General features: G+C 57.3%; 331 protein-coding genes, 7 tRNA genes and 5 pseudogenes (1 of these 343 cut by a window edge). 155 read left to right on the top strand and 188 right to left on the bottom strand.

Features of this window, described 5'->3' with window-relative positions; translation table 11 throughout:
- Positions 1–271: 271 nt before the first annotated feature.
- Both thpR and GOX66_RS02565 read right to left on the bottom strand, forming a co-directional pair.
- On the bottom strand, positions 272–790 hold the full coding sequence (gene thpR, locus GOX66_RS02570) for an RNA 2',3'-cyclic phosphodiesterase (RefSeq protein ID WP_170759264.1): 519 nt from the start codon (positions 788–790) through the stop codon (positions 272–274).
- Positions 791–813: 23 nt separating this feature from the next.
- Complete coding sequence (locus tag GOX66_RS02565) at positions 814–1,260, bottom strand: hypothetical protein (protein WP_170759262.1); 447 nt, start codon at positions 1,258–1,260, stop codon at positions 814–816.
- 461 nt (positions 1,261–1,721) lie between these two features.
- On the opposite strand from GOX66_RS02565, the gene GOX66_RS02560 reads away from it, so the two are divergent.
- Positions 1,722–2,501 carry an extensin-like domain-containing protein gene (locus tag GOX66_RS02560; RefSeq protein WP_170759260.1) on the top strand — a complete coding sequence of 260 codons (780 nt, stop codon included), beginning with the start codon at positions 1,722–1,724 and terminating at the stop codon, positions 2,499–2,501.
- Between the two features lie 57 nt (positions 2,502–2,558).
- Here the strand turns inward: GOX66_RS02560 and GOX66_RS02555 are convergent, their stop codons facing one another.
- Entirely contained in the window at positions 2,559–2,942 is a 384-nt protein-coding gene (locus GOX66_RS02555) for an OB-fold nucleic acid binding domain-containing protein (RefSeq protein WP_237212434.1), read from the bottom strand.
- 127 nt (positions 2,943–3,069) lie between these two features.
- Here GOX66_RS02555 and GOX66_RS02550 point away from each other — a divergent pair, with 127 nt between their 5' ends.
- Together GOX66_RS02550 and GOX66_RS02545 are read left to right on the top strand one after the other, a co-directional pair.
- Positions 3,070–3,393 (top strand): 2Fe-2S iron-sulfur cluster-binding protein, encoded by a 324-nt coding sequence (locus GOX66_RS02550; RefSeq protein ID WP_170759256.1) that lies wholly within the window; start codon positions 3,070–3,072, stop codon positions 3,391–3,393.
- On the top strand, positions 3,393–4,184 hold the full coding sequence (locus GOX66_RS02545; protein ID WP_174822618.1) for an FG-GAP repeat domain-containing protein: 792 nt from the start codon (positions 3,393–3,395) through the stop codon (positions 4,182–4,184). Before GOX66_RS02550 ends, GOX66_RS02545 begins: the two co-directional genes overlap by 1 nt.
- Positions 4,185–4,275: 91 nt before the next feature.
- Here the strand turns inward: GOX66_RS02545 and purD are convergent, their stop codons facing one another.
- Positions 4,276–5,538: a phosphoribosylamine--glycine ligase gene (gene purD, locus GOX66_RS02540; protein WP_170759255.1), complete on the bottom strand. Its 1,263-nt coding sequence runs from the start codon at positions 5,536–5,538 to the stop codon at positions 4,276–4,278.
- A 75-nt stretch (positions 5,539–5,613) separates the two neighbouring features.
- On the opposite strand from purD, the gene xseA reads away from it, so the two are divergent.
- Positions 5,614–7,107, top strand: a complete 1,494-nt coding sequence (gene xseA, locus GOX66_RS02535; RefSeq protein WP_170759253.1) for an exodeoxyribonuclease VII large subunit — start codon at positions 5,614–5,616, stop codon at positions 7,105–7,107.
- Between the two features lie 10 nt (positions 7,108–7,117).
- Here xseA and GOX66_RS02530 read toward each other — a convergent pair whose 3' ends face one another.
- On the bottom strand, positions 7,118–7,513 hold the full coding sequence (locus GOX66_RS02530) for a hypothetical protein (protein ID WP_170759251.1): 396 nt from the start codon (positions 7,511–7,513) through the stop codon (positions 7,118–7,120).
- Positions 7,514–7,639: 126 nt separating this feature from the next.
- Here GOX66_RS02530 and GOX66_RS02525 point away from each other — a divergent pair, with 126 nt between their 5' ends.
- From GOX66_RS02525 to GOX66_RS02505, 5 genes are all read left to right on the top strand, one after another.
- Positions 7,640–8,278, top strand: coding sequence for a lysoplasmalogenase family protein (locus tag GOX66_RS02525; protein WP_170759249.1), 639 nt, complete (start codon positions 7,640–7,642; stop codon positions 8,276–8,278).
- 58 nt (positions 8,279–8,336) lie between these two features.
- Positions 8,337–9,500, top strand: a complete 1,164-nt coding sequence (ftsY, locus tag GOX66_RS02520) for a signal recognition particle-docking protein FtsY (protein ID WP_170759247.1) — start codon at positions 8,337–8,339, stop codon at positions 9,498–9,500.
- Between the two features lie 86 nt (positions 9,501–9,586).
- A complete protein-coding gene (locus GOX66_RS02515) occupies positions 9,587–10,489 on the top strand; it encodes an EamA family transporter (protein WP_170759245.1) in 903 nt (300 codons plus the stop codon).
- Positions 10,490–10,505: 16 nt separating this feature from the next.
- Positions 10,506–11,111, top strand: a complete 606-nt coding sequence (locus tag GOX66_RS02510) for an inner membrane-spanning protein YciB (protein ID WP_170759243.1) — start codon at positions 10,506–10,508, stop codon at positions 11,109–11,111.
- A gap of 161 nt (positions 11,112–11,272) precedes the next feature.
- Positions 11,273–11,941: a Crp/Fnr family transcriptional regulator gene (locus GOX66_RS02505; protein ID WP_170759241.1), complete on the top strand. Its 669-nt coding sequence runs from the start codon at positions 11,273–11,275 to the stop codon at positions 11,939–11,941.
- Positions 11,942–12,188: 247 nt separating this feature from the next.
- Here GOX66_RS02505 and GOX66_RS02500 read toward each other — a convergent pair whose 3' ends face one another.
- The 6 genes from GOX66_RS02500 to rpiA all read right to left on the bottom strand — a co-directional run bounded on the left by GOX66_RS02500 (position 12,189) and on the right by rpiA (position 18,395).
- On the bottom strand, positions 12,189–13,679 hold the full coding sequence (locus GOX66_RS02500) for a Do family serine endopeptidase (RefSeq protein ID WP_170759239.1): 1,491 nt from the start codon (positions 13,677–13,679) through the stop codon (positions 12,189–12,191).
- A gap of 131 nt (positions 13,680–13,810) precedes the next feature.
- Positions 13,811–14,005, bottom strand: coding sequence for a DUF2065 domain-containing protein (locus tag GOX66_RS02495; RefSeq protein WP_068334486.1), 195 nt, complete (start codon positions 14,003–14,005; stop codon positions 13,811–13,813).
- Positions 14,005–14,901 (bottom strand): protease modulator HflC, encoded by an 897-nt coding sequence (gene hflC, locus GOX66_RS02490; RefSeq protein WP_170759237.1) that lies wholly within the window; start codon positions 14,899–14,901, stop codon positions 14,005–14,007. The genes GOX66_RS02495 and hflC overlap by 1 nt, the downstream gene beginning before the upstream one ends.
- Entirely contained in the window at positions 14,901–16,028 is a 1,128-nt protein-coding gene (hflK, locus tag GOX66_RS02485) for an FtsH protease activity modulator HflK (protein WP_170759235.1), read from the bottom strand. The genes hflC and hflK overlap by 1 nt, the downstream gene beginning before the upstream one ends.
- Before the next feature lie 72 nt (positions 16,029–16,100).
- The gene (gene gor / locus GOX66_RS02480) at positions 16,101–17,459 is read right to left on the bottom strand and encodes a glutathione-disulfide reductase (protein WP_170759233.1); all 1,359 of its coding nucleotides are present in this window, start codon (positions 17,457–17,459) and stop codon (positions 16,101–16,103) included.
- 150 nt (positions 17,460–17,609) lie between these two features.
- Positions 17,610–18,395 (bottom strand): ribose-5-phosphate isomerase RpiA, encoded by a 786-nt coding sequence (gene rpiA / locus GOX66_RS02475; protein WP_170759231.1) that lies wholly within the window; start codon positions 18,393–18,395, stop codon positions 17,610–17,612.
- A gap of 167 nt (positions 18,396–18,562) precedes the next feature.
- On the opposite strand from rpiA, the gene GOX66_RS02470 reads away from it, so the two are divergent.
- From GOX66_RS02470 to GOX66_RS02455, 4 genes are read left to right on the top strand one after another with little or no spacing between them, the layout of a single operon-like run.
- Entirely contained in the window at positions 18,563–19,264 is a 702-nt protein-coding gene (locus GOX66_RS02470) for a glutathione S-transferase family protein (protein ID WP_170759307.1), read from the top strand.
- 1 nt (position 19,265) lies between these two features.
- Complete coding sequence (locus GOX66_RS02465; RefSeq protein ID WP_170759229.1) at positions 19,266–20,639, top strand: L-serine ammonia-lyase; 1,374 nt, start codon at positions 19,266–19,268, stop codon at positions 20,637–20,639.
- A gap of 36 nt (positions 20,640–20,675) precedes the next feature.
- Positions 20,676–21,086, top strand: a complete 411-nt coding sequence (locus GOX66_RS02460) for a GFA family protein (RefSeq protein ID WP_170759227.1) — start codon at positions 20,676–20,678, stop codon at positions 21,084–21,086.
- Positions 21,087–21,126: 40 nt separating this feature from the next.
- Positions 21,127–22,041: a DMT family transporter gene (locus GOX66_RS02455; RefSeq protein WP_170759225.1), complete on the top strand. Its 915-nt coding sequence runs from the start codon at positions 21,127–21,129 to the stop codon at positions 22,039–22,041.
- On the opposite strand, the gene GOX66_RS02450 is transcribed toward GOX66_RS02455, so the two are convergent.
- Positions 21,986–22,672, bottom strand: coding sequence for a thiamine diphosphokinase (locus GOX66_RS02450; protein WP_237212430.1), 687 nt, complete (start codon positions 22,670–22,672; stop codon positions 21,986–21,988). The two genes, GOX66_RS02455 and GOX66_RS02450, sit on opposite strands and share 56 nt — an antisense overlap.
- Before the next feature lie 143 nt (positions 22,673–22,815).
- On the opposite strand from GOX66_RS02450, the gene GOX66_RS02445 reads away from it, so the two are divergent.
- Positions 22,816–24,531 carry a hypothetical protein gene (locus tag GOX66_RS02445; RefSeq protein WP_170759221.1) on the top strand — a complete coding sequence of 572 codons (1,716 nt, stop codon included), beginning with the start codon at positions 22,816–22,818 and terminating at the stop codon, positions 24,529–24,531.
- A gap of 194 nt (positions 24,532–24,725) precedes the next feature.
- Here GOX66_RS02445 and GOX66_RS02440 read toward each other — a convergent pair whose 3' ends face one another.
- The 5 genes from GOX66_RS02440 to nthA form a co-directional block, all read right to left on the bottom strand.
- Positions 24,726–24,968, bottom strand: a complete 243-nt coding sequence (locus GOX66_RS02440; RefSeq protein ID WP_170759219.1) for a DUF2842 domain-containing protein — start codon at positions 24,966–24,968, stop codon at positions 24,726–24,728.
- On the bottom strand, positions 24,968–26,263 hold the full coding sequence (locus GOX66_RS02435; protein ID WP_170759217.1) for an adenylosuccinate synthase: 1,296 nt from the start codon (positions 26,261–26,263) through the stop codon (positions 24,968–24,970). Before GOX66_RS02435 ends, GOX66_RS02440 begins: the two co-directional genes overlap by 1 nt.
- Before the next feature lie 99 nt (positions 26,264–26,362).
- Positions 26,363–26,698, bottom strand: a complete 336-nt coding sequence (locus GOX66_RS02430; RefSeq protein WP_170759215.1) for a nitrile hydratase accessory protein — start codon at positions 26,696–26,698, stop codon at positions 26,363–26,365.
- Entirely contained in the window at positions 26,695–27,372 is a 678-nt protein-coding gene (gene nthB / locus GOX66_RS02425) for a nitrile hydratase subunit beta (protein ID WP_170759213.1), read from the bottom strand. The genes GOX66_RS02430 and nthB overlap by 4 nt, the downstream gene beginning before the upstream one ends.
- The gene (gene nthA, locus GOX66_RS02420) at positions 27,369–27,983 is read right to left on the bottom strand and encodes a nitrile hydratase subunit alpha (RefSeq protein WP_170759211.1); all 615 of its coding nucleotides are present in this window, start codon (positions 27,981–27,983) and stop codon (positions 27,369–27,371) included. The genes nthB and nthA overlap by 4 nt, the downstream gene beginning before the upstream one ends.
- A gap of 151 nt (positions 27,984–28,134) precedes the next feature.
- On the opposite strand from nthA, the gene secG reads away from it, so the two are divergent.
- From secG to GOX66_RS02370, 10 genes are all read left to right on the top strand, one after another.
- Complete coding sequence (gene secG / locus GOX66_RS02415; protein WP_170759305.1) at positions 28,135–28,500, top strand: preprotein translocase subunit SecG; 366 nt, start codon at positions 28,135–28,137, stop codon at positions 28,498–28,500.
- A 160-nt stretch (positions 28,501–28,660) separates the two neighbouring features.
- Entirely contained in the window at positions 28,661–30,304 is a 1,644-nt protein-coding gene (locus GOX66_RS02410) for a CTP synthase (RefSeq protein ID WP_170759209.1), read from the top strand.
- 103 nt (positions 30,305–30,407) lie between these two features.
- A complete protein-coding gene (locus GOX66_RS02405; RefSeq protein ID WP_170759207.1) occupies positions 30,408–31,181 on the top strand; it encodes an isocitrate lyase/PEP mutase family protein in 774 nt (257 codons plus the stop codon).
- Positions 31,182–31,304: 123 nt separating this feature from the next.
- On the top strand, positions 31,305–31,754 hold the full coding sequence (locus GOX66_RS02400; protein ID WP_170759205.1) for a tellurite resistance TerB family protein: 450 nt from the start codon (positions 31,305–31,307) through the stop codon (positions 31,752–31,754).
- 20 nt (positions 31,755–31,774) lie between these two features.
- On the top strand, positions 31,775–32,212 hold the full coding sequence (locus tag GOX66_RS02395) for a tellurite resistance TerB family protein (protein WP_170759204.1): 438 nt from the start codon (positions 31,775–31,777) through the stop codon (positions 32,210–32,212).
- Complete coding sequence (locus GOX66_RS02390; protein ID WP_170759203.1) at positions 32,209–32,961, top strand: PhnD/SsuA/transferrin family substrate-binding protein; 753 nt, start codon at positions 32,209–32,211, stop codon at positions 32,959–32,961. Before GOX66_RS02395 ends, GOX66_RS02390 begins: the two co-directional genes overlap by 4 nt.
- A 125-nt stretch (positions 32,962–33,086) precedes the next feature.
- Positions 33,087–33,863: an ATP-binding cassette domain-containing protein gene (locus GOX66_RS02385; RefSeq protein WP_170759202.1), complete on the top strand. Its 777-nt coding sequence runs from the start codon at positions 33,087–33,089 to the stop codon at positions 33,861–33,863.
- A 32-nt stretch (positions 33,864–33,895) separates the two neighbouring features.
- Positions 33,896–34,645, top strand: a complete 750-nt coding sequence (locus tag GOX66_RS02380) for a transporter substrate-binding domain-containing protein (protein WP_170759201.1) — start codon at positions 33,896–33,898, stop codon at positions 34,643–34,645.
- Positions 34,646–34,725: 80 nt separating this feature from the next.
- A complete protein-coding gene (locus GOX66_RS02375; protein ID WP_170759200.1) occupies positions 34,726–35,613 on the top strand; it encodes an ABC transporter permease in 888 nt (295 codons plus the stop codon).
- Positions 35,610–36,416: an ABC transporter permease gene (locus tag GOX66_RS02370; RefSeq protein WP_170759199.1), complete on the top strand. Its 807-nt coding sequence runs from the start codon at positions 35,610–35,612 to the stop codon at positions 36,414–36,416. The genes GOX66_RS02375 and GOX66_RS02370 overlap by 4 nt, the downstream gene beginning before the upstream one ends.
- 107 nt (positions 36,417–36,523) lie before the next feature.
- Here the strand turns inward: GOX66_RS02370 and GOX66_RS02365 are convergent.
- Both GOX66_RS02365 and GOX66_RS02360 read right to left on the bottom strand, forming a co-directional pair.
- Positions 36,524–36,600 (bottom strand) — tRNA-His (locus tag GOX66_RS02365).
- A 47-nt stretch (positions 36,601–36,647) separates the two neighbouring features.
- A complete protein-coding gene (locus GOX66_RS02360; protein WP_170759198.1) occupies positions 36,648–37,130 on the bottom strand; it encodes a GNAT family N-acetyltransferase in 483 nt (160 codons plus the stop codon).
- A gap of 77 nt (positions 37,131–37,207) precedes the next feature.
- Between GOX66_RS02360 and GOX66_RS02355 the strand changes: the two genes are divergently transcribed.
- On the top strand, positions 37,208–37,396 hold the full coding sequence (locus tag GOX66_RS02355; RefSeq protein WP_170759197.1) for a DUF6324 family protein: 189 nt from the start codon (positions 37,208–37,210) through the stop codon (positions 37,394–37,396).
- A 4-nt stretch (positions 37,397–37,400) separates the two neighbouring features.
- Here the strand turns inward: GOX66_RS02355 and GOX66_RS02350 are convergent, their stop codons facing one another.
- Positions 37,401–37,832 (bottom strand): MmcB family DNA repair protein, encoded by a 432-nt coding sequence (locus tag GOX66_RS02350; RefSeq protein WP_170759196.1) that lies wholly within the window; start codon positions 37,830–37,832, stop codon positions 37,401–37,403.
- A gap of 115 nt (positions 37,833–37,947) precedes the next feature.
- Between GOX66_RS02350 and GOX66_RS02345 the strand changes: the two genes are divergently transcribed.
- Positions 37,948–38,268 (top strand): ArsR/SmtB family transcription factor, encoded by a 321-nt coding sequence (locus GOX66_RS02345; protein WP_170759194.1) that lies wholly within the window; start codon positions 37,948–37,950, stop codon positions 38,266–38,268.
- Positions 38,265–38,690 (top strand): SRPBCC family protein, encoded by a 426-nt coding sequence (locus tag GOX66_RS02340; protein ID WP_170759192.1) that lies wholly within the window; start codon positions 38,265–38,267, stop codon positions 38,688–38,690. Before GOX66_RS02345 ends, GOX66_RS02340 begins: the two co-directional genes overlap by 4 nt.
- 216 nt (positions 38,691–38,906) lie before the next feature.
- Here the strand turns inward: GOX66_RS02340 and GOX66_RS02335 are convergent, their stop codons facing one another.
- The 5 genes from GOX66_RS02335 to GOX66_RS02315 all read right to left on the bottom strand — a co-directional run bounded on the left by GOX66_RS02335 (position 38,907) and on the right by GOX66_RS02315 (position 42,125).
- Entirely contained in the window at positions 38,907–39,212 is a 306-nt protein-coding gene (locus tag GOX66_RS02335; RefSeq protein ID WP_170759190.1) for a hypothetical protein, read from the bottom strand.
- A 59-nt stretch (positions 39,213–39,271) separates the two neighbouring features.
- Positions 39,272–39,754, bottom strand: coding sequence for a transcription antitermination factor NusB (nusB, locus tag GOX66_RS02330; protein WP_170759188.1), 483 nt, complete (start codon positions 39,752–39,754; stop codon positions 39,272–39,274).
- Entirely contained in the window at positions 39,751–40,302 is a 552-nt protein-coding gene (locus tag GOX66_RS02325) for a 6,7-dimethyl-8-ribityllumazine synthase (RefSeq protein ID WP_170759186.1), read from the bottom strand. The genes nusB and GOX66_RS02325 overlap by 4 nt, the downstream gene beginning before the upstream one ends.
- Before the next feature lie 2 nt (positions 40,303–40,304).
- Positions 40,305–41,426, bottom strand: coding sequence for a 3,4-dihydroxy-2-butanone-4-phosphate synthase (ribB, locus tag GOX66_RS02320; protein ID WP_170759184.1), 1,122 nt, complete (start codon positions 41,424–41,426; stop codon positions 40,305–40,307).
- Positions 41,427–41,537: 111 nt separating this feature from the next.
- Complete coding sequence (locus GOX66_RS02315) at positions 41,538–42,125, bottom strand: riboflavin synthase (RefSeq protein WP_170759182.1); 588 nt, start codon at positions 42,123–42,125, stop codon at positions 41,538–41,540.
- 138 nt (positions 42,126–42,263) lie between these two features.
- Here GOX66_RS02315 and GOX66_RS02310 point away from each other — a divergent pair, with 138 nt between their 5' ends.
- The 3 genes from GOX66_RS02310 (at position 42,264) to GOX66_RS02300 (ending at position 46,788) form a co-directional block, all read left to right on the top strand.
- Positions 42,264–43,562 carry a capsule biosynthesis protein gene (locus GOX66_RS02310; RefSeq protein WP_170759180.1) on the top strand — a complete coding sequence of 433 codons (1,299 nt, stop codon included), beginning with the start codon at positions 42,264–42,266 and terminating at the stop codon, positions 43,560–43,562.
- A gap of 92 nt (positions 43,563–43,654) precedes the next feature.
- Complete coding sequence (locus GOX66_RS02305; RefSeq protein ID WP_170759178.1) at positions 43,655–44,788, top strand: polysaccharide biosynthesis/export family protein; 1,134 nt, start codon at positions 43,655–43,657, stop codon at positions 44,786–44,788.
- A complete protein-coding gene (locus GOX66_RS02300; protein ID WP_170759176.1) occupies positions 44,788–46,788 on the top strand; it encodes a capsular polysaccharide biosynthesis protein in 2,001 nt (666 codons plus the stop codon). The genes GOX66_RS02305 and GOX66_RS02300 overlap by 1 nt, the downstream gene beginning before the upstream one ends.
- On the opposite strand, the gene ribD is transcribed toward GOX66_RS02300, so the two are convergent.
- The 5 genes from ribD to GOX66_RS02275 all read right to left on the bottom strand — a co-directional run bounded on the left by ribD (position 46,785) and on the right by GOX66_RS02275 (position 50,374).
- Positions 46,785–47,885 (bottom strand): bifunctional diaminohydroxyphosphoribosylaminopyrimidine deaminase/5-amino-6-(5-phosphoribosylamino)uracil reductase RibD, encoded by a 1,101-nt coding sequence (ribD, locus tag GOX66_RS02295; protein ID WP_170759175.1) that lies wholly within the window; start codon positions 47,883–47,885, stop codon positions 46,785–46,787. The genes GOX66_RS02300 and ribD overlap by 4 nt on opposite strands.
- On the bottom strand, positions 47,882–48,352 hold the full coding sequence (gene nrdR / locus GOX66_RS02290; RefSeq protein ID WP_037307671.1) for a transcriptional regulator NrdR: 471 nt from the start codon (positions 48,350–48,352) through the stop codon (positions 47,882–47,884). Before nrdR ends, ribD begins: the two co-directional genes overlap by 4 nt.
- A gap of 121 nt (positions 48,353–48,473) precedes the next feature.
- The gene (locus GOX66_RS02285; RefSeq protein WP_170759173.1) at positions 48,474–48,887 is read right to left on the bottom strand and encodes a secondary thiamine-phosphate synthase enzyme YjbQ; all 414 of its coding nucleotides are present in this window, start codon (positions 48,885–48,887) and stop codon (positions 48,474–48,476) included.
- A gap of 500 nt (positions 48,888–49,387) precedes the next feature.
- Positions 49,388–49,891 (bottom strand): DUF4166 domain-containing protein, encoded by a 504-nt coding sequence (locus tag GOX66_RS02280; RefSeq protein WP_237212460.1) that lies wholly within the window; start codon positions 49,889–49,891, stop codon positions 49,388–49,390.
- 45 nt (positions 49,892–49,936) lie between these two features.
- A complete protein-coding gene (locus GOX66_RS02275) occupies positions 49,937–50,374 on the bottom strand; it encodes a thiol-disulfide oxidoreductase DCC family protein (RefSeq protein ID WP_170759171.1) in 438 nt (145 codons plus the stop codon).
- A 326-nt stretch (positions 50,375–50,700) separates the two neighbouring features.
- Between GOX66_RS02275 and GOX66_RS02270 the strand changes: the two genes are divergently transcribed.
- Positions 50,701–51,720, top strand: a complete 1,020-nt coding sequence (locus GOX66_RS02270) for a helix-turn-helix domain-containing protein (protein WP_170759169.1) — start codon at positions 50,701–50,703, stop codon at positions 51,718–51,720.
- Positions 51,721–51,910: 190 nt separating this feature from the next.
- On the opposite strand, the gene rpoD is transcribed toward GOX66_RS02270, so the two are convergent.
- From rpoD to GOX66_RS02250, 4 genes are all read right to left on the bottom strand, one after another.
- Positions 51,911–53,899 carry an RNA polymerase sigma factor RpoD gene (gene rpoD, locus GOX66_RS02265; RefSeq protein WP_170759167.1) on the bottom strand — a complete coding sequence of 663 codons (1,989 nt, stop codon included), beginning with the start codon at positions 53,897–53,899 and terminating at the stop codon, positions 51,911–51,913.
- Positions 53,900–54,013: 114 nt separating this feature from the next.
- A complete protein-coding gene (dnaG, locus tag GOX66_RS02260; RefSeq protein WP_170759165.1) occupies positions 54,014–55,963 on the bottom strand; it encodes a DNA primase in 1,950 nt (649 codons plus the stop codon).
- A gap of 80 nt (positions 55,964–56,043) precedes the next feature.
- Positions 56,044–56,340, bottom strand: coding sequence for a hypothetical protein (locus GOX66_RS02255; protein WP_170759163.1), 297 nt, complete (start codon positions 56,338–56,340; stop codon positions 56,044–56,046).
- Positions 56,341–56,484: 144 nt separating this feature from the next.
- Positions 56,485–57,915: a Glu/Leu/Phe/Val family dehydrogenase gene (locus tag GOX66_RS02250; RefSeq protein WP_170759161.1), complete on the bottom strand. Its 1,431-nt coding sequence runs from the start codon at positions 57,913–57,915 to the stop codon at positions 56,485–56,487.
- A gap of 333 nt (positions 57,916–58,248) precedes the next feature.
- On the opposite strand from GOX66_RS02250, the gene GOX66_RS02245 reads away from it, so the two are divergent.
- From GOX66_RS02245 to GOX66_RS02235, 3 genes are read left to right on the top strand one after another with little or no spacing between them, the layout of a single operon-like run.
- Positions 58,249–59,979: a TadE/TadG family type IV pilus assembly protein gene (locus GOX66_RS02245; protein ID WP_237212427.1), complete on the top strand. Its 1,731-nt coding sequence runs from the start codon at positions 58,249–58,251 to the stop codon at positions 59,977–59,979.
- 53 nt (positions 59,980–60,032) lie between these two features.
- The gene (locus tag GOX66_RS02240) at positions 60,033–60,506 is read left to right on the top strand and encodes a TadE/TadG family type IV pilus assembly protein (protein WP_336508963.1); all 474 of its coding nucleotides are present in this window, start codon (positions 60,033–60,035) and stop codon (positions 60,504–60,506) included.
- Between the two features lie 4 nt (positions 60,507–60,510).
- Positions 60,511–61,137 carry a TadE/TadG family type IV pilus assembly protein gene (locus GOX66_RS02235; protein ID WP_170759155.1) on the top strand — a complete coding sequence of 209 codons (627 nt, stop codon included), beginning with the start codon at positions 60,511–60,513 and terminating at the stop codon, positions 61,135–61,137.
- Here the strand turns inward: GOX66_RS02235 and GOX66_RS02230 are convergent.
- Positions 61,094–61,579: a hypothetical protein gene (locus GOX66_RS02230; RefSeq protein ID WP_170759154.1), complete on the bottom strand. Its 486-nt coding sequence runs from the start codon at positions 61,577–61,579 to the stop codon at positions 61,094–61,096. The genes GOX66_RS02235 and GOX66_RS02230 overlap by 44 nt on opposite strands.
- Positions 61,580–61,735: 156 nt before the next feature.
- Here GOX66_RS02230 and GOX66_RS02225 point away from each other — a divergent pair, with 156 nt between their 5' ends.
- Positions 61,736–62,647, top strand: coding sequence for a pirin family protein (locus GOX66_RS02225; RefSeq protein WP_170759152.1), 912 nt, complete (start codon positions 61,736–61,738; stop codon positions 62,645–62,647).
- A 25-nt stretch (positions 62,648–62,672) separates the two neighbouring features.
- Here the strand turns inward: GOX66_RS02225 and GOX66_RS02220 are convergent, their stop codons facing one another.
- Positions 62,673–63,260 carry a TetR/AcrR family transcriptional regulator gene (locus GOX66_RS02220; protein WP_170759150.1) on the bottom strand — a complete coding sequence of 196 codons (588 nt, stop codon included), beginning with the start codon at positions 63,258–63,260 and terminating at the stop codon, positions 62,673–62,675.
- A 99-nt stretch (positions 63,261–63,359) separates the two neighbouring features.
- Here GOX66_RS02220 and GOX66_RS02215 point away from each other — a divergent pair, with 99 nt between their 5' ends.
- From GOX66_RS02215 to GOX66_RS02190, 6 genes are all read left to right on the top strand, one after another.
- Positions 63,360–63,608 (top strand): hypothetical protein, encoded by a 249-nt coding sequence (locus GOX66_RS02215; RefSeq protein ID WP_170759148.1) that lies wholly within the window; start codon positions 63,360–63,362, stop codon positions 63,606–63,608.
- A 125-nt stretch (positions 63,609–63,733) separates the two neighbouring features.
- Positions 63,734–65,020 carry a homoserine dehydrogenase gene (locus GOX66_RS02210; RefSeq protein ID WP_170759145.1) on the top strand — a complete coding sequence of 429 codons (1,287 nt, stop codon included), beginning with the start codon at positions 63,734–63,736 and terminating at the stop codon, positions 65,018–65,020.
- Between the two features lie 70 nt (positions 65,021–65,090).
- The gene (glpX, locus tag GOX66_RS02205; protein ID WP_170759143.1) at positions 65,091–66,074 is read left to right on the top strand and encodes a class II fructose-bisphosphatase; all 984 of its coding nucleotides are present in this window, start codon (positions 65,091–65,093) and stop codon (positions 66,072–66,074) included.
- A 92-nt stretch (positions 66,075–66,166) separates the two neighbouring features.
- Entirely contained in the window at positions 66,167–67,909 is a 1,743-nt protein-coding gene (gene recJ / locus GOX66_RS02200; protein WP_170759141.1) for a single-stranded-DNA-specific exonuclease RecJ, read from the top strand.
- A gap of 98 nt (positions 67,910–68,007) precedes the next feature.
- Positions 68,008–68,082 (top strand) — tRNA-Glu (locus tag GOX66_RS02195).
- Between the two features lie 22 nt (positions 68,083–68,104).
- Positions 68,105–68,179: transfer RNA gene (locus GOX66_RS02190), tRNA-Glu, on the top strand.
- Between the two features lie 8 nt (positions 68,180–68,187).
- Here the strand turns inward: GOX66_RS02190 and GOX66_RS02185 are convergent.
- From GOX66_RS02185 to GOX66_RS02135, 11 genes are all read right to left on the bottom strand, one after another.
- A complete protein-coding gene (locus tag GOX66_RS02185) occupies positions 68,188–70,029 on the bottom strand; it encodes a V-type ATP synthase subunit A (RefSeq protein WP_170759139.1) in 1,842 nt (613 codons plus the stop codon).
- On the bottom strand, positions 70,026–70,718 hold the full coding sequence (locus GOX66_RS02180) for a hypothetical protein (RefSeq protein WP_170759137.1): 693 nt from the start codon (positions 70,716–70,718) through the stop codon (positions 70,026–70,028). The genes GOX66_RS02185 and GOX66_RS02180 overlap by 4 nt, the downstream gene beginning before the upstream one ends.
- A gap of 1 nt (position 70,719) precedes the next feature.
- Positions 70,720–71,397, bottom strand: coding sequence for a hypothetical protein (locus GOX66_RS02175; protein WP_170759135.1), 678 nt, complete (start codon positions 71,395–71,397; stop codon positions 70,720–70,722).
- Positions 71,397–71,840 carry an ATP synthase subunit C gene (locus GOX66_RS02170; RefSeq protein ID WP_085821863.1) on the bottom strand — a complete coding sequence of 148 codons (444 nt, stop codon included), beginning with the start codon at positions 71,838–71,840 and terminating at the stop codon, positions 71,397–71,399. Before GOX66_RS02170 ends, GOX66_RS02175 begins: the two co-directional genes overlap by 1 nt.
- Entirely contained in the window at positions 71,837–73,633 is a 1,797-nt protein-coding gene (locus tag GOX66_RS02165) for a V-type ATP synthase subunit I (protein WP_170759134.1), read from the bottom strand. The genes GOX66_RS02170 and GOX66_RS02165 overlap by 4 nt, the downstream gene beginning before the upstream one ends.
- The gene (locus tag GOX66_RS02160; RefSeq protein ID WP_170759133.1) at positions 73,630–74,235 is read right to left on the bottom strand and encodes a V-type ATP synthase subunit D; all 606 of its coding nucleotides are present in this window, start codon (positions 74,233–74,235) and stop codon (positions 73,630–73,632) included. The genes GOX66_RS02165 and GOX66_RS02160 overlap by 4 nt, the downstream gene beginning before the upstream one ends.
- The gene (locus GOX66_RS02155) at positions 74,213–75,574 is read right to left on the bottom strand and encodes a V-type ATP synthase subunit B (RefSeq protein WP_170759131.1); all 1,362 of its coding nucleotides are present in this window, start codon (positions 75,572–75,574) and stop codon (positions 74,213–74,215) included. Before GOX66_RS02155 ends, GOX66_RS02160 begins: the two co-directional genes overlap by 23 nt.
- Positions 75,575–75,987: 413 nt before the next feature.
- The gene (locus GOX66_RS02150) at positions 75,988–77,391 is read right to left on the bottom strand and encodes an MATE family efflux transporter (RefSeq protein ID WP_237212425.1); all 1,404 of its coding nucleotides are present in this window, start codon (positions 77,389–77,391) and stop codon (positions 75,988–75,990) included.
- A 190-nt stretch (positions 77,392–77,581) separates the two neighbouring features.
- Positions 77,582–78,973 (bottom strand): alpha/beta fold hydrolase, encoded by a 1,392-nt coding sequence (locus GOX66_RS02145; RefSeq protein WP_170759129.1) that lies wholly within the window; start codon positions 78,971–78,973, stop codon positions 77,582–77,584.
- Between the two features lie 179 nt (positions 78,974–79,152).
- Positions 79,153–79,518: a cupin domain-containing protein gene (locus tag GOX66_RS02140; protein ID WP_170759127.1), complete on the bottom strand. Its 366-nt coding sequence runs from the start codon at positions 79,516–79,518 to the stop codon at positions 79,153–79,155.
- 78 nt (positions 79,519–79,596) lie between these two features.
- Positions 79,597–81,129, bottom strand: coding sequence for a phospholipase D family protein (locus tag GOX66_RS02135; RefSeq protein ID WP_170759125.1), 1,533 nt, complete (start codon positions 81,127–81,129; stop codon positions 79,597–79,599).
- 57 nt (positions 81,130–81,186) lie between these two features.
- Between GOX66_RS02135 and GOX66_RS02130 the strand changes: the two genes are divergently transcribed.
- From GOX66_RS02130 to GOX66_RS02120, 3 genes are all read left to right on the top strand, one after another.
- Positions 81,187–81,930, top strand: coding sequence for an SDR family NAD(P)-dependent oxidoreductase (locus GOX66_RS02130; protein WP_174822617.1), 744 nt, complete (start codon positions 81,187–81,189; stop codon positions 81,928–81,930).
- Positions 81,891–82,505: a 3-hydroxyacyl-CoA dehydrogenase NAD-binding domain-containing protein gene (locus GOX66_RS02125; RefSeq protein WP_336508950.1), complete on the top strand. Its 615-nt coding sequence runs from the start codon at positions 81,891–81,893 to the stop codon at positions 82,503–82,505. Before GOX66_RS02130 ends, GOX66_RS02125 begins: the two co-directional genes overlap by 40 nt.
- Before the next feature lie 154 nt (positions 82,506–82,659).
- Positions 82,660–83,640 carry a murein L,D-transpeptidase catalytic domain family protein gene (locus GOX66_RS02120; RefSeq protein WP_170759121.1) on the top strand — a complete coding sequence of 327 codons (981 nt, stop codon included), beginning with the start codon at positions 82,660–82,662 and terminating at the stop codon, positions 83,638–83,640.
- Between the two features lie 373 nt (positions 83,641–84,013).
- On the opposite strand, the gene GOX66_RS02115 is transcribed toward GOX66_RS02120, so the two are convergent.
- On the bottom strand, positions 84,014–84,583 hold the full coding sequence (locus tag GOX66_RS02115; protein ID WP_170759119.1) for a TetR/AcrR family transcriptional regulator: 570 nt from the start codon (positions 84,581–84,583) through the stop codon (positions 84,014–84,016).
- Positions 84,584–84,708: 125 nt separating this feature from the next.
- On the opposite strand from GOX66_RS02115, the gene gntH reads away from it, so the two are divergent.
- The 4 genes from gntH (at position 84,709) to GOX66_RS02095 (ending at position 90,778) form a co-directional block, all read left to right on the top strand.
- Positions 84,709–85,902 carry a guanitoxin biosynthesis MBL fold metallo-hydrolase GntH gene (gene gntH / locus GOX66_RS02110; protein ID WP_170759117.1) on the top strand — a complete coding sequence of 398 codons (1,194 nt, stop codon included), beginning with the start codon at positions 84,709–84,711 and terminating at the stop codon, positions 85,900–85,902.
- Positions 85,903–86,156: 254 nt separating this feature from the next.
- Positions 86,157–87,947 carry a hypothetical protein gene (locus GOX66_RS02105; RefSeq protein WP_170759115.1) on the top strand — a complete coding sequence of 597 codons (1,791 nt, stop codon included), beginning with the start codon at positions 86,157–86,159 and terminating at the stop codon, positions 87,945–87,947.
- Positions 87,940–89,223, top strand: coding sequence for a HupE/UreJ family protein (locus GOX66_RS02100; RefSeq protein ID WP_170759113.1), 1,284 nt, complete (start codon positions 87,940–87,942; stop codon positions 89,221–89,223). Before GOX66_RS02105 ends, GOX66_RS02100 begins: the two co-directional genes overlap by 8 nt.
- Before the next feature lie 385 nt (positions 89,224–89,608).
- On the top strand, positions 89,609–90,778 hold the full coding sequence (locus GOX66_RS02095) for a cupin domain-containing protein (RefSeq protein ID WP_170759111.1): 1,170 nt from the start codon (positions 89,609–89,611) through the stop codon (positions 90,776–90,778).
- Positions 90,779–90,784: 6 nt separating this feature from the next.
- Here the strand turns inward: GOX66_RS02095 and GOX66_RS02090 are convergent, their stop codons facing one another.
- A complete protein-coding gene (locus GOX66_RS02090; RefSeq protein WP_170759109.1) occupies positions 90,785–91,696 on the bottom strand; it encodes a DMT family transporter in 912 nt (303 codons plus the stop codon).
- A gap of 141 nt (positions 91,697–91,837) precedes the next feature.
- On the opposite strand from GOX66_RS02090, the gene GOX66_RS02085 reads away from it, so the two are divergent.
- Positions 91,838–92,626 carry a class I SAM-dependent methyltransferase gene (locus GOX66_RS02085; protein WP_170759107.1) on the top strand — a complete coding sequence of 263 codons (789 nt, stop codon included), beginning with the start codon at positions 91,838–91,840 and terminating at the stop codon, positions 92,624–92,626.
- A gap of 371 nt (positions 92,627–92,997) precedes the next feature.
- Here GOX66_RS02085 and GOX66_RS02080 read toward each other — a convergent pair whose 3' ends face one another.
- Positions 92,998–93,648, bottom strand: coding sequence for a TetR family transcriptional regulator C-terminal domain-containing protein (locus GOX66_RS02080; protein WP_170759105.1), 651 nt, complete (start codon positions 93,646–93,648; stop codon positions 92,998–93,000).
- A gap of 116 nt (positions 93,649–93,764) precedes the next feature.
- On the opposite strand from GOX66_RS02080, the gene GOX66_RS02075 reads away from it, so the two are divergent.
- The gene (locus GOX66_RS02075) at positions 93,765–95,159 is read left to right on the top strand and encodes an aminotransferase (RefSeq protein ID WP_170759103.1); all 1,395 of its coding nucleotides are present in this window, start codon (positions 93,765–93,767) and stop codon (positions 95,157–95,159) included.
- Between the two features lie 64 nt (positions 95,160–95,223).
- On the opposite strand, the gene GOX66_RS02070 is transcribed toward GOX66_RS02075, so the two are convergent.
- The 7 genes from GOX66_RS02070 to GOX66_RS02040 all read right to left on the bottom strand — a co-directional run bounded on the left by GOX66_RS02070 (position 95,224) and on the right by GOX66_RS02040 (position 104,033).
- Positions 95,224–96,792: a trimethylamine methyltransferase family protein gene (locus GOX66_RS02070; protein WP_170759101.1), complete on the bottom strand. Its 1,569-nt coding sequence runs from the start codon at positions 96,790–96,792 to the stop codon at positions 95,224–95,226.
- Positions 96,793–96,817: 25 nt separating this feature from the next.
- Complete coding sequence (locus tag GOX66_RS02065) at positions 96,818–98,017, bottom strand: aromatic ring-hydroxylating oxygenase subunit alpha (RefSeq protein ID WP_170759099.1); 1,200 nt, start codon at positions 98,015–98,017, stop codon at positions 96,818–96,820.
- 8 nt (positions 98,018–98,025) lie between these two features.
- Positions 98,026–100,092 carry an oxidoreductase gene (locus GOX66_RS02060; protein WP_170759097.1) on the bottom strand — a complete coding sequence of 689 codons (2,067 nt, stop codon included), beginning with the start codon at positions 100,090–100,092 and terminating at the stop codon, positions 98,026–98,028.
- 91 nt (positions 100,093–100,183) lie between these two features.
- The gene (locus tag GOX66_RS02055) at positions 100,184–101,239 is read right to left on the bottom strand and encodes an extracellular solute-binding protein (protein WP_170759095.1); all 1,056 of its coding nucleotides are present in this window, start codon (positions 101,237–101,239) and stop codon (positions 100,184–100,186) included.
- 18 nt (positions 101,240–101,257) lie between these two features.
- Positions 101,258–102,358, bottom strand: a complete 1,101-nt coding sequence (locus GOX66_RS02050; RefSeq protein ID WP_170759094.1) for an ABC transporter ATP-binding protein — start codon at positions 102,356–102,358, stop codon at positions 101,258–101,260.
- Positions 102,359–102,378: 20 nt separating this feature from the next.
- Complete coding sequence (locus tag GOX66_RS02045) at positions 102,379–103,173, bottom strand: ABC transporter permease (RefSeq protein WP_170759092.1); 795 nt, start codon at positions 103,171–103,173, stop codon at positions 102,379–102,381.
- Positions 103,170–104,033 carry an ABC transporter permease gene (locus GOX66_RS02040; protein WP_170759090.1) on the bottom strand — a complete coding sequence of 288 codons (864 nt, stop codon included), beginning with the start codon at positions 104,031–104,033 and terminating at the stop codon, positions 103,170–103,172. Before GOX66_RS02040 ends, GOX66_RS02045 begins: the two co-directional genes overlap by 4 nt.
- A 189-nt stretch (positions 104,034–104,222) precedes the next feature.
- Between GOX66_RS02040 and GOX66_RS02035 the strand changes: the two genes are divergently transcribed.
- Complete coding sequence (locus GOX66_RS02035; RefSeq protein ID WP_170759088.1) at positions 104,223–104,864, top strand: TetR family transcriptional regulator C-terminal domain-containing protein; 642 nt, start codon at positions 104,223–104,225, stop codon at positions 104,862–104,864.
- 283 nt (positions 104,865–105,147) lie between these two features.
- Positions 105,148–105,528, top strand: a complete 381-nt coding sequence (locus tag GOX66_RS02030) for a hypothetical protein (protein WP_170759086.1) — start codon at positions 105,148–105,150, stop codon at positions 105,526–105,528.
- 26 nt (positions 105,529–105,554) lie between these two features.
- On the opposite strand, the gene GOX66_RS26270 is transcribed toward GOX66_RS02030, so the two are convergent.
- Together GOX66_RS26270 and GOX66_RS02020 are read right to left on the bottom strand one after the other, a co-directional pair.
- Positions 105,555–106,061 (bottom strand): putative molybdenum carrier protein, encoded by a 507-nt coding sequence (locus GOX66_RS26270; RefSeq protein ID WP_419555537.1) that lies wholly within the window; start codon positions 106,059–106,061, stop codon positions 105,555–105,557.
- On the bottom strand, positions 106,036–107,727 hold the full coding sequence (locus GOX66_RS02020; RefSeq protein ID WP_170759082.1) for a thiamine pyrophosphate-binding protein: 1,692 nt from the start codon (positions 107,725–107,727) through the stop codon (positions 106,036–106,038). Before GOX66_RS02020 ends, GOX66_RS26270 begins: the two co-directional genes overlap by 26 nt.
- A 380-nt stretch (positions 107,728–108,107) precedes the next feature.
- On the opposite strand from GOX66_RS02020, the gene GOX66_RS02015 reads away from it, so the two are divergent.
- The 11 genes from GOX66_RS02015 (at position 108,108) to GOX66_RS01965 (ending at position 120,300) form a co-directional block, all read left to right on the top strand.
- Positions 108,108–108,911, top strand: coding sequence for a fructosamine kinase family protein (locus tag GOX66_RS02015; RefSeq protein ID WP_170759081.1), 804 nt, complete (start codon positions 108,108–108,110; stop codon positions 108,909–108,911).
- Between the two features lie 240 nt (positions 108,912–109,151).
- Positions 109,152–109,514 carry an antibiotic biosynthesis monooxygenase gene (locus GOX66_RS02010; protein ID WP_170759079.1) on the top strand — a complete coding sequence of 121 codons (363 nt, stop codon included), beginning with the start codon at positions 109,152–109,154 and terminating at the stop codon, positions 109,512–109,514.
- Positions 109,515–109,644: 130 nt separating this feature from the next.
- A complete protein-coding gene (locus GOX66_RS02005; RefSeq protein ID WP_170759077.1) occupies positions 109,645–110,196 on the top strand; it encodes a gluconate 2-dehydrogenase subunit 3 family protein in 552 nt (183 codons plus the stop codon).
- A gap of 41 nt (positions 110,197–110,237) precedes the next feature.
- The gene (locus tag GOX66_RS02000; protein ID WP_170759075.1) at positions 110,238–111,815 is read left to right on the top strand and encodes a GMC oxidoreductase; all 1,578 of its coding nucleotides are present in this window, start codon (positions 110,238–110,240) and stop codon (positions 111,813–111,815) included.
- A 448-nt stretch (positions 111,816–112,263) separates the two neighbouring features.
- Positions 112,264–113,565, top strand: a complete 1,302-nt coding sequence (locus GOX66_RS01995; RefSeq protein WP_170759073.1) for an amidohydrolase family protein — start codon at positions 112,264–112,266, stop codon at positions 113,563–113,565.
- 39 nt (positions 113,566–113,604) lie between these two features.
- Positions 113,605–114,588, top strand: a complete 984-nt coding sequence (locus GOX66_RS01990) for a BMP family protein (RefSeq protein ID WP_170759071.1) — start codon at positions 113,605–113,607, stop codon at positions 114,586–114,588.
- Positions 114,589–114,604: 16 nt separating this feature from the next.
- Complete coding sequence (locus tag GOX66_RS01985) at positions 114,605–115,963, top strand: amidase family protein (protein WP_170759069.1); 1,359 nt, start codon at positions 114,605–114,607, stop codon at positions 115,961–115,963.
- On the top strand, positions 115,960–117,480 hold the full coding sequence (locus tag GOX66_RS01980) for an ABC transporter ATP-binding protein (RefSeq protein ID WP_170759066.1): 1,521 nt from the start codon (positions 115,960–115,962) through the stop codon (positions 117,478–117,480). Before GOX66_RS01985 ends, GOX66_RS01980 begins: the two co-directional genes overlap by 4 nt.
- Complete coding sequence (locus GOX66_RS01975; RefSeq protein ID WP_170759064.1) at positions 117,470–118,513, top strand: ABC transporter permease; 1,044 nt, start codon at positions 117,470–117,472, stop codon at positions 118,511–118,513. The genes GOX66_RS01980 and GOX66_RS01975 overlap by 11 nt, the downstream gene beginning before the upstream one ends.
- The gene (locus GOX66_RS01970) at positions 118,510–119,451 is read left to right on the top strand and encodes an ABC transporter permease (RefSeq protein WP_170759063.1); all 942 of its coding nucleotides are present in this window, start codon (positions 118,510–118,512) and stop codon (positions 119,449–119,451) included. The genes GOX66_RS01975 and GOX66_RS01970 overlap by 4 nt, the downstream gene beginning before the upstream one ends.
- 357 nt (positions 119,452–119,808) lie before the next feature.
- Positions 119,809–120,300: an antitoxin Xre/MbcA/ParS toxin-binding domain-containing protein gene (locus tag GOX66_RS01965; RefSeq protein ID WP_170759061.1), complete on the top strand. Its 492-nt coding sequence runs from the start codon at positions 119,809–119,811 to the stop codon at positions 120,298–120,300.
- Between the two features lie 80 nt (positions 120,301–120,380).
- On the opposite strand, the pseudogene GOX66_RS01960 reads toward GOX66_RS01965, so the two are convergent.
- Positions 120,381–120,875: pseudogene (locus GOX66_RS01960) on the bottom strand (IS6 family transposase); the annotation flags it as partial.
- A 163-nt stretch (positions 120,876–121,038) separates the two neighbouring features.
- On the opposite strand from GOX66_RS01960, the gene GOX66_RS01955 reads away from it, so the two are divergent.
- Positions 121,039–123,831: a bifunctional aconitate hydratase 2/2-methylisocitrate dehydratase gene (locus GOX66_RS01955; RefSeq protein WP_170759059.1), complete on the top strand. Its 2,793-nt coding sequence runs from the start codon at positions 121,039–121,041 to the stop codon at positions 123,829–123,831.
- A 431-nt stretch (positions 123,832–124,262) separates the two neighbouring features.
- Here the strand turns inward: GOX66_RS01955 and GOX66_RS01950 are convergent.
- Positions 124,263–124,975: pseudogene (locus tag GOX66_RS01950) on the bottom strand (SPASM domain-containing protein); the annotation flags it as partial.
- Between GOX66_RS01950 and GOX66_RS26125 the strand changes: the two are divergent.
- The gene (locus GOX66_RS26125; protein WP_336508941.1) at positions 124,857–125,495 is read left to right on the top strand and encodes a helix-turn-helix domain-containing protein; all 639 of its coding nucleotides are present in this window, start codon (positions 124,857–124,859) and stop codon (positions 125,493–125,495) included. The pseudogene GOX66_RS01950 and the gene GOX66_RS26125 sit on opposite strands and share 119 nt — an antisense overlap.
- Positions 125,496–125,639: 144 nt before the next feature.
- Here GOX66_RS26125 and GOX66_RS01940 read toward each other — a convergent pair whose 3' ends face one another.
- Entirely contained in the window at positions 125,640–126,152 is a 513-nt protein-coding gene (locus GOX66_RS01940; protein WP_170759055.1) for a methyltransferase family protein, read from the bottom strand.
- A gap of 66 nt (positions 126,153–126,218) precedes the next feature.
- A complete protein-coding gene (locus tag GOX66_RS25735) occupies positions 126,219–126,464 on the bottom strand; it encodes a hypothetical protein (RefSeq protein WP_237212463.1) in 246 nt (81 codons plus the stop codon).
- Between GOX66_RS25735 and GOX66_RS01935 the strand changes: the two genes are divergently transcribed.
- Positions 126,361–126,645: an SH3 domain-containing protein gene (locus tag GOX66_RS01935; RefSeq protein ID WP_237212454.1), complete on the top strand. Its 285-nt coding sequence runs from the start codon at positions 126,361–126,363 to the stop codon at positions 126,643–126,645. The two genes, GOX66_RS25735 and GOX66_RS01935, sit on opposite strands and share 104 nt — an antisense overlap.
- A 417-nt stretch (positions 126,646–127,062) precedes the next feature.
- Here the strand turns inward: GOX66_RS01935 and GOX66_RS01930 are convergent, their stop codons facing one another.
- Positions 127,063–127,980, bottom strand: coding sequence for a LysR family transcriptional regulator (locus GOX66_RS01930; protein WP_170759052.1), 918 nt, complete (start codon positions 127,978–127,980; stop codon positions 127,063–127,065).
- A gap of 102 nt (positions 127,981–128,082) precedes the next feature.
- On the opposite strand from GOX66_RS01930, the gene GOX66_RS01925 reads away from it, so the two are divergent.
- The 6 genes from GOX66_RS01925 (at position 128,083) to GOX66_RS01900 (ending at position 135,248) form a co-directional block, all read left to right on the top strand.
- Entirely contained in the window at positions 128,083–129,042 is a 960-nt protein-coding gene (locus GOX66_RS01925; RefSeq protein ID WP_170759049.1) for a tripartite tricarboxylate transporter substrate binding protein, read from the top strand.
- 71 nt (positions 129,043–129,113) lie between these two features.
- Positions 129,114–129,581, top strand: a complete 468-nt coding sequence (locus tag GOX66_RS01920; RefSeq protein ID WP_170759047.1) for a tripartite tricarboxylate transporter TctB family protein — start codon at positions 129,114–129,116, stop codon at positions 129,579–129,581.
- Between the two features lie 6 nt (positions 129,582–129,587).
- Positions 129,588–131,102, top strand: coding sequence for a tripartite tricarboxylate transporter permease (locus GOX66_RS01915; RefSeq protein ID WP_170759045.1), 1,515 nt, complete (start codon positions 129,588–129,590; stop codon positions 131,100–131,102).
- Positions 131,095–132,201, top strand: coding sequence for a lyase family protein (locus GOX66_RS01910; RefSeq protein ID WP_170759043.1), 1,107 nt, complete (start codon positions 131,095–131,097; stop codon positions 132,199–132,201). Before GOX66_RS01915 ends, GOX66_RS01910 begins: the two co-directional genes overlap by 8 nt.
- A gap of 705 nt (positions 132,202–132,906) precedes the next feature.
- Positions 132,907–133,815, top strand: coding sequence for a lipocalin-like domain-containing protein (locus GOX66_RS01905; RefSeq protein WP_170759041.1), 909 nt, complete (start codon positions 132,907–132,909; stop codon positions 133,813–133,815).
- Positions 133,812–135,248: a c-type cytochrome gene (locus GOX66_RS01900; protein WP_214652548.1), complete on the top strand. Its 1,437-nt coding sequence runs from the start codon at positions 133,812–133,814 to the stop codon at positions 135,246–135,248. The genes GOX66_RS01905 and GOX66_RS01900 overlap by 4 nt, the downstream gene beginning before the upstream one ends.
- A 93-nt stretch (positions 135,249–135,341) precedes the next feature.
- On the opposite strand, the pseudogene GOX66_RS26265 reads toward GOX66_RS01900, so the two are convergent.
- Together GOX66_RS26265 and GOX66_RS01895 are read right to left on the bottom strand one after the other, a co-directional pair.
- Positions 135,342–135,491, bottom strand: a pseudogene (locus GOX66_RS26265) (IS6 family transposase); the annotation flags it as partial.
- 54 nt (positions 135,492–135,545) lie between these two features.
- Positions 135,546–136,253: an IS6 family transposase gene (locus GOX66_RS01895; RefSeq protein ID WP_170759039.1), complete on the bottom strand. Its 708-nt coding sequence runs from the start codon at positions 136,251–136,253 to the stop codon at positions 135,546–135,548.
- Between the two features lie 222 nt (positions 136,254–136,475).
- Between GOX66_RS01895 and GOX66_RS01890 the strand changes: the two genes are divergently transcribed.
- From GOX66_RS01890 to GOX66_RS01865, 6 genes are all read left to right on the top strand, one after another.
- On the top strand, positions 136,476–136,769 hold the full coding sequence (locus GOX66_RS01890) for a ribbon-helix-helix domain-containing protein (RefSeq protein WP_170759038.1): 294 nt from the start codon (positions 136,476–136,478) through the stop codon (positions 136,767–136,769).
- Between the two features lie 91 nt (positions 136,770–136,860).
- A complete protein-coding gene (locus tag GOX66_RS01885; RefSeq protein WP_170759036.1) occupies positions 136,861–137,256 on the top strand; it encodes a VOC family protein in 396 nt (131 codons plus the stop codon).
- Positions 137,257–137,288: 32 nt separating this feature from the next.
- On the top strand, positions 137,289–137,813 hold the full coding sequence (locus tag GOX66_RS01880) for a Twin-arginine translocation pathway signal (protein ID WP_170759034.1): 525 nt from the start codon (positions 137,289–137,291) through the stop codon (positions 137,811–137,813).
- Between the two features lie 14 nt (positions 137,814–137,827).
- Entirely contained in the window at positions 137,828–139,399 is a 1,572-nt protein-coding gene (locus GOX66_RS01875; RefSeq protein WP_170759032.1) for a GMC family oxidoreductase, read from the top strand.
- A 754-nt stretch (positions 139,400–140,153) separates the two neighbouring features.
- Positions 140,154–140,639: a hypothetical protein gene (locus GOX66_RS01870; protein ID WP_170759030.1), complete on the top strand. Its 486-nt coding sequence runs from the start codon at positions 140,154–140,156 to the stop codon at positions 140,637–140,639.
- 154 nt (positions 140,640–140,793) lie between these two features.
- Positions 140,794–142,734 (top strand): sigma-54-dependent Fis family transcriptional regulator, encoded by a 1,941-nt coding sequence (locus GOX66_RS01865; protein WP_237212423.1) that lies wholly within the window; start codon positions 140,794–140,796, stop codon positions 142,732–142,734.
- 93 nt (positions 142,735–142,827) lie between these two features.
- Here GOX66_RS01865 and GOX66_RS01860 read toward each other — a convergent pair whose 3' ends face one another.
- The 10 genes from GOX66_RS01860 to GOX66_RS01815 all read right to left on the bottom strand — a co-directional run bounded on the left by GOX66_RS01860 (position 142,828) and on the right by GOX66_RS01815 (position 153,970).
- Positions 142,828–143,532, bottom strand: a complete 705-nt coding sequence (locus GOX66_RS01860) for an MIP family channel protein (RefSeq protein ID WP_170759026.1) — start codon at positions 143,530–143,532, stop codon at positions 142,828–142,830.
- A gap of 129 nt (positions 143,533–143,661) precedes the next feature.
- Positions 143,662–144,609: an NAD(P)-dependent alcohol dehydrogenase gene (locus tag GOX66_RS01855; protein ID WP_336508938.1), complete on the bottom strand. Its 948-nt coding sequence runs from the start codon at positions 144,607–144,609 to the stop codon at positions 143,662–143,664.
- Positions 144,610–144,762: 153 nt separating this feature from the next.
- Positions 144,763–146,400 carry a molecular chaperone GroEL gene (gene groEL, locus GOX66_RS01850; protein ID WP_170759023.1) on the bottom strand — a complete coding sequence of 546 codons (1,638 nt, stop codon included), beginning with the start codon at positions 146,398–146,400 and terminating at the stop codon, positions 144,763–144,765.
- A 71-nt stretch (positions 146,401–146,471) separates the two neighbouring features.
- Complete coding sequence (locus GOX66_RS01845) at positions 146,472–147,275, bottom strand: iron-sulfur cluster assembly protein (RefSeq protein WP_170759021.1); 804 nt, start codon at positions 147,273–147,275, stop codon at positions 146,472–146,474.
- Between the two features lie 4 nt (positions 147,276–147,279).
- The gene (locus tag GOX66_RS01840; RefSeq protein ID WP_170759019.1) at positions 147,280–148,305 is read right to left on the bottom strand and encodes an amidohydrolase family protein; all 1,026 of its coding nucleotides are present in this window, start codon (positions 148,303–148,305) and stop codon (positions 147,280–147,282) included.
- Between the two features lie 88 nt (positions 148,306–148,393).
- Positions 148,394–148,765: an MmoB/DmpM family protein gene (locus tag GOX66_RS01835; RefSeq protein ID WP_170759017.1), complete on the bottom strand. Its 372-nt coding sequence runs from the start codon at positions 148,763–148,765 to the stop codon at positions 148,394–148,396.
- An 18-nt stretch (positions 148,766–148,783) separates the two neighbouring features.
- Positions 148,784–149,848, bottom strand: coding sequence for an aromatic/alkene monooxygenase hydroxylase subunit beta (locus GOX66_RS01830; RefSeq protein ID WP_170759015.1), 1,065 nt, complete (start codon positions 149,846–149,848; stop codon positions 148,784–148,786).
- A gap of 51 nt (positions 149,849–149,899) precedes the next feature.
- The gene (locus tag GOX66_RS01825) at positions 149,900–150,958 is read right to left on the bottom strand and encodes an NADH:ubiquinone reductase (Na(+)-transporting) subunit F (RefSeq protein ID WP_170759013.1); all 1,059 of its coding nucleotides are present in this window, start codon (positions 150,956–150,958) and stop codon (positions 149,900–149,902) included.
- A gap of 85 nt (positions 150,959–151,043) precedes the next feature.
- Positions 151,044–152,708, bottom strand: a complete 1,665-nt coding sequence (locus tag GOX66_RS01820; RefSeq protein ID WP_170759012.1) for an aromatic/alkene/methane monooxygenase hydroxylase/oxygenase subunit alpha — start codon at positions 152,706–152,708, stop codon at positions 151,044–151,046.
- A 965-nt stretch (positions 152,709–153,673) separates the two neighbouring features.
- Entirely contained in the window at positions 153,674–153,970 is a 297-nt protein-coding gene (locus tag GOX66_RS01815; protein WP_170759010.1) for a hypothetical protein, read from the bottom strand.
- Between the two features lie 39 nt (positions 153,971–154,009).
- Between GOX66_RS01815 and GOX66_RS01810 the strand changes: the two genes are divergently transcribed.
- The 3 genes from GOX66_RS01810 to GOX66_RS01800 are packed head-to-tail and all read left to right on the top strand — an operon-like array spanning position 154,010 to position 155,631.
- Complete coding sequence (locus GOX66_RS01810; RefSeq protein WP_170759008.1) at positions 154,010–154,291, top strand: hypothetical protein; 282 nt, start codon at positions 154,010–154,012, stop codon at positions 154,289–154,291.
- Positions 154,291–155,421 carry a WD40 repeat domain-containing protein gene (locus GOX66_RS01805; protein WP_170759006.1) on the top strand — a complete coding sequence of 377 codons (1,131 nt, stop codon included), beginning with the start codon at positions 154,291–154,293 and terminating at the stop codon, positions 155,419–155,421. The genes GOX66_RS01810 and GOX66_RS01805 overlap by 1 nt, the downstream gene beginning before the upstream one ends.
- A 30-nt stretch (positions 155,422–155,451) precedes the next feature.
- Complete coding sequence (locus tag GOX66_RS01800) at positions 155,452–155,631, top strand: hypothetical protein (RefSeq protein ID WP_170759004.1); 180 nt, start codon at positions 155,452–155,454, stop codon at positions 155,629–155,631.
- Here GOX66_RS01800 and GOX66_RS01795 read toward each other — a convergent pair.
- Positions 155,628–156,581, bottom strand: a complete 954-nt coding sequence (locus GOX66_RS01795; RefSeq protein ID WP_170759002.1) for a hypothetical protein — start codon at positions 156,579–156,581, stop codon at positions 155,628–155,630. The genes GOX66_RS01800 and GOX66_RS01795 overlap by 4 nt on opposite strands.
- Positions 156,582–156,718: 137 nt before the next feature.
- Here GOX66_RS01795 and rpoN point away from each other — a divergent pair, with 137 nt between their 5' ends.
- The 4 genes from rpoN to GOX66_RS01775 all read left to right on the top strand — a co-directional run bounded on the left by rpoN (position 156,719) and on the right by GOX66_RS01775 (position 162,431).
- Complete coding sequence (gene rpoN / locus GOX66_RS01790; RefSeq protein WP_170759000.1) at positions 156,719–158,038, top strand: RNA polymerase factor sigma-54; 1,320 nt, start codon at positions 156,719–156,721, stop codon at positions 158,036–158,038.
- A gap of 75 nt (positions 158,039–158,113) precedes the next feature.
- On the top strand, positions 158,114–158,374 hold the full coding sequence (locus GOX66_RS01785) for a hypothetical protein (RefSeq protein ID WP_170758998.1): 261 nt from the start codon (positions 158,114–158,116) through the stop codon (positions 158,372–158,374).
- Positions 158,375–158,382: 8 nt separating this feature from the next.
- Positions 158,383–158,949, top strand: coding sequence for a GNAT family N-acetyltransferase (locus GOX66_RS01780; RefSeq protein WP_170758996.1), 567 nt, complete (start codon positions 158,383–158,385; stop codon positions 158,947–158,949).
- Positions 158,950–158,990: 41 nt separating this feature from the next.
- Positions 158,991–162,431, top strand: coding sequence for a pyruvate carboxylase (locus GOX66_RS01775; protein ID WP_170758994.1), 3,441 nt, complete (start codon positions 158,991–158,993; stop codon positions 162,429–162,431).
- Between the two features lie 113 nt (positions 162,432–162,544).
- Here the strand turns inward: GOX66_RS01775 and GOX66_RS01770 are convergent, their stop codons facing one another.
- Positions 162,545–163,003 carry an Lrp/AsnC ligand binding domain-containing protein gene (locus GOX66_RS01770; protein ID WP_170758992.1) on the bottom strand — a complete coding sequence of 153 codons (459 nt, stop codon included), beginning with the start codon at positions 163,001–163,003 and terminating at the stop codon, positions 162,545–162,547.
- Between the two features lie 114 nt (positions 163,004–163,117).
- Between GOX66_RS01770 and GOX66_RS01765 the strand changes: the two genes are divergently transcribed.
- The 13 genes and pseudogenes from GOX66_RS01765 (at position 163,118) to GOX66_RS01705 (ending at position 178,559) form a co-directional block, all read left to right on the top strand.
- Positions 163,118–164,320 (top strand): methionine gamma-lyase, encoded by a 1,203-nt coding sequence (locus tag GOX66_RS01765; protein WP_170758990.1) that lies wholly within the window; start codon positions 163,118–163,120, stop codon positions 164,318–164,320.
- Between the two features lie 10 nt (positions 164,321–164,330).
- Positions 164,331–166,727, top strand: coding sequence for a 1-deoxy-D-xylulose-5-phosphate synthase N-terminal domain-containing protein (locus tag GOX66_RS01760; RefSeq protein ID WP_170758988.1), 2,397 nt, complete (start codon positions 164,331–164,333; stop codon positions 166,725–166,727).
- 537 nt (positions 166,728–167,264) lie between these two features.
- Positions 167,265–168,452 (top strand): substrate-binding domain-containing protein, encoded by a 1,188-nt coding sequence (locus tag GOX66_RS01755; RefSeq protein ID WP_170758986.1) that lies wholly within the window; start codon positions 167,265–167,267, stop codon positions 168,450–168,452.
- Positions 168,449–169,939 carry a sugar ABC transporter ATP-binding protein gene (locus tag GOX66_RS01750; RefSeq protein ID WP_170758984.1) on the top strand — a complete coding sequence of 497 codons (1,491 nt, stop codon included), beginning with the start codon at positions 168,449–168,451 and terminating at the stop codon, positions 169,937–169,939. Before GOX66_RS01755 ends, GOX66_RS01750 begins: the two co-directional genes overlap by 4 nt.
- Before the next feature lie 9 nt (positions 169,940–169,948).
- On the top strand, positions 169,949–170,920 hold the full coding sequence (locus GOX66_RS01745) for an ABC transporter permease (protein ID WP_170758982.1): 972 nt from the start codon (positions 169,949–169,951) through the stop codon (positions 170,918–170,920).
- Positions 170,917–171,888, top strand: a complete 972-nt coding sequence (locus tag GOX66_RS01740; RefSeq protein WP_170758980.1) for an ABC transporter permease — start codon at positions 170,917–170,919, stop codon at positions 171,886–171,888. The genes GOX66_RS01745 and GOX66_RS01740 overlap by 4 nt, the downstream gene beginning before the upstream one ends.
- Positions 171,889–171,899: 11 nt before the next feature.
- Positions 171,900–172,367 (top strand): hypothetical protein, encoded by a 468-nt coding sequence (locus tag GOX66_RS01735; protein ID WP_170758978.1) that lies wholly within the window; start codon positions 171,900–171,902, stop codon positions 172,365–172,367.
- Positions 172,364–173,242, top strand: a complete 879-nt coding sequence (locus GOX66_RS01730; protein ID WP_170758976.1) for an N-acyl homoserine lactonase family protein — start codon at positions 172,364–172,366, stop codon at positions 173,240–173,242. Before GOX66_RS01735 ends, GOX66_RS01730 begins: the two co-directional genes overlap by 4 nt.
- A gap of 204 nt (positions 173,243–173,446) precedes the next feature.
- Entirely contained in the window at positions 173,447–174,319 is an 873-nt protein-coding gene (locus GOX66_RS01725; RefSeq protein WP_170758973.1) for a LysR family transcriptional regulator, read from the top strand.
- 210 nt (positions 174,320–174,529) lie between these two features.
- Positions 174,530–175,570, top strand: coding sequence for a TRAP transporter substrate-binding protein (locus tag GOX66_RS01720; RefSeq protein ID WP_170758971.1), 1,041 nt, complete (start codon positions 174,530–174,532; stop codon positions 175,568–175,570).
- Positions 175,571–175,654: 84 nt separating this feature from the next.
- Complete coding sequence (locus GOX66_RS01715) at positions 175,655–176,218, top strand: TRAP transporter small permease subunit (RefSeq protein ID WP_170758969.1); 564 nt, start codon at positions 175,655–175,657, stop codon at positions 176,216–176,218.
- Positions 176,218–177,684, top strand: a complete 1,467-nt coding sequence (locus GOX66_RS01710; RefSeq protein WP_170758968.1) for a TRAP transporter large permease — start codon at positions 176,218–176,220, stop codon at positions 177,682–177,684. Before GOX66_RS01715 ends, GOX66_RS01710 begins: the two co-directional genes overlap by 1 nt.
- Positions 177,685–177,773: 89 nt before the next feature.
- Positions 177,774–178,559: pseudogene (locus GOX66_RS01705) on the top strand (SDR family NAD(P)-dependent oxidoreductase).
- A 16-nt stretch (positions 178,560–178,575) separates the two neighbouring features.
- On the opposite strand, the gene GOX66_RS01700 reads toward GOX66_RS01705, so the two are convergent.
- From GOX66_RS01700 to GOX66_RS01665, 8 genes are all read right to left on the bottom strand, one after another.
- Positions 178,576–180,054, bottom strand: coding sequence for an aldehyde dehydrogenase (locus tag GOX66_RS01700; protein WP_170758965.1), 1,479 nt, complete (start codon positions 180,052–180,054; stop codon positions 178,576–178,578).
- Positions 180,055–180,078: 24 nt separating this feature from the next.
- Positions 180,079–181,716 (bottom strand): GMC family oxidoreductase, encoded by a 1,638-nt coding sequence (locus tag GOX66_RS01695; protein WP_170758964.1) that lies wholly within the window; start codon positions 181,714–181,716, stop codon positions 180,079–180,081.
- Between the two features lie 42 nt (positions 181,717–181,758).
- On the bottom strand, positions 181,759–183,099 hold the full coding sequence (locus GOX66_RS01690; protein ID WP_170758962.1) for an NAD(P)H-dependent oxidoreductase: 1,341 nt from the start codon (positions 183,097–183,099) through the stop codon (positions 181,759–181,761).
- Between the two features lie 9 nt (positions 183,100–183,108).
- Entirely contained in the window at positions 183,109–184,812 is a 1,704-nt protein-coding gene (locus GOX66_RS01685; RefSeq protein WP_170758960.1) for a dihydroxy-acid dehydratase, read from the bottom strand.
- Entirely contained in the window at positions 184,809–185,735 is a 927-nt protein-coding gene (locus GOX66_RS01680) for an NAD(P)-dependent oxidoreductase (protein WP_214652545.1), read from the bottom strand. Before GOX66_RS01680 ends, GOX66_RS01685 begins: the two co-directional genes overlap by 4 nt.
- A gap of 643 nt (positions 185,736–186,378) precedes the next feature.
- Entirely contained in the window at positions 186,379–187,632 is a 1,254-nt protein-coding gene (gene terL, locus GOX66_RS01675; RefSeq protein WP_170758958.1) for a phage terminase large subunit, read from the bottom strand.
- A gap of 281 nt (positions 187,633–187,913) precedes the next feature.
- A complete protein-coding gene (locus GOX66_RS01670; protein ID WP_170758955.1) occupies positions 187,914–188,297 on the bottom strand; it encodes a DUF5681 domain-containing protein in 384 nt (127 codons plus the stop codon).
- Positions 188,290–189,684, bottom strand: a complete 1,395-nt coding sequence (locus GOX66_RS01665; protein WP_237212414.1) for a site-specific DNA-methyltransferase — start codon at positions 189,682–189,684, stop codon at positions 188,290–188,292. The genes GOX66_RS01670 and GOX66_RS01665 overlap by 8 nt, the downstream gene beginning before the upstream one ends.
- Before the next feature lie 450 nt (positions 189,685–190,134).
- On the opposite strand from GOX66_RS01665, the gene GOX66_RS26260 reads away from it, so the two are divergent.
- From GOX66_RS26260 to GOX66_RS01650, 3 genes are read left to right on the top strand one after another with little or no spacing between them, the layout of a single operon-like run.
- Positions 190,135–190,365, top strand: coding sequence for a DUF3489 domain-containing protein (locus GOX66_RS26260; protein ID WP_170758953.1), 231 nt, complete (start codon positions 190,135–190,137; stop codon positions 190,363–190,365).
- A complete protein-coding gene (locus tag GOX66_RS01655; protein WP_170758951.1) occupies positions 190,362–190,778 on the top strand; it encodes a DUF2924 domain-containing protein in 417 nt (138 codons plus the stop codon). The genes GOX66_RS26260 and GOX66_RS01655 overlap by 4 nt, the downstream gene beginning before the upstream one ends.
- A complete protein-coding gene (locus GOX66_RS01650; RefSeq protein WP_170758949.1) occupies positions 190,775–192,454 on the top strand; it encodes a recombinase family protein in 1,680 nt (559 codons plus the stop codon). The genes GOX66_RS01655 and GOX66_RS01650 overlap by 4 nt, the downstream gene beginning before the upstream one ends.
- Positions 192,455–192,828: 374 nt before the next feature.
- Here the strand turns inward: GOX66_RS01650 and GOX66_RS01645 are convergent.
- Positions 192,829–192,918, bottom strand: a tRNA-Ser gene (locus GOX66_RS01645).
- A 200-nt stretch (positions 192,919–193,118) separates the two neighbouring features.
- On the opposite strand from GOX66_RS01645, the gene GOX66_RS26120 reads away from it, so the two are divergent.
- From GOX66_RS26120 to GOX66_RS01605, 8 genes are all read left to right on the top strand, one after another.
- The gene (locus tag GOX66_RS26120) at positions 193,119–194,453 is read left to right on the top strand and encodes an SPOR domain-containing protein (protein ID WP_170758947.1); all 1,335 of its coding nucleotides are present in this window, start codon (positions 193,119–193,121) and stop codon (positions 194,451–194,453) included.
- A 16-nt stretch (positions 194,454–194,469) separates the two neighbouring features.
- Entirely contained in the window at positions 194,470–195,636 is a 1,167-nt protein-coding gene (locus GOX66_RS01635) for a D-alanyl-D-alanine carboxypeptidase family protein (RefSeq protein WP_336508932.1), read from the top strand.
- Positions 195,633–196,259 carry a dTMP kinase gene (tmk, locus tag GOX66_RS01630; protein ID WP_170758943.1) on the top strand — a complete coding sequence of 209 codons (627 nt, stop codon included), beginning with the start codon at positions 195,633–195,635 and terminating at the stop codon, positions 196,257–196,259. The genes GOX66_RS01635 and tmk overlap by 4 nt, the downstream gene beginning before the upstream one ends.
- Before the next feature lie 7 nt (positions 196,260–196,266).
- Positions 196,267–197,388 (top strand): DNA polymerase III subunit delta', encoded by a 1,122-nt coding sequence (locus tag GOX66_RS01625; protein WP_170758941.1) that lies wholly within the window; start codon positions 196,267–196,269, stop codon positions 197,386–197,388.
- Positions 197,385–198,191: a TatD family hydrolase gene (locus GOX66_RS01620; RefSeq protein ID WP_170758939.1), complete on the top strand. Its 807-nt coding sequence runs from the start codon at positions 197,385–197,387 to the stop codon at positions 198,189–198,191. Before GOX66_RS01625 ends, GOX66_RS01620 begins: the two co-directional genes overlap by 4 nt.
- On the top strand, positions 198,188–198,985 hold the full coding sequence (locus tag GOX66_RS01615) for an MBL fold metallo-hydrolase (RefSeq protein WP_170758937.1): 798 nt from the start codon (positions 198,188–198,190) through the stop codon (positions 198,983–198,985). The genes GOX66_RS01620 and GOX66_RS01615 overlap by 4 nt, the downstream gene beginning before the upstream one ends.
- Before the next feature lie 62 nt (positions 198,986–199,047).
- Complete coding sequence (locus tag GOX66_RS01610; protein ID WP_170758935.1) at positions 199,048–199,980, top strand: AEC family transporter; 933 nt, start codon at positions 199,048–199,050, stop codon at positions 199,978–199,980.
- Between the two features lie 71 nt (positions 199,981–200,051).
- The gene (locus tag GOX66_RS01605) at positions 200,052–200,750 is read left to right on the top strand and encodes a CbiX/SirB N-terminal domain-containing protein (protein ID WP_170758933.1); all 699 of its coding nucleotides are present in this window, start codon (positions 200,052–200,054) and stop codon (positions 200,748–200,750) included.
- Between the two features lie 122 nt (positions 200,751–200,872).
- Here the strand turns inward: GOX66_RS01605 and GOX66_RS01600 are convergent, their stop codons facing one another.
- The 5 genes from GOX66_RS01600 to GOX66_RS01580 form a co-directional block, all read right to left on the bottom strand.
- Positions 200,873–201,895: a GGDEF domain-containing protein gene (locus tag GOX66_RS01600; RefSeq protein ID WP_170758932.1), complete on the bottom strand. Its 1,023-nt coding sequence runs from the start codon at positions 201,893–201,895 to the stop codon at positions 200,873–200,875.
- On the bottom strand, positions 201,888–202,478 hold the full coding sequence (locus tag GOX66_RS01595) for a heme NO-binding domain-containing protein (protein WP_170758930.1): 591 nt from the start codon (positions 202,476–202,478) through the stop codon (positions 201,888–201,890). The genes GOX66_RS01600 and GOX66_RS01595 overlap by 8 nt, the downstream gene beginning before the upstream one ends.
- A 121-nt stretch (positions 202,479–202,599) precedes the next feature.
- Positions 202,600–204,159 carry a trimethylamine methyltransferase family protein gene (locus tag GOX66_RS01590; RefSeq protein ID WP_170758928.1) on the bottom strand — a complete coding sequence of 520 codons (1,560 nt, stop codon included), beginning with the start codon at positions 204,157–204,159 and terminating at the stop codon, positions 202,600–202,602.
- Positions 204,160–204,279: 120 nt separating this feature from the next.
- Positions 204,280–204,972, bottom strand: coding sequence for an HAD family hydrolase (locus GOX66_RS01585; RefSeq protein ID WP_170758926.1), 693 nt, complete (start codon positions 204,970–204,972; stop codon positions 204,280–204,282).
- A gap of 25 nt (positions 204,973–204,997) precedes the next feature.
- The gene (locus GOX66_RS01580; protein WP_170758924.1) at positions 204,998–205,282 is read right to left on the bottom strand and encodes a DUF3572 domain-containing protein; all 285 of its coding nucleotides are present in this window, start codon (positions 205,280–205,282) and stop codon (positions 204,998–205,000) included.
- A gap of 66 nt (positions 205,283–205,348) precedes the next feature.
- On the opposite strand from GOX66_RS01580, the pseudogene GOX66_RS01575 reads away from it, so the two are divergent.
- A pseudogene (locus GOX66_RS01575) lies at positions 205,349–206,763 on the top strand (diguanylate cyclase).
- A 5-nt stretch (positions 206,764–206,768) separates the two neighbouring features.
- Here GOX66_RS01575 and GOX66_RS01570 read toward each other — a convergent pair.
- Genes GOX66_RS01570 through GOX66_RS01555 form a run of 4 tightly spaced genes read right to left on the bottom strand, consistent with a single transcriptional unit; the run spans position 206,769 to position 208,673 of the window.
- Positions 206,769–207,242, bottom strand: coding sequence for a periplasmic heavy metal sensor (locus GOX66_RS01570; RefSeq protein ID WP_170758922.1), 474 nt, complete (start codon positions 207,240–207,242; stop codon positions 206,769–206,771).
- Positions 207,239–207,592: a hypothetical protein gene (locus tag GOX66_RS01565; protein ID WP_170758920.1), complete on the bottom strand. Its 354-nt coding sequence runs from the start codon at positions 207,590–207,592 to the stop codon at positions 207,239–207,241. The genes GOX66_RS01570 and GOX66_RS01565 overlap by 4 nt, the downstream gene beginning before the upstream one ends.
- Positions 207,585–208,199, bottom strand: a complete 615-nt coding sequence (locus tag GOX66_RS01560) for an RNA polymerase sigma factor (protein ID WP_170758918.1) — start codon at positions 208,197–208,199, stop codon at positions 207,585–207,587. The genes GOX66_RS01565 and GOX66_RS01560 overlap by 8 nt, the downstream gene beginning before the upstream one ends.
- Before the next feature lie 6 nt (positions 208,200–208,205).
- On the bottom strand, positions 208,206–208,673 hold the full coding sequence (locus tag GOX66_RS01555) for an EF-hand domain-containing protein (protein ID WP_170758916.1): 468 nt from the start codon (positions 208,671–208,673) through the stop codon (positions 208,206–208,208).
- Positions 208,674–208,893: 220 nt separating this feature from the next.
- On the opposite strand from GOX66_RS01555, the gene GOX66_RS01550 reads away from it, so the two are divergent.
- Both GOX66_RS01550 and GOX66_RS01545 read left to right on the top strand, forming a co-directional pair.
- Positions 208,894–209,292 carry a DUF983 domain-containing protein gene (locus tag GOX66_RS01550; protein WP_170758914.1) on the top strand — a complete coding sequence of 133 codons (399 nt, stop codon included), beginning with the start codon at positions 208,894–208,896 and terminating at the stop codon, positions 209,290–209,292.
- A gap of 25 nt (positions 209,293–209,317) precedes the next feature.
- Positions 209,318–210,019: an NUDIX hydrolase gene (locus GOX66_RS01545; protein WP_170758912.1), complete on the top strand. Its 702-nt coding sequence runs from the start codon at positions 209,318–209,320 to the stop codon at positions 210,017–210,019.
- A gap of 10 nt (positions 210,020–210,029) precedes the next feature.
- On the opposite strand, the gene GOX66_RS01540 is transcribed toward GOX66_RS01545, so the two are convergent.
- The 33 genes from GOX66_RS01540 to GOX66_RS01385 all read right to left on the bottom strand — a co-directional run bounded on the left by GOX66_RS01540 (position 210,030) and on the right by GOX66_RS01385 (position 240,087).
- The gene (locus tag GOX66_RS01540; RefSeq protein ID WP_170758911.1) at positions 210,030–211,697 is read right to left on the bottom strand and encodes a ribonuclease J; all 1,668 of its coding nucleotides are present in this window, start codon (positions 211,695–211,697) and stop codon (positions 210,030–210,032) included.
- Positions 211,694–212,473, bottom strand: a complete 780-nt coding sequence (locus GOX66_RS01535; RefSeq protein ID WP_170758909.1) for a type III pantothenate kinase — start codon at positions 212,471–212,473, stop codon at positions 211,694–211,696. Before GOX66_RS01535 ends, GOX66_RS01540 begins: the two co-directional genes overlap by 4 nt.
- Before the next feature lie 11 nt (positions 212,474–212,484).
- Positions 212,485–213,234, bottom strand: a complete 750-nt coding sequence (locus tag GOX66_RS01530) for a biotin--[acetyl-CoA-carboxylase] ligase (RefSeq protein ID WP_170758907.1) — start codon at positions 213,232–213,234, stop codon at positions 212,485–212,487.
- Positions 213,235–213,288: 54 nt separating this feature from the next.
- Positions 213,289–214,731: an NADH-quinone oxidoreductase subunit NuoN gene (gene nuoN, locus GOX66_RS01525; RefSeq protein ID WP_170758905.1), complete on the bottom strand. Its 1,443-nt coding sequence runs from the start codon at positions 214,729–214,731 to the stop codon at positions 213,289–213,291.
- Between the two features lie 15 nt (positions 214,732–214,746).
- Positions 214,747–216,291 carry an NADH-quinone oxidoreductase subunit M gene (locus GOX66_RS01520; RefSeq protein WP_170758903.1) on the bottom strand — a complete coding sequence of 515 codons (1,545 nt, stop codon included), beginning with the start codon at positions 216,289–216,291 and terminating at the stop codon, positions 214,747–214,749.
- Positions 216,291–218,474: an NADH-quinone oxidoreductase subunit L gene (gene nuoL / locus GOX66_RS01515; protein WP_170758901.1), complete on the bottom strand. Its 2,184-nt coding sequence runs from the start codon at positions 218,472–218,474 to the stop codon at positions 216,291–216,293. The genes GOX66_RS01520 and nuoL overlap by 1 nt, the downstream gene beginning before the upstream one ends.
- 6 nt (positions 218,475–218,480) lie before the next feature.
- A complete protein-coding gene (gene nuoK, locus GOX66_RS01510; RefSeq protein ID WP_005984024.1) occupies positions 218,481–218,786 on the bottom strand; it encodes an NADH-quinone oxidoreductase subunit NuoK in 306 nt (101 codons plus the stop codon).
- A 4-nt stretch (positions 218,787–218,790) separates the two neighbouring features.
- Positions 218,791–219,279, bottom strand: a complete 489-nt coding sequence (locus tag GOX66_RS01505; protein ID WP_170758899.1) for a hypothetical protein — start codon at positions 219,277–219,279, stop codon at positions 218,791–218,793.
- Positions 219,276–219,878 carry an NADH-quinone oxidoreductase subunit J gene (locus tag GOX66_RS01500; protein ID WP_170758897.1) on the bottom strand — a complete coding sequence of 201 codons (603 nt, stop codon included), beginning with the start codon at positions 219,876–219,878 and terminating at the stop codon, positions 219,276–219,278. The genes GOX66_RS01505 and GOX66_RS01500 overlap by 4 nt, the downstream gene beginning before the upstream one ends.
- The gene (locus GOX66_RS01495; protein WP_170758895.1) at positions 219,875–220,285 is read right to left on the bottom strand and encodes a carboxymuconolactone decarboxylase family protein; all 411 of its coding nucleotides are present in this window, start codon (positions 220,283–220,285) and stop codon (positions 219,875–219,877) included. The genes GOX66_RS01500 and GOX66_RS01495 overlap by 4 nt, the downstream gene beginning before the upstream one ends.
- Entirely contained in the window at positions 220,282–220,776 is a 495-nt protein-coding gene (gene nuoI, locus GOX66_RS01490) for an NADH-quinone oxidoreductase subunit NuoI (protein WP_170758893.1), read from the bottom strand. The genes GOX66_RS01495 and nuoI overlap by 4 nt, the downstream gene beginning before the upstream one ends.
- Before the next feature lies 1 nt (position 220,777).
- Positions 220,778–221,815 (bottom strand): NADH-quinone oxidoreductase subunit NuoH, encoded by a 1,038-nt coding sequence (gene nuoH, locus GOX66_RS01485; protein WP_170758891.1) that lies wholly within the window; start codon positions 221,813–221,815, stop codon positions 220,778–220,780.
- Positions 221,816–222,022: 207 nt separating this feature from the next.
- On the bottom strand, positions 222,023–224,044 hold the full coding sequence (gene nuoG, locus GOX66_RS01480) for an NADH-quinone oxidoreductase subunit NuoG (protein WP_170758889.1): 2,022 nt from the start codon (positions 224,042–224,044) through the stop codon (positions 222,023–222,025).
- 3 nt (positions 224,045–224,047) lie between these two features.
- Positions 224,048–224,452 (bottom strand): DUF5333 domain-containing protein, encoded by a 405-nt coding sequence (locus GOX66_RS01475; RefSeq protein WP_237212408.1) that lies wholly within the window; start codon positions 224,450–224,452, stop codon positions 224,048–224,050.
- Between the two features lie 98 nt (positions 224,453–224,550).
- Positions 224,551–224,892, bottom strand: a complete 342-nt coding sequence (locus GOX66_RS01470; RefSeq protein WP_170758887.1) for a hypothetical protein — start codon at positions 224,890–224,892, stop codon at positions 224,551–224,553.
- 53 nt (positions 224,893–224,945) lie between these two features.
- Positions 224,946–225,362 (bottom strand): MAPEG family protein, encoded by a 417-nt coding sequence (locus GOX66_RS01465; RefSeq protein ID WP_170758885.1) that lies wholly within the window; start codon positions 225,360–225,362, stop codon positions 224,946–224,948.
- A 5-nt stretch (positions 225,363–225,367) separates the two neighbouring features.
- A complete protein-coding gene (gene nuoF / locus GOX66_RS01460; RefSeq protein ID WP_170758883.1) occupies positions 225,368–226,666 on the bottom strand; it encodes an NADH-quinone oxidoreductase subunit NuoF in 1,299 nt (432 codons plus the stop codon).
- A 6-nt stretch (positions 226,667–226,672) separates the two neighbouring features.
- Entirely contained in the window at positions 226,673–226,900 is a 228-nt protein-coding gene (locus GOX66_RS01455) for a DUF5337 domain-containing protein (RefSeq protein WP_170758881.1), read from the bottom strand.
- 30 nt (positions 226,901–226,930) lie between these two features.
- Entirely contained in the window at positions 226,931–228,031 is a 1,101-nt protein-coding gene (gene nuoE, locus GOX66_RS01450) for an NADH-quinone oxidoreductase subunit NuoE (RefSeq protein ID WP_170758878.1), read from the bottom strand.
- Positions 228,031–229,254: an NADH-quinone oxidoreductase subunit D gene (locus GOX66_RS01445; RefSeq protein ID WP_170758877.1), complete on the bottom strand. Its 1,224-nt coding sequence runs from the start codon at positions 229,252–229,254 to the stop codon at positions 228,031–228,033. Before GOX66_RS01445 ends, nuoE begins: the two co-directional genes overlap by 1 nt.
- The gene (locus tag GOX66_RS26010; protein ID WP_272871487.1) at positions 229,254–229,385 is read right to left on the bottom strand and encodes a hypothetical protein; all 132 of its coding nucleotides are present in this window, start codon (positions 229,383–229,385) and stop codon (positions 229,254–229,256) included. Before GOX66_RS26010 ends, GOX66_RS01445 begins: the two co-directional genes overlap by 1 nt.
- Position 229,386: 1 nt before the next feature.
- Positions 229,387–229,560, bottom strand: a complete 174-nt coding sequence (locus tag GOX66_RS01440) for a hypothetical protein (protein ID WP_170433422.1) — start codon at positions 229,558–229,560, stop codon at positions 229,387–229,389.
- A complete protein-coding gene (locus GOX66_RS01435; protein WP_170758875.1) occupies positions 229,560–230,165 on the bottom strand; it encodes an NADH-quinone oxidoreductase subunit C in 606 nt (201 codons plus the stop codon). The genes GOX66_RS01440 and GOX66_RS01435 overlap by 1 nt, the downstream gene beginning before the upstream one ends.
- 11 nt (positions 230,166–230,176) lie before the next feature.
- Positions 230,177–230,710 (bottom strand): NuoB/complex I 20 kDa subunit family protein, encoded by a 534-nt coding sequence (locus GOX66_RS01430; protein WP_170352611.1) that lies wholly within the window; start codon positions 230,708–230,710, stop codon positions 230,177–230,179.
- The gene (locus tag GOX66_RS01425; protein ID WP_170758873.1) at positions 230,701–231,066 is read right to left on the bottom strand and encodes an NADH-quinone oxidoreductase subunit A; all 366 of its coding nucleotides are present in this window, start codon (positions 231,064–231,066) and stop codon (positions 230,701–230,703) included. The genes GOX66_RS01430 and GOX66_RS01425 overlap by 10 nt, the downstream gene beginning before the upstream one ends.
- A gap of 208 nt (positions 231,067–231,274) precedes the next feature.
- On the bottom strand, positions 231,275–231,622 hold the full coding sequence (locus GOX66_RS01420; RefSeq protein WP_170758871.1) for a hypothetical protein: 348 nt from the start codon (positions 231,620–231,622) through the stop codon (positions 231,275–231,277).
- A gap of 680 nt (positions 231,623–232,302) precedes the next feature.
- Complete coding sequence (locus GOX66_RS01415) at positions 232,303–233,091, bottom strand: crotonase/enoyl-CoA hydratase family protein (protein ID WP_170758869.1); 789 nt, start codon at positions 233,089–233,091, stop codon at positions 232,303–232,305.
- Positions 233,092–233,101: 10 nt separating this feature from the next.
- Positions 233,102–233,956: a hydroxymethylglutaryl-CoA lyase gene (locus tag GOX66_RS01410; RefSeq protein WP_170758867.1), complete on the bottom strand. Its 855-nt coding sequence runs from the start codon at positions 233,954–233,956 to the stop codon at positions 233,102–233,104.
- Between the two features lie 66 nt (positions 233,957–234,022).
- Positions 234,023–235,951, bottom strand: coding sequence for an acetyl/propionyl/methylcrotonyl-CoA carboxylase subunit alpha (locus GOX66_RS01405; RefSeq protein WP_170758865.1), 1,929 nt, complete (start codon positions 235,949–235,951; stop codon positions 234,023–234,025).
- Positions 235,952–235,954: 3 nt separating this feature from the next.
- Positions 235,955–236,383 (bottom strand): ASCH domain-containing protein, encoded by a 429-nt coding sequence (locus tag GOX66_RS01400; protein ID WP_170758863.1) that lies wholly within the window; start codon positions 236,381–236,383, stop codon positions 235,955–235,957.
- A 1-nt stretch (position 236,384) separates the two neighbouring features.
- Positions 236,385–237,989 (bottom strand): carboxyl transferase domain-containing protein, encoded by a 1,605-nt coding sequence (locus GOX66_RS01395; protein ID WP_170758861.1) that lies wholly within the window; start codon positions 237,987–237,989, stop codon positions 236,385–236,387.
- Positions 237,986–238,564: a hypothetical protein gene (locus GOX66_RS01390; RefSeq protein ID WP_170758859.1), complete on the bottom strand. Its 579-nt coding sequence runs from the start codon at positions 238,562–238,564 to the stop codon at positions 237,986–237,988. Before GOX66_RS01390 ends, GOX66_RS01395 begins: the two co-directional genes overlap by 4 nt.
- The gene (locus GOX66_RS01385; protein WP_170758857.1) at positions 238,561–240,087 is read right to left on the bottom strand and encodes an AMP-binding protein; all 1,527 of its coding nucleotides are present in this window, start codon (positions 240,085–240,087) and stop codon (positions 238,561–238,563) included. The genes GOX66_RS01390 and GOX66_RS01385 overlap by 4 nt, the downstream gene beginning before the upstream one ends.
- Before the next feature lie 136 nt (positions 240,088–240,223).
- Between GOX66_RS01385 and GOX66_RS01380 the strand changes: the two genes are divergently transcribed.
- Positions 240,224–240,832 carry an OmpW/AlkL family protein gene (locus tag GOX66_RS01380; protein ID WP_170758855.1) on the top strand — a complete coding sequence of 203 codons (609 nt, stop codon included), beginning with the start codon at positions 240,224–240,226 and terminating at the stop codon, positions 240,830–240,832.
- Positions 240,833–240,882: 50 nt separating this feature from the next.
- Here GOX66_RS01380 and GOX66_RS01375 read toward each other — a convergent pair whose 3' ends face one another.
- The 3 genes from GOX66_RS01375 to GOX66_RS01365 form a co-directional block, all read right to left on the bottom strand.
- The gene (locus tag GOX66_RS01375; RefSeq protein WP_170758852.1) at positions 240,883–242,046 is read right to left on the bottom strand and encodes an isovaleryl-CoA dehydrogenase; all 1,164 of its coding nucleotides are present in this window, start codon (positions 242,044–242,046) and stop codon (positions 240,883–240,885) included.
- A gap of 167 nt (positions 242,047–242,213) precedes the next feature.
- Entirely contained in the window at positions 242,214–243,404 is a 1,191-nt protein-coding gene (locus GOX66_RS01370; protein WP_170758850.1) for a DegT/DnrJ/EryC1/StrS family aminotransferase, read from the bottom strand.
- A 39-nt stretch (positions 243,405–243,443) separates the two neighbouring features.
- Positions 243,444–244,115, bottom strand: coding sequence for an HAD-IA family hydrolase (locus GOX66_RS01365; protein WP_170758848.1), 672 nt, complete (start codon positions 244,113–244,115; stop codon positions 243,444–243,446).
- Between the two features lie 134 nt (positions 244,116–244,249).
- Here GOX66_RS01365 and glmU point away from each other — a divergent pair, with 134 nt between their 5' ends.
- From glmU to GOX66_RS01345, 4 genes are read left to right on the top strand one after another with little or no spacing between them, the layout of a single operon-like run.
- Positions 244,250–245,602: a bifunctional UDP-N-acetylglucosamine diphosphorylase/glucosamine-1-phosphate N-acetyltransferase GlmU gene (gene glmU, locus GOX66_RS01360; RefSeq protein ID WP_170758846.1), complete on the top strand. Its 1,353-nt coding sequence runs from the start codon at positions 244,250–244,252 to the stop codon at positions 245,600–245,602.
- Between the two features lie 4 nt (positions 245,603–245,606).
- Positions 245,607–247,430 (top strand): glutamine--fructose-6-phosphate transaminase (isomerizing), encoded by a 1,824-nt coding sequence (gene glmS / locus GOX66_RS01355; RefSeq protein ID WP_170758844.1) that lies wholly within the window; start codon positions 245,607–245,609, stop codon positions 247,428–247,430.
- A gap of 3 nt (positions 247,431–247,433) precedes the next feature.
- Positions 247,434–247,976 (top strand): pyridoxamine 5'-phosphate oxidase family protein, encoded by a 543-nt coding sequence (locus GOX66_RS01350; RefSeq protein ID WP_170758842.1) that lies wholly within the window; start codon positions 247,434–247,436, stop codon positions 247,974–247,976.
- 6 nt (positions 247,977–247,982) lie between these two features.
- Positions 247,983–248,669: a DNA alkylation repair protein gene (locus GOX66_RS01345; protein ID WP_170758840.1), complete on the top strand. Its 687-nt coding sequence runs from the start codon at positions 247,983–247,985 to the stop codon at positions 248,667–248,669.
- Here the strand turns inward: GOX66_RS01345 and GOX66_RS01340 are convergent.
- Positions 248,657–249,073 (bottom strand): hypothetical protein, encoded by a 417-nt coding sequence (locus GOX66_RS01340; RefSeq protein ID WP_170758838.1) that lies wholly within the window; start codon positions 249,071–249,073, stop codon positions 248,657–248,659. The two genes, GOX66_RS01345 and GOX66_RS01340, sit on opposite strands and share 13 nt — an antisense overlap.
- A gap of 90 nt (positions 249,074–249,163) precedes the next feature.
- Here GOX66_RS01340 and moaA point away from each other — a divergent pair, with 90 nt between their 5' ends.
- Positions 249,164–250,171: a GTP 3',8-cyclase MoaA gene (gene moaA, locus GOX66_RS01335; protein WP_170758836.1), complete on the top strand. Its 1,008-nt coding sequence runs from the start codon at positions 249,164–249,166 to the stop codon at positions 250,169–250,171.
- Position 250,172: 1 nt separating this feature from the next.
- Positions 250,173–251,489, top strand: a complete 1,317-nt coding sequence (locus GOX66_RS01330) for a 3-deoxy-D-manno-octulosonic acid transferase (protein ID WP_170758834.1) — start codon at positions 250,173–250,175, stop codon at positions 251,487–251,489.
- A 40-nt stretch (positions 251,490–251,529) separates the two neighbouring features.
- Here GOX66_RS01330 and GOX66_RS01325 read toward each other — a convergent pair whose 3' ends face one another.
- The 8 genes from GOX66_RS01325 to GOX66_RS01290 form a co-directional block, all read right to left on the bottom strand.
- Complete coding sequence (locus GOX66_RS01325; RefSeq protein WP_170758832.1) at positions 251,530–252,693, bottom strand: M20 aminoacylase family protein; 1,164 nt, start codon at positions 252,691–252,693, stop codon at positions 251,530–251,532.
- Between the two features lie 75 nt (positions 252,694–252,768).
- Positions 252,769–253,911, bottom strand: coding sequence for an MFS transporter (locus tag GOX66_RS01320; RefSeq protein ID WP_336508919.1), 1,143 nt, complete (start codon positions 253,909–253,911; stop codon positions 252,769–252,771).
- A 69-nt stretch (positions 253,912–253,980) separates the two neighbouring features.
- A complete protein-coding gene (locus tag GOX66_RS01315) occupies positions 253,981–255,258 on the bottom strand; it encodes a DUF3422 family protein (protein WP_170758830.1) in 1,278 nt (425 codons plus the stop codon).
- 107 nt (positions 255,259–255,365) lie between these two features.
- A complete protein-coding gene (locus tag GOX66_RS01310; protein WP_170758828.1) occupies positions 255,366–255,722 on the bottom strand; it encodes a VOC family protein in 357 nt (118 codons plus the stop codon).
- Positions 255,723–255,809: 87 nt separating this feature from the next.
- Positions 255,810–257,264, bottom strand: coding sequence for an NAD(P)(+) transhydrogenase (Re/Si-specific) subunit beta (locus tag GOX66_RS01305; protein WP_170758826.1), 1,455 nt, complete (start codon positions 257,262–257,264; stop codon positions 255,810–255,812).
- A 13-nt stretch (positions 257,265–257,277) separates the two neighbouring features.
- Positions 257,278–258,849: a Re/Si-specific NAD(P)(+) transhydrogenase subunit alpha gene (locus tag GOX66_RS01300; RefSeq protein ID WP_170758825.1), complete on the bottom strand. Its 1,572-nt coding sequence runs from the start codon at positions 258,847–258,849 to the stop codon at positions 257,278–257,280.
- Positions 258,850–258,978: 129 nt separating this feature from the next.
- The gene (locus tag GOX66_RS01295) at positions 258,979–259,428 is read right to left on the bottom strand and encodes a methyltransferase family protein (protein ID WP_170758823.1); all 450 of its coding nucleotides are present in this window, start codon (positions 259,426–259,428) and stop codon (positions 258,979–258,981) included.
- A gap of 149 nt (positions 259,429–259,577) precedes the next feature.
- The gene (locus GOX66_RS01290) at positions 259,578–260,156 is read right to left on the bottom strand and encodes a TetR/AcrR family transcriptional regulator (protein WP_170758821.1); all 579 of its coding nucleotides are present in this window, start codon (positions 260,154–260,156) and stop codon (positions 259,578–259,580) included.
- Positions 260,157–260,255: 99 nt separating this feature from the next.
- Here GOX66_RS01290 and GOX66_RS01285 point away from each other — a divergent pair, with 99 nt between their 5' ends.
- Positions 260,256–260,720: a (2Fe-2S)-binding protein gene (locus GOX66_RS01285; RefSeq protein ID WP_170758819.1), complete on the top strand. Its 465-nt coding sequence runs from the start codon at positions 260,256–260,258 to the stop codon at positions 260,718–260,720.
- 3 nt (positions 260,721–260,723) lie between these two features.
- Positions 260,724–262,964 carry a xanthine dehydrogenase family protein molybdopterin-binding subunit gene (locus GOX66_RS01280; protein ID WP_170758817.1) on the top strand — a complete coding sequence of 747 codons (2,241 nt, stop codon included), beginning with the start codon at positions 260,724–260,726 and terminating at the stop codon, positions 262,962–262,964.
- Between the two features lie 40 nt (positions 262,965–263,004).
- On the opposite strand, the gene GOX66_RS01275 is transcribed toward GOX66_RS01280, so the two are convergent.
- The 3 genes from GOX66_RS01275 to GOX66_RS01265 all read right to left on the bottom strand — a co-directional run bounded on the left by GOX66_RS01275 (position 263,005) and on the right by GOX66_RS01265 (position 266,612).
- Entirely contained in the window at positions 263,005–263,784 is a 780-nt protein-coding gene (locus GOX66_RS01275; RefSeq protein ID WP_170758816.1) for a gamma-glutamyl-gamma-aminobutyrate hydrolase family protein, read from the bottom strand.
- A 200-nt stretch (positions 263,785–263,984) separates the two neighbouring features.
- Complete coding sequence (locus GOX66_RS01270) at positions 263,985–264,410, bottom strand: GlcG/HbpS family heme-binding protein (protein ID WP_170758815.1); 426 nt, start codon at positions 264,408–264,410, stop codon at positions 263,985–263,987.
- A 30-nt stretch (positions 264,411–264,440) separates the two neighbouring features.
- On the bottom strand, positions 264,441–266,612 hold the full coding sequence (locus GOX66_RS01265; protein ID WP_170758814.1) for a malate synthase G: 2,172 nt from the start codon (positions 266,610–266,612) through the stop codon (positions 264,441–264,443).
- A gap of 222 nt (positions 266,613–266,834) precedes the next feature.
- On the opposite strand from GOX66_RS01265, the gene pepN reads away from it, so the two are divergent.
- The 6 genes from pepN to GOX66_RS01235 all read left to right on the top strand — a co-directional run bounded on the left by pepN (position 266,835) and on the right by GOX66_RS01235 (position 274,664).
- Entirely contained in the window at positions 266,835–269,387 is a 2,553-nt protein-coding gene (gene pepN, locus GOX66_RS01260; protein ID WP_170758813.1) for an aminopeptidase N, read from the top strand.
- Positions 269,384–269,812, top strand: coding sequence for a hypothetical protein (locus GOX66_RS01255; protein WP_170758812.1), 429 nt, complete (start codon positions 269,384–269,386; stop codon positions 269,810–269,812). Before pepN ends, GOX66_RS01255 begins: the two co-directional genes overlap by 4 nt.
- A 197-nt stretch (positions 269,813–270,009) precedes the next feature.
- Positions 270,010–271,203, top strand: a complete 1,194-nt coding sequence (locus GOX66_RS01250) for a hypothetical protein (protein WP_237212405.1) — start codon at positions 270,010–270,012, stop codon at positions 271,201–271,203.
- A gap of 70 nt (positions 271,204–271,273) precedes the next feature.
- A complete protein-coding gene (gatB, locus tag GOX66_RS01245) occupies positions 271,274–272,785 on the top strand; it encodes an Asp-tRNA(Asn)/Glu-tRNA(Gln) amidotransferase subunit GatB (protein ID WP_170758810.1) in 1,512 nt (503 codons plus the stop codon).
- Positions 272,786–272,968: 183 nt separating this feature from the next.
- Positions 272,969–273,400 (top strand): DUF4177 domain-containing protein, encoded by a 432-nt coding sequence (locus tag GOX66_RS01240; protein WP_170758809.1) that lies wholly within the window; start codon positions 272,969–272,971, stop codon positions 273,398–273,400.
- A 283-nt stretch (positions 273,401–273,683) separates the two neighbouring features.
- Positions 273,684–274,664: a class I SAM-dependent methyltransferase gene (locus tag GOX66_RS01235; protein WP_170758808.1), complete on the top strand. Its 981-nt coding sequence runs from the start codon at positions 273,684–273,686 to the stop codon at positions 274,662–274,664.
- A 114-nt stretch (positions 274,665–274,778) separates the two neighbouring features.
- On the opposite strand, the gene GOX66_RS01230 is transcribed toward GOX66_RS01235, so the two are convergent.
- Complete coding sequence (locus tag GOX66_RS01230; RefSeq protein ID WP_170758807.1) at positions 274,779–275,033, bottom strand: BolA family protein; 255 nt, start codon at positions 275,031–275,033, stop codon at positions 274,779–274,781.
- Between the two features lie 107 nt (positions 275,034–275,140).
- Between GOX66_RS01230 and GOX66_RS01225 the strand changes: the two genes are divergently transcribed.
- The 7 genes from GOX66_RS01225 to GOX66_RS01195 all read left to right on the top strand — a co-directional run bounded on the left by GOX66_RS01225 (position 275,141) and on the right by GOX66_RS01195 (position 283,950).
- Positions 275,141–275,767: a J domain-containing protein gene (locus GOX66_RS01225; RefSeq protein WP_170758806.1), complete on the top strand. Its 627-nt coding sequence runs from the start codon at positions 275,141–275,143 to the stop codon at positions 275,765–275,767.
- A 95-nt stretch (positions 275,768–275,862) separates the two neighbouring features.
- On the top strand, positions 275,863–276,924 hold the full coding sequence (locus GOX66_RS01220; RefSeq protein ID WP_170758805.1) for an Ldh family oxidoreductase: 1,062 nt from the start codon (positions 275,863–275,865) through the stop codon (positions 276,922–276,924).
- Positions 276,925–277,095: 171 nt separating this feature from the next.
- Entirely contained in the window at positions 277,096–278,082 is a 987-nt protein-coding gene (cobS, locus tag GOX66_RS01215) for a cobaltochelatase subunit CobS (RefSeq protein ID WP_170758804.1), read from the top strand.
- A 7-nt stretch (positions 278,083–278,089) separates the two neighbouring features.
- On the top strand, positions 278,090–279,565 hold the full coding sequence (locus GOX66_RS01210; RefSeq protein ID WP_170758803.1) for a glycosyltransferase family 25 protein: 1,476 nt from the start codon (positions 278,090–278,092) through the stop codon (positions 279,563–279,565).
- 237 nt (positions 279,566–279,802) lie between these two features.
- Positions 279,803–281,680, top strand: coding sequence for a cobaltochelatase subunit CobT (gene cobT / locus GOX66_RS01205; RefSeq protein WP_170758802.1), 1,878 nt, complete (start codon positions 279,803–279,805; stop codon positions 281,678–281,680).
- A 73-nt stretch (positions 281,681–281,753) separates the two neighbouring features.
- Positions 281,754–283,544 carry an aminopeptidase P family protein gene (locus tag GOX66_RS01200; RefSeq protein ID WP_170758800.1) on the top strand — a complete coding sequence of 597 codons (1,791 nt, stop codon included), beginning with the start codon at positions 281,754–281,756 and terminating at the stop codon, positions 283,542–283,544.
- A gap of 64 nt (positions 283,545–283,608) precedes the next feature.
- Positions 283,609–283,950, top strand: coding sequence for a DUF427 domain-containing protein (locus tag GOX66_RS01195; protein ID WP_170758798.1), 342 nt, complete (start codon positions 283,609–283,611; stop codon positions 283,948–283,950).
- A 36-nt stretch (positions 283,951–283,986) separates the two neighbouring features.
- On the opposite strand, the gene pcp is transcribed toward GOX66_RS01195, so the two are convergent.
- Positions 283,987–284,655 carry a pyroglutamyl-peptidase I gene (gene pcp, locus GOX66_RS01190; protein ID WP_170758796.1) on the bottom strand — a complete coding sequence of 223 codons (669 nt, stop codon included), beginning with the start codon at positions 284,653–284,655 and terminating at the stop codon, positions 283,987–283,989.
- 186 nt (positions 284,656–284,841) lie between these two features.
- On the opposite strand from pcp, the gene GOX66_RS01185 reads away from it, so the two are divergent.
- Positions 284,842–286,206, top strand: coding sequence for a DUF3179 domain-containing protein (locus GOX66_RS01185; protein ID WP_170758794.1), 1,365 nt, complete (start codon positions 284,842–284,844; stop codon positions 286,204–286,206).
- Here the strand turns inward: GOX66_RS01185 and GOX66_RS01180 are convergent.
- From GOX66_RS01180 to GOX66_RS01100, 17 genes are all read right to left on the bottom strand, one after another.
- On the bottom strand, positions 286,203–287,888 hold the full coding sequence (locus GOX66_RS01180) for a chloride channel protein (RefSeq protein ID WP_170758792.1): 1,686 nt from the start codon (positions 287,886–287,888) through the stop codon (positions 286,203–286,205). The two genes, GOX66_RS01185 and GOX66_RS01180, sit on opposite strands and share 4 nt — an antisense overlap.
- 100 nt (positions 287,889–287,988) lie before the next feature.
- The gene (gene recN / locus GOX66_RS01175) at positions 287,989–289,638 is read right to left on the bottom strand and encodes a DNA repair protein RecN (protein ID WP_170758790.1); all 1,650 of its coding nucleotides are present in this window, start codon (positions 289,636–289,638) and stop codon (positions 287,989–287,991) included.
- A 35-nt stretch (positions 289,639–289,673) separates the two neighbouring features.
- Positions 289,674–290,516, bottom strand: a complete 843-nt coding sequence (locus tag GOX66_RS01170; RefSeq protein ID WP_170758787.1) for an outer membrane protein assembly factor BamD — start codon at positions 290,514–290,516, stop codon at positions 289,674–289,676.
- Between the two features lie 127 nt (positions 290,517–290,643).
- Complete coding sequence (lpxC, locus tag GOX66_RS01165; RefSeq protein ID WP_170758785.1) at positions 290,644–291,564, bottom strand: UDP-3-O-acyl-N-acetylglucosamine deacetylase; 921 nt, start codon at positions 291,562–291,564, stop codon at positions 290,644–290,646.
- A 213-nt stretch (positions 291,565–291,777) separates the two neighbouring features.
- The gene (gene ftsZ, locus GOX66_RS01160) at positions 291,778–293,400 is read right to left on the bottom strand and encodes a cell division protein FtsZ (RefSeq protein WP_170758783.1); all 1,623 of its coding nucleotides are present in this window, start codon (positions 293,398–293,400) and stop codon (positions 291,778–291,780) included.
- Positions 293,401–293,747: 347 nt separating this feature from the next.
- Entirely contained in the window at positions 293,748–294,164 is a 417-nt protein-coding gene (locus GOX66_RS01155) for a hypothetical protein (protein WP_336508913.1), read from the bottom strand.
- Positions 294,151–295,485, bottom strand: coding sequence for a cell division protein FtsA (gene ftsA / locus GOX66_RS01150; RefSeq protein ID WP_170759285.1), 1,335 nt, complete (start codon positions 295,483–295,485; stop codon positions 294,151–294,153). The genes GOX66_RS01155 and ftsA overlap by 14 nt, the downstream gene beginning before the upstream one ends.
- 8 nt (positions 295,486–295,493) lie before the next feature.
- Positions 295,494–296,495 carry a cell division protein FtsQ/DivIB gene (locus GOX66_RS01145; RefSeq protein WP_170758782.1) on the bottom strand — a complete coding sequence of 334 codons (1,002 nt, stop codon included), beginning with the start codon at positions 296,493–296,495 and terminating at the stop codon, positions 295,494–295,496.
- Complete coding sequence (locus tag GOX66_RS01140) at positions 296,483–297,406, bottom strand: D-alanine--D-alanine ligase (RefSeq protein WP_170758780.1); 924 nt, start codon at positions 297,404–297,406, stop codon at positions 296,483–296,485. The genes GOX66_RS01145 and GOX66_RS01140 overlap by 13 nt, the downstream gene beginning before the upstream one ends.
- Before the next feature lie 104 nt (positions 297,407–297,510).
- Positions 297,511–298,437 (bottom strand): UDP-N-acetylmuramate dehydrogenase, encoded by a 927-nt coding sequence (murB, locus tag GOX66_RS01135; RefSeq protein WP_170758778.1) that lies wholly within the window; start codon positions 298,435–298,437, stop codon positions 297,511–297,513.
- Entirely contained in the window at positions 298,434–298,727 is a 294-nt protein-coding gene (locus tag GOX66_RS01130; RefSeq protein ID WP_170758776.1) for a hypothetical protein, read from the bottom strand. Before GOX66_RS01130 ends, murB begins: the two co-directional genes overlap by 4 nt.
- Before the next feature lie 23 nt (positions 298,728–298,750).
- Positions 298,751–299,017, bottom strand: coding sequence for a DUF2484 family protein (locus tag GOX66_RS01125; RefSeq protein WP_170758775.1), 267 nt, complete (start codon positions 299,015–299,017; stop codon positions 298,751–298,753).
- Complete coding sequence (locus tag GOX66_RS26005; protein WP_170758774.1) at positions 299,014–299,259, bottom strand: DUF2484 family protein; 246 nt, start codon at positions 299,257–299,259, stop codon at positions 299,014–299,016. The genes GOX66_RS01125 and GOX66_RS26005 overlap by 4 nt, the downstream gene beginning before the upstream one ends.
- A gap of 78 nt (positions 299,260–299,337) precedes the next feature.
- Positions 299,338–300,747: a UDP-N-acetylmuramate--L-alanine ligase gene (murC, locus tag GOX66_RS01115; protein ID WP_170758773.1), complete on the bottom strand. Its 1,410-nt coding sequence runs from the start codon at positions 300,745–300,747 to the stop codon at positions 299,338–299,340.
- Positions 300,744–301,841, bottom strand: coding sequence for a UDP-N-acetylglucosamine--N-acetylmuramyl-(pentapeptide) pyrophosphoryl-undecaprenol N-acetylglucosamine transferase (locus GOX66_RS01110; RefSeq protein WP_170758771.1), 1,098 nt, complete (start codon positions 301,839–301,841; stop codon positions 300,744–300,746). Before GOX66_RS01110 ends, murC begins: the two co-directional genes overlap by 4 nt.
- Positions 301,841–303,004 carry a putative lipid II flippase FtsW gene (ftsW, locus tag GOX66_RS01105; RefSeq protein ID WP_170758769.1) on the bottom strand — a complete coding sequence of 388 codons (1,164 nt, stop codon included), beginning with the start codon at positions 303,002–303,004 and terminating at the stop codon, positions 301,841–301,843. Before ftsW ends, GOX66_RS01110 begins: the two co-directional genes overlap by 1 nt.
- A 255-nt stretch (positions 303,005–303,259) precedes the next feature.
- Complete coding sequence (locus GOX66_RS01100) at positions 303,260–303,595, bottom strand: cupin domain-containing protein (RefSeq protein ID WP_170758768.1); 336 nt, start codon at positions 303,593–303,595, stop codon at positions 303,260–303,262.
- 196 nt (positions 303,596–303,791) lie between these two features.
- Here GOX66_RS01100 and GOX66_RS01095 point away from each other — a divergent pair, with 196 nt between their 5' ends.
- A complete protein-coding gene (locus GOX66_RS01095; protein WP_170758767.1) occupies positions 303,792–304,970 on the top strand; it encodes a BaiN/RdsA family NAD(P)/FAD-dependent oxidoreductase in 1,179 nt (392 codons plus the stop codon).
- Here the strand turns inward: GOX66_RS01095 and GOX66_RS01090 are convergent.
- The 9 genes from GOX66_RS01090 to mraZ form a co-directional block, all read right to left on the bottom strand.
- The gene (locus GOX66_RS01090) at positions 304,967–305,341 is read right to left on the bottom strand and encodes a glycine zipper family protein (protein WP_237212404.1); all 375 of its coding nucleotides are present in this window, start codon (positions 305,339–305,341) and stop codon (positions 304,967–304,969) included. The two genes, GOX66_RS01095 and GOX66_RS01090, sit on opposite strands and share 4 nt — an antisense overlap.
- 105 nt (positions 305,342–305,446) lie before the next feature.
- A complete protein-coding gene (gene murD, locus GOX66_RS01085) occupies positions 305,447–306,847 on the bottom strand; it encodes a UDP-N-acetylmuramoyl-L-alanine--D-glutamate ligase (RefSeq protein ID WP_170758765.1) in 1,401 nt (466 codons plus the stop codon).
- Between the two features lie 150 nt (positions 306,848–306,997).
- Positions 306,998–308,080: a phospho-N-acetylmuramoyl-pentapeptide-transferase gene (gene mraY / locus GOX66_RS01080; protein ID WP_170758764.1), complete on the bottom strand. Its 1,083-nt coding sequence runs from the start codon at positions 308,078–308,080 to the stop codon at positions 306,998–307,000.
- 24 nt (positions 308,081–308,104) lie between these two features.
- Entirely contained in the window at positions 308,105–309,499 is a 1,395-nt protein-coding gene (locus GOX66_RS01075; protein ID WP_170758763.1) for a UDP-N-acetylmuramoyl-tripeptide--D-alanyl-D-alanine ligase, read from the bottom strand.
- Positions 309,496–310,977, bottom strand: coding sequence for a UDP-N-acetylmuramoyl-L-alanyl-D-glutamate--2,6-diaminopimelate ligase (locus GOX66_RS01070; protein WP_170758761.1), 1,482 nt, complete (start codon positions 310,975–310,977; stop codon positions 309,496–309,498). The genes GOX66_RS01075 and GOX66_RS01070 overlap by 4 nt, the downstream gene beginning before the upstream one ends.
- A 21-nt stretch (positions 310,978–310,998) precedes the next feature.
- Entirely contained in the window at positions 310,999–312,786 is a 1,788-nt protein-coding gene (locus tag GOX66_RS01065; protein ID WP_170758759.1) for a peptidoglycan D,D-transpeptidase FtsI family protein, read from the bottom strand.
- Entirely contained in the window at positions 312,783–313,151 is a 369-nt protein-coding gene (gene ftsL, locus GOX66_RS01060) for a cell division protein FtsL (RefSeq protein WP_170758757.1), read from the bottom strand. The genes GOX66_RS01065 and ftsL overlap by 4 nt, the downstream gene beginning before the upstream one ends.
- On the bottom strand, positions 313,148–314,140 hold the full coding sequence (gene rsmH, locus GOX66_RS01055; protein ID WP_170758755.1) for a 16S rRNA (cytosine(1402)-N(4))-methyltransferase RsmH: 993 nt from the start codon (positions 314,138–314,140) through the stop codon (positions 313,148–313,150). The genes ftsL and rsmH overlap by 4 nt, the downstream gene beginning before the upstream one ends.
- A gap of 4 nt (positions 314,141–314,144) precedes the next feature.
- Positions 314,145–314,648, bottom strand: coding sequence for a division/cell wall cluster transcriptional repressor MraZ (mraZ, locus tag GOX66_RS01050; protein WP_170758752.1), 504 nt, complete (start codon positions 314,646–314,648; stop codon positions 314,145–314,147).
- Positions 314,649–315,561: 913 nt separating this feature from the next.
- Between mraZ and GOX66_RS01045 the strand changes: the two genes are divergently transcribed.
- Together GOX66_RS01045 and GOX66_RS01040 are read left to right on the top strand one after the other, a co-directional pair.
- Complete coding sequence (locus GOX66_RS01045) at positions 315,562–315,786, top strand: DUF1127 domain-containing protein (RefSeq protein ID WP_170758751.1); 225 nt, start codon at positions 315,562–315,564, stop codon at positions 315,784–315,786.
- A gap of 375 nt (positions 315,787–316,161) precedes the next feature.
- A complete protein-coding gene (locus GOX66_RS01040; protein WP_170758750.1) occupies positions 316,162–316,452 on the top strand; it encodes a DUF1330 domain-containing protein in 291 nt (96 codons plus the stop codon).
- A 4-nt stretch (positions 316,453–316,456) separates the two neighbouring features.
- Here the strand turns inward: GOX66_RS01040 and GOX66_RS01035 are convergent, their stop codons facing one another.
- A complete protein-coding gene (locus GOX66_RS01035) occupies positions 316,457–318,853 on the bottom strand; it encodes an ATP-dependent helicase (protein WP_170758749.1) in 2,397 nt (798 codons plus the stop codon).
- Between the two features lie 181 nt (positions 318,854–319,034).
- Here GOX66_RS01035 and GOX66_RS01030 point away from each other — a divergent pair, with 181 nt between their 5' ends.
- The 4 genes from GOX66_RS01030 to GOX66_RS01015 all read left to right on the top strand — a co-directional run bounded on the left by GOX66_RS01030 (position 319,035) and on the right by GOX66_RS01015 (position 326,057).
- The gene (locus GOX66_RS01030; protein WP_419555536.1) at positions 319,035–320,834 is read left to right on the top strand and encodes a sensor domain-containing diguanylate cyclase; all 1,800 of its coding nucleotides are present in this window, start codon (positions 319,035–319,037) and stop codon (positions 320,832–320,834) included.
- A 39-nt stretch (positions 320,835–320,873) separates the two neighbouring features.
- Entirely contained in the window at positions 320,874–322,031 is a 1,158-nt protein-coding gene (locus tag GOX66_RS01025; protein ID WP_170758748.1) for an alpha-hydroxy acid oxidase, read from the top strand.
- A 124-nt stretch (positions 322,032–322,155) separates the two neighbouring features.
- Complete coding sequence (locus GOX66_RS01020; protein WP_170758747.1) at positions 322,156–325,593, top strand: pyruvate carboxylase; 3,438 nt, start codon at positions 322,156–322,158, stop codon at positions 325,591–325,593.
- 80 nt (positions 325,594–325,673) lie between these two features.
- Complete coding sequence (locus GOX66_RS01015; RefSeq protein ID WP_170758745.1) at positions 325,674–326,057, top strand: MAPEG family protein; 384 nt, start codon at positions 325,674–325,676, stop codon at positions 326,055–326,057.
- 15 nt (positions 326,058–326,072) lie between these two features.
- On the opposite strand, the gene GOX66_RS01010 is transcribed toward GOX66_RS01015, so the two are convergent.
- Positions 326,073–326,225, bottom strand: a complete 153-nt coding sequence (locus tag GOX66_RS01010) for a hypothetical protein (protein WP_170758743.1) — start codon at positions 326,223–326,225, stop codon at positions 326,073–326,075.
- A 148-nt stretch (positions 326,226–326,373) separates the two neighbouring features.
- Here GOX66_RS01010 and GOX66_RS01005 point away from each other — a divergent pair.
- The 4 genes from GOX66_RS01005 (at position 326,374) to GOX66_RS00990 (ending at position 328,179) form a co-directional block, all read left to right on the top strand.
- Positions 326,374–326,448, top strand: a tRNA-Gly gene (locus tag GOX66_RS01005).
- Positions 326,449–326,486: 38 nt separating this feature from the next.
- Positions 326,487–326,561 (top strand) — tRNA-Gly (locus GOX66_RS01000).
- Between the two features lie 84 nt (positions 326,562–326,645).
- Positions 326,646–327,512 carry a GNAT family N-acetyltransferase gene (locus GOX66_RS00995; protein ID WP_170758741.1) on the top strand — a complete coding sequence of 289 codons (867 nt, stop codon included), beginning with the start codon at positions 326,646–326,648 and terminating at the stop codon, positions 327,510–327,512.
- Positions 327,513–327,576: 64 nt separating this feature from the next.
- Complete coding sequence (locus GOX66_RS00990; protein WP_170758739.1) at positions 327,577–328,179, top strand: hypothetical protein; 603 nt, start codon at positions 327,577–327,579, stop codon at positions 328,177–328,179.
- 1 nt (position 328,180) lies between these two features.
- On the opposite strand, the gene GOX66_RS00985 is transcribed toward GOX66_RS00990, so the two are convergent.
- The gene (locus GOX66_RS00985; RefSeq protein ID WP_074735480.1) at positions 328,181–328,420 is read right to left on the bottom strand and encodes an Lrp/AsnC family transcriptional regulator; all 240 of its coding nucleotides are present in this window, start codon (positions 328,418–328,420) and stop codon (positions 328,181–328,183) included.
- Positions 328,421–328,574: 154 nt separating this feature from the next.
- On the opposite strand from GOX66_RS00985, the gene hisB reads away from it, so the two are divergent.
- A complete protein-coding gene (hisB, locus tag GOX66_RS00980) occupies positions 328,575–329,162 on the top strand; it encodes an imidazoleglycerol-phosphate dehydratase HisB (RefSeq protein WP_170758737.1) in 588 nt (195 codons plus the stop codon).
- Complete coding sequence (gene hisH, locus GOX66_RS00975; RefSeq protein ID WP_170758735.1) at positions 329,163–329,801, top strand: imidazole glycerol phosphate synthase subunit HisH; 639 nt, start codon at positions 329,163–329,165, stop codon at positions 329,799–329,801. It begins immediately after the preceding gene.
- 4 nt (positions 329,802–329,805) lie between these two features.
- On the opposite strand, the gene GOX66_RS00970 is transcribed toward hisH, so the two are convergent.
- A complete protein-coding gene (locus GOX66_RS00970) occupies positions 329,806–330,207 on the bottom strand; it encodes a DUF2147 domain-containing protein (protein WP_170758733.1) in 402 nt (133 codons plus the stop codon).
- 134 nt (positions 330,208–330,341) lie between these two features.
- Between GOX66_RS00970 and hisA the strand changes: the two genes are divergently transcribed.
- Complete coding sequence (gene hisA / locus GOX66_RS00965) at positions 330,342–331,064, top strand: 1-(5-phosphoribosyl)-5-[(5-phosphoribosylamino)methylideneamino]imidazole-4-carboxamide isomerase (RefSeq protein WP_170758731.1); 723 nt, start codon at positions 330,342–330,344, stop codon at positions 331,062–331,064.
- A 19-nt stretch (positions 331,065–331,083) separates the two neighbouring features.
- Complete coding sequence (locus GOX66_RS00960) at positions 331,084–331,533, top strand: DUF2867 domain-containing protein (RefSeq protein ID WP_336508911.1); 450 nt, start codon at positions 331,084–331,086, stop codon at positions 331,531–331,533.
- Between the two features lie 11 nt (positions 331,534–331,544).
- Here GOX66_RS00960 and GOX66_RS00955 read toward each other — a convergent pair whose 3' ends face one another.
- Complete coding sequence (locus GOX66_RS00955) at positions 331,545–331,991, bottom strand: DUF302 domain-containing protein (protein ID WP_237212402.1); 447 nt, start codon at positions 331,989–331,991, stop codon at positions 331,545–331,547.
- Positions 331,992–332,246: 255 nt separating this feature from the next.
- On the opposite strand from GOX66_RS00955, the gene GOX66_RS00950 reads away from it, so the two are divergent.
- The 4 genes from GOX66_RS00950 (at position 332,247) to GOX66_RS00935 (ending at position 336,251) form a co-directional block, all read left to right on the top strand.
- The gene (locus tag GOX66_RS00950; RefSeq protein WP_237212400.1) at positions 332,247–334,469 is read left to right on the top strand and encodes a spermidine synthase; all 2,223 of its coding nucleotides are present in this window, start codon (positions 332,247–332,249) and stop codon (positions 334,467–334,469) included.
- 56 nt (positions 334,470–334,525) lie between these two features.
- Positions 334,526–335,287 (top strand): imidazole glycerol phosphate synthase subunit HisF, encoded by a 762-nt coding sequence (gene hisF / locus GOX66_RS00945; RefSeq protein WP_170758727.1) that lies wholly within the window; start codon positions 334,526–334,528, stop codon positions 335,285–335,287.
- Positions 335,284–335,601 carry a phosphoribosyl-ATP diphosphatase gene (locus GOX66_RS00940; RefSeq protein WP_170758725.1) on the top strand — a complete coding sequence of 106 codons (318 nt, stop codon included), beginning with the start codon at positions 335,284–335,286 and terminating at the stop codon, positions 335,599–335,601. The genes hisF and GOX66_RS00940 overlap by 4 nt, the downstream gene beginning before the upstream one ends.
- Before the next feature lie 74 nt (positions 335,602–335,675).
- A complete protein-coding gene (locus GOX66_RS00935; RefSeq protein WP_170758723.1) occupies positions 335,676–336,251 on the top strand; it encodes a hypothetical protein in 576 nt (191 codons plus the stop codon).
- A gap of 3 nt (positions 336,252–336,254) precedes the next feature.
- On the opposite strand, the gene GOX66_RS00930 is transcribed toward GOX66_RS00935, so the two are convergent.
- From GOX66_RS00930 to rlmB, 4 genes are all read right to left on the bottom strand, one after another.
- Entirely contained in the window at positions 336,255–336,725 is a 471-nt protein-coding gene (locus GOX66_RS00930) for a CoA-binding protein (RefSeq protein ID WP_170758721.1), read from the bottom strand.
- A gap of 198 nt (positions 336,726–336,923) precedes the next feature.
- On the bottom strand, positions 336,924–337,376 hold the full coding sequence (locus GOX66_RS00925) for a YHS domain-containing (seleno)protein (protein WP_237212398.1): 453 nt from the start codon (positions 337,374–337,376) through the stop codon (positions 336,924–336,926).
- Between the two features lie 106 nt (positions 337,377–337,482).
- On the bottom strand, positions 337,483–337,797 hold the full coding sequence (locus tag GOX66_RS26255; protein WP_170759276.1) for a hypothetical protein: 315 nt from the start codon (positions 337,795–337,797) through the stop codon (positions 337,483–337,485).
- A complete protein-coding gene (rlmB, locus tag GOX66_RS00915) occupies positions 337,778–338,551 on the bottom strand; it encodes a 23S rRNA (guanosine(2251)-2'-O)-methyltransferase RlmB (RefSeq protein WP_170758719.1) in 774 nt (257 codons plus the stop codon). Before rlmB ends, GOX66_RS26255 begins: the two co-directional genes overlap by 20 nt.
- A gap of 116 nt (positions 338,552–338,667) precedes the next feature.
- Between rlmB and GOX66_RS00910 the strand changes: the two genes are divergently transcribed.
- Positions 338,668–338,751, top strand: a tRNA-Tyr gene (locus GOX66_RS00910).
- 34 nt (positions 338,752–338,785) lie between these two features.
- Here GOX66_RS00910 and GOX66_RS00905 read toward each other — a convergent pair.
- From GOX66_RS00905 to GOX66_RS00875, 7 genes are all read right to left on the bottom strand, one after another.
- On the bottom strand, positions 338,786–339,904 hold the full coding sequence (locus GOX66_RS00905) for an alanine racemase (protein ID WP_170758717.1): 1,119 nt from the start codon (positions 339,902–339,904) through the stop codon (positions 338,786–338,788).
- Positions 339,901–341,148, bottom strand: coding sequence for a D-arabinono-1,4-lactone oxidase (locus GOX66_RS00900; protein ID WP_170758715.1), 1,248 nt, complete (start codon positions 341,146–341,148; stop codon positions 339,901–339,903). Before GOX66_RS00900 ends, GOX66_RS00905 begins: the two co-directional genes overlap by 4 nt.
- 87 nt (positions 341,149–341,235) lie before the next feature.
- A complete protein-coding gene (locus GOX66_RS00895; RefSeq protein WP_170758713.1) occupies positions 341,236–341,757 on the bottom strand; it encodes a DUF2478 domain-containing protein in 522 nt (173 codons plus the stop codon).
- Positions 341,758–341,829: 72 nt separating this feature from the next.
- A complete protein-coding gene (locus GOX66_RS00890; RefSeq protein WP_170758711.1) occupies positions 341,830–342,495 on the bottom strand; it encodes an NnrU family protein in 666 nt (221 codons plus the stop codon).
- Positions 342,496–342,614: 119 nt separating this feature from the next.
- The gene (locus GOX66_RS00885) at positions 342,615–344,681 is read right to left on the bottom strand and encodes an ABC transporter permease (protein WP_170758709.1); all 2,067 of its coding nucleotides are present in this window, start codon (positions 344,679–344,681) and stop codon (positions 342,615–342,617) included.
- The gene (locus tag GOX66_RS00880) at positions 344,678–345,727 is read right to left on the bottom strand and encodes a betaine/proline/choline family ABC transporter ATP-binding protein (protein ID WP_170758707.1); all 1,050 of its coding nucleotides are present in this window, start codon (positions 345,725–345,727) and stop codon (positions 344,678–344,680) included. The genes GOX66_RS00885 and GOX66_RS00880 overlap by 4 nt, the downstream gene beginning before the upstream one ends.
- Before the next feature lie 10 nt (positions 345,728–345,737).
- Positions 345,738–345,765: the 3' portion of an ABC transporter substrate-binding protein gene (locus tag GOX66_RS00875; protein WP_170758705.1), read on the bottom strand. 923 nt of this gene lie beyond the right edge of the window; the window shows 28 of its 951 coding nt (coding positions 924–951); its start codon lies off the right edge, out of view — the gene reads right to left on this strand; it ends in the stop codon at positions 345,738–345,740.

The following is a 345,765-nucleotide window of genomic DNA, read 5'->3' as shown; positions in this document are numbered from 1 at the left end:
ACGACCGCAAAAATCGCCAATAAACTCTTGCAATGCAGGAGCCACCCACAGATGCCATCTAACATGCTTCAGCCTTTCGCTTGCGCGGCACATCGCAATAAGCGGAAACCGGACATTTGGAGTACCGGCGAGTAAAGGCAAGGGGCGGACAAACAGAGTTATCGCTGCAACCGCACCAAGGAGCGTTTTTTGGACGGGCGATCAACAGTGATCGTTTTTTTGTCATACATGTATGCCAAGCGCTGGCCGGTTTGGCTGCAACGGCACACCGTCACCTGAGCAAATAATGCGCCAAGGCTTCGTGTCTGGCACCTTCTGGACGCAAGGTCGATTGGTATAGGGTAAAGCCTGTCACCGGCATCTTTGGCAAGGCGCTCATAGTGCGCGGACGTTGGACGAGCTGAACCGCCTCGCGTTGTCCTGGTTTGAAGCGAGCAATAGTCACATGCGGGCGAAAGCGCCGGCGGGGCAGCACGATCCCGGCTCGCCGCATGGCAGTCTGGATTTTTTGGTGCAAAGCTATGAGTGCCGGACAATCCTCCACCACAACAGCCAGAACCTGCCCAAAACTTTCGATCCCTGAAAAGGTGACGCCGAAGGGTGGAGCTGAAAGTATCGAAAGCTCTTCATGCAATTCCTCTAACGTCTCCTCGGTCTGATCATCCAGAAAGGCTAGCGTCAAATGCATGTTGTCCGACGATACCAGTCGGCCGACCGGCAGCGCGCGTTGCAAGGGCGCAAAAGCTGCCTTTACATCGTCGCTAAGCGATATCGCAATGAAAGACCGCATAGAGCTCTTAGCTGCCTGTCTAACTATCGGATTGGATCAACTTTCAGGTCAATGTGACCATAGTCAGGATCAGTCCAGTACATCCCCGTGCTGGCGTTCACTTGAATGAGTAGCTCAGACTCAGTTCTAATCTCGATGCTTTTGCCCATCCTACCACCGTTGGGAAAGGCCATCATACCCAGATTGGAAAATTCACGCAGGAACGCCAAAAGCTCTTGCGGCAATGGTTCTGAGTAGTTGCGCAGCAGATAAACCTTTGCCTTTCCTTCGAATTGTTGAATTATTTCAATTCGGGTTCTTTCGTCATTGAAACTGATTATTCCGCTGCCAACGCCGTGAAACACTTTTATGGGTTGCGGAAGTGGTTCATAGGACTTGGTGGAAGTTTTTTCACGGCGCCGGTACGGTTGGCGATCTCGCAGGCTTAGGTATGCAAAAAAGATGATCAAGCCGCTGATTATCCACCACATGCCTGCCCTCCTCGTTTAGTGTGCTGCGATTTGAAATTTAGCGTCCTTGTGCGCCAAAATCTAACGGCAGCAAAGTCCGCAAAGCAGACTACCCCCCCGGCACCAGTTCATCCAGCATCCATGATGCTGTTCTCAATCTCCACTACAGCCACAAGGAAACCCAAATGCACCCACTGCGTACTGCCCGTTACCCGCAACGAACGCCCTGAGATCGCCGCACGGCGGAACTGCTCGCAGATTTGCGCCAGACTGCCACATTCACGATTCCGGCCTCAGCCTCATTCAGTAAACTGCTGATTATTGGGAAATTGGCCCCGCCAAAAATCGTTTCTGCGCACGACACCCAAAAACGGAAACAGCTCGTTTTTCTACATTTTTCCGTGCGCTGAGCCTAAAGCGTGAGTTAGGCTGAGTTGGTGTAAACCGATTGAGTGAAATTTGGAAAGGAACAACCCGGTCCAATGCGGGTACTGGTCGCCATATTGATGTTATATGCAGGCACGGCGCAGGCAGCGCCGGAATGTGCCGACGGGTCACACTCGCAACCCACCGAAATCCTTGCATCAGTGACACCCAGCGACTTTGACGCCAGCCCAGAGGACGCGCCTGCGGCGCTCTCAACCACTCGGGGGCGAGAGGTATTGGTCTCGTTACGGCCTGAGTTGCGCCCCTGCAAGTTTCGCAAAATAGCGCTCGGACGTGAACAAATGCGGCAGCGCGGCGCGCTGTGTGGCGATTGGACCATTCTGGGGACAACCCGCAAACCTATCACAGGAAAATACTACGGATGCGGAATTGCAGACCCTGTTGAGGTCCGTGTGATTTCCGACGTCTTTCTCAGTCAGTTGGCTCTGATGGATTGCGAAACCGCAGTTACGTTTAAAACCTGGATTGAAAACACGGCCAAACCAGCCTTTGCCGATCAGGGCGGGGGCCTGAAGGGAATGCGTCTTGCCGGTCACTATTCCTGCAAGACACAGAATAACCAACCCCTTGCGCGTCTTTCGGAACATGCACGGGGGCGCGCGATCGATATTTCTGCGTTCGTGCTAAAGGATGGCACCATTGTTACCGTTGGCAGTGGGTGGGACGCTGAAAACTCGCGCGAGGTCATGCGCAGTCTGCACAGTGGGGCCTGCGGTTTGTTCGGCACGGTGCTTGGCCCTGACGCAGATCGGTATCACAAAGGGCACTTCCATTTTGATACTGCACGCCGCCGCGGCGGATCAATCTGCCGTTAGCAATTTGATACCGAAGATTTTCTCCGTGTACTGAAATGCAGACTGTTAGCTTGTCTTTCAGGACGGGCTTACCGCGCCGCCTCTTACCAAGACATCCAGCATCCCCGAGATATCCTCGATCTCCTCCGCGATCACATGAGTCACCGAATGCGCCCGCTGCATCCGGCCCGTCACCCGCAGCAGCCGCCCTGAAATCACCGCGCGGCGGAAACGTTCGTAGATCTTGCGCCAGACCACGACGTTGACGATGCCTGTCTCATCCTCAAGCGTGACAAAGATTACTCCCTTGGCCGTCCCCGGCCTCTGCCGCAGGATCACCAGCCCCGCCACAGCCACACGCGCGCCCTCGGGCGGGGCATCCAATTGGCAGGCAGGCAGGCAGGCAGGCGGGCGCGGCCAGTCCCGGTCTGACACTATGGAGTGGGCAGGAGCAACAAGCATGAGAACAAAAATAGAACAAACAGCAGGAAAGTCCAGTCGCAGCATGCTGAGACGCAAATGAGACTGGAAAGAACTAAAGGCCTTGACTAAGGAAGGTTTCGAACATCGCAAAAGGAAGACGCACGCAATGGCAAAGATCACCTATGTCGAGCATGGCGGTACCGAACATACAGTCGAAGTCGCCAACGGACTGACCGTCATGGAAGGAGCCCGTGACAACAACATCCCCGGCATCGAGGCCGATTGCGGCGGTGCCTGTGCCTGTTCGACCTGCCATGTTTACATTCACCCCGACTGGGTCGAGAAAATTCCGGGTAAGGATGACATGGAAGAGGACATGCTGGATTTTGCCTATGAACCCGATCCTGCCCGCTCGCGCCTGACCTGTCAGATTAAAGTCACCGACGAACTGGACGGTCTGGTCGTACAGATGCCGGAAAAACAGATCTGATGCACCCCAAAGCGCCGCGCCAACCCGCTCGTCCGTGGCGACGCCGGGCACGCGGCGCGCGGCTTGCGTTTTGTTTGTGGCTGGCGGGAGAAACGACCGCAGCAGCAGCCGAAACCATCACGAGCGCCCGCTACACCGATCCGACCAATCGCTACGCCCATGGCGTTCTGGGCGACGACATCGAATACGGGACACTGGAACTCACTGTTTCGAATACATCACCTCAACGGCTCTTCATCCAGCCGGTCTACAAACGCTCGGTCATAACCATCAAATTGCCGCTTAATCGCGTCTTCGAAGACCTCGCCCCGCGTCTGGCCGATATCGATCTGGATGGATCAAATGAAGTCATCGTCGTCGAATCCAGCGTCCACACCGGGGCACAACTGGCGATCTACGACGCGCGCGGAGAAAAGATCGCCGCCACGCCCCATATCGGCACCCGTTTTCGCTGGCTTGCCCCAATCGGCGCAGCGGATCTGGATGGCGATGGCCTTGTCGAGATTGCTTATATTGACCGCCCTCATCTGGCCAAAACCCTTCGAATCTGGCGCTTTCAGGACGGTGCGTTGACCGAAATCGCCACTCTGCCTGGCCTGACCAATCATCGAATCGGAGAGGATTTTATCACTGGAGGCATAAGAGATTGCGGCGCGGGACCAGAACTCGTCATAGCCAGCGCGGATTGGCAGAACATTGTCAGTGTTCGGTACGATGAAGACTGGATGAGTGAGACATTGGGTCGTTTCTCACCCACCGCTATGAATCAGGCAATGGCCTGTGATCTTTAGAACCGACGCAGCCCGCGAAAGCGGGCTGCCCGGCCCAAGGCCTTTGGCGTTGCATCTCTGATGCGGCGTCAGGGCGCGGGAGCCTCTCAGGTCAGAGCGCCCTCCAGCCGATATCACGACGGAAGAACCCATCCGGCCAGTCAACTCCATCCACCATGGCATAGGCGCGGTCCCGCGCCTCTTGCAACGTATCGCCGCGCGCCGTCACGTTGAGAACGCGCCCGCCCGACGCGACCAACTGCCCGTCAGAGGACCTGGTGCCGGCGTGGAACACCATGTTCTTACTGTCTTCAGGAAGGCCCTCCAACCCGTTGATTACAGTTCCTTTCTCATACGAACCGGGATAGCCATTTGCCGCCATCACGACCGTCAGAGCGTGATCGTCCGCCCAGTTGACGCGGGCCTCGCCCAAACGGCCCTCGGCGGCAGCGTGCATCAGGTCCATTGCCTGCGCACCGAGACGCATCATCAGAACCTGGCACTCCGGATCACCAAAACGCACGTTGTACTCAACCAGCCGCGGCTGACCGTCCTTGATCATCAGCCCCGCGTAGAGAACGCCTTGAAACGGCGCACCGCGGCGCTTCATCTCTGCCACGGTCGGACGGATGATTTCTTCCATCGCGCGCGCTTCGATCTCGGCACTCAGAACCGGCGCCGGGGAATAGGCTCCCATACCGCCAGTGTTCAGGCCGGTGTCGCCCTCACCCACACGCTTGTGGTCCTGCGCGGTGCCGACGGACAGGATATCTTCGCCATCGCAAAGCACGAACAAAGACGCCTCTTCGCCCTCCATGAACTCTTCGATAACCACTTCGGCCCCAGCCCCGCCAAAGGCTCCGCCAAACATGTCGTCGATCGCGTCCAGAGCGGTTTGTTCATCCATCGCGACGATCACGCCCTTGCCTGCGGCCAGACCATCGGCCTTGACCACAATCGGTGCGCCCTGTTCGCGGATATAGGTTTTGGCAGGTTCGGCTTCGGTAAACCGAGCATAGGCCGCAGTGGGCGCACCCGACGCGTCACAGATTTCCTTGGTAAAGCTTTTCGAGGCTTCCAATTGCGCCGCCGTCGCCGAAGGTCCAAACACCAGCACACCCGCCTCGCGCAAACGATCCGCTACACCTGCCGCCAGAGGTGCCTCGGGGCCGACAATAACGAAATCAATCGCGTTTTCTTCAGCGAAGCTGACAACCGCACCACCGTTCTCGATATCCAGCGCGGCACAGTCCGCGATCTGCGCGATCCCGGCATTGCCCGGCGCCACGATCAGACGATCGCATTTGGGGTTCTGCATAACCGCCCAAGCCAGGCTGTGTTCCCGCCCACCACTGCCGAGAATGAGGATATTCATGAATGCTCTCCGATCTGCTTGGCCTTGCCTTCGGGGCGTTCTAAGCTGGGCGGGCATTTGACACAAGGCGCTGAAATGTCCGACCTGCTTGACGACCCCATTCCCGGTCAAAACACACCTGAATACACTGTTTCGGACATCTCGGGCGAGGTGAAACGCACGCTTGAAGGCGCCTTTGGCCGAATCCGCGTGCGCGGTGAGGTCGGCCGCGTGTTCAAGGCTCGGTCAGGTCACCTCTATTACGACATCAAGGATGATCGGAACGTACTGGCCTGTACCACGTGGAAAGGCCAGATATCGGGCCTGTCCGTTGTCCCCGAGGAAGGACTGGAGGTTGTTGTCACCGGCCGCCTGACCGCCTTTGGAGCGCAGTCGAAATACAACCTGAATGTCGATGAGGTCGCCGTCGCCGGGCAAGGCGCGCTGATGGCCCTGCTGGAAAAGCGCAAAAAACAGCTCGAGGCCGAGGGCCTGTTCGCGCCCGAGCGCAAAAAGCCCCTACCCTATCTGCCACAGATTATTGGAGTCGTAACCTCTCCGTCCGGAGCCGTGATCCGCGACATTCTACACCGACTGCGTGATCGTTTTCCGCGCAAAGTGCTGATCTGGCCGGTGGCTGTTCAGGGATCGAACTGCGCGCCCGAAGTGGCGAACGCGATAAACGGATTCAACCAGTTGACGCCGGGTGGCGCGCTTCCACGTCCCGACCTGATTATCGTCGCCCGGGGTGGTGGGTCGATCGAAGACCTTTGGGGCTTCAACGAAGAGATTGTCGCACGCGCTGCTTCGGCTTCGACAATTCCCCTGATTTCAGCTGTAGGACACGAAACGGATACTACGCTGATCGATTTTGTTTCGGACCGTCGCGCACCAACACCAACCGCCGCCGCCGAACTGGCAGTGCCTGTCCGCATAGAGTTGCTGGCCTGGACCGGCGAACAAGGCGCGCGCCTGTCCCGCGCAGCGACCGACGCCGTTCAAAGGCGCGCGCAGCGTCTGCGCGACCTGTCCCGCGCACTACCACGTCCGGACAGCTTGCTGAACACACCGCGACAACGGCTTGATCTGATTGCAGATCGCCTGACTCCAGCGTTGGAGCGCGGCGTCCAGAATCGCCATCTGCAAGTAGTGAAACTGTCCGCTCACTTGCGCCCGTCTACCCTCCGAAATCTCGTCACCGCGCGGCAGGAAGCGGTGCGAAATTTGTCCTCGCGTCTGACATTGCGCCCGATCCAGCGAGAGATCGAAGTACATCGCCAAAGCATCTACCGGCTGGCTGACCGCATGAATACGGCCCAAGCGACGCGTCTTGATCGGATGCGGCAACAACTCGACGCCACCGATCGGCTACGCGAAACGCTCAGCTACAAAGCGACGTTGCAGCGGGGATATGCGGTGGTGCGGGCGGATGATCAGGTGCTGACAACGAAAGAACAGGCCGCGAAACACAGTACGCTTCAGATAGAATTTGCCGATGGAGTGCTGACCACCGGGCAAACCGCAGCACCTCGGTCTGGCCCTAAGAAAGCACCCGAAAAGGATGCACCGGATCAGGGATCACTGTTCTGAAGATAGGCGCCTATACGCCAACGTCGGGTCCGTAGCAGACCATTTCCTCGTCAATGTCTTCGGCTTCGTAAAGCTCTGTCTCTGCCGGATCCCCCTCGAATTGAGCGATCAGGCCGCCCGCTGACCGGGTGAATACCCAGCATTGCGGGTCCAGGCGGTCTTCGTAGATAAAACAGATCTGGTCGCCCTGTTCATACCAGAGACCTTCCTTGCAATCACCGTCCAGAAACGACCAGATGACACGGCGGTTCGGCAAGTAACGCTCGACCCCGTACACCTGCCCTTGAAACCCATAAAACAGGGTTTTGCCGCGTGTGTAACTGTCGAATTCAGCACCGGACAGCGCTGATTGCGCGGAAACTGCATGTGCGGGCAGTAACAGAAGAATCGCCAGACATCTGAACATGGGCCTACTTTGTCAGATGAGATTGGCCTCCGCCAATCACCAATTCCGCAGAATGGCCTGCCTTTACGTCACCGGTTGAGTTGCACCGGAATCTGAGACGATGCTGAGGAAAACGGGGGACCATCCATGACGACGGCATTACTCTGGATCGCAGGCGCTTGTGCCCTGGCTTATCTGCCAATGTCGCCTCGGCCGGCCAGTACAATGCGTTCTGTATTAAAGACAGTGTCGGTTGCCCTTCTGGCCGTGATTGCACTCGTCAACGCGGCGCCTCTTCTTTTGGCCCTCGCCCTTGCCCTGTGTGCTGTGGGCGACGCATTGCTGTCGCGCGATACGGACAATACCTTTATGGCCGGTATCGGGGCCTTCGCGGCTGGGCATCTGGCTTACATCGTCCTGTTTCTCACCTACCCGACCAGCAATGCCGCGCTGATCTTCGACAAACCCGGGTACTTTTGGTCCCTCATCATTCTTGGTATCGTTGCCGCCACCCTGATTGCGCCGCGCGCCGGGGATCTCAGAGGTCCGGTTCTGGGTTATATCCCAATTATTCTGGGCATGGGCATTGCCGTGCTGTCACTGCCCGAAACGGGTAACCTGCGTTGGGCTTTACCTGCCGCGCTGGCCTTTATCGCGTCGGACCTGATTCTGGCGACTGAGAAGTTCCTGCTGAATCCGGACCATCCCGCCCACAGAGTCACGCCGTACATGGTCTGGGTTTTGTACTGGGGTGCGCAGGCCGGTTTGCTGATCGCGTTTCTCTGACCCTTTGCAACTGCCGTAATTCCGCATTAGGTGAGAGGAACATCTGCGGAGACCAAAAATGGCGTTTTTCTCAAAGCTCAAGGACAAGCTGTTCAAATCATCGTCCCGCCTCGAACAGGGGCTTGAAGCTATCGTCGAAGACGGTGGAGAGGAAACAGCCGCGCCGGACCCATTTATCCCCGATCCCGAACCGCAGCCTGAGCCAGTGCCGGAAGTTCCCCAACCGGTGCCGGAAGTTCCGGACCCCACGCCAGCGCCGCAACCGGTTGAAACGCCCGAGCCTGCACCTGCCGATCCAACACCCGCCCCACCCCCGCCCGAGGCCGGGCCATCCAAAAGCGTGCTGGGGCGTCTGTTCGGGCGCAGCGAAGCCAAAACCGCTGTGCGCCGCACGCTTGACGACGACATGCTGGAACAGCTCGAAGAGCTGCTGATCACTTCGGACATGGGCGTTGACACCGCACTGCGTGTCACCGCGAACATGGCTGAGGGCCGATATGGCCGCAAACTCTCGACGCAGGAAATCAAACAGCTTCTGGCGCAGGAAGTCGCCCGCGTGATGAAGCCTGTCGCCAAACCGCTGCCCATCTACCCCAAGCGCCCGCAGGTGGTGCTGGTCGTTGGCGTGAACGGGTCGGGCAAGACCACAACGATCGGCAAACTTGCCAGCCAGTTCAAGGCGGCCGGCAAAAAAGTTGTGATCGCGGCAGGCGACACGTTCCGTGCTGCTGCGGTTGAACAGCTTCAGGTCTGGGGCGACCGCGCGGGTGTACCAGTGTTGACCGCCCCCGAAGGGTCCGACCCCGCCAGCCTTGCTTTCGACGCCTTGACCAAGGCACAGGAAGAAGGCGCAGATCTGTTGATGATCGACACCGCTGGCCGTCTGCAAAACCGCGCCGACCTGATGGAAGAACTGGCCAAGATCGTCCGAGTTATTCGCAAAAAGGACGAAACCGCGCCACATAACACTCTGCTGGTTCTCGACGCTACCACTGGCCAAAACGCACTGAGCCAGGTGGATACCTTCCAGAAACTGGCCGATGTATCGGGCCTTGTGATGACCAAGTTGGATGGCACCGCCAAGGGCGGCGTTCTGGTGGCACTGGCGGACAAGTTCGGCCTGCCGATTCACGCCATTGGCGTCGGAGAGCAGATTGATGACCTTGCTCCCTTCGACCCCGAAGAATTCGCCGCCGCCCTTACCGGCTTCGAACAAGGTTGATCCGGGCCTTCATCTGGCTACAAATCTCCTCGGTAGGTGTAGGGGTGAACACCCCCCACCCTCTTTATCCGGCAAAAGGTTCACATTTGAGCGACTGGCTGATCTCCCTCGAAGGTACAGAAGCAGGCCACCAACTCGCCCTTGGGCTGGCCCTGATGGCCGCCTTTTTGCACGCGGTATTCGGAGCACTGCAAAAAGGCCGTCATGACCCGTGGATGTCGCGCGGCGCCATCGACGCCAGCTACTGCCTGATGGCCGCCCCCTTTGCGTTTTTTGTGGTGCCCTGGCCAGAGCCTTACATGTGGCCCATTTTCGCAACTGTCTGGCTGATTCACGTTGCCTACAAGATCTTGCAGGCCATGGCCTATACCAAGGGCTCCTACACCGTCGTCTACCCTGTCGTGCGCGGTACCGGGCCGCTTTTCACGGTCATCGGGGCCTATCTGCTGTTCGGAGAAATCTTCACAGGCACACAGTGGTTCGGGGTAGGCGTCCTGCTGGCTGGTATCTTCGGTCTGGCTGCCTATAATCTCCGGTTTCTGGAAACCAACCGCGAGACACTTGGCATCGCACTGGTTCTGGCCATAGCGACGGGCCTGTTCGTGGCGCTCTATACCACCTACGACGCCTACGGAATACGCGCCACTGCCGATCCGTTCACCTTTCTGGCCTGGTTCTTCATGATCGACGGGGCAACGATGCCGATTTATGCCTTTCTCAGATGGCGCGCCATGATCAACCGCCCGGCCATTGGCCCATTGATGTTGCGAGGTCTTGCAGGCGGAATTATCGCTCCTATGTCATTCGGAGCGATCATGCTGGCCACGCGACTGGACAAAGTCGGAGAAGCCGCCGTCCTTCGCGAAACCTCGACCGTGTTTGCTGCTCTCATCGGATGGCTGGTCCTGAAAGAAACCGTAGGACCAAGGCGGATTGCGCTGATGGCATTGATTGCATTGGGCGCCGTAATAGTTGAAATGGGCGGGTAAGCAGCAGGAAACCGTTATGACAGGCAAAAAAGAAATCAATCCATTTCTGAAACAGGTGCTCGAACTTGGGCCACCCCTGGCTTTCTTCTTCATCTACCTGCGCCTGCGTGATGACAGCTTTCTGATCGGAGGCACTGAATACTCCGGCTTCATTGTGGCTACCATCATCTTTGTTCCGCTCATGTTGGCGGCAATGGGTATTCTCTGGATTTTGACGGGCAAGCTCAGCCGGATGCAGATTTTTACCGCCTTCATGGTCATTTTCTTTGGCGGCCTGACCGCATGGTTCAATGACGAACGGTTTTTCAAAATGAAAACCACTCTGGTCTACGGGTTCTTTTCGGTGATCCTCGGTATCGGCCTGCTGCAAGGGAAATCCTACCTGGCCTATGTTCTGGACGAAATGCTGCCCATGCGCCATGAGGGCTGGATGATCCTGACCCGGCGGTTGTGCGGATGTTTTGCGGTTCTGGCCGTCGCCAACGAATTCGTCTGGCGAACAATGTCGACGGATCTGTGGGTCAAGATCGAGACCTTCGGCTTTCCCATCGCTCTGATGGTGTTTTTAATGCTGCAGTTCAATCTGTTGCAAAGCTACATGGATGACCCGGACCACCAGTAAGCGAGCTGAGTTCAGAGGTACTCTCCCAATGCGTTTAGGGCGTTTTGACGCCCTTATTTGTCCTGACGACACGGAAAATCCGACAAAAACCTTGGCTTAGCGCCGAAGCTGTGGAAAGTTGAGACACCACTCACCACTTACAGCCGGAGCACCAAACACTCATGACGGCTTTCCCCGATAGCGGCTTTCTGTCCGAAGCTTCTGACAGATTGAAAGCCATGCTCGCCGCCCAGGCGTCCGAGATTTCTCTGGACCGGGGCGATGTTCTGTTCGAACAGGGCGACGCAGGCGACGCGCTTTACGCCATTCTGGAAGGCACGCTCGAAGTGTCTTTTCTGGCGATGAGCGGTCGCAAACTGTCTCTGACCCTGATGCGCCCCGGCGAGGTCTTTGGTGAGATTGCATTGTTCGACAGCGGACCACGCACGGCAACCATTGCAGCCGCCGAACCGTCGCGCGTCCTGCGCGTTCGCCAGGGCGATGTCATGAACCAAATCCGTCTGCATCCCGATCTGGCGGTTGACATGATCCGGTTGGCCGGTTTGCGCATGCGGTGGATGGGCTCGCAGCTGAATGAGCAGGTCTTTCTACCAATGCCGATACGTCTGGCCCGCAAGCTGCTGCATCTGTCCGAACTTCAGGATGGACCAGCGACGCGTATCGCCTTGTCGCAAAGCGAACTCGCCGAGTTTGTCGGCGCCACGCGCGAGGCCGTATCCAAGACCATTTCGTCCTGGAAACGTGACAATGTGGTCGAGGCGTCGCGTGGGGGGCTGATGATTCAGGACTTCGAAGCCCTGAAGGAACTGGCCGAGTCCGACCTGATCTGACACCGTTGTGACTTGCTTCACATACACGCAGCGGCGTTAAGCTTACCTTAAAAATTGTTACCGTAGGAGGTCAGAGAATCATCCCCGATATCTGTCCACTGACCTCTCCCTGTATCAGAGCCATATGCCTCCCCGGCGTATGGCTCACTTTTGGCAGAGGTTGTATCTCAAGCTGTCGAATTTCTGACCGAAAGTCGAAAAAAAGGCCGGGTTCAAACCCGGCCTTTTAACGCGTTCTGGTCATCCACTATTCGCCGAGGCTCAGCGCCACAAAGCGGGGTTCACCGCCACGGCGTACCAGCAACAACAGCGACTTACGGCCCGCTTCGCGCGCCTCGTCCATGCGCGCCTCAAGGTCCTCAATCGAGGTCACCTTTTGCTGCCCGGCCTCGGTGATCAGTTCGCCCGCGCGCAGCCCCTTGGAATAAGCTTCCGATGCCTCATCCACTTCGGTGACGACCAGGCCTTCCGCATCAGCGTCCAGACCCAAATCCGTGCGCATCGTGTCGGTCAACGGCGAAATTGTCAGCCCAAGGATATCGGCATTTTCCTCTAACGGAGCATCTGGGGTATCCTCTTCGCCGTCGTCAGCCCGTTCCGCATCTTCACGCCGGCCCAGTGTCACTAGAACGGTTTGCGTTCCGCCATCGCGGTGTACGACAACGCGAACAGATTTGCCGACAGTGGTCTCACCAACCTGACGGACCAGACCGCGCGTGTCTTCAACCTCGACACCGTCGAAGCTGAGGATGACGTCGCCGGCCAGCAGCCCTGCATCCTTGGCCGGACCTTCCGGCACATCGCTGATCAGCGCACCGCCCGGCTTATCCAGCCCCATGGCTTCGGCCATATCCTCGGTCACATCCTGAATGCGCACACCCAGCCAACCGCGGCGGGTTTCACCGAACTCACGCAATTGGTCGACGACCTTGACCACCACGTTGGAAGCCATTGAGAAGCCGATCCCGATCGAGCCGCCATTCGGCGAAAGGATAGCTGTGTTCACACCGATCACTTCGCCATCCATGTTGAACAGCGGTCCGCCCGAGTTGCCCCGATTGATGGCCGCGTCGGTCTGGATGTAATCGTCATACGACCCGCTCAGCGCTCGATTTCGCGCCGAGACGATACCTGCAGAAACCGAAAACCCCTGCCCCAGCGGGTTGCCCATGGCAATTACCCAATCGCCCACACGCGCAATGTCACTGTTGCCAAACTTCACATATTGCAGCGGCCCGGTGGCTTCGACTTTCAGCAGAGCGATATCCGTTTTCTCGTCCGTACCGATAACCTTGGCGGGCAGTTCTTTTTTTGGCTGGCCGTCACCGGGGAAGAACTCCACAAGAATTTCATCGGCTTCGGAAATGACGTGATTGTTGGTGACGATGTACCCGTCCTCCGAAATCACGAATCCCGATCCCAGCGCATTGCTGCGGCGCGGCCGATTGCCATCGTCGCCGTTGCGGTCCTGAAACTCGCGAAAGAAATCCTCGAATGGAGACCCCTCGGGCACGATGCCCTGCGGACCCGTCTGCCCCTCGATCAGGGTTGTGGTCGTGATATTGACCACCGCCGGGCTGATTTTTTCAGCCAGGGGTGCCAGACTTTCACTCCGCGCCTGCGCGGCAACGGCCTGAGCCAAAACCAGAAGCATTCCGGCAAAAGCCAGCCACATCAGCCGCATGAATCCAACACCATCGTCCCGCCGGACGGAAATACTGCGTGCTTGTGCCTGCACTTGGGAACTCCTTGTCGACAATTCTGGCGGAACCACCCTCAGGCGATCCCTCTTGGCATCCAATGTAGTCGGTTTAGCCAAGCTCGCAACTCGTGATCGCAGTGAAATCACCTGCAATTGAAATCACTGTCTTAAAACCCGACTTGATACGCACCCCAGAGCAACACCAAACCGCTGACGACACATAACAGCCCAGCCAACCGCCGCGCCTGTTCGGGCAGCGACCTCAGGGCTTCGAGCATACGTTCGATAAGCGAAGGGGCCAGCGCATAGGCCAGCCCCTCGACAATCAAAACCAGCCCGAGGGCCAGAAGGACCATTCCCATTATTCGGATGCCGCACCGGCAGTTGCCCGGCGACCTGTCGGCGAACCGAGGTAATTGAAGAACTCGGAATCCGGGCTCAACACCAACGAGCTGTTATTGCCCTGCAGCGCATTCTCATAGGCCGACAATGAGCGGTAGAATTCAAAGAATTCCGGGTCCGCACCGTAAGCCTGAGCAAAGATCGCGTTGCGTTCGGCATCCGCCTCACCGCGGATGATCTCGGCCTCGCGGTTGGCGTCTGACACCAGTTCAACCACGGTCCGGTCAGCTTGCGCACGAACACGCTGCGCAGCTTCGTTACCACGGGCGCGCTCGTCGGTGGCCTCGCGTTCCCGCTCGGCCTTCATCCGGTCAAAGGTTGCTTCGAGGTTTGCCTGAGGCAGATCGGTTGCCTTCAGACGCACGTCGATCACGCTGACGCCCAGCGCCTGTGCTTCGGCAATCGCACTATTGCGGATGCGAAGCATCAGCGCGGCACGGTCCGAGCTGAGGATGTCACGCGACGAGACTGAACCCAGTACTTCGCGGGTTTCGGCGCGCAGAATACGGTCCAGACGATCCTCGGCAACCGGGATACCGCCAACACCAACGGCCTGACGGAACCGGTTCAGATCCGAAATCCGGTAACGCGCGAAGGCGTCGACAACCAGACGGCGGTCATCCAGCGGCGTCACCTCAAGGGGTTGAACGTCAATCGACAGGATACGGTCGTCATACCGGACAACTTCCTGAATGACCGGAATTTTGAACGCCAGACCGGGTTCTTCCTTGACCGCGACGACACGACCGAACTGCAGAACCAGCGCGCGTTCACGTTCGTCCACGATGAATATCGAAGACAGGCCAACGACACCCAGGATCACGACGAGGATGAGGATAATAGGTGATTTACGCATCAGTTGCTCTCCTCGGCCTGATTGCGGCGCAGCTCGTTCAGCGGCAGATACGGCACGACGCCCTGCCCCGAACCAGTCGAGTTCTCGTCCAGAATGATCTTGTCGACGTCACCCAGAACCTGCTCCATCCGTTCAAGGTACAGACGTTTACGCGTCACATCCGGTGCTTTGGAATACTCTTCCAGAACCGCGCTGAAACGGCTGGCTTCACCCTGTGCGCTGTTGATCTGTTGGGCGCGATAGGCTTCTGCCTCTTCCAGAACCTGTGCGGCTTCACCACGGGCTTCAGCCAGAACGCGGTTGGCATAGGCATCAGCGACGTTCTGAAGACGGTCACGTTCCTGCGCAGCGGCCTGAACGTCGCGGAAGGCGGCAATCACGTCCTGCGGCGGGTCGGCCTTGTCAAAGTTCACACGGACGATATTTATGCCCGAATCATAGCTATCCATCGTGGCTTGGATCAGTTCCTGCAGCCGGTCCGCAATGATCCCACGATCACGGTTCAGGATCGGTGCAAGCTCGCTTTGAGCAATGATCTCACGCATGGCCGATTCCGAAACTGCCCGGATAGTCTGACGAGGGTCCCGCAGGTTGAACAGGAACCTCGCCGGGTCGCTGATATTCCAGACTACCTGATAGTCGATATCGACCACGTTTTCGTCGCCGGTCAGCATCAGACCATCGTCACTGCCGCGCGTACCACCCATATCCTCAGTCTGTTCGCGGGTAACCGGAATGACCTCAGCGGTCACCAATGGCCATGGGGCAAAGTTCAGGCCGGGGTTTCCAACAGCCGAAAATTCGCCCAGAAACAATTCAACCGACTGCTCTTCCGGCTTTACGGTATAAAAGCTGGCTGCGCCCCAAAGCACGGCCGCCACTACCACACCAATCAAAACGGTGCCTTTGGTGAAAACCGGGCCACCGCCACCAGTGCCTTGACCGCCGCCGCGGCCACCCATCAGGACACGCAACTGTTCCTGACCCTTTTTCATCAACTCGTCGATCTCGGGGATCTGCGGGCCATCGCCTTCGGGGGGCTTGCGCCCGTCCCCGTTGTTACCCCGATTTCCTCCGCCACCGGAAGAGCCTCCGCCCCCCCAGGGGCCACCGCTGTTGCCCGCCATATGAATCATTTCCTTCGTGTTGGACCGTGTGATCACGGTGTCCCTTGTAACTTGGTTGCGCGCGCTTGCAAATCAAGCAGTACGAACGGGTTGTCGCATTGTCACCAGTTCTTCGGCCATGACCGGATGGACCGCCACCGTGCGGTCGAAATCTTCCTTGGTCGCGCCCATTTTCACCGCGATGCCCGCCAGTTGGATCATCTCCCCTGCGCCCGGTGCCACGATGTGGCAGCCCAGCACCTTGCGCGTCGCCTGGCTGACGATCAGTTTCATCAAAACCCGCTGCGTCCCACCTGCAAATGCCTTCTGCATCGGTTTAAACGAGGTCGCATACACCTCGATTGGCTCCTGCGCGGCAGCTTCTTCCTCGCTCAGGCCCACGGTGCCGAACTCAGGCTGCGTGAAGATTGCGGTCGGGATCAGTTCATGATCCACCGGCGTCGGGTTGCCTTTGAAGACGGTTTCGACAAAGGCCATGCCCTCGCGGATCGCAACAGGTGTCAGGTTCACCCGGTCGGTCACATCCCCGATGGCGAAGATCGAAGGCACGCCGGTTTGGCTATATTCGTCTACCACGATCTCACCTTTGCGGCCCCGTTCGACGCCGGTTTCTTCAAGCCCCATCTTGTCGGCATTGGGCGCACGACCGGTTGCGTACATCACAACGTCAAACTGGTCCTCAGTGCCGTCGGTGGCTTTGACGCGGATCTTGTCGCCCTCTTTGGTCATCTCAAGCACATTGGTGCCAAGGCGCACATCTATGCCGTTCTGGCGCATTTCTTCACAAATCAGACCACGTGCCTCTTCGTCGAAGCCGCGCAGGATTTGCGCGCCGCGATAGAACTGAGTGGTTTTCACCCCCATCCCGTTCATGATCCCGGCAAACTCGCTGGCGATATAACCGCCGCCTACGATCAGGATGGAGTCGGGCAGTTTTTCCAGATGAAAGATTTCGTTCGACGTGATGGCCAGATCCGAGCCGGGAAAATCAGGCACAACCGGGCGGCCACCGGTGGCAATCAGGATATGCTTGGCGGTTTTGCGGGTCCCATCGGTCAGTTCAACCGTGTGGGCGTCAACTACAGTGGCGCGTTGGTCAAAGCTCTCGACACCGTTGTTCTTCAGGATATTGCGGTAGATGCCTTCCAGCCGGTCCAGTTCAGTCACCAGCTTGCCGTGGAAGGTCTTCCAGTTCAGCGCACCGGGCTGAATGTCCCAGCCATAGGCCTGCGCATCACCAACCATCCCCAAGAACTCGCTGGCAAAGACCATCAGTTTCTTCGGCACACAGCCCCGGATGACGCAGGTGCCGCCGTAACGATCCTCTTCCGCCAGTGCCACCTTGGCCCCGTTTTCGCCAGCCGCCACCCGCGCCGCGCGGACCCCGCCCGAGCCTCCGCCGATGACGAACAGATCATAGTCAAAGCTCATCGTGAGTTCCTTTATTCAATCAGGCTAAAATTCAATGAGTATCTGGAGCTGAATGACATGCTGCCAACCCTTGCTGTTGCAGAAAATGCGACGAACTCAAAACCAAACACTGCGCTTTAACGTTCAGAGCTACATTTCCGACAACCGGTGTCAGTCAGCCAGATCCGAAAACAAGTTCTCGCTGCCATCTGTCGGCTGATCAGTCTCGACTGTACCTTCGTTGATGTCACGCAATTCGACCCGACCATCGCCATGCCCGATCACAACCTTGTCACAGATGTCGATGAACAAGCCGTTCTCGACCACGCCCGGCACCTGATTGAGTACCAGCGCCAGTTGCCGCGCATTTCCGATGCGTTGCAGGTGCAGGTCCAGAATGTGGTTGCCCTCATCGGTCACAAACGGTGCTTCGCCGTTCATACGCAGCGCGGCCGATGTGCCCAGAACGTCCATCGTGTCCAGTGCCTCTTCGATCAGGGTGCGCGTGGTCTGCCAACCAAAGGGGACGACCTCAACCGGCAGGGGGAAGGCGCCCAGCGTTTCGACCTCTTTGCCCGCATCGGCGATCACCACCATCTGGTCGCTGGCCGTAGCGACGATCTTTTCCTGCAGATGTGCACCGCCGCCGCCTTTAATCAGGTTCAACTCTCCGTCGAACTCATCCGCGCCGTCGATGGTCATGTCCAGCCAACCGGCCTGATCCAGCGAGACCACTTCAATCCCGACTTCGCGGGCCAGTTGCGCTGTGCGGCTTGAGGTCGGGACCCCCTTGATCCGCAGCCCTTCTTCCTGCACCCGCTCGCCCAGACGGCGCACCATCCAGGCAGCGGTCGATCCCGTGCCCAGACCAACGCGCATTCCGTCTTGCACCAAATCCGCAGCACGGCGCGCGGCAACATACTTGGCCTTGTCGATGGGTGACAGATCTCCGGTCATGGCAGCATTCCCCTATTTTGCTGCCGGACTTATACGGAATGCTACAGGCAACTGCGAGAGCCAATTCACCGATTTTCCAAGCAAACATGACGCTAAAATGCGCGTTTCCGAACGGAAACGTCGCAATCGAGGCTTTCGGCATCATTACTGCGGTATACATAGATTCCATGAACGCGCCGTATTGCCTGCACTATGCCCCCGACAACGCCTCTCTGGTGATCAGATTGGCGCTGGAAGAGATGGGCGTGCCTTACGACACAGCACTGGTGGATCGCCGCCGTGATGCACAGAACAGTGCGACGTACAGGACGCTGAACCCTAACGGGCTTATCCCGGTGCTTGAAACGCCGCAGGGCCCGATCTTCGAAACGGCCGCCATTCTTCTCTGGCTTGCGGACACGCATTCCCAACTGGCCCCTGCACTACACAGCCCAGACCGCGCGGCGTTTCTGAAATGGCTTTTCTTTGCCTCAAACACACTGCACGCCGATTTGCGCATCCTGTTCTATGCCGACAAGTATATCGACGGCGCGCAGGCCGAGGTGCTACGCGCCGGTATCCGCCCGCGTCTGCGCCAACATCTCCGCGTTCTGGATGCCGAAGCGAAGAAAGCACCCGGTTGGCTGCACTCCGATCAGCCCTCGGTTCTGACCTATTACCTCGCCTGCCAGATGCGCTGGATGGCGCTCTACCCTGCCCGGTCCGATCGCAGCTGGTACCAATTGGCGGACACACCGCATCTGCAAAAAATTCTGATGCTGCTCGAATCCCGCCCCGCAACCCGCGCCGCCATCGCGGCCGAGGGATTGGGGGTTACCCCGTTCACGTCTCCGACTTATGCTACTCCTCAAGAAGGCTCAGCTACCTGACATGTTTCTATCTGTCTTCGATATGTTCAAAGTGGGCATCGGCCCGTCTTCGTCTCACACCATGGGGCCGATGGTCGCCGCAGCGCGGTTTCTGGATCTGATGCGAGCATCTCCGTTCGAATTTGCGGGATTGCGCGGGTCATTGCATGGTTCGCTGGCCTTTACAGGGGTCGGACATGCGACGGATCGTGCGACCATCCTCGGACTGGCCGGTTTCGTGCCGGACACCTATGACAATGATAAGGCCGAGACCGCGCTGGCCGAAATCGCAAAGACACATTCGGTCACACCGGAAGGGCTGCCCACCCTGAAATTCGACCCCAAGGCTGATCTGATTTTTGACTACGACAACAACCTGCCGGGACATGCCAATGGCATGATCCTGATGGCGACCGACGCGCAGGGCGACGTGATCCTGCGGCAGGTCTACTATTCTGTCGGCGGCGGCTTTGTTCTGACCGAAGAGGAGCTGGCCGAGGGCAAAGACACCAATGACGGCCCGCCCGTGCCCTTCCCGTTCCATTCGGCCGCCGAAATGCTGGAGATGGCCAAGGACAGCGGCAAGAGCATCGCTCAGATGAAGCGCGAGAACGAAATCGCGCGTGGCTGTGCCAACAGTTTCGCCAAGGGTACTGCCCGCCTGTGGGAGGTCATGAACAACTGTATCGAGCGCGGCCTGAAGACCGACGGCATCCTGCCCGGCGGTCTGAACGTGCGCCGCCGCGCCAAGGGCATTCACGATGCGCTGCTGGCCGAACGCGGCATGAACCTGAACGCGCCGCACACCATCAATGACTGGATGAGCGTCTATGCCATGGCGGTGAACGAAGAGAACGCAGCTGGCGGTCAGGTCGTCACCGCCCCTACCAATGGGGCGGCTGGCACGATGCCAGCGGTTCTGCGCTATTATCTCGACCACGTGCCCGGCGCATCGGAAAGCCATGTTGAGGACTTCCTGCTGACGGCAGCCGCCATTGGCGGTCTGGTCAAATACAACGCTTCGATCTCGGGTGCCGAGGCAGGCTGTCAGGCCGAAGTCGGCAGCGCGTCGGCCATGGCCGCCGCCGGTCTGTGCGCCGTGATGGGCGGTACACCTGAACAGGTGGAGAACGCCGCCGAGATTGCGCTGGAGCATCATCTGGGCATGACCTGCGACCCGGTTGCCGGGCTGGTGCAGGTGCCCTGCATCGAACGCAATGGTCTGGCGGCGATCAAAGCCGTCTCGGCGGCGTCACTGGCGCTGCGTGGCGACGGGCAGCATTTCGTACCACTGGACGCGGCCATCGAAACCATGCGTCAGACCGGCCTCGACATGCACGAAAGATACAAGGAAACATCTCTAGGCGGACTGGCGGTGAACGTGCCGAACTGCTGATACTGCGACGCAGGGCGCACGATTGTGAGGAGTACCATGCGAGGTCATTGTCTTTGCGGCACCGTCAGGTTCGAAATTGACCCTCCGGTCCTGTCCTGCGTGACCTGTCATTGCGACAGTTGCAGGCGGCAATGCGCGGCTCCGATGACGACTTATTTCGGTGTGCGCGACGGGCAATGGCGCTGGACCGGGGAAACGCCGAGGACCTTCAACTCGTCCCCCGGTGTCGAGCGCAGCTTTTGCCCCAACTGCGGCACGCCGATCTCGTTCCGTTCGAAATCCATGTCGGACGTCATGCACCTGTACGTGGCGACGCTGGAGGACCCAAATCTGCTGGAACCCACGCTACACGTGGCGCATGAGGAAATGCTGCGCTGGCTGAAACTCGATGACGGCCTGCCCTGCTGCATCGGACCGGATTACACCAAGATCCAGCCCCTGCCCTAAACGCTTTCCACCAGGCGGCAAAACCCGTAGCGTCGCGCTCATGACCCAGGATCGCCCTATCTTTGGCATCGTATTGATGATTGGTTTCTGCCTTCTCGCACCACTGGGGGACGCAATGGCCAAGGTATTGGGCGAGACGACACCCATCGGCATGCTGGTGTTTGTCCGGTTTGCCGTTCAGGCGCTGATCTTGATCCCGTTGGTCGCCCTAACCGGTCGAACCTTGCGGATACGGGGCCGGTTGTTGAGGCTGACGGTCATTCGCACCGTTCTGCACATCGTCGGCATTGCCGCGATGTTCAGCGCCTTGAAATTCCTGCCGCTGGCGGATGCGATCGCAATCGCCTTCGTGATGCCGTTCATAATGTTGGTACTGGGCAAATACGTGCTGGACGAAGAGGTTGGGATGCGACGTCTGATCGCCTGCGCCGTAGGTTTTGTCGGTACAATGCTTGTTATACAGCCGAGCTTTGCTCAGGTTGGTGCAGCAGCACTTCTGCCGCTCGTCGTGGCATTGGTCTTTGCCCTGTTCATGTTGGTGACACGGCAGATCGCCAAAGAAACCGACCCCATAGCCCTGCAGGCGGTGTCCGGCTTCATAGCAACTGTCCTGCTGCTGCCTGTTCTGGTGGTCGGGACATTCGGAGATGTCTGGGAGTTGTCGCTGATCACTCCGAAAAGCGACAGCCACGGCCTGCTGATCGCGATCGGACTTTTGGGAACCGTCGCGCACCTGCTGATGACCTGGTCGCTGCGCTATGCGCCTTCGGCGACGTTGGCGCCAATGCAATATCTTGAAATACCGGTCGCTACCCTGTTTGGCTGGCTTATCTTTCATGACCTGCCTGACGGGATTGCGGCCGCCGGCATTGCGATCACCATCGCCGCTGGCCTGTATGTCATTCTGCGCGAGCGGGCCAGCGCCCGGTCTGCCCCGACAGAAACGCCTGCATGACCTGATCCAGAGCGTACCGAGGCAACATGACCAACAAACCAGGCCCGTCCATCTGCAGCTCGACCTCGGCCAGTGCCCGGTTGGACGTTCCAACCTGCCCATTGGGTTCGAATACCAGATTGTCGATTGGCCACTCCAACCCTCTGCTTCGCCCTGTTGCGCGCAGAAACGGAAACAGTGAAACGGGATCGCCGGGAGTAACGTTGAACACGATCCGAGGCGGCGCGTGAAAAACGACCTCACGTTCGCCCAACAGAATACAGGGCTGATCCTGGCGTCGAACCAGCGTATTGAGAACTGCCAGCTGGTGGTCCAGCCGCCCGCCCAGAAAACCGGCCCCCAACACCAGCGGCGCGTCGATACTGCGCAGGGCCTTGTCGAAATCCGTGCTGTCCTGTTCGCGTATCTGAAAAAGCCGGTCTACGGGAACCCTTTCGCGATACCTGCTTTCGAGCGAATCGAAGTCACCGATAACAGCGTCGGGAATGCGGCCCGAATCCAGCACCGGGGCGGCTCCACCATCCGCCGCCACGACCGTATTGACGCGAATCAGCACCAGATCCAAATCAACTGGCCCGATTTGACCGCCCCCGACCAACGCGATTGGCTCTTCCGAACGCACAATTGGCATATTTTTTATTTGATTGATCATTTTTCCCGGATTTGGACACATTGAGACCACAAAATGATAGGTTCATGCAAAGAGTTCCGAGTCAGTGGGTTACCCTTCGCCGGGTTAGTTGGCTCTCGTAGTTTGTAGAGGACGTGCGTCTGATGGTACAGAATAACAAGGTTTTGACAGTATCTTATGGAACCTTCTCGTGCACTTTGGAAGGCTTTGACGATTCTTTCGAGACGATGAAAGCAATTGCCGAATACTTCCGTGACCTGGCAGCAGATGACCGCTACTTCGGTTCTGAACCGCCTCAGCCCGACACCGAAATGCTGACGCGGATCGCTCAGCGCGATGCCTCTAGAAAAGTGGAAGCCAGTCAAAGTGACTCCGGCCTGCTTATCCGTGCAACGGAAGACGCCGCCTCGCAACCGGGTGCCAGTGCAGCGGACCTGAATGTCGTCAATACACCACAAACCACCCCTCCCCCCTCGCACGCTCCACAGCCGTTCTTCGCCGAAGCTGAACCTGTTGAAGAACCCTCACCCCCTGCTGCAGACAGCATCGCAGCCAAGTTACAGCGGATACGGGCTGTCGTTTCTCATTCCGAGGAAAACTCGGTCATCTATACCGAAGATGAAGAAACAACTATGAAAAGCGCCGGCCCCGTTGACGCTGTCGCTGCCGCCTTTGAAGCCGGTTCGCTCAACCCTGCTGATCTGGACGGCCGAACAGATACAGACGCGGATGCAGAAACTGCTGAAGATGCCCCTGTTGAAGCTCTGGCAAACACGACCGCGGTGGAACCGGACGAAGAGCCCGTCGAAGCTCTGGATGAAACGCAGGACGTCGCCGACACACTGGTCGAATCCGCAATGCCTCAAGACCAAGAAGAAGAGCAAACGAATGCTCCCGTATCGGAAAGCCAGCTGACAGAACTGGCCTTGGAAGAGGATGAGCCTACCGAAACACTGGAAGATCAGGACGAGGAAGTCTCTGCCCTTTCCGATATACTGTTTTCAGACATCGACGAAACTGAAGAGCCCGAGCCCGAAGACGAAGATCTAATCAATATCCTCAGTGATGAGGCCTCAGACGATGCCTCCGATAAGATCGAAGAAGGCATCCTGACAGAAGAGGACGAGATCCACTTGCTTAGCGAGATTTCGAGCGTGGAAACCGTTTTGGCAAACCGCGCGGCCGACCCCGCGCCCGACGCATCTAGCATGGATCAGGATGTATTGCGACTGATGGATCAAGTGGGCGAGCAATTGGACAAACCGGAGGCCAGCAACAAGCGGGAAACCTATTCGCATATGCGCGCGGCGGTTGCCGTGACCGAAGCTGAGCGCAATGACGCAGGTGGTAACAAACAAGATGATAAAGATCAGGGCTTTCGTGATGATCTGACATCGGCAGTGAGTCCCCGTCGCCCCGAGGTTCAGGTGACCAGCATGCGCCCGGAAGCCGTTGCAGCAGCGCCGCTCAAACTGGTGGCAGAGCAGCGCGTGGACAACCAGGACGGAGACACGGGGCCGGTCACACCCCGGCGCGTGACAACAGACTCGGAAGACGAAGCGGCTGAGGAAGGTGGTTTCGCCCTGTTCGCCCAGGAGCAAGGCGCACAGTCTCTGCCGGACCTGCTGGAAGCCGCTGCAGCGTACCTTTCCTTCATCGAGGGGCAGGAACAGTTCTCTCGCCCGCAGCTGATGAACAAGATCCGCTCGCTCAAGCAGGATGACTTCAACCGCGAAGAAAGCCTGCGCTCCTTCGGTCAATTGCTGCGCGACGGTAAAATCGAAAAAGCTGGCGGAGGGCGATTTGCGGCCTCGACCCAGATCGGGTTCCGCCCGGACGACGAGCGCGCCGCCGGTTAAACCTCAAAAGAACCAATTTACGATGGGCCGAAGATTTTCTTCGGCCCTTTTTCATTGCACAGGTAGATTGACGCCCTTGCTATTTCAGATGGGCTTGCGCGCACGATCCTGAGTTTGCTCCTGCTAGGTCGGGGCGTGAAGTATCACCAGAAATGGATCGCCGTCGCCACACCCAACTTAGACAGGAGGTGCATTTATTCTGGGGGTTGATCGGGATCTTCCTTACCAACACCCTTGAAAACGAACTTGAAGGGCAAGGCCCAAAGGATGCCCAACCCGACATAAACCAGCAATTCCAGCCAGATCGGTGGACGGTCGAGCCAGTTCACGACCGTCACAACCGCCACAATGTAAGCGGGCAGCCCAATCAGCAACAGCACCAGCGACCAGCGACGGCGCGCTTTATAGCTGAGGCCGGTTTTCCCGTCGTCGCTCATTAGTCAGCAAAGGGGTCGGTCACCAGGATGGTGTCGTCCCGCTCCGGGCTGGTGGACAGAAGTGCAACGGGGCATTCGATAAGTTCTTCAACCCGGCGCACGTATTTGATCGCGTTGGCGGGCAGGTCCGCCCAGCTACGTGCTCCTTCGGTGGACTCGCTCCATCCGGGCACTTCTTCGTAGATCGGCTTGCAGCGCGCCTGTTGGTCAGCAGCTGTGGGCAAGTAGTCCAGACGTTCCCCGTCCAGTTCATAACCCACGCAAATCTTCAGCGTCTCAAAACCGTCCAGAACGTCCAGTTTGGTCAGAGAGATGCCGTTTACGCCACTGGTCGCGCAGGTTTGGCGCACCAGACATGCGTCGAACCAGCCACAGCGGCGCTTGCGTCCGGTGGTGGTGCCGAATTCATGGCCGCGCTCTCCAAGGCGCTGCCCGTCTGCGTCGTCCAGTTCGGTCGGGAACGGGCCTTCACCCACGCGGGTCGTATAGGCTTTGACAATCCCCAGCACGAAATCGATCGAACCCGGGCCGATCCCCACACCTGTGGCCGCCTGCCCTGCGATCACGTTGGACGACGTCACGAACGGATATGTGCCGAAATCGATGTCCAGCAGCGCACCTTGTGCCCCTTCGAACAAGATGCGCTTACCTGCCTTGCGCTTTTCATTCAGAACTTTCCAGACCGGAGCGGCAAACGGCAGGATTTGCTGTGCGATCTCTTTCAACTGAGCGATCAGCGCATCCCGATCGACAGGCTCGATGCCTAGGCCTTTGCGCAGCGGATCGTGGTGCTGCAGCGCACGGTCAACACGCGCCTCAAGAGTCGCCTCGTCGGCCAAGTCCGCCACGCGCACGGAACGGCGGCCAACTTTATCTTCATAAGCCGGGCCAATGCCGCGCCCGGTTGTGCCGATTTTGGTGCCCTTGCTGGCAGCCTCTTCCCGCGCGCGATCCAGTTCTCCATGGATCGGCAGGATCAGTGGCGTGTTCTCGGCGATCATCAGCGTTTCGGGCGAGATATCGACACCCTGCGCACGGATCGTTCCGATCTCTTTGATCAGATGCCAAGGGTCCAGCACAACGCCATTGCCGATCACGCTCAGCTTGCCACCGCGCACAACGCCCGAGGGCAGCGCGTGCAGTTTATAGACCGCGCCATCGATGACCAGCGTATGACCAGCATTATGCCCGCCCTGAAAACGCGCGATCACGTCTGCCCGCTCGCTGAGCCAGTCGACGATCTTGCCTTTTCCTTCGTCACCCCACTGGGCGCCGACAACAACCACGTTGGCCATATCCGGTCCTTCTGCGCTGAGTTATCAAACCCGGCTCGTATAGCGAGGGGAAAGCGGCAGGGAAACCGGTAATTCGACGCAGTTGCCCGGATCCGGGGTCTACTCGCCCGTCAATCGCACCGGTTCGCCATGCGGGGTCGTCAGATAGGCGTCTTCCCAGGCATCCCGCAAGGCGTTCACATCGTCTGAAGGGGCTGCGCCCTGCTCGGCAAGCAATGCCTCGAGTGTTTCCAGCCAAGCGAAAAAGTAATCGTCGCCACCGTTCAATTCTCCATTCAATCCGTGGCGTTTCAGGGTATTGGAAAACCGCGCCGCCCATTCCGGCCAGTCAAAACGTCCGGCCTCGTTCAATGCCACCGTCACAGCGAATACCTGCGCGTGCCACGGCTGGGCAAAAGCCGGTTCCGGGGCGGAATGTGCGACGCAATCGGTCATGCGGGTTCCAGGTAGCTTTGCCAGAGATCCAGAACCACTTCGTCACCCGGATGCTCGGGGTTAGTCCAAAGTTTAGACGCCGGAAAAACCACGGCGTAAAGCGGTTCGGGGGCCTCTCCTAACCTGTGCGCGCTTGAATCTGGCAAGACGTGCGTTCCGTGTACCTTCAGAATGCGCCCCTTTGCGCCGGCCGCATAGATTGGCAACCGCGTGTGCCCGCCATCGACAAGTCGATTGACCGCCGGACGGGCTGTTACGACCTCTTGCCCAATATCGAATTTCACCGGCGCATTTGATGGCCGATCCGCAGGACCACCCTTTGCGAGAACGCTTGCAACCGCTTCGGCCTTCATTGCGCGATCTGCCAGAGGGTGCTTTCCGCCCACGTCGGCACCGCGCAGATCATCTTCGCTCAGAACGCCGCTTTCGACGAGCAGATCGGCCAGAGCTGAAATCCATTTCTCGTAATAGGAAAACCGTGTGTAATCCTTGGGCGACAGCTTTTCGCGCGCGTGGCGCGATATGTCGATATTCCATTGCCCGAGCGATCCCGCGGCGAGTGTTATAGCCAACGCCCGCGCGTGCCAATCCTCGGCAAAAACCGGAGCATCCTCGGGTTCGGGTTGAACCGCTCCATCACCGAATCGACCTCCCATATCGTGCACACGGGTCATGATGGCACCTTTGGCAAACCCGTGCCGATCATGCTGTCACGCGTGACTAGTGCGGCCAGCTCATCTTCGCTCAGTCCATCACTCCCCTCAGGGCGCATTGGCAGAACAAGGTAGCGCACCTCAGCCGTCGAATCCCTTACACGCACCGAAGTCTCCTTGGGCAATGTCACGCCAAACTCAGCCAGCACTTTACGCGGCTCGCGCACGGCCCGTGCACGGTAGGCATCAGATTTATACCAGCCCGGAGGAATACCCAGCAGCGGCCATGGATAGCAGCTGCACAGTGTACACACGACCAAATTGTGCTGTTGGGGTGTGTTTTCCACCACCACCATATGCTCACCCTGGCGCCCGTAAAATCCCAAATCGGCCACCACCGGCGTCGCATCCTCAAGGAGCGCGCGTTTAAAGTCCGGGTTGCCCCAGGCCTTTGCGACGACGCGAGCGCCGTTCTGAGGGCCGATCTTGTTCTGATAGGTGTCGATAATCTCATCCAGTGCCGCCGGATCAATCAAACCCTTGCGGGTCAGAATCGTCTCGAGCGCTTTGACTCGGAGCGCAGGTTCTGGTGGCAGCAGGGCGTGCGGGTGGTCGTGATCGTCATGTGGCATAGGGCGCAGCCTGCGTTACCACCTGCCTGACTGTCCAGTCTCTTTGATGTGATACTGCGCATCACATGTCATGATGCCAACTCCTCCCTTGCCCCCGCAGGCAAACTTGCATAAGTACCACGCGATACACGCCACGCTGTACAGGACCACCATGGAAAACGTCGTTCTCATCATCCACCTTCTTTTGGCTCTGGGCCTGATCGCCGTTGTCCTGATGCAGCGGTCCGAAGGCGGTGGCCTTGGTATGGGTGGCGGCGGCGGTGGTGCCATGACGGGCCGCGCTGCGGCGACCGCATTGGGCAAAGTCACGTGGATTCTGGCCGCGTGTTTCATCGTAACCTCGATCACGCTGACCATTCTGGCGGCGCAGAAGTCCTCGGGCAGTTCGGTCATCGATCGTCTGGGCGTACCGGCCCCCGCACCGACCGAAGAAAGCACACCGGCGGTTCCGTCGACTGACGATCTTCTTCCTCCGGCACAGGGCGATAACGCGCCGCTAATTCCGCAGGCGAACTGATACACAAAACCTAGAAACTTGGAGGAGAACTGCAACAGCATCTTGCGGTTCTCTTGCGCTATTGGCGCGAATCCTTTATACGTGAAGTCCCGTGATGCAGCGGTTTTTTCAAGACCGCCGGGCAGCTGATAATGACGTCTCACGGGAGCAGCCGAAAAACATGGCGCGTTTTATTTTCATCACTGGTGGTGTGGTTTCGTCCTTGGGCAAAGGACTGGCTTCGGCGGCGTTGGGCGCCTTGCTGCAAGCCCGGGGATACTCGGTGCGTCTGCGCAAACTGGACCCCTATCTGAACGTCGATCCGGGCACGATGTCACCGTTCGAACATGGCGAAGTATTCGTCACCGATGACGGGGCCGAGACCGACCTGGACCTGGGCCACTATGAGCGCTTCACCGGTGTTGCCGCGCGCAAAACTGACTCGGTCAGCTCAGGGCGGATCTATTCGAACGTGCTCGAGAAAGAACGCCGCGGTGACTATCTGGGTAAAACCATTCAGGTCATCCCCCACGTCACCAACGAGATCAAGGATTTCATCGCCATTGGCGAGGATGAGGTTGATTTCATGCTGTGTGAAATTGGCGGCACCGTCGGCGATATCGAAGGTCTGCCCTTTTTCGAGGCCATCCGCCAGTTCAGTCAGGACAAGCCACGCGGCCAGTGTATCTTTATGCACCTGACGCTGCTGCCCTACATCAAGGCATCGGGTGAGCTGAAAACCAAGCCGACTCAGCACTCGGTGAAAGAGCTGCGGTCGATCGGCCTGGCCCCCGACATTCTGGTTTGCCGCTCCGAAGGGCCGATCCCGACTAAAGAGCGCGAAAAGCTGGCGCTGTTCTGTAATGTCCGCCCCGACAGCGTGATTGCGGCGCAGGATTTGTCCACCATCTATGACGCACCGCTGGCCTATCACAAGGAAGGTCTGGATCAGGCGGTCCTGGACGCATTCCAGATCAGCCCCGCCCCCAAACCCGATCTGGCCAAATGGGAAGACGTCAGCGACCGCATTCACAACGCTGAAGGTCAGGTCAAGGTCGCCATCGTCGGGAAATACACGCAGCTCGAAGACGCCTATAAGTCGATTGCCGAAGCACTGACCCATGGCGGCATGGCCAACCGCGTGCGGGTCAAGGTCGAATGGGTCGATGCCGAAATCTTCGATACCGAAGACGCCGCGCCGCATCTGGAAGGGTTCCACGCCATCCTTGTTCCCGGAGGGTTCGGCGAGCGCGGCACCGAAGGCAAGATCAAGGCCGCTCAATACGCCCGGGAACACAAGGTACCCTATCTGGGTATCTGTCTTGGTATGCAGATGGCGGTGATTGAGGCCGCTCGCAACGCGGCTGGAATCAGAGAGGCAGGCTCGGAAGAATTCGACCATGAGTCTGGGAAAAAGCGTTTCGAACCTGTGGTTTACCACCTCAAGGAATGGGTGCAGGGCAACCACAAGGTCGAGCGCAAGGTGGGCGATGACAAAGGCGGCACAATGCGTCTGGGCGCGTATAACGCCGTATTGGCCGAGGGCTCGAAAGTCGCCGAGGTTTATGGTGGCACCAATATCGAGGAACGTCACCGTCACCGGTATGAAGTGGACATCAAGTACCGCGAAAAGCTGGAAAAAGCGGGGCTAAACTTCTCGGGCATGTCGCCGGATGGGCGACTGCCGGAAATCGTCGAATGGTCGGATCACCCGTGGTTCATCGGCGTACAGTACCACCCGGAACTCAAATCCAAACCGTTTGACCCGCACCCGCTGTTCCGCGATTTCGTCCGCGCAGCGAAAGACAGCTCACGCCTGGTCTGACGTCGGACGGGTCACTGCATTGTGACGGTCGGTGCGAAAAAACCTGTACGCGCCGGCCATTTACACGGTTAACTGTCGTCAGCACAGCGACAGGAGACCGGCCATGACCAACCAGACCACCAAAGCGGAAGCCTTTGCAGCCCTGCACAAAAAGGGTGATCCGGTCATTCTTTACAACATCTGGGATCCGGGCAGCGCAGGCGCTGTGCGCGATGCTGGCGCCAAGGCAATCGCCACCGGCAGCGCCCCGGTTGCGATGGCGCAGGGATATAGCGATGGCCAGAACATCCCGTTGGACGCCGCGCTGAATAACGCCCGCCGGATTGTAGCTGCCGTTGATCTGCCGGTGACGCTGGATTTTGAAGGGGCCTATGCCGAGGACGTACCCGGTATTGCCACTAACGTACAGCGTGCACTTGAAACCGGGGTCGTCGGCTTCAATTTCGAAGACCAAATCGTTGGCACCAATGATCTTTACGACATTGAAATACAAGAAGCGCGCGTTGCCGCAATGCGTGAAGGGTGCGACGCGGTTGGAATCTCTGCCTTTATCAACGCGCGCACCGACATTTTCCTAAAGGCCAAACCTGACACTCATGACGACGCAATGCTGGACGATGCCATTGCCCGCGCCAAAGCCTATGCCGAAGCCGGTGCCAGCGGGTTCTTTGCTCCGGGCCTGAAGGATGAAGGCATGATCGCCCGGCTGTGCGAATCGACCGACCTGCCGGTCAACATCATTGCCCTGCCCGGTACGCCCGACACCGCGACGCTGGCATCCCTTGGTGTCGCGCGCATCAGCTATGGTCCTGTACCTTACCGGCAGATGCTGGGGTGGTTGCATGAACAGGCGAAACAGGCGATTCAACCTGGCTGACCACTCGCAAAAAAAGATTACATTTCAGTGCGATCCTGTTCCGACAGGCGATCATTTGATCATTGACGTCATGACAGGTAGTCCGTGCTTGGCGGGCCACAAAAGATGGAATAACCTCACGGCATGTTGAAAAAATTTTTTCAGGCCTTTCGCCCGCCGCAACACGACAATCTGCCCGACCCGGATGCTGAACTTGCTCTGGGCGCGCTCATGGTACGCGTGGCTCAGGCGGATCGGGACTACAAGCTGGAAGAAATCAGCCTGATCGACCGCATCCTTGCGCGGCTCTATCAGCACAACGCGATCGAGGCCGCCAAGGTCCGGGCCACGTGCGAAAAACTGCACGCTGCGGCCCCGGATACCGACACGTTCGGAAAGTTGATCCGCGAAACAACCGACCTGCAGGAGCGTCTGGCCGCTCTGGACGCCCTGTGGGAGGTCGTTCTGGCCGATGGCAATTCCGACGAGGGCGAGATCAAGATCGTGGAAGAGGCACGCATTGCCATGGGTCTGAGTTACAACGACAGTAAGACCGCGCGTGAACGAGTGCAAAGGCGCTTGGAAGAGCGTTAGACGCCATCTATATCTAACGCATGTTCAGTGATTTCCTGTCCCGGCTGACTCAGCCGAAGCCCGACCCACTTGCCGATGATGACGCCCGCCTTGCCCTGACGGCCCTTTTGGTGCGCATCGCTCGGTCCGACAATGACTATGCCGATAGCGAGATGGCCCGAATCGACCGGATTTCGGCCGAACGCTATGGCTTGTCCCCGTTCGAGGCCGCGGCTCTGCGCGCCCGCGCCGAGAACCTCGAGGCCGAAGCACCGGACACCGTCCGCTTTACCCGCGCCATCAAAGAGGCCGTTGCCTATGACGACCGGCTTGCCGTGGTACAGGCCCTATGGTCAGTTGCTTTGGCCGACGGACACAGAACGGGGGAAGAGGATTCGCTTTTGCGATTGGTGGTCAGCCTGCTGGGCGTCAGCGACGTGGATTCGGCCCTGGCCCGTCAAAAAGCTGCCAAGTCGTGATTGCAATGCTGGGCATGTACGACATGCCCGCGGTGCGGTCTGCCAATGATCGCTTTTGGGCGCTGATTCGCGGACACCTTGGCTATGGGCCGGAACAGCTGACCCGAGACGCCGATGTCTGGGAGGTGTGGCAGAACCCTGACCTGATTTTTGCCCAAACATGTGGAATGCCCTATCGCACCCGTCTGCACGGCAAGGTACAATTGGTTGGCACGCCCGACTATGGATTGGTGGATTGTCCGCCGGGCTATTACCGCTCAGTCTTTGTTGCCCGAAAAGACGACTTGCGTGATCTGGATCAGCTTGCTGATGGCACTTTTGCCTACAACGAAGCGCTTTCTCAGTCTGGCTGGGCGGCTCCCATGGTTCATCTGACCAGGCATAGCCGTATTCCCGACGCCATTCTGGAAACCGGCGGCCACGCATTGTCAGCGCAAGCTGTCATAGAGAAGCGCGCCGATTTTGCGTCGCTGGACGCCATGACCTGGGAATTACTCAAGGGACATACCGATCTGGGCACAGCTTTGCGCGAAGTGGCGGCGACCAATCCGACGCCCGCCCTGCCCTACATCACGGCCAAAGGCCAAGACGCGCAGACCATCACCCATGCCGTCCGGGCGGCTATCAGGGACCTTGCGCCTGCCGACCAGGATTTGTTGCGCATTCGCGGGCTGATCGATATCCCGCCGGGCGACTATCTTTCGGTTCCCAATCCGCCTGAAGCCACGATCGGTATGCTTAACACCTGACCGATTTGGCTAAGACGTCTGGTCAAATTGACGGATTCAGAACCCGAACGTGTCAATTGCGCATTGCATTGCCCCGAAATTTAAGCCCTAGTACCGCACCAACACCAATAACACCTGGACCACCCGTGACAGATTCCACTCCCGTAATCGAGATCAAGAACCTCCACAAAAGTTTCGGCAACCTGGAAGTGCTGAAAGGAGTTGATATTACGGCGAGACGCGGGGATGTAGTGTCCCTGATCGGATCGTCCGGCTCGGGCAAATCGACCCTGTTGCGCTGCTGCAATCTGCTGGAAGACAGTCAACAGGGCGAGATCCTGTTCAAGGGCGAGCCCGTGCGCTGGGCCGGCAACCTGCATCACCGCCGCCCTGCCGATCCAAAACAAGTGCTGCGTATTCGTACCAACCTGTCGATGGTTTTCCAGCAGTTCAATCTTTGGGCCCATATGACCATCCTGCAAAACGTGATGGAGGCTCCGGTCACCGTACTGGGCCGCGACAAGGCCGAGGTTGAGGACAGTGCCCGCAAGTATCTGGAAAAGGTTGGTATCGGTGACAAGTGCGACGTCTATCCGGCACAGCTTTCAGGTGGTCAGCAACAACGTGCCGCCATCGCCCGCGGCCTGTGCATGGAGCCCGAGGCGCTGCTGTTCGATGAGCCAACCTCGGCGCTGGACCCCGAGCTGGAACAGGAAGTCATCAGGGTGATCAAGGATCTGGCCGCCGAAGGCCGCACCATGATCATCGTGACCCATGACATGAAAATGGCCGCCGATATCTCAAGCCATGTTGTTTTCCTCCATCAAGGTCTGATCGAAGAAGAGGGTCTGCCAGAAGATATTTTCACCACCCCTGAATCCGCACGGCTTCAGGGCTTTCTCTCCGCCACCAAGGCGGCATAAATTCAGGACAGAACCAAAAAGGGGAGTAACCAATGAAAAACCTGATTCTGACCACTGCAGCACTGGCGCTAACTGCCGGTATTGCCATGGCCGACACCGTGCGTATGGGCACTGAGGGCGCCTACCCTCCGTATAACTTCATCAATGATGCCGGTGAAATCGACGGCTTCGAGCGTGAAGTGGGCGACGAGCTGTGCAAACGCGCCGGTCTGGAATGCGAATGGGTCAAGAACGATTGGGACTCGATCATTCCGAACCTGGTCTCGGGCAACTACGACACCATCATCGCCGGCATGTCGATCACCGACGAGCGCGACGAGGTCATCGACTTCACTCAGGATTATTACCCGCCAACTGCATCCGCTTATGTCGCAACCTCTGATGCGGCCGACGTTACCGGTGGCGTGGTAGCGGCGCAAACCGCGACCATTCAGGCCGGCCACGTGGCCGAGTCCGGCGCGACCCTGGTTGAATTCGCAACCCCCGAAGAAACCCTTGCAGCCGTCCGTAACGGCGAAGCGGACGCCGTTTTGGCCGACCGCGACTATCTGGTCCCGCTGGTCGAAGAATCGGGCGGTGAGTTGGTCTTTATCGGCGACCCGGTTCCTCTCGGTGGCGGCATCGGCCTTGGCATTCGTGAATCGGACGCCGAATTGCGCGGCAAGTTCGACGCAGCCATCACCTCGATGAAAGAGGACGGCACGCTGAACGAGATGCTCGTAAAGTGGTTCGGTGACGGAATCGCCACTTACGGCACCGACGGTTCGGTCGTCACCAACTGAGCACTTTTCCGAAGGTTCGGCGCCCGGCGCGCCGGACCAACCCCGGCTGAACGCTGGGCCTGACGTTCGAAAGACGCCTGATGTTTTCGTTTTGCGCTGATCCCGATACACTCGGCACGTTCCGATGGTTCTCGTGCTATCTGACCAACGGCGTCCACTGGTCGTTCTATCTGTCCTTTCTCAAAGTTCTTGGGCTGTTGGCGGTTACCGCACCCGTTGCGCTTAGTTTTGGTTTCGCTGGCGCAATGGCCGCGCGGTCGCACTTCCTGCCGCTTAGCTGGCTGGGCAAGGGATACATCGCCATCGTGCGCGGAGTTCCGGACATCGCTTTTTTCCTGTTCTTCGTGATCGCACTTGATCAGGCCTTTGAATGGACACGCCACAGGGTTCTTTGCCCCGACTGGACCGACCCGGTTCGACAGGGCAACGATTTCATTGTTTGTCAGGCGGCAAAACTTCCCTTGGGCAGCGCGCCTGAATGGGCGCATGAGACCTACGGGTTCTTTCTGGCGGTCATCACATTTTCCATCGTTTTCGGTGCCTTCGCTGCCAACGTTCTGTTCGGCGGCATGCGCGCCGTACCGCATGCGCAACTCGAGACCGCCGAAGCCTATGGAATGACCCGCCGCCAGACCTTTTGGCGGGTTCTCGTACCGCAGATGTGGGTCTATGCCCTGCCCGGCTTGTCGAACCTCTGGATGGTATTGATTAAGGCCACGCCGCTACTGTTCCTGCTGGGCATCGAAGACATCGTGTACTGGGCGCGTGAACTGGGCGGAACCAAGACGTCCAAATTCACGCAATACCCACATGGCGACTGGCGCATGTGGTACTTCCTGTTCCTGCTGGCCTTCTACCTCGGTATGACGCGCGTGTCGGAAATCGGACTTGAAGGCCTGATGCGCCGACTGTCCCATGGTCAGGCAACCTCGGGCGGAGAACTGCTGCGCAAGGAGACCACGCAATGAGCTGCTTGCAAACCATACAGGATTACGGCCTGCGTTCGATCGGTATTGGCGAGCGCCTGCTGCCCAGAAACGATTTCACCCTGTGCGAGCAGTTCACACTGATCGGATCGGGCATGATCTGGAACGTTTATTTTGGCGCCATGGCGTTGGCGACCGGCTTTTTTCTGGCCACCGCACTTGCCGTCGGCAAGGCGTCTACAAACAAATGGCTGCGTAAACCCTCGGAATGGTTCATCTTTATCTTCCGCGGCTCGCCGTTGTTCATCCAGTTCTTCTTTGCCTATTTCTTCTTCCTTTCGCTGAAGAAATCATACCCGATGTTCGACGCGTTCACCGCCGCATGGCTGGGCGCGCTGATCGTGCTGTTCCTGAACACGGCCGCCTATTCCGGTGAAATCTTCTATGGCGCGCTGCGGTCGATCCCCAAGGGCGATATCGAGGCAGCGGACGCCTATGGCATGTCGGGCTGGGCCCGGTTCCGCCGGATCATATGGCCCACCATGCTGCGACTGGCATGGCCCGCCTACACAAACGAGGCGATCTTTTTGTTCCAATCCACCACGCTGGTCTTCTTTTCTGCGTTCCCCGCCTGGCAACAACGTGGCGACGCTCTGTATTATGCCAGTTATTTCGCGGACAAGACGTTCAATCCATTTGTCCCCTACCCGATTCTGGCCTTCTACTTCATCCTGCTGACACTGATGATCGTTTGGGGCTTCGGCGTTATGAACAAGCGCCTGAACAGGCACCTCCCAACAGCACAAAGGGCCAAGATGCGGTTCCGCCTGAATCTGGCGCGGTAAGTTCTGCCACCTACGATGCGACAAGGCGGGCTTGCGTTTGCAGGCCCGTATTTTACGCGCACAAACAACCAAATGCGGCGCTTGAATACAAAAAGCTTTGAGGGAGATGGTACCGCCTCCCTGGCTTGAACAGGGGACCTCTGGATCCACAATCCAGCGCTCTAACCAACTGAGCTAAGGCGGCACTCGTGAGGGGCGATGTACCGAACGTGCCCACGGAATGCAAGAGGATTAAAGCCGAATTTTCCAGCTTTGTTCGACAAGATCGACACCAAAAGAATGGACATCCCTGCTCTCTGTCAATTGCCAGCCTGTCGCCTTGTAAAGCCCACAGGCGGCCCTATGGCTTTCGTGAGTCCACAGCTTCATTTCCGTGAAACCTGCGCCGCGTGCGAAATCCATGCACGTGTCCAGCATGCGTTTTCCTAGACCAAGCCCACGAACCTCTGGCACGAGCAGAAAAAGCCTCAGCTTCGCCGTCTGGTCGTCCAGCGCTACACAAAAGATACTGCCCAGCCTTTCCCCTGCACGCTCGGCGATCCATCCGCCTTCGCGAGCCGGATCGTGTGAAGAGACATAGCCATCCAGAATGCGCCGGACCAATTTCGCGAAGGATGCGTCAAACCCTTCATCACGCTCGTAGAGCCTGCCGTGCTGCTCTACGAGCCACTGAGCATCTGCAGCGCGAAATGGTCTGATCAGAACGTCGTCCATGCTTCATCTGACCGCAAAGGCGGCTTGATTCTCAACCCTTTGCGCGCTAGCACAAACGCTCAGTCCCGGAGGCGAAAATGGGCATCAACACCGAACGCGACATTCAGGCGAACCTGCAAATCGGCCCCACCGATCACGGTATGGTGCGGCTGTTCATTGAGGCGGATGGCCTCGAGGTCCCCATGGATTTTGAACCCGAAGAAGCCGAAGAAATCGCAGACGAAATTCTTGCGGCTGCACAAGCCGCCCGCGCGGTAAAACCCTGACCGTTCAGATTTTGGGGTCGCGCAGCGCCTGCAACCTACGTGCCGCGTCGGTTGCAAATTTCTGGATCATTTTCTTACGTCGGGCCGGAGCAACCTTGTCTTCCGGTGCCATTCGAACGATCTCGGCATCGTAAGCATCTGCAATGATCAGGCCGGTTTCTTCGGGCAACAGATCAGTCGGGAACTCGGTGTCGACGGCCCAGAAAAAGCGATCGCACCATTCCATGTAACCCTGCCATTTGGAATCGGACTGGTAGTCGGCACGGCTGGATTTACATTCGACCACCCACAGCTCTCCCTTTGGGCCCAGTCCCATGACGTCAACGCGCAACCCGCGCGTTGGTACAAATTCCTCAACAGAAACAAAGCCGTGCGTCGAAAGGTGGCGTGAAACACCACGCGCGAGCTTTTGTCCGGGCTGCATATCCAGTGTCATATGTGGAATGTGAACAATTCGTGAACAAAAATCAAGCACCGCATTATTCTTGACATGATACCTTTTGGTATTGCATTAAATATAACACCAAAAGGTATCACTAATGGGGTGACGAATGCAGACTCAGATTCAAAATGCGTTTCGAGCACTTGCTGACCCGACCCGCCGAGACATCGTGCAGATGCTCGCCGCGCAGGACATGACCATCGCGCAGCTGACGGACCAATTCGATATGACCCGTGCTGCCGTGAAAAAGCACCTGACCGTGCTGTCTGATGGCGGGCTCATTACAGTTGAGGCGCGTGGTCGGGAACGCATTAACCGGTTGGAACCGAAAGGGATGGCCCCTGTTCTGGACTGGTTCAACTATTTTGATCAGTTCTGGGACGACCGCCTGAACAATCTGAAAGAAGCCATTGAAAGGAAAAAGAAATGACGAATTCAATTCTGCAAAAAACGATCTTTCTGCGGGCCGAACCAGAGACCGTCTGGGCCTATTTGACCGATCCCGACCGGCTGGCCGAATGGTTCCACAAACCTGAACGCCCCTTGGCCGCCGGGCAAAAGCTTGAAATGTTCGGAACCACAAGCGGCGATCTGTTGATTTGGGGGGAGGTTCGCGTGGCCCGCCCGCCGGAATACCTGGAATATACTTTCACCGTCAAACCCATGGGCGACGCTGTCAGCGTGGTGAAATGGACGCTGGAGCCCGTCGCCGGTGGAACACGCCTTGGATTGCAACACGAAGGTCTGCCGCAAAGCGCTGATGCCTTTGGACTTATCCTGTCACTCGACAAAGGCTGGGACGAGCATTTTGGCAAGATGCGCACCGCATTGCACGAAACAGTTGATGCCTGACCCCTTGTGCAAGCCCGCCATACACCCTACTTAGGCGCGTGGCGGGTTCTGCCCTTCTTGTGATAGGTAGCATTCTGGTGGCCTTAAGCAATTCCGAGGGGGCTGGCTCTGTTCAGGTCCTGGCCTGATTACCTGGCGCCCACCTGTACATACAGGTCCTCGGGAATCACACCGCACGGTTGACTGGCGGTCCCGCCACATTTTCCGGAAATGGGATTACTTCGCTGACGGCGCGCCCTGACGAATCGCAGCAGGTTTGAAGCTGTGCACGACAGGCAAACCACGGCGCGGGCCGCCCGGCTTTTCCGCCAAGCTCATGATCGCATAGGCAAACTGGACACTGGCAAAAACGATCCCGTTCATGAACCAGATCATGAACAACGCGACCAGACCGATATCCGACCCGGTGATCAAGCTGCGCAGATTGGCCACGTTCAGCGCCAACAGCACCCCGACAAATATGGCCGAGATGACAAAACCCCATGCAACCTGAGTGATATACAGACGGACCAGCTTTGGCATAACGGACCTCCTTGCGCTCTGATATTCATTTTAGCGCATGTCTGCTCGCGGTAAAGGCGTCAGAACGCCTCGGGCTTTGCCTCGCGCGCCATGTGATCCAGCACGGCGTTGACAAATTTGGGCTCTTTGCCTTCCGGGAAAAAGGCGCGCGCCACGTCGACGAATTCGGTGATGACCACCTTGGGCGGCGTATCGCCCTGCGTCAGTTCGGCCCCTGCTGCACGGAAGGTAGCACGTAGCGTCGGGTCGATCCTCGCGATCGGCCATTTCGCGACCAGAGCCCGGTCGGTCATCTGGTCGATCGGCGCCTGATAGTTCACTGCATCCTCGACCAGCTTGCGAAAGACCCGGATATCGCCGTCCAGCATTTCTTCGCCCTCATAGACAGCGCCGAACCGGTGATCCAGAAACTCATTCACGACGGCTTCCGTCGTCTGCCCCGACTGTTCCATCTGGAACAGCGCCTGCACGGCGTAAAACCGAGCGGCGGATTTCATCAGGCGTTTCTGGTTGGCCGGTTTCGGCGCGTCTGTCTGGGTCATGCTGTCGTGGGTCCGTTGTTGTCGCCCGCCACAAGGATGGACTCGGACGGGGGCTTGAAGCCAACGCCCTTTTTAGAAGCGCCCCACTTACGGCTGAGTGCAATCAGATGCAAGGCCGCAGCGGCCGCTCCGCCGCCTTTATTCATCTTTTCGGGGTTGGCGCGCACTTCGGCCTGATCGTCATTTTCAACGGTCAGGATACCGTTGCCGATGCACATCCCCTGAAGACCCATCAACTGAATCGCGCGGCTGGAATCGTTGCAGACAGTTTCATAATGCGTGGTCTCGCCACGAATGACGCAGCCAAGCGCGACATAGCCATCATAATTGCACTGCCGGTCAGCCATGGCGATGGCAGTGGGGATTTCCAGCGCGCCGGGTACTTCAACCACGTCACAAGTGCCACCCGCCGCTGCGATCTCGGCCTTTGCACCGGCAACCAGATTGTCGGCGATAGCGCGGTAGAACGGAGCCACAACGATCAGCAGCTTGACCGGTTTGTCGAATGTCGGTGTCGGCAGCACGCCGTGTTTGTCTTGTTCAGCCACGATCAGTCATCCTTGAGAATGGAGCGGGTTCCGACGATGGACAGACCAAAGGCGTCGAGGCCCAGATATACGGTTTCCGGCGAGTCGGTCAGCAGCACCAGTTCCTGAATGCCCATCTTGGACAGGATCTGCGCGCCCAGACCGGTTTGCTTGATGGTCCGCGGGCCTTCGTCCTCGGCCGCGTACAACGAGTTGCGAGGCTGACGGAACAGACACACCACGCCGCGCCCTTCGGCGGCAATCTTTTCCATCGCGCGGGGCAATTCTTTGGGCGACTTCGGGCCTAGACCCAGAATGTCCGGCGCTTCGTGCAGCGCGTGCGTGCGGGTCAGAACTGGTTCGGGCGTGGTGACATCGCCTTTGACCATGACCACATGTTCGATGCCGTGCGTCTGATCGGTGAAGAGACGCATCTCCCACTCGCCGCCATATTCTGAATTGACGACCTCACGAGACGTCTCGACCACCAGATTGTCATTGCGTGAGCGATAGGTAATCAAGTCACTGATCGTGCCGATCTTCAGGTCATGCTCTTTGGCAAAGGCCACCAGATCGGGCAAGCGCGCCATGGTGCCATCGGGTTTCATGATCTCGCAGATCACGCCCGAGGGGTTCAACCCCGCCAACCGCGATATATCGACCGCCGCCTCGGTATGGCCGGCGCGCACCAGTACCCCGCCCCGCTTGGCGCGCAGCGGGAAGATGTGGCCGGGGGTGGCGATATGCGCCATCGTGTTTTGTTCGTTGATCGCAGTCGCCACGGTCAGCGCCCGGTCGGCGGCCGAAATCCCGGTGGACACGCCTTCACGCGCTTCGATTGATACGGTGAACGCTGTCTCGTGTCGCGAGGAATTATTCACAGCCATCATCGGCAGCCCCAGCGCGTCGACCCGCTCGGCGGTCATAGGCAGGCAGATCAACCCGCGCCCGTGAGTGGCCATGAAGTTGATTGCATCGGCATCGGCGAATTCGGCCGCAATAACCAGATCGCCTTCATTCTCGCGATCTTCGTGATCGACCAGAATATACATCTGGCCTTTGCGTGCCTCTTCGATAATCTCTTCGATCGGGCTGATCGCATTGCGCAGCTGGGCTTCGACGGGTCCGGGAGTTTCAAAGCTCATGAGGCAGCCTTTCACAGAGCAAGTTTGATCGGGTGGATAGACTACCACGCGTTCAATGACCAGACCGCATGCGGCACAGGCCGGTCAGGTCGCGACGTCGATATAGGCCGCTCAGGACATCTCAGCCAGACGGGCGACATAGCGGGCCAGCGTATCGATTTCGAGATTAACGCGGTCGCCGACAGAAACATCACCCCAGGTCGTCACTTCCTTGGTGTGCGGGATGAAGTTGATCCCGAAATCGCATCCATCCACATCATTGACGGTCAGCGAGGTCCCGTTCAATGCAACGGACCCTTTCGGAGCGATAAATCGGGCCAGATCCTTGGGCGCGCGCAGGGTGACGCGGGTGCTGTCGCCTTCGTCCTGTACCGCGATCACTTTGGCCACGCCGTCCACGTGCCCCGATACAATGTGCCCGCCCAGTTCGTCACCAACCTTAAGGGCGCGTTCCAGATTGACGCGTTTGCCAACCTTCCAACTGTCCAGATTAGTCTTTGATACGGTCTCGGCGCTGATCTGAACGTCATACCAGTCGTCGCCCAGAGTGATCACAGTCAGACACACACCGTCACTGGCAATCGAAGCGCCAATATCAATGCCCGCCGTGTCATAGGCCGTTTTGATGCGGGCCCGCAGATCGCCTTGCTGATCCAGCTCGGTGACGGTGCCGATATCGGTGACGATCCCTGTAAACATTCCGCTAACCCTTAGTTCCTAACCTAGCCCAGTGTTCAAAGCCGAGGTAAGCCCAAGCAGCCCGACGGGCAAGCCCCACCTTGCCCGGAATGGTCCAAACGGGCATAATTTCATCAAAGAACGATAAGAGCAGAATTGATGTCTTCACCCGCCAAAGGCCTGCAACGCCGCGTATTCCTGTTCTTGCAGGGTCCACATGGCCCTTTTTTCAGCGGGCTGGGGCGTATGCTTCGGTCATCAGGTGCCGAGGTCTGGCGCGTCGGTTTCAACGCAGGCGACCAGGCGTTTTGGTTCGACGGGTCGAGCTTTATTCCATTCCGCGACGACCCCAGGCGCTGGCCCGAAACACTAGCCAATCTGATCGACGAAAAAGGCGTTACGGATATCGTCCTTTATGGTGACACCCGCCCGGTTCACGCCCGCGCGGTGGACGTTGCGCGGGACAAGGGTGTTACGGTCCACGTTTTTGAAGAAGGGTATCTACGCCCTTGGTGGGTCACGTATGAGCGGTCTGGCTCAAACGGAAACTCACGCCTGATGTCTCTGGACGTCGACCAGATGCAGCACGCGCTCGACCAATCAGCGGTACAGACGCCGCCACCGCCGTCGCATTGGGGGGATATGCGCCAGCACATATTCTACGGCGCGCTCTATCATTGGTTCGTGCTGTTTCTGAACGGGCGCTATCGAAATTTCCGACCACATCGGGAGTTACCTGTTTCAAAGGAATTCAGGTTGTATTTCAAGCGTCTGGCGCTCATGCCATTTCACAGGATCCAGCGCCGCTGGGCCACGGAACGTGTGCGCAGAAACGGGTCCCCCTATCATCTGGTCCTGCTGCAATTGGGCCATGACAGTTCGGTTCAATCCCATTCGGACTATTCCTGCATGTCGGACTTTCTGGAACAGGTGATCAATGGGTTCGCGGCAGGCGCGCCGACGCATCACCGACTGGTGATCAAAGAGCATCCGCTGGAAAACCACCGCGAACCCCTGCGCCGTCGCGTACGGCAGATGGCGCGGGAACGGGGAAATGCGGACCGGGTTCATTATGTTCCGGGCGGCAAACTCGCCAGGCTTCTGGACGATGCCAACTCCGCCATCACGGTTAACTCGACCGCAGGTCAACAGGTATTGTGGCGGGGCATCCCGTTGCGCATTTTCGGCAGGTCGGTCTACGACAAGCCTGAGTTCGTGTCACGCCAACCGCTGGCGGAGTTTTTCGCCTCCCCGATGCCGCCGGATCGAGACGCGTATCAAACCTATCGCCAGTTTCTTCTCAAGACGTGTCAGGTGCCTGGCGGGTTTTATTCTCGCAGGGGCCGTCGGCAATTGCTGCGAAGCGTGGTTGACATGATGCTGAATGCGAAAGACCCCTATCAATCTGTCCTGACCCACAAAGAGGCGCTGACGCCACAGTTGAGGGTCGTTGAATGAGGCAGACGGGTTGATGCTAGATGTTACCGCCCGAACCAGATAACCTGCAGCAAACAAAAGACCAAAACAAAGACGACTGAGGATAATCGGCAGTGCAGCGCTTTCCAATCCGATGGATACGGGGGATTTCCCTTGTGGCCGCAATTGGCCTGTTGGCCGCGTGCCAACTTCCCAAGGCAGGCCCCAACAAAAGCGAGATTTTGGCGGGCTCCACAGAAAGTGGCGGTAATGCCTTTGTTGTCGAAGTGGATGATCGGGTTGCACAGGCTACATCCGCCATTCAGCAATTCGGGTTTTCACCTGCATTCAGAAGCGCCCAGAATTTGACCGCGGATACTGTTCGCCCGGGCGACATTCTGGGTATGACGATCTGGGAAAACGTGGATGACGGATTGCTGTCTGGTGAAGTCGGAGCCGCCACAATTCTGGAACAAGTACAGGTGGACAGCGACGGGTTTATCTTCGTGCCCTATGCCGGGCGCATTCGCGCCGCTGGTAACACGCCGGAACAATTGCGTCAGTTGATCACCAGCAAACTTGCGGATCAAACGCCAGACCCGCAGGTTCAGGTGCGCCGCACCGCCGGAGATGGGTCGACCGTCACGCTGACAGGGGAAATCGGTGCTCCGGGCGTCTATCCGATCGAACGACCAAGCCGGACATTGACGGGAATGCTGTCAAGCGCCGGTGGCGTGTCCCTCGGTTCGGATATTGCGCTTGTGACACTGATCCGCGGAAACGATCGCGGGACCGTCTGGTACGAAGATTTGTTCCGCAACCCAAAACTTGACGTCGCGCTGCGCGGCGGAGATCGCATTCTTGTTGAGGCAGACAGCCGATCCTACATAGCCTTGGGCGCAACCGGCGGGCAGTCCCGCGTCGCGTTTGACACTCAGGATCTTTCCGCGCTTGAGGCTTTGGCCCAGGTGGGCGGCCTGCAATCTCTGTCCTCGGACCCGACGGGAATTTTTGTTCTGCGTGAAGAACGACACGACATTGCCCGCACCGTCATGGGCCGCGCTGACCTGCAAGGGGATCAGCGCATGATCTACCTGCTGAACCTCACCGCGCCCAACGGGCTGTTCATCGCTCGTGATTTCGTTATTCGTGACGGTGACACGATCTACGTAACCGAGGCTCCGTACGCACAATGGAGCAAATCCATCTCGCTGATCGCCGGTGGCCTGACACCGCTTGCAAACGTCGCCACGCTGACGGGTAACTGATGCAATCCGAAACGGCAGCCGGGTCCGAACGCACTCGGCTGTTCGTTTACAACGGCGGTTTTCTGACTCAGCGCCGCATTCGGCGCATTTTACATCTTAGCGGCTACGACATTCGCCTCGGTCTGCCCAAGGACGGCGACATTGTCGGGGTCTGGGGCAACAGCCCGACGGCGCATCGTGGACTGGCAATTGCGACCAAACGCAACGCAGCGGTGCTGCGGGTCGAGGACGCCTTTTTGCGCTCGTTGCATCCGGGCAGGACCGGCGAGCCTCCGCTTGGCCTTGTGCTTGACCGAACCGGTCTGCATTTCGATCCGGCCCACCCTTCGGATCTTGAGAGTTTGCTGGCCACGCATCCTCTGGATGATACCGCCCTTCTGAACCGGGCGCGTCACGGCATGGACAGAGTCCGCGAATTGCATCTCAGCAAGTATTCGGCTTTCGACCTGACCCTCCCTCCGCCGGATCCCGGCTATGTTCTTGTGGTGGACCAGACAAAGGGCGATGCAGCAGTAACTGCAAGCGGGGGGGATCAGGCCCGGTTCCGGGAAATGCTGGTCATAGCGCAAGAGGAAAACCCCGGAGCGCAGGTTCTGATCAAGACCCACCCCGAAACCATTGCCGGGCACCGATCGGGGTACTTTTCGGAACAGGATCTGTCGGACAGAGTTTCTATTCTGGAATCGACAATCAGCCCCTGGACCCTGCTTGAGGGCGCGATTGGCGTCTACACCCTGTCCTCGCAATTGGGGTTTGAGGCCATCCTGGCAGGACACAAACCCCGCATCTTTGGGCAACCCTTCTATGCAGGCTGGGGGCTGACACAGGATGAGCTTCCCTTCCCGCGCCGCCAACGCAACCTGACACGGGCGCAGTTGTTTGCCGCAGCCATGATCCTCTACCCTAAGTGGTATGATCCGTATCGAGACAATTTGTGCGAACTGGAGACCGTTCTGGACACACTCGAAGCACAAACGCGCGCGTGGCGTCAGGATCACAATGGGTGGACCGCGTCCGGCATGCGGTTGTGGAAGCGCAAACACCTGCAGCAAATGTTCGGGCGCCAGAAGAAGGTCAGGTTTACAACAGGACAACCCGACACGTCAGACAGGCCTCATATGGTCTGGGCCAGCCATGCCCGAGATACAGAAAACGCGGTCAGGATAGAGGATGGCTTTCTGCGATCACGCGGTCTGGGTGCCAATCTGGTACCGCCATTGTCGCTGGCGACTGACGAGCTGGGCATCTATTACGACCCGACCCATCCCAGCCAGTTGGAGGAGTTGATCACTGCCCGCGAAGCCCTGCGCCCCGATCAGGAGATGCGGGCCGAGCGTCTGATTGATCAGATCATTTCGGGCCATCTCAGCAAGTACAACACCGGAGGTGCGTCACCTGAAATGCCTGTCGGGCATCGCGTTCTTGTGCCCGGGCAGGTCGAAGATGACGCGTCAATCCTGTTGGGCACCACAACGGTACGCACCAATACCGACCTGCTGCGTGCAGCGCGCGAGGCGAACCCAAATGCGGTCCTGATTTACAAGCCTCACCCTGATGTCGAGGCAGGCCTGCGCGATGGCGCAATTGATAGCGAGGGGCTTGCGGACGTCATCGCCACGCATTCTGATCCCGCTGCGCTGTTGCCACAGGTACAGGAGGTCTGGACCATGACGTCCCTGATGGGGTTCGAAGCCCTGATGCGCGGGGTCAACGTCACAACGCTTGGTGCGCCTTTCTATGCCGGGTGGGGGCTGACGCGGGACCTGGGCACAGTCCCGGCGCGCAGGGGCGCGCGCCCATCACTGCTGGGTCTGGTTCATGCCGCCCTGATCGACTATCCCAGATATATGGACCCGGTCACCGGCCAGCCCTGCCCCGTCGAGGTCGCCGTGCAACGGCTGTCCGAGGGGCGTGATCGTGACGGCGGACCGTCGCTGCGCCTGCTTTCCAAATTGCAAGGCGCGTTCGCGACTCACGCGTATCTGTGGCGTCGCCGTTAGCGTAAAGCGCGTGCCCAGCGATGCAAAATATCCGCCCCGATGGCCCGGGTTTCGATCAGTTCGAACCGAGGGGCCGCATCCAGTTTGTCCAGCCCCAGCGACCCAACGGCGGGCAAGCCTTCGGCTCCGATCGTCAGGCCCGCGCTGAACCCCACCAACTCGTCCACAAGGTCATCGGCCAGCAATGAGGCTGCCAGCGCTGATCCGCCTTCACAGAATAACCGCGTTAATCCCGCGTATCCCAATTGCTGCAACAGATCGGTCGCATCAATATGGTGCTCACGCAGCGCGCAGGGGATCAGACGCGCGCCCAACCCCTCCCACGCGCGGGCTCTCTCAGCATCCGGAGAAGGGCCATGGCAAAGCCAAACTGGTATCTCACCGGCAGTGCGCGCCAATTGTCCCATCAGCGGGATATCCAGATGGCGTGAAACAACAACCCGTAACGGCTGCGCCTCGATTCCCAGGTCGCGGACCGTCAGAGACGGATCATCAGCCCGCGCGGTGCCCGCTCCAACCATCACGGCGTCGTGGCGCGCGCGCATCGCGTGTACGGCACGTCGCGCCATAGGTCCGGTAATCCATTTGCTGTGCCCGCTGGACGTGGCAATCCGCCCGTCAAAACTGCTGGCAAGCTTGAGTGTTACGAAGGGCCGCCCCTGCTCGGTTTTCAGGAAAAACCCGGCATGATCGCGCGCGGCCTGCTCGGCCAGAACGCCGCTTGTGACTTCGATTCCAGCCTCGCGCAGCATGGCAAAGCCCTGCCCCGCCACACGTGGATCGCTGTCCTCAATTGCCGAGACGACCCGCGATACTCCAGCTGCGATCAGGGCTTCGGCGCAAGGTGGTGTTTGACCGTGATGAGAACATGGTTCCAGAGAAACATAGGCGGTGGCACCGCGCGCGTCGTCGCCGGCCTGCGCCAGCGCTTCAGTCTCGCCATGCGGACGGCCACCCGGTTGAGTCCAGCCACGACCAACGATCCGCCCATTGCGCACGATCACGCAGCCGACGGCCGGATTGGGCCAGCACGTCCCCTGCCCGCGCTGCCCCAAAGACAAGGCCAGCGCCATATATCGCTTATCAGTTTCGCTCACTCGTCCGTCGAAGGCTGCGGCGGGCGCAGTTCGTGGACAAACTCCTCGAAATCATCGGCCGCCTGGAAATTCTTGTATACGCTCGCAAAGCGAACATAAGCCACGGTGTCGATCCGCGCCAGAGCTTCCATGACGATCTCGCCGATCTTGCTGGACGGGATATCGGTTTCACCCATGCTTTCCAGACGTCGCACGATGCCGGAAATCATCTGGTCGATACGTTCGGGGTCTATGGGACGTTTCTGCATCGAGATACGGATCGAGCGTTCAAGCTTGTCCCGGTCGAAATCTTCGCGTTTTCCATTGGTCTTGATCACCACCAAATCGCGTAGCTGCACGCGTTCATAGGTGGTAAACCGCCCCCCGCAAGCCGGACAAAAACGGCGCCTGCGGATCGCGACGTGATCCTCTGCCGGGCGTGAATCTTTGACCTGAGTGTCGATATTTCCGCAAAACGGGCAGCGCATCCGCCGTCTCCTCGTCCCTGGTAACGCCTCTTTTTGTAAGCGCTGTGGCTCACTTATCCACAACTATAGGGCAGCCGCTAGGATTTGGGTAGTCGGAATTTTTCACCGCAATATAAAGGGGTCAGGCGAAATGTGCGGCAACCTTTCGCTGGTGCGGCGCTGTGCGATGTTCAAACAGATAGATACCCTGCCACGTGCCCAATGCAGGGTGTCCTGACGAAACGGGAATTGACAGGGACACAGGCAATAGAGCGGCCTTGATATGAGCGGGCATGTCGTCAGGCCCTTCATATGTGTGCCGCAGATAGGCCATCGACGGGTGATCGGAGGGCGGCACCAACCGATCAAAAAATGCTCTCAGATCCGTCTGCACTTCGGGGTCTGCGTTTTCCTGAATGACCAGCGAACAGGATGTGTGCCGCACGAACAGGGTCAACAACCCATCGCGCCCGACCGAGTTGAGCCAGTTTCGCACGTCCGAAGTGAATTCATAAAGTCCAGGACCATGCGTCGAAATAATAATCTCGGTCTGCAATACCTTACCTTGTTCGTTTAATTGTCAAAAAGCGGACGACGGAAGCACCGACCATTTGCGCCTTGAACTGACATACTATCACCAGCCGTAAAACCCGAGGACACATATTTGCTGCTCTGTTGCGCGGTTTCCTTCGGAGGGCTCAGGGAGAACTGTACCGCAGTTCTTCGGCCTGTTGCCTCGCTTGGGCCATAACCGCGGAATACGTAAATACGCTGTTGCCAGCCTGCTCCCAGCGTTCTGCGAGCGAAATCAGCCGCCGCGCACCAATAGCCATCCACGTCGGTGCGGCCTCTTGGGATCACTTCGAAGACTGAATTGTTCAAGGCGACTGTCTGGTATCCGATACTACCATTGAAAGCTGAAGCCGGAGTACTCAGTGCAAGCGCAGCGAGGACTGCGTAAGACATAACCTTTTTCATAATCATACTCTTTCCTGTTTCGAGGTAAGTATTGAAGTAGTTTATATTGAAACCAGGCAATGCCCGTTCACGATCAATTCAGCCAGTACGCGATCCTGCGTGAACGGGAGCCAACCACCCGCGATATCGGATCAAAGGCCCGAAAAGGGGCATTTCAGCGGATACGTCGAACCGGAAACGGCCATTTTCGTCCTGCCATTCCACGGTCGAAGATCGAGGCAAAAGGAATGCGGGGCAACGAAGACCCAGAACGCTGAGCCGCCGAATGTGGATCGACAGCCTTCCATCCGAAACCTCTGGCTTCAGCCAGAGGGTCAACTGGCCCATTTGTTCACGAACACAACCAGACCCGTGATCGAATGCCAGCAGCGAACGGGTTGTGTGACCGCCAAAATCCCGCTCCCACACCCACGCTTGTCCGGCACGGTCTATTTTGACCTTTACCGGAATATCATCAGCATTCGGAGGAAACCGCCCCAGGCGCAAAGCCAGTTTTTTCAACCACCCCCTGCCCCCCTCGACACTGCACCGGCCAACATAGCGTCCCGGGAAATTGTGCAGTTGTCGCAGCGCTGAAGGCAAATCAGCCTCTGCGGGCAGGGACTGCAAAAAAGGGTCAGGTTCCAATCAAAACCCCTTGGGCAAAAACCGTGAACGCAAGGCCTCGTCCGGGATCAAACAAGTCGCGGACCGCCCAAAGATCGCATATCTGTTTCGGGCGATGGCGTAATACACGAGGTCTTTGATAAAACTCGGCAGATATTTGCAGACAGAAAGGATGGGCCAAGCACCGGGCAAGGCCCCCATGGCAGCGGCGAACGCATCCAGACGCTGGTGAACCCTGCCATTAACGACGACCAGATTGGTCTCAAAGTCCTGTGTCGGCAGGCCAAGAGCCCTGTACAATTGCTGTCCCAATGGTGATTGCGCTGTGGCGAATTTAAATCGCTGCGCTTTATCTTGCTCTACCATGACCTGAAAGAACTTCGAACACAGTACACATTCCCCATCAAAAACAATGAGATCATGAAAAACTTCCAGTTGGGAACCCCCAATGTTCGGCATGATCGGTCCGTCCGAAAACCCTCTGTGGTTGCACCATTTCATCGCAGCCCGAACCGGACAATGCGACAAGAGGCCGTCCAAACCATCTCTTACAGAAAGAAAAACGTCGGGGAGCCACCGGAATTGGTGTCATGTATTTCCGCGGCTCTGACCTCATCCCCTAAAAGGTGCTGACCCGACAACGCTCAGTTATTGGTCAACGTGTGGACTCTGGTCTTGCGCACATTGGTCAGAACCTTACGAATTCCAGACAGTCCGAGATTTGTACTGACACCCCAAGTCCTGCGATGTCGTGCATAATTTTTGAAAGTGCAGTAGAAAAAGACATGGACGTAGATATTGCCCGCATCCAATGGTTGACCAAGGCGCTTGATCAACAAGCGAATGATCCCGGCCTGTCAGATCGTATCCTTAAAAAATGTAACCTTAGTCGAGAGACCATCACTTCAGAGGCGAATGTATACAGCGCGCACCAGGAGGCCATGTTCGTGCGCTATGCCTGCGACGCATTGGGTGACATCACATTTGCAGCACAGGCTGGATTGAAGTTTTCATCCTCTTCCAGTCTCACTGCGTATATCAGCAAATACTCACGCGACCTGAGACAGGTCATAGAGAACACATCACGTTTCCATAGGATCATTGATCCAGCCATTTTTTTAAGCCTGCGCATTGCCGGAAATTTCGCTTCTATCGAAGCTGATTGGAAGGACGCGAGTTTCGCCCGCTATCACCGGCGGACCGAGTTCCTTATATTCACCGCCGTCGCGCGTATGCGGAATTTAACGCAATCGAACTTCTATCCGATTGAAATGCGATTTCAGCACGAAGTTGGGAGGAATAGCGAAAAGTTTCAAAAGCTTGCTGGTTTTCCGGTGAACTTTGGCGCCGAAAGACTCGAAATCGTTCTCGCGAACTCCTCGCTCGACAAGCCGGTTCCGACCTACGACCCGACGCTGCGCGCGCATCTTCTGGAATATGGAGAGCGTATACTGGCTGAGAGGCGATCGCCCAAACAGAAATTGCGCGCTCAGGTCGAAGGTCTGATTACGCGGTCAATGCCAGGCACGATCATCAATGCCGACGAAGCAGCCGCCAATCTGGGCATGAGCCCACGCACTTTTGCCCGACGTCTTAAAGACGAAGGGGCAAGCTATCGCGATATCGTCGATGATCTCAGGTGCGATCTGGCGCAAACCTTCATCACCAATGGGATACCGCTGACTGAGATTGCTTACTCGCTGGGATATGCCGACCAGCCTGCATTCTCTACTGCTTTCAAACGCTGGACCGGTCAGGCACCCAGCACCTTCAGAAGCCGGTTGGATTTTTCAGTAAAGGCTTAAAGCGGGTGGCCGGGGGTCATCAGCGACACAGCCTCGCCCCGGCCTGTCCCATGAGTGGACATTGTGGACATATAAAGCGACATTGGGTCTGCGACTTGTGAGTTCTCGCCAAATTGATCCTTGAAGCGGACAATATGACATTTTGGCGAGCTGAGAAAGAAAAGGCGCCTCAACCGTGGCGCCTTTGAATTTACTGATCCAGGAAGGACCTCAATTTACGCGACCTGCTGGGGTGCTTTAATTTCCGCAGCGCTTTCGCTTCAATCTGCCGGATCCGTTCGCGGGTCACGCTGAACTGCTGACCGACCTCTTCCAGGGTGTGGTCGGTGTTCATACCGATGCCGAAACGCATCCGCAGAACCCGCTCTTCACGCGGGGTGAGTGAGGCCAGAACCCTAGTGGTCGTCTCCTTGAGGTTCTCCTGAATGGCACTGTCCAGTGGCAGCACAGCATTCTTGTCCTCGATGAAATCACCCAACTGGCTGTCTTCCTCGTCGCCAATCGGCGTTTCGAGAGAGATCGGCTCCTTGGCGATTTTCATCACCTTGCGAACCTTCTCAAGCGGCATTTGCAGCTTTTCGGCCAGTTCTTCCGGCGTCGGCTCGCGCCCGATCTCGTGCAGCATCTGACGGCCCGTACGCACCAGCTTGTTGATCGTCTCAATCATGTGAACCGGAATACGGATCGTGCGTGCCTGATCCGCGATGCTCCGCGTGATCGCCTGACGGATCCACCAGGTCGCATAGGTCGAGAACTTGTAGCCGCGGCGGTATTCGAACTTGTCCACCGCCTTCATCAGGCCGATGTTACCTTCCTGAATAAGATCAAGGAATTGCAGGCCACGGTTCGTGTACTTTTTGGCAATCGAGATCACCAGACGCAGGTTGGCTTCGACCATTTCCTTCTTGGCCTGCCGCGCCTCTTTCTCGCCCTTCTGAACCTGCTGCACGATGCGGCGGAATTCGCTGATATCCAGACCGACATATTGGCCAACCTGAGCCATGTCGTTGCGCAGTTCCTCAACTTTCGCGGTTGAGCGTTCGATGAACATCTGCCAGCCCCGGCCCGGCTTTTCGCCCATCTCGGCCAGCCAGTTCGGGTCAAGTTCGCGGCCACGATAGGCATCGATGAATTCACGGCGGTTAATGCGGGCCTGGTCGGCCAGCTTCACCATCGCGCTGTCCAGCGACATGATACGGCGGTTGATGCCATACAGCTGGTCGATCAGAGCTTCGATCCGGTTGTTGTGCAGGTGAAGGCCATTCACCAGCTCGACGATTTCAGAGCGCAGCTGCTGATAGGTTGCCTCGTCCTTATCACTGAACGATCCATCCTCGTTCAGAGTGGCCGAAATCCGGCTGTCCTGCATTTCCGACAGCATCGAGAAGTCGGTCGAAATCCGTTCCAGCGTGGTCAGAACCTGATCCTTCAGCGCCGCCTCCATGGCGGCAAGAGACATGTTGGCCTGATCATCTTCGTCATCATCGTCGTCGTTTGCGATCGGGTTGCCGTCCGCATCCAGCTCGGGCCCTGCGTCCTTGGCGGGTTTGGCTGCCTGTACTGCCGACGTGTCAACCACAGGCTCTTCTACATCGCCGTCTTCGTCCATCTGGTTGCCGAACGTGGCCTCCAGATCGATGACGTCGCGCAGCAGAATGTCTTCGGACAGCAATTCGTCGTGCCAGATGGTGATCGCCTGGAAGGTCAGCGGGCTTTCGCACAGACCGGCGATCATCGTGTTCCGACCAGCTTCGATCCGCTTGGCGATGGCAATCTCGCCTTCTCGACTCAGCAGTTCGACGCTGCCCATCTCGCGCAGATACATGCGCACGGGGTCGTCGGTACGATCCAGCTTTTCGGTTGCAGCACCAGCCAGCACAACCTCACGGTTGCTTTCGGTGGTGACCAGATCGGTCGAGCCCTTATTCTCTTCCTCTTCGGCCTCTTCGTCTTCGATGATGTTGATGCCCATTTCCGACAGCATCGACATCACGTCTTCGATCTGTTCCGAACTGACCTGATCAGGCGGCAGAACCTGATTGAGCTGGTCGTAGGTGATGTAACCTTTCTCGCGGGCCTCGGCGATCATCTTCTTGACCTGGGCCTGGCTCATGTCCAGCGAGATTTCCTGTTCCTGCTCGTCGGATTTGCGGTCTTCGTTCGTATCCTTGGCGGCCATTCAATGCTCCTGCAGGGATGGGTGATTCGTTTGTACCGAATCATTAGCGCGTGAAAGTGATTCGGCCACCCGTTTACCCGTTTTTCTTTTCCAGTGCCTTACGAAAACACCACTTTACCGGCGTTTTCGTTCGAATTTGATGCCGGACGTAATTGCCTTGAACGCGTCTTTCTCGTCTCGGTTGATACGCGCGCCGTTGTCGGCGATGTCGAAAACGGCCCGGTCCTCGTTCTGGCTACGGCTAGTGCGGTTGCGCTCTTCGGCGGCTTGCGCCAGCCGGTACGTCAGCGCCTCATCGGCCAGATCGGACAATTCCTCTTCGGCTTCGGCAATTTCAGCATCCAACCCCCGGAGCGCTTTGATCTTTGCGAGTTCCTCGGCCAGCGTCATCTCGGCCTTTTCAACATCGCCCGGTTTGTACACACAGGGGATTACAGCGACATGGCGAAGCGCCAGCAGGTTTTCAAGGGCTTCCGCCCCCAAAGTTTCAGCAATGTGGTCTTTCAGGTTGTCCGGGTCATCTATTGCGTGACGCAGGATGGCATGACGCAACGCGGCATGGTCCAGATCGCGGCACTCCATTTCTTCCAACTGGTGTTCGAACTGTACAACAACTTGCGGGTTCAATGCGGCAATGGCCAGAATCGCCGCTTCGCGCAACTGGATCTCTGCATTCTCGGATGAGGCCAGAAACGAGGCCCGCGCGCCGGGTGTCGCAGGCTGTTTCTGCGGCTGCCACTTGCCTCGGGGTTGCCAGGGCCGGTTTTGTGGCTGCCGCTGAGGCCGGAATAATTGCCACCGCAGGTCTTTGATTTCCTGACCGTAGTGAGACCGGATTGACGGATCGCGGATCAGCTTGATCTTGTCCCTCAGCGCCTTGTCCAGCGCCGCCTTACGCTCGGGGCTGTCAAAGACCTTGCCTTCGGTTTCACGCTGCCACAGCAGTTTGACCATCGGAATAGCACCGTCCAGAACAGCCTGCACGGCCCCTGCCCCCTCGGCCCGCAGCAAATCATCGGGGTCCTTGCCTTCGGGCATCAGCGCAAAGCGCAGGGATTTCCCGGCTTCCAGCAGTGGCAGCGCCAGATCAACCGCCCGCATCGCCGCGCGCAGGCCGGCCGAATCGCCATCAAGGGCGATGATCGGCTCGTCAGAAATACGCCACAGCAGTTGCAACTGGTGTTCAGTGATCGCCGTTCCCAATGGGGCCACGGATGCGCCGAACCCCGCCTCGGATAAAGCAATTACGTCCATATACCCTTCGGCCACGATCAGCGGCTGACCTTTGCTTGCCGCCTGCCGCGCCGGTCCCTGGTTATAGAGGCTGCGACCTTTGTCGAACAATTCGGTCTCGGGTGAGTTCAGGTACTTGGCGTTGTCATTCGGGTCCATCGCGCGCGCGCCAAAGGCAATGCAGCGCCCGCGCGGGTCGCGGATCGGGTACATGATCCGGTTTCGGAACGTGTCATAGGGCTTTTTGCCCTTGTTCGAGGGCTTAGCCAACCCGGCCCTGAGGATCAGATCCTCAGCCACGTTCTTGCCGCGCAGATGATCCCACAACGCCTGCCAGCCGTCGGGTGCAAAACCGATCTCCCACCGCTCCAGCGCCTGTTCATCAAGCCCGCGTCGGACCAGATAATCGCGCGCCGCAGCCCCTGCGCTAGTCTTGAGTTGCAGGCGATAAAACTGCGCTGCCTGCTCCAGGACCTCGGCCAGTTGGCTGCGGCGGTCCTGCTTTTCCTGCGCTTTGGGATCGCGCGCGGGCATCGGCATCCCAGCCTCGCGCGCCAGAATCTCGACGGCTTCGATGAAAGAGACATTCTCGGTCTCTTTCACAAAGCTGATCGCGTCGCCTTTGGCATGGCAGCCGAAGCAGTAATAGAACCCCTTTTGGTCATCGACATGGAAGGACGCCGTCTTTTCGTGATGGAACGGGCACGGCGCCCACATGTCACCCTTGCCCTGATTGGACTTGCGTGCATCCCACATGACCTTACGACCAACGACCTGAGACAAGCTCAGCCGAGTGCGCAGTTCATCTAGAAATCCGGGGGGCAGTGACATGGGTCAAACTTGGCAGAAATGAAAACGCGCGCCAAGGGGAAGGCGCGCGGTTGTCCACAGAGAAATGGTGAGCCTGTGGATTATTGTTGCAAACAAAGCTCCAGCCAAGCTTCGCCAAGGTCTTTTTTACGAACATCGCGCATCTTTTGCTCATAGACCCAAGGAGCGATCAACGGAATGGCGGCGTTGTAGTTTTCGGGCCATGCCGGGCTTGTGTCAGCGACTGCCTGCGGTACGTCGCGTTCCTTGACCCGGTCCAACCGCGCCTTTTGGATCGCTGCAACGACATCCGCCTGGTACTGGCAGCTTTGTTCTTTGGTTTCTTCAGCAGCCAGAGGTGTAGCCAGCAAAAGGGCCGCGATGGCGGTACGCAACATGGGGATCTCCCGGAATCGTTTCTTTCGCGACAGCTTACCCGGCAGACGCTCGGCCCGCTATCGTCCATTTCAATGCAACGATCAAATTGAATGGGATGGCAGGCGGGCAATCAGGCGATTAGCTGATTGCCCCTCTGCAACAGGTTACAGCCCCTTGGCGCGATAGCTTTTTGCGACGCGGTCAATCGCCACGATATACGCAGCAGTCCGCAGATCCTCGACATCCGCCCGGTCGTGCCAGACCTCGCGCATCGACTGATACGCTATGCGCATTGTGTCATCGAGGCCTGAGCGCACCAGTTCCAGCTCATCAGCACCTTTGAGGTACTTGGCTTTGAAATTCGGCGACATCGACCAGGCGTCGCCAAGATAACGGTCCAGCCGCTCTAACTCGCTGACGATCAGTTCATGGCGCGCCTCTTCCTGACGGCGCTGCATCCGACCAAAGCGGATATGGCTCAGGTTCTTGACCCACTCGAAGTATGAGACCGTCACACCGCCGGCATTGGCATACATGTCGGGAATGATCACCGTCCCCTTCTTGCGCAGGATTTCATCCGCGCCGGCAGTGACGGGACCATTTGCAGCCTCGATGATCAGAGGCGCCTTGATCCGATCCGCATTGGTCAGGTTGATGACGCCTTCAAGGGCCGCCGGAATAAGAATGTCACATTCCGCCTCAAGAACCTCGCCTCCTTCGGCCGAATGCGTCGCGTCCGGATAGTTGCTGACGCCACCATGCTTCACGATCCATTGCCGCACAGATTCGACGTCTATGCCGTCGGGGTTGTAGAGCGCACCGTCCCATTCGATGATTCCGACGATCCGTGAACCATCTTCTTCGCTCAGGAACTTCGCCGCGTGGTACCCCACGTTTCCCAGACCCTGCACGACTATGCGCTTGCCATCCAGCTTGCCGGACAAGCCCGCCTTCTGAACGTCCTCGGGGTGCCGGAAGAACTCGCGCAGCGCATACTGGATGCCTCGCCCGGTCGCCTCGACCCGACCGGCGATACCGCCGGCATTCAGCGGTTTACCCGTCACACAGGCGCGTGAGTTGATATCCGTGGTGTTCATCCGCGCATACTGATCCGCGATCCAGGCCATCTCTCGCTCGCCCGTTCCCATATCCGGCGCCGGTACGTTCTGAGACGGGTTAATCAGATCGCGCTTGGCAAGCTCATAAGCAAAGCGACGCGTGATCTGTTCCAGTTCGTGCTCTTCATATTGCCGGGGATCGATACGCAAACCGCCTTTGGAGCCGCCAAACGGCGTCTCGACCAGCGCGCATTTATAAGTCATCAGCGCCGCCAGGGCTTCGACTTCATCCTGGTTCACGGCAAGCGCAAAACGAATCCCGCCCTTGACCGGCTCCATATGCTCGGAATGTACAGAACGATATCCGGTGAATGTGTGTATTTCACCGCGCAGGCGTACACCAAAGCGCACGGTATAAGTGGCGTTACAAACCCGGATCTTCTCCTCCAGCCCAGGCGGTAAATCCATCAGGGACGCCGCCCTGTTGAACATTAAATCTACACTCTCGCGAAAGCTGGGTTCATTAACGGCCGTCATTTAATCCTCCGTGCCAACGAACTACGTGCGTTCTGACGTTTTGTCGCACCCTATGCGTAAACGATCAATAATTAAGCAGAAACAAAATCTAAAAAAGCGTGAAAAATTCTGAAACTCTAGCTGAGTCGCCTCCTTCACTCTTTACCGTAGGAATTGTCGCCAATCTGAATACAGCGGCAACTGTCGCTTCAAAATTGTCCCCCAAATACCCTTGAAGCAGCCAGTTCTGGGGCGATTCCGCCTAATTCCCGCCATGATTCGGCGTTATTTTTAGAACGTTAATTTTTCCTTAGCAGTGTTGGATGTCTGCTCAGCGAGGTCGGCAAAATGATAATGCACGAATTTCAAAGCGGCACTAAGAAAACGAAAGACAAGGTGTCACCAGCTCGGCGTTTCGCCAAAGACGAGGACGGCGGGGTATTCACCGTATTCGTATTGCTCGGGTTTCTTGTCATCCTGGCAACGGCTGGCATTGGCGTAGACGTAATGAACTATGAGCGGGACAGGGCAAACCTTCAGTCCACCCTTGACCGCGCGGTTCTTGCGGCGGCTGATCTTGATCAGAAGCTTCCCCCGAAAGACGTGGTCATTGACTATTTGGCCAAGGCGGGTCTGCAGGACAAGCTAATTGAAGATCCCGAAGTCTATGAAGGCATCGGATCAAGGAGAGTGACGGCAAAGGCCGCAACAGTCGTCAATACTCACTTCATGTATTTTTCCGGCATCCCCACACTGACTGCCGCAGCTGAAAGTACCGCAGAGGAATCTATCGGATCGGTCGAAATTTCCCTGGTTCTGGATATGTCCGGTTCGATGAACAAGGATTCGGCGGAAGCAGGGAAAACGAAGATACAGGTGCTAAGAGAAGCTGCCAAAAATTTTGTCACGACGATGCTTAACAAGGAGAACCCGGACAAGATCTCCATATCGCTTATCCCTTATGCGACCCAGGTAAATGCCGGGGAGAACATTTTGGGGAAATTCACCAACGTGACAGCGGAACACAACTATTCCCACTGCGTGAACTTTGAATACAGCCATTTCCAGGATGCTCACCTAAATCCCGCGACAGTTCTGGATCGTACGGCTCATTTTGATCGCTACAAAACCAAGTATAACAGTGATATGTGGGAAGAAAATCGGTATCCAACCTGCGCTATTCGACCTGGCAGTGAAATCACCCCTCTGACAAACGACATTGACTTGCTGCATAGTCAGATCGACGCATTGACTGCGCAAGGGAACACTTCGATTGACATCGGAGTGAAGTGGGGCGCCGCTTTGCTGGACCCACAATTCCGCGACTTAGTAGGCCAATTGGCATCTCAGAAGTTCGACCCGGATGGTCCTGATACGATTGACGGAGAGCCTGCGCCGACTGTTGTCCCATCCGTATTCAGCGCCCGGCCCATGGATTATGACTCTGAGGTCGTCAAGGTTCTCATCGTTATGACTGACGGGAAGAACACAAGCCAGTACCACCTGAAGTCCTCTCTTCGCGATGGAAATTCCGATGTCTGGTATAACTCCGAATACAAACAATGGAATGATGACGATAGTGAATGGGACTATGGTGAATACAGCGTCCGCATTTCAAGCGAACCACCCAGATACTGGTGGACTCGTCAGGAAGTGGAAAGAGATCATCGCTATGGGGACAACGAATCAGAGCCAGGTGAAGCCGTACGTCTGACATACCCTGAATTGTTCAATATGGTTTCGTTGCGTTGGAATGCCCTGTGGAACTACGAGTGGCAGGACAACAACACTTATAATTGGTACAGTAATGCCTACTATTCTTTGGGGTCGAGCTCCAAAGACACGCGCACCGACGTTATTTGTGAAGCCACCAAAGGCAAAGGTGTGATCGTATATGGCATTGCTTTCGAAGCGCCCGAGCACGGCCTGAACACGATCGCAGACTGCGCCAGCTCACCCAGCAAAGTATACGCCGTAAACAGCGAAGGCACCCTCGATGGCAGCGTTGGGGAACAGCCCATTACGCTGGAGCAGGCATTTGAATCCATTGCCTCTTCGATCAGGAAGCTGAGGTTGACACAATGATCCTCAGAACTTTGGGAAATATACTTCGTTTCAGGCGAACCGAAAGCGGGTCCGTGACAGTTGAATTCTGCCTCATTTTCCCAGTGTTCATGTTTTTCATTCTCAGTGTCGTTGAATACACTCTGGTCACGGTGCAGCAGTCGATGCTGGAACGCGCGGTGGACTTGTCGGTGCGTGATATTCGACTAGGAACAGGAACCAATCCGACCCACGATGGGATCAAGGATTCGATCTGTGCTAACGCGGGAATAATCAGTGGTTGCTCTGAAAACCTGCGGCTGGAGATGATTCTTCAGGATGCGTATGCCGGTATCGACTTGCCTGCGGAGCCGGACTGCACAGACAACTCCGAAGAGGTGAAACCTGTGCGAGAATTTCAAAACGGCCCCCCTAACGCACTGATGGTCTTACGCGCATGCGCTAAAATTAACCCAGTTTTCCCGACTTCAGCAATGGGGCGCGCATTGGCTGATGAAACTGGCCAGATACGTCTGACCGCGACGACTGCTTTTGTTCAGGAGCCTTAAAACCATGCGCATATTTTCGAAAATCGGAAGTTTCTTTGGTTCCAAAGCACGGAATGAAAGCGGGATGCTGACCGTTGAGGCGCTATTGGTGTTTCCAATGCTGGTTTGGACGATCACTGGCACCTTCACCTTTTTCGAAGGGTTCCGCCAAAGCGCCGCGAATGTGAAGGCAGCATACACTGTGGGAGACCTGATCTCCCGCGAATCGCACATCATTTCGGATACCTATCTCCAATCCATGTACATACTCATGGCAAGGATGGTGAATAATGGCACTGAATTGAATTTACGCGTATCAGTTGTCGTGTTCGATGATGGTGATGATCCGGACAGTGATGCTGATGACACCTACGCCGTAGAATGGTCCTCTGAATGCGGGTATGGGGACATATGGACCAATGACAACATCGAGAACATGCGCGATAGCCTTCCGCCAATGTCCGATCAGGACCCATTGATCATTGTCGAGTCGACAAACAAGTTTGCGCCGACATTCGGATCCGGCTGGGTTGACGACGACCATTCCTTCAACAGTTTCGTATTCACCAGCCCGCGCTTTGACGGCCAGGTTGTCTCGAATGCATCAGCTACGTTCTGTTCGGTATCGACGCCGACTGTATCAACGTCGTAAGTATCTCTGCCATAAATTTGGTTTCGGCGGCTGCTGTCATCCCGCCGACACCAACCCGGTGGCCAAATCGCCACCACAGCCCCGGTTCCCAACAATTTGCAGCCTTATTTCGCGTCTTCACCAGAAACCCGTTCGACGGTTTGAAGGCAAAGACGCCTCGGTCGACGGATTCGATATCCTCTACACTGGCAATCAACCGGCCTGCCCCGGTTCTGAGCTCCGTTTGCGTCAGCTCGATCCAGTCCTTGGTTGCGTGCCACATGCGATGCGCCAGCCAGAATGCCGCAGCTCCGACTACAAACAGGAACACCTGCCACGCAAATTCAGGTGGGGATGCCAGAGCCACGTAAATGACAAGCGCGCCGACAATGGCTAACATTCCGACGCCCAGCCAGCGTCTGGGAGATGAGGCTTTCACGGTCGCCAGTATTTCTTGTTGCATGTGCATCCCTGCTCTTTTCGACTGGGTTTAGCTGCTTTGTAGTGAAAATGACAGAGGCGCAGAGCTTGCGTATTCCCGCACATATTCCGTTCCTCATCGCGAATTGACGCTCCCAGCGTAGAGAATAAATGTAGTCCAAAGCATCAGGAGGCAACCATGTCCCTAAGACCGACTTTGGAAACACGTAAGTCTGTTCCTACAACGGAAGGTGCGGGCGTCAAATTGCACCGGGCGTTTGGGTTTCAGGACCCATCGGAGCTTGATCCGTTCCTGCTGTTTGACGACTTCCGGAATGAGCGGCCGCAGGACTATCAGGCTGGCTTTCCCTGGCATCCTCATCGAGGTATCGAGACGATCACCTATGTATTGGCAGGAACGGTCGAACATTCGGACTCGCTCGGCAATACCGGCACGTTGGGTTCGGGCGACGTTCAGTGGATGACCGCCGGTTCGGGGATTCTGCATCAGGAGATGCCCAAGGGAAACATGTCCGGCCAGATGCACGGGTTCCAGCTGTGGGGCAACCTGCCGTCAGATCAAAAGATGACTGCGCCGCGCTATCAGGACGTTGAAAGCAAGGATATCCCGGAAATCACTGATGACGATGGCACCACTGCGCGTGTGATTGTGGGTGAGTTCTGGGGCAAGACCGGCCCGGTCGACGGGATCGCAGCGGACCCGCAATATCTGGACATTCAAATTCCAGCCGGGGTGAAGAAGACCTTTCGCATCGACACGTATCGCAGAGCATTTGCCTATGTGTTCCAGGGTCGCGGCGCCTTCGCGGATGCCTCGCAACCTACTGGCATTCTTCTGGAAAAAGAGGTCGCCGGGCAAGAGGTCAATATCCGCGACATGTCCGGCGACAGAACACTGGTGCGCTTTGGGACTGGCGATGAAATCACGGTTCAGGCCGGTCCGGAGGGTGTGCGGTTCCTGCTGATTTCCGGCGCGCCAATCGATGAACCCGTTGCCTGGCACGGCCCGATTGTCATGAATACCCGTGCCGAACTTGACCAAGCGTTTCAGGAGTTGCGGAACGGGACATTCATTCGCTCTACTCACTGAACCCGAAGATGCAAAGGCAGACGGCTCAGGCCGACACTGACCGACGTACCATGTCCCAATAAACCCGCTCTACCTCATCCAGCGATAACCGCCCGCCCGAGCGATACCAGGTCATTACGCCGTTCAACATGGCGATCACAGCGAGTGTTGCGATCTTGGTATCAGCGATGTCAAACAACCCGGCCTCCTGCCCGTCCTGCAGGATGGCCTCAAGCGCGTCTTCATAGGTGCGGCGTAACGCTTCGAGTTCTGAGAAGTTGTCTGGGGTCAGATTGCGAAGTTCCATATAGGCTATGAAAACTTCATCCGGGCGCTGCAGGTGAAACCGGATGTGAAACCCGACAAACTGGCGTAACGCTTCCGCGGTATCGGCGGGCTTTTCCAGTTGGTCGTATGCCGACAACAGCTCCTGCATGTGTTCGTACATCAGGCGGTACAGAAGGCTCTGCTTGTCCGGTGTGTAGTTATACAGTGCACCGGCCTGCACTCCGACTTCGGCCGCGATTTGGCGCATCGAAACCGCCGCATAGCCGTGACGGGCGAACAACCCCAATGCCGCTTTACGGATGCGGGGGCCAGTGATGTCGGAATGTGATCCTTGAGTACGTGCCATTCCATCACCGTATCTGAACGTTTGTTCAGATAGAACCCCGCTTGAACCAAGTTTGCAAAAGGTGCATCACGGTTGAAATCGACGTTGAAAGGGTTCCGAATGAAACCCCTGCCTTTGCTGATCCTTGTCCTAGCTTGCTCCGGTTGCACAAACTTCCCGGAGCTGGAGGGGCGTGAACTGGCAAACGTTAAATCAGCACGCTATCCGGAGCTCATTCCGTTGCAGGAAAATCTGGGCCCGCCAGCCAACCCGGTGAGCGAGGCCGTTGAGGTTGAAGAAGACCTTGTCGAGCGTCGTAAAGAACTGCAGAAAAAGGCGCGCAAGTTGCAGCGAGCGAAAATCGACTGACCCCCCGCAATTCACAGAGCTCCACGGTCACGACGCATTGCACCCTTTCGCCGAACCCGCTAAGGCAGCGCTGAACGGGCAAACGGCCCGAAAGTAACGAATTCGAGCGGAAAGGAACCCACGGGATGACACAGGCGCTGCGGCTGGGAATTGCGGGCTTGGGAACTGTTGGTGTGGGTGTCGTAAAGATCGTACGCCGCCACGCGGATCTGCTGCAGGCCCGTACAGGCAGACCTGTTGAAATCGTCGCTGTTTCGGCGCGGGACGCGAACAAGGATCGCGGCGTCAATCTGTCGGACTATGCCTGGGAGTCTGACCCCGTCGCGCTGGCCAAACGTGATGATATCGATGTCTTCGTCGAACTGATCGGCGGCGAGAATGGTCCTGCCAAAGCCTCGGTCGAGGCGGCACTGGCCACCGGCAAGGATGTTGTCACCGCGAACAAGGCATTGCTGGCAATCCACGGTCAGGAACTGGCCGAACAGGCCGAGGCTGCGGGCCGTGTGATCCGCTTCGAGGCCGCCGTAGCAGGGGGCATCCCGGTCATCAAATCCCTGACCGAAGGGCTGGCTGGCAATGACATCACCCGCGTCATGGGTGTGATGAACGGCACTTGCAATTATATCCTGACCCGCATGCAATCGCAGGAACTGGGCTATAATGCCCTGTTCGAGGAATGCGCTCAGCTGGGGTATCTGGAAGCTGATCCCAATCTTGACGTGGGCGGCATCGACGCGGCGCACAAGCTGGCGCTGCTGTCCTCAATAGCCTTTGGCACCAAGCCGAATTTTGACGGGATTCAGATCGAAGGCATCCAACACATCAGCCTGGACGATATTCACCAGGCCGATGATATGGGCTATCGCATCAAGCTGCTGGGAGTGGCACAGCGCTCGGCGCGCGGGCTAGAGCAACGGATGCAGCCTTGCCTTGTGCCAAGCGGGTCGCCACTGGGGCAACTGGAAGGCGGCACCAATATGGTGGTGATCGAAGGCGACGCGGTTGAACAGGTTGTTCTGCGAGGTCCGGGCGCGGGTGAAGGCCCCACCGCCAGCGCCGTAATGGGCGATGTCTGCGATCTGGCGCGCGGTCTGCAAATCCCGACCTTTGGCCGCCCGGCGGCCACGTTGCAGGACTCGATACCGGCAGTGACCGGACTCCCGGCGCCCTACTACCTTCGCCTGGCGCTGTTTGACAAACCCGGCGCGCTGGCCAAAGTGGCCGCCATTCTGGGCGACGCAGGCGTTTCCATTGATCGGATGCGGCAATACGGGCATACCGAAAGCACCGCGCCGGTTCTGATCGTCACCCACAAGACCACACGCGCCACGCTGGATGTCGCATTGGAGGGCCTCCGTGAGACCGACGTGGTTTCCGGTGAGCCTGTCGCATTGCGCATCGAAGAGGTTTGACCCCTTGCAGCCTGCATTAAACGCAGGCTATGCCGGATAAAACGCCTTTACTGACCTGAGGATACCGAAAATGAGTGCTGCCAAAATAGACTTCAACGACCGCCTGCTGTCTCTGGGCCTTGCGCGGGTCGCAGAACAGGCCGCCCTGGCCTCGGCCTCTCTGGTTGGACGCGGCGATGAAAAGGCGGCCGATCAGGCAGCCGTGAACGCAATGCGCGAACAGCTGAACCTGCTGGATATCTCTGGCGTTGTTGTGATCGGTGAAGGCGAGCGCGACGAAGCGCCCATGCTCTATATCGGCGAAGAGGTCGGCACCGGCAGTGGCCCCGGCGTGGACATTGCGCTGGACCCGCTGGAAGGCACTACCCTGACAGCCAAGGACATGCCCAACGCGCTGACCGTAATCGCCATGGGGCCGCGCGGCTCGATGCTGCATGCGCCGGACGTTTACATGGACAAGCTGGCCATAGGCCCCGGCTTTCCTGAGGGTGTCGTGAATCTGGACATGAGCCCACGTGAACGGGTCGAGGCGTTGGCTAAGGCTAAGGGCTGTGACACCGCCGACATTACCGTTTGCATCCTTGAGCGCCCCCGTCACGAAGCAATGATTGCCGAAGTGCGCGAAACCGGTGCGTCGATCCGCTTGATCACAGATGGTGACGTCGCCGGCGTCATGCACTGCGCTGAGAGCGAAGAGACCGGCATCGACATGTACATGGGTCAGGGTGGCGCGCCCGAGGGTGTACTGGCCGCTGCTGCATTGAAATGCATGGGTGGGCAGATTTTTGGTCGCCTGCTGTTCCGCAACGATGACGAGCGTGGCCGCGCTGCCAAGGCTGGCATCACCGATCTGGACCGCGTTTACGCACGGGATGAGATGGTAACGGCTGATGTGATCTTTGCCGCGACCGGGGTGACCGGCGGCTCGCTGCTGCCGCGCATCAAGCGGGAACCCGGTTGGGTCGAGACGACGACGCTGCTGATGCGGTCGAAAACCGGATCGGTCCGTCGGATGTCCTACCGCACGCCCACGTGGCCGCATAACGAAGCATAGCGGCTTGCGCCGCTGCCTTCGGCGCGAGTATTTGTGAAAAGATGAAGAGGCCGGGTCCAGGAGGGTCCGGCCTTGGCATATGAGGGCAGAACATGAGCTTTTTAGGGGTTGAGCAGTCACTGACCGGACGGTGCTGGATCGGGCCAACGGCCGAGGTTGAACGCGCAGCGGAAATGCTGGTGCAACAGGCCGGCCTTCCCCGAGCGGTGTGCCAGGTGCTGGCGCGGCGTGGAGTGCCACCGAGCGAGGCCTCTGGTTTCCTGAACCCCAAATTGAAGGAATTACTGCCGGACCCTCGTTCCATGAAAGATATGGAGACGGCCGCTGCACGGTTCATCTCAGCGGCCAGGCACAAACAACGGATTGCGGTATTCGCGGATTACGATGTCGATGGCGGCAGTTCGGCGGCCTTGTTGCTGGTCTGGCTGCGCCAGATGGGGCTCCAGGCCACTCTCTACGTGCCAGACAGGATCGACGAGGGCTATGGCCCGAACGTACCCGCCATGCAGACGCTGGCGGCCAATCATGACCTGATCATCTGCGTGGATTGCGGCACGCTCAGCCATGAGCCGATTGAAGCCGCAAAAGGCGCGGACGTGATTGTTCTCGATCACCACCTGGGCGGTGAAACCTTGCCAGAATGTACAGCTGTGGTGAACCCGAACCGACAGGATGAAAGTGGCGATCTTGGTTACCTCTGCGCGGCTGGCGTTGTGTTTCTGATGCTGGTCGAGGCCGGGCGTCAACTGCGTGAGGCGGGCTCAAAAAGCCCGGACCTGATCGGCCTGCTAGACCTTGTGGCACTGGCGACTGTCGCGGATGTGGCCCCTTTGATCGGAGCGAACCGCGCGTTGGTGCGTCAGGGGTTGAAGGTCATGGCCCAAAGGCAAAGGCCCGGTCTGGTCGCGCTTTCGGACGTGGCGCGGATGGATTCGGCACCCAACAGTTATCACCTCGGTTTTCTGCTCGGCCCGCGCGTCAATGCGGGCGGACGGATCGGTCAGGCCGATCTGGGCGCCCGGCTGCTCAGCACGGATTCGACACATGAGGCCGAGGCCCTGTCGCAGCGGTTGGATGAACTGAACACCGAACGACGCGACATCGAAAACGCAGTTCGTGCCGCAGCGATGGAGCAGGCTGAAGAACGGGGCCTGGATGCGCCATTGGTCTGGGCGGCGGGAGAAGGCTGGCATCCAGGCGTTGTCGGCATCGTTGCCTCGCGTCTAAAGGAGACTGCAAACCGTCCGGCGATTGTTATCGGATTTGACGGGGATGAGGGCAAAGGCTCGGGCCGGTCGGTGTCCGGCGTCGATCTTGGGGCCTCGATCCAGCGACTGACGGCTGAGGGGCTTTTGGTCAAAGGCGGTGGCCACAAGATGGCGGCAGGTCTGACGGTGATGCGCGATCAGTTGGAACCGGCAATGGAGCGGCTCAGCGAATTGCTGGCCAAGCAAGGCGCGGGAGAAGGCGGGCCCGCGGATATGAAGCTGGACGGCACCTTAATGCCCGGCGCGGCCAACGTCGAGCTGATCGAGCAGATCGAAATGGCCGGCCCGTTTGGCGCCAGCGCCCCTGCCCCCCGATATGCGTTGCCTGACCTGCAGGTTCGATTTGCCAAACGCGTTGGCGAATCCCATCTGAAACTGTCCTTGTCCGACGGTGTTGGTGGCGGGTTGGACGCGATCGCCTTTGGTGCTTTTGACGGACCGATGGGGGAAAAACTGTGCGATCACGGCGGCGCGCGCTTTCATTTCGCTGGGCGGCTTGAGGTGAACACCTGGGGTGGGCGACAGAGCGTACAACTGAGGCTCGAGGACGCAGCAGAGGCAAATTAAGCCCGATTTCGGACCCGGCAAAAAACTTTCACATCCCTGCATTTTTCGGCTTGCGGGGGTGCAAGGTACACCGTAAAAGGCCCTCCACAAGCCAGCGTGGCCCGTTCGTCTATCGGTTAGGACGCCAGGTTTTCAACCTGGAAAGAGGGGTTCGATTCCCCTACGGGCTACCACTTGTGCTTGTTTGGACCTAATGGCCCGTTCGTCTATCGGTTAGGACGCCAGGTTTTCAACCTGGAAAGAGGGGTTCGATTCCCCTACGGGCTACCATTCCCTTGTCACACACCAAACTTGTCGTGGCACAGATCCTGAATCTGCCCCCAGGTCGACTTGAATTCCGGTGTGTTTTCAGCCGCGTAATGGAAATTCTTCATCAACCCGGTGAGCTGAGTGAACACCTGCCGCACCTCGGCCTTGTCAGCAAACGCGGCCGTCGATTGGGTCACGTCGTAGACCAGCTTAAATGTCATCTTCTGGCGCTCCAGCGGTACTGTCGCGTCCACCTTATCGAATGCGTCCTGCTGCAGATACACCATGTCCACGAACAGCGCCTTTTGCTGGGTGACGAAATCCTCGATGGTGACGCCCTCTTCGCCGGTGACCTGCATCATCTGATCGACCTGTTCACCCTTTTCGATCAGTGCCAACAGATCGCGAACTTTGCCTGTCCAGCCAGCCTCGGCGTTTTTGTCGTACCAATCCGACAACTGATCCAGGTATCGCGACCAGCTGAGCATTGGGTCCACAGCCGGGTAGAATCTTTTATAGGCGCGCTCGGATGACAGGCCCAGGAAGCATTTGACTGTGGACAGGGTCGACTGGGTAACCGGCTCGTCAAAGTTTCCGCCTGCGGGGGAAACCGTGCCGATCAAAGTGAGGCTGCCCAGGTCGCCACCGTTGGTTTTCACGGCACCAGCACGTTCGTATAAACCCTTGATCGAGCTCTCCAGATAGGCGGGGAACCCCTCTTCTCCGGGAATTTCTTCCAGATTGCCCGAGGTCTCACGCATGGCCTGCGCCCAGCGACTGGTGCTGTCGGCAATCAGCAGCACATCATAGCCCATCTGGCGGTAGTATTCGCCCAGCGTGATGCCGGTGAAAATCGACGCCTCGCGCGCGGCAACGGGCATGGACGAGGTGTTGCAGATAATGATCGTCCGGTCCATAAGGCTGCCGCCCGAGGTCGGATCGGTCATCTTGGGAAACTCGGATATGGTTTCCACCACCTCACCCGCGCGTTCGCCACAGGCCACGACGATCACGATATCCACCTTGGCGTTCCGCGCGATCAGGTTTTGCAGAACGGTCTTGCCCGCCCCGAATGGTCCCGGAATGCAGGCCGTGCCACCAAGCGCTATAGGGAAGAATGTATCGATCAGGCGCTGAGAGGTCAGAACCGGCTTAGTCGGGTAAAGACGTTCGGACAGCGCGCGCTTCAGGATACTCTCTGGCAGAGGCCGCCGCACCGGCCATTTCTGCGACAGGGTCAGCGTGTGTTCACCGCCCTGCGCGTCCTCAAGCCGTGCCACGATATCTTGGATCGTTGCGGCACCTTTCTGCACCCAGACGACCTTGTACTCACCGACCCAGTTAAAGGGCAGCATGATCTTGTGTTTGAACCGCCCCTCGGGCACCGTCCCGATGCTGTCCCCGGCCGTCACCGTGTCACCCACTTTGACCGTAGGCGTGAACGACCACTTGGCCTGAGTGTCCAGCGGCGCTACATCTGCCCCGCGCGGCAGGAAGGTGCCATACTCGGCCGCGACCTTGGGCAGAGGCGACTGCAACCCGTCGAATACCTGCCCCAGAAGGCCCGGCCCCAGTTCGACCGATAACAACTGCCCCGATTGCTCGACCGGATCGCCCACGGCCACGCCGTCAGTGCTTTCGTAAACCTGCACATCTGCGGTGTCGCCACGCACCCGCAGCACCTCGGCCTTGAGCCGTTCCTGACGCCCGCCGGGACCGGGGCGTGTGGGCAGGATGAAAACCACCTCGTTCTTGACCAGTTGGCCGGGCTCCCCCGAGGCATCGTAATTGGCCTGAATCAGCACCAGCCCTTCCTGCACCGAGACAACACGGGCCGTAGCAGTTTCCGTGACTGAGGTTGGGGCTGTCATGCGCTTACTCCCTCAAAATCAATGTCGGCTGCACCGGCCATGGCCTGCTTTGCCAGTTTCTCAAATCTCTTGGCCGCATCCTGCGCATTGCTTTGCGCCCAGCGGTCGAAAATGTTCCAGATCAGCACGTAGATCGCCACAGCCTCGAAATCGAACAGGTGGCGGGCGGCGTGACGTTTCAGTTGATTGTGGCTGACCGATAGCAGTAACCGTTCCAGCCCCAGCGGATCCTCTGCGTCCAGCAATTGCCTTGCCTCTTTGATCCACGGCATCGGTGTCTCCAGCCGAAAGCTCGGGTCACTCCAGTTGGCAGGGATGTGGCGGCTCCAGCGACCAACGCCATATGCTCCGACGGGCGGGCTGCCACCCTGATTGCGCAGGCGCAGTGCAGCGACCACCGTGCGCAGGTCCATCCGTTCCAGAAACAGTTTGCGAAGGGTCGGCTGCGGAATGTCCCGCAAAGCTTCTTTGCAACGCTGAATCGCCTGCGCATCCGTGACGTCCATGTCATAATCGCTCCAGTTCAGAGCATGCTCCAACACCTTCAAAACGCGCGCATCTTCGGGCTTCAGCGCCGTCAGGCGTCGGTCCAGTCTGAGCCGTGACAGGGGCGGCTGCTTGGCCACAAACAACCGCTCCGAGCCCGGCAGGCTGCTGATCAATGAGATATAGGCGTCGGGGTCCGACATGTTACCGGATCACCCCTTCCAGTACGGCGCGAAAACGCGGCTGCAGATGTTGCATCAACAGCGAGGCCACCGCCTTGTCCGTCAGATCAAGCACAACGCCCTGATCCTCGGCCCGAACACAAATACCGCTTTGCGTGTCGTCCGAAGCATGCAGTTCGACCTGTTCCTGCAACATCTCCGCCGTCAGGCCCAGCACGTATTTCGTCAGCTTACCGGATTGGATGTCGTCCGCGTTTTGTTTGATATCCTCTTGCGTCGCAACCTTCGCTGGCAGGATGACCTGCACCTTACCGTCCAGCCTGGCCTCATCTGCGGCGCGACCGACAACTTCCAGGATCATCTGTTTCAGCAGGTCCGGGTCGGCCATTTCCTTGGTGACCAGACGCTCGACATCTTCACGGAACCGGTCCGTGAGCCCGGCTTTCATCGTCAACACCGCATCGCGCATGGCGGTGTTAAGCGCCTCTTCCCCCGCCGCGCGGTAGCTGTCGGATTCAGAGCGCGCCTTTTTCTGATACTCATCAGCCTCACGCTTGGCATCAGCCAGAATCTTTGCAGCCTCGGCCCTTGCGTCGGCGCGCAGCTTTTCCGCATCCGTCTGACCAGCGGCAACTCCGTCATTGCGTAACTTGTCGATTAACTCATCGACACCGTGCGAGATTATGCCATCCTGTGCCATCAGCTGATCCCCGCGCTAATGACAAGTGCAAAGACGAAGGCGAAGACGCCGAAACCTTCAATGATGGCAGCCGGAGCCAGCGCCAATCCGAAGATTTCCGGTTTTTCCTTGGTCGCATTGATCGCTGCCGCACAGGCCCGCCCCTGCCAGATACCGCAATACATCAACGCGATGCCGGACAGGATGCCGATCCCGAACAAGCCGCCCGCGTTTTCGGGTGTCACGTCACGGTTCAGCGTGAACATGATGACGATGCCATAGATTACCATCGTCGAGGGAAAGGCCGAGACGCCAACAAAGCGGCCATAGCCGCCATCGGTTTCGGTCATGGCACCAATACTGGCCATTCCGGCGATGGAGCACCCAATGGCGCTCGCTGCGGCGCCCAGCGCCATGGGCGCATATATGCCCAACCAGCCCAATGTGAGAACAAGTTCATTCATTCCTGAACCTCCTTGCGGGCAAACGGACGAAAGACGATGCCTTCGTCTGGCAGACCCCATTTAAAGAATTCGATGTAATTGAGACGCAATCCGTGGACGACGCCGCTCATCATCGCGAGGGCGAAGTTCAGGACATGTCCGATGATCAGGATCAGCAGTGCAAAAAGGATGCCCGGCCCCTTCAGTGCATGCATCACCGACCCTGCCAGATCGTTGAACGTGATTGCCAGCGAGGCAGAGGCCAGCCCCAGCGCAAACAGGCGCATGTAGCTAAGTACGTCTCCGAATGCACCCATCGCTCCAGCGAGGCTTTGCACCCCTTCAATAAGGCGCCACAGCCAGTCGGTTGGCTTCTTGATAACCCGTTCGCTGGAAAAGAGGACGATCGCCAAAACGCCCACGCCCATCAGCAATTCCCCCGGCACCGGAGAGTTGCCTTTCAAATAGCTGAGCCACAGAACAAACCCGCCGATCAGCGTTGCGATCCACCCCAGATTGGCAATTGCCTTGCGTTGCCCCCAAGCCGCGCGGGCGGCCAGCGCGTTAGCCAGCACCAGATGCAGCACGCCTACGACGATCGACACCATCATCATCGCGCTGAAATTGTTAATGTCCAACACCTTGAGCTTTGTCCAGATCGACCCGTCAGGCGGCGATACTCCGAAATAGCTGCCGACCAGAATGCCATACAGGATCGTCGCACCCGAGATGATCAGTCCGAACCGTCGCCATGACCGTTGTTCGGCCGTTCCATCCAACCGTTTCCAGAACAACAGGAGGCCCAGCAGGATGACCACCCCATACCCTGCATCGGCCACGATCATCGCAAAGAAGATCGCGAAAGAGATTGCAACGATGACGCTCGGGTCCCAATCCTTGTAGCCCGGCACTTGATAAAACAGGGCTAAGTCTACCGCGGCGCCGCGCCGTTCTGGTTGTTCCAGCAAAGTGGGCGGCGTGTCGTTGAGGCCTGGTTCCTCGATCAAAACAGCGGCGTCTCTGGCTTTGGCCATATTCAGCACCGCATCAATACGATCTTCTGGCACCCAGCCTTGCAGGGCGAACATCGCCTCTTCGTCGCGAACTTTTTGCGTCGCATGGGCCAGTTCCGCCGCGCTTTCTGCCGCTGAGAGGTTGCGCCGCATCAGCGTCAGGTATCGTGTCTGAGCCACCCGTTCGGCATCAAGAGATTCTATCGCGATTTCGGCTTCTTCCAGTTGCGCCTCAAGCTCGTGAATCGGCAGCGATCCGGTGTGGGTACGAGTCACGGGAAGGATGTCGTCGTCTGGCTCATCAGGCGCAATCAAAACGGCATAAATGAACCGATGATCCTGCTCCAATATTGCCCAGGGCAACGGCACCGCATCCAGTGTATCGCGATGTTTCAACGGCAGCTGATAGAACCACAGCCTATTGCCAGCCAGCACATCGTCAGGCGGAAAATCCAGATCGCCCCACGGACGAACATGCGCGATCCGATTGGCAAGGAAATCCCGCCGGTCCATCATGTCCCGGCTGCGCTGCATCAGATCCAGCACATCCTTGACGAACTGGTCCATGTCGAAATCCGGGTCGCGCTGTATCTGGCGGCGCGGGTCGGCCACATTGTTCAGAAACCGCAGTGCCTTATAGGCATCACGCGCACCGCGTTCACTGATTTTTTCCGGCTCGCTGGGCGGCGGAGCAAGCGGCAGGACGTGCATGCAGCCCAGTTCCTGCAACGCCACAAGCGTACCCGCCTTTTGAGCTGCAAGCCCGACAAGCGACAGCTTTTTGAGCCTTGCAATACTCACGACGCAGCCTCCTGCGCGTGTTTGCGCTTTGAGATTTTCGAGCGCACGACCGCCTGCATCTGTTCATCGCTCAGATAGATGCGGATTTTCTTGATGTTGGCTTTGGCGCGCGGGATCAGAACTTTCTCAAAAAGGTTGACCCTTTGAGTGATCGTGGCCACGGCCTTGTTGAATATCTTGACCCGTTCTTCGGCCACTTTCACACGCAGACGCGCCTCGATCATGTCATGCAAAAGCCGCGCGGCGGCATCGACCCAATGGGGTTTTGCCAACAGAGAATACGGGCGCACGGCGACTTCGATCCGATCCAGCGCAGGCATCTTGACGCCGACTACGTTGACCTCTTTGATCTTGTAGTCTTTCAGCTCAACCAACCCATCCAGATCCACGCCCTTCTGCGCAAGCATGGGCAGCTTTTCCCCGACCTGCTGCGCCAGTTGTTGCACTTCTTCCTCAAGGCGCCGCACATCCTCGCGCGCCTTGGCACGTTCAGCCATCAATTGCTGGCGCTTGAGGTCCAGCGACGGCAGGAACCGCTCATAGCTTTTCAACTGCGTCTGCTCGCGGGCAAGCGACGATTTATTCAGCTGCAACCGCGCCATCGGCATCCTTTGGAAAATACTTGTCGATCAGGGTCTGCTTCATCAGCAACTGTTCCGGCGCAAAACACTCGGCTAGTGTTTTCCAGCCCAGGTTCAGCGCCTCCTCAAGCGGAATCGAGACGTTGATGTCCATGAAGCGCGTCCGGAACAGGGCGCCGAATTTCAGCAGTTGGTGATCGTAGTCCGACAAATCGAATGCCATCGCCTGTTTCTGCGCCGCGTCGCGGCTTTCTGAGTAGAAGCGGATCATCGTGTTCATGATCTGGCCGTGATCCTCGCGCGTTGTCTTGCCGATCACGTTCTGCTTGAGGCGTGACAGGCTGCCGAACGGGTCGATTACGCCCGAGTGCAAGTAGATCTGCCCCTCGGTGATGTAACCGGTGTTGTCCGGCACGGGGTGCGTGACATCGTTGCCCGGCATTGTGGTGACGGTCAGCACCGTCACCGAACCGCCCTTGGCATAGTCACAGGCTTTTTCGTACCGGCGCGCCAGCTGGGAATAGAGGTCTCCCATATAGCCACGTTGCGAAGGTACACGCTCCTGACTGATCCCCACCTCTTTCATCGCGTCCGCATAGGCGGTCATGTCGGTCAGAAGAACAAGAACGCGTTTACCCTCTTCCACCGCGAATTTCTCCGCCACAGCCAGCGCCATATCGGGTACCAGCAAACGCTCGACCAAGGGGTCCGTCGCCTGATTGACAAACATCACCGTGCGGGAAAACACGCCTGCATCTTCGAAGGACGTGCGGAACGTATAGTAATCGTCAAAGATCAGCCCCAGCCCGCCAAAGACCACAATATCCGCATCCGCCTGAATCCCTATGCGGCTGAGGAACGCGTTGAACGGCTCGCCCGAGACGGAAAAGATCGGAATTTTCTGGCTTTCGACCAACGTGTTGAACACGTCGATCATTGGCACATCGGTGCGGATCATTTTATTCGGTACGGCCCGCTCGGCCGGGTTCACTGTCGGCCCGCCGATATCGATTCGGGGCTCGGCCGACAGGTCCGGGCCACCGTCGATCGCCACCCCTGCCCCATCGAAAACGCGTCCCAGAATATTAGCCGAATAAGGTGTCTGCATCGGGTGGCCAAGGAAGGTTGCCGTCGCCTCGGTCGAGATGCCCTTGGTGCCGGAAAACACCTGCAGCGTCACCACGTCCCGATCGATGAAAATCGCCTGCGCCAGCGTTTTGTGCCCGTCGACCGTTTCAATCACGGCCAGGTCATTGAAGCGAACCACCGCGTCAACAGCTCCGTCCAGCGGCACTCGGACCTTGATCGTGTCCCCCACAATTTCCAGAACACGTGTGTACTTCAGAAGACTTTGGGACATTGCTTATCCTCATTCGTCTAAGAGGCTTTTCAAATCACCGCCGCAAATCTGTGGCGCGTTTTTTGCAATTATTGAGCCAGCTTACAACGAATTCATGAATTGGCAAATGAGGATAAACCTAGCGAGCGGAAACATTCCAAACCCAATTTACTGAAATTTTTTGGGAGGAGACATCTACGTTCAGCAGTGGCGGCGGCTACCGTCAATACAGGGCGCAATCCCGTCTGAGCCGACGAATCCGTTGCCCAGCGCTGAATCGACGACGAGTTCCAAAAATCTAACCTGTTAAAAGACGAACAGATGGCCATATTGCGTGGTTCAGCGAAGGTGCGGAACCTTAGTCAGGCATGATGATCGTGAAAATCAGTAAACATTGATCGGTTGGAAGCCCGCAATCAGGGCAACTGTTCATCCTACCACCCGCGCCGCCCAAACAGCACTTGCAACCGGTTCTGCCCTGCAAACGGATCGACGGTTTGCGGTGCGGTCAGCTTGGACACGACCCGTCGGACCAGAAACCAGCATAATCCCGCGAAGATGACACCTCCTAACGCCTGCCCCAGAAGCACTCCGGGTGCGCCAGCGATATAGGCTCCGGCAACAGCAAACGGCCAAGTGCCCAGCGTGTGCCGGCCCCAATTGACCCAGGTCGAATACACCGGGTGGCCCAGATTGTTGAAGCTGGCATTCGCAACAAAAATCACACCGTTAAAGAATGAGGCCAGAGCCAGCGGACCGCAGAACAGATAAATTAGTGCCCGGGTCTCTCCCTGTGCCTGAAACAAATCGGCGATGGGCGCGCGCAGCACAAAGAGTGTGGCAGCCATCAAACAGACATAGAAGGCGGTGAACTTTACGCCGGCCAAAAAGGTCTTTTTCACACGATCAAATTGCCCGGCCCCGAAGTTTTGGCCGACGATGGGGCCTATGGCCCCGGACAGGGCAAAGACGACCGAGAACGCAACGGGCATCAGCCGTCCGATAACGGCCATACCGGCAACGGCGTCGGTTCCGAACTGGGCGACTTCGCGGATGACGATAGCGTTCCCGACCGGAGTCGCAACATTCGTTAGAACGGCCGGAATTGCGATGGCTCGCACAGGACGGATATCCGAGATCACCTGGCCTAGAGAGGGGCGCGCGAAACCCTGATGCACGCGTATCGCCGGCGTGACCGCAGCGATCAATATGCATATCCGGGCAATAACCGAGGCAATGGCCGCCCCGTCCAACCCCAGCCCGACCGCAAAGATCAGGATCGGGTCCAGCACAGCGTTGGCAACACCCCCGTAGATCGTGGCCTGCATTGACCGCCGTGCGTCTCCGTACGCGCGCAGAACTGCCATCCCGGTCATGACTACTGCCATCACCCACATGGTCGGCAAAATGATCGAGACGTAGCGGGCTGCGAGCCGAAGCACTTCCCCTTTCGCGCCCAGCAGCGAAAGAAAAAACGTCAGGTTAAACAGGACTATCACGGAAACAGTTAAACCGAACAAAATGCCCAAGACAGCCACACTGGTGCCAAACTGGCGGGCCTGCTCTGTCCGACCTGCTCCAAGTTCCCGCGCGACCAATGCTCCGGCCGCGATCGAAAGGCCCACATTTATCGAATTGGTAAAGAACAAGAGGGTTCCCGCATAACCCACGGCTGCCGCTAAAGCGTCGTTACCCAGCATCGAAATGAAAACCATATCGATGAAATCAACAGCAAATATCGCCATCAGGCCAATGCTGGTGGTCAAAGACATACGGGTCACGTGCCGCATCAGGTCGCCCGTCAAAAAGACCGCCTTGCCACCGGATTGTTCTGCCATGAGTCTTCTGCCTCTGCGCCCCAAAGCAAAATGCCCGCGTTATATCCCATTCAGCAAGTTCTATTTTGACTAAGGTACCGACCCGAGCCAAAAAAAGGGAACACCTATTCCCCTAGGCGTCCTTCCATACAGGGATGAATGGTTCCATCTAATTCCGGGATTAAATCGCCTGACATTTTAGGTAGAAAAATCAACCGGCATATTCTTTGAGAAACGGCTCAATTTCCTGAAAAAACTCATCAAACCCGGGATGGCCGCGGATCATACAATGGTTGGCTCCTGGTAGCTCAACAAACTCTGCTGTAGGAATATGCCGGGCAGTTTCACGCCCTTCGCTGATGGGTGCAGCCATATCGCCCTGGACGTGCAACACCAGTGTTGGGACCTGCAGGCTTTGCGCCTCGGCACGTACATCGACATAGGCGTTCATTTCAATGATACGTAAGGCCGTTTCCGGGCTTACGGAAATCCGCTGCATTTCGTCAAAACTGGCACCTTCTTCCGGTGTTGCGTCCGGCATGTAGCAAGACGTGAAGAAATGACGGTAAACGGGGTTCGGTGATCCCCAGCCAGCAGACACCATGGCGCGGGCGGCCTCGTAAAACTGTGCTGCATCCGGGTCACCTCGCATCATCCTTCCCCGAACAAAGCCACCAAGCAAAACGAGAAACTTAACCCGTTCGGGGTACTTTGCAGCAAATCGCACAGAAAAGGCCGAGCCCTGGCTGATGCCAAAAAGCCCAAATTGCTCAAGCCCCGCTGCGTCGGCGACCGCGACCATATCTTCGATCATTCTGTCCTCAGAAATGTCGTCGACATCCCAGTCGGAAAGGCCATTGCCACGTTGATCAAATCGAACCAACTGACAGCGTTTTGAGAACTCTGAAAGGAAGTCCCCCCAAACGGGGCTGGTCCACTCATATTCTATGTGATTGAGCCAGTTGGGCGCTTTCAGAATGGGAGTGCCCTCCCCGGTTGACGCCCATGCCAAATTGACGCCATCGACCGACTTGCAGAACTTCACACGCTGCTGAAGCGAGATATCCGGAGCCTTGCGCGCGGGTGTAGCCTGCGGGGACCAATGCCAGACACGGATTGGGCGACTGATGTTCTTTACACGCTGCCCCCCCATGTCCCGGAACGTAGTGTCGACTTTGTCCTGAATTGCCTGGTGCACGATGTCCGAGACGCAAACTCCACCAGGTTCTGCCAGCCCTTCAAGCCGCGCCGCGACGTTTACACCGTCACCAAAGATGTCGCCCTCGTCGAAAATCACGTCCCCAAGATTGATCCCCACCCGAAACCGAATTCTCTGGTCGTCGTCCAGTTCGGTTTCGTTCAGACTCATCGCTTGCTGGATTTTGACGGCGCATTGAACCGCGTCCTGAACGGACTCGAAGGTGGCCAGCATTCCGTCTCCGGTTGTCTTGACAATGCTTCCGCGACTTCGGGTAATCTCCGGGTCAATCAACTCGCGCCGATACTTTTTCTGGCGCGTTAAAACACCCAACTCGTCTGCTTCCATCAAGCGCGAGTATCCAACCATATCGGCCGCCAAAATTGCCGAGAGCCGTTGTTCCATAACCATCTCCCCATCGCGCCAGCCATCTTCTGGTGGGTGGACGGTTGAGATTCACATGGCGCAGGCGCGACGTTTTGAACTCAGTATACTCAGAATCCGTTCCGCAGTAACTGCGCTTTCAATTGTTGAACTTTCTGAATGAGTTAACCTGCTAAAAGAAAATTCGGATTTTTTCCAGATCACTCAAACTGAATGATAACAGCCTCGAAATCCTCATCGCTCGTGACCATGGTGTGATGACCTGTTCCGTGCGTGTCGTCCATGTGCCAAACATCACCCGGACCAATGTCCCGAAATTCACCGTCGCTGGCGGTCACACGAACCCTACCTGCCAGGCAAATCAACCTTTGGGTCACAGGTGTCGGATGAATTGGCTCGTTCCAGCCGGACCGAAGCCTGAGAAACATGGTTCGTGTTACATGCTCTGGCTCCGAAATCTCGATAGCCTGAGCAGGAGGCGCAAAACTCCGCTCTTCGACATCAACTTCGATATCGTCCCAATGGCTGTTCCCGGCTGCATCGGTGTATAGTTTGAAATATTTCACGTCAGAGTCCTTCTCACCTTTCTAATTGTTGCGCTTCTGGTCCTGCGCGAGTGCCTGCAATCACCGCGCCCTGCGGGCCTAAAGCTGCGAACCAATTGGCAAAATACTCAGGAAGCCCGAGACAATGTGATCCCAGGTCGATCCTGTCGGCTCGGTATCATATTCCAGGATGGTGCCATCCTCGTTGCGCGTTCTCCACCTGAGCTGCCCTGCATCTTCCAGAGTCACGTGATATGTGTAGGCCGGCAACGCTTCGTCCAGCGCGCCCAGGGTCTGCTCAGTTAACGCCGGCGAGTCGATCAGAATACCCATTTCCGTGTTGATATTCACCGACCGGGGGTCCCAATTGAATGACCCCACAAAAAGGTAACGGTCATCAATTGCAAACGCCTTGGAATGCAATCCAGAGCGGGATTGCGCCCAGTTGATGCCGCGGCGCTGAACCTGATACGCGTCGGGCCGCAACTCGTAGAGCTCGACCCCGCCGCGCAGCAGCGCCCGGCGTTTCTTGGCGTAATGTGCGTAAACCGGCGCAACATCGTTTGAACCCAAAGAATTGGTAACAACTTTGACTTCGACACCACGATTTTCCAGTTCCGTCATCCATTTCACGCCGTTGCTGCGAGGTACAAAATAGGCCGAGACAATATTCACCTCGTTACTTGCATTTTCGAAATACGGGAGCAGTTGAGAAGCAAGAATGGGATCCGAGCTTTCAACGCCCGCTGCTTTGGAAGGTGGGTCCGCGTACAATCGCGCCGGAACCCAATCCAGTGAGAGAGCGCCGTCAGCAAAGTTCTCTTTGGCGGACTTTCTCAGAGCCGCTCCGTACTGCGTTAGCTTCGCCTCTTCCACGAGTTCATTGAGCCTGTCCCGCGCATCAGCCAAGCTAAAGGAGTCCGGCTCTCCAACAACCACACGGGCGGGAACGGCAAACTCGCTGTTCCAATATGCATCAAAACTTTCAGAGACTTCATTCACCACGGGACCTGCGGCAAGTACATCCAGATCCGCGTAGTTCATTTCCTCCCTGGCAAGGAAGTATTCGGCTCCGATATTCCGCCCACCTACAATCGTAAACACGTTGTCTCCGGTCATGGACTTGTTGTGCATTCTGCGGTTGATACGTTTGAAATCCGTCAGACCCGCGATCAGCAAGCTCTGATCACGCCAGAAGGGGTTGAACAGCCGGATTTCAATATTCTCGTGCAAGTCCAATGCTGCGGTCATCGCGTCATAACCGGACGTATCCATGTCATCCAGCAGCAGCCGAACGCGCACCCCACGGTCCGCAGCCTGCAAAAGGCTTGCCGCGAACAGGTGACCGGTGGGATCGTTGTGCAACAGGTAGTATTGCGCATCAAGCGTCTGCTCGGCAGCGGCGGCCAGCAATAGCCTTGAGACCAGAGCTTGTTCGCCATCACTGATCAGCTTCACGCCGGATCGCCCGTCTTTGGGATCGCCAAGTCTGTTGGCAGTCCGCCCAAGGGCGCTGTTCGAACTTGAAGGCAGTGAGGTTGTTACGGTTTTTTCATAGGTGCGAACTTTTGGTGCGCAAGCGACAAGAGCCAGCGTGCAACACATGTAAACCATGAAACTCCATGGCTTCATTCAAATACACCGTTCATCATTCCTCATGTGACTACGGATGGAACTGCAGTTTCAAGTTTGTTCTTTGAGGCAGGAAAAGATTCGCGGGGCGATGTCGCAATTCTTGCGCGCAATCTTCAAAAGCTGTTTTTCTTAGTAGAAACCGCAGAGCTGGCTGACAACATCATCTGGTATTCGCTGGATGTCACAGACGCCGCCGCAGTCGAGGAATTGGCCTACACGACAGGCAGCACCGACATTCCTGTCAACAATGCAGGCGTCCAGGTCGAAAAGACCGTGTCCGACAGTACGGATGCCGATTGGGACGCGGTAATCGGCACCAATTGCCGGGGCGTGTTCAATCTTTGCCGCGCTTACATCCCGCACATGCCTGAGGGCAGCTCGATCATCAATATCGGATCAATCTCAGGCAATTTCGCTGACCCATCAATGGCGCTCTACAACGCGTCCAAGGCGTTTGTGCATGGGTTGACCCGGTCAATTGCCGTCGATCATGGCCCCAAAATCCGGTGCAACGCGATTTGCCCGGGCTGGATCGAAACCGGCATGCTGGGCGCCGGCTTTGATCTTGCTTCGGACCCTAAGGCTGCGCGGCAGGATGCACTGGCCCGCCATGCTGCAGGTCGGTTCGGCAGGCCCGAGGACATCGCCAGCATGGCAGTCTGGCTGTCCTCAGACGAGGTAAGCTTTGCCACCGGCCAGTTATTCACCGTTGATGGCGGCATGACCGCCGCCTCCCTTCTCAATCCGGGATTGTTCTGGTGGAGTTTAAACACGCAGCCTGCCTTGGCGGCGGGGTGATAGGCGCCAGTTGGGCAGCTTTGTTTCTGGCGTCCGGTCGTTCAGTTGCGATGTATGACCCCGACCCGGATGTCGAACGCAAGGTGCGCGATTACGTCGAAACGGCCTGCCCCACAATGACAGAGCCAGGACTAACCCGGAACGGTGCACCGGATGCGATTACATTCCATACCGACGCTGCCAGCGCAGTAGCCGGTGTCGGATTGGCTCAGGAGAATGTCCCCGAAGGGTTGCCGATCAAACACGCGATCTTTGCTGAAATTGAACCTGCCCTTACACCAGACGCCATCGTGGCAAGCTCGGCTTCCGGCCTGAGATGGGCCGCGATGGGGCCGACCATGTTGGTTAACCTCGGCGCAGGTGAAGGTGGCCACAGAGCATTCTGCGACCGTTTCTCGGATACGTTCAATGGCTGGCGGGACGATCTGGGCGAACTTTACCTGACTGACGAAGCGGCCCACCTGCTGGCAGAAGGGGTCGAAGCAGTAGCCCGCGGCAAGGCGCTTACCGAGCTTGCCGAAAAGAGAGGCGAATTGATCGTTACCAGGCGAAATTCAACCTCGGACTTGCGCTGACGTTTTTGATCAAGCGATTGCTGAAATCTTCCTGACACATGAGAAGCACGGGCTTTACAGTCACAGTCGATGCTATCCTTCATCGGACGACCGCAGTCCTCCTCCCGATCTGTGTTAGACTGGTGGCGAGGATATTCTGGCAGGAGTTTTCCCGTTGCTACCGAAATCACTCCGTCTCGCATTCGCGGTTTTGATAGTTACCACTTTGGTGGGCTCAATTCCGACACGGCTGAAAGCCTTATCCGCAGACATACCGACATGGTTGCAAAAACACGTGGGGACAGGCGATGGGCAAATTGCACCTGTGGTCCTGAAGAGAGCGCGGGCGCTCTACCAGAAAAAAGTACGCCAGGGCAAAGTTTCGAACCCCTGCTATCTGGCAAAAGACGCGACGCGCCCAAGCACATCCCCCAGCGGCAAACCGGGGCGCCGGTTTTACGTCATCTGCGAGTCACAGAAGTTGTTTCGTGCCGTCTCGTCCGGCTATGGCAATGGTCGGAAGTTACAGCGCGCAAATTTCTCGAACGGTCGGCAATGTGCAAAAAATTTCAGTAACGCAGAGGGTTCGAAGCTGACCGCTGGCGGATCCTATGTGACCGCCGAAACACGAACATCCTTTAAAGGATATTACTACCACTCGGGTCAGAGGAAACCATTCTACCGCACATTTCTCTTGTTTGATGGGGAGGGTGAAACAAGCAATGCTCGCGAGCGGGCCATCGGTGGCCATCCCGCTGTTTTTTTAAAATGGCAATGTCGCTTCAAGAACCCGAAAAGCCCACATGCCGACAAAGAAGGCTATGTCCCTTACGGAAAACTGGTGAATTATACTGGCGGTCGAAGCAATGGCTGCACAACCTGGTCTCAGCCCGCTTCCAGGGAAATTCTCGCGCTGGTTGAGGGTAACCCGACGACCCTTTATATCTATCCGGAATCCAATGACATCAACGCTGTCGCCAAAGCGGTAAAAAAGCGGGAACCATTATCGCGCGCCGGGCTTTACTGGAATGCTGCGTGCCTACAGACAATTGGCTCACCAAATTTCTGGCCCAAAAGCACTCTTCAACCGATCATCAATCAGTGGAGGCAATCCTTGCCAAAGCAGCCGCCTCTGGTTTTGCCGATCTGCAACTGAAAACTGCAATTGTGACGTGATCGCGAAGGGATTCACGAAATAATCACCGGGTCCAACAGGATCGTCCAGCAGCCTTTTTGGCTTACGTCGATCTCTTCTTCATGCAGTGAATCTTCGACGTCTCGGAGAGACCGCGGAATTCGTGCATTAAACTAGACGGCAAGGTGGCTGAGTCGTAGCACTGCCTGAATGGACAAAGAGATTTGCGGCCGGATGGTTCTGACCGGAAAACCGTCGCTGAGCATAGTTGCCACCTGTTTGATCCGGCCCGCTGGAACAGCGATCTCGAGCCAAGAACAGTAGAGCTTCGAAACGAGTATCAGTCATTTTCCTGAGTTGGGTATGGAGTTTTCACGGCTCAGAATAAGTCCCGTTACTTTCTCACAAGTATCGCATGTTCCCGCTCTAAGACGTTTTCCCAATTGCCTTGGGCTTTCAGGCCGGTTGAGGAATCTCCCATCAGCGATGTGACCATCAGCCTTCCGCGAACCTTGGCTTCTTCTTTCGAGAACCCGGCTTGTTCGAACATCCAGGCCGCGAATTGGAACCGCTTGCCGATCGTTCGCTGATAGGCTTTGTTGACCGTTTCGTCGGTATTCGCCCATACCGAAACAGCGTGGTCTGGCAGTGCTGCATCCTCTTCAATCACTTTTTTCATTAGAAGAAGAATGCGGTCTTCCGGCGAGCCTTGAAAATTCTTCGCCGCGACTATCACGTTGTCAGTAAGTTCCTGCTCCCAATATCTGAGTACTTCTTCCAGAAGTTCTCGGACATTCTTGAAGTGCCAGTAAAAGCTGCCGCTTGTTAGATTCAGCCGCTTTGCCATTGGCACAACTTTGATGGCGGACACCCCACCCTCATTCAGCAGCTTGTAGGCCAGCAAAATCCAATCTTCTTTGGTTGCGGCAGCCTTAGGTGATCTTCTTGAAATAACTTCTGACATTCAGATTATGGCATTCTTAAGTTGACATAGAGCAGTCTATGGAACTACCGTAGAGATGTCTATGGTCAATTGAGGACTCACGAATTCGTGTTCTCTTCAGACGCTTCGCAACGAAGGGGGGATCCATGAATAGCTTAGTTAAATCCGCAACCGGTACAGTTTTGGCGTTAGGCATGATGGTCGCCGGAACTGCCATGGCGCAGAACATGTTGCCGACTGGGCGAAATGCCACCGCAATCGAAAACGGCGTGTATCCGGCGTCTTATTTTCCAAATACTGAAATTCTCGGAGAGAACGAGATGCGCATCACCGCCTTGGGAACGGGGATGCCGAACCAGACCAAGGCGGCTGTTTCGATCTCATTTTTTGTCGAATTGGGAAACGGGGATGTCTTTCTGTTTGACGTCGGAACGGGGTCAACGGGCAACCTTTTCTCGCTTCGCCCGGACTTTTCCAAGATCGACAAAGTTTTTTTCAGCCATTTGCATGTTGACCATGTCGGAGACTTCATGGGTCTGCATGTGGGCGGCTGGCTTTCAGGCCGGTATACGCCGCTTCGCATTTTCGGTCCTTCGGGATCAGAAGACGAACTGGGCACCAAAGCATATGTAGATGGCATGTCGAAAGCCTATGCCTGGGATCTCGCCACAAGAACGGGTGCCTTGCCGGATGAAGGCGCCAAGCTTGACGTAACCGAGTTCGACTACATGCAGGAAAACGAGATCGTTTATCAAGAAAATGAAGTCACCATTCGGTCCTGGCCCGCGATCCACAGCCTGGATGGCTCGGTAAGCTATTCCCTTGAATGGAATGGGCTGAAATATGTTTTTGGCGGGGATACTTACCCGAATAAATGGTATGTCGAATACGCCAAAGGCGCAGACCTTGCCTCGCACGAAGCCTTCCTACCGCCGGATGCGCTTGCCCCTTATTTTGGCTGGGACATGAAACAGGCCACGTATGTTGCAACGCGCATTCATACCGAGCCGGCAGCTTTCGGCAAAGTCATGTCGGCAGTCGAACCGCGAATGGCTCTGGGTTATCACTCGGTACTTTCGCCTGAAAACTATCAGGCAATCCTTGAGGGGGTCCGGTCGACATATGACGGTCCGCTTACGCTTGCGCGGGATCTTCAGGTGATCAACGTAACCAAAGACCAGATCGTTGTTCGTGAAGCGAGTGTTGACGACTATGTTTTACCGCCTGCGGTAAGCGACGAATACATCAACGCCCCGCGGTCGGAGGAAAAAGAGCCTTCGGACAAAGTCAACGCCGGTAAGTGGGAGGGTTACACCCCGCCACCAATGCCGGACCAATAACACCCTTTTGGTGTGATCTCACCGATCCTGACATGCGCACTCATCTTCGAACATGGGTACGCCACGGATAGGAGCCGAAGGTAATCCCCCTCAAGCATGGCGCGTTCTCTCGCAGTGATGCGCCATGCAAAAAGCTAGGAAAGGGGCGCATCAATGGCTGCCAAAAATCTCAACCGCATTCTTTTCACAGTCATGTTTTCCAGTGTGGTTTCAGTGCAGTTTAACACCCATGGAAAACGGACCGCCATACAGGGATGAAGGTCATTCAACTCTGGACAAATCTGCATCGGCTACTCCTGACGCTTGGCATTTGGGCAACCAATGCGATGCTCGTATCCGCTGATGTGGTTCTGTCCAACGGATCGGAAGTCGCACCGAATATCGCCGTTTTTCACGTCAAAGACGACGGTGTGTACCTCGACCTTGAGATCTTCGTGGATGACATACCGCTGTTCGCGGGGCTGTTGCCTGATAGTTGGCTTATCGATCACGCGCTGGACGGGCCTGGTCTTGAGCAATATCAACAACGATCTGATGGTCAGACGCTGGCGGTGATAGCAGAGGGCGAAGGACCTCTTTCCGCAGCGGTCAGAACGATTGAACCCCGAACGCGTGTCGACCGGGCTTCTCCGCTTGCTAGCCAGTTCGATCCGTTCTCTGGCAAAATTGTGCCAAGCCCGCCCTCTGACCCGCGTGTATTGTTCGTGGAGTTGTTCTATCCGTTTCTGAGGCAACGCCCCAAACAAATTACCATTCGACCACCAATGAAAGACGGTATTCCGCTGGCAACTATCGGCATGCATGTATTGGATCGAGAGGTGCCGGTAACAGATTTCAGTTTCCTGTCAAAATCCGCCAACCTTGAAATGCATTGGCCAGACCCCTGGCACACTCGCTTTTCCGCCGAAAGTCTGAATCGGCAGGCTCAAGACGCGGCCTCAACCTTTCTCTATATTGAGCCTCGCGAAGTTCGGCACGAGACATTAATCCGCCTGCGCGATCTGGCTCCGTGGATTGGTGAAACCGTCGAAGTGGGGCAAACGCTGTCACCCCTGCAAAGCGCCCGGATCACTGAAAAGGCGGCGGCGTTTCTGGCTTTACGCAACCCTGTTTCAATTGACGGCGATACGGTTCAATCAGTGCGTGCGACGGCTGACATGCTGAAGCTGACCTCACAGGGGTTCCAGATTGTTGAACCCGGAAGGGACGTTTCAGCGAATAACGCATTTCTAGGCGTTATCCTTTCATTCCCCTCAAACGATCTTCCCGAACAGGCAACTGTAACATGGGATATGTTTGACGCGGAAACCTCGCGAGTCGCAACGATATCAACCGATTTGGCCGGACCATTCTTTGGGGCAGTGACGCCAGCAGATCCTCAATTCCGATGGCGAAACCATTTACTGAAGTACGAAAGGGAAACGGTATCAGCCATCCCTGTTGACCGAAAATCGCAGCGCTTACCGGCGTTGGTTTGGATTGCAGGGGTTATCGGTCGCGCATCGCTCTTGTTGATGCTGTTCGGAAGGCTAAGGACTGCCAGTGGTGCGGTCATGATCCTCGCAGCTTTAACCGTCATTGTTTTTTCGGGATCATTGCCAGATATGCCCTGGAAGAAATCGGACCTACCCGAACCGCAGACTGCCGAGAACGTTTTCCGTTTGATGCTCGAAAACCTGAACACGGTGACTCTGGAACCAACCGCGGATTCAAGAAGGGCAGAACTGATGCAAATAGTTACCTCTGAGGCGCAGGAAGACATTGCATCCGAGGTCGAGCGGGGACTCGCGATACGTGCACCCGGAGGCAGCATTGCCAGAGTGACTGATATCGGTGGCTTGACGTTAGAGTCCCTTGATCCGACCACCAAACCGGGCGGCTTCAGCACATTGGCCAAATGGACCGTCAGGGCCGAAGCAGGTCATTGGGGGCACGCTCACATTCGCGCAGTAGCGTTTAGGGCGCTGGTCGAAATTGTACCAGAAGACGGGCACTGGAAGCTGGATGGACTCACTATAATTGAGGCGCGTGATCCAAATGCATAAGTTAATCAAACGAAACAATTTTCTATTCTGCGCGCTGTTTGTCGGTTTACTGTTGTCGCTGACGCTGTCAGCCTCGGCGCATTTCCTGTTGAACCTCAACGTTCGCATCATGCATGTGCAGCACACCGACGACGGCCTGCGTGTCTACATGCGAACCCCAATGCCCCACCTTGTTGCAGACAAGGTTGGCAGACAAGACGGTGCCACCCTGCCCGACGCCGCGCCGTATACGACAAACGCCATGAAGGACGGGCAGCTTGTTCATTTCGTCGATCTGGAGGCATTTAAGAACGACCCTGACGGCTTGGGACAATTGGCCGAAGATGGGTTGCAACTGCTGGTCGAAAACCAGCGCCTGGGCGGAACGATTGAAAAGGTTCAACTGCACCGGATCGGCAGTGAGCCCGGCTTTGCCACTTTGGAAGAGGCCCAGCGTGCCGTGCAAACCGAAACCCCGCTGCTCCCCCCGCTCTATGTCGGGGACACGATTGTTGATCTGGTTTTGGACTACAACACCGAAGGGGTCGTTCAGTCGTTCAGCCTCGCGAATACACTGGACCCCGGTTTACCGGATCAGGATCAGACGGCGAACCTCATACTGGACTATGCGTCCGACAGGCCGCAGGTTTTTCGGTCACGTGGATTAATGACCGAACCTGTTGAGATACAATTGGAAGGCTATGGAGGTTTCCTGAGCTTTGTCTGGGAAGGCATCCGGCACATCCTCGAAGGGCTGGATCATGTTCTGTTTGTTGTGTGTCTGGTTATCGGGGCACAGACACTCAGGGCATTGCTGCTGCGCGCGACGGGTTTTACCGTCGGGCATAGCGTAACACTGTCGCTCGGCTTCTTCGGCTTTGTGCCATCGGGTTCGTGGTTTATTCCCGCGGTCGAAACCGGGATCGCGCTTTCGATCATTTTTGCCGCAGTGGCAGCGTTTGCAAGTACTACGAATACAGCACGGTCTGAGCTCACGATGGTTCTTTTGACAACGCTCATCGGACTCTTGCACGGTCTGGGGTTCAGCTTTGTGCTGCAAGAGATTTTGCAGGTCACATCTCCAAACATCTGGCAAAGCCTCCTTGCGTTCAATCTTGGTGTCGAACTTGGGCAGGTCGCCATCATTCTGGCGCTCTGGCCTGCGTTGTTATTGTGCCATCACGCAAACGCCGGTTTGTGGATGTCTTTACGTATTGGCCTTGCGGGCGGGTGTGCGGCCATCGCCTGCTATTGGACGTTCCAGCGCATGGCTGAGGTCTATTCCACACTTACCTAAGGATTTAGCTTTTGATTTTTGTCAGTAGCTCTGGGCATCTGGAAGATCAGAGTAAGGCAAATACCAGGTTCCTGACGTCAGTTGCAGCGATATTAGCTGTACTGACTGGCAAATGGGCTCGGCCCAGACCTTGGAACCAACGCGGCGTTTACACTACTTTTTTGAGCGACCAAGGCGTTGAGTTGTTCCGATGACCCCAACGCCTCCAGCTTAGTCGAATACCACACTTCGATCTATTGCAGACCCTAAGCCGATAATTGCAAGAGGATCGCGCTTTGGTGAAGGCGAGCCATCATTTCATTCGTTTAAAAAAAAGCCGAATTTATCGAACAGGCTACGGCATGCTATTCTGCCGGGGTCTTATCCAATGGATTTGGAGGCCAGCATGGTTAATTCATCACGGCGAGAATTCTTCAAAACGGCAGCGGCGGCAGGTTTGGGCGGAACTGCTGTCACGCAAGTGTCGGCGGCGGAGTATCCATCCGGCCCGTTTTGGAACAACGTTCCTGACCCGGAGCTTTCCAAGCAAGACCTCCCAAACTTCAAGTTTGAACTGGAAAAATCCAAAGGGCGCGAAGACGGCGGCAGTTTCGGCAAGGAAGCCACCGTCAAACAGTTGCCGGTTTCTACCGGAATTGCGGGCGTTTCAATGAAGCTTGAGCCCGGCGTGGCCCGCGAATTGCATTGGCATGCCACTGCGGCAGAGTGGGCATTCGTCATGGAGGGCCGCTGCCGGACCACGGTTATAAACCCGGCGGGTGAGTCCGAGACCAATGATTTTGAACCCGGTGATGTGTGGTACTTCCCCCGAGGTTACGGGCATTCGATACAATGCCTGGGCGATCAGCCGTGTCACTTCATCCTGATCTTCGACAATGGGTATTTCTCTGAGTTTGGCACTTTCAGCATCACGGATTGGATAGGCCACGCACCGAAAGAACTGCTATCGAAAAGCCTCGGCCTGCCCGCCGCTGCTTTTGACTCGTTTCCCAAAAGCGAGGTGTATTTCGTGCATGGCAACCCGCCCCCTGAAACACCGGCGCTACCACATCAGGGGCATCTTGCGACACCACCCCACACGCACAAATACAGACTTCTCGATCAGGGGCCCAATTCCTCATTTGAAGGGGGGCGCGAATGGCTGGTCAGCCAGGAGGAATTTCCCATTGCAACAACAATTACCGGTGTCGTGCTGGAATTGGAACCGGGCGGAATGCGTGAATTTCACTGGCACCCAAATGCGGATGAATGGCAATACGTGATGAGCGGCGGCATCGGCATTACTGTGTTTGGCGCAAACGGGCGTTTTGCCACTGAGACGCTGAACAAAGGTGATGTGGGATATATTCCGCAGGGCTACGGTCACTCAATCGAAAATACCGGGGAAGAAAGGGCTAGAATTCTGATCGCATTCAACACCGGGGAATACCAGGCCATTGACCTCTCCGAATGGATCGCGAGCAATCCAGACTACCTGCTTGCGGCGCATTTCGACCAGAAACTGGACATTGTCGAGGAATTCCCGAAACGCGATGTCTTTATTGCGCCGCAGTGACCGGACTCAGTTTGGTTCGGTTTTGCCCAAGGGTTTGTACTTGCCGATGATAAGCGCGGCAATGATCAGAACAAGCGCGAGGATGTCGTTTGTCTGTAATCGTTCACTCAGAAATGCGATGCCGATGAATACGCCGACAAGGGTGATCAGGTAACCGGTAAGAGCGGTGAAAGTCGGGCCGGTTCGGCCAACCATATAGATGAACAGGACATAAGCGATACCGCCGCAGAAAATTCCCAACCCCAGCAAGGCCGACAGGCTTTGCCAGCTTGGACGCAGGTGCCACTGCGTATTCAATACCAGTACCAAAATAACCAGCACTACGGACGCAATCATAAAGACATTGCGCATTGCCAGAACCGGCGGAACACCTGACAGGTGTTTCATCATGATCAGACTCAGCGAAAAGCTCAACGCGCCGCCAAGGATCGCCAGTTCACCAATAATATTCGCCAGCCAGCTACCTTTAATACTTGGAGCGATCAGAACAAGAATACCGATAAAACCAACAATGACGCTTACGGCAGCGATCAGACTCCAATGCTCGTCCTTCACGAAAAACGGGGCCAGGATCAGGGTGAAAATCGGCACGGTTGCCAACAGGATCGCGGCGATGCTGCTATCGACATGCTGCTGCCCCCATGGGATCAGAAAGCACGGCAATATCGCCTCGGCGACAGCGATCGCGCAATACAACTTCCAGGGCTGCCCGCTAGTACCTACCGAATTCCGGGCTAGCTTTTTATGCATCACCGCTGCGATGACCGTCAGGGTGGCAAATCCTATCACCACTCTTCCCGTTGCAACCACCAAAGGCGTGAAACTGCGGATCGCCAGTTCGTTTAAAACGAATTGAGACCCCCATATAAGGCTGATCCCAACCAGCAACAGATAGTCGAGTGCGACGGGTCTGTTCATAACATTCGTACCTTTCTGAACAACCGGATCACCGCTTAGGAACGAGGCTGCCCAACCCTACCACAAAATTCGGGCCGGACCCCTGGGGTACAATTTTCACCGATATTGTTGTATTTTCCGGACAAATCCCGGAGGCACCAGATGTACGAAGATCTCTTACCTCACACCCTGCCGACCGAGGCTGAGCGGCTCGACCAGATGGCGCATGCGCATGATCCCGATACGTTTTCAACCATCAACAGGCTGAACCTTCCCGCGAAAGCGAACTGTCTCGATATTGGTGCCGGGCGCGGAAGCGTCGCGATCTGGCTTGCCGAGACTTTTCCCGATGCAAAGGTGATCGCCAGCGATCTGGATGTGTCATCCGTCAAAGAAAACGCATTGTCCAACCTGTCGGTAAAAGAAATAGATTTGCGAAGCGACGAACTTGGTTCGGACTTGTATGATCTGATCCACTGTCGCTCGGTGCTTTGCTTTTTGCCGACCCGAACCGAGGTTTTGTCCAAGATCCTGCAGGCGCTCAAACCCGGCGGCGCATTTGTTGCAACTGAAATGGACTTCGGCCGCATCGCTTCCGGTCCCAGCCGGTTTTGGGCAACATTCTGGACCGCATATCTTGAGTTTGCTGCGGCGCAAGGATGGGAGCTTGGATTTGGCGGCACGCTTCCACGCCTTTTGGTCAAAACTGGCTATACAGAAGTTGATGCGAGGCACATTCAACCCATCCTGAACATGTCCGGGCAAACCGCAGGAAGCGCAGAAGCGGAGACATGGTCATTGACGTTGGCAACCTTGGCGCCCCAGCTGATCGGAGGCGGATTTATGTCCAAGGCAATGCTGTCCGAAGCGCTTTCAATAATCCGCAACCCTGAGGCCTGGACTGCCGGCCCAGGCTTTATGGTCACCAGTGCGCGGAGACCGGTCACTTAAATGATATGTCGCCGCTAAAGATAAGGTTGTGTTCCAAATTTTGCGCCTGGATTGGCGAGATAGCGTAACCTGATGCCTTTAGAAAATTTCGAACCAGTCTCAGGTAGTCCGCAGTGAGGCTGTCCCTTGCGTCGCGCAAAGACCGAACTGTTCGGCAAGCGCCGCGAAACGTGTGCGTACAGAGTTCACCGAAGGACGATACAAGGCCGGATCCTGTGACAATCCCTGTACCAGCCTAAATGCACACATCCGATTGCGGGATAGATCAGAAGTTGAGCAGACAGTTTGGAGCGGAAAACACCCTGATCAAACAGCATGCTGGACCGAGAAATCAGCCATAAAAAATTTGAAATGGTCCCTGCTACGTAAGCTCATGGTGTCCGCGCAAAGTGTTTTGGAAAAAATGTCTGCAGCACAAACAGACAGATCTTCACAGCCTCGGTGGATTTAAAAGTATCCGAATGTAAGTGGTAGTCGGTCCAGAGGCCTTCGAGCAATGCAATCAACGCATCTGTTGCAAGCTTCGCGTCCACGCCCTCATAACCGGCTTGGTTCTTCAATTGATGGCAAAGCTCCAGGATCGTTTTGCGAAACCCCTGATCTCGCGAGTCGATGAACGGGTAGATGTCTGGATTGGAAAGTGCTTCAGCCCTGAACGCGAACCAGATAGCCACGTCTCGCGCATTCAGGACATAGGGATCGAAGTCCGCCTCTATAATACCGACCAGCTTTTCTGCGGGACTCAGGTCTGCATCGCCTGCAATCGCCTGCCACTGGCCAGAGTAGCGCGCTGACAATTCCTCGGCCACAGCCAAAAGCAGCTTTTCTTTGGAGCCGAAATGCAGGTTCACCATTCCTCGGGACAACCCTGACAACTCGTGGATGTTTGCAGCGGTGGTCCCGCGAATTCCAAATTTGTGGATGGCATCCGCAGCAGCTTCTATCAGCAGCTTCCGGTTCTGCGATTTGCTCAGTTCTCGGGCGTTGGATGGGGAATGGGCGGTGGCAGTAATCTTACTCATCCTTCGCTACTTCACTCACTCTTTTGTTTTCTCGCATCAGGTGGCTGGGAAGTTCAAGGATTGACATTGAATGAACGATCATTCATTTTGTGATAAATATTACAACTTGGTGCAACATGACTCTGCTGAACTCAAGCTTTCAATCCATTCGTGATTGGGACAACGCGCATTTCCTGCATCCGTGGGAGGGGATGGCATATCTGGGCAATAACGACCGGACCTTTGCTGAAAGTGGTCAGGGTATTCATGTGATAACTGCAGACGACAGTCGCCTGATCGACGGGCCTGCCGGCATGTGGTGCGTTCAGTTGGGTTACGGAAACACCGAAATAGCGGATGCAATGGCTCAGCAGGCAAAGGAGATGGCGTATTTCTCGCCATTCAACAACGCCAATTCGGCGCCAGCCCAACTGGCGCATGAGATTGCCAAGCGAACCCCCGGAGACCTGAACCATGTGTTCTTTACCACGGGCGGCTCCACGGCCGTGGACAGCGCGCTGCGCTTTGTGCAGTTCCGCAACAACCTGCTGGGCAAACCTGAAAAGAAAATCGTGATCTCACGGCAGAAAGCTTATCATGGTTCGACTTATCTGGCGGCTTCTGTGTCCGGTAAGGAGCGCGACAAAGGATGGTTGGATCAGGCAACCCACCTGACGCGGTTTTTGCCGAACGTGAACCCGTATACACGCAGCCCTGATCAGACGCTCGACGATTTTCTGAACGAAAAAATCGACGATCTGGAAAACATGATCCTTGAAACAGGCGCCGACAAGGTCGCCGCGTTCATTGCCGAACCGATCCTTTGCTCCGGTGGCGTCATCGTGCCCCCACAGGGGTATCATAAGCGGTGCCTGGAAGTCTGTCGGAAATACGATGTCCTGTATATTTCGGACGAAGTCGTGACCGGGTTCGGTCGCTTGGGGCATTGGTTTGCCTCCGAAGATGTCTTTGGAATTCAACCGGATATCATCACCTGCGCCAAGGGAATGACGTCCGGCTATGTGCCCATGGGGGCCTGCATAATCTCTGACAGGCTGATTGCGGATGTGAGTGGAGAAAACGCGCAGGACGCGACATTCTCAAATGGCTTCACCTACTCCGGCCATCCCGTTAGCGCGGCAGCAGGGCTGAAGACGATTGAAATCATGGAGCGTGACGGTGTCCTCGAACACGTTCGCGCGATCACTCCGTTGTTCGAAGAACGCCTTCAAGCCTTGGGAGAACTGCCTCTGGTAGGCGACGCACGTGGAATGGGGCTTGTTGGATGCGTTGAGTGCGTTGCTGATGCGGGGGCTGACGATACGTTGGATCTGGACAAATCGGTGGGTACACTGATTGATCGTCATTGCCAGGAAAACGGGCTGATCCTGCGGCCAATCATCAACATGTGCGTATTCTCTCCGCCGCTGATCATAACCGAAAGTGAGTTGAACAAGATGTTCGACATTTTGGAGATGGGCATCCGATTGGCGACCGAGGACCTGACACGTCAGGGCAGGTTCAGGGCTTAGGCCCCACCTTGTCGTAGCATCGCAACCAAGCGGGTTGCGATGCCTTCTATTTGGCTTGCAGCACTCAACCAGCGCGCATCGCTTCGGGCGGTAATTTGATAGGAAACTTAGACCGCACCTCTTCATCCGCCTTGCTGCCAAAGTAGTTCGGGTAATGATTGGATAGAATGTCATCCACCACAGAACGGCTCCGCTCGAACATATCCTTTCGACCCGTCTTCTCCCAAGTGTCCGTCAGTTCCCGATCCAGGAGTGTTGGGTAGACGTATTCTGTCTCCATGTATTGCAGGGTTTGCGCGTTGCCGAGGAAATGTCCGGGATCGATTGCGCAATCGTGGATCACATCGACAGAAAGCGTGTCGTCGCTCACCTCAATCCCGCGAAGCGTTCGCGAGATCATACCGGCGGCCTCGTTGTCGATGACCATCGACTCAAAACTGCACCCCATCAGACTGCCAAGCATACCGCCGAATTCGCACAGCCTGTTGGCCCCGGCATGGGCCGCTAACGCGAAAGTCAAGGCCTTTTCCAGACCGTATTGCGCATCAGGAATTTTGGAATCCGTCATGCCGCAGCCGACGCTGGTTGGAAGGTTGTAGAAATTGCCCATCTGAATGGCCGCGGCTGAGATCAGCGCCTGTTCGCCGCTACCGCCGGTGAATGAGCCTGTGCGGAGATCGGTGATAAAAGGCCATGCCGCGAAAACAACAGGTGTTCCGGGATTGATCAGGTTTGCGATGGCAACACACGATAGCGTCTCGGCAACGGCCTGAGCCAGTGTTCCGGCCAGTGGCGCAGGTGACGTCGCCCCGGCCTGCGGTGGAACGGCAAGGTCGCAGACAAGGCCCATTTTCGCCGTATCGATCAGAATCTCCAGGTTTTCGCGCCCGAACCTGAGCGGTGAAACGATGGGGCATCCACCAAAGATGACCGAGGGCTTTTCAAGGAACTTGCCCTCCCCGCCTGATGCCAGATCGAACAGATGGATTGCGTCCTGAATGTGCTCGCGGGTTCTGAACGTCAGGCAGGACGGTTTTTCACTGCCCGCCAGTATGGCGTAGAGCATGCTCATGTCATGCTCGTAATCCTGCGGCACATCCGTCGCCAGAACCGTGTCGCCGGTCATGTGAATGTTGTCGAGCCGGTCAACCAGGCGGGTGAAGTCGTATATGTCCTTGAGCGTTGACGGCCGGTAGCTGCGCGTTTCCGCGTCAAACGTGGTCACCGCCGTACCGGAATTTGCGTAATACACCTTGTCCTTGGTGCAGTGCATATCGTTCTTACCAGCCCGCGACCCGCGCGCGTGGACATAGAATTCGCTGGCTGCTTTGGCCAACAGGTCTTCCATCAACGCGCGGGGGAAGCACAGTCGGCCATGCCCATTCACAGTCGCCCCTTTGGGCAATACGAGATCAAGAACTTCCTGCGTGGGGTCCCCTACCCCTGTGCGCTCCAGAATGCTGAGGGCGGCCTCATGTATGCGCGACATGTCTACGTCCGAGAGGGGCTTGTATCGCCCACCCGGAATGCCCGGCCAGATTGCCTGCGAGGCGGCGTTGCTGGTTCGAACGGCGGCACGCGCTTCACGCCCGCCCCCGCGCCGTCTAGATCTGCGCTGCGTTAACTCTGTCATGTTTGTTCTCCGAATTCTGAGCGTGTCAGATCATGCTGAAGTAGTTGCGATAGAAGCCGGGAATGCTCGCTTCCATTTCTGACAATGGTCCCGGAACGAAGCGGTGTGAGTTCACACCTTCCTGATTGTGCCGGATGATCCTTTCGTCATCGAGCGACGTGACATGCCAAAGCCATGTCAGGGCATCCTTGTCATAGTCGCGACCCTCTTCAGCGTCGCCGCGCACGTACCAGACGATCTGAATATCCGTCTCTTGCAGGTCTCGTGGGACGAACCGGTACCCAACCACATGATCGGCATAGACAAGGAAATAGTTCAGTGTACCGATCCCCAGATCGGTGGCTCCACCGTCGTGGGTTTTCAGCTCACCCAGAGGCGGAGCCAGGGGCGCACCATCCTTGCTGCCGGTCATGTAGCCGGGAAACAGCGGGTAACGCCGCCAATAGACATCCGCACCCGGCGCGACAGCGTTTTCGCCGGTCAGGTCAAGCTCCTCAACCGGAACTCCGGCTTCTCGCATCCGCTCATGCAGTGCACCACTGAACTCCAGAACCTGTGCAGGGTCTTTCAATGAATGGCTGCGTGAATAGTCCTGATGGGAAGGTGCGCAATGATAGCACTCCAGATAGTTCTCCAAGGCCAGTTTCCAGTTCGCCGGAACCGGATAGGACGCCTCATGCGCGACCTTCAGATTCTCGAAATCGAACGGCATCGAAAGTGGAGCTAACTTTTCCAGCGCCGCGTCCAATGGCGGCGCTTCCTCTGCCGTGCAGATGAAAATAAGACCTTGGAAGATCTTCACCTGAACCGGGAATAAACCATATTGGCCCGGGTCAAAATCAGCCCCCATTGACCGTCCGTTTCGTAGCTTTCCGTTCAGGTCAAAGGTCCACGCGTGGTAGGGACAGATGAAGTTACGCGCCTTGCCTTTCTGTTCCACGCAAACCCGCGAACCCCGATGGCGACAAACATTCAGATGCGCACGTACTTCACCCTCGCGGTCCCGAACGATGATCACGGACTCGGGGCCGTAATCGAACAGGAAATAGTCACCGGGTTCCTCGATCTGGCTTACGTGACCGACCCAGATCCAGTTGCGGTTCCAGAACGTACTGATGTCATTTTCATAAACCGCCTGAGACGTATAGAAATGGCGCGGCAAAGCGAACCCTTCCCGCTGTGCTTCTATCAAGTCGCGCATTAATTGCAGGTCATCTTTTGGCATAGCGCACCTCATACAGTTTCAAGGGAAACGATCTCCCGACGGAAAAATTCGCGGTCGATATCGCCCGCATCGCGTTCGAAATTCCGGGCAGCCATGTGACCAGAGTATACAGCGTCAGCGATCAACCCGGGGTTTGCAGCATCGCCGATCAGGTCCAGTTTTGTCAGCGGGCTTTCGGACAGACCACGAAGCTCATCGTAGAGATCGGTCTCTCGCATTCGTTGCGTCACCAATACGACGGAGCCGCACTCGATGGCATGTTCTCGCGCCGTGTAGACGCATTGCACGTTCGCCGTACCGGGTGCCACGCTGGCCAATGTATGGGACATGACCAGCCGAACGCCTTTTTCCAGAAGGCTGCGCTGCACTTTGGTCTGTTCCAACGTCAATTCCGTGAACGGCGAAACCATCGAGGCCGGGGTGACAAAGATGATCTCTCGCCCGGTCTGAGCCAAGTGATCGGCCAGTACTCCGCCAAGGTAGGCCTGGTCATCATCATAGACCAAAATCGGACCACCCCCCGGCAACACGCCTGACATGATGTCGTCCGGAGTGAAAACCTGAGTGCCGGAACTTATTGAAATACCATGGAACGCGGACTTTCCGCGACCGTCCCGCCGCCATGGTGCACCAGTTGCCAGAAAGACGTTCGGAATTCCCAGTTCGACAACATCACTGGCCGACAAGCGGCTGTCGGTGAACATCTGTACGTTTCCGCGTTGCTGCAGGTCGTAGATCCTGTGATCCGTAACGCGTTTCCACGCAGATAATCCAGCCAGACCGGATTCCTGCAACACGCGGCCGCCAAGTTCCTGTTTTGCTTCGGCCAGCGTGACTTCATAGCCACGACGCGCCAATTGCATAGCGCATTCAAGCCCCGCTGGTCCGCTGCCGACAACAAGCGCTGTTTCCTCTTTTCCCCGATTTTCGATGATTTCAGGATGCCAGCCACGCCGCCATTCTTCGCCCATCGTCGGGTTTTGCGTACACCGGATAGGAACACCCAAAGCATCGGACGAAACACAGATATTGCAGCCGATGCATTCTCTGATTTCTTCGATGCGGCCTTCCTTGATTTTGTTGGGAAGAAACGGATCGGCAATGGAAGGTCGTGCCGCGCCGATAAAATCAAGGATGCCCTTTTTGACTAATGACACCATCAGATCCGGCGAAGTCAGCCGCCCGACGCCGACAACGGGCTTGGACGTGACCTGTTTAACGAACTCGATATAAGAGGTTTGAAAGCCGTCACGAGGCTCGAACCGGGTTGTCGCAGAGTCATTGCTCCAATCCGCAACGTTGACGTCCCAAAGGTCCGGCAGTTCTGCCAGCAACTCGACAACAGCGCGACCTTCCTCCTGCGCCTGCATCCCGTCGGTCCCGAGCAGCTCATCGACCGCGAACCGCAGGGCAATGGCGCAATCGTCGCCGACTTCTTCTCTGGTCTCTTCCAGAAGCTCGCGGGTCAGCCGCACCCGGTTCTCCAATGAGCCGCCATACTCATCGGTCCGATCATTGAACTGCGGCAGCAGAAAGTGATGCGGCAACGTCATGTGGTGGCCGGCATAAACATACACAATGTTAAAGCCAGCCTCGCGCGAGCGCCGAGCGGCAGCCCGATGCCATTTGCGGAACTCGCGGATGTCCGTCTTGTCCATTGCCCGGGCCTGCTTCGGATACGCGGTTTGCAGGGCAAGTTCCGACGGAGCCAGAAGCGGAGCCCGGCTAAGGTGGTTTTGTGCATGATGGCCGTTATGCGCCAGCTGGATTGCGGCAAGCGACCCCTTCTCTTTAACTGCATTGGTTATCAAACGCAGCGCAGGAATGTCCCGATCGTCCCAGATCCGGTTCTCAGAATAGGGAGACAGATCCGAAGTTGGATGAATCTCGGCCTCCTGGGTAGACACCACGGCCCAGCCGCCTTCGGCCTTCATCGCCCGCATGGCGGCCTCGGCCTGCGGACGCAAATGCCCCAGACCGTTACAGTGGGGCACCTGATAGAACCGGTTTCGGGCCGTCACTGGCCCGATTTTCACCGGTGCAAAGAGAACAGAGTATTGGTCAGCGCCTGACATTGCCGCGCTTCCTCCAGGAAAATTGGATATAGTACCTTGGGAATGGGAGGGTTACTTGGCCTTCCATTCCCGGTTATGTCGTTAGCTGTGCTCAGAAGCCCGCTTTGATGCGTTCGAACTCCTTCAACATCTTGGCTTCAAGCTCGGGGTTGACCGCGTCGAAGAACAGGCTGCCGTCAAAAAAGCTGTCGACGTCCGAGAACCCGTAAGTCTTGATCAGTTCCGGGTCTGCCTGTGCAAACGCATCCTCGTTGGCATGCGCGTAGCCCCAGCTTTCGATGATGTACTTGCCGCTGGCGGCAGAGCTCAGCGCGTTGAGCATGTCGTAGACCTGTTCATCTGACTGCTTGGCGGATTTCAGGTGCACATAGCCGCAAACCCATGTGGCGATACCTTTGTCCACATCGCGCATCATGACTGCCGGGGTTTCATTCCAGATCAGGTTCAGTTCCGACTGGTTCCAACCCCAGCCCAGTGTCACCTCGCCGCTGGCGATTGCCTGATCCAACTGACCCGCGTCAGACCAGTAGAAGCGCACGTTCGGGTGAATTGCGCGCAGGTAATCCGCAGCTTTCTGGAATTCCTCATCGCTCATATCGGTATAGCTGGAGGCACCGGTTGCCAGCGCCGCCATTGCAAAGGCGCTCGATGCGGCGTCTGGAATGGCAACTTTGCCCTGATAGGAAGGATCCATCAGCAACTGCAGCGAAACATCGTCTGCCGAAATCATATCCGTACGATAAATCAGACCGGTATTGCCCCATTCGAAGGGCACCATGTAAGTCTGCCCGTCGATCGTGATGCCATCGACCTCTTTGATCTTGGGCATCAGTTTGTCCCAGTTCTGCAGCTTGCTGGTGTCGATCGGCTTGATCATATCTGCCGCCACCCATTTTCTCAGGGCGTCCGTGCAGGGATGAGCGAGATCAGCTTCGAAACCGGACTGAAGTTTAGTGAACGCCTCTTCCACGCTGCCGAAATAGGTATAGCTGGGCGGTCCGCCGTATTTTTCGACGTAGTCACCATAGAACCCCTGATCCTCATAACCGGACCAATCGAAAACGGTCAGATCGGCTGCATTCGCAAGCGCCTGGCCTGCCGCAAAAGTGACAATCACCGCCGCTGTAAATGTCGTTGCTTTATTCATTTCTTTCCTCCCACAGATTCATGTTTCACGTTTGCCCAGGTCGATCACCGAGGCGCTCTGTACGCCCAGCCAAACGGTATCACCACGGCTGTGATCGACTGTGTGAAAGTAGTTTGGCACGGCGACAGCAATGCTGTCCGAAAGCCCATCAACGCGGACATAGTAGTGAACGCTCTCGCCATAGAAGGCGACGTCCGACACCTCGCCCTGCACAGAGGCGTCGTACTCTTCCGGCTTTTCCGCACTGATTTCCAACTGTTCCGGACGAACGCCAACCAACAGCTTTTTGTCATGTACGTGAACGTTGGGATTCACCCTAATCGTCATGCGCCCGAAGCCTTGAACATCGACCTCCAGCTTATCGGTGCTTTCGGCAACAATCTCAGCGCTCAGGAAGTTCATTCCGCCAATAAAGGATGCAACTTCGCGATTGCAGGGCTGAGAATAAAGCACTTCGGGCTTGTCGACCTGCTTGAGCTGACCGGCGAACATCACACCGATCCGGTCGGACATGGTCATCGCTTCGTACTGGTCATGCGTGACCATGACGAATGTGATGCCAAGTTTCTGTTGCAGCCGCCGCATTTCAAGCTGCATCGCCTCTCGCAGGTTTTTATCCAGCGCGGACAGCGGCTCGTCCAAAAGCAAAACCTTCGGACGCATGACCAGCGCGCGGGCGAGCGCCACGCGCTGCCGCTGGCCGCCAGACAACTCATTGGCCTTGCGATCCTGCAAGCCTCCAAGCTCAACCATCTCCAGGGCTTCGGCGATGCGCTCCTTGATTTCCTTCCGGGAAAGCTTGGTCTTACGCAGGCCGAACCCAACGTTGTCGCCTACATTCAGGTGCGGAAAGATCGCATAGCTTTGAAACACCATATTGGTAGGGCGCTTGTTGGCGGGCACCTCGCCCATCGTGCGTCCATCAATCCGGATCTCACCCTCTTCGTGATCCTGAAATCCGGCAATAATGCGCAGGGCCGTGGTCTTGCCGCACCCAGACGGCCCGAGCAGCGAAAAAAACTCGCCCTCTTTCAATGTGAGGTTCAGATCAGACACAGCCACAAAGGTACCAAAGCGTTTCTCAACGCCTTGAATTTCGATGATGTTCTGTTCGCTCATCTTGTTGATTTCCTTTGGCTTCAATCAGAGGACTGTGTGGAACGGCGGCGGAAGTATTCGGCAATCAGCAACAGCAGGACCGAGGACATCAAAAGCAGTGACCCCAGCGCGAGTGTGTTAGGCAGCTTTGCGGGGAAGCGGATCTGGCTCCAGATATAGACTGGTAGTGTTGGGCTGTTACCGGACAAGAAGAATGCGAGGACGAACTCGTCGAAGGACACGGTGAACGTGACCAGAAAGCTTGCGATGATGCCCGGTGCAACAATTGGCAGAGTGACGCGCCGAAAGGTCCCGACAACGCTTTCACCCAGATCAAATGCCGCTTCTTCCAGTGACTGATCGAAATCGTCAAAGGCAGATTTCATGATCGATACAGCGAAGGGCAAAGCCACAAAGACGTGGCCAAGGATCACGGTTGTCAGCGAAGGTTTCAGCCCGATGCTGATGAATAGGACCAGCATTGAACTGGCAACAATGATGCCGGGAATGACCAGCGGAAGCATGACCAGACCTTCGGACACTTCACGCCCTGAGAACCGATAGCGGACATAGGCCCGTGCAGCGAACAAGCCCAGCGAAGTCGCCATCAACGCTGTCACGCTGCCAACAATCAGAGAGTTCACCATGGCCTGCAACAGAGTGTCCTGCTGGCCGAGTTGCGCGTACCATTTCAGCGTGAACCCCTTGAGCGGAAAGGCCACGATTGTGCCGTCGTTGAAAGAAAACAGCGGTAGCAGCAGAACCGGCAGATACAGGAACACCAGATAGGCGATCGCATAGACAAGCAGCCAGGGGATCCGAATGGCCTTTGTCATCTGATCCTCCGTCCTAATGCGGTAACGATGACAACAAAAAGGATTGCGACACAGCCCACCGACAGCATGGCCAGCAGTGACAAGGTTGCACCCAACGGCCAGTTGTTTGCTGCTCCGAACTGCACCTGAATCAGGTTGGCGACCATTTTGCCCTGAGAGCCCCCCACCAGTGCCGGCGTGACATAGTCGCCAACCGTGGGGATGAAGATGATCAGGCAGGCCGCGATGATCCCCGGCACGGTCAAGGGAAGGGTCACGCGGACAAACCGTTCCAGCTTGTTGCACCCCAGATCGGTCGCGGCCTCCAGCAGGCTGCGGTCGATTTTCTGGAGCGACACATAGATTGGCAGAATAGCAAATGGTGCCCAAGCATGGGCGAGCGTCAATACAACTGCAAACTCGTTGTATAGCAGAAAGGTCAGTGGCTCCTGTATCATCCCCAGCGAAATCAGGGCCGAGTTCATCACGCCGTTGAAGCCAAGAATGAGCTTCCAACTAAAAACGCGCAGCAGGTAGCTGCTCCAGAATGGAATGGTGATCAGCAGCAGCCAGAGGGTTTTCTTCTGCGTCCGAAACGCGATGAAATAGGCGATAGGATAGGCCAGGCATACCGTCGCCAACGTAACTGCCCCGGCAATGGCTACTGAACGCAGCATCAGGTGGCGAACCAGGGGGTCGGTGAATGCCTCCTGATAGTTCGCCCAGGTCAGCGTCCGGTCGATCTCGACATAGGTCTGGGTCCAGAAGCTGTAGGCGACCAGAATACATAGCGGCACAGCAACAAGCAGGCCGACATAGAGCGTTGCGGGCGCGCTCAATGCAAGGCCTTTGCCCGTCTCACTTCGTATTACTCCAGCCATGCTTCCCTGCTGAATGTTGTTTTCGGTAGCGTGGGGATCGCCATCACAATATGGACAATCGTCCATTTAAATCTGGAATTTTATGGCAAGCTGTGTCAACTGATATTTTCAGGCTCGGGGTCCGCGAAATCCCGAGCCGCGCTAAATCGCTATGCAAGAGTTTGAAAACAAAGAAAACAGCCGGAACAAATGACAGGAAAACGCCAACAGGTACGTGAGCGAAATCGCCTTTCACTGATAGAAGCGGTCCTCGACTCGGTCGCGGAAAAAGGGATTTCGGAGACTTCGGTAAGCGAGATCATTCAGCGCGCAGAACTGTCTCGCGGCATGATTCACCTACACTTCGGTGGCAAGGATAACCTGGTTGACGAAGCAGCGCGTCACTCCTCGGAACAGTATTACAACGGCATTTATGCCCTGCTGGAAACGACAGGCCAAACCAGCCAAGAGCATATCGAGATGATTGTTCGGGGTGATCTCAGTGAGGAGATCCTTAACAAGAAGAATGTGTCGATTTGGTACGCGTTTCGAGGAGAGGCCAGGAACAGAGAAGCAATAGCTGCGTTTTCAGATACGCGCGACGCCAAACTTCGGAATATGATCTTCAATGCTTTCGGTCGCATCGCGAAGGAAGCTGAAATCGAACACCCCAATGAGGTCGCACGAGATGCTACCCACGGCACACTCGCCATGTTGGAAGGCATGTGGACCGACTACTTACTTCACCCGGATTCCTTTGACCGTTCGGAAGCAGTAAGAATTGTCTTTCGCTTCTTATGTGCAATGTTTCCAAATCATTTCGACCTCAACGGTGCATTGTGTTCCCTATGACAAATGCGACAAGAGCTGATCAGGTAGCCTAATAAAGGGCTGATTTTACATCCGCATTCGCACCATGCTGCGTGAGCGAACATGGCTTGTCCGCTACAAGGGTGCGGTCGGCGCTTCCGTTCAGCCGCAAAAACGTAACGAGAAGCCCCCATGGTGACCGCTTTCTGTCCCCTGAAGGGTCTAACGGAAGAGTGGACGTATTGATTTTGATCAAGTTGGCACTGGTTCAAAGGATTAGGCTGGTTGCATCACGATCCCAGGTCTAATCCAGAGAAAAACAACTATGCATCAGTCTCCAAATTGGGTTCGTCCTGTAGCAATAGTCGCCGCGGTATTTGGCATTGCGACTGTATTTTCCGGGGGGACGGCGTTGTTTGGCGGTGCTGCTGCCAAAGCTGCCGTCGGAGATGCAGTTCCATTGGTGCTTTGGTTCAATTTTTTTGCTGGCTTCGTTTATGTGCTTGGCGCGTTCACACTCATGAAATCCGAATTCTGGGCGCAGCGCATTGCCTGGTTGATTGCCGTCTGTACACTTTTTGTGTTCGCTATTCTGATAGCAATGGCTGTTACCGGCACTCCCTTCGAATGGCGAACTATTGGAGCCATGACCTTGCGGTCCGGCTTTTGGCTGGTAATAGCAATCGCGCTATCTAAGATCGTCTGAAACAACACAAAACAACGGGCCCGCACCTAAGGTGTTTTACTACTTGAAGGAAAGGACTGACGTAGAATTTCCTTCACCTTCGCACCGATTTCAGGCGCTTCGGATTCTCTGGGGCCAGCGATATTCAATACCGCTGAAGGGTGGGACGCGATCCAACGTCGACTCTGGCGAACGCAGGCGTCCACACCTTTCCGCAAATCGACGACCAAAAACGGTTTTCCGATCTCTTGGGCAAATTCGATTGTCAGCTTTGTTCCCGGGCTGGACGATTCATCCTGAAAAATCAGCAAGACGTCGCAATCCCGGACGTTCAGTTTTGTTCTTTCGCTGACATCCTCGGACTGCGTCTCGATCAATCCACTGAAACGTTCGGGTATTTGACCAGCCTCATTTGTCCGACCCCTCGGAACCCATCCGCCGTATGGAATGTTGTTCTCCAACGCGAACTGCAATGCGGCCAGGTCGACTCCTGTTTGGCCTCCCGCAACGATTTTCACGGGACATTCCTTACCTGCACCGGTTTGGCCGACCATTGTTACGGGCAACCTGATTACCCCACCGCAGCAGATTGACGTTGCAATCGTCGCGGTCGATCAGTACCTCGATCAGGCACAAGCCGTCATGCTCTTGCGCCTTTTTGATGGCCGCGTCCAACTCTCCTTCCGTTGTGACCTTACATCCCATGGCCTTGCCTTCGCCGGCACCAAACACATCGATAAGCCCTGCATAATCCCAATTCTTGATGGTGTTATAAGGACCGTCGTGGATTTCCACTTCAATCGTGTAGCCGCCATTGTTGATCAGGAAAATGATCGGTTTTGCATCGTACCGGATCATTGTCGAGATTTCCTGTGCCGTCAGTTGAAACGACCCGTCGCCAATGCATGAGATCAATCGCCGGTCGCCATTGCCCAACGCGTAACCCAGCGACGCGCCGACGGACCAGCCAATGGATCCGTACTGCATCTGGATCTCGAACCGCGTGCCCTCCGGTAAATCAATCTCCATGCCATTGAACCATGAATCCCCGGTTTCAACGAGCAGCGTGTTGTCTTCGGTCAGCATCTTCTGAATACGGGTGAAAAGCTGGCGAACGGTCACAGGTGTGCCTGCTTCGCCCGGCTCAGGCAGGGTCTGTTCGGTTTTGACCCGTTCAAAAGCCTTGATAGCGCCTTCGTTGGGTCTGAGTTTTTTTGTCAGCGCATCCAGAAATTCATCCATGCGGACATTGCTGAAATGCGTATCACCCAGTTGAACAGATGTCGGGTGAACCATGACCGCTTTACCGGGATTGAACCCAAGCTGATGTCCAGTCGTGGTGTAGTCGGTAAAAACGGGGCCGACAAAAAGCAATCCGTCTGCAGCATCTATAATCTCACCACAGCCCGGAGTGCTGACAGGCCCCCAGTAAATTCCCATGAAGTTGTCATCCGCTTCGGAAAGGAAACTCTTTGCGTTCGGCATCGAGGCCTGGGCATAGGCGCAGGCTTTGGCCAGACCACGCAGTGGCCGCTCGGCCTGACCTGCGCGGACTTTACTGCCCGCAACCAATACGGGTCTTTCAGCTGCGTTCAGAAAAGCCGAAGCCTGTTTGACTGCTGAGGCCAGAGTGTTCGGGTCGCTCGTTGATTGCCTTGCAAAACTCCGGGGAATGGGAGCCGATGTTGGTTCACCCGCAATGTTCGAGGCTATCTCGATATAAACTGGTTTTCTCCGCAACATCGCGGTGTCGATCGCTCTGTCGATTGCGACGGGTGCCAGTGACGGATGATGGATCATGACCGCTTCTGCTGTGACACGCGCGAACATCTCGCGCTGATAGCCATAGTCGACTTCGCCCAGCGTGTGGTGCAGATATTCCCATTCGGCCTCGGAGTTTGTGTTTGGCCCACCGGAAATCGCAATCAAAGGCAAGTCTTCGGCGTAGGCACCAGCTACTGCGTTCAGCAGGCTCAAGCCGCCAACAGAATAGGTGACCACAACCGCCGATGGCCCTCCGGTTGCCCGCGCATATCCGTCCGCGGCGTAACCAGCATTGAGTTCATTACAGCAACTGACCATCCGCATGTCCGGATTGCCGAGCAATTCGTCCAGCAACACAAGGTTATAATCACCCGGAACTACGAAGTAATCCGCAATTCCCGCTTCTTGCAGCCGCTTAGCTAAATAGGATCCTACGGTCCAATGTTCTGAGGTCATACCGCTTTCTCCGTTATAAATTTTGCAACAAGATTTTTATGTATCTTATTGGTGAAGGTCAGATTTTCAAAACGGTGCTGTCTGGCAAACTTGAACCTGTCTCAGGTTGACCAGTGAGGCTGTCCTATATGCCCCTCCAAGATCGCGTCACGTGGCAAGAGCGGCGGAACGTGTCAGCGTGAACGTATCTTTCCCAGTATGAGACCTTTTTAGGTTGAAGTAGTAACCGATCGAGAGATGACCGGCAGCGAGTTGTGCAGGCTTTGCACGCGCGGTGGCTACGAGTGTCCCTGCCCGCTTCAAGTCAAGTTCTTCTGACTAGGCCGGGTACGAAACCATGTCTGTTCCAATGCTATTCGGGATCATTTACATAGCTAAGCATGAGATCACTCATCGAAAAAGCGTCCGCGTTGACTAGTACCACGATCTCCGGAACAGAGCCGCTACGGGGCGGAAGCCTGTCCAGCGTGATCCGCCTGCTCACCTCTGACGGCAGGAGTTTTGTCGCAAAATCGGGCCCCATGGTAAAAACCGAAGCGCAAATGCTGAATGCGATCAGGTCTGCCGGTGCACCAGCCCCCCAAGTTGTTGCGGTTGCGTCTGGCATTCTGATCCTCGAAGATCTGGGGCCGGATGATGGGCCGGAAAACGCCTGGGGTTCTCTCGGCCACGAACTAAAACACCTCCATGCAACGAAAGGTCCATATTTCGGTTGGGCGGAAGACCACTCTTTCGGAAAGGTGAATATCCCAAATGAACCGGTCCGCTCCTGGCCAGGGTTTTGGGCTGAGCGTCGGCTGTTGCCATCCTGTTCTGAAATCCCTTTCGATCTCGCCCGGAAGGTCGAAGTACTGGCGAACCGCATTGACGATTTATTGCCAGAACACCCACCTGCGGCTTTGCTGCACGGCGATCTCTGGGTCGGAAATGTCATGGCGCGCGACGGGCGGATTACCGGTTTGATCGATCCCTCCGCGTATTACGGCGATGCCGAGGTCGATCTTGCCATGCTTTCACTCTTCGGAAGTCCCGATCAGAAATTTTGGCAGGCTTACGGTGACATAAGGCCGGGGTTTGCCGAGCGCCGCCCAATTTACCAACTTTGGCCCGCGCTCGTGCATCTTAGGCTGTTCGGTGCCGGATATCGCAGCCTGGTCGAACAATGCGTGTCTCAAGCATGTTGATTCTGGCAACCTGTAAGAACCCGTGACAGCCTTTTACCGACACTGATTGAACAATCCTCTTCAGGGGCTGCTGATGTCAAAAATTGCCGACAAGCCAGCTGCTGATCCGTCCGGAATGCTGCTACACGCGCTGGCCCGGCCAGCGCTTTGATCGCCCGCGCCACGTTTGCAAGTTGGTGACAGTATGAAAAGCGCTTATGCTGGCAGGGTATTCCAGGCCAAATATTAGGAGGAAATGTTATGTCCGTCCCAAATATTGTAAGCGTTATCGGGTACTTTTCGATCCCCGCTGAACATGCAAACGCCTTTCGCAAGAATTGCGCCGATATGATTGAACTGCGCGATCAGGAGAGCGGCCATTTGGCCTCCGCTTACAGTTTTGGCACCGATGGGTCCGCAGTGTCTCGCGAAGACTATGACAGCGCCGACGCGGTAATCCGGCATATGGAATTGGGCAGCCACATTTTTGAAAGCACGCAAGAATTGGTCCAAATCACCGGGGTTGAATTGAATGGGCCCGAGGCTGAGCTTGAGAAACTGCGCGACCTGTTCAGCGGGATGTCACCCAGAGTTTATGTGACCGAATTTGGATTCCGGATCTAGTGTCAACGCTGGTGAGGAAACGGGGAAATCGGTGACTTCACCTTGGCTTCGACTGAACTCGTCAATTTGACAAAAGAATTATAGTCGCGAAAATGGCGGTACTCATACGCAATTGGCGGAGACAGGTCATATGATGGGCCGTAGACGCTTTGTGACCCGCATGATCCCGACTACTTTGTGGACAGGCGTTTTTATGCGCGGCCTGTCTCGTAATGCGGAGGCAAAGACCGTCGAACAGACCAGTTTCAAGCTATTCACACAAAATGAAGCCGAAGTTCTTGCCGCATGGTGCAACGTCATTGTTTCGGGGGCTCAGCAAGCCGGAGTGGCACAATTCGTCGATCAGAGCCTTTCAGGGGATCAGGCATCGTCATTGCTGCTTTTAAGGTATCTAAACGCAAACAACATGGCTGACTTTTACCGAAAGGGCATCCTTGGGATCGACACAGAAAGCCGCAGTCGGTTTGGTTTTCCATTTTTACAGCTGACCGGAAGCCAGCGAAAAGAAATGATTGCGGCTGCTGTTGCGTCCAAAATGCAGGTCTGGCGAGATCCCGACCCGAACTTCTTTTACTTCATCTCACGCAGTGACGCGGTGGATGTAGTTTATGGCACCCAAGCCGGGTTTGCGGATCTGGGAATACCTTATCTGGCCCATATTCCGCCACCCAAACCCTGGTAGCGCGAAACGTAGAATGAGACCACCCAGAGCTGCGAGGACCGATGACAGAGATTTCACACGAAAAGGTTGAAGTCGTCATTGCCGGTTCTGGCATTGCTGGCAGCACGATGGCGGCCGAGCTGGGCGAGGCAGGGTTCAGCGTACTGGTTCTGGAGGCTGGGCCTGAACGTCGGCTTTCAGACATGATCAGCTCGCAGATCTGGTCACGGCGCCTCAGGTGGGCCGGACCCGAGGTTCAGGAAACTGGTGATCTTGTGGGGGCCGCAAATTTCGCAATGGGATGGGGCACCGGCGGAGCAGGCCTGCATTGGTACGCCAACTGGTATCGGCTGCATCCGGATGACTTTCACGTCCGCTCACAATATGGGCGCAGTTTGGACTGGCCCATCAGCTATGATGATCTGCGGCCTTGGTATGATCACGCCCAGGCCTATTTTGGTGTTTCCGGGGACGACGACCCCAACGCCCCTCCGGGTGCACCGTATCCGATGCCGGCCATTCCAATGTCCAGCCAATCCACGGCCATTAAGAGGGGCTTTGATGCCGAGGGGCTAACGCTCACGTCTAACACTCTTGCGGTCAATAGTGTTCCATACGATGGCAGGGCTGGCTGCATTCTTGACGGTTGGTGTGATGCCGGTTGCCCGATCGGAGCGCTCGCAAACCCACTTGTTCTGCAATGGCCACGCGCCAAAAAAGCTGGGGTTGAACTGCGCCACAACGCCTATGTTGCACGTATCGAGACCGACTCCGCTGGATCGAAAGCAACCGGAGTTATTTACATCGATGAGAATGGGCAGGAGAACTTTCAACCCGCCGATATCGTCATTTCCGCCTGTCACACCATTTGGAATGCCCGCCTGCTGTTGCTGTCATCCGATGACACTCATCCAAACGGGTTGGGCAATGGCAGCGGTACGTTAGGTCACTATTTCACGTCCCACGCTCTCACAACAATCCATGGTCTGTTTGAACAGGAAACGGAACCGCACACCGGTGTTTCTGGGGCAAATACCCTGTGCCTCGACGGATATGACAACAAACAGCCCGCAAAAGACGCGTTCGGCAGCCGGGCATGGCTTGTGGGGCAAGCGGCAAAACCAAATGACCTGTTGGGAACGGCACTGGCGAAACCCGAGGTATTTGGCGCTGCGCTGGATGACTATCTGCGCAAAGCCAGTTCGCACTACGGAAACATGACAGTGCTCTGCGAAGAGGACAGCATACCGGAAAACCGCATTACCCTCGATCCGTCAAAACGCGATCGCTTTGGGTTGCCGCAGGCACATGTCACCAACTCGCTTCCGCGGGCAAATGTCGTCAGGTCGGAAATTGCCAGGTCCGAAGGCTTGCGCATCTTCAAAGCCGCTGGAACCAGTGAGGCGTGGGCTGGCCCTCGGAACCCCATGCACATGATCGGTGGCACCATAATGGGTAGCGACCCATCCTCATCGGTGACCAATTCCTTTGGACAACTGCACGAGGTCGAAAACGTGTTCGTTGCAGGCGCGAGCCTGTTTCCTACGCCAGGAGCTGTTAATCCAACGTCAACACTGGCTGCACTCGTCTTCCGTGTGGCGGATTATATTCGCACCAACCGATCTTCACTGCTGCCCTAAAGCTCACCGCGCGGTGGCTGTGCTCGTCCCATACCGGTAAAGCATCCAAAAACACTTGGAAACAACTACGCTATGCGCTGTCTGGCGACCAGAACAGTCTGTGGCTGGGCGTGCAACCTGAACAGTCTCTGTTTCGGAACGGCAAAACAACCAACAGGAATTGCGGTACAATTCCAGGGCAGAAAACACAAAGGTAATAAAACGGGTATGAGTGGCGGTGCTGTCAGACGAACTCGAACCAGTCTCAGCTAGACCAGTGAGGCTGTCCTTTATGAAACGCCTAGCTCGCGCCACTCGGCAAGAGCGGCGGGCCGTGCCCGCCTCAAGACAAGGTCTTCTGACAAGACCCCGAGAGTGGCGAAAGTACTGGTTCCTGAAGTACCGCAAAAATTAATAGCATTTTTTCAGAATACTTTTACCATGTGGTCAAATTTGGGGGAAAGGGTGAATGCTCGACATCATCATCAGACAGGCCAGCCTGCGGGGTGGTCGCGAGCCGCTGGATATTGCGATCAAGGGTGACCGCGTTGCGGAAATTGCCGCTGACATCAAGGCTGAGGCGCGCGAAGAGATCGACGCGGCCGGCCGCTTGGTCTCGCCCCCGTTCACCGACCCGCATTTCCATATGGATGCGACCCTCAGCCTCGGGCTACCGCGTATGAATGTCTCGGGTACGCTGCTGGAGGGAATCTCGCTTTGGGGTGAGTTGAAGCCCTTGCTGACACCCGACGCGGTGATTGAGCGCGCAATGCGCTATTGCGACCTTGCCGTGTCGCAGGGGCTGCTGGCCATCCGCTCGCACGTGGATGTTTCAACCACGCCATTGGTCGGAGTTGAGGCGCTACTGGAGGTGCGCAATCAGGTCGCCCCCTATATCGATCTGCAGCTGGTGGCATTCCCGCAAGATGGTCTCTACCGCTCAGAAAACGCAGAAAAAAACCTGATCCAGGCGCTCGATATGGGTGTCGATGTGGTGGGTGGAATCCCGCATTTTGAACGCACGATGTCAGAAGGGGCTCGATCGGTCACGCGATTGGCCGAGATAGCGGCAGACCGCGGTCTAATGCTGGATCTGCATTGCGACGAAAGCGACGACCCGATGTCGCGTCATGTAGAAACTCTCGCCTATGAGACCACTCGCCTGGGGCTTGGGGGCCGTGTCACGGCAAGCCACGTCACCGCGATGCATTCGTATGACAATTACTATGCTTCGAAGCTTATTCCGCTGATCGCTGAAAGTGGCATGAACGTGGTACCAAACCCTCTCATCAACATCACGCTTCAAGGCCGCTCAGACACCTATCCGCGCCGCCGGGGTCTGACCCGCGTGCCAGAGCTGCGCGCGGCAGGTGTAAACGTCGCCTTCGGGCAGGATTGCACCATGGATCCATGGTATTCGCTTGGGTCCGCCGACATGCTGGAAGTGGCTCATATGGGCGTGCATGCAGTGCCGATGACATCCCGCGAAGCGATGGAGTGGGCGTTTACTTCCGTCACCCTGAACGGCGCCAAGGCCATGGGGCTGCCCGATCCGGCAATCCGCGAAGGCGGCCCCGCCAATATGGTTGTGCTGCAAGCGCGGGATCCGATTGAAGCTGTTCGGATGAAAGCCACCCGCCTTGTCGTTATCAAGAACGGAATGGTGCTGGCCCGCACCGAACCACGATTGGCCGAGCTCTCTTTGCCCGGTCGCCCCACCACCCTGGACCCCGCAGATTATGCGCCCAGGCCCAATACTCAGGAAGCTTAAGAACAAGAACAATTGCCACCAACAGAAGAGGATCTACCAATGAAACTCACCACAACCCGCCGTCAACTGATGGTCGGCGCAGCGGCCGCGTTGGCCCTGCCGGCCTATGTCCGTCGCGTGAACGCGCAATCGGCGACCCGTGTCGCCGGCGTGCATATGTCTCCGGTCGAAAACGCGTGGAACAGCCGTATCCACCTGGCGATGCAGGAGGCCGCCAATGCTGGTCTGATCGAATATGAGTTCTCGGAAGGTGTGGCTCCGACCGACTATCCCCGCGCGATGCGTGAGTATGCCGAAGGTGGTGCGCAAATCATTTGGGGCGAATCCTACGCCGTGGAACGCGAAGCGCGTGAAGTGGCGGGCGATTATCCGGACACTGCGTTTCTGATGGGGTCTTCCGGTGGGCCGGAAGGTGACAACTTTGGTGTATTCGGGACCCGCAATCACGAGGCAGCCTATCTGGCTGGTATGCTCGCGGGCCAAATGTCCGAAAGCAATGTCTTCGGTTCGGTCGGCGGGTATCCGATCCCCGAAGTGAACCTGCTAATCAATGCCTTTCGAATGGGCGTGAGTGAAGTGAACCCCGATGCGACCTTCGTCAACGGTTTTATCGGTGCATGGTTTGACCCGGCCCGTGCGCAGGAAGCTGCGATTGCCCAGATCGATGCGGGCGCAGATATCCTGTTTGGTGAGCGGATTGGCACGGCAGATGCCGCCCAGGCGCGTGGCGTGAAGGCCATTGGTTCGCTTATCGATTATACACCGCGCTATCCCGGCACGGTATTTGCCAACGCGATCTGGAATTACGGTCCTACCATCGAGGCCATCGTGGCGGATGTACAGGCCGGAAATCCAACCGGCCGGAACTACACGGAATATTCATTTATGGCCCATGGCGGCAATGAGCTGATCTATGTCGCTGATGAAGTGCCTGCCGATGCCATCCCGGCGATGGAGGCCAAACAGGCCGCGATCCAATCCGGTGAATGGGACGTACCGATCGACGAAAGCGAACCCTCCTGATCCCGAGGGCTTTGACGTGACCGACGCCATGGCTCTTGCAGCTGCCATTACGGCTGGGCAGACCACTGCCAGCGACGTGATGGAAGCTAGCCTTGCCGCCTGCCGCACGCAGGCGGATCTGGGGGCCGTGGTATATCTGGATGAGGATATGGCCCGCGCGGGGGCAAAGGCGGCAGACACATTGCCATATGACCAGCGCGGGCCCTTTCACGGGGTTCCGTTCTTGGTGAAAGATCTCGGTGGTTTTGCAAAAGGGTTACCGGCTGCGGCAGGATCTGCCGCAATACAGGCGCAAGGGCGAAAACCCGACCGCGACAGCCACCTGTTGCAGTATCTGCGCCATACAGGCCTGATCCCTTTCGGTTTGACCGCGACACCCCCATTCGGTCTTTCCCTGACATGCGAACCTGATGGTATGCCTGCCGCCCGAAATCCTTGGAATCCCGCGCTGACCCCGGGTGGCTCATCCGGTGGTGCGGCGGCTGCGGTGGCAGCCGGTATCGTTGCCATTGCCCACGCCACGGATGCAGCCGGATCCATCAGGGTACCCGCTGCCTGCTGTGGTTTGACGGGGCTCAAGCCTTCTCGTGGCGCGGTGCCCGGCGGCCCTGATTTTGCTAATCATTTGATGGGGATAGCGTCTGAACTGGTCTTGGCGCGGTCGGTTCGCGACGTTGGGGCCGCCTTTGGCGCTGTAGTTCAGCCAATGGCCCCGGTACGTCTGCCAGAACGCCCCCGTATCGCGGTGGCATTGCCGGATCGTTGTGGAGCTGACCAATGCAAAGCAGCGAAAGGTGCTGCCGACGCACTGCGCGACGCAGGCTGTGAGGTGCATGATATTCGTGCCCCCGACCGGCTCGGGGCCGAGGCTCATGCAATTGCCCAAACCATACTGGCTGTATCGTTGGCCGAGTGGCTGACTGCGCTCAGGATCTCCGATGGCCAGGTTCCACCGCTTGCCGCGGCCATGGCTGCCGAGGGCCGTGCGACACCGGCCACCGAGCTTTTTGCGGCCTCACGACAGCTTGCGCGCCTGACAAATCGCTCTCGCAAGCTTTTCAAATCCGCCGATGCTGTCCTGATGCCGGTCCTCTCATCTGTGCCGCCCGTTGTTGGCACTTTGGACCTGTCCGGCTCCTCCCCTGACGACCACATGGCGCAGCTGGAGGCTTTTGCCCCAAACGCCGCGCTTGCCAATGTAGCGGGCCTGCCTGCTTTGGCGTTGCCTTTTGGCATGGCAAACCGCCTGCCGCTGGGTGTGCAGCTGACCGGACCGCCCGGCGCGGATTTATCGCTGCTGAAACTCGGTGCACTGATTGAGGCCCGCGCGCCCGCAATTTCCTTTCCATCCCCAATCGCAGGCCTGCCCTCATGAACAAGGTTCTGGAACTACAAGGCATTACCAAGCGTTTTGGAGCGCTTACCGCCAATGATGATGTGACCCTGACACTGGCAGAAGGGGAGATCCTTGCGCTGCTGGGCGAAAACGGCGCGGGCAAGACGACACTGATGAACATCCTTTTCGGCCATTACGCGGCCGACGAAGGTTCTGTACGGGTGTTCGGCAAAGAGCTGCCTCCGGGCCTGCCGCGCGCAGCGATCGAGGTGGGCGTGGGTATGGTTCACCAGCATTTCACTCTCGCGGGCAACCTTACGGTTCTTGAAAACGTAATGCTTGGTTCTGAACCCCTGACACGCGCATATTCTGCTCGTGGCGAGGCCCGCAAAAAATTGTTGCAGATCGCAGACCGGTTCGGCCTGCCTGTGAACCCAGAGGCCAAAGTTCGGTCGCTTTCCGTGGGTGAGCGCCAGCGGGTCGAAATCCTGAAAGCGCTCTATCGCGACGCGCGCATACTGATCCTGGATGAACCAACTGCGGTACTGGCCCGGCCCGAGGCGATGCGCCTGTTCGAGACGCTGCGTGAGATGACGAACGAAGGTCTCTCGCTTATCTTCATCAGCCACAAGCTGCATGAAGTCATGGCTGCTTCTGATCGTGTGGCGGTGCTTCGTGGCGGCAAGATGGTTGCGGAGCGCAAGACCTCTGAAACCAACACCGGAGAACTTGCAGAACTGATGGTTGGCCGCAAAGTGGAACGGCCTGTACGCCATGACCACGAGATCGGCGCGCCGATTCTGATCGCAGATAAAGTGCGCGTGGAAGATGAGGACGAGGTGCGGCTTGATGACGTGTCCTTCACCGTCCGTGCAGGTGAAATCCTTGGTATCGTCGGCGTCTCAGGCAATGGTCAGGCGACACTCGGCGGGTTGCTGTCTGGGTTGGCCCACCCGAGTGCCGGGCAGTTGACACTCCTGAACGAAGATATCGGCCATCTGGGGCCGCGCGGGATGATACGCGCAGGCGCAGGCAGAGTGCCGGAAGACCGCCATGCAGAAGGTGTCGTGGGCGAGTTGAGTCTGTGGGAAAACGCAGTGCTTGAACGACTGCGCACACCAGAGTTTTCGCGCCGCGGCTTTGTCCGGCAACGCGCCGCCCGCGACTACACCTCAGGTCTGATCGAACGCTTTGATATCCGGGGCGCCAGTCCAGACACACGAACAAGGCTGCTGTCCGGCGGCAATATGCAAAAGCTGATCCTTGGTCGCGTCCTGACCAACGGGCCGCGCTTTGTACTCGCCAACCAACCTACGCGAGGCCTTGATGAAGGGGCAATTGCCGCAGTTCATGCCGAGCTTTTGGCTGCGCGGGCCGAAGGTGCTGCGATCCTGCTTATCTCGGAAGAATTGGAAGAAGCCGTGGCCCTGTCAGACCGTATCCAGGCCATCGTCAAAGGTCGCTTGTCGGAACCCATATCCGCCGACGAGGCTGATCCACAACGCCTTGGCTTGATGATGGCGGGTGTCTGGAAGGAAGATGATGATGCGGCTTGAACGACGCACACATGTGCCGCTGCACCTTGTGATCATTGCGCCGCTGGCCGCGATCTTTACCGCATTGTTTTTGGCTGCGGGCCTTATCGCAGCTGCGGGGGTCAACCCACTCACGGCTTACGGTGAAATGTTGACCGGTGCGCTTGGTTCACGCCTTTCGGTCACCGAAATGCTGACCCGCGCCACACCGCTTATCTTCACCGGGCTCGCCGCAGCAGTCGCCTTCCGCGCACGACTTTGGAACATTGGCGGTGAGGGGCAGTTCTTCGTTGGCGCGCTGATCACAGCGTGGATCGGTCATTCACTCGGGTTTCCAGGGTGGATCGGTATTCCGATATTGATGTTGGCAGGCATGGCGGCAGGCGCGGCCCTGTTGGCAGGACCTGCCTTTTTGCGCCTACGTTTCGGAGTGGATGAGGTGGTGACAACCCTTCTGCTCAATTTCATCGTAATCCTCTTCGTAGGCCTCATGATCGAAGGTCCGATGCGTGATCCAATGGCCTTTGGGTGGCCCTCTTCTGTGCCAGTAGACGGGGATTTTCGCCTGCCGGATCTGATCCCGCGCACGCGTCTTCATATCGGGCTGCTGTTTGCAATCGCTGCAGCAGGCGCCGTTTGGCTGATCCTTGCACGTACCGTTTTTGGGGCTGAAACGCGCGCCGCGGGTTTAAACGCCAGTGCCGCCGCATTTGCAGGTATTTCTCTGCCCCAAACGATAATGGGTGTGGCCCTGCTTTCGGGCGCTTTGGCGGGGCTAGCAGGTTCTGTCGAAGTCATGGGCGTTACAGCAGGGGTCACCACCACGATGAGCCCCGGATTTGGTTATGCAGGCATTGTTGTTGCAATGCTTGCCGCATTGCATCCCGCCGGTGTGGTCGCCGCCGCTGTCTTCGTCGCTACCGTCTTTGTCGGGGCCGATGCCATGAGCCGGGCAACCGGCGTTCCCAGCTTCATTGCTGATGTGATTGTGGCGCTCTGCCTGCTCACCATGATCGTGGCTCTTCTTTTCACAACCTACCGGGTGCGCCGATGAGTGATGCAATTGATCTGCTGCTGAATACCAGTCTCTGGGCTTCCGTGCTGCGTATTGCGACGCCGCTGATTTTTGGTGTCCTTGGCGCGTTGCTCTGCGAACGCTCGGGCGTCCTCAACCTCGGTATCGAGGGGATCATGACCATGGGAGCGATGAGCGGTTGGCTTGCCGTCTACATGGGCGCACCTTTGCTTGTGGGCCTCGTGATTGCGGCCCTTTGTGGTGCTGTGATGGGCTTGTTGCACGCCACACTGACGGTTCCGTTGGGGCTTTCGCAACATGTATCGGGGCTTGGCATAACGCTCTTTGCTTCGGCGCTGGCCTATTACCTCTACAGGCTACTTGTCGAAGTGGGTGATCTCCCTCCGACGATCGAGGCATTCCAGCCACTTAATGTTCCGGGACTTTCCGATATCCCCATTCTGGGTCCGATCCTGTTTTCCCAGGCTCTGCCGACCTACCTGGCGCTCTTTGCGGTGGCTGTGATGGCCTATGTTCTTGGCCGCACGCCGCTTGGATTGGCCATTCGCATGACTGGTGAAAACCCTCATGCGGTTGAGGCGCAGGGGCTGAACCCCATCCGCATCCGCATCGGCGCAGTTGTGGTTGGATCCGCTTTGATGGCGGTGGGCGGGGCTTTCCTGACGACTACGGCGTTCAACAGCTTTTTCCCAGGTATGGTTCAGGGGCGCGGTTGGATTTGCATTGCTCTTGTTGTTTTTGCCAGCTGGCGACCCGGCAAGGCGCTTATCGGAGCGGTTCTGTTTGCGTTTTTTGATGCATACCAACTGCGGCTGCAAACAGCGATCGAGGGTGTGCCCTACCAACTCTTCCTGATGGCCCCCTATGTGCTTTCCATCGTGGCGCTCGTCCTTGTCGCCCGCCGGGCAGAAGTGCCTGCAGCGCTGATGGCACCCTATCGGCGCGGTGAACGCTAGTAGCTTGCGTCCGTGCTTTTGACTCAGAAAGGGTGAGCTATTCGGAATGTGTATCTGCCTAAGGAAACCATGAGCAGCCGGGCATTAGACTTGCAGTCGCAATCCGCAAACCTCCAGCCAGCAACCAGCACCGTGCCCACCTTAAGCCCTGTTCAACTACAATTCCCTTCGCTAAAACCTCACGCTGTTTCGTGGTTAATCACCTCTGATTACAAAGATTACTCTCCTAGTTTGCCACAAAACCAAGAACCTGATTAGTTCGAATTGTGCTGAACATGCCACCGTTTCATAAAATATCATTTTATTTCAATCGCATAAACCGCGAAGCCTATCCGCGACCAAATTAATACCCTGAATATGAACCAGTTTACTTTGGCGAGAGTGAACTTCTGGCAATATGATATCTGTGTGTTGTTAGTGAGTACGCAGATGTATTTGGCCAAGTTCGAAGGGCACTGTAGTGCCGTCAATGACATCCGAATGGATGAGTTTGCCCGAAATTACCCGCTGCTGGACGATAGCGCGGTACATGCCCGATGGAAGTCAGGCTCTTGGCAGATCACGCGGATAGGCGATATCTGGAAGAGAACCGGGAAAATCTTCGCCGTACCCTATGACGGGGCCGAAACGTATCCGTCCTTCCAATTTGATGAAGACGGAACTCCGCTTCCTTTAATGGAACCAATTTTGGAGGCACTACCCGAAGAAGTGACGCCGTGGCAATGTGCATTTTGGATGACCACACCCCATGCCGAACTTGGAGGTGAAACCCCGGCAAATTGCCTTCAAACTGGCGATGGTCGGGTTGTCGACGTGGCGAGTTATGCGGGCGCAAGGCTATTGCGTTAGACACTTGCAATACGTTGTTTTCCCACAAAATCGGCAGTAGCCGTTGAACGATCACCCCGCCAACTTTTGCTCCGTGGACAAAGCCACCTGCCCGCTTTCTGCTTCTCCGTCGCACCGAGTACTCTGAGTGCAACCTGGTATGACACCAAGCGATCCGTGACGACTTCATCCGCCGCACCGTGTCGTTGCATCAGTTTCTAGAGGAATTTCAAAGCTGCCTGCTTGGCCCGTCGTTTGGTGACAATGGCTTCAAGCACTTCGCCTTCATGATCAACGGCGCGCCACAGGTAGTGCCGCTTGCCATTGATCTTCACGTTAACTTCGTCCACATGTCATTTCGACTTTGAGTATGCCCACAACAGCTGGACCTGTATTCTTCGGATTTCTGATGCGAACATGGGGTCGAAGCAGTTCCACCAGCAGCGAACAATTTAATGGCATACTTCGATGCCACCTTCGTGGAGCAGATCTTCCACATATCGAAGCGACAGAGGAAGTCGAACGTAAAGCAACACCGGCAAGCGGATGTTCTCGGAACTGGTCTTGAATTCCCTGAATTGTGATCGTTTATTCATAAACCGAGGCTACGAAAGCCCCCGGCCCGCCTCAAGACAAGCTCTTCTGACAAGACTCTTCTTGAAACTCCCACACGAATTGTATACCGATGCATACAACAGTGGTCTAATTGAGTGCCCCACTCCCCACAAATCAGATGAATCATACAAAGCGGAACCAGCCATGAGCCAGTATTCAGACTATTTGGATGAAATCGAAGCGCGCAAAGAACAGGGCCTGAGCCCCAAACCCATCGATGATGGCGCGCTGATCAAGGAAATCGCCGAACAAATCAAGGACGCCAGTCATCCGCATCGCGCGGACTCGCTGCATTTTTTCATTTACAATACGCTGCCCGGCACAACCAGCGCTGCAGGTGAAAAGGCGAAGTTCCTCAAGGCGATCATCCTTGGTGAAGTGGTTGTAGAAGAAATCACGCCGACTTTCGCGTTCGAGTTGCTGTCTCACATGAAGGGTGGCCCGTCGGTGGAAGTGCTGCTGGATATCGCTTTGGGCGCGGATCAGGTTCTTTCGGTCCAAGCTGCCGAAGTCCTCAAGACACAAGTGTTTCTGTATGAGGCTGACACAGACCGGCTGAAAGAAGCCTTTGAAGCGGGCAACAAAATTGCTGCCGAAATTCTGAAAAGCTATTCCAAGGCCGAGTTTTTCACAAAGCTTCCCGACGTAGATGAAGAGATTGAGGTCGTCACCTATATCGCCGCCGAAGGCGACATCTCGACCGACCTTCTGTCTCCGGGTAACCAGGCGCATTCACGCTCAGACCGCGAACTGCACGGCAAGTGCTTGATCTCGGAAGCGGCACAAAAGGAAATCGAGGCGCTCAAGCTGCAGCACCCGGGCAAGCGCGTGATGCTGATCGCGGAAAAGGGCACGATGGGTGTCGGTTCTTCGCGGATGTCGGGTGTCAATAACGTGGCACTGTGGACCGGTAAGCAGGCCAGCCCCTATGTGCCCTTCGTCAACATCGCGCCAGTCGTGGCCGGCACAAACGGCATATCCCCCATCTTCCTGACAACCGTGGGCGTGACCGGCGGGATCGGGGTCGATCTTAAGAACTGGGTCAAGAAGGTTGACGAGGACGGCAAGGCGATCCTCAACAATGACGGCAACCCGATCCTCGAACAGCGCTATTCGGTCGAAACCGGCACTGTCCTCAAGATCAACACAAAAGAGAAAAAGCTGTACAGCGCCGATGGCAGCCAGGAACTGGTCGACATGGCTGGCTCTTTCACTCCGCAGAAGATGGAATTCATGAAGGCCGGCGGCTCATACGCCATCGTCTTTGGCAAGAAACTGCAGACATTCGCCTGCGAAACGCTTGGCATCGAACTGAAATCTGCTTTCGCCCCGGCAAAGGAAATCAGCCACGAAGGACAGGGTCTGACCGCGGTCGAAAAAATCTTCAACGCCAATGCGCGCGGCACAACGCCGGGCAAAGTGCTGCATGCCGGTTCGGACGTGCGTGTCAAAGTTAATATCGTGGGCTCTCAGGACACCACGGGCCTTATGACCAGCCAGGAGCTTGAGGCCATGGCCGCAACGGTGTTGTCGCCCAGCGTGGATGGCGCCTATCAGTCCGGGTGTCACACAGCGTCGGTCTGGGATCTAAAGGCACAGGCCAACACGCCGCGCTTGATGGCCTTTATGCACAAGTTCGGCCTGATCACCGCACGGGACCCCAAAGGGGTCTATCACTCGATGACGGACGTCATTCACAAGGTGCTGAACGACATCACCGTCGACGACTGGGCCATCATCATCGGAGGTGACAGCCACACACGGATGTCCAAGGGCGTGGCGTTTGGCGCGGATTCGGGCACGGTTGCCCTGGCGCTCGCCACCGGCGAAGCGACAATGCCGATCCCAGAGTCTGTCAAGGTGACCTTCAAGGGTGAAATGGCGCCGCACATGGATTTCCGTGACGTGGTGCACGCCACGCAGGCTCAGATGCTGGCCCAGCACGGCGACAATGTTTTCCAGGGCCGTATCATCGAAGTGCATATCGGCACGCTTCTGGCGGACCAGGCCTTTACCTTTACTGACTGGACAGCCGAGATGAAGGCCAAGGCCTCGATCTGTATCTCCAACGATGAGACGCTGATCGAGTCGCTGGAAATCGCCAAGTCCCGTATCCGGATCATGATCGACAAAGGCATGGACAACGATGTCCAGATGCTGAAAGGTCTGATCGACATTGCCGACAACCGCATCGCGCAAATCCGTTCGGGCGAGAAGCCGGCGCTGCGGCCCGACGACAATGCCAACTACTTCGCCGAAGTCGTGGTCGACCTGGACCAGATCATCGAACCCATGATCGCCGATCCGGATGTGAACAACGCCGATGTCTCCAAGCGCTATACGCATGACACGATCCGCCCGATCTCGTTCTACCGCGCAGAAAAGAAGGTGGATCTGGGCTTTGTCGGCTCGTGCATGGTGCATAAGGGGGACATCAAGATCGTCGCTCAGATGTTGCGCAATCTCGAGGCACAATATGGCAAGGTCGAATTCCAGGCACCCTTGGTGGTGGCTGCGCCGACCTACAACATCATCGACGAGTTGAAGGAAGAAGGCGACTGGGCGATTCTTCAAAAATACTGCGGGTTCGAGTTCGACGATGCAGCGCCCAAGAAAGTGGCACGAACCGAGTACGAAAACATCCTCTATCTCGAACGTCCGGGCTGCAATCTTTGCATGGGCAACCAGGAAAAAGCCGCCAAGGGTGATACTGTTCTGGCCACCTCCACGCGCCTTTTCCAAGGCCGGGTTGTTGCGGACAGCGAGACAAAGAAAGGTGAATCTCTTCTTGGTTCGACACCGGTTGTTGTTCTGTCAGCGATCCTGGGTCGTACGCCAACGCTTGAAGAGTACAAAGTGGCTGTCGAGGGTATCGATCTGACCAAATTTGCACCGCCACTGGAAAAACCTGCCATGTCCCGTTCGGCGCACTTCTAAATTCCTATTTCGGGCGCGGCGGCAACGAGCCGCGCCCGTTTAGAGTACCGCGCAGTAGGAGCCGTTGAAATTAGCCTCGGCCACCCAAGCCCCACATGCGGCACCGCATCGGACACTATTCCAGACGCGCGGTCGCAACCCACGTGAAAAGCCAATCAGGAAAAGTTGCATCGGCGCGGACCATGCAACGTTCCTTGTCTTGTCTTCCAGTGTAGGTTACCGAATAGGATTTCAATGCCCCAGAACGTGCTTCGGGATGGTGTCCGCAAACGCGTTCCTTTCGACCTGTGCACCTGCCTTGATGATGCTGCGATTGCAGAAACGGGGCTTTTTCGGCATCGGCGGAGGCACAATAACTCCAGCAATCTCAGACCAGTTTCGTTTGCTCTGCCTGCAAGAACCCTGGGTACCCCCGCACGCCTCAAAGCGATTTACTTTGACAAGACCGTGCCCCGCCACAACATGGGCGTATCTGTAGGCTTTGCCGCCTGCTCGAGAATCTTGGCGATCAGCCCATGGTTCGGGGATTTTCCGCAAACCGGATCCGGGGCCGATGCGTCTCCGGAGATTGCCAGCGCCTGGCAACGACAACCACCGAAATCGATTTCCTTTCGGTCACAGCTCTGACACGGATTGGGCAACCAGTCGGTGCCGCGATAGGCATTGAACGCCGGGCTATCGAACCAAATCTCCGCCAGCCTTCGATCCTTTACGGATTCGAATGTCAGGTGCGGAATACTCTCGGCCGCGTGGCACGGAATCACCGTCCCGTTTGGCGTTACATTCAGCCCGGCCGATCCCCAACCGCCCATGCAGGATTTGGGGAAATCCGCATAATAATCAGGCGGTACGAAGTCGAAGGCTAACGTCCCGCGCAGCCGCTGCTCGGCCTCGGCCACGATACGTTTGGCGTCGATGGTCTGCTCGCGCGTTGGCAACAGGTGATTGCGGTTCTTCGTGGCCCAGCCGTGAAAATGCACGCAGGCCACTTCAAGCCGGCGCGCGCGCATCTCGACCGCCATTCGATGGTGCGTTCCAGATCGTCCAGGTTATGCCGGTGCATCACCGCATTCAGCGTCAGAGGAATTCCCCGGCCCCTGATGTCGGCCGCCACCTTCATCTTGCGATCAAACCCGCCCGGGTATGCGTCACAACTAATCTCTTATGGCACCATTCCGATGGTTTTTCTGCTGCTCGCCACCCTGATTACGTTGCCGATGGTGTTTTCCAGGTCGAGTGCCGCGCCATATCCAAAAGTGGCACCAGAAACAGACGATGCCGAACTTCTGACGCGACTGGAGAATCTGATGGAGAAGCATCAGTTGTACCTTGAGCCCAACATTACCGTACAGCGTCTTGCCAGACGCCTGAGTGTTCCCGCCCGCGACGTGTCCGCTGCGGTTAACAGAGCGCAGGGAATGAACATGTCGCAGTTTGTGAACCGGTTTCGCCTGGCTCATGCAGCACGCTTGCTGGCCGACACAGATCAAAGCGTTACCGAGATCACGACGCAATCCGGGTTCATGTCGCGTTCCAATTTTTATCGCGAATTCAGAAGAGTGTATGGACAAGCGCCCATCGAATATCGCGCATCCGGAAAACAGCGATCTGATGCTGTTGTTCAACCATTGAAATCCGATGTGACCTGGGCACAAAGCTCTTAGCTTGGGTAAGTAATATCTGAGCGAGCATTCGGCCCCAAGCGGTCACACGATCAGGTGACGTGATGCCGCGGTGCGGCTCGTCATTGCAGGCAACAGCGAAATCAAGTCATAAGCAAGCTCACACGTCGCGGTAAAAGCTGCTATTCAACTGCCGTTGGCGCCTGGGGGTTCGTACGGCTGCAACATTGGAACCCATCGTGGCACCGCCGCCTTGTACCGCAGGTACTCCTCGCCAAAGCGTCGTTCCAGCCCCGGCTCTTCTACGAATATGAAGTATACCGTATTGAGGAGAAAGAACACTAACGCCCAGCCGAGCAGGAGCGGGCTGTTCAACGCCACGGCTTCAGCCAAAATCATCAGGATGACCGATGAAAGCATGGGATTGCGCACATAGCGATAAGGTCCACTGACCACAAATCTCTGAGGTGGGTCCCACGGTGCAGGAGTTCCGTAACCCTCAAGAACAAACAGTTTCATCGTGATGGCAGCCAAGGTAAGCGCGGGGACAGCCAACATCGCCGCCACAGCCCAATGGAGACGCGTTCCCACACTTGCGCCAAATGGCCATCGTTCGCTGAACCATTGGATCAAAATCGGGATGTAGATCAGTGCTGTACCCGGAAGGATAAGTACCGCTTTAGTCATGCGCCAAAACATAGAGGAATCTTACCGCATCTTGTCGATCATCGGGATCGCTCCGCACTTTATTTTCATTAGCAAAAATCACTGGACGCGATAGTCATCGCCCAGAGGCTTTGGTAATTCGCACATTTCTGTCTTTGAGTTGTTCATCTTGGTGACCTGAATTGCTACGGTTGCTATTGAGGCAAAATAGCAGGACAACGCGATGCGCAATGCAATCTTCTTGCCCCTAGCGGCATTGTTCTTGGGGGCCATCTTGAACGTCGAACCAGCAGCCGCTGCCTCGCTCGGAAGATACGAGGTATTTGGCGTCGAAAACGGTGACATGCTGAAAATGCGGGCTGGGCCTGGTACAGGCTACATTGTGATTGTTGGTTTGCCAAATGGAACCGCCTTACGAGTTCACAGTTGCGAGCAAACCGGTGGCACCCGATGGTGCCGCGTTTCCTTGGAGCGCGCACGTGGGCTTAAGGGATATGTATCTTGGGCATACTTGCGAAAAATTTGAAACAACGGTGATCAGCGTTATCAATTAAACTGCATCCATGAAGTGTCGACAGAAGAGGCCCTCTCCGTCTAGTTGGAACTACTTAACATGAGCTTTGAACTGACATGCGAGCCACAATGGAGTCGGCCCTTCAATTGAATCGGTGAAGTCACTTGCGGCCCATAAGAGACATTCAACACCCAATCGCAATGCCTCGGTCGCAGCCCGCTTAGCCGACATTCGCCGCGCATGCGAATATCTAAGATTTTCGAACTCACAGTCTGTGCAACTTTGCTGCCGTTCTCTGCGCTTAGGCCAATGTCCGGATTTGCTGATTTGTAGTGTTAAGGTGCAATTTGGCGTCACTACTGCTATCTCAACTCAATTTGTTGCCTCTACCGCCAAGACCGCAGCGGGCAACGTGGTGGTCCTAACGTCTTATTGAACCATCTCGAGCGTCGGGCTTTGACGTACCAATTCATTGACAACTTCAGATAACGCCGTTTCAAACCCATTCAAAACTTCTGTTTTTTCCTGGGAAATCGGATAAAGCAAACCAAAGGTCATCCAGCGTTCAGGTACTACCGGTACGAGAGCAAGTCTGGCTAATCCGCCTTGTGCTGCGACCAACTCATCCGCGATAGTGATTCCGGCGCCTTCTGCAACCAGTGAACAGGCAAGTTGCGACGCAGCGACCTCGCAGGTTTGCCTTGGAGTAACGCCCTCTGAGCGGAAGATGTCATCCAGTTGATCGCGTAGCAGCAGCCCATGCATAAGCCGTATGACCGGATCTCCGGCAAGATCGCTCGCGTTAAGCTGATGTCGTGCGGCAAGCGGGTGGTCTGCGGGTAATACCGCCTGTGCGCGAACTCTAAGAAGGGGTTTGGTCAGGATGCCGGGGTGATCGACTGGCAACGCACCGATTCCGATATCGTATTCTCTCCCAGCCAGCCACTTACCTGCTTCCCGCCTTGCACGAACATCCAGACTGACATTGGTTTCGGGATTGACGTTCAGGAACCTTGCGACGGCCGGGGCTGAAAGCGATTGGGCAATCCGGGGCATCGTCACGATGCGCAGGGTTTCAGTGCGCCCGGCACGGATTTCAGCGGCGATGCGCGGAACTTCATCCAGATTATCCAGAATCCGGCCCGCTTCCCTGTAAAAAGCAAGCCCCTCTGGTGTTGGTGTCAGAGTGCGGCCACTACGGTCAAACAGTTTGAGTTTCAGTTCCGCTTCCAGTCCAGAGATCAATCGGCTGACTGCCGGTTGACTCAGGTACAAAATCTCGGACGCCGCGACCAGGGACCCCTCTGATAACGTGGCCGTGAAGGCGCGCAGTGCTTTGATGTTCATCCCTTCGACCTTTCACTTTTTGCAAGAGTAGATAACATCTTTGCATTTTTAACAATCCTCATTTGCGAATAGGCTTAGGAAGACTGAGTTAGGGAGGACCCAATGAAACGTCGTACTATACTAAGCACTGCTCTGGCGGCTCTTGCCGTTGCCGCGACAGCCACTGCCGGTTTTGCGGCTGACTGGCCAAAACGTCCGATCAACCTTGTTGTACCTTACAAGGCCGGTGGCGGCACCGACGCCTATGCCCGCGCCATCTCGGCTGCGGCCGAAGGTATTCTGGATGTCCCTGTCGTGGTGGTGAACAAGCCCGGTTCGGGTGGTCTGAATGGTGCCAACTCGGTCGTGGGTGCACGTCCTGATGGCTATACCATGATGATGACCTCGGGCGGTTCGTTCCTGTTGTCGACGATGACGCGCGACACCGATATCGACGCTTTGGAAAGCTTTGATTTTGTCGCACAGGTCGGCCAGTTACAGACCTCTTTGATGGTGCCCAAAAACAGCCCGTTCCAGTCGGTTCAGGACGTGATAGACGCGGCCAGGGCCGATCCGGGCAGCTTGCGTTGGGCCCATTCGGGTCGTGGTGGCTTCCACCATGTCGGCGGTCTGGGCTTCCTGGCCAACAATGGCATCGAAGCACAGGATGTGCCGTTCAAAGGAGGCGGGCCGACCCGTGCTGCGCTGATCGGTGAACAGGCCGATTTTGGCTTCCTGGGCGTTCAGCAGCTTGCCGGTTTTGAAGACCAACTGCGCGCACTGGCCGTCAACAGCCAGGAACGCGATAGTATCATGACCGATGTTCCGTCCTTTGGTGAGCTGGGTATTCCCTTTGCCGCCGTCTCCTCGCCGGTGATCGTATTCGCCCCGAAGGACACGCCGCCGGAAGTTGTTTCCGCCATGGAAGCAGCACTTGAGCAGATCGCGGCCAAGCCTGAATTCGCCGAACTTCTGGCCTCGCGCGGGTCCGGCCCGGTCTATCAGAACGGAACCGACGCGAAGGCAACGCTGACCTCGATGAAAGAGGCCGCCGCTCCACTGGTCGAAAGCCTGACAAACTAAACCCGAATGGACCGGGTTGGTTCTGCCCGCCCGGTCCCAATTCGGACTACGCATAATTCAGGGAGGAAGTCATGCGCGCCTATGCTGAAGGTCTGGTGCTTGCGGCCATTTCATTTGTGGCCATCTGGGGAGCCTGGCAAGTGCCTGCGGCCTCACCCGGAGATACCTGGGCCGGGATTGTGCCCTTTGCCGCCTCTGTCGCTCTGCTGGGGCTGTCGACCCTCCTGATCGCGGGCGCATCGCGTCAGCCTGCGGCGGCGGCGCCGACCGCCTCGGACAACGGCGCAACTTTTCAGATCGTCGTGCTGTTCATCATCGCGCTGATCTACCAGCAGTCGTTCCGCTGGTTCGGCTATCTGCTGCCCACTGCAATTGTAGCGCCCGTGGTGCTTTACATGTTCGGCGTGCGCAATTGGGTCGGGTTGGCCATATCGGTCGTTGCCTGCCCGTTATTCTTCCACCTCATCTTTTTCGTGCTGCTTGGCGTCTTTCCGCCCTATGGCGAAGTGTTCGACCTGCTCAGCTGGATACAGGGGTAACATCTCATGGAAATCTTCCCAGCCCTTCTTTCGGTAATCAGTGACCCGATGCTGTTGTTCGCCATCGTGCTTGCCGCCGCTGTCGGCATGATCGTGGGTGCGACTCCGGGCCTGACCGCTTCGGCCGCAATTGCGATGCTGCTGCCAATTACCTTTTACATGTCGCCGCTATTTGCGCTGGCCTTCCTCTACGTCATCGGCAAATCGGGTCGCTATGGCGGCTCCATCGCCGCGATCCTGTTCAACACGCCGGGCACGGCGGCCAGTGCGGCGACGCAGATCGACGGCTATCCGCTCGCCCGCGCCGGGAAGGCCGGCAAAGCGATGAAGGTCGCTACGATCTCGTCGATCATTGGCGATCTTATGGGGGACATCCTGCTGGTTGTCGGCGTCGGTTACATCGCCGCCATCGCGCTCAAGCTGGGGCCGCCAGAGACCTTTGCCATCTATTTCGCAGCTTTTGTGGTCATCGGGTCGGTGATCGGAAAATCCATCGTCAAGGGGCTGGCTTCGGCGCTGTTGGGCATTCTGGTCGCTATGGTCGGCCTTGATCCTATTTCCAGCGAAGAGCGATACACCTTCGGCTCGTTCGAATTGTCGAACGGTATCGGCTTGGTACCGCTGATGATCGGTGTGTTTGTTCTGGGTGAGGTTTTTGCCCAGCTCGAAGAACGCCGTAAGGTAACTGGTGAGACCAAGGAAAACGAAAGTTCGGCGGATGGCAACGAACTGACATGGGAAGAATACAAACCCTGTCTACCCCATGCGCTGCGCGGCGGCCTTATCGGCGCGGGCATTGGCGTATTGCCGGGCCTGGGTTCGGCGATTGCGGCCTTTATATCCTACGGTGAGGGCAAACGACGTGCCAATAACCCCGAGCAATGGGGAAAAGGCGCCTTGGAAGGCGTGGCCGCACCCGAGTCAGCGAACAACGCGGTTTCCGGACCGTCTATGGCACCGCTTCTGACGCTGGGCATTCCGGGTTCGACCATTGGCGCGATCCTATTGGGTGTGTTCCTCATCCACGGCATTCAGGTTGGCCCGACACTGTTCCTGACGGACAAGGAACTGGTCTACAAACTGTTCGCCTGCGGAATGCTGGGCATCATCGCCTATGGAGTGATCGGCTATTTCGGTGCCACGCAGGTGGCCCGGCTGATCCTTAAGATCCCGACCAACGTGCTTTATCCACTGATCTTCATGACCGCTTTCGTTGCCGCCTATTCGGCACGCGGATCGATGTTTGACGTCACCGTGATGACCTGTGCCGGTTTTGTCGGTTGGCTGATGCGCAAATACGACTTCAACATCGCAGCTTTCGTGATCTCGTTCGTACTGGCCAAAGGTGCCGAGGAAACCTTCCGCCAGGCGCTGCTTATGTCCGATGGCGGGGCGATGATCTTCGTCGAGCGGCCCATCGCACTTGCCTTCATTCTTGTGGGCGCCGGCGCTATCGCCTTCCGTATCCGCGGTATAATGAAAGAGCGCAAACTGGCGGAGGGAGGTTTGGGCGATGCTTGAGTTCGGCATTTACCGCGACTGTTTCTCCAGCGCGGATATGCGCGCGATCTGGTCCGAACACGCCACCATCTCGGCCTGGCTGAAGGTCGAGCAAACGCTGGCGCGAAGTCAGGCCGCGGCCGAGCTTATCCCCGCCGAGGCTGCGACAGCGCTCGAAGCGATCTCGGTGTCTGATCTCAACCAGAACCAGCTGCGTGATGATATGGCACTGGTCGGACGGCCTATTGTCGGGCTGGTCCGACAATTGAGAACACTGGCGGGGGAGTATGGAAGGTTCGTCCATTTCCGCGCCACGACCCAGGATATCATGGACACAGCCGTGAGCCTGCAGATGCGGCATGGGCTGGAGCAGGTCCGCACCGGGGTCGCTCGACTTATCGAGGGATTGGACCGGCACATCGGACTGCATGGCAGCACCAGGATGATGGGGCGCACCAACGGGCAGTACGCGGTGCCGATCCGGCTGGAAACTAAACTGCAGGTCTGGCGATCCGAACTAGTGCGCCGCCTTGCAGCCATTTCGGACGCTGCCGGGCGTGGCCTGAATGCTCAGATCGGCGGTCCCGTGGGGGATCTGCAGGCCTACGAAGACGGCGATGGTCACGCGGTCAAACGTGCCGTTGCCGCCGCACTGGGGCTGCACACAGTCGAGCCGCATTGGCAGAATTCCCGTGATGGTGTGGCTGAGATTGTGACCATGCTTGGCGGGCTCTGCAGTACCCTCTGCAAAATTGCGCACAACATAAACCTGCTGTCATCTTCGGATATTGGTGAGATTTACGAGCGCCCTGAGGATGGTAAGGGCGCTTCGTCGGCAATGGCGCACAAGAAAAACCAACGAGCCTCCGAATTCGGTGAGGCGGTCGCCCGTCTTGGTCGCCAGCGCGCCGAACAGATCGGTGAGCTTACACTGCACGAACACGAGCGTTCGGGTGGTGCGTGGATAGCCGAATGGCTAGTGGTGCCTGAGTCCTTCCTGCTGACTTCTGGCGCATTGAAGTGGTCAGATCGCATGTTCCGGTCTCTGGTTGTTGATGACAATGCAATGAAGAGATCAGTCCTGATTGAATTTCAGAACAAACAGGCGAAACCCAGTTGAAGATGAAAGGGCAATTGCAGACGTTCATGCCGAGCGCAGCATCAGTCAAATTGGGCTCTTCGCGGCCATCGGAGCCGATGCAGAATCTGAATTGCGGGATATCAGGGACGCCATCGTGGACGGCCCATAAGAGAAATTGAACCCGACTTCAGGATGCTGCTGCGCGGCCCGTCAACCTTGCCATTCGCTGCCACCGCGAAAACGAAGCCTAGCCGAACGCACAATCTGCCAACAAAGCTCACTTTCACCTGTCTGGGATCAAAAACTGCTGCCAGCCCAAACCGGGCATTGATTGCCCGAATTGGGGTTCTCCAAGATGCGCAGTGAAGCTGCCATAAGAGTAAATTCCAAGGTCTGGTTCTCACCCCATCTCGACCTGTGAGGTGAGTGAAAAAACGATGGGAAAGCTTGACTCGCTGTCATTTGGGGCTGAGGTTTTAAGCATTCCGCAGATCGATAGAATTGGCTGGTATGCTAAGACTCCGAAGCCTTTTTGTCGTGGGGCTACTTGCGCTGTTATTCGGCGCTGTGTGTTTCTACATTGTAATCGGGCTCGTCACCCCCGAACCTGCTCCGTTGCGCTCGCCCGGCAGAATCGATTGGTTTGCAGCCGCTGGCAAAATGTCGAACGAGAGCCATGAGCAACTTTCCGGTTCATGGACACTCGATTTGCCCAGGGACCACGGTCCCCATTTCGAGGGCCGCATGGAAACGTGGCAACTCACTGCTTTTCTTAGAAACGAACGCGGTGAGGACATTGGCCTTCAATTCTCAGTATTTCGCGTCGGTATCGTGCCGCCTGATGCGCCGCCTCCATCGTCGATCTGGGAGGCCCGCGATATCTATCTTGGGAATGTTACTGTTAACGGGATGCTGCAAGGTGGGATTGATGGTGACGAGCGAATATCTCGGGGGATGCCAGGGGTTGCGGGCTTCGATCCTGATATTCATGAGTTGAGGATCGACAACTGGTCGCTTCAATTCGATAGGAGCACAGCACGAGGCGAAATGCAGCTCGACGTTGCGGCGGGGAAGGTTCGCGCCGGACTGACCCTTACTCCGCTCAAGGCGCCAATTGCCACGGATGACGGCGCGACCCCATTTCGCGGATACTCAGTCACTCGCCTGAGTGTCAACGGTCATCTCAATGGTTCGCAAGGCACCGACGCTGTTTCCGGTACAGCGTGGTTCGATCATATTTGGGGAGAATTACCTATACCCGGAGCTTCACCTATTGCCTGGGATCGCCTGCAACTTCATCTTGATGACGGACGAGACTTCTCGCTTATCAGGTCCAGAAGGCGAGATGGCGGCGGCACTACGACAGCTGATGGCTATGTCGTCGATTCCGAAGGGCAATTCACCTTGTTGGATGACAATTCGACAGAGCTCCTCCCCGCCCGGCTATGGCGTGGCTCACGTGGTGCCTATCCAGTCGAATGGCTACTCAAATCGATTAGTCTGAATTTGCAGGTGACACCGATCATCGACGAACAGGAGTATGATTTCGCCGTGCCGGTCTGGAACGGCATGGTCAGAGCAGAAGGTTATTCCGGAAGCAACGGTATGGGTGGCATCGGAATGATGCAGTTAACTGGATATCAGGCTCAATGAAGCGTTGGGTTGTAATAATCGCCATTTCTGGGCTTATCGCCGCGATGTCGGCTTTCGTTTGGATATCCGGCTACTACGACAGAGCACTCAGCCAAAGTAGCGACCACTTCCGCTCGAAGACCGGGCCTGTTCCCGCTACACCTCAACGTCCCGGAGACGAGGATGCGGGATACTATGCCCTGGTTAATGAACCTTACGTCAATTGTGGCATGCCCTATAGCGCGTATCGCCGCTTCAATCCGGAAATCGATCCCGACGATCTTCTGCCAGAACGCGAGGACCGGAACGCTGAACTTCCATATGCGTTCACATCTCATGTGAACGCCGACGGCGTTGAGATCGTCTCGTCGAATTGTCTTTTGTGCCACGCCTCACGCTTCAACGGCAAACTCGTGGTTGGTCTCGGCAATGAGTTTCTCGATTTCACCCAAGACCCTCGGAGGATAGTGAACCAGGTCGGCAGTTACGTGCAGGGAGATGCGGAATCCGCTGCCTGGCAGCGGTGGGCGGACCGGGTTGATGGGATCGCTCCGTACATTCAGACGCAAACAGTTGGGGTTAATCCGGCGACCAATCTGACCTGGGCTTTGATGGCACACCGGAACAACAAGACCCTGGAATGGTCCTCCGAGCCTCTTATCGAGCCCCCGCCCACTTCGCCCCTGCCTGTCAGTGTTCCGCCCTGGTGGCGGATGCAAAAGAAGAATGCGATGTTCTATACGACAATCGGGCGCGGCGATCATTCCCGTTTCATGATTATGGCGTCGCTGCTTTGCGCGGATTCGATAGCAGAGGTCGAAGTCGTGGACGCATACGGACCGGATATACGGGCCTACTTGGAAAGTCTCAGACCGCCACCCTATCCCTATCCTGTCGATGTCGATTTGGCCGAGGAAGGCCGCGGCGTATTTGAGGATAATTGCAGTCGGTGTCACGGCACCTATGGAGAGGATGGGACCTACCCAAATCTGGTGGTTCCGCTCGACGAGATAGATACAGACAACGAATATGCGCTCGCCGCCACTGACGGCAGGCGGGACCGTTTTTACCAATGGGTTGAGAGTTCCTACTACGGCAACTCCGTGCAAATTGCCCCTGCACGCGGATACATTGCGCCGCCGCTTGATGGGGTCTGGGCGACGGCTCCCTACCTGCACAACGGCTCAGTGCCCGACATTCAGTCGCTTCTGGACAGCAGCACTCGCCCCGATTTTTGGCGTCACCGCGTCGCTCCGCGCGATTATGACCCGTCAAACCTTGGGTGGCGTTATGATCGCCTGGAACAGGGAAAGGCGGATGTCAACGATCCAGAAATGGCAAGGCAAGTTTACGATACGACCCTCCCAGGATACGGAAACGATGGGCACGAATTCGGCGACCATTTGAGTAACAACGAGCGTAAAGCAGTTCTTGAGTATTTGAAGACACTCTGACTGTATTGCCGGTTCGATTGAACAGGCGCAAATTGAAATCTCGGTGTTGTCACATTAACTAGCGACCCACAAAGAAATCCCGATGGTCGGATTTCATGCAACTCGGGTGGCGATATTCCAGACGTCAAATGCCTCGAGACGATGGTACCGGATTGCTAAGGCGGAGCGGCGGCGAGCGGGGGGCTGACAATTGCGGACGGCTGAATGGGTAGCTACGAACCTCTGTAATCCGCCTGGAGATCGAGGTGCTGTCAGACAAATTCGAACTAGTCTCAGTTTGCCGCGGAAACCGCGAACCTATCCAGAACAAAGTTGACGCCACTCGCTAAGAGCGGCGGCGCGGGTCAGCTTGAAGGTGTCTCGGCTGGTCAGCGATCTTTCCTGGTTGAAGTGGTTGTATACGGAGGAATGGACAGAAGCGAATTTCTGTAAACTTCGCATGCGCCTGAAACGTTGCATGGCGCGTTCACGCCGTCGGAAAGGAAGGTGCGAATTCTCGACGCGGTTATTGAGCCACCTTCCCGTCTGCTGTTTTTCGGTAGCGCCGAGCTCTCTGAGAGCAGCCCGATACGACGCGAAGCGATCGGTGACTACTTCTTCAGCTTTACCGTGCCGCTTCATCAATTTCCTGAGGAATTTCAATGCCGCCCGCTTGTTTCGACGTTTGGTAACGATTGCTTCCAGCACTTCGCCCTCATGATCGACGGCCCGCCAGAGGTAGTGTCTCTTGCCATTCACTTTCACGAAAACCTCGTCCACGTGCCACTTCCATTTGGAGTATGCTCTCAATTGCTGAACACGCTTTCTTCGGATCTCAGCAGCAAACACTGGACCAAACCTGTTCCACCAATACCGGACAGTTTCGTGACTCACGTCGATGCCTCGCTCGTGCAACAAATCTTCGACATTCCGAAGCGAGAGCGGGAAACGGATGTACAGCATCACTGCAAGGCGGATGATCTCGGGGCTGGTTTTGAAATACTTGAAAGAGGCAGGTCTGGTCATGGGCAAAAGCTACGCAACACCCCTGCCCCGCTCAAGCAATGTTCTTCTGACAAGACCGCGCCAACGTCTATACCTTCAGCAAGTTTGCCGGCGATTGCTTCGGGAAGCGCTGTTTACGAAAAAACTTGCTTGCTTTAGTTTGAGCGCGCGCCGGACACAACAGAACGCACCGAATGGGGCGTAGGCGCACTCAATCAAGGGGCAACCGAAGGGAGGATTGGTATGTGCCAGATGTTTGCCGGCCAAGACCCGGCACGCTATCAGAATGAGACGCGTCGCATGAGGTTGAATGGTCAAAGCACCAGTATACGACTGGAAAAATCGTTTTGGGCGATCGTCGACGAACTCGCCGAGCAAGAGGGGTTTTCCACACCCGGTTTCATTTCCAAACTTCACACCGAAGTTCTTGAAATACACGGGGAAACGAAGAATTTCACCTCTTTGCTGCGATGCACATGTCTGCTTCACATTGAGAACCTCGAAAGCTCCAACGATCCAAGGATCGCAGCCGAGTAAGTGGTTTCCTACACTGTAGTATTCACTTACTACCCGGCGCCGCGAGAAACTGTCAGCCTTTTCGAACCAGGCAAATGGTTCGGAGGAAGGCATGGCAAAAGCCATACACAGCATGATCCGCGTTCTGAACGAAGAGCGGTCGCTGGATTTTTATGAACGGGCATTCGGGCTCAAGGTATCTCACCGTCTCGACTTTTCAGCATTCGCGCTCGTCTACCTGAGAGGTAACGACGGGCCGTTTGAGCTCGAACTGACCATCAACAAAGACCGCGAAGGACCGTACAACCTGGGCGACGGACACGGACATATCGCCTTTGTTGTCGACGATCTTGATTCCGAACATGCGCGCTTTGAGGCTGAAGGGTTGAACCCCAGAAAAATCGTCGAGTTCGCACCAGATGGCGATCTGATCGCCAAGTTCTTCTTCGTTCAAGATCCGGACGGGTACGAGATCGAAGTTCTTCAGCGCGCAGGTCACTACCAGTAGCAGGCACACGCATCTGAACGGGAGGATAAGAAGTGAGATTTACACATAAAACCAAAACTTTAACGCGTCGCGATCTGCTGTCGCGATCAGTCGCAGTCGGGGCCGGGTTTGTCGTGGGCGCAGGCTATGTCGCCAGCTCGAACGCCGCCTGGGCGATGGAAACGACGTCGCTGCAGCCCGAAACCATGGCGGCGTTGGTTCAGATGGCGCGTGACATCTACCCGCATGACCATGTCGGTGACGAATACTATGTAATCGCCGTGAAGGGGTACGATACCGAAGACGCCGCACCCGGCGTCGAAGCTGGCGTCGCCGCCCTGAATGCAGCAGCGAAAGGCAGGGGCCACGCCGATTACTTATCCATGAGATGGGAACGTGATCGCGTCGATCTTCTCAGATCGATGGAAGCCAGCCCGTTCTTTCAGCAAATCCGAGGTGGGCTTGTGACTGGTCTCTATAACCAAAAGGCGGTTTGGCCGCTTTTCGGTTACGAAGGCGAGTCCTTCTCTCAGGGCGGTTACATCGACCGCGGCTTTGACGACATCAACTGGCTTTAAGGGAGATTGGCACCATGACGGCACCTTTTGATCTCACGGACGACAGCGTTGTTGTCGTAATCGGAACTGGCGCCGGCGGCGGCGTTCTCGCCAACGAACTGGCCCAGAAGGGGGTCAGCGTAGTCTCGCTTGAGGCTGGAGGACGGCACCTGCCTGAAGACTTTATCAATGATGAATGGGAGAGCTTTGGCCAATTGGCACGGCTCGATCCTCGCACAACGTCAGGCGACTGGCGGGTCGCCAAGGATTTTTCGGGCCTGCCGGCATGGATCGTAAAGTCAGTCGGCGGAACAACCCAACACTGGGCAGGCGCGTCACTACGGTTTCAAGACCATGAATGGAAAACCAAATCGACATATGGTGACGTCCAAGGCGCAAGTCTGTTGGACTGGCCGATCGACGCGGCAGAAATGGATCCCTGGTACACTCGGGCCGAAGACAAACTGGGCGTGACGCGGACGGGCGATCGCCCCGGTCTGCCTGGAAACAACAACTACAAGATCTTCGAAGCAGGCGCAAAAGCGCTTGGTTACGAGCAAGTGCACACCGGTCGAATGGCGATCAATTCCGACGAAAACCGTGACCGCAATATGTGTCAGCAGACGGGTTTCTGCTTCCAGGGGTGCAAATGGGGCGCCAAGTGGTCTGCGGGATATGTTGACATTCCAGAGGGCGAAGCCACCGGCAATCTGGAAGTCCGAGAGAAATCACACGTCGCACGAATTTTGCACGACGATAGTGGCAAGGTAACGGGCGTCGAGTACTTTGATGCGGATGGAAATCTGCAAATGCAGAAAGCGAGGCTCGTATGTGTCGCCGGCAACTCTTTTGAATCGCCAAGGCTGTTACTGAATTCGGCCTCCTCAATGTTCCCGGATGGGCTTGCGAACTCCTCTGGCCAAGTCGGACGCAACTACATGCGGCACATGACCGGTTCAGTTTACGCCGTCTTTGATCAGCCGGTCCGGATGTGGCGTGGCACTACGATGGCGGGGATTATCCAAGATGAGTCACGGCACGACCCGTCTCGCGGCTTCGTTGGTGGCTACGAGTTGGAGACACTGGCATTGGGTCTGCCATTCATGGCTGCCTTCCTTGATCCAGGCGGTTGGGGTCGCGAGTTCACGACAGCACTGGACAGTTATGAGAACATGGCCGGAATGTGGATCGTCGGAGAGGACATGCCGCAGGAAACCAATCGCGTGACACTGAACATGGACGTAAAGGACCAGTTCGGGTTGCCGGTTGCCAATGTCCATTTCGACGACCATCCGAACGACATTGCGATGCGAAACCATGCCTATAAGCAGGGCGCAGCGGTTTACGACGCGGTTGGGGCAACCCGAACATTCCCGACACCGCCCTACCCCTCAACGCACAATCTGGGGACAAACCGAATGTCGGAAAACCCCCGAGATGGCGTGGTGAATAAATGGGGTCAGACCCATGATATCGCGAATTTGTTCATCTCGGATGGTTCGCAATTCACGACGGGAGCTGCCGAAAATCCGACACTCACGATCGTCGCACTTGCAATTCGCCAAGCAGATCACATTGCTTCGCAGATGTCCCAGGGAAACCTGTAAACATCTGTTAAAAAACAAAAACAATCTCGATCCAATATCCTTGGGTCGAGATTCCTTTGTTTCGTATTAATCGTTTTCCTGTTGCAACTCGATGTCTTCAGCTGCGCTAAGATCATCGACAAAACTCCGGTTCAGCATCCAAGATCGGCGCTTACCATTCGGAACGATCCGTGTTCGTGTCATCTCGCTGAAGCGTCACCCGATGGAAGTTAGGCAAGAAACTCTGACCGACAGCGCTGCAAAACTGCTAACAGATGCAACAAATGGTTTTTGGAAATTCCCAATCGCAATCCGCTTGCTTGACCTATTTTCCGCGGGTTCCGGCCGCAGGTTAGACCGAAAAGATTGATGCTACAGTTGAACTGATTGTGCGCGAAATTTTGGCCGCGACTGAACGTGGGTTTTTGTCAAAGAAAGAAATTTGTCGTAACTCCGTCTTCATCTTCCACGACCCGAATTTGCCCTTGCAATCCCGAATTTCGGCCCGCGCACTCCGCTTAAAATATAATAGACGGAAAATGGACCGCCAAAGGGTTGATTCGCGTGAAAAACGCTTAATTTATTGGGGTTTCAGGGTCTATTTCCTAGACTCAACCCTCCATTTTCATTAGCCTGAACACAGCGAACAGGACAAAATGACGCGCCGAATATCGGGACCGAAATCTCTCCGGATTGGGTTCGCTTTGCGCCCTCAACAGCAAAGCGGACTGGTGTGTTCTAAAGATCCGACACATGGAAGACTTGGAGCGAGATCATGGTCGATATTTTTTCGAAAAAGGAAGGCCCCCGCCGCGAAGATGCGGAAGCAAAGCGACTGCTTCAAGGCAACAGAACCACCATACACAGACTTGCGGATCAGATCAGCAATGGCGAGTTTTCGCGGTCCCGGGCCAGAATGGCGCAGGCAAAGCAAGAACCTCAGCCCGAAGGAAAAAACATCCACATTCTTGGTGGAGCGACTACCGCTGCGGAACCCGATCCGGTTGTTCGGATCAGCTTGAACGACCGCGTATTCATAATGGATGCAAACTCTGGCAAGCAGATGGAATTTCTGGGCCAACTACGCACCAATCAAATCGGCACTAAGTACTTCACGCTCGCGACGAAGCAAAACGGCTTTGTCTCTCCCGTCGATCCGGAGATTGAGGAGCGCTTGGAAGATTTGAATGGGATTGTGATCGAAAACGACGACATCAGAGAAAAATTTGCTGAGGTGATAACTAAACGTCTGAAGCTCTGAGGTTTCGAAAAAATCCAGCCGGTTAAGGATGCGCCACTCGTCCTGTTTGTGCATCCGTCGAAAGAAAGCCATGCCAAACAAGAAACCGACCTCACCAATAACAAGTTCTGCTCAATCCGACGTTTCTGCAATCGTGGGCAAGCAAAGAGCCACGATGAGCGCCTGGGAAGAATTCATCGAACTGGGCCATACCACGGACGAAATCGAACAGAATGTGCGGCGTGAAATTCTGCAATCCTGGGCGCGTTGTACCGACTTGGGTATTAACGCACTTTCCGGCGCGACTCCGCAAAAAATTGGCGACGAAGCGGTTCATGATCTCAGACGCAAAAATAGCGCCCTTTGCCGCGCAACAAGAGCTGCATTTGAAAGGTTGGCCCCGCACCTGACCGAATCCGGCGCAATACTGATCCTGACGGACAGGTCCGGAACGATAATTGATGCGATCGGCGATGCGCAGACACTGGACACCGGACGCGAAATTCAATTGGAAATTGGTGGTGTCTGGGATGAACAGGTAATTGGCACCAATGGAATAGGAACGGCGTTGCGCACCGGATTGCCGACGTTCGTCCACGCATCAGAGCATTTCTGCCAAGGCATCAAATCCTGGACATGTGCAGGGGTTCCTATTTTCGACCCGTTGGATCGCCAGATCGTTGGAGTGGTCGACCTTTCCGGGCCGCCCGACATCTTCCGACCGCACAACATGGCACTTGTTGTCGCTGCTGCGAGGGAAATCGAAATCGCGCTCGCAGAACAGCAGCGCGAAGAGCGCACAAGCCTGCTTGAAGCCTTCATTGACTTGCCGAAATCTCACAACCACGAAGATGCTGTTGTGCTACTGAATTCTTCGGGCCGTATCGTATTCAACAAGAACATTGATCAAGCGACCGGCCAAGAGTCCAATGACTTTTCCATAGGCAAGCACTTGCTTTCCTGGAAACCAAGCATGACCGACGGAGATTTGGCCGCGGCATTGTCGCCCAACTTCGTAAACTCAAAAATTGATCTGCTTAAATTGGGCGGTGAGGTAAAGGGCGCCGCCTTGGTCTTGCCAGGTAAGGAACAGCTCCAAACCCCAGCGAGACCTCGCGGTATTACGATCAAACCACGAGATGGCGTAGAGGAAGACACCATTACGATTTTGGGCGATTGCCCCAAAATGCTGGAAGCAATCGAATTCGCCCGCAGAGCAGCAAAGGCCAAAGTGGCCGTTTTGGTTCAGGGGGAAACCGGTGTCGGAAAAGAACTCTTTGCCCGGCTTATCCATTATAATCACTCAAAGGAAAAAGCACCTTATGTCGCCGTAAACTGTGCGGCAATCTCTGGAGAATTGATCGGCGGAGAGCTTTTCGGTCACGTTGCGGGTGCTTTTACCGGTGCACTACGCGAGGGCAAACCCGGTAAATTTGAACAGGCAAATGGCGGCGTTCTTTGTCTCGACGAAATTGGCGATATGCCACCGGAATTGCAGACCTATTTGTTGCGGACTTTGGAGCAACGCGCAGTCTATCGAATTGGTTGTGACAAAAGACGCCCGATAGACGTTCAACTCGTCGCCATGACGAACCGAAATCTGCGACAGGATATCGAAACCGGCCGCTTTCGCAGGGACCTTTTTTACCGAATTGGCACAATAATTATTGACGTTCCGCCCCTTCGCGAGCGTGGCTGCGACGTGGACTTGTTGATTGAACATTTCAACAGGGTTCTGTCTGAAAAACTCGAGCGAGAGCGCTTGAACTTCGATAACGAGGCAATTGCAATGCTTCGCACATACCACTGGCCGGGAAATGTGCGAGAGTTGCGTAACACGATAGAAAGGCTCTGTTTGCTGCATCGAAATGGACCTGTCACCGTCAAGGACCTTCCCAGGGAAATCACAGAACCCGACGCCAATGACTTTTTGTTCGGAACTTCCCCCGATGTACCAAGCACGGATCTGGGACTGGACAGCATCGAATCCAGAGCAATTCAACGCGCGATCAAACAGGAAAACGGCAATCTGACAAAAGTTGCACTGACACTGGGCATATCGCGACCAACTTTGTATCGAAAAATCCGACTATACGGGCTTGATCGCGGGAAATAAGAAAACGGCGACGGAATGGTTTCCGCCGCCGTTTTTATAAGGACGCATGAAGTTCGGGGGGAGAAACGAACGCGGGTCCTAATGTCAGTATAGTCACGCTGGTTTTGCGTCCCCGAGTTTACGGTTGCCACGAGCCTCGTTAGACAGAAACTTGCGATGCACCACCCCACCCAGAGCAGCACCAAGGCAAGGTGCCAGAATATAAAGCCAAAGCTGTCCAATCGCTTCGGGACCGGCGAACAATGCCGGGCCAAGCGACCTTGCAGGGTTTACGGAAGAACCAGAAACGACGATGCCTGCCAAGTGAATGACAACCAGCGTGAAGCCAATGGCCAGTCCTGCGTTTGCACCCGCACCGCCTTCTTCCGTGCTTCCAAGAATAACGATCAGAAACAGTGCGGTCGCTATGAATTCGAACAGAAATGCGCCGACAACGCTGTAGTCTTTCCAGCCGTTTTGGGCGAAACCATTCGCCGCGGTATCATACCCACCTTGCTTGCTTTGAACCAACACATACAGCAGAGCTGCTGCCGCGATCGCTCCAAGGCACTGTGCGATGACGTATCCGGCAAATTCGGATGGTGACAGTCGGCCCGCGATGACGGCGCCAAGGCTTACGGCCGGGTTAAGGTGCGCTCCGGAAATATGTCCAATCGCATAAGCAATACCGATGACGGTCAGACCAAACGCTGCGGCCACACCCAACAGTCCAACTTCATGAACCATGAAAATAATAGTTGCACAGCCCATGAACACTAGGGTGAAAGTCCCCAGGCATTCTGCAATCAGTTTCTGCATGTTTTCCTCCATTAGCAGATACGTATTCTGAAGCCCGTGCCCAGAGGTGCACAGGATACCCATTGTTTTGGTGGTTTGATTTCAGGCACGAGAGCGAGCTACAGGCGTTCGCGCTCGTGAAAGTTATGGTCAGGGAACGATAACCCCGCGCCCCGTGAACCGGCGATTTTTGAAGTCGTCGATTGCCTGATTAATGTTGGTCAGCGAGTATTCCGTCTGATGCATTTTCACCAATCCATCAGCATTCAACTCCATGAGTTCAACAAGCTCTGTATAGTCACCGACCAAGCTGCCGCCGATCTTGATTTCATTAACCACCAAGTCGACTGTCGGAACTTCGATCGTGCCGCCGTATCCAACCACAACCAATTCGCCACCTTGGCGCAGAAGTTTCCAACAGATGTTTTCGACACCAAGCTCGCCAACAAAGTCGATGACGACGTGGCTGCCACCACCGGTTGCTTCCATCACTTGCTCGATCAGATCAGGGCCGCCGTCCAATACAATGTCCGCCCCCAGATCTTTGGCCAAAGCCTGAGCACCGGGCTCACGATCAACCGCAATTATCCTAGCACCACACAGATTTTTCAGGCACTGAATGGCAATATGGCCCAAACCGCCGACACCCAACACAGTGACATATGCACCTGGGTACACCAAACCCGCCGCTCGCTTGGCTGCGCGATATGCCGTAATCCCTGCATCCGCCATCGGGGCTACTTCCAGCGGTGTCACATTGGTGTTCAATTTGATCAGCGAACTTTCGTTCGTAATGAAGTATTCGGCAAAGCCGCCATCTAGTCCAAGACCGGGAAACAATCCGTGGTCGCAGTACATGTCATGACCATAACGGCAATTGAGACAGATCCCACAACTACGATGCGGATGACAAATCACGGCGTCACCAGGTTTTACAGACGTAACATTGCTACCTACGTCTTCTACCCAACCCGCATTTTCATGGCCCATGACGTAAGGCAGCAGATTACCTTCGACATCCATGATGTCTTTCCAAACACCTTCGATGATGTGCAAATCAGTGCGGCACAGCCCTGCCGCGCCAACTTTGACAATCACTTCATCCGGGGAATTGATCGTTGGTGCCGAAACCTCTTCGATCTTCAGCTGAACGTTCATTTCCGGATCGTATTCGTATAACCGTGCCGCTTTCATTTTTGATCCCTTTCATAGATTGGAGCCGGCTATTTTCCTGCCGGCGCCGGATTTTAGTTACGGACGGCCCAACAACTCGGCACCACCGCCGAGGGCGGGACCTTCGGTTGGATCGGCCTCTCCTTCGGAAAGATCACCGACCAGAGTTTCGGTTGTCAGGATGAGGGTCGCGACAGACGTCGCATTCACCAATGCGCTCGCGGTCACGCGCACCGGATCGATAATACCGGCGTCGTACATATCACGGAACTCACCGGCTGAGGCATCGTAGCCATGGCCCTGCTGAGCTGACGTGACCGAAGCTACAACCGCAACTGGGTCTGCACCCGCATTGCTGGCAATCCTTTGCACCGGCTGGGTCAAGACAGAACGAACAAGTTCCACCCCTTTTTTGACGTCGCCTTCGTTTGCCGAAACGATGTCATCCAGAACCGCACCAATTTGTGCCAGCGCTGTACCACCCCCAGCGACAACGCCATCCTCAGAAGCAGCGCGAACTGCGCTTAGCGAGTCTTCGATCAGCTGAATCTTGCGTTTCTGTTCGACCGGGGTAAATCCGCCCGCATAGATAACCGCCGTCCCACCGGATAGCTTTGAAACCCTTTCGCGTAACTTGTCCTGCTCGATGTTCGGTGGTGCAACATCATGTTGACGCTGAACCTGGGCCCGTCTGGCACGGATCGCTGCCGGGTCGCCCTCGCCCCGCAATACGCTGGTCATCGACGAGCTGACTTTGACCTTCTGAGCGCCCCCCAGTTGGGTCAGCGTAACGTTTTCGATTTTCTTTCCAAGATCACGCGCCAGAACTTCGCCACCGGTCATGATCGCCAGATCATCCATCATGGCGGCGCGCCAGTGGCCGTATTCAGGAGGGTGGACAATCAGGTATTTGCCTGCACCGCCCCCGTCCATCAGCGCAATTACGACTTCTGGTGCAATTTCTTCCGCCAAAATCAATAGCGGGCGGTTTTGCTGATCTGAAATTGCGCGCGCGTTATCCAGTATTTCTGGACGCAGGATCTTGTGATCCGTCATCAGGATCAGAGGGTTGTCGAGCACCGCCTCCATGTTGTCCTGATCCGTCACCATATGATGCGAAATGTATCCGCGATCAAAGGACATGCCTTCGACAACCTCGAGCGTCGTGTCGATAGTAACGGCGAAATCTGCAGTTATGACACCCTCTTTGCCGACGCGCTTGAACGCTTCGGCAACCAGTGAGCCGAGCTCGGGGTCAGTCGCCGACACCCGCGCTACAGCTTCGAGATAGGCCGGGTTGTCGTCACAAGACCGGGACGATTGATCGAGACCGTCTATGATCTTTTCAACGGCCAGATCGATGCCTTTGCATAGGTCGACCGGCTTGACACCGCTGGCTGTAATTTCGACCCCTTTCTGGATCAGTGCATTGGCCAGAACGATCGCCGTTGTGGTGCCGTCGCCTGCAACTTCATTCGTCTGCATCGAAACTTCCCGCACCACTTGTGCGCCCATGTTTTCGAACCGATCAGACAGTTCGATTTCCGACGCAATCGAAACCCCATCGCGTGTGACCAGCGGCGTACCAACTGGTCGGTCAATCATTGCATTCAGACCTTTGGGTCCCAACGTCGGCTCTACCGCCGCGGCCAGTTTCGAAACACCTTTGGCCAAAGCTTGCCGGGCAGTTCCGTTGTGTATCAGTAGTTTAGCCATAACTTCTCCTTGCCATCGCTCGCGTGTCGATGACTTGTTTGCTGTATTCGGTTGCGAGATGCGGTGTACTCTTAGCTGTGCGTTTCGGCCCTTCTCGGTGGAACCCGGTTATGGATGAAGTCGACCAGTGTTGGTCCATCTTCGCCAATCTCAACTTCCTTGTACCGGGTGGATTGCAGCCCACGGCACAATGCGCCGTTGAACTCCATGTTGATCCGAACGCCACGCAGCTTGCCGAGGTATTCCCGCAGGCCGCTGGATGTCAGCCGCTCACCATCCCAGGTCACAAAAGCCCGATCGCTTGCTGTCTTGGCCAGTCCCCTGGACACCAACAACGAACGATATCGCGGTTTCTGCTTTTCTTCTTCACCGCTGTCGAAGCGGATCGAATCCAACTTCTCCAACGTCATTTCGACAATCTTTTCACTGGAAAAGCCACGCTCTTCCAAGGCGAGCAAGACCGTCTCTTGACGGCGGATGAAAGCCTTTTCCAGAAACTTGTTTCGAACGGCGCTCAACTCTTCGCCGTTGCAATACTCCCGGAATACTTCGTTGAAGTCTTTTTCACCGTTGACGCCTTCGTTGACACGGTCAGCGAAACAGTGGTCGTTCAAGGTGACTTTGACACCCTGAACCCATTTCAGCCTGCCAATCTCATGGCGAATGTCGAACGCCATGAGAAAGGCAAAATTTGGAGAACACCAATAAGTCGGAAGCCTAAACTCAACTTCCACCACTTTTGAATCCAAATCGACTTCAACGAGTTCCACAAATCCCATCTCTGTGATGGGCTCGTCCAACTCTGGGTCAGTCACAAGATCCAGCTGCTGCCAGATTTCGAGTTCCAGTTCGTCTTTAAGCATCTCCAAAGTCATCGGATCATTCCGCTGCTATCTGGACAGGGGCGGCGCTGAGTTGCTTTTTCTTTGCCTCAACATCGATGTTGTAAAGCTTCGCCGCGTTCAGACCGAGGATCTTCTCCTTGATCTCATCTGTCAGTTGCACACCGCCACGTTCGGCGGAAATGTCTTCCGGAATCTGATAGTCCCAGAACTGCTCAACCAGCCACTGCGGGGTCCAGATTGCATAGTCCGAACCGAACAGAAGCTTGTCCTCTCCGACCCACCACAACAGCTCGGCGATAACCTCACCAAAGTAGCGCGGGCGCGAGAAGATAAAGGGAAGCGCAACCGCCAAACCGCCGTAAACATTAGTTTCCTGAGTCGCGATCCAGCAGAAATCATCCAGGCGAGGCAGACCGCAATGCTCGATGATCCAGTTCAGATTCTGGAAATCGGTTGCTGCGTGGTCAACGTCATGGACATCAAACGCATCCTTGCTGAGCGGTATGATGGTAGGGCCCTTGTGGACGTGAATGTTCTTGATACCCAGCTTGTCGCAGAGCTCGAAGCACTTGTAGGCTGCGGGATCGTTCAGCGCCCAACCTTTGCTTTCACCATTCCATTCGGCTGTGTACATTTTCACGCCCTGAATGTCGAAATTCTCTTTCATGTAGTGGATGTATTCCAGTGCCTTCTCGCCATCGCGCGGATCGAACGATCCGTTCACGATAAAGCGTTCCGGGTGGCGCGCTGCCATTGATGTGCTGCGCTCGATGCTGGAAAATCCGTTTTTGTAGAAGTCCCGCAGGTATGTCGACTGGATGATGGCGACATCATCAGGTCCGTCCACGAAGAGATCGCGATACACGTCATCTTCCGAGTATTTCTCGAAGCGTCCCTTTTCCCAAAGCTGCTCTGGCGGGCTTAGGTTGGTGTGATAGGCATAGAAACAGTCGATAAACTGTTTGCCGTGAACATTGCTTTGATTTTCCGGACTGCCGTCCCAAAAATGGGTGTGACCGTCAACCACAAAAATCTCTTTGCCATCCTTGGTTTTAAACATTTGTTCCTCCTGGGGTATTCCGAAAGTTCAGATCACGATCTAGAGGGGTTCAGGCCCGAGCCTTGCACGGGCCTGAACCTCGGTCCGGTTATTCGATGTACTCAAAAACGTCGTCCATGTTTCCGAACAGAACGACGGTGTTATCATCGACGCGCACCATACGTCCGTAGTGCGTGGACGTGTTCACCTCGAAGATTTCAGCGGTCATTTCCCGGCCCAGGAACTCGCTGATTTCGTCCATCTTGAAGATCAGTTTTCCACGGCCATCTACCCGGATCGTTGCCGGATTGTGGGTGACCGTGACGTTGGGATCTTCGTTCATGTACTCAGCGATGGCGCGCGCCTCGACCGAGTCATTCATCGTCACGCCGCATTGGTCCGAGATGGTCTGCTTGAATTCAATATCCTTCATGGATTTGAATATGTTACCTTGCGATGCGTCGCGTGCTACGTTTGACATTGGCTTAACTCCTGTTGATTAGCGGCTCAGGCCGAGTTCGGTGAGGATCTGGCTGACCCGCTCATGGGAAACAGCTTTGACGTCTTCGAATGAAACCGGCTTGGAATGAGGCTGCGACCAGATCGGCTGCAGCGCCTTGGCAGCTTTGTCAGCAAGATCACCATGCTTCTTGATCCAAGACTGGAACAACGCCTTGTTATGGGCAGAATGTTCTTCGTCATTGGCCAGCAAGTAGACCAGATCAATTGCGTTCGCGAGGTTCCTCTCATAGTCCGCTTCGGCGGCCGAGATAACCGGCGGTGTAATGAAGTCGTTGTTTGCGGCGGCAGCTTGCATGAAGAAACCGGACCGTACGAGTTCGCCAACCAGCGGTTCAAAGATCAGGTTGATCGCAAAGTACTGCTCAAGATAATCCTCGGACCCCATGATCGTTTCGATGGCTTCGCGGCAAGGCTGCCAGATCTGGTCTTCCAACCACGCTTTTTTGCCCAGTTCGTCATTCCAACCGTCGATGTCCATTCCGATCTCGGCCAGGTACAGCGTGATGTCCTGACACAAGCGCATCTTGTAGGACGAATTGGTCAGCGTCGCGTTGTTGATCATCTGCGTGTAGCCATAGCGCTGCGCCTGCATCAACGACGTGCCAAGACCAAACTCGGCGTGTTTCCACGCACCCAGATGGGTCTGTAGAATTCGTTCCCAGGTCTTGTCGAAGGCGGTATGGGCGCCTGCCTTGCGGGCATTGTCGATGACCGCTTTTACCATCGAACAGATTTTGGACTGCCGTTGATAATGGGTCCGCTCCCATTCCTGATCCGGCGCACGGAACGCATGCCAGTTGGAGCTCAGAGCCGCGGTGTTGTCCTTTTGGTAAGCACCCCCACCTTTGCCGCCCTCAAACTCGATGATCCAGTTCTGGATCAGATAGCGTTCGGGATCAGGTTGAACGTCGACGGTAACGTCTTCGTAGTGGGTAGCCCGTTTTCCCCGGGGTTCAAAGTAGTTGTATTTGCGGCTTGTGGATCCGACGAATGTTGCGGCACCTGCGGCCCCAGAACCGACAGAACTTGATGTAGCTACCATTGTAGCCTCCCTTGGTTGGTTTCATTCACATGACTAGTGATCAGCCCAGCATCAGTGAGCCGATGAACCAGAAGTCGGTGTGAACTTGTCGTAGAAAATCCGATCTGCATCGAAGTCGTTCATGAACAGAACGGGCGTCAGCGCGTCGATCATTGGGGGCGGTCCACAGGCATAGACATCGCCCTCGCCGTCCGCATCCAGTTCCTTCAGGAACCGGTCGACGGCCTCATGTACAAAACCGCGTTCTCCGTCCCAGGATGTGTCTTCATCTGCGTGGCTCAGGACCGGAATGAACCGGACATTGCCGTTGGAGCCTGTCAGGTCAGAGATTTCGCCCAGCTTGAACAGGTCATCTTGTGTTCGCGCACCGTAGAAGAAGTAGATCGGACGATCTTCTCCACTACCGATCTGGTCATTCAGGATCGACCAGACGGGCGACATTCCGGATCCGGCACCCACCAGAATTACTGGTCCTTCTCGGTCTTCTCGCCGGAAGCACATTCCGTAGGGCCCGCTGATTTTGACCGTTGCGCCTTTTTTGATCCCCCCGGCGTCGAGTTCGTTTGAGAATCTTCCGTCCGGGTACTTTTTGATGATGAAGGAGAGTTTTTGGGCTTCGCTCGGCGTATTTGCCATGGAGAACGAACGTGTAATCTCCTCCCCTTTTTCGGTGGTGACCGTGATGTCGACATATTGCCCCGCCCAAAATTTAAGCGGTGCATCAATTTCAATATCCACACCGCGAATGTCGTGGGTTAGCTTTTGGAAATCGACAATGCGGCCATCAAATTCTTTGACCGGAATGGATTTCGACAAAACCTCTTCATCAAAGTTCAGGAGTTCGATTTCGACATCGCTGTAAGCCAGCGCCCGGCACATAAGGATATGACCGCCGTCCTTTTCGAAATCATTGAGAGCGAAGGTTGAATACTTCAACATTTCGGTCTCACCATCCAGTTGAACACATTTGCAGGCTGAACACTGTCCTTCCTTGCAACCGTGCGGCAGCGCGATGCCCTGGCGGAATGCGGCGTCGAGGATGGTTTCCTCTTCTTCGACCTCAAACTCCACGCCAACCGGCTCAAGTCGGACGTTGTATACGTCACTCATTTCTCGTGTCTCCTGTGGTTCGAAACCTCTTTGCGGCTTCGAATTGCGGGATGCAGGGGCCGTTTGGCCCCCGCGGTAGTTGCGTTTAATTGAACGGTGTGATCGTGAAGCCGGCGCGGTAGTCCGCCAGATGCGCTTCGCGTTCGGACGCGGACATTCCACGCAGAGCTTTGAGCGGCGAGCCCAGCGTGTTGCCGCGCACATCGTCAAGCGTCCACATGTCCTTGTTGTCGAAGCGCAGATGCGGCTGCGGCACCAGGGTTTTGCCGTCTTCGCGGACAAAGTTGAGATCCTGAATGGCGTCAGCCAGATCCCAGCCGTCATAGACGGTTTCCCATTCACGCTTGCCCGAGAACTTGCCCATGGCCGGTGTCGGACGGCCCTGGTATTCATCCGAGAACGCTTCTACGGCGGTCCAGCGATCAAGCTCATGCGCAAAGGTGTGCAGTTCGCCGTCAATCTCATCAACAACGATGTCCTCACGGATCAGACATGGCACCAGGCAAGACCAGCAACGATGCGGATAGACATAGCCGACCTCTTCGTTGAAGGTGATCACCTTCTGACCGGGAACGCTGAGCTTCGCATACCACTTCCAGAAATCGCCAAATTCGGCGTACCAACCCGGATACTTGTGCTCAAACCATTCAAAGTCTTTCTCGGTCTGAGCTTCAATCCGCCAGAAGTTCACCGGCCAGCCGACTGCAAAGAACTGGGCGACCTTGTGGACATAGTTCTTCTCAGTGATCCGCTTCCAGGCCTCTTGCACATCGTCGTGATGAACTTTGACGCCATACTTTTCGAGCGGCAGCATGTAGGTGCGGTAGTAGTCTTCAAAGATCCACCGGTGCCACATTTCCGCGTAGGATTCTTTCTCCTTGTCACGGTTGGTGGTGCCGTATTCGATGAACGTACCAATGGCCGCATCGACGATGGCGTGGTTCTGCCAGAAGGCGTAACGCAGGTCGCGTTCCAGCAACTGGTGGTTATCGGGCTCTTTCAGCGCAGCCATAAGCAGCGAGTGGCCGTTACCGATGTGGCGGCTTTCGTCCGACTGCACCGACAGGAACACGGTCGGCAGAGCGTAGTCCCCATTTCGTGCTGCCTCTGACGGCATCGCAACGAACAATGTGTTGGTGAACGCCGTCTCGGCAACAACCGTCAGATACATACACGCGGCGGTCATTGTATCGCCAGTGATGAATCCTTCACCGAACTGGCGGCCAATGGTCGTCGCATAGCACTTACCGAATGCTTCTTCGGTAATGTCGAACCCGGCCGGGTCGATGTAGTTTTCCATGTACCACTTCTTCAGGTTCATCTGAATTGTGGAGTGACGGAATTCATCGACCATCTGCATGGTAAAGCCGGTACGCAGGTCTTCACCCGGCGCAAGACGGGCAACCATAGCCATAGAGCGCGCCGCCGAGATTTCCGGGAAAGGGATGATGGCCAGAAACAGCTTCATCCATTCAATCCAGCGCGGCTCGACATTACGGAACATGTCGCCCCGCAGTGCCGCATCCAAGGCACCGTATACACGGTTGTCCTTTTCCTCTTCCATCGGGAAGTAGGAGCGTAGGACCTGCTTCATCGGGTCGCGCGGGGCTTTGGTTATCTTGTAGTCGGTCGGAAAGGTATTCGCTTCCTGAACGTATGTTGGATTCCAGCCCAAATCAGAGATTTTCTTGGTGGCTTCCCCCACCGAAATCCCCCGTTGGGAGGTAATCTTATTTAGCGTAATCGCCATGCCATGAGCCTCCTTCAGCTCTGACCGTTTGCACGGTCGGTTGGAGGCAGCAGCTTGCTGCCAGTTGATAGGCCCAGGTTCCGCAAGCACATCGAAATGCGCTTGAAAGACCCGGCCAGTCGGATCACGGCAAAGGTTTTAGGTAGTATGACCATTTGCTTGCTGCCGTACGTTGCTCGGGCGAACTGGCATCGGTATTGCAAATGGAACCTCTCTGTTCCTTCGTTCTTGGTGGTTTCCAAATTTCGGAAACGCGGCGTTATAAGGGAGTACATGCAAGCGCCGTGCCAAATCGGGCACGGGGCGTTGCAATTATTGAAATTTTGACGAAAGTTTCAATTAACTCGTTAAAATTAAACAGAAATAAATTTGGATTTCCTTATTGGTTTTTCATTCCGCCAATGTCAGGGCGATTTCTTCTCAAATCCAATATGTATCAAAGTCGTAAAGGTTCTTTACGCTCGTTACACTTGTTACGCCATGTTTACACTTTGGGAATGTGTTCGACATACCCGACTGGGGTTGGATCAGGACAAAAGTCGGCATGTTGGGCAGTAGCTGTTTGCACCGGATTGAGATGCACAGTTTTTGAGCGCAAAATGATTCGCATTATGCGCACCGAGATCTTTTCGTTTTTCTGAACTGTAAAGTTATGAAACCATCCGATTTTACATGTGTAACGATACGAAACTGGTTTTTCATAATTCGCAAAAAAAAGATGAATCTATGATGCGTAATGTCAAGATTTGATCTTTGTCACGCATGGTATTGATGGTAATTTGATCGACGAAAATCGATTGGGACAAAAACTCAGCCGATAGGAAAACGAGCTCCCCAAGTGCTTTCACAATGGGCCTCAAACGAACCCATGTACGGTATGCCGTATGCGATCAGACAGGTATTGCATGGAACGTGCGTTATCAAAAATGAGCACCCGGAAAGTGTATGCGTTTAGCATAAGTCCATCAATTTGGACGAGCTGCTATATTTGCATAAGGCAACTGATCCCAAATCGCCTCGATATTGTTTCGCAATTGCGAATGCACCTTGCGCATAATGGCCTCTCTTTGGTCTTCACTGGCATCCATAAGTGCCTCTTGCACCATAACAAGGTTTTCCGGCGCGGGATCATTCAGCGCCCTGCGCGTTGCATCAACAATAGCGCTTTCCGGCCCCAAGATATCCAAACTAACTGCGTTCAAGGTCTCAAAGAACTTCTTTGTTGCAATTTCTCCCATTTCATTTTGCCTTCTGTTTTTCATAATTCGATTCTGAACGAACAAGCGATAGAAGGTAATTAGATGTCCGGTCAATCAGAAAAAACCGCCGAACTCTTTCGGAAGAGAACACATATCGTCAGTCAACTTTCCCAAGAAAACACAAGGTTCTTGCGGCTTCTTCAGCGCAGATCCGGGGTCGAAATTCTTTTGGCGAAGAATCCAGATTCCATTGAAATGGAAAGCACCAATTCTCAATTCGAATTCGAATTGGAAAACAGTCAGAGACGAATAGCTTCTCTTGAAAGAGACGTTGCCGGTATAGACGAAAAACTCGAATCATTGGCGAAACTGGAGGAAAGTTGATGGCTGAAAATAGCGCTTCCGGATTATCTCTTTTTAGCCTTTTGGCAAGAGAATGGACACTCAATGGCGAAGTCACTCAAATCGCATTCAATAACGATGATACCGCGGCGATCTTCATACACTCGGCGGGCAAGGTCGCGCTGGCATCGACAAAAGATGCAGAAAGTCCAAAAGTCCGCACGCGTCTGGAGTTGGACACTGGTCGCACGACTATACGCCCGCGCGAGAATCCGGTCGCGCCACTTTTAACCCCCGACATCGCTGTACGAACCGATCTGCCTGTCGTTCGGTTTGGGACACAGGGCTTTGCTGCCATTGATATGGACGGAGCCGTCCAGCAGATCACGGCGGGCGGCCAGATCGTGCGTAAGCTGCAACCACAGCCAAAGCCGGTTACAGCAATTTCTGCCAGTCAGCTCGGCGACCTGCTGGCGATTGCACGAGGAAATGTACTCGAACTTGTCGACCCGGCTGAAATGGTCGTGCAGGCCGAGTTCAAGCTTGACCACCCGATTTCGTGTCTGACCGTGGCGGCAGATGGCCGGACGACCGCCGCTTGGGGGGCGGGCGCTCTGAGCATCGTTCCGCTCACCGCCCCCAACGACACACCAACTGTCATTTCCTGTCCTGGCGACATAACAGGCCTCGTCTGGCAGAAATCCGGCCACCACCTGGTCTGCGCTTCGGCAGAAAACAGGTTCTACATCATAGACATTGCTCAGCGCTCGGTTCAGTGCGTCGAGGGCTATCCAAACCCGGTCCGCGACGTCGCATTCAGCGAAGCCGGCAATGCTTTGGTGACTTCGGGTGCCTACCGGTTGGCAGGATGGGACATGAGCGATCTGCCGGTCGATGACAAACCCGGCACTCCGCTTACGACCGGCAAACCCGGATTTGTCGTGCTGAATTCGATCGCAGCACACCCCGAGCGAAACATCGTCGCCACCGGCTATGCCAGCGGACTGGTGACGCTGGCGCGTATCGGCACGTCACAGGACATGATGCTTCATCATGAGCGCGACACATCAGTCAACAGTCTGAGCTGGTCAAAAACCGGAGAGCACCTCGCCATCGGGTTCGCCTCGGGCAAGGCCGCGATGGTCACGTTTCCTGCGCAGATGTTCAAATAGTTCCACCAAGCAAAGAAAAGGGGATGTACGATGGACAACAAACTCACACCCGAAGAACAGAGCAAAGATCGCTACTTTGCGCAGCTATCCAAAATCGCCGAAGAAATGATCGACGAGCATGGCAAAGACTTTGCCATGGGGGCGTTGGTCATGGCGGCTCAATGGATCGCAAAGAACCAGATCGGGCCGCAGGAAGAAATCAAACACTAACACCCGAGGTCGGCAGACATTAGGTCGGTGGATCCGGAATCCAAGGTCCACCGCAACTGATCCATCGTGATCTGTGAGATCGCAGGCGTCAGTCTTTGCAAACCGTCTTCAGCGTCATTCGGGCCCTTCCTACTGATAGTCGACAGATCCTCGGAAAACTCTGCGCAAAGACCATGAGAATAGGCACACATCTCTTGCAAACGAAGCGTCACGAAATAAAGGCAATCTCCGGTTTCGCTAAACCGTCCGGGCGCAGTCGGTTCTCGGTACGCTGCGGGCGAACGATACGATGTATGCACGGCTGCGCTCAGGATCGTTTGAACTTGACGGCGCCAGTTACAGTATTCTTCGCTCTGGTTCAGTTCCAATCCAGCCCGATAGAGCTGTTCACTCACGGCCTTATAGGCGCGGCCGCCGGCGATATGACGCCGCCAGAATTCGTTGGCTTCTTCTATTGTTCCACACTCGACAAACCGCTTCGCAAGCTTGGGCCGGGACACAAAGGCCAATGCCATGTCCACGTCCTCGGAAAGAGAGCGGGCGATTTGCATCGAAGGCGTCGGAAGATCGGTCAGAAACAGCAGCCGGATCGCGTCCAACTGCTCGATCATTCGAAACGTCAACGCACGCAGCGCCGCCCACTGCGGCGCGCTGAGCCCGGTCTCCGCAACGTTCTCAGCTGCAGTGGCACTTGCGTGCAAAGACGCAACCCACATTACCGCCTGGTCGAACATAAAAAAGTTGTCGATCGGTCCGCTATCACCGTCATGCACCCAGTTTCTGCCGCTTTGGAAACCGCGAAACCGAACGATCGTTTTGTTCCAGATTTCGTCGAGATCCAAACCTTTCGCCGACCACAATTGGCGGGTTCGGGCCATAAGTTGCGGCGAGATGCCAGGATAACTCCGTTCGAAAGAAATCGGTTTGTCTTGTCTAGTGTCAATCTGCATGACGGTGGTTTTCTTTCTTTGCCGACGCCAATGTATCAACGATCGCTCGTGCGACAAGACACTATTGCCTGGCCGCGTTTGATGTCGCCTGATCCGCGTCTGCAACAATCAGAAGGAACGTTGCGAAGGACGGACCAATGGGATTGATCCTTACGCCAAAACCAAGTCAGACACGCGCGTTGAACCGGTCAATGATTCAGGCCTTCGACGTGATGCGCATGTCCAAGGCGGATATGCTTGATCACTTGTCAGAGATGATTGATAGCAACCCGTTTGTCTCCGCCGATCGGGCGACCCATGACCTTGGAACCTTTTGCCCGCCGTGCGATTTCCAGGAAGGCCCCGAGGTGTCATGTGATACCCGCGTAAGCCTTTATCATCATGTGTCCGAGCAACTCCCGCTTATCTTGAGCTCAAAGGCAGAAGTGGAAATCGCGCTGGCGTTACTGGCGGAAATCGAACCAAGCGGCTGGCTGGGAAAACCCGTCAAAGCGGTTGCTCGCAATGCCGGATATGACGAGGCGCAATGTGAGCGCGTATTGCACCATCTTCAAACCCTCGAGCCGGCTGGCTTGTTTGCGCGGGATTTGCGCGACTGCCTGAGGCTTCAGGCGATCGATCGCGGACTGCTGGATGATCTGATGGATCAGTTGATCACGCATTTAGATGACCTTTTGGAGTTTGACCTCCAAAAGTTGGCAAAACGCTTGCATGCGGACCCACGCGATGTGGCACGCTGCTTGCAACACATCCGGCGGATGGACCCAAAGCCCGGAACGAGGTTTCAATATGATGAAGCACTTTTGCGGGACTGTGACGCCATCCTAACTATCGTTGACCGCGAACTGTTAATTGAGCTCAACAGGTCCAGCTTTCCCAGAGTTCGCCTCACCCTGTCGCCAATGTCGCAGAGCGGCGATGACCTTTCCCATTCATCACAGCTGGGCGAGCTGGTGAATTCCGCAAAATCGTTCAAGGCTGCCCTCGACCTGCGAAGCTCGACCACTTTGGCCGTAATCAAGGCAATTTTTGTGCGGCAGCGAGATTTCCCGACCAAAGGATACGCCGCCCTGCGCCCAATGCGCATGAGCGAAGTAGCGGATGATATAGGTGTCAGCGAAGCAACGGTAAGCCGCATCCTGACCGGGCTCATGCTACAATGTCCACAAGGGAACATTGCGTTGAGATCCCTGTTTTGCGCACCGGTCATGTATCGCGGGCAACCCCGAACAAAGCATGTTGCGCTTCAGATAATCCGAAAGGCAATTGCGCGCGAAGACAAGCGCGCTCCTCTCAGCGATACTGAGATTTTCCGAATTCTGAGCGAGGCCGGATTGGACCTTTCCAGACGAACTGTCACCAAATATCGCCAGTCGATCGGATTGAGTGCGCCGGCTTTGCGCCGAAAACACGCAGAACTGTCGATGCTTCTCTTGCAGCAGCGTTCGCCCGACTGAAACACCCACAGATACCGAGAAAACAGATACACCAGCGTATCGATCACCGATGAGGCAAACCAGGGAAAGACCAGAATGGCCAATGCCGTACACCACATTTTCCGCGTTCGGGGTGAAAACCGGCCAGTAGACTTCCGCACAACGGCCTTTGACCTTTTCGCGGCGAAACGTCTGGATTTCGACGGTTCCGATTTCGCGTGCTTGTTTGATCCGGAATCCGCGTTCAAACTGGCGCTGATCGATAACAGCGGCACGCTGACGGCCTCTACCTTCTTTGTTGCGTCCCCCGATGGATGCCCGATCGACACGCGACCCAACGCAGGGCATCACCTATGATCTTGCCCATGACCAGAAAAGGCTCTTCCAGCGCCCCTGATACCTGTGTCGGCAAGGCATTTTTGCGCCCCTACCGGCGCTCGGATGCAACGGCCATTCGCAATGCACTCCGAGATCGAGGTCTGCTGCAGTGGCTCGCGGCTTTGCCGATACCCATCGATCATACCTCGCTACAGGAATATACCCGCTTTCTAGCCGATGCGGATGTAATCGCTCGCGCAATTTGCATCGGTGACGAGGTGATCGGCATTGTCAGCCTAGGAACCGAACTGTCTTTCTGGCTGCGCCGCGATATGCAAGGTAAAGGCATAGGCAGATGGGCTGTGCGTTGTTTTCTGGAACAGTTGCCAATGGGCGTACAACACGTAGAAGCCTGTTGTTTGGCGCACAACACCGTCTCCATTCTTCTACTGCTTGATGCCAGTTTCGAGGAAACCTCCGCGCCTTTCAAACGCTTCTCATTCGCCCATGGCAAAGCGATGGAATTCAGGCGATTCCGCCTGTCGCGAAAGCAATCCGGGGGATTGTCAACAGGGTCCGCCTGTTTGCAATACGCCTCGCACCCACCCTGCTGATCCGCTTATTGGATGCCACACCTAAATGACCGGGACCTGCCATGACTGACTTTAACAAGATCCTGATCGCCAATCGCGGCGAGATTGCCATACGCGTGATGCGCGCAGCCAATGAGATGGGCAAACAGACCGTTGCTGTATTTGCCGAGGAAGACAAGCTGGGCTTGCATCGCTTCAAGGCGGATGAGGCGTATCGCATTGGCGAGGGAATGGGGGCGGTTGCCGCCTACCTGTCGATTGACGAGATCATCCGCGTGGCCAAGGAATGTGGTGCCGACGCGATCCACCCCGGTTACGGGTTGCTGTCCGAAAACCCGGACTTTGTCGATGCCTGCGTTCAGAACGGCATCACCTTCATCGGACCCAAGGCCGAGACCATGCGCGCGTTGGGGGACAAGGCCAGCGCTCGGAAAGTGGCGATTGCGGCGGACGTTCCAGTTATCCCGGCGACCGAGGTTCTGGGCGATGACATGGCGGCGATCAAGAAAGAGGCCGCCGAAATTGGCTATCCGCTGATGCTGAAAGCCAGTTGGGGCGGCGGCGGGCGCGGTATGCGTCCGATCCTGTCCGAGGATGAACTGGAAGAGAAAGTTCTGGAAGGCCGCCGCGAAGCCGAGGCGGCCTTTGGCAATGGCGAGGGTTATCTGGAAAAGATGATCACCCGCGCCCGTCACGTTGAGGTTCAGATCCTCGGCGACAAGCATGGTGAGATTTATCACCTGTATGAGCGCGACTGCTCGGTCCAGCGTCGCAATCAGAAGGTCGTGGAACGCGCCCCTGCCCCGTATCTGACGGAAGAGCAGCGCGCCGAGATTTGTGAACTGGGTCGTCGTATCTGCGCCCATGTGAACTACGAATGCGCGGGCACGGTCGAGTTCCTGATGGATATGAACACCGGTAAGTTCTACTTCATCGAGGTCAACCCGCGCGTGCAGGTGGAACACACCGTCACCGAAGAAGTCACCGGCATCGACATCGTTCAGGCTCAGATCCTGATCGCCGAGGGCAAGACGCTGGCCGAGGCTACCGGCAAAGCCAGCCAGGATGATATCCGCCTAAACGGCCACGCACTGCAGACCCGCGTGACGACCGAGGACCCGCTGAACAACTTCATCCCCGACTATGGCCGCATCACCGCCTATCGCTCGGCCACGGGCATGGGCATCCGTCTGGATGGCGGCACCGCCTATGCGGGCGGGGTGATTACGCGGTTTTATGACTCGCTGCTGACCAAGGTCACTGCCTGGGCCCCAACGCCCGAGAAGGCGATTGCCCGGATGGACCGTGCGCTGCGTGAATTCCGTGTGCGTGGCGTGTCAACCAATATCGCCTTTGTAGAAAACCTGCTAAAGCACCCGATATTCCTGTCGAATGAATACACCACCAAGTTCATTGACGACACGCCGGACCTGTTCCAGTTCAAGAAACGCCGCGACCGGGGCACCAAGGTTTTGACCTACATTGCAGATATCTCTGTCAACGGTCACCCCGAAACCAAGGATCGCCCCGAGCCGCGCGCCGACCTGAAAGAGGCCAAGCCCCCCGCGCCCAAGGCTGAGCCGCAAATGGGCACCCGCAACCTGCTGGAGCAAAAGGGTCCGCAGGCCGTAGCCGACTGGATGAAAGCCCAACGTCAGCTGCTGATCACCGACACCACCATGCGCGACGGGCACCAGTCGCTGCTGGCGACCCGAATGCGCTCGATCGACATGATCAAGGTGGCACCGAGCTATGCGGCCAACCTGCCGCAGTTGTTCAGCGTTGAATGTTGGGGGGGCGCCACCTTTGATGTGGCCTATCGATTCCTGCAGGAATGCCCGTGGCAGCGCCTGCGCGACCTGCGCGAAACGATGCCGAACCTGATGACCCAGATGCTGCTGCGTGGCGCGAACGGGGTTGGCTACACCAATTATCCCGACAATGTGGTGCAGGAGTTCGTGCGGCAGGCATCGCAGAATATCGACGTGTTCCGCGTGTTCGACTCGTTGAACTGGGTCGAGAATATGCGCGTCGCGATGGATGCAGTTGTTGAAAACGGCAAGATCTGCGAAGGCACCGTCTGCTATACCGGCGATATCCTCGATCCGGATCGCGCCAAATATGACCTGAAATACTATGTCGGCATGGCCAAGGAATTGCGTGACGCGGGCGCGCATGTGCTGGGCCTGAAGGACATGGCGGGCCTGCTGAAACCGGCCTCGGCCCGAATCCTGATCCGTGCGTTGAAAGAAGAGGTTGGGTTACCGATCCACTTCCACACCCACGATACTGCGGGTATTGCCAGCGCCACCATTCTTGCCGCCTCCGAGGCCGGTGTAGACGCGGTGGATTGCGCCATGGACAGCTTCTCGGGCAACACGTCTCAGGCAACGCTGGGCACCGTGGTCGAGGCGCTGCGCCACACCGAGCGCGATACCGGGCTGGACATCAAAGCGATCCGCGAGATCAGCGATTACTTCGAGGCGGTCCGCGGCCAATATGCGGCCTTTGAATCCAGTCTGCAGGCCCCGGCCTCCGAGGTCTATCTGCACGAGATGCCCGGTGGCCAGTTCACCAACCTCAAGGCGCAGGCGCGTTCTCTGGGGCTGGAAGAGCGCTGGCACGAGGTCGCGCAGATGTACGCCGATGTGAACCAGATGTTCGGTGACATCGTCAAGGTGACACCGTCGTCGAAAGTGGTCGGTGACATGGCGCTGATGATGGTCAGCCAGAACCTGACCCGCGATGATGTGGAAAACCCGGGCACAGACGTGGCCTTCCCCGATTCCGTTATCGACATGATGCGCGGCAATCTGGGCCAGCCTCCGGGCGGTTTCCCTGACGCGATCATCCAAAAGGTGCTCAAGGACGAAGCCCCCAACACCGAACGCCCCGGCAAATATGTCGAAGCGGTTGATCTGGAAGCTGCCCGCGCCGATCTGTCCAAACAGCTTGAGGGCAAAGAGGTCGATGACGAGGACCTGAACGGCTATCTGATGTACCCCAAGGTGTTCCTGGATTACATGGGCCGCCACCGCACCTACGGTCCCGTTCGCACCCTGCCGACGCGCACCTTTTTCTACGGCATGGAGCCGGGAGAAGAGATCACCGCCGAAATCGATCCGGGCAAGACGCTGGAAATCCGATGTCAGGCCATCGGTGAGACCGACGAAAACGGCGAAGTTCGCGTCTTCTTTGAACTCAACGGCCAACCCCGTGTGATCCGCGTGCCCAACCGTCTGGTCAAGGCGTCGACCGCGCAACGACCAAAGGCCGAGATCGGCAACTCCAATCACATCGGTGCGCCCATGCCCGGGGTTGTTGCCACCGTTGCCGTGACCACTGGTCAGGAGGTGCACGAGGGCGATCTGCTGCTGACCATCGAAGCGATGAAAATGGAAACCGGCATCCACGCCGAACGCGACGCCACGGTCAAAGCCGTCCACGTCCAGCCCGGAGGCCAGATCGACGCCAAAGACCTGCTCGTCGAACTGGAATTCTAAATTGGCGCGCCCTCTTCTAGTGCTGTGCTCAATGATGAAGTTGTCGCAGACTTTTGTGACGGCCATAGGTAGCGACTTACTGGGCGCGGCTAGGGCCTCCGCTACGGGGGCGGTCAGTCGATTGCTGGAAACACGTTGGTTTTCTTCACGGTAGAATAAACGAAACTGGTATCGATTGAGGCAATACCTCCGATGGGATGAATGCGATGGCGGATGAAATCCTCATAGGCATCCAGCCCGGGCACCACCACACGCAACTGATAATCTGAAGCACCGGTAAGGACATGGCACTCAAGCACTTCATCAATCGCATGAATGCGGCTCTCGAATCGCCGGACATCGTCTTCATTGTGCCGTTCCAGCCGGACACGCACGAAGACCGTGATCGGCAGACCATAGGCCTTCGCGTCCACCTCGGCACTGTAACCCCGGAGCGTGCCGCTGTCTTCGAGGTTGCGCAAACGGCGCAGGCAGGGCGACGGCGACAGGTTGACTTCGGCGGCGAGGTCCTGATTAGTCATGCGCCCATTTGCCTGCAGGGCGCGTATGATCTGTCGGTCTTTGGCGTCCACTTCGCCCCCTTGTTGGCAGATAATGCTAAAATTCATTTAATACGCAGCATAATTCGCAATCTCCCCCCTGCCAATACATCGCATCCTGCCTCAAACAACATGAGAGAGGTTGCCATGAATTCATCCAAAGGCTTCGCCACCCGCGCCATCCACCACGCCTATGATCCTCAGCAGAACGAAGGCGCGCTAACACCGCCCCTACATCTGACATCGACCTTTGCGTTTGAGACAACAGAGGCCGGGGGCGAGATGTTCGCCGGTGAACGTCAGGGGCATATTTACAGCCGCATCTCAAACCCGACCTGTGACCTGCTGGAACAGCGCATCTCCACGCTTGAAGGGGCTGAAGCCGGGTTGGCCTTGTCGTCAGGTATGGGGGCGATCACTGCGGTGCTGTGGACTCTACTGTCACCCGGCGACGAGGTGATCGTGGACAAGACGCTTTACGGCTGCACCTTCGCCTTCATGCAACATGGGCTGGCGAAATGGGGGGTGACAATCACCCATGTAGATATGACTGACCCGGAGAACCTGCGCGCGGTGATCTCGGAGCGGACCCGGGTCGTCTATTTCGAAACCCCGGCCAACCCGAATATGAGATTGGTGGACATTGCCGCCACCGCCAAGATCGCGCATGAAGCCGGGGCGCAGGTGGTCGTCGACAATACCTATGCCACGCCCTTCCTGACACGACCCATTGAACTGGGTGCCGACATCGTGCTGCATTCCGCGACCAAGTATCTCGGTGGACATGGCGACGTGGTTGCCGGCTTGGTTGTCGGAGCGGCAGAACAGATCGCCGAGATCCGGCTTGTTGGCATGAAGGACATGACCGGCGCGGTCATGGCGCCGTTCAATGCGATGCTGATCCTGCGCGGGTTGAAAACTCTGGCCCTGCGTATGGAGCGTCATTGCGCTTCGGCTCGAATTGTGGCCGACCATCTTCAGGAACACCCGTCAGTCCGGGCCGTACACTTTCCCGGGCTGGAAAGTTTTGCCCAACACGAACTTTCGACGCGCCAGATGTCCAAGTCCGGCGCGATGATCGCCTTCGAAGTCGACGGTGGCATGGCAGGTGGTGTTCGGTTCATGAACAACCTGAATATGATCCAGCGAGCCGTGTCCTTGGGCGATGCCGAAACGCTGGTCCAGCATCCGGCCTCGATGACCCATTCGACCTATACGCCCGAAGAACGCGCCGAACATGACATCACCGACGGGCTGATCCGCTTGTCGGTTGGGTTGGAGGATGTCGATGACATCATAGCCGACCTTGATCAAGCACTGCCTCAACCTATGCATAACGCCGCCGAGTAAGGAGCCTCTCATGCCCACCGATATTGCCCACCTTAAGACCATCGAGCAACGGCTTTTGTGGCTGTCACACTGGATGATTCACCACGCCAATCATGTTCGGCCCAAGGTGGACGGGATCAAGATCGGTGGGCATCAGGCTTCGTCGGCTTCAATGGTGTCAATCATGACGGCGCTGTATTTCTCGGCCCTGAAGCCTGAGGACCGTGTGGCCGTCAAGCCTCATGCATCACCGATCTTTCACGCGATGCAATACCTGATGGGCAACCAGACACGCGAAAAGATGGAGAACTTCCGAGGCTTTGGCGGGGTGCAGTCCTATCCCAGCCGGACCAAAGATATCGACGACGTGGATTTCTCCACCGGCTCGGTGGGCCTTGGTGTCGCGATTACGTCGTTCGCCTCGATCATCCAAGATTACATCAAGGCCAAAAGCTGGGGAAGCGATGCCCCGATGGGGCGCATGGTTGCGCTGGTGGGCGATGCCGAACTGGATGAGGGCAACATCTACGAGGCCCTGCAGGAAGGCTGGAAAAACGACCTGCGCAACACGTGGTGGATCATCGACTACAACCGGCAGTCGCTGGACGGGATCGTGCGCGAGGGGCTGTTTGAACGAATCGAAATGATTTTCGATGCTTTCGGATGGGACGTGGTGCGGGTGAAGCACGGCGCATTGCAGCGCGCGGCCTTTGAGAAGCCGGGCGGACACAAACTGCGCGACTGGATCGACGCCTGCCCAAATCAGGAATACTCGGCACTTACGTTTATGGGCGGAGCAGTCTGGCGCAAGAGGTTAATGGATGATCTTGGAGACCAGGGTGATGTCTCTGCCCTAATCGACAGACACAGCGACGACGAACTGGCAGCCCTGATGGAAAACCTCGGCGGTAACTGCGTCCAGACCATGGCGGAAACCTTCGACGCCATCGATCACGACCGACCCACCTGCTTCCTGGCCTATACGGTGAAAGGCTGGGGTACGCCCATTGCAGGCCACAAGGACAATCATGGGGGGCTGATGAACAACACGCAGTTCGCTGCCTGGCAACAGCACATGGGCGTTGCAACGGGCGATGAGTGGGAACCTCTGGCCACGGTCGAATACCCCGCCGCACTGCGTGATTTCCTGTCTAAGGTTCCCTTTTTTGCCAAAGGCATCCGGCGGTACAACGATGACAAGCTTGCCGTGCCCGACATCGACATTGATACCTCCCGTGAGACCTCGACCCAGATGGCCTTTGGCAAGATCCTCGACGATCTCTCTAAAGGGGACAGTGATCTGGCTGCCCGGATTGTCACCGCGTCCCCTGATGTAACGGGGACCACCAACCTTGGTCCTTGGGTGAACCGGCGCAAGCTTTTCGCCCGTTCCGAACAGGCCGACGTCTTTATCGAACACCGCATTCCGTCGACTGCCAAATGGGAATTCACGCCGGAAGGACAGCATATCGAGCTGGGCATCGCCGAAATGAACCTGATGCTGCTTCTGGGCGCCGCTGGCCTGTCGCATTCGATCTTCGGCAAGCGGCTTATCCCCATCGGCACCGTCTATGATCCCTTCGTGGCGCGCGGCCTCGATGCGCTAAACTACGCTTGCTACCAGGACGCCCGATTCATTCTGGTGGGCACCCCCTCTGGCGTCACGCTGGCCCCGGAAGGCGGAGCACACCAATCGGTCGGCTCGCCTCTGATCGGGATGAGCCAGGACGGGCTTGCCTCGTTCGAGCCTGCCTTTGCAGATGAGCTTGCGGTGATCATGAAATGGGCCTTCGACTATCTCCAACGCGATGGAGAGGGCGATCCATGCGAGCGCACATGGTTGCGCGACGAAACAGGAGGTTCAGTGTATCTGCGCCTGACCACCAATCCGATCGAGCAACCCGGCAAGCGTCATGACAACGCGTTCAAACAAGGGGCCATTGACGGGGCTTATTGGTTGCGTAAACCCGGACCGAACTGCGAGATCGTCATCGCCTATCAGGGCGCCGTCGCCCCCGAGGCGATCGAAGCGGCCGGGATGATCGGAGAGGGGCGCAAGGACGTCGGTGTGCTGGCCGTGACCTCGGCCGATCGGCTCAACGCAGGCTGGACCGCAGCCCAACGTGCCCGGTCTCGCGGGAATAAGTCTGCGCAGTCTCACATCGGGACCCTGATGGGTGATCTTCCGCCCCATTGCAGTGTCATCACCGTCATAGATGGTCACCCGGCGACGCTGTCCTGGCTTGGCTCTGTTGTTGGCCATCAGACCATCCCGATGGGTGTCGAACATTTCGGCCAAACCGGCACGATTGGCGACCTCTACCGCCATCACGGCATCGACGCCGATGCTATTGTCAAAATGGTAAACGGATTGACGGTTGGGAAGCATGTGAGCCCCGGTAGCTTGGCGCGCTCGGCCGACAACTAACTTCGCACCAAAGCCGTCATTCGACCCTGCCGCGGCGAATGGCGGCTACGCGGACTTTGCCGCCGTTGCGCTTTTGTGTGTTTGCTGACGCAGCATTCGCTTGCAGGTGCGGCACGCTCATCGCTGCATTGCAGCCGATGTCGCCAGAGCGGTCATTGAAAGCCAATCTGAAGCGCAAAACTCGAACAGCCCTTTAGCTGCAACCAGGATCGACTATCGAGGAGCGGACAAAGTACCAATCCGCTGCAAGCGATCTAATGGCAACTGTTCGCTTTTTGCGAAGAAATGTTTCTCACTTTGTCCGGTCGGACAATCAATTTCCGGCGACTGGAAACACATTTGCGCTACCCCTTGTTTTGGGGCCAATAGACGTTGGCACGACTGCAGAGATGACAGCGTATATTGCTGTATTCGCAAGACCAGCAGCTTTTGTAACAGCCATCGCGATCCGAGATGCCAAGCATAACCATTCGGCGCTTCGGAGTTTGGGGTGCGTGGATAAGATCAAATCAGATTCGAACCTAGGGGAGGACTGATATGTCAACCACACGTCAAAGCAGGCGAGATTTCTTCAAGAGTACGGCCGCTACAGGTGTCGGAGCGCTTATTGCGACCGCCGCCGGTGGAGGAGCCGTTATGGCCGACTCAGAGGCCAGTTGCGCAAAAACCGGCTATGGCGGGATTCCCAGACCGAACCTGTGGTCGCCAAACGACATCGAATTCACCGACACAACGCAATACAAAAAGGATGGACCATACAAGATCGGGTTTTCGAATGCTGGTTTGGGGGATACATGGCGCGTTGTGATGCTGCATTCAATGCAGGCCGCAGTTGCCCGGAACAAGGATCTGGTCAGCGATTTCATCGTAACGGATGCAAACCACAATGACGCCAAGCAGGTGTCAGACGTCGAAGATCTGATTTCACAGGGTGTGGACCTGTTAATCGTGTCCGCCAACACCTCTGACGCGCTTGATCCGGTTGTGTCACGCGCTATGCGCCGGGGCATTCCGGTTGTTATGACCGACCGGTCGGTGACCTCGGGCAATTACGTTTCGTTTGCCACCGCAGCCGACGCCCCGATCGGGCGGATGATGGCGCAATGGCTGGTGGAAAAGCTCGACTATCAAGGCAATGTCATCATCCTTTCAGGCGCAGCCGGAGCCAGCCCTGACACCAATCGTGTCATACCAGCCATGCAGATCTTTGACCAATATCCGGGGATCACTGTGTTGGATCGCGTCTACAGCGATTTCAGCTCGGCCAAGGGCAAGACAGTCATGGCCGCAATGATCCAGAAATACGGTGATCAGATCGACGGCGTGTTTGGGCAGTTCGGCGGACAGGTGTCAGGTTCTATCGAGGCATTCCTTGATGCGGGTTATGGCCAGGGAGAGATCCCGGCACACACCTCAACCGACTATAACGGGCCAATGAAGCTTGCGATTGAGCACGGGTTCCCGCTGTTCAACTTCGACTATCCGCCTGCGATGGGTGGGGAAGCGGTGCAGATCGCATTGAACACGCTTCAGGGTCTTCCGGTCGCCAAGATCCATTCGATCAACAACATGATGACGTTGACCAAAGGGGACGAAACAACGTCGGTTCATGCCGATCAATGGGCAGATGATTACATCCGGGACGACAAACCCAACGACTTCCTTTTGTCTGGTGGGCTTGGGCCGGATTATGACCCTGCAACCTTCGATGCCTCCAAACTATGACCTCAGTTCTTTCTTGCGAAAGAATCTGTAAATCCTATCCCGGCGTCAAATCTCTTGATGATGTCGGGATAGAGATTGCTGCCGGCTCCATTCACGCCCTGGTGGGCGAAAATGGAGCCGGGAAATCTACATTGGTAGGTGTGTTGTCCGGCGCGGTTCAGCCCGACTCTGGCACCGTGCATATGGATGGCGTTCCCAAAGAAATGAATTCCGCCCGCGTGGCCCGGGAAGCAGGGATACATGTGGTGCATCAGGAGTTGATCCTGTTTCCCGATATGACCGTGGCAGAAAATATCTTTCTGGGAGAAGAGCCGCGAACCCGGCTGGGCATGGTGGACGCGCGCCAGATGCGTCGGCACAGCGCTGCGATCTTGTCCGATCTCGGCACACATATCGACGTTAATCAGAAGGTCAGGGATCTGACTGTGGCCGACCAGCAAATGGTCGAGATCGCGCGTGCGCTGATCGGCAAGGTCAAGGTGCTGTTTCTGGACGAGCCCACCGCGGTGATCTCCGGACAAGAGGTTGATCTGCTGTTTGACAGGCTGGCGCAACTCCGTAAACAGGGTGTTGCGATTGTTTATATCTCGCACCGTCTGGATGAGATTTTCGAGATTGCGGACGAGGTGACCGTGCTCAAGGATGGGCAGTTTGTCGGGCACAAAGGGATTGCAGACGTGACCCATGACGGGTTGGTGTCGATGATGGTCGGGCGCGAGATTTCCGATCTCTACCCCGCCAAACAGTCAAATACTGCCGACCGGATTGTTTTGAAAATTGACGGTCTTTCGGACCGGCGCATGGTCAAATCGGTGGATTTGCAACTCAATGCCGGAGAGATTCTCGGGATCGCTGGCATGGTCGGATCCGGACGCAGCGAGCTCGCGGAAATGATTTTCGGTCTGGGCAAACCGGCCGCCGGCTCGATAGAAATTAATGGGCATCCCTTTGATCCCACGCCAGCCAAATCGATCTCTGAAGGTGTCGGCTTTTTAACTGAAGACCGCAAGCGGCAGGGATTGATGCTGAACCTCAGCGTGGCGGCCAACATCAGCGCGCCACGGCTGAAATCACTGTCTTCGTCGAATGTAATCAACCTTAGGGCCGAAACGGCGCTTGCGACATCTGAAATCGATGCGCTGTCCATTGCGGGTGCCCAACCTGCCACCCGCGTTGGCAACCTGTCGGGCGGCAATCAGCAGAAAGTGTTGATCGCCCGCTGGCGCCACATCAGCGAAAAGATTTTGATCCTGGATGAGCCGACACGCGGGGTCGATATCGGCGCAAAATCCGAAATTTACCGGCTAATCCGAGAATGTGCGCAGAACGGTGTGAGCATATTGCTGATCAGTTCTGAAATGCAGGAAATCGTCGGCATGAGTGACCGCGTGATCGTGATGAGAGAAGGACAGGTTTCAGGTGAACTACAGGGTGACGACATTGCGGAAGAAGCAATTGTCCATCTGGCAACGTCAACTGGCGCCTGAGGACATGACATGAACACAAACCAAACCATTCCATTCGACGATAAACCGCTTTGGCGCCGATCCCGGATCAATCTGGTTCATGTTGGGCTGCTGGCTCTGATCCTTGCATTGATCGGGCTAGGTGCAGTTTATACTGAACGTTTCGCCAGCACGTCAAACATGCTCAACGTGGCGCGCGCCGCGGTTGTGCCGCTGCTGATCGGTATCGGGCAGACCGTTGTTGTGTTGACTGCCGCAATTGACCTTTCAATTGGCTCTGTGATCAGCCTCTCGGGGGTGCTGACGGCGGTTTTGGCCGAACAGGACGCGACGCAGCTCTGGTGGGTCATCCCGGTCGTAATGGTGATCTGCATGTCGGTTGGGCTGATCAACGGGTTGATCGTTACGCAGCTCAAGGTTCACCCCATAATCTGTACACTCGGAACCTCGGCCATCATTCAGGGATGCGCTCTGCTGATCGCCCCGGTACCGAAACTTGGGCCGTACCAGTTGGAAAACCTCGCTTTTGAGGACACGCTGGGTATTCCAAACGGCACATGGCTAGCGCTTGCGCTATTTGCGGTAACTCTGCTGGTCTTGCGCAAGTTTCCCATCGGCGCCCGTATCTATGCGGTGGGTGGCGATGAACATGCAGCCCGGATCATGGGGATCAACACCACATACATTGTCTGCATTGCATTTGTGTTCTCGGCGGGGTGCGCGGGCTTTGCTGGTATCTACATGGTTGGTCTGCTTGGAAGCGGCAGCCCGATTATGGGTCAGGGATACGAGCTGACATCCATAGCGCCGGTCGTTCTTGGCGGCACATTGCTGGCAGGTGGATCCGGTGGGGTCGGCGGCACATTGCTCGCGGTGTTCTTTATGGCCCTCCTGAACAGTTTGCTGAATTTCCTTCAGGTTTCGACCTTCTACCAATGGGTCATTCAGGGGGTTATTATTCTGGTCGCCGTCTCAACATTTTCGCATAGAAAGCGTGCATGATGGCCAATCAAACGCAAATCTCTTCTAAGCTAAGCCCAGCGGGCAACATCCCTGCAAAACTCATTGTCACCGGTGTCGTGGCGGGTTTGTTGTTGATTGTTGCGGCTCTGGCACCTGCCATGTTTACGGCCCGCAGCATTCAAAACATGCTGGTGCAGCTGGGCCCATTGGGCGTCGTGGCCATGGGCCAGGCCCTGGTTATTCTGGTACGCGGATTGGACCTTTCAGTGGCGACCGTGATGGCCACCGCCGCAGTCATTTCAGCATCCTTTGGCTCTGACCCATCAGCGCTGCTTCTGGTGGTGCCAACCGTCATCGTCGTGTCGGGGGGTATCGGACTGATCAATGGATTGCTGATCACCAAACGCAACATTGAACCCTTTCTGTGTACGCTGGCGATGCTGATTGTCGTTCAAGGCATCCGGTCTGCGATGACCCGGGGTGCACCCTTGGGCGAAACACCTCAATTCATCCGTGACCTTGGTCGGGGTATGATCTTGGACTTCGTACCGGTTAACACCGTGTTGTTGTTGGGTATGGGTATTGCTTCGGCCTTTGTTCTGCAGCGTGTCATCGCCGGGCGCCAGGTTTACCTGGTGGGATCGAACGAACAAGCGGCCCGTCTGGTCGGGATCAAAACCGACCGGATCACGATCAGTTGCTATGTGGCTTCTTCCATGTTTGCAGGTATCGCGGGCATGGTTCTGGCAGGATATCTGAACCAGGTCGATAACTGGGTCGGCAAAGGATATGAGCTGGATTCCATCGTCGCGGCTGTGCTTGGCGGTGTCGCCCTGACCGGCGGTGTGGGTGGCACCATTGGGGCCCTTCTTGGCGCCGCGGTTCTGGTGCTTCTATCCAATTTCATCCTGCATCTCGGCATTCCAATTCACTTTCAGATGATCATGAAGGGTGTCGTCGTGATTTGCGCCGTCGCGATCTATGCACGGCGAAAAGACACACGCTGACATGGGGTACTATGAAAAAATCGCTTTTTGAAACCGAACTAGATCATCTGAATCGATATGACAGGTGCTTTGAAGAATGCCGGCATCTGGCAACCCAGATTGGTGGCCTGCTTCTGGCGAGGTCTTCAGTTATGAAAGGCAATCTCCCTCTCCAACCATTGAGAGTGGCCTGCCAGGTAACTTTCGATCAAATCAAATCACAACGGGCATCCCTTGGCGATGCGAATAGTTCAGATCAGCATGCTTTGTCGCATATCGACCGGGCAGTCGCCCTATTGAAAACCTCAATGGACGCTCTTTCAGATGACCTGTTGTCTGGTGCTGAAAGTTGTAAAAACGCGCTTGCGGCAGCCATTCGGGAACTGCGGTTCGCGGCGTCCACAACCCCAGGTCTGTCGATGGTGGACTTAACCTGTGCGTGCTGTGCAATTCCCGACGCTGACCTCAACTTAAAAACCAGACCGGGAGTTATCTCATGAGAAAATATTCAATTCATGTGCTGGAATATGCCTTTGTTGAAGAATTCCCGTTGAGTGGACTCGTCTATGGCGCACACAATCAAGGAACCTGTAAGCTACCTTATGGGTATGTCCTGATCAGGGGCAACGGGCACAACATCCTTGTCGATTGTGGCCATGACTATGCGGCATATGGGAAAACACTGTCAGACCGGTTCGGCGTGATCAACTGGTGCAGCCCGGCGGACGTGCTGGCCGAAGTGGATATGACACCGGAAGACATAACCGATGTCATCATAACTCATGCACATTTCGACCATATGGGCGGCATTCAGTTTTTCCCCAATGCGAAATTCTATATTCAGGAACGCGAATTGTCCAAATGGGTCCAGATCATGTCGCTTTCCCGGAAATTCCGCTGGCTGATGGTGGCCACGGATCCGGCAGATATCCTGCGATGTGTTGCTTTGGCTGAACAGGGACGACTCGTGAGCCTGTCCGGCGATCACGAAGACCTGTTGCCGGGAATTGATGTCATATTGTCCAAGGAATCCCACACGCCGGGTTCGCAGTATGTGGTGGTTCGCAACGATGGCTTGCGTGAAAGCTCTGACAGTTATGTCCTGGCTGGCGATTTGGTGTACCGGGACGAAAACCTCACAGGTGGCGACCCAGACGACCCTCACTACACTCCCGTTGGATTTGCGAGTGGATCACAAACCAACATTCTGATGACGATGGATCGGATGATGAAAGCAGTGGGAGGTGATCGCAAGCGGGTCATCGCCGCGCATGAGGAACGCCTGCCCAGCTACTATCCGTCAAGAATAACGGATGTCGGTCTGAGCATCGTTGAGATTGCGTCGGCGACTGGCGAGCCGAGCGCGGTCTCATAGTGGCGAACGCGTCCCATCTATTAAGTGCAGTTCAAATGTATCGGGTATATCTGAAGCAAGCCCCGAGGCTTTTTTGAGCACAAATATCCAAACAAGTGTAGGATGAAGTCAGGTCGCCAGCTTCGCTGCGTGGAATGACTCAACCATTCCCAGATGTCGCAAATGTTAGGGAAATCCATGTCGTTTAACCTGATAACGCTAAAGATGTTTCTGACCGTCGCCAGAGCAGGCAGCATTGCGCAGGCCTCCGAAGCAGAAAACGTCGCAGCGTCCGCCATCAGCAAACGCATTTCGGATTTGGAAGATAAGATCGGAACACCGTTATTTTATCGACAAACGCGAGGAGTAGAGCTGACTCCGGCAGGCCATGAACTCGCCCGGCATTCCTCGAACGTGCTCAGTTTGGTAGAACGTATGGAAGCCCAGATGCTTGATTTCGCATCAGGAGCAAAAGGGTCGGTTCGAATCGCGGCGAATACATCGGCGATTACGCAGTTTCTCCCCGAGGATCTGGCCGGTTTTGTTGAGGATTATCCTGATGTTCGGATTGACTTGAGTGAGCGAACCTCTGACGAAATACTTACCGCCGTACGCGATGGTTTGGCAGATCTGGGGATCTTTTCAGGGTTGGTCGAAGAACCGGAATTGGAGGTACTCACATATCGTCGTGACACATTGGTGGTCGTCATGGGGAAGGATCATCCTTACCGACCCGACCATCCGGTGAAGTTCGCTGAGTTTGCCAAGCTTGATATGGTGGGCCTGCAGACTGGCAGTTCACTGCAGGCGTTTCTGGAGGAGCGTGCCGCCGAACAGGGGCTGACACTCAAAACACGCGTCGAAACCCTTAGCTTTGATGGCGTGCGCCGGATGGTCGAGGCGGGTCTGGGAGTTGCGGTGCTTCCACTCGGCGCGGTTGAGCCCTATCTAGATAGCGCTCAATTGCGAATGCAGAAAATTGGCGAGGATTGGGCCGTTCGGACACTTAAACTCGCCGTGAAAGATCTGAATGCAGTGTCACGCCCTGTTCGTGCTTTGGTGGAACATTTGATCTCCCAAAATTTGGCTGACAAATAGCAAAACGTTTTTGTTTCTATCCGGGCAGGTGTCAAGCCGAGGCATCACAACATTCCCGGCATACATTGTTCTGGCGGGATTTTTAATTGCATCTGCGAATAGCCATCCCGAACGGTGATACCCCCATTCGGAATTCGAGACTCCTGAAAGCAGTGATCCAGGCGTTACCCATAGAGTACACAACAAAAGCAATTCTATGGGAGGATAACCATGAAAATAACATCCAGGGCGATCACCGCCGCCGCAATGCTGGCAGGCGTTGTAGCCGCACCGGCATCTGCCGAAGAGATCAAGATCAACATGCCGTCAACATTCGCCGGTTCGCTGACCCAATTGGGAACGGCCGGTGTGCGATTTGCTGACACTGTAAATCTGATCTCTGGCGGTGACATTGAGGTCAAATTCTATGATCCGAATGCTCTTATTCCCGCGCTGGAAATTTACGACAATGTCTCCACCGGAGCGGTTGATGCAGGTTGGTCGACCTCGGGTTACTGGGGCGCCAAGAACTCTGCCCTGAACCTGTTTGCTGCCGTGCCTTTTGGCCCCGGCCCGGGTGAATACCTAGCGTGGATGTGGAACGGCGACGGCGAAAAGCTGATGAACGAAATCTATCATCCCGTCGGCATCCACGCACAGGTTTGCGGCATCGTCTCGCCGGAAACCTCTGGCTGGTTCAAAGAAGAGATTAACTCGGCAGAAGACCTTGCTGGGCTGAAAATGCGCTTTTACGGTCTTGGCGCTCTGGTAATGCAGAAAATGGGTGTTGATACCCAGCTTCTGGCTGGCGGCGACATCTATCCGGCGCTCGAGCGCGGCACCATCGATGCAACCGAATTCTCGATGCCGGCAATCGACCAGAATCTTGGGTTCTACAATCTGGCCAAGCATAACTATTTCCCTGGTTGGCACCAGCAGTCGACCATTCAGGAACTCCTTGTGAACAAGGATGTCTGGGATGGTATGAGCGATCAGCAACGTGCGGTCATTACGACAGCGTGTCGTGCGACTGTGGCAACGCAGCTGGCAGAGGGTGAAGCCATTCAGGGCAAGGCGCTCCTTGAAATGCGTGCCGAAGGTGTTACGACCCACCGTTGGCCCGATGAATTCCTAGACACGCTTGAAGCTGAATGGGATGGGATTGCCGTTGAGATGGCTGCGGAAAACCCCGACTTTGCCAGAGTTTGGGAGAACCTCCAGGCATTTCGTGCGGAATACGCTGTTTGGAAAAATCTGGCTTACCTCGACTAACTCAGCCGACTTGCACTTGGGGCCTGGTCGGGATTCGGCCGGGTCTAAACGTACAAATAATCAAGTTACAAAGTGGAAAAGTGGATGGACCTGGTTTTAAGGATTAGCCGAGCGATCGACCGTTTTCTTTGGCTGATGGCCAAGGTCGGATCCTGGTGCGCTGCACTACTTGTCCTCGTTGTGACCTACGATGTGTTCACCAGGTATTTAGGGGTGCCCAAGGTATTTGGATTGACCTCAACCATGTTGCAGGAGTCCGAGTATTGGCTGCACAGTTTCCTGATCGTTCTGGTGGTGGGTTACGCATACACAAAACAATCCCACGTGCGCATCGATCTGATCCGCGAGAACCTGTCGGAACGGGCAAAGTATATCGTTGAAATCGCTGGCATTCTGCTGGCGTTGATTCCCTATTCTTTTCTGGGTGCATGGCTGTCCTGGCCCTATGTCGTCCGATCCTATACCTCGGGCGAGATTTCAAAATCCCAGACCGGCTTGACGGATCTCTGGATTCTTAAAAGCGGGTTGATCATCCTTTTCGTTTTGATCGGACTGGCCGGGATATCCCAACTCATCAAATCAATGGCAGGATTGACCGGACGGCTTCCGGACGACTTGAAAGCAACGACAATCGGGGGTGGCCACTGATGGGCATTGTCGAACTCCTTCCCCTGTTGATGTTTATCGTTCTCGCATTCCTGCTGTTCAGTGGCTTTCCAGTCGCTTGGGTATTGGGCGGTGTAGGCCTGGGCTTTGGTTTGATTGGAATAGCCGCAGATGAGCTTGCCTTCATTCAGTTCTCTACTCTGCCGTCGCGGATTTTTGGTGGTGTCATGGAAAACCTGATCCTGACAGCGATTCCGATGTTTGTGTTCATGGGCACGATGCTAGAGAAATCCGGAGTTGCGCGCGACTTGCTGAACTGCCTTCAAGTTCTGATGCGTCGTGTCCCAGGCGGTCTTGCGTTGTCTGTGACCATCATGGGCACAATTCTGGCGGCCACCACCGGTATAATTGGCGCGTCCGTCATCATGATGAGCCTGCTGGCTCTGCCGATCATGGTCGAACGCAAATACGATCATGCTCTTGCAACAGGCACAATAGCGGCATCCGGGACGTTGGGCATCCTAATTCCGCCATCCATCATGCTGGTGATCATGGCAGATTTGCTGTCGCGCTCGGTGGGCAACTTGTTTGTGGCAGCGATCTTTCCGGGCCTTATTCTGGCAACGCTTTACATGGCTTATATCGTTATTCGCTGTAAGCTTAACCCGTCTTTGGCTCCTCCAATTTCTGATGCTCTGGGCCCGCAAACCCGCAGTGGTGTGGCGGTTATGATTCTGCGTAGTTTTGTGCCACCTGTAATCCTGATCGGCATGGTGCTTGGCTCGATTCTTGGCGGTGTGGCAACACCGACAGAGGCAGCCGGGGTCGGTGCACTTGGCGCCGTCGTACTGGGGTTTTTCAATTTGGTGATCCTACCCTCGATGGGGGTAAAGGAATTCGTGCTTGAGGAATCGGGTGCAGCCCCGCACTCAGCCAATTTTGTTGCCTCGGGCCCGTGGAAGAAACTGACGCAGTTTGGTCGCACGGTGTCCGGTGTGGTCGACAGTACTGCACAAACCAACGCGATGATCTTTGGCCTGTTTGTTGGAGCGACTTTCTTTAGCTACATTTTCCGCGCGCTAGGCGGCGATGAACTGGTAATCAGCACTGTCGAAGCGATGGGTCTCGGCCCATGGGGTCTGTTGTTCCTGCTGCTTGGTCTGGTGTTTGTGTTGGGGTTCTTCTTTGACTGGATCGAGATCACCCTGATAATTCTGCCCGTGTTCGCACCAATCATTGCGCAATTGGACTTCGGCGATCACGTCGCACGAATTGATGTCGTTTATTGGTTTGCAGTCCTGATTGCGATCAACCTGCAAACCTCGTTCTTAACGCCCCCCTTTGGCTTCGCGCTCTTCTACCTCAAGGCTGTCGCGCCCCCACAGGTACGCATCCAGCAGATCTATCGCGGCATCATTCCGTTTGTGCTTTTACAGCTGTTCGGTTTGGTTCTGGTTATTCTGTTCCCGGAAATAGCGTTGTGGTTGCCAAGGACATTGCTCAACTAAGATGTTTTTCGTAAAAAAATAAACAACCAAATAGCAAAGCAGTTCTGCGGGATGTTAAAGCGAGCCGGAGCTGGCTGGGGGAACCGATTTTGGCGAAAAAAAAAGCGCTGGTAACAGGTGCAGCGCGTGGTATCGGACTTGCCACAACGCGGCTTCTTCTTGAAGACGGCTGGGGCGTCGCAATGATCGACCGTGATGGCGAAGCACTTATGGAGGCCAGTCACACGCTTGACGCAGCCCGACCTTACGTCTGTGACGTGTCAAAACCCGATCAGGTCAATTCAACGATCGCGGCGGTGCAAGAGGCATTTGGCAAAATCGATGCAGTGGTTAACAATGCCGGAGTTGCGGATTTTGGCCCGATTGAGGCGACAGATTTTCAACGATGGCGGACGGTTATGGAAACAAACCTTGATGGTGTTTTTCTTGTTTCACAGGCCAGCATTCCGGCGCTGAAGGAAACACGGGGTGTATTGGTGAATATCGCATCAATTTCGGGCTTGCGCGCGTCCACGCTGCGCGTGGCCTATGGTACGTCAAAGGCTGCGGTTATTCACCTGACCAAACAGCAGGCTGCTGAACTGGGCGAGTACGGCATTCGGGCAAATTGTGTCTGCCCCGGACCAGTTCGTACCAAACTCGCGATGGCAGTCCACAGCTAGGATATCACTAACGCTTATCACGACGCCATTCCTCTGAACCGCTATGGCTCAGAGGATGAAATTGCACAGGTTATCAGTTTCTTATGCTCCGACAAAGCCAGCTATGTCACTGGTCAAGTCATTGCGGTTGATGGCGGTTTTGACAGTACGGGGGTCGGCCTGCCCGCGTTACGCCAGTCTGATGCTTTGGATCAACCGTTAAAAGGCGACTGACCCGGGGCCCCACAGATCACCGCATGATGAATGGATTGGCGACCTCAGACGCCGTTGAAATCATCACACTCTTCGTCTGTAGATACTGATAAATTGCGTTCTGACCGTTCTCGCGACCCAGTCCTGAACTCTTGTAGCCGCCCAACGGAGCCATGTAACTGATCACCCGGTACGTATTCGCCCAGACTGTCCCCGCCTGAAGTCGTTCCGAGAAGTATTTGATCTTGCGAATGTCCTGCGTCCACACCCCTGCAGCAAGGCCATATTTGCTGTCATTTGCGATGCTCAGCGCTTCATCAGCGCTGTCAAAGGGAATGACAGACAGGACCGGACCAAACACCTCTTCCTGTGCAATGCGCATATCGTTGCGCACGCCACCAAAGATGGTGGGCTCTATAAACCAGCCATTGCCCAGTTCTGGCTGGTCGGGTCTACCGCCGCCCATCAGGGTCTCGACGCCTTCTCCCTTGGCGACGTCGATGTAGCCCAGAACCTTTTCCAGCTGTTGCTCGGTTGTGACCGGACCCACTTGAGTGTCTGTGTCCATCGGATCACCGATCCGTGCGGTTCTGGCAAGCTTTAGCAATTTTTCGAGGAACTCGTCATGGACACTGCGTTCGACCAGCAAACGCGACCCAGCGATGCAGGTTTGGCCCGAGGCGGCGAAAATGCCCGAAATTACGCCGTTCACTGCGTTGTCCATCTCGGCATCCGCAAAAACGATGTTGGGGGATTTTCCGCCCAATTCCAACGTAACCTTTTTGAACGTCCGCGCGGCGGCCTCTGCGATATGCCGTCCGGTTTGTTCAGAGCCGGTAAAGGCCACTTTGGCCACATCTTCATGCTCGACAAGACTAGCACCGACTTCCGCGCCAAATCCCGTCACCACGTTGAACACACCTTTGGGTAGGCCAACCTGATCGACGATCCTCGCCAGCTCCAATGTCGAGGCCGAGGTGAACTCTGACGGCTTCACGATAAACGTGTTACCAGCAGCCAATGCCGGAGCCAATTTGTAGGCCAAAAGCAGCAAAGGCGAGTTCCACGCCGTGATGCCAACGCAGACACCAAGCGGTTCAAAGCGGGTAAAGTTCAGCATTTCGGGCTTATCAATCGGGATTACGCTGCCTTCAATTTTGTCGGCTAGACCCGCGTAGTAATAGAACCACTCGGGCACGTATTTCAGTTGAAAGAACATCTCGTTGAACAGCTTGCCGTTGTCCTGTACTTCGGTACAGGCCAGCGCCTCGGCGTTGTCAGCAATCAGATCACCCAGCTTGCGCAACAGATGTCCACGGTTGGTGGCCGTCATGCCGGCCCAATCGTCCGAGCGAAAAGCACGCGTGGCCGCAGCAACAGCGCTATCTGCATCCTCTTGCTGCCCGCGAGGGATTATGGCCCAGGGCGCACCCGTGTAGGGGTTCTTACTTTCGAATGTCTCTTTACTGACGGCATCAGTCCACGCGCCGTCGATATACATCTGGTAGGTTTTCATGTGTTTTCTCCTGTCGAAACCCCGTCAGAGGTCCGCGGGTGTAAGTGTTTTGCCAAGGATCATGTCAGCGGCCTTTTCCGCGACCATCATCACAGGCGCATTGGTGTTGCCCGACGGCATGACAGGCATGACCGAGGCATCCGCGACGCGTAGACCCTGCAGACCGCGCACCCGAAGCTGGCTATCGACGACCGCACCTGAATCACCCTCCGGCCCCATCCGCGCGGTTCCAATCATGTGGTAAACCGTGATGCCCTCGCGCCGAGCCCAGTCAAGCAGCTCATCATCGCCTTGCAGGTTTTGATCGGGGTTGGTTTTCCCGGTCAGATATGGCTGCAGTGGGGCCGTGGTCATCAGCGCGCGCGCCAGCTGGATTGATCGCAGCAGCACCTGCTGATCGCGCGGATCAGACAGGTAATTCGGATTGATCTCTGGCGGAACAAACGGATTGCGAGACACCGGGCGTACATATCCATGGCTTTCAGGGCGCATTTGCCAGACGCCAACAGTCATACCTGGCACATTGTCCAAAAGGCCAACAGTGCCTTCGCGGAAGCTGGCCGGCGTCATCACATACTCAAGATCCGGAGTTTCCAACGCGTCCGAGGATTTCCAGAACAGGTGTGTTAGCGACGGGCTGACTGATAGCAGGCTGGGACGACCCAAAAGCCATTTCACGATCTCAAAGCCCAACGGGACGCCCTGTGCCATTGAATTAAAGGTTTTGATGTCCTTCAGGTGCGACACCATACGCACGCCGTAGTGATCGCGCAGGTTATTGCCAACTCCACGCAGATCGACCCGCACCTTAATGCCCAGATCGCCGAGAACCTCAGCCGGGCCAATGCCTGACAATTGCAGAAGTTTTGGCGTGTTCAGCGCCCCCGCACACAAAATGACCTCGCGACGGGCGTGGACCTCAGAGGCATTGCCCTCGCGCCCTCCACGAAGATACCGAACGCCACTGGCACGGGTCCCGTCAAACAGGATCGCTGCCGCCTGCGCATTGGTACGAATATCGACATTGGGCCGCTTGCTGGCCGGCCGCAGGAACGCCTTGGCCGCGCTATAGCGATAACCTTTGTGGACGGTGCGTTGAAAATACCCGGTCCCGGCCTGATCGCCACTGTTGTAGTCAGGATTGCGCGGGATGCCCATTTGTGCGGCACCTTCAATGAACGCCTCACAGACCGGATGGATCAGATCCAGATCGGTGATCGGCAACTCACCGTCGCGCCCACGTACAGAGTCATCGCCCGGTCCCATTCTCCGCTCTGAGCGTTTGAAATATGGGAGTACCTCGCTGTAGCTCCAGCCAGTGTTGCCCATCTGCGCCCAGTTGTCATAATCCGCGCTTTGACCGCGCACATAGTTCAACCCGTTAATCGAACTCGAACCGCCGAGCACGCGGCCCTGCGGCAAGGGGAAGCTACGGTTTGCGGTTGCCGGGTTCGGTTTGGACTTAAAGTTCCACGTCAATTTGGGCGAATAAATGTTCTTGATGTACCCGGCAGGGATATGGATGAACGGATGTCGGTCCTTGGGACCTGCCTCAAGCAGACAAACCGAAGCACCATCCGCACTCAAACGGTTCACCACGATCGACCCCGCAGTACCGCCGCCGACAACCACGTAATCAAACGTATCTGCGTTACTGGCCATGATGGTTTCTCCCGATCATGATGATCGCTGTATGCGCCTTGCTCATTTCAACAGTTGTTCTTCCATACCGGTGCGCAGTTTATAGGCGTCCGTGGTTCTGTCGATTTTGATGTCATCCCAGGTGATCGCTGCACCTTTTTTAACGGCTCGGATCAGCGGCACGTTGTGGGCCAGTCCCAACGGCACGTTGCCTTGTCGAACCGAGGAAACGGCGGGACACAGTCCGCCCGAAACCGTATAGCCGCCTTCGCCATCCAGCATCTCGCCCAGGTCCAGATCACGTTTCGCAATGGCGGCACAATCGGCGTTAAAGCAGATCGCAGCGCCGGTCGCCTCCGCCCTCAGCGCCACCGACGCAACCGACACAGCAAGTTCCAGCCCGATCATATGCCACCGTTTGTAAAGCGTCATGTATTTGCCCGAAGGATCGGTCACGACCTTGTATTCCTCGAAACAGTTTTTCAGATATTCCGTGTCAGCCTCGAACACGACCCAGACGCCCTTGCGGATGTCATAGGGAATCTGTTCGCCCTCGCGGGTCAGACAAGAGACCACGTCGACCAGCCCTTTGCGCTCCAACTGCCCACCTTCTGATTTTGGACGCATCAGGGTGGGGATGTCGTCAATCCCGCCAGAGGGGAAGGCTAACCCGTACTCGGGTGCTTCCAGCCCAGTGGCGTTGGCGATAGCCGCAGACTCGATGGCTGGTTTCGAGCCGTCAAGAAAGGCGTTGAACATTTTGGGGTTCAGACGTCCACGTTCGGCCTGTTCACGGGTCAAGCCCCAGTGATCCCAAACCGTATCAGGTGTGGACTGGCGGAAATGCGGCAACCATTTGTGGCCGCGACCGGCTGCCACCACGCTAAAGCCACAGGTGCGCGCCCAATCGACCAGATCACTGGCCAATGCAGGCTGGTCGCCATAGGCCATGGAATAAATAACGCCTGCCTCGGCCGCTTTCTGGGCTAGACCGGGACCGCAGAACGCATCCGCTTCGACGGTCACGTTGATCACGTTCTTGCCATGCGCGAATGCCGCCAGACAATGCGTCACAGCAGCCAGCGGATTACCTGTCGCCTCGATCACAATGTCGACTGCCGGATGTGCAATCAACGCCTGCCAGTCATCGTCCACACAAGTTTTTCCCGTGATCGCAGCGTCATCAAGGCTTGCCGCACTGTGCGCTTCATCCGACCAGCCGACCAACTTCATGTTGGATTTTGCGTTTCCCGGATTCAGGTCAACCACACCTACTATGTGGATGGCAGGGATGCGCACGGCCTGCGCCAAAAACATGGTGCCGAATTTCCCAGCCCCGATCATGCCAACCCGAATTGGGTTCCCGGCAGCCGCGCGTTCCTGTAATTTCTTGAAGAGGTTCATAGAATTACCCTATTTGTCAGATTTGCCGGATTGCGTGAGGAAATCAAAATCACACCCATCAGGGGCCTGAAGGACCGTCTGTTCATAAAGCGCACGGTAGCCGCGCTTGTGCCCTGCGACGGGGGCAAATTCACCAAGCCGCTTGGCGATTTCCTGATCTGACACCAACAGGTCAATGGATTTGTCTTTCACCGACAGGCGGATGCGATCGCCGTTTCGAACAGCCGCCAATGGCCCACCTGCGCCTGCTTCGGGAGAAATATGCAGAACGATGGTGCCAAAGGCGGTGCCCGACATGCGCGCGTCCGAAATGCGCACCATGTCTTTTACACCAGCCCGCGCCAATTTTTTCGGAATCGGCAGATAGCCCGCCTCGGGCATTCCTGCGGCGATCGGACCAGCGCCCTTCAGCACCATGATGTCACCTGCTTCGATATCAAGGTCAGGGTCATCAACGCACTTCGCAAGATCTTCCAGACCCTCGAAAACGATGGCGCGACCTTCGGTTTCGAATAGAGCTGGTGTTGCCGCCGCGCGTTTGAAAATGGCGCCATCCGGCGCGATATTGCCTTTGAGCGCGATCAGCCCGCCTTGATCCGAGACAGGTTTGTCAAATTCGCGGATCACCCGGCGATCGACCCATTCCATTTCCGGTTCCAGTCGATCCCCCAGAACCTGACCGGTCACACCAATCGTATCAAGATGCAGCAGATGGCGGATTTCACGCAGTATTGCGCCCACCCCTCCGGCTGCAAAGAAGTCTTCCATATAGCCGTCGCCCACAGGTTTCAGGTCTACCAGCACCGGGGTTTCGTCTGAAATCTGGTTCAGACGCGCGTTCGGAATACGAATGCCCAACCGGCCGGCCACCGCTGTCAGATGCACAATAGCATTGGTCGAGCCACTGACAGCCATCAAAACCCGAAAGGCGTTCTCGACCGAATGCACTGTGATGATATCGCTGGGCAGTCGCGGATTGGCAATCAAATCGACCGCTGTTTTTCCGCTGAATTCAGCCGCCACCAATCGATCCGAATGCACTGCCGGGATCGCCGCGCTTCCGGGCAACGACATGCCGAGCGTTTCTGCAATACAGGCCATCGTGCTGGCCGTACCCATGACCGCGCAAGTGCCTGCAGTCGTGGCCAAACGCCCTTCAACAACGTCAATTTCTTCACGCTCGACCTCGCCCGCGCGGTATTTGCCCCAAAACCGGCGGCAATCAGTGCATGCGCCCAGCCGCTCGCCCTTGTGCCGACCTGTCATCATTGGCCCAGTGACCAATTGCACCGCTGGAATGTTGGCCGATGCGGCGCCCATCAATTGCGCGGGTACGGTTTTATCGCAGCCACCAATGAGCACGACCGCATCCATCGGCTGCGCGCGCACCATTTCCTCGGTGTCCATGGACATCAAGTTACGATAGACCATGCTGGTGGGGTTTAGGAAAACTTCACCAAGGGACGTTGTGGGAAATGGTCTTGGCAACGCACCGGCCGCCAAAACGCCCCGCGACACGGCTGCGACCAGCTCGGGCATTGTGCGGTGACAATTGTTAAAACCTGAACCTGTTTCGGCAATGCCGACAATTGGTTTGCGTAACATTTCCTTTGACAGGCCCATCGACCGCGCAAAGGACGAGCGCAGGTATTCAGCAAAATCCTTGTCGCCGTAATTGGTCAATCCGCCGCGAATGCCGTGTTCTTCGTTCATAACTTGTCCTCTTTGAGAGTGGTCGCGCGAAAATCCGTACCAAGCAAACGCTCAAACACTAGGATCATGCCGCCTTTGTCCTTGTCACCGTGGCCTTCCAACAGGGCCTGCTGATAGGTTGCCGTCGCTGCTGCCAAAACCGGTGTGGGGATGTTGTGGCGCGCGGAAATTTCTGCGCCGCTGATCAGGTCTTTGTAGGCGGCCTGCATGGGGTAACCGTTGCTGAAATCACCTTGCAGGATATTTGGAACGAAAAACTCCGAGGCATAGCTGCGGCCGGTTCCGGAATTCACCACTTCTGCGACCTGTTCAGGATCAATCCCCAATTTGACCGACAGAGGCAGAATCTCAGCGAGGGCCGCCGCATTGATATCAAACAACAACTGGTTGATCAGCTTGGTCAGCTGCCCCGCACCCACATCGCCCATATGCAAAATTTTGGATGCCATCGTGGAGAGAGCGCCCTGAACCTCTGCCAGATCGTTTGCGTCACCACCAACCATCATGGTCAGCGAGCCGTCTTCGGCTCGCTTTTGCATGCCGGAAACTGGTGCATCCAAAAATCGCAATTCTGCAGCCTGTAAGCGGTTTCTCATTTCCAGCGTGGCGCCATATTCAATGGTGCTGGTGTCAACAACGAGCGCGCCCGCTTTCAGGTGTTGCACTAATCCTGCCTTGGAACCGAACAGCGCACTATCGACGATTTTTGCAGCAGGGAGACATGTGATCAGGACATCGACATCAGCAAATTGGTTGGGCTCTTCCGCACCTTTGGCGCCACTTTGCTCAACGTTGGCAACTGCACTTGTGTTTTGGTCATAGACCAACACATCGTGTTCGTGGGCCAGGTTAATCGCCATTGGCGCCCCCATCTGCCCCAATCCTACAAAACCAAATTTCATCGACTGCGCCTCGCTTTTCATAACGTGTCTGGACGCTATCATCGCGGTTGGCCTTACAAGGCATTCCGATTGGTGATCCCCCCATTCGACTCTTGCGAGTTTACGTTCGAGAGTTCTTTGTAGTTGGGCGTTGTCCAGAATCGGGACGGCAATTGGGTGAGGTTCAGACGATCGATTTTTGGAGCAACTCATCTCTTTTGAACGAAAGACTGTATTTTGTGAGCCAAGCGAAATTCTAAACCAAGATGTATCAAGGTAAGGGAAATCGAGGCCGCCGAAAATTGCACGACCACTGTTGCATTGAATATGCGGGCGGTATTCGAAGGCTATCCAAATCAGCGGTTGGTTTCCGAGCTTTGCCCCAATTCCTGTTCTGCGCGGCATAGCAAGGCAAGGGCGCGCTGAGCAAACTCGGGGTTTCAGATTTGCTGCGGTGTGCCTGAATGATCAGTTTTCCCGCTGGGTGGCAGCGCGTGATATTGTGCAATTGCGGCATTAGTCGTGCTGCGAGCGCGCGCAGCACGATAATCGAATTCACAGGTTGGACTCAGCGCAGACATTCGCTGCAGTTAGCCCTAACGGCAGCTTCGCGCTTCATCGCAGGCGTTCGAGGTCGAAGATTTGATATACAACCCCAGGTCGCTGGAAGCGCCCTCGCGTGGTGTCAGAACCGCATGCGATCTTCCCTTCTTGGTCGTTCGGGTCGATAGTTTCCTTGGCGCCGGCCAGTGTAAGGATCTGTATCGAGATATGTCCCTTGGCTTCGACGCATGTATTCGGCGAACTGGGTCAAGGCATCCACCTGATCATCTTTGAGAGCATCCGGAAACGCCAGCAGTTCCCTGCGGAACTCATCAAACCAGGGCTTGTTCGTGGGGATGACTAACTCGCCAGATTTGATCCAGTCGGTCTGTGGGATGAAGCGATCCAGCTTGCTGCTGACCACATTGACGGGCATGAAGACGCCTGCTGCGGTGCGTTTCAACTCATCAAGCAGGTGGATACCCATCGCAGAGGATTCAATCAAGACCCGGTCCGCGCGCCATTGTTTGCGCAATCGAAGAACAGTGTTCCGCACCTGAGTGTAGTTCGTTCGAGCACGAAAGACGTCGAGCAAATACCATCTCTCTTCATACGCATGCCATCCAAAGGTCAGCCCCACTGTGAAGTCACAGCGTGGACCATCCTTCGCTGCCGTATCCCAGCTCTGGACCCGCCGGACGAACACGCTTTCGTCCGGCAAGGTTTCCACCAGATGCAAGTCGGACATGGAGAGAAACTCGTTTTCTCCGTCCGTGGGGTTTTGTTGATACTGCGCCTGGAAGGCAAAATTGCCTATGTCGGCCTTGATCCGCTCAAGAACCTCCTGCGGTTCCCGCTCTGGGTTCAACAAGTCTCCTGGCTGACGCTTCAGGACCCGGTTGTTGTAGAGCGGGATCTCTTCCGGGATCTCCGCGATCGACGGCAGGCACAGATGATCAAATGTGTCCTTTTCCAAGAGATAGGCGGAGAAGTCATCCGGGTGCAGACGCTGCTGAATCGAGACAATACGATCGGTGCGCTTGTCGTTCAGCCGCGAGAACAGGGTCTGGTCGAAAAAATCACGCAACTCCTGGCGGTACGTATCGTGGCGCATTTCTGAAGGTTTACCCAGATCGTCGATGATAATGAGGTTTGCACCAAAGCCGGTGATACCACCGCCAAGAGAGACCGATTTGCGCCCGCCTCCTTTGGTGGTTTTCATATGTTCGAACCGGTTGTGTTTGGGATCGACCTTCATCTTTGGAAACAGGCGCTGATAATACGGGCTGGTCACCAGCCGTCGAAACTGTTCGGCATGTTCGCGCGCCAGATCTTTGCCGTAACTGACAACTACCACTTTCTTTGTCGGATCGCGTCCAAGCTCAAAGGCTGGCAACAAAACAGATCCACAGATCGATTTCAGATGGCGCGGGGCAATCGAGATCATCAACCGTTGGCACTCACCGGAGGCCACGCGTTGAAGGGCGTAACACATGGCCTCCAGGTAGGGAGCCCGGGCAAGCTTTTCGCCCGGACACAAGATACCAAAACTGCCCGCAAGGAATGCGTAGAGGTTTTCACGCATCGCAGCCTCTGCCAGCCTTTTGCGATCATCAGAATTCAGGGCATTCATCGTCGATGCCTCCCTGGATGCTTGCAAAGAGTTGATCCGGATCGTTACCAAACATATCCGCCAGCACTTCCAGGGCGGCCATGTCTGAACCGGGGTCGGTCTCGGTTGCACCTTCGCCACCCGCCAACTCTGCGGCGCGCCTCCTGAACCGTGGGCAACAGTTTCAGAACCCGGTCAATCGAACGCATCTCGCCTTTAACTGCCCCATTCACCAGCTGGCGCAGGATTGCCTCCAGCATCGTGACCTCGCGGCGTGATCCATTCTCGGTGATCGGGATTTTCCGAAAGAACACCTCCTCAAGCATCGACCCAACATTCTTCGAGGCTTTCGGCCGCCCTTTCGGATTGCCGGATCGGCCTTTCTTGAATTGGGTTGCTTTGGGCGGTTTGCCGTAGCCAACCGCATACTCCTTCGTATCGTCAGACATGACCCACCTCCTGCTCTGAAGTGGTGTCGCTGGCCGCAGAAAGCGCATCGAACGTCTGACCTGACACCGAATGCACGGCGCTCTCACCAGTCATCTCCTGCCAGCGGCGGATGGCGACATCGACATAGGCCGGGTCGAGCTCAATGAGCCGCGCCCGGCGCCCGGTTTTCTCAGCTGCCAGCAAGGTCGCGCCGGACCCGCCAAAGGCATCTAGCACGACGTCGCCGCGATGGCTCACATCCATGATGGCATCTGCCACCAGGGCCGTTGGCTTCACCGTCGGATGATCAGCGAGATCCGCCTCGCGCCCTGCCCCAAAACTATTCACACCGGCGTAATCCCAGACATTGGTCCGGTTGCGCCCGTGTTTGCCCAATTCGACATTGTTGGTATGCGAAGCCCCCGGTTTCTTGAAGATACAAACCAGCTCGTGCTTGGACCGATAAAGGCTGCCCATCCCGCCGTTGGTCTTATTCCAGACGCAGAGATTGATGAGGTCCAATCCACCTGCCTTGCCCGCCGCAATTAACTCTTCAATGTGACGCCAGTCCATGCAGATCATCGCAATGCCTCCGTCGGGCAGAATGACGAGCAAACGAGCAATCACGTCTGTGAGAAAGTTGCGGAACTCGCTGTCCGACATTTCTCCCGACGCCATGGCAAATTCGCGATGATCGCCGCCGGTGCCGCAACGGACATGCCCATTGACCGGCACATTGTAAGGAGGATCAGTGAACACCATCTGCGGGGTCTCGCCATCCAGCAAGGTGTCGTAGCTCTGGGCTTGCAAGGAATCCCCACAGAAGATGCGGTGGTCTCCAAGAACCCAAAGTTCGCCCGGCTGCGTGATGACAGGTACCGCAGGGTTCGGCGTCTCAACAGATTCCGCTTCAGTCTTTGCGGCCTCATCCGCGCCATCGATGATGATGTCAATCTCCGGCGTTTCGAACCCGGTGATATCCAGATCGAAGTCCAGCTCGCCATCAAGGCTGAGATCCATCAGTTCGGCAAACTCAATTTGGAGCGCCGCTTCGTTCCAGTCTGACAATTCGGCCAGCTTGTTATCCGCGATGCGCAGGGCGCGTACTTCAGCGTCAGACAAGTGATCCGCGACAACCGTCGGCACAGATTTCAACCCCAGGGCTTTAGCGGCCTCATAGCGGCCATGACCCGCGATGATGCAGCCCGCAGCATCCACAAGGATCGGAGTGACAAAGCCAAACTGGGCCACCGAAGCCTTCAGTTTGTCGATGTTCTTGGCCGCATGTACGCGGTTGTTATTGGCGTAAGGCTTGATCTGGCTGACCTGGGATTGGATGACTTTGTCCGCCATCCAGATCGGCGTGTAGGACGCCTGAACGTCACTTTGTGTTTTCTTGGCAGGCATAACCGCCTCCTTTTGCGTGACGCCGCGAGGACGTCGAGATGGAGGGATCGCGTTGGAAAATCGGAGAGAGCACAAATCGCAACTCCCCGGACCAAAGCGATCCGAGACGTTGCTCCTTTGAATGCTCTCTGCGGAAACCTGTGTTTCCAATGAGTGCTGCCTGCGGGAGCAGTTTCCCGCCCTGATAGTCCGAGCGATTGGGTTGAATGTAGGTGCCATCATTACGAGACGCAACCCCCCCAAACTAAAAGTAACCAATTAAGATTGTTGACGAATAATCGGGGGTACGGCAGCAACGCACTTCAAAATACACGCCTCCAGTAATCGTTTCAGAAAGAGCTGGACTGTTGCTGTGAACCACGCATCACTGAACCCACGCCCGAGCCATTCGGGCGCTCCTCAGTACCGGGGTTCGGCATCTCGCTGACCCAAGATCAGAGGAGACAGTTCGTGTCCGAGCGGAAGCAAACCAAAATTGACAAGGTGCAAGCTTTGTTGCGTCGCCCGAGCGGCGCCAGCCTTGAGGCGCTCTGCAAAGCAACGGGGTGGCGGCCTCACTCGGTCCGAGCAACTATTAGCGGTCTGCGGAAAAAAGGCGTCACAATTAAAAGGCGGGCATCCAACAAACCAGATGGCTCGACCACCTATCACCTGACGGCGGGAACAGGAGAAGCGTCGTGACGAAGGTTAGCGAAATTGCCGATCTCGCCGCCATCGGTCGATCGGATCTGGTCACGCTTTGGCAGAAACTGTTTGATCAACCCGCCCCCGCCATGCTCAGCCAACCCTTCCTGCGCCGTTTCATTGCCTTTGAGATGCAGTCCCGCTGTCATGGCGGGCTACCTCGGCATGTCAAAGCCACGCTGGAAAAGGGTTCCGAGAAAAAACCCCGGCCAGCCTGCCCTGGCCTAAAACCCGGCGGGCGCATGCTGCGCGAGTGGAATGGCGTGACCCATGTAGTCGACGTTACAGAGTACGGCTTCACTTGGAACGGTCGGTCCTATCGCTCGCTCTCCGCCATCGCCCGAGAGAATACCGGCGCGCATTGGTCAGGGCCGCGTTTCTTTGGGCTCACCGGCAAGGCGACCAAATGAACCCGCGCCGCAAAATCAGATGCGCGATCTACACACGCAAGTCCTCAGAAGATGGACTGGACCAGGACTTCAATTCACTGGATGCGCAATACGAAGCCTGCGCGGCCTATATCGCCAGCCAGCGACATGAAGGTTGGGCCCCATTGCCAGTCCGCTACGATGACGGTGGCCTGTCGGGCGGTACGCTCGAACGCCCCGCCCTGCAACGCCTGCTTGAAGAGATCGATGCCGGACGCATCGACATGGTCGTGGTCTACAAAATCGACCGGTTGACCCGATCGCTTGCCGACTTCTCCAAGCTCGTCGAACGGCTGGAACAGGCGAACTCTTCTTTTGTGTCCGTCACACAGGCCTTCAATACTTCTTCAACCATGGGTCGATTAACCCTTAACGTGCTGTTGTCCTTTGCTCAGTTTGAACGGGAAGTCACCGCCGAACGTATTCGCGACAAAATCGCGGCGTCTAAGAAAAAAGGACTTTGGATGGGCGGCAACCTTCCCCTGGGCTATGATCGCCACCCCGATCCTAAAGCAAGAACGCTGGTGGTGAATGAAGATGAGGCCAGAACGGTCCGGCATCTCTTTGGGCTTTATGACGAGCTGGGTTGCCTGCGCAAAGTAGAAGAACGGGCAACAGCAGAAGGCCTCCGATCAAAACGGGTTGTTCGGGCGGATGGAAGCGTGAAGGGGGATTGTCCGCTGTCACGCGGCCAGATCTATTACCTGTTGCGCAACCCGGTCTATCTAGGCAAAATCCGCCACAAGGACAAGATCTGGGACGGACAACATCCGGCGATCATCGACCAGGACATCTGGGACCGGGTACAGGAGAAAATGCGCCAAGCGTCGCGGCGATCCCGTGCAGACCCCACACCCAATGAGCGCCAACACTCCACTGACCCCGGGGCCTGGCTCACCGGTCTGCTGCAGGACGAAACTGGTGATCGGTTGACGCCGACCCACACCACGCGCAAAGGCCGTCGGTTGCGCTATTATGTCTCCAATCGACTGATCTCGGGCGGCAAGGATATCTCCGGCTGGCGACTGCCCGGCCCGGCACTGGAAAACGCGGTCATTGATGTCATCGTCAGACATCTGCAAGACGCCGCAATCACGCATCGAGTTCTGGCGCAGCCAGAGGCCGGGTCAGCGGAGGCGGTTCAGACTTCGGTCGCGGATTTAGCAACCCGGCTTCAACGCCAAGCCGGTCAGGTCGGCGCTGCTCTTCTGGCCAAAGGCAAAATTGCACGAGGTCAGATCGACCTCGAATTGAACCCCAAAACTCTGGCAGGCGCACTTGGCATTGCTGCGGACCATCTGCACCCGGATCTCACCGACGTCACCGCATCTTTCGATCTGCGCCGCCGCGGCGTTGAGGCCAAGGTCATCGCCGGAGATATGGCACCCCAACCTGATCCCCACCTCCGGTCCATGCTGATCCGCGCCCATGGCTGGGCCCGAGATCTGAAAGCCGGAGTTCAACTGATGGAGATCGCACGCCGCGAAAGCGTCCCCGGCGCCTTCATCCGCACCCGTGCTCAGCTCGCCTTTCTCTCCCCGAAGATTCAGGCAGCGATTCTCGACGGCGCTCAGCCGCCCGAACTCACACTCAAGCGTCTGGTCAGCGTGACCCACCCACTTGACTGGGCTGAACAGGAGCGCCTGTTCGGCTTCTGATAGCTCCAGTCATGCTTCCCTGATGCAGGGTTCGCCCTCCCTGATCCGGCGGAACAATTCCCTGTTCTTGCGAGAAAATTCCCTGTTCCACTTTTTAGGGAATTTGCATCATAAGCTATTGGAAAAAATAGAGTTGTGACATCTGAAATCTCGGGTTCCAGACTTGTTTTGCAGAAATTCCCTGTAAATTGCCGGGTATCAGGGAAATCTGGCCCAAAGCGACCCCGCCAAAATGCGACACTGAGACTGGCGCCTGAGTTGTCCTCTGAATGTACAGTCTGCTCCGTCTCTGATTGAAAGCGCATGCGCCAACGCGCGGGAATTGCGGCACAATTCCGGGCCAGAAAACACAACTGAAGTGAGACAGGTATGAGTGGCGGGGAGACAGGGATTCGAACCCTGGGAACGCTCTCACGTTCAACGGTTTTCAAGACCGCCGCATTCGACCACTCTGCCACCTCCCCACGTGGAGCAGGGTCTAAGGCGAACTGTAAACGGTGGCAAGAGCAAATAGGGAATTCTCGCCTAAGCGCGTGCAGTGGTCTTCCCATGAAACCCTCGCCACGTTATGCTTTGCACGAAGACCGTAACAGGCCGGCAATACAGAACCGGCGCTCGGCGGCGGGGTTCAGGAAACGAGACCCCTTCAGGCAAGGGATAAAAAATGAAGCGAGCGATTGAGACACGCGTAAAACCGCGATCGTTGGCGGTGCTGGCCTTGGCCCTGGCAGTACTGGCCAGTTGTGATGAGACTTTGTCGCCGGATGGCGTCTCCGAAAAAGCCCAGAGTAACGACACTCAGAACGACGGTGGGATTGAACTCTTCCCCGATGTTGCAAGCAATTCTCGGAACTCCGTAGAAGCGCCGGAGGTTTTTGAAGTAACCGAGGCCGGGCTTTGGGATGGTCGTCCTTCGCTGGGCGGTATCTGGGTCGCGCATCCGGACGTTTCACAGCCGGAACGTGTGGTCATCAAAAACCCAACAAACGATAAGTCTGTTACTGGAGCGCTGTTCCGGCGGGAGAGAAACCTGCCCGGACCGGCCTTGCAGTTATCGTCGGAGGCCGCTGAAAAACTGGGAATACTCGCGGGGTCGCCCACGAAAGTTCAGGTCGTGGCCTTGCGACGTAAACCGGTGGAAATAGAAGAAGCCGTACCCGAAGAAGCCCTGGAAACCGAAACTGCAAACAAAGACGAGGCTCCGGCAGTGGAAGATGCCAAGCCGAAGGACGAGGCAGTCGAAACGGCATCGGCAGACCAGGAAAAGCCCGCCAAACGGAAATGGTGGCAAAAGAAAGAACCCGTTGCGGCGGCTGGCGCGGTCGGCGCCGCAGCTGCAGCAACCGACTCTGCCGCTGAGGCAACGGTCGAAGCAACCGAAGAAGTTGTCGAAACCGCGGCTGAGGTCGCACCGGAAAAACCCAAGAAACGGAAGTGGTGGCAAAAGAAAGAGACTGTTGCCGCAGAAGGTGCAGCCGGAGCCGCTACAGCTGCAACCGATGCAGCGGCTGAGGCGACGGTCGAAGCGACCGAAGAGGTTGCCGAATCTGCGACACAGGCGGCACCGGAACCGGCCCTGTCCGATCCTACGGTCACACCGCCTGCGGAAGAGCCAAAGAAACGAAAATGGTGGCAAAAGAAGTCGTCGGACGAAATAGTTGAAACTCCGCTGGATCCGATTGCGGGTGCTGCGGCGGCCATAGAGGTGGCTGAACCAACTGCAGCCAGTACTGCCAGTGCCAGTAAGACAGCTTCGACCAGGTCGATCAGCAAGCCTTTTGTGCAGGTCGGAACTTTCACCGTCGAAGCGAATGCCAAAAGTGCGGCAGCGAAAATAAAACGGAACGGGCTACCTGCAGACGCGCGCGAGTTGAAGTCCGACGACAAAACGGTCTGGCGCGTGCTGGTCGGACCCGCCTCCACCCGCGCTGAAAGAAATGCGATGCAGAGCGACGTCAAAGACCTGGGTTTTACGGACGCGTACTCTGTCAAAAACTGAAACAAAGGAGGCCCCCGTGCTGTCCTCACTGCGATCATCCGTTTTGACCCTCGTGCTGGCGCTATTTGCCCTGCCCGCACATGCCTTTGATACAACTGCCCGAGCGGCATATGTTATGGATCAGACGACCGGCACGGTTTTGTTGTCCAAAGAGGCCGATCAACCGCTTCCACCCGCATCGATGTCCAAGTTGATGACGCTTTATGTCGCGTTCGAAGCATTGCGAGATGGACGTCTGACGCTGGACGAAACACTGCCGGTTTCCGAACACGCCATGAGCTATGGCGGATCGACCATGTTCCTGAACACGCAGGACCGCGTCCGGGTCGAGGATTTGTTGCGCGGAATCATCGTCCTGTCCGGCAACGACGCCTGCGTTGTAATCGCCGAAGCGCTTAGTCCCGACGGGACGGAGGCTGGATTCGCCCGCTATATGACGCAGCGCGCCAAGCAGATGGGGATGGACAATTCGAACTTTGCCAATTCGAACGGCTGGCCTGCTGCGGGACACATGATGTCTGTTCATGATCTTGCCGTTCTCGCGAACCGGCTGATCAGCGATTTCCCGGAATATTACCCCCTGTTCGCCGAGGAAGAGTTTGAGTTCGATGGTCGCGCGCCGTCAAACAAGCGAAACCGAAACCCTCTGTTGAAACTGGGAATCGGTGCCGACGGCCTGAAAACAGGTCACACGCAGGAGGCAGGGTATGGTCTTGTCGGATCGGCCAAGCAGGGTGATCGCCGGGTGATCTTTGTGCTCAGCGGCCTCGACAGCACCGCCCGCCGCGCAGAGGAGGCTGAGTCCGTGGTTAACTGGTCGTTTCGAAATTTTGTCGAGAGGACAGTTGCCGACGCCGAAACACCGATAGCCGAGGCCAAAGTCTGGATGGGGGCCAACAAATCCGTGGGCCTTATTCCCGAAGAGGATCTGACCCTGCTTTTTCCTGTGCTGGGTGACAAGAACATCCAGGCCGAGGTTGTCTATGACGGCCCCATCAACGCTCCGATCAGTAAGGGGCAGAAACTGGCCGAGCTGGTCATCAAGCCCGAAGGTCTGCCGGAGATCCGGCGCCCGTTGGTGGCGGCCCAGAACGTTGCGACCGGAGGGTTTGTGGTACGCATGATGACTGTGGGCGGCATCGTCCTGACCGACGTGATCGGCAATCCATTGGATGCAATGTGACGAAATCCGGGTTGTTTCTGACATTCGAAGGTATCGACGGGTCCGGCAAGTCTTCGCAGGCGCGCATGTTGGCCGATCGGTTGCGCAAACTGGGCCACGAGGTGGTTCTGACGCGGGAACCCGGCGGCTCCACCGGTGCCGAGGAAATCCGCAGTCTGGTTCTGGAAGGCGACCCTGACCGCTGGTCGGCTGAGACGGAGATTCTGCTGTTCACCGCCGCCAGACGCGATCATCTGGAGCGGACAATCGAACCGGCACTGGCAGCCGGCAAAGTGGTGATCTGCGATCGCTTTGCGGACAGTACCCGCATGTATCAGGGCCTGTCGCGCGGCGATCTGCGCGGGTTGGTTGATGAGCTGCACAGCCTGATGATCGGACGCGAGCCCGACCTGACCCTCTTGATCGACATGGACCCTCAAACCGGCCTGTCGCGGGCAAAGGGAAGACAGGGAGCTGAGGAGCGGTTCGAGGACTTTGGACTCGACCTGCAACAAAAGATGCGCGCAGGTTTTCTGGCACTGGCAAAAGAATTCGCTGGCCGTTTTCGTGTGGTCGACGGCAACCGGGACATGGACAGCGTCGCACAGGATGTGACAGATATCGTCCTGCGAGCCATGCGATAGACGATTTATGAGCGACGACACCCCGACCCCGGATCAGGCACCCGGTGCCCCTCACCCGCGTGAGACCCAACAACTGTTTGGGCAAAACACGGCTGAGCAGGCGTTTCTGAGCGCGTTTAACTCGGAACGCCTGCACCACGGCTGGCTGCTGACCGGTCCGCAAGGGGTGGGCAAAGCCACGCTGGCCTGGCGGATCGCCCGGTTCCTGCTGGCGACGCCTCCGGCAGAAGATGACGGACTGTTCGGACCGCCCCCGCCGCCCGAAACGCTGGAGATCGACCCGGATCACTCCGTCGCCCACCGTATTCTGGCTGGGGCTGAGCCCGGTCTTGCCGCCATCACCCGATCGATGAACGATCAGGGGCGGTTGCGGAATGAGATCGTCGTGGATGACATCCGCAAACTCGGAAAATTTTTCGGACTGTCCTCAGCCGACGGCGGGCGCCGGGTTGTAATTGTGGACTCGGCGGATGAGATGAACGTCAGTGCGGCGAATGCCCTGCTGAAAATGCTGGAAGAGCCCCCGGCCCGCACCACATTGCTGCTGGTCTCGCACCAGCCGTCGCGCTTGCTGCCTACCATTCGGTCCCGCTGCCGCACCCTGCGCCTGTCTCCGCTGGCTTCAGAGGATATGCAAGCGGCCCTGACGCAGACCGGGGCAGAATTGCCCGCACAGACAGAACACCTGGCCGCATTGGCTACTGGCTCTGTGGGCGACGCGGTGCGGTTGATCAATTTGGGCGGCCTTGAGATTTACGCTGAACTGATCGCTATTCTGGGGACCCTGCCCCGGATGGATCGCCAGCGGGCATTGGCCTTGGCCGAGGCCGCCGCCCAGCGCGGCGCGGCAGAGCGGTTCGAACTGCTGCTAACTCTGATCGAAATCGCCCTGTCCCGACTCGCGCTCACAGGCGCAACCGGCGCTCCTCCGACGCCCGAGGCCGCGCCGAACGAGGCGGAAACGCTTTCTCGGTTGTCCACGTCAACGCATCAGGCCCGCCGATGGGCCGAGGTCGCGGCGACAATCACCGCCCGCGCGCGTCACGGGCAGGCGGTGAACCTTGACCCTGCCGCTCTGGTCCTAGATACGGTGTTCAAGATACAGGAAACCGCCGGTCAGAGCAGATGAGCGATACCCCTCAGATTACCGACAGCCATTGCCATCTGGACTTCCCCGATTTCGATGGCCAGCTTGATCAAATCGTCACGCGCGCCGCCGACGCCGGTGTGACCCGCATGGTCACGATCTGCACACGCCTGCGCAACGAACCCACTGTCCGCGCCATAGCCGAAGCGCATGCGCCCGTGTTTTATGCCGCTGGCACCCATCCTATGAGTGCCGCCGAAGAGCCGATGGCGACGGTCGACGAACTGGTGGGATTGTCCCAACACCCCAAATTTGTGGGCATCGGCGAAAGCGGGCTGGACTATCATTACACCGCAGACAGCGCCGAGGTGCAGAAGCAATCTCTGCGTGTTCATATCGAAGCCGCCCAGCGAACCGGGCTGCCGCTAATTATCCACGCCCGCGCCGCAGATGACGACATGGCGCGAATTCTGGCCGAAGAACATCGCAACGCGCCCTATTCCTGCGTGATGCACTGCTTTTCTTCCTCCGCCAATCTGGCCAAAGCTGCATTGGATCTGGGCTTTTACCTGTCCATGTCTGGTATCGCCGCCTTCCCCAAAAGCCAGGAATTGCGCGATATTTTCGCCAGCGCCTCTGTCGATCGCGTTCTGGTGGAAACTGACGCGCCTTACCTGGCGCCGCCACCGTATCGTGGAAAGCGCAACGAGCCAGCTTACACCGCCCACACCGCCCGAAAAGGGGCCGAGGTTTTTGGTATGAACTACGCCGATTTTGCTGCGCAGACACAGGCCAATTTCGACCGACTGTTCACCAAAGCCGCGACCTATAAGGCGGCGGCATGACCGAATTGCGTTGCACCATCCTCGGTTGCGGCTCTTCAGGTGGGGTGCCCCGGCTGGGCGGGCATTGGGGCGAGTGCGATCCGCAAAACCCCAGGAACATTCGCCGCCGCTGTTCCATGCTGGTGGAGCGCGACGGGCCAGACGGCACGACCTCGGTTCTGATCGACACCACGCCCGACATGCGCAGCCAACTGCTGGACAGCGGAACCGGGCGGCTGGATGGCGTCGTCTATACTCATTCGCACGCCGACCATGTGCACGGTATCGACGACCTGCGCATGATCGTGTTCAACATGCGTGAAAGAGTGCCTGTCTGGGCCGATGGCGACACGCAAAACGATCTTCTGGGCCGGTTTGGATATGCATTCGTTCAACCGGAAAACTCGCCTTATCCGCCGATCCTTGACCTGAAAACCCTGGACGGGCCGTTTGAGATTAACGGCCCGGGTGGCCCGATCCCGTTTCATCCTTTCAAGGTCAACCACGGCTCGATCGACTCGCTGGGCTTCAAGATGGGCAATCTGGTCTACCTGCCGGATGTCGCCGAAATCTATGACGATGCCTGGTCACTGATGGAGGGACTGGACTGTCTTGTCATTGACGCCCTGCGCCGGTCTCCGCATCCCACCCACGCCCATCTGGAAAAGACACTGGGATGGATCGAGCAACTGCAACCGAAACGCGCAGTTCTGACCAACATGCATATCGATCTCGACTACGCGACGGTCGAGGCTGAGACCGCCGACTACATCACCCCTGCGTATGACGGCATGGTGATCCATCAGGCCCTGTAGGACGCTGCCCCTTCGGTCCGCGATATCGCTGCCCATGTCGGCAACGCCAGCGGGGCGGTAAAATGCTGCAAAGCCTGATCAACGTCATTCTTCCGGTTTTTCTTGTGATCGGAGCGGGCTACGCCTCGACCCGCCTGGGGTATTTCAAAGAGCTCCATGTCGATGGGCTGATGAAATTCACCCAAGGGTTCGCGATCCCCTGTCTGTTGTTTCTGGCCATCTCGCACCTGGACCTGAGCGCCAGCTTTGATCCCCGGTTGCTGGCCAGCTTCTACACCGCCGCCGCGCTGTGCTTTACTGTCGGATTGTTCGGCGCGCGTTTTATCTTTGGCCGCGACTGGGAAGATTGCGTCGCCATCGGGTTTTGCTGTCTGTTTTCCAACTCGGTTCTGTTGGGTCTGCCCATCACCGAGCGCGCCTATGGACCAGAGAACCTCACCGGAAACTACGCGATCATCGCCTTTCATTCCCCCTTTTGCTACGGCGTTGGCATCACCGTGATGGAGGTGATCCGAAATCGCGGCAATGGCGGCACCCACATGGTTCGGTCCGTGTTGTCCGCGATGTTCCGCAACGCCCTGATCCTTGGCATAGCATTGGGATTCATCGTAAACTTATCCGGGATTGGAATTCCGGCCGTTGTGGACGAAGCCCTTAGCCTGGTAACTCGCGCGGCTCTGCCCGGAGCCCTGTTTGCGCTGGGCGGCGTGCTGGTCAAATACAAACCCGAAGGTGATCTGCGTGCCATCGCGTTCGTCTGTGGGGTATCTCTGTTGCTGCACCCCAGCCTAGTGTGGCTGTTCGGAACTACGGTCGGGCTGCCGCAGGATTTGTTCCGTTCGGGCGTTCTGAACGCGGCGATGGCTCCGGGTTTCAACGCCTATATCTTTGCAAACATGTATGGCCGGGCCAAACGGGTCGCGGCCTCTTCTGTACTGCTTGGGACGGCAGCATCCATTCTGACGGTCTGGCTTTGGCTGACCCTATTGGGCTGACATCGCCAAATCATGGATTGACATTGGCGCATCAGGAAACACCTATCGGGCAACCAAACAGGACTATTTCAATGCACCAAGCCCTCATTGTCGCCCATGGTCAGCCTTCGGACCCAAGCCCGGCCGAAGCGGCGCTTGCAGCCTATGCGGCCGATGTGGACACGCTGTGCGATGGTGTCACTGTCCACTCGGCCACACTCGCTGCCCCAGGCGCCCTTGAGGGCAGGCTGGCGGAAATGCCTGACACTGCAGTGATTTATCCGTTATTCATGGCAAAAGGCTGGTTTGTTTCCAGCGCTTTGCCCAAGCGCCTCGGCGACCGGCAACTTCGAATCCTCGATCCACTTGGAGTGGACGTCGAGTTGCCTGCCTTGGTGGCCGACGCGCTGCGGGATGCTTTGGCAGAAAACCATTGGGCCGCAAACGCCACGGATTTGATTCTGGCGGCCCACGGCTCAGGTCGTAGTCGCAATCCTTCTGCAGTGGTAAAGAGTTTTGCCGCCGAGTTGGGGAAACATCTACCGTTCAGATCAATTCAGCTTGGATTTGTAGAAGAACACCCTTCCATCGCCGAAGCTGCCTCGGGCCTTTCGGAACAGGCCCTCTGCCTGCCTTTTTTTGCCTGTACCGGTGGTCATGTTCTTGATGACGTTCCGCAAGCACTGGACGAGGCGGCCTTTAAGGGAAAAGTCATGCCCGTTGTTGGAGAGTTGCCTCAAATTAAACGGCATATTGCCGCGATACTGACTGGGGCCATCAAAGGGGCGTAACCTGACTCAGATATTGAGCTTCTGGCGTTTTCTAAACCAGACGAGAGGCGCGCCTTTCGAACCCTCGTTAGTTCTGCTGCGTAAGTGTTGCAGCTGCAGACATTCGTTAGTCCGGCAACTCTCTATTCCGAGGGCGTATCGGTTGCCGCGTTCGTTCTCTGAAGATCTACAAGCGTTGAATAAAGGCAATGGCGAGACCTGCCATTCCTTTTTGCCTCATACAGGGCGAGGTCAGCAGCATGGAGGACTTCTGCAGCTTTCGGCGGTGTAAACTGAGTGGACAAGGCGGTTCCGATGCTTGCGGAAATTCGGCAGGTATTGTTTTCGAACACCATGGGGATCTGCAACCTGTCAATTAGGCGCCCGGCAATTGCCGATATAATAATTTCGTCTGCCAACCCCTTGAAAATAATTACAAACTCATCCCCTCCAATGCGGGCAACTGTGTCGTCGTTACGGGTTTCCTCCACCATAATCCGGGCAGCTTGCTGCAGCACGTAATCCCCTGCGGCATGTCCAAACCTGTCATTGACGGATTTGAAGAAATCCAGGTCCAGGTGCATCAGTGCAAAGGGCGAGTTCCCGGATATCAGATGCCCCAGAAAGACGTCCATCGCGCGCCGGTTCTTCACTCCGGTTAGCATGTCGGTAAATGCTTGCTCTTCAGCTGCCAGCATTGCCCCCTGCAAGCGCAGGTTCAGCGACCGCGAGGCTTCCATCGCGGCGGATTTGGCTTCAACCAGATACAGCAGCTCAACCGCCAGATCGGTGCCGGAGAAATCTGCGCTGGTCAGAGCATAATCGCCTACGGCATCCAATATCGAAATTCCGAAGGACAGATTGATAACCGCACCCTTTCCGTGGGGCAGCGGGGCGATCAACCCTTTGAGCGCGGTGCGCGGTGTATCGTGGAGTTTCAGATGCACTTTTGCCCCCGCCAGCGTCATTAGCGCAGAAATTGTGGTCACGGCACGGGGACGAACCAACTCAAAGACATCCAGAAAATTCTTGCCGGCCATCGGCTGATCAGGTCGTAATTTTTGCAATGTTGGGCCGACACGAATTATCCTGCCCCCATCGTCCACCAGCACGAACATTGGGCAAAGCGTATCCAGAAGAGTCGCTAGGTTTTCCGTATCAATCATAACTTGCGCGCCCCAGGTCAAAATGGCGCCCTTCTGCAAATGCGCTTTCTACAAGGACTATTGAGATAACGTCTGCCTCACCCTCCTGCCCATCATGGGATAGCATGGCCAAAGCTCCGTAATCGTCGGCCATGGCACGCAAAACGCCCACCATGACACTGGAAAAGCCCGGCAAACCCGGGTGGCAACACAGTTGATATTCCATTGGATTCACTTCTCTGAGTTCCAATTCGGGCAGGCTGAGATCGGACACTGCCAGCCGAACCCGGTCGGACAAATCGTCCAGAGAATGAAGGAATTCCACATATGTAACGCCGCCGAACCGCAGCAGCCTGCGCAAGTCCTCCATATTGGGGTGTGAAACCAGATAAGTTCCCAGATCTTCAAGGATTTCTGCGCGTGGCCTGTTCAGATCAGCGCAAAGCGCATCCATGACGCGGACAGTCACGTCATCATCATAGACAAGCATGGCTTCAAACTCGGCAAAGCCCAGATCGGCCGCCTCGGTCACACGTAGCCAGCACGATTGCCCGTAAGTCGCGCATACAAAGGACTGTATCGCCCGATTGATCAGACCATGCATGAGATGCCCCAGATTGGTTACACGCCCAGTCTGGCCTGACAATCCTTAACAAACCCCCAAGATGGATGGCGAGATTCAGACAATATGATCAAGTCTCGAACTGGAAGTCCTTGCGAAAAAGCTAGAAATCCGTAGGCGCCCCACCCTCGGCCTTGCGGCGTTCCACGAAGTCGGCAAGTTCTTCCCGAATCCCGTCGTCCAGCGCGGGCGGCTCAAAGCTGGTGATGATTTCCTTGAACATGTGATGGGCGCGTTCTGCAGTCCATATACCTCCGGCGACATCCCAGCCTTCATAGTTTTTCCAATCACTCAGGAAGGGCTGATAAAACGCAGTTGTGTAGCGGTCCTGCGTGTGTTGGATACCAAAGAAATGGCCGTCGTTTCCAACAGAACGGATCGCATCCAACGCGATTTCATCGGGTCCGGTCGCCGTTATCTCGGGCTGCATATAACGTTGTATTTGCTGAAGAACCTCGCAATCCATGATGAATTTCTCGGGGCTTGCGATCAGCCCGCCTTCCAGCCATCCGGCCGCGTGGTAGACCATATTCGTCCCCGACTGCACAGCCGCCCACAGTGAGTTCGACGTTTCCCACACCGATTGCCCGTCCGGCACGTTAGCTGCGCAAACGCCCGATGAGCGCATTGGCAGGTCATAAAATCGCGCCATCTGTCCTGTCATCTGGGTCGAGCGCATATATTCCGGTGTGCCAAACGCCGGAGCACCCGACTTCATATCCACATTGGATGTAAACGTTCCGACGACACAGGGTATCCCGGGGCGAACATATTGAAACAGAGCGATTGCGCACAGGGCTTCGGCCAGCGATTGAGCCACTGCTCCGGCCATCGTCACCGGTGCCATCGCCCCGGCAAGTGTAAACGGCGTCACCACGATCGCCTGCCCACGACGCGCCAAACGCAAACAACCGTCAATCATCGGGTGGTCGTGTTTCAGCGGTGAAGTAGAGTTGATATTGGTGTACATCCGCGGGGTTTCTTCAAACTCCTCGTGGCTTAACCCCCCAGCGATCCTGACCATTTCCATCACGTCTTCGACACGTTCCTTGCCCAGCGAATAAGCGTGCATGGCCTTATCAGTCAGGGTCAGCTTGTCATAGAGAACGTCGAGATGCCGGACACTGGCGTGAATATCGACCGGCTCGACCGGATAGCCCCCTGCAAAGTGGATACAGTTGAAATACTGGGTGAGTTTCAACAGATTACGGCACATTTGCCGGTTTCCTGGAACCTTGGTGCCGATCTCCATATCCCAGTAATTCGGTGGAGATGACACGTTGCCGAACACGATATTTTTGCCGCCAATCTCGATTGTGTGATCAGGATTGCGCGGAGTGATGGTGAATTTGGAAGGTGCCTTTTTCACCATTTCCATCACAAAGTCCCGGCCCATGCGAACGTTGTCGCCCTCAACCGTGCAACCAGCTTCCTTCAGAATGCCTTTGGCCTCTTCGTTGTAGAATTCGACACCAATCTCTTCGAGGATTCGCATGGCCCCTTCGTGTATCGCCTCGATTCCATCCTCGCCCAGCGGCTCGGTCGGGTTGTCGATATTGACCGGAGGGTTCCAGGGCATCTGATCGATCACGGCACTGCCCCTGCGTTCTGCGGCACCGGCTCGCCCTCCAGCGCGACGTCTGCGGGTTTTTGTGTCAGCCATTGTGTCCTCCGGAACTTGCGTTTTCTCAAGCAAGCCCTGAAGCCGGGTATGTAGCCGCTCTGAATGCGACAAGCTATGTCGGTTTCGAATTCAGAACAGCTGAATCCAGAGCATTTCGGTTCAGATTTTTGCCAGCCAGTCAGGAATGTGCCCAATATCCGGCAACACGACATCTGCCATTGGCGCCAACACTTCGGTCTGAGCCAACCCGGTCAGAACACCGATTGTGGTCATCCCTGCGGCGCGCCCGGCTTGCAGGTCGTGCAGACTGTCCCCGACCATTGCCACTTGTTCAGGGGCCACGCCGACTTGCGCGGCAAATGCAAGCAATTGCCCAGGCCCGGGCTTAAACCCGTGTCCGCTGTCATAGCCCGCAACAAAATCGAAATGATCGCGAATTCCCACCGATTCCAGGTGTTTTAAGGCCGGCCCCTCACTGTCATTGGTAGCCACACCCAGTTTAAGCCCCGCCTGTCGCAACCCATCCAGAAACGGAATCAAAGGCACTGCTTGCGCCTGAGGTGCGGACGCCGCTTCGGCATTGATTGCCTCAATCAGTTCCGCAAGCGACATGTCCGGCAGAAGCGGGACCAGAACTTCGGCAATTTCCTCAACCGTCCCGGCAATAACGATGCTGTCTTCGGAATAGGTGACCTCCTCCAGGTCGAAACCGATGGCACGTCCCAGTTCCATAGCCCGCGCGTGGTCGCCATCTGCCAGACGCAGTACAATATTGCGCCCGAAGGTTCCCCATGTGTTTGCAAAATCAAAAAGTGTACCATCCTTGTCGAACAAGATCGCGTCGATGGGCATTTGGGGCTCCTGCAAGTGAGGTGGATCAGGTCCAGTGGACGTCTGCGCCCCCGGACAATACAGCACGGGCTTGGACAGGTAAGTCATACGGCACCGAATTGGCGTCACAAAAGGCGATCACCCACGAATCGTCAAGCAAAAGAAATTCAAGAACTGACCCGAGAAAATCCGGCTCGGCCGCCCTGTCCCGCAAATCCTGAGCGGATGCACCGGTCGATCCAAGAAAAACAGGCAGCAATTCTTCGTTTCCAACCAGCCAGCTCAGAACATTGAGCGCCAGTGCTTCAGCGGAATGGGCAGGAATCGGCATAAAACGGCCCCGGATCAGAACTTGGAAAGGGTTTGTTAACCAGACTCATAAAGACTTTGGCAACGCATGCAATCAATGGTGACTCAAATGTCCGTGCAGGGAACTATCCTTGTCCTCGACGGGACCTCGACCAATCGCATCATGCTGAAAGTTCAACTAACAGCAGCATGGTATCAAGTCGTGCAGGGCGAAAAGCTGCAGGGGCTTGCCGGGCTGTTGCGGCGCACGAAACCCGATCTGGTGCTGACCTCTCAGACATTGCCGGACGGCACCGCTGCAGATGTAAAAAGGCTGGTCATGGCGGATCCGGACCTGATTGATGTGCCAGTGGTTGCTATCGCTCCGCAAAATGACAAAGCAGCCAGGTTACAGGCCCTGGCCGACGGATTGGACGATGTTCTGGCACATCCGTTCAAGGATACTTTTTTGCTGGCGAGGGTACGCAGCCTGTTGCGAGTACGCGCAGATACACAGGATTTGCGTGTCGGGAATGGATCGCAGCCGATTGGGTTTGCCGAACCTACTGCCGCGCTAATAACCCCTCGCAAGGAAGGCCGTGTTGCTATTCTGACGCAAACCTCACACACCGGCGCGCTATGGCAAATCGGACTATCGAAATCCACACGACACAACCTGTCCACGCACACAGTATCGGACCTTCAGGCACTTCTATCCGGGCCTGTTCCGGATGCAATTTTGTTTGAAGTGAGCGCGAACCCTTTCGGATTGAACCTGCTTGCCGACTTGAAATCGAGAGGTGCCACGCGGAACACCGTGGTGATCGGTATAGTTGAAGGCGATAACGCCGACCTGGCCTCGGAAGCGCTGGACCGGGGGGCTGACGCGATTTGCATGGACGGATTCTGCGCCGAGGAAACGCTGCTGCGGTTGGATGGCCAGGTTGCCCGCATAACGCGGTTGGACCAGATGCGCGCCTCTCTGCGGCAAGGGATCGCCGAATCCTGGGTTGACCCTCTGACCGGTTTGCATAATCGCCGCTATGCAATGCACGCGATGGGTCTGATTGCCCACCGGTCCACACATGCCGGGCATGGCTTTGCCGTCATGCTGGCTGATCTGGATCATTTCAAAGCCATCAACGATCGGTTTGGTCATGCCGGGGGGATCACGTTCTGGCCGAAGCCGCCATTCGGATGGAGCGCACGGTCGCCTCTGCCGGTTTTGTCGCGCGGATCGGTGGCGAAGAGTTTATGATAGGCCTTGCTGACACCACACAGGAAAAGGCCCTGAAACTGGCCCGGAACCTGTGTGATTGCATCCGTGTGAAACCGTTCGACCTGCCCGATACCCCTGCCCCGGTGCCGGTTACGATCAGCATCGGCCTGATCGTAACCCAGCCCTCATCCAAGTTGCGCCAGCCTGCGCTGCTGGACACGCTGATAAAATCAGCCGACACCGCGCTTTATGCGGCGAAATCGGCTGGTCGCAATCAGGTCCGGGTTCGGCAAAGCGCCGCCTGAGATAGTCAATCTCTGTTCTTGCGCCCATGCGACTTGCGGTGAACCACGTCCTCCAGCCTGTCCGCATAGGCCTGACGCTCAGCATCACTCATTGCGGTGACGCGCGCCAACCACTGCTCTTGCAGGGCTGATTGCATATCCGCCATGAATTGCGCCTGCTGCAGCAGAAGAGCCTGTACGGCCGCCGGATCAAATGGTTCTGCTCTCAAAGCCGCGCCAAGTGCCGCGAAATCCTGAGCACGAAGTTTTGCCCCCTTTACATGCCGCTCAGACAGTTCCCCGCGCAGGACTTTGCGATCTTCTTTGGGCAGGGCCCGATATAGAGCCGGCCCAAAACCAGGCGGCGCCTTGCCGTGATCACCACCTTTGACCCTGTAAACAGTGCCCAGTGCAACCCCGACGATCAGCAGATTCAGAGCCAGCGAAACGCTCAGCAGAACCGATACCCAACGTCGTCTTGGTTTGGGATTATCGCTCATTCCGCGTCCTCCAGAAATGTTGTGTCCAGGCCCAGGTCAGCAACCACAAAGGTCACATCCTGCGCATAGATATACGCCGCCGGATCAGGCAGAAAGCCAGGTGCTGAAAAGCCGATCCAAACCCCGGCCGCGCTGGCTGCAACCAGCCCGCTCATGCCCTGCCAGCCTCCGATCCCGTCAAGCATCCGCACCCAAAGGGGGCGTGGCGGTTGCGCAGCTTGTGCAAGCCGATCAAGGCGAACAGATTCGGCATCCGTCAGAATGCGTACTGCAAGATCATCCGGTAACTCCGGTCGATTTTGCCGTGCTTGGGCAAACAACTGATCCAGTTCCATGTCGTCTTCAGCCATTGTCATACCCCAGTTCATCCTGTCGTCCGGCCAGTATCGCCGTCAGAGCTCGTTTTCCGCGTGCGGTCAGGCTTTCCACCGCTTCAGTTGAAACACCCATGATCCCGGCGATTTCTGGGTTGGGCAATTCTTCGATGTGCCGCAGAACCACAGCTTGCCTCTGACGTTCCGGCAATTGCGACAAGGCCGCCTGAAGCGCATCCTTACGCGCTGCGTCCTGCAAACGCTCTGCCACGCTGGGCTCATTGTCCTCGGGCTCGGGGACATCAGCCAGCCGGTCCGGCTTTTTCTTGCGCTGCATATCCACACACAGATTCAACGTGACACGATACAGCCAGGTCGAAACCTTGGCTTGACCTGAAACCCAGTTCGGCGCCATTTGCCAAAGCCGCATCATAGCCTCCTGCGTCACATCCTCGGCCTCAGCCCTGTTGCCCAGCATCCGCAGGGCAACAGAAAAGCTGCGTGGCCCAAGCCGATCCGTCAGCAAACGTGCGGCCACGGCATCTCCGTCAGCGAACTGCCGCAGCAACGCGTCGTCACTCAACTCGTCCGTGGCGCTTTCAACGCCACGGACTTCGTGCGGCAAGGAGGTCAGATCCTCCATCCTTCATCAGCTGTCGTCAGAGTCCGCCTTGCCGTGTTTCCTGTGATGGCGGCCCATCCGCTCTTTTGCATCCGCAAATTCCTGTTCCGAAATCGTCCCACTTCCATCCGTGTCGATACGGTCAAACATCTTGCCAGCACGGCGAGGCTTGGGCAACTCATCCTCGGTCAGAAAACCATCATTGTTGGCGTCATATCTCTCGAACATCCTGGTTGCGCGCTCACTGGCCTTCTTCTGACCTGCTGCCTGCACTTCCTCGACGCTCAGCTTACCGTCGCCATCTGTGTCCGTTTCGGTGAATCGCTGCGTCCGGTGCGATTCCATTTCTTCCTGTGTCACCTGACCGTCACCATTTGCGTCCAACTCCTGGAAAGTCACAGGTTCGCGATCTCTTGGACCTGCCGCAAGAACGGATGTACCCGTAATTGCAACTGCCGAGATGATGATGGCCGGAATGAACTTCGCGCTTTTCATAACGTTTTTCCTTTGTTTCGCGGCCCCATCGCCGCTGCTCACATAAGTTCAAACGGGCCGGAACGCAGGTTCCGTCGCAAAATGTATTTTTTTTGCCCTGACCGGGCGGCACCTGACCGATAATTTCATCGGGGCTCCGCGACACAAAGCGACGCACCCCCCTTTTCCGCAGGGCAAAACAAGCGCAATATTCCACCAACCTGAACGCGCGAGTTTCAAAATGACAGATCAAACGATCGATACTACGGACGAGAATGACCGCCCGACCTGGCCAGCACTGGTAAAAGGGTTCCGCTGTCGCTGCCCGAAATGTGGCGAGGGCAAGCTTTTACATGGCTATCTGAAGGTAAATGACAGTTGCAACAGTTGTGGTCAGGAACTGTTTCATCACCGGGCGGATGATGGCCCTGCTTATTTGACCATCCTGTTTGTCGGCCACTTGCTGGCTCCTGCTCTGCATGTGTCTTACGTGAATTGGCGTCCTGAGCCGCTGACCATGTTCCTGATCTTTGCCATTGGCTGCACAGCCCTTTCGCTGTTTTTGTTGCCCCGGCTAAAAGGGGCTGTTGTTGCCTATCAATGGGCCCGTCGTATGCACGGCTTCGAGAATGCGCAGTGACTCGGGCGAACGGGTCTAACAGGGCATGACGGAAGACAAATCAGCCATACGGAATGCGGCAACGGTCATCGTCCTGCGGGACCGTTTGACCGACCCTTCGATCCTGATGGGTCAGCGGGGCGCAAAAGCCGCGTTCATGCCTAACAAATTCGTGTTTCCTGGCGGTGCTGTAGACGCGGCGGATAATGCGGTGCCGTTGGCCACAGCACTCCCCGACATATGTAGCGAACGGTTGTCCGAGCATTCTGAACCGGACCTACAGAACGCCCTGGCCGCTGCAGCGATCCGCGAATTGTGGGAGGAGACCGGGCTGGTTCTGGGAGAGCCCGGCGACTGGGACGAAACCATCCCCGGTGATTGGCAGAGCTTTGCCGCAATGGGGTTTCGCCCTGCGGCCAATGCGCTTCAGTTTGTTTTCCGCGCCGTGACACCACCGGGCCGCCCACGACGGTTTGATGCACGGTTCTTTTTGGTGGATGCCGGGGCGATTCAGGGTGACCTCGATGATTTCAGCCGCGCATCCGATGAGTTGTCCCATTTGCAATGGGTCTCACTTAGCCGGGCGCGTGAACTGGATTTACCCTTTATTACCGAGGTTGTGCTGGCGGAAGTGGCAGCTCGGGTCACGCGCCCCGAACCGCCCGCCGCTGTTCCAATGTATCTGAATAACGAGGAACAAAGCCTGTTTTTACAACTGAAAGGCTACTCGATGCCGGAGAACGACTAGGCAGCGGCCACTATTTCATCCGGCTGATCACTGTCGTCACTTCGGGCTTTTTGCCAATCTCTGCTTTAGCGGTCTGGCGTACGATGCGACGCATGGCCTCTTCCAGCTTATCATCGTCGCGCAGAGTCTTGGCCTCGGCCCGCATGAGAAACTGGTTGAGGTCCTCTTCCAGCACCTCGACCAGCGCGGCACGGGATGTCCCCACTTCAGGCAAACCCATCGTGTCGCACCAGGGTTCACCCAGCGGTTCGTCCTCTTCGTCCAGAATGACTGTCACCGTCACATGCCCGTTCAACGCCATCCGGATACGGTCGCGCACGACACCATCCAGCGCGCCGACCTTGACGGTGCCGTCCAAATAGGTCCGGCCTGTTTCGATGTAATCCACAACCTGAGGCGCATTGCCTGTCAGGTCCAGCATCGTACCGTTGACTGCCAGAATCCCGGTTCGTCCACCGGCCTCGGCCAGTTTCGCGTGTTCGCGCAGATGGCGGTGTTCGCCGTGCATCGGGATGACCATTTGCGGGTCGATCAGCGCATGCACTTTCTCAAGGTCAGGACGGTTGGCATGACCCGAGACGTGATACAGGCCCGAGTTGTCATCCACCACATCTACGCCCTTTTCACTGAGCTGGTTCATGATGAAGATCACTCCACGCTCGTTTCCGGGAATGGTTTTGGACGAGAAAAGGAACAGGTCGCCTTCTTTCAATTCCAGCCCGCGATATTTGCCGCGTGCCAGTTGTGCACTGGCGGCGCGACGCTCGCCCTGGCTGCCGGTCACGATCAACATGAGGTTCTGGCGCGGCAGGTCAACCGCTTCTTCGGCGCTGATCACCTTGGGGAAATCGAAAAGGATGCCCGTTTCCGTCGCCGCCTCGATCATCCGCCGCATGGCCCGGCCCAGCAACACCACCGAACGACCGGCCTTTTGACCGGCCTCGGCAAGTGTCTTTACCCGCGCCACGTTCGACGCAAAAGTAGTCGCGACCACCATACCCTCGGCGCTTTCCACCAATTTGACGATCTCGGGGCCGACCTCTGATTCCGAACGCCCGGCATGCGGGGAAAACACGTTGGTGCTGTCGCAGACCAATGCTTTGACACCGGGTTTGGCCACTTCGTCCCAGAGGTCAGGATCAAAGGGTTCACCGACTACTGGATTTGCATCCAGCTTGAAGTCACCGGAATGCACGATCCGGCCCGCAGGCGTGTCGATCACCAATGCAGCGCTTTCCGGGATCGAGTGCGAGACCGGCAAGAACCCTATCGAAAAGGGACCAACCGAAATCTGTTCGGGCCAAGCAGATACAGTCTGCACAGCGTCCTCGGGGTGGCCGTGCTCTTCCATCTTGCGACGCGCAATATTGGCGGTGAAGGCGCGCGCATAAATCGGTGCGCCTAGGGCGTCATGACAATGGGCCACGGCGCCCACATGATCTTCGTGCGCGTGGGTGACGAAAACAGCGTCCAGCCGGTCGGCGCGTTCCCGCAGCCACGAAATATCGGCATGGATCAGATCGACACCGGGCGTCGTGTCCATATCCGGAAACGTCACCCCGAGATCCACGAGGATCAATCGTTCCTGCCCCGGCTTACCATAGCCGTAGACATAGGCATTCATGCCAATTTCACCTGCACCGCCCAGCGGCAGGTAGATCAGTCGTTCACTGCTCATGTTGAGCCATTGTCCTTGTTATAGCGATAAATCACGGTCAGGCCGTGCATCGTCAAATCATCTTCGATCGCGTCAAACCCGACATCTGCCTGATCGAACAGAGGCGCAAGCCCTCCGGTTCCGACGACTTTCATCGGCATTCCATATTCCGCCTTGATCCGCGCAATAAGCCCCTCAATCAATCCGGAATAGCCCCAATACACGCCTGACTGAATACAGCCAACCGTATTCGTACCAATCACTTTTTCCGGTCGCGTAATGTCGATATGTGGCAATGCTGCAGCCCCCTGGTGCAAAGCCTCGAGGCTGAGGTTCACGCCCGGAGCGATGATGCCACCGACATAGGCCCCGTCCGAGGCGACAACGTCAAAATTCGTGGCTGTGCCGAAATCAACAACAACCACATCGCCGCCATGGCGGTCAAAGGCGCCGACCGCATTCGCCAGACGATCGGGGCCGGGAATGGTGCCTTCGTCAATACGCGGTGCGACGGGCAGAAGGCATTCAGGTTTGCCCACAACAAGGGGTCGGCAGCCAAAAAATCGGTCGGCGAATATGCGCAAGTTGAACACCACGCGCGGTACTGTCGACGCAATGATCACATCGGTGATGTCCGCCTCAATCCCGTAGTGCTTCACCAGTGTCGAATACCAGGTGAAATAGGCATCTGCCGTGCGGGAATGATGGGTCGAGGTGCGCAAGGTGCACAGGAAATTCTCGCCGTCCCAAATCGAGAAAACGGTATTTGTGTTGCCGCAGTCGATTGCAAGAAGCATCCAAGCCTCCTTCAGAAATATACATCCGCCGCAGGTATGCTGGCGCGACCCTTGGCGGTCTTTAGGACAAGGTTGCCATTCACGTCCACGGTTTCAAAGGTCCCGACCGTTTCCGATGTTGAGGTCCGGGCTGTGATGACCTCTCCCAATTTGGCGGCACGTGAGAGCCAGGCTGTTCGGATCGGTTCGAACCCATATGTCGCGAACTGGGTTTCATATCGCGCGTAAGCTGCGGCCAGCTCAGTCAGAAAATCCTCGGGGATGACGGCGGCACCTGTCTCCGAAAGCAGCGAGACGGGTCGAACGGCGCTCTTTTCAACTGCGTAGGCGGGCGGCGCTTCGGACAGGTTTACGCCAATCCCGATGCACAGGTGCGAGAGACCACGCCCCTTGCCAGTGCTCTCCAGCAGGATACCGGCCAGTTTCCCACCATTCAGCAATACATCATTGGGCCATTTCAGCGACAATCCATCCGCGCGCCCGGTCACAGCGACACAGGCATCGAACAGGGCCAGTGCCGCCACAAAGCTGCGCAGCGCCGCCTGTTCCGGGTTGCCTTGCGGCCGCATCAACAGGGTCGCTGCCAGATTGCCTTTAGGGTTGGCCCATACCCTGCCCCGCCGCCCCCGTGCGGCGGTTTGGTGATGGGCCATGATCCAGACCGGGCCCTGCGCCGTAGGCGCAAGCCGGGCGGCTTCGTTCAGAGTGCTGTCAACCTCCTGCACGATGTGCAGGCCATATCCTTGCGGCCAATCGGTCATGTCAAAAAGGCCCGGTCTGCCGACCGAGCCCCCTGCAAATGAATCTCAAACACGTCAGTTGACAAGTGTCGCTGCCGCAGCTGCCGCTGCGCCTTCGATGCCGAACTGATAGAACACCCCGACCAGCATCAGGGCGGCTGATCCCATCAGGGCAGCCCACAGAACAGGTGTGGAATGTGTTTCGATCGGGTCTTCGTTCTCGGCCCCGAAGTACATGTAGTAAACGATCCGAATATAATAGAAGGCACCGATGACCGAGGCGATGGCCGAGGCGATGACCAAACCGGTCAGACCTGCGTTGATACCGGCCTGCCAGACGCCGAACTTGGCAAAAAAGCCCAGCATCGGCGGTACGCCCGCAAGCGAGAACATCAGGATCAGAACAGCGAGGGCCTTGCCTGGATCGCGCTTTGAGTATTGCCGCAGGGCATCGATATCGGTGACGGGTTTTCCGTCCCGCTCCATCATCAGGATGAAGGCAAAGGTACCGATATTCATGGTCACATAAATCGCCAGATACATCAGCATCGCTTTGATGCCCATTTCAGTACCAGCCGCCAGACCAATCAGTGCATAGCCCATATGTGCAATCGACGAGAACGCCATCAGCCGCTTGATGTCGCGCTGACCAATCGCCGCAACGGCACCCAGCAGCATGGACAGCACCGACAGCAGCACGATTACCTGCTGCCAATCCGCCACGATACCGCCAAAGGCGTCGTGCATCAGGCGCGCAAACAGGGCCATCGCCGCCACTTTCGGCGCAGTGGCAAAGAAGGCGGTAATCGGTGTGGGCGAACCTTCGTACACATCCGGTGTCCACATGTGGAAAGGCACGGCCGAAACCTTGAACGCAAGACCCGAGATCAGGAAGATCAGGCCGAACAGCAGGCCGACCGAAACATCTCCGAGATGAACCGTCTGGATGATCCCCGAGAACAGCGTGGTGCCGGTAAAGCCGTAGACCAGCGACGCACCGTAGAGCAGCAGACCCGAGCTGAGCGCGCCCAGCACAAAGTACTTCAGACCGGCCTCGGTTGACTTGGCGCTGTCGCGGCGCAGCGCGGCGACGACATAAAGGGACAGCGACTGCAGCTCCAACCCCATGTACAAAGACATCAGATCGCCTGCACTGACCATCATCATCATGCCCACGGCCGCCAGCGCCACCAGCAAAGGGAATTCGAACCGCAACAGGCCGCGGCGGTTCATGTAGTCCTGACTCATCACCAGCACCGCGGCAGCCGACAGCAGGATTGCGACCTTGGCAAAGCGTGAGAACCCGTCATCCACGAACATGCCGTTGAACGCCACGTTGGTTCCGTCGCCGTTGGTAGCGATCCAGAACGACAACAGCGCCATCAGACCCGCTGTCACCCAAACCAGTACAGGTGCCAGACCGTCTTTCGTTGTGTAGACCGCCCCAATCAGAGCAGCCATCGCATATACAGCCAGAACGATTTCCGGCAGGATTATTGTCAGATCAGCCTGGATCATGTCTCCAAAGCTCCCTTAATGCGAAGCGGCCGTCTGGGTCGCAGCCTCAGCCGCGGCCAGAGCCGTGTCATAGTTCGAAATCAGCGCGGCAGTCGAGTTACCGATCACGTCGGTCACCAGCGACGGGTAAACGCCCAGCAGGATGGTCATCACGATCAGCGGCGCAAAGATCAGCCGCTCGCGCGAACTCATGTCGGTCATTGCCTTGAGGCTTTCCTTGATCAGATCGCCAAACACGACCCGACGATACAGCCACAGCGCATAAGCCGCCGAGAAAATCACACCTGAGGCCGCCACAGCCGTCACCCAAGTATTGACCTGGAACGTACCCATCAATGTCAGGAACTCCCCGATGAACCCGCTAGTCCCCGGCAAACCCACATTTGCCATGGTAAACAGCATGAAGACCAGGGCGTATGCGGGCATCCGAATGACCAGACCTCCGTACGCTTCGATATCGCGGGTGTGCATCCGGTCATAGATCACACCAACGCAAAGGAAGAGCGCCGCCGAGATGAACCCGTGGCTGAGCATCTGGAAGATGGCCCCGTCAACGCCTTGCTGGTTTGCCGCGAAGATCCCCATGGTCACGAAACCCATATGCGCGACCGAGGAATAAGCGATCAGCTTCTTCATATCCTCCTGCACCAGTGCCACCAGCGAGGTGTAGACAACGGCAATGGCCGACATCCATAGCACCAGATCGGTCATCACCGCCGAGCCGACTGGGAACATTGGCAGGCTGAACCGCAGGAAGCCATAGCCGCCCATCTTCAACAGAATAGCCGCCAGCACGACCGAACCCGCGGTCGGGGCCTGCACGTGCGCGTCCGGCAACCAGGTGTGCACCGGCCACATCGGCATCTTCACTGCAAAGGATGCAAAGAAAGCCAGGAACATCAGCGTCTGCAGACCGCCGACAACATAGATGCCCAGCACAGTGAAGCCTTCGGACGAGAACTGGTGGCTCATCAGCGCTTCGATGTCTGTGGTGCCCGCATCGGAATACATCGCAACCATCGCCACCAGCATCAGCACCGAGCCGAGGAAGGTATAGAGGAAGAACTTGAAGCTGGCATAGATACGGTCTTTTCCGCCCCAGACACCGATGATCAGGAACATCGGAATCAGGCCTGCTTCGAAGAACAGGTAGAACAACACCAGATCCAGCGCCATGAACACGCCCAGCATCAGCGTTTCCAGCAGCAGGAAGGCGATCATGTATTCCTTGACGCGATCCGTGACCTGCCAACTGGCCAGAATGGTCAGCGGCATGATGAAAGTGGTCAGCAGCACGAACAGAACACTGATCCCGTCGACGCCCATCTTGTATTTCAGGCCCATAAGCCACTCACCCTCTTCCACCATCTGGAAGCCGGTGTTCGAGGGGTCAAAGCCGGTATAGATGCCGATCGAGACAAGGAACGTCACCGTGGTTGCCACCAGCGCAACCCATTTCGCGTTGCGCTGTGCCGCCGGGTCCTCGCCATGTAGGAACAGGGCCAGGATGCCTGCCGCCACAGCGGGGATGAAGGTGACGATGGAGAGGATATTATCCATTAGTGTGCGCCTCCGCCGATCGACATCCAGGTGACAAGGGCGGCTATGCCCAGAACCATCCAGAAGGCGTAAGTAAAGATGTAGCCCGTCTGCGCCTTGCCTGCGAGGCGGGTGAAGAAGGGCACAACGCCCATGGCAACCCCGTTCAGGAAACCGTCAATCGTGTTGCCATCACCGCGTTTCCAAAGGAACCGGCCAAGCGCCACTGTGGGTTTGACAAAGACCGCATCGTAGATCTCGTCAAAGTACCACTTGTTCAGCAGGAACAGGTACAGCGGGCGCTGGTTTGCCGCCAGGCGCGCCGGGAGCGAGGTGTTCACGATGTAGAACCAGTAGGCCACGACAAAGCCCAGCACCATCGCGATGAACGGTGAAACCTTGACCCATTTTGGAGCAGCATGAGCATCGTCCAGCACGTGGTTGTCCGGCGCAATGTAGATCCCGCCCTCACCCGGCTCACCAGCAAAGACATAGTGGTGATCGCCGCCCTTGGCGGTCTCTTCACCATGGGCAACCTCATCGGCGTGGCCTTCGTCTGCATGGCTGTCATCCGCGTGTGCGGTATCGGCCTGCGCCGCTTCCTCGCCGTGGGCACCAGCTTCGGCATGATCACCCGCTTCGGCATGCTCCGACGCCTCTGCAACCGGAATGCCATAAAACTTACCGACCTTGTCAGCGTGGCCAAAGAAGTTGCCGTACCAGATCATCCCGGCAAACACAGCACCCAGAGACAGAACACCCAAGGGTACCAGCATGCTCATCGGGCTTTCATGTGCGTGATCATGCGTGTGCTTGTCGCCGCGCGGCTCGCCGTAGAAAGTCAGGAAGATCAGACGCCAGCTGTAGAACGACGTGAACGCAGCCGCGATCACCAGCAGCCAGAAGCCATAGGCCGAACCACCCGCATATGCGCTCTCGATGATGGCATCCTTGGACAGGAACCCGGCAAAGCCAATGGTTGTCAGCGGAATACCCACACCGGTGATGGCCAGCGTACCGATCATCATCGCCCAGAAGGTATAAGGAATCTTCTTCCGCAGGCCGCCATACTCGGTCATCTCCTGCTCATGATGCATCGCGTGGATCACCGAACCGGCGCCCAGGAACAACAGTGCCTTAAAAAAGGCGTGTGTGAACAGGTGGAACATCGCCGCCGAATACATGCCAACACCTGCGGCCACGAACATGTAGCCCAGCTGCGAACAGGTCGAATAAGCGATGACGCGCTTGATGTCAGTCTGGACCAGACCCACAGTCGCGGCAAAGAACGCGGTCGAGGCCCCCAGCACGGTCACGAAACCCGCAGCGCCCGGCGCAAATTCGAACAGTGGTGACATACGGCAGACCAGAAATACACCCGCAGTCACCATGGTCGCAGCGTGGATCAGCGCCGACACAGGCGTCGGGCCCTCCATCGCGTCCGGCAACCATGTGTGCAGGATCAGCTGCGCCGATTTACCCATCGCACCGATGAACAGCAGCACGCAGATCACCTCGATAGCGTTCCATTCACCCCACAGGAAATGCAGCTGCGTTTCCGCCAGTGTCGGTGCCGAGGCAAATACATCCGGGAAACTGATGCTGTCGGTCAGGAAGAAGATCGCGAAAATTCCAAGTGCAAAGCCGAAATCGCCCACCCGGTTCACAACGAAGGCCTTGATCGCCGCCGCGTTGGCGCTGGGTTTGCGATAATAGAAACCGATCAGCAGATAGGACGCGACGCCCACGCCTTCCCAACCAAAGAACATCTGTACCAGGTTGTCCGCCGTGACCAGCGCCAGCATCGCAAAGGTGAAAAAGCTCAGATACGCGAAGAACCGCGGCTTATAGCTCTCGCCTTCGCGCCATTGCGGATCGTTATCCATGTAGCCAAAGCTGTAGAGGTGAACAAAGGCCGACACAGTCGTCACCACGATCAGCATGATCGCGGTCAGCCGGTCCAGACGGATCGCCCACTCGGTCGACAGCGAACCGCTTTCGATGAACCGCAGAACCGGCACCGAGTAGGATCCGCCGGGATAGGCCGACGGATCGAAGCTGAAGAATACGATCCAGCTGAGCAGAAAGGCCAGAAACAACAGGCCAGTGGCGGTCCACATGGCGGCTTTCTCGCCAATGAATCTCCAGCCGAACCCGCAGAGCAGAGCGCCCACTAGCGGGGCAAAGAGGATGGTGGTTTCCATGTTCTCTTACCCCTTCATCATGTTGACGTCTTCAACCGCGATGGTGCCGCGGTTGCGGAAGAAGCAAACCAGAATGGCCAGCCCGATCGCCGCCTCGGCCGCCGCCACGGTCAGCACGAACAGCGTAAACACCTGCCCGACCAGATCGCCGAGAAAGCTGGAAAACGCCACGAGGTTGATATTCACCGCCAGCAGCATCAGTTCGATGCTCATCAGCAGGATGATGACGTTCTTGCGGTTCAGGAAGAGACCGAAGATGCCGATGACGAACAGCGTCGCCGCGACCGTAAGATAGTGTTCAAGTCCGATCATCGTCTCATAGTCCCTCGAATTTCTCTTTCCCGTTGCGGAGCTCTGGAAAAGCCGCAGCACAGGCGCAGTTTTCATTCGTTTCCGTGATTTCGCTGACGTCGAAGGCTTTCTGATCGAATGTCTTTCTCACCGAATCCCACGAATGGCTTGCACCAACTTTGGCCAGTTTTTGTAGGGTTTCACTTGCCTCGTCAGTTCGATCCAACAGGGTATTGTCGTATTCCCTGTTGAGTTGCGTCACGACATTAAGTGTTTGCCCAGTCTCGCAAGCTGAAATTTTTAGGAATGTCGATTCCGTGCATCCCAGTTCTTCGTCGCAAAGACCGCCGACTTCGTAGAACGCTACAACCCCGTCACCGATCACTTGGTGCTCAGTTGCTATCCAATGATGGGACAACAACGGCTGGCCATCGCAATCCGTTATTGGAAACGCGACTACTGACAAAGGCATACTTGCCACAGCAAAACCAGATATGAAGGCTTTAAAGTTCACAACCCCTGCCCCGGTTTCACGTCCTTCAATTCCATCGCCTTGGCCGGGTCGCGCATCATCTGGCCGATGATGTCCTGACGCTTGATGTCCTTGCGGTGGCGCAGCGTCAGAACGATGGCGCCGATCATGGCCACAAGCAGGATCAGGCCCGCAAGTTGGAACAGAAGGAAGTATTGATCATAAAGGATGACACCCAGCGCCTCGGTGTTATGACGGTCCGCCGGGACCGGCTGCGCCAGATTGGCCGCCGCGCCCTGTGCACTTTCCCAGGCGCCCAAGACCATGACGAACTGCATCAAGATCACCAGACCGATCAGCAGCGCCAGCGGCATGTAGCGCGCCATCTCGGCCTTGAGCTCGGCAAAGTCGACGTCCAGCATCATCACCACGAACAGGAACAGAACCGCGACCGCACCGACATAGACGATGATCAGCAGCATCGCGACGAACTCGGCCCCCAGCAGAACGAACAGCCCCGCCGAGGACAGGAACGCCAGGATCAGCCACAGCACCGAGTGCACCGGCTGGCGACTGATCACCGTGAACAGCCCGCCGGTGATGACGCAGATGGCAAACAGATAGAAGGCAAAGACGGTCATTGATCCTCATCCTCGTTATCGCCCATGACCTCTTGCGCCAGATCCAGCGCGCGGGTCATGGCCGGGATGCCGGCAAAAACCGACATCTGACCGATCGTTTCCACGATCTCTTGTTTCCTGGCACCCGCCTCAAGCGCGTGGCGCACGGTCTGGCGCACCGCCGCATCCGCCTGCGCGCCCTGACAGGTCAGCCCGGCCAGCGTCAGCAGCAGGCGGGTCCTGGCGTCCAGCCCGTCCTTGTTAACGGTGTTGCCGAACATCATCTCCATGACCTCTTTGGGCATGGTCGGCCACAGCGCCTCAAACCCTTTGGGCGAGAAGCTTTCCATCGCCGGGTTCATCGCCTTGGCCATGTCCTGAGCCTGCTTCATCATCAGCTCAAATGGGTTTTGGGGCGTGTCACTCATCTGTACGGCGCGTCCATTTCCAGATTGCGGGCGATCTCGGCTTCCCAGCGTTCGCCGTTATCCAGCAGTTTTTCCTTGTCGTAGAACAGCTCTTCACGGGTTTCGGTGGCGAATTCGAAGTTCGGGCCTTCGACGATGGCATCGACCGGGCATGCCTCTTGGCAGAAACCGCAATAAATGCATTTGGTCATGTCGATGTCATAGCGTGTGGTGCGGCGGGAGCCGTCCTCGCGCGGTTCGGCGTCGATTGTGATGGCTTGCGCCGGGCAGATCGCCTCGCACAGCTTGCAGGCGATACAGCGCTCTTCGCCGTTGGGGTACCGACGCAGGGCGTGTTCCCCCCGGAAGCGGGGCGACAAAGGTCCCTTTTCGTGCGGATAGTTGATGGTGGCCTTGGGGGAGAAGAAATATTTCAGCCCCAGCTTCATGCCGACCCAGAAGTCTTGCAGAAGGAAGTATTTGGCGGCGCGGGTGTAATCGATATTTGCCATATCAGCCTCCTACGGTCCAACGGGCGAAGACGCCCCAGAACCATTCGAATTTCGCCGCAAAGGCCACGAAGACCACCCAGGCCAGCGAGAAGGGCAGGAACACTTTCCAGCCCAGCCGCATCAGCTGGTCATAGCGGTAGCGAGGGGTGATGGCCTTGACCATTGCGAAGATGAAGAAGAAGAACGTCATCTTGCCGACCATCCACAGCACACCGTCCGGCAAGCCCGGTATCGGTGACAGCCAGCCGCCGAAGAACAGCAGCGAAGTCAGCGCGCACATCAGGAAGATGGCGATGTATTCACCGGCCATGAACAGCAGGAACATGGTGGCGGAATATTCCACCTGATAGCCGGCGACCAGTTCCGATTCAGCCTCGGGCAGGTCGAACGGAGGGCGGTTGGTTTCGGCCAGCGCCGAAATGAAGAACAGGAAGACCATCGGGAAATGCGGCAGCCAGTACCAGCCGAAGAAGCCGTATCCGGTGTCTTGCGCATTGACAATCGCACCGAAATTCATCGAACCGGTCGAGATGATCACGCCGATGATGATCAGGCCAATGGAAACCTCGTAGGAAATCATCTGCGCTGCCGAGCGCAGCGATCCAAGGAACGGGTACTTTGAGTTCGACGCCCAACCGCCCATAATCACGCCATAAACCTCAAGCGAGGAGACGGCGAAGACGTACAGAACAGCGACGTTCAGGTCCGACAGAACCCATCCATCGTTGAAGGGGATCACCGCCCAGGCGATCAGCGACAAGACGAAACTGGTCAACGGCGCCAGAATAAACACGGCGCGGTCAGCTCCGGCGGGAATGACCACTTCCTTGACCACGTATTTCAATGCATCCGCTACTGATTGTAGAATGCCGTATACGCCCACCACGTTGGGGCCGCGCCGCATCTGGACGGCGGCCCAGATCTTACGGTCGCCATAAACAAGGAACAACAGCGAGATCATCACAAAGGCAACGACAGCAAGCACTTGCGCCAGAATGATGATAGCTATTCCGCCTGGGGTGTTAAAGAAATCAGCCATTGGTCCTCACACCGTGGGTATTCCGTTTTCCGCGTGTGTTGCAAAGGCCATATGCCTGCGCAATCTGCGGCTGGGTCGGCGCGTTGGTGTAAACAGCATCTGCCGCCATTGCGCCACCCTTATTGTTGAGTTTCCTGCGCATTTCTCTGACACACGCGCCACTTGGCAGAGCACGTGTGTCACAGAGCGATATGAAACAGGTCTGGTTCATTCAGCCGCGATCTTCTCGGCCTTACGGGCCTGAACCTGCGCCGACAACTCGGCCATCAGTTGCGAGGCGCGGGCAATCGGGTTGGTCAGATAGAAATCCTTGATCGCATAGCGGAATGTTGCACTGCCCAAAGCGCCCTCTTCCAGCGCTTGCACCTCGTTCTCGACCACCTCGTCGATGCGGGCCAGGTGCGGCACGGCCTCGATCAGAGCCGTACGCAGCTGCGCCAGCGAGTCGAAGGGCAATTTCGCGTCCAGCTCGGCGGACAGGGCGCGCAGAATGGCCCAGTTCTCTTTGGCCTCACCCGGGGAAAACCCGGCGCGCATGGCCAACTGAGGGCGGCCTTCCGTGTTCACGAACAGGCCGTTTTCCTCGGTATAGGCTGCACCCGGCAAGATCACGTCGGCGCGATGCGCACCACGGTCGCCATGGCTGCCCTGATAGATGACAAAGGCTCCGTCACCGATTTCAACTTCATCCGCGCCGAGATTATAGATCACGTCTGCGGCACCGACGGCATCCATGCCACCTTCGTTGGTGGCATCCACATCCATCGCACCCACCCGCGAGGCAGCCGTGTGCAGGATAAGCAGTCCACTTTCGGTATTTGCCGCAATGGTTTGTGCGGCAGCCAGTACTGCGGCGCCGTCAGCTTCTTGCAGTGCGCCCTGCCCGACAATGACCAACGAGGCTTTGCCCTTGATCTCATCGTCGCCACCCATATCGACCACATTCTGCAGAGCAGCGCGGTCGTCACCTACGTGATGATAGCCATAGGTCAAATCAACCGCCGGCCCGACCAGGGCAACTTCGGCCCCGTGCGCCCAGGCCTTTCGGATGCGCGCGTTCAGGACAGGCGCTTCGTCCCGAGGGTTGGTGCCGATCAGAAGGATACGTTCAGCGGAGTCGATGTCTTCGACCGCGGCAGTCCCGGCATACGCGCCCCGGTTGCCCGCGGGCAGCCTGGCCCCGTCGGTGCGGCATTCGACGACACCGCCCTGCCCTTCGATCATCTGTTTCAGCGCAAATGCGGCCTCAACCGGAACCAGATCCCCCACAATCCCGGCCTGTTTCTCGGCCCCTTTCAGAGCCTCGGCCGCCTTGGTCAATGCTTCGGGCCAAGTGGCCGGGCGAAGCTTGCCGTTTTCTCGCACATACGGCTTATCCAACCGCTGGCGACGCAGGCCGTCCCAAACAAACCGGGTCTTGTCGCTGATCCACTCTTCGTTCACGCCATCATGGTTGCGCGGCAGGAAGCGCATCACTTCGCGCCCTTTGGTGTCCACACGGATATTCGAGCCCAAAGCATCCATTACATCGATGGATTCCGTTTTGGTCAGCTCCCAGGGACGGGCGGTAAAGGCATAGGGTTTTGATGTCAGCGCCCCAACCGGGCACAGATCAATGATGTTGCCCTGCATGTTGGAATCGAGCGTCTGATTCAGGTATGAGGTGATCTCGGCATCTTCCCCACGTCCGGTCTGACCCATCTGCGTGATCCCAGCCACCTCGGTGGTGAAACGAACGCAGCGGGTGCAGCTGATGCAGCGGGTCATAGCGGTGCCAACCAGCGGTCCCAGATCCAGATCGTCAACCGCGCGCTTGGCTTCCTTGAAGCGTGAGCCCGACAGACCATAGGCCATCGCCTGATCCTGCAAATCGCATTCGCCGCCCTGATCGCAGATCGGGCAATCCAGCGGGTGGTTGATAAGCAGGAACTCCATCACCCCTTCGCGGGCCTTCTTGACCATGGGCGAATTCGTCCTGACCTCCGGCGGCTGACCCTCCGGCCCCGGGCGCAGATCGCGCACCTGCATCGCGCACGAAGCCGCAGGTTTCGGAGGACCGCCCACAACTTCGACAAGGCACATCCGGCAGTTCCCAGCAATCGACAAACGTTCGTGGTAGCAAAAACGCGGAACCTCGACCCCGGCTTCTTCACAGGCCTGGATCAGGGTCATCGCACCATCGACTTCGACTTCCTGCCCGTCGATATTCACTTTGCGGAGGTCAGACATGGTCTAGTTCGCCCTCAAATACACGCCAATGGCGCTGTTTCTTTCGATCTCTGCTCGCCCGAGCGTGCAGAAGGAATTTGGATTGTCGTATGTGACACCGTGCTGGGCCAGATACGCTTCGCCCTTGGCACGCATCCGGTCCTTTTCGGTATACGATTCCACATAAGCCCGGATTTCCTTGTCCGAGTACCCCAGTTTGTTCGCTTTGGACCTCAGCCCCCACATCACACCAATCGCTTTCATCCGGCGCCCGCTGATCGATGGGCAGTAATCGGAAATCTCGTTTGCGATTGCGATGTAATAGAGTTCGTTGTCGATCTCTTTGACTTCGCGCAAGGGCGGCTTTGCGTCAGCCATTGCGGGAAGTGTCAGCAAAGACAACAGAGCAAGCGTTTTCATACCAGACATGACCGTTCCTTTCGTCTTGGGAAACCCAAGACGAGTGGCGACTGGGTTGCTATGCAATAACAACCCGAGCGTCATGGCGTGATATTCGGAAACACCCATCATGGCCGTTGGCACGTTCCGGCAAAGGTCAGTTTGTCGTCGCTGATCCGAAGGTTCTGAGGTTCGGTATCCGGGCCGACCTTCCATTCAATTCTGGATGAGCCAAAGTTTGCGATGCAAAACTTGGTCCCTTCATATCGACCAGCTTCGCGGGCCCCGTCCAGTGATGCGGAGACACCGTTTACGACCACAGTGAACTCGGTTGGCATCGCCTTTTTATCAACGGGATTCGCCTTGGCCCGAAACGATTTACCGTCGAAGAGAATCCGGTCGTCGGAAGGCGTCACGATTCCACATGCCGACACAATCGACATTGTGATCACCGCACCCAACACAGACATGTGCCTTTTCCGAAAGGTACGGCCGGTCAATTGATGAGTACCTAACGTCATCATCAAAACGCCGCCACCAGTGCCATGATGCCCATCACGAACATGCAGGCCCAGCTAATGACGTAAAGAACTGACCGCAAACCGCTGTGGGGCTTACCGATTCCGCGAAGGTGAACAAACAGCATCACCAGACGCGAAACCAACGCCACCGAGGCCAGCAGGTTCACCCAAATCGGGCTCGCACCCATCAAAATTGCGGCGAAAATGACAACCGCGTAGGCTGGCAGTGTCTCGGTGCCGTTAAGATAGGCACGGTTCAGACGATATGCCTTGTCCGAATAGTCCTGCTCGGGCGTTGCACCCGGAGCCAGCCCCTTGCCCGCCTTGGCCAGCGCCGAGAATGGCGACAAGAACAGGATGATCAGTGTGAATACCACCACCGAAGCGACTGCGTGACCATAATCTGCGAAAACATCCATTGGGGTTACTCCGCTGCCATCGCACCCATGCGGCCCGATTTCTGGGCCTTGATACGGTCTTCGATTTCTTCACGGAAGTTGCGGATCAGACCTTGAATTGGCCAGGCCGCCGCGTCGCCCAAGGCGCAGATTGTATGCCCTTCCACCTGTTTGGTCACGTCGAACAGCATGTCGATCTCTTCCAGTTCAGCCTCACCGCGCACCAGACGGTCCATCACGCGCATCATCCAGCCTGTGCCTTCGCGGCATGGGGTGCACTGGCCGCAACTTTCGTGTTTGTAGAACTTCGACAGCCGCCAGATCGCCTTGATGATGTCGGTGGACTTGTCCATCACGATCACCGCAGCCGTCCCCAGCCCCGAGGCCAGATCGTTTCGCAGATAGTCGAAATCCATGATCGCGTCGCGCATGTTCTCACCGCGCACGCACGGCACCGAGGACCCGCCCGGGATCACGGCCAGAAGATTGTCCCAGCCACCTCGAATACCACCGCAATGAGTGTCGATCAGTTCCTCGAAGGATATCGACATCGCCTCTTCCACGACGCAGGGATTGTTCACATGGCCAGAGATCGCAAACAGCTTGGTGCCTGCGTTGTTCTGACGGCCAAAGCTCGCAAACCAGTCCGCGCCGCGGCGCAGGATGGTTGGCACGACCGCAATCGACTCCACATTGTTCACGGTGGTCGGACAGCCATAAAGCCCCGCACCCGCCGGGAACGGAGGCTTCATCCGTGGCATGCCCTTCTTACCCTCAAGGCTTTCGATCAGAGCAGTTTCCTCACCGCAGATATAAGCCCCGGCCCCGTGATGAAGGAACAGATCGAAATCCCAACCCGAACCAGCAGCGTTCTTTCCCAGAAGGCCCGCGTCATAGGCTTCGTCAATCGCGGCCTGTAACGCCTCACGCTCGCGGATATATTCGCCGCGCAGGTAGATATAGCAGGTATGCGCGTTCATCGCGAAAGACGCGATCAGGCAGCCTTCGATCAGCGTGTGCGGATCATGGCGCATGATCTCGCGGTCTTTACAGGTGCCGGGTTCGGATTCGTCCGCGTTCACCACCAGATAAGCCGGACGCCCATCGCTTTCCTTGGGCATGAACGACCATTTCAGGCCGGTGGGAAACCCTGCGCCGCCGCGACCGCGAAGGCCCGAATCTTTCATCGTCTGAATGATCCAGTCGCGCCCTTTTTCGATCAGGCCAGCAGTGCCGTCCCAATGCCCGCGGGTCTGCGCGCCTTTCAGCGTACGCTCATGCATCCCGTAGATGTTGGTAAAGATCCGGTCCTGATCCTTCAGCATCGCTACTTACCTTTGGCTATCCTGACGCATGCGCCAGAGTTGAAATATGTTCACGCCCGCATATATGAATCCCGCCAAAGCGGCAAAATCAAACAGCAGCGCATAACGCCCCGGCAATTCCAGCGCGGGGCCGATGAACAGCGTCATGGCAAGCCAAAGCAACATAGTCACAGCGATGACTATGCCGATATGTCGGCCCTTACGGGCCATGGCCTGTTCCTTGTCGTTGTTCATCTCACACTGATGCCCCGGATGGGCACCCTTTTAGTCTTCGTAAGTGCCGTCTTCCTTGGCGCGTTTGGCGAATTCCGTTTCCTCGCCTACCGCCAGTTTACCGGCCTGTTCGATCCAGCCGTCCCGTTCGATCCGGCCTTTGAATTTCAGTCGTTCATCCACCCATGCGACGTTAGCTGGCGTCCAGGCCGCGATCTGGTCATAGTGGAAGAAGCCCAACTCATTCAGAGTCTCTTCCAGCTTGGGCCCGACACCTTTGAGCATCTTCAGATCGTCAGGCTTGCCATCGCGCGCGCCCGTCAGGGTTTCCGGCTGGTCTTCGGTCGCCTTCCTGGCCTCTTCCACCTGTTTCACGGCGGGTTTGGCTGCTGCGGGCGCTTTGGGCGGTTTCGGGGCCGCCTTGGTTGCCGCCGCCTTGCCGTCCTTACCCAGCCACGGGGTCAGGATCGGAACCTCAGTCCCGTCGATACGTTTAACCGTGTCGCCCAGATCCGTCGCCAGTTCGACGCTGGCGTTGTACTTGGGCTTGCCGGCCTCATGCTCGGACAGACTAGACAGACCTTTCAGCGGTTCCGCCGCATAGCGCCCGTTCTGCGGACCTGGGGTCGGCACTTTGCCCGCTGCCAGATCGTCGATGATCTTGCCAAAGCTCTCGGCAGTCAGATCCTCGTAGTAATCCTTTCCGATTTGAGCCATCGGCGCGTTGGTGCATGAGCCGAGGCATTCCACCTCTTCCCAGCTCAGCTTGCCATCGGCGGACAGCTCATGCGGCTTTGCGGCGATCTTTTCCTTGCAGACCGCGATCAGATCTTCGGCCCCGCAGATCATGCAGGAGGTCGTACCGCAGACCTGAATATGCGCGACCGAACCAACCGGCTGCAGCTGGAACATGAAGTAGAAGGACGCAACCTCAAGCACGCGGATATAGGCCATACCCAGCATGTCGGCGACGGATTCAATCGCCGGACGGCTCAGCCAGCCCTCTTGTTCCTGCGCGCGCCACAGCAGCGGAATGACCGCGCTGGCCTGACGCCCCTCGGGGTACTTGGTGATCTGCGCTTCGGCCCACTGCTGGTTGGCAGCGGTGAAGGCAAAGCTTTCGGGTTGTTCGGGATGCAGACGGCGGAGCATTAGCGGTCAATCTCTCCAAATACGACGTCCATGGTGCCGATGATGGCGGCGACGTCGGCCAGTTGGTGGCCCCCGGCGACGTGGTCCATGGCTTGCAGGTGCAGGAAACCCGGCGCGCGCAGTTTGGCGCGGTAGGGTTTGTTGGTGCCGTCGGCGACCAGATAGACGCCGAACTCACCCTTGGGGGCCTCGACGGCAGCGTAGACCTCACCAGCCGGCACGTGGAAGCCTTCGGTGTAAAGCTTGAAGTGGTGGATCAGGCTTTCCATCGAGGTCTTCATGTCCGAGCGTTTGGGCGGGGTGATCTTGCCGCGCGCCAGAACGTCACCCGGGCAGTCGCGCATCTTGGCGATGGCCTGACGGATAATCAGTAGCGACTGGCGCATCTCTTCCATACGGACGAGGTAGCGGTCATAGCAGTCGCCGTTCTTGCCGACGGGGATCTGGAACTCGAACTCGTCATAGCATTCATAGGGCTGCGCGCGGCGCAGGTCCCAGGCAAGCCCCGATCCGCGCACCATCACGCCAGAAAAACCGTATTTCTGGATATCTTCCTCAGTCACGACACCGATATCGGCATTACGCTGTTTGAAGATGCGGTTTTCGGTCAGCAGGCCGTCAATGTCATCCAGAACGGCGGGGAATTCGTGGCTCCACGCCTCGATATCGTCCAGCAGTTCCGGCGGCAGGTCCTGATGCACACCGCCGGGACGGAAATAAGCCGCGTGCAGGCGGGCCCCGCAAGCGCGCTCATAGAAGACCATCAGCTTTTCGCGCTCTTCAAAGCCCCACAGAGGCGGCGTCAATGCACCCACGTCCATCGCCTGTGTGGTCACGTTCAGCAGATGGTTCAGGATGCGCCCGATCTCGGAATACAACACCCGGATCAGCGAACCCCGGCGCGGAACCTCGACACCGGTCAGCTTTTCAATAGCCAAACACCAGGCATGTTCCTGGTTCATCGGCGCCACGTAATCGAGGCGGTCGAAATAGGGCAGGTTCTGCAGGTAGGTGCGGCTTTCCATCAGCTTTTCGGTGCCACGGTGCAGCAGACCGATATGCGGATCACACCGTTCGACGATCTCGCCGTCCAGCTCGAGTACCAGACGCAATACCCCGTGCGCCGCAGGGTGTTGCGGGCCGAAGTTGATGTTGAAATTGCGGATACTCTGTTCTCCGCTCAGCGCGTCTGTGCTGCCGTCATCGTATCTTGAGCCGTCCATCAACGCCCCCGTTTGTTCTTTTTCGCTTCGGCCCGTACCCGGACCTTTTCCGCCTCGACCGCTTTTGCCGCGGCCCCTGCCAGCAGGACCCCCAACGCACCTAACGCGACCAGTTCCCCCAGCATCATCATCTCAGCGGCGCTCCAGTTCCTGCAGTTTCAGCCCGACCCACCAAAGCAACGCGATCGTGCCAAATGGGATCAGACATAGAAGACACCAGTATTTGTTGATCCCGAAAAATGGCAGAATCTTCACCATCGGAATGATGGTCAGCGCAGACAGGATCAGCCACCAGATGCCACCCATTATTCGGTCTCCTGTTTCTCATCCCCCGGCAGAATGTAGTTCGCTCCTTCCCAAGGGGACATGAAATCAAACTGACGGTATTCCTGCACCAGCGAGACAGGTTCGTAGACCACGCGCTTTTGCGCTTCGTCATAGCGCACCTCGGTATAGCCGGTGGTCGGGAAATCCTTGCGCAACGGATGGCCGCGGAACCCATAGTCGGTCAGAATGCGCCGAAGGTCCGGATGGCCCGAGAACAGAATACCGAACATGTCGAACACTTCACGCTCGAACCAGTTGGCCGAGGGGTGAAGATCGGTAATCGAGGGCACCATATCCTCTTCGCGGATCGAAACCCGCAGGCGGATGCGCTGGTTCTGGTACATCGACAGGAAGTGATAGACCACATCAAACCGCTTGGCGCGCTCGGGGTAATCGACGCCGGTGATGTCCACCAAAGTCGAGAACTTGCAGTTCTGATCGGACTTCAGGAACTCTACGAATTCAACAATGTTTGAAGGCGCCACATCCACGTTCAGTTCGCCATGGGTCACGTCCCAGGACAGAACACAATCAGCCCGTTTCAGTTCCAACTGCGCGCCGAGTTCTTTGAGTGCTTCGCTCATCAGCTCTCTCCTCAGCGTACGATTGTGCCGGTACGGCGGATTTTGCGTTGCAGCTGCATCAGACCGTACAGCAGTGCCTCGGCGGTCGGAGGGCAGCCGGGGACATAGATGTCCACCGGAACGACGCGGTCACAGCCGCGCACGACGGAATAGGAATAGTGATAATACCCACCGCCATTTGCACAGGACCCCATGGAGACTACATAACGCGGCTCGGGCATCTGGTCGTAGACCTTGCGCAGCGCCGGGGCCATCTTGTTGGTCAGCGTTCCCGCAACGATCATCACGTCGGACTGGCGCGGGGACGCGCGCGGCGCGATCCCGAATCGCTCAGCGTCGTAACGTGGCATCGAGGTGTGCATCATCTCCACCGCGCAACAGGCCAGACCAAAGGTCATCCAATGCAGTGAACCGGTACGCGCCCAGTTGATAATGTCTTCGGTTGAGGTCAGCAGAAAACCTTTGTCCTGCAGCTCGGCGTTCAGGGCCTGGGTGGCGACTTCCTTGTCGACGCCAGCGGTGTTTGCACCCGTCATCACTCCCATTCCAGGGCCCCTTTCTTCCATTCATAGGCAAAGCCGATGGTCAGCACCGCCAGGAACACCATCATGGACCAGAACCCGACATCGCTGATGTCCTTGAAGGCGACGGCCCATGGGAACAGCATCGCGATTTCCAGATCGAAGATGATGAAGAGAATCGAAACCAGATAGAATCGGACGTCGAATTTCATCCGCGCATCGTCGAAGGCATTGAAGCCACATTCATATGCGCTGACCTTTTCGGGGTCGGGATTACGGACGGCCAGCACCACAGCCGCAAGAATCAGGACGATTCCAAGGCCTACGGCAACGGCCAGAAACACCAGGATCGGGAGATATTCCCGCAACAGGTCTTCCACGAATAGCTCCTTTCCTGCGCATGCCCTGAACGGGTGCGCCGTCAATTGGCGTGTTGACTGGACATTCTCTATCCGTGCGGGGTCAGAGGGTCAACGGCAACCAGCCCCTCAAAAAACGTTCATTTTTGATATACCTTGAGAATTCAGCGGTTCAAACGGTGCTGGAACTGATTGAGACGGCGTAGGGTCGCTTCTCACCTGCCTTGTATTAGACATAAATAGACATGCCATAGGCGGTCAGTGTTAATAACTGCGCAAGCGGTGTTCTGGCCTTGTACAACGGCGTGTAGACATAGGTGTCACCGACAGATCGGCGGATCGTACGTCCTGCGTGGATGTAATAGTCGCCATCTCGGCCTTTTCGGAGTTTTGTAGGCGATCCGTCCGAGTTTTCCCGGCTAACTCCTAGTCCTTGCAAATCGAGCCAGTCGGCTGCCTGCTCTACATCATCTGAAAGCTGTAAGGCCCGGAAAATACAAACTTTAGCTTCGTGCGAATTGTGAATGCGTGACCAATCGAGTTCAGGCAAAACGCCGTCTTCCATACCCTGTTGCATGCAAGTTTCAACCGACGGAAAACGCCTCGTGGCCTTTAGCTCCCCGGCTGTCAAAGGGCGAAAGAACTCATCCTGAAAAGCGGGAACTGCAATATCCTCATTTTAAAAAGCATTTTCGATCCGGTCAGACAGTCCATTACCCAGAAAAAACAGCCCGGCCCCCACGAACGCCAGCGATATCAAGCGGTCCCGCCACGAACTGGCGAAAATTCTGTACCGCCAACATCCGATGAGTGCTTAACCCCCGCTAACAACAGCCAAAAAATCAGCCCGGCTAACGCCCCGATCGCAACAGCAGTCAAGATATTTAACTCGTCTCCATTTCTCCCGAGCACCGCTCCGCCAAACACAGTCCAAAAAAACAAGGCTTGCCGGCAGTGCCAGTTTTGATCCGCGCAGCACGACCCCGATGGTCAATACTGCGGCGCAAAAACCTAACGCCGGTATGAAGGCAAAGAAAAATGCGATGAAAATCGCTGATGTCGAGGACATTGTTGCCTGTCCGGCATCTGGCATCAGCCAAAGGGCTCCCGCCGCCCAAATATTGAGACAAATAAGTGTCGTTAGAATCGCTCGATTCAGGGCGACACATATTCGAAATGCAGCCGTAATAGTCGTATCGACACGGCACTCTCCTTATGCGAGTGCCCAGGTTAGGTATTTCAGATTGTTAAATGAAGTCAGGTATTTGTTACCCAAGCAGGTTTTCGTTTTTCGAAGAACGCACCGATTCCCTCTTGTGCCTCGTCGGTTTCCCATCTGTCCACCAGCGCCCGGATCGTCTGATCGATAACGGCATCGTCGATACGCGGCCCCAGGGTCCGGACCAATTCCTTGGCCGAGGCAACCGCGCCCGGCGCGCAGGATAGGTAGGGTAAAACTTCGGCCTCGACCGCATCGCCAAGTTTGGTGGCAGGGACTGCTTTGGCCAGCAACCCAAGCTCAACTGCTTCTGTGGCGTCGAACAATCGGGCTGACATGAACACGCGCCGCGCGCGTGCCTCGCCCATGCGGGCGATCACGTATGGGCCAATCGTCGCAGGGATCAGGCCAAGGCGGGTTTCTGTCAGGCCCATCTTCACGGTATCCACGCCAATTGCCACATCACAAACCGAAGCGAGCCCGACGCCCCCACCGAAAGCATTGCCCTGCAACGCCCCAATCAGCGGTTTAGACATTGTGTTCAGTGCTTGCAGCATCTCGGCCAGCTTGCGGGCCTCAGCAAATCGGGTGTCGGGATCGGCAGCCATTTGATCCTGCATCCAACCCAGATCACCGCCGGCACAGAAACTCTTGCCCGCACCGGTCAGAATCACGACCCGAACCGAGCCATCTGCACCCAGTTGCCCCGCTGCCTGCGTCAATTCGGCGATCATCCAGGCTGACATTGCGTTGTGCTTTTCTGCACGGTTCAATGTCAGCGTGGCGACGCCACGCGCGTCTGTGGTCACCGAGATCGTTTCAAACATGCCTGCTCCCTCATTCAGCCCGCATGGCTCGCGCCATCTGCGCAGCCTCTTCCACAACTGCCAGATCGAGCCCGGTTTGATACCCAAGCCGCTCAAGGTGCGCCGCGACGGCTTCGGTGGCAACGTTCCCGGCGGCACCGGGTGCATAGGGGCACCCGCCCAGACCACCAACCGCTGTGTCGAACGTCCGAATGCCCAGCGCCAGCGCGGCATCGATATTGTCGATGGCCCGGCCGTTCGTATCGTGAAAATGACCCGCCAGCCGAGTCACCGGCACGCGGTCGCGCACAGCCAAAAGCATATGGGCGATGGCATCCGGCGTCCCCTGCCCGATCGTGTCGCCCAGAGAAACCTCGTAGCAACCGAGCGAAAACAACCGATCCGCTACCTCTGCCACTTTTTCGGGGGGGGTTGGACCGTCATAAGGGCAGTCAGTAACGCATGACACATAGCCACGCACGGGCAGGTCAATGTGACGCGCAGCCTCAAGTATCGGAGTGAAGCGTTCGATGGAGTCAGCAATCGTTGCGTTGATATTGGCTTTCGAGAATCCTTCGGAGGCCGACGCAAAAACAGCGATTTCGTCCGCTTTTGCTGCCAGCGCGTCTTCGTAACCGCGCATGTTCGGCGTCAATGCGGCGTAACGAACCCCTTCGGCCCGCTTGATCCCGGCCAGCACTTCAGCACTGCCCGCCATTTGTGGCACCCATTTGGGCGAGACAAAGCTGGCCACCTCGATCCTGTTGAACCCAGCACGGCTGAGGCAATCGACCAGAGCAACCTTCTCGGCCACCGGGATCTCGCGCTTTTCGGTCTGCAGCCCGTCGCGCGGCCCTACCTCGAAGATCTCGACCCGTTCATCCATGGTTGTGCCCCTTCCTGCTGACCAATTTCAAACTGACTGTGCCACGTTGTACGGGAACGGGACAGGTCATTCCTCTTCCAGCCTGACCAGGGCAGCCCCGGCCTCAACCTGAGCACCCGCGTTGGCCAGAACTTCGGCCACAACGCCGTCACGCGCGGCCAGCAGAGAATGCTCCATCTTCATCGCCTCGAGCACCGCCAGCCGGTCGCCTTCCTGTACGGCCTGTCCCACCTGCGCAAAGACGGCTTTGACCAGACCGGGCATTGGTGCCTCGATCACATTGGTATCGCCACCGGCACTTGCATCGCGGTCCAGAGGATCAACTATGTCAAACGCCTGCCCGTAGTCTTCGAACACAGTGACCCGAGAGCCTGAGACCGCAACACGCGGCATAGGCTCCCCATTGATGGACCAGCATCCGGCAGAACGGTGCGCGATGACTGTCTCTGAGCCGACCTGCCATGTCTGGCGATCCGGGCTTTCGACCTGAACGTCCAGATCAATGACATCCTCGGCCTTCAACTGCACGGCCCGGTGCAGCGGAGCCCACAGCGAAAACCCGCTGTCTTCGTTCGTATCCACCAGATCCAGCGCGGTCATCGCCGCAGCAACACATGATTGCGCCGAGATCGGAGTTTCCTCCACCAACGCATCCAGATCACGGCCAATCAGGCCCGTATCCACATCCTCGGCGGCAAACCCCTGATGCCGGGTCAGCGCGCCCAGAAAGGCAAGGTTGGTGACGGTGCCCGCAACCTCGGTGCGCTGCAGGGCGCGATGCAGTTGTTCAAGGGCGACCGAGCGTGTGGCACCGTGAACAATGACCTTTGCGATCATCGGGTCATACCATGGGCTGATCGTGTCGCCAGCGCACACACCACTGTCAGCCCGACAAGACAATGGGAACTGCAAGTGTGTCAGTGTACCCGTAGCAGGCAGAAACCCTTTGGGGACATCTTCGGCGTACAGACGCGCCTCAAACGCGTGCCCGGTGATAGACAATTCCTCCTGCTGCTTCGGCAACGCCTCACCCGAAGCAACGCGCAACTGCCATTCCACCAGATCGACGCCGGTGATGGCCTCGGTCACCGGATGTTCCACCTGCAGGCGTGTGTTCATCTCCATGAACCAGAACCGATCCGGGCGCAGACCGTCCGAGCCGTCAACGATGAACTCAACCGTCCCTGCCCCTTTGTACCCGATGGCTTCGGCAGCACGCACACCAGCCTGACCCATCGCTTTGCGCATCTCTGGCGTCATGCCGGGGGCCGGAGCCTCTTCGATCACCTTTTGGTGCCGACGTTGCAACGAGCAGTCCCGTTCGAACAGTTGCACCGCGTGGGTACCGTCGCCGAACACCTGCACCTCGATATGGCGCGGCTTGGCGACGAACTTCTCGACCAGAACGGCGTCATTGCCAAAGGCGGTCCTGGCTTCGCCGCGGGCGCTGTCCAATGCCGAGGCGAAATCTTCGGGGCGTTCGACTAGGCGCATGCCTTTCCCGCCGCCGCCGGCGACGGCCTTGATCAGCACCGGATAGCCGATGGTATCTGCTGCTCCCGATAAATGTTCAGGATCCTGATTGTCACCGTGATATCCTGGAACAACCGGCACACCCGCCTGCTCCATCAGAACCTTCGCCGCATCCTTCAAACCCATCTTACAGATCGCATCCGCCGAGGGACCTATGAAGATAAGACCCGCAGCCTCAACCGCATCCACGAAGTCAGGGTTCTCGGACAGAAAACCATAGCCGGGATGGATCGCCTGTGCACCTGTATCGAGCGCCGCCTGAATGATCACGTCCCCCTTCAGGTAGCTTTCCGCTGGCGCCGCGCCGCCGATATGCACTGCCTCATCGGCCATCTGCACATGCTTGGCCGAGGCATCCACATCCGAGTAAACCGCCACACAAGAGACGCCCAACTTCTGAGCCGTCTCCATGACCCGGCAGGCAATCTCGCCCCGGTTGGCAATTAGGATTTTGTTAAACATTTTCTATCGCCCCTCAGATGCCAAATCTTCGACAAGACGAAACTGCTCGCACACCAGTTCCATCTCGGGATCAAACCCGCCATTGCGCTCAAAATACCGTCGGTGCCCGTCGCGCCATCCTTCCAGCGTGTTGTTCTCACCTTCGGCCAAAGCGAACTCCTCGGTCACCTCGCAATACCTGTAGATCGAGACATCGACGGTCTCGATCACCAAGGCCGGTCGGTCGTCCCACTCAAGAGCAATGTCGCGTCGACCCGGCCTTGGCATATCAGCACTCCCCGCTGGAAAATCCCTGAGTGCGCCACAAGTCGCGGTCTTTGCCCCGGACCTGACAAGCGCCAGTAACTCGTCACACAAGGACTTACTGTCACCAAACTTAAATGTCTGCGCATCGGGATAGCGTTCTTTTATCCGTTCCAATTCGGTGCTCATCTCACATCCTGAACACGCCGAAACGTGTCTCCTCGATCGGGGCGTTCAGCGCGGCGTTCAGCGACAGGGCCAGAACATCGCGGCTTTTGCGCGGATCAATGATGCCGTCATCCCACAACCGTGCGGAGGCATATAGAGGGTGCGATTGTTCCTCGAACATCTCCAATGTCGGGCGTTTAAATTCGGCCTCTTCCTCGGCGGACCATGTGCCGCCCTGCCGCTCGATCCCGTCGCGTTTGACAGTGGCCAGTACGCCCGCGGCCTGCTCACCGCCCATCACGGAAATCCGCGAGTTCGGCCATGTCCACAGGAATCGCGGCTGATAGGCACGGCCTGCCATTCCATAATTTCCGGCCCCGAACGAGCCGCCAACCAGCATTGTGATCTTCGGCACATTGGTCGTTGCCACCGCCGTCACCATCTTGGCGCCATGACGCGCGATGCCCTCGTTTTCGTACTTTCGTCCGACCATGAACCCGGTGATGTTCTGCAGGAAGACCAAAGGGATTTTCCGCTGCGAGCAAAGCTCGACAAAATGCGCGCCCTTCTGCGCGGCCTCCGAGAACAGGACACCATTATTGGCGATGATCCCGATCGGGCAGCCCTTGAGATGGGCAAAGCCCGTCACCAGCGTCTCGCCGAAGCGCGGCTTGAACTCGTCAAATCGCGAGCCATCGACCAGCCGGGCGATCACTTCGCGAATGTCGTAAGGCGTGCGCAGATCAGCGGGAACGACGCCGAGTATCTCCTCGGGGTCATAGGCCGGGTCTTCGGGGCTTGCCCAATCCACTGTCTGCGGCTTGCGCAGGTTCAGTGACCCGACTGCGCGGCGCGCCAGAGCCAAAGCGTGCGCGTCGTCCTCGGCCAGATAATCGGCCACGCCAGACAGGCGGGTATGGACGTCACCGCCACCCAGATCCTCGGCACTGACGACCTCACCGGTTGCAGCCTTGACCAGAGGCGGACCGGCCAGAAAGATCGTGCCCTGTTCCTTGACGATGATCGTCACATCGGACATCGCCGGGACATAGGCCCCGCCCGCCGTGCAGGATCCCATGACCACCGCGATCTGAGGGATGCCCTTCGCGCTCATCCGCGCCTGATTATAGAAAATGCGGCCAAAGTGATCGCGGTCCGGGAAGACCTCGTCCTGATTGGGCAGGTTCGCGCCGCCACTATCGACCAGATAGATGCAGGGCAGATGGTTTTCCTCGGCAATCTCCTGCGCGCGCAGGTGTTTCTTGACCGACATCGGATAATAGGTGCCGCCCTTCACGGTGGCGTCGTTGCAAACCACCATGACCTCGCGCCCCTGCACCCGGCCGATGCCTGCGACTACACCAGCACACGGCGCGGCGTCGCCATACATCCCATGAGCCGCCGTCGCGCCGATTTCAAGGAACGGAGACCCCGGATCGAGCAGGTTCGCCACCCGACGGCGCGGCAGCATCTTGCCCCGAGATTCATGCCGCGCGCGGGATTTCTCACCTCCGCCCATGCGGGCCGCTTCGGCAGCGGCAGAGATTTGCGCCAGCGCATCGAGATGCGCCGTGCGATTTGCTTTGAAGCCCTCGGAGGCGGGCATGGCTTTGGATGTGAGTTTCATGCGCGCAGCATCCTTTTTAGTTTTGCAGGCAATTGCCGGTGAGCTCTGACTGTTTTGAATACTGTTGGGAGTTTTCGGTCGAACCAGTATCCCCACGGGTGGCCAACCGCATCTGCGCCGCTCAGCAATTCCAACATCGCAATGACATTTGCTCTGTTATAAAACCACAGCAATCGACCCGAAAAACTTAGTTGGAAAAATGCGTCCTGCGGCCAATTGATTTTAGTTTTCTTCGGCACATGGCAATTTCCGCAAATCGAAGTTCCCCACAGAGAACTTAGCTGATGCCTATGCATACCTACCGGATAGAGGCCGTCGGGCGAATGAATGCTCGTTCCGCCAAGGCCAATGTAGATGAGTTCATGCTCTCGGTGCCAATTTGCGTAGTTTCGCCTTGGGTGCTCAAACTTCATGACAACAGTGTCCCGCCGGACCTCGGCAGCGTTTGACTGGTTGGGGCGCACTTCTAGTTCTGCAGGTACGAATTTCGCAGGTTTTTGGCAGTTTGGGCATTCAATTTCCACCGTCTTTGGAAGAGACGCCATGTCGCGCTCAAGTTTAAAAGCTGATTTCATTGCGCGGCCTCTCTCGAGGCCAACGCCTTCAATTCCCTCCGAATGACCTTCCCCGTCACCGTCATCGGCAGTTCCTCCAGAAACGCCACCTCGCGCGGGTAGGAATACTGCGCCAGACGGTCCTTGACCCAGTCCTGCAATTCCGGCTCCGATGCCTCAGCACCCGGCTTCAGAACCACGTACGCCTTGACGATCTCGGTCCGCAGCGGATCGGGCTTGCCGACCACGCCCACCGTCGCCACCGCCGGGTGGGTCAGCAGGCAATCCTCGATCTCAGCCGGGCCGATGCGGTAGCCTGCCGAGGTGATTACGTCATCATCGCGACCTACGAATCGCAGATAGTCGCCTTCCCACACGCCGCGATCTCCGGTGATCAGCCAGTTACCTCGGAATTTCTCGGCCGTGGCGACAGGCCGGTTCCAGTATTCCAGCATCATCGAAGCCGAGCCGTGCCGGATGGCCACGTCGCCCTCTTCATCCGTCGGATTGCCATCGTCGTCGATCACAGCAACCTCATGACCCGGCACCGGTTTGCCGATACAGCCGGGCTGGACGGGGAAATCCTCGGCGCAGGAGGACACGACCATGTTGCACTCGGTCTGGCCGTAAAACTCGTTGATCGTCAGGCCAAACGCTTGCTGACCCCAGGCCAGCATCTCGGCCCCCAAGGGTTCTCCGCCCGACGCAACCGAACGCAAACCCGGTATCGCCTGATCTGCAGCTTTCAGCATCCGCAGTGCGGTCGGGGGAAAGAACACGTTCCGTACCCCGCCGCGTGCGACGACATCAGCGCATGCCTCAGGTGTGAATTTGTCCAGCCGTGCGGCAACGACCGGAATGCCCAGCGCCAGCCCGGGCATCAACACATCGAACAACCCGCCGATCCAGGCCCAGTCGGCGGGCGTCCATAGGCAGTCACCGTCGCGCAGGTGGTTGTGGCTGATCGAAACGCCCGGCAAATGCCCGGTCAATACCCGATGCCCGTGTAAGGCGCCCTTTGGGCTGCCGGTGGTGCCCGAGGTATAAATCAGAATCGCCGGGTCTTCGGGGCCGGTATCTGCAAAGGACAGCGGGTCATCTGACGGTGATATCTGCTCGACCAACACAGGCCGGGCCAGATCACCCAGCAATGTGGTCCCATCCAAATCTGTCAGTACGATTTGCGCCCCTGCATCACCGACGCGCGAGGCCAGAGCGTCATGTTTGAACAGTTTGAACAACGGCACCGAGATCGCGCCAACCTTCCAGATCGCCAGATGCGCCGCCGCGCACCATGGCGACTGACTGAGCAAGACACCCACGCAATCTCCGGGTTTCACATGTTGCTGCAATGTCCGGGCGATACCGTCTGTAAAGCGCTCCAACTGGCCAAAGGTGATCGTTTTACACCCACCTTCGGTAAGATCGACAATCGCCACGCTGTCACGAGATTGCGACAGACATTGCCGCGCCATGTTGATCCGGTCCGGAATTACCCAGCCCCCCGTTTCCCGCAAACCGGGTATGCGGTTAGTGGGATGCATGGCCAAAACCCCTTATTTTTCTAACACTTCCAGAGCGTGTGCATTGATGCGAACCCCCAAGAACTTGATGCAGATCAGAGTTGCCAGGGACCGCGCCCTGCACAACCGAAACATCAACAAATTCAAAGGCTCTAAAATGTCCAATAAACTCGCCGCATTGACTCTTACGACTGCGCTGGTCGCGCTTACAGCCCCTGCCTTTGCCCAGAACCAGGGCGACTGGACCGTGGGTGTCGGTGTTGGCTACCTGGACCCGAAATCCGACAACGGGACGCTGACCGGCGGTCTCGACGTCGAAGTGGATTCGGACACCCGCCCGATCTTTACCGTCGAGTATTTCCTTCGCGACAATCTTGGCGTCGAACTGCTGGCCGCCACTCCGTACAGCCATGACATCACACTGAACGGCAGCATCGACGCTGGCAGTGTCAAGCATCTGCCGCCCACACTGTCGCTGAACTATCACTTCCCGACCAATTCCGCCTGGAAACCCTATGTCGGGGCCGGCATCAACTACACCATCTTCTTTGACGAGAAATCGGGCCTGGGCGATCTGAAACTGGATAACTCGGTCGGTCTCGCCCTGCAGGCTGGTCTCGATTACATGGTCACCGAAAAAGGCGCCGTGCGTCTGAACGTGCGCTGGTTTGACATCGATTCGGACGTCACGCTGAACGGCAACGACATGGGAACCGCTGAAATCGATCCCTGGTTGGTCGGTGTGTCCTACGTCCATCGATTCTGATCCTATTCAGACAACGCCCCGCGGACCTCTCCGGCGGGGCGTTATTTTTTTCAAAGCATCTTGCTCATCAGTTCCCGCCCAATCAGCATTCGGCGGATTTCACTGGTGCCCGCACCGATCTCCATCAGCTTGGCGTCGCGGAAAATACGGCTGACCGCTGAATCCGACAGGAACCCGGCTCCGCCCATTGCCTGTACCGCCTGATGCGCCTGTGTCATCGCCTGTTCCGAGGCATAGAGGCAACACGCCGCCGCATCCTGACGAGTCACATCCCCCCGATCACAGGCTTTAGCAACCTCGTATACATAGGCCCGCGCAGAATTCATCGCGGTGTACATGTCGGCAATCTTGCCCTGCATCAACTGAAAGCTACCGATAGGTTTGCCGAACTGCTTTCGCTCGGACAAGTAGGGCATGATCTCGTCCAGGCAGGCGGCCATGATTCCTGTTCCGATCCCGGCCAGAACCACACGTTCGTAGTCCAGCCCGGACATCAGTACCGCTACGCCCTTGCCCTCTTCACCCAGAACGTTTTCGAAGGGCACCTCGACATCTTCAAAGATCAGTTCCGCAGTGTTCGATCCACGCATCCCCAGCTTGTCGAAATGAGGCGAGGTCGAGAATCCCTTCATCTCCTTCTCGATCAAAAAAGCGGTGATCCCCTTTGATCCGGCATCCGGGTCAGTCTTGGCATAGACGACCAGAGTATCCGCGTCCGGTCCGTTGGTGATCCAGTACTTGTTGCCGTTCAGCCGGTAATGATCGTTGCGCTTTTCCGCGCGCAGCTTCATTGACACGACGTCAGATCCCGCCGACGCCTCGGACATCGCCAGCGCGCCCACGTGCTCACCCGAGATCAGCCGCGGCAGATACTTTGCCTTTTGCTCGTCATTGCCGTTCAGCTTGATTTGGTTGACGCACAAGTTCGAGTGCGCCCCGTAAGACAGGGAGACCGAAGCAGACGCCCGAGCGACCTCTTCAACCGCGACGGTATGGGCCAGATAGGACATCCCCGCCCCACCATATTCCTCGGGCACCGTGACGCCGAGCATCCCCAACTCACCCATCTCTTTCCACAACTCGTTGGGAAACGCGTTCGAGGCGTCGATCTCTGACGCCATCGGCTTGACCCGCTCTTGCGCCCAGCGGTGCACCATCTCGCGCAGGGCGTTCACGTCCTCGCCCAGATCAAATTGCATGGTAGCCGTGAACATACGCGATCTCCTCCTCCGCATAAATGAACAGTTGTTCAATAAACTGATATCAGCCTTCCCACGCCCGGTCAACGTCTCTGATCAAAATCCATAGGCACGACAAAGCAGCCGCGCGACAGGCGGTTGCGCAAACTATAGGGTGTGCGCCAAAGGCGCACTCATTTGGATTAGGATTGGAAAACCGCGCCAACTTCGGCACGAATGATGCGCGCAATAAGGCGGCAATCTTGCAACGAAAACGTGAGCGGCACGCGCATATCCATGATCCCGGCAAGAACGCGATCACTTGCCGGCATCGGCGTGCTGTCAGCATAGCGCCAGCTGTCATAGCGCGAGGTAAAACCGGTCGGCTCTGCCCCGCCGAACCACTTGAGCTCGACACCACGCGTCGCGCAGCGCCGGATCACTTCGGCAATACGCTCTGGAGACCAGTCGAGCAAAAGAAACTGGATGGACGAACCTACATACGTTTCTGCCACGGGCCGCTCGACAATCGTCAGGCCGGTCGTTCCGCGAAGACCTGCTTCGATCTCGGAATAGCGTTCGTTCCAACGGTGAATCTGCTGGTCCAGTTCGCGCAACTGTGGGCGCAGAATAGCCGCGCGCAGGTTGTCCATACGGCCTGAGACATTGGGAGTGGTGTATTTTATCCGCTCAAACACTTCTGGGCCAGGCGCGGCAAGATGGCGTTCGTACAGCATATAGGAACCAGACAGCATCGTGGCTTTGGCGGCGAGTTCTTCGTCATCGGTGATCAGCAGGCCACCCTCACCCGAATTGACATGTTTGTAGGTCTGACACGAGTAGCATCCGATGGCACCCTGCCGCCCCGAAGACTGCCCGCGCCACGCGGCACCCATCGTATGCGCGCAATCCTCTATCACGATCACCCCGGCCGAGTCGCATATCTGCATCAGCCGGTCCATGTCGCACAAATGCCCGCGCATGTGACTCAGCATCAGTACGCGGGCCTGATCCAGCTTGGCCTCGAGATCATCCAGATCAATTGTCAGGTTTTCCGTCACGCCCACAAAGACCGGTTTAGCCCCGACAGAGGCAATCGACCCCGGCACCGGCGCCAGAGTGAACGCGTTGGTCAGAACCGGATCACCCGGCTGCACGCCCACTGCCCGAAGCGCCGTGGCCAGCGCGTATCCGCCGGAAGAGACAGCCAGGCAGTACTTGGCCCCCATCTGCGTTGCGAATTCCTGTTCCAGCAGCGCGGTTTCGCCCAACTCTCCGGGCGCGACGTTGTAGCGGTGCAGCCGCCCGTGGCGCAGCACGGCCAGAGCGGCCTCTATCGCTTCTTCCGGGATGGGTTCCTGCTGGGTGAAACTGCCAGTGAATATCTCAGTCATAAGTTCGTTGTGATGTCGCTGACGGTCAAGGTCAAGAGATCACGCCGCCTCACCGATCAACCCGGCCACAAGAGCCGGAAGATCATTGAAATGGTGCAGCAAGGCTTCCGGCTCCAGCGCAGCCATATCGTCCCCGGACGGTCCGAACGTGACCAGCACCGACGGCACCCCCGCCGCCCGCGCCGTATTGCGGTCCGTGTCGGAATCCCCGATCAGTACGCAAAGGTCCGGGTGCCCTCCGGCCCGACGCGCAGCTTCGCGCAATGGTTCCGGGTCCGGCTTTCGCACCGGCAGCGTATCGGCCCCGACCAACGAAGCAAACCGGTCCCGTACCCCCATCTGTGTCAGCAGCTGATGGGCCAGCGCCTCGGGCTTGTTGGTGCAAATGCCGACGCCGTAACCTGCGGATTTCAGCAGTTCCACCGCTTCCAGCGCGCCTGGATAGAACTTTGTATGGGTATCAATCTCCTGCGAATAGGCATCAAGCAGCGTCGGATAATAGGCATGAACAGTGTCCTCATCATAAGCTCCGACCCGCTTCAGCCCGTGGGTCAGCATCATCCGCCCGCCTCGCAGCGCAACGGCTGCATCCTGCCCGTCAACCAGCACATCCCCGTGCCCCATCTGGCGGAAACAGTGGTTGGCAGCGGCCAGCAGATCGCCCGAGGTATCGGCCAAGGTTCCGTCCAGATCGAAGATTACCGTGCGCATTTTGCCTCCTGCCTCGGCGGGATTTCGCCGTGTCGTGTTGCAAACGGCAATCTTGTTTGATGCCCGAACCGCTTGCGCCTTTGCCCCCAGCGGATAAAACGGACAGCAACAAAACACAAAGAGAAATCGATTTCATGAGCACTGCCCTTGTCATCCTTGCCGCCGGAAAAGGCACCAGGATGAATTCGGATATCCCCAAAGTTCTGCATCCGATCGCACAGACGCCGATGCTGGTTCACGCCATGCGCGCCGGCGCGGTTCTCGCGCCCGAGCGCACCGTAATCGTTACTGGTCACGGAGCCGAGGCCGTTGCCAAGGTCGCCACTGCAGAGGACGACGGGACCAAGATCGCAGTGCAGGACGAGCAGCTGGGCACCGCACATGCTGTCGCGCAGGCGCGCGAAGCCTTAAAGGGCTTTAAAGGCGACGTGGTGGTTCTGTATGGCGACACGCCGTTTCTGCAGCCCGACACGTTGGAGCGGATGATCGCGGCGCGCGCTGAAAACGATCTGGTCATTCTGGGGTTCGAGGCCACCGATCCTGCCCGATACGGGCGATTGATAATGAGCGGTGGAAACCTTGATCGTATCGTTGAATTCAAGGACGCGTCTGATGAAGAGCGCGCGATAACCTTTTGCAATTCTGGTCTTTTGGCCTGTGATGCCGATACACTGTTTTCGCTGATCGACACCGTCGGAAACGACAACGCGTCAGAAGAATACTATCTGACCGACGTCGTAGAAATCGCACGCACCCGCGGCCTGAAGGTCACCGCTGTTGCCTGTGATGAGGCGCAGACACTGGGTGTCAATTCACGGGCTGATCTGGCCGCAGCGGATGCTGTATTTCAGGCCCACGCGCGCACCGAACTGCTGGACCTGGGCGTGACTCTCATGGCACCCGAAACCGTGTATCTGGCCGCTGACACCGTGATCGGCCGCGACACAGTAATTGAACCCAACGTGGTTTTCGGCCCCGGTGTCACCGTCGAAAGCGGCGCGACGATCAGGGCGTTCTCGCATCTGGAAGGTTGCCACGTTAGCCGTGACGCCATTGTCGGTCCCTATGCCCGCCTGCGCCCCGGTGCGGAACTGGCCGAAGGCGCGCGCGTCGGCAATTTCGTTGAGGTCAAGAACGCCGAGATCGGCGAAGGCGCCAAGGTCAATCACCTCAGCTATATCGGTGACGCCTCGGTGGGTTCCGCGACGAATATCGGCGCGGGCACGATCACCTGCAATTATGACGGCGTGATGAAGCATCGCACTACGATTGGCGAAAATGTCTTTGTTGGCTCCAACACCATGCTGGTGGCGCCGGTGACCGTCGGTGACGGCGCAATGACGGCAACCGGCACGGTTGTGACGCGGGATGTTGAACCCGACGCGCTTGCCGTGGCGCGGGCCAAGCAGGACAACAAACCGGGTTATGCGCGTAAATTGTTTGATATGTTGAAGGCGAAAAAGGCTCGCCAGAATAAAGGGGCCTGAGTTTATGTGTGGAATTGTTGGAGTTCTGGGGAGCCACGAAGCAGCCCCGATTCTTGTTGAGGCGCTGAAACGGCTGGAATATCGCGGCTATGACAGCGCCGGAATCGCGACGGTCAGCAAAGGGTCACTGGGGCGTCGGCGGGCCGTGGGCAAGCTTGTAAATCTCAGCGACCTGCTGGTGCACGATCCTCTGCCAGGAAAATCCGGGATCGGCCACACCCGCTGGGCCACACATGGCGCGCCCTCGGTCACCAATGCGCACCCCCACAAGGCCGGGCCGGTGGCGGTGGTTCATAACGGCATTGTCGAGAATTACCGGGAACTGCGCGCCGAACTGGCTGGGCATGGGATCGATTTCCAGACGGAAACCGACACTGAAACCGTCGCCCTGATGACCGAGCATCTGCTTAAAACCGGCCTGTCACCGGTTGAGGCTGCATTTAAAACCATCGATCAGTTGCAGGGCGCCTTTGCTCTGGCCTTCCTTTTTGACGGTGAAGACGACCTGATCGTCGCAGCCCGAAAGGGCTCACCGCTTGCCATCGGGCATGGTGACGGAGAGATGTTTGTGGGCTCGGACGCGATTGCGCTGGCCCCGCTGACCGACAGGATCACTTATCTGGAAGAGGGCGACCGGGCGGTCCTGACACGCACATCGCTGGAAATTCGCAATGAAGTGGGAGAGCTTGCCAACCGCGAGATGCGCAAGATCAAGCTGGATCACGCGCGCACCGACAAAGGCGGCCACAAGCATTACATGGCCAAAGAGATCGCCGAGCAGCCCGTCGTTGTGGCCGAGGCGATCCGGTCATACCTGCCCACCGGTGGCGATCAGGTGGTACTGCCCGATGCGGATCTGGATTTTTCGAAACTGGATCGGCTGACCATGGTGGCCTGTGGCACCGCATTCTATGCTTGTCTGACCGCGAAATACTGGTTCGAACAACTTGCCAGGATACCGGTTGAGGTCGATATCGCCAGCGAGTTTCGTTATCGTGAGCCTCCGATTGTAGACCGCACTCTTGCCCTGTTCGTCAGCCAGTCCGGCGAGACGGCAGACACGCTGGCCGCCTTGCGCTATTGCGAGGGCAAGGCGGACAAGATCGTTTCGGTGATCAACGTCCCGGAAAGCTCAATCGCGCGGGAAAGCGATTTGGCTCTGCCAATCCACGCCGGGGTCGAGATTGGTGTGGCGTCGACCAAGGCTTTCACTTGCCAGCTGAGCGTGCTGTTGATGCTGGCGCTCAAAGCCGCCGCTGATCGCGGCACATTGACAGATGAAGAAATTGCCGATCATGCCGCTGCCCTGCGCGGCCTTCCCTCGGCGCTGAACACGGCGCTTGATCAGGGCCGTGCAATTCGTAAATCGGCGCAGCGCCTGTCCGAAGCGCGCGACGTTCTGTTCCTGGGTCGCGGGCTGATGTACCCGCTGGCGATGGAAGGCGCGCTGAAACTCAAGGAAATCAGCTATATCCACGCCGAAGGTTATGCATCGGGTGAGTTGAAACACGGTCCCATTGCCCTGATTGACAAACATATGCCTGTCGTGGTCATGGCGCCGCGCGACGCGGTTTTCGACAAGACTGTTTCCAACATGCAAGAGGTGATGGCGCGTAAAGGCAAAGTCATCCTCGTGTCCGATGACGATGGAATCGCTGAGGCAGAAGACGGTGTCTGGAGCGTCATTCGCATGCCTCACATACACCCCAGCCTGGCCCCCATCCTGTATTCAGTCCCGGCGCAACTCCTAGCCTACCATACGGCGGTGGCCAAGGGCACGGATGTGGACCAGCCGCGCAATCTGGCGAAATCCGTCACGGTGGAGTGAAGCATGGCCAAGCAGTTCCCGGAACTGGACGATGCCCAGCGCAAGTTCATCGAAGACCAGCACATGTTTTTCGTTGGCACGGCGGGTTCCGACGGGCGGGTCAATATTTCGCCCAAAGGGATGGATTCCTTGCGTGTCCTCGGGCCCAACCGTATTGTCTGGATGAACCTGACCGGCAGCGGCAACGAGACTGCCGGGCATTTGCTTGAGATCAACCGCATGACGCTGATGTGGTGTTCGTTCACGACAAGGCCGCTGATCCTGCGAACTTATGGCACGGCACACACTCTGCACTTTGGCGACGAGGGTTGGGACGAATTGGCCAGATTGTTCCCGAACCACAGAAGCGCTCGGCAGATCTACGATCTGGATGTTGATCTGGTCCAAACTTCTTGCGGCTATGCGGTTCCGTTCATGGAATACCAGTCTGAGCGGGATACGATGCAACAATGGGTCGATGGCAAGTCCGACGATCAGATTCAGGCCTATTGGACGGAAAAGAACCACCAGACCATCGACGGGAAACCCACCCGCGCCCCGGGCTGAACTTCCATGCCGGACATCTATCTGGATCAAATCAAGGCCCATGCCGATCCCGAGCGCGCCGAACAGATGGCGGCTTATCACAAGGCCGACCGCCTATATCTGGGGGTCGCGAACCCTGTTCTGAATGACCTGACCAAAGCGTGGCGGCAAGAACTGGATGTGGCCGCGCGCGTGGAATTGGCGGACGCTCTGTGGCAAACCAACATCCACGAAGGCCGCCTTGCCGCTGCCAAGTTGCTGACGCAGGCGCGCATCCGGCCCGATGACGCGGTCTGGGACCTGCTGCAAAGCTGGTTGCCGGATTTCGACGCCTGGGCCGTCGCTGACCACGCCTGCTTGGCAATGCAGAAACGCCTCTCAGCTGACCCTTCCCGATTGGATCAGGTGGAATGTTGGACGGCTTCGGACCACATGTGGACACGGCGTGCCGCGATGGTGGCCACCCTGCCCTGGACCAAGCAGAACCACCCGAAACCCGACGATCTGCTTCGGCGTGACCGAATCCTCGGGTGGGCGGCGGGTTATGTAACCGATCGCGAATGGTTCATCCAAAAAGCCGTTGCGTGGTGGTTGCGTGAATTGTCCAAGCACGACCCGGCTCGAGTGATTGCCTTTCTGAATACGTATGGTGACGCGATGAAGCCCTTTGCCCGCCGCGAAGCCGGCAAATATCTGAAAGATCAGTTGGAATAGACCTCAAGCTCGACCAACTCATCAAACGGCAGCAATAGCGCCCGCATTGCATCCAACGACAGGCGGCTGCCGCCGCCTTCAGGCCCCGATGCCGGAACCAGGGTGATATAGGCCTGCGCCCCGGTTCTGGGCACGACGACCCGGCCCGTGAACTCGGTGTCGACCAGCGGCGTCTCAAGCCAGCGGCCCGGTGTTGTCGGATCTCCCAACCCGGCAATGGTTGTCTTTGCCCCAACCCAACCGGCCGCGGTGGCCGGGATGGGTTCCGGTTCAACCGTTTCTTCTACCGCGGTTGGTTCTGCGTCACCCGGTGTCTTGTCACCACCATAGACACGGTCTGTTGTCGACCGGACCGTGTCACATCCGGCAACCAAAACACACAGCGCTACAATCATATACCTCATGCCAGAAACCTACCGTCCTGCGCGCATCTGTACCAGTGCAATGCGCAGTTCGCCCTTGTCGAGAGGTGGTTGCAGCTTTACCTATGTCGCATGACTGCTCCTCTCATCGACCCGTTCGCACGTGCCATCACCTATCTTCGCGTCTCCGTGACGGACCGCTGCGATTTCCGCTGTGTCTACTGCATGTCCGAAGACATGAAGTTTTTGCCCAAGAAAGACCTGCTGACGCTTGAGGAACTGGACCGCATGTGCACGACCTTCGTGAAGATGGGGGTCGAAAAGCTGCGCATCACCGGCGGCGAACCATTGGTACGGCGCAATATCATGGCGTTTTTCAATTCGATGACGCGGCATCTGGAAAGCGGCGCGCTGAAAGAGCTGACGCTGACGACCAACGGTTCGCAGCTGCATCGCTTTGCAGATGACCTGTACGCTGCGGGCGTGCGCCGGGTGAACGTGTCGCTGGATACTCTGGACGAGGACAAGTTCGCTCAGATCACCCGCTGGGGCCGGCTGAAGCAGGTGCTGAACGGCATTGACGCAGCTCAAAAGGCCGGGCTGCGGATCAAGATCAACGCTGTGGCTCTGAAAGGGTTCAACGAGGAAGAACTGCCGTTGATCACGAAATGGTGTGCCGAGCGCGACATGGATCTGACCTGGATCGAGGTCATGCCTATGGGCGATATCGGAAACGAAGATCGCCTGGATCAGTACTGGTCGCTCAAGGACGTCCGCAAGGAATACGAAAACCACTATTCTGTTACCGATCTAGCCGAACGCACCGGCGGGCCCGCGCGCTATGTTCGTCTTGAGGAAACAGGACAGAAGATCGGCTTCATTACCCCGCTGTCACATAATTTCTGCGAAAGCTGCAACCGCGTGCGCCTGACCTGCACCGGTGAGCTGTATATGTGCCTTGGTCAGGAGGATATGGCCGACCTGCGCGGTGCCCTTCGTGATCACCCCAACACCGAGCAACCGCTTGAGGACGCGATCCGCGCGGCGATCCACCTGAAACCCAAAGGCCATGATTTCGACTATTCCCGTCAGGCGGTCGACGGCAAGATGAGCCGCCACATGAGCCATACAGGCGGCTGACATGTCGGACCAATTCGGCCGACCGACTCTGCTTTACCATCTGTATGGCGGTTTTACTGCCATTGCCGCTTCGCTTGTCTGGAGAACGGTTCGGAAAAAACTGCAAGCTGCGGACGTCCCTGAGGCCCGCCAACAAGAACGACTTGGCCATGCCAGCCAACCCCGTCCCGATGGGCAGGTGATCTGGTTTCATGCGGCAAGTGTGGGTGAAACCCTGTCAGTCATCAGCCTGATCAAACGTCTGGGCCAGCGCCTTCCGGATGCTGAGTTTCTGATCACCTCCGGTACCCCCACATCAGCCGCGCTGATCGAAAAGCGCATGCCGCCCCGAGCGCGCCACCAATACCCACCACTGGACACCGCAGGACCAGTCCGGCGTTTTCTGGACCATTGGCGCCCGGATGCCGGAATATTTGTTGAAAGCGAAATCTGGCCGCGCCTGATCGTTGAGGGTGCCGCACGAGGCATTCCACTGGCGCTGCTCAACGCGCGCCTTTCCGAAAAGTCTGTCGAAGGCTGGAAGAAACGCCCGCAAACCGCACGGTTCATTCTGGATCATTTCCGGCTGTTTCTGACTCAGAATGACAAAACGGCTTCAAACCTGATCGACATGGGTGCAAATCCCGATCGCGTGTATCCCGGCACCAATCTCAAGGCGATGTCTGACCCTCTGCCGGTGGATGAGTCCACGCTATTCGACATACGTACACAAATCGGAAACCGCCCGGTCTGGATCGCCAGTTCCACTCATGCGGGCGAAGAGGAAACGGTTCTGGCTGCCCATGCCGAACTGCTGAAAAGCTGGCCCGACCTGCTTCTGCTGTTGATCCCCCGCCATCCCGAGCGCCGCACCGAAGTGGCAGCCCTGCTGGGACAAGCGGGTCAAACCGCAGCTTTCCGCAGCGCCAGGGACACGATCACCGACCAAACGCAGGTCTATGTAGCAGACACACTGGGGGAAACCGGCACCTGGTACGCGCTGTGTCCCATCGTGTTTTTGGGTGGCTCCCTCAAGGAAATCGGCGGCCACAACCCGTTTGAACCTGCGCAGGCCGGAGCCGCCGTGATTACCGGACCCGGCTATTTCAATTTTGCCGAAACCTTCGCCCCGCTGGTCGATACTGGTGGCGCGATTGAGGTCACGTCCGCTCCTGAGCTGGCTGCGACCGTCGCAACATGGCTGTCTGATCAAGACGCGCTGGATAAGGTGCGGACCGCAGCAAAATCCTGCGTGAACACTCAAAAATCAGCGCTGGATGCCATCGCCGACACTCTTTGCACCCAACTCAACCTGCTGGGTGCAGATTCATCTGACTGAAAATACCTCGGGGGTGCGGGGACAGAGCCCCCGCTGTTACTCAAGCCGCCGGCATTCTTTGTTCGACAATTTCGGCCCACCAGCTACATCCGGCAGGAATGGCTTCGTCATTGAAATTGTATTCAGGGTGATGCACCGCCGCTGTGTCGCCATTGCCAACCAGAATATACGCGCCCGGGCGTTCCTCGAGCATAAAAGCAAAGTCCTCTCCGCCCATGATCAGTGGGGCTTCGTCGCAGTCACCCGAGACAGATCGCGCGACATCCGCGGCAAAATCGGTTTGCTCGTCGCTGTTCACCATCACCGGATACCCCCGGTAATAGGTTACTTCTGCAGCCCCGCCAAACGTGGCCGCAACGCCGTTGCAGATTTCCTTGACGCGCTGTTCAGCCATATCACGCATCTCTTTGCTCATCGTGCGAACGGTCCCTTTGAGCTTTACCTTCTGAGGGATCACGTTGAACGCGGTGGATGAGGTTTCAAAAGACGTGACCGAGACGACAACCTGATCGACCGGGTTCGCGTTGCGCGCAGCGATGGTCTGCAACGCCACGACCGCCTGCGCGGCGATCACTGTTGTATCGACTGTCTCATGAGGTTTGGCGGCGTGGCCGCCCTTGCCTTCAAAAATTATGTCAAACTGATCCGTAGCCGCGAAGAACGCTCCGGGGCGAATGGCGAAACTGCCAACGGGACGTCCCGGCCAATTGTGCATTCCGTAAACTTCCTGAATGCCCCAACGGTCCATCATGCCGTCTTCGCACATCTCACGGCCGCCACCTCCGCCCTCTTCGGCGGGTTGGAAAATCACGATCACAGTGCCATCGAAATTCCGGGTCTCAGCCAGGTATTTCGCCGCCCCCAGCAACATCGCCGTGTGACCATCATGACCGCATGCATGCATCGCTCCATCGGTTTTGGATGCATATTCCAGCCCGGTGGCTTCGTGAATCGGCAACGCATCCATATCCGCCCGCAAACCGATCACATTGCCGCCTGTGTCGACCTTACCTTTAATCACGCCCACTACGCCGGTACGACCGATACCGGTCACAACCTCATCGCACCCAAATTCCTTCAGCTTGTCTGCGACCAGAGCGCTGGTGCGGTGCGTCTCGAACAGAATCTCGGGGTTCTCGTGAATATCGCGTCGCCATTCGGTAATTTCGCCCTGTAATTCGGCGAAACGGTTTTTGACCGGCATAGTCTTCTCCCATCTTTATCATTTGACCGGCGTTCCACCGCTGGCAGCCAGCCAGACAACAGAGCGGTCGTGCATTCAGTCCAAACTGGCAGGCCGAAGCGCGCCGGACAACAGAACAATCAGAACGGCCAATGGCAGCAAAACCATGAACGCCAAGCGTAATGTAAGCATCTCTGCCAGAAACCCAATAAGCGGCGGACCAATCAGCAGCCCTCCATAGCCCAGTGTGGCCACGCTGGCGATGGCCTGACCAGGAGGTACATGCGGATCGCTGGCCGCCCGGCTGAACGCAAGTGGCATGATCACCGCATAACCGACACCCATCAGGGCAAACCCCACCAACGTCGGCCCCGCATTGTCAGCGGACACAACGCAGTACACTCCAACCGCGGCGCAAACGCCGCCAAAACGTGCCGTGGCAACGGGCCCGAACCGCGCGATGACAAAGCCGCCTGCCAGACGGAACGCGACCATCGTCACGGAGAACACCGCATACCCCAAGGCCGCGACGCTTTCGGCAGCCCCGGTCACATCGCGCAGGAAAATCGCGCTCCAATCCGCCACCGCCCCTTCACCCAAAGCCCCGCAGAGCGCGGTGAGTCCGACCAGCACCAGCGCACTGGAAGGTAACGCAAAGACCGACCCCTTGGACAATTCGGATCGCCGGGACGTCCAGCGCACCCAGGATAAGGCCATCGCAAGTCCGACAACGATGCCGCCGGCCAGCAGAAAGTGATGGGCAACGGTCAGGCCCAACTGGACCGCCCCATAGCCGCTGAGCGCCCCCAGCCCCGCCCCGAGGCTCCACATCGCATGGAACGAGGACATGACGGGCTTGCTGTAGGCTTGCTCGACCTCGGCCGCCCAGGCGTTCATGGCGACATCCATCGAGCCGTGAAACGCGCCAAACACAAACAGGTACGCCGACAAGGTCCAGAACCCACCTGCCAGGGCCAGCAGGAACAGGGAAAAAGTGTAAAGGGCGGCGATGACCCGCGTGATCGCCACCGCCCCGAACCTGTCGGTCAGCCGCCCGGTTATCGGAAACGAACATACGGCCCCCGCCGCCATGAAAAGCAGGCCATAGCCAAGGGCATCATGCGACAAGTTCAGGTGATCGCGCACGGCAGGGATACGAGACGCCCAAATGCCGAACAGCGCACCGTTCAGGATAAACATGGCAGCAACGGCCCGCCACGCGGCCATGAGTCCGATCACGGGAAATCCTTCGCAAAATGCGTCAATCCCTGTTGTTCTACAGGCTTGTCGCATTTTGGCAAATGCGGACTACTCCAGTCGTTTGCGGATTTGTCGGATGGCAAACCACACCATCATCACAACGGGGATCGTCACCGCCGCCGTCAGCATCCCCTTACTTACCCCGGCCTTGGTCAGTGGATAAAGCAGATAACTTACCAGTGAGACCGCGTAATAGCTGATGGCTACCACGGATAACCCTTCGACCGTGTGCTGCAGGCGTAAAGCCAGATCGGCGCGACGGTCCATGCTTTCCAGCAGCGCCTGATTCTGAGCACTGCGTTCCACGTCGACACGTGTCCTCAACAAATCCCCCGCCCGGATCGCCCGGTCGGACAGCGCCTGAAGCCGGCGTTCGGTGGATTTCACGGTACGGATCGCAGGGTCGTAGCGTCGCATCATGAAATCGGCAAAGCTCTGGCCGCCCTGAAACCGCTCTTCACGCAAAACCTCAATCCGCTGATTGACGATGGCTTCATATGCCCCAGTGGCCCCGAACCTGAACGAACACTGGGCGGAAAGAGTTTCAAGTTCGATCGAAGTCGAAAGCAGATCCTCCAACAATTCTTCAGGCTGGGCAGAATTATCAGTCATCTGCCCCATCAAACGTGTCAGTTTTCCGTCCAGCTCTCCGATACGGGATTTCAGTTGCTTGACCCGAGCGAAACCCAGCATGGACATTGCCTTATAGGTCTCAACCTCGCACAAGCGTTGAATGATCCGACCAATCCTGCGCCGCCCGGTACCTTGCGTCACGAACAGCGCGAACCGCATGTGTCCTGCCGGATCGATGCGGAAGTCGCTAGCGCAAATCGCAGCATCGTCCAACACACGAGCAACAGCCAGGCTTTCAGGTTCGAACCAATTGGCCAGAGAAGATTTAACCTTGTCATCGTCCTGACGCTCAACCACGCGGAGCATGGCCGACGTCACCCGCTGGCCGGGGCTGGACATCAGCCAGTCTGGGGGAAAGACTTCAAAATCGGCCGGGTTGAACGGTCGATCACTGACATTCGGAGTTATCGCTGTGTAGGTCACGAACTCGGTGTGCTGCTCCCATTTCAACCAATGGCGACCGATTTGTCCGGCATAATGCGTGGCCTCCGGTTGCGGGTGTGGTGCGCCGTGCCGGTCCAACAAGTCGATCAGATGAACCAAATCTTCGCCGCGATCCCGTGCAGCGGCAGCAACCGGCTTTTTGATCGCAAGAAAGACAACCGTGCAAGGCGTAGTCGCCACAGGAAACGGGCGCGCATGCAGTTCGTTGGCCAGCGCATAGCGCAGGGGATGGTCGTCTATCGGCGTCATTTAGGGCTCCGTTTCGTCCGGGGCACTATACGCCACACCTGAAATACATCAATTCTCTTTTTATTTCATATACTTACAAGGATACGACGGTATACAAACCCGCTATCTCATTGATTTGGCTGCCACAGCTCGATGGGATTGCCCTCGGGGTCGTGAAGACGGGCGAATTTGCCGATCTCGCTGTCCCATTCTGCGCGGGTCTCAACGGCGATTCCTGCGAACTCCAGCTGGGCGATCATTGCTGCCAGATCGTCGACCCGGAAATTGATCATCCATTGCTGCTCGGCTCGCCCAAAATACTCGGTTTCCTGCGCGAAAGGGGCAAAGACCGTGTACCCCTCACGCTGCTTCCAAGGAACCGGGTCGTAGTGATTAATGCCCAGGTGTTCTTCGTACCAAGCGCTCAGCGCCTCGGGGTCTTTGGCTCGGAAAAACACACCGCCAATGCCGTTCACTTTTTCCATAGTCCACCTCCTGTGCCGTTAAGGTACAACAAAAAACAGAAAAGGCGCCCGGTCGGGGCGCCTTTCCTTAATGACCATGCTGCGGCATCAATCGATCATCGGCAGCAGTTTGTCGAGCGACTGCTTGGCGTCGCCGTAGAACATGCGGGTGTTCTCCTTGAAGAACAGCGGGTTTTCGATGCCCGAGTACCCGGTGCCCTGACCGCGTTTCGACACGAACACCTGCTTGGCCTTCCAGCATTCCAGAACCGGCATACCGGCGATGGGGCTGTTGGGGTCTTCCTGCGCCGCAGGATTCACGATGTCGTTCGAGCCTATGACGATAGCCACATCCGTATCCGGGAAGTCGTCGTTGATCTCGTCCATTTCCAGAACGATGTCATACGGTACCTTCGCTTCGGCCAGCAGCACGTTCATGTGGCCCGGCAAACGGCCAGCAACGGGGTGGATCGCAAAGCGCACTTCCTTGCCCTTGGCGCGCAGTTTGCGGACCAGTTCAGAAACTGATTGCTGCGCCTGCGCCACAGCCATGCCATAGCCCGGGATGATCACGATGCTGTCTGCATCATTCAGGGCCGCTGCTACACCATCAGCCTCAATGGCGATCTGTTCGCCCTCGACCGCCATCTGCTCGCCCTGCGGACCGCCGAAGCCGCCCAGGATCACGCTGACAAAGTGCCGGTTCATCGCCTTACACATGATGTAAGACAGGATCGCACCGGACGAGCCCACCAGCGCACCGACCACGATCAGCAGGTCGTTGCCCAGCGAGAAACCGATCGCCGCGGCGGCCCAACCGGAATAGCTGTTTAGCATCGACACAACCACCGGCATGTCAGCACCACCGATGCCCATGATCAGGTGATAGCCGATGAACAGCGCCGCCAGCGTCATCAGGAACAGTGGGAAAAAGCCACCCGACGCGGTGTACCAGATCAGGCAGATCAGCGAGAGACCCGCCGCCGTCGCGTTCAGCGCGTGACCACCGGGCAGCTTGGTTGCCGCCGAGGTCACCTTGCCCGCCAGCTTGCCATAGGCCACGACCGAACCGGTGAAGGTGATCGCGCCGATGAAGACGCCCAGGAACAGCTCGACATGCAGGATCGACAGTTCCGCCGGGGTTTTCTTGGCGATCAGTTTGGCAAACCCTCCGAGACCCGTGTACAGCACCTCTTTCGATGCGTCCGAAATCGCCATCACCTCGGCGACGTTCAGAACTTCAAAATGTGCATTGTAGCCGACAAACACAGCCGCCAGACCCACCAGCGAGTGCATCGCGGCCACAAGTTGTGGCATCTCGGTCATCTGCACACGTTGCGCCACATATTGACCGATCAGACCGCCACCCGCGATCAGCAGCAGCGACAGCAGCCACAGACCGGAACCAGGGCCGACCAGCGTGGCAAAGACCGCCAGCGCCATGCCGACGATGCCGTACCAGACCGCGCGCTTGGCGCTTTCCTGGTTCGACAGACCGCCAAGGGAAAGGATGAACAGAACAGCCGCAACAACATAGGCGGCAGTGGTGAAGCCAAATTCCATGTGCCCGGCCTCCTTAAGATTTCTGGAACATGGCGAGCATGCGCCGGGTTACGAGGAAGCCGCCGAAGATGTTGATCCCGGCCATGAAGACAGACAACGCCGCCAGCAGAAGGACGAGGATCGAACCCGACCCGATCTGCATCAGGGCCCCGACGATGATGATCGACGAGATTGCGTTGGTTATCGCCATCAACGGTGTGTGCAGCGAATGCGAGACGTTCCAGATCACCTGGAAGCCCACAAAGATCGCCAGCACGAAGACGATGAAGTGCTGCATGAAGCTGGCCGGAGCGATCAGCCCCACCAGCAGCATCAGCGCGCCGCCAACCCCCAGCAGGGTGAACTGCTGCTTGGTCTGCGCTTTGAATGCGGCGATTTCCTGCGCCTTCTTTTCCTCAACCGTCAGTTCCTTGACCTCGGGCTTCTTCTGCGCCGCGATAGCCTGCACCTTGGGCGGTGGCGGTGGGAAGGTGATCTCACCCTTGTAGGTCACGGTCGAGCCGCGGATCACGTCATCTTCCATGTCGTGGTTGACGTGGCCGTCCTTCTCGGGCGTCAGATCCGTCATCATGTGACGGATGTTGGTGGCGTACAGAGACGACGACTGTGCCGCCATCCGGCTGGGGAAGTCGGTATAGCCGATGATGGTCACGCCATTGTCGGTCACGACTTTCTCGTCCGGAACGGTGCCTTCGACGTTGCCACCCCGTTCCGCCGCAAGATCGACAATGACCGAGCCCGGCTTCATCGCCTTGACCATATCCTCTAGCCAGAGCTTGGGCGCCGGGCGGTTGGGGATCAGGGCCGTGGTGATGACGATGTCCATTTCCGGTGCCAGTTCACGGAACTTTGCCAGCTGCGCATTTCGGAACTCTTCGGACTGCACGCTGGCATAACCGCCGGTGGCCGCGCCGTCCTGCTGGTCTTCTTCAAAGTCCAGATAGACGAACTCGGCCCCCATGGATTCGACCTGTTCGGCCACTTCGGGGCGCACGTCGAACGCATAAGTGATGGCACCAAGCGAGGTCGAGGTCCCGATGGCGGCCAGACCGGCCACCCCGGCACCGACGATCAATACCTTGGCAGGCGGAACCTTACCGGCCGCCGTCACCTGACCAGTGAAGAACCGGCCGAAGTTGTTGCCCGCCTCGATCACCGCGCGGTAACCGGCGATATTGGCCATCGACGACAGCGCATCCATCTTCTGGGCGCGGCTGATGCGCGGCACCATCTCCATGGCAATCACATTGGCGCCCTTGGATTTGGCCAGCTCCATCCCCTCTTCGTTTCCTGCGGGGTTGAAGAAGGAAATCAGGGTCTTGCCCTTGGTCAGACGCTTCAGCTCGGTCTCGGTCGGCACCCGGACCTTGGCGACAATGTCAGCCGCCTTCCACAGCGATGCAGCGGTCTTGACCACCTCGACTCCGGCAGCCTCGTACGCCGCATCAGAAAACCCTGCGGCGGCACCTGCCCCTTTTTCGATCAGGCACTCATAGCCCAGTTTCTGCAACTGCACGGCAGAGTCGGGCGTCATCGCAACCCGGTTTTCACCGTCCAATATCTCTTTTGGTGTGCCTATTTTCACTGGCAGTCCCCCTAATTTTCACTCCGACCGAGCGAGTGGTCGGTATTGTTTGTTAAGCAAACATGTATCTTGCGCAACATTATTTCGCAAGCGCAGCATTCCCTGAGTTGCATCATGGCAACGGCTCTCTCATATCCAGCGCCGAGTCTGCCGTTCATAACGGGCATAATCGGCACGGAACGTGCGCCGCAGCCGATCCTCTTCCGGTACAATAAAGCGGCGCTCAAGAACCCAAACGAAAACGGGCACCAATACCAGTGAAAGCACCGCATCGAAGCGCAGAATCAGGCCTGTCAGTATAAGAACATCACCCAGATAGATCGGATTTCGGCTGCGTTTGTAGATGCCGGACTGCACCATGGCAGAGGGTGTTTCGTGAGGGATGACCGTCGTTTTGTGGCGGCGGAACTCGACAATCGCCAGCAGCAACAAGATCAAACCGCCACCGATCAGGATACCGCCGAGCAGATCGGAAAAGGCGCTGTCCAGCGACAATCCCAGCGGAAAGTGACGCGCCTGCAGCCATGCCAGCACTGCAAATCCTAGAAGCCATACGGGCGGTACGTCGATCCGGTGCATGCGCGTTCCTTTTATGTGACGACACGCGGGCATGTCGCTTCTGGGTCACGTGTTACCGTTTTCAGGTACAATTGGCAAAAGCTCAGGATGTCGCATCAATGCGCGTGGGCCGGGATCAGATAGGCCGGAATACAAAACCCGGCAGCAGGTTACCTGATCTCCAGCCCCGCTCCGATCAGGTCGGCAAACTGTGCCACCCGTTTTTCGTATTCCTCTGCGTCCGGCCCGGTCATTTTGAGCCCCTTCAGCGTGGCCGTGATTGTCCTGGCGGTCTCATCCGCACTTGCCAGCAGACGAAGCCGCCCAGCCTTTTCCCCCTCTGAGAGCCACGCGGCATATAAACTGGCCAATTGCGCCTCACCCTGAGAGATGACCTCGGAGGAAATGGATTTGCTGGTATCCAGTAATTCAAGCCCGTGCGGCGAGGCCAGAATGGCGGCTATCCCCTCGGTATGTGCCAGAATCGCCCGCCTCAACACCTCAGGTACGGATCCGGACGTCGCAAGCTGGGCCGCAATCGCCGCGCCTTTATCGGCATAGTAGAGCTCGGTCAGCTTGCTGATGATCGCCTCCTTGTTCTTGTAGTGCAGATAAACAGCCGGTCGGGACATCCCCGCACCGCGCGCTATGTCATCCATTGAGGTTTTTCGAAAACCGTAGGCGGCAAAAGCCTGAAAGGCCGAGTCCAGGATCGCCTTTTGCCGTGAATTATCTACTGCATCGCTCATATTCGAACACGTGACATTTTTTGTTTATTTTGTCAATTGACACTCTGACACTTTTCACCAATTATGTCAGAAACCAGCCACAGCTACGAGAGGTGCGCCATGGCGACGGCCCTTAAGATCAACGGAAAACAACATCAGGTTGACCTGCCCGGTGACGTCCCCCTGCTATGGGTTCTGAGGGATGAGGTTGGTCTGACCGGAACCAAATTCGGCTGCGGCGTGGCCGCCTGCGGGGCCTGCACCGTCCACATTGATGGCGAGCCCGTCCGTTCCTGTCAGGTGGCGCTGTCGGATGTTTGGGGCGACGTGACCACAATCGAAGGCATTGGCACGCCCGATGCGATGGCGGCCGTTCAGCAGGCCTGGGTTGATCATCAGGTCGCGCAATGCGGCTACTGCCAGTCGGGCCAGATCATGCAAGCGGCGGCATTGCTGGCTGAAAAACCCACGCCCAGTGACGCGGATATCGACGAAGCCATGCAAGGCAACCTGTGCCGCTGCGGCACCTACCCACGCATCCGGGCTGCGATTCACGACGCAGCTTCAAAACTGAAGGAGGCGTAAACAATGGCATCTGTTGGAAAAATTCTCCGCCGCACCTTCCTGATCGGCTCGGCCGCAATACTTGGCGGCGTCGCCTTCGGTGTCTATTACGTCAATCGCCCGGCCCCGAACCCCCTGAAACCTGGCAAAGGTGAAGCGGCACTTAACCCGTTTGTTCTGATCGACCAGAACGGAGTTACTCTGTTCGCGCCACGCGCCGAAATGGGCCAGGGCGTAAAGACCACCTGGGCCGCGCTGATTGCCGAGGAACTGGATGTGGATCTGGACCAGATCACCGTCCTGCACGGGCCCGCCGCGCAGGCTTATTACAACACCGCCATGCTGGGCGAAGGCCTGCCCAACAAGGGTTATGACATCTCTGAATTCCAGCACAATCTGGGCGAGGCTCTGGGTGTGATCGGCAAGGTGATCAGCCTGCACGTCACCGGCGGTTCAACCTCGATGAAGGACGGGTTTGAGCGCATGCGCGAGGCTGGAGCCTCGGCTCGTGAAACGCTGAAACAAGCGGCTAGTGATCGGCTGGGTGTTGATCGGGGGCAACTGAAAACCGCTTCGGGCCATGTGATCGCACCCAATGGCGACAAAATTCCTTATACAGAACTGGCCGAGGACGTGGCCAAGCTTGAACCAGTCGAGGCCCCTCTTCGCGACCCGTCAGAATGGCGTTACCTCGGCCAGACGCAACCGCGCGTGGATATGATCGAAAAGGCAACCGGCACTGCTGAGTTCGCAATCGACGTGCGCCTGCCCGGTATGAAATTCGCCAGCGTGCGCATGAATCCCAAGCTGGGTGGTGCGATGAACGGCTTTGACGATAGCACCGCTAAATCCATGCCCGGAGTCGAGAAGATCGTCGATCTGGGCGATGGCGTGGCTGTCATCGCCACCAACACCTGGCTGGCAAATCAGGCGGTCGAGGCCATCGACGTGGATTGGGGCGACGCGCCCTACCCGCCCGAGACCGATGCGATCTTTGCCAAAATCGCCGAGGCGTTCGACAGCGAACCGAACTCGACCATGCGTGATGATGGCGATGTCGCCACCCTGCCCGAAGGTGCCACGGAGATTTCGGCGGAATACACCGTCCCCTACCTGGCCCATGCCACAATGGAGCCGATGACCGCGACTGCGCTGTTTTCCGGAAACAAACTGGAATTCTGGGGCGGCAATCAGGCCCCGACCTTCATGCAGATGAAAATCGCCGCCGCGGCCAATCTCGACACTGAAGCGATTGAGGTTCACACCACCTATCTGGGCGGCGGCTTTGGTCGCCGAACCGAATTTGACTTTGGCGTCATCGCCACCAAAATCGCCATGGCCATGCCCAACACACCGGTTCTGACCACATGGAGCCGCGAAGAGGACATGCGCCACGACTTCTACCGCCCCGGCGCGATGGCGCGGATGCGCGGTGCGCTCAAGGACGGTCAGGCTGTCCTGATCGACGCTCAGGTCGCGTCACAATCCTGCACCCATCAGGCGGTTTCCCGCATGACCGGATTTACCGGCGGCGGACCTGACAAAGTACTGGTCGAAGGCATTTTCAATCAACCTTACGCGGTGCCGAACTATCGCATCAGCGGCCATATCGCCGATCTTGATATTCCCGTCGGCTTCTGGCGTTCGGTTGGCAACAGCCATAACGGGTTCTTCCATGAGACCTTCATGGATGAGATGGCTCATGCGGCAGGTCGCGACCCGCTGGATTTCCGTTTGGAGCTGATGAAAAACGAACACGCACCGTCCGCCGGATGTCTGGAAGCGGTGCGTGAAATGTCCGGCTGGACAGGTCAGACCCCGGATGGTGTCGGACGTGGCGTGGCCTTTACCTACAGTTTTGGCACTCCGGTCGCGCAAGTGATCGAAGTGGTGGACGAAGATGGCAGCATCCGCATCAACAGGGCGTGGATCGCCTGCGACATGGGCCTCGCGCTGGACTCCGAAAACGTCAAGGCGCAGATGTTCGGCGGCATGATGTACGGCCTGTCAGCAGCATGCTTCGGCGAGATTACCTTTACCGAGGGCGAAGTGGAGCAATTCAACTTCCCGGACTATGACGCCATGCGAATGCACACGGCCCCGCAGGTCGAAGTGCGCGTTCTTGAAACCAATCGTCATATGGGAGGCGCAGGTGAGCCGGGCACTCCCCCATCGATGCCGGCTCTTGGAAATGCGTTGTTCGACTTGACCGGGAAACGCGCTCGCCGCCTGCCGCTGATCAATCAGTTTAACCTGCTGATCTGATAGCGAAGCGCCGGTCCCTCTTTCGCGACCGGCGCTAATTTCACGCTGTTTGTTGAAACAGCCCAGCGTCCGACCCGGTGGACCAGGCGCGCACCGCGGCGCCGAATGCCTCGAACAGGGGGCGTGAGACCGGATCGTTCACGGCATCCCATTCCGGGTGCCATTGCACCGATAAGGTGAAACCGCGGGCGTCTTTAATGTAGATCGCCTCGGGCGTGCCATCCGGCGCATGACCGTCGACTACAACCCTCTGCCCAACCGTGTTGATCCCCTGACCGTGCAGCGTGTTCGTCATCACCTCGGTTGCGCCCATCAAACGATGAAACACGCCACCCTCGGTGAGTGCCACCACATGGCGCAGGGCGAATTTCTCCTCGAGCGTGCCGTCGGGCGGCATCCGGTGGTTCAAACGGCCCGGTAAGTCGCGGATTTCGGGATAGAGCGTGCCACCCATCGCCACGTTGACCTCTTGAAACCCGCGGCAGATGCCAAAGAACGGTTGCCCACGCTCAACACAGGCCCGTACCAACGGCAGGGTGATCGCGTCCCGGGCACGGTCGAATTCGCCATGGGCCTCAGTCGCCGGTTCGCCATATTCCTCTGGGTGCACATTTGGACGCCCGCCGGTCAGCAGGAAACCATCACAAACCTCCAGCAATTCCTCGACGTTTACAAAGCGAGGGTCGGCCGGGATCAGCATCGGCAAACAACCGGAAACGTTAGCGACCGCGTCCGAGTTCATCGTTCCACCGGCATGGGTCGGGTATTGATCGTTCATCAAATACGAATTGCCGATGATACCGACGACGGGTCGAGACATTCTGTATTCCTAAATCGTTACCTGCGCTTTCAAAAAACCTATCGGCAGTAACGAAAGCGCGCAATAGCACAAAACCTGCGTGTCAGCGCAAGTTCTTGTTCAACATTGCACATGTCATGGAATTCACGAGCCATGCCGTAAAACCGCGTTCATTGCCCGCAGGGGTCGGAAGGTTGCCCTGGCTCGCAGTAAAAACTGATTCAGATCTCGCCAGTCAAACCGGCGCCTTCAATGCCGGTCATCGCCGCGATGGCATCGTTTTCAGATGAATCGCCGGTCACGCCAACGGCACCGATAACCGCGCCCTTCTTGTCGCGCAGCAATACGCCGCCTGGTACCGGAACGACCTGGCCGCCGTAGATACCATTCACGGCAGCCATGAAATACGCCTGCTCCTCAGCCCTCTGCATCTGTGCCGTGCCGGCCATACCCAACATGACCGAGCCATAAGCCTTGCCGTGCGCAATTGCGAATCGGCCTGGAGCCGCACCGTCTTCACGCTCAAAGGCGATGACGTGGCCACCTGAATCCAACACGACAACGGAAAGAGGTTTCAATTCCATCTCGCGGCCCTTTTCCATGGTCTTCCGGATGATGGTGCGGGCTTTGCGAAGCGAAACTTCCATGTCGTGTCCTATCTTTCGATTTTAATCAGTTTAGAGGCTCGCCTTCAGCTCCAGACGGCGGGCATGCAGAATCGGTTCGGTATAGCCCGAAGGCTGCACACGCCCCTTAAAGATCAGATCACAAGCCGCTTGGAAAGCAATGCCGTCAAAGCCAGGTGCCATTGGGCGATAGGCCGCATCCCCTTCGTTCTGGCGATCCACCACCGCGGCCATCTTTTGCATCGCCGTCATCACCTGTTCCTCGGTGACAATTTCGTGGCGCAACCAGTTGGCCAGCGCCTGGCTGGAAATCCGGCAGGTCGCGCGGTCTTCCATCAGGCCGATATCGTTCAGATCCGGCACTTTGGAACAGCCGATACCCTGATCGACCCAACGTACGACATAACCCAATATGCCCTGAGCGTTGTTTTCGATTTCGCGGGTGATTTCGTGGTCGCTGAGATTGCGGCCGCCCAGCAGCGGAATAGTCAGCAGATCGTCCAGCGTGCCACGGGCACCACCGGCGGCCAATTCATCCTGAAGGGCCAGCACGTCGACCTTGTGATAATGCGTCGCGTGCAGGGTCGCGGCGGTCGGCGACGGCACCCAGGCACAGGTCGCGCCGGATTGCGGATGGCCAATCTTGGCCTCCAGCATCTCGCCCATGCGGTCGGGCATCGCCCACATGCCCTTACCGATCTGCGCCTTGCCCTTCAGGCCACAGGCCAGACCGATATCGACATTGCGATCCTCATAGGAGTTGATCCACGGCGTGTTCTTAATATCGCCCTTGGGCAGCATCGGACCTGCTTCCATCGACGTGTGAATCTCGTCACCGGTCCGATCCAGAAAACCGGTGTTGATGAAGGCCACCCTGGATTTCGCAGCGCGAATGCATTCCTTCAGGTTTACCGAGGTGCGGCGCTCCTCATCCATGATGCCCAGTTTCACTGTGTTGCGTGGCAGGCCGAGGATGTCTTCGACCATGTCGAAAATCTCGACCGAGAACGCCACCTCTTCCGGCCCGTGCATCTTGGGTTTCACCACATAAACCGATCCTTCGACCGAGTTGCCCCCGTCGCGTTTCAGGTCATGCATGGCGATCAGCGTGGTGCACAGCGCATCCATCAAACCTTCGCCGATCTCGCTGCCCTCGGCGTCCAGAACGGCAGGGTTGGTCATCAGGTGACCCACGTTACGGACCAGTATCAGCGAGCGACCTTTTAGCGTCGCCTGTTCGCCGCTGGCGGTGGTGAATTCGATGTCACCGGCCAGCTTACGAGTAAAGGTTTTGCCACCTTTCGAAACCTCTTCGGTCAGGTCCCCCTTCATCAGACCCAGCCAGTTACTGTAGGCCACAACCTTGTCAGCGGCATCAACACAGGCCACTGAATCCTCGCAATCCATGATCGTAGACAGAGCCGATTCCAGCCGGACATCCGCGATTCCTGCCGGGTCGGCAGCCCCGATAGCCGTCGATCTGTCGATCACTATTTCGGCGTGAAGGCCATTCTTCTCCAAGAAAACTGAGCGTGGTGAAGCAGGGTCGCCCGTGTAGCCGACAAAACGTCCTTTGCCATGCATTTGCGACCCATAGATGAACGCCTGTTCGCCGTCGTCCAAAGTTACGATAAGCCGCCCATCTTCAACGGCAAAGCTGACAACACTTTCCCAATCGTCAATGGCGGGTGTGCAGAAGAAACCGAGATGGTGTTTTGCCCAGGCAATGACCCTTTCGCCACGGGCTTCGTCATACTCACCAGCATCGGGTAAATCGCCCATCGCGTCCGTGCCATACAGCGCATCATACAGGCTGCCCCAGCGCGCATTTGCGGCGTTCAATGCAAACCTGGCATTGGTGATCGGCACAACCAGCTGCGGCCCTGGTGTGAGGGCGATCTCGGGGTCAACGTTCGCTGTTTCGATCTGGAAATCCGCGCCTTCCTCGACCAGATATCCGATCTCGCGAAGAAAGTCCTGATAGGCGGCGGCGTCATGGTCCTGCCCCTTGTTGGCGGCATGCCAACCGTCGATACGGCTTTGGAATTCGGCCCGTTTGGCCAGCAGGGCCTTGTTCTTTGGTCCAAGCTCTTGGACCAGCCGGGACAGGCCGGACCAGAAAACCTCGGGCGAGACGCCCGTGCCAGGCAGAGCCCGGTTTTCGATAAAATCCGCCAGTTCGACGGCAATCTGCAGACCGTTCCGGGTTTCCCTGCTGCTCATATTCGACATCTCCCGAATTGTACGCCACTGTATGCAGCATCCAATTAGGGCGGATGTTTCCGATAGGCAACAGGTCTCGGGATGTTTCGGGGCCGGGCCGTTAGGTCACATCAAAATCATCTCGTACCCGATGGCCGGACAGATTAGCCGCGCAGCCCCGCTTGCAGCTCAACGCCACAACCCATAACGTCGCGCCAAACACGAACCGATGCGAGGCCCCCGATGCGCGATGCCGCCCCTACTACGATCTATCTGAAAGACTACACGCCCTTCGGTTATCTGGTGGACAGCGTGCATCTGACATTTGATCTGGCCGATCACGCCACCCGCGTTACGTCGCGCATTGCGTTCCGCCCGAACCCCGACGCCACCGACCGCACGTTTTTTCTGCATGGCGAGGACCTGACCCTGATCCGCGCGGTCATTGATGGGGTCGAGGTCGTGCCTGATGTCACCGACAAGGGTCTGACTGTAGATGTCCCCGACACGCCCTTCATCTGGGAAGCCGTTGTCGAAATCGACCCCGGCAACAACACCGCACTTGAGGGACTTTATATGTCAAACGGCATGTATTGCACCCAGTGCGAGGCTGAAGGGTTCCGCAAGATCACCTATTACCCCGACCGCCCCGACGTGATGTCCACCTTTACCGTTCGCATCAACTGTGACCTTCCGGTACTGCTGTCCAACGGCAACCCCACTGGCAAGGGCGACAGCTGGGCCGAATGGACTGACCCGTGGCCCAAACCCGCTTATCTGTTCGCGCTGGTTGCGGGCGATCTTATCGCCCATCCCGGCCAGTTCACCTCCATGTCGGGCCGTGAGGTCGAGCTGAACCTCTGGGTCCGTCCCGGAGACGAAGGCAAATGCGCCTTTGGCATGGAGGCGCTTAAGAAATCCATGAAATGGGACGAGGACGTCTACGGCCGGGAATACGATCTGGACGTGTTCAACATCGTGGCCGTCGATGATTTCAACATGGGCGCAATGGAGAACAAAGGGCTGAACATCTTCAACTCCTCCGCCGTGCTGGCCAGCCCCGAAACCTCGACCGACGCCAACTTCGAACGGATCGAGGCGATCATCGCGCATGAGTATTTCCACAACTGGACCGGTAACCGCATTACCTGCCGCGACTGGTTCCAGTTGTGCCTGAAAGAGGGCCTGACGGTGTTCCGCGATGCCCAGTTCACCTCGGACATACGCTCGGCCCCGGTCAAACGCATCCATGACGCCATAGACCTGCGCGCCCGGCAATTCCCCGAGGATAACGGCCCCCTGTCCCACCCCGTCCGCCCGGAAAGTTTTCAGGAAATCAATAACTTCTACACCGCCACTGTCTATGAAAAGGGTGCCGAGGTCATCGGCATGCTGAAACGGCTGGTCGGCGACGAAGCCTACGCCAAGGCGCTGGACCTGTATTTCGACCGCCATGACGGGCAGGCCTGCACCATCGAGGACTGGATCAAGGTATTCGAAAATACCACCGGCCGCGATCTGAGCCAGTTCAAACGCTGGTACAGCCAGTCCGGCACGCCGCGCGTTACAGTGACCGAAGATTGGGATGACGGCACCTACACGCTGACACTATCGCAGCGCACGGAACCCACACCGGGTCAGTCCGAGAAACTGCCCCAGGTGATTCCCGTGGCGGTTGGTCTGCTGAGCCCAAACGGTGATGAAGTGCGCGCGACCGAAGTGTTGGAACTGACCGAAGCCGAGCAGAGTTTTCAGTTCACCGGGCTGGCTGCCAAACCTGTGGCCTCGATCCTGCGGGATTTCTCTGCCCCGATTATTCTGGAACACGATCACACAAATGCCGAGCGCGCCTTTTTGTTGGCCCATGACTCCGACCCGTTCAATCGCTGGCAGGCAGGGCGGTCGCTGGCACAGGATACGCTGCTGCGTATGATCCTAGACGATACCGCGCCCGATGCAGACTATCTGGACGGCATTCTGGCCGTTCTGCGCGACGCCGATCTGGACCCCGCTTACCGCTCGCTGATGTTGGGTCTGCCGACGCAATCCGAGCTTGCCGCAGTCCTGTTTGACCGAGGAGATACGCCCGATCCGATGACAATCTGGTCGGCAGTGGAAACTCTGAGACAAGCCACGGCGCAACATGTGCAGGACCTGCTGCCACGACTGCACAGCGAAACCCTGATCGAGGCCCCCTACAGCCCCGATGCCGAACAAGCGGGCAAGCGTGCGCTAGGCGGCGCGGCGCTGGCCCTGACTTCTCGGCTGGATGGCGGTGCCAAGGCGGTTGATGAATACGCCGCGGCCGACAACATGACCCGTCAGCTGACCGCCCTGTCCTGCCTGCTGCGGGCAGGCAAAGGAGAGGCTGAGCTGTCCGCGTTCTACGATCAGTGGCAACACGACCGGCTGGTGATGGACAAGTGGTTCGGCCTGCAGGTGTCGATGGCGGCCCCAGAGGCCACGGCGGATATCGCCCGCACCCTTACGGAACACGCTGATTTCAATTGGAAAAACCCGAATAGATTCCGTGCCATCATGGGCGCGCTCGCGATGAATCACGCCGGATTTCACCGCGCGGATGGTGCCGGATATGCCCTGCTGGCGGAATGGCTGATCCGGCTGGACCCGGTCAACCCGCAAACCACCGCACGGATGTGTTCAGCCTTTCAGACCTGGACGCGCTATGATGCCGACCGTCAGGATTTGATGCGGGCGCAATTGAGCCGCATCGCCGACACGCCAAACCTGTCGCGTGACACAACGGAAATGGTGTCTCGTATCCTCGGCGCATGATCCCGTTCACATATACGTGCCGCAACAGGTCGCCGCGCACCGTTATCATTCTGATCTGCATTTACGCGGCGCTGCTTGCTTTGGTAATTCAGTTCGACGCGGCCTGGTGGCTGATGGGATTGCTGGCGCTGGCCACACTGCCCGCGCTTTGGGATGTCGCGCGCAACACAAGTGCAGGACTAGTCCTGGATCAGGGCAAGATACGCTGGTTCTCAGGAACCCGCGAGGCCGAGCTCAGTCTTTCCGAAATCGATCATGTAAGATTCGATACACGCTGGGACCTCTCGGTTCGTTTATCGCTTGTTCTGAAGTCAGGGAAACGAGTTCGGCTGCCGGACGAGTCGACTCCTCCTCACCGGGATTTCGAACCCATCCTGCAAATGGCCGGGCTTCGCGTTAGCCGGCATCATTTTACCGTATTTTGAAACGATCCGCGCGCGAGCATGGCATTGATGCCAGTATTCACCCCAATTCAACAGGGAAAACTTGAATTTGCGGGCAATCTCGGCCAATAATTCGAGCTAGCTTGCCAGTTTTTACGGTCACGAGTTTTGCCATGTTTGGTTTTTTCAGGACACGTTCAGTCCGCCCATCTCTGCCTTCCCGTCAAATCACGTCGGACATGCGTGCGCCTGATTGTGCCGCCGCTGCCACCCTTCCGGATCAGGGGCAGCTGAACATACCGTTGGCCAGCATCGGCGCTGAGGATCTGGTTGGTCGGGAAAAGATTGAACACGGACGCACTCTGGCCAGACAGGACCGCTGGGCCGAACTTTCCGGGCTGATGCAGGCCGCTGACGATGCGCGTGATACTGCACCGGACGGAATACCAATTGCGGATTTGCTGGCCTTTGGCGCCAGATCAGACGTTGTTCTGGCAGCAGAACACGCCCTGTCGGATGGAAAGGCCTTGTCCGATTACGATCTGCTGGGCGGAATATCGGAACTGGAAGACGAAATGCGTGAGCACGCCGGTGATCCGATGATCACGCTGGTAGTTGCTCTGGCGCATATTGATCTTGCCTGGGCCTGGCGCGGGACCGCGACCAATGCAACTCTGCCGCCGCTGCACCGTTCGCGCTGCGCCGCACATTTCGACCGGGCCGCCGCGCTTTTGCCGAAATGCCGCGAAGCCGCGCCGGACAGCCCCTTGGTCGCAGCCACGGGCTGCGCCTTGCTGGCCGGACAGCGCAGGTCAAATATCCGCGTCGCCGATGAATATGAACGGTTGATCACGCTGGATCCTCGCAACCAGAGACATATGCGCGCGATGGGTACCCATTTGTTGCCACGTTGGTTCGGCAGTTACGAAGAGCTTGAGGTTCAGGCCCTGCGTACCGCGGCCCGAACTCAGAATATCTGGGGCGCTGGCGGCTATACCTGGGTACAATTCGACGCAATCGCGTTGGATGAAGAAGCCTGCGCGCGGTTGGACGTGGAGTATTTTCTGGAAGGGTTGCACGACATTCTGGACCGGCGCCCGGATCAGAAGACCGTCAATATGCTGTCGGCCTATTGTGCAACCACGATCCAGAGTGGATTTGGCCTGAACGAAAAAGCCGATATCGTACGTGCACAGATTCACGAGGCCGCCAGTTGGCTGATCCGTGATCACCTAACCGAGCTGCATCCGCTGATCTGGGCCCATGCGGCCAACGGGTTCAACAATTCCGTCCGCATCAGCTCACCTGAGCGGTTCGCGGCGCGCGGCCAGCGCGACGCACTACGGGCAATTACCGATCTGTTCCGCGAGGAACTGCGCAGTGGCAGGAACGTGACCTTTACCCCGTCCGGCCTGCGCCTGTCCGAGAACTGATTCCCCCTTGCCCCTCGCCCGTGCCGGGCCTAATACGCAGGCTTAGACTTCTGCGGAAATGAGGCGCGCCATGCTCGACCTGACATACGAAATGCCCAGACCCAAAACCATTGCCGGGGCCAAGCACGATTGGGAACTGGTGATCGGGATGGAGGTGCATGCGCAGGTCTCGTCCAATGCCAAGCTGTTCTCGGGCGCGTCGACCCTTTTCGGGGCCGAGCCGAACTCGAACGTGGCCTTCGTGGACGCTGCGATGCCGGGCATGCTGCCAGTGATCAACAAGTTCTGTGTGGAACAGGCTGTGCGCACTGGTCTGGGCCTGAAGGCGGATATCAACCTGAAATCCGCCTTTGACCGCAAAAACTATTTCTACCCAGACCTGCCGCAGGGCTATCAGATCTCCCAGCTGTACCAACCCATCGTGGGCGAAGGCGAAGTACTGGTTGAAATGGGCGACGGCACCGCTCGCATGGTGCGGATCGAACGTATCCATATGGAGCAGGACGCGGGCAAGTCGATCCACGACATGGACCCGCACATGTCCTTCGTCGACCTGAACCGCACCGGTGTCTGCCTGATGGAGATCGTGTCGCGTCCGGACATTCGTGGCCCCGAAGAAGCGGCTGCTTACATCGCCAAGCTGCGTCAGATCATGCGCTATCTGGGCACCTGCGACGGCAACATGCAGAATGGCAACTTGCGGGCGGACGTAAACGTCTCGATCTGCCTGCCCGGTGCCTATGAGAAGTATCAGGAAACGCAGGACTTCTCGCATCTGGGCACGCGTTGCGAGATCAAGAACATGAACTCAATGCGCTTTATCCAGCAAGCGATAGAGGTCGAAGCCCGCCGTCAGATTGCCATCGTCGAAGGCGGCGGCAAAGTCGATCAGGAAACACGCCTGTACGATCCGGACAAAGGCGAGACGCGCTCGATGCGGTCCAAGGAAGAAGCGCATGACTATCGCTATTTCCCCGACCCAGACCTGTTGCCGCTGGAAATCGAGCAGGCCTGGGTCGACGATATCGCCGCCAAGCTGCCTGAACTGCCTGACGCCAAAAAAGCGCGTTTTATCAGCGAGTTCGGCCTGACCGACTATGACGCGTCGGTGCTGACCGCCGAGGTGGAATCGGCCGCCTATTTTGAAGAGGTCGCCAAGGGGCGCAACGGCAAGTTGGCAGCCAACTGGGTGATCAACGAACTGTTCGGTCGTCTGAAGAAGGAAGACCACGACATCACCGAGTCTCCGGTTTCCCCTGCGCAGCTGGGTGGGATCATCGACCTGATTTCTTCGGACGCCATCTCGGGTAAGATCGCCAAAGATCTGTTCGAGATTGTCTATACCGAAGGTGGGGACCCGGCGCAGATCGTCGAAGAACGCGGCATGAAACAGGTGACCGACACCGGCGCGATTGAAACCGCTCTGGATGAAATCATCGCCGCCAACCCCGCCCAGGTCGAAAAAGCCAAGGTGAACCCGAAACTGGCGGGCTGGTTCGTCGGTCAGGTGATGAAGGCCACCGGCGGCAAGGCCAATCCGAAGGCCGTCAACGAATTGGTCGGCAAAAAGCTGGGTTCTTAAACCGCCCGATTTCAGCGACATGAGCGGCAGGGTGTATGAATCCCTGCCGTTTTCCCTTTGCACGGCTGTCTTCTCGCGAGGTTAACGCAGCAGGTACGGCGGAAATCGGCCAGCGCGCGAAGACCACTTCCCCAAAACCTGCAAGATGATAGATTGCCCGGAACTGGCAACCAGGAAGATCTGATGCAGCGCTACGAATACAAAGTTGTCCCCGCCCCCCAAAAAGGTACAAAGGCCAAAGGCGTGAAAACCGCCGAGGGTCGGTTTGCGGCGTCGGTCGAACAGGTGCTGAACCAAATGGGCGAGGACGGCTGGGAATATCAACGCGCCGAACTTCTGCCCAGCGAAGAACGCTCTGGCCTGACCGGCTCGATCGTGAACTGGCGCAACGTGCTGGTGTTTCGGCGTGAGACAGAGGTTACCTTTACGTCGGCGCGCGGACCGACTGAAAGCCCAGAAGGCGTCGCGCTGGCGCAGCCGGTTCCGGGGCCGGATGCCGTGAAGGCACCAGAACCGATAGCTGAAGAAGCGAAAGATCCGCCGCTGTCGTTGAAATCGGAAGACAAAATTCGAACCACCGCCGGGGTCGGAAACTCAATCCAAGCGGGAAACTAAAGAGACTGAAAAGACTGTAATTCCGTGGTCAGCCGACCAAAACACGCAAAGAGGAGCAGAGTTTAGTCTACGGGAGCTAATGAGATAATAAGTAGGTGACTATCGTCAAGCTTTAGTATCGAGAAAACTCAATGTTGCAGATGTCGATTGACGCAAACAGACTTTTCCCATTACATCCAGAAGCTTGGGTTCAGAGCCGCTTGAACGACGAAAGCCCAGCAATACTGCTGGAGCGATGATCCTCGAAAAAAATATTCCACTTTGCGAATAGGAAGATGCGACAATGGGAATTTTCAAACGCGAAAAGTCCAATAAAGAAAATGTTCAGTCCAAAAGTGAAAACGCTGCCGACAAACCGTTGGATTCAAACGCTACCGACAATCCGCCGGCTTCAAACGCTACCGACAAACCGTCGGATTCATTGCTGGGCCAAGTGGAAGCAGACGCGGTGGGAAGTGTTTTTCCGTCCGCGCTTTATTATCCACACACGCGTGAAGGGCGTGTTTATGTGATCGAGAACGCTCAGGAAACACATCTGGACCCGAATGAATGTCCGCTACCTCCTTATCCGCTCCGACTTGGTTACGGCTACGATGCCAAACAGGGCAAGTGGTTCGACGAGCGGTTCCTCAAATCCGGAGAGACGGTTACAAACCGAATGAATGCGGCTCTGTCTGCAGACGGCTTCTCGGTTCCTGCGGGAGGCAGGGTTTTGGAAATCGGATGTGCTGCCGGGCGCTTGACGCGGTGGTGGCTGCCGCGCGCGCAGGATGTTGAAGTTTGGGGCGTTGATCTGCGCGCCGATGCAATAACTTGGTGTCAACAATATCTGGCACCAATGAACTTTATTACAAACACCACCCACCCGCATCTTCCATTTGAGGACAATCATTTCGATCTTGTCTATGCAGGATCGGTTTGGACCCATATCGGCGATCTGGCTGACAGTTGGTACCTTGAAACCCGGAGGATACTGAAGCCGGGAGGGAGAGCATTCATTACCATCTTTGACGATCACAGTATGGAAACCTGCATGACCAAAGGTGAAGGCGACGTAGTGTCGGAAATCCAAAAGATCGACGACAGCCACGGGATTCTATCCAAAAATTATGGGATGGTCGTTGAAGGAACCAGCTTGCAACGAACGCGAGTCATTCACCGTACGGAGTATATACGCCGCAAACTCGAAGCCTGGTTTGAAGTACGCGAAATCGTCCCCGAAGCATATGGGTGGCAATCCGCCTTGATCCTGCGAAAACGTTAAAAACCTTATGAGCCCCAGGTTCTTGGGGCTCAGTTCAATTTCGGGCAAATTACCAGGCTTTGACGGCCTTCAGCGTGTAATTGAACCTTCCCGATCTTACGAGAATACTGCGACTTAGGCCTCAATATCCAAGGCCAACGCATGAATGCGCGGTACGATATCGCCCAATGCCTTGTGCACCGCACGATGGCGGGCAACGCGGGATTGGCCTTCGAAAGCGCTGGCGCGGATGCGGACGTTGAAATGGCTTTCGCCGCCCTCCTGGTATCCGGCATGGCCCCGGTGGCTTTCGCTTTCGTCGACGACCTCAAGCTCTCTCGGGTCAAAGGCGACTTGCAGGCGGGATCTGATCTCGTCGGTCACGGTCATTTTTATGCTCATCGGCAAAATTTTTGCCGCTCCCCTCTTCTACTTTTGGCTGCTTAGATTAAACTGCTGCCTCCGAGTCGAAAAGATGCGTTCGTAAGGATGAGCACATGGTGAAGTCAGACCCCTTCGGATTTGATATGTCCGTTTCCACCTCAAAGAAAAAGAACCCGCGCGGGCGTCGGGGAATGTCGGGTGCGTCTGAAACCTCGGTGCGAATCTGTGACCATGAGGGATGTGAGGAGCCCGGCAAATTCCGCGCGCCCAAGGCGCCGGATGTTCTGGATGATTTCTTTTGGTTCTGTCAGCAGCATGTGCGCGAATATAATCAGAAATGGAACTTTTTCGACGGCACAACCGAGGCCGAGCTGAACGCGCAGCGCTCAAAAGACAAGGTGTGGGAACGCGAGACCAAGCCTATGGGCGACCCTGAGGCACGTGCCTGGGCGCGTTTGGGCATCGAGGACCCGCATCAGGTGCTGGGTGGGAACGCGACCAAGAATCCCGGTCGCACCGCAGGTGGCGGCGGGCGTCGTCTGCCGCCGACCGAGCGAAGGGCCATCGAAATCCTCGAAGCCAAGGATAGCTGGTCCAAGGCCGAGGTGCGCAAGGCCTACAAGAAACTGATCAAGGTACTGCACCCTGACATGAACGGCGGTGACCGCTCCCAGGAAGAACAGCTGCAAGAAGTTGTCTGGGCTTGGGATCAGATCAAGGACAGCCGGAACTTCAAATAGCTGCCGCACCGACGTGATCTCGTCGCAAACAGGCTAGGCTTGGCGCGTGCCCGTCGTAACCTGAGGGTCCAATGATCCGACAGGGATGCCAAACCATGACCTGCAGCAAATACAGTTCAGACACACGGCGCGTGCAGGTGGACATCGAAACCGCCCGTCGGATCGCCAAGGGTGTTCTGGGCGCCAAAGGGTGTCCACCGGACATTACCGTCGAGGCTGCTGACCACTTGATCGACTCCGATCTCTCGGGCGTGGAATCTCATGGCGTCTGGAGGGTTCTGCAATATGCCGGCTATTACGACAGCGGTTATCTGACAGCAGACGTGCGTCCACGACTGGAACAGAACGCACGCGGAGCCTGGCTGGTCAACGGCTGCGGCGGCATCGGAATTCCGGCCATGACTCTGGCCAGCCGGAACGTGGTGACCCGGGCAAAGGATACGGGAATGGCCGCAATCGCCTTGCAGCATGTCGGCCATACTGGTCGGTTAGGCGCTTTTGCGGAATATGCCGCCGGGCAAGGTTGCCTGACTATCATCATCGGCGGCGGCGGTCGCCAGAACTGGCGTCTGGTCGCCCCTTATGGCGGTCGTAAGGCGCTGATGTCGACCAACCCCTACTGTATTGGCGTTCCCGGCGGCAACCGGGGGCCCGTCATTGTTGATTTCGCAACATCGGCGGCAGCAGCGGGTTGGGTGTATGGGGCCAAAGTGGCGGGCGCGAAGCTGCCCGAAGGCGTGTTGATCGACCGCGATGGCCGACCCAGCACCGACCCTCAGGCCTATTTTGACGGAGGTGCGATCCTCACGGCGGGCGGGGCCAAAGGATATGCGCTGGCGGTTGCGGCCGAAATGATCGCCGAGGCAATGCTGGGTCCGGCGACAACCGAGTGTAACTGGCTGATGCTGGCTTTGGATTGCGGCTTGTATCAGAAACCGACGCGTTTGCAGGAACTTGCCGAAGAAGTTCTGAGTGAGTTGAGAGATTGCCCGCCTGCACCCGGCTTCGACCAGGTCGATGTCCCGGGAGAACGCGAAGCCGACGCGCGGACACGCAACAGGAACCGACCACTGGAGTTACCGTCGGCAACGTGGGGCGAAATTCTGAGGTTAGCCCATGATTTGGGTGTAGAAACCGACGCGCCAAACACCGGATAAGCGAAACAGCACATTATTCGGCGCGGGGAATTGGCATCGTTAAGGCCAGTTTCAAAGAAACGCCCTGCTAGTTCCGGACCTGCGCGGCTTTCCCTTGCCCTTGTCTGCAATATGTTGCACCACACACGAGTTCAAACCCGGCAGACGGGGCAAAGGATAAGGACTAGACGCATGGCTGACGGATCGATCGACATCAACGCAAAACCCACCGAAGAAATCTCGGTTCGTGACGTGTTCGGCATCGATACGGACATGAGCGTCAAAGGCTTTGTCGAGAAAAGCGACCGTGTGCCGGTCATCGACCACACCTACAAGTTCGATCCCGAGACCACTTTGGCGATTCTGGCGGGCTTTGCCCATAACCGCCGGGTGATGATCCAAGGCTATCACGGCACCGGAAAGTCGACCCATATCGAACAGGTCGCCGCCCGTCTGAACTGGCCTGCCGTACGTGTAAACCTTGATAGCCATATCAGCCGGATCGACCTGATCGGCAAGGATGCCATTAAACTGCGCGATGGCAAGCAGGTCACCGAATTCCACGAAGGCATCCTGCCCTGGGCCCTGCGCAATCCTGTCGCCATCGTCTTCGACGAATACGATGCAGGCCGCGCGGATGTTATGTTCGTCATCCAGCGCGTGCTGGAACATGACGGCAAGCTAACCCTTCTGGACCAGAACGAGATCATCACGCCGAACCCGAACTTTCGTCTGTTCGCGACGGCAAACACGGTTGGCCTGGGTGATACAACCGGCCTGTACCACGGAACGCAGCAAATCAACCAGGCGCAGATGGACCGTTGGTCGCTGGTCTCGACGCTGAACTACCTCAGCCATGACGCCGAAACAATGATCGTCCTGTCCAAGGCACCACATTACAACACCGAAAAGGGCCGCAAGACCGTCAGCCAGATGGTCACTGTCGCCGACCTGACCCGGACCGCCTTCATGAATGGCGACCTGTCCACCGTCATGAGCCCACGGACCGTGATAAACTGGGCCCAGAACGCCGAAATATTCCGCGATGTAGGTTACGCGTTCCGTCTGTCCTTCCTGAACAAATGCGATGAGCTTGAGCGTCAGACTGTTGCCGAGTTCTATCAACGCTGTTTCGATGAGGAACTGCCGGAAAGCGCGGCGAGTGCGAGCCTGGGGTAAATATACCATGTTGTTCCGGTCCGAGCCCATCAGCACGCAAGGTCTCGGCATCTTTGAGGGCATCGCCGACAAGATCGTTGTCCTCAGCCTGCCTCAGGCTGAAGAACGTCGCTCTCGCTTGCCGGGACATTTGGCTGAATTTGGGATAACCCGTTTTGAATGGCACGATGCCTTTGCGGCGGATCACCCAAAAGTTCAGGCTCTGTATGATCAAAATTTGGTTGCGACCTTTCCCCCCTGTTTCCGCTGTGGCAAAGAAACCTGCGATTGCGAGAATAACGTACTGATCCCCCAACAGGTGGCGAATTTCGCCAGCCATCTGGACATATGGGAAAAGGCAAGCAAACAGGACCAACGGGTTCTGGTGATGGAAGATGACGTGGTCATTCATCCCTGGGCCATGCGCACCATGCAAAAACTCAGAAGGCGCGTCGCGCAGGGCAAGATTGCATTTGACCCTCGGGATACGATGTTGCTGAGAATGGGCTGGGCAAAATCCCGCAACCACAGACCTTTTCAATTTTTTCGGGCCAAACCGGTCGTGGAAATGTCGAATCCCTGCTACGCGATCACTCCGGGCTTTGCGGAAAAGCTGGTCCGCAATTTCGAACGTGTCGACTCCACGTCCGATGATTTCATACACGACCGCGTCGCGGACAAGTCAGATTCGCTGTCGATTTACCCTCCCATCGTGTCAGAGCTGTCGTGGTCCGAAGGGTCAGTGGATTCCTACATCCATCCCAAGGAAAACCGGCTGGCGTATCTCAGGGAACACAACCTGAACACGGAGCACGCGGATCACGAACAGCGGCTGCGGCAGCATGTCAAGCGCATGTATAGCCGACCGATCCTGTGTGTTGGCCATCCCCGGACAGGCACCGGTTTTGTTGCTGAGCTGTGTTCCAAAGCCGGTCTGGACATCGGGCATGAAGCTGGCGGTGCCGACGGGATCAGTTCGTGGATGTTTGCGGTGGAAGCTGACGAGAATCCATGGGCGCTGAATCCGGTCGCGCGGACAAGGCGCGCACTTCATTGGTCTGTAATGATCCAGACAGTCCGCGATCCTGCTACGGCCATCCCGTCCATCATGCGCGAAAATGAGCATGCGCCGGCGTCTTATGACTTTCGCCGCGAACATATTCTTGCGCAAACCGGGACGGATCTGGACAAATTTGAACAGGGTATCGAGCGTGCTATCGCGTCTTTGTGTTTGTGGGCCAGGATCATACGAGAACAAAATCCGGATTTTGTGTGTCGAATTGAATACGACGCAGAGGCCCTGATCGATTTCCTGCACTCAAAGGGTTTCAATGTCAGCAAGGACAATCTGGACCTTGAACCCGTGAACGCGGAAAAGCTGTACAAGGGCGTGCACCACAAGAAGCCGGATGTTTCCACAACGGAATGGGGAAACATCGGAAGTGCAGCCAAAGACCTTCTGGCGGAATATTGCGAGGCCTATAACTATAAAATGCCTGTCTGATGCGATTAGGTCGCGGCCCTGCCCGGTCGCGCCGCTTAACGATTGGTAAATTCACACCGGATTGCGGTTCTGGCCGCATAGATTTTGGTCATTCGACCGATGCGTGGATTTTCCTGCACCGTAGAAGTCTGTCCCTGACACCCGCACTGGTTTGATGGGAAAACGGGGTTGGCCCTATGGTCAAGGCCATGGAATGGCTCTAGGTTGCCGGGACAGAACAAGACCGGACCTGCCCCGATGAGCAAACCCAACGACAACCCCGCTGATCCGTTCAAAAAGGCTTTGGCCGAAGCCACCAAAGTGATGGCTGACGATCCTGAGCTGAACGTCTCTTACACGGTTGATCCGTCGGGCCTGTCGGGTGAATCGATGCGCCTGCCGCAGGTCAGCCGGCGGATGACGCGCGAAGAGGTGTTGTTGGCGCGGGGCACGGCCGATGCGCTGGCGCTGCAGCGCAAATATCACGACGACGCAACCCATGCACGCTATGCGCCTCCGGGCGATATGGCGCGGGATCTTTATGAGGCCATGGAGGTTGCCCGCTGTGAGGCGATGGGCGCGCGGGACATGCCTGGCACGGCCTCGAATATCGACGTCAAGATCGGGCACGAGGCGCTGCGGCGCGGCTATGACCAGTGCAAGCAGCCTGCCGATGCTCCGTTGGCCGTGGCGGCAGGTTATCTGATCCGGCATTTGGCCACGGGGCGCGAGCTGCCACCGGCGGCATCCAATATTATGAACCTGTGGCGGGGATTCATCGAGGAACAGGCCGGCGGAACGCTGGAAAACCTTGACGACATCCTGTCGGATCAAGCCGAATTCGCCAAGTTTGCGCGGCAGATGATCAAGGATCTGGGCTATGGCGACCAGTTGGGTGACGACCCCGATGAACTGGACGACGAACAGGAAGATCAGGCCGAGGACGACGCTGAAGAACAACCCGATCCCGACAGCACCGGTCAGGACGATCAGGACGATCAGGACGCCGACGCGACCCCGGAGCAGACCCAGGAAGAACAGCAGGATCAATCTCAGGCCCAGGTCTCGATGGATGAACTGGCCGAGGATGAGATGGGCGATGAGGCTGAGATGCCCGAGGGTGAGGCGCCGCTGGAGCCACCTGCCCCACCGCCCGCGTCCGAGGCCGATCCGGACTACAAGGTGTATCTGAGCACCTATGACGAAGAAATCTCGGCCGAGGAATTGGCTGAACCTGCCGAACTGGAACGGTTGCGTGCCTACCTGGATCAGCAGTTGGAACCTCTGAAAGGCGCGGTCAGCCGTCTGGCCAACAAGCTGCAACGCCGTTTGCAGGCCCAACAGAACCGGAGCTGGGAGTTCGACCGCGAGGAAGGCATTCTTGACGCAGGCCGTCTGGCGCGAGTGGTCGCCAACCCGACCACGCCGTTGAGCTTCAAGGTCGAAAAAGACACGGAATTCCGCGATACGGTGGTGACGCTATTGCTGGACAACTCGGGCTCGATGCGCGGGCGTCCGATTTCAATCGCGGCAATCTGCGCGGACGTTCTGGCGCGGACGCTGGAACGCTGCAATGTAAAGGTCGAGATTCTGGGCTTTACCACCCGGGCATGGAAAGGCGGTCAGGCGCGTGAAGCGTGGCTGAACGATGGCCGTCCGCAGCAGCCGGGGCGTCTGAATGACCTGCGTCACATCATCTATACGGGTGCGGATGCGCCGTGGCGACGTTCACGACCCAATCTTGGCCTGATGATGAAGGAAGGGCTGCTGAAGGAGAACATCGACGGTGAGGCACTGGAATGGGCGCACCGCCGGATGGTGGCACGGCGCGAACAGCGCAAGATCCTGATGGTAATTTCCGATGGGGCACCAGTCGATGATTCAACTTTGAGCGTCAACCCGGCGAATTATCTGGAAAAACACCTGCGCGACGTGATCGCAATGGTTGAAAAACGCAAGATGGTTGAGCTGTTGGCCATCGGCATCGGCCATGACGTGACTCGGTATTATGATCGCGCCGTTACGATTACAGACGTCGAACAATTGGCGGGCGCGATGACCGAACAGCTCGCCGCTTTGTTCGACAGCGACCCGCGTGCACGGGCACGGGTGATGGGGATGAAAAAGGCCAGCTGAGGCTGGCCTTGCCTCCGGCGGGAGTATTTTTCAAAAAGATGAAGGGGAAGCCCCCATCTGAACGAGGTATGACATGTTTCAGTCCTTTGAGGTAACAGCGCGCCCGGAACAGGGGCCACCACGTCTGGCGGCACTGCGTGAAGAGCTGGCGCGCGAAGGGCTGGACGGTTTTCTGGTGCCGCGCGCGGATGCGCATCAGGGCGAATACGTGGCTCCTCGGGATGAACGGCTGGCGTGGCTGACCGGGTTTACCGGATCAGCCGGATTCTGTGCCGTGCTGGCGGATGTGGCGGGTGTTTTCATCGACGGGCGGTATCGCACACAGGTCAAGGCTCAGGTCGCTGCCGAGTATGCGCCCGTTCCGTGGCCGGATGTTAGTTTGAGCTCCTGGTTGAAGGAGCAATTGCCCGATGGCGGCAAGGTTGGTTTTGATCCGTGGCTTCATGCGGCCGGACAAATCGCCAGCACGCAAAAGGATCTGGCGGGCAGCGGAATCGAACTGGTGCGTGCCGACAATCTGGTTGACCGTGTGTGGCCGGACCAGCCGGAACCGCCTATAAATCCGGTAAAGGTGCATCCGATTGAATTCTCCGGTGAAACGGCTGACGGCAAGGTCTCACGCCTGGCCGATGCGCTGAAGGAAGCAGGTTGCGAGGCTGCAGTGATCACACTGCCAGATTCGTTAATGTGGCTGCTGAACATTCGTGGATCAGACATCGGATACAACCCGGTGGCGCATGGGTTTGGTATTTTGCACGCTGATGGCCGGGTGGACTTGTTTATGGCCTCAGAAAAGCTGACGGGGCTTGGCGACCATTTGGGGGATAGAGTTTCTGCCCACGCTCCTGCGGATTTTTTAGATGCTGTTGCAAACCTGGAAGACAAGGTTCAGGTCGATCTGACCACCCTGCCGCAAGCGGTGGCAGATGTATTGAAGGACCAGATGGTTGACGGAGGCGACCCCTGCGCCCTGCCCAAGGCCCGCAAGAACGCGGCAGAGATTGCAGGCAGCGCCGAGGCGCATTTGCGCGACGCAGTGGCGGTTGTCGAAACGCTGTGCTGGCTGGACGCGCAGCCACCGGGCACTTTGACCGAAACCCAGGTGGTCACTCAGTTGGAAGAAAATCGGCGGAAAGACAACGCGCTGCAGGATATCTCTTTTGACACGATTGCGGGTACCGGGCCGAACGGCGCGATCATGCATTACCGGGTGACAGAAGAGACTGACAGCCGTTTGGAAAGCGGGCACATCCTGGTTTTGGACAGCGGCGGGCAATACTTGGACGGCACCACCGACATCACCCGCACCATTGCCATCGGTGAGGTTGGCGACGAAGAAAAATCGTGCTTTACCCGCGTGTTGAAGGGCATGATTAACCTGTCCATGTTGCGTTGGCCTGTTGGGTTGGCCGGTCGGGACATAGAATGCGTCGCCCGCGGGCCGCTGTGGGCTGCCGGGCAGGATTTCAACCACGGTGTCGGGCATGGTGTTGGGGCCTATCTGAGCGTTCACGAAGGTCCTCAACGTCTGTCTAAGGTCAGCCATGTCCCCCTGCAGCCGGGCATGATCCTGTCAAACGAACCGGGATATTACCGCGAGGGGGCCTTTGGCATCCGCATTGAAAACCTGGTCGTCGTGCAGGAAGCCCCTGCTCTGCCCACCGGCGACGAGGAGCGCGCTATGTTGAACTGGCACACGTTGACTTACGTGCCAATCGACCGGCGGCTGATTGTGGTCAACATGCTGACGGCAGAGGAACGCGACTGGCTGAATGCGTACCATCGCGACGTTGCGGAAAAAATCCGGCCAAGGCTGGGCGAGAAGGCGCAACTGTGGTTGGATGCCGCAACCGCGCCGGTCTGACACCGGACTGTTACAATTCCGGGGCAGAGAAGAAGCCCTGAAAAAGACGAGGGAAGGAGCAGAGATGACTGAGATCACAATCCGCAATGCACCAGGTAAGTGGAGCGTCCGTTCAGGCGGTGCAATTCTGGGCGAGAGCACAAGCGCGCTTGAAATGTTGGAAGGCGATCTGGACCCGGTGATCTACTTCCCGCGCTCTGATATTGCTATGGCTTTTCTGGACGTTACCAACAAGATCACCCATTGCCCACATAAGGGGGATGCCACACATTTTTCGATCGTCAACAAATCCTCGGTGACCGAAAATGCGGCCTGGAGCTATGACGATCCAATCCCTGCTGTGGCAGAGATCAAGGGTTATGTCGCATTCTATCCCCTGGATTCGGTGAAGGTTGAGCAAATCTAGGAATCGTTGTCTGACAGCTGGGATTTTCCCAGAAGATTAAATCTGCAGTCTTGAGGCGATAGTTTCTTTGGTGTCTTGCGGGTTGGCCGTTATGGCGGTGATGGCTGCGCGAATCCCGGCTGCGGCCGTCTCTTTCGACATGCTGGGTGTCCCCAGGTTCCGGTCGAGCGCAGCAACCCCGGGCAATGTCGGCAGGTGTACCCAGCCCGCCCGAATGTCCAGGTTGTTCTCAGCAAGGTAGTGCAGAACGCCATACATCAGGTGATTGCAACAAAACGTGCCTGCGGCGTCAGAGATGTCTGAAGGTATTCCTGCATCCCGCATGGCGCGGACCATCGCCCTGATCGGCAGGGTTGTACGATAGGCCGCCGGACCGTCAGGAGCCGTCAGAACGTCCTGCAAGACGACACCATCGTTGTCTTTCAGACCGTATCGCGCGTCATCATTCAGGTTCTGCGCGATACGCTCGACAGTGATCATACTGCGGCCCCCGTACTCTCCCATCATGACAACGGCGTCGGGCTGAACTTCTGTAATCGCGTCTTGTACAAAATCAATGCATTTGAAAAACGTGTTCGGGACAATTTTTGAGACAAGCCTGGACCCGCCAACCGTTTCACCATCCAGAAGTTTCGCAACTTGCTCGGCCGGGTTTATTGGGGTCGTTCCGTAGGCTTCGAAACCGGTAAGCAAAACAGTCTGCATGAGTTGGCCTCCCTATCACTCGTCTCAGGCCTAAACGAAAATCTCCGCTTTGTCCCCCGGTCGAGATTGCCTTTGAATTTACCCACCCTTTCTGCTGTGGCCAAAAATCGGCACCTTCACGCGCCTGTTGCATGCATGTGAACGACAGGCCGTGCACAATGGGCTGGGATGCAACCGGAGGATGCCATGTCGATCACGCGCCGAAGTTTCGCCGGAATGTTGGCCGGAGCCGCACTACCCGGGTCGCTTTGGGCACAGCAGGACCCGGTGCTGGAGGCCGTGCGCTCCACTCTGTTCGGCAGCAACGCCGAATTTGAACAAGGCATGGCCTTTCTGGTGCAGCGCGGCAAACCGGACGTGGTCCCGGCCCTGTTGACCGGAATGCGCTATGGTCGGGGCCGCAGCGATGAGATTGCGCGGGTCATGCGGACTTTGACAGGTGAGAATATTGGCACCGACTGGTTCGGCTGGATGTTGTGGCAGGAGAAGAACCCGCAGCTTGTCCCCCACCCTTCTCTGATCCCTTTCAAACGAGAGGTTCTGCTGGGGCTCGACACCAATTTCGACGACTTTCTTCGCCCCGAATACCTTCAGCGCGACAAGATGAAAATCCGGCTGGAAGAGATCGCCTGGGGCGGTGTCCAAAAGGATGGCATACCGTCGCTGGACAATCCAACGCTGATACCCGCGACCCGCGCCGATTACCTCAAAGGTGACGATCTGGTATTTGGCGTTTCGATCAACGGAGACGTGCGCGCCTATCCCTTGAGGATCATGGGTTGGCACGAGATGTTCAACGAGGTGATCGGAGGCGTGCCGGTGGCGCTTGCTTATTGCACACTCTGCGGGTCGGGCATCCTGTTTGAAACGCGGGTTGCGGGACGGCGAAAACCGCTGGTGTTTGGTTCATCGGGATTTCTCTATCGGTCGAACAAACTGATGTTTGACCGCGAAACGCATTCGCTGTGGAACCAGTACACGGGCAAGCCGGTTGTTGGTCCGCTGGTGAACAGTGGGATCGAGCTGAAGCAGCGTCCGGTGGTGATAACAACATGGGAAAGTTGGAAAACCTCACATCCCGGCACAAAAGTCTTGTCCTTGCAAACGGGGCATCGGAGAAACTATGGGTCGGGAGTGGTATATCGCGAGTATTTCACCTCGCCCGAACTGATGTTCCCGGCCCAGGTCGACGAATCGGAGCATCGGCAAAAGGACTACGTCTTTGCCATTCGCCAGTTCGGCGCGGCTCGGGCATGGCCGCTGGATGCATTCAGCAGGACCCGCGTCATCAACGATGCAATAGCCAATCGACCGCTGGTTCTGATCGGCAACGCGGACAAGCGCGCTGTGCGTGCTTATGAGCGTACATCGCACAGGTTCACCGCGTCTGACGGGGGCTTATTGGATGAGGCAGGGCAGAAATGGACCATGACCGAAGAGGCTCTGGTCAGGCCGGATGGCACCAAATTGCTGCGCGTGGCCGGCCATATCTCATACTGGTTTGCCTGGGACAACTACTTGGGCGATGCGGCAACCATGTACCAGCGTTAGGAGTGTTCCTCGGCCGCCGTAGCCGCAAGCGCGCGGTTATAGGCCTTGAGCGCGTCGACATGATAAAGCGCACCGACGGGGTTTTCACAGCCATCCTCACCGATCACCACGACCGGAATGCAAGGGATGTCGTCGCGGTCGAAATAGGGCATCGCAGCCTCAAGCGTGGCGCTGGCCTTGACGCAAAGGCCCTGATCGATCAGTACCTGCGCCTCATCCTTGTTAATCGAACGCGCGTCACCGATGGGCCGCATCACCGCCCCTGCCCGCAGCATCGCCAACAGGTAAGCCTGCGGTCCGGCAGCCAGATGCACATTGCGGCGCTCCAGCTGAGTAAGGAAAAACGACCGGTCCACAAGGCGCGAGGCCAACGCGGTGGACATAGAGACCGAAACCATCACGGCCAGACCGATCTGCCAGTCCCCGGTCAGTTCAAAAACGATCATCGTGGTCGAAATCGGAGCACCCAGAACAGCCGCGGCCACAGCCCCCATACCGGCAAAGGCATAAAGCGTGTGCGTGCCCGACACATCCGGCAACAGCCCGGTGGCGATCAGACCAAAAGCCAGCCCGGTCAGCGCTCCGATCATCAGTGAAGGCGAAAACACCCCGCCACCCATGCGCCCGCCCATGGTGATGGCCAGAGCAACCGTTTTTATCACGGCGAACAGGATTGCAACGGTTAACGTCAGATCCCCCGCCAGCGCGCGGGTCGTAGTCTCATACCCTACGCCGATAATATGCGGGAACCAGATCGCCAAAAGGCCCAGCATCGCGCCTGACACCGCCGGGCGCAGCCAGCGCGGCAGGGACAAGCGGCTCTGGATATGGTTGCCGATATCCTCGGCAAAAAAGATCGAGCGCATCAACAGCAGGGAAACCAACCCACAGATCAGTCCCAGCAGCAAAAAGGCGGGCAGTTCGACGTAGAATTGCAGCGAGCCGGGCGTTTCCAGAACAAATTCGGTCACATCGCCATATTCCAGTCGGTTGATCACCGTCCCGGCAACCGAGGCAATGACGATGGGTGCAAAGGCGTGCACGGCGAAATGGCGCAGCACGACCTCAAGCGCGAAAAGCGCGCCCGCGATGGGCGAGTTAAAGCTGGCCGACACCGCAGCGGCCACGGCACAGCCCAGCAGGTCCCGGCCGGTAATCCCATCTGCATGGATCCGGTTGCTGACCCAGGTCGAGATCACTCCGGCCATGTGCACCACCGGTCCCTCCCGACCCGTGGACCCGCCGGTGCTGAGAGTGATGAGAGAGGCAAAGAACGAAGCAACACCCGCCTTGCCTTCGACCCTGCCATCGGTCACCGCCGAACCTTCGATCACATCCGCCACTGAACGAACGCGCCCGTCATCCGTGAACTTGTGCAGGATGATACCCACGATCAAGCCGCCAACTATCGGCGTGATCAGGATCATGAACCACGGCAACATCTCGGCATGGCTGTGTAGCATCAGGATGTCATCGGTATCATAGACATAGGCCTGCAGCGCCCGGATCGCTTTTCGGAATCCCAGTGCCATAAAGCCTGCCGCAATTCCGATCGCCAGCGCAATGAACCAGAACTGGATCTGGCTGGGACCACGGCGCAGCATGACCCGCCAGGCATCCTTCATCGCGGCCAGAGCCTGATTGAGCTGGTTGCGCAAAACAGTGCGGGTCGATTGGGTCATTGGCCCTCGGGGATCAAGTCTATCCCCTTAGTAAGCCACGGAGCGCCCATATAAAAGTGGGATAGCGACGGATTGGGAACCAGAAAGCGGCAGAACGGTCTCAGGCGTCCAGCAAGGCCCGGGCAGCGGCGCGGGCTTCGTCGGTGATGGTGTCACCGGCGACCATGCGCGCGATTTCGTCCACACGGTCGGGTGTGGCCAGTGGGATAACTGTGGACAGGGTTTGCCCGTCAGAGACCTGTTTCTGCACCCGCCAGTGATGCGCGGCACGAGCGGCCACCTGCGGCGAGTGCGTGACAACCAGCACCTGCCCGCCCTGTGACAGCGAGGCCAAACGGCGCCCGACCGCATCGGCAGTGGCCCCCCCAACACCACGGTCGATCTCGTCAAAAATCATGGTGCGCGCGCTTTCATCTCCGGTCAGACATACTTTGAGCGCCAGCAGAAAGCGGCTGAGTTCCCCGCCTGAGGCGATCTTGTTTAACGGGCCAGAGGGCGCACCGGGGTTGGTAGCGACAGAAAATGCCACCGCATCGGTGCCTTCCGGGCCGGGTTCAGCAGGAGTGATTTCCGTCCGGAACACTGCGCGTTCCATTTTCAGCGGCGCAAGCTCGGCCATCACCGCAACATCCAGTTGCCCCGCAGCCTGTTGGCGCGTGGCACTGAGGCCGGCGGCTGCCCTTTCATAGGCAACCTGAGCAGCTGCAACTGCCGCGCGCTGATCGGCCAGATCAGCATCACCTGCCTCAAGCCGGTTTAACCGGTCACGCAACGTGTCCGCGAATGCTCCAAGATCGTCCGGGGTCACATCATGCTTTCGAGCCAGCGCGCGGATGGCAAAAAGGCGCTCTTCGGCTGCTTCCAATTCCGCCGGGTTGAAGTCCAGCGCCTGCAGGCAGGCGTTCACGCCGTCCTGCGCCTCGCCCAGTTCGATCAGGGCACGCCCCAACGCAGCGATGGGTTCTTCAAGCTGCCCACCTGCGTTGTCGGACACGCCTTCCAGCCAGCGGACGGCATCGGCCATCGCACCTTCGACCCCGTCCCCACCCAGCAAAGCAAAGGCGCGTGCGACATCGTCGCGAATACGCTCGGCCCCCTGCATCATGCGACGGCGCGCATCCAACTCAGCATCCTCACCCGGCTGCGGATCCAGCTTGTCCAACTCGCCGACAGAGTGGCGCAGAAATTCCTCCTCTGCGCGCATGGCGGCCAGGGCTGTTTCCGTCTCGGCCAATGCCTTGCGCGCGCGTGACATTTCGGACCAGGCGGCACGCACCGCTGCGAGGTGATCCCCTGCGTCGGCGTAATCATCCAGCATTGCCCGGTGGCCACGCGGATTCAGCAACCCACGATCATCGTGTTGGCCATGCAGTTCCACCAGCGTTTCCGACAGCGCGCGCAGCACCTCACCGGAACAGCGTCGGTCATTGACCCAAGCAGTCTTGCGCCCCTCTGCCGTATTGACGCGGCGCAGGATCAGTTCTTCACCGCCCGGCAAGCCAGCCTCAGCCAATATGGTATGCGCCGGGTGGCTTTCGGGAAGTTCAAACTCGGCAACGACCTCGCCCTGTGCTGCGCCCTGACGCACCAGTTCGGCCCGACCGCGCCAACCCAGCACGAAGCCCAGCGAATCCAACAGAATCGACTTGCCTGCACCTGTTTCGCCGGTCAACGCGTTCAATCCCGGCTGAAACGTAAGTTCCAGCCGGTCAATGATCAGCATGTCGCGGATATCAAGGGCGCGCAGCATCGGGTCTTAGCGTCCCACGCCTTTAACCATGGCGATTACAACCACTCACCTTTGACCGTCTGGCGGTAAATCTGGCTCAGCCAGTTATTGCCACGGCTCTTGAGATCAAGGCCACGAGACGTCAGCAGCTGGTAGCCAGCGTCGTACCATTCCGACGACTGGTAATTGTAACCCAATATGGCGCCGGCCGACTGCGCCTCATCAATCAGACCCAGTGACAGATAGGCCTCGATCAAGCGAAAGAGCGCCTCGGCAGTGTGGGACGTGGTCTGGAAATCCTCGACCACGACGCGGAACCGGTTGATGGCCGCAGTGTAGTGGTCCTGACGCAGGTAGTAGCGCCCGATTTCCATCTCTTTTCCGGCCAAATGGTCGAAGGCCAGATCGAATTTCAGCACGGCCGAAGTAGCGTATTCACTGTCGGGATAGACCTCGATCACCGTGCGCAATGACTGCAGCGCCTGAAAGGTAAGGCCCTGATCGCGTCCCACCTCGTCAATCTGGTCATAATAACTTAGCGCCAGCAGATACTGCGCATAGGCCGCGTCTTCATCCGTCGGGTAGAAGTCGATATAGCGTTGCGCAGCCGCACGGCTTTCTTCGTAATTCTCGTCCGCGTGGAACGAAAACGCCTGCATGATCAGCGCGCGCTTGGCCCAGTCGGAATAGGGGTAAAGGCGTTCAACTTCCGAAAAATACCACGCCGCATCGTCCGAACGATTCTGCGAAAGTTCGTACTCGCCGCGCGTATAAATCTGTTCAGGAGTAAACCCTTCCAGGTTTTGATCGCGGTCTGCGCCTTTGTCGCCGCATGCCGTCAAAACTGCCGTCAGAAGAAGCGCGCCCGCGAATCTGACTGCCGCTTTGGTGCCAACCATTCCGCCTATCCTTGTCGTATTACTACTCGGGGTTAGCCCCGGATCGGGCTCCGGTTTAACACAGATAATTCCGGGGCAAAACGCCTTAGTACACCCGCTGGCGGATTTGTCGGCAGAGTTGATCAGATTACGCGACTTCGGGGATTTCGTTCCAGATCAGGCCCTGTCCCGGCAGACGAGCAGCCTGTTCTGGGGTACACAGGATCGGACGCACAGCGCCAGGCGTTTCGAACAGTTTGCGCAGTAGCGTGTTGGTCATGGCGTGACCGGATTTGTCGCCTGTGAAATGACCCAGAATCGGACCGCCCGCCAGATACAGATCACCCAGAGCGTCCAGCATCTTGTGGCGTACGGCCTCGTCCGCGCGGCGGAAACCACCCGGTGTCAATACTTCGCTGCCCTGTACAACAACCGCGTTGTCCAAAGTGCCGCCCAATGCCAGACCGTTTTCCCGCATTGCTTCGACGTCTGTCCGACGGCAGAAAGTACGGCAATCGCTGAGCTCTCGTGCAAAGGAACCGTTGCGCATGTCCAGCGTTTTGGTCTGTCTGCCTATGGCGTCGTCTTCGAAATCAATGTGGAAGTCGATGATCAGGCCATCCGCAGGCGCAATGGAAGCACTGGCGCCTTCGCGCGTTGCAGTCACGGGTTTCAGAACCTCAAATGCCAAAACCGGGCTGGCTTGGCGCCGCACGCCGGTAGCCACGATGCCGCGCACGAAATCAATCGACGAACCGTCCATGATCGGAACTTCGGGACCATCAATTTCGATCAGCGCATTGTGCACACCGCACCCAGAAAGGGCTGCCATGATATGCTCGATGGTTGATACCGACACATTTGCGTCGTTAACCAGACGGGTGCACAGCGGTGTCCGCTCGACAACATCATAGATGGCAGGAACGAGGGCATTGCCCAGCTCAATATCCGTCCGTTTGAACCAGATCCCGTGGCCAGCAGCGGCCGGTTTCAGGACCATCGTCGCAGGCTTTCCGCTGTGCAGCCCGACGCCGGTAAACGTGATCGGAGATTTGAGCGTATGTTGCAAGGTGAACCTCGGTGAGTGGTGTCCGGCCTTTACGTGCCGTGTTGGACACTCAGTTAAGGAAGCAAGCCTCAAGGCTCAATTCACTCTTTGTAACTGAATGAAACATCATTGTAACAGATCGGCAAAACGCTGCTTACAGGCACTTAAACGCATGTATTAAAAAAGAAAAGGGCCGCCAAACGGCGACCCTTGATTGTCAATTTGTTACCGCGATCAGTTGGCCTGACGGCGCAGAAAGGCCGGAATTTCGATCCGATCCTGCTCGGGGTCGGCCTCGTCATGCGCAGGTGCCGTAGCGTCAGCTTGGCGCATCGCGGGCTGCTGACGCACCGGCTGGGCCGGTGTATCGGGCGCATGCCCGGTCATCCGGTCGATCAGCCGGTTAAAGCCGAACCGGGGTCGATCCTGACCGTCCGCCTGCGGTTCAGGGGCCGGTTGAGGTGCCGGAGGCCGTGTTGCGGACAGGCGCTGCTGTGCGGACGGAACGTTCTGAACCGCGGCCTGCAAACGCTGCAGCGCCTCGGGCGAAGGGGTCCCCGCGGCGGCCTGGGGCTGCGGCGCGACAAAGCTTTCCGGAGCGGGCTCTGCCGGTTCCGGCGTCGGCTCGAACTCTGCAATTCGCGGCTGATAGGCCGGAGGCGGCAGACCATCATCGTCCTGTTCCGCCTGTGGCTGGAACTGCGGCTGCGCGGGCTCATCGGTTGTTTCGAACAGCGAGGGTTCACGGTTCACTTCGTGCTGGGGCGCAGGCTCGACTGCCTCAGCCGCTACCACGGGGGCTTCTTCCTGCACCGGCTCTTCCGCTGAAACCGTGCGGGTCAGCGGAGCCGACATCGAGCGGCGCGCGACCGGAATTTCAGCCTGCTTGTCGGTGGCGTCGATACCGGTTGCCACAACCGAAACGCGCATGCCGCCTTCCATCGCAGTGTCCAGAGTCGAGCCGACGATGATGTTGGCTTCGGGGTCCACTTCTTCGCGGATGCGGTTGGCGGCTTCGTCCAGTTCGAACAGGGTCAGATCGTGCGAGCCGGTGATGTTGATCAGCACGCCCTTGGCGCCTTTGAGGCTGATTTCGTCCAGCAGCGGGTTGGCGATCGCCTTCTCGGCGGCCTGAACGGCACGGTCTTCGCCGGTGGCCTCACCGGTGCCCATCATCGCCTTGCCCATCTCGTCCATAACGGCACGCACGTCCGCAAAGTCGAGGTTGATCAGGCCCGGACGCACCATCAGGTCGGTGACACCTTTAACGCCCTGATACAGAACGTCATCGGCCATCGAGAACGCCTCGGTAAAGGTGGTCTTTTCGTTGGCAAGACGGAACAGGTTCTGGTTCGGAATAATGATCAGCGTGTCGACAACCCTTTGCAGCGATTCCACACCATCTTCGGCCTGGCGCATGCGCTTGGCGCCTTCGAACTGGAAGGGTTTGGTTACAACACCAACTGTCAGAACACCCAACTCACGTGCGGCTTGCGCAATGATCGGAGCCGCGCCCGTACCGGTGCCCCCGCCCATACCAGCGGTGATAAAGCACATATGCGCGCCAGCAAGGTGATCAACGATCTGCTCGATGCTTTCCTCGGCAGCCGCGGCACCTACGGTCGGCCGGGCCCCTGCCCCGAGACCTTCGGTCACTTTCACGCCCAACTGCACCCGTGCCGAAGATTGGCTTTGCTGCAGCGCCTGCGCGTCGGTGTTGGCGACCACGAAATCGACGCCGTCCAGCTGTTTCTCAATCATGTTGTTGACTGCGTTGCCGCCTGCACCACCAACGCCAAAAACTGTAATCCGAGGCTTCAGTTCGTCGTGCCCGGGCATCGAAAGATTCAATGTCATGCTCTGTCCGCCTGTTTTATTGACCCGCCAAAGCGGTGTTTTTCTTACCTATCCGCCAACAATCCTACCGCTCGAAACCGCAAACGTCACGCCAAAAATCGCCTAATTCCACAAAATATGGAGGAAATAAGGCAGGTTTAAGCAGGATTTCGCATTGTTTGCCAGATGTTGCGGATTGATCTCAATGCACCACAAAACAAGCGACACGCGAGCCGCTACAAAACGCACGTCACTTGGAGGTCTACTAATTTTCAAAATGCGGAAAACTGCTCAGGTCCTGCCGCGGGGCCTCTGACGGGCCTTGTGGATATCTTGCGGGATAAATGCACGGGCCGCAACCCATTTCTTTAGCTAATTGGGGTACTTGGACAATCCAAGCCGTTCTCAGAAATGCTGAGCACCTCTTGTATTTCCGTGTAAGAAAAGGTGGCCAGGCGGACCATCAGGCGGCCCTCATGCAGGAAGGGCCACCAGCAGACGGGCAGGCCATCCGGGTCGTCATCGTAAAGAAAGCAAATCTGACCGTTGGGCGTAGTGACCTGGCCATAGACACAGCCCCTCCCCTCCATCCGCCAGACCGAAAGACTGCGGCTGAGGAACTCCTCCGTGCCCACTAAATCCCCGCCGGGATAGTCATGAAATTTGACGGTTTTGCCCTGAACCGCGTCCAGAAAAGCCTCTGGTGTAATTCGGGTCTGGGCCTGTGTGGTCAGGGGGATCAGTGCGACAAACATCGCGACCGCCACGGCCTTACCAATTGTCACGGAACCAACGCACCGCCCGCTTGAATGGCCGCGCAGCATAAGTGTCGACCGGGATTTCGAAATCCCACCACTCGTCCTGCGGATGCGCTGCAAACAGGCTGAGCCCTACGGCGGACGAGAATCCCGGCCCGGTCGCCGATTGCGGCAAACCGTGAACGCGAAGCGGTCGGCCAAGGCGTACGCGCTGGCCCAGAATGCGGGTGGCCAACCCGTCGAGACCCATGATCTGGCTGCCTCCGCCCGTCAGTACGATTTGCTGGCTTGGCATGTGTTCGAACCCGGCGGCATCGAGCCGGACGCGCACCTCTTCCAGAATCTCCTCGACGCGCGGACGCATGATTCCGATCAGCTCTGCCCGGCTGACGGTGCGACGGTCATGTTCCCAATCGCCGGTATCACCCCCAACTTCGATCAGGTCCCGGTCATCGGCCCCGGTCGCGTGAACGCCGCCGTTGAAGGTCTTGATCCGCTCCGCCACGGACGCCGGAACGCCCAGCCCCATAGAGATATCTGAAGTCACGTGATCGCCGCCCATGCGCACGCAATCGGCATAAATCATATGCTTTTTCATGAAGATCGACACGCTGGTCGTACCACCGCCCATGTCGATACAAGCCGCGCCGAGTTCCTGTTCGTCCTCGACCAGCGCCGAGATACCTGACACGTAGGCCGAGTTCGCAATTCCCGCCAGCTCCAGATCGCAGCGCTTGATACAGCGCACGATGTTCTGGATTGCCGCCGCGTCGACAGTCAGCATGTGCATATCCACTGCGAGGCTCTGCCCCATCTGACCGCGCGGATCGATCAGGCCCGAACGGTTATCCAGTGCGAAATTCACCGGCTGCGCATGCAACACCTCGCGACCGGCCCCGTAATCCGGCACGTCGCAGGCATTGAGAACACGACCAACTTCGGCCTCGGTGACGACCTGGCCCTCAAGATCAACCTGCGCATCCAGCCCGTAAGAGCGTGGGTTCGCACCTGAAAAACAGGCAATTACGTGGTCGACCCGAATATCAGCCATCTTTTGCGCGGCTTGCAGAGCAGTGCGAATGGCGCGTTCGGTTTCCTGCATCGCGGTGACTTCGCCGAACTGCACCCCGCGCGAGCGGGTGGTGGCGGCGCCAATCACGCGGAACCCGGTCTGGCCAGCCAGCGATCCGATGCTGTTATCCTCGCTCAGCCGTCCAGTCCCGTCGAAACGCAGCACGAGGCAGGCGATCTTGGAACTTCCTACATCCAGAATTGCGACGACACCGCGTTGCATCGCCTGTCCGCGCATCTGTCGCATGGCCCGTTGGGACTGATAAAGATCGGTCATCATGGTCGTTACTGCCCACTACCCACTGTCACTTTTGTATTCCACCAGTCTTCGCTGGCAGCTTCGGTCATTCTGATCGTCGGACGCTGACCCAGACGCATGTCCACGACGGCCACGTCGCGTTCCAAAAGGTCCTGCACCTCGTTCACAGCCAAAACACGTTCCAACGCGCGTACCGGAACATCGGTCGGAAGCATGATGCGCTGACCGCGATCAAGCACCAGATCCCAGCGGCGTTCACCAATCCGCACCAGCCCGCGCACGCGTCCACCCAAACTGCGCGCAGTGGTCAGCAATTCCAGAGCTTCGGCAACATGGCCGTCCGCCCCTTTGCCGGCAATCAGCGGCAGGTTCGCATGATCCTTGCGCGACGTGATACGCTCCACATGAGCGCCGGTTTCGTCCAGCAGCTCGATCCCGAAGCGGGTGCGCCAGACGATGACCGGTTGCCGCTCGACCACGTCCACTTGCAGAATGCCCCCCGGCCGCACGCGCACGGTCGCAGATTTGACCGGGTTCAAACCGGTGATCGTGTCGCGGATCTGCTCGACATCTAGATCCCAGGAGCTGATGGGGAAATCCAGAGGCACCACCTCGCGGATGTCTTCGGAAAGGTTGGCGCCCGCGCCGTCGATGGCCATCAGATTGACCATGAATTCCGGCCGTTGCTGGATGGAAGTTTTGATGTCGTTCACATAGGCCACTACCGCCTCACGACGCTCTTCCGATCCAAAATAGATGCCAATGGCGGCACAGATCGCAAAAACCGGCAACCCGAACTTCAGTCCGCGTCGAATGCCCGGCGTCAGCATCCAGCGCTGCAAACGATAACTGAGCCGCGATGGTGCCGGATCGGAGTGTTGCGACTTACGGCCAAAAAGTCGCGCTCCGCGCAGGCGCAGCTTGGGCTCAGCCCCGGACCGCGCGCCCGCGTCGAAATCGGCATCCGGCCCGGCCAGCGGTTTGGAGCGGTGGATCACCGGGGCGCGGGTGGCCCTTAGCGGTCGCATGAGGCGTCCTCTACCATCCAGGCGCAGAGCTGACCGAAGGTCATACCCAGGTGGGCGGCCTGTTCGGGCACCAGCGAAGTCGGCGTCATGCCCGGCTGGGTATTGGTTTCCAGCAGAAACAGACCATCCGGGCCCTTGCTGTCATCCCAGCGGTAATCGGTTCGGCTGACCCCCTTGCACCCCAGCGCGTTATGAGCGCGCAGGGCGTAATCCATGCAACGGTCAAAAATGTCCTGCGGGATATCGGCGGGCACAACATGCCACGAGCCGCCGGGCTTGTACTTTGCATCATAGTCGTACCAGCCACCATCGGTCATGATTTCGGTCACCGTCAGGGCGCGGTCACCCATCACGGTCACGGTCAATTCGCGACCCGCGACGTATTTCTCGACCATCACCATATCGGGCATTTCATCCGATAGCTGCGGCGGGCCGTTGGAACCTTCGTGCACGATGTAGATGCCGACGCTGGAGCCCTCGTTATTGGGCTTTGCCACGTAGGGCGGCTCCATCACGTGAACTTCGATAACCTCGACCTTCGGCACGATCACGCTGGGCACAACCGGCAGACCCTCGACCTGGTAAACCTCTTTGCTGCGCTGTTTGTCCATTGCCAGCGCCGAAGCCAACACGCCGGAATGCGTGTAGGGAATCCGCATCCATTCCAGCAGCCCCTGCACACAGCCATCTTCCCCCCAACGGCCATGCAAAGCATTGAAAACAACATCCGGCTTGATATCCAATAGGCGCGCGTAGAGGTCGGGACCTGCGTCCAGTTCGACCACTTCAAAGCCTTCTCCCCTGAGGGCGGCTGCGCATTCGCGCCCGCTGCTGAGCGACACCTCGCGTTCCGCCGAGGGTCCACCCATCAATACCGCCACTTTGGGGTGTGTCCTGCTCGACTTACCCACGTTCGTGCGCCTCAATGTCCCCGGACCTTATGTGGTGGTCCGTACTGTGTTATGCCTTTGATCCGTCGCCTGAAATTTCTTGTTATGGTCTGACGGCTGGGGCTTTATTCCTTCAGCGGATCGCCGACCCGCATGATTTCCCACTCTAGCGTGATGCCGCTTGTTTCGTAAACCTTTTTTCGCACCTCTTCGCCCAGACCTTCCAGGTCCGCAGCGGTAGCGGTGCCGGTGTTGATCAGGAAATTCGAATGCTTGTCGCTCATCTGCGCACCACCAAGGGTGGCACCGCGCATGCCCGCATCGTCAATCACCTTCCACGCCTTGAGGTCATGCACATCATCCGCCCGCCCGGTCGAGGAAAACCCGGCCGGATTGCGAAATGTCGATCCGGCGCTGCGGTCCTTGGTGGGTTGGGTTTCGTCTCGCTTTTGTAACTGCGACGCCATACGAGCGTGCAGCTCCTCAGGATCATCCGAAGGACCTTCGAATGTGGCTGAGACCAGCACCGCGCCTTCGGGCAGGTCGGTTTGGCGATAGCGGAAATTCAGGTCCGCAGGCGTCAGCTCCACCACCTCACCCTGACGGGTAACTACCTTTGCCTTGCGCAGAACGTCGGCCGTGTAACTGCCGTAACAGCCCGCGTTCATCCGCACGGCACCGCCGATCGAGCCGGGAATGGTCCGCAGAAAGGTCAGATCGACCCCCGCATCCGCCGCCTTGCGCGCCACATGCGCGTCCAGCGCCGCCGCACCTGCAGTCACCGTATTGCCCTCGACCGCGATGTCATTGAAGCCACGTCCAAGGCGGATCACCGCAGCGCGGAGCCCTCCGTCTCTTACGATGAGGTTCGAACCGACGCCCATGGGGAAGACCGGCGCATCGGTCGGCAACTGGCGCATGAACGTCTGCAGATCTTCGATATCAGCAGGCTGAAACAGGTAATCCGCCGGACCGCCGACGCGCAACCAGGTCAGATCGGAAAGCGTACGGGCCCGGGAAAGACGGCCCCGAACGTCGGGTAGTTCGATCATGCGCCAACTCGCGCGGCCAGACTGCGTCCGCCGACACCGCCCATGATGACAGCAAACAGAAAGGGCAACACTGCACCGGTCAGCCAGATGAAGGGGCCAAAGGCTTGTTCTTCCTCACCGGTTCCAACGCTTGCCAGCATTACGATGAGCACCAGGCCAACCGCCGAGGACAGCCCGATCAGCCAAAGCAGGGCTTTGGTCCCAATCCAACGCCCGGCAATAAAGCCTGCGATGGCTCCGAGGATGAGTGATATCAGCGGCAGAAAAGCGAAAGTGGCGGTGTCGACCATGGGGGCCTCCTGAAAATGGCCGGTTACTTGTTGGTCGCCTTCATGCCCTGCATTTTCGCCTTTGTCCAACGGGTCAGGTAAATCACCGGCCAGCGCAGCACAGACATGCCGGCCGCCAGAACGATCAGCCCGATCCACGGGCCGTTCTGATATGTGACGTAACCCAATATCGGGATACCCAATGCAATCAGGAAATAGGCACGAGTCCAGTGATTGTCTTTGCTGGGAAGCATCGCCAGCACATTGGCTGCAATCCCCCAAATGGCGGCAAGGGCGATGGACCAGTTCATTCCTCAACCTCCCGCCCGGTCCACCGACGCCAGTAAAATCGGATGGGATTGCGGAACATTGAAGCGAAGGCCGCGAAAGCCAAGACAGAGAAGACCCATCCAAAGTCGTGACCCAGCCAGACGATCAGAGCGGGTGCAGAAACAAACAGCGCTACCCCCGGTGGGAATTGCAAACGCATCGGCAGCATGGCCACGATTGTCGAGGCCACAACCCACAAGGCTGCAAATACGACCGAGTACACGAATAACCCCTCCGAGGACGCCACTTCGGCGGTTGCGACATCGCACCTTAAAGTTGCAACACACAAGAGTCCATTGCGTCAAACAGCCTGTTTTCGCTGTAACCGCTCGGGCAGACCGTTGGCCCAGGTGCTGATCGTCCCCGCCCCGAGGCAAACAACCATGTCGCCCGGTCGGGCCTGCTCGCGGACGAGGCGTTCCAGATCGTTTTCGTCCAGCAAGGCGCGGGCGTGGCGATGGCCGTGGCGGATCAGGCCCTGCACCAGATCATCGCTGCTGGCACCTTCGATGGGCTCTTCTCCGGCGGCAAAGATATCAGCGATGGCGACAACATCGGCGTCATTGAAGCAGGTGCAGAAATCGTCGAACAGGTTGGACAGGCGCGAGTATCGGTGCGGTTGATGCACCGCAATAACACGACCCTCGGTCGCCTGACGGGCGGCTTTCAGAACGGCGGCAATTTCAACCGGGTGGTGGCCGTAATCGTCGATAATTGTGACACCATCGACTTCGCCCACCTTGGTAAAGCGACGATTGACGCCGCCGAAATTGGCCAGAGCTTCGCGAATTTCCGATGCCTTCATGCCCAGATGGCGGGCAACAGCCGCGGCAGACAAGGCATTCGAAACGTTGTGGTCACCCGGCATCGGCAAGGTGCAGCCCTCGATCACGGTATCTTCGTATTGCAGGTGGATGTCGAAATGCGCGACGCCGCCCTTATAGGTCAGGTTGACCGCCCGCACGTCGGCCTGCGCGTTAAAGCCATAGGTCCGAACACGGCGGTCGGTGACTCGGCCCACCAGCGTCTGAACTTCTGTATGGTCTGTGCAGCAAACAGCGAGACCGTAAAACGGCAGGTTCGAAACGAATTCGTGGAACCCGTCGCGCAGTTTGTCGAAGTCACCCCAATGCTCCATATGCTCGGGGTCGATATTGGTGACGATGGCGATGGTTGCAGGCAGGCGGTTGAAGGAACCGTCCGATTCGTCGGCCTCGACCACCATCCATTCGCCCTGCCCCATTCGCGCGTTCGAGCCATAAGCGTGGATGATGCCGCCATTGATCACAGTCGGATCGAAATCGCCCGCCACCATCAGTTCAGCCATCATCGTGGTGGTGGTGGTCTTGCCGTGAGTTCCGGCGATAGCGATGTTGGACTTCAGGCGCATTAGTTCGGCCAGCATGTCGGCTCGGCGGACAACCGGCAATCCCTGTGCGCGTGCGCCGTCCAGTTCCGGATTGCCCGGTTTGATCGCGGTCGAGACCACGACAACGGCGGCATTTTCCAGATTTTCGGCGCGCTGGCCAACAAAGATCTCGGCCCCCAAACCAGCCAAACGATCGGTGATCTTGGACGCCTTCAGGTCCGAACCCTGCACCCGGTACCCCAGGTTCAGCAGCACCTCGGCAATGCCTGACATCCCGATCCCGCCGATCCCCACGAAATGGATCGGGCCTACGTCTTGCGGCAGTTTGGTTGCAGGATTCATGCGGTCTCCTTCTGCGCCAGTTGTTCGACGAGATGCACCAGACGCTCGGTTGCATCCGGCGCGCCAGTCGAAAGGGCGGCATGGGCCATCTTTTGCGCGGCTTCGGGGTTGGTCAGAACTGCGGTGATTTGCTCTGTCAGCGCGGAAACGTCAAGGGCACTTTCGGGTATCATGATCGCCCCTCCGGCTTGAACCAGTCCGCGTGCGTTTGCAGTCTGATGATCCCCTGCCGCAGCGGCAAAGGGGATCAGGATCGAGGGCCGTCCGATGACCGAGATATCGGCAACGCTTGACGCGCCGGAGCGTGAAATGACCAACTGCGCGTCCGACATACGGCAGGGGACGTCCTGAAAGAAGGGTTTCACCTCGGCCCGGATGCCGTGATCAGCGTAGAAAGTAGTGACGCGCTCACCGTCTTCGTCGCGCGCCTGGTGGGCGACGCGGATATGGGCGCGCAGATCGTCGGGCAATGCGGCGATGGCACCGGGAACCACGTCGCTGAGGATACGCGCACCCTGAGAGCCGCCCATCACAAGGATCGACATCGGGTAATCACCGGGTGGGATGTATCCCGCCGCTGCGCGCTCCAACACCGCGGCGCGGACAGGGTTACCGGTGTGCTGGCCCCTGGCCCCCTCGGGCAGGTCCGTGGGCCAGACGCCGCAGGCCACGTGAGAAACACGCGTAGCAAACAGTTGGTTCACACGGCCCAAAACACCGTTCTGTTCGTGAATCATACGCGGGATTTTCAGCATCGTTGCTGCGCCCAGCGCGGGGATGGACGGATAGCCGCCAAAACCGACAACCACATCCGGCCTGTCGCGCATCATCTGGATGGACATGCTGGTCACACCGCCCGCAATCTTTGGTCCGACCATCGCCTTAGCCGCCAAACCGCCGCGGGCGAAGGTCGCGGAGGACGCCTCGACAATCTCGGTGGGCTGTGGAAAGCCGCTGGTATAGCGCGCACCGCGCGCATCGGTGGACAGGCGCACCCGCCAACCTTTTTGCAGCATCGCCTCGGCCAGCGCCTGGGCGGGGAACATATGGCCCCCGGTGCCGCCAGCCGCAATCAACAGGTAAGGTTTCCCCATTATCCTCTTCCGCGCAGAATATCGCCAAGTTCGCCCTGTGGGCGGGTGCGGGTGAAGGCCAGCAGCATGCCAATGGCAATACCGCCCGCAATCAGGGAGGAACCACCATAGCTGACAAACGGCAGCGTCATGCCCTTGGCGGGCAGAAGGCGCACGGCTACACCCATATTGATCATCGCCTGAACGCCAAACATGCAGGCCAAACCAGTGCCAGCAAGACGGATAAACATGTCACGTTCCCGCATCAGCCTCAGCAGCGATCGTACCACAATAATTGAATAAAGCGCGATGACGATCAGCACCAGAATCAATCCATATTCCTCGGCCGCGACAGCGATGATGAAATCCGTATGAGCATCGGGCAGCGACCATTTCACCTGCCCTTCACCTACGCCGACACCGAACAAGCCACCCTCGCGGATTGCATTGGTGGCATAACCAAGCTGGGTGGTCGGATCGACCTCTTGATTCAGGAAACCGTCAATGCGGCGGGCAAAGTGTTCCGAGTTGGAATAGGCGAACATGCCGCCCAGAACGACTACTCCGGCCATGCCAACCAGTAACAACATTGGCGCCCCGGCCACGAAATACATCACGCCCCAGCCGAACAGGATCAGACAGGCCTGGCCGAAATCGGGCTGCATCACCAGCATAGCAACAATGGCCATACACAGGGCGAACGACCACAGCCGCCCCGGAGGGCCGTTAATCTCCTGCGACGCGGCCAGCAGCCAAGCGGCCACAACGACAAAACCGGGTTTCAGAAATTCCGACGGCTGCAGCGACGCAAAGCCCAGAGAATACCAACGCACCGCGCCTTTACCGAAATCGGTGCCGAAAATGGGAAGAAAGGCCAGCGCCACGAACGCGCTCAGAAATCCCAGAACCGCCAGCCTTCGCACCAGCGTCGGCGACATCATCGAGGTCAGCAGCATTGCAATCAGGGCAAGCCCGCCGAACAATGCCTGTCGTTCGACATAATGGAACGGATCGAACCCGTTACGCCCGGCCAGCGGCGGCGACGAGGCCAGCCCCAGCAACAGCCCGATGACAAACAGGATCAGCACGCAGGACATCGTCCAGCGATCGATCGTTCGCCACCACTTTGGTAGAATCGGTTCGCCGCGCTGGTCCTGGACCGCGCCATACACCATCTCAGTCATGAGATACCGCCACTATCTGCCTCGTTTACGTCCCGTTTTTTCGGGATCTGATTGAGAGTCTACAGGGATTTTTGCTTTTGGGCTAGCGGAATGACGGCGAGGCGTAAAATTCAACGCAGGATGTACGCGAAACCTCCGACACCCTGCCGGGCATGTTGAAAAAGCTGTTTTTTCCCAGATGGCGCGACAAACGTATGCGCCGTGCCCATCCCGTGTGACGCGTGCGGTCAAACCAGCGCCGAAACCTGTTTTTCATCACCCTTTGACCGGATAACGGTCGGGCTCTTCAAACACATCGATAACCCGAGATCCTGCCTTGATTGTCCCGCCGTGTTCCATCCCGGCCGGGATCGAATAGCTGTCGCCGGGACGATAGATTTTTGTATTGCCACCAATGGTAAGTTCAATCTCTCCTTCAACCACGGTTCCCCATTGTGCACCATGCGAATGCAGGGGTAGTTCCATATCCTTGAGAAAGGTGAAAAATGCGACCAATCCAGCATCGGATCGAACGACAGCTGTCTGCACAACATCCTCAGGAAAAGGCACGTCCAGTTTTGGAAAAGCAGTAATAAAATCGGGAAATTGCATTGAAATATCCTTGTTCGCAGATACAGCCAATGGCTCTTGGCACAATGCGGCAGCATGACAGTGCGAAAAGCGGCTGGCAATCTGCTATTCAGTTCGCCCGAAATTCTAGGGCGCCTGGTGACCCAGGCAGTTTTTCTCGCGTTCCGCATCGGCGTGTACTCTTGCCTTCCCTGTCATTCCACGCCATGCGCTGCGCATGACCTATGACACGATCATCCTCGGTGCCGGGGCTGCCGGTATGATGTGCGCCGCCCATTGCGGCGGGCGCGTGCTGGTGATCGATCACGCCAAGGCTCCGGGTGAGAAGATCCGCATCTCGGGCGGTGGGCGATGCAACTTTACCAACCTGTATACGGGGCCGGGCAATTTCCTGTCGCGGAACCCGCATTTCTGCAAATCGGCGCTGGCCCGATATACGCAATGGGATTTCATTGACCTGGTTGGGCGTCACGGAATCGCTTGGCTTGAAAAGACGCTGGGACAGCTGTTTTGCGACGGGTCGTCGAAACAGGTCATCTCGATGCTGCTAGCTGAGATGGAACGCGTTAGGGCTGAGCTTTGGGTACGAACCGAACTAAAGGACCTGCGCAAAACCGAAAGTGGCTTTGCGCTGGATGTTGAGCGCGAGGGGCAGCGTCTCAATCTGACCTGCGCCAATCTGGTACTGGCCACAGGCGGCAAGTCGATCCCCAAGATGGGCGCGACCGGGTTGGCCTATGACATTGCGCGGCAATTTGGGCTTCGCCTTACCGAGACACGAGCGGCGCTAGTGCCATTTACCTTCTCGGACGGGAAATTCAAGGACCTGTCCGGCGTGTCCTTGCCCGCGCGATTGTCAAATGATCGCACCAGTTTCGACGAGGCGCTGCTGTTCACTCATCGCGGCCTCAGCGGGCCGTCGGTGCTGCAGCTTTCGTCCTACTGGCGCGAGGGTGAGGCGATCCGGGTCAATCTGATCCCCGACCTGCCTCTGTTCGACCTGCTGCGCGACCAGCGGCAAAGCGGCGGGCGCAAGGCACTGACAACGGAACTGTCGCGGCACCTGCCCGCGCGGCTGGTGGACTACCTTAGCCGACATACCCCGATGCAGGGCAACCTGGCGGATCAGTCCGACACTGCATTGAAGGACCTGATTGCGGCCCTCTCTGACTGGCCATTGACGCCTTCTGGCACCGAAGGCTATCGCACAGCCGAGGTCACGCTGGGGGGTATCGAGACAGATGACCTGTCATCGAAAACGATGGAGGCCAGGAATGTTCCTAGCCTCTATGTGATTGGTGAAGCGGTGGATGTCACCGGCTGGCTGGGTGGCTACAACTTCCAGTGGGCGTGGTCTTCGGGTCATGCCGCAGGAACTGCTATCGCCGGCCGTTAGCCGACGACGTTATAGCCGCGCCCGCGCATACAGTTGCGTACGATGACTTCCTGGTTCTGGGTGTTGCTAATCGCGCTCGCACCGGCCCCGACCAAAGCACCGGCTACCGCAGCACGACCCAGATCACTGGCGCTGTCATCGATAATGGCTTTTGTCCCGGCTGCACCCGCCGCACCAATCGCCGCCGCACCGGCCGTTCTGCTGTCAACAGTAGGCTGCGATCTCGCCAGCGCCTGACACTGGGCCAGATCTGCGTTGTAGTTCGGGCCTACTGGACCGTCGACAATCGGTTGGTAATTCGCGCCAACGTTCGAGCAAGCACCAACCACCATAAGGGCTGGAAGGATCAGAGAGAATTTACGGTATGGCATAGTCATAACCTCGTGTTGAATTTGCGGGCAGGCAAAACCAATAACTTTGAAACGTCAAGCTGATAGCATCGCAGATTGGCCCAACCGGCGATCTATTGCAAATGACTATTCGGGCAACCTCTGTCGGACTTGCGCCACAAAGTCCTCTCCGCGCTGCTCGAAATTGTCGTACTGGTCGAAACTGGCTGCGGCCGGAGCCAGCAAGACGGTCTCTCCCGGCTCAGCATCCGCCATAGCGTGTTCGACGGCATCCGCCATGGTGGTGCAGACCTGCGCGTCAACCTCAAGCTGCATGGCGAATCCGGCGGCTTCGCGCCCAATCACATAGGCCCTGATAACCTGATCTGCAGCCCCGTTCAGCGCCGCCAGCCCGCCCTCTTTCTCAAGCCCGCCACAGATCCAGCGGATCTTTTTGAACGCGCTCAGCGCCTTGAGAGCACTGTCGACATTGGTGGCCTTGGAGTCGTTCACATAGGTCACACCATCCGCCTCGGCGATGATCTGGCTGCGATGCGGCAGGCCGGGATAGCTGTGCAGAGCGTCCTCGATCACCCGCGGCGCCAACCCCAGCGCGCGGCAAGCGGCATAGGCGGCGCAGGCGTTCTGATGGTTGTGCGCACCGGGCAGCCCTTTGATGCCTCGAAGGTCAATTGCACCGGTTTGCCGCCCCTTGCGGTATTCCGACAAAAACCCCTTGCGCGCAAAGACCTGCCAGCCCGGCCCCGTCAGCTTGCGCGCGACAGAGATGCGGATGACCCGGTCATCCGCAGGCCCCTCAGCCAGCTGTCCGGCCAGGAAAATGCCTTCGCTTTCATCTACTCCGATCACAGCGCGATCGGGGCCGCCCTCGGCAAACAGGCGTCGTTTGGCTGCAAAGTATCCGCCCATGCCGCCATGCCGGTCCAGATGATCCGGTGAGAGGTTCGTGAAAACAGCCACATCCGGTGTCAGCGCTCGCGCCAGTTCGGTCTGATAGCTGGACAATTCCAGGACAACGACCGACCCATCGCCACCGGGGTCAATATCCAGGACGCCTCGGCCAATGTTTCCCGCCAGTTGTGCTTCGCGCCCTGCCTCGGTCAGGATGTGGTGGATCAAGGCTGCGGTGGTCGATTTTCCGTTTGATCCGGTCACGGCAATGACGCGCGGAGGCATGTCGAAGTTGTTCCACTCAGGCCCGGCAAAAGACCGGAAGAACAGGCCGATATCGTTGTCCACCAGCACCCCGGCTTCAAGCGCTGCCACCACAACCGGATTTGGTTCGGGGTAAAGATGCGGGATACCCGGCGACACGATCAGCGCTGCGATCTCATCAAACGCGCCTTGCCGGTGCAGATCGGCGCAGGCAAACCCTTCCGCTTCGGCATTTTCGCGCGCAGCCGGGTTGTCATCCCAGCACACCGGGTTTGCCTTACCCGCGCGCAATGCACGAGCCGTGGCCAGCCCGGACCGTCCAAGTCCCAGAACCGCTACTTTCTGCCCTGAAAACCCTTTGACCGGGATCATGCTGCCCACCTTCATCTGACTTTGAATTGGCCGTCACACTGCACAGAAGAAATCACCGATGGCAAGGGCGACAAATGGCTCGCGCGGCAGCGCGAGCCGGGCCCAACAGGTGGCAGGTGGACCGCAGGTCCACCGAACCTGGCGGGAGCGTTACCGGACTTTAAGTGTTGCCAGACCGATCATCGCCAGGATCAGCGAGATGATCCAAAAGCGGATCACAATTGTTGGCTCTGCCCAGCCTTTTTTCTCATAGTGATGATGGATCGGCGCCATTAGGAACACGCGGCGTCCGGTGCGTTTGAAATACAGCACCTGTATGATCACGCTCAGCGCCTCGACCACAAACAGTCCGCCCACAACGGCCAGCACCAATTCGTGCTTGGTCGCCACCGCGATCGCACCCAGTGCGCCGCCCAGCGCCAGCGAACCCGTATCACCCATGAACACCGCGGCGGGCGGGGCGTTGTACCAAAGGAAACCAAGACCCGCGCCAAACAACGCCGAGGTAAAGATGAAAATCTCCCCCGTTCCGGGTACGTAATGCACGTCCAGATATTCGGTAAAGTCCACTCGGCCTACCGCATAGGCAATGATGCCCAATGTCGAGGCTGCAATCATCGCGGGCATGATCGCCAGTCCGTCCAACCCATCGGTCAGGTTCACCGCGTTGGCCGCGCCGACGATCACCACGATGGCAAAGGGAATATAGAATATCCCCAGATTGACCAAAGTGTCCTTAAAAACCGGAACAGCCAATTGACTCTGGAGCGCTTCGGGATGGTGCAATGTCGCCCACAGTGACGCCAGAACGGCGATTATTACTCCCAATGCCATCCGCATCTTGCCCGAAACACCTTTAGTGTTTTGCTTCGAGACCTTGGCGAAGTCATCTGCAAAACCTATCGCGGCATAGGCCAACGTCACGAACAGAACCATCCAGACATACGGATTGTCCCATCGTGCCCAGACCAAAGTCGACGTCACCAGCGCCCCAACGATCAGCAGCCCGCCCATTGTTGGCGTGCCGGCCTTCGAGAAATGCCCCTCAGGTCCGTCATCCCGGATCGGTTGACCCTTGCCCTGCTTCTTGCGCAGCACGTTGATCAGGGGTTTGCCAAAGATGAACCCGAATATCAGTGCCGTCATAAAGGCACCACCCGCACGGAACGTGATGTAGCGGAAGAGGTTAAAGAAATCCCCCCCGTCCGATAAGGCGGTCAACCAATAGAGCATTACAAAACCTTTCTCAGACAGCGGTCATGGGTCAAGCGCGCTCCCATGCCCCATTTTCCGCAAACCGTCAACAATCTGTGCCAGCGCCATGCTGAGCGACCCTTTGGCCAATACCGTGTCACCTGCCCTGATCAATCCCGGCAGGTGCCCGGCCATCTCGGCGCTGGATTCGAACCACAACCCGCGCTTGCCCTCGGGCAGCGCCTGATGCAGCGCCTGCATCAACGGACCAACGCAGTGCACCTGATCGACGCGCGCCATCGCCGGTACGTCCGCCATTGCCGCGTGCATGGCAAGTTCCTGCGCCCCCAATTCCTTCATATCGCCCAGAAAAGCGATCCGACGTGTGCCTTGCGATGCGGCCAGCACATCCAAGGCGGCCTCCATCGAGGTGGGGTTCGCGTTATAACTGTCGTCCAGCAATTCGATCTTGCCACCGCCCGCCAGAGCGATCTGTTCGCGCACGCCGCGCCCTTTGACCGGCGACCATTCACCCAGACCGGAAATCGCCCGATCCAGATCGACACCCAGTTCGACGCAAGCTGCCAAGGCACCCAAGGCGTTCATTGCAAAATGCGTACCGGCGGACTGCACGTCATATAATATCGGTTCACCCGCGACCGAAGCTTCCGCATGAACTGTATCGGGTTGCTGAACCACATCGGTCAGTACGTAATCCGATCCGTTGCGACCGAACTCGACCGTCTTGACACCACGATCCCGAGCACACGTCCGAAGAACATCCGCGTGCGCAATGTCTGCATTCACGATGGCCGCGCCGCCCTGGACCAGCCCGTCAAAAATCGCAGCTTTCTCGTGCGCAATGCCGGCCACCGACTCGAAAGCCTCAAGATGCACCGCTGCAACCGTCGTCACCAACGCCACATGCGGACGGGCCTGCCGTGCCAGCGGAGAGATCTCACCGGGGTGGTTCATACCGATCTCGATCACTGCAAACTCGGTGTCTTGGGGCATCCGGGCCAGGGTCAGCGGCACGCCCCAATGGTTGTTGTAGCTGGCCACACTGGCATGAGTTTTGCCCTGCGTTTCCAATATGGTAGCCAGCATCTCTTTGGTGGATGTCTTACCAACGCTCCCTGTCACGCCAACCACGCGCGCGTGGGTGCGGTCGCGGGCCGTCTGCCCCAGAGCCTCAAGCCCGGCCTGCACGTCGTTGACGATCAAAAGCGGGGCGTCTTCTCGTACACCCTCGGGTATACGGGATACCAGCGCGGCTCCTGCGCCTTTGTCCAAAGCCTGCGCTACAAATTCATGCCCGTCGCGCGCAGCCTTGAGCGCGACGAACAAGTCTCCGGGCTGGATGGTCCTCGTGTCGATCGACACGCCCTCGACCTGCCAATCGGTGGTGGCGCGTCCACCAGTGGCCTTGGCAGCCTCGGCCGCTGTCCAGAGCGTCATGCAACCCTCCCGTCCAGTGCGGCCACACAGATGCTGGCTTGCTCAACGTCATCGAAAGGCAAGACCTGGTCACCTACAATCTGACCGGTTTCATGCCCCTTGCCCGCAATCAAAAGAGCGTCACCCGGTTGCAGAGCATCAATGCCGCGCAAAATCGCTTCGGCGCGGTCGCCGACCTCGGTCGCTTCAGGTGCACCCAGCAGAACAGCCGAGCGTATGGTGGCCGGGTCTTCGCCGCGAGGGTTGTCATCCGTGACAAAAACAATATCGGCATGGTCAGCGGCAGCTTTGCCCATCAGCGGGCGCTTGGTGGCATCGCGGTCGCCACCTGCGCCGACTATGGCGATCAGGCGCCCCATGACGTGCGGCCGAATCGCCATGAGCGCCGTGGCCACCGCATCCGGTGTATGGGCATAGTCGACAAACACGGCCGCCCCGTTATCGCGCGTCGCGGCCAGTTGCATGCGACCCCGTACTGTCGTCAGGTGCGGCAGGGTCTCGAACACGCATTCCGGGTCTTCTCCACCCGCGATGACCAGACCACAGGCCAGCAAAACGTTTTCGGCCTGAAACCCACCAATCAGATTCAATCGAGTCTGGAAAACCTTTCCCTGCCAGGAAAAGCGCAAGTCCTGCCCCGTTGCATCGTACCGCTGGTTGATAAGGCAAAGATCGGCATCGCCCGGTCCAACCGTAAGCACATTTTGCCCTCGCTCTTCAGCGATCTCGCGCACCTCAACGCCTTTGGGGTCGGCCATGTTGACGACCACGGTGCCATCCTGCGGCAAAACCCGGTCAAACAGCCCGGCCTTGGCTGCGAAATAGGCCTCAAAGGTTTCGTGGTAATCCAGATGATCCTGCGTGAAATTCGAGAACCCGGCCGCTGTCAGATGCACTCCGTCCAGGCGGCGCTGCTCCAAACCATGAGACGATGCCTCCATTGCCGCATGGGTCACGCCATTCTCAGCGGCCTCAGCAAGGCAGCGATGCAGCGTAATCGGTTCTGGAGTTGTATGGGCCAGCGGGGCCGCCCATGCGCCTTCCACCCCGGTGGTGCCGAGGTTCACGGCGGCACGGCCCAGTTCCATCCATATTTGGCGGACGAATGTGGCCACTGAGGTTTTGCCATTCGTCCCTGTGACCGCAACGACGGTTTGAGGCTGCGCGCCGAACCACAGCGCGGCGCATCCGGCCAGCGCCTGCCGGGGGTCTTCGACAACAATCAGCGCGGCGTCCGATGCGGCCAGTTCATCGGCGGCGATTCCGGCACCTTCGGCATCGGTCAGGATCGCGGCAGCCCCCATGCGCAGCGCGAACTGGATAAACTCACCCCCATGTACGCGAGTGCCGGGAAGGGCAGCGAACAGGTAGCCGTCCTTGACCTCGCGGCTGTCGACGGCCAATCCGGTGATGTCGGGATTATCGCCTCCCCGCGCGGTCAGGGCCAGTTGGTTGAGTTTCTTTGTCCTTGCGCCCATGACCCACCTCTTTTGGACAGCCTAATTTGAGGTCAGGGTTATAGCAGCGCCCGCCTCAGGCTCAAGCCGCGGTCTCAGGCCCAGCAAGGGTGCGATGCGACCGATCAATTCCGCTGCGACCGGAACTGCCGTCCAGCCCGCTGTGCGCCGCTTTTCGCCATAGGCAACTATGGATGGCTCATCCAGCGTGACGATCAGGACGTATTTCGGATCGTAGGCGGGAAACAGCGTAGCAAAGGTGGCGATTACCTTGTCATCATAATAGCCACCGCGGGGCTTGGGTTTGTCCGCTGTACCGGTCTTACCGGCTACGTCATAACCCGCCACATCGCCAAAGCTCGCGGTGCCATCCGTTACAACACGACGCAGCATTTTCTGCGCCTGAGTTGCCGCGCTTTCCGACATCACGCGCGGACCATATTGCGGGCCGTTTTTGCGCAAGATGGTCGGGCTGACGTAATGTCCGCCATTGGCAATCGCCGCATAACCGGCGGCCAGATGCATCGGGCTGGTCGACAACCCGTGGCCATAGGAGATTGTCACGGTGCTGAGTTCGCCCCATTTCTTAGGCTTGAGCGGTTCGCCGCCTGCAGCCTCGACAATCTCGAACGGGGTGGGTTCAAACATCCCCAGTGCCTGCAGGAAGTCCTGCTGCCGCTGCGCACCGATCTGCAACGCCAACCGCCCGGTGCCACGGTTCGAACTGTGGACGATCACATCAGACACGCTGATCTTGCCGTAGTTCTTGCCGTTGAACTCTCCGATCGGAAAGCGGCCGATCTTCATCGGGCCAGAGGTGTCGATAATGGTATTGGAATTGACCAACCCCAACTGCACCGCCTGTGCCGCGGTGAAGATCTTGAACACCGAACCCAGTTCATACACGCCCTGCACGTAGCGATTGAACAGAGGGCTGTCCGATGGATCAAACCCCGAAGTCGGCGGGCGCGGGCGGTCATTCGGATCGAACGAGGGCAGCGATGCCGCCGAAATCACCTCACCCGTATGCGCGTTCATCAGAACGGCCGAGGCACCCTTGGCGTTCATGATCTTCATACCGCCAAAAAGCACCTGCTCAACCGCCGCCTGAACGGTCAGGTCCAGGGACAGTTGCAACGGCTTGTTGCCGTTGGCCGGGTCGCGCAGATAGTCGTCAAACTGTTTTTCAACACCGGCCACGCCGATTACCTCAGCCGCGCTCACGCCCTCGCGCCCAAAACCCGAGCCACCGAGAATATGCGCGGCGAGACGGCCATTCGGATACAGGCGCATTTCCCGCGGGCCGAACAGGATGCCGGGATCGCCAATGTCATGCACAGCCTGTTTCTGCTCGGGCGAAATGCGCTTCTTGATCCAAAGGAACTTGCGTTTGCCAGTGAAGTCTTTGACAAGGCGCTCTTTATCCAGATCAGGGAAGATCGCTACCAACTTATCGGCTGCGGCGATCGGGTCGATCATCAGGGGCGGCTGTGCGTAGACCGAATAGGTATCCAGATTGGTCGCCAGAATGCGCCCCTCACGGTCGACGATATTGGCGCGTTGCATCGCAATCGCGGCACCGGGTGCCGAGGCCAGCGGCTCCTGCGCTTCCGACGTGGCCAGCATGCCCATACGGACACCCACAACAGAGAAGGCACAGAAGAAGAACAGGCCAAGCACCAGCAGACGGCCCTCGGCGCGGGCGCGGGCGCGATCCTTCATATCTTCGTGACGCTGGCGGATATTCTCCCGTTCGATGGCCTTGGGGTTTTCACCCCGGGCGCGAGCATCAAGAATGCGGGCCAGAGGGCGAAGGGGTGTGCGGGTCATGGAATCTGCACCTCACCCAACGCCTGAATATTGGTAATCGCCTGCAATTCGATCGGATCGACGATCGGCAGGTCCGGGTCTTCAGCATAGGCGATCTGGTCGGCGCGGCCAAATTGTTCCGCACGCAGGGGCAGCAAGCCCAAACGCTCGAAGTTTAGGTCAGCCAGCTCTCGCAAACGATCAGGGCGGTTCAGATATGCCCATTCAGCGTTCAGAACAGCCAGCCGTACCTGCGCCATGCCAATCTGACGCTGCAACCGCTGCGTTTCCTTCACGACCTGCTGGGTGCGGTAATTCTCCTGATACGCCCAAAGCGCCAGTCCAAACACGGCCAGAGCAGTCAACACATACAAAACACTCTTCATCTTGCCCTTCCACCCAGTTGCGGCATCCCGATGGCGCGGGCGTCAATTTCCCCCGCCGGAGCCTCAGTCCGAATTGCGACGCGCAACTTGGCTGAACGCGCGCGCGGATTGTCCTGTAATTCCTGTTCGTCAGGACCCACCGCCTTGCGGGTCTTGAGCGTGAATTGCGGCAGTTCCTGTTCCATCTCGGGCGCGTAGCGGTTTGCGCGCCCCGTCTTGCCCGCACGGGATTGGAAAAAGCGCTTAACCATCCGATCTTCGATCGAGTGGAAGGTGACCACAGCCAGCTGCCCGCCCGGCTTCAATGCCCTCTCTGCGGCCATGAGACCCTGAAACAGTTCTTCATACTCAGCGTTTACTGCGATCCGCAGGCCTTGAAAGCTGCGCGTCGCAGGGTGTGACTGGCCCGGCTTGGGGCGCGGCAGACAGGACTCGATGATCTCGACAAGACGCAGGGTTGTGTTGATCGGCTCCTCAGCCCGGGCTTTCACGATTGCTCTGGCGATACGACGACTGGCGCGCTCCTCTCCGTAATGGAAGAGGATATCAGCCAGTTGCGCCTCGGTCGCGGTGTTGACCAGATCAGCGGCGCTCTCGCCCTCCTGGCTCATGCGCATGTCCAGAGGGCCGTCCTTCATGAACGAAAACCCACGCGCAGCCTGATCCAGTTGCATGGAGGACACGCCAAGATCCAGCACTACCCCGTCCAGATCCTGCGCGTATTCGTCCATGCGAGAAAAAACACCGGGCTGCATCACCAGACGGTTACCATATTCGCCAGCCCAATCCGCGGCCATATCGAATGCCAGTGGATCGCGATCAACGCCAATAACCTTGTTCGCCCCGGCCTCAAGCAAACCGCGCGTATAACCGCCTGCGCCGAACGTGCCGTCCAGCCAGACACCGGACACCGGCGCAACTGCCGCAAGCAATGGACGCAGCAGAACAGGTATATGAGGTTTGTCAGAAAGGGTCTCAGCGCCGGCCATGCCGTTACGCGTCCCCGACGCCGTCTAGGAATTCCAAAGGATCAAAATCCTCGGGCTGTTCGTCCAGCCATTCTTCGGCGGCAGCCAGCTCTTCGGCCTCGTACGTCTCGGGCTTCCAGATCTGGAACGTGTCACCGGCGGCGATAAAGAACGCCTCATTCTCAAGCCCGATCTTGTTACGCAGCTTGGCAGGCAGGACCAGACGTCCGGTTTCATCCACAGTGGTGGGAAAGGACTGACCATGAAACATGCGCTGCAGCATCTTCCGCTGCATCGAGCCCCGCGGCAGCGCATCAATCTTTTCGTCGACCTCGTCGATCGCTTGCATGGTATAGCATTCTAGGAATTTGCGGCGGTGATCACCATAGACAATCACCAATTCAGGAGTATCTCCGGGCTGCCAGTTGGAATCAGAGGCCTCAAGCACACGGCGAAACGAGGCCGGGATCGACACCCTGCCCTTCGCATCCACCTTGTGGTGGCTTTCACCTCTAAACCTGCGCGCCAAGACGACTATCCCTTTCGCTTGCGCCCCACCTAAATCTTCCGTCCCCCGAAGTTAAAAACGGCGAGTTGATCTGCTGCCACTGATCAACCCGCCGCATTGACCCGCCTTGCGGGATGTCCAGCTGCGCGCGCCACCTGGGGGGATGTCTGCTCGCCCGCGCGCCGGATCTCTTGATTGATGAAAGCGAGATGCCTGTATGAAACCTGATTTTATTGGTTCGGGGTCGTTTGGTGCCCCATGTGCCTCGTCCTCATCGGATGACTAAGGGATGCCATGGGAATTTATGGAAATCAACAGGAAACTTCGCACCGTCAATTTAAGAATCGCAACATAATCAATCAAAATGCAAAAGAAAACGGCTCAATTGATACCATAAATAGATACTTCATCAAAATTACACACAAGATATGCCGAATTATACCAAAACCCATTACGTCCCATGTATTCCCAAAAAAAATTCATGAACGGTGAAATCTTCTGCATATCTGGTCCAAAACGCGGAATTCGCCCGACGAATCACCCCAATCCTCTTGCGCCAAGCTGCGCCCATTACGGGTATTCCATCACGTGCCCATAATTTCCCATGCCAGCTCAAACGCTCATCAACAGAAGCGAGCTTCGCGCCGCTCTCTGCATTCCGGGTCTCTAAATTTCAGATCATTCCGCGCTAAGAACGGGAAATCCTCCGTATGGCTGGGACCTCAGAACGTCTGCTTTATGGATAAAGCGCGAGACAAACCCTTTGTTTTTGGGGAATTTGACCGCCTGGACTGCAACTCTCTGATATCTATGCAATTGCTGCATAGCGGCATTGACGACATGGGCTATTGTGCAATTGCAGCATTTTCTTATTTTCAGTCTCAAGCAAACGCCGGAACGAACCGGCACGAACAAAACTTATCGGGTTACGCACATGGCTGTAGCAGCACATCAAACCGCGCTCAAAGGCGCACCTGCAACCGGACTTACTTCGCTGTTCGAGGCCGCAAAGACCCGGTTCACCCGCTACCGCATCTACCGCCAGACGGTAAACGAACTGTCTGAATTGTCGAACCGCGAACTGGCCGATCTGGGCCTGCACCGCTCGATGATCCGCCGTGTCGCGCTGCAAGCGGCCGAGGACTACATTGCGCGTTAAGCGCAGAATGACATAACCGAGATCAGGTCCTTCCTCCTCCCTTTAGGACCTGTATTTCAGCGGCGACGTCTCTCCTCCTCCCTGATGTCGCCGCTTCTTATACCGGCCCTGAATGCCGGACGCTGACACACCGGGTACTCCTCCTCCCTTTCCCGGTGTTGAAAGCGCGCGGCGACGCCTCTCCTCCTCCCTGGTGTCGCCGCGTTCTCCTCATACCGGGATCAGACCCGGGTTCGGATACATCAGGGCCTCCTCCTCCCTGCCTTGATGTTGAAAAGAACGGCGGTTCCCCTCCTCCTCCCTGGGAACCGCCGTTTTTTGTTTTTTTGAACTGTGTGTAAGATGAAGTTCTGAACGAGTTTTCAGGAGCTTCCTATGGCCGCCTATTTCATCGCCCAGATTACCATTCACGACCCGGACGGATATCAGGGATACCTTGAAGGTTTCATGCCGATCTTTGACCGGCACGGGGGACGCCTGCTGACAGTGTCATCCAAGCCGGTGGAAATAATCGAAGGTACTTGGCCCGAGGACGGAATCGTTCTGATGGAGTTCCCTTCGCTGGAGGCAGCAAAGGCCTGGAAGGACGACCCGGACTATATCGAACTGGCGAAGATCCGGCACAAAACAGCGACGGCAAATATGGCGCTGGTCGAAGGGCTGTAGCCGTTCAGAACGGAACGTCGTCTTTGGCGGACAAAAACCGCGAGACCACTTTCTTGGTGCCGGCCTTTTCGAAATCGACCTCGACCTTGTCGCCTTCAATGCCGATCACCGCGCCGTAGCCGAACTTCTGATGGAAAACCCGCTCACCCAACGTGAAACTGGCCACTGCCGTAGCATCGATCACGGTATTACGGCTTTCACGCGGCTGAGACGTTCCGTACTGCCCCTGACGCGCCTGCATCCGCTTCCAGCCGGGCGAGTTGTAAACATTCGCCTCAGCCGCGCGGGATTCGATCCCGGCCGTCGTCTGAACACCACCATAAAGACCCGGAGGTGTCAGCACCTCAACATGATCCTCGGGCAATTCGTCAATGAATCGCGACGGCATCGCATTCTGCCACTGTCCGAATACGCGCCGGTTGGCGGCAAAGGAAATGGTACAGACCTCTTCGGCGCGGGTGATGCCGACATAAGCCAACCGTCGCTCTTCTTCGAGGCCCTTGATTCCGGTTTCATCCATGGAACGCTGCGAAGGGAACAATCCATCCTCCCAACCCGGCAGGAAAACGGCGGGAAACTCCAGCCCTTTGGCCGCGTGCAGGGTCATGATCGAGACCTTGGCCCCATCGCCCTCTTGTTCATTGTCCATGACCAGACTGACATGTTCCAGAAACCCTTGCAGGTTCTCGAAATTGTCCAGTTGATTGACCAGTTCCTTGAGGTTTTCCAGCCGCCCCGGCGCTTCGGGTGTCTTTTCGTTCTGCCAGTGGGCGGTGTAGCCGGATTCGTCGAGAATGATCTGTGCCAATTCGATATGCGACACTTCCGGCTCGCCAAATCGCATCGGAGCCGTGCCGTCGTCGATCACCGAGTCGTCGTCAACTACGATCCGAGGCCCGCGTGTCATGGCGTTCCAGCGCGCCAGGCCCTCGATCAGCTCGCGCAGCGCCTTGCCGCCTTTGCCCTTGATCAAACCATTATCAACCGCAATCCGCGCGCCGTCGATCAGCGACACGCCGTTTTCACGCGCCGTCAACTGGATCGTCTGTTGCGCCTTGTCGCCCAGACCTCGCTTCGGAGTGTTCACGATCCGCTCAAAGGCCAGATCGTCATCGGGGCTGACCACAAGCCGGAAATAGGCCATGGCGTCGCGAATCTCCATTCGTTCATAGAAGCGGGGGCCGCCAATGACCTTGTAGGGCAGACCGATGGTCAGGAACCGATCTTCGAAGGCACGCATTTGATGGCTGGCGCGGACGAGAATGGCGATCTCATCCAGGTTCATGGGGCGAATACCGCGCGTGCCCCCCTGCAACGCGTCAATCTCTTCACCGATCCAGCGGGCTTCTTCCTCGCCATCCCAATGGCCGATCAGGTTGACCTTGTGTCCCTCTTCCGCGTCGGTCCAAAGCTCCTTACCCAGGCGGCTTTCGTTGCCGCGGATGACATTGGACGCCGCCGCCAGAATATGCGGGGTCGAGCGATAGTTCTGCTCCAACCGCACGACATAGGCGCCGGGAAAATCCTTTTCGAATTTCAGAATATTGCCCACCTCGGCACCGCGCCAGCCATAGATCGACTGGTCATCATCACCCACACAACAGATGTTCTTATGCGCCCCGGCCAGCAACCGCAGCCAGAGATACTGCGCGACGTTGGTATCCTGATACTCATCCACGAGGATGTACCGGAACCAGCGTTGATACTGTTCCAGAACATCCTGATGCGTTTGAAAGATCGTGACCATGTGCAACAGCAGATCGTCGAAATCGACCGCGTTCAGTTCTCGCAAACGGGTCTGATACTGCGCATAGAGCTCAATACCCTTGTTGTTATACGCACCGGCGTCTGCGGCGGGTACTTTACCGGGCTTCAGCGCGCGGTTCTTCCAACTGCTGATAATGCCCGCAAGCATTCTGGCAGGCCACCGTTTGTCGTCGATGTTGGCGGCCTTTACCAATTGCTTGAGCAATCGCAATTGGTCATCCGCATCCAGAATGGTGAAGTTCGACTTCAGGTCCACCAGTTCCGCGTGACGGCGCAACAGCTTGACGCAGATCGAGTGAAACGTACCCAGCCACGGCATCCCCTCGGCAGGCTGCCCGAGCAGACGCCCCACACGCTCTTTCATCTCACGCGCGGCCTTGTTGGTGAAGGTGACCGCCAGTATCTCGTTTGGACGCGCGCGCCCGTTGCTGAGCAAATGCGCTATGCGCGCCGTCAGCGCCTTGGTCTTACCCGTTCCCGCCCCGGCCAACATCAGCACCGGACCATCCAGCCGTTCGACCGCGTCGCGCTGCGCCGGGTTCAGCTCGTCCAGATAAGGCATGGGGCGCGCCGCCATGGCTCGTGCGGATAGCGATGCGCCCTCAAAGGCGTCCATTTCGTCGAAACTGCTCATAACCCCCAAACTACGCCGGATACGCGCCGAGGGAAAGAGTTTGTTCACCCCTTGTTCACACAGTTTTTTACCAGCCTTTGCGGTCAATTCTAATCAATACAACGGGGTTTGGCGCGGGCCCGTTAACCATCTGTCAAAGCTTAAATCTGATGCTGGGACCAAAGCTGTGGGAGCGCGGACAATGGAACAACCTGGCGGATCGGGCGTAAGCTCCCGACTGAAACTTGCAGGCATCATTTTGACTTTGGGCATTTTGACCGCCTTGTCTGGGTGGGGAATTTACACGATTCCGGCGCCAGTGGTCGACCGGATGCTGGAATCCGATCTGCGCCGCGAAGCGACGCAATTGAACCGGCAGGTGGTCTCGCATCTTGAGGATGTCGATGCCACGTTCCGAGTCGGCATCCTGGATGACCATGACAAAGAATTTCTGGAGCTGTTGCCAGCAACTTCGGACATCTACCGCTTTAAACTCTTTGACGGCACAGGCCAGGTGTTCTGGTCCACGCGCGCCTCGGACGTGGGTTCGATCAATACCAACGCCTATTTCAGCGATATCCTTGGGCAAGGAAACATCTTTTACAAACACGAAGAAAAGCCGCTGACCGAGGTCGAAAATCTTGACGGTAATTTGCTGCACGCAACTGGCCCGCAGACCCGCCATGTTGCCGAGATCTACACGCCGGTCATCCGCGAAGGGCGTTTTTTGGGCGCGATTGAGTTTTATTCAGACATCACCCAGATCCGGAATACATTCATTTACCGGGCCCGGCTGTCACTGGGCGTTCTCAGCGGCGTCGCCCTGTTTGCTCTGTCGGCGGTGATTTTGGTGATCTATCGCGCCAATCTGCGTCAGGTGCGCAACCTGCGGGGACGCGCGGCCAAAGAGCGTGAGTTGATGGACGATCAACTCCGTCTGGCACGCGAGGTCCGATTGCTGGGCGAGTTAAACGAGTGGCTGCAATCCAGCCGGTCTCTGGACGAGCTGTTCGATATGGTCTCGCGCTTTATGACCCACCTCTTACCCGAGGCAGAAGGCAGCGTGTATGTCTATTCGAACTCGCGCGATGTACTTGACGGTTGCGCCAGTTGGAATGGCGGCACCCACAAGTCGCACATCCACCCCGAAGGATGCTGGGGCCTGCGCCGGGGCCGGACTTATGAATATGGCGCATCCGAAATCGATTTTGTTTGCGAACACGCTGAACCGCATGACGGGCGGCCTTATTTCTGCTTTCCCATTCTGGCGCATGGAGAAACGGTTGGGCTACTGCATCTGCGGGCGCATGAAGGGTCTGATGAAATGTTTCATTCCAGCAAGAAGCTGGCCCAGCTTTGCGCCGAACAGATCAGCATGGCGATAGCGAATGTGCGGATGCGCGACCAGTTGCATGATCAGTCTGTCCGGGACCCACTGACTGGGTTGTTCAACCGACGGCACATGACGGAAACCTTGCGCAAGTCCATCAGCCGCAGCCAGCAGACGGGCGCGCCGCTAAGCCTGATTGCGGTGGATGTGGATCACTTCAAAAAGTTCAACGACACCCATGGACACGATGCAGGGGACATGGTGTTGCGCGCGGTCGGTTCGGCTTTGGAGCAGGGTTGCGACCGGGACGAGGTCGCCTGTCGCATCGGCGGTGAAGAGTTCATGCTGATCCTGCCGGACAACACACCCGATGACGCAGTAACCCGGGCCGAACAATTGCGGCAGGCGGTCGAAGCTGTCGCGGTTCGGTATGGTGAGAAATCGCTGCCACGCATTACGATTTCGGTCGGGGTCGCTCACTATCCGGCACATGGAACTATGCCGCAGGATCTGATGCGCGCGGCGGATGACGCCCTTTACAGTGCCAAAGACAGGGGCCGGAATCAGGTGCAGGTCGCCGGTACTCCTGCAGCGAATGCATCGGCAACAGAGGGTTCAAAGGCCAAGTCAGAACTGTCACCCAAGGCCGCTCCGCCCCCGGCAGCGGCATGAAAACCTTGCAGAATCGTTGTGCAGGTCGGATCAATTCATATGGACCTGCACAGCTCATTCCCCGGCATTGCCGACCTGAAACGCCGCGCACGACACCGCGTGCCACATTTTGTCTGGGAATTTCTGGATAGCGGTACCGGTACGGAAGCCGCGATTCAGCGCAACCGGATCGCGCTTGAACGCATTGGGTTTCTGCCCTCAATTCTGCATGGGCCGATCGAATGCGATACCGGCATCCAGTTTTTGGGCCGCGACCTTCCTTTGCCGGTCGGAATTGCTCCGATTGGAATGTCAGGTTTGGTTTGGCCTGATGCGGAAAAACTGCTGGCGCGCGCCGCTGCTGAGGCAGGCTTGCCCTACACGCTGTCGACTGTTGCCAGTCAGAGCCCCGAGGACATGGCCCCTCATATCGGCCAGAACGCGTGGTTTCAGCTATACCCCCCAAAGGACCCGGATATTCGCAGGGATATGCTGAATCGCATAAAGACGGCAGGTTTCTCGACGCTCGTTCTGACTGCGGATGTCCCGGTCGCTTCCCGGCGCGAGAGGCAGACTCGTTCGGGACTGACCCATCCACCAAAGTTGACGCCGCGCCTGCTGGCACAAATTGCGTTAAGACCAACCTGGGCGTTGGGCATGGTGCGATGCGGGATGCCAAGGATGCGGGCGCTGGACAAGTATATTGATGGCGAAAGCGCCCTACCGCCGACGGCCCATGTCGGATATCTGCTGCGTACCTCACCGGACATGGACTATGTCAAATGGCTACGGGATGCATGGGACGGGCCATTTGTCATAAAAGGGGTCATGCGGGCCGAGGATGCCGAACGTCTGCAACAGGTCGGTATCGACGCCATCTGGGTTTCGAATCACGGCGGTCGACAGTTTGACGGCGCTCCGGCCAGTATTGACGTGCTTTCGTACATTCGGGCAGCGACATGCCTGCCACTGATCTTTGACAGTGGGATTGAGGGCGGTCTGGACATTCTGCGCGCGATGGCTCTGGGTGCCGATTTCGTCATGCTTGGGCGCGGTTTCTTATATGGACTCAGTGCCTTGGGTGCGCAAGGACCAGCGCATGTCATCGATATTCTACGTCAGGACATAATCGCCAACATGGGACAGCTGGGCCTGCCGAATCTGCAAAATATCCCATCCGCGATCACAAATGTTGATGCTGCAGCGCAGCGTATGTAAAACGATCATGCCAAAAGGCGGCGTTTGCGAGCGATAACATGCCGGTTCTACCCAGAACGACTGATATACGTGCGCGTATTGTCCGCCTATTAACACGGCCACACCAATAAGCCCGGGACCAGCTATGACCGACTTCAACAAGATCCTGATCGCCAATCGCGGCGAGATTGCCATTCGCGTGATGCGCGCAGCCAACGAGATGGGCAAACGCACCGTTGCCGTCTTTGCCGAAGAAGACAAGCTGGGCCTGCATCGCTTTAAAGCGGATGAGGCATATCGCATTGGCGAGGGGATGGGGCCGGTCGCGGCTTACCTTTCGATCGACGAGATCATTCGCGTGGCCAAGGACTGCGGCGCGGACGCCATCCACCCTGGATACGGCCTGTTGTCCGAGAACCCCGATTTCGTGGATGCCTGTGTTCAAAACGGTATCACATTCATCGGCCCCAAGGCCGAAACCATGCGGGCCCTCGGCGACAAGGCCAGTGCGCGGCGCGTCGCCATCGAGGCCGGAGTTCCGGTGATCCCGGCGACCGAAGTTCTGGGCGATGACATGGACGCGATCCGCAAGGAGGCCGCCGAGATCGGCTATCCGTTGATGCTCAAGGCATCCTGGGGTGGCGGCGGTCGCGGAATGCGCCCGATCGAGTCCGAAGATGAATTGGAAGAAAAGGTACTGGAAGGCCGTCGCGAGGCCGAGGCCGCATTCGGCAACGGCGAGGGTTATCTGGAAAAGATGATCACCCGCGCCCGCCACGTCGAGGTGCAGATCCTCGGCGACAAGCACGGTGAAATTTACCACCTGTACGAACGCGACTGCTCGGTCCAGCGCCGGAACCAGAAAGTCGTCGAACGCGCCCCTGCCCCGTATCTGAGCGACGAACAGCGCGCCGAGATTTGTGAGTTGGGCCGCAAGATCTGTGCCCATGTGAACTATGAATGCGCAGGCACCGTTGAATTCCTGATGGATATGGAAACCGGCAAGTTCTACTTCATCGAGGTGAACCCCCGCGTACAAGTGGAGCACACCGTCACCGAGGAAGTCACCGGCATCGACATCGTTCAAGCCCAGATCCTGATCGCCGAGGGCAAGACCCTGGCCGAGGCCACGGGTGCCGCCGGCCAGGCAGACGTGCACCTGACCGGCCACGCGCTGCAAACCCGGATCACTACTGAGGACCCGCAAAACAACTTCATCCCCGACTATGGCCGTATCACCGCCTATCGTTCGGCCACCGGCATGGGCATCCGTCTGGACGGTGGAACGGCCTATGCGGGCGGGGTAATCACGCGGTATTATGACTCGCTGCTGACCAAGGTGACCGCCAAGGCGCCGACGCCCGAGGCTGCGATTGCGCGGATGGACCGCGCCCTGCGTGAATTCCGTATTCGCGGCGTCAGCACCAATATCGACTTTGTCATCAACCTGCTGAAGCATCCGACCTTCCTGTCGAACGAATACACCACCAAGTTCATCGACACGACGCCAGACCTGTTCACTTTCAAGCGCCGCCGTGACCGCGGCACCAAGGTTCTGACCTACATCGCGGATATCACCGTGAACGGTCATCCCGAGACCAAGGACCGCCCTGAACCGCGCGCAGACCTGAAAGAGGCCAAAGCCCCCGCGTCCAAGGCCGAGCCTCAGATGGGCACTCGCAACCTGCTGGAGCAGAAAGGCCCGCAAGCCGTTGCCGACTGGATGAAAGCGCAGCGCCAGCTTCTGATCACCGACACCACCATGCGCGACGGGCACCAGTCGCTGCTGGCAACCCGGATGCGCTCGATCGACATGATCAAGGTGGCACCGACCTATGCCGCCAACCTGCCGCAACTGTTCTCGGTCGAATGCTGGGGCGGTGCGACATTTGACGTGGCATACCGCTTCCTGCAGGAATGCCCGTGGCAGCGTCTGCGCGACCTGCGCGAGGCGATGCCGAACCTGATGACCCAGATGCTGCTGCGCGGCGCGAACGGGGTTGGCTACACAAACTACCCGGACAATGTGGTGCAGGAGTTCGTCCGTCAGGCGTCCGGGAATATCGACGTGTTCCGCGTCTTTGACTCGCTGAACTGGGTCGAGAACATGCGCGTGGCGATGGACGCAGTCGTCGAGAACGGCAAGATTTGTGAAGGCACCGTTTGCTATACCGGGGATATCCTCGATCCGGATCGCGCCAAGTATGACCTGAAATACTATGTCGGCATGGCCAAGGAACTGCGCGACGCAGGCGCGCATGTGCTGGGCCTGAAGGACATGGCCGGTCTGCTGAAACCAGCCTCGGCGCGCATCCTAATCCGCGCACTGAAAGAAGAGGTTGGGTTGCCGATCCACTTCCACACCCACGACACCGCCGGTATCGCCAGCGCCACCATTCTTGCCGCCTCCGAGGCCGGCGTGGATGCGGTGGACTGCGCGATGGACAGCTTCTCAGGCAACACTTCGCAGGCGACGCTGGGTACCGTGGTTGAAGCACTGCGCCACACCGAGCGTGACACCGGGCTGGACATCAAGGCGATCCGTGAGATCAGCGACTATTTCGAGGCGGTCCGCGGCCAATACGCGGCCTTCGAATCCAGCCTGCAAGCTCCCGCGTCCGAGGTTTATCTGCACGAAATGCCGGGCGGTCAGTTCACCAACCTCAAGGCGCAGGCGCGCTCTCTGGGGCTGGAGGAACGCTGGCACGAGGTCGCACAGATGTATGCCGACGTGAACCAGATGTTCGGCGACATCGTGAAGGTGACGCCGTCATCCAAGGTTGTCGGTGACATGGCGCTGATGATGGTCAGCCAGAATATGACCCGCGAGCAGGTCGAGGACCCGAATACGGATGTGGCCTTCCCCGACTCAGTCGTGGATATGATGCGTGGCAATCTGGGCCAGCCTCCGGGCGGGTTCCCCGATACCATCATCAAGAAGGTGTTGAAGGACGAGGCCCCGAATACAGACCGCCCCGGCAAGGATGTGCCTGCGGTTGATCTGGAGGCCACCCGCGCCGAGCTGTCCAAACAACTGGAAGGCAAAGAGGTCGATGACGAGGACCTGAACGGCTACCTGATGTACCCCAAGGTGTTCCTGGATTACATGGGTCGTCACCGCGTCTACGGACCGGTCCGCACCCTGCCGACCCGCACCTTCTTCTACGGTATGGAGCCGGGTGAAGAGATCACCGCCGAAATCGATCCGGGTAAGACACTTGAAATCCGCTGTCAGGCCGTTAGCGAGACCGATGAGAAAGGCGAGGTCAAAGTGTTCTTTGAACTGAACGGTCAGCCGCGCGTGATCCGGGTGCCGAACCGTCTGGTGACCTCGACCACTCAGGCCCGGCCCAAGGCTGAGGCAGGCAACGCCAACCATATCGGCGCGCCGATGCCTGGCGTTGTGGCAACCGTCGCAGCCACCGCTGGCCAGGAGGTCAAGGAAGGCGACCTGCTGCTGACCATAGAGGCGATGAAGATGGAAACCGGCATTCACGCGGAGCGGGACGCAGTGGTCAAGGCTGTTCACGTCCAGCCCGGCGGCCAAATTGACGCAAAGGACCTGCTGGTCGAACTGGAATAACCAGTTTAGCTTTCTGGGCTAACAGGGGCCGCTCGGGGAACCGGGCGGCCTTTTTCTTGGCCCGAGGAGGATAAAGGCCCATGCTGTCTGTCACACCAGTCTATGCCGCATTGCTGGCAATCCTGTTCTTCGCGCTCAGCGTCAGGGTCATCAGTCAGCGGCGCAGCGACAAAATTTCCTACGGCGACGGTGGAAACTCGACGATGCTCAAGGTGATGCGGACGCATTCCAACTTTATCGAATACACGCCCTTTGCTCTGCTGCTGATCGCTATGGTCGAACTACAGGGCGCGGGCGGCCTGTTGCTGAACCTTTTGGGTCTGACTTTACTGAGCGGACGGCTGTTGCACGCTTACGGTTTCGGACGCAGCCCGCAGATCGTGATTCTGCGCCAGATCGGCATGGTGCTAACCTTTGGAGCCATTCTAATGGCCGCATTCGTAAATCTTAGGCTTGCGCTCTGATCCATCAGGCAGAGTTTACCCAGCCAGTACCCGCGTTTCGACTTGCGGTGCATCCCTGAAGACAGGCTCAACCTCACTCAGCCTTTCCTTCTCCGGCAAACAAAGTGCCGATGTCAGCACGATTAGCACCGCCAGCAAAGCCATCTTCAAATCTGCAATCCGTGTCATTTCTTCTTCTCGATCCCTCTTGTTTTGTAATGCTCTACGTGTTCAACGCGCCGATCCCGGATTTCCGTCGAAAGATTTTTCCGCTTTTTTGTGTTTTTCCGCTTGCAGCGCCGCGTGGGAATTTATACATCCCTCCTCACTCAACGGCGCGGGCGTAGCTCAGGGGTAGAGCATAACCTTGCCAAGGTTAGGGTCGGGCGTTCGAATCGCCTCGCCCGCTCCATTGAGAGGTCTCAGGACCAAAATATATGTGTATCTGATGCGGGCGTAGCTCAGGGGTAGAGCATAACCTTGCCAAGGTTAGGGTCGGGCGTTCGAATCGCCTCGCCCGCTCCAGATACGATTGTTTCCTAATCATTGCTGGTTCTTTAGCGCATGTTGCGCCATTCTGGTGGCGTTACATTTTTTTGGACCTTACTCATGTTGGATTATTCCATTCGCCCCTTGACCGCGACCGAAGTGCAGAAAGTCGTGGATTGGGCGGGGCAAGAAGGGTGGAACCCGGGCGTGCATGATGCCGCATGTTTCCACGCAACCGACCCCGGTGGCTTCCTCGGCGGATTTTTGGGTGACGAAATGATCGCGTCCGTGTCAACCGTGAATTACGACGACAGGTTTTCCTTTTTAGGGTTCTATATCGTGCATCCCGAGTTCCGCCGCGCAGGTCGTGGGATCGAGATCTGGCGCAGCGCACTGGCGTATGGCCAGGGTCGCAATATCGGTTTGGATGGCGTGATCGAGCAACAGGAAAACTATGCAAAATCCGGCTTTACCCTCGCGTATACCAACTGCAGGTTCAGCGCGAAGGTTCAGGACATTCTGCCAAAACTCGGGCAGGTTCTGGGCAATGGCGTTACAGAGCTAAGCGACGCCGCTAACGCGCTCAGACTGTACGATCGCAAGCTGTTTCCAGCCCCCCGCGACGCATTCCTGCAAAGCTGGCTCAGCGCGCCCAGTCATATCTCGCGGATGTATTCCGAGAACGGTCAGATTAAAGGCTACGCCACGTTGCGCCCATGCCTGACGGGGTACAAGGTCGGACCTCTGTTTGCGGATGATGTGAAGATCGCGCAAGCCTTGCTGGCCAGCCTGTTGGCAGCCGTTCCTGAACACCATCGCGACCAACAGGTGTTTATCGACATGCCGCAACCCAACGCGGCCGCCTTTGCGCTGGCGGCGCAGCTTGGGCTGGAGAAAGTGTTCGAGACGGCGCGCATGTACTCTGATCACGAGCCGGATATCGACCTGAACCGCGTTTTCGGTGTTACGACGTTTGAACTGGGCTAACGCACTTGTTCAAGGTACGGGTTCACATCAAAAGCCTTTGGAAAAAATACGGGAAGTTCATCCAATGATTGGCGATCAACAAAGACGGCTGCTGCTCGACATGTTTGAAAACCTACCGGGTGTTGGTTTTCTGGTGCTGTCCCGGGCAACCGATGATTTGCGACTGACCGGATGGGTCGGGACCATCCTGGCGGCGGCTGTTTGCATTTCCTATGTCAAAAAGCTCGTGCTCCCGCATCCGATCTTATTGGGCATCAACCTGTTCATGGTCGCAATAACACCCCTGATTGAGATTCTGTTTTTCTCAGGCCATCGCAGCACTGCAAACACGCTGATTGGAAATATTGATTCCCTTGTTCTGGGCAGCGTGTTTGTAACTGGCCTTCTGCTGACGCTGACCACACGGAACGGTTTTCTGACTTATGCCGCGAACAGCGCTAAACAGATGCGAATGCACTCTGCCGCTTTGCTGGGCGTGTGCGCGATCGGGGTTTTCTGGTCTCTGATTGCAGGAGGCAACAATCTGATAACTCTTGCCATTCCGCTTATGCTGCTGTTCGGGCTGCAACAATTGCTGCGCGCAGGCGTGAAGGACCGACAATCGCGCGACGCCGCAATACTGGCCTGCCACGCCCCGCAGAGTTCTTTGACAGAAACCGCAATCTGATTCAGAACGCCTTGAAGGTCATCGTTGTCAGAGACCGCTCAATATTTGGAATCACCAGCAGGTTTTCGTTGATGAAGTGACCCACATCGTCTGTCTCGGGGATGTAGAGTTTCAGCAGCAGATCGTATTCGCCGCTGGTAGAATAGAGTTCCGAGTGGATTTCGCGCAGCGCGATCTCTTCGGCAACCTTATAGGTGGTGCCGGGTTTACAGCGGATTTGAATGAAAACGCAGGTGGACATGGGCCAGGCCTTATTGGTTGAGTTGCTCGCAGGCTGGCATGGCGCGCCACCGGGTGCAATCCCCTGCAACAGTTTGCCGTCAATGCCACGCACGCTCTGGATAAGGCAGGCCATCCACGTCTATAAGCGCGCCTGTAGCAAAAGGAATTCGCCCATGCGCAGCGCAAAGATCAGCCGCCAAACCGCCGAGACAAAAATCTCGGTCGAGGTCAATCTGGACGGCACCGGCCGGTATGACAACCAGACAGGTGTCGGGTTCTTTGACCACATGCTGGATCAGTTGGCGCGCCATTCGCTGATCGACATGACGATCCGTGCCAAGGGTGATTATCACATCGACGACCACCACACGGTCGAGGATACCGGCATCGCGCTGGGTCAGGCGCTGACGCAGGCACTGGGCGACAAGAAAGGTATCCGCCGCTATGGCGAGTGCAACCTGCCCATGGACGACGCCCAAGTACGCTGTGCGCTGGACCTGTCCGCGCGCCCTTTCCTGATCTGGAACGTGGACTTGCCGACAGCCAAGATCGGCACATTCGATACCGAACTGGTACGCGAGTTCTTTCAGGCACTCAGCACTCACGGCGGCATCACGTTGCATATCGACCGGTTGCACGGCTTCAACAGCCACCACATTGCCGAGGCTGCCTTCAAGGCTGTCGCCCGCGCCCTGCGGCTGGCGGTGGAAACCGACCCGCGCAAGGCAGATGCGATTCCGTCCACGAAAGGTGCGCTGTAAATGCTGACCGCGATCATCGATTACGAAAGCGGCAACCTGCACTCGGCAGAAAAGGCGTTTCAGCGCATGGCGCGCGAGTTAGGCGCGGGTGAAGTTGTCGTGACTTCGGATGCGGACGTTGTGGCACGCGCGGACAGGCTGGTTCTGCCGGGTGACGGCGCCTTCCCGGCCTGCGCAGCCGAGTTGCGCGGCCACAAAGGCATCTATGACGCGATGGTCGAGGCGGTCGAACAGAAGGGCCGCCCGTTTCTGGGGATCTGTGTGGGTATGCAACTTATGGCCTCGAAAGGCCACGAATACGCCGAGACTGAAGGTCTGAACTGGGTCGCAGGCGATGTAGTGCGGATTGAACCGTCAGACAATGCTCTGAAGGTACCGCATATGGGCTGGAATGATCTGGTTCTGGCCAGCGATCACCCTGTTTTTGAGGGGGTCACATCCGGCGATCACGCCTATTTTGTGCACTCATACCATTTCCGCGTCAGTGACCCGGCACAGCGTCTGGCTTATGTGGACTATGGGCAGGAAGTCACGGCCGTGATTGGCCGTGACACGATGCTTGGGATGCAGTTTCACCCTGAGAAAAGTCAGGATGTGGGCTTGCGTATGATCGGCAACTTTCTGACCTGGGCTCCGTAAGAGTTTACTGAACGCGCGTCCAGGTCTGCCCGCGACAGACAAGACCACCAACGGCGCAACCTTTGACAGTCAGCTTGTTCTGGCCGTCCAGCGACATTTTCGAGCTGTAGGTCTTGTCCCGGTCCGGTGCCCAGATCTTGCCGTCGTCATAATTGCCGTTACCTTCGGGGATCATGTCCCAGATGATCTGCTTGCCGAGGTTCTCATAATCCAGCTGTTCGTCGCCATTGGCGTCAAACGCAGTGTCGATTGTACCGCAAATCGCACTCCCACATTCCGAAATCGTGACGTGAAGGTATCCACCGGTATCGCCCGGTTGCGTCTTCCAAAGGCCATCGACAGGATCATCCGCTAGCGCGCCTGTCGCGAGCAACGCCATCCCTGCCGCAAGTGCAAATTTCTTCATAATCAACTCCCTGTTTTGAGGTCAGTCTGACCCGGTGGATGCCTTCGGGCAAGAATGACTTTGCGTCGCGTTGCATCCCCTGTCCCGCTTGTGCGATATCCCGCTCGGACAACATTGATATAGGGCCGCCAGACATGATCCTCTACCCCGCCATCGACCTCAAAGACGGCCAGGCCGTACGCCTGCTGCGCGGAGAAATGGACAAGGCGACCGTGTTCAACGACGATCCGGCCGCCCAGGCATGCGCCTTTGTGGACGCAGGGTGCGAATGGCTGCACCTGGTGGACCTCAACGGCGCTTTTGCGGGCGAGCCGGTAAACGCCGCGCCGGTCGAGGCGATTCTCAAAGCTTGCGAAGTGCCCGCCCAACTGGGTGGCGGCATCCGCGACATGGCGACGATCGAAACGTGGCTCGACAAAGGTCTGGCGCGTGTCATTCTGGGCACCGTGGCAGTGGAAAACCCCGATCTGGTGCGCCAAGCAGCGCGCGAGTTCCCGGGCAAGGTCGCCGTGGGTATCGACGCCCGCAACGGCATGGTGGCCACCAAAGGCTGGGCAGAAGAAACCGACGTTCAGGTCACCGATCTGGCCCGCAGCTTCGAGGACGCAGGCGTCGCCGCCATCATCTACACCGACATCAACCGAGACGGCGCCATGCAGGGCCCGAATATCGAGGCCACCGCTGCGCTGGCCGACGCGGTTTCCATACCTGTTATCGCTTCGGGCGGCGTGTCGTCGATCGCTGACCTTCTTGCGCTGCGCGATTGTGGCGCAGATTTGAACGGAGCGATTTCCGGCCGCGCGCTCTATGATGGGGCGATTGATCTGAAGGAGGCTCTGACAGCGCTCAGAGAGTGACCTGTTGCTCGATACACGCGTGAAACGATCCAAACTTCCCGCCAAGAGTCTGCTGCGCTCGCGGCTTAAAGAAGGTGATTTTCTGGATTGTTTCAGCGTCGCGTCAAACCTCTCCCCACGCCGTGCAGCCGAGATCATCACCGATTTTCCAGCATGGGCAATGGTTCTGGTTCGGTTGCGTGGTTTTTTGGTGGCCCCTTTCGGGCTCAGCAAGACGGGGCCTGATGCCGACGATATGGTGGGAATTTTCCCTGTCGAACATGATGATGAAATCGAGTTGATCGCGGGTTTCAACGACCGCCACCTTGATTTTCGGGTTTCCGTTCTTTCCGAGGGCGGCCGGGTATCGCTGGCCACGTGGGTTCATCGCCACAATCTGGGCGGTCGTTTGTATCTAGCCGCGATCCTGCCGTTTCACATTCTGATCGCCCGAAACGCGCTCGCGCGGGTCAGCCACGCAAGCGCTTGATCCCGACAGGCTTAGCCCGCAGCCGCTGCGGTCAACTTGGCCAGCGCGCCCCGCATCTTCTCGATAACCGGAGATTTCTCGACGTCGTCGAACTCGTCCATCGTCTCTTTTGGGTCTTCATACGCCAACCAGGCCAGACCGTCGGCATCTTCATAGACCTGCACTTTCAACGGCAGGAACAAGCCCGCACGCGGATCAATCTGCATGGCCGGTGTTCCCAGAGCAGGGTTGCCAAAGATCAGCACCTGATTGGCCGGGATGGTCATGCCGACTTTCTCGGCACCTGCCGCGTGATCGACTCGCGCGAAAACAGTTGCGCCCGCATTGCCCACCGCTGCCTCAAGCGCGTCCATTGCATCTTGAACGGATTTATCCGTGTTGACCTTGATGATGTCGTCAGCCATTGCGGACAATGCCCCTCCAAACGTCAGAATTGTTGCCAGCATCAGTTTGCGCATATCGTAATTCCTTTTGTGAATTTCACTTCAATTGACACAACTTTTTGCGTTCCGGCAATCACATCTCTGGCATCAGCGAGGCTTTGCCGTTTGCGCACTAAAGGGACTTTCCCTGAATTGTGTCGCAAGCCACTTTGATGTGCGTTTTGCGAAAAAAACCAAGAAAAAGGTGAACATTTGATGCAGAATATCCCCAAATTAGTCGCATTTGAAGTTTAGTTGGTACTCCTGACAGTGCAGGCAAGGACGTCCAATATGAGCACTTTAAGCACCGGGTATGCAGACAAAACCTGGATGCGCACCGCGACCATCGTAACCTTTTGCTTTACGATTTTTGTTAGCGCTAGCCTGCTTTTCTTTGTCCAACCCTTATACGCCAAACTGGTTTTGCCCAAAATTGGCGGCGCGCCAGCCGTGTGGACAACTGCGATGTTGTTTTTTCAGGTCGTTTTGATTGTCGGATACCTTTATGCGCATCTTTTGACCAAGTGGTTACCCTTACGCTTGCAGCTAATGACACACACCCTGTTTTGGCTCGCGGCGCTGACATTCCTGCCCTTATCAACCAGCGAAAGCTGGAGTTACGATGCCTCACGCTCTACGGCGCTTCAAACACTGGAACTGTTTGCTCTGGGAGTGGGTCTGCCCTTTGCCGTTCTGTCCGCAAACGCACCATTGCTTCAGGCGTGGTATTCACGGTCCGGAGGTCCGTCCGCCGATGACCCCTATTTTCTCTACAGCGCCAGCAATGTAGGATCTCTGCTGGCGCTACTCGCATTTCCATTGCTGGCCGATCCCCTGTTGGGTGCTCAGGAGATCAGCAACATCTGGTATGTCGGCTTTGTCGTTTTTGGTGTTCTTCTGATTGTCAGCGGCATAATTGCCATCCGGGGGCCCCAGCCGTATCGGATTTCCCCGGAAATTAAAGCAACATCGCTCAGGCTGAGCAAAATACAAGTCGCTACTTGGGTGGGCGTAGCCTTTGTCCCCTCCTCACTCATGCTGTCGATCACGACGAAAATCAGCACTGATCTCGGGTCGATCCCCCTGATCTGGGTGGTTCCCCTGGCGATATATATTCTGTCGTTTATCGTCGCGTTTGCCAAATGGAAGCAGCTAACAACTGCCGGCTTGAAAATGCCCACGCTTCTGGCGCTTGCGTTGGGGTTCATTTTACTTTCCGACGTTGTACATTTGGGATACGCCCCGATTGTACTCTTGGCGTGTATACCAGTGCTATTTGTTGTTGCTCTTTATGCGCACCGGCTACTTTTCGAACTTCGTCCGCCTGCTGAACACCTGACTGTTTTTTATATCGCCCTTTCTGTTGGCGGCGCTCTGGGTGGTTTGTTCAATTCGATAATTGCGCCGGCCGCCTTCTCTCAAGAAATCGAGGCCCAGCTCACCCTGATTTTAGCTGCGGGTTTGTTCTTAATTCAGCCTTGGTCATTCTCTCCACGTCACATCACGATGGGGCTTGTTGTCGGCATAGCGTTTCTTGTCGCGCTTGGGATGATCGGAAACCCGAGCATTTTAGGGCATGGTGTAATGCGTGCGCTATTTGCATTTCTGACATTGGCGACCATTTTAATACTGTTTCGCAACAGTGCGCTGCGCATCGCACTTGTGATGACGATAATCATGCTTCCTTCGCTCCATTCGCCGGGCAACGCTCTATTTCTGGATCGCAGTTTTTTCGGCACGCACCAAGTTAGCTCCAATGACGGTTTGCGCGTTTACAACAATGGTACCACGACGCACGGCTTGCAGCGTGAAGACGATTTCGGCGAAGGGCCGACACCACTGTCTTACTATCACCCAGGCGGCCCCATGGCGCAGGTCATCACGTCAGAGTTTGGTATTCAATCAGATCAAATCGGAATCGTCGGTTTAGGCGTAGGCGCATTGGCTTGCTATAAAAGGCCGTCTCAAACATGGGCATTTTTCGAAATTGACGCCATGGTCGAGAGCATCGCGCGGGATTCATCCTTATTTACTTATCTGACTGACTGTGCCCCTCGGTCTCAGACGTATTTAGGCGACGCCAGAATTGTGCTGGCTCAGAATGACTTCAAATTCGATATTCTCGTGCTTGACGCCTATAGCTCCGATGCCATTCCTCTGCACCTGATAACCAGAGAGGCAGTACAGATGTACACTGACCGGTTATCTTCTGACGGAGTTTTGGTTTTTCACATTTCGAACAGGTACTATGATCTGACCGGTCCCTTGGCGAGAATTGCGGAAAGCCTGGGCCTGCACAGCGCGTCGCAGGATCATGAAGTTGACCCGAAAGAGGCCAAAACCGGCGCATTTTCGTCAAAGGTTGTAATCATGAGCCCGGAACGGTCGAGAATTGACAGCTTTGTGGGACAAGGTAATTGGCAGCCATTGGCATCAGATCATGCAGCCCCGTGGACAGATGACAAAGCCAACCTTTTATCGGCGCTGAAATGGTTGAAGGCCGAAACCCACTAACCAGTCTGGAAACCGAAAGGCTTTGTCGGTAGAGGTGCATCAACAAAGGATGCCCCATGCTCAAAACCCGCATAATCCCCTGTCTGGACGTTGCTGATGGCCGTGTGGTCAAAGGTGTCAATTTCGTCGGCCTGCGTGACGCAGGTGATCCGGTGGAATCCGCCAAGGCCTATGATGCCGCCGGCGCGGATGAGATCTGTTTTCTGGACATCCACGCGACTCATGAAAACCGGGGCACTATGTTTGACGTTGTTCAGCGCACGGCCGAGCAGTGCTTTGTGCCTTTGACAGTGGGCGGCGGTGTGCGCACCAAGGATGACGTGCGTGCCTTGCTGCTTGCAGGAGCAGACAAGGTCAGCTTCAACTCGGCGGCTGTAGCCAATCCGGATGTGGTAGCCGAAGCTGCGGACCAGTTCGGGAGCCAATGCATCGTCTGCGCCATTGACGCCAAAACCGTGAGCCCCGGTAAGTGGGAGATCTTCACTCATGGTGGCCGCAAGTCCACTGGCATCGACGCAGTTGAATTCGCCAAAACCGTCGTGGCCAGCGGCGCGGGGGAAATCTTGCTGACCTCAATGGACCGCGACGGCACTAAGGCCGGGTTCAACCTGCCTCTGACCCGTGCGATTTCGGATGCTGTGAACGTGCCGGTAATTGCCTCGGGTGGCGTCGGCAACCTGGATCACTTGGTCGAAGGCGTGACCGAAGGTGGGGCAAGCGCGGTTCTGGCAGCCTCGATCTTCCATTTCGGCGAATACACCATACGCGAGGCCAAGGAACACATGACTGCCGCAGGCATCCCTATGAGGTTGACATGAGCATTCTGCACGATCTGGCGGCAACGATCGAAGCCCGAAAATCGGCCGATCCCGACTCCAGTTGGACCGCGAAGCTGCTGGCCAAAGGCCCCGAGAAATGCGCCGAGAAGTTCGGCGAAGAAGCCGTCGAAGCCATCATCGAAGCGGTCAAGGGCGATCAGGCTAAATTGACGTCCGAGGCAGCGGATGTGCTGTATCACCTGCTTGTCATGCTGGCCGCACGGAATGTGGCGCTGGATGATGTGCTGGCTGAGCTGGCAAAGCGTCAGGGTACCAGCGGCATCGCGGAAAAAGCTGCACGTCCTAAAGGTTAAGAGGACGGGTTTTACCCTATCCCCCTGCCCTGTATAGTCAGGGACCGAAACGAGGTAGACTGAGGGACGCGAGAATGACCAAAGCTCTGGCCTATGTGATGGCCTTGCTTGCCGTTGTGACGCTTGGGGCCTGTTCTGCCCCGCCCAAGTCCACCGGAGACGAGGTTCAGCGACTGGCGAGTGAAATCCGCAGTCTTGGTTCGGATATTGACCCCGAAGAGGCTGACCGCGCGGCCCGCATCGCCTATTCTTATACGGCACAATTGGTGCAGGATTACGAAATCACCGACCCGCCGCTGATCCACAACGCCAAGGTCAACAAGGGCCTGCGGCCGCGCGGCCTGTGCTGGCACTGGGCCGAGGACATCGAGCGCAGGTTGAAACAAGAGAATTTCCAAACGCTGGAAATGCACCGCGCCATCGCTAACGCGGACAACCCTCTCCGAATCGACCACAGCACTGCAATCATCAGCCGCAAAGGCGAGACGATGTATGATGGGGTGGTTCTGGACCCGTGGCGCTATGGTGGAGTATTATTTTGGTCCCCATTGGTGGAGGACACAAAATACAAATGGGTGCCGCGTGATGTTGTTCTGGAAAAGCGGCGTCTGGAGCAGGTTGCCCGGCTGAAACCCTTGCCCGGCATGTGACTGTCAAAGCTTGGACGATATCACTCCTGTCGCAAACCCACCCATGCGCAACTCTCCAAACAACCGTTGATATTCGATCTTGGGGCAGTGGTTCATGACCACATCCACCCCATGCGCCTGCGCTTTGGCAGCAGCGGTCGTGTGTTCGACACCGATTTGCATCCAGATCGTGCGCAGCTTTGAAAACGCTGCCAGCGCTTCATCAACAATCGGCGGCACGGCTTCTGAGCGCCGGAAAATATCCACCATATCAACAGGTTCATCGATCTCATTCAATGACCCTCGCACAACCTGGCCAAACAGTTCTTTCCCGGCATGGCCCGGATTGACCGGAATGACCTTGTAGCCCTTGAGCGACAAATATCGCGCCACGTAGTAACTGGGGCGTACCGGATTCATCGATACGCCCACCACGGCGACGACCTTGGTGCGCTGTAGGATCTCTTTCAGGAATTCATCGGGATAGTCAGCCATGGGCACACCCTATGCCGTGCGCTCAAAAGAAAAAAGCGCTCAGGTCGAACCTGAGCGCCAGTTGTTGGAACGAGGGACAGTGAAATGACCCGCGGCAGTTCCGTTCCGCGGTCACTGTGACATTTAAGCATGAGTCTTGAGAAAAAAAGAGGGGGCGCGCATTTTTGTGATGACAGGTCACGAAAAGCGGCAAGATGCCTATTTCTCGTACAAAACGACGGGCCAGTTTTTTTCGGCCATCCGAATATACTCGGCCTGATCTTCATGCCACATCGCATCGATCTGGGGAGAGTGCGTCAGATACAAACGACCATCCACAACATCCCAGAGCGTCGGGTCTGTGCTGCTCAATTCTCCCAGCGCCATGGCATAGGCACAATACCCACCGAACTGCGGCGCAAAGGCACGCGGATCACGCTCGAAGGCTTCGCGATTCTCAGCCGAGGCGAAATGCCATTCGGCCCCTTTCCAGACGACCGCGTATTCTGGCTGACCCCGAACCGGCACACCGTCATTGAAGTAAGAAACCGCATCGTACCCTGCCATTGCAGCACCGTCCGTCACGTAAAACATGGGTATGTCCTGGGCTTGCGCAACGGGCGCGAACAGAGCGGCGGTCAGGGTACCAAGAAGAAATCGTCGAGTCAGCATCACAGAGTTCAGGTTTAAGTTATCAGGGTATCAAAATGCAATTTTTGTGGCCCAGTGAAACCCTGTTTAACGCAGTTGTGATCGCCTGTGTCGCCTGCGTACAACGTCAATCAAAGATGTCTTCTATCACATCCCACGCCTCATCCATTACACGTGCGAAGACGCCTTTTTTCTTTTTTTGCTTCTTTTTCTTATAAGAAGGAGCGTTTTTCAAAGTTCCCTTCTTTGCTTTGGTCTCAATTACCTTGCGCTTAGGGACCATCTTGAGGTCATGCAACGGTGCCCCACAGCTTGAACAGCTCAACTCATGACGTTGCTGGCCTCTCAGGACCAGAGCAGCGCGGGTTCCGCAATAACAGCAGGTGGCGATTTTGGGCGAGCTGGAAATGGGTCTCTCCTGTCTATCTGTGCCTTGATGCATATAAGGCAATTGCGGCAGCATTTGAGACGTTCAGCGACCCAAACCCACCCGCCGCGTCAATTTTCACCAATTGATCGACAGTTTCCTTGGTTTTCTGACGCAGACCGGGCCCCTCGGCCCCCAACACCAATGCGACTGGACGATCCAGCTTGCCTGCCAACGTGGTTTCGATGGTGTCGTCGGCCTCACCATCCAGCCCCAGAACCAGAAACCCCATGCCCTGCAGTTCGGTGATCGCATCCGCCAGATTGCGCACCCGTAGATAGGGCTGACGTTCCAGCGCACCGCTTGCCGTTTTGGCCAGAGCCCCCGTTTCGGGGGCCGAGTGATAGCGTGTGCCAATTACGGCGCTGGCGCCCAGCACTTCGGCCGAACGAAGAATCGCCCCGACATTATGCGGGTCTGTCACCCGATCCAGCAGAATCACGCGGGGATGTTCGCGCCCGATACAGTTCTCGGCCAGCCTACCCCAATCCAGCGGTTTGACCTCAAGCGCTGCGCCCTGATGGACAGAGCCCGGGTCAATCGGCGCGGTGAATTTGCGTGGATCGACCATTTCAGCCTCAACCCCTGCAAATTCAATGGCCTCAGCCAGTTTGTCACGCGCGTTTCGCGTTACGATCAGGCGCAGTTTCTGCCGGTCCGGGTTCATCAGAGCATCGCGCACGGCATGAATACCGAACAGCCATACAGTCTCGGACGCGGCCGCTTTGCGTGCCTGTTCCTTTTCAACGACCCACTTGGGTTTCTTCATTTCTTGGGCCTCCGGGCCGGGAATTCGGTTTCCTGCGTCAAAGCGGAATTTTCCTGTTGACGCTCCTTTGGTGCGCTAGTAATCACGCCTCCACGTCAGGTGCAACGCCTGACAGTGGGCGACAGGCCGCAAGGTGTGGCAGGGGACTGTAACTCCCTCGCGGAGACGCACGCCTGGTTCGATTCCAGGGTCGCCCACCATCTTCCTCAGATGGTGACAAAGCGCAACAGACCGCTAGTTCGGCAGGCACTTCCATTCGTCGATTACCTGCCCTCCTCTGACAGCCAACAGTAGCCCGAACTGGTTCAGCACAGCCTCACTCTGGGTCGGCCGCAGCAAGGCGACGTCACCGGCGGCGACGTCAGCCGACTTTGGGCCGGTCCAGACTTCCTGATTGCTGGAACGGCCAAAGATCGAGGAATAACCGAACCCATCCGGGAATATGGGCTGCGCCAGGAAATGCCCGCCAAAGATGGCAAGATCCATCTTGTTGCGAGGCAGAAAATCCAACCCCGGCAAGGAATTGCCCGGCATAGTCTTAAGAACAGGTGTCGCGATAAAGGCCGCAGGTTGGAAGCCCTGCGTTGTGGCGTGATCAAAATCGCCGGGCTTGACCAGAATCGAGCCAAAAGCGACCTCATTTGCGACTTCGTTTGCTCCATAGGACTGAAAGGTCAGGCTGCCCCCCGTGTTCAGGCAAAGCCCTGCCCCCGAATTTGGCAGTTCAGTAACCGCGCGCATGAAGGTGTCCGCGCTGATATGGCTCGCACGTCGGCGCAGAATGCTTGGCAGTTTGGCCAGATGCGCCTCATACCCCATCACACCTGCAAGCTGCGCTTTCGGATGTAGTGTGATTTTCTGAACGACATCGGCCACTTGATCAGGATAGAAGCCACCTCTGTGCAAACCAACATCCAACTCGAGCGACAGGCGCAGCGAGGACTGCGTTTCGGCAGCAAGAGTAAGGTAAGCGTGCAGTCGTTCCTGCGTGTCGATCAGCCATTGGACACGTTCCGCAGCATCCGGATGGGCCTTTAATACCCGCGCTGCCGAATTGACGGGCAAGGGCTTGCCAATCAAGTGGTCCGTCTCAGGTTCGGCCTCCAGCAGTGCCAACAGCATCGACTCGGAAAAGGTCATCACGCCAGACGTGGGGATCAACCCCCGGATATGATCCAGCAGCGGCAGACAGGGCAGAGACTTGGCGACCAGACGGCGATTCAGGCTAGCATCTGAACCGCGCATGGCCCGCACACAGTTTTGCTCCAGCCGATCCAGATCGACCACTGAAACCGGTGTATCCACGCCATAGGTCCGCAACCCTTCGGACAATGTCTTCAGGTACGCAGTCATGGTTGAAACAACCTGGCAAGGGCCGGTGTCAGGAACTTGCCCTTCGGGTCCAACTGCTCCCGCAACGCACAAAACCGGTCGAAATCCGGATAAAGTCCTGAAAGTTCTTTGTATGACAGGCTGTGCATCTTGCCCCAGTGCGGGCGCCCGCCAGCCTCGACGAACAACGGTTCCAGCGCGTCGAAGTAACGGCGGTGATCCTCAGCCGCATCCGTGTGTATGGCAACAGAGATACGCGGACCGCCCTGAAACGGAGAAAGGCACGCGGTGTCCCCTGCAGTCTGGCGCACTTCGATCGGGAAATAGATATCTTTGTGATCCCGGTGCAGACGCGTCAGGACCTCATGCAGGACGTCTGCGGCAAATTCGGGAGGCAGGTGGTATTCCATCTCGTTGAACCGTATGCGCCGATCACTGCACAGAACGCGCCAGCTTTCTCCAACGTAATCTTCATCCGACTGCGCAAGGGTCAGCAGCCTTAACAGGGCGGTGCGCAAACCTCCACTGACCCTGCCTGTGTTTCGTGCCAATTTCAGAACTTTGACGGCAATCATATCCAGATCACGCGGAGCCCTGCTCTCGGGCGCGTCCGTCAGATCGTGCCGGATTTCGACTGTCTTGCCCGAGAATGGGATACAGAAGAACTCGAAATTCCGGTTATCGGCCCAGTTCTGGTGCATACTGGCCAAGCTGTCTTCCAGCGCGGCCAACCGCACCCTGCGGTGCAGGTTGTATTTCGGAACCACCGAGATTTGTGCTTCGGTCAGAACACCCAGCATCCCAAGTGCAACCTGTATCATCTCAAGCGGGATATCATCCGTGGACAGAATATCACCGTCCGCTCCAATCAGCTTTGCGGCGGTGATTTCCGCCGCAAGGCAAGGCAGGTCGCGCCCCGTGCCGTGCGTCGCGGTCGATACCGCCCCCGCCAGCGATTGCGCATTGATGTCCCCGAGGTTGCGAAAGGCCAATCCCCGCTCCGCCAGCTTTGGCGACAAATCCCGCAGTCGCGCGTTGGCGTTGACCCAGGCCCGGTCATTTCCAACTTCGCCCAAGGTTGGCAAATCAAGGCCGGAAAGGTCGAGTATCCGATCACCGCCAGCGACAATGGGCGTGAACGAATGGCCTGCTCCCACGACCCGCAGACTATGCCGTTGCGCCACCACCTGCTGAAGCTCGGCAATAGACGAGGGGCGGCTGACCGGCGTGTCAGCGCGTTCGGTTCCGGCCCAGTTGGTCCACATGTACATTCTCCTCCGGGTCGGAGGATTGCAGCACATGGAGGCTGAAACAAGTCAGGATTACAGCAGCTTACCCAACGGGAGCTTCCGTCAGGCCGCAGCTACGCGTTGCGCGGTGACGCGTTCGAACCACGCGGTCACGGCCTCAATGTCCGGAGCGATCTGCTCGGCCGCTCCGTCGGTGAACTCTTCGAACTTTTCCTTGTTCAGGCTGTTCACACCGACCAACACCGGGATATCCAGCGCCAGGGCCTCGGCAATCACGGGACGAAAGCCGCGCCCGTCGGCCTCATGCTTACCGAACTTGTTGATGATCAGCAGCTGCGGCGCATCTGCCAGCGAAGCAGTCACATAACCAACGGCCTGCTCCAGCGCTGCCGGATCCAGACGGCATCCTCGTGCTTGCGCCCCCAGTGATTGCGAGATGCGGATGGTCTCGCCTTCCGGCAAGACCCGGACATCCATGTCGCATTTGCTGCTGTCGGTGCATTCCGTGTTGGTTTGAACCACTCCGGCCAACCGTGCGCCGGTACTCAGAAGACGCTCGGCAACGGCGCTTAGAAGGCGGTCGGTTGCGCCGCGGTCGGTCGTAGTGACATAGGCCAGATACATTCAGAGACCCTCTTAGTCCAAAAGTGTGACATTCCAGATAGCACGCATGACCCCATCCGACCACTCCCCCTGTTACGGCAGCGGGGAAAGCCCGATCACAGGTGCGTGCAGGTGAAGCAGTACCGCAAATACAGCGAGAGCAACCAACCCAATCCATCTGCTTGGCCAGGGGTGTGGCGCACGCAGGGAAAAGCGTGCGGTATTGCGGGACAGGCGTATCCATTCGATCCCCATCTCCCGTGCGTTGCGGCGGTCAATCAGGGCCATACCCATTGCTGCAAAGCCTGCAAACAGGCCGAACAGGATGACGTGAGACAGGCTGCCATTGGCCAGCAGATGCGCGCAGGCCCACAGCATGAGCGCGGCAAGAATCGGGTGGCGTGTTGTGCGCAGGATGCCGGGGTTTTCAGGATCAAACGACCGATGCCCCAACCCGCCAAAGGAAAACGGGTTCTCGATCGACAACCCAGCAATCGCCAGCCAGCACACGACCGGCATGATAAGCAGCGGAGCCCAGCGAAAGATACCGAGCGGCGGAATGACCTCGACATACGGGGCCTGCGCCGCAGCGATGATTAACCAGCCCAGCACGAGCAGGGACAAAACAGAATAAGCGGCGAAGTACCTTCTGCGCCCCATAGATTCGATCAGACGCCCACGCACGGCTGGCCGCGCTGGGACGACATGCGTCAGCAGAAAGGTGATCAGTGCTGCAAGGAATAGGCCCCAACCGGTCATGGTATTCTCCGAAGGTGTTTGGCCCGGTTTAGGCCGTCACTCCGGGCCGGTCCTTGTCCGAAATCAAGTCGGGTTCTGACGTGGTGGCAATGGGGCGGACGCGCCGCCCCTGCCCCAATTTACAGGCCAAGTGCCTTGCGCCGTTCCTCGGCAAAACCCTGCACCATACGGTCGGCGATCAGGGCAAGGATGGCCATCGCCGCTCCGGCCGAGATACCCAGCCCCACATCCGCCTGCCCCAGCGCCAGATAGATCGACTGGCCCAGACCGGTGGTGCCGATCAGGGCAGCAATCACCAGCATGGCGAAGGCATAGAGGATGGTCTGGTTCAACCCCAGCAGGATTGTCGGCGCCGCATAGGGCGCGCGGACGTCGCGCATGATCTGCCACTCGGTCGCACCGCTTGAAATGGCGGCCTCCATCATCTCTTCCGGCGTGTTGACCAACCCGTGCCGTGTGTAGCGGATCATCGGGACGATGGCGTAAGCACAGATCGCCAAAAAGGCCGAGAATTCACCAATCTGGAACACCATCAGCACCGGGATCAGGAATACGAACAGAGGGATCGTCTGCAGCATGTCGCAGATCGGGCGGACAATTTTCCACACCGGCTCCCACACAGCGCTGGCCAGACCGATCAGGCCACCGGCCACGGCACAGGAAAACACTGCTGCGCCGCTAAGGTAAAGCGACAGCAGCGCCCGTTCCCACAGCCCCGACACGAGGATGGTGCACAGCAGCCCAACCGACAGTGCCGACAGACGCCAGCCGCCCGCGACCCAGCCCAGCGCGGCGGCTCCGGTCAGGACAAACGGCCACGGCAGGTTCGCGATGCCGGTTTCCAACATCCCGATCAGGATCAGCACGACCAGACCACCAGTCAGATGTCCGCGCCACGCCATCAGCAGAGCGATCACCGCGCCAACGGCAAACAAGCCGTAGCTCATGGCAGGTGTCCACTGGAAACCCCAGGTGAAAGGCAAAACCGCCTGATCCAGACCAATCCGCAGCGGTAGCAATACATAGAACAAAGAGTTGTTCTTGAGGGCATCCAGCCAAGGGCCGTTCGCCTGGGTGAAGGCCGTCAGCCCGCTATCCACCGCCTCGGCCATCGGGTCCAGCAGCGTCAACTCGGATGGGTTCGGCAACCACGCCCAAAAGGCAGCTGTGAACAGCACGGCAAAGCCCAGCACAACCCAGACAACACGTTGGTCATAACGCTTACGCTCGGTCGCCAGAGTGCCGCTCATGCGGTCGATCACCACGGCAAAAACCACGATCACCAGACCGGCCATCAGGGATTCTCCGAACTGCGCCTTGCGCATTGTCAGCAGAACCTCCCAGCCGATGTCATTGAACCCGCCGATGACGGCAGCAATGATGACCATTGACAGGGCTGCCATCAGGCATTGGTTCACACCAACCATGATCTGCGTCGCGGCGGCAGGGATTTCGACCTGAAACAACTGCTGGAACCGCGTGCCACCGGACATGATGGCGGCCTCTTTGATCTCGGGCTCCACCCGCTCCAGCCCCAGCATCACATTGCGCGCCATCGGTGGGGCCGCATAGATGGCCGAGGCGATCAGGCCCACCACAGGGCCAAAGCCGAACAAGAGAAGCAATGGGGTCAGGTAGGCGAATGTCGGGACCGTCTGCATCACGTCCAGCACGGCCTGAACGAAGGATTTTACCTTAGGCACCTCGTTTGCAAGGATGCCGATTGCTCCGCCAACGATCAGCGCAACGGGGACCGAGACTGCAACCAGCGCCAGCGTATTCATACTCTCGGCCCAATAACCTGAGGCCAGCACAAAGCTGAGACCAAAGAACCCCAGCGCCGCCATCGGCAAACCGCCCAGATACCAGCCCAGCGCCGTGACTAAACCGATCAGGATCGGCCAAGGTGTGTTGCCCAGAACATAATTGGCCGCATCCATCGGATAGGTCATCAGATCGGAGAACAGCCGCATCACCGGTTTTATGCCATTCAGGAACCAGTCCAGAAATGCCCCGACCCATTGTGTTGCCGGCAATTCCCAAGTGGTCGGCCATTTGACCAACCAGGGTGCGGTCCCTTCCAGCGCCAGACATACCGCGCCGACAATTACTGTGATCAGCGCCGCTTTGGCGCCCGCCGTCAGTCTCGCCGCGTGCTGAGAGGGGATGTCCGTGACTGCCGTCATGTCTCATCCACCTGCAACGCGGCGGCCAGGTCGGACGGGTGAACGTTGCCGACAATGTTGCCAGCCTCGTCGCGCACCGGCACCGGCTCATACAGCTCCATGCAATGCGCAAGCGCTGCGTCCAGTGTCATCGCCGTGGTCAGGCCCGGATCATCCGGCCCGCATTCGCCCTCGCCGCGCATGACCGAGGCAACTTTGGCGTGCTGGCCCTTGGCCACGTCCTTGGAGAATTCACGCACGTAATCATCGACCGGACGCAAAACGATATCCGTGGGCGTTCCGATTTGAACGATTTTGCCGTCGCGCATGATAGCGATGCGGTCAGCGAGTTTCAGCGCCTCCGCGATGTCGTGCGTGATGAACACAATGGATTTCTTCAGCGTCGCCTGAATGCGCAGGAACTCGTCCTGCAGCTGACGGCGGATCAGTGGATCCAGGGCCGAAAACGGCTCATCCAGAAACCAGATATCGGGGTTCACGGCGAGACTGCGCGCGATACCAACACGCTGGCGCTGACCACCTGAAAGCTGGCGTGGGAAACTGTCCTCCCGACTTTCCAGCCCGACCAATGAGATCACTTCCTGCGCGCGGGCCAGCCGTTCCTTGCGGCTGATGCCTTGTACCCGCAGCGGATAAGCCACGTTTTCGGCGACAGTCATATGCGGGAACAGGCCGAAATGCTGGAACACCATGCCCAGCTTTTTGCGGCGCAGTTCGGTCAGGGCTTTCTTGGATGCTCCGATTACGTTTTCACCATCCACTCGGATTTCACCGCCCGTGCCGGGCAACAATTGCGAAATACAACGGATCAGCGTGGACTTACCCGATCCCGAAAGTCCCATAATGACGAACAACTCGCCCTCATTGACTTCGAAGTTCGCGTCCTGAACAGCCGGGATGAACCCGTGTTCACGCAAATCGGCGGCGGCTTTGTCGGCGTCATTCCCTGACCGAGACAGCGCGTCGGTCAGGGCTTTGTCAGCACCGGGGCCAAAGACCTGCCAGAGATTCCGGCAGGCAATGGCTGGTGAAATAGCGTCGGTCACTTAAGCGGACTCACTGGGTTGCCGCGTCAACAACAGGA

This window comes from Ruegeria lacuscaerulensis (assembly GCF_013031245.1).
Lineage (GTDB): Bacteria > Pseudomonadota > Alphaproteobacteria > Rhodobacterales > Rhodobacteraceae > Ruegeria > Ruegeria lacuscaerulensis_C.
The sequence above is the reverse complement of the archived record's forward strand: the minus strand, read 5'-3'. Positions and strand labels throughout refer to the sequence as shown.

What these genes read in the sequence shown, in the direction of transcription:
- GOX66_RS02085 (WP_170759107.1), top strand. Translation starts at nt 91,838, where the DNA reads ATGTACGAAGATCTCTTACCTCACACCCTGCCGACCGAGGCTGAGCGG.
- GOX66_RS02050 (WP_170759094.1), bottom strand. Translation starts at nt 102,358, where the DNA reads ATGAGCGAACAGAACATCATCGAAATTCAAGGCGTTGAGAAACGCTTT.
- GOX66_RS01520 (WP_170758903.1), bottom strand. Translation starts at nt 216,291, where the DNA reads ATGGATAATATCCTCTCCATCGTCACCTTCATCCCCGCTGTGGCGGCA.
- nuoK (WP_005984024.1), bottom strand. Translation starts at nt 218,786, where the DNA reads ATGATCGGACTTGAACACTATCTTACGGTCGCGGCGACGCTGTTCGTC.
- GOX66_RS02345 (WP_170759194.1), top strand. Translation starts at nt 37,948, where the DNA reads ATGCAGACTCAGATTCAAAATGCGTTTCGAGCACTTGCTGACCCGACC.
- GOX66_RS02105 (WP_170759115.1), top strand. Translation starts at nt 86,157, where the DNA reads ATGAAGGTCATTCAACTCTGGACAAATCTGCATCGGCTACTCCTGACG.
- GOX66_RS02175 (WP_170759135.1), bottom strand. Translation starts at nt 71,397, where the DNA reads ATGGCACAGGATGGCATAATCTCGCACGGTGTCGATGAGTTAATCGAC.
- GOX66_RS02335 (WP_170759190.1), bottom strand. Translation starts at nt 39,212, where the DNA reads ATGCCAAAGCTGGTCCGTCTGTATATCACTCAGGTTGCATGGGGTTTT.
- GOX66_RS01185 (WP_170758794.1), top strand. Translation starts at nt 284,842, where the DNA reads ATGTCGATCACGCGCCGAAGTTTCGCCGGAATGTTGGCCGGAGCCGCA.
- GOX66_RS02090 (WP_170759109.1), bottom strand. Translation starts at nt 91,696, where the DNA reads ATGAACAGACCCGTCGCACTCGACTATCTGTTGCTGGTTGGGATCAGC.
- GOX66_RS01400 (WP_170758863.1), bottom strand. Translation starts at nt 236,383, where the DNA reads ATGAGCACCGAATTGGAACGGATAAAAGAACGCTATCCCGATGCGCAG.
- GOX66_RS02210 (WP_170759145.1), top strand. Translation starts at nt 63,734, where the DNA reads ATGACACAGGCGCTGCGGCTGGGAATTGCGGGCTTGGGAACTGTTGGT.
- GOX66_RS01775 (WP_170758994.1), top strand. Translation starts at nt 158,991, where the DNA reads ATGACTGACTTTAACAAGATCCTGATCGCCAATCGCGGCGAGATTGCC.
- GOX66_RS26120 (WP_170758947.1), top strand. Translation starts at nt 193,119, where the DNA reads ATGAAGCGAGCGATTGAGACACGCGTAAAACCGCGATCGTTGGCGGTG.
- GOX66_RS01325 (WP_170758832.1), bottom strand. Translation starts at nt 252,693, where the DNA reads ATGCCGGTCAAAAACCGTTTCGCCGAATTACAGGGCGAAATTACCGAA.
- rpiA (WP_170759231.1), bottom strand. Translation starts at nt 18,395, where the DNA reads ATGACCGGAGATCTGTCACCCATCGACAAGGCCAAGTATGTTGCCGCG.
- GOX66_RS02225 (WP_170759152.1), top strand. Translation starts at nt 61,736, where the DNA reads ATGTCCCTAAGACCGACTTTGGAAACACGTAAGTCTGTTCCTACAACG.
- mraY (WP_170758764.1), bottom strand. Translation starts at nt 308,080, where the DNA reads ATGCTCTATTGGTTGACCGCCTTATCGGACGGGGGGGATTTCTTTAAC.
- GOX66_RS01980 (WP_170759066.1), top strand. Translation starts at nt 115,960, where the DNA reads ATGAACAAGGTTCTGGAACTACAAGGCATTACCAAGCGTTTTGGAGCG.
- GOX66_RS01195 (WP_170758798.1), top strand. Translation starts at nt 283,609, where the DNA reads ATGACTGAGATCACAATCCGCAATGCACCAGGTAAGTGGAGCGTCCGT.
- GOX66_RS02275 (WP_170759171.1), bottom strand. Translation starts at nt 50,374, where the DNA reads ATGCCGAACATTGGGGGTTCCCAACTGGAAGTTTTTCATGATCTCATT.
- GOX66_RS01495 (WP_170758895.1), bottom strand. Translation starts at nt 220,285, where the DNA reads ATGAGTGACACGCCCCAAAACCCATTTGAGCTGATGATGAAGCAGGCT.
- GOX66_RS01875 (WP_170759032.1), top strand. Translation starts at nt 137,828, where the DNA reads ATGACGGCACCTTTTGATCTCACGGACGACAGCGTTGTTGTCGTAATC.
- GOX66_RS01680 (WP_214652545.1), bottom strand. Translation starts at nt 185,735, where the DNA reads ATGAAAAGCGAGGCGCAGTCGATGAAATTTGGTTTTGTAGGATTGGGG.
- GOX66_RS01650 (WP_170758949.1), top strand. Translation starts at nt 190,775, where the DNA reads ATGAACCCGCGCCGCAAAATCAGATGCGCGATCTACACACGCAAGTCC.
- GOX66_RS01990 (WP_170759071.1), top strand. Translation starts at nt 113,605, where the DNA reads ATGAAACTCACCACAACCCGCCGTCAACTGATGGTCGGCGCAGCGGCC.
- GOX66_RS00950 (WP_237212400.1), top strand. Translation starts at nt 332,247, where the DNA reads ATGAGCACTTTAAGCACCGGGTATGCAGACAAAACCTGGATGCGCACC.
- GOX66_RS01440 (WP_170433422.1), bottom strand. Translation starts at nt 229,560, where the DNA reads ATGGGTGGCATCTGGTGGCTGATCCTGTCTGCGCTGACCATCATTCCG.
- GOX66_RS00925 (WP_237212398.1), bottom strand. Translation starts at nt 337,376, where the DNA reads ATGCTGACTCGACGATTTCTTCTTGGTACCCTGACCGCCGCTCTGTTC.
- GOX66_RS02300 (WP_170759176.1), top strand. Translation starts at nt 44,788, where the DNA reads ATGCAATCCGAAACGGCAGCCGGGTCCGAACGCACTCGGCTGTTCGTT.
- GOX66_RS01090 (WP_237212404.1), bottom strand. Translation starts at nt 305,341, where the DNA reads ATGCCATACCGTAAATTCTCTCTGATCCTTCCAGCCCTTATGGTGGTT.
- GOX66_RS02015 (WP_170759081.1), top strand. Translation starts at nt 108,108, where the DNA reads ATGAGATCACTCATCGAAAAAGCGTCCGCGTTGACTAGTACCACGATC.
- GOX66_RS02005 (WP_170759077.1), top strand. Translation starts at nt 109,645, where the DNA reads ATGATGGGCCGTAGACGCTTTGTGACCCGCATGATCCCGACTACTTTG.
- GOX66_RS02010 (WP_170759079.1), top strand. Translation starts at nt 109,152, where the DNA reads ATGTCCGTCCCAAATATTGTAAGCGTTATCGGGTACTTTTCGATCCCC.
- GOX66_RS26255 (WP_170759276.1), bottom strand. Translation starts at nt 337,797, where the DNA reads ATGCATCAAGGCACAGATAGACAGGAGAGACCCATTTCCAGCTCGCCC.
- hflC (WP_170759237.1), bottom strand. Translation starts at nt 14,901, where the DNA reads ATGCGTAAATCACCTATTATCCTCATCCTCGTCGTGATCCTGGGTGTC.
- GOX66_RS01430 (WP_170352611.1), bottom strand. Translation starts at nt 230,710, where the DNA reads ATGGGAGTGATGACGGGTGCAAACACCGCTGGCGTCGACAAGGAAGTC.
- GOX66_RS01600 (WP_170758932.1), bottom strand. Translation starts at nt 201,895, where the DNA reads ATGATTGATACGGAAAACCTAGCGACTCTTCTGGATACGCTTTGCCCA.
- nuoF (WP_170758883.1), bottom strand. Translation starts at nt 226,666, where the DNA reads ATGCTGAAGGATCAGGACCGGATCTTTACCAACATCTACGGGATGCAT.
- GOX66_RS01015 (WP_170758745.1), top strand. Translation starts at nt 325,674, where the DNA reads ATGCTGTCTGTCACACCAGTCTATGCCGCATTGCTGGCAATCCTGTTC.
- GOX66_RS00935 (WP_170758723.1), top strand. Translation starts at nt 335,676, where the DNA reads ATGACCAAAGCTCTGGCCTATGTGATGGCCTTGCTTGCCGTTGTGACG.
- GOX66_RS02160 (WP_170759133.1), bottom strand. Translation starts at nt 74,235, where the DNA reads ATGGCGCGGTTGCAGCTGAATAAATCGTCGCTTGCCCGCGAGCAGACG.
- GOX66_RS01555 (WP_170758916.1), bottom strand. Translation starts at nt 208,673, where the DNA reads ATGAAAAGCGCGAAGTTCATTCCGGCCATCATCATCTCGGCAGTTGCA.
- GOX66_RS01900 (WP_214652548.1), top strand. Translation starts at nt 133,812, where the DNA reads ATGAAGCGTTGGGTTGTAATAATCGCCATTTCTGGGCTTATCGCCGCG.
- GOX66_RS01275 (WP_170758816.1), bottom strand. Translation starts at nt 263,784, where the DNA reads ATGTCTCGACCCGTCGTCGGTATCATCGGCAATTCGTATTTGATGAAC.
- thpR (WP_170759264.1), bottom strand. Translation starts at nt 790, where the DNA reads ATGCGGTCTTTCATTGCGATATCGCTTAGCGACGATGTAAAGGCAGCT.
- GOX66_RS01070 (WP_170758761.1), bottom strand. Translation starts at nt 310,977, where the DNA reads ATGGGCGCAAGGACAAAGAAACTCAACCAACTGGCCCTGACCGCGCGG.
- GOX66_RS01295 (WP_170758823.1), bottom strand. Translation starts at nt 259,428, where the DNA reads ATGCACCGGATCGACGTACCGCCCGTATGGCTTCTAGGATTTGCAGTG.
- GOX66_RS01610 (WP_170758935.1), top strand. Translation starts at nt 199,048, where the DNA reads ATGCTGCAAAGCCTGATCAACGTCATTCTTCCGGTTTTTCTTGTGATC.
- GOX66_RS02055 (WP_170759095.1), bottom strand. Translation starts at nt 101,239, where the DNA reads ATGAATAAAGCAACGACATTTACAGCGGCGGTGATTGTCACTTTTGCG.
- GOX66_RS01375 (WP_170758852.1), bottom strand. Translation starts at nt 242,046, where the DNA reads ATGTTCACGGCTACCATGCAATTTGATCTGGGCGAGGACGTGAACGCC.
- nuoL (WP_170758901.1), bottom strand. Translation starts at nt 218,474, where the DNA reads ATGGAAACCACCATCCTCTTTGCCCCGCTAGTGGGCGCTCTGCTCTGC.
- GOX66_RS02100 (WP_170759113.1), top strand. Translation starts at nt 87,940, where the DNA reads ATGCATAAGTTAATCAAACGAAACAATTTTCTATTCTGCGCGCTGTTT.
- GOX66_RS02505 (WP_170759241.1), top strand. Translation starts at nt 11,273, where the DNA reads ATGACGGCTTTCCCCGATAGCGGCTTTCTGTCCGAAGCTTCTGACAGA.
- GOX66_RS26010 (WP_272871487.1), bottom strand. Translation starts at nt 229,385, where the DNA reads ATGATGATGCTGGGGGAACTGGTCGCGTTAGGTGCGTTGGGGGTCCTG.
- recJ (WP_170759141.1), top strand. Translation starts at nt 66,167, where the DNA reads ATGAGCTTTTTAGGGGTTGAGCAGTCACTGACCGGACGGTGCTGGATC.
- GOX66_RS02340 (WP_170759192.1), top strand. Translation starts at nt 38,265, where the DNA reads ATGACGAATTCAATTCTGCAAAAAACGATCTTTCTGCGGGCCGAACCA.
- GOX66_RS01045 (WP_170758751.1), top strand. Translation starts at nt 315,562, where the DNA reads ATGGCTGTAGCAGCACATCAAACCGCGCTCAAAGGCGCACCTGCAACC.
- GOX66_RS02235 (WP_170759155.1), top strand. Translation starts at nt 60,511, where the DNA reads ATGCGCATATTTTCGAAAATCGGAAGTTTCTTTGGTTCCAAAGCACGG.
- GOX66_RS01765 (WP_170758990.1), top strand. Translation starts at nt 163,118, where the DNA reads ATGAATTCATCCAAAGGCTTCGCCACCCGCGCCATCCACCACGCCTAT.
- GOX66_RS01170 (WP_170758787.1), bottom strand. Translation starts at nt 290,516, where the DNA reads ATGGTTGGCACCAAAGCGGCAGTCAGATTCGCGGGCGCGCTTCTTCTG.
- GOX66_RS01455 (WP_170758881.1), bottom strand. Translation starts at nt 226,900, where the DNA reads ATGAACAACGACAAGGAACAGGCCATGGCCCGTAAGGGCCGACATATC.
- GOX66_RS01035 (WP_170758749.1), bottom strand. Translation starts at nt 318,853, where the DNA reads ATGAGCAGTTTCGACGAAATGGACGCCTTTGAGGGCGCATCGCTATCC.
- GOX66_RS00955 (WP_237212402.1), bottom strand. Translation starts at nt 331,991, where the DNA reads ATGCGCAAACTGATGCTGGCAACAATTCTGACGTTTGGAGGGGCATTG.
- GOX66_RS02450 (WP_237212430.1), bottom strand. Translation starts at nt 22,672, where the DNA reads ATGCCAATTGTGCGTTCGGAAGAGCCAATCGCGTTGGTCGGGGGCGGT.
- xseA (WP_170759253.1), top strand. Translation starts at nt 5,614, where the DNA reads ATGTCCGACCTGCTTGACGACCCCATTCCCGGTCAAAACACACCTGAA.
- purD (WP_170759255.1), bottom strand. Translation starts at nt 5,538, where the DNA reads ATGAATATCCTCATTCTCGGCAGTGGTGGGCGGGAACACAGCCTGGCT.
- GOX66_RS02000 (WP_170759075.1), top strand. Translation starts at nt 110,238, where the DNA reads ATGACAGAGATTTCACACGAAAAGGTTGAAGTCGTCATTGCCGGTTCT.
- rpoN (WP_170759000.1), top strand. Translation starts at nt 156,719, where the DNA reads ATGGGATTGATCCTTACGCCAAAACCAAGTCAGACACGCGCGTTGAAC.
- GOX66_RS01010 (WP_170758743.1), bottom strand. Translation starts at nt 326,225, where the DNA reads ATGACACGGATTGCAGATTTGAAGATGGCTTTGCTGGCGGTGCTAATC.
- glmU (WP_170758846.1), top strand. Translation starts at nt 244,250, where the DNA reads ATGAGCACTGCCCTTGTCATCCTTGCCGCCGGAAAAGGCACCAGGATG.
- GOX66_RS02380 (WP_170759201.1), top strand. Translation starts at nt 33,896, where the DNA reads ATGAAAAACCTGATTCTGACCACTGCAGCACTGGCGCTAACTGCCGGT.
- ftsL (WP_170758757.1), bottom strand. Translation starts at nt 313,151, where the DNA reads ATGAAGAGTGTTTTGTATGTGTTGACTGCTCTGGCCGTGTTTGGACTG.
- GOX66_RS02220 (WP_170759150.1), bottom strand. Translation starts at nt 63,260, where the DNA reads ATGGCACGTACTCAAGGATCACATTCCGACATCACTGGCCCCCGCATC.
- nuoI (WP_170758893.1), bottom strand. Translation starts at nt 220,776, where the DNA reads ATGGCAAATATCGATTACACCCGCGCCGCCAAATACTTCCTTCTGCAA.
- GOX66_RS02375 (WP_170759200.1), top strand. Translation starts at nt 34,726, where the DNA reads ATGTTTTCGTTTTGCGCTGATCCCGATACACTCGGCACGTTCCGATGG.
- GOX66_RS01755 (WP_170758986.1), top strand. Translation starts at nt 167,265, where the DNA reads ATGTCAACCACACGTCAAAGCAGGCGAGATTTCTTCAAGAGTACGGCC.
- GOX66_RS02030 (WP_170759086.1), top strand. Translation starts at nt 105,148, where the DNA reads ATGCATCAGTCTCCAAATTGGGTTCGTCCTGTAGCAATAGTCGCCGCG.
- GOX66_RS01125 (WP_170758775.1), bottom strand. Translation starts at nt 299,017, where the DNA reads ATGAACTGGTCCATCGCCCTTGCCGCCATTTGGGGGATTGCAGCCAAT.
- GOX66_RS02230 (WP_170759154.1), bottom strand. Translation starts at nt 61,579, where the DNA reads ATGCAACAAGAAATACTGGCGACCGTGAAAGCCTCATCTCCCAGACGC.
- GOX66_RS01540 (WP_170758911.1), bottom strand. Translation starts at nt 211,697, where the DNA reads ATGAGCAGTGAACGACTGATCTACCTGCCGCTGGGCGGTGCAGGTGAA.
- GOX66_RS01415 (WP_170758869.1), bottom strand. Translation starts at nt 233,091, where the DNA reads ATGTTTGAAACGATCTCGGTGACCACAGACGCGCGTGGCGTCGCCACG.
- GOX66_RS01830 (WP_170759015.1), bottom strand. Translation starts at nt 149,848, where the DNA reads ATGGTAGCTACATCAAGTTCTGTCGGTTCTGGGGCCGCAGGTGCCGCA.
- GOX66_RS01470 (WP_170758887.1), bottom strand. Translation starts at nt 224,892, where the DNA reads ATGTCTGTGTTGGGTGCGGTGATCACAATGTCGATTGTGTCGGCATGT.
- GOX66_RS02400 (WP_170759205.1), top strand. Translation starts at nt 31,305, where the DNA reads ATGTTGAAAAAATTTTTTCAGGCCTTTCGCCCGCCGCAACACGACAAT.
- GOX66_RS01865 (WP_237212423.1), top strand. Translation starts at nt 140,794, where the DNA reads ATGAGCGCCTGGGAAGAATTCATCGAACTGGGCCATACCACGGACGAA.
- GOX66_RS01795 (WP_170759002.1), bottom strand. Translation starts at nt 156,581, where the DNA reads ATGCAGATTGACACTAGACAAGACAAACCGATTTCTTTCGAACGGAGT.
- GOX66_RS01315 (WP_170758830.1), bottom strand. Translation starts at nt 255,258, where the DNA reads ATGACGCCGATAGACGACCATCCCCTGCGCTATGCGCTGGCCAACGAA.
- GOX66_RS02075 (WP_170759103.1), top strand. Translation starts at nt 93,765, where the DNA reads ATGACTCTGCTGAACTCAAGCTTTCAATCCATTCGTGATTGGGACAAC.
- groEL (WP_170759023.1), bottom strand. Translation starts at nt 146,400, where the DNA reads ATGGCTAAACTACTGATACACAACGGAACTGCCCGGCAAGCTTTGGCC.
- GOX66_RS01235 (WP_170758808.1), top strand. Translation starts at nt 273,684, where the DNA reads ATGGGAATTTTCAAACGCGAAAAGTCCAATAAAGAAAATGTTCAGTCC.
- GOX66_RS26125 (WP_336508941.1), top strand. Translation starts at nt 124,857, where the DNA reads ATGGTGCGTTCCAGATCGTCCAGGTTATGCCGGTGCATCACCGCATTC.
- GOX66_RS02020 (WP_170759082.1), bottom strand. Translation starts at nt 107,727, where the DNA reads ATGACCTCAGAACATTGGACCGTAGGATCCTATTTAGCTAAGCGGCTG.
- GOX66_RS01225 (WP_170758806.1), top strand. Translation starts at nt 275,141, where the DNA reads ATGGTGAAGTCAGACCCCTTCGGATTTGATATGTCCGTTTCCACCTCA.
- GOX66_RS01700 (WP_170758965.1), bottom strand. Translation starts at nt 180,054, where the DNA reads ATGAAAACCTACCAGATGTATATCGACGGCGCGTGGACTGATGCCGTC.
- GOX66_RS01535 (WP_170758909.1), bottom strand. Translation starts at nt 212,473, where the DNA reads ATGCTTCTTGCAATCGACTGCGGCAACACAAATACCGTTTTCTCGATT.
- GOX66_RS01180 (WP_170758792.1), bottom strand. Translation starts at nt 287,888, where the DNA reads ATGACCCAATCGACCCGCACTGTTTTGCGCAACCAGCTCAATCAGGCT.
- nuoN (WP_170758905.1), bottom strand. Translation starts at nt 214,731, where the DNA reads ATGATCCAGGCTGATCTGACAATAATCCTGCCGGAAATCGTTCTGGCT.
- GOX66_RS01350 (WP_170758842.1), top strand. Translation starts at nt 247,434, where the DNA reads ATGGCCAAGCAGTTCCCGGAACTGGACGATGCCCAGCGCAAGTTCATC.
- GOX66_RS02040 (WP_170759090.1), bottom strand. Translation starts at nt 104,033, where the DNA reads ATGGCTGGAGTAATACGAAGTGAGACGGGCAAAGGCCTTGCATTGAGC.
- GOX66_RS01280 (WP_170758817.1), top strand. Translation starts at nt 260,724, where the DNA reads ATGGCATCTGTTGGAAAAATTCTCCGCCGCACCTTCCTGATCGGCTCG.
- GOX66_RS01885 (WP_170759036.1), top strand. Translation starts at nt 136,861, where the DNA reads ATGGCAAAAGCCATACACAGCATGATCCGCGTTCTGAACGAAGAGCGG.
- GOX66_RS01750 (WP_170758984.1), top strand. Translation starts at nt 168,449, where the DNA reads ATGACCTCAGTTCTTTCTTGCGAAAGAATCTGTAAATCCTATCCCGGC.
- nthB (WP_170759213.1), bottom strand. Translation starts at nt 27,372, where the DNA reads ATGACCCGTGTGCACGATATGGGAGGTCGATTCGGTGATGGAGCGGTT.
- GOX66_RS00970 (WP_170758733.1), bottom strand. Translation starts at nt 330,207, where the DNA reads ATGAAGAAATTTGCACTTGCGGCAGGGATGGCGTTGCTCGCGACAGGC.
- GOX66_RS02565 (WP_170759262.1), bottom strand. Translation starts at nt 1,260, where the DNA reads ATGTGGTGGATAATCAGCGGCTTGATCATCTTTTTTGCATACCTAAGC.
- GOX66_RS01265 (WP_170758814.1), bottom strand. Translation starts at nt 266,612, where the DNA reads ATGAGCAGCAGGGAAACCCGGAACGGTCTGCAGATTGCCGTCGAACTG.
- GOX66_RS01695 (WP_170758964.1), bottom strand. Translation starts at nt 181,716, where the DNA reads ATGGCCAGTAACGCAGATACGTTTGATTACGTGGTTGTCGGCGGCGGT.
- GOX66_RS01620 (WP_170758939.1), top strand. Translation starts at nt 197,385, where the DNA reads ATGAGCGATACCCCTCAGATTACCGACAGCCATTGCCATCTGGACTTC.
- GOX66_RS02440 (WP_170759219.1), bottom strand. Translation starts at nt 24,968, where the DNA reads ATGAGCGACGACGGGAAAACCGGCCTCAGCTATAAAGCGCGCCGTCGC.
- GOX66_RS25735 (WP_237212463.1), bottom strand. Translation starts at nt 126,464, where the DNA reads ATGTCACCGTTTTCGACGCCAAATACCTCGTATCTTCCGAGCGAGGCA.
- GOX66_RS01100 (WP_170758768.1), bottom strand. Translation starts at nt 303,595, where the DNA reads ATGCAATTTCCCGATTTTATTACTGCTTTTCCAAAACTGGACGTGCCT.
- GOX66_RS01615 (WP_170758937.1), top strand. Translation starts at nt 198,188, where the DNA reads ATGACCGAATTGCGTTGCACCATCCTCGGTTGCGGCTCTTCAGGTGGG.
- GOX66_RS02145 (WP_170759129.1), bottom strand. Translation starts at nt 78,973, where the DNA reads ATGGAACAACGGCTCTCGGCAATTTTGGCGGCCGATATGGTTGGATAC.
- nuoH (WP_170758891.1), bottom strand. Translation starts at nt 221,815, where the DNA reads ATGGCTGATTTCTTTAACACCCCAGGCGGAATAGCTATCATCATTCTG.
- GOX66_RS01915 (WP_170759045.1), top strand. Translation starts at nt 129,588, where the DNA reads ATGGAAATCTTCCCAGCCCTTCTTTCGGTAATCAGTGACCCGATGCTG.
- GOX66_RS01970 (WP_170759063.1), top strand. Translation starts at nt 118,510, where the DNA reads ATGAGTGATGCAATTGATCTGCTGCTGAATACCAGTCTCTGGGCTTCC.
- GOX66_RS01330 (WP_170758834.1), top strand. Translation starts at nt 250,173, where the DNA reads ATGTCGGACCAATTCGGCCGACCGACTCTGCTTTACCATCTGTATGGC.
- GOX66_RS01860 (WP_170759026.1), bottom strand. Translation starts at nt 143,532, where the DNA reads ATGCAGAAACTGATTGCAGAATGCCTGGGGACTTTCACCCTAGTGTTC.
- GOX66_RS02185 (WP_170759139.1), bottom strand. Translation starts at nt 70,029, where the DNA reads ATGACAGCCCCAACCTCAGTCACGGAAACTGCTACGGCCCGTGTTGTC.
- GOX66_RS01920 (WP_170759047.1), top strand. Translation starts at nt 129,114, where the DNA reads ATGCGCGCCTATGCTGAAGGTCTGGTGCTTGCGGCCATTTCATTTGTG.
- GOX66_RS26270 (WP_419555537.1), bottom strand. Translation starts at nt 106,061, where the DNA reads ATGGTCGGCCAAACCGGTGCAGGTAAGGAATGTCCCGTGAAAATCGTT.
- cobS (WP_170758804.1), top strand. Translation starts at nt 277,096, where the DNA reads ATGGCTGACGGATCGATCGACATCAACGCAAAACCCACCGAAGAAATC.
- GOX66_RS01895 (WP_170759039.1), bottom strand. Translation starts at nt 136,253, where the DNA reads ATGACCAGACCTGCCTCTTTCAAGTATTTCAAAACCAGCCCCGAGATC.
- dnaG (WP_170759165.1), bottom strand. Translation starts at nt 55,963, where the DNA reads ATGTCACTGCCCCCCGGATTTCTAGATGAACTGCGCACTCGGCTGAGC.
- GOX66_RS02180 (WP_170759137.1), bottom strand. Translation starts at nt 70,718, where the DNA reads ATGTCGGACCCCGACGCCTATATCTCATTGATCAGCAGCCTGCCGGGC.
- GOX66_RS02395 (WP_170759204.1), top strand. Translation starts at nt 31,775, where the DNA reads ATGTTCAGTGATTTCCTGTCCCGGCTGACTCAGCCGAAGCCCGACCCA.
- GOX66_RS01955 (WP_170759059.1), top strand. Translation starts at nt 121,039, where the DNA reads ATGAGCCAGTATTCAGACTATTTGGATGAAATCGAAGCGCGCAAAGAA.
- GOX66_RS01310 (WP_170758828.1), bottom strand. Translation starts at nt 255,722, where the DNA reads ATGGAAAAAGTGAACGGCATTGGCGGTGTGTTTTTCCGAGCCAAAGAC.
- ftsA (WP_170759285.1), bottom strand. Translation starts at nt 295,485, where the DNA reads ATGACCGATCTTTATCAGTCCCAACGGGCCATGCGACAGATGCGCGGA.
- recN (WP_170758790.1), bottom strand. Translation starts at nt 289,638, where the DNA reads ATGCTGCGCGCCCTTGATATCCGCGACATGCTGATCATTGACCGGCTG.
- GOX66_RS02370 (WP_170759199.1), top strand. Translation starts at nt 35,610, where the DNA reads ATGAGCTGCTTGCAAACCATACAGGATTACGGCCTGCGTTCGATCGGT.
- GOX66_RS01965 (WP_170759061.1), top strand. Translation starts at nt 119,809, where the DNA reads ATGAACCAGTTTACTTTGGCGAGAGTGAACTTCTGGCAATATGATATC.
- GOX66_RS01285 (WP_170758819.1), top strand. Translation starts at nt 260,256, where the DNA reads ATGGCGACGGCCCTTAAGATCAACGGAAAACAACATCAGGTTGACCTG.
- GOX66_RS01810 (WP_170759008.1), top strand. Translation starts at nt 154,010, where the DNA reads ATGTCCGGTCAATCAGAAAAAACCGCCGAACTCTTTCGGAAGAGAACA.
- nuoG (WP_170758889.1), bottom strand. Translation starts at nt 224,044, where the DNA reads ATGTCTGACCTCCGCAAAGTGAATATCGACGGGCAGGAAGTCGAAGTC.
- GOX66_RS00995 (WP_170758741.1), top strand. Translation starts at nt 326,646, where the DNA reads ATGTTGGATTATTCCATTCGCCCCTTGACCGCGACCGAAGTGCAGAAA.
- GOX66_RS01385 (WP_170758857.1), bottom strand. Translation starts at nt 240,087, where the DNA reads ATGCATCCCACTAACCGCATACCCGGTTTGCGGGAAACGGGGGGCTGG.
- GOX66_RS01040 (WP_170758750.1), top strand. Translation starts at nt 316,162, where the DNA reads ATGGCCGCCTATTTCATCGCCCAGATTACCATTCACGACCCGGACGGA.
- GOX66_RS02310 (WP_170759180.1), top strand. Translation starts at nt 42,264, where the DNA reads ATGTCTTCACCCGCCAAAGGCCTGCAACGCCGCGTATTCCTGTTCTTG.
- GOX66_RS01550 (WP_170758914.1), top strand. Translation starts at nt 208,894, where the DNA reads ATGACAGATCAAACGATCGATACTACGGACGAGAATGACCGCCCGACC.
- GOX66_RS01975 (WP_170759064.1), top strand. Translation starts at nt 117,470, where the DNA reads ATGCGGCTTGAACGACGCACACATGTGCCGCTGCACCTTGTGATCATT.
- GOX66_RS02495 (WP_068334486.1), bottom strand. Translation starts at nt 14,005, where the DNA reads ATGGGAATGGTCCTTCTGGCCCTCGGGCTGGTTTTGATTGTCGAGGGG.
- GOX66_RS01420 (WP_170758871.1), bottom strand. Translation starts at nt 231,622, where the DNA reads ATGCAACAGGGTATGGAAGACGGCGTTTTGCCTGAACTCGATTGGTCA.
- GOX66_RS02045 (WP_170759092.1), bottom strand. Translation starts at nt 103,173, where the DNA reads ATGACAAAGGCCATTCGGATCCCCTGGCTGCTTGTCTATGCGATCGCC.
- GOX66_RS01940 (WP_170759055.1), bottom strand. Translation starts at nt 126,152, where the DNA reads ATGTTTTGGCGCATGACTAAAGCGGTACTTATCCTTCCGGGTACAGCA.
- GOX66_RS02525 (WP_170759249.1), top strand. Translation starts at nt 7,640, where the DNA reads ATGACGACGGCATTACTCTGGATCGCAGGCGCTTGTGCCCTGGCTTAT.
- GOX66_RS02405 (WP_170759207.1), top strand. Translation starts at nt 30,408, where the DNA reads ATGACCAACCAGACCACCAAAGCGGAAGCCTTTGCAGCCCTGCACAAA.
- GOX66_RS00930 (WP_170758721.1), bottom strand. Translation starts at nt 336,725, where the DNA reads ATGGCTGACTATCCCGATGAATTCCTGAAAGAGATCCTACAGCGCACC.
- GOX66_RS02170 (WP_085821863.1), bottom strand. Translation starts at nt 71,840, where the DNA reads ATGAATGAACTTGTTCTCACATTGGGCTGGTTGGGCATATATGCGCCC.
- GOX66_RS01835 (WP_170759017.1), bottom strand. Translation starts at nt 148,765, where the DNA reads ATGTCAAACGTAGCACGCGACGCATCGCAAGGTAACATATTCAAATCC.
- GOX66_RS01930 (WP_170759052.1), bottom strand. Translation starts at nt 127,980, where the DNA reads ATGAACATCAAAGCACTGCGCGCCTTCACGGCCACGTTATCAGAGGGG.
- GOX66_RS00885 (WP_170758709.1), bottom strand. Translation starts at nt 344,681, where the DNA reads ATGACGGCAGTCACGGACATCCCCTCTCAGCACGCGGCGAGACTGACG.
- GOX66_RS02250 (WP_170759161.1), bottom strand. Translation starts at nt 57,915, where the DNA reads ATGACGGCCGTTAATGAACCCAGCTTTCGCGAGAGTGTAGATTTAATG.
- GOX66_RS01605 (WP_170758933.1), top strand. Translation starts at nt 200,052, where the DNA reads ATGCACCAAGCCCTCATTGTCGCCCATGGTCAGCCTTCGGACCCAAGC.
- pcp (WP_170758796.1), bottom strand. Translation starts at nt 284,655, where the DNA reads ATGCAGACTGTTTTGCTTACCGGTTTCGAAGCCTACGGAACGACCCCA.
- pepN (WP_170758813.1), top strand. Translation starts at nt 266,835, where the DNA reads ATGCGCGATGCCGCCCCTACTACGATCTATCTGAAAGACTACACGCCC.
- GOX66_RS01745 (WP_170758982.1), top strand. Translation starts at nt 169,949, where the DNA reads ATGAACACAAACCAAACCATTCCATTCGACGATAAACCGCTTTGGCGC.
- GOX66_RS00940 (WP_170758725.1), top strand. Translation starts at nt 335,284, where the DNA reads ATGAGCATTCTGCACGATCTGGCGGCAACGATCGAAGCCCGAAAATCG.
- GOX66_RS01870 (WP_170759030.1), top strand. Translation starts at nt 140,154, where the DNA reads ATGGTCGATATTTTTTCGAAAAAGGAAGGCCCCCGCCGCGAAGATGCG.
- GOX66_RS01890 (WP_170759038.1), top strand. Translation starts at nt 136,476, where the DNA reads ATGTGCCAGATGTTTGCCGGCCAAGACCCGGCACGCTATCAGAATGAG.
- GOX66_RS01735 (WP_170758978.1), top strand. Translation starts at nt 171,900, where the DNA reads ATGAAAAAATCGCTTTTTGAAACCGAACTAGATCATCTGAATCGATAT.
- GOX66_RS02095 (WP_170759111.1), top strand. Translation starts at nt 89,609, where the DNA reads ATGGTTAATTCATCACGGCGAGAATTCTTCAAAACGGCAGCGGCGGCA.
- GOX66_RS02065 (WP_170759099.1), bottom strand. Translation starts at nt 98,017, where the DNA reads ATGCCAAAAGATGACCTGCAATTAATGCGCGACTTGATAGAAGCACAG.
- GOX66_RS01110 (WP_170758771.1), bottom strand. Translation starts at nt 301,841, where the DNA reads ATGGGGAAACCTTACCTGTTGATTGCGGCTGGCGGCACCGGGGGCCAT.
- GOX66_RS01685 (WP_170758960.1), bottom strand. Translation starts at nt 184,812, where the DNA reads ATGAACGAAGAACACGGCATTCGCGGCGGATTGACCAATTACGGCGAC.
- ftsW (WP_170758769.1), bottom strand. Translation starts at nt 303,004, where the DNA reads ATGACTGAGATGGTGTATGGCGCGGTCCAGGACCAGCGCGGCGAACCG.
- GOX66_RS01130 (WP_170758776.1), bottom strand. Translation starts at nt 298,727, where the DNA reads ATGGTCGACACCGCCACTTTCGCTTTTCTGCCGCTGATATCACTCATC.
- GOX66_RS01465 (WP_170758885.1), bottom strand. Translation starts at nt 225,362, where the DNA reads ATGGATGTTTTCGCAGATTATGGTCACGCAGTCGCTTCGGTGGTGGTA.
- GOX66_RS01345 (WP_170758840.1), top strand. Translation starts at nt 247,983, where the DNA reads ATGCCGGACATCTATCTGGATCAAATCAAGGCCCATGCCGATCCCGAG.
- GOX66_RS01740 (WP_170758980.1), top strand. Translation starts at nt 170,917, where the DNA reads ATGATGGCCAATCAAACGCAAATCTCTTCTAAGCTAAGCCCAGCGGGC.
- GOX66_RS01545 (WP_170758912.1), top strand. Translation starts at nt 209,318, where the DNA reads ATGACGGAAGACAAATCAGCCATACGGAATGCGGCAACGGTCATCGTC.
- GOX66_RS02470 (WP_170759307.1), top strand. Translation starts at nt 18,563, where the DNA reads ATGAACGCGCCGTATTGCCTGCACTATGCCCCCGACAACGCCTCTCTG.
- gatB (WP_170758810.1), top strand. Translation starts at nt 271,274, where the DNA reads ATGCTCGACCTGACATACGAAATGCCCAGACCCAAAACCATTGCCGGG.
- GOX66_RS02035 (WP_170759088.1), top strand. Translation starts at nt 104,223, where the DNA reads ATGACAGGAAAACGCCAACAGGTACGTGAGCGAAATCGCCTTTCACTG.
- GOX66_RS01785 (WP_170758998.1), top strand. Translation starts at nt 158,114, where the DNA reads ATGGCCAATGCCGTACACCACATTTTCCGCGTTCGGGGTGAAAACCGG.
- GOX66_RS02135 (WP_170759125.1), bottom strand. Translation starts at nt 81,129, where the DNA reads ATGAAGCCATGGAGTTTCATGGTTTACATGTGTTGCACGCTGGCTCTT.
- GOX66_RS01665 (WP_237212414.1), bottom strand. Translation starts at nt 189,684, where the DNA reads ATGCCTGCCAAGAAAACACAAAGTGACGTTCAGGCGTCCTACACGCCG.
- GOX66_RS02530 (WP_170759251.1), bottom strand. Translation starts at nt 7,513, where the DNA reads ATGTTCAGATGTCTGGCGATTCTTCTGTTACTGCCCGCACATGCAGTT.
- GOX66_RS01025 (WP_170758748.1), top strand. Translation starts at nt 320,874, where the DNA reads ATGGACCTGCACAGCTCATTCCCCGGCATTGCCGACCTGAAACGCCGC.
- GOX66_RS01595 (WP_170758930.1), bottom strand. Translation starts at nt 202,478, where the DNA reads ATGCATGGTCTGATCAATCGGGCGATACAGTCCTTTGTATGCGCGACT.
- GOX66_RS01390 (WP_170758859.1), bottom strand. Translation starts at nt 238,564, where the DNA reads ATGAAATCAGCTTTTAAACTTGAGCGCGACATGGCGTCTCTTCCAAAG.
- glpX (WP_170759143.1), top strand. Translation starts at nt 65,091, where the DNA reads ATGAGTGCTGCCAAAATAGACTTCAACGACCGCCTGCTGTCTCTGGGC.
- murD (WP_170758765.1), bottom strand. Translation starts at nt 306,847, where the DNA reads ATGATCCCGGTCAAAGGGTTTTCAGGGCAGAAAGTAGCGGTTCTGGGA.
- GOX66_RS02430 (WP_170759215.1), bottom strand. Translation starts at nt 26,698, where the DNA reads ATGACCGATTGCGTCGCACATTCCGCCCCGGAACCGGCTTTTGCCCAG.
- GOX66_RS01720 (WP_170758971.1), top strand. Translation starts at nt 174,530, where the DNA reads ATGAAAATAACATCCAGGGCGATCACCGCCGCCGCAATGCTGGCAGGC.
- GOX66_RS01405 (WP_170758865.1), bottom strand. Translation starts at nt 235,951, where the DNA reads ATGTTTAACAAAATCCTAATTGCCAACCGGGGCGAGATTGCCTGCCGG.
- GOX66_RS02545 (WP_174822618.1), top strand. Translation starts at nt 3,393, where the DNA reads ATGCACCCCAAAGCGCCGCGCCAACCCGCTCGTCCGTGGCGACGCCGG.
- GOX66_RS01270 (WP_170758815.1), bottom strand. Translation starts at nt 264,410, where the DNA reads ATGGAAGTTTCGCTTCGCAAAGCCCGCACCATCATCCGGAAGACCATG.
- cobT (WP_170758802.1), top strand. Translation starts at nt 279,803, where the DNA reads ATGAGCAAACCCAACGACAACCCCGCTGATCCGTTCAAAAAGGCTTTG.
- GOX66_RS01760 (WP_170758988.1), top strand. Translation starts at nt 164,331, where the DNA reads ATGCCCACCGATATTGCCCACCTTAAGACCATCGAGCAACGGCTTTTG.
- GOX66_RS01905 (WP_170759041.1), top strand. Translation starts at nt 132,907, where the DNA reads ATGGAAACGTGGCAACTCACTGCTTTTCTTAGAAACGAACGCGGTGAG.
- GOX66_RS01075 (WP_170758763.1), bottom strand. Translation starts at nt 309,499, where the DNA reads ATGACGCTCTGGACAGCGGCCGAGGCTGCCAAGGCCACTGGTGGACGC.
- GOX66_RS01560 (WP_170758918.1), bottom strand. Translation starts at nt 208,199, where the DNA reads ATGGAGGATCTGACCTCCTTGCCGCACGAAGTCCGTGGCGTTGAAAGC.
- nthA (WP_170759211.1), bottom strand. Translation starts at nt 27,983, where the DNA reads ATGCCACATGACGATCACGACCACCCGCACGCCCTGCTGCCACCAGAA.
- GOX66_RS01395 (WP_170758861.1), bottom strand. Translation starts at nt 237,989, where the DNA reads ATGAAACTCACATCCAAAGCCATGCCCGCCTCCGAGGGCTTCAAAGCA.
- GOX66_RS01625 (WP_170758941.1), top strand. Translation starts at nt 196,267, where the DNA reads ATGAGCGACGACACCCCGACCCCGGATCAGGCACCCGGTGCCCCTCAC.
- secG (WP_170759305.1), top strand. Translation starts at nt 28,135, where the DNA reads ATGGAAAACGTCGTTCTCATCATCCACCTTCTTTTGGCTCTGGGCCTG.
- GOX66_RS01585 (WP_170758926.1), bottom strand. Translation starts at nt 204,972, where the DNA reads ATGCCCATCGACGCGATCTTGTTCGACAAGGATGGTACACTTTTTGAT.
- GOX66_RS01805 (WP_170759006.1), top strand. Translation starts at nt 154,291, where the DNA reads ATGGCTGAAAATAGCGCTTCCGGATTATCTCTTTTTAGCCTTTTGGCA.
- GOX66_RS01710 (WP_170758968.1), top strand. Translation starts at nt 176,218, where the DNA reads ATGGGCATTGTCGAACTCCTTCCCCTGTTGATGTTTATCGTTCTCGCA.
- GOX66_RS02560 (WP_170759260.1), top strand. Translation starts at nt 1,722, where the DNA reads ATGCGGGTACTGGTCGCCATATTGATGTTATATGCAGGCACGGCGCAG.
- GOX66_RS02060 (WP_170759097.1), bottom strand. Translation starts at nt 100,092, where the DNA reads ATGTCAGGCGCTGACCAATACTCTGTTCTCTTTGCACCGGTGAAAATC.
- GOX66_RS01030 (WP_419555536.1), top strand. Translation starts at nt 319,035, where the DNA reads ATGGAACAACCTGGCGGATCGGGCGTAAGCTCCCGACTGAAACTTGCA.
- GOX66_RS01250 (WP_237212405.1), top strand. Translation starts at nt 270,010, where the DNA reads ATGCGTGCGCCTGATTGTGCCGCCGCTGCCACCCTTCCGGATCAGGGG.
- GOX66_RS01690 (WP_170758962.1), bottom strand. Translation starts at nt 183,099, where the DNA reads ATGAACCTCTTCAAGAAATTACAGGAACGCGCGGCTGCCGGGAACCCA.
- GOX66_RS01370 (WP_170758850.1), bottom strand. Translation starts at nt 243,404, where the DNA reads ATGACTGAGATATTCACTGGCAGTTTCACCCAGCAGGAACCCATCCCG.
- GOX66_RS01020 (WP_170758747.1), top strand. Translation starts at nt 322,156, where the DNA reads ATGACCGACTTCAACAAGATCCTGATCGCCAATCGCGGCGAGATTGCC.
- GOX66_RS01925 (WP_170759049.1), top strand. Translation starts at nt 128,083, where the DNA reads ATGAAACGTCGTACTATACTAAGCACTGCTCTGGCGGCTCTTGCCGTT.
- GOX66_RS01565 (WP_170758920.1), bottom strand. Translation starts at nt 207,592, where the DNA reads ATGGCTGAAGACGACATGGAACTGGATCAGTTGTTTGCCCAAGCACGG.
- hisA (WP_170758731.1), top strand. Translation starts at nt 330,342, where the DNA reads ATGATCCTCTACCCCGCCATCGACCTCAAAGACGGCCAGGCCGTACGC.
- GOX66_RS01435 (WP_170758875.1), bottom strand. Translation starts at nt 230,165, where the DNA reads ATGAGCGAAGCACTCAAAGAACTCGGCGCGCAGTTGGAACTGAAACGG.
- GOX66_RS01670 (WP_170758955.1), bottom strand. Translation starts at nt 188,297, where the DNA reads ATGTCTGACGATACGAAGGAGTATGCGGTTGGCTACGGCAAACCGCCC.
- GOX66_RS02360 (WP_170759198.1), bottom strand. Translation starts at nt 37,130, where the DNA reads ATGGACGACGTTCTGATCAGACCATTTCGCGCTGCAGATGCTCAGTGG.
- GOX66_RS01815 (WP_170759010.1), bottom strand. Translation starts at nt 153,970, where the DNA reads ATGAAAAACAGAAGGCAAAATGAAATGGGAGAAATTGCAACAAAGAAG.
- GOX66_RS01220 (WP_170758805.1), top strand. Translation starts at nt 275,863, where the DNA reads ATGACCTGCAGCAAATACAGTTCAGACACACGGCGCGTGCAGGTGGAC.
- GOX66_RS00990 (WP_170758739.1), top strand. Translation starts at nt 327,577, where the DNA reads ATGATTGGCGATCAACAAAGACGGCTGCTGCTCGACATGTTTGAAAAC.
- GOX66_RS02315 (WP_170759182.1), bottom strand. Translation starts at nt 42,125, where the DNA reads ATGTTTACAGGGATCGTCACCGATATCGGCACCGTCACCGAGCTGGAT.
- GOX66_RS01715 (WP_170758969.1), top strand. Translation starts at nt 175,655, where the DNA reads ATGGACCTGGTTTTAAGGATTAGCCGAGCGATCGACCGTTTTCTTTGG.
- glmS (WP_170758844.1), top strand. Translation starts at nt 245,607, where the DNA reads ATGTGTGGAATTGTTGGAGTTCTGGGGAGCCACGAAGCAGCCCCGATT.
- GOX66_RS00905 (WP_170758717.1), bottom strand. Translation starts at nt 339,904, where the DNA reads ATGACTGCGTACCTGAAGACATTGTCCGAAGGGTTGCGGACCTATGGC.
- nusB (WP_170759188.1), bottom strand. Translation starts at nt 39,754, where the DNA reads ATGACCCAGACAGACGCGCCGAAACCGGCCAACCAGAAACGCCTGATG.
- GOX66_RS00985 (WP_074735480.1), bottom strand. Translation starts at nt 328,420, where the DNA reads ATGTCCACCTGCGTTTTCATTCAAATCCGCTGTAAACCCGGCACCACC.
- GOX66_RS02445 (WP_170759221.1), top strand. Translation starts at nt 22,816, where the DNA reads ATGGTACAGAATAACAAGGTTTTGACAGTATCTTATGGAACCTTCTCG.
- GOX66_RS01445 (WP_170758877.1), bottom strand. Translation starts at nt 229,254, where the DNA reads ATGGACGGCTCAAGATACGATGACGGCAGCACAGACGCGCTGAGCGGA.
- GOX66_RS01500 (WP_170758897.1), bottom strand. Translation starts at nt 219,878, where the DNA reads ATGACCGTCTTTGCCTTCTATCTGTTTGCCATCTGCGTCATCACCGGC.
- GOX66_RS01825 (WP_170759013.1), bottom strand. Translation starts at nt 150,958, where the DNA reads ATGAGTGACGTATACAACGTCCGACTTGAGCCGGTTGGCGTGGAGTTT.
- GOX66_RS01730 (WP_170758976.1), top strand. Translation starts at nt 172,364, where the DNA reads ATGAGAAAATATTCAATTCATGTGCTGGAATATGCCTTTGTTGAAGAA.
- rpoD (WP_170759167.1), bottom strand. Translation starts at nt 53,899, where the DNA reads ATGGCCGCCAAGGATACGAACGAAGACCGCAAATCCGACGAGCAGGAA.
- GOX66_RS01820 (WP_170759012.1), bottom strand. Translation starts at nt 152,708, where the DNA reads ATGGCGATTACGCTAAATAAGATTACCTCCCAACGGGGGATTTCGGTG.
- GOX66_RS01845 (WP_170759021.1), bottom strand. Translation starts at nt 147,275, where the DNA reads ATGACTTTGGAGATGCTTAAAGACGAACTGGAACTCGAAATCTGGCAG.
- GOX66_RS02080 (WP_170759105.1), bottom strand. Translation starts at nt 93,648, where the DNA reads ATGAGTAAGATTACTGCCACCGCCCATTCCCCATCCAACGCCCGAGAA.
- GOX66_RS02355 (WP_170759197.1), top strand. Translation starts at nt 37,208, where the DNA reads ATGGGCATCAACACCGAACGCGACATTCAGGCGAACCTGCAAATCGGC.
- GOX66_RS02270 (WP_170759169.1), top strand. Translation starts at nt 50,701, where the DNA reads ATGGACGTAGATATTGCCCGCATCCAATGGTTGACCAAGGCGCTTGAT.
- GOX66_RS01530 (WP_170758907.1), bottom strand. Translation starts at nt 213,234, where the DNA reads ATGACCGATTGGCCGCAAGGATATGGCCTGCACATCGTGCAGGAGGTT.
- GOX66_RS02455 (WP_170759225.1), top strand. Translation starts at nt 21,127, where the DNA reads ATGACCCAGGATCGCCCTATCTTTGGCATCGTATTGATGATTGGTTTC.
- GOX66_RS01365 (WP_170758848.1), bottom strand. Translation starts at nt 244,115, where the DNA reads ATGCGCACGGTAATCTTCGATCTGGACGGAACCTTGGCCGATACCTCG.
- GOX66_RS01290 (WP_170758821.1), bottom strand. Translation starts at nt 260,156, where the DNA reads ATGAGCGATGCAGTAGATAATTCACGGCAAAAGGCGATCCTGGACTCG.
- nuoE (WP_170758878.1), bottom strand. Translation starts at nt 228,031, where the DNA reads ATGCTCCGCCGTCTGCATCCCGAACAACCCGAAAGCTTTGCCTTCACC.
- hisB (WP_170758737.1), top strand. Translation starts at nt 328,575, where the DNA reads ATGCGCAGCGCAAAGATCAGCCGCCAAACCGCCGAGACAAAAATCTCG.
- GOX66_RS00900 (WP_170758715.1), bottom strand. Translation starts at nt 341,148, where the DNA reads ATGTGGACCAACTGGGCCGGAACCGAACGCGCTGACACGCCGGTCAGC.
- GOX66_RS01200 (WP_170758800.1), top strand. Translation starts at nt 281,754, where the DNA reads ATGTTTCAGTCCTTTGAGGTAACAGCGCGCCCGGAACAGGGGCCACCA.
- GOX66_RS01230 (WP_170758807.1), bottom strand. Translation starts at nt 275,033, where the DNA reads ATGACCGTGACCGACGAGATCAGATCCCGCCTGCAAGTCGCCTTTGAC.
- GOX66_RS02555 (WP_237212434.1), bottom strand. Translation starts at nt 2,942, where the DNA reads ATGCTTGTTGCTCCTGCCCACTCCATAGTGTCAGACCGGGACTGGCCG.
- hisH (WP_170758735.1), top strand. Translation starts at nt 329,163, where the DNA reads ATGCTGACCGCGATCATCGATTACGAAAGCGGCAACCTGCACTCGGCA.
- GOX66_RS01570 (WP_170758922.1), bottom strand. Translation starts at nt 207,242, where the DNA reads ATGAGCGATAATCCCAAACCAAGACGACGTTGGGTATCGGTTCTGCTG.
- hflK (WP_170759235.1), bottom strand. Translation starts at nt 16,028, where the DNA reads ATGGCGGGCAACAGCGGTGGCCCCTGGGGGGGCGGAGGCTCTTCCGGT.
- GOX66_RS01255 (WP_170758812.1), top strand. Translation starts at nt 269,384, where the DNA reads ATGATCCCGTTCACATATACGTGCCGCAACAGGTCGCCGCGCACCGTT.
- GOX66_RS02550 (WP_170759256.1), top strand. Translation starts at nt 3,070, where the DNA reads ATGGCAAAGATCACCTATGTCGAGCATGGCGGTACCGAACATACAGTC.
- GOX66_RS01145 (WP_170758782.1), bottom strand. Translation starts at nt 296,495, where the DNA reads ATGCGACCGCTAAGGGCCACCCGCGCCCCGGTGATCCACCGCTCCAAA.
- rsmH (WP_170758755.1), bottom strand. Translation starts at nt 314,140, where the DNA reads ATGGCCGGCGCTGAGACCCTTTCTGACAAACCTCATATACCTGTTCTG.
- GOX66_RS02465 (WP_170759229.1), top strand. Translation starts at nt 19,266, where the DNA reads ATGTTTCTATCTGTCTTCGATATGTTCAAAGTGGGCATCGGCCCGTCT.
- GOX66_RS02410 (WP_170759209.1), top strand. Translation starts at nt 28,661, where the DNA reads ATGGCGCGTTTTATTTTCATCACTGGTGGTGTGGTTTCGTCCTTGGGC.
- nrdR (WP_037307671.1), bottom strand. Translation starts at nt 48,352, where the DNA reads ATGCGCTGCCCGTTTTGCGGAAATATCGACACTCAGGTCAAAGATTCA.
- GOX66_RS01095 (WP_170758767.1), top strand. Translation starts at nt 303,792, where the DNA reads ATGACCTATGACACGATCATCCTCGGTGCCGGGGCTGCCGGTATGATG.
- GOX66_RS00890 (WP_170758711.1), bottom strand. Translation starts at nt 342,495, where the DNA reads ATGACCGGTTGGGGCCTATTCCTTGCAGCACTGATCACCTTTCTGCTG.
- moaA (WP_170758836.1), top strand. Translation starts at nt 249,164, where the DNA reads ATGACTGCTCCTCTCATCGACCCGTTCGCACGTGCCATCACCTATCTT.
- GOX66_RS00895 (WP_170758713.1), bottom strand. Translation starts at nt 341,757, where the DNA reads ATGTATCTGGCCTATGTCACTACGACCGACCGCGGCGCAACCGACCGC.
- GOX66_RS01210 (WP_170758803.1), top strand. Translation starts at nt 278,090, where the DNA reads ATGTTGTTCCGGTCCGAGCCCATCAGCACGCAAGGTCTCGGCATCTTT.
- GOX66_RS01590 (WP_170758928.1), bottom strand. Translation starts at nt 204,159, where the DNA reads ATGGCTGACACAAAAACCCGCAGACGTCGCGCTGGAGGGCGAGCCGGT.
- ribB (WP_170759184.1), bottom strand. Translation starts at nt 41,426, where the DNA reads ATGAGCTTTGAAACTCCCGGACCCGTCGAAGCCCAGCTGCGCAATGCG.
- gntH (WP_170759117.1), top strand. Translation starts at nt 84,709, where the DNA reads ATGAATAGCTTAGTTAAATCCGCAACCGGTACAGTTTTGGCGTTAGGC.
- GOX66_RS02070 (WP_170759101.1), bottom strand. Translation starts at nt 96,792, where the DNA reads ATGACAGAGTTAACGCAGCGCAGATCTAGACGGCGCGGGGGCGGGCGT.
- GOX66_RS01380 (WP_170758855.1), top strand. Translation starts at nt 240,224, where the DNA reads ATGTCCAATAAACTCGCCGCATTGACTCTTACGACTGCGCTGGTCGCG.
- GOX66_RS02510 (WP_170759243.1), top strand. Translation starts at nt 10,506, where the DNA reads ATGACAGGCAAAAAAGAAATCAATCCATTTCTGAAACAGGTGCTCGAA.
- GOX66_RS01725 (WP_170758973.1), top strand. Translation starts at nt 173,447, where the DNA reads ATGTTTCTGACCGTCGCCAGAGCAGGCAGCATTGCGCAGGCCTCCGAA.
- GOX66_RS01780 (WP_170758996.1), top strand. Translation starts at nt 158,383, where the DNA reads ATGACCAGAAAAGGCTCTTCCAGCGCCCCTGATACCTGTGTCGGCAAG.
- murC (WP_170758773.1), bottom strand. Translation starts at nt 300,747, where the DNA reads ATGAATCCTGCAACCAAACTGCCGCAAGACGTAGGCCCGATCCATTTC.
- gor (WP_170759233.1), bottom strand. Translation starts at nt 17,459, where the DNA reads ATGAGCTTTGACTATGATCTGTTCGTCATCGGCGGAGGCTCGGGCGGG.
- GOX66_RS01240 (WP_170758809.1), top strand. Translation starts at nt 272,969, where the DNA reads ATGCAGCGCTACGAATACAAAGTTGTCCCCGCCCCCCAAAAAGGTACA.
- GOX66_RS02350 (WP_170759196.1), bottom strand. Translation starts at nt 37,832, where the DNA reads ATGACACTGGATATGCAGCCCGGACAAAAGCTCGCGCGTGGTGTTTCA.
- GOX66_RS02215 (WP_170759148.1), top strand. Translation starts at nt 63,360, where the DNA reads ATGAAACCCCTGCCTTTGCTGATCCTTGTCCTAGCTTGCTCCGGTTGC.
- GOX66_RS02435 (WP_170759217.1), bottom strand. Translation starts at nt 26,263, where the DNA reads ATGGCCAACGTGGTTGTTGTCGGCGCCCAGTGGGGTGACGAAGGAAAA.
- GOX66_RS01800 (WP_170759004.1), top strand. Translation starts at nt 155,452, where the DNA reads ATGGACAACAAACTCACACCCGAAGAACAGAGCAAAGATCGCTACTTT.
- rlmB (WP_170758719.1), bottom strand. Translation starts at nt 338,551, where the DNA reads ATGAAGAAACCCAAGTGGGTCGTTGAAAAGGAACAGGCACGCAAAGCG.
- GOX66_RS01065 (WP_170758759.1), bottom strand. Translation starts at nt 312,786, where the DNA reads ATGACCCGCACACCCCTTCGCCCTCTGGCCCGCATTCTTGATGCTCGC.
- ftsZ (WP_170758783.1), bottom strand. Translation starts at nt 293,400, where the DNA reads ATGACATTGAATCTTTCGATGCCCGGGCACGACGAACTGAAGCCTCGG.
- hisF (WP_170758727.1), top strand. Translation starts at nt 334,526, where the DNA reads ATGCTCAAAACCCGCATAATCCCCTGTCTGGACGTTGCTGATGGCCGT.
- murB (WP_170758778.1), bottom strand. Translation starts at nt 298,437, where the DNA reads ATGATCGAACTACCCGACGTTCGGGGCCGTCTTTCCCGGGCCCGTACG.
- GOX66_RS01305 (WP_170758826.1), bottom strand. Translation starts at nt 257,264, where the DNA reads ATGGAATTTGGCTTCACCACTGCCGCCTATGTTGTTGCGGCTGTTCTG.
- GOX66_RS01580 (WP_170758924.1), bottom strand. Translation starts at nt 205,282, where the DNA reads ATGCCGATTCCTGCCCATTCCGCTGAAGCACTGGCGCTCAATGTTCTG.
- GOX66_RS01995 (WP_170759073.1), top strand. Translation starts at nt 112,264, where the DNA reads ATGCTCGACATCATCATCAGACAGGCCAGCCTGCGGGGTGGTCGCGAG.
- GOX66_RS02155 (WP_170759131.1), bottom strand. Translation starts at nt 75,574, where the DNA reads ATGTCCCAAAGTCTTCTGAAGTACACACGTGTTCTGGAAATTGTGGGG.
- GOX66_RS01840 (WP_170759019.1), bottom strand. Translation starts at nt 148,305, where the DNA reads ATGTTTAAAACCAAGGATGGCAAAGAGATTTTTGTGGTTGACGGTCAC.
- GOX66_RS02245 (WP_237212427.1), top strand. Translation starts at nt 58,249, where the DNA reads ATGCACGAATTTCAAAGCGGCACTAAGAAAACGAAAGACAAGGTGTCA.
- GOX66_RS01910 (WP_170759043.1), top strand. Translation starts at nt 131,095, where the DNA reads ATGCTTGAGTTCGGCATTTACCGCGACTGTTTCTCCAGCGCGGATATG.
- GOX66_RS02460 (WP_170759227.1), top strand. Translation starts at nt 20,676, where the DNA reads ATGCGAGGTCATTGTCTTTGCGGCACCGTCAGGTTCGAAATTGACCCT.
- GOX66_RS01410 (WP_170758867.1), bottom strand. Translation starts at nt 233,956, where the DNA reads ATGGATGAACGGGTCGAGATCTTCGAGGTAGGGCCGCGCGACGGGCTG.
- GOX66_RS01340 (WP_170758838.1), bottom strand. Translation starts at nt 249,073, where the DNA reads ATGAGGTATATGATTGTAGCGCTGTGTGTTTTGGTTGCCGGATGTGAC.
- GOX66_RS02150 (WP_237212425.1), bottom strand. Translation starts at nt 77,391, where the DNA reads ATGGCAGAACAATCCGGTGGCAAGGCGGTCTTTTTGACGGGCGACCTG.
- GOX66_RS02115 (WP_170759119.1), bottom strand. Translation starts at nt 84,583, where the DNA reads ATGTCAGAAGTTATTTCAAGAAGATCACCTAAGGCTGCCGCAACCAAA.
- GOX66_RS01475 (WP_237212408.1), bottom strand. Translation starts at nt 224,452, where the DNA reads ATGTCTGGTATGAAAACGCTTGCTCTGTTGTCTTTGCTGACACTTCCC.
- GOX66_RS02255 (WP_170759163.1), bottom strand. Translation starts at nt 56,340, where the DNA reads ATGTTGCGTACCGCCATCGCGGCCCTTTTGCTGGCTACACCTCTGGCT.
- ftsY (WP_170759247.1), top strand. Translation starts at nt 8,337, where the DNA reads ATGGCGTTTTTCTCAAAGCTCAAGGACAAGCTGTTCAAATCATCGTCC.